320 protein-coding genes and 2 pseudogenes are annotated in these 350857 nt (G+C 61.2%); 162 read left to right on the forward strand and 160 right to left on the reverse strand.

Features of this window, described 5'->3' with window-relative positions; all coding sequences use genetic code 11:
- The 10 genes from BM017_RS03850 to BM017_RS03895 form a co-directional block, all read left to right on the forward strand.
- Positions 1-305 (forward strand): IS66 family transposase (locus tag BM017_RS03850; RefSeq protein ID WP_139216845.1); only part of this gene is annotated, 305 nt, incomplete at its 5' end.
- A 311-nt stretch (positions 306-616) separates the two neighbouring features.
- Entirely contained in the window at positions 617-1924 is a 1308-nt protein-coding gene (locus BM017_RS03855; protein ID WP_071490963.1) for a CitMHS family transporter, read from the forward strand.
- A gap of 65 nt (positions 1925-1989) precedes the next feature.
- On the forward strand, positions 1990-2757 hold the full coding sequence (locus BM017_RS03860; RefSeq protein ID WP_014716354.1) for a TerC family protein: 768 nt from the start codon (positions 1990-1992) through the stop codon (positions 2755-2757).
- Between the two features lie 212 nt (positions 2758-2969).
- On the forward strand, positions 2970-4628 hold the full coding sequence (locus tag BM017_RS03865; protein ID WP_058424447.1) for a Na/Pi cotransporter family protein: 1659 nt from the start codon (positions 2970-2972) through the stop codon (positions 4626-4628).
- A 57-nt stretch (positions 4629-4685) separates the two neighbouring features.
- Complete coding sequence (locus BM017_RS03870; RefSeq protein ID WP_092241397.1) at positions 4686-6071, forward strand: M16 family metallopeptidase; 1386 nt, start codon at positions 4686-4688, stop codon at positions 6069-6071.
- Positions 6072-6139: 68 nt separating this feature from the next.
- On the forward strand, positions 6140-7171 hold the full coding sequence (locus BM017_RS03875; RefSeq protein ID WP_071490961.1) for a DUF5924 family protein: 1032 nt from the start codon (positions 6140-6142) through the stop codon (positions 7169-7171).
- A 54-nt stretch (positions 7172-7225) separates the two neighbouring features.
- A complete protein-coding gene (locus BM017_RS03880) occupies positions 7226-8374 on the forward strand; it encodes an ABC transporter permease (protein WP_071490960.1) in 1149 nt (382 codons plus the stop codon).
- A complete protein-coding gene (locus tag BM017_RS03885; RefSeq protein ID WP_071490959.1) occupies positions 8371-9174 on the forward strand; it encodes an ABC transporter ATP-binding protein in 804 nt (267 codons plus the stop codon). The genes BM017_RS03880 and BM017_RS03885 overlap by 4 nt, the downstream gene beginning before the upstream one ends.
- A 1-nt stretch (position 9175) precedes the next feature.
- On the forward strand, positions 9176-10114 hold the full coding sequence (locus BM017_RS03890) for an MlaD family protein (protein WP_092241402.1): 939 nt from the start codon (positions 9176-9178) through the stop codon (positions 10112-10114).
- Positions 10111-10722, forward strand: a complete 612-nt coding sequence (locus tag BM017_RS03895) for an ABC-type transport auxiliary lipoprotein family protein (protein WP_092241404.1) — start codon at positions 10111-10113, stop codon at positions 10720-10722. Before BM017_RS03890 ends, BM017_RS03895 begins: the two co-directional genes overlap by 4 nt.
- A gap of 92 nt (positions 10723-10814) precedes the next feature.
- Here the strand turns inward: BM017_RS03895 and BM017_RS03900 are convergent, their stop codons facing one another.
- From BM017_RS03900 to BM017_RS03920, 5 genes are all read right to left on the reverse strand, one after another.
- Positions 10815-12044 carry a nucleoside recognition domain-containing protein gene (locus BM017_RS03900; protein ID WP_071490956.1) on the reverse strand — a complete coding sequence of 410 codons (1230 nt, stop codon included), beginning with the start codon at positions 12042-12044 and terminating at the stop codon, positions 10815-10817.
- Between the two features lie 99 nt (positions 12045-12143).
- Positions 12144-13475: a glutamate/aspartate:proton symporter GltP gene (gene gltP / locus BM017_RS03905; protein ID WP_092241406.1), complete on the reverse strand. Its 1332-nt coding sequence runs from the start codon at positions 13473-13475 to the stop codon at positions 12144-12146.
- A 727-nt stretch (positions 13476-14202) separates the two neighbouring features.
- Complete coding sequence (locus tag BM017_RS03910) at positions 14203-14670, reverse strand: inhibitor of vertebrate lysozyme family protein (RefSeq protein WP_092241408.1); 468 nt, start codon at positions 14668-14670, stop codon at positions 14203-14205.
- A gap of 2 nt (positions 14671-14672) precedes the next feature.
- Entirely contained in the window at positions 14673-14837 is a 165-nt protein-coding gene (locus tag BM017_RS03915; RefSeq protein ID WP_003170804.1) for a DUF1328 domain-containing protein, read from the reverse strand.
- A 75-nt stretch (positions 14838-14912) separates the two neighbouring features.
- On the reverse strand, positions 14913-15197 hold the full coding sequence (locus BM017_RS03920; protein ID WP_092242367.1) for a hypothetical protein: 285 nt from the start codon (positions 15195-15197) through the stop codon (positions 14913-14915).
- A 378-nt stretch (positions 15198-15575) separates the two neighbouring features.
- On the opposite strand from BM017_RS03920, the gene algB reads away from it, so the two are divergent.
- Positions 15576-16922, forward strand: a complete 1347-nt coding sequence (gene algB, locus BM017_RS03925; RefSeq protein ID WP_058424438.1) for a sigma-54-dependent response regulator transcription factor AlgB — start codon at positions 15576-15578, stop codon at positions 16920-16922.
- A 10-nt stretch (positions 16923-16932) separates the two neighbouring features.
- Positions 16933-18720 (forward strand): KinB sensor domain-containing domain, encoded by a 1788-nt coding sequence (locus tag BM017_RS03930; protein WP_092241410.1) that lies wholly within the window; start codon positions 16933-16935, stop codon positions 18718-18720.
- On the opposite strand, the gene BM017_RS03935 is transcribed toward BM017_RS03930, so the two are convergent.
- The 6 genes from BM017_RS03935 to BM017_RS03960 all read right to left on the reverse strand — a co-directional run bounded on the left by BM017_RS03935 (position 18717) and on the right by BM017_RS03960 (position 24262).
- A complete protein-coding gene (locus tag BM017_RS03935) occupies positions 18717-19493 on the reverse strand; it encodes an N-acetylmuramoyl-L-alanine amidase (RefSeq protein ID WP_092241411.1) in 777 nt (258 codons plus the stop codon). The genes BM017_RS03930 and BM017_RS03935 overlap by 4 nt on opposite strands.
- 88 nt (positions 19494-19581) lie before the next feature.
- Positions 19582-21624 (reverse strand): GGDEF domain-containing protein, encoded by a 2043-nt coding sequence (locus BM017_RS03940; protein ID WP_092241412.1) that lies wholly within the window; start codon positions 21622-21624, stop codon positions 19582-19584.
- Positions 21621-22499 carry an endonuclease/exonuclease/phosphatase family protein gene (locus BM017_RS03945; protein ID WP_058424434.1) on the reverse strand — a complete coding sequence of 293 codons (879 nt, stop codon included), beginning with the start codon at positions 22497-22499 and terminating at the stop codon, positions 21621-21623. Before BM017_RS03945 ends, BM017_RS03940 begins: the two co-directional genes overlap by 4 nt.
- 10 nt (positions 22500-22509) lie before the next feature.
- The gene (gene dsbA / locus BM017_RS03950) at positions 22510-23145 is read right to left on the reverse strand and encodes a thiol:disulfide interchange protein DsbA (RefSeq protein WP_092241414.1); all 636 of its coding nucleotides are present in this window, start codon (positions 23143-23145) and stop codon (positions 22510-22512) included.
- Positions 23146-23313: 168 nt separating this feature from the next.
- Positions 23314-23925, reverse strand: coding sequence for a c-type cytochrome (locus tag BM017_RS03955; protein WP_058424433.1), 612 nt, complete (start codon positions 23923-23925; stop codon positions 23314-23316).
- A gap of 34 nt (positions 23926-23959) precedes the next feature.
- A complete protein-coding gene (locus BM017_RS03960; RefSeq protein ID WP_092241416.1) occupies positions 23960-24262 on the reverse strand; it encodes a c-type cytochrome in 303 nt (100 codons plus the stop codon).
- 192 nt (positions 24263-24454) lie between these two features.
- Here BM017_RS03960 and yihA point away from each other — a divergent pair, with 192 nt between their 5' ends.
- A complete protein-coding gene (gene yihA, locus BM017_RS03965) occupies positions 24455-25096 on the forward strand; it encodes a ribosome biogenesis GTP-binding protein YihA/YsxC (RefSeq protein WP_076952232.1) in 642 nt (213 codons plus the stop codon).
- Between the two features lie 269 nt (positions 25097-25365).
- Here yihA and polA read toward each other — a convergent pair whose 3' ends face one another.
- Complete coding sequence (gene polA / locus BM017_RS03970; protein WP_092241418.1) at positions 25366-28143, reverse strand: DNA polymerase I; 2778 nt, start codon at positions 28141-28143, stop codon at positions 25366-25368.
- A gap of 74 nt (positions 28144-28217) precedes the next feature.
- Here polA and BM017_RS03975 point away from each other — a divergent pair, with 74 nt between their 5' ends.
- Both BM017_RS03975 and BM017_RS03980 read left to right on the forward strand, forming a co-directional pair.
- Positions 28218-28508 (forward strand): DUF2782 domain-containing protein, encoded by a 291-nt coding sequence (locus BM017_RS03975; RefSeq protein ID WP_071490948.1) that lies wholly within the window; start codon positions 28218-28220, stop codon positions 28506-28508.
- Between the two features lie 56 nt (positions 28509-28564).
- Complete coding sequence (locus BM017_RS03980; protein WP_092241420.1) at positions 28565-29518, forward strand: homoserine kinase; 954 nt, start codon at positions 28565-28567, stop codon at positions 29516-29518.
- Between the two features lie 66 nt (positions 29519-29584).
- Here BM017_RS03980 and BM017_RS03985 read toward each other — a convergent pair whose 3' ends face one another.
- Positions 29585-30514 carry a zinc ABC transporter substrate-binding protein ZnuA gene (locus BM017_RS03985; RefSeq protein WP_092241422.1) on the reverse strand — a complete coding sequence of 310 codons (930 nt, stop codon included), beginning with the start codon at positions 30512-30514 and terminating at the stop codon, positions 29585-29587.
- Between the two features lie 58 nt (positions 30515-30572).
- Between BM017_RS03985 and BM017_RS03990 the strand changes: the two genes are divergently transcribed.
- From BM017_RS03990 to BM017_RS04005, 4 genes are read left to right on the forward strand one after another with little or no spacing between them, the layout of a single operon-like run.
- Positions 30573-31055: a Fur family transcriptional regulator gene (locus BM017_RS03990; RefSeq protein WP_025854323.1), complete on the forward strand. Its 483-nt coding sequence runs from the start codon at positions 30573-30575 to the stop codon at positions 31053-31055.
- Positions 31055-31840 (forward strand): zinc ABC transporter ATP-binding protein ZnuC, encoded by a 786-nt coding sequence (gene znuC / locus BM017_RS03995; RefSeq protein WP_092241423.1) that lies wholly within the window; start codon positions 31055-31057, stop codon positions 31838-31840. The genes BM017_RS03990 and znuC overlap by 1 nt, the downstream gene beginning before the upstream one ends.
- Positions 31833-32621 carry a zinc ABC transporter permease subunit ZnuB gene (znuB, locus tag BM017_RS04000; RefSeq protein WP_071490944.1) on the forward strand — a complete coding sequence of 263 codons (789 nt, stop codon included), beginning with the start codon at positions 31833-31835 and terminating at the stop codon, positions 32619-32621. The genes znuC and znuB overlap by 8 nt, the downstream gene beginning before the upstream one ends.
- A gap of 37 nt (positions 32622-32658) precedes the next feature.
- Entirely contained in the window at positions 32659-33378 is a 720-nt protein-coding gene (locus BM017_RS04005; protein WP_092241427.1) for a PA5502 family lipoprotein, read from the forward strand.
- Between the two features lie 101 nt (positions 33379-33479).
- Here BM017_RS04005 and katE read toward each other — a convergent pair whose 3' ends face one another.
- Positions 33480-35609 (reverse strand): catalase HPII, encoded by a 2130-nt coding sequence (gene katE, locus BM017_RS04010; protein WP_092241429.1) that lies wholly within the window; start codon positions 35607-35609, stop codon positions 33480-33482.
- 265 nt (positions 35610-35874) lie between these two features.
- On the opposite strand from katE, the gene BM017_RS04015 reads away from it, so the two are divergent.
- The 3 genes from BM017_RS04015 to BM017_RS04025 are packed head-to-tail and all read left to right on the forward strand — an operon-like array spanning position 35875 to position 38378.
- Positions 35875-36882 carry a methionine ABC transporter ATP-binding protein gene (locus BM017_RS04015; protein ID WP_092241434.1) on the forward strand — a complete coding sequence of 336 codons (1008 nt, stop codon included), beginning with the start codon at positions 35875-35877 and terminating at the stop codon, positions 36880-36882.
- The gene (locus tag BM017_RS04020) at positions 36882-37556 is read left to right on the forward strand and encodes a methionine ABC transporter permease (RefSeq protein ID WP_010207814.1); all 675 of its coding nucleotides are present in this window, start codon (positions 36882-36884) and stop codon (positions 37554-37556) included. Before BM017_RS04015 ends, BM017_RS04020 begins: the two co-directional genes overlap by 1 nt.
- A gap of 51 nt (positions 37557-37607) precedes the next feature.
- Positions 37608-38378 (forward strand): MetQ/NlpA family ABC transporter substrate-binding protein, encoded by a 771-nt coding sequence (locus tag BM017_RS04025; RefSeq protein ID WP_092241435.1) that lies wholly within the window; start codon positions 37608-37610, stop codon positions 38376-38378.
- Positions 38379-38522: 144 nt separating this feature from the next.
- On the opposite strand, the gene BM017_RS04030 is transcribed toward BM017_RS04025, so the two are convergent.
- From BM017_RS04030 to BM017_RS04050, 5 genes are read right to left on the reverse strand one after another with little or no spacing between them, the layout of a single operon-like run.
- Positions 38523-39158 (reverse strand): SCO family protein, encoded by a 636-nt coding sequence (locus BM017_RS04030; protein WP_071490939.1) that lies wholly within the window; start codon positions 39156-39158, stop codon positions 38523-38525.
- A complete protein-coding gene (gene cyoE / locus BM017_RS04035; protein WP_071490938.1) occupies positions 39155-40054 on the reverse strand; it encodes a heme o synthase in 900 nt (299 codons plus the stop codon). The genes BM017_RS04030 and cyoE overlap by 4 nt, the downstream gene beginning before the upstream one ends.
- Positions 40042-41121 (reverse strand): COX15/CtaA family protein, encoded by a 1080-nt coding sequence (locus BM017_RS04040; RefSeq protein WP_092241437.1) that lies wholly within the window; start codon positions 41119-41121, stop codon positions 40042-40044. Before BM017_RS04040 ends, cyoE begins: the two co-directional genes overlap by 13 nt.
- 10 nt (positions 41122-41131) lie before the next feature.
- Positions 41132-41716 carry a hypothetical protein gene (locus BM017_RS04045; protein WP_092241439.1) on the reverse strand — a complete coding sequence of 195 codons (585 nt, stop codon included), beginning with the start codon at positions 41714-41716 and terminating at the stop codon, positions 41132-41134.
- Positions 41682-42446 carry an SURF1 family protein gene (locus BM017_RS04050; RefSeq protein ID WP_092241441.1) on the reverse strand — a complete coding sequence of 255 codons (765 nt, stop codon included), beginning with the start codon at positions 42444-42446 and terminating at the stop codon, positions 41682-41684. Before BM017_RS04050 ends, BM017_RS04045 begins: the two co-directional genes overlap by 35 nt.
- A 28-nt stretch (positions 42447-42474) precedes the next feature.
- Between BM017_RS04050 and BM017_RS04055 the strand changes: the two genes are divergently transcribed.
- A complete protein-coding gene (locus BM017_RS04055; protein ID WP_058424417.1) occupies positions 42475-42678 on the forward strand; it encodes a twin transmembrane helix small protein in 204 nt (67 codons plus the stop codon).
- Positions 42679-42684: 6 nt separating this feature from the next.
- Here BM017_RS04055 and BM017_RS04060 read toward each other — a convergent pair whose 3' ends face one another.
- The 4 genes from BM017_RS04060 to coxB form a co-directional block, all read right to left on the reverse strand.
- Positions 42685-43572 carry a cytochrome c oxidase subunit 3 gene (locus BM017_RS04060; protein ID WP_071490935.1) on the reverse strand — a complete coding sequence of 296 codons (888 nt, stop codon included), beginning with the start codon at positions 43570-43572 and terminating at the stop codon, positions 42685-42687.
- Positions 43573-43607: 35 nt separating this feature from the next.
- A complete protein-coding gene (locus BM017_RS04065) occupies positions 43608-44159 on the reverse strand; it encodes a cytochrome c oxidase assembly protein (protein ID WP_071490934.1) in 552 nt (183 codons plus the stop codon).
- Positions 44160-44306: 147 nt separating this feature from the next.
- Positions 44307-45893, reverse strand: a complete 1587-nt coding sequence (gene ctaD / locus BM017_RS04070) for a cytochrome c oxidase subunit I (protein ID WP_016978771.1) — start codon at positions 45891-45893, stop codon at positions 44307-44309.
- Between the two features lie 58 nt (positions 45894-45951).
- Positions 45952-47079 carry a cytochrome c oxidase subunit II gene (gene coxB / locus BM017_RS04075; RefSeq protein WP_058424414.1) on the reverse strand — a complete coding sequence of 376 codons (1128 nt, stop codon included), beginning with the start codon at positions 47077-47079 and terminating at the stop codon, positions 45952-45954.
- Between the two features lie 367 nt (positions 47080-47446).
- On the opposite strand from coxB, the gene BM017_RS04080 reads away from it, so the two are divergent.
- Entirely contained in the window at positions 47447-48094 is a 648-nt protein-coding gene (locus BM017_RS04080) for a hypothetical protein (protein WP_058424413.1), read from the forward strand.
- A gap of 52 nt (positions 48095-48146) precedes the next feature.
- On the opposite strand, the gene BM017_RS04085 is transcribed toward BM017_RS04080, so the two are convergent.
- From BM017_RS04085 to BM017_RS04110, 6 genes and pseudogenes are all read right to left on the reverse strand, one after another.
- Positions 48147-49688, reverse strand: a complete 1542-nt coding sequence (locus tag BM017_RS04085) for a SulP family inorganic anion transporter (protein WP_092241443.1) — start codon at positions 49686-49688, stop codon at positions 48147-48149.
- An 85-nt stretch (positions 49689-49773) separates the two neighbouring features.
- Positions 49774-50505: a carbonic anhydrase gene (locus BM017_RS04090; protein ID WP_071490929.1), complete on the reverse strand. Its 732-nt coding sequence runs from the start codon at positions 50503-50505 to the stop codon at positions 49774-49776.
- 227 nt (positions 50506-50732) lie between these two features.
- A complete protein-coding gene (locus BM017_RS04095; protein WP_092241445.1) occupies positions 50733-51791 on the reverse strand; it encodes a PA0069 family radical SAM protein in 1059 nt (352 codons plus the stop codon).
- A gap of 70 nt (positions 51792-51861) precedes the next feature.
- Positions 51862-53177, reverse strand: a pseudogene (locus tag BM017_RS04100) (c-type cytochrome).
- A 6-nt stretch (positions 53178-53183) separates the two neighbouring features.
- Positions 53184-54968, reverse strand: a complete 1785-nt coding sequence (locus BM017_RS04105; RefSeq protein ID WP_092241449.1) for a GMC family oxidoreductase — start codon at positions 54966-54968, stop codon at positions 53184-53186.
- A 2-nt stretch (positions 54969-54970) separates the two neighbouring features.
- Positions 54971-55723, reverse strand: coding sequence for a gluconate 2-dehydrogenase subunit 3 family protein (locus BM017_RS04110; protein ID WP_092241451.1), 753 nt, complete (start codon positions 55721-55723; stop codon positions 54971-54973).
- Between the two features lie 226 nt (positions 55724-55949).
- On the opposite strand from BM017_RS04110, the gene BM017_RS04115 reads away from it, so the two are divergent.
- Positions 55950-56600: a phosphatase domain-containing protein gene (locus BM017_RS04115; RefSeq protein ID WP_071490924.1), complete on the forward strand. Its 651-nt coding sequence runs from the start codon at positions 55950-55952 to the stop codon at positions 56598-56600.
- Positions 56601-56643: 43 nt separating this feature from the next.
- Here BM017_RS04115 and BM017_RS04120 read toward each other — a convergent pair whose 3' ends face one another.
- Both BM017_RS04120 and prlC read right to left on the reverse strand, forming a co-directional pair.
- Positions 56644-56919: a YheV family putative zinc ribbon protein gene (locus BM017_RS04120; RefSeq protein WP_092241453.1), complete on the reverse strand. Its 276-nt coding sequence runs from the start codon at positions 56917-56919 to the stop codon at positions 56644-56646.
- On the reverse strand, positions 56916-58967 hold the full coding sequence (gene prlC, locus BM017_RS04125; RefSeq protein WP_071490923.1) for an oligopeptidase A: 2052 nt from the start codon (positions 58965-58967) through the stop codon (positions 56916-56918). The genes BM017_RS04120 and prlC overlap by 4 nt, the downstream gene beginning before the upstream one ends.
- A 102-nt stretch (positions 58968-59069) precedes the next feature.
- Here prlC and BM017_RS04130 point away from each other — a divergent pair, with 102 nt between their 5' ends.
- Positions 59070-59612, forward strand: a complete 543-nt coding sequence (locus BM017_RS04130; protein WP_092241455.1) for a gamma carbonic anhydrase family protein — start codon at positions 59070-59072, stop codon at positions 59610-59612.
- A complete protein-coding gene (locus BM017_RS04135; protein ID WP_092241457.1) occupies positions 59609-60268 on the forward strand; it encodes an HAD family hydrolase in 660 nt (219 codons plus the stop codon). Before BM017_RS04130 ends, BM017_RS04135 begins: the two co-directional genes overlap by 4 nt.
- Positions 60269-60310: 42 nt before the next feature.
- On the opposite strand, the gene BM017_RS04140 is transcribed toward BM017_RS04135, so the two are convergent.
- Complete coding sequence (locus BM017_RS04140; RefSeq protein WP_092241459.1) at positions 60311-61396, reverse strand: aminopeptidase; 1086 nt, start codon at positions 61394-61396, stop codon at positions 60311-60313.
- A gap of 141 nt (positions 61397-61537) precedes the next feature.
- On the opposite strand from BM017_RS04140, the gene BM017_RS04145 reads away from it, so the two are divergent.
- Positions 61538-61960: a PA0061/PA0062 family lipoprotein gene (locus BM017_RS04145; RefSeq protein ID WP_071490919.1), complete on the forward strand. Its 423-nt coding sequence runs from the start codon at positions 61538-61540 to the stop codon at positions 61958-61960.
- Here the strand turns inward: BM017_RS04145 and BM017_RS04150 are convergent, their stop codons facing one another.
- Both BM017_RS04150 and BM017_RS04155 read right to left on the reverse strand, forming a co-directional pair.
- Positions 61961-62200: a DUF1161 domain-containing protein gene (locus BM017_RS04150; protein ID WP_092241461.1), complete on the reverse strand. Its 240-nt coding sequence runs from the start codon at positions 62198-62200 to the stop codon at positions 61961-61963.
- A gap of 146 nt (positions 62201-62346) precedes the next feature.
- Complete coding sequence (locus BM017_RS04155; protein ID WP_017253980.1) at positions 62347-62778, reverse strand: OsmC family protein; 432 nt, start codon at positions 62776-62778, stop codon at positions 62347-62349.
- A gap of 218 nt (positions 62779-62996) precedes the next feature.
- Here BM017_RS04155 and BM017_RS04160 point away from each other — a divergent pair, with 218 nt between their 5' ends.
- Positions 62997-63998 (forward strand): LLM class flavin-dependent oxidoreductase, encoded by a 1002-nt coding sequence (locus BM017_RS04160; protein WP_092241464.1) that lies wholly within the window; start codon positions 62997-62999, stop codon positions 63996-63998.
- Between the two features lie 61 nt (positions 63999-64059).
- Here BM017_RS04160 and BM017_RS04165 read toward each other — a convergent pair whose 3' ends face one another.
- Positions 64060-64287, reverse strand: coding sequence for a DUF1161 domain-containing protein (locus BM017_RS04165; protein WP_012721486.1), 228 nt, complete (start codon positions 64285-64287; stop codon positions 64060-64062).
- 115 nt (positions 64288-64402) lie between these two features.
- Positions 64403-64618, reverse strand: a complete 216-nt coding sequence (locus BM017_RS04170; RefSeq protein ID WP_032885105.1) for a dodecin — start codon at positions 64616-64618, stop codon at positions 64403-64405.
- Between the two features lie 156 nt (positions 64619-64774).
- On the opposite strand from BM017_RS04170, the gene BM017_RS04175 reads away from it, so the two are divergent.
- Positions 64775-65101, forward strand: a complete 327-nt coding sequence (locus BM017_RS04175; RefSeq protein WP_003170746.1) for an ElaB/YgaM/YqjD family protein — start codon at positions 64775-64777, stop codon at positions 65099-65101.
- Here BM017_RS04175 and BM017_RS04180 read toward each other — a convergent pair.
- Positions 65098-65994 (reverse strand): LysR family transcriptional regulator, encoded by an 897-nt coding sequence (locus BM017_RS04180; RefSeq protein WP_092241466.1) that lies wholly within the window; start codon positions 65992-65994, stop codon positions 65098-65100. The two genes, BM017_RS04175 and BM017_RS04180, sit on opposite strands and share 4 nt — an antisense overlap.
- A gap of 110 nt (positions 65995-66104) precedes the next feature.
- On the opposite strand from BM017_RS04180, the gene trpB reads away from it, so the two are divergent.
- The 3 genes from trpB to BM017_RS04195 all read left to right on the forward strand — a co-directional run bounded on the left by trpB (position 66105) and on the right by BM017_RS04195 (position 69972).
- Positions 66105-67331, forward strand: coding sequence for a tryptophan synthase subunit beta (gene trpB / locus BM017_RS04185; RefSeq protein ID WP_092241468.1), 1227 nt, complete (start codon positions 66105-66107; stop codon positions 67329-67331).
- The gene (gene trpA, locus BM017_RS04190; protein WP_092241470.1) at positions 67331-68140 is read left to right on the forward strand and encodes a tryptophan synthase subunit alpha; all 810 of its coding nucleotides are present in this window, start codon (positions 67331-67333) and stop codon (positions 68138-68140) included. The genes trpB and trpA overlap by 1 nt, the downstream gene beginning before the upstream one ends.
- 173 nt (positions 68141-68313) lie before the next feature.
- Entirely contained in the window at positions 68314-69972 is a 1659-nt protein-coding gene (locus BM017_RS04195; RefSeq protein WP_092241472.1) for a BBE domain-containing protein, read from the forward strand.
- A 39-nt stretch (positions 69973-70011) separates the two neighbouring features.
- On the opposite strand, the gene BM017_RS04200 is transcribed toward BM017_RS04195, so the two are convergent.
- The 6 genes from BM017_RS04200 to BM017_RS04225 form a co-directional block, all read right to left on the reverse strand.
- Positions 70012-71316, reverse strand: a complete 1305-nt coding sequence (locus BM017_RS04200) for an MFS transporter (protein ID WP_092241474.1) — start codon at positions 71314-71316, stop codon at positions 70012-70014.
- Between the two features lie 67 nt (positions 71317-71383).
- Positions 71384-72532: a galactonate dehydratase gene (gene dgoD, locus BM017_RS04205; protein WP_003170741.1), complete on the reverse strand. Its 1149-nt coding sequence runs from the start codon at positions 72530-72532 to the stop codon at positions 71384-71386.
- A 47-nt stretch (positions 72533-72579) separates the two neighbouring features.
- A complete protein-coding gene (locus tag BM017_RS04210; RefSeq protein WP_092241476.1) occupies positions 72580-73200 on the reverse strand; it encodes a 2-dehydro-3-deoxy-6-phosphogalactonate aldolase in 621 nt (206 codons plus the stop codon).
- 1 nt (position 73201) lies between these two features.
- The gene (locus BM017_RS04215; RefSeq protein WP_092241478.1) at positions 73202-74161 is read right to left on the reverse strand and encodes a 2-dehydro-3-deoxygalactonokinase; all 960 of its coding nucleotides are present in this window, start codon (positions 74159-74161) and stop codon (positions 73202-73204) included.
- Positions 74162-74257: 96 nt separating this feature from the next.
- Positions 74258-74587, reverse strand: coding sequence for a DOPA 4,5-dioxygenase family protein (locus BM017_RS04220; protein ID WP_058424390.1), 330 nt, complete (start codon positions 74585-74587; stop codon positions 74258-74260).
- A 31-nt stretch (positions 74588-74618) separates the two neighbouring features.
- Entirely contained in the window at positions 74619-75569 is a 951-nt protein-coding gene (locus BM017_RS04225; RefSeq protein ID WP_071490910.1) for a choline sulfate utilization transcriptional regulator, read from the reverse strand.
- Positions 75570-75672: 103 nt separating this feature from the next.
- Between BM017_RS04225 and betC the strand changes: the two genes are divergently transcribed.
- The 3 genes from betC to BM017_RS04240 all read left to right on the forward strand — a co-directional run bounded on the left by betC (position 75673) and on the right by BM017_RS04240 (position 79847).
- Entirely contained in the window at positions 75673-77187 is a 1515-nt protein-coding gene (gene betC / locus BM017_RS04230; protein ID WP_092241480.1) for a choline-sulfatase, read from the forward strand.
- Positions 77188-77203: 16 nt separating this feature from the next.
- Positions 77204-78118, forward strand: a complete 915-nt coding sequence (choX, locus tag BM017_RS04235; RefSeq protein WP_092241482.1) for a choline ABC transporter substrate-binding protein — start codon at positions 77204-77206, stop codon at positions 78116-78118.
- 160 nt (positions 78119-78278) lie between these two features.
- Complete coding sequence (locus BM017_RS04240; protein WP_092242369.1) at positions 78279-79847, forward strand: SulP family inorganic anion transporter; 1569 nt, start codon at positions 78279-78281, stop codon at positions 79845-79847.
- 114 nt (positions 79848-79961) lie between these two features.
- On the opposite strand, the gene aroE is transcribed toward BM017_RS04240, so the two are convergent.
- Positions 79962-80780, reverse strand: a complete 819-nt coding sequence (gene aroE / locus BM017_RS04245) for a shikimate dehydrogenase (protein WP_092241484.1) — start codon at positions 80778-80780, stop codon at positions 79962-79964.
- The gene (hemF, locus tag BM017_RS04250) at positions 80780-81712 is read right to left on the reverse strand and encodes an oxygen-dependent coproporphyrinogen oxidase (RefSeq protein ID WP_092241486.1); all 933 of its coding nucleotides are present in this window, start codon (positions 81710-81712) and stop codon (positions 80780-80782) included. The genes aroE and hemF overlap by 1 nt, the downstream gene beginning before the upstream one ends.
- A gap of 159 nt (positions 81713-81871) precedes the next feature.
- Between hemF and BM017_RS04255 the strand changes: the two genes are divergently transcribed.
- Entirely contained in the window at positions 81872-82849 is a 978-nt protein-coding gene (locus tag BM017_RS04255; RefSeq protein WP_071490905.1) for a quinone oxidoreductase family protein, read from the forward strand.
- A gap of 130 nt (positions 82850-82979) precedes the next feature.
- On the opposite strand, the gene BM017_RS04260 is transcribed toward BM017_RS04255, so the two are convergent.
- The 3 genes from BM017_RS04260 to BM017_RS04270 form a co-directional block, all read right to left on the reverse strand.
- Entirely contained in the window at positions 82980-83537 is a 558-nt protein-coding gene (locus tag BM017_RS04260) for an L-threonylcarbamoyladenylate synthase type 1 TsaC (RefSeq protein WP_071490904.1), read from the reverse strand.
- A 54-nt stretch (positions 83538-83591) separates the two neighbouring features.
- Complete coding sequence (gene dprA, locus BM017_RS04265) at positions 83592-84686, reverse strand: DNA-processing protein DprA (protein ID WP_092241488.1); 1095 nt, start codon at positions 84684-84686, stop codon at positions 83592-83594.
- Positions 84687-84749: 63 nt separating this feature from the next.
- Positions 84750-85526: a peptidoglycan-binding protein gene (locus BM017_RS04270; protein ID WP_092241490.1), complete on the reverse strand. Its 777-nt coding sequence runs from the start codon at positions 85524-85526 to the stop codon at positions 84750-84752.
- Positions 85527-85661: 135 nt separating this feature from the next.
- On the opposite strand from BM017_RS04270, the gene def reads away from it, so the two are divergent.
- From def to BM017_RS04295, 5 genes are all read left to right on the forward strand, one after another.
- Positions 85662-86168: a peptide deformylase gene (gene def, locus BM017_RS04275; RefSeq protein ID WP_029290229.1), complete on the forward strand. Its 507-nt coding sequence runs from the start codon at positions 85662-85664 to the stop codon at positions 86166-86168.
- A gap of 69 nt (positions 86169-86237) precedes the next feature.
- A complete protein-coding gene (gene fmt / locus BM017_RS04280) occupies positions 86238-87188 on the forward strand; it encodes a methionyl-tRNA formyltransferase (RefSeq protein ID WP_092241492.1) in 951 nt (316 codons plus the stop codon).
- Positions 87185-88495, forward strand: coding sequence for a 16S rRNA (cytosine(967)-C(5))-methyltransferase RsmB (gene rsmB, locus BM017_RS04285; RefSeq protein ID WP_092241493.1), 1311 nt, complete (start codon positions 87185-87187; stop codon positions 88493-88495). The genes fmt and rsmB overlap by 4 nt, the downstream gene beginning before the upstream one ends.
- A gap of 22 nt (positions 88496-88517) precedes the next feature.
- A complete protein-coding gene (gene trkA / locus BM017_RS04290; RefSeq protein ID WP_071490899.1) occupies positions 88518-89891 on the forward strand; it encodes a Trk system potassium transporter TrkA in 1374 nt (457 codons plus the stop codon).
- A gap of 18 nt (positions 89892-89909) precedes the next feature.
- A complete protein-coding gene (locus BM017_RS04295) occupies positions 89910-90221 on the forward strand; it encodes a hypothetical protein (protein WP_071490898.1) in 312 nt (103 codons plus the stop codon).
- 123 nt (positions 90222-90344) lie between these two features.
- Here BM017_RS04295 and BM017_RS04300 read toward each other — a convergent pair whose 3' ends face one another.
- Positions 90345-91232, reverse strand: a complete 888-nt coding sequence (locus tag BM017_RS04300) for a lysophospholipid acyltransferase (protein WP_071490897.1) — start codon at positions 91230-91232, stop codon at positions 90345-90347.
- 40 nt (positions 91233-91272) lie between these two features.
- Complete coding sequence (locus BM017_RS04305) at positions 91273-91830, reverse strand: DNA-3-methyladenine glycosylase I (protein WP_071490896.1); 558 nt, start codon at positions 91828-91830, stop codon at positions 91273-91275.
- An 81-nt stretch (positions 91831-91911) separates the two neighbouring features.
- Between BM017_RS04305 and glyQ the strand changes: the two genes are divergently transcribed.
- The 4 genes from glyQ to BM017_RS04325 all read left to right on the forward strand — a co-directional run bounded on the left by glyQ (position 91912) and on the right by BM017_RS04325 (position 96308).
- Positions 91912-92865 (forward strand): glycine--tRNA ligase subunit alpha, encoded by a 954-nt coding sequence (gene glyQ / locus BM017_RS04310; protein ID WP_003187265.1) that lies wholly within the window; start codon positions 91912-91914, stop codon positions 92863-92865.
- Complete coding sequence (gene glyS / locus BM017_RS04315; protein WP_071490895.1) at positions 92862-94916, forward strand: glycine--tRNA ligase subunit beta; 2055 nt, start codon at positions 92862-92864, stop codon at positions 94914-94916. The genes glyQ and glyS overlap by 4 nt, the downstream gene beginning before the upstream one ends.
- A 2-nt stretch (positions 94917-94918) precedes the next feature.
- On the forward strand, positions 94919-95455 hold the full coding sequence (gene gmhB, locus BM017_RS04320; RefSeq protein ID WP_170856039.1) for a D-glycero-beta-D-manno-heptose 1,7-bisphosphate 7-phosphatase: 537 nt from the start codon (positions 94919-94921) through the stop codon (positions 95453-95455).
- A gap of 82 nt (positions 95456-95537) precedes the next feature.
- A complete protein-coding gene (locus BM017_RS04325) occupies positions 95538-96308 on the forward strand; it encodes a lysophospholipid acyltransferase family protein (protein ID WP_092241494.1) in 771 nt (256 codons plus the stop codon).
- Positions 96309-96489: 181 nt separating this feature from the next.
- On the opposite strand, the gene BM017_RS04330 is transcribed toward BM017_RS04325, so the two are convergent.
- Positions 96490-98769: a CHASE2 domain-containing protein gene (locus tag BM017_RS04330; RefSeq protein ID WP_092241496.1), complete on the reverse strand. Its 2280-nt coding sequence runs from the start codon at positions 98767-98769 to the stop codon at positions 96490-96492.
- A 3-nt stretch (positions 98770-98772) separates the two neighbouring features.
- Positions 98773-99705 carry a FecR family protein gene (locus BM017_RS04335; protein WP_092241498.1) on the reverse strand — a complete coding sequence of 311 codons (933 nt, stop codon included), beginning with the start codon at positions 99703-99705 and terminating at the stop codon, positions 98773-98775.
- A 287-nt stretch (positions 99706-99992) separates the two neighbouring features.
- Between BM017_RS04335 and BM017_RS04340 the strand changes: the two genes are divergently transcribed.
- Complete coding sequence (locus BM017_RS04340) at positions 99993-100718, forward strand: response regulator transcription factor (protein ID WP_071490891.1); 726 nt, start codon at positions 99993-99995, stop codon at positions 100716-100718.
- Positions 100719-100823: 105 nt separating this feature from the next.
- On the opposite strand, the gene gyrB is transcribed toward BM017_RS04340, so the two are convergent.
- The 4 genes from gyrB to dnaA are packed head-to-tail and all read right to left on the reverse strand — an operon-like array spanning position 100824 to position 107029.
- Positions 100824-103241 (reverse strand): DNA topoisomerase (ATP-hydrolyzing) subunit B, encoded by a 2418-nt coding sequence (gene gyrB / locus BM017_RS04345; RefSeq protein ID WP_092241499.1) that lies wholly within the window; start codon positions 103239-103241, stop codon positions 100824-100826.
- A gap of 4 nt (positions 103242-103245) precedes the next feature.
- Complete coding sequence (gene recF, locus BM017_RS04350) at positions 103246-104349, reverse strand: DNA replication/repair protein RecF (RefSeq protein WP_058424369.1); 1104 nt, start codon at positions 104347-104349, stop codon at positions 103246-103248.
- A 20-nt stretch (positions 104350-104369) separates the two neighbouring features.
- Positions 104370-105473 carry a DNA polymerase III subunit beta gene (dnaN, locus tag BM017_RS04355; RefSeq protein ID WP_058424368.1) on the reverse strand — a complete coding sequence of 368 codons (1104 nt, stop codon included), beginning with the start codon at positions 105471-105473 and terminating at the stop codon, positions 104370-104372.
- A 38-nt stretch (positions 105474-105511) separates the two neighbouring features.
- Positions 105512-107029, reverse strand: coding sequence for a chromosomal replication initiator protein DnaA (gene dnaA / locus BM017_RS04360; protein ID WP_092241502.1), 1518 nt, complete (start codon positions 107027-107029; stop codon positions 105512-105514).
- Positions 107030-107614: 585 nt separating this feature from the next.
- Between dnaA and rpmH the strand changes: the two genes are divergently transcribed.
- From rpmH to mnmE, 5 genes are all read left to right on the forward strand, one after another.
- Positions 107615-107749 carry a 50S ribosomal protein L34 gene (rpmH, locus tag BM017_RS04365; protein ID WP_003213577.1) on the forward strand — a complete coding sequence of 45 codons (135 nt, stop codon included), beginning with the start codon at positions 107615-107617 and terminating at the stop codon, positions 107747-107749.
- Between the two features lie 13 nt (positions 107750-107762).
- Positions 107763-108170 carry a ribonuclease P protein component gene (rnpA, locus tag BM017_RS04370; protein WP_020302575.1) on the forward strand — a complete coding sequence of 136 codons (408 nt, stop codon included), beginning with the start codon at positions 107763-107765 and terminating at the stop codon, positions 108168-108170.
- The gene (gene yidD / locus BM017_RS04375; RefSeq protein ID WP_003213574.1) at positions 108163-108408 is read left to right on the forward strand and encodes a membrane protein insertion efficiency factor YidD; all 246 of its coding nucleotides are present in this window, start codon (positions 108163-108165) and stop codon (positions 108406-108408) included. Before rnpA ends, yidD begins: the two co-directional genes overlap by 8 nt.
- A 2-nt stretch (positions 108409-108410) precedes the next feature.
- The gene (gene yidC, locus BM017_RS04380) at positions 108411-110093 is read left to right on the forward strand and encodes a membrane protein insertase YidC (protein WP_092241504.1); all 1683 of its coding nucleotides are present in this window, start codon (positions 108411-108413) and stop codon (positions 110091-110093) included.
- 79 nt (positions 110094-110172) lie between these two features.
- Complete coding sequence (mnmE, locus tag BM017_RS04385) at positions 110173-111543, forward strand: tRNA uridine-5-carboxymethylaminomethyl(34) synthesis GTPase MnmE (RefSeq protein ID WP_092241506.1); 1371 nt, start codon at positions 110173-110175, stop codon at positions 111541-111543.
- A gap of 19 nt (positions 111544-111562) precedes the next feature.
- Here mnmE and BM017_RS04390 read toward each other — a convergent pair whose 3' ends face one another.
- From BM017_RS04390 to BM017_RS04400, 3 genes are all read right to left on the reverse strand, one after another.
- Positions 111563-114001, reverse strand: a complete 2439-nt coding sequence (locus tag BM017_RS04390) for a TonB-dependent siderophore receptor (RefSeq protein WP_092241508.1) — start codon at positions 113999-114001, stop codon at positions 111563-111565.
- Between the two features lie 91 nt (positions 114002-114092).
- Entirely contained in the window at positions 114093-115037 is a 945-nt protein-coding gene (locus BM017_RS04395; RefSeq protein WP_092241510.1) for a FecR domain-containing protein, read from the reverse strand.
- On the reverse strand, positions 115037-115543 hold the full coding sequence (locus BM017_RS04400; protein WP_092241513.1) for a sigma-70 family RNA polymerase sigma factor: 507 nt from the start codon (positions 115541-115543) through the stop codon (positions 115037-115039). Before BM017_RS04400 ends, BM017_RS04395 begins: the two co-directional genes overlap by 1 nt.
- A gap of 564 nt (positions 115544-116107) precedes the next feature.
- Between BM017_RS04400 and mnmG the strand changes: the two genes are divergently transcribed.
- The 16 genes from mnmG to glmS all read left to right on the forward strand — a co-directional run bounded on the left by mnmG (position 116108) and on the right by glmS (position 131922).
- On the forward strand, positions 116108-118000 hold the full coding sequence (gene mnmG, locus BM017_RS04405) for a tRNA uridine-5-carboxymethylaminomethyl(34) synthesis enzyme MnmG (protein WP_025854394.1): 1893 nt from the start codon (positions 116108-116110) through the stop codon (positions 117998-118000).
- Positions 117997-118641 carry a 16S rRNA (guanine(527)-N(7))-methyltransferase RsmG gene (rsmG, locus tag BM017_RS04410; RefSeq protein ID WP_092241515.1) on the forward strand — a complete coding sequence of 215 codons (645 nt, stop codon included), beginning with the start codon at positions 117997-117999 and terminating at the stop codon, positions 118639-118641. The genes mnmG and rsmG overlap by 4 nt, the downstream gene beginning before the upstream one ends.
- A gap of 18 nt (positions 118642-118659) precedes the next feature.
- The gene (locus BM017_RS04415; protein WP_010207696.1) at positions 118660-119457 is read left to right on the forward strand and encodes a ParA family protein; all 798 of its coding nucleotides are present in this window, start codon (positions 118660-118662) and stop codon (positions 119455-119457) included.
- A gap of 9 nt (positions 119458-119466) precedes the next feature.
- Positions 119467-120339, forward strand: coding sequence for a ParB/RepB/Spo0J family partition protein (locus BM017_RS04420; RefSeq protein ID WP_016970690.1), 873 nt, complete (start codon positions 119467-119469; stop codon positions 120337-120339).
- A 148-nt stretch (positions 120340-120487) separates the two neighbouring features.
- Complete coding sequence (locus BM017_RS04425) at positions 120488-120895, forward strand: F0F1 ATP synthase subunit I (protein ID WP_010565865.1); 408 nt, start codon at positions 120488-120490, stop codon at positions 120893-120895.
- Positions 120896-120911: 16 nt separating this feature from the next.
- The gene (gene atpB / locus BM017_RS04430; RefSeq protein WP_016970691.1) at positions 120912-121781 is read left to right on the forward strand and encodes a F0F1 ATP synthase subunit A; all 870 of its coding nucleotides are present in this window, start codon (positions 120912-120914) and stop codon (positions 121779-121781) included.
- A 134-nt stretch (positions 121782-121915) separates the two neighbouring features.
- The gene (gene atpE, locus BM017_RS04435) at positions 121916-122173 is read left to right on the forward strand and encodes a F0F1 ATP synthase subunit C (RefSeq protein WP_002555987.1); all 258 of its coding nucleotides are present in this window, start codon (positions 121916-121918) and stop codon (positions 122171-122173) included.
- 58 nt (positions 122174-122231) lie between these two features.
- Positions 122232-122702, forward strand: a complete 471-nt coding sequence (locus tag BM017_RS04440) for a F0F1 ATP synthase subunit B (protein WP_071490883.1) — start codon at positions 122232-122234, stop codon at positions 122700-122702.
- A gap of 12 nt (positions 122703-122714) precedes the next feature.
- Entirely contained in the window at positions 122715-123251 is a 537-nt protein-coding gene (locus tag BM017_RS04445; protein WP_003195833.1) for a F0F1 ATP synthase subunit delta, read from the forward strand.
- A gap of 21 nt (positions 123252-123272) precedes the next feature.
- Positions 123273-124817, forward strand: a complete 1545-nt coding sequence (gene atpA, locus BM017_RS04450; RefSeq protein ID WP_003177064.1) for a F0F1 ATP synthase subunit alpha — start codon at positions 123273-123275, stop codon at positions 124815-124817.
- A 50-nt stretch (positions 124818-124867) separates the two neighbouring features.
- Positions 124868-125728: a F0F1 ATP synthase subunit gamma gene (gene atpG, locus BM017_RS04455; RefSeq protein ID WP_003233565.1), complete on the forward strand. Its 861-nt coding sequence runs from the start codon at positions 124868-124870 to the stop codon at positions 125726-125728.
- Between the two features lie 27 nt (positions 125729-125755).
- Complete coding sequence (gene atpD, locus BM017_RS04460; RefSeq protein WP_015886645.1) at positions 125756-127132, forward strand: F0F1 ATP synthase subunit beta; 1377 nt, start codon at positions 125756-125758, stop codon at positions 127130-127132.
- Between the two features lie 44 nt (positions 127133-127176).
- A complete protein-coding gene (locus BM017_RS04465) occupies positions 127177-127593 on the forward strand; it encodes a F0F1 ATP synthase subunit epsilon (protein ID WP_058424358.1) in 417 nt (138 codons plus the stop codon).
- Between the two features lie 123 nt (positions 127594-127716).
- Entirely contained in the window at positions 127717-129084 is a 1368-nt protein-coding gene (gene glmU, locus BM017_RS04470) for a bifunctional UDP-N-acetylglucosamine diphosphorylase/glucosamine-1-phosphate N-acetyltransferase GlmU (RefSeq protein WP_092241517.1), read from the forward strand.
- Positions 129085-129311: 227 nt separating this feature from the next.
- Positions 129312-130079: a DeoR/GlpR family DNA-binding transcription regulator gene (locus BM017_RS04475; RefSeq protein ID WP_058424356.1), complete on the forward strand. Its 768-nt coding sequence runs from the start codon at positions 129312-129314 to the stop codon at positions 130077-130079.
- Positions 130080-130089: 10 nt separating this feature from the next.
- Entirely contained in the window at positions 130090-131922 is a 1833-nt protein-coding gene (glmS, locus tag BM017_RS04480) for a glutamine--fructose-6-phosphate transaminase (isomerizing) (RefSeq protein ID WP_092241519.1), read from the forward strand.
- An 86-nt stretch (positions 131923-132008) separates the two neighbouring features.
- On the opposite strand, the gene pbpC is transcribed toward glmS, so the two are convergent.
- From pbpC to BM017_RS04520, 8 genes are all read right to left on the reverse strand, one after another.
- Positions 132009-134309 carry a penicillin-binding protein 1C gene (gene pbpC / locus BM017_RS04485; RefSeq protein ID WP_092241521.1) on the reverse strand — a complete coding sequence of 767 codons (2301 nt, stop codon included), beginning with the start codon at positions 134307-134309 and terminating at the stop codon, positions 132009-132011.
- Positions 134290-140094: an MG2 domain-containing protein gene (locus BM017_RS04490; protein ID WP_092241523.1), complete on the reverse strand. Its 5805-nt coding sequence runs from the start codon at positions 140092-140094 to the stop codon at positions 134290-134292. Before BM017_RS04490 ends, pbpC begins: the two co-directional genes overlap by 20 nt.
- A gap of 210 nt (positions 140095-140304) precedes the next feature.
- Positions 140305-141237, reverse strand: a complete 933-nt coding sequence (locus BM017_RS04495) for a phosphatidate cytidylyltransferase (RefSeq protein WP_017528659.1) — start codon at positions 141235-141237, stop codon at positions 140305-140307.
- Between the two features lies 1 nt (position 141238).
- Positions 141239-141859, reverse strand: a complete 621-nt coding sequence (locus tag BM017_RS04500) for a lysophospholipid acyltransferase family protein (protein ID WP_071490877.1) — start codon at positions 141857-141859, stop codon at positions 141239-141241.
- A gap of 9 nt (positions 141860-141868) precedes the next feature.
- Positions 141869-142312 (reverse strand): hypothetical protein, encoded by a 444-nt coding sequence (locus BM017_RS04505; protein ID WP_092241525.1) that lies wholly within the window; start codon positions 142310-142312, stop codon positions 141869-141871.
- Positions 142302-143600: a phosphatase PAP2/dual specificity phosphatase family protein gene (locus BM017_RS04510; RefSeq protein WP_092241527.1), complete on the reverse strand. Its 1299-nt coding sequence runs from the start codon at positions 143598-143600 to the stop codon at positions 142302-142304. Before BM017_RS04510 ends, BM017_RS04505 begins: the two co-directional genes overlap by 11 nt.
- A 2-nt stretch (positions 143601-143602) precedes the next feature.
- Complete coding sequence (locus BM017_RS04515) at positions 143603-145351, reverse strand: bifunctional alpha/beta hydrolase/class I SAM-dependent methyltransferase (protein ID WP_071490874.1); 1749 nt, start codon at positions 145349-145351, stop codon at positions 143603-143605.
- Positions 145352-145362: 11 nt separating this feature from the next.
- Positions 145363-145986 (reverse strand): CDP-alcohol phosphatidyltransferase family protein, encoded by a 624-nt coding sequence (locus BM017_RS04520; protein WP_071490873.1) that lies wholly within the window; start codon positions 145984-145986, stop codon positions 145363-145365.
- Between the two features lie 320 nt (positions 145987-146306).
- On the opposite strand from BM017_RS04520, the gene hflK (BM017_RS04525) reads away from it, so the two are divergent.
- From hflK (BM017_RS04525) to cfaB, 8 genes are all read left to right on the forward strand, one after another.
- On the forward strand, positions 146307-148211 hold the full coding sequence (gene hflK / locus BM017_RS04525; RefSeq protein ID WP_092241529.1) for a protease modulator HflK: 1905 nt from the start codon (positions 146307-146309) through the stop codon (positions 148209-148211).
- A 12-nt stretch (positions 148212-148223) separates the two neighbouring features.
- Entirely contained in the window at positions 148224-149210 is a 987-nt protein-coding gene (hflC, locus tag BM017_RS04530) for a protease modulator HflC (protein ID WP_092241531.1), read from the forward strand.
- Positions 149207-150241 carry a protease modulator HflK gene (gene hflK, locus BM017_RS04535; protein ID WP_092241533.1) on the forward strand — a complete coding sequence of 345 codons (1035 nt, stop codon included), beginning with the start codon at positions 149207-149209 and terminating at the stop codon, positions 150239-150241. The genes hflC and hflK (BM017_RS04535) overlap by 4 nt, the downstream gene beginning before the upstream one ends.
- Positions 150238-152124: a cation-translocating P-type ATPase gene (locus BM017_RS04540; protein WP_092241535.1), complete on the forward strand. Its 1887-nt coding sequence runs from the start codon at positions 150238-150240 to the stop codon at positions 152122-152124. Before hflK (BM017_RS04535) ends, BM017_RS04540 begins: the two co-directional genes overlap by 4 nt.
- 118 nt (positions 152125-152242) lie before the next feature.
- Positions 152243-152494 carry a BufA2 family periplasmic bufferin-type metallophore gene (locus BM017_RS04545; RefSeq protein ID WP_071490868.1) on the forward strand — a complete coding sequence of 84 codons (252 nt, stop codon included), beginning with the start codon at positions 152243-152245 and terminating at the stop codon, positions 152492-152494.
- Between the two features lie 65 nt (positions 152495-152559).
- Entirely contained in the window at positions 152560-153405 is an 846-nt protein-coding gene (locus BM017_RS04550; protein ID WP_092241537.1) for an MNIO family bufferin maturase, read from the forward strand.
- The gene (locus BM017_RS04555) at positions 153396-154184 is read left to right on the forward strand and encodes an HvfC/BufC N-terminal domain-containing protein (RefSeq protein ID WP_092241539.1); all 789 of its coding nucleotides are present in this window, start codon (positions 153396-153398) and stop codon (positions 154182-154184) included. The genes BM017_RS04550 and BM017_RS04555 overlap by 10 nt, the downstream gene beginning before the upstream one ends.
- A gap of 87 nt (positions 154185-154271) precedes the next feature.
- Positions 154272-155456: a C17 cyclopropane fatty acid synthase CfaB gene (gene cfaB, locus BM017_RS04560; RefSeq protein WP_092241541.1), complete on the forward strand. Its 1185-nt coding sequence runs from the start codon at positions 154272-154274 to the stop codon at positions 155454-155456.
- A gap of 74 nt (positions 155457-155530) precedes the next feature.
- Here the strand turns inward: cfaB and cls are convergent, their stop codons facing one another.
- A complete protein-coding gene (cls, locus tag BM017_RS04565; protein ID WP_092241543.1) occupies positions 155531-156970 on the reverse strand; it encodes a cardiolipin synthase in 1440 nt (479 codons plus the stop codon).
- A 131-nt stretch (positions 156971-157101) separates the two neighbouring features.
- Between cls and BM017_RS04570 the strand changes: the two genes are divergently transcribed.
- On the forward strand, positions 157102-157623 hold the full coding sequence (locus tag BM017_RS04570) for a DUF3617 domain-containing protein (protein ID WP_092241545.1): 522 nt from the start codon (positions 157102-157104) through the stop codon (positions 157621-157623).
- Here BM017_RS04570 and BM017_RS04575 read toward each other — a convergent pair.
- From BM017_RS04575 to folE2, 7 genes are read right to left on the reverse strand one after another with little or no spacing between them, the layout of a single operon-like run.
- Positions 157620-158957, reverse strand: a complete 1338-nt coding sequence (locus BM017_RS04575) for a dihydroorotase (RefSeq protein WP_092241547.1) — start codon at positions 158955-158957, stop codon at positions 157620-157622. The two genes, BM017_RS04570 and BM017_RS04575, sit on opposite strands and share 4 nt — an antisense overlap.
- 3 nt (positions 158958-158960) lie before the next feature.
- A complete protein-coding gene (locus tag BM017_RS04580; protein WP_092241549.1) occupies positions 158961-159521 on the reverse strand; it encodes a gamma carbonic anhydrase family protein in 561 nt (186 codons plus the stop codon).
- Positions 159518-159931, reverse strand: a complete 414-nt coding sequence (gene hisI, locus BM017_RS04585) for a phosphoribosyl-AMP cyclohydrolase (RefSeq protein ID WP_092241551.1) — start codon at positions 159929-159931, stop codon at positions 159518-159520. The genes BM017_RS04580 and hisI overlap by 4 nt, the downstream gene beginning before the upstream one ends.
- Positions 159928-160806, reverse strand: coding sequence for a metal ABC transporter substrate-binding protein (locus tag BM017_RS04590; protein WP_092241553.1), 879 nt, complete (start codon positions 160804-160806; stop codon positions 159928-159930). Before BM017_RS04590 ends, hisI begins: the two co-directional genes overlap by 4 nt.
- Positions 160807-160817: 11 nt before the next feature.
- Positions 160818-161684, reverse strand: coding sequence for a metal ABC transporter permease (locus BM017_RS04595; RefSeq protein ID WP_071490858.1), 867 nt, complete (start codon positions 161682-161684; stop codon positions 160818-160820).
- Complete coding sequence (locus BM017_RS04600; protein ID WP_092241555.1) at positions 161684-162352, reverse strand: metal ABC transporter ATP-binding protein; 669 nt, start codon at positions 162350-162352, stop codon at positions 161684-161686. Before BM017_RS04600 ends, BM017_RS04595 begins: the two co-directional genes overlap by 1 nt.
- Positions 162349-163245, reverse strand: coding sequence for a GTP cyclohydrolase FolE2 (gene folE2, locus BM017_RS04605; RefSeq protein ID WP_092241557.1), 897 nt, complete (start codon positions 163243-163245; stop codon positions 162349-162351). The genes BM017_RS04600 and folE2 overlap by 4 nt, the downstream gene beginning before the upstream one ends.
- 127 nt (positions 163246-163372) lie before the next feature.
- Between folE2 and BM017_RS04610 the strand changes: the two genes are divergently transcribed.
- A complete protein-coding gene (locus tag BM017_RS04610; RefSeq protein ID WP_092241559.1) occupies positions 163373-164575 on the forward strand; it encodes an N-acetylmuramoyl-L-alanine amidase in 1203 nt (400 codons plus the stop codon).
- On the opposite strand, the gene BM017_RS04615 is transcribed toward BM017_RS04610, so the two are convergent.
- The gene (locus tag BM017_RS04615; RefSeq protein ID WP_092241561.1) at positions 164572-164940 is read right to left on the reverse strand and encodes a glutamine synthetase; all 369 of its coding nucleotides are present in this window, start codon (positions 164938-164940) and stop codon (positions 164572-164574) included. The two genes, BM017_RS04610 and BM017_RS04615, sit on opposite strands and share 4 nt — an antisense overlap.
- 127 nt (positions 164941-165067) lie before the next feature.
- Here BM017_RS04615 and dksA point away from each other — a divergent pair, with 127 nt between their 5' ends.
- The 4 genes from dksA to BM017_RS04635 are packed head-to-tail and all read left to right on the forward strand — an operon-like array spanning position 165068 to position 168359.
- Entirely contained in the window at positions 165068-165472 is a 405-nt protein-coding gene (gene dksA, locus BM017_RS04620; protein WP_058424325.1) for an RNA polymerase-binding protein DksA, read from the forward strand.
- Between the two features lie 27 nt (positions 165473-165499).
- Complete coding sequence (gene zigA, locus BM017_RS04625) at positions 165500-166708, forward strand: zinc metallochaperone GTPase ZigA (protein WP_092241563.1); 1209 nt, start codon at positions 165500-165502, stop codon at positions 166706-166708.
- Positions 166708-167352 (forward strand): DUF1826 domain-containing protein, encoded by a 645-nt coding sequence (locus tag BM017_RS04630; protein ID WP_071490852.1) that lies wholly within the window; start codon positions 166708-166710, stop codon positions 167350-167352. The genes zigA and BM017_RS04630 overlap by 1 nt, the downstream gene beginning before the upstream one ends.
- A 44-nt stretch (positions 167353-167396) precedes the next feature.
- Positions 167397-168359, forward strand: a complete 963-nt coding sequence (locus tag BM017_RS04635; RefSeq protein WP_092241565.1) for a CobW family GTP-binding protein — start codon at positions 167397-167399, stop codon at positions 168357-168359.
- Here the strand turns inward: BM017_RS04635 and BM017_RS04640 are convergent.
- Complete coding sequence (locus tag BM017_RS04640) at positions 168353-168748, reverse strand: DUF3301 domain-containing protein (RefSeq protein ID WP_092241567.1); 396 nt, start codon at positions 168746-168748, stop codon at positions 168353-168355. The genes BM017_RS04635 and BM017_RS04640 overlap by 7 nt on opposite strands.
- Before the next feature lie 117 nt (positions 168749-168865).
- Here BM017_RS04640 and pdxY point away from each other — a divergent pair, with 117 nt between their 5' ends.
- Positions 168866-169738 carry a pyridoxal kinase PdxY gene (pdxY, locus tag BM017_RS04645; protein ID WP_092241569.1) on the forward strand — a complete coding sequence of 291 codons (873 nt, stop codon included), beginning with the start codon at positions 168866-168868 and terminating at the stop codon, positions 169736-169738.
- An 82-nt stretch (positions 169739-169820) separates the two neighbouring features.
- Complete coding sequence (locus tag BM017_RS04650) at positions 169821-170849, forward strand: hypothetical protein (RefSeq protein WP_092241571.1); 1029 nt, start codon at positions 169821-169823, stop codon at positions 170847-170849.
- Positions 170850-170885: 36 nt separating this feature from the next.
- Here BM017_RS04650 and BM017_RS04655 read toward each other — a convergent pair whose 3' ends face one another.
- Positions 170886-171371: an acyl-CoA thioesterase gene (locus tag BM017_RS04655; protein WP_033897247.1), complete on the reverse strand. Its 486-nt coding sequence runs from the start codon at positions 171369-171371 to the stop codon at positions 170886-170888.
- Positions 171372-171662: 291 nt separating this feature from the next.
- Here BM017_RS04655 and BM017_RS04660 point away from each other — a divergent pair, with 291 nt between their 5' ends.
- Positions 171663-173426 carry a cation:proton antiporter gene (locus BM017_RS04660; protein ID WP_092241573.1) on the forward strand — a complete coding sequence of 588 codons (1764 nt, stop codon included), beginning with the start codon at positions 171663-171665 and terminating at the stop codon, positions 173424-173426.
- Positions 173427-173507: 81 nt separating this feature from the next.
- Here BM017_RS04660 and BM017_RS04665 read toward each other — a convergent pair whose 3' ends face one another.
- From BM017_RS04665 to uvrD, 3 genes are all read right to left on the reverse strand, one after another.
- Positions 173508-173915 (reverse strand): SMI1/KNR4 family protein, encoded by a 408-nt coding sequence (locus tag BM017_RS04665; RefSeq protein ID WP_028618538.1) that lies wholly within the window; start codon positions 173913-173915, stop codon positions 173508-173510.
- Positions 173916-174050: 135 nt separating this feature from the next.
- Positions 174051-174920: a Tim44 domain-containing protein gene (locus tag BM017_RS04670; RefSeq protein ID WP_071490847.1), complete on the reverse strand. Its 870-nt coding sequence runs from the start codon at positions 174918-174920 to the stop codon at positions 174051-174053.
- 189 nt (positions 174921-175109) lie between these two features.
- Complete coding sequence (uvrD, locus tag BM017_RS04675; RefSeq protein ID WP_092241575.1) at positions 175110-177293, reverse strand: DNA helicase II; 2184 nt, start codon at positions 177291-177293, stop codon at positions 175110-175112.
- 247 nt (positions 177294-177540) lie between these two features.
- Here uvrD and BM017_RS04680 point away from each other — a divergent pair, with 247 nt between their 5' ends.
- From BM017_RS04680 to BM017_RS29280, 3 genes are all read left to right on the forward strand, one after another.
- On the forward strand, positions 177541-180414 hold the full coding sequence (locus BM017_RS04680) for an EAL domain-containing protein (protein ID WP_092241577.1): 2874 nt from the start codon (positions 177541-177543) through the stop codon (positions 180412-180414).
- A 161-nt stretch (positions 180415-180575) separates the two neighbouring features.
- The gene (hexR, locus tag BM017_RS04685) at positions 180576-181442 is read left to right on the forward strand and encodes a transcriptional regulator HexR (RefSeq protein ID WP_003177007.1); all 867 of its coding nucleotides are present in this window, start codon (positions 180576-180578) and stop codon (positions 181440-181442) included.
- A 148-nt stretch (positions 181443-181590) separates the two neighbouring features.
- Positions 181591-181788, forward strand: coding sequence for a PA3496 family putative envelope integrity protein (locus BM017_RS29280; protein WP_083351517.1), 198 nt, complete (start codon positions 181591-181593; stop codon positions 181786-181788).
- Here the strand turns inward: BM017_RS29280 and BM017_RS04695 are convergent.
- Entirely contained in the window at positions 181718-182692 is a 975-nt protein-coding gene (locus BM017_RS04695; RefSeq protein ID WP_092241579.1) for a LysR family transcriptional regulator, read from the reverse strand. The genes BM017_RS29280 and BM017_RS04695 overlap by 71 nt on opposite strands.
- A gap of 195 nt (positions 182693-182887) precedes the next feature.
- Between BM017_RS04695 and BM017_RS04700 the strand changes: the two genes are divergently transcribed.
- Positions 182888-184303, forward strand: coding sequence for an acetyl-CoA carboxylase biotin carboxylase subunit (locus tag BM017_RS04700; RefSeq protein ID WP_003195732.1), 1416 nt, complete (start codon positions 182888-182890; stop codon positions 184301-184303).
- Positions 184304-184314: 11 nt separating this feature from the next.
- Positions 184315-186123: a sodium-extruding oxaloacetate decarboxylase subunit alpha gene (gene oadA, locus BM017_RS04705; RefSeq protein ID WP_058424313.1), complete on the forward strand. Its 1809-nt coding sequence runs from the start codon at positions 184315-184317 to the stop codon at positions 186121-186123.
- 74 nt (positions 186124-186197) lie between these two features.
- Here the strand turns inward: oadA and BM017_RS04710 are convergent, their stop codons facing one another.
- On the reverse strand, positions 186198-187490 hold the full coding sequence (locus BM017_RS04710) for an autotransporter outer membrane beta-barrel domain-containing protein (protein WP_092241581.1): 1293 nt from the start codon (positions 187488-187490) through the stop codon (positions 186198-186200).
- 256 nt (positions 187491-187746) lie between these two features.
- Here BM017_RS04710 and BM017_RS04715 point away from each other — a divergent pair, with 256 nt between their 5' ends.
- Both BM017_RS04715 and BM017_RS04720 read left to right on the forward strand, forming a co-directional pair.
- The gene (locus BM017_RS04715; protein WP_092241583.1) at positions 187747-189072 is read left to right on the forward strand and encodes a type II toxin-antitoxin system HipA family toxin; all 1326 of its coding nucleotides are present in this window, start codon (positions 187747-187749) and stop codon (positions 189070-189072) included.
- Positions 189069-189344, forward strand: a complete 276-nt coding sequence (locus BM017_RS04720; protein WP_092241585.1) for a helix-turn-helix domain-containing protein — start codon at positions 189069-189071, stop codon at positions 189342-189344. Before BM017_RS04715 ends, BM017_RS04720 begins: the two co-directional genes overlap by 4 nt.
- Positions 189345-189414: 70 nt before the next feature.
- On the opposite strand, the gene BM017_RS04725 is transcribed toward BM017_RS04720, so the two are convergent.
- From BM017_RS04725 to BM017_RS04735, 3 genes are read right to left on the reverse strand one after another with little or no spacing between them, the layout of a single operon-like run.
- Positions 189415-190086 carry a GNAT family N-acetyltransferase gene (locus tag BM017_RS04725; RefSeq protein WP_092241587.1) on the reverse strand — a complete coding sequence of 224 codons (672 nt, stop codon included), beginning with the start codon at positions 190084-190086 and terminating at the stop codon, positions 189415-189417.
- 10 nt (positions 190087-190096) lie between these two features.
- On the reverse strand, positions 190097-190543 hold the full coding sequence (locus BM017_RS04730; protein ID WP_071490838.1) for a GNAT family N-acetyltransferase: 447 nt from the start codon (positions 190541-190543) through the stop codon (positions 190097-190099).
- Positions 190540-191178 (reverse strand): FMN-binding negative transcriptional regulator, encoded by a 639-nt coding sequence (locus tag BM017_RS04735; RefSeq protein ID WP_092241589.1) that lies wholly within the window; start codon positions 191176-191178, stop codon positions 190540-190542. Before BM017_RS04735 ends, BM017_RS04730 begins: the two co-directional genes overlap by 4 nt.
- An 87-nt stretch (positions 191179-191265) precedes the next feature.
- On the opposite strand from BM017_RS04735, the gene BM017_RS04740 reads away from it, so the two are divergent.
- Positions 191266-192810 (forward strand): MocR-like pyridoxine biosynthesis transcription factor PdxR, encoded by a 1545-nt coding sequence (locus BM017_RS04740; protein ID WP_092241591.1) that lies wholly within the window; start codon positions 191266-191268, stop codon positions 192808-192810.
- 7 nt (positions 192811-192817) lie between these two features.
- Here BM017_RS04740 and BM017_RS04745 read toward each other — a convergent pair whose 3' ends face one another.
- The 8 genes from BM017_RS04745 to aspA all read right to left on the reverse strand — a co-directional run bounded on the left by BM017_RS04745 (position 192818) and on the right by aspA (position 209874).
- Complete coding sequence (locus BM017_RS04745; protein WP_092241593.1) at positions 192818-197473, reverse strand: dermonecrotic toxin domain-containing protein; 4656 nt, start codon at positions 197471-197473, stop codon at positions 192818-192820.
- A 96-nt stretch (positions 197474-197569) separates the two neighbouring features.
- A complete protein-coding gene (locus tag BM017_RS04750; protein ID WP_371914599.1) occupies positions 197570-202048 on the reverse strand; it encodes a hypothetical protein in 4479 nt (1492 codons plus the stop codon).
- 216 nt (positions 202049-202264) lie between these two features.
- Positions 202265-203356 (reverse strand): polyamine ABC transporter substrate-binding protein, encoded by a 1092-nt coding sequence (locus BM017_RS04755; RefSeq protein WP_092241597.1) that lies wholly within the window; start codon positions 203354-203356, stop codon positions 202265-202267.
- Positions 203353-204387 (reverse strand): histone deacetylase family protein, encoded by a 1035-nt coding sequence (locus BM017_RS04760; RefSeq protein ID WP_071490833.1) that lies wholly within the window; start codon positions 204385-204387, stop codon positions 203353-203355. The genes BM017_RS04755 and BM017_RS04760 overlap by 4 nt, the downstream gene beginning before the upstream one ends.
- Positions 204388-204518: 131 nt before the next feature.
- Entirely contained in the window at positions 204519-205511 is a 993-nt protein-coding gene (locus BM017_RS04765) for an AraC family transcriptional regulator (protein ID WP_092241599.1), read from the reverse strand.
- A gap of 51 nt (positions 205512-205562) precedes the next feature.
- A complete protein-coding gene (locus BM017_RS04770; protein ID WP_071490831.1) occupies positions 205563-206540 on the reverse strand; it encodes an asparaginase in 978 nt (325 codons plus the stop codon).
- A 77-nt stretch (positions 206541-206617) separates the two neighbouring features.
- On the reverse strand, positions 206618-208069 hold the full coding sequence (locus tag BM017_RS04775; protein ID WP_092241601.1) for an alanine/glycine:cation symporter family protein: 1452 nt from the start codon (positions 208067-208069) through the stop codon (positions 206618-206620).
- A 380-nt stretch (positions 208070-208449) separates the two neighbouring features.
- Positions 208450-209874, reverse strand: a complete 1425-nt coding sequence (gene aspA, locus BM017_RS04780; protein WP_092241603.1) for an aspartate ammonia-lyase — start codon at positions 209872-209874, stop codon at positions 208450-208452.
- A gap of 182 nt (positions 209875-210056) precedes the next feature.
- Between aspA and BM017_RS04785 the strand changes: the two genes are divergently transcribed.
- The gene (locus BM017_RS04785) at positions 210057-210968 is read left to right on the forward strand and encodes a LysR substrate-binding domain-containing protein (protein ID WP_092241605.1); all 912 of its coding nucleotides are present in this window, start codon (positions 210057-210059) and stop codon (positions 210966-210968) included.
- 56 nt (positions 210969-211024) lie between these two features.
- Here the strand turns inward: BM017_RS04785 and BM017_RS28770 are convergent, their stop codons facing one another.
- On the reverse strand, positions 211025-211660 hold the full coding sequence (locus BM017_RS28770; protein ID WP_139212849.1) for a hypothetical protein: 636 nt from the start codon (positions 211658-211660) through the stop codon (positions 211025-211027).
- Positions 211661-212040: 380 nt separating this feature from the next.
- Between BM017_RS28770 and purE the strand changes: the two genes are divergently transcribed.
- The 4 genes from purE to BM017_RS04805 all read left to right on the forward strand — a co-directional run bounded on the left by purE (position 212041) and on the right by BM017_RS04805 (position 214596).
- The gene (gene purE, locus BM017_RS04790; RefSeq protein ID WP_003176980.1) at positions 212041-212532 is read left to right on the forward strand and encodes a 5-(carboxyamino)imidazole ribonucleotide mutase; all 492 of its coding nucleotides are present in this window, start codon (positions 212041-212043) and stop codon (positions 212530-212532) included.
- An 11-nt stretch (positions 212533-212543) separates the two neighbouring features.
- Positions 212544-213629 (forward strand): 5-(carboxyamino)imidazole ribonucleotide synthase, encoded by a 1086-nt coding sequence (locus BM017_RS04795; RefSeq protein ID WP_015886586.1) that lies wholly within the window; start codon positions 212544-212546, stop codon positions 213627-213629.
- 106 nt (positions 213630-213735) lie between these two features.
- Complete coding sequence (locus BM017_RS04800) at positions 213736-213981, forward strand: GlsB/YeaQ/YmgE family stress response membrane protein (RefSeq protein WP_058424295.1); 246 nt, start codon at positions 213736-213738, stop codon at positions 213979-213981.
- A gap of 78 nt (positions 213982-214059) precedes the next feature.
- Positions 214060-214596 (forward strand): DUF3299 domain-containing protein, encoded by a 537-nt coding sequence (locus BM017_RS04805; protein ID WP_092241607.1) that lies wholly within the window; start codon positions 214060-214062, stop codon positions 214594-214596.
- Positions 214597-214657: 61 nt separating this feature from the next.
- Here BM017_RS04805 and BM017_RS04810 read toward each other — a convergent pair whose 3' ends face one another.
- Complete coding sequence (locus tag BM017_RS04810; protein WP_092241609.1) at positions 214658-215557, reverse strand: D-hexose-6-phosphate mutarotase; 900 nt, start codon at positions 215555-215557, stop codon at positions 214658-214660.
- Between the two features lie 58 nt (positions 215558-215615).
- A complete protein-coding gene (locus BM017_RS04815) occupies positions 215616-216020 on the reverse strand; it encodes an acyl-CoA thioesterase (RefSeq protein ID WP_003176975.1) in 405 nt (134 codons plus the stop codon).
- Positions 216021-216478: 458 nt separating this feature from the next.
- Here BM017_RS04815 and BM017_RS04820 point away from each other — a divergent pair, with 458 nt between their 5' ends.
- The 10 genes from BM017_RS04820 (at position 216479) to BM017_RS04865 (ending at position 227425) form a co-directional block, all read left to right on the forward strand.
- Positions 216479-217768, forward strand: coding sequence for an MFS transporter (locus BM017_RS04820; protein ID WP_071490824.1), 1290 nt, complete (start codon positions 216479-216481; stop codon positions 217766-217768).
- 218 nt (positions 217769-217986) lie between these two features.
- Entirely contained in the window at positions 217987-218973 is a 987-nt protein-coding gene (locus BM017_RS04825) for a phosphate ABC transporter substrate-binding protein PstS (protein WP_092241611.1), read from the forward strand.
- A gap of 384 nt (positions 218974-219357) precedes the next feature.
- Complete coding sequence (locus BM017_RS04830) at positions 219358-221391, forward strand: ABC transporter permease subunit (protein WP_170856048.1); 2034 nt, start codon at positions 219358-219360, stop codon at positions 221389-221391.
- Positions 221392-221406: 15 nt separating this feature from the next.
- Entirely contained in the window at positions 221407-223077 is a 1671-nt protein-coding gene (gene pstA / locus BM017_RS04835; RefSeq protein WP_092241613.1) for a phosphate ABC transporter permease PstA, read from the forward strand.
- A gap of 69 nt (positions 223078-223146) precedes the next feature.
- Positions 223147-223980 (forward strand): phosphate ABC transporter ATP-binding protein PstB, encoded by an 834-nt coding sequence (gene pstB, locus BM017_RS04840; RefSeq protein ID WP_025856391.1) that lies wholly within the window; start codon positions 223147-223149, stop codon positions 223978-223980.
- A 70-nt stretch (positions 223981-224050) separates the two neighbouring features.
- Complete coding sequence (phoU, locus tag BM017_RS04845; RefSeq protein ID WP_058424288.1) at positions 224051-224812, forward strand: phosphate signaling complex protein PhoU; 762 nt, start codon at positions 224051-224053, stop codon at positions 224810-224812.
- Between the two features lie 168 nt (positions 224813-224980).
- Positions 224981-225892, forward strand: a complete 912-nt coding sequence (locus tag BM017_RS04850) for a response regulator (RefSeq protein ID WP_092241615.1) — start codon at positions 224981-224983, stop codon at positions 225890-225892.
- Positions 225893-226079: 187 nt separating this feature from the next.
- Positions 226080-226403: a type II toxin-antitoxin system RelE/ParE family toxin gene (locus BM017_RS04855; RefSeq protein WP_092241617.1), complete on the forward strand. Its 324-nt coding sequence runs from the start codon at positions 226080-226082 to the stop codon at positions 226401-226403.
- Positions 226404-226407: 4 nt separating this feature from the next.
- Positions 226408-226707 carry a helix-turn-helix domain-containing protein gene (locus BM017_RS04860; protein WP_092241620.1) on the forward strand — a complete coding sequence of 100 codons (300 nt, stop codon included), beginning with the start codon at positions 226408-226410 and terminating at the stop codon, positions 226705-226707.
- A gap of 55 nt (positions 226708-226762) precedes the next feature.
- Positions 226763-227425: a M23 family metallopeptidase gene (locus tag BM017_RS04865; RefSeq protein ID WP_092241622.1), complete on the forward strand. Its 663-nt coding sequence runs from the start codon at positions 226763-226765 to the stop codon at positions 227423-227425.
- A 3-nt stretch (positions 227426-227428) separates the two neighbouring features.
- Here the strand turns inward: BM017_RS04865 and BM017_RS04870 are convergent, their stop codons facing one another.
- The 3 genes from BM017_RS04870 to phoB all read right to left on the reverse strand — a co-directional run bounded on the left by BM017_RS04870 (position 227429) and on the right by phoB (position 231096).
- On the reverse strand, positions 227429-228769 hold the full coding sequence (locus tag BM017_RS04870; protein ID WP_010207573.1) for a hemolysin family protein: 1341 nt from the start codon (positions 228767-228769) through the stop codon (positions 227429-227431).
- A 269-nt stretch (positions 228770-229038) separates the two neighbouring features.
- Positions 229039-230325, reverse strand: a complete 1287-nt coding sequence (gene phoR / locus BM017_RS04875) for a phosphate regulon sensor histidine kinase PhoR (RefSeq protein ID WP_256575638.1) — start codon at positions 230323-230325, stop codon at positions 229039-229041.
- A gap of 81 nt (positions 230326-230406) precedes the next feature.
- The gene (phoB, locus tag BM017_RS04880) at positions 230407-231096 is read right to left on the reverse strand and encodes a phosphate regulon transcriptional regulator PhoB (protein ID WP_003176964.1); all 690 of its coding nucleotides are present in this window, start codon (positions 231094-231096) and stop codon (positions 230407-230409) included.
- A 155-nt stretch (positions 231097-231251) separates the two neighbouring features.
- Between phoB and BM017_RS04885 the strand changes: the two genes are divergently transcribed.
- On the forward strand, positions 231252-231629 hold the full coding sequence (locus BM017_RS04885) for a COG4315 family predicted lipoprotein (RefSeq protein ID WP_071490818.1): 378 nt from the start codon (positions 231252-231254) through the stop codon (positions 231627-231629).
- Between the two features lie 186 nt (positions 231630-231815).
- Here BM017_RS04885 and ubiA read toward each other — a convergent pair whose 3' ends face one another.
- Both ubiA and BM017_RS04895 read right to left on the reverse strand, forming a co-directional pair.
- Positions 231816-232706, reverse strand: a complete 891-nt coding sequence (gene ubiA, locus BM017_RS04890; RefSeq protein WP_092241626.1) for a 4-hydroxybenzoate octaprenyltransferase — start codon at positions 232704-232706, stop codon at positions 231816-231818.
- The gene (locus BM017_RS04895; protein ID WP_092241628.1) at positions 232706-233269 is read right to left on the reverse strand and encodes a chorismate--pyruvate lyase family protein; all 564 of its coding nucleotides are present in this window, start codon (positions 233267-233269) and stop codon (positions 232706-232708) included. The genes ubiA and BM017_RS04895 overlap by 1 nt, the downstream gene beginning before the upstream one ends.
- A 195-nt stretch (positions 233270-233464) precedes the next feature.
- Between BM017_RS04895 and BM017_RS04900 the strand changes: the two genes are divergently transcribed.
- The 3 genes from BM017_RS04900 to BM017_RS04910 all read left to right on the forward strand — a co-directional run bounded on the left by BM017_RS04900 (position 233465) and on the right by BM017_RS04910 (position 235285).
- Positions 233465-233632, forward strand: a complete 168-nt coding sequence (locus tag BM017_RS04900) for a rubredoxin (protein WP_015886569.1) — start codon at positions 233465-233467, stop codon at positions 233630-233632.
- Positions 233633-233669: 37 nt separating this feature from the next.
- Positions 233670-234818, forward strand: a complete 1149-nt coding sequence (locus BM017_RS04905; protein ID WP_092241630.1) for an NAD(P)/FAD-dependent oxidoreductase — start codon at positions 233670-233672, stop codon at positions 234816-234818.
- Between the two features lie 191 nt (positions 234819-235009).
- Positions 235010-235285, forward strand: coding sequence for an HU family DNA-binding protein (locus BM017_RS04910; protein WP_003176958.1), 276 nt, complete (start codon positions 235010-235012; stop codon positions 235283-235285).
- A 277-nt stretch (positions 235286-235562) separates the two neighbouring features.
- Here BM017_RS04910 and BM017_RS04915 read toward each other — a convergent pair whose 3' ends face one another.
- The 12 genes from BM017_RS04915 to tssA all read right to left on the reverse strand — a co-directional run bounded on the left by BM017_RS04915 (position 235563) and on the right by tssA (position 253111).
- Positions 235563-236324: a pentapeptide repeat-containing protein gene (locus BM017_RS04915; RefSeq protein WP_170856040.1), complete on the reverse strand. Its 762-nt coding sequence runs from the start codon at positions 236322-236324 to the stop codon at positions 235563-235565.
- Positions 236321-240703 carry an RHS repeat-associated core domain-containing protein gene (locus BM017_RS04920; RefSeq protein ID WP_092241634.1) on the reverse strand — a complete coding sequence of 1461 codons (4383 nt, stop codon included), beginning with the start codon at positions 240701-240703 and terminating at the stop codon, positions 236321-236323. The genes BM017_RS04915 and BM017_RS04920 overlap by 4 nt, the downstream gene beginning before the upstream one ends.
- A 14-nt stretch (positions 240704-240717) precedes the next feature.
- Positions 240718-241152 carry a DcrB-related protein gene (locus tag BM017_RS04925; protein WP_092241636.1) on the reverse strand — a complete coding sequence of 145 codons (435 nt, stop codon included), beginning with the start codon at positions 241150-241152 and terminating at the stop codon, positions 240718-240720.
- Between the two features lie 15 nt (positions 241153-241167).
- Positions 241168-243114: a type VI secretion system Vgr family protein gene (locus BM017_RS04930; protein ID WP_092241638.1), complete on the reverse strand. Its 1947-nt coding sequence runs from the start codon at positions 243112-243114 to the stop codon at positions 241168-241170.
- Between the two features lie 147 nt (positions 243115-243261).
- Positions 243262-245919: a type VI secretion system ATPase TssH gene (gene tssH / locus BM017_RS04935; protein ID WP_092241640.1), complete on the reverse strand. Its 2658-nt coding sequence runs from the start codon at positions 245917-245919 to the stop codon at positions 243262-243264.
- Complete coding sequence (gene tssG / locus BM017_RS04940) at positions 245912-246955, reverse strand: type VI secretion system baseplate subunit TssG (RefSeq protein WP_058424270.1); 1044 nt, start codon at positions 246953-246955, stop codon at positions 245912-245914. The genes tssH and tssG overlap by 8 nt, the downstream gene beginning before the upstream one ends.
- Positions 246919-248778, reverse strand: coding sequence for a type VI secretion system baseplate subunit TssF (gene tssF / locus BM017_RS04945; protein WP_071488097.1), 1860 nt, complete (start codon positions 248776-248778; stop codon positions 246919-246921). Before tssF ends, tssG begins: the two co-directional genes overlap by 37 nt.
- Positions 248775-249290, reverse strand: coding sequence for a type VI secretion system baseplate subunit TssE (gene tssE / locus BM017_RS04950; RefSeq protein ID WP_005792513.1), 516 nt, complete (start codon positions 249288-249290; stop codon positions 248775-248777). The genes tssF and tssE overlap by 4 nt, the downstream gene beginning before the upstream one ends.
- A 78-nt stretch (positions 249291-249368) precedes the next feature.
- A complete protein-coding gene (locus tag BM017_RS04955) occupies positions 249369-249857 on the reverse strand; it encodes an Hcp family type VI secretion system effector (RefSeq protein ID WP_005792512.1) in 489 nt (162 codons plus the stop codon).
- A gap of 171 nt (positions 249858-250028) precedes the next feature.
- Positions 250029-251528: a type VI secretion system contractile sheath large subunit gene (tssC, locus tag BM017_RS04960; protein WP_058424268.1), complete on the reverse strand. Its 1500-nt coding sequence runs from the start codon at positions 251526-251528 to the stop codon at positions 250029-250031.
- A gap of 2 nt (positions 251529-251530) precedes the next feature.
- On the reverse strand, positions 251531-252037 hold the full coding sequence (gene tssB / locus BM017_RS04965; protein WP_010207547.1) for a type VI secretion system contractile sheath small subunit: 507 nt from the start codon (positions 252035-252037) through the stop codon (positions 251531-251533).
- 54 nt (positions 252038-252091) lie between these two features.
- Positions 252092-253111, reverse strand: a complete 1020-nt coding sequence (tssA, locus tag BM017_RS04970; RefSeq protein WP_071488096.1) for a type VI secretion system protein TssA — start codon at positions 253109-253111, stop codon at positions 252092-252094.
- A 394-nt stretch (positions 253112-253505) separates the two neighbouring features.
- Between tssA and tagH the strand changes: the two genes are divergently transcribed.
- From tagH to BM017_RS05035, 13 genes are all read left to right on the forward strand, one after another.
- Positions 253506-254822: a type VI secretion system-associated FHA domain protein TagH gene (tagH, locus tag BM017_RS04975; protein WP_092241642.1), complete on the forward strand. Its 1317-nt coding sequence runs from the start codon at positions 253506-253508 to the stop codon at positions 254820-254822.
- Between the two features lie 52 nt (positions 254823-254874).
- Positions 254875-255384 carry a type VI secretion system lipoprotein TssJ gene (gene tssJ / locus BM017_RS04980; RefSeq protein ID WP_092241644.1) on the forward strand — a complete coding sequence of 170 codons (510 nt, stop codon included), beginning with the start codon at positions 254875-254877 and terminating at the stop codon, positions 255382-255384.
- 18 nt (positions 255385-255402) lie between these two features.
- Entirely contained in the window at positions 255403-256737 is a 1335-nt protein-coding gene (tssK, locus tag BM017_RS04985) for a type VI secretion system baseplate subunit TssK (protein WP_071488093.1), read from the forward strand.
- Positions 256738-256743: 6 nt separating this feature from the next.
- Positions 256744-258033 carry a DotU family type VI secretion system protein gene (locus BM017_RS04990; RefSeq protein WP_092241646.1) on the forward strand — a complete coding sequence of 430 codons (1290 nt, stop codon included), beginning with the start codon at positions 256744-256746 and terminating at the stop codon, positions 258031-258033.
- The gene (gene tssM / locus BM017_RS04995; RefSeq protein ID WP_092241648.1) at positions 258030-261530 is read left to right on the forward strand and encodes a type VI secretion system membrane subunit TssM; all 3501 of its coding nucleotides are present in this window, start codon (positions 258030-258032) and stop codon (positions 261528-261530) included. The genes BM017_RS04990 and tssM overlap by 4 nt, the downstream gene beginning before the upstream one ends.
- Positions 261527-262180: a type VI secretion system-associated protein TagF gene (gene tagF, locus BM017_RS05000; protein WP_071488090.1), complete on the forward strand. Its 654-nt coding sequence runs from the start codon at positions 261527-261529 to the stop codon at positions 262178-262180. The genes tssM and tagF overlap by 4 nt, the downstream gene beginning before the upstream one ends.
- Complete coding sequence (locus tag BM017_RS05005; RefSeq protein WP_092241650.1) at positions 262181-262900, forward strand: PP2C family protein-serine/threonine phosphatase; 720 nt, start codon at positions 262181-262183, stop codon at positions 262898-262900. It abuts the gene before it with no gap.
- Positions 262897-265863 (forward strand): serine/threonine-protein kinase, encoded by a 2967-nt coding sequence (locus BM017_RS05010; RefSeq protein ID WP_092241652.1) that lies wholly within the window; start codon positions 262897-262899, stop codon positions 265861-265863. Before BM017_RS05005 ends, BM017_RS05010 begins: the two co-directional genes overlap by 4 nt.
- Positions 265863-266567 carry an ABC transporter ATP-binding protein gene (locus BM017_RS05015; protein ID WP_092241654.1) on the forward strand — a complete coding sequence of 235 codons (705 nt, stop codon included), beginning with the start codon at positions 265863-265865 and terminating at the stop codon, positions 266565-266567. The genes BM017_RS05010 and BM017_RS05015 overlap by 1 nt, the downstream gene beginning before the upstream one ends.
- Positions 266567-267751, forward strand: a complete 1185-nt coding sequence (locus BM017_RS05020; RefSeq protein ID WP_092241656.1) for an ABC transporter permease family protein — start codon at positions 266567-266569, stop codon at positions 267749-267751. The genes BM017_RS05015 and BM017_RS05020 overlap by 1 nt, the downstream gene beginning before the upstream one ends.
- On the forward strand, positions 267744-269453 hold the full coding sequence (locus BM017_RS05025) for a formylglycine-generating enzyme family protein (protein ID WP_071488085.1): 1710 nt from the start codon (positions 267744-267746) through the stop codon (positions 269451-269453). The genes BM017_RS05020 and BM017_RS05025 overlap by 8 nt, the downstream gene beginning before the upstream one ends.
- 84 nt (positions 269454-269537) lie before the next feature.
- The gene (gene tagQ / locus BM017_RS05030) at positions 269538-270464 is read left to right on the forward strand and encodes a type VI secretion system-associated lipoprotein TagQ (protein ID WP_092241658.1); all 927 of its coding nucleotides are present in this window, start codon (positions 269538-269540) and stop codon (positions 270462-270464) included.
- 124 nt (positions 270465-270588) lie between these two features.
- Complete coding sequence (locus BM017_RS05035) at positions 270589-270963, forward strand: hypothetical protein (RefSeq protein WP_003195530.1); 375 nt, start codon at positions 270589-270591, stop codon at positions 270961-270963.
- Between the two features lie 101 nt (positions 270964-271064).
- Here the strand turns inward: BM017_RS05035 and BM017_RS05040 are convergent, their stop codons facing one another.
- The 9 genes from BM017_RS05040 to exbB all read right to left on the reverse strand — a co-directional run bounded on the left by BM017_RS05040 (position 271065) and on the right by exbB (position 279723).
- The gene (locus BM017_RS05040) at positions 271065-272465 is read right to left on the reverse strand and encodes an aminoacyl-tRNA deacylase and HDOD domain-containing protein (RefSeq protein ID WP_092241659.1); all 1401 of its coding nucleotides are present in this window, start codon (positions 272463-272465) and stop codon (positions 271065-271067) included.
- 77 nt (positions 272466-272542) lie between these two features.
- Complete coding sequence (gene recG, locus BM017_RS05045; RefSeq protein WP_092242371.1) at positions 272543-274618, reverse strand: ATP-dependent DNA helicase RecG; 2076 nt, start codon at positions 274616-274618, stop codon at positions 272543-272545.
- An 8-nt stretch (positions 274619-274626) separates the two neighbouring features.
- Positions 274627-275547: a hydrogen peroxide-inducible genes activator gene (locus tag BM017_RS05050; protein ID WP_016975936.1), complete on the reverse strand. Its 921-nt coding sequence runs from the start codon at positions 275545-275547 to the stop codon at positions 274627-274629.
- Between the two features lie 117 nt (positions 275548-275664).
- Positions 275665-276195 carry an iron transporter gene (locus BM017_RS05055; RefSeq protein WP_092241661.1) on the reverse strand — a complete coding sequence of 177 codons (531 nt, stop codon included), beginning with the start codon at positions 276193-276195 and terminating at the stop codon, positions 275665-275667.
- A complete protein-coding gene (locus BM017_RS05060; RefSeq protein WP_092241662.1) occupies positions 276192-277034 on the reverse strand; it encodes an FTR1 family iron permease in 843 nt (280 codons plus the stop codon). Before BM017_RS05060 ends, BM017_RS05055 begins: the two co-directional genes overlap by 4 nt.
- A gap of 3 nt (positions 277035-277037) precedes the next feature.
- Positions 277038-277382 (reverse strand): cupredoxin domain-containing protein, encoded by a 345-nt coding sequence (locus BM017_RS05065; RefSeq protein ID WP_071488080.1) that lies wholly within the window; start codon positions 277380-277382, stop codon positions 277038-277040.
- Between the two features lie 182 nt (positions 277383-277564).
- A complete protein-coding gene (locus BM017_RS05070) occupies positions 277565-278314 on the reverse strand; it encodes a TonB family protein (protein ID WP_071488079.1) in 750 nt (249 codons plus the stop codon).
- On the reverse strand, positions 278311-278736 hold the full coding sequence (exbD, locus tag BM017_RS05075) for a TonB system transport protein ExbD (protein WP_003195519.1): 426 nt from the start codon (positions 278734-278736) through the stop codon (positions 278311-278313). The genes BM017_RS05070 and exbD overlap by 4 nt, the downstream gene beginning before the upstream one ends.
- 6 nt (positions 278737-278742) lie before the next feature.
- The gene (exbB, locus tag BM017_RS05080; protein WP_092241664.1) at positions 278743-279723 is read right to left on the reverse strand and encodes a tonB-system energizer ExbB; all 981 of its coding nucleotides are present in this window, start codon (positions 279721-279723) and stop codon (positions 278743-278745) included.
- 186 nt (positions 279724-279909) lie between these two features.
- On the opposite strand from exbB, the gene BM017_RS05085 reads away from it, so the two are divergent.
- Positions 279910-280761 (forward strand): SDR family oxidoreductase, encoded by an 852-nt coding sequence (locus tag BM017_RS05085; protein WP_092241666.1) that lies wholly within the window; start codon positions 279910-279912, stop codon positions 280759-280761.
- 100 nt (positions 280762-280861) lie between these two features.
- Here the strand turns inward: BM017_RS05085 and BM017_RS05090 are convergent, their stop codons facing one another.
- The 6 genes from BM017_RS05090 to BM017_RS05115 form a co-directional block, all read right to left on the reverse strand.
- Positions 280862-281605 carry a hypothetical protein gene (locus BM017_RS05090; RefSeq protein WP_092241668.1) on the reverse strand — a complete coding sequence of 248 codons (744 nt, stop codon included), beginning with the start codon at positions 281603-281605 and terminating at the stop codon, positions 280862-280864.
- Between the two features lie 56 nt (positions 281606-281661).
- Positions 281662-282042, reverse strand: a complete 381-nt coding sequence (locus BM017_RS05095) for a RidA family protein (RefSeq protein ID WP_003176922.1) — start codon at positions 282040-282042, stop codon at positions 281662-281664.
- Between the two features lie 22 nt (positions 282043-282064).
- Positions 282065-284170 (reverse strand): bifunctional GTP diphosphokinase/guanosine-3',5'-bis pyrophosphate 3'-pyrophosphohydrolase, encoded by a 2106-nt coding sequence (gene spoT, locus BM017_RS05100; protein WP_058424246.1) that lies wholly within the window; start codon positions 284168-284170, stop codon positions 282065-282067.
- Positions 284171-284230: 60 nt separating this feature from the next.
- On the reverse strand, positions 284231-284494 hold the full coding sequence (gene rpoZ / locus BM017_RS05105; RefSeq protein ID WP_003176920.1) for a DNA-directed RNA polymerase subunit omega: 264 nt from the start codon (positions 284492-284494) through the stop codon (positions 284231-284233).
- A 167-nt stretch (positions 284495-284661) separates the two neighbouring features.
- Positions 284662-285282 carry a guanylate kinase gene (gene gmk, locus BM017_RS05110; protein ID WP_003213284.1) on the reverse strand — a complete coding sequence of 207 codons (621 nt, stop codon included), beginning with the start codon at positions 285280-285282 and terminating at the stop codon, positions 284662-284664.
- 10 nt (positions 285283-285292) lie between these two features.
- Entirely contained in the window at positions 285293-286156 is an 864-nt protein-coding gene (locus tag BM017_RS05115; RefSeq protein WP_049710930.1) for a YicC/YloC family endoribonuclease, read from the reverse strand.
- 185 nt (positions 286157-286341) lie between these two features.
- Between BM017_RS05115 and rph the strand changes: the two genes are divergently transcribed.
- Complete coding sequence (gene rph, locus BM017_RS05120; RefSeq protein ID WP_016975928.1) at positions 286342-287064, forward strand: ribonuclease PH; 723 nt, start codon at positions 286342-286344, stop codon at positions 287062-287064.
- A 22-nt stretch (positions 287065-287086) separates the two neighbouring features.
- Positions 287087-287458, forward strand: coding sequence for a DUF4870 domain-containing protein (locus BM017_RS05125; RefSeq protein ID WP_071488075.1), 372 nt, complete (start codon positions 287087-287089; stop codon positions 287456-287458).
- Positions 287459-287516: 58 nt separating this feature from the next.
- Here BM017_RS05125 and BM017_RS05130 read toward each other — a convergent pair whose 3' ends face one another.
- On the reverse strand, positions 287517-288296 hold the full coding sequence (locus BM017_RS05130; protein WP_003195493.1) for an exodeoxyribonuclease III: 780 nt from the start codon (positions 288294-288296) through the stop codon (positions 287517-287519).
- Positions 288297-288378: 82 nt separating this feature from the next.
- On the opposite strand from BM017_RS05130, the gene pyrE reads away from it, so the two are divergent.
- Positions 288379-289026 (forward strand): orotate phosphoribosyltransferase, encoded by a 648-nt coding sequence (pyrE, locus tag BM017_RS05135; protein ID WP_092241670.1) that lies wholly within the window; start codon positions 288379-288381, stop codon positions 289024-289026.
- 70 nt (positions 289027-289096) lie between these two features.
- On the opposite strand, the gene BM017_RS05140 is transcribed toward pyrE, so the two are convergent.
- The 7 genes and pseudogenes from BM017_RS05140 to coaBC form a co-directional block, all read right to left on the reverse strand.
- Positions 289097-289966, reverse strand: a complete 870-nt coding sequence (locus BM017_RS05140) for a hypothetical protein (protein ID WP_092241672.1) — start codon at positions 289964-289966, stop codon at positions 289097-289099.
- Positions 289954-291081: a type IV toxin-antitoxin system AbiEi family antitoxin gene (locus BM017_RS05145; RefSeq protein ID WP_256575637.1), complete on the reverse strand. Its 1128-nt coding sequence runs from the start codon at positions 291079-291081 to the stop codon at positions 289954-289956. Before BM017_RS05145 ends, BM017_RS05140 begins: the two co-directional genes overlap by 13 nt.
- A 198-nt stretch (positions 291082-291279) precedes the next feature.
- Positions 291280-292185, reverse strand: coding sequence for an acetylglutamate kinase (gene argB, locus BM017_RS05150; protein WP_058424243.1), 906 nt, complete (start codon positions 292183-292185; stop codon positions 291280-291282).
- Between the two features lie 19 nt (positions 292186-292204).
- Positions 292205-293626, reverse strand: a pseudogene (locus BM017_RS05155) (phosphomannomutase/phosphoglucomutase); the annotation flags it as partial.
- The gene (locus BM017_RS05160; RefSeq protein WP_083351513.1) at positions 293599-293799 is read right to left on the reverse strand and encodes a hypothetical protein; all 201 of its coding nucleotides are present in this window, start codon (positions 293797-293799) and stop codon (positions 293599-293601) included. The gene BM017_RS05160 and the pseudogene BM017_RS05155, both read right to left, overlap by 28 nt.
- Positions 293800-293866: 67 nt before the next feature.
- Positions 293867-294322 (reverse strand): dUTP diphosphatase, encoded by a 456-nt coding sequence (gene dut, locus BM017_RS05165; protein ID WP_003213270.1) that lies wholly within the window; start codon positions 294320-294322, stop codon positions 293867-293869.
- 5 nt (positions 294323-294327) lie between these two features.
- A complete protein-coding gene (gene coaBC, locus BM017_RS05170) occupies positions 294328-295536 on the reverse strand; it encodes a bifunctional phosphopantothenoylcysteine decarboxylase/phosphopantothenate--cysteine ligase CoaBC (RefSeq protein WP_016970585.1) in 1209 nt (402 codons plus the stop codon).
- 152 nt (positions 295537-295688) lie between these two features.
- Between coaBC and radC the strand changes: the two genes are divergently transcribed.
- Positions 295689-296363 carry a RadC family protein gene (radC, locus tag BM017_RS05175; protein WP_092241676.1) on the forward strand — a complete coding sequence of 225 codons (675 nt, stop codon included), beginning with the start codon at positions 295689-295691 and terminating at the stop codon, positions 296361-296363.
- A 44-nt stretch (positions 296364-296407) separates the two neighbouring features.
- Here radC and BM017_RS05180 read toward each other — a convergent pair whose 3' ends face one another.
- Positions 296408-298000: an ABC transporter substrate-binding protein gene (locus tag BM017_RS05180; RefSeq protein WP_092241678.1), complete on the reverse strand. Its 1593-nt coding sequence runs from the start codon at positions 297998-298000 to the stop codon at positions 296408-296410.
- Between the two features lie 458 nt (positions 298001-298458).
- On the opposite strand from BM017_RS05180, the gene rpmB reads away from it, so the two are divergent.
- Positions 298459-298692 carry a 50S ribosomal protein L28 gene (gene rpmB / locus BM017_RS05185; RefSeq protein ID WP_010207494.1) on the forward strand — a complete coding sequence of 78 codons (234 nt, stop codon included), beginning with the start codon at positions 298459-298461 and terminating at the stop codon, positions 298690-298692.
- Between the two features lie 11 nt (positions 298693-298703).
- Positions 298704-298859, forward strand: coding sequence for a 50S ribosomal protein L33 (rpmG, locus tag BM017_RS05190; RefSeq protein ID WP_003176906.1), 156 nt, complete (start codon positions 298704-298706; stop codon positions 298857-298859).
- A 70-nt stretch (positions 298860-298929) separates the two neighbouring features.
- On the opposite strand, the gene BM017_RS05195 is transcribed toward rpmG, so the two are convergent.
- On the reverse strand, positions 298930-299292 hold the full coding sequence (locus BM017_RS05195) for a cupin domain-containing protein (RefSeq protein WP_092241680.1): 363 nt from the start codon (positions 299290-299292) through the stop codon (positions 298930-298932).
- A 229-nt stretch (positions 299293-299521) separates the two neighbouring features.
- On the opposite strand from BM017_RS05195, the gene BM017_RS05200 reads away from it, so the two are divergent.
- Together BM017_RS05200 and BM017_RS05205 are read left to right on the forward strand one after the other, a co-directional pair.
- Positions 299522-301015, forward strand: coding sequence for an aldehyde dehydrogenase (locus BM017_RS05200; RefSeq protein WP_071488069.1), 1494 nt, complete (start codon positions 299522-299524; stop codon positions 301013-301015).
- Between the two features lie 150 nt (positions 301016-301165).
- Positions 301166-302308 (forward strand): MFS transporter, encoded by a 1143-nt coding sequence (locus tag BM017_RS05205; protein WP_092241682.1) that lies wholly within the window; start codon positions 301166-301168, stop codon positions 302306-302308.
- On the opposite strand, the gene BM017_RS05210 is transcribed toward BM017_RS05205, so the two are convergent.
- Together BM017_RS05210 and BM017_RS05215 are read right to left on the reverse strand one after the other, a co-directional pair.
- A complete protein-coding gene (locus BM017_RS05210; RefSeq protein WP_092241684.1) occupies positions 302305-303870 on the reverse strand; it encodes a phospholipase D family protein in 1566 nt (521 codons plus the stop codon). The two genes, BM017_RS05205 and BM017_RS05210, sit on opposite strands and share 4 nt — an antisense overlap.
- A gap of 62 nt (positions 303871-303932) precedes the next feature.
- A complete protein-coding gene (locus BM017_RS05215; protein WP_092241686.1) occupies positions 303933-305357 on the reverse strand; it encodes an aminotransferase-like domain-containing protein in 1425 nt (474 codons plus the stop codon).
- 166 nt (positions 305358-305523) lie between these two features.
- Here BM017_RS05215 and BM017_RS05220 point away from each other — a divergent pair, with 166 nt between their 5' ends.
- The gene (locus BM017_RS05220; RefSeq protein WP_092242375.1) at positions 305524-305748 is read left to right on the forward strand and encodes a DUF1127 domain-containing protein; all 225 of its coding nucleotides are present in this window, start codon (positions 305524-305526) and stop codon (positions 305746-305748) included.
- Here BM017_RS05220 and BM017_RS05225 read toward each other — a convergent pair whose 3' ends face one another.
- A complete protein-coding gene (locus tag BM017_RS05225) occupies positions 305749-307041 on the reverse strand; it encodes an NAD(P)/FAD-dependent oxidoreductase (RefSeq protein ID WP_092241688.1) in 1293 nt (430 codons plus the stop codon).
- Positions 307042-307156: 115 nt separating this feature from the next.
- Here BM017_RS05225 and BM017_RS05230 point away from each other — a divergent pair, with 115 nt between their 5' ends.
- Positions 307157-307510, forward strand: a complete 354-nt coding sequence (locus BM017_RS05230; protein ID WP_092241690.1) for a YkgJ family cysteine cluster protein — start codon at positions 307157-307159, stop codon at positions 307508-307510.
- Positions 307511-307578: 68 nt separating this feature from the next.
- On the opposite strand, the gene BM017_RS05235 is transcribed toward BM017_RS05230, so the two are convergent.
- On the reverse strand, positions 307579-308067 hold the full coding sequence (locus BM017_RS05235; RefSeq protein ID WP_003176896.1) for an Lrp/AsnC ligand binding domain-containing protein: 489 nt from the start codon (positions 308065-308067) through the stop codon (positions 307579-307581).
- 156 nt (positions 308068-308223) lie between these two features.
- Between BM017_RS05235 and dadA the strand changes: the two genes are divergently transcribed.
- The 6 genes from dadA (at position 308224) to BM017_RS05265 (ending at position 314320) form a co-directional block, all read left to right on the forward strand.
- A complete protein-coding gene (dadA, locus tag BM017_RS05240; protein WP_092241692.1) occupies positions 308224-309525 on the forward strand; it encodes a D-amino acid dehydrogenase in 1302 nt (433 codons plus the stop codon).
- The gene (locus BM017_RS05245) at positions 309497-309850 is read left to right on the forward strand and encodes a RidA family protein (protein ID WP_092241694.1); all 354 of its coding nucleotides are present in this window, start codon (positions 309497-309499) and stop codon (positions 309848-309850) included. The genes dadA and BM017_RS05245 overlap by 29 nt, the downstream gene beginning before the upstream one ends.
- A 79-nt stretch (positions 309851-309929) precedes the next feature.
- Entirely contained in the window at positions 309930-311003 is a 1074-nt protein-coding gene (alr, locus tag BM017_RS05250; RefSeq protein ID WP_092241696.1) for an alanine racemase, read from the forward strand.
- 116 nt (positions 311004-311119) lie between these two features.
- Positions 311120-311668: a cupin domain-containing protein gene (locus BM017_RS05255; protein WP_003176893.1), complete on the forward strand. Its 549-nt coding sequence runs from the start codon at positions 311120-311122 to the stop codon at positions 311666-311668.
- A 181-nt stretch (positions 311669-311849) separates the two neighbouring features.
- Positions 311850-312260 carry a c-type cytochrome gene (locus tag BM017_RS05260; RefSeq protein ID WP_043293857.1) on the forward strand — a complete coding sequence of 137 codons (411 nt, stop codon included), beginning with the start codon at positions 311850-311852 and terminating at the stop codon, positions 312258-312260.
- A 137-nt stretch (positions 312261-312397) separates the two neighbouring features.
- Entirely contained in the window at positions 312398-314320 is a 1923-nt protein-coding gene (locus BM017_RS05265; RefSeq protein ID WP_092241698.1) for an acetyl-CoA hydrolase/transferase C-terminal domain-containing protein, read from the forward strand.
- Between the two features lie 70 nt (positions 314321-314390).
- Here the strand turns inward: BM017_RS05265 and BM017_RS05270 are convergent, their stop codons facing one another.
- A complete protein-coding gene (locus tag BM017_RS05270) occupies positions 314391-314963 on the reverse strand; it encodes a xanthine phosphoribosyltransferase (RefSeq protein WP_025856334.1) in 573 nt (190 codons plus the stop codon).
- Between the two features lie 58 nt (positions 314964-315021).
- Entirely contained in the window at positions 315022-317031 is a 2010-nt protein-coding gene (gene rep, locus BM017_RS05275; RefSeq protein WP_071488059.1) for a DNA helicase Rep, read from the reverse strand.
- 256 nt (positions 317032-317287) lie between these two features.
- Between rep and BM017_RS05280 the strand changes: the two genes are divergently transcribed.
- Positions 317288-318952, forward strand: a complete 1665-nt coding sequence (locus BM017_RS05280) for a putative bifunctional diguanylate cyclase/phosphodiesterase (RefSeq protein WP_071488058.1) — start codon at positions 317288-317290, stop codon at positions 318950-318952.
- Positions 318953-319018: 66 nt separating this feature from the next.
- Here BM017_RS05280 and BM017_RS05285 read toward each other — a convergent pair whose 3' ends face one another.
- Complete coding sequence (locus BM017_RS05285) at positions 319019-320422, reverse strand: NorM family multidrug efflux MATE transporter (RefSeq protein WP_092241700.1); 1404 nt, start codon at positions 320420-320422, stop codon at positions 319019-319021.
- A 149-nt stretch (positions 320423-320571) separates the two neighbouring features.
- On the opposite strand from BM017_RS05285, the gene BM017_RS05290 reads away from it, so the two are divergent.
- Positions 320572-321492, forward strand: coding sequence for a LysR substrate-binding domain-containing protein (locus BM017_RS05290; protein WP_058424225.1), 921 nt, complete (start codon positions 320572-320574; stop codon positions 321490-321492).
- A gap of 177 nt (positions 321493-321669) precedes the next feature.
- The gene (locus BM017_RS05295) at positions 321670-323646 is read left to right on the forward strand and encodes a methyl-accepting chemotaxis protein (RefSeq protein WP_092241702.1); all 1977 of its coding nucleotides are present in this window, start codon (positions 321670-321672) and stop codon (positions 323644-323646) included.
- Between the two features lie 3 nt (positions 323647-323649).
- On the opposite strand, the gene BM017_RS05300 is transcribed toward BM017_RS05295, so the two are convergent.
- Positions 323650-324564: an ABC transporter six-transmembrane domain-containing protein gene (locus tag BM017_RS05300; protein ID WP_092241704.1), complete on the reverse strand. Its 915-nt coding sequence runs from the start codon at positions 324562-324564 to the stop codon at positions 323650-323652.
- 114 nt (positions 324565-324678) lie between these two features.
- On the opposite strand from BM017_RS05300, the gene BM017_RS05305 reads away from it, so the two are divergent.
- On the forward strand, positions 324679-325263 hold the full coding sequence (locus BM017_RS05305) for a TetR/AcrR family transcriptional regulator (protein ID WP_071488054.1): 585 nt from the start codon (positions 324679-324681) through the stop codon (positions 325261-325263).
- Here BM017_RS05305 and BM017_RS05310 read toward each other — a convergent pair.
- On the reverse strand, positions 325260-326756 hold the full coding sequence (locus BM017_RS05310) for a YifB family Mg chelatase-like AAA ATPase (RefSeq protein ID WP_092241706.1): 1497 nt from the start codon (positions 326754-326756) through the stop codon (positions 325260-325262). The two genes, BM017_RS05305 and BM017_RS05310, sit on opposite strands and share 4 nt — an antisense overlap.
- A 213-nt stretch (positions 326757-326969) precedes the next feature.
- Positions 326970-327233 carry an accessory factor UbiK family protein gene (locus tag BM017_RS05315; protein WP_058424222.1) on the reverse strand — a complete coding sequence of 88 codons (264 nt, stop codon included), beginning with the start codon at positions 327231-327233 and terminating at the stop codon, positions 326970-326972.
- 422 nt (positions 327234-327655) lie between these two features.
- Between BM017_RS05315 and glnK the strand changes: the two genes are divergently transcribed.
- The 4 genes from glnK (at position 327656) to sutA (ending at position 330430) form a co-directional block, all read left to right on the forward strand.
- Entirely contained in the window at positions 327656-327994 is a 339-nt protein-coding gene (glnK, locus tag BM017_RS05320) for a P-II family nitrogen regulator (protein ID WP_002555808.1), read from the forward strand.
- A gap of 34 nt (positions 327995-328028) precedes the next feature.
- Positions 328029-329366: an ammonium transporter gene (locus BM017_RS05325; protein WP_071488051.1), complete on the forward strand. Its 1338-nt coding sequence runs from the start codon at positions 328029-328031 to the stop codon at positions 329364-329366.
- Between the two features lie 211 nt (positions 329367-329577).
- On the forward strand, positions 329578-330003 hold the full coding sequence (locus BM017_RS05330; protein WP_010567185.1) for a secondary thiamine-phosphate synthase enzyme YjbQ: 426 nt from the start codon (positions 329578-329580) through the stop codon (positions 330001-330003).
- Positions 330004-330106: 103 nt separating this feature from the next.
- Positions 330107-330430 carry a transcriptional regulator SutA gene (gene sutA, locus BM017_RS05335; RefSeq protein ID WP_092241708.1) on the forward strand — a complete coding sequence of 108 codons (324 nt, stop codon included), beginning with the start codon at positions 330107-330109 and terminating at the stop codon, positions 330428-330430.
- 183 nt (positions 330431-330613) lie between these two features.
- Here sutA and BM017_RS05340 read toward each other — a convergent pair whose 3' ends face one another.
- Genes BM017_RS05340 through BM017_RS05365 form a run of 6 tightly spaced genes read right to left on the reverse strand, consistent with a single transcriptional unit; the run spans position 330614 to position 335199 of the window.
- The gene (locus BM017_RS05340) at positions 330614-331309 is read right to left on the reverse strand and encodes an HAD family hydrolase (protein ID WP_092241710.1); all 696 of its coding nucleotides are present in this window, start codon (positions 331307-331309) and stop codon (positions 330614-330616) included.
- Complete coding sequence (gene xerC / locus BM017_RS05345; RefSeq protein ID WP_092241712.1) at positions 331306-332205, reverse strand: tyrosine recombinase XerC; 900 nt, start codon at positions 332203-332205, stop codon at positions 331306-331308. Before xerC ends, BM017_RS05340 begins: the two co-directional genes overlap by 4 nt.
- 2 nt (positions 332206-332207) lie before the next feature.
- Positions 332208-332924 carry a DUF484 family protein gene (locus BM017_RS05350; RefSeq protein WP_071488047.1) on the reverse strand — a complete coding sequence of 239 codons (717 nt, stop codon included), beginning with the start codon at positions 332922-332924 and terminating at the stop codon, positions 332208-332210.
- A 13-nt stretch (positions 332925-332937) separates the two neighbouring features.
- Positions 332938-333768 carry a diaminopimelate epimerase gene (gene dapF / locus BM017_RS05355; RefSeq protein WP_092241714.1) on the reverse strand — a complete coding sequence of 277 codons (831 nt, stop codon included), beginning with the start codon at positions 333766-333768 and terminating at the stop codon, positions 332938-332940.
- Between the two features lie 3 nt (positions 333769-333771).
- Entirely contained in the window at positions 333772-335019 is a 1248-nt protein-coding gene (lysA, locus tag BM017_RS05360) for a diaminopimelate decarboxylase (protein WP_092241716.1), read from the reverse strand.
- A gap of 9 nt (positions 335020-335028) precedes the next feature.
- Positions 335029-335199, reverse strand: a complete 171-nt coding sequence (locus BM017_RS05365) for an LPS translocon maturation chaperone LptM (RefSeq protein ID WP_010207449.1) — start codon at positions 335197-335199, stop codon at positions 335029-335031.
- Between the two features lie 238 nt (positions 335200-335437).
- Between BM017_RS05365 and cyaY the strand changes: the two genes are divergently transcribed.
- From cyaY to rnk, 3 genes are all read left to right on the forward strand, one after another.
- Positions 335438-335770, forward strand: coding sequence for an iron donor protein CyaY (gene cyaY, locus BM017_RS05370; RefSeq protein ID WP_092241718.1), 333 nt, complete (start codon positions 335438-335440; stop codon positions 335768-335770).
- A gap of 2 nt (positions 335771-335772) precedes the next feature.
- Complete coding sequence (locus BM017_RS05375; protein WP_092242377.1) at positions 335773-335991, forward strand: DUF1289 domain-containing protein; 219 nt, start codon at positions 335773-335775, stop codon at positions 335989-335991.
- 130 nt (positions 335992-336121) lie between these two features.
- Positions 336122-336535, forward strand: coding sequence for a nucleoside diphosphate kinase regulator (gene rnk, locus BM017_RS05380; RefSeq protein WP_058424215.1), 414 nt, complete (start codon positions 336122-336124; stop codon positions 336533-336535).
- Here rnk and BM017_RS05385 read toward each other — a convergent pair.
- The 3 genes from BM017_RS05385 to BM017_RS05395 all read right to left on the reverse strand — a co-directional run bounded on the left by BM017_RS05385 (position 336532) and on the right by BM017_RS05395 (position 340176).
- On the reverse strand, positions 336532-339372 hold the full coding sequence (locus BM017_RS05385) for a class I adenylate cyclase (RefSeq protein ID WP_092241720.1): 2841 nt from the start codon (positions 339370-339372) through the stop codon (positions 336532-336534). The two genes, rnk and BM017_RS05385, sit on opposite strands and share 4 nt — an antisense overlap.
- 168 nt (positions 339373-339540) lie before the next feature.
- Entirely contained in the window at positions 339541-339795 is a 255-nt protein-coding gene (locus BM017_RS05390; protein WP_010207442.1) for a TIGR02647 family protein, read from the reverse strand.
- Between the two features lie 96 nt (positions 339796-339891).
- Positions 339892-340176, reverse strand: coding sequence for a hypothetical protein (locus BM017_RS05395; protein WP_058424213.1), 285 nt, complete (start codon positions 340174-340176; stop codon positions 339892-339894).
- A gap of 126 nt (positions 340177-340302) precedes the next feature.
- Here BM017_RS05395 and BM017_RS05400 point away from each other — a divergent pair, with 126 nt between their 5' ends.
- Complete coding sequence (locus tag BM017_RS05400; protein ID WP_092241722.1) at positions 340303-340962, forward strand: glutathione S-transferase family protein; 660 nt, start codon at positions 340303-340305, stop codon at positions 340960-340962.
- 159 nt (positions 340963-341121) lie between these two features.
- Here the strand turns inward: BM017_RS05400 and argH are convergent, their stop codons facing one another.
- On the reverse strand, positions 341122-342516 hold the full coding sequence (gene argH / locus BM017_RS05405; RefSeq protein ID WP_071488042.1) for an argininosuccinate lyase: 1395 nt from the start codon (positions 342514-342516) through the stop codon (positions 341122-341124).
- A 504-nt stretch (positions 342517-343020) separates the two neighbouring features.
- Here argH and BM017_RS05410 point away from each other — a divergent pair.
- The 7 genes from BM017_RS05410 to rsd all read left to right on the forward strand — a co-directional run bounded on the left by BM017_RS05410 (position 343021) and on the right by rsd (position 349407).
- Positions 343021-343767, forward strand: coding sequence for a LytR/AlgR family response regulator transcription factor (locus BM017_RS05410; RefSeq protein ID WP_071488041.1), 747 nt, complete (start codon positions 343021-343023; stop codon positions 343765-343767).
- A 138-nt stretch (positions 343768-343905) separates the two neighbouring features.
- A complete protein-coding gene (gene hemC, locus BM017_RS05415) occupies positions 343906-344847 on the forward strand; it encodes a hydroxymethylbilane synthase (RefSeq protein ID WP_092241724.1) in 942 nt (313 codons plus the stop codon).
- Positions 344844-345602, forward strand: a complete 759-nt coding sequence (locus BM017_RS05420; protein ID WP_092241727.1) for a uroporphyrinogen-III synthase — start codon at positions 344844-344846, stop codon at positions 345600-345602. Before hemC ends, BM017_RS05420 begins: the two co-directional genes overlap by 4 nt.
- An 18-nt stretch (positions 345603-345620) precedes the next feature.
- The gene (locus tag BM017_RS05425) at positions 345621-346733 is read left to right on the forward strand and encodes a uroporphyrinogen-III C-methyltransferase (protein WP_092241728.1); all 1113 of its coding nucleotides are present in this window, start codon (positions 345621-345623) and stop codon (positions 346731-346733) included.
- Positions 346734-346738: 5 nt separating this feature from the next.
- Complete coding sequence (locus BM017_RS05430; RefSeq protein WP_071488037.1) at positions 346739-347980, forward strand: heme biosynthesis protein HemY; 1242 nt, start codon at positions 346739-346741, stop codon at positions 347978-347980.
- Positions 347981-348216: 236 nt separating this feature from the next.
- Positions 348217-348738: a disulfide bond formation protein B gene (locus tag BM017_RS05435; RefSeq protein ID WP_071488036.1), complete on the forward strand. Its 522-nt coding sequence runs from the start codon at positions 348217-348219 to the stop codon at positions 348736-348738.
- A gap of 210 nt (positions 348739-348948) precedes the next feature.
- The gene (gene rsd, locus BM017_RS05440; RefSeq protein ID WP_092241730.1) at positions 348949-349407 is read left to right on the forward strand and encodes a sigma D regulator; all 459 of its coding nucleotides are present in this window, start codon (positions 348949-348951) and stop codon (positions 349405-349407) included.
- Positions 349408-349463: 56 nt separating this feature from the next.
- Here rsd and BM017_RS05445 read toward each other — a convergent pair whose 3' ends face one another.
- The gene (locus BM017_RS05445) at positions 349464-350141 is read right to left on the reverse strand and encodes an FKBP-type peptidyl-prolyl cis-trans isomerase (RefSeq protein WP_092241732.1); all 678 of its coding nucleotides are present in this window, start codon (positions 350139-350141) and stop codon (positions 349464-349466) included.
- A gap of 192 nt (positions 350142-350333) precedes the next feature.
- Between BM017_RS05445 and BM017_RS05450 the strand changes: the two genes are divergently transcribed.
- Positions 350334-350857 (forward strand): AlgP family protein (locus tag BM017_RS05450; protein ID WP_218189848.1); only part of this gene is annotated, 524 nt, incomplete at its 3' end.

A 350857-nucleotide genomic window follows, 5' to 3' on the forward strand; every position in this document is an offset into this window, starting at 1 on the left:
CGCTGGATTACAGCCTTAAACGTTGGGCTGCGTTGAGCCGTTATCTGAACGACGGCACGGTGCCCATAGACAATAACCACCTCGAAAATCAGATACGGCCATGGGCGCTAGGGCGAAAGAACTGGTTGTTTGCTGGCTCACTACGCAGTGGCCAACGCGCTGCTGCGCTAATGAGTTTGATCCAGTCGGCCAAGCTCAACGGCCACGATGCATATGCTTATCTGAAGGACGTTCTTACTCGCCTGCCGACGCAGCGGGCGAGTGAGATTGGGGATTTGTTGCCGCATCGATGGCAACCGACTTAGCTGCGCAAGACGGGATGCGTGGACGCTTACGCAAGTCCCCTCCCACATGTTGATCTACATAAATCCAGAGACTGCGTGCATTCCCTTCGTCACCCGTTTACTCAGCGAAAGCTGGCTGAAAGCTTACCCGTCTAGGATCGCCCCCACTGCCGGCAACAGACCGGCTGTTAACAACAACAATGGTGATTCCCGATGTCCGCCCGTACCCGCCTGTTCGCCCCAACTCCACCCGTACGCCTCGTGCCTTTCGTTCTGCGCTGACCGCCACGCGGTTCGCCATTCCCTAGCCGCGCTACGCCTGGAGTATTCCTATGCTGACTTTCCTTGGCTTTGCCATGGTCATCACGTTCATGTTCCTGATCATGACCAAGCGCCTGTCCGCGCTGATCGCCCTGATCATCGTGCCGATCCTGTTCGCGCTGTTCGGTGGCTTCGCACCCGAGATCGGCCCAATGATGCTGGCCGGTATCACCAAGCTTGCGCCGACCGGCGTGATGCTGATGTTCGCCATTCTGTACTTCGCCCTGATGATCGACTCCGGCCTGTTCGACCCGGCCGTGCGCAAGATCCTCAAAATGGTCAAGGGCGACCCGCTGAAAGTCTCGGTCGGCACCGCTGTACTGGCCCTGGTCGTGTCCCTGGACGGTGACGGCGCCACCACCTACATGATCTGCGTGGCCGCCATGTTGCCGCTGTACCAGCGCATCGGCATGAGCCCACGGATCATGGCTGGTCTGATCATTCTCGCCGGTGGCGTGATGAACATGACCCCTTGGGGTGGTCCGACCGCTCGTGCCGCCAGTGCATTGCATGTGGACCCTTCGGACATTTTCGTGCCGATGATCCCGGCGATGGCCGCCGGTGTGGTCGCGATCCTGGCGATCGCCTACCTGTACGGCAAGCGCGAGCGCGCACGTCTGGGCGAACTGCACCTGCAAGGCGATGAGATCGACCACAGCGAGATCAGCGTCTCCCAATACCCGGACGCCCGTCGCCCGAAACTGATCTGGTTCAACGGCGCGCTGACCTTCGCCCTGATGTGCGCGCTGATCGCCGGCCTGCTGCCGCTGCCGGTGCTGTTCATGGTGGCGTTCAGTATCGCGATGATCGTCAACTACCCGTGCCTGCAGATGCAGAAAGACCGCGTCGCCGCCCACTCCGGCAGCGTACTGGCGGTGGTGGGGCTGATCTTCGCGGCCGGTATCTTCACTGGCATCCTGTCGGGCACCGGCATGGTCGATGCCATGTCCAAGAGCCTGCTGGCGGTCATCCCTGATGCATTGGGCCCTTACCTGGCGGTGATCACCGCACTGGTGAGCATGCCGTTCACCTTCTTCATGTCCAACGACGCGTTCTACTATGGCGTACTGCCCGTACTCGCCGAAGCCGCCAGCCACTACGGCATCACGGCTGCAGAAATGGGACGTGCGTCGATCGTCGGACAACCCGTGCACCTGTTGAGCCCACTGGTACCCTCGACCTACCTGTTGGTCGCTTTGGCAGGTATCGAATTTGGCGATCACCAGCGCTTCACCCTCAAGTGGGCAGTGCTGGTATGCCTGTGCATAATGGTCGCCGCTTTGCTGATGGGGATTATTCCGCTTTTCAGCACTCTATAATCCCAAACACCCAACCGCGCGGCGCTGCAGCTTGCGCGGTTTAACACTCGCTTAAAGGAATACACATGGAATGGCTGACCAATCCGGAGATCTGGATTGCCTTCTTCACCCTGACGGCCCTCGAGATCGTCCTGGGCATCGATAACATCATCATGATTTCGATCCTGGTCAGCCGCATGCCCAAGCACATGCAGGCACGCACCCGGATCTTCGGCCTGGCCCTGGCCATGGTCACGCGCATCCTGTTGCTGTTGTCGATCACCTGGGTGATGCAACTGACCGCCGACCTGTTCGTGGTCTTCGGCCAAGGCATCTCCGGTCGCGACCTGATCCTGTTCTTCGGTGGCCTGTTCCTGCTGTGGAAAAGCTCCCAGGAGATGTACCACGCGCTGGAAGGTGAAGACGAAACCCACGACGAGCCGAAGGGCGCCGGTGGCAAGTTCATCTACACCATCATCCAGATCGCGATCATCGACATCGTGTTCTCCCTGGACTCGGTGATCACTGCGGTCGGCATGGTCTCCCACGTGCCAGTGATGGTCGCGGCGATTGTCGTAGCGGTGCTGGTGATGATGCTGGCGGCCGGCACCATCAGCGAATTCATCGACAAGCACCCGTCGTTGAAGATGCTCGCGTTGTCGTTCCTGCTGGTAGTCGGTACCGTGCTGATCGCCGAATCCTTCGATGTGCATGTGCCAAAAGGCTATGTCTACTTCGCCATGGCGTTCTCGCTGGCGGTGGAAGCGGTGAACATCAAGATGCGCACCGCGATCGCGAAAAAGAAGAAACAGCAGGATCCTGTGAAACTGCGCAAAGACATTCCGGGTCAATAAACCCGAGCCAGACAATTAAGGGGCCTGCACAGGCCCCTTATTTTTATCCGCAAAAAGCTGATTTCATGACAGTTTTATTTCAATCCCCACTTTAGCTATGCGATGCTGGCGCAGAGCGCATTCGCCAACTACAGCTTAAGTACAAGACGTAGAGCGGCACGCGGCAACTTTCCTTCGCTCATTTTCGAGCGCACCCACACGGGGGGCCGAGCATGCTGACCTTGCTCAATCTGCTTTCCGCCGTGACCCTGCTTATCTGGGGCACGCATATCGTCCGTACCGGCATCCTGCGGGTCTACGGTTCCAACTTGCGCCAAGTCATCGGGCAGAACATGTCCAAGCGCTGGCTGGCGTTTATCGCCGGTATCCTGGTGACGGCCATGGTGCAGAGCAGCAACGCCACGGCAATGCTGGTCACGTCCTTTGTCGGCCAAGGCCTGATGGGGCTGATGCCCGCCCTGGCGACCATGCTCGGCGCCGATGTCGGTACCGCGCTGATGGCGCGGGTGCTGACGTTTGATTTGTCTTGGCTGTCGCCACTGCTGATTTTTCTCGGGGTGATCTTCTTCCTGTCACGCAAACAGACGCGGGCAGGGCAGTTGGGCCGGGTGGGTATCGGCCTCGGGTTGATCATCCTCGCACTGCAATTGATTGTGGAAGCGGCCGGGCCGATTACCCACGCCCAGGGCGTCAAAGTCATCTTCGCGTCGCTGACCGGCGACATCCTGCTCGACGCTCTGGTCGGCGCCTTGTTCGCGATGATTTCCTATTCCAGTCTGGCCGCCGTCCTGCTGACGGCCACCCTGGCCGGCGCCGGTGTGATCGGCCTGCACGTGGCCATCGGCCTGGTGATCGGCGCCAACATCGGCAGCGGCGTGCTGGCGTTCCTCAGCACCAGCATGCAGAACGCCGCCGGACGCCAGGTAGCCTTGGGCAGCCTGTTGTACAAATTGATCGGCCTGCTGCTGATCATCCCGGTGCTCGACCCGCTCGTACGCTGGATGGATGGCCTGGACTACAGCGCGCAAGGCATGGTCATCACCTTCCACCTGCTCTACAACGTCAGCCGTTGCCTGATCCTGTTGCCGACCATTGGCCCGATGGCCCGCTTGTGTGCCTGGTTGCTGCCTGAGCGCGAAGAGGTGAACGGCAAGGCCAAACCACGCCATCTGGACCTGGCCGCCCTGGCCACACCCAGCCTGGCACTGGCCAACGCTGCCCGCGAGACCCTGCGCCTGGGCGACCTGATCGACAATATGCTCACCGCCATGCTCGAAGTGCTGCGCGGCAAGCAGACCGCGATCACTCAGGAAATGCGCAGCCTCAGCGATGATGTCGAAGCGCTGTACAGCGCGATCAAACTCTACCTGGCCCAGATGCCCCGGGAAGACCTCAGTGAACATGACAATCGGCGCTGGGCCGAGATCATCGAACTGTCGATCAACCTGAAACTGGCCGGCGACCTGATCGAGCGCATGCTGCGCAAAGTCCAGCAGCAGAAAACCTCCCAGCGTCGTCAGTTCTCCGAAGTGGGCCTGGAAGAACTCACCGGCCTGCACAGCCAGCTGATCGCCAACCTGCGCCTGGGGTTGTCGGTGTTCCTCAGTGCCGACCCGGAAAGCGCCCGCCAGTTGCTGCGCGAGAAGCGCCGCTTCCGCGCTCAGGAACGGCGCCTGGCCCACGCCCATGTCAGCCGCCTTCAGCGCAAGATCGTCCAGAGCCTGGAGACCAGCTCCCTGCACCTGGAACTGATTGCCGATATGAAACGCCTGAACTCGTTGTTTTGCAGCAGTGCTTATGTAGTGTTGGAAACGTCTGACACCGGCGCGCTCTCCGCCGAAGATATTGCCGACATCACACATTCGCCCTGAACGTACGGTGGCCCGTGAAGTCAGTTAAAAATGACCTCACTCGCCAGGAAGCTTGTTATGCGTCGCCTGTTGTTCGCTTGCCTGCTCATGGGATCTGCCCACGCCTTTGCCTTTGACCGCCTGCAAGTCGAGGGCTACACCTTGCCCAACGGCCTGCAATTGTTGCTCAAACCCGGCACCGAACGCGGGCATGTAGCGATCCGCCTGGTGGTCGGTGTAGGCCTGGATGACTTCAACTGCGCAGACAAAGAGCTGCCGCACCTGCTCGAACACTTGCTGTTCAGCGGCATCGACGGCGGTGGCGAAGCCGAGCTGGAAGACCGTATGCAAGCCCTGGGCGGCGAGTGGAATGCCTACACCAGCAACGCCGATACCACCTTTGTGATCGAGGCGCCCGCGCAAAACCAGCGCAAAGTGCTGGACCTGCTGCTGGCGATCATCACCCGCACCGAACTGACCGACGCCAATATCAACGCCGCCAAGCGGGTAGTGGAGCGCGAAGACGGCGGCCACTACTCACACCTGCAACGCCTGTTGGACCGCCAAGACCTGGGCCACACCGCCAGCAACCAATTGGCCGTCGAACTGGGGCTCAAATGCGCCGAGCGCGCCGAGGTCGATCACCTGACCCGCGACCAGCTGGAGAACCTGCGCGCACGCTGGTACGCCCCCAACAACATGACCCTGATTATCGTCGGCGACCTCGACAAACTGCTGCCCGCCTACCTGGAACGCACCTACGGCCAACTCGACCCGGTCGACCCCACTGAGCATCCGACGCTGCCGGAAATACAACACGCCGCTGCCAGCCATCGCGAGTTGATCCACGGCTGGGTCGGCAACAGCGCCAAATTGCACTGGTTATTTCCCGAACCGATGCTGGACGAGGGGCATGATGAAACCTACGACCTGCTCAAGGATTACCTCGACTGGGCGCTGTACCGCCAACTGCGTCTCAAGCACGGTTTGTCCTACGGCCCCTGGAGCGAGCGCGAAGTACTCGGCGGTGTCGGTTTCCTCAGCCTGAATGCCGACTTAGAGCGGGAAAACCTCCCCGAAGCGGAACACGTACTCCAGGACCTCAAGGCCCGACTGCTCAAGGACGGCCTCGACCCAGCGGTATTTGCGCGACTGCAACAAGCTGCCATTGCGCGCCAGGCGTGGGCCGTGCAAGGCAACAGCGCCTTGGCCGACTACTACTGGAGCGCGTCCGGCGATTACAACAACGGCCACTTCAGTGACCCGGCCAAGCGCATCAAGGCCGTGAGCCTGGACCAGACCAACCAGGCCATGCGTGAAGTGTTCAAGCAGCCCGGTTACTGGCGTATCGAAAAACCGCTGCTCAGCTACGACATGCTGAGCTGGATCGGCGCCGCAGTGCTGGGACTGATCGCCTTTGTGCTGATCGGCGTGCGGCTTTATCGCAAACGGATTGCGCAATGAGGCACCGGACAACGGCCTAAGACGTTATTCTGTCTTGGATTTTTTCCTATAAGACTGTGAACCGCCGAATGCCAAACCTGACCCACTTAATCCAGCGCATCCTCGAGCTGATCAAGCGCTACCCAGGGGTGATTGCACTCGGCGGTTTTATCTCAGGCGTGGGCAGCTTCATCCTGGTGGATCGCCAGCAGGGCATGGCCAGCTGGATTGCGGTGATCATGCTGGTGAGCTGGCTGTGGCTGATGCTGGAAAACAGCTTCACCCAGCTGTTCACCAGGATTTTCAAGCGCGAAATCCCCGAACCGCTGTTGCGCTACGCAACCCAGATGATCCACCAGGAAAGTCTGTTTTTCGTGCTGCCGTTCTTTTTCGTCACCACCGCGTGGAACAGTGGCCAATCAGTATTCACGGGCTTGCTTGGCGCGGCGGCGCTGATCTCGATCACCGACCCGCTGTACTACAAGTGGCTGGCGCCCAAGCGCTCGCTGTTCCTTGCACTGCACACCTTTACGCTGTTCGCGGCGCTGCTCACCGCGTTGCCGATCATCCTGCACCTGACCACCGCCGAGAGTTACAAACTGGCCCTCGGCGTGGCCATGGCACTGTCGATCCCCAGCCTGGCGGTAAGCCTGCCGCTGCGTAGCGTCAAAGGCTGGGCGATGCTGCTCGGGGTCACCGCCGCCATCGGCTGCGCCGGGTGGTTCCTGCGCAGTTGGGTGCCTCCGGCCACGTTGTGGATGACCGAAGTGGCCATCAGCACCCAACTGCAGGACCGCACACCAGGCGACGATCTCAAGGAAGTCACTGCCGCCCAACTGCGCAGCGGTGGGTTGTACGCCTATACCGCGATCAATGCGCCGCGTGGACTGGATGAACGCATCTACCACGTGTGGAAATTCAACGGCCAAGAGGTCGACCGCATCGCCCTGGATATCCATGGCGGGCGCAAAGAGGGTTACCGCGCGTGGACCCACAAACAGAATTTCCCGGCCGACGCCGTGGGCCGCTGGCAGGTACGGGTGCTGACCGAAGACGGGCAGGTGATCGGTGTGCTGCGCTTCAAGGTGACGGACTCAGCACAAACGGACAACCCAAAGTAGGCCGTATCGTGCTATTACGTAGGAATTGTGGATAGCCAAACAAGCTCGGAGCTTATGACCCCCCCTACAACGGCCGGCGCAGCCCACCTCGATACGTCCACCACCCCGCCACAACTGCGGATTACGGGGGACTGGACGCTTGCCCATTATGCCAGCCTGAAAAAGCTGTCGGACAAGCTCGACGGCCAATACGACGCCGGCGCGCGCATCGACCTCAACGGCCTCGGCGCCCTGGATACCGCCGGCGCCTCGTTGCTGGTGGAACTGCTGGGACCGACCCGCATCGAGCAGTCCGCCGAGCAGACCGATTGCAGCTTGTCTGCCGCCGACCGCGCGCTGCTCAAGACCGTCTACCGTTCCCTGAATGATTTTTGCGTGCCGGAAAAAGCCCCGGAAGAAGCGGCGGGCATTCAGGTTCTGGCACGTATCGGCCGTGCGGTGGACACGGTCTGGCAGGACACCAAGAAACTCCTGGGTTTCGTCGGCCTGATTCTCGAAACCTTCGCCCGTAGCATCTTGCGCCCCAAGCGCTGGCGCGTGACGCCCATGGTTGCGCACCTCGAACAGGTCGGACTGGATGCCGCGCCCATCGTGGCTTTGCTGACGTTCCTGGTGGGTGCGGTGGTGGCCTTCCTCGGCGCCACGGTGCTCAAGAGCTTCGGTGCGACGATCTTCACGGTAGACCTGGTGGCGTTCTCTTTCCTACGGGAATTCGGCGTCTTGCTCACCGCGATCCTGATCGCCGGCCGCACCGCCAGTGCCTTTACCGCACAGATCGGCTCGATGAAGGCCAACGAAGAAATCGACGCGATCCGCACCCTGGGCCTGGACCCGATGGAGCTGCTGGTACTGCCCCGCGTGCTGGCGCTGCTGGTGGCGCTGCCGATGCTGACGTTCCTGGCAATGCTCTCGGGCATCATCGGCGGCGGCGTGGTGTGCGCGGTGGCCCTGGATATTTCGCCGGCGATGTTCCTCTCGCTGCTGCAATCGGACATCGGCGTGCAGCACTTCCTCGTGGGTATGGTGAAAGCGCCGATCTTTGCGTTCCTGATCGCTGCGATTGGTTGCCTGGAAGGCTTCAAGGTCAGCGGCAGCGCCGAATCGGTCGGTGCCCACACCACCTCCAGCGTGGTGCAATCGATCTTTGTGGTGATCGTGATGGATGCCGTGGCCGCGCTGTTTTTCATGGAGATGGGCTGGTGAGTCGTCTACACCGAGCGCCCAGTGAGGCGGTGATTGAAGTGCGTGGCCTGTGCAATCGCTTTGGCAGCCAGAGCGTGCATGAAAACCTCGACCTGGATTTGTACAAGGGCGAGATCCTCGCAGTGGTTGGCGGCTCCGGCAGCGGCAAGTCGGTGCTGTTGCGCAGCATTGTCGGCCTGCGTCGTCCCAGCGAAGGTGAGGTGCGGGTGTTCGGCAAGAACCTGCCGAGCCTGCCGGAGCACGAACGCTCTTTGGTGGAACGACGCTTTGGCGTGCTATTCCAGAAGGGCGCGTTGTTTTCCTCGCTGACCGTTACCGAAAACGTCGCGCTGCCCTTGATCGAACACGCCGGCCTCAGCCGCCGCGACGCCGAGCACTTGGCCGCCGTCAAGCTGGCCCTGGCCGGGCTGCCATTGTCGGCGGCGGACAAATATCCGGCGTCGCTGTCCGGCGGCATGATCAAGCGCGCCGCCCTGGCCCGCGCATTGGCGCTGGACCCGGACATTCTGTTCCTCGACGAACCCACGGCGGGCCTCGACCCCATCGGTGCAGCGCAATTCGACCAACTGATCCTGACGCTGCGCGATGCGCTGGGCCTGAGCGTATTCCTGGTCACCCACGACCTGGACACGCTGTACACCATTACCGACCGCGTGGCGGTGCTGGCACAGAAGAAAGTGCTGGTGGCCGATGCCATCGATGTTGTCTCGGAAACCGACGACGCGTGGATCCACGAATATTTCCACGGCCCCCGTGGCCGCGCGGCATTGGATGCCGCTCAATCGCTCAACGAGGTATGACATGGAAACCCGAGCCCATCATGTGATGATCGGTCTGTTCAGTGTGATCGTGGTGGTCGGCGCGATGCTGTTCGGCCTGTGGCTGGCCAAGTCCAGCGTCGACAGCGCCTTCCAGGACTACGAAGTGATCTTCAACGAGGCGGTCAGCGGCCTGTCCCAGGGCAGCTCGGTGCAGTACAGCGGGATCAAGGTGGGCGACGTGATCAGCCTGAGCCTGGACCCCAAGGACCCGCGCCGCGTGCTCGCGCGCATCCGCCTGGCCGGGCAGACGCCGATCAAGGAAGACACCCAGGCCAAGCTCGCCCTGACCGGTATCACCGGCACCTCGATCATCCAGCTCAGTGGCGGCACCCCGCAGAGTCCCGAGCTCAAGGGCAAGGACGGCAACCTGCCGCAGATCATCGCCTCGCCATCGCCCATCGCGCGCTTACTGAACAACAGCAACGACCTGATGACCAGCGTCAACCTGCTGTTGCACAACGCCAATCACATGTTCTCCCGCGAGAACGTCGAACGCCTGAGCAACACCCTGGAGAACCTGCAGCAAACCACCGGCGCGATTGCCGACCAGCGCGGCGATATCAAGGTGGTGATGCAGCAACTGATGCAGGTGAGCAAGCAGGCGACTGCGGCGCTGGAACAGACCACCGTGCTCATGCGCAACGCCAATGGCTTGCTCAACGAACAAGGCAAGCAGGCCTTCGGCAGCGCCGAGCAGGCCATGAAATCCCTTGAACAAAGCACCGCGACCATCAACACCTTGCTGACCAACAACAAGGACTCGGTGAACAGCGGCATGCAAGGCCTAAACGAACTTGCGCCGGCCGTGCGCGAGCTGCGCGAAACCCTCGGTTCGCTGCGCGCCATCTCCCGCCGCCTGGAAGCCAACCCCAGCGGTTACTTGCTGGGCAGCGACAAGAACAAGGAGTTCACGCCATGAAGCGTGCTTACACAATGATCGCCCCTTTGGCCCTGGCGCTGGTGAGCGCGTGTTCGATTCTGCCCAAGGCCGACCCTTCGGATGTGTATCGCCTTGCCGCGGCGCAGACCGCCAGCCAGGGCGCGCCGGTCAGCTGGTCACTGCGTGTGAACAAGCCGCAGACCAGCGAGTTTCTCGACAGCCCGCGCATTGCCGTGGTGCCCACTGGCGACCTGATCAGCAGCTATGCGAACTCGCGCTGGAGCGATCCGGCGCCGGTGCTGTTGCGCAACCGCTTCATGGACGGCTTCCAGCGTGATGGCCGGGTGACGCTGCTGAGCACCGATGACACCAACCTGCAGTCCGACTACGAACTGGGTGGGCAATTGCAGGCGTTCCAGAGTGAATATCACGGCGGAGCGGTAGAGGTGGTGATTCGCCTGGATGCGCGGCTGGTACGCGGCAGTGATCAACGGATCGTGGCCAGCCGACGGTTTGAGGTGAGGCAGCCGGTGAGCGACACCAAGGTGCCGGCGGTGGTCGCCGGGTTTGGGCAGGCGGGGGATCAGTTGAATAAGCAGGTGGTGGATTGGGTTGTTCAGCAAGGCAATAGTGCAGCTAAACACTGAGGGCCTCATCGGGGGCAAGCCCCCTCCCACATTTGAATGTGTTCACAGATCAACCTGTGGGAGGGGGCTTGCCCCCGATAGCAATCCGAGCCTTAACCAAAGAACCAATAGCACACCGCAATCGCCGCAACGACGCCGGCCAACTCCGCCAGCAACGCACAGCCCACGGCGTGCCGCGCGCGCTGGATGCCCACCGAGCCGAAATACACCGCCAACACATAGAAAGTGGTCTCGGTACTGCCCTGGATCGTCGCCGCGACCAGTGCAGGGAAGCTGTCCACGCCCTGGGTCTGCATGGTCTCGATCAACATCGCCCGCGCGGCACTGCCGGAGAACGGCTTGACCATCGCGGTCGGCAAGGCATCGACAAAGCGCGTGTCCATGCCCGTCCAGGCGACCACATGGCGTATGCCTTCAAGGCCGAAGTCCAACGCGCCCGACGCTCGCAACACCCCCACGGCGCAGAGCATCGCCACCAGGTACGGCAGCAGGTTCTTCGCCACGTCGAAGCCTTCCTTGGCGCCTTCGACAAACGCCTCGTAGACCTTGACCTTGCGCAGCGCACCGATCACCAGGAACAGCATGATCAGGCCGAACAAGGTGAGGTTGCCAAGGATCGAGGACAGCCCGGCCAGCGCCGTGGCGGAGAGCGTCGCCAACAACGCCATGAAACCACCCAAGACCAGCGCACCGGGGACCAGGTACGCCAGCACCACCGGGTCCCACAGCCGCAGGCGCTGCATGATTGCCACCGAGAGCAGCCCCACCAGTGTGGACGCACTGGTTGCGAGCAGGATCGGCAGGAACACCAGCGTCGGGTCCGCCGCGCCTTGCTGGGCGCGGTACATGAAGATGGTTACCGGCAACAGCGTCAATGAAGACGCGTTGAGCACCAGGAACAGGATCTGCGCGTTACTGGCGGTGTTGGGGATGGGGTTGAGTTCCTGCAAGGCCTTCATGGCCTTGAGCCCGATGGGGGTGGCGGCGTTATCCAGGCCCAGGCCGTTGGCGGCAAAGTTGAGGGTGATCAAGCCGATGGCCGGGTGGCCGGCGGGCACTTCCGGCATCAAACGGCGGAACAGCGGGCCGAGGGCCTTGGCCAGCCAATCGACGATCCCGGCTTTCTCTGCGATGCGCAGAAAACCCAGCCACAGCGTCAGGGTGCCGAACAACAGCACCATGACTTCCACCGACAATTTGGCCATGGCGAAAATGCTTTCGACCATTGCCGCGAATATCCCGGCGTTACCGCCGACCAGCCATTGCGCCAGTGCCGACACCATTGCCACGACAAAGAAGCCAAGCCACAGGCCATTGAGCATCAGTTGAATCCCCCCGAAGAATGGGGCGAATGATAGCGGGGCTGGCAGAAACGACAAACCCCGGAATTTTCCGGGGTTTGTCTTTAAGCCGTCACGCTATCAGCTGCGGGTGGCCTGGGCGGCCGGCGCGGCGGTCTTGGTGCGCCAATGCGGCAGCGAGTTCCAGTAGCGTTCGCCCTTGGCGTCGTCGTACATGCCTTCCCAACGGGAGATCACCAGCACGGCCAAGGCATTGCCGATCACGTTCAGTGCAGTACGCGCCATGTCCATGATGCGGTCGACACCGGCGATGAACGCCAGGCCTTCCAGCGGAATGCCCACGCTGCCCAGGGTGGCCAGCAGCACCACGAAGGACACACCCGGTACGCCAGCGATGCCTTTGGAGGTGACCATCAGGGTCAGCACCAGCATCAGTTGCTGGCCGATCGACAGGTCGATGCCATACAGCTGGGCAATGAAGATCGCCGCGATGCTCTGGTACAGGGTCGAACCGTCGAGGTTGAACGAGTAACCGGTCGGCACCACGAAACTGCAGATGGCTTTCGGCGCGCCGTAGGCTTCCATCTTCTCGATCACACGCGGCAGCACGGTCTCGGAACTGGCGGTGGAGTAGGCCAGTACCAGCTCATCCTTGAAGATGCGCATCAGCTTGATCACCGAGAAGCCGAACAGGCGGGCAATCAGGCCGAGGATCACGAAAGCGAAGAACAGGATGGCGACGTAAACCAGGATCACCAGCTTGGCCAGCGGCAGCAGCGAGGCAAAGCCGAAGTTGGCAACGGTCACCGCGATCAGTGCGAAGACCCCGATGGGGGCGTACTTCATGATCATGTGAGTGACTTTGAACATGCTCTCGGACACGCCCTGGAACATGGTCACCAGCGGCTCACGCAGCTCAGGCTTGAGGCTCGACAAGCCAAGGCCGAACAGCACCGAGAAGAAGATGATCGGCAGCATCTCGCCACGGGCGACGGCGGCGAAGATGTTCGACGGGATCAGGTTGAGGATGGTCTGGATAAACGCATGCTCATGCTGCACTTCGGCGGCGGTGGCGGTGTACTTGGAGATGTCGACGGTACCCAGGGTACTCATGTCGATACCCGCGCCCGGGTGGAACAGGTTGGCCAGCAGCAGGCCGACCACGATAGCGATGGTGGTGACGATTTCGAAGTAAAGGATGGTTTTGACGCCGATGCGCCCGAGTTTCTTCGCATCACCCACACCGGCAATGCCGACGATCAGCGAGGAAATCACAATCGGGATCACGATCATCTTGATCAGGCGGATAAAGATATCGCCCGCTGGCTGCAATACGTTGCTGATCCACCAGGCTTTTTCAGCACTGAAATGGTTAAGCACTGCACCGATTGCGATCCCCAGCACCAAACCGATGAGGATCTGCCAGGCGAGGCTTAGCTTTGCCTTCTTCATGTCATTACCCTTACTTCAAGTGAACTTAAGGCAAATGCGCCAGCCGCAACGCTCGAGAGCGAAAAAGTGTGTGCATCTGCCTCCATGGAAGGTCACCGCAGCATGGCCGAAATGGCTTACTGGCAGGCGAAAAAAGGCGCAACTATTCCCATGCAAGGGTTCGACGTCTAATGCCGTAAACGCCTACCCTATGCCGAATCGGCATGAGATTTTTTAATAATAACTGTCCGAACGGTCAGTTCAAATGTGACATTTTGTCCGACAAAAATGCCGTGAACCGGCCAAACCCGGCTCGCTCAGAGATACGGGACGTCTCTGGGGACCTGGCGGAAATGCCTGAGAATTCCATCATTTAGTGTCGGAAATGTCCTATGGCACCCACGAAAATTTATCGATAGATGGTCTACCCGACACACTAAGTAATGTTTGGAGATGAGCAGAAAAGTGATTTGCGACTAAGGGCGGCATGAACAACGGAAGAAGGAGCGTTAAAGCCCGCCGCAAGTTCAGCAAGCCGATGGCTTGTGAACCTGCGTCGCAGCTTTTCGCCTGACCCGGCCCTTGCGCAGGCACTCCCTGTACCCGTAGGTCGCGCCGATCGCAGGTGATCAGAGCAACCCGGCCCCTTGGTCATGCACCGCCCTTGGCGAGCGGTGCAAACAGAAAGAAGCGAGGGCTTCCTTCTATAGACGCCGGCCCCGCAGACAACACGCGTGTCAGACGGAACCTAGTACCAATTCGGATCTTTCTTCAGCTGCTCCATCAGCAGCTTCTGCATGCCTTCATCCGGTTTACCGATAAAACGGTAATCGGCGTGCCGCGTTGGCGACTTGTCCTTAGGCAGACCGGCCGGGACTTCCACCAACATGGCGTAGGCATCTTCCTTGTCGAGGCTGAAGGCAACGATCAGGCGCTTGTTCAGGCAGGTGTCCGCAGTTTCGCAGAGCGGCCCGACCAGATACTTGTCGCCATCTTCTTCCACGGCATTCATTTGCTCAGCGGTGCCGGACAGGTTTATCACCCATTCCGGCAGGCGCTCTTCTTTCTTCACCACGCCTTGCCAGGTCTCACGGTATTGCGGGTCCGCGCTGAGCAATTCGTTGGCTCGGGACTGGCCGTCGTTGGCAGCCATCGCCAAGCCGCTGCCGCCCAGTAGCAGGGCGACAGTAATGGCTTTGAAGGACAAAGTGGTCATTTTCAGCCTCGGCCGCGACGACCAAAGAAGAAGGAAGCGATGAACATCACCAGGAACACCACAAACAGAATTTTTGCGATACCCGTGGCAGTGCCCGCGATACCACCGAAGCCCAGGACTGCAGCCACAATGGCGATGATCAGAAATGTGATTGCCCAACTCAACATGGTGATTCTCCTTATGCTTCTTTATAGAGGTAACAGCGGTAGTGCTTTGCGGCCACGAAAGTGGCCTTTTGGTGCCTAGAACACCCAACGCTCCTGGGATGGCAGCTCACTCAGGAAAGACTCCTGGTCAACCATCCGCAGTTGCGGGGCTGTTGCATCGGCAGCAACACTGCCAACGGAACGGAAATGGGTCTGGGTCATGGACGGACGTTCAAACTGGGGGATCTGCGGCTGACTCTGCTGCCAATGTTGCAACTGCTGGCCACCGATCAGCGTGACCATCAGGGCCAGGCTGGCAAACAGGCCTTGCTGCAAGCGCAGTGGCGATACACGCAGTTGGCTGAGGCTTTGGCGAGTCATGCTGTTGTTCTCCCGCATTTTGATTATTCGTTGGAAGAGCTATTGCAGAGCGCGTGCCAGTTTTTTTACAAAATAAAACCCAATAAAATCAGATGGTTATGAACTAAAGACTCATGCACCCTCCAGCATCCTGCACGATGCCCCCGTGGATGCCGTGCGAAATGCACGATGGCCAGCGGTCGGGTCGAGGGATAGAAAACGAAGAGGGTGTTGCCGAAGTGGCAAGACGGCATGAAAACGGCATCAGACGGGGCTTTGTAGGAAGTGATGCAGATACCTGCACGACACTGCTATTTATCGATCAGAATAAACCATGCAACTTGCCCGATTATTCCGGGACTAAACACCATCATTCATAGTTTAAGGAGCGCGGGACAGATGGAATCAGCCAAGGAACTTCAAGGCCGCATTCTTTTAGTGGACGATGAGTCTGCGATCCTCCGCACCTTCCGTTATTGCCTGGAAGATGAAGGCTACACCGTCGCCACTGCGAACAGCGCGGCCCAGGCCGACGCCTTGATGCAACGCCAGGTATTCGACCTGTGCTTCCTGGACTTGCGCCTGGGCGAAGACAATGGCCTGGATGTGCTGGCCCAGATGCGAATCCAGGCGCCCTGGATGCGCGTGGTGATCGTCACCGCCCATTCGGCAGTCGATACCGCCGTCGATGCTATCCAGGCCGGCGCCGCTGACTACCTGGTAAAACCCTGCAGCCCCGATCAACTGCGCCTGGCCACCGCCAAGCAGTTGGAAGTGCGCCAACTGTCTGCGCGGCTCGAAGCCCTGGAGGGCGAAGTGCGCCAGCCGAAAGACGGCCTCGACTCTCACAGCCCATCAATGATGGTGGTGCTGGAAACGGCGCGCCAGGTGGCTGGGACAGATGCGAACATCCTGATCCTTGGCGAGTCAGGCACGGGTAAAGGCGAACTGGCCCGCGCAATTCACGGCTGGAGCAAGCGTTCGAAGAAATCCTGCGTGACCATCAACTGCCCCTCTTTGACGGCAGAACTGATGGAAAGCGAGCTGTTCGGCCATAGTCGAGGGGCGTTTACCGGCGCCAGTGAAAGCACCCTGGGCCGCGTCAACCAAGCGGACGGCGGCACGCTGTTTCTCGACGAGATCGGCGACTTTCCCCTCACCTTGCAACCCAAGTTACTGCGGTTTATCCAGGACAAGGAGTACGAGCGCGTGGGCGACCCTGTCACCCGCCGTGCCGATGTGCGCATCCTCGCCGCCACCAACCTGAACCTGGAAGACATGGTGCGTGACGGCCGCTTCCGTGAAGACTTGCTGTACCGCCTCAATGTAATCACCTTGCATCTGCCACCGTTGCGCGAGCGCAGTGAAGACATCCTGACCCTGGCCGACCGGTTCCTGGCGCGCTTCGTCAAGGAATATGCCCGACCAGCACGCGGTTTCAGCGATGAAGCGCGCGAAGCGCTGCTCAACTACCGCTGGCCGGGCAACATTCGCGAACTGCGTAACGTGGTGGAGCGCGCCAGCATCATTTGCCCGCAGGAGAAGGTGGAAATCAGCCACCTGGGCATGGCCGAACAACCTAGCAACAATGCTCCACGCATTGGCGCGGCACTCAGTCTGGACCAGTTGGAGAAAGCCCACATCGGCGCAGTGCTTGCCACCAGCGATACCCTGGACCAGGCGGCCCGCACCCTCGGCATCGACGCGTCGACCCTGTACCGCAAACGCAAACAGTACAACCTGTGAGCTGTACTCTATGAAGTTAGCGATGAAGTTGCGCACTCGATTATTCCTGAGCATCTCAGCGCTGATTACCGTTGCCCTGCTGGGTTTGATCCTGGGCCTGGTAAGTGTCATGCAAATGGCCAAGACCCAGGAGTCCCTGATTCGCAGCAACTTCGTCACCCTGGACCTGGGCCTCAAGCTACGCCAGAGCCTGGGCGATCAATTGATCATGATGCTGGAAGACCGGCCGGACCCAGAGGCGCTGCAATCCTCGGAACGGCGCTACTTCGACCTGCTGGATCAAGGCATTGCCCATGAACAGCGCGACGGTCGCGGGACGGGCTTCAGTCAGGCCCGAGGCCAATATCAGGCGCTGCTGGAGGCCTTTGATCAATCCCAGCAACCGACGCCGCCGCCCGGCGCCAAGGACAAACTCACCGACACCTTCAACACGCTGCGCAATGGCCTGATCGCCGAACACAAGCAGGCTTTGGAAAACATCAGCAACAGCGAGCACAAGTCCCGCGAACGCGCGTTATTGGTCGCCGGATTACTGGGGTTGGTGGGGCTTGCCGTGCTGATCATCGGGTTTGTGACAGCCCATGGCATCGCGCGGCGTTTTGGCGGACCGATCGAAGCGCTGGCCAAAGCGGCAGACAAGATCGGACAAGGGGATTTCGAGGTGACGCTGCCAATCTCCTCGGCAGCAGAAATGAACCAGCTGACCCGCCGCTTCGGCATCATGGCCGAAGCTCTGCGCCAGCATCAGGCGACCAATGTGGATGAACTGCTGGCCGGCCAACAGCGCTTGCAGGCTGTGCTCGACAGCATCGACGATGGCTTGCTGATGATTGACCGCCAAGGCCGCCTGGAGCATCTCAACCCCGTGGCTCAGCGCCAACTGGGCTGGGACGAGGAGCGCCTCGGCCAAGGCCTGGGCGAAGCCTTGTCGCGTCCGGAGCTGGATGAGCAACTGCACCTGGTGCTGCGCGGCGGCAACCTAGAGCGGGCGCCGGAGGATCTGGAAGTGGAGGTCGAGGGCGAACTGCGCCTGCTGACCTACAGCCTGACCCCGGTCAGCCATACCCAGGGACATATTCTCGGCGCAGTGATGGTGCTGCATGACGTGACTGAACAACGCGCCTTCGAGCGGGTGCGCAGCGAGTTCGTACTGCGCGCTTCCCATGAATTGCGTACGCCGGTGACCGGCATGCATATGGCCTTCGGACTCTTCCGCGAACGTGCGAAGTTCCCGGCGGAGTCCCGTGAAGCGGACTTGCTGGATACCGTCAATGAAGAGATGCAGCGCCTGATGCAGTTGATCAACGACCTGCTCAACTTCTCACGCTACCAGAACGGCCTGCAAAAACTCACGCTGGGGCCGTGCGACGTCACCGATCTGCTCGAACACGCTCGCGCACGCTTCGCCGAGCCCGCCAACGCGCAAGATATCGAACTGCTGGTGGAAGCCCAATCCGACCTGCCTCGGCTGTATGCAGACCAGGTCCAACTCGAGCGGGTGCTCGACAATCTACTGGGCAACGCGCTGCGCCACACTCCCGCGGGCGGGCAGATACGCCTGCAGGCACGGCGCCATGGCGAGCGGGTGATCGTCAGCGTCGAGGATAACGGCGAGGGCATCGCCTACGGGCAGCAGGGGCGGATCTTCGAACCCTTTGTCCAGGTGGGCCGCAAGAAAGGCGGCGCCGGCCTGGGGCTGGCGCTGTGCAAGGAAATCGTGCAATTGCACGGTGGCCGCATGGGCGTGTACTCGCGACCGGGGCAGGGCACTCAGTTCTATATGGCGCTGCCGCTCTAGCTTCGGTTCAACGTACGCAGAATGGCTGCACTTTCTGCATCCGGCGTGCCATCGAACAGCGACGGCCGGAAATGCATCTGGAACGCCGCGATCACATGGCGCGTGGCGACATCCAACTCGCCGGTCTGGGGCGTCTGGTAGCCCAGGCGGGCCAGCTCTTCCTGGAACCAGGTGATGCTTGGCAGCTCGGCGGCGTATTGCACCTGAAAGCGCGCAACGGCCTGCGCATCCGGCCAAACGCCCAACCCTTCGGCGGCCAGCCGCTTCCAGGGGAACAGCGGGCCTGGGTCGAGCTTGCGCAACGGCGCGATATCGCTGTGACCAATAATATTCTTGGGGTCGATACCGTTGCGCTTGCTGATGTCCTTGAGCAACACCACCAGGGACTTCACCTGCGCCTCTGAGTAGGGGTACCACAAGCGGCCCGTAGGTGTGTCCTTGTAGCCTGGGTTCACGATCTCGATGCCAATGGAGCTGGAGTTGAGCCAGGTGCGGCCCATCCACTCGCTTTCCCCCGCGTGCCAGGCGCGCTGGCTCTCGTCCACCAGCTTGTAGATGGTGGCCGAGGCGTCGTCGCCGATCAGGTAATGGCTGCTGACCTGACCATGGGTGAGCAATGCCAGCGAGCGTTCAAGGTTGGTCGAGGTGTAATGCACGATCACGAACTGCACGCGGTTGTCGTGGTTCACCGAGGGGTGGTTGGTGTTTAGGCGAGGGCCGCTGGCACAGCCTGCGAGCACAAGGAACACAAAAGCGAAGTACAAGGATTTCATGGCGGTAGACGTTACGCAGAAGACGATAATGCAACAGTGTAACGTACCGATCGCAAGCCAGCGGTCAAATCACAAAATGGAACATTTTTCAGGCAGCCTGTACCTGGTTGCGCCCCGCGGCCTTGGCCCGATACAACGCTTCATCGGCACGCTTGAGCGCAAGATCACTGCGCTCTCCCGGCTGGAACTGCGCCACGCCCATGGACACGGTGATCGTCACCGGCTCGCCCTTGAAGTGAAACGGGCACGCTTCAATCGCCGCACGCAACACCTCGCCCACGGCCAGGGCATCCGCCAGGGATGAGTCGGGCATCAGCAAGACAAACTCTTCACCACCAAAGCGCGCGATAAAGTCGGTCGGGCGCAGGCGCTTGCGCAGCACGTTGGCGATGATCTTCAGCACCTTGTCGCCGGCGAGGTGGCCGTAGCCATCGTTGATACGCTTGAAGTGATCCAGGTCCAGCATCGCCAACGACAGGTTGTTGCCGTGCTGGTGCCAGGTGTTTACCTCATAATCGAGGCGCTCGCTCCAGGCGGCACGATTGGGCAGGCCCGTGAGCGGATCGATCAACGCCTTCTGGCGCTGCACCTCCAGGTGCTCGCGATAGCCCTGGGCTTCCTGCTCCATGTTGGCAACCCGCTCAGCCAGACCTTTGAGGCGTGCCGCCGTCTCCTGCTCGCGCAGGTCGCGCTGCTGCTGATGCTCATCCATGGTACCGAGCAGGCCCTCAAGGTGACTTTCCAACACGTGCTTGAGGCTGTCCAGGTCGGCAGCTTCCTGCACGCTGCTTTGCAGGCCATCGACCTGTTCGCGGATCTGTGTGTCCAGCTCACGGGCGGCGGAGCGGCTGTCGGCATGCCCCTCGCTGGCGACTTGCAAGTGACCCTGAAACGCCTCGAGCCGTTCGTTGAGCTGCTTGAGGTAAGCCTCGAACTCATGCTGGCCGCTGTCGGTGATCGCCAGCATCAAGACTGCCAGATCGTCGAGGATCGGCAGCAGTTCGTACCAGTTCAAACCATGGGCCAGGCGCTCGCGCATGGCTTCGGCCTGGGGTCGGTGACGTTCGGGCAACGAGAGTTCTTCGAGCAGGCCGAGCAGAGTGTCTTCGATGTGCTTGGCCACGGAGCTGTAGGACGGTTCTGGCGAGTCGGGCAGGGCATAGGCTCCATCCGCTTGCAATTCGTCAGGATCAAGCTCTTCTAGCACCGGTGGAAGCGACAAGCTGCCAATGGTGGTCTCATCCGGGGTCTCGACCTGAACTTCAGGCGTTTCGATTAAGGCTGCGAGGGCGCTTTCCGGTGCGGGTTCTTCGTCTTGAGGCTTGGGCTCGACACGCGCTCCGGGTGTTTCAATAGCGTCGGCTCGAGGCGGGGTTTCATAAACGAAGGTTTCGCTGGAGGGCTCGGCCTCCTGGGCGGGGGCTACGGGCTCGATGACCGGAGCGGCGGTTTCTTGAGGCTGCGGCGCAAAGGCACGCAACGCTTGCGTCAGCTCCTCGGATTGCTCGGACGGCTGTGGCTCGACAGCGACTGGCTTGGTCGCCGCAGGCTGCGGGGCCGGTCGGGGGGTCGATTCGTCCGCCACCGCTTCGTTCGCAATGTCCTTGGCGCCGAACAGGCGCTGCAAAAGCCCAGGGCCTGGTCGCGCGGTTTCGCCGTCCGGCTCCAGGTTGTTCAGTGCCTGGCCCTGCAGGCCGCTCAACTCGCTGAGCAACAGCGGGATCTCTCGCGCCTGGCCGACGCGGCCGTCCAACTGCTTGGCGAACGTCTTCAGCGGCCGGGCCACCTCACGGGGCAATGGAAGTTTCTGTAGTTGCGCGACCAGGGAAGTCAGCGCGGTGCTGATCTGGTCGACCCGGGTTTCGCGGCGCTGCTCCGAATCCAGCACGGCTTTTTCCAGGCGCGGCAGCAAGGCGGCGAGGGCGGCGTCCATATCATCGGTACGGACGACGTCGCGCATTTCCTTCATGCATTGGTCGACGGCGCGGTCAGTGCCCTCAGCCGCCAGCGTGCTGCGCACCAGTCCACGGCGCAGCAGGTCGAGGCGGGCAGCCCAGCGGCGTTCGAGTTTTTCCTGTTGCTCGATGCTCTTGAGGTATTTCTCTTTCCAGCGCTGGGCGTCGTCGCTCATGCAAGGGGTCCGCGGGGGCCAGGGCTCAACGCGGGTAATGCATCAGCCGTGAGCGAACCCGGCAGACGAATCTCTACCGCGACCGGCAGGTGATCGGAGATGGGCTGCGCCAGCACCTGCACACTCTCGAGTGTGAGGGTAGGACTGAGCAGGATATGGTCAAGGCAGCGTTGCGGGCGCCAACTGGGAAACGTGGCTTCGGCTTGCGGCGCCAGTAGGCCGAGGTCGCGCAACGGAGAATTCTGCAACAGGTCGCTGGCGTGGGTATTCATGTCCCCCATCAGCACCTGGTGTTTGTAATTGCCAATAAGCTCGCGGATGTAAGCCAGTTGCATCGTGCGAGTGCGGGCGCCCAGTGCCAGGTGCATCATCACGACCACCAAGGCCTCCGGGCCTTCGCCAAAGCGCACGAGGATCGCACCCCGCCCCTTGGGTCCGGGTAACGGGTGATCTTCGATGACTGAGGGCTTCAAGCGACTGAGCACACCATTGCTGTGCTGCGCCAGGCGCCCGAGGTTACGGTTGAGCTGCTGATACCAATAGGGGAAGGCACCCAGCTGGGCCAAGTGTTCCACCTGGTTTATATAGCCGGAGCGCATGCTGCCGCCATCAGCTTCCTGCAGGGCGACAAGGTCGAAGTCGTTCAGCAGGTTGCCGATCTTTTGCAGGTTGCCAGCACGTCCGTTATGGGGCAGCAGGTGCTGCCAGCCACGGGTGAGGTAGTGCCGGTACTTCTCGGTACTGATGCCTACCTGGATATTGAAGCTGAGCAGGCGCAGGCGGCTGTCTGCCGGCAGGCCCGTGGACTCCAGGTGATGTTCATTGACCTGCGGATCATGCAGGCCAACCACACGTTCGGTACCCCAGCGGCGCATGACGGGCCCCTTACTTGGCTGCGCGCTCTTTGGCGATCAGTTGGTCGGCAACATTGAGGGTCTGCTCAGGACCACCGGAAGTGCCCAGGTCGAAACGGTATTTGCCGTTGACGATCATGGTCGGTACGCCTTGCACGCCATACTTCTGCGCCAGCTCCTTGGCCTGCTTGATCTGGCCCTGGATAGCGAAGGAGTTGAAGGTGGCCAGGAACTTGTCCTTGTCGACACCTTGGGTGGCCACGAAGTCAGCCATTTCGTCCGGCTTGGTCAGGCGCTTGCCTTGCTTCTGGATCGCGTCGAATACCGCTTTGTGGACTTTGTGCTCGACACCCATGGCTTCCAGGGTCAGGAACAGTTGGCCGTGGGCATCCCATGGGCCGCCGAACATGGCTGGAATGCGCTTGAAGTTCACGTCCTTGGGCAGTTTTTCAACCCATGGGTTGATGGTCGGTTCAAAAGCGTAGCAATGCGGGCAGCCGTACCAGAACAACTCCACCACTTCGATCTTGCCGGGTTCGGAAACCGGAACCGGATTGGCCAATTCAACGTAGGTCTTACCGGCTTCAAGCGGCACGTCGGCGGCTTGTGCGGTCATGCCGAAGAGGCTGGCAGTGACGAGAGCGGCGCTGAGGATCAGATTACGCATGCTTTACTCCTGGACAAATAAAGTCGCCTCACGCGACCTTTGTTGTGACAGGTCCGCGCGGGCATGAGTTCGTTAGTGTAACGGCACCGGCCACAAAAAAGGGCGGCCTGGGCCACCCTTTTTATGCTTGCATCGCGGGATTAATCGAGTGTTAACGTTGCGTGCACCTCAGTGCAGGCCCTGGATGTAGCTGGAGACCGCCGCAATGTCCTCGTCACTCAGCTTGCGGGCGATGGTGCGCATGATCGCCGCGTCGCCATCGTTGGTGCGCCCGGCCTCTTCCTTACGGAAATCGGTCAGCTGTTTGGCAATGTAGGTGGCGTGCTGGCCACTCAAGTGCGGGAAGCCGGCGGCGGCAATGCCCGCGCCATTGGGCGAATGGCAACCGGTGCAGGCCGGCAGGCCTTTATCCAGGTCGCCACCGCGGAACAGTTTCTCGCCGCGGGCCACCAGTTTCGGATCAGCAGCTCCCACACTGCCTTTCTGGCTGGCAAAATACGCCGCGATGTCTGCCAGGTCCTGATCGCTGAGGTTGGTCAACAAGCCGGTCATTTCCAGGACCGTGCGCTTGCCGGACTTGATATCCTGCATCTGCTTGGTCAGGTAACGCTCGCCCTGGCCGGCCAGTTTGGGGAAGTTCGGTGCCGGGCTGTTACCATCCGGTCCATGGCAAGCACCACATACGGCGGCTTTCGCCTGGCCCGCTGTAGCGTCGCCTGCAGCATGGGCAACACCGGTGATGCCCAAGGTCAACAGCAGACTCACGATCAGTTTGTTCATCAGCTAATCCAACTACGGCTAAGGGGTTTAAGAGTTATCTACCGGGTTTACTCACCATCAATTCAATGATGGCCTGGTAATCCTCAGTACTGCAGTCCATGCACAAACCACGCGGCGGCATTGCCTTGAAACCCTGGGTCACGTGTAGCACCAGCGTGTCCATGCCCTGCGCCAGTCTTGGCGCCCAGGCTGCCTGGTCACCCCGTCTGGGGGCGCTGGGCAACTGGCCGGCATGGCAAGCCACGCAAACTCGGTTGTACACCGCTTCCGGATCCTGTGTAGCCTGAACGCCGTAAAGCGGGACCAGGGCACCGATAGCGAGCAACCACTTGGTCATACGTCGACCATTTCAGGGTTTGAGAGCGTTCTGCGTTCTAATGCGCAATAAAGGTCTATCGCTCCCGTGAACTTCATCCTTCGCTGGGACAAAGCACACACAAAATCTGCGGCATTATATACTGGCGCTACTGAAACGGAAACGACACCGCTTGCCGCACCCTTTCTCGGCACCGCCCACATCGGAAATCTCATGCAACTCAAGAATCCCATCCTCGGCCTGTGCCAACAGTCCACGTTCATGCTCAGCGCCGCCAAAGTTGACCAATGCCCCGATGACGAAGGCTTTGAAGTCGCCTTTGCCGGTCGTTCCAACGCCGGCAAGTCCAGCGCGCTGAACACCCTGACTCACGCGAGCCTGGCGCGCACCTCGAAAACCCCGGGCCGCACGCAACTCCTCAATTTCTTCAAGCTAGACGATGATCGGCGTCTGGTCGACCTGCCGGGTTACGGTTATGCAAAAGTACCTATCCCGCTGAAGTTGCACTGGCAGCGTCACCTGGAGGCTTACCTGGGTGGCCGGGAGAGTTTGAAAGGCTTGATTCTGATGATGGACATCCGCCATCCGATGACCGATTTCGACCTGTTGATGCTCGATTGGGCGGTCGCCAGCGGCATGCCGATGCATATCCTGCTGACCAAGGCAGACAAGCTGACCTACGGCGCGGCCAAGAACACCTTGCTCAAAGTGCAGTCCGAAATCCGTAAGGGCTGGGGCGACGCGATCACGATCCAGCTGTTCTCTGCACCAAAGCGCATGGGCCTGGAAGATGCTTACACCGTGCTGGCCGGTTGGATGGAATTGGCGGACAAAGGCGCGGAACTCGCGGAATAACTTTTCTGCGGGCAAAAAAAACCCCGGACTTCGTATGGGGAGGGGAAGTTCGGGGTTCAAGTTCCGGACCGCTAGGGCGGGGTCCAGATATCTGCCAACACTTAACACAACATAGGAGCATTGAAGGGCTTCACCACCCATTCAGTAACTCTGAGTAGCAGTTCACGGGTTAAGTTCCGGCAAGTCAGAAAAACTATTTGAAATAACCAACGGCGATTTCCGCACTAAAGCACTCTGCCACCACACAGCGCGGTGGCAGCGCCCGCACGTCAGTGCGCTTCATCCCAGTTATTGCCGACGCCCACTTCCACCAGCAGCGGCACGTCCAGCTTCGCGGCCGCACTCATATGCTCGCGAATCTTTTCGCTGACCTGCGCGACCTGATCTTCGCGCACTTCCAGTACCAATTCATCGTGCACCTGCAGGATCACCTTGGCATCCAGGCCCGAATCGGTCAGCCAGTTGTCCACCAACACCATGGCTTTCTTGATGATGTCGGCCGCCGTGCCCTGCATCGGCGCGTTGATCGCGGTGCGTTCAGCGGCCGCGCGCTCCTGGGGCTTGTTGGAGTTGATCTCGGGCAAGTACAGGCGACGGCCGAAGAAGGTTTCCACGTAGCCTTGATCAGCGGCCTGGGCGCGGGTGCGCTCCATGTACTCGCGAACCCCCGGATAACGGGCGAAATACACATCGATGTAGGCCTTGGCCGTCTTGGTATCGACGCCGATGTCCTTGCCCAGCTTCTGCGCGCCCATGCCGTAGATCAGACCAAAGTTGATCGCCTTGGCACTGCGGCGCTGGTCGGAGGTGACCTCGCCCAGCTCAACCTTGAACACCTCGGCCGCCGTGGCGGTGTGCACATCCAGGTTGTGACGGAAGGCGTTCATCAAGCCCTCGTCCTTGGACAGGTGCGCCATGATCCGCAGCTCGATCTGCGAATAGTCCGCCGCCAGCAGCTTGTAGCCCTTGGGTGCAACAAACGCCTGGCGAATCCGCCGCCCTTCGGCGGTACGCACCGGGATGTTCTGCAGGTTCGGATCACTGGAAGACAAGCGCCCGGTCGCCGCCACCGCCTGGTGATAGGAGGTGTGGATACGTCCGGTACGCGGGTTGATCTGTTCCGGCAGGCGATCGGTGTAGGTGCTTTTCAGCTTGCTCATGCTGCGGTACTGCATCAGCACCTTGGGCAGCGGATAGTCATCCTCAGCCAGCTTGGCCAGCACTTCTTCGGCGGTGGAGGCCTGGCCCTTGCCGGTTTTCTTCAGCACCGGCAGGCCGAGTTTTTCGTAAAGAATCGCGCCGAGCTGCTTGGGCGAACCGAGGTTGAACGCCTCGCCGGCGATCTCGAAGGCTTGGCGCTCCAGTTCGACCATCTTGTTGCCCAGCTCGATGCTCTGGATACCCAGAAGGTCCTTGTCCACCAGTGCACCCTGGCGCTCGATACGGGCCAGCACCGGCACCAATGGAATCTCGATATCCGTGAGCACGCTCGCCAGGCTCGGGATGGCCGTCAACTGTGCAAACAAAGCCTGGTGCAGACGCAGGGTCACATCGGCATCTTCCGCCGCATAAGGGCCGGCCTGCTCCAGGGCGATCTGATCGAAGGTCAGCTGCTTGGCGCCCTTGCCGGCGATGTCCTGGAAAGCAACAGTGTCGTAGTCCAAGTACTTCTTGGCCAGGCTGTCCATGTCGTGACGGGTTGCCGTGGAGTTCAGCACATAGGACTCAAGCATGGTGTCGAACGCAATGCCACGCACGGTAATGCCCTGCGCCGGGTCGCCGCCGATAGCGCAGTTGGCCAGGATATTCATATCGAACTTGGCGTGCTGGCCGACTTTGAGCTTGGTCGGGTCTTCCAGCAGCGGTTTCAGAGCCAGCAGGACGGTGTCGCGGTCCAACTGCTCCGGCGCGCCGATGTAGGAATGGGTCAACGGGATGTAGGCCGCTTCATGGGGCTGCACGGCGAAGGAGACGCCGACCAGCTGCGCCTGCTGGGCATCGATACCGGTGGTTTCGGTGTCGAAGGCAAACAACTTCGCGTCGTTGAGCTTCTTCAGCCAAAGGTCGAACGTCGCCTGATCGAGGATGGTGGTGTAGGTGGCCTCTGCCGGTGCTACTGCCTCGACGGCTTGCTCGGCAACCGGCGCAGCCTTGAGTTCCACGCGTTTGGCATCGCGCTGGACCTCATCAATCCAGCTCTTGAACTCCAGCAGCGTGTACAACTCCAGCAGCTTCTCGCGATCCGGCTCGATCAGGTGCAAATCATCCAGACCGATATCCAACGGTACATCGCACTTGATCGTCGCCAACTGGTAGGAAAGAAAAGCACTCTCCCGATGTTCTTCCAGCTTGGCCGGCAACGTCTTGGCGCCTCGGATAGGCAAGGTCGGCACAATATCCAACTGCTCATAAAGCTCTTTGATGCCGCCGTTCACGCCGACCAGCAAGCCGGAAGCGGTCTTCGGACCGATACCCGGAACACCCGGGATGTTGTCGGACGAATCGCCCATCAGCGCCAGATAGTCGATGATCTGCTCGGGAGCGACACCGAATTTCTCCTTCACGCCCTCGATGTCCATCGCGCTACCGGTCATGGTGTTGACCAAGGTAATGTGCCCGTCGACCAGTTGCGCCATGTCCTTGTCACCGGTGGAGATCACCACGGGGCGGGCAGCCGCCGCACTGCTGCGCGCCAGGGTGCCGATCACATCGTCGGCCTCGACGCCTTCGACGCACAGCAACGGGAAGCCCAGCGCGATCACGCTCTGGTGCAACGGCTCGATTTGCACGCGCATGTCATCGGGCATGCTCGGGCGGTTGGCCTTGTATTCGGCGTACATGTCATCGCGAAAGGTCCCACCCTTGGCGTCGAACACCACCGCGAACGGGCTGTCCGGGTACTGCTTGCGCAGGCTCTTGAGCATGTTCAACACGCCCTTGACCGCGCCGGTGGGCAGGCCTTTGGAAGTGGTCAGCGGTGGCAATGCGTGGAAGGCACGGTACAGATACGAAGAACCGTCCACCAGGACGAGGGGTGCTTGGCTCATGAGCAGAATCAACCTTTTCGGCGGGTCAGGCGCTAGAATAGCCGGACCAATGACGACAAAGGGACAAGGTTATCATGCGTACATTCAATCGCCTGCTGTTGACTGGCTTGATTGCACTCGCTCCGATGGCTGCCGTGGCGGCAGACGATGCGCCTGGGGGCGATCCGGAAGTGACCATTCGCACGGAAGGCGACAAGACCATTCAGGAGTACCGCCAGAACGGTTTCCTTTACGCAATCAAGGTCATCCCGAAGGGCGCACCTCCTTATTTCCTGGTGCGCGCGGACGGAACCGATGCGAACTTCATCCGTTCTGACCAGCCGGATATGCTGATCCCGTCATGGAAGATCTTCGAATGGAAATGATTTCTTAACTTCAATTGGCGCCGCGCACCGCGGCGCCCGTACTGGCAGTTTTAACCATGTCTGTGTTCACCCCCCTGGCTCGGCCCGAGCTGGAAACCTTTCTCGCCCCTTACGGCCTCGGCCGCCTGATCGACTTCCAGGGGATTGCCGCCGGTAGCGAAAACACCAATTTCTTTATCAGCCTGGAGCAGGGTGAGTTTGTCCTGACCCTGGTCGAGCGTGGCCCGGTTGCGCAAATGCCGTTCTTCATCGAACTGCTCGACGTACTCCACGACGCCGACCTGCCGGTGCCCTACGCCCTGCGCACCACCGACGGCGTGGCCTTGCGCGAACTCAAAGGCAAACCGGCACTGCTGCAACCGCGCCTGGCCGGCAAGCACATCAAGGACGCCAACGCCCAGCACTGCGCCCAGGTCGGTGACCTGCTGGGCCATCTGCACCTGGCGACGCAGGGCGAGAGAGTCCTCGAGCGCAAGACCGATCGCGGCCTGGACTGGATGCTCAGTGAAGGCGCGCAACTGATTTCGCACCTGAACGCCGCACAGCAACGCCTGTTGCAGGATGCTCTGACCGAGATCGCAGCGCACAAGGCCGAGATCCTCGCCCTGCCACGCGCCAACGTGCACGCCGACCTGTTCCGCGACAACGCGATGTTCGAAGGCACGCACCTCACCGGCCTGATCGACTTCTACAACGCTTGCTCCGGCCCGATGCTGTACGACGTGGCGATCGCCCTGAATGACTGGTGCTCGGACGCCGATGGCGTGCTTGATGGGCAACGCGCCAGGGCCTTGCTGGGAGCGTATGCAGGGCTGCGGCCGTTTACCGCGAAGGAAGCCGAGCTGTGGCCGACGATGTTGCGCGTGGCCTGTGTGCGATTCTGGCTGTCACGCCTGATCGCGGCTGAATCCTTTGCGGGACAGGATGTGCTGATCCACGACCCGGCGGAGTTCGAGCATCGACTGATGCAGCGTCAGCGGGTCACCGTGCAACTGCCATTTGCCCTCTAAAAGCCTGTGAGATCAAAAAGTGTGGGAGGAGGCTTGCCCCCTCCCACATTTGGTCGTCGTTTGCTGTCAGAGCGATTCCAGGCAACCCGCCAAGTCGTTGCCCAACTTATCCAGCACTTGCTCGTAGCCTTGAGCGGTAGCCGGGGTATAACCCCCCAGCGCATCCAACTCTGCCAACTTCACCGGCAACCCGGCCACCAGCGTTTCAGCCAGGCGCGGACGCAACGGCGGTTCACTGAACACGCACGTCTTGCCCACTTCCTGCAAACGGGTACGCATCGCCGCGACATGCTGGGCGCCAGGCTGGACTTCAGCGGCCACGCTGAACACGCCGGCATGCTTGAGCCCATAAGCGTCTTCGAAGTAATCGAAGGCTTCATGGAACACGAAATAGGGCTTGCCATCGATCGGCGCAAGACGGGCTTTCAGGCGAGCATCCAGGGCATCCAGGCGCTCGTCGAAGGCCTTCACGTTGCTCTGGTAACGCGAGGCATTAGCCGGATCGGCAGCAGCCAGGTCAGTGGCCATGCGTGCAGCAATAACCCGTGCGTTGATCGTGGACAGCCACAAGTGCGCGTCCAGGCTGCCTGGGCGGTGATCGTGGTCATGTTCGTCGGCTTCATCGGCGTGGGAGTGGCTATCTTCGGCAAAACGGCGCAGCTTCATGCCCGGCAGGTCCTGCACTGCTACCGTTGTTGCCGTACGACCTTTCAACACGCGCGGCAGGAAACTCTCCATGTCCGGGCCGATCCAGTACAGCAGGTCCACCGACTGCACACGCCGTACGTCGGATGGTCGCAACGCATAGTTATGCGGCGACGCGCCCGGTGGCAACAACACCTCCGGAACCGCCACGCCGTCCTGCACCGCCGCAGCAATCAACTGCAACGGCTTGATGCTGGTCAACACCTTGACCTCGGCCTGAGCGGCGCCAGCCATGAACAAACTGGTGACAAATACGACAAAAACGGGAAAAAGTCGGGACACGATGACCACTCAATGGCGTAGGAACGGGTAACATAATAACGTCTCTATCAAATATCTGTCGCCGCTCATGCCTAAAACACCGCTTGCCAGCCGTCCCCACGACCACTCTCACTGCGTGCATACCGCGCTGTCGGAAGCCGACACCCTGTGCACACAGAAGGGTCTGCGCCTGACCGCACTGCGCCGCCGCGTGCTGGAATTGGTGTGGCAGAGCCACAAGCCGCTGGGCGCCTACGACATTCTCGGCGTGCTCAGCGAGCAGGACGGCCGCCGCGCCGCGCCGCCCACCGTGTACCGCGCACTGGACTTCCTGCTGGAAAACGGCCTGGTGCACCGCATCGCCTCGCTTAACGCCTTTGTCGGCTGCAGCCACCCGGAACACGCGCACCAGGGCCAGTTCCTGATCTGCCGCGAGTGCCACGCCGCCATCGAGCTTGAACAAAAAAGCATCAGCGACGCCATCATCAAGAGTTCTGCCGAGGTCGGCTTCCGGGTCGAAGGGCAAACGGTCGAAGTGGTCGGCCTGTGCTCGGGCTGCCAGGGGGCTTGATGAGCAACGCGTTAATCCGCCTGGAGCAGGTCGGGGTCACGTTCGCCGGGCAAAACGTGCTGGATAACATCGCACTGAGCGTGGAGCCGGGGCAGATCGTTACCCTGATCGGCCCCAACGGCGCCGGCAAGACCACCCTGGTGCGTGCCGTGCTGGGCCTGCTCAAGCCCGACACCGGCAGTGTGTGGCGCAAGCCCAAGCTGCGCGTCGGCTACATGCCGCAGAAGCTGCATGTCGATCCAACCTTGCCATTGTCAGTCCTGCGCTTCCTGCGCCTGGTACCCGGCGTAGACCGTGCCCGCGCCCAGGCGGCGCTCAGGGAAGTCGGCGCCGAACAGGTGATCGACAGCCCGGTGCAAAGCATTTCCGGCGGCGAAATGCAGCGCGTGCTGCTGGCCCGCGCCCTGTTGCGCGAGCCGGAACTGCTGGTGCTGGACGAGCCCGTGCAGGGCGTCGACGTCGCCGGCCAGGCCGAGCTGTACAGCTTGATTACCCGTCTGCGCGACCGCCATGGCTGCGGCGTATTGATGGTGTCCCACGATTTGCACCTGGTGATGAGCACCACCGACCAGGTGGTGTGCCTCAACCGCCACGTGTGCTGCTCGGGCCATCCGGAACAGGTCAGCGGCGACCCGGCGTTCGTCGAGCTGTTCGGCAAGAACGCCCAGAGCCTGGCGATCTACCACCACCATCACGACCACGCCCACGACCTGCATGGCGCCGTCGTCGATGACCCCGCCGCCCCTCATACCCACGTTCATGGAGATAGCTGCAAGCATGGCTGATTTTCTGCTCTACGCCCTGCTGGCAGGCTTGGCTTTGGCATTGGTGGCGGGCCCGTTGGGCTCGTTCGTGGTCTGGCGGCGCATGGCCTATTTTGGCGACACCCTGTCGCACGCCGCGCTGCTGGGCGTGGCCCTGGGCTTTCTGTTGGATGTAAGCCCGACCATCGCCGTGACCGTTGGCTGCCTGTTATTAGCGGTACTGCTGGTGACCCTGCAACAGCGCCAGCCCCTGGCCTCCGACACCCTATTGGGCATCCTGGCACCCAGCACCCTGTCCCTGGGCCTGGTGGTGCTGAGCTTCATGCATGAAGTGCGCATCGACTTGATGGCCTACCTGTTCGGCGACCTGCTGGCGATCAGCCCCGGCGACCTTGCGTGGATCCTCGGCGGCAGCGCGGCCGTACTGGCGCTGCTGGTCGCGCTGTGGCGCCCGCTGCTGGCGATTACCGTGCACGAAGAGCTGGCCACGGTAGAAGGCTTGCCCGTGCCGGCCCTGCGCATGGCCCTGATGTTATTGATCGCCGTGGTGATCGCTGTCGCGATGAAGATTGTCGGCGTATTGTTGATCACGTCGCTGCTGATCATTCCTGCGGCCGCTGCCCAGCGCCACGCCCGCTCACCGGAGCAGATGGCGGTGGGCGCCAGCCTGCTGGGGATGCTCGCTGTGTGCGGGGGCCTGGCGTTGTCCTGGTTCAAGGACACGCCGGCCGGGCCGTCGATTGTGGTCACGGCCGCCGCCCTGTTTCTGCTGAGTTTTGTCCTGCCCCGTCGAGGGGTGTAGACTTGCTCGCTTTTTGCGCAAATAGAGAGTCGCAGGAATGAAGCCGTTCACCTCCCGTTATCTGCTCCTTGCCGCATTTTCCCTGCTGCTGGGCGCCTGTCAAAGCACACCGCCCGCCGCCCCCGAGGCCCCGGACGCACGCGCTGCGGCCATCGCACAGCTGGAACAAAACCTGGCCAGCAGCGAACTGGCCACCGCAGAAGACCAGCTAGCGGCGCTGCAAGCCCAGTCGTCCAACGACCCGGCGCTGGAAACCTACCAGCGGCAGTTGGCTGAAGCCTACTTGCAACGCAGCCAGATCGTGCTGCAAAAGGGCGACGTAAACGCTGCGGCGACCGCCCTGAGCCGTGCCCGCGCCCTGATGCCCAAGGCACCCGCGCTGACCGGTGGCGTCAACAGCGCCATCAGCCATGCGCGCAAGGCCGAACTGGACAAAGCCGAAGCCGACCTGAAAGCCGCCGAGGCCAAGCCCGCCGCCAAGGTCATCGACCCCACGGCGCCCAGCACCACCGTGGCGTTGAACCTCACCAACATCGAAGAACTGCGCCATCAGCTGGATGCAATTGCCACCGACGTGGTGAATTACCAATGCGATGTGAGCATCCAGGCGCCGCGCACAGAGGATTACCCGTGGCTGGCCACGTTGCTGACCAAACGGGTGAAGCGAATTGATTCGGGGTATGACCTGAAGATTCACCGGCAGATTCTGAAGAAGATTCCGGCGCAGGTTGTGCTTATTCCGCGCAAGGCGGAATAAAACCATCGGCGGCAAGCCCCTCCCGCACTTTGAATGTATTCACAGCTCAAAATGTGGGAGGGGGCTTGCCCCCGATGACGATCTAACAAACAACCAAAGACTTAAGCCGGAATCGCCTTGGCCTTAGGCTCACGATCCCAGACCCGGTGCTGGGCAATCGCGGCAAAGAATGCCTTGAACGCCTTGGCATCCGACCCGACGATCAGTCCCGCATCCGCCTCAAGCTTCAACAGATCCAGCAATGACTTAGCGTCGTTGGCGACGGTAATCGCCTTCAAGTGCTTGTACGCTTCCAACAGGAAGTGCAACGCCACGCCATCACCACTCAAGGCTTTAACAGAGTGTTTCCCGCCAGGGACAAATACCGCATCGAACGCAATCGACGGCATACCTTCCATGGAGGCATCCACCTTCAGGCTTTTACCATCAGCCGTTTTTACCGGTGCCGAGGTTGGCCCCAGCAGCTTGGCATGTGCGCCCTCGGCTTCCAGTGCCTTCTTCAACGCATCAATTGCAGCACCATCAACGCCGTTCGCGGCAAGAATCGCCACTTTTCGCGTTTTGATATCACCCGGCAGCAGGTTTGCCTGGCTCAATGCCGGCGAACGTTCCGGCTGGGTTTTACGGACAGGCACCGTGCCTTGGGTCGGCGCGGGCAGCCCCAGGTTCTGCGCCACGCGCTTGGCCAGTTCCAGGTCGATGTTGGCCAGGATCTCGTTGACCTGACGCGCGCGGATAAACTCGCGCTCGACCTTGCCCAGCTCAAAGCTGTAAGCCGCAATGATGTGCTCCTGTTCGTGCTTGCTCATGCTGTGGAAGAACAGACGCGCCTGGGAGAAGTGATCGCCGAACGACTCGCTGCGCTCACGGATCTTGTGCGCGTCGATGCGCTCAGGGTAGGACTCAAAACCACCATCCTGCGCAGCCGGTGGCGTTTCCTTCGGCCAGCCGCCATCGATGGAGTTCGGCTCATAAGAGGCTCGCCCTTTATCGATGGTGCTGCGGTGCATGGCATCGCGCTGGTTGTTATGCAGCGGCGTCACCGGTTGGTTGATCGGCAACTGATGAAAGTTCGGCCCGCCGAGTCGGCTGATCTGCGTGTCGGTGTAGGAAAACAGCCGACCTTGCAGCAGTGGATCGTTGGAGAAGTCGATACCCGGCACGATATGGCCTGGGCAGAACGCGACCTGCTCGACTTCAGCGAAGAAGTTGTCCGGGTTGCGGTTGAGCACCATCTTGCCCAGCGGCGTGATCGGCACCAGCTCCTCAGGGATCAGCTTGGTCGGGTCGAGGATATCGAAGTCGAACGCATGCTCCTTTTCCTCGGGAATCACCTGCACGCCCAATTCCCACTCAGGGTAGTCGCCCATCTCAATGGCTTCCCAAAGGTCGCGGCGGTGGTAGTCGGTATCTTTACCGGCCAGCTTTTGCGCTTCGTCCCACACCAGCGAGCAAGTACCCGCCGTAGGACGCCAGTGGAATTTTACGAAGTTGGATTTCCCCTCGGCGTTCACCAGGCGGAAGGTGTGCACGCCAAAACCCTGCATGCTGCGCAGGCTCTTTGGAATGGCACGGTCAGACATCGCCCAGATCACCATGTGCGCCGATTCAGGCTGCAACGAGACGAAGTCCCAGAAGGTATCGTGCGCCGACCCGCCTGTAGGAATTTCATTGTGCGGCTCGGGCTTCACGGCGTGCACGAAGTCAGGAAACTTGATCGCGTCCTGAATGAAAAACACCGGCATGTTGTTGCCCACCAGGTCGAAGTTGCCTTCTTCGGTGAAAAACTTCACGGCAAAACCGCGTACATCACGCACCGTGTCACCCGAACCACGCGGGCCCTGCACAGTGGAAAAGCGGGTGAAGACCGGCGTTTTATGTCCAGGGTCACGCAGGAAACCAGCCTTGGTCAGCGCCGAATGGTTCTCGTAGGTCTGGAAATAGCCATGGGCACCGGTGCCACGGGCATGCACGATGCGCTCCGGGATACGCTCATGGTCAAAGTGCGTGATTTTTTCACGCATGATGAAATCTTCCAGCAGCGATGGGCCACGGGAGCCCACTTTCAGGGTGTTCTGGTTGTCGGAAATCTTGACGCCCTGATTGGTACGCAGGGCCTGACCGGTCGCATCGGAGCGGAAGGCCTCCAGGGCCTGCAGCTTGGCGTTGGTGTTACCACGATCCAGGGTGTCGGTGCCCGCTAGCTCGCTCTTTGGCTTTTTGCTACTCATCAGTCAAAACTCCTTATTCAAAGTGGCCAGAGCGGTCCCCGGCTCGTTTGAGCAAAACCCCAGGCACGGCACCTGGGAAATCGAGTTGCTTAAGTAGTGACTGACGCGGTTTTGTACCGTTCCTTTTTTATGACCTTTGATCGCGTTATTGCCAAATCGCTGGTTGAATACGAAATAAATGCTAAGAAACGCTATACAGACAGGCTAAAATGCGCGCCCGGCTAACCGCTGATCCCTTTTCCATGCGCCCCACAAGGTTCGCTACGTGATCGAGTTTCAAAACGTCCATAAAACCTACCGCGTCGCCGGTAGGGATATTCCCGCGCTGCACGCCACCAGTCTGAGTGTCGAAAACGGCCAGGTGTTCGGCCTCATCGGCCACTCCGGCGCGGGCAAAAGCACCCTGCTGCGCCTGATCAACCGCCTCGAAGAACCGAGCGGCGGCACCATCAGGGTAGATGGCGAAGAAGTCACCGCCCTGGACGCCAACGGCCTGCGCCGTTTCCGCCAGCAGGTCGGGATGATCTTCCAGCACTTCAACCTGCTGGCGTCCAAGACCGTCGCCGACAACGTGGCACTGCCACTGACCCTGGCCGGCGAATTGTCGCGCAAGGACATCGACCTGCGCGTCGCAGAACTGCTCGCCCGCGTCGGCCTGTCGGACCACGCCAAAAAGTACCCGGCGCAGTTGTCCGGCGGCCAGAAACAACGCGTCGGCATCGCCCGCGCCCTGGCGACCAAGCCGAAGATCCTGCTGTGCGACGAAGCCACCAGCGCCCTCGACCCGCAGACCACCGCCTCGGTGCTGCAACTGTTGGCCGAGATCAACCGCGAGCTGAAGCTGACCATCGTGCTGATCACCCATGAAATGGACGTGATCCGCCGTGTCTGCGACCAGGTGGCCGTAATGGACGCCGGCGTGATCGTCGAGCAAGGCTCGGTGGCCGATGTATTCCTGCACCCCAAGCACCCAACCACCAAGCGTTTCGTGCAAGAGTCCGAGCAGGTCGACGAAAACGAGCAACGCGATGACTTCGCTCACGTACCCGGCCGCATCGTGCGCCTGACGTTCCAGGGCGAAGCGACCTACGCGCCACTGCTGGGCACCGTCGCCCGCGAAACGGGCGTGGACTACAGCATCCTCGCCGGTCGTATCGACCGCATCAAAGACATCCCTTACGGGCAATTGACCCTCGCCGTCACCGGTGGCGACATGGAAGCTGCGTTTGCGCGCTTCACCGCTGCTGACGTCCACATGGAGATCCTGCGCTAATGGACGTCCTGTTGAGTTTCTTCGCCAATATCGACTGGTCCGAAATCTGGCTCGCCACCGGCGACACCATGACCATGCTGTTCGGCTCACTGTTCTTCACCGTAGTGCTGGGCCTGCCCCTGGGCGTGCTGCTGTTCCTCACCAGCCCGCGCCAACTGTTCGAACAGAAGGGCCTGTACGCGCTGCTGTCGCTGATCGTGAACATCCTGCGTTCGCTGCCGTTCATCATCCTGCTGATCGTGATGATCCCGTTCACCGTATTGATCACCGGCACTTCGCTGGGTGTGGCTGGTGCGATTCCGCCATTGGTGGTGGGCGCGACGCCGTTCTTCGCACGCCTGGTGGAAACCGCGCTGCGTGAAGTGGACCGCGGCATTATCGAAGCCACGCAATCGATGGGCGCCAGCACGCGCCAGATCATCACCAACGCCTTGCTGCCCGAAGCGCGCCCAGGCATTTTCGCGGCGATTACGGTGACCGCGATTACACTGGTGTCCTACACGGCCATGGCCGGTGTGGTGGGTGCCGGCGGCCTGGGTGACCTGGCGATCCGTTTCGGTTACCAGCGTTTCCAGACTGACGTGATGGTGGTCACGGTGGTGATGCTGTTGATCCTGGTGCAAATTCTGCAAACCGTCGGCGACAAGCTGGTGGTGCACTTTTCTCGAAAATAACGGCCATTGCCGGGGATAAGCCGGCACATGCCCGAACAAGGAGCTTGTTGGATGAAGAAACTACTGGTTGCTTTCGCCGCCGTTGCCGCGTTTTCCGCCCACGCCGAGACCATCACGGTCGCGGCTTCGCCGGTCCCACACGCGGAAATCCTCGAATTCGTGAAACCTGCCCTCGCCAAAGAAGGCGTGGACCTGCAGGTCAAAGTCTTCACCGACTACGTGCAGCCGAACGTACAAGTCGCGGAAAAGCGCCTGGACGCCAACTTCTTCCAACACCAGCCGTACCTGGATGAATTCAACAAAGCCAAGGGCACCCACCTGGTGAGCGTCGGCGCGGTGCACCTGGAACCCCTGGGCGCCTACTCCAGCAAGTACAAGAAGCTGGACGAACTGCCAAGCGGCGCCAATGTGGTGATCCCCAACGACGCCACCAACGGCGGCCGGGCCCTGTTGCTGCTGGCCAAGAACGGCTTGATCACCCTGAAGGACCCGACCAACATCCTGTCGACCATCAAGGACATCACCGCCAACCCGAAAGGCCTGAAATTCCGCGAACTGGAAGCCGCCACCCTGCCGCGCGTACTGACCCAGGTCGACCTGGCGCTGATCAACACCAACTACGCGCTGGAAGCCAAGCTGGACCCGTCCAAGGATGCGCTGGTGATCGAAGGCAGCGACTCGCCTTATGTGAACATCCTGGTGACCCGCGAAGACAACAAGGACTCGGACGCCGTGAAGAAGCTGGTTGCAGCCCTGCACACGCCTGAAGTGAAGCAATTCATCGAAGAGAAGTACAAAGGCGCGATCAAGCCGGCGTTCTGATCTGATTCGATCTCCAACACGCTGAAGATCAAAAAATGTGGGAGGGGCTTGCCCCCGATTGCTGAGTGTCAGTCACTGCATCTGGTGGCAGACCCACTGCTATCGGGGGGCAAGCCCCCTCCCACATTTGTTATGTGTCGCCTGTTACTGACGCTTCAACAACCCCGGCAACTGCGCCACCAGCTTCTGGTTGTTCAACGGCGCACGGATGAACCCGCGCTGAGTCCCATCCGGCCCGATCAATGCCAGGTTGCCGCTGTGGTCGACGGTGTAGTTGGGCTTGCTGGTATCCGCCGGAATGAACGGAATGCTCACCGCATTCGAGACCTTCTGCACCTCCTCCACATTCGCGCCCGTCAGGCCCTGGAACTGCGGGTCGAAGTAGCCCAGGTACTGTTTGAGCTGGGTCGACGTATCGCGGTTCGGGTCCACACTGACCAAAATCACCTGCAACTTATCCACAGCCTCTTTAGGCAGCTCGCTCTTGATCTGGCGCAGCTGGGCGAGGGTAGTCGGGCAAATGTCCGGGCAGAAGGTGTAGCCGAAGAACAATAGGCTCCACTTGCCTTTCAATTCGTTGACCAGCACCGGCTGGCCGTCCTGGTTGGTCATGGTCACCGGCGGCAACTGACGGCTTTGCGGCAACAGGATGATACCTGCGTCGATCAGCGCGGTAGGGTCGCCCTGGCCCTTGCCCGAGAGCACTTTGTTAACGGTCAGGCCCATGATCAGTGCCACCAGGGCCACCAGGATGAAGACAGTCTTTTGAGTTCGAGTCATAGGTTCAACAGTAAGTAGTGGTCTACGAGCAGGGCGATAAACAGCAGCAGCAAGTACCAGATAGAGTACTTGAAGGTGTTGATCGCCGCGTGCGGCCGACCGCCACGGTACAACACCCAGGCCCATTGCAGAAAGCGCCCGCCCAATACCAGGGCGCAGCCGAGGTACAGCAGGCCGCTCATGTGGATCACATAGGGCATCAGGCTCACCGCCAGCAGGGCAAAGGTGTAGAGCAGGATATGCACCTTGGTGTAGTGCTCGCCGTGGGTCACCGGCAGCATCGGGATATCGGCCTTGGCGTATTCTTCCTTGCGATGGATGGCCAAGGCCCAGAAGTGTGGCGGGGTCCAGGCGAAGATGATCAACACAAGCAGCAGAGGCTCGGCGCTGACATGCCCGGTGACGGCGACCCAACCCAGCAAGGGCGGCGCTGCACCGGCCAAGCCGCCGATAACAATATTCTGTGGCGTCGCACGCTTGAGAAAACCGGTGTAGATCACCGCATAGCCGAGCAGCGAGGCCAGCGTCAGCCAGGCTGCGAGCGGATTGGTGAATGCCAGCAACAGGGCCAACCCGGCAACAGCCAGAAACAAAGCAAAGGCCAACGCCGCCAGCGGTGACACCCGGCCCTCCGCCAACGGCCGCTTGTGAGTGCGCGCCATTACCGCGTCGATGCGTCGGTCCACCACATGGTTGACCGCCGCCGCGCCGCCTGCACACAGGGCAATCCCCAGGTTGCCAAACACCAGCACGGTCCACGGCACACCAGCGCGAGTCGCCAGGAACATCCCCACCAGCGAGGTGATGAGCATCAGCACCACCACCTTGGGCTTGGTCAGCTCCAGATAATCACGCCAGATGGCCTGGCCGTGACGTGCGCCGATCAAGGTCGCCATGGCATCTCTCCTTTAAGGGTAACGAGGCCCGATACGTGTTTGCGTGGAATAAAGCGCCAGCCGAACGGCAACTGGTTGCGCACCCGGACCAGACTGGTGCGCGCGTGATAGTTGACCAGTACCAGCGTCAGTAATAACGCCGCACCGCCCGCGTTATGCCCTACCGCAACCGGCAGCGGCAGGTGGAAATACACATTGCTCAGGCCCAGGCAGATTTGCGCCGCCAGGGCGATCAACAGCAAGCCGGCCAACCGCGTCATGCCGACTGCGCGCAACTGCCAGGCCAGGCCTAGCAGCACCAGGCTGACGATGACGGCGCCGATGCGGTGGGTCAGGTGGATGGCGGTGCGCGCCTCGCTGTCCAACTGCCCACCGAGGTAATTGGGGCCGATGTGTTGAGTCAGGTGGAAGCCGTTGGCAAAGTCCGCTGCCGGCCACCACTGCCCATGGCACGTTGGCAAATCGATACAGGCCACCGCCGCGTAGTTGGAACTGACCCAACCGCCCAGGGCAATCTGGCCGATCACCAGCACCAGGCCTGCCGTCGCCCAATATTGCAGGCGCTTGGGCACGATCAGCGCGGGCAATACGCCGGACAAACGCAGGGTCAGCAGGAACAGCAGGCTCAAGGTCGCAAAGCCACCCAACAGATGCCCCGTCACTACCTGCGGCCACAGCTTCAATGTCACCGTCCACATGCCAAATGCCGCCTGGGCGAACACCACCGCCAGTACAAACAGCGGCAGCTTCACCGGCTGGCCCGGATCGCGCCGATGGCTCCACGAACGCGCCGCCAGCAACACAATCAGCAAGCCCAGGGTGCCAGCGAAGTAGCGATGGGTCATCTCGGCCCAGCCCTTGTCCGCCTCCACCGGCGTATCGGGGAAGTGCAGCTCGGCGTGGGCCAGTTGGGCTTCGGTGTTGGGCACGCCGATGAAGCCATAGCAGCCGGGCCAGTCCGGGCAGCCCAGACCCGCATGGGTCAGGCGGGTATAAGCGCCGAGCAGCACAACGATCAGCGCCAGCAAGGTGGCAAACAACGCGAGGCGAAATCCAGGTTTGGCCATGACGATGCCCCTATCCGATGTTCGACAGTTTCAGCAGGTGGCGCAGGTCGTTGAGCAAGTCCTTGCCTTTGACCTTGGTGTCATAGCGCAGCACCAGGTTGCCGTGGGGGTCGACGATCCACAGCTGAGCATCCCCCGGTGCAGCGGCGTTTTTACTGAAGGTCGACAGATCCAGCGGGTAGCGTTGCAGTTGCGGGTACTCGGCCTTGAGCTTGGCGTCATAGTCGCTGTCCAGCGGCTGCGCACTGGCCAGGGCATGGCTGGCGCGGGAGGCATCGCGCCCCAGGCCAATCTGCAATTGACGCGCAAGGTAGACCAGTTGCTGGCAATCGGCGGCGCAGGCGGCGGGCGCGGTGACCAGCAGTTGCCAGCGCTGCTCATCGGCCGGCACGCCAATGTCGGCGCGGGTCTGGCCGTTGCCGATCATCTCGCCGTGGTAGCTGCGGCTTTGCGGCACCCAGAACTGCAGCTTGTACATGAAAGTGGCCAGCGCCATCGGGCCGATCACCATCATCAGGATCAGAATCAGTTGCCAACGGCCTTTGCGCCGATCAGGCACCTCAGACATGTTGGGTGGATTCATGGCCGCTCCCATGGGGCTTCTCCTTTTTGTTGTGCCATCCGAGGTAGAGGTAAAGCGCCAGCAACGCCAGCGACATGGCGAACCACTGCACGGCATACGCCAGGTGTTTTTCCGGCCCCATGGCCACGATGGGCCAGCTGGTTTCGTAAGTGCCGGGGCCGGGCTCGGCACGTAGCTCATAGGCGAAACCGCTGCGGCCCAATTGCGCCCACAACGCGGCAGGGTGCAGCGCCGTCAGCAGGCGTGGCCATTGCGCGCTGACGGGGTCGGCGTGCAATTGGAAGGTTTCGCCAGGGGCGACGTAGACCCAGGCATCCAGATTCATGAGCTGCTCCGGGGTACTGAATACCGGTGGCGTGCGCCGGTCCGGCCAGGGTAGCCAGCCGCGATTCAGCAACAGCCACAGGCCGCTGGCCTGATCGTGGAAGGGTTGCAGCAGCTCTACGCCGGCCTTGCCGTCGCGCATGCGGTTATCGAGAAACACGCTGTGCCCGGCATCCAACTGCCCGCGCAAGCGCACGCGGCGAAAGGCCGGGTCGGCCATGTCATTGAGTTGCGCACTGCTGATCGGCTCCGCTGCGCGCCGCTCGGCATAACTGTCCACCAGCAGCTGCTTTTCATGGCCGCGCGACAGTTGCCAGAACCCCAACCCCACCATCAGGGGCAGCAGTACCAGCACCACTAAGGTGGGTGCGATCCCTGGACGAAAGCGTTTTGCGGCGCTGGCTATACTTGTTTTCATTGCCCGCCCATCCCCGTGGAGCCCGACCATGCTCAAAGCTGCTATTGCCCTGATGCTGATCGCGACCGTCGTGAGCCTGTTCAGTGGCTTGTTCTTCCTGGTCAAGGACGAGGGCAACTCCAACCGCCTCGTCAACGCCCTGACCGTGCGTGTCGTACTGGCCGTGATCACCCTGGCCTTGATCACCTGGGGCTTTTTCAGCGGCCAACTGGTTTCTCATGCGCCGTGGTAAGCCGCCTCACAGCACGTAAACGAAGAAAAACAGCCCGATCCACACCACGTCCACAAAGTGCCAATACCAACTGGCCGCCTCGAAGCCGAACTGGTGCTCGGCATTGAAATGCCCCTTGAGGATGCGCATCAGCATCACGAACAGAATGAGGGTGCCGATGGTCACGTGGGCGCCGTGGAAGCCGGTGAGCATAAAGAACGTCGCGCCATACACGCCGGAGCCCAGCGTCAGGCCCAGCTCTTTATAGGCGTGGATGTACTCCTCGGCCTGGAACCCCAGGAACGCCAGCCCCAACAGCACCGTGATCGCCAACCAGATCTTCAACGCACCGCGATGACCTTTGCGCAGGGCATGGTGGGCGATGGTAATGGTCACGCTGGAGCTCACCAGCAGGATGGTATTGACCAGCGGCAGACCCCACGGGCTGATGGTGCCTTCAGGCGCGGGATACATTTTGGGGTCAGGGTTGTTGAGCAACGGCCAGGCAAACTCGAAGTTCGGCCACAGCATGTGCGCAATGCCCTTGTGACCCTCACCGCCCAACCACGGGCCGGACATGTGCCGCACATAAAACAGCGCACCGAAGAACGCGATAAAGAACATCACTTCGGAAAAGATGAACCAGGTCATGCCCCAACGGAACGAACGGTCCATCTGCGAACTGTACAAACCGGCGCGGCTTTCCTTGATGACCGCACCGAACCAACCAAACAGCATGTAAGCCAGCAGCAGCCCACCGACAAAAAAGATCCACGGGCCATGGGATTCCGGGCGTGCCGCCTTGAGGTCGTTGAACCACACAGCCAGTCCATACACGGTGACCAGCATGCCAATCGTGGCAATTATCGGCCATTTGCTTTGCGCTGGTACGTAGTACGTATCATGAGTCGACATGTATTCGCTCTCCTGATTGAGGGGGCAAACAGTAGCTAGCCGCCGGTATGCACAGCCACCGGCGGTTGGCGCGCAGTGATATCGAACAGCGTGTACGCCAGGGTCAGATGCTTCACATCCTTGGGCATGTCGCGGTCGACGATGAAGCGCACCGGCATTTCGATCCGCTGGCCCGGCTGCAGCACTTGCTGGGTGAAGCAAAAGCATTCGGTCTTGTGGAAATACATCGCCGCTTCGGCCGGGGAAATGCTCGGTACGGCCTGGGCAGTCATCGGCTTGTCGGTCGGGTTGTGGGCCACGAACAGCATCTCGGTCACCGCGCCCGGATTGACCACCACTTCGTCCGCCTTGGCATAGAAATCCCAGACCATGTCGATGGCATTGGTAGACAGGAACTGCACGCGCACCTGGCGCGTCGGGTCGACAACCTGCTCGCCCTCATACTGCCCGGCGGTCTTACCGTTGATGCCGAACGCCTTGCACATCACGTCGTAGATCGGCACCAGCGCAAAGCCGAAGGCGAACATCGCCACCACCAGGATCAGCAGCCGTGTGACCAGGCGCTTGATCGGCAAGTATTCAGCCATGACGCCCACCCAATGTGAATGAGGCCATTGTGGGAGGGGGCTTGCCCCCGATAGCTGTTTTACAGCCAATCATGATGTCGGCTGACACACCGCCATCGGGGGCAAGCCCTCTCCCACATTGGCCGTGTAAGCAGTGCCAAGGCGTGTTCATTTGACCTCCGGCGGCGTGGTGAAGGTGTGGTATGGCGCCGGCGAAGGGATGCTCCACTCCAGGCCTTCAGCGCCATCCCAGGGCTTGGCCGGCGCCGGCGGGCCGCCACGGATGCACTTGATCACGATAAACAGGAAGAAGATCTGCGTGGCGCCGAACATGAACGCGCCGATCGACGAGACCATGTTGAAGTCAGCGAACTGCAGGTTGTAGTCCGGCACCCGGCGCGGCATGCCCGCCAGCCCGACAAAATGCATTGGGAAAAACGCCATGTTCATGCCCACGAAAGACAGCCAGAAGTGCAGCTTGCCGAGGGTTTCGTCGTACATGTGGCCGGTCCATTTCGGCAGCCAGTAGTAGGCCGAGGCGAAGATGCCGAAGATCGCGCCGGGCACCAGTACGTAATGGAAGTGCGCCACCACGAAATAGGTGTCGTGGTACTGGAAGTCCGCCGGGGCAATCGCCAGCATCAGCCCGGAGAAACCGCCAATGGTGAACAGGATCACGAAGGCCACGGCGAACAGCATCGGCGTTTCGAAGGTCAGCGAGCCCTGCCACATGGTGCTGACCCAGTTGAACACCTTCACCCCGGTGGGCACGGCAATCAGCAGGGTGGCGTACATGAAGAACAACTCGCCCACCAACGGGATGCCCACCACGAACATGTGGTGCGCCCACACGATGAACGACAGGAATGCAATGCTCGCCGTGGCGTAGACCATCGAGGTGTAGCCGAACAACGGCTTGCGCGAAAAGGTCGGGATGATCGAGCTGACGGCGCCGAAGGCCGGCAGGATCATGATGTACACCTCGGGGTGGCCGAAAAACCAGAACACGTGCTGGAACAGCACCGGGTCACCGCCGCCGGCCGCGCTGAAGAAGCTGGTACCGAAGTGGATGTCCATCAGCATCATGGTCACACACCCGGCCAGCACCGGCATGACCGCGATCAGCAGGAACGCGGTGATCAGCCAGGTCCAGACGAACAGCGGCATTTTCATCAAGGTCATGCCCGGCGCGCGCAGGTTGAGGATGGTGGCGACCACGTTGATCGCGCCCATGATCGAGCTGATACCCATCAGGTGGATGGCGAAGATAAAGAACGTCACGCTTTCCGGCGCGTAGGTGGTGGAGAGCGGCGCGTAGAAGGTCCAGCCGAAGTTCGGCCCGCCGCCTGGCGTGAACAGCGTCGAGACCAGCAGCAGGAAGGCCGCCGGCAACAGCCAGAAACTGAAGTTGTTCATGCGCGGCAGGGCCATGTCGGGCGCGCCGATCATCAACGGGATCATCCAGTTGGCCAGGCCGACAAACGCCGGCATCACCGCGCCGAACACCATGATCAGACCGTGCATGGTGGTCATCTGGTTGAAGAACGCCGGCTGCACGATCTGCAGGCCGGGCTGGAACAGCTCGGCCCGGATCACCATGGCGAACGAGCCGCCGAGCAAGAACATGGCAAAGGCGAACCACAGGTACATGGTGCCGATGTCTTTGTGGTTGGTGGTCAGCACCCAGCGCATCAGGCCCTTGGCGGGGCCGTGGGCATGGTCGGCGTGACCATGGTCGTCGATCACAGCGCTCATGGTCGTTCTCCTGCAAGCGAGTGGGCGGGGCGGGTCGCGGTCAATGCCATGAGAGAGGTCATTTGCTTTCCGCCTGCTTGATGGCCAGCACGTCTTTAGGCGTGACCATGTCGCCTTTGTTGTTACCCCAGGCATTACGCTCGTAGGTCACCACGGCGGCGATATCCACTTCCGAGAGCTGCTTGCCGAACGCCGCCATCGCGGTGCCGGGCTTGCCGTGGTACACGAGGCTCAGGTGATCGGCGGCGGGACCGGTGGCGATCTTGGAACCCTTGAGCGCCGGGAACATCGGCGGCAGGCCCTGGCCTTCGGCCTGGTGACAGGCCACGCAGGTGGTGTGGTAGACCTTGTCGCCACGGGCCACCAGCTCTTCCAGGGTCCACTCTTTGGAGGTCAGCTCCTTGAGCTTGGCGGCCTCTGCCTTGCGCTCGCCGAGCCAGGTGTCGTAGTCGGCCTTGGACTTGACCTCGACCACGATGGGCATGAAGCCGTGGTCCTTGCCGCACAGCTCGGCGCACTGGCCACGGTAGATGCCGGGCTTCTCGACACGGGTCCAGGCCTCGTTGACGAAGCCGGGAATCGCGTCGCGCTTGACCGCAAACGCCGGCACCCACCAGGAGTGGATCACATCGGCGGCGGTCACCAGGAAGCGCACCTTGGCCCCCACCGGCAACACCAGCGGCTGGTCGACTTCCAGCAGGTAGTGTTCGCCCTTGGTCGCCTGGTTGTGGATCTGTTCGGCGGGCGTGGCCAGGTTGCTGAAGAACTCCACATCCTGGCCCAGGTATTTGTAATGCCATTTCCACTGGTAGCCGGTGACCTGGATATCGATATCCGACTCACTGCTGTCGTAGATATTGATCAGGGTCTTGGTGGCCGGAATGGCCATCGCGATCAGGATCAGCAAGGGCACGACGGTCCAGAGGATCTCCACGGTAGTGCTCTCGTGGAACTTGGCCGCGACCTGGCCCGTAGACCGGCGATGAACGATCATCGACCAGAACATCGCGCCAAACACGATGATGCCGATCACCACACAGATCCAGAATATGGTCATGTGCAGGTCGAACACAGCGTGACTGACTTCTGTCGCCCCTGGCGCCATATTCGTTGTCCAGGCGGCATGTGCCTGGCCGAATACCGACCACAACAGGAGGCCCATCCAAACATGTGGATGTCGCATCATTGCGGGTTCCCCTTATCGTTCTTGTTATCCCGCCGGTTTGCACCTGCGTCGAAGGGAGCGGCTTCCATACTGCTTACAACCGCCTGGCCTTGCCTGCTTATGCAGTCTGGCGTCATCAGCTAATCGCTTACAAATCCGAGTATAGACAGGCTCTGCAACCCCGCAATGTGTAGGGGCAAATGAGTAGAAATGACTGGCTGGAGTCAATAGAACCGGGCACGGAATCGTTTATCCGACGAACGATGGCAATTCGATATAACGCGGGCGCATAACCATGAAATAATTATGACAAATGCGTCTGAGGCGCTCGTATAAACGAGCTACCTTATCTTCTCCCTTTTCCTACGCCTGCATCACTGGAGCTTTCATGAACACCGCCGCATTGCGCGAGCAGATTTCCCGTGCCCATCAACACGAAGCCAGCACTGGCCAGCTTGCCCTGCAACTGGAAAAACAATTGCCGCACCTGCATTCGGCCATCTCCCTGGCTGACGGTGATCGCAACATTGTCATGACCCGCTTTGTCACCGCCTACATCGACTTGGTCCCGGACTTGCTGGACGCCGCCAACGACGTGGCCCGCGAGGCCGGTATCGAAAGCCAGATCAAACCGGTACTGAAAATCGCCGAGCACTTCTTCCTGCAACCGCCTGCCATCCTGGCCGGCCATGAAGGTCTCGATGGCCTGCTGGATGAGGCCTACCTGGCTCATCGCCTGGTCGAAGAGGTCAACGATCTGTATATCAAGCACTTCGGCCAGCCGTTGATTCCGGCCGATACCACGGTGGCCAATGTCATTGCCCATCAGCTGATCGGCGAAACCTTCGCCAACCAGCTGGATGAAGCGGTACACCACGCAGTGGATGAGATGCTCAACGAAGAAAGCTTTGCGCTGGAGTCCGTGGAGGCTTATCGCGAACAGCTCAAGAGCCCCGACACGGAAGCCGCGTGGAAGCGTTGGCCATGCCTGTCGCGACAGCTGGGGGTTGAGTTGGCGCTGGATCAGCCGGCCTGATCCCGCCTTGTAGGAGCTGGCTTGCCGGCTCCTACAGGCGTTGTTTTGCTGTTCAAGCTGGCGCGGAGCCTATCCCCGTCGTCGTCCTCACCCGGCCTTCCAGCCGACGCTTCAACCCGCGCGCCTCGATCACCAACGTCGAGCCCTTGGCCGCATTGGCCCGCCCCCATTCCTCCAGCAATTCCAGGCAGGAATGGTCGATGTAACTCAGGTTGCTCAGCGGAACATGCACGGTCGTCCCGGCAGGCACCGTCGACAAGACTTGAGTCAACGCGGGCACTTTCAGAAAGGTCGCCGCACCGGTCAGGCGCAGTTCCATCTCACCGTCCTGAGGCAGGTCGATCAGGCTGACCTTCAACCGCGAAGCCTTGAACGCCAGCTTGACCAACGTCAGCCCGAAGCCCACCAATACGCCGGTCAGCAGGTCGGTAAAGATGATCGCCAGCGCCGTGGCCGCGTAGGTAAACATCGGCATCCGCCCATAGCGTCCCAGTGCCTTGAAGGCCTTGATGTCGACCAGCTTGATACCGGTGTACACCAGCACACCCGCCAGGCTCGCCACCGGGATGCTTTGCAGCAAACTCGACAGCAACAGCACGAACGCCAGCAGCCACAGGCCATGGAACATCGCCGACAAGCGCGTGGTTGCACCGGCCTGCACGTTGGCCGAGCTGCGCACGATCACGCCGGTCATCGGCAAGGCGCCGACCAGGCCGCAGAGCATGTTGCCCACCCCTTGAGCAGACAACTCCTTGTCGAAATCCGAACGCTGACCGCTGTGCATGCGGTCGACCGCCGCCGCAGACAGCAGCGTTTCAGCGCTCGCGATAAACGCCACGGCAAATGCGGCGATCAACAGTTGGGGATCGGCAAGGTTCAACAGGTCACTGGGGCGTAGCCAGTCGATGGCATCAGCAAGGTTTTCCGGGACTTCGACACGCTTGACCTGCAACGCCAGCACCAGGCTGACAACCGTGGCCAGGCCCACGCCCAGCAAAGCACCGGGCACAAAGCGCAGCTGCTGCGGGCGCAATTTGTCCCAGGCGTACATCACCAGCATCGTCGACAAACCGAGCAACCCGGCCTGCCAGCCCAGGCCACCGCCCAGGGTCGGGATTGCGTCGGCCAGTGCCGCCGGGAAGCCTGCCAGATTGTCGAGCCCCGAAGGCTTGGGCGCGCCGTCGAGCATCACGTGGATCTGCGACAGCACAATCAGCACGCCAATCCCCGCCAACATGCCGTACACCACCGCCGGTGCCGTGACGCGAAACCAGCAGCCCAGGCGCAAACGCCCGGCAACCAGTTGCAGGAATCCCGCCAGCAGCAGGATTGGCCCGAGCATCAGCATGCCGTGCTGGCGCACCAACTCGAACACCAGCACCGCCAGGCCCGCCGCCGGGCCACTGACTTGCAACGGCGAGCCCGCCAACCAGCCCACCACCAGGCCACCGATAATCCCGGTAATCAAGCCTTTGGCCGGGGGCATGCCAGAGGCGATCGCAATCCCCATGCACAAGGGCAGGGCGACCAGAAACACAACCACGGAAGCGAGCAGCTCCCTTGGCAATACAGCTTTCAATTGAGCAGCACGCATGATGACTCTCCCGAGGCATTCGCCGGGCGCGGTAAAGCCTGGCTGCGTCCATGGCAGCCACCGCTTTACCCGGCAGGGAAGTGTGTTAGAAGCGCGCTTTAGGCGTCGCGCAAGGGATCGGTCCGTCGCCGCTCAACGGTCGGAACGTCGACTGGTCGGCATCGTAGGCGCGGATTTCACTGGTCTCGATGTTGTAGATCCAACCGTGGATAAACAAATGACCATTGGCCATGCGCGAAGCCACGGAGGGGTGGGTGCGCAAATGTTGCAGTTGGGCGATGACGTTTTCTTCGGTGAGCACCTTCATGCTCTCGCCTTCATTGGCACAGTCGCAGTTGTCATGGACCATGGTCTTGGCAACCTCGGCATGCCGCAGCCAGGCCTTGACCGTCGGCATCTTCTCCAGGCTGTCAGGGTTGAGCACCGCGCGCATGGCGCCACAATCGGAGTGCCCGCAAACGATGATGTGCTGCACGCCAAGGGCGAGTACCGCGTACTCGATGGCCGTGGAAACACCGCCGTTCATCTGGCCGTAAGGCGGTACGACGTTGCCGACGTTACGCGTCACGAACAGATCGCCAGGAGAGCTCTGGGTGATCAGCTCAGGCACGATGCGCGAGTCGGCGCAGGTAATGAACATCGCCCGTGGGCTCTGGGCCGTGGCGAGTTTTTTGAAGAGTTCTTCCTGCTGGGGGAAGACGTCGTGATGGAAATGCAAAAAGCCGTCAACGATATGCTTCAGCGCTGCATCGGCGGTTTCAGCCACCTGAGGGGCAGAAGCCGACGCAGCCAACGGCTGTTTATCCTTGTCACTCATGATTCATCCTCTTGATTAATGCAGGGGAGTTTTCAAGTCAGTTGGACGCTTGGCCAGTGGATTAGTTGTAAAACGCCAGGGGCCACAGTGCCGACTCATCAGTCACTCGCTGAACAAGGTAACCGCCGAAACTTAACTCAAACTGAATGAACCGCTCTAGATCGCGGGTTTCAGTGATGTCAAAACGCGACCACTTCTACAGGAACGGTGCGTTCTGCCCTGTCAGTCTACAACAATGCCATCTGCCTGCCCGGAGGACAGAACGCCGTGCAATCCAGGTCAAACCCTTCCCGCCGGTTGAGCCCCAGCCGCTTGATGGCTTTGCTGAAGCGCTGCGCCAGCAAGTCGGCAAACGGCCCTTCGCCACGCATGCGTACGCCGAAGCGGCTGTCATACACCTCGCCGCCACGCACCTGGCGCACCAGGCTCATCACATGGGCCGCACGCTGCGGGTAATGCGCCGCCAGCCACTCCTCGAACAACGGCGCCACCTCCAGCGGCAGGCGCAGCATCATGTACGCCGCACTTTGCGCGCCCGCAGCGTGAGCTTCGGTCAGCAGGCTTTCCAGCTCACTGTCATTGATCATCGGAATCATCGGCGAGCACAGCACGCCCACCGGGATCCCCGCCTCACGCATCACCCGGATCGCGCGCAGGCGCGCCTTGGGCGCCGCCGTGCGTGGCTCCAGGATACGCTTGAGTTCGTCGTCCAGGCTGGTGAGGCTGATCATCACGGCGACCAGCCGCTGGCGCGCCAACTCGGTGAGCAGGTCCAGATCGCGCAATATCAGCGAGCCCTTGGTGATGATGGTCACCGGATGGCGATAGCGCAGCAGCACTTGCAGGGTTTGCCGGGTGATCTTGTACTCGCGCTCGATCGGTTGGTACGGGTCGGTGTTGGACCCAAGGTTGATCGGCGCGCACACGTAACCCGGTTTCGACAACTGCTGTTCCAGCACATCGGCGGCGTTGGTCTTGGCGATCAGTCTGGTTTCGAAATCCAGCCCCGGCGACATGTCCCAATAGGCATGGCTCGGCCGCGCGTAGCAGTAGATACAGCCGTGCTCACAGCCACGGTAGGGGTTGATCGAACGATCGAACGGCAAGTCCGGCGAGTTGTTGCGGGTGATGATGGTCTTGGCCGTTTCGATGCGCACTTCAGTGCCCTGGGTCGGCGGCACTTCCTGGAACCAGCCGTCATCCTCGACCACGCTGACAGTCGGTGCGAAGCGGTTGTGCAGGTTGGTGGCCGTGCCCCGGCCACGGGGCGGCAACGGAGTAGACATGAAAACGCCTCGATACTGTTTTTATATACAGTATCGAGGCGCAGGGCTTCTGACCAGTGCCGTTTGGCGGTCAGCCAGGGATCAGTGCCGTTGCGTGACCTGGCCCAGGTCATCGCCCGAGGTGGTGCGCATATCGTTCTTGCGCAGGTCCGCCACTTCGTTGGCTTTCACCGGCGCACCTTTATTGCCCCAACTGCCCCGAATGAAACTGACCACATCCGCCACTTCCTGATCCGACAGACGCCAGGCGAACGCCGGCATGGTGAAGGTCGAGGGCGCCGCGTGGGTAGCCGGCAAGGTGCCGCCATTCAACACGATGTTGATCAACGACGTGGCATCCGCCGTCTGCACTACGGGGTTGCCCGCCAGCGCCGGGAACACCCGCGTGTAGCCATGCCCATCGGTACGGTGGCAGGCCGCGCAGTTGTCGATGTATACCGACGCGCCCGGCTTGCGGTCATCGCCTTTCCACAGCGCCTCGGCCACCTGCTTGTCGTACTGATGCGGTTGGTCCTTGGGGTCCACCGCCGGCAAGCTCTTGAGGTAACGGGCGATAGCCGTCAGGTCATCCTCCGACATGTACTGCATGCTGTGGACGACAACGTCGCTCATGCCACCAAACACCGCGCTGCGATCACTGCGGCCGGTCTTGAGGAATTGCACCAACTGCTCCTCACTCCAACTGCCGAGGCCGTCCTTGTGGTCACCGCGCAGGCTTTTGGCGATCCAGCCCTCCAGCGGCGCACTGCCGGACAGGAAGGCGTTGCCGTCAGCGGCACTCAGGGCTTTTTCCTGCATGGTCAGGGCCCGTGGCGTGTGACATGCGCCGCAATGGCCAAGGCCTTCCACCAGGTAGGCGCCACGGCTGACCACCGGGTCGGCGGCGGCTTGCGCCTGATGCGCTTCGACAGCCGGCGCAAACATCCAACGCCACGCCGCCAGCGGCCAGCGCATGCTCAAGGGCCACGGAATATCGCTGTCCTTGTTCTGCTGAGCGACCGGCTCGACACCCTTCATGAAATACGCATACAACGCCTGCATATCGCTGTCGCTGACACGCGCATAAGACGGGTAGGGCATCGCCGGGTAAAGCGTACTACCGCTCTTGGCGACGCCATGGCGCACGGCCTTGTCGAAGTCTTCGAAGCTGTAGTCGCCCAGGCCGGTCTTGTCCGGGGTGATGTTGGTGGAATAGATCACGCCGATCGGCGTTTCCATCGGCAGCCCGCCGGCGAAGGGCTTGCCGCCTTTGGCGGTGTGGCAGGCCACGCAATCACCGGCGCGGGCCAGGTATTCACCTTGCTTGATCAAATCGGTTTCAGCCGCACTGACAGAGCAGCTGCTGAACAGGGCGAAGGTGGCGATAACAAGTGCTTTCATGGTCATCGCTCCTTATGCCTGAACCAGTGGGCCGGGATTTTTCAGGTATTGCTCGCGAATGGCCCGCGCCGACCAGTAGGTCAGCGCCGCCACCAGGCCGGTAGGGTTGTAGCCCAGGCCTTGTGGGAAAGCGGACGCACCTGGGACAAACACGTTGTGCACATCCCAGCACTGCAGGTAGCGGTTCAACGCGCTGGTTTTCGGGTCGGTGCCCATGATCGCGCCGCCATTGAGGTGGGTGGTCTGGTAGGACGCCGTGTTGAAATGCTCACCGACCTTTTTGCCGAGCAGGGCAATCGCCTTGGGGTTCATCGCCTCGGCGACCTTGCTCATTTTCTCGACCATGAAGCGGTTCATCTTGATGTCGTTTTCCTGCCAGTCGAACGTCATCCGCAGCAGCGGCAGGCCGTAGGCATCGCGATAAACAGGGTCCAGATCCAGGTAGTTGCCCCGGTAGGATTGATGGGCACCGTGGGCATCCATCGACACCTGGTGGGTGTAGTAATCGGCGGTGGCGCGTTTCCACGCGCTGCCCCAGGCCGGTGTGCCTGGCGGGTTGGACGTACCGGCAATCGGCCGGCTGCCGGCCTGGTTGACCCACATCGGCGAGCCACCCACGAAGCCATGGGGGCCGTGGTCGAAGTTGTCGGCGTTGAAGTCATCGATGGCCACGCCATTGCCGCCTGCACCGATGAAGTTGTTGGTATGAGTGTCTTTGTCGAAGAAAGCCTTGATGGTGGCCATGTTCTGGTAGGCGAAGTTCCTGCCCACCACGCCCTCATTGGTTATCGGGTCGTAGGGCTTGCCGATGCCCGACAACAGCATCAAACGCACGTTGTGGAACTGGAAGGCGCCGAGAATCACCAGATCTGCCGGCTGTTCGCATTCCCGGCCCTGGGCGTCGATGTAGGTCACGCCGGTGGCCTTGCTCTTGGTGCTGTCGAGGTTGACCTTGAGTACGTGGGAATTGGGCCGCAGCTCAAAGTTCGGTACCTGGCGCAACGCCGGCAGGATGTTCACGTTCGGCGAGGCCTTGGAATACATGTAGCAGACATAGCCGCTGCAGAAACCGCAGAAGTTGCACGGCCCCATCTGCGCACCGTAGGGGTTGGTATAGGGCCCCGAGGTATTGGCGGACGGCAGGTTGTAGGGTTTGTAACCCACCTCGGCAGCCGCTTTCTGAAACAGCTGTGCGGAGACCGTATTCTTCTGCGCTTCCAACGGGAACGGATTGGAACGGTCCGGTGCATACGGGTTGCCGCCACGGCCTTCGCCTACCAGCTGACCTTTTACGGTCCAGGCCTGGCCGGAGGTGCCGAAGACTTTTTCCGCGTAGTCGAAAAACGGCTCCAGCTCTTCATAGCTCACGCCGAAGTCCTGGATGGTCATGTCCTTGGGGATGAAGTTTTTGCCGTAGCGTTCCTCATAGTGGCTGCGCATGCGCAGCTCGATCGGGTCGACACGGAAATGCACCCCCGACCAATGCAGGCCCGCGCCGCCCACACCGTTGCCCGGCAGGAACGCGCCCAACTGACGGTTGGGCAGGGCGACGTCATTCACGCTATGGCGAATGGTCACGGTCTCTTTGGAAATGTCCTGGAAGAGTTTTTTACGCACGCTGTAGGTCAGTTCGTCGATGACCTGGGGATAGTTGCCGTCCGGGTAAGTGTCCTGCATCGGGCCACGCTCCAGCGCAACCACGTTGAGGCCTGCTTCCGTCAGCTCCTTGGCCATGATCGCGCCGGTCCAGCCGAAGCCTACGATCACTGCATCCACTTTCTTCATGATGGTCGCCACGTTTATGCCCTCTCACCGCGGATGGAAACTGCCGGGAAGGGGTATTGCTCGTTGCGTTCAACCCAGTCCATGAAATCGGCACGAGCGCCGGGGAAGCCGATCATGGTCCAGCCGACCATGCCTTTGTTGCCACCGTGGATGGGGTCGCAAAAGAACCCTTCCTTGGTGTTTTGCAGCAACAGGTTGAAGAACATCTTGGGCGGCACCGCTTCAAAATGCGCCGTCACTTCACTGCCGCCAGCTTCCAGACGACGCAACATATCGTCTCGGGTAGCGCTGTCTTGCGCAGCAAAAGCTTTACCGTTGAAGGCTTTCGACCAGGCATCCGTCGCGGCAATGCCCAGGCGATAGATGTCCTTGGGCACCAGTTTGGACTGCCAGCCCATCTCTGGAGCGGCATCCGCGTTGAACGGGCCTTGCATGAACCACAGCGCGCCGCTGGCGTACGGGGTGTTCATCTGACGGTCGATATATTCCGGCGCACCGGCTTCCAGGGCGCCCGGGCCTTGCTCATCGGCGGGAATCAGGCGCTCGACGGCGGCGTTGATAAACGCCCACTCCTCAGCCGTGAAGTAAGCAGGCTCGTAGGCCTTTTCACTCACCACAGGCTTGGCGGGAGCGGCCTGCGCCGGTTCAGGCGTTGCCATCAGCATCGAGCCGCCAAGGCCAGTGCTGGCAACCGTGACCACCGGGATCAAGGTCAAGGATTTGCGCAAAAAGTCACGCCGGGGGTTGTCTTGATCTTGATCAGACATGGTGGCACCTCATCATGTGGTCACGGGAATATCGGCCGGCTTCTAGTGAGCGGCTTGGCCTTTTAGGCAATCAATAGTTACAAATGATAGCAGGCTATGAATTCACAGAACCGTTTCAGCGACTAAAGACTGAGGATTCACGATTCTTTGACGGCCTCCTCACGCCTCATTGACCCCCTCTGGACGAACCTGAGCACCACCCACTCCTTGCTCGGTTATGTCACCCATGCTCAAGAATCAATGGTTGTCGGGCCTCGGCCTCGCGATCATCGCGATGTTCACCTGCGCTTACGCTCAAGCCGACGACACCGTCTCCATCCGTTCACCGGAGTGGGCCCAGCCTGTGGGTAATCAATACAACTTGCACCAGATGACGCCCACCCTCTACCGCAGCGCACTACCGGATCGCAACGCCGGGCCGCTGTTGGAACAACTGAAGATCGGCACCGTGATCAACTTCCTGCCGGAGTCGGATGCCGACTGGCTCAAATCGCCTGGCATCCGTCAGGTTCAACTGACGTATCGCACCAACCATGTAGATGATACGGACGTGTTGGCGGCGCTGAGGGCCATCCGGGAAGCCGAAGCCAACGGCCCGGTGCTGATGCATTGCAAGCACGGCTCTGACCGCACTGGCCTGATGGCGGCGATGTATCGGGTAGTGATTCAGGGATGGAGCAAGGAAGACGCGCTGAACGAAATGACCTTGGGCGGGTTTGGCACCAGCAATGGCTTCAAGGACGGCGTTCGCTACATGATGAGGGCCGATATCGACAAGTTACGCACGGCCTTGGCGAATGGCGATTGCAGCACCAGCGCGTTCGCGTTGTGCTCGATGAAGGATTGGATCACGACTACGGGAAAAGACGAGAAATAACTGTAGGAGCCCGGCTGGTCGAACTCCTACAGAGGGCCGCCCGTCAGTCTTTTTTCAACTTCGGATTAGGAAAGAACTGCACCGCCTGCACCTTCGGGTCCGCCGGTGCTTTCAACGCCGTGGTATTGACCCGCGTGCCCAATTCCTTGGGCACCGACAACCCTTGATCATTCAGCGTGTCGGTATAGCCGCAGGCCACGCACTCACGGTGCGGCACGTTGTCCTCGGTCCACATCTTCAGCTTGTCCGGCTCACTGCATGCCGGGCAGACCGCCCCGGCGATAAATTGCTTTTTGGTAATCACAGGCCTTTCACTCATGCTGCCGCGTCCTCACTCAGGCCGCTGTGGCGCAAGAGTGCGTCAATCGACGGCGCGCGTCCGCGGAAGTCGACGAACAGCACCATCGGCTCCTGGGAGCCGCCACGCGCCAGGATCGCTTCGCGGAAGGCACGGCCGGTCTCGGCGTTGAGCACGCCGTCTTCTTCGAACTTGGAGAAGGCATCCGCCGACAACACTTCGGCCCACTTGTAGCTGTAATAACCCGCCGCATAACCGCCCGCGAAGATGTGCGCAAAGCTGTTGGGGAAGCGGTTGTAGGCCGGCGGACGCATCACCGACACTTCATCGCGCACGCCTTCCAGCACCTGCGCCACGCTGCGACCATCGCCGTGGGTGGCGTGCAATTCAAAGTCGAACAGCGAGAACTCCAGTTGGCGCACCATCATCAGGCCGGACTGGAAATTCTTCGCCGCGAGCATTTTTTCCAGCAGGTCCTGGGGCAACGGCTCGCCGGTTTCATAGTGGCCGGAGATCAGCGCCAGGCCTTCCGGCTCCCAGCACCAGTTCTCCATGAACTGGCTCGGCAGTTCCACCGCATCCCAGGCCACGCCATTGATGCCGGACACGCCTGCGTGTTCTACGCGGGTCAGCAGGTGATGCAAGCCGTGGCCGAATTCGTGGAACAACGTGGTGACTTCATCGTGGGTCAGCAGGGCAGGCTTGCCGCTGTCGGCCGGGGTGAAATTGCACACCAGGTTGGCCACCGGGCTTTGCAGCACACCGTCGATGGTGCGACGACGGTCGCGGGCACCGTCCATCCAGGCACCGCCGCGCTTGTTGGCGCGGGCATACAGGTCAAAGAAGAAGCGGCCCACGTGTTGGCCGTTTTCCTTGATTTCGAACAGGCGGACATCCGGGTGCCAGGTGTCGAAGCCTTTCTGCTCGGCGATCTCGATGCCGTACAGGCGCTGCACGATGGCGAACAGGCCGCCCAGCACTTTGTCGATCGGGAAGTAGGCGCGCAGGGCTTCCTGGGACACGCTGTAGCGCTGCTCGCGGAGTTTTTCGCCGTAGAAACCGCTGTCCCAGCTTTGCAGGTCGGCGCAGCCTTGTTCGGCGGCGTAGGCCTTGAGCTGTTGCAGGTCCTGGGCGGCAAACGGCTTGCTGCGCTTGGCCAGGTCACGCAGGAAGCTCAGCACCTGGTCACTGGACTCGGCCATCTTGGTGGCCAGGCTCAGTTCGGAGAACGACGCATAACCCAGCAACTGGGCCAGTTCCTGGCGCAGGTCGAGGATCTGTTCCATCACCGGGCCGTTATCGTTCTGACCGGCATTCGGGCCTTGGTCCGACGCGCGGGTGCAGTAGGCCGCGTAGACTTCTTCACGCAGGGCACGGTCCTGAGCGTAAGTCATGACGGCGTAGTAGCTAGGGAATTCGAGGGTGATCAGCCAGCCGTCGAGACCTTTGGCCTGGGCGGCGGCGGCCATTTGCGCCTTAGCCGAGTCGGTCAGCCCGGCGAGGGTGGCTTCATCGGTGACGTGCCTGGTCCAGGCCTGGGTGGCGTCCAGCAACTGGTTGGAGAACTTGCTGCCCAGTTCCGACAGCTTGCTCTGCACTTCAGCGTAGCGTTTTTGCTGCTCCGGCGGCAGATCGATGCCCGACAGGCGGAAGTCACGCAGGGAGTGTTCCAGGATGGTTTTCTGCGCCACGTCGAAACCGGCGGCTTCCGGGCTGTTAGCCAGGGCTTCGAAGGCCTGGAACAGCGCACGGTTCTGGCCCATCTCGGTGGAGTAGGCGCTCAATGCCGGCAGGCAGCCTTCGTAGGCTTCGCGCAGTTCGGCGCTGTTGCACACGGCGTTGAGGTGGCTGACCGGGCTCCACGCGGCGCCCAGACGATCATTCAGCTCGTCCATGGCCAGCACCAGGCCGGCCCATGTCGGATTTTTGCCCTGGCTTTGCAGGATGCCTTCGATGGCAACGCGGTTGTCGGCGAGGATCTGTTCGATGGCCGGCTGGACGTGCTCGGCACGGATCGCCGAGAACGGCGGCAGGTCGTAGGACTGCAGAAGAGGGTTGTTCGCGCTCACGGTTGGCACCTTGGCTGAAGAAACATGTAAGAACAAAGATGGGGCCATCTTAATTACAATCAACACCCACCGCAGCTATCAGCAGAAGAGAGAGAGGCTATCGTGACCCTTCGCACCTATCAGAACCACACGCCGGCCCTGGGCGCCGGGGCTTTTGTCGATATTTCGGCGGTGGTGATCGGCGATGTCGAAATCGGCGCCGACAGCTCGGTCTGGCCGCTGACCGTGATCCGTGGCGACATGCACCGCATCCGTATCGGTGCGCGCACCAGCGTGCAGGATGGCTGTGTGCTGCACATCACTCACGCCGGGCCGTTCAACCCGAACGGTTTCCCGCTGCTGATCGGCGACGACGTGACCATCGCCCACAAGGTCATGCTGCATGGCTGCACAGTCGGCAATCGCATCCTGATCGGTATGGGCAGCATCGTGATGGATGGCGCCGTGGTCGAGGACGACGTGATCATCGGCGCCGGCAGCCTGGTGCCGCCGGGCAAGAAACTTGAAAGCGGCTTCCTGTATGTCGGCAGCCCGGTCAAACAGATTCGCCCGTTGACTGACAAGGAACGCGCCTTTTTCACCTACAGCGCCGCGAACTACGTGAAGCTCAAAGACCTGCACCTGGCTGAAGGATTCGACCGATGACCTTGCCTTACCAAACCGTCCTGTTCGACCTGGACGGCACGCTCACCGACCCACGCGAGGGCATTACCCGCTCGATCCAGTACGCCCTCGGCAAGTTGGGTATCGACGAGCCGGACCTGACCAAACTCGAACACTTCATCGGCCCGCCCTTGCTGCAGGCGTTCATGCAGTTCTACGGCTTCGACGAGGCCAAGGCCTGGGAAGCGGTGAATTTCTATCGCGAGCGTTTCAAGGTCACCGGCCTGTACGAAAACCGTGTGTTCGACGGCGTGATGCCGCTGCTGGAAGCATTGAACGATCAAGGCCGCCAGCTCTACGTCGCCACTTCCAAGCCCTGGGTGTTTGCCCGCGAAATCGCCCGGCATTTCGACTTTGCCAAGCACTTCAAGGTGATCTACGGCAGCGAGCTGGACGGGACGCGCACCAACAAAGTCGAACTGATCGCCCACCTGATGAGCGAGGAAGGCCTGGACCCGGCCACCACCTTGATGATTGGTGATCGCAAGCATGACCTGATCGGCGCGCACAAGAATGGGCTGGATTCGGCGGCGGTGGGGTATGGGTTCGGCAGTTTCGAGGAGCTGGATGCCGAGGCGCCGACCTGGCATTTCGAGACGTTGGCGCAGATGCACCAGGCATTTTTGCAGCGCACTTAAGGACGCTATCGGGGGCAAGCCCCCTCCCACAGTGGAGTGTGTTCACAAATTAGCATGTGGGAGGGGCTTGCCCCCGATGAGGCCCTGAAGGCCAATACCTTGCAACTGCCTCAACGCCGTCTTGCGCTGCTCCATCGGCAATCCGCCCAGCTTCTCCACCGCCGCATAAAACCTCAGCCAATCCCCACCTTCCTGCGCAAACAACGCCGCAAACACAGGCACCCACTGGTCATACAGCCCGAACGGTAACAACCGCGCATTGTTCATGGGTTGGTTGATCCACGCGTCATACCGTTTGTCACCGCCCCACTGGCTATCGCGCAGCTGCCGGTAATCGCGACGCAGACGCTCGAACTCGGCCGCCTTCGCCTGGCGCATCACATCGGTAGCCAAGGGTTGGGCATAGAGTTTTTCCAATCGTTGGCGGGTATCGAGGATCAGCTGAATGAACTCATCACGCTGCTTCGACGCCCACAGGCTCTGCGGCGCCAAGCCACGTGCAGCGCGCCACTGACGCGTACCTTCCTGCTCGACGAAATTGGCAAACGACTCATTGAACTCGGTGTCGTCCTTCACATAGAAACGCTGATGCGCCAGTTCGTGGAAGATCAACGTGGCCAGCCGCTCATCACCCCAGTTCATCATCGAATTCATGATCGGGTCATTGAACCAGCCCAAGGTGGAATAGGCCTCGACACCGCCGATCGACACGTCCATGCCTCGCTGCTTCAACAACGCCGCCTCACCACGCGCCGCACCCTGGTTGTAGTAGCCGCGATAGGCCACACAGCCCGCAATGGGGAAGCAATGGGTTTCAGGAGACAGGGAAAACTCCTGCGTGGCGAAGACGTTCCAGACCACATAGGGTCGGCCAATGTCGGCGTACAACCTGTAACTCTGGTTGTCAGGCAGATGCAGGTGTTCACTGGCGAACGTACGCGCCTTTTGCGATTGCGCCAGGTGTTCGCGCAACAGCGGTGGGCGGGAAGGGTCGGCGATCACCTGCGCCACCGGCTCCCGGGCCCGCAGCAATTGCCACTGACCGCTGGCCAACTGGCTGTAATAGTTGACACTGGAACAGCCGCTGAGCAGCACCACCATCAACCCTGGAAGAAAACGCCTGACCATGCCCCGACCGCTCCTGGGTAATTTGCTCGCCAGACTATCGCGCCCAGGCAGAATTTTTCCATGGCGCGACGTGTTTATACTCATGAGAGGTCTGCCGCCGTCGCAGCAGGCTCAATTCTATCTTCCCGTTGAGTGCCTGCCATGCGCCAGCTCTTGTTACCCGTCGCCGCTTTGTTCCTCAGCGCCTGCACGACAACACCCGTACCACCGATGGATCCGCAACAGGCGTGGGTCGATTTCACTACGCCGACGCCGGGCTCCAAGCTGGTCATGGCGCAGCGCCTGGACGGCAAGAACCTGGATGACGGACGTTTCTTCCAAATGCCACCCGGCCATCATGAACTGATGGTGCGCTTCGACTTTGAAGTCCCGGCCGGCGGCGGTTTGGGTGGGCTCAGCCAGATGATGTATCGCACCTGCTTCATGACCCTGGAATATGACCACTTCCAGGCTGGCCAGCGTTATGTGCTGGAAGGACGCTCGCTGGCCTTCACGCCGAACATCCGGTTGTACGATTCGGCGCGTCAGTTGCTCGCGGAGGAACGCAGCGTCAACTGCATCTGATCAGTTGTTGTTTTTCTGGTAGATGATGCGCTTGGTGCCGTTTTCGCACGAACCGACAATCATCGCACTGTCGTGATTCTTGGCTTCTTCGGCGGTGATGATTTCCAGGGTGTACGAAGGAATCGCCTTGGCCTGGATCTTCACTTCAATCTCTTTCCTGAGCTCTTCGCAGTCTTTTGGCGCGGCCACAGCCGATGTGGCCAATACACCGCAGATGATCGCCAAGGCAAAACGTTTCATGTGTGAAGCTCCCTGAATGCATTGCGCACGGGTGTGCGCCTAGGCTGCATGGTAATAGGACCACACTTACAAAACACGAGTTCTGATCTAACGCAGGGCTAAATGTGGAAGGGGGCTTGCCCCCCTCCCACATTGGACGGGCTGTGTCAGCTGACCAAGGTGGCATCCAGGCTGATTTTTGCGTTCAGCACTTTGGACACCGGGCACCCTTCCTTGGCTTTTTTGCTCAGTTCATCGAACTGCGCCTGGCTCGCGCCCGGAATCTTGGCCTTGAGGATCAGGTGCACAGCGGTGATCGCAAAACCACCGTCAACCTGGTCCAGAGTCACTTCGGCCTGGGTATCAATGCTGTCAGCCTTGAGCCCGGCATCGCCGAGAATCATGGAAAACGCCATGGAGAAACAGCCGGCGTGGGCCGCACCGATCAGTTCTTCCGGGTTGGTGCCCTTGCCGCCCTCGAAACGGGCCTTGAAGCCGTAGGGCGCTTCGCGCAGTACGCCGGTTTCCGTGGAAATGGAGCCCAGGCCAGTCTTCAGGTCACCTTCCCAATGCGCGGATGCTTTTTTAACGATACTCATAGCGGTCTCCTCGAACGGTGGTTTTGCGTCAGTAAGGGTTCTGAGGATAGTCGGCCCGGCAAAGTTCATCTTGTGAGAAAAACCTAGCGATTCAGTAGGAAATTTCCTGGCCTGCTATTGAATCTCGGGTATATGCCCTCATTGCATAGAGCATGCACATGAAGCGGCAGGTTTTGGTTCGTCTAAAAAGCCTGCGGCCCCTTTGGAGAAGCAGGCTTATGAAATCGCTGTCCGACGTAAAGTTCTCGACCCTCGACCTGGTGCCCGTGCGCGCCAACGGCAGTCCGGCGCAGTCACTGCGCAATTCCCTGGACCTGGCCCAGCATGTAGAAAAGTTCGGCTACAACCGTTTCTGGGTAGCTGAACACCACAATATGGACGGTATCGCCAGTTCGGCCACCTCGGTGCTGCTGGGTTACCTGGCCGGTGGCACCTCGACGATCCGCGTCGGCTCTGGCGGCGTGATGCTGCCCAACCATGCGCCGCTGGTGATCGCCGAACAGTTCGGCACCCTGGAAAGCCTCTACCCCGGCCGTATCGACCTGGGCCTGGGCCGCGCACCCGGCTCCGACCAGATGACCGCCCGCGCCCTGCGCCGTGAGCGCTCCGGCAGTGCCGACGATTTCCCCGAAGATGTGGCGGAGCTGATGGCCTACCTCGGCCCACGCACCCCCGACCAACGGGTGATCGCCGTCCCCGGTACCGGCACCAACGTACCGGTCTGGCTGCTGGGCTCCAGCCTGTTCAGCGCGCAATTGGCAGGTGAACGCGGTCTGCCTTACGCCTTCGCCTCGCATTTCGCACCGCGCCTGATGCATGAGGCGATTCGCGTGTATCGCAATCACTTCAAGCCTTCGGCCGTGCTGGACAAGCCTTACGTGATGCTTGGCATTCCGCTGGTCGCTGCAGATACGGATGAACAGGCTGAATACCTCGCCACCTCGGTCTACCAGCGCATCCTCGCGCTGATGCGCGGGCAAAGCCTGGTGCAGCGCGCACCGGTGAAAACCATGGACGGCCTGTGGCTGCCCCATGAAAAAGACGCGGTCGGCAGCTTCCTCGGCCTCGCCATGGTCGGTAGCCCGGCAAAGATCCGCGCCAAGCTGGAGGTGCTGATCGAACAAACCGGCGCCGATGAGCTGATCTTTACCTGCGACCTGTACGAGCACGCCGATCGGATTCATTCCTACGAACTGCTGGCGCAAGTGATGAAGGGCTAAAACCCTCAGGCGAAAAAAAACCGACGCACTCGCGTCGGTTTTTTACGTCTGCAACACGGGATTAACCGCGCTTGTAGGCGATTTCCTTGGTACCGGCTTCGCAGCTGCCGACTACCGTGTAGCCATCGGCTGCAGCGCCTTTATCCACAACTTCCAACGAATAACCCGAAGCGCCCTTGGCGTCGATTTTCGCCGCAATCTCGCTTTTCAGCTCTTCACAAGGCTTGCCCGCCGCCAGGGCTGTGCCTGCAATGCTCAACAAACCTACCGCTAACAGGAACTTCTTCATCCGTTACTTTCCTTGCGCTGATCAAAAAGAGCGTGCCGACGCTTGCGGCATCGGCACCCATTGGTTGTAGCGCAGGTTATGGCAATCGGCCAGTCAGCAAGTTCAACCGCTGCGATCAACTACTGGCAATTCGGAACCCTACCTTGAGGGTGACCTGATAGTGCGCAACCTTGCCATTCTCGATATGGCCACGTGTTTCAGTCACTTCAAACCACTCGAGATGCTTGATGCTCTTGTTGGCTTCAGCGATGGCATTGTTGATCGCGTCTTCGATGCTGGTGGTCGACGAGCCAACCAATTCGACTTTCTTGTAGGTGTGATGATCACTCATGGCAGTTCTCCTAAGGGTCGTTAAGCAAGCGTAGCAGTCAATGTTCGTACTGCTTCTGGCGACCGTTCCTACCTGAAAGTTCAGATTAACTGCACTTTCTGAAATGGCCGCAGTCGGTATCTACACACGCCACTCAATCACTTCAGGAGAGTCCACATGGCCAACACTTCTTTACGCAAAGCGTCGCTGGAAAGCATGGAAGCCGAGATTTCGAGCCTGCTCAAGTCTCTGGAAAGCCTCAAGGACGATGCGTCTGACGAATCGCGCAAAACCTTGAAGGCCCTGAAAAGCAATGCCGAGAATGCCCTCAAGCACTCCCGCCACCTGATCAGCGATGCCTACGAAGAAAGCAAAGTCAAAATTCGCGAAACCGGTGTTGCAACCCGGGACTACGCACAAGAACACCCATGGACTACAGCCGGTGTTGCCGTAGGCGCACTGGGCCTGCTGGCCGCCTACCTGCTGTGCAAGCGCGGTGACTAATCTGGCTGGCGCAACAGCTCAGCCTTGAGCCACTGCGCCAGTTGCCCGGCGCGTCCGTCCGCGGCGCGCTTGGGTAGCCACAACGCCAGGTGCGCCGGGGTTTCACTGAAACCCCACGGCGCCACCAGGCGACCCGCGCGCAAGTCTTCGACCACCAGCGGTTCTGGCGCAATCGCAACGCCCAGCCCGGCCACTGCCGCCTCCAGCAAATAATACAAATGCTCAAACCCCTGGCCGTGTTTCAACGCGCCGGGTTCGATGCCGTGTTGCCGCGCCCAACTGGGCCAGGCTTGCGGACGTGAGGTGGTGTGCAACAGCGCTTCACCACACAACGCCGACGCGGGTGCCCGGCGCAGCCGCTCGTAGCGGGCGAAACGCGGGCTCATCACCGGGCCGATGCGTTCGCTGGCCAGTTCATACACCTGCATATCCGCAGGCCAGGGTGGCTCGGCGAACACCAACAGGGCATCCAGGCCGGGGCGGCGCGGGTCAAGGTCACCGTCACCCGCCGACAGGTGCAGACGCAGGTCCGGCAGGTCCGCGTTCAAGCGCCCCAGGCGCGGGATCAGCCAGCGCGCCAGCAAGCTGCCCGAGCAACCCAGCACGAACGGTGCGTCGGCACTGCTCTGGGTCAGTTCGGCGCACACGTCCCTCAGCCGCTCGAACGCCTCGGCGCTGGCGTCACGTAGACGAGTACCGGCATCTGTGAGTTTAAGGCCGCGCCCCTCCTTGACGAACAAACTCACGCCCAAGTGCTCCTCCAGCACTTTCAACTGCCGGCTGACCGCCCCATGGGTCACATGCAATTGCTCGGCTGCCTGGCTGACGCTGTTCAAACGGGCGGTGGCTTCAAAGGCACGCAAGGCATTGAGGGGTGGAAGGTCTCGACTCATCTGTGAGTTTTCCTGACAGGTTGCGGCGATCTTATCGGTTTTCAGCGCAGGACGTCAGGGGTAGAGTGGCCCTCATTGCTTCCTACACCCATTCTCTCCTGGAGCGTCCCATGACTCAGTCCCAGACCGATCTACGCAACGGCCCAGACGTCAACGGCCTGTTCGGCGCGTTCGGCGGCCGTTACGTCGCTGAAACCCTGATGCCGTTGATCCTAGACCTGGCCCGAGAATACGAAGCGGCCAAGATCGATCCGGCGTTCAACGAGGAATTGGCCTACTTCCAACGTGACTACGTCGGTCGTCCAAGCCCGTTGTATTTTGCCGAGCGCCTGACCGAGTTCTGTGGCGGCGCCAAGATCTACCTCAAGCGCGAAGAGCTGAACCACACCGGCGCACACAAGATCAACAACTGCATCGGCCAGATCCTGCTGGCGCGGCGCATGGGCAAGAAACGCATCATCGCCGAGACCGGCGCCGGCATGCACGGCGTGGCGACTGCCACCGTGGCTGCGCGCTTTGGACTGCAATGCGTGATCTACATGGGCACCACTGATATCGAGCGCCAACAGGCCAACGTGTTCCGCATGAAGCTGCTGGGCGCCGAAGTGATCCCGGTGGTCGCCGGCACCGGCACCCTCAAGGACGCGATGAACGAAGCCCTGCGTGACTGGGTAACCAACGTCGACAGCACCTTCTACCTGATCGGCACCGTGGCCGGCCCGCACCCGTACCCGGCCATGGTGCGCGACTTCCAGGCCGTGATCGGCAAGGAAACCCGCGACCAACTGCAAGCCCAGGAAGGCCGCCTGCCGGACAGCCTGGTGGCGTGCATCGGCGGGGGGTCCAACGCCATGGGTCTGTTCCACCCGTTCCTGGATGACACGAGCGTGGAGATCATCGGCGTGGAAGCTGCCGGCCACGGCATCGAAACCGGCAAGCACGCCGCCAGCCTCAACGGTGGCGTACCTGGCGTACTGCACGGCAACCGTACTTTCCTGCTGCAGGACGACGATGGCCAGATCATCGACGCCCACTCCATCTCTGCCGGCCTGGATTACCCCGGCATCGGCCCGGAACACGCCTGGTTGCATGACATCGGCCGCGTCCAGTACACCTCGGTGACCGATGACGAAGCCCTCGACGCCTTCCACAAATGCTGCCGCCTGGAAGGGATCATTCCGGCCCTGGAAAGCGCCCACGCCCTGGCCGAAGTGTTCAAGCGCGCCCCGACCCTGCCGCAGGATCACCTGATGGTGGTCAACCTGTCGGGGCGTGGCGATAAAGATATGCAAACCGTCATGCACCATATGGAACAGTCGCAGCAGGAGAAACACTGATGAGCCGCCTGCACACCCGCTTCGCCCAGCTGAAAGAACAGAACCGTGCCGCCCTGGTAACCTTCGTCACCGCTGGCGACCCTGGCTATGACACCTCCCTGGCGATCCTCAAAGGCCTGCCGGCCGCCGGTGCCGATGTGATCGAGCTGGGCATGCCCTTCACTGATCCGATGGCGGACGGCCCGGCCATTCAGCTGGCCAACATCCGTGCGTTGAATGCCAGGCAGAACCTGGTGAAAACCCTGCAGATGGTCCGCGAGTTCCGCCAGGACAACAACGACACGCCGCTGGTGTTGATGGGCTACTTCAACCCGATCCACAAATACGGCGTACCGAAGTTCATCGCCGACGCCAAGGAAGCCGGGGTCGACGGCCTGATCGTGGTCGACATGCCGCCCGAGCATAACGGCGAGCTGTGCGACCCGGCCCAGGCCGCAGGCATCGACTTTATCCGCCTGACCACACCGACCACCGACGACGTACGCCTGCCTACCGTGCTCAACGGCAGCTCAGGCTTCGTGTATTACGTTTCGGTCGCCGGCGTGACCGGTGCCGGTGCGGCGACCCTGGAACACGTCGAAGAAGCCGTGACCCGTCTGCGCCGCCATACCGACCTGCCGATCAGCATCGGCTTTGGTATCCGCACACCGGAACAAGCGGCGGCCATCGCCCGGCTGGCCGACGGTGTGGTGGTGGGTTCGGCGCTGATCGATCACATCGCCAATGCCAAGAACGACCAGCAAGCCATCGACGGCGTGTTGAGCCTGTGTGCGGCGCTGTCGGAAGGCGTGCGTAACGCCCGTAAGTAAGCGCCCGGCGCTTTCAGCTTTTTCCGCTAGGCTTGAGGGTGGACATTGCGTCCTCCCTCAACGCACTTCATGCCTATTGCCGTCTAACCGCCTGCGCAAGCCCCGCATTCCTTGCCCTCCCGGTCGTTAAGTTAGTCGCATCAGAAGTCATTCTTGGCTCTTTGGAGTACATCATGGCATTTGATCTCATTACCGCTGCGGATCGTCGTCATTCAACGCTGCAAAAAGGTTTCAACCTGCGCTGGCCGCTGGGCAATGTGCAGGGTGAATCGTCGTCGAACGGCGCCAACTTGATTTATCTCTGTTACAGCCCCCAGGACATCATCGACGCCGCCGCCCAGGCGTTGGCGATCCCCGATGGCCGGATTACGGTGCGCAGCGGTGGCCACTGCTATGAGGGTTTTGTCGCGAACAAAATGCCCGACAGTCCCAACGAAGTGCTCTCGATCATCGATATCAGCCAACTGAACCAAGTGGTCTACGACGCCACGGGGCAGATTGCCTCACAACTGGTGCCCGCCTCGCCTCATCGCTACAGCTACCGCCTGGAAGCGGGCGGCCAGAACTGGGATGCCTATGTGGCGCTGTACAAACTGGCCAACACGAGCTTGCCCGGCGGCTCGTGCTATTCGGTCGGGCTGGGTGGGCATATTTGCGGCGGTGGCTACGGGCTGCTGTCACGCAAGGATGGCCTGGTGTGCGATTGGTTGAGCGGCGTCGACATCCTGGTGCCGAACGCCCAGGGCAACGGCCTGGTCCCTGTGCATGTCGCCCGCAATAGCACCCAACAGGACGAACTGGATCTGTTCGCCGCCTGCTGCGGCGCAGGCGGCGGGCAGTTCGGGATTATCACCAGTTACTACTTCGAACGTTTGCCACAAGCCCCCAAGGAAGTGCTGTGGCTGGTACTGGAATGGGACTGGTCCCTGCTGACCAAGCCAGCCCTCGACAGATTGCTGGCGGCCTATCAGGGCTGGTTTGCCCGCAACCAGGCCAACCCGGACACCTGGGGCCTGGCGACCAAACTGGAGATGCGCCATCAGAACACTGGCAACGTCACGATGGATGTTCATTACGTGGACAAGCAGGGCGAGCTGAATGATCAAGCGCCCTTTGAAGACTTTGTCAGCTCGATGCTCAATGCCATTGGCATTCCCGCTACCGAATGCCTGAATCCTTCCCCAGCGACCCACTTGCCACGCAGCAACCCGCCAGGGCCGACGATCAATTCACTGGCGTCTGCCCTGGCGGCGACCCGTCGAATGGATTGGCTGCATTGCCAGCAGACACTCAACGGCTCAGGGCCCAACCAGCGTGGCCGGTATAAGTCGGCCTACCAGAAGGGTATTTTCACCGCCACTGTGCTGCAGGCGATCTGGGACACGCTGACGTGGGACGATCCCGATAAACGGCTGACTCAAAGCCTGATCCAGATCCAGTCCTTCGGCGGGCAAATCAATCAGGCCAGCGCCGCCGTGCGGCGGGAATCATCGGTTGCACAGCGTTCGTCCTACTTGAAGTGGCAACCACAATGCTACTGGCGTGACGAAAGCAGCGCTTCGGATCAAGCCCATGCGCAATGGATCCAGGGACTGTTTTTCGCAGCATTTGCCAGTGACAACGGCGTTCCAGTCAATGCCCAGTTCGAAGGGTGCTACATCAATTACCCCGACCGCGACATGCTGTTTATCGACGGCGATCCCAGCAAGGGACCCAACCCGCAGTGGTACAAGATCTTCTTCCCCGACCTCATGATCGAAAGCCGCCTGCGCCGCACCAAGCAGCGCTGGGACCCGCTGAATGTGTTCCGTAACGAGATGTCGGTGCCCTGAGCCAAAAGGAAAAAGGGCGACCGCAAGGGTCGCCCTTTTTTACAACTCGATCCGCTCGACTTTACCCACCAGCAACACGTAGGAAAGCGCCCCGAGCAAGGCCAGCACCGCGATGTAGGTAATCGCCGGCGCAAACGAATCACCGCTGGCCAAAAAGCCGATCACAATCGGCGTGGCAATCGCCGACAGGTTGCCGATGAAGTTGAACACCCCACCGGTCAGCCCCAACAGGCGGGCCGGTGCCAGGGTCGACACCAGCGACCAGGTAATCGACGCCAGGCCATTGCCAAAGAACGCCACCGCCAGGAACGCAATCACCCAGGCCGTCGAGTCCACATAGTTGGCGCCGATGATCGCCGTGGAAATCAGCAGCCCGCCAATGATCGGCAACTTGCGCGCAAACCCCACCGACGCACCGCGACGAATCAGCCAGTCGGAAAAGATCCCGGAACACAGCACGCCGACAAACGCCGCCAGGAACGGCAACGATGCCAGCAGGCCGGACTTGATGAAGTCCATCCCGCGATATTTCACCAGGTAGGTGGGGAACCACGTCAGGAAAAACCACAGCGTGGAGTTCAGGCAGAACTGCCCCAGGTAGATGCCCCAGAGTTTGCGCTTGCTCAGCACGATCCCCAGGTCGACCCAGCTGAACGGGGCCTTGGCGGTTTTTTCCTGCATGTCCACCAGGCCGCCGCCTTCGCGGATCAGCTCGATTTCAGCGGCGTTGGCGCCTTTGAAATCCTTCGGCTCGCGATACACCGCGTACCAGATGATCCCCCACAGGATGCCAACGCCACCGGTGACGACAAACACCATGTGCCAGCCGAAGGCGTGTTGCAGCCAGGCCAGTACCGGCGTGAGGAATGCCAGCCCGACAAACTGCCCGGAGGTATAGAAGCCAATCGCCGTGGCGCGTTCGCGCTCGGGAAACCAGGTGGTGACCACGCGGCTGTTGATCGGATACGCCGGGGCTTCCAGGGCACCCACCGCCATGCGCAGCACGAACAACGCGATAAAGCTGGCAGCGAAGCCGAGCATCACGGTGGCGATGGACCACAAGATCAGCGCGGCGGTATAGAGAATGCGCGGCGGCACGCGGTCCACCAGCCAGCCGCCAGGGATCTGCATGGCTGCGTAGGTCCAGCCGAACGCGGAGAAAATCAGCCCGACCTGAACCGGGTCGATGCCCAGTTCGCTGGTCAGCGCCGGGGCTGCAATCGACAGGTTGCTGCGGTCGAGGTAATTGATCACCACGGTGATGAACAGCAGCACCATGATGAAAAAACGCTTTTTGGTAGGCGTGACTAAAGAAGCCTGCCCGGTGAAGGATTCAGGGTGCATGGGGGTTGCCTCTTCTTATGCTTATTGAGGGCTTGCAGGAGCCGGCATCCCGGCTCCTGCAGGGTGCTTACCACTCGGCGAAGCTGCCGTCGGCATGCCGCCAGATCGGGTTGCGCCAGCGGTGGCCGATGGCCGCGCGCTCGATCACGTATTCCTCATTGATCTCGATGCCCAGCCCCGGCCCGTTGGGGATCTTCACGAAGCCCTGGTCATAGTCGAACACACCGGGGTCGCGCACATAGTCGAGCAGGTCGTTGCTCTCGTTGTAGTGAATGCCCAGGCTTTGCTCCTGGATAAACGCGTTGTAGCAGACCGCATCCAGTTGCAAACACGCCGCCAGGGCAATCGGACCCAGCGGGCAGTGCAGTGCCAGGGCCACGTCATAGGCCTCGGCCATGTTGGCGATCTTGCGGGTTTCGGTGATGCCACCCGCGTGGGAAGCATCGGGCTGGATGATGTCGACATAGCCTTCGCTGAGCACACGCTTGAAGTCCCAGCGCGAGAACAGGCGCTCGCCCAGGGCAATCGGGGTGCTGGTCAGCGGCGCGAGTTCCTTGAGCGCTTCGTAGTTTTCGCTGAGCACCGGCTCTTCGATAAACATCAGCTTGTACGGATCCAGCTCCTTCATCAGCACCTTGGCCATGGGCTTGTGCACACGGCCATGGAAGTCGACGCCGATGCCGACGTTGGGGCCGACCGCATCACGCACAGCGGCGACGTTTGCCAGGGCCAGGTCGACCTTTTCGAAGCTGTCGACGAATTGCAGTTCTTCGGTGCCATTCATCTTCACCGCGGTGAAGCCTCGAGCCACAGCCTCTTTGGCAGCGCGGGCGGTGTCGGCTGGGCGGTCACCACCGATCCACGAGTACACGCGGATCTTGTCGCGCACCTGGCCGCCGAGCAAGTCGCTGACGGACACGCCGAGGGCCTTGCCCTTGATGTCCCACAGCGCCTGGTCGATACCGGCGAGGGCGCTCATGTGCACCGCACCGCCGCGGTAGAAGCCGCCGCGATAGAGCACGGTCCAGATGTCTTCGATGTTGCGCGGGTCTTTGCCGATCAGGTAGTCGGACAGTTCTTCGACGGCAGCCGCCACGGTATGGGCGCGGCCTTCGACCACGGGCTCACCCCAGCCGGTCACGCCCTGGTCGGTCTCGACCTTGAGGAAGCACCAGCGCGGCGGGACGATAAAGGTCGTCAGTTTGGTGATTTTCATCTCTTGTCTCTCTTATAGATGCAGCGCCAGGGGCGCGGAACTTGATGTCAGCTCAGGACTTTCCAGGCGGCGACATAAGCCTGGGCACGGCTCGCTACCTGATCCACTGTCATACCCGGTTTGAACAACCCGGAACCCAGCCCGAACCCTTTGGCGCCGGCATCGACAAACACCTGCATGTTGTCCGGGGTAATGCCGCCGACCGGCAGCAGCAAGGTGCCTGCCGGCAGTACCGCCAGCCACGCCTTGATCACCGCCGGGCCCATCTGCTCGGCGGGGAACAGCTTCAGCACGTCAGCACCTTCGGCCAGGGCGGCGAAAGCTTCGGTCGGTGTCGCCACACCTGGCGACAGGAACAGGCCTGCGGCTTTCGCCGCTCGCAGCACCTTGGCATCGCTGTGGGGCATCACGATCACCTGGCCACCGGCCGCCTTCACCTGCTCGACCTGCTCAGGCAGCAACACCGTGCCTGCGCCGATCAGGCAATCGGCGGGCAGGCTGTCGCGCAGGGTGCGGATGCTGGTGTAAGGATCGGGCGAATTCAGCGGGACTTCGATCACACGAAACCCGGCCTCGTACAACACCTGGCCGACGGCCTGGGCTTCGTCCGGGCGGATGCCGCGCAGAATCGCGATCAAACCGTTTTGTGCGAGTGCGTGCTTGAGCATGTCAGGCCTCTAATACAGGTTGAGTGAGCCCGGATGCCACCGCCAATTGCCACAGTCCGCGCTCGGTGGCCTCCTGCGCCAGACTGACGTGGGCGAAGCCGCAGAGGGCGAGGGCGCGTTGATAGCGGGCGCAGAGGGGCGCGGCGCCGACCAGGATGATCGGCTTGTGCCGGGCACTGCCGGGCAGGCCGGCGAGTTCATGGCCGATGAGCAAGCCGGAGAGGTAATCGGGCTGCTGCTCGGCAGTGAGTTCAGCGGTGAGGCCCAGGGTGCGCGCACTGAAAAGCGTCGACAGCACGCCGCGCTCGCCGTCTTTGGACAGCGCCACCTGCACGCCGCGGTCAAAGGCGTCAGCCTGGAATTGCGCGGATTGTTGCTGGGTACGCCCGAGGATGCTGTGCTTGCTCAACACCGCAAACAGCTCGCCGGTCATGAAGGTGTCGAAGTGAGTGATGCAGCCATCGACCACCTCGACCCACTTGGAATGGCTGCCGGGCAGGCCGATCAACCCATTGGTGCTCAGCCCTTGAAGCACGCCCAGCACTTGGGTTTCTTCGCCGCGCATCACGTTGGGCAAGCCGATCTGCTCGATCACGCCCGGCACGATATGCACATCCACGCCACGCAGGCTGCGCACCTTGTGCAGCGCCTGGCCAAGGCTGGCGACATCGACAGGGGTGTTGCGATAAGCCGCCTCGCTCCAGCCCTGGGCACTGCCGACCATGCCGCAGGCAATCACCGGCAAACCGGGCTCGGCGTCGAGCCAGTCACCACACGCCGCATCGAACGCCAACTCGAAGCCATCGCTGCAACGCACGCCAGCAATGTCCCGGGGTTCATTGGGCAAATGCATGATGCCCCACGCCAGCGAGCGCTGTTCCAGCACTGCGCCGACGGGGCCGAGTTTATAAGCACGAAGGGAACTGGTACCCCAATCGAGCGCGATCAATTGCGCCTGCATCGCTTCACCTGAGTTCTGAGCGGATGCAGCGAATATAAACCTACGGCGCAGAAAGTCTCAATATATAAATATCAATCCCATATTTAGGGATTTAATTTAAGAAAAGGCTGACAAGTTCAGCTCCCGCATTGCCCCCATCCAGACGGCATAGTCAGTGTGGTCCTTCAGGTCATCGCCGGTATCGGGGTGCAGGAACACCACCAGGCCATTGCGATGGATCACCAGCCACGGCAACACCACACCGATGTATTCCGGGTCGAACGCCAACTGGCAGCTCCAGTCCGGGTGCGGCCCTACAGGCCGCTCGTGCACACGGCCCATGCGCAGCGGGAACAGTTTGGCAGCGTCTTCACACAAGGTGCGCGCCTGTTCGATAGTGTTCGCGTCGAAGTAGATATGGGCGTGATAGCCCTTGATACGTTGCATGACGGACTCCGGATCCAATATGCGCCAGATGCTAGACCGCAATCGATGGCAGGGCCAGTCCGGTCAGCGACTGCGCGCTGCTGGCCTGCTCGGCCACCAGCCAGTCGACAAACCGCTCCACCAACTGCCCTCGGCGTTTGCGCTGGGGTTGCACCACGTAATAGCCGAAACGCGAGATCACCGTGTCGTGGATCGGTCGGCACAGCCAGTTCTGCTCCAGCAGGTTGTCCACCAGATGGCGCCAGCCGATGGCCACGCCCTGGCCGGCAATCGCAGCCTGGATCAACAGGGTGTAGTTATCGAAGCGCAACTGGCCGGGAGTGGGCGCAGTGGTGATGCCCAGTTCGCGAAACACGCCACTCCAGTCGAACCACTGGCTGTTGTTTTCCTGGCGCAGGTGCAACAACGGAAAATCGTGCAAATTTTGCTTAGTCAGTGGCGTGGCCTGTTCTTTGAGCCACTGCGGGCTGCACACCGGGAACACTTCCTCGTTGAACAGCCACAGGCTATCGCCCTGCTTGAAACGGCCGTCGCCAAACAGTACCGCCACATCAATATCGCTGCGCAAGGTCGCGTGGTTGCGTTCGCTGGTCACCAGGCTGACGTCCACCTGGGGGTTGGCCTGGTGGAAGCGGTGCAAACGCGGCATCAACCAATAAGCGGCGAAGGCGAAGTCGGTCGCCACTTGCAGCACTTCATGCTGATCCTGCTGGGTAATCAGGCTCAGTCCCTGGTTGATGCCCTGCAAACCGCCCTGCACATGCTCGAACAACAGGGCGCCGGCATCGGTCAACTCAATGCCACGGTAGATGCGATCAAACAGGCGGATCGCCAGTTGTTCTTCCAGGCGCTTGATCTGCTGGCTGATCGCGGGCTGGGTGGTGCCCAGTTCCATGGCAGCGGCGGTAAAACTGCGGTGGCGCGCTGCGGCTTCGAACGCGCGCAGCAGATCGAGGGACAGGTCGCCAAGAGCTTCATACATAAGCGGTGCTTATCCTAGACATTGCTTTTCATGGGCTTTACCCCATTTTCCATGGGCTGCATGCTCATTCGCATAAACACTGCCTATGGAATGCCGATAGATCATGAAGCGCAAGAACATTCTTTTCATCATGGCCGATCAAATGGCCGCGCCGATGCTGCCGTTCTACGGACCTTCCCCCATCAAATTGCCCAACCTGAGCCGCCTCGCCGCACAGGGCGTGGTGTTCGATGCCGCGTACTGCAACAGCCCGCTGTGCGCACCGTCGCGCTTTACCCTGGTCAGTGGCCAGTTGCCGAGCAAGATCGGCGCCTACGACAACGCCGCCGATTTCCCCGCCGACGTGCCGACCTACGCTCACTACCTGCGCCGCCTCGGCTACCGCACCGCGCTGTCGGGCAAGATGCACTTCTGCGGTCCCGACCAACTGCACGGTTACGAAGAACGCCTGACCAGTGACATCTACCCCGCCGACTATGGCTGGGCGGTGAACTGGGACGAGCCGCACGTGCGCCCCACCTGGTACCACAACATGTCGTCGGTGCTGCAAGCCGGCCCGTGCGTGCGCACCAACCAGCTGGATTTCGACGAAGAGGTGGTGTTCAAGGCCCGGCAATACCTGTTCGACCATATCCGCGAAGACGGCGAACGTCCGTTCTGCCTGACGGTATCGATGACCCACCCGCACGACCCGTACACCATTCCCAAGCCGTTCTGGGACCTGTACGACGACGCCGACATCCCCCGGCCTGCAACGCCTGCCCAGGCTGATCTCGACCCCCACTCCCAGCGCCTGCTCAAGGTCTACGACCTGTGGGACAAACCGCTGCCCGTGGATAAGATCCGCGATGCGCGCCGCGCCTACTTCGGCGCGTGCAGCTACATCGACAGCAATGTCGGCAAGCTGCTGCAGACCCTGGAAGACACCGGCCTGGCCGATGACACCATCATCATCTTCTCCGGCGACCACGGTGACATGCTCGGCGAGCGCGGGCTCTGGTACAAAATGCACTGGTTCGAAATGGCCGCGCGCGTACCGCTGCTGGTCAGTGCGCCGGGGCAATTCGCGGCGGGCCGAGTGACGCAAGCCGTGTCCACCGCCGACCTGCTGCCGACCCTGGTGGAACTGGCCGGCGGCGAACTGGACCCGCGCCTGCCGCTGGACGGCCGCTCTCTGGTCCCGCACTTGCAAGGGCAGGGCGGGCACGACGAAGTGTTCGGCGAATACATGGCCGAAGGCACCATCAGCCCGCTGATGATGATTCGCCGAGGCGCCTACAAATTCATCTACAGCGAAGACGACCCTTGTCTACTGTTCGATGTGCACAACGACCCGCACGAGCGGGAGAACCTCAGCCAGTCACCGGAACACCGGCCACTGTTCGAGGCGTTTTTGAGTGAGGCGCGGGCCAAATGGGACATCCCGGCGATCCACCAGCAGGTGCTCGCCAGTCAACGCCGTCGTCGCCTGGTATTCGAGGCACTCACCCAGGGCAAGCTGAAGAGCTGGGATCACCAGCCACTGGTGGACGCCAGTCAGCAATACATGCGCAACCATATCGACCTCGACGACCTGGAGCGCAAGGCACGTTATCCACAACCCTGCCAAAACCAATAAATACAGAGGGAAGGCCATGCAAAAGTTGACTGTGATGTTGAGCCTGTTGGTACTGACCAGCGCCAACGTGTACGCGGACGCCAGTTGTGAAACGGTAAAAATGGCCGATCCGGGCTGGAGCGATATCGCAGCCACCAACGCCATCGCCGGTTTCCTGCTGACCGGCATGGGCTACAAACCGAAGGTGGACACCCTGGCGGTGCCAATCACCTTCGGCGGGCTCAAGGACGGCCAGGTGGACGTGTTCCTCGGCAACTGGATGCCGGCGCAGCAAGGCTTCTACGACAAGTTCGTGGCCAATGGCGATGTGGTGCAACTGGCGAAAAACCTCGACGGCACCGAGTTCACTCTCGCTGTGCCCGACTATGTGTGGGACGCCGGGGTGCATGATTTTGCCGACCTGAACAAGTTTGCCGACAAGTTCGACAAGAAGATCTACGGCATCGGCTCCGGCGCGCCGGCAAATATCTCGTTGCAGGAAATCATCAAGAAGAACGACTTCGACCTGGGCCAGTGGAAGCTGGTCGAGTCCAGCGAACAGGCGATGCTGGCCGAAGTGTCGCGAGCGGTGAAGAAACAGAAATTCGTCACCTTCCTCGGCTGGACCCCGCATCCGATGAACGTGCAGTTGAAAATGCGCTACCTCAAGGGTGGCGAGAAATACTTTGGTGACACTGGCAGCGTGTATACCTTGACCCGCAAGGGTTACGCACAGGCCTGCCCGAACGTAGGAAAACTGCTGACCAACCTGAGTTTTACCCAGGAGATGGAGAACGGCATCATGGCCGAGGTCGCCAACAACAAGGTCAGCAACGCCGATGCGGCGAAGGCGTGGATCAAGGCCAATCCGGCGGTATTGGATAAGTGGCTTGAGGGTGTAAAAACACTGGACGGTAAAGACGCACTCCCTGCAGTTAAAGCCAGACTCTGAGGCCTGATGCAATTCAAATGTGGGAGGGGGCTTGCCCCCGATAGCGGTGTCTCAGCCATGGATGTATCAACTGACACACCCTCATCGGGGGCAAGCCCCCTCCCACATAGGCCCTGTGTGTACTGATACTCTGATGCAAACCTTCCGATCCGAGTCCGCGATGCCCCGGCCCAACCGCCACACACTCTTTCCCTTCCTCAGCTGGCTCCCGCGCCAAACCCGTGCCAGCGTCGGCCGGGATGCAATCGTCGGCCTCAGTGGCGCAGTCCTCGCCCTGCCACAGTCGATTGCCTACGCGCTGATTGCCGGTCTCCCACCCGAGTACGGCCTGTACGCCGCGATCATCCCAGTACTGATCGCTTGCCTCTGGGGTTCGTCCTGGCACTTGATCTGCGGGCCCACGGCGGCGATTTCCATTGTGCTGTACGCCAGCGTCAGTCCATTGGCCGTGCCGGGGTCACAGGACTACATCACCCTGATCCTGCTGCTGACCTTCCTCGCCGGCGTTTTCCAGTGGCTGTTGGGCATGCTGCGCTTCGGCGCGTTGGTAAATTTTGTATCGCACTCGGTGGTGCTCGGGTTCACCTTGGGTGCCGCCGTGGTGATCGCCCTCGGCCAGTTGCCCAACCTGATGGGGCTGGATCTGCCAAGCCAGGCCACCGCCATCAATAGCTTGTTGGCACTGATCCATCACAGCGGCGAATGGGACCACGCGTCCCTCTTACTGGGGTTTTGCACGTTGCTGGTCGGCGCGCTGCTCAAGTACCTGGTGCCTCGCTGGCCAACGCTGTTGATTGCGCTGGCACTTGGCAGCCTGGTGGCGTGGCTGTGGCCAGCGATGTTCGGGCACGTAGCGCTGGTCAGTTCGTTTGTGGGCAAACTGCCGCCGTTCAGCCCGTTGCCGATGGACCTGGACATGCTCCTGCGCCTGCTGCCGAGCGCCGTGGCGGTGGGCATGCTCGGGTTGGTGACCAGCCTGTCGATTGCCCGCTCGTTGTCGGCGCGCTCACAGCAATTGCTCGACGCCAACCAGGAAGTCCGTGCACAGGGTCTATCCAATATCGTGGGCGGATTTTTCTCCGGCTACCTGTCAGCCGGCTCGTTCACACGTTCCGGCCTCAGCTACGAGGCGGGCGCCTGCTCGCCGTTGGCCGGGGTGTTTTCCGCGTTATGGGTGGCGTTGTTCGCGTTATTTGGCGCGGCCCTGATCGCCCATATCCCGATCCCGAGCATGGCCGCGAGCATCTTGCTGATCAGTTGGGGGCTGGTGGACCGTCGCGGCATTCGTGCGCTGTTCCGCGTCAGTCGCGCCGAGTTTGTGGTGATGAGCTTGACGTGTGTGGCCACCTTGTTGCTGGAGCTGCAAACCGCCATTTATGCAGGGGTGCTGGCGTCGCTGTTTTTCTACCTCAAGCGCACCTCCCAGCCACGGGTACAACAGTGGCGAGATGGCGATGAGGATGTGCTGCGCGTGGGCGGCTCGATCTTTTTCGGCGCCAGCCATTACCTGCAAGTGCGTCTGCAAAGCCTGCAGGGCGAGCGGGTGGTGATCGAGGCGCAGCAGATCAACTTTATCGACTATTCAGGGGTGGAGATGCTGCACCAGGAGGCTCGGCGCTTGCGTGGGCTGGGCCGCAGTTTGACGCTGCGCCGGGCCAGGCCGCAGGTGGTGGAAGAGTTGAGAAAGCTGGAAGGGGCCGACAATTGCCCCATCCAGTTCCAAGACTGAAAACGATCAACAATGTGGAAGGGGGCTTGCCCCCGATAGCGGTGTGTCAGCCATGGATGTATCAACTGACACTCCCTCATCGGGGGCAAGCCCCCTCCCACATTTGGATCAGTGTCAGATCAACTGGCGGCGAAGTTCAGCCAATACAGGCGCCGAATCCGGGCGCACGCCGCGCCACAGGTAGAAGGCTTCCGCCGCCTGTTCCACCAGCATGCCCAGGCCATCCATCGCCACCGCTGCACCGTGCTCCGTCGCCCAACGGCAGAACGCGGTCGGTTCCTTGGCGTACATCATGTCGTAGCAAAAGGTCTTGCCCGGCTCGATCAGGCTACCCGCAATCGGCGGTACATCGCCTGACAGGCTGGCGGACGTGGCGTTGATGATCACGTCCACCGGCTCACGCAGCCAGTCGAAACCGCTGGCAGATACCGGGCCCAGGTCGTCGAACAGCTCGGCGAGCAATTCGGCCTTTTCCACGGTGCGGTTGGCGATGATCAGCGAGCCCGGCTGCTCGGCCAGCAACGGTTCCAGCGCGCCACGCACCGCACCACCCGCGCCCAGCAGCAGGATGCGTTTGCCTTGCAGGCTCAGCCCGGCGTTGATGGTGAGATCGCGCACCAGGCCGGCGCCATCGGTGTTGTCGCCCAACAGGCTGCCGTCTGCCAGCTTGCTCAAGGTATTCACCGCACCGGCACGTTGGGCGCGCTCGGTCAGGGTGTCGGCCAGTCGGTAGGCGTCTTCCTTGAACGGCACGGTGACATTGGCGCCACGGCCCTGCAGAAAGAACTCACGGGCACAGCCGGTGAAATCATCCAAGGGCGCCAGCAGTGTGCTGTAGTCCAGTTGCTCGCCGGTCTGCTCGGCGAACATGCGGTGGATCAGCGGCGACTTGCTGTGGCCGATGGGGTTGCCGAAGACGACATAACGGTCCATCAGACAGCCGCCTTGGGTGCGTCAAGGCCAAGCCAGTCACGGTCTTGCAGGAAGTAGTCGGTGAGGCGTGCTTCTTCGCTGCCGGCCTCGGCCTTCCAGTCGTAGCTCCAGCGCACTTGCGGCGGCAGCGACATCAGGATCGACTCGGTACGCCCGCCCGATTGCAACCCGAACAAGGTGCCACGGTCGTAGACCAGGTTGAATTCAACGTAGCGGCCTCGGCGGAATTCCTGGAATTCGCGCTGTTGCTCGGTGTAGGCGATGGCCTTGCGGCGCTGCACGATCGGCAGGTAGGCGTCGAGGTAGGCATCGCCGATGGCACGGATGAAGGCGAAGCAGGTGTCGAAGCCCCACTCGTTCAGGTCATCGAAAAACAGGCCGCCGATACCGCGCGGTTCGTTGCGGTGCTTGATGTGGAAGTAAGTGTCGCACCAGGCTTTGTAGCGCGAATACACGTCAGGACCGAACGGCGCACAGGCCTGCTCGGCCACCCGGTGCCAGTGGATGCAGTCTTCTTCGTTGCCGTAGTAAGGCGTGAGGTCGAAGCCACCGCCGAACCACCACACCGGTTCTTCGCCTTCTTTTTCTGCGATGAAAAACCGCACGTTGGCGTGGGACGTCGGCACATGAGGATTGTGCGGGTGGATCACCAGCGACACGCCCAGGGCCTCGAAACCGCGACCGGCCAGCTCGGGCCGATGCGCACTGGCAGAAGGAGGGAGGCCGCTGCCAAACACATGGGAAAAGTTAACGCCGCCTTTTTCGATCACCGTACCGTTCTCGATCACACGGGTGCGACCGCCGCCGCCGGCAGGCCGGGTCCAGGCGTCTTCGATAAAGCGAGTGTCCGTCTCGAAGGTTTCCAGGGCGCTGCAAATGCGGTCTTGCAGGTCAAGCAGGTAGGCCTTTACAGCCTCGGTGCGGGTAGTCATGGCATCACCTTGAATCGGGCAAAGCTACGCGAGGCCATTGGGCGTCGGCGGCAAATGGGCGCACAGGATAACACCGCACCCATGTGCGTCGCAGTTGACGAAGATCAAGCTTAGGAGTCCGATAGGGGGCTACGCGATTCGAACCCAGGAGAAGTGCAGATGGCCAAACGTATCCAGTTCAGCGCCCATGGCGGCCCCGAAGTGCTTGAGTATGTGGACTACACGCCGGCCGAGCCTGGCCCGCAGCAGGTTCGCGTGCGTAACGAGGCGATCGGCCTGAACTTCATCGACACCTATTTCCGCAGCGGCCTGTACGCGCCGCCGGCCTTGCCATCGGGGCTGGGCGCAGAAGGCGCCGGCGTGGTCGATGCCGTCGGCAGTGAAGTCACCCAATTCAAAGTCGGCGATCGCGTGGCCTACGGCAGTGGCCCGCTGGGCGCCTACAGCCAACTGCATGTGTTGCCCGCCGCCAACCTGGTGCACCTGCCGGACGATATCAGCTTCGAACAGGCCGCCGGTGCCATGCTCAAGGGCCTGACCGTGCAGTATCTGCTGCGACAGACCTATGAACTCAAAGGCGGTGAAACCATCTTGTTCCACGCAGCTGCCGGCGGCGTAGGCTCCCTGGCGTGCCAGTGGGCGAAGGCCCTGGGCGTCAAGCTGATCGGTACGGTGAGCTCGCCGGAAAAGGCCGCCCTGGCCAAATCCCTCGGTGCCTGGGAAACCATCGACTACAGCAAGGAAAACGTCGCCCAGCGCGTGCTGGAGTTGACCGACGGCAAAAAAGTCCCGGTGGTGTATGACGGCGTCGGCAAGGACACCTGGCTGACCTCGCTGGACAGCGTAGCGCCCCGCGGGCTGGTGGTGAGTTTCGGCAATGCGTCGGGCGCGGTGGATGGGGTGAACCTGGGGATCCTGTCGGCCAAGGGTTCGCTGTACGTCACCCGGCCGACCTTGGCGACCTATGCCAACAACCCGCAGAACCTGCAGGCGATGGCCGATGACCTGTTCTCGATGATCAAGAGCGGCAAGGTGCGCATTGATATCAACCAGCGGTACTCGCTGGCAGAGGCAGCCAAGGCGCAGACTGAGTTGTCGGCACGGCGCACGACGGGGTCGACCATTCTGCTGCCGTAAGGCAACCGATATCTGGAGTCTGTAAGGGCCTCATCGCGGGCAAGCCCGGCTCCCACACTTGACCGCGTTGTCATGAAAGACGCGGATCAGGTGTGGGAGCCGGGCTTGCCCGCGATGGCCGCCCTCGGTCTCAGGAAGGCCGCACAACCTCGCCGGTCACCAGGTCGCGAATCAGGCTGGGGTTCTTGCGCCCACCCAGGGCGCCGCCCAACACCAGGTCCACCTGGCCACGGAAGTACTGCTCCACGCGAATCCGCGTACGCGCAGCCGGGCGACCCTGAGGGTTGGCCGAGGTGGAAATCAACGGCCCCACCAGCGAGCACAAGTCCCGCACCAGCGGATGGTCCGTCACCCGCAGCGCCACCGTGTCATGCACACCTGTCACCCATTCCGGCAGCAAGTCCTGATGGGGCACCAGCCAGGTATTCGGCCCGGGCCAGGTGGCGGCCATGCGGTCGATCCATTCCTGCGGGAAGTCTTCGAAGAGAAAGTCGAACTGGCGGATGCTGTCCGCCACCAGGATCAGGCCCTTGTCCACCGAGCGATTCTTGATGGCGAGCAAACGGTCCACTGCTTCTTCGTTCCACGGGTCGCAGCCCAGGCCCCAAACCGCTTCGGTTGGGTAGGCAATCACTGCGCCTGCGCGAATTTCTCGTGCGGTTTCCAGCACACGCCACCGGTTGACCATTGTTCACTCTCCAGACTAAAGCTCTGCGCAGTTTACCGATCTTCGTTACAAAACCTAGCAGCGCGCAAGCCAGCGCCCGCTTTCGCAGATGACCTGGCCTTCAAGCTCCAGCTCCGTAAGCGTCGCCAACACCTGGGACAACGGCCGCCCGCTGGCAATCGCCAGCGCTTCACTGGTGTGCGGCGCCGCGTGCAGCAGCGCTACCAGCGGATGGGTCACCGGCATCGGCGCCGGACGGGACAGCGCCTGCCAGCCGCGCAAGCCTTCAAGAATGTGCTCGATGGTCTCCACCAATACCGCACCGTCGCGAATCAACTGATGGCAACCCTTGGCGCCGGGATGATGGATGGAGCCCGGAATCGCGTACACCTCACGGCCCTGCTCGGCCGCCAGCTTGGCCGTAATCAGCGAACCACTGGCCATGCTCGCCTCCACCACCAATACGCCAAGGGACAGCCCGCTGATGATGCGGTTACGCCTGGGAAAGTTGCCGGCCTGAGGCGGGGCGTCCAGCGGAAACTCGGAAACCACGGCGCTGCCCTGGTCAATCATCGCCGCCGCCAGCCGTCGGTGGCGCTGTGGATAAAAATTTTCGAGCCCGGTGCCGAGGACGCCGATTGTCTGGCCGCCCACGTCCAATGCGGCTTGATGGGCGGCGCCGTCAATACCCAAGGCCAGGCCGCTGGTGATGACAAAACCCGCGCTCGCCAGGCTGCGGGAAAATGCAGCGGCAGTGTCCATGCCAGGACGGGATGCGCGGCGGCTTCCCACCATCGCCAGTTGCGGTTTTTCCAGGATCAGAGGGTCACCAGCGACGAACAACAGCGGCGGCGCGTCGTCAATCTGGGCGAGCAGTGCGGGGTACTCCGGTTGGTCCCACATCAGCAAATGCTGGGTAGGGCACCCCAGCCAGGCCAATGCCGCGCTGGCGCCCTCGCGGATTTCATGGCTGCGCCGGGCATCGGCGCTGATGGCCGGCAACCCGAGCGAACGCCAGGCACTGGCGGGAGCACTGATGGCCTTTGACGCAGAGCCGAACGCTTCGATCAATAAGCGAAAACGCTTGGGGCCCAGTTCCGGCAGCCTGTGCAAGCGTAGTCGGGCTTCCAGTTCTGACGGGGATATTTCATGACTGTTTATCGAATTCATTTGATCATCCTTGACCGGAACAAGCTGTGGATAACTCTGTTGGTAACTTATTTAGCAACCTATTCATTGTGTTTGATGCGCAGTCTCGAAACGGTCCATCACCGCCAGTGGTCGCGAGGCATTGAGGATCAGGCCGTAACTGAGCTTTTCGTAGGTGCGAAATACCAGCAGGGTGCCGGCACGTTCATCGGGGAGTCGGGTCGGCGTGCCGGTGAGGCTGTCGCGCACGGTGGCGCCAGCCTTGATCACGCTGAGCAGTTGGCCTTCGACCAGGCCGTCACGGCGGCCTTTGTTCAGGGTGACAGCATCGAGCACGCCGATCTGGGTGACACCCTTGGGGATATCGATGATGTGCCCTTCGATGAAGGGTGCCGTTGAAATAACCTCAAGGATGGCCGGATCGACAGGAGATTGCGCGCGTAGCAAGCGGTCACCCGGGCGCACCTCCTGGGTCACTCGCTGCACGGCCAGGGTGGTGAGGTCGCCAGCCGTGACGAAGCGGGCAGTGCCGATATCGTCGGCGTTGATGCCCAGTAGTTCTTGGGTCTGCGGGTCGGTGTAGACCTTGCCGCGTCGGAATATTCCGTAATGGGGTTGGGAAGGATCCAGGTTGCCCCTGGCATGCACCCGCTCACCGTTGCCCCCCAGCACTCGACCCGCATCAGCGGCAACAATGTACGGCGCGCTGTCCAGATCCTGTGGCGAATCAAGAATGCGGTTGTGGAGTAAAAAGCGCTGGATGGCCTGTTGTGTCGATTGATCCAGGCGCTGGACGGGCTGGGGCAGCAGGGCCATGGCAAACGGGGCCCACAGCAGCAAGACGAGTAGCGATTTCCTCATGGGGTGAATCTCCTTTATTATGTGCGTTCGCGTGAAATGCCAGGGCCTTCGCGGCTTCGGGGCGTTTCACACCGGCTGTCTGGGTCCATCCCAACGCCGATTTGCCTTTACCTCACATGTGCAGCAATTACGCTTATGGCTATTTTGAACATCCTCGAATTTCCCGACTCGCGTTTGCGCACGATCGCCAAGCCGGTGGCCGTAGTGGACGACAAGGTTCGTCAGTTGGTCGATGACATGTTTGAAACAATGTATGAAGCCCCGGGCATCGGCCTCGCCGCGACCCAGGTCAACGTACACCTGCGTGTCGTGGTCATGGACCTGTCGGAAGATCGCAGCGAACCGATGGTGTACATCAACCCCGAGTTCGAACCGCTGACCGACGAGATGGGCGAGTATCAGGAAGGCTGCCTGTCGGTGCCCGAGTTCTACGAGAACGTCGAGCGCCCGCTGCGCGTGAAGATCAAGGCCCTGGACCGCGACGGCAAGCCGTTCGAGCTGATTGCCGAAGGCCTGCTGGCGGTGTGCATCCAGCACGAATGCGACCACCTCAACGGCAAGCTGTTTGTCGATTACCTGTCCACGCTCAAGCGCGACCGGATCAAGAAGAAGCTGGAAAAAAAGCATCGCCAGCAAGCTTGATGCCCTTCTTCCAAAGGCTTGCTGCGGCAAGCCTTTTTCTTTTGTGACTGCTTTTAACCGAGACCTCCCATGACCGAGCCACTGCGCATTGTTTTTGCCGGCACTCCAGAATTCGCCGCCGAACACCTCAAGGCCCTGCTTGCCAGCCCTTATGACATCGTCGCGGTGTACACCCAGCCGGATCGCCCGGCCGGTCGCGGGCAAAAACTGATGCCAAGCCCGGTCAAGCAGCTGGCGCTGGAGCACAATATTCCCGTGCTGCAGCCGCCGACCCTGCGTAATACCGAAGCCCAAGCCGAGCTGGCAGCACTGAAGCCTGACCTGTTGGTGGTCGTAGCCTACGGCTTGATCCTGCCGCAAGTGGTGCTGGATATCCCGCGCCTGGGCTGCATCAACAGCCATGCCTCGCTGCTGCCACGCTGGCGCGGTGCGGCGCCGATCCAACGTGCCGTGGAAGCCGGCGACAGCGAAAGCGGCGTAACCGTGATGCGCATGGAGGCGGGCTTGGACACCGGCCCGATGCTGCTCAAGGTCACCACCCCGATCACCGGCGAAGACACCGGCGGCAGCCTGCACGACCGCCTCGCCGAACTGGGCCCGCCCGCCGTGATCCAGGCCATCGCCGGCCTGGCCGCCGGCACCCTGGAGGGCGAAGTCCAGGACGACAGCCTGGCCACCTACGCCCACAAACTGAACAAAGACGAAGCGCGTATCGACTGGAGCCGCCCGGCCGTGGAGCTGGAACGCCTGGTACGCGCCTTCAACCCCTGGCCGGTCTGCCACAGCACCCTCAATGGCGAAGCCGTAAAAGTGTTGGCCGCCAAACTCGCCGAGGGCAAAGGCGCTCCAGGTGAAATCATCGGCGCCAGCAAGGACGGCCTGCTGGTCGCATGCGGCGAGCAGGCGCTGTGCCTGACCCGTCTGCAATTGCCGGGTGGCAAGGCGCTTAATTTCAGTGATTTGTTCAACAGCCGTCGTGAGAAATTTGCTGTAGGCACCATCCTCGGGACGGCCCAATGAACCCACGTCTGGCTGCCGCCAAGGCTCTCGCCGCCGTCCTCAACGGCAAGGCGTCGCTGAACAGTTCATTGCCGACCCAGTTGGACAAGGTCGAAGACCGCGATCGCGGTTTCACCCAGGACCTGGCCTTCGGCACCGCGCGCTGGCAGCCACGCCTGTCGGCACTGGCGACCAAGTTGCTGCAGAAGCCGTTCAAGGCCGCCGATGCCGATGTGGAAGCGCTGCTGCTGGTGGGCCTCTATCAGTTGCTCTACACCCGTGTGCCGGCCCACGCAGCCATCGGCGAGACGGTCGGTTGCGCCGACAAACTGAAAAAGCCCTGGGCCAAGGCTCTGCTCAACGCCGTGCTGCGCCGCGCCCAGCGCGAAAGCGAAGCGCTGCTGGCCGAGCTGGAACATGACCCGGTGGTGCGTACCGCTCACCCGCGCTGGCTGCAAAAATCCCTGAAGGCGTTCTGGCCCGAACAGTGGGAAGCCATCTGCGCGGCTAACAATGCGCATCCGCCGATGATCCTGCGGGTCAACCGCCGTCACCACAGCCGTGATGCCTACCTGCAATTGCTCACTACCGCCGGCATCAATGCCACGCCCTGCGTGTACAGCGTCGACGGCATCGTGCTCGAAGCGGCCACCGATGTGCGCAACCTGCCGGGCTTTGCCGAAGGCTGGATCAGCGTGCAGGACGAGGCCGCACAACTGGCTGCCGACCTGCTCGACCTGGCACCGGGCCAACGCGTCCTCGACGCCTGCTGCGCGCCAGGCGGTAAGACGTGTCACATTCTGGAGGTCGAAAAGGACTTGGCCGGTGTCGTCGCCGTCGACCTGGAAGCCAAGCGCCTGGTGCGCGTGCGTGAAAACCTGGCGCGCCTGGGCCTCAGCGCCGAGCTGATTGCCGCCGACGGCCGTGACACCGCTACGTGGTGGGACGGCAAACCCTTCCAGCGCATCCTGCTCGATGCACCCTGTTCCGCCACCGGCGTAATCCGTCGCCACCCGGACATCAAGCTCACCCGCCAACCCGATGACATCGCCGCCCTGGCCGTGCTGCAGGGCGAGTTGCTCGACGCGATGTGGCCGACCCTGGAAGTCGGCGGCATCCTGCTCTACGCCACTTGCTCCACCTTGCCGACGGAAAACACCGAGGTGATCGAAGCCTTCCTCGCCCGCACCAGCGGTGCACGGGAGCTGGACCTCGCCACCGCCGCTGGCATCAAGCAGCCCCACGGCCGCCAGTTGCTCGCGCAAGAAGGCGGACACGATGGCTTCTACTACGCCAAACTGATCAAGATCGCCGCCGCGCGCGGCTGAACGGGTTAAAGGGAGTGACCGGATGAAAATCATCATCCTTGGGGCAGGGCAGGTTGGTGGCACCTTGGCCGAACATTTGGCCAGCGAAGCCAACGACATCACCGTGGTCGACACCGACAGCGAGCGCCTGCGCAACCTCGGCGACCGCCTCGACATCCGCACCGTCCAAGGCCGCGCCTCGTTCCCGACCGTGCTGCGCCAGGCCGGTGCGGATGACGCCGACATGCTGGTGGCCGTGACCAACAGTGACGAAACCAACATGGTCGCCTGCCAGGTGGCCCACACCCTGTTCCACACGCCGACCAAGATCGCCCGCGTACGCGAAGCGGCTTACCTGACTCGCGCCGGGCTGTTCGACAACGATGCGATTCCGGTAGACGTACTGATCAGTCCGGAGCAGGTGGTAACCCACTACATCAAGCGCCTGATCGAAATCCCGGGTGCTCTGCAAGTGATCGACTTTGCCGGCGGCAAGGCGCAACTGGTCGCGGTAAAGGCCTACTACGGCGGCCCGCTGGTGGGCCAGCAACTGCGCCAGTTGCGCGAGCATATGCCGAATGTGGAAACCCGCGTCGCGGCGATTTTCCGGCGTGACCGTCCGATCCTGCCCCAGGGAGATACGGTGATCGAGGCCGACGACGAAGTGTTTTTCATCGCCGCCAAGGCGAATATTCGCGCGGTGATGAGCGAAATGCGCCGTCTCGATGAGACCTACAAGCGCATCGTCATCGCCGGCGGTGGGCAGATCGGTGAGCGTCTGGCCGAAGCCATCGAAAGCCGCTACCAGGTGAAGATCATCGAGATGAGCCCGGCACGTTGCCGGCATTTGTCCGACACCCTGGACAGCACCGTCGTACTGCAAGGCAGCGCCTCGGACCGCGACCTGCTGATGGAAGAAAACATCGCCGACGCCGACATCTTCCTGGCACTGACCAACGATGACGAAGCCAACATCATGTCGTCGTTGCTGGCCAAGCGGCTGGGCGCAAAGAAGGTGATGACCATCATCAACAACCCGGCCTACGTGGACCTGATCCAGGGCGGTGATATCGACATCGCCATCAGCCCGCAACTGGCCACCATCGGCACCTTGCTCGCCCACGTACGCCGTGGCGATATCGTCAGCGTGCACTCCCTGCGCCGTGGTGCGGCGGAAGCCATCGAGGCGATTGCCCATGGCGACTCCAAGTCGAGCAAGGTGATCGGCAAGGCCATCCGCGATATCGGCTTGCCGCCGGGTACCACCATTGGCGCGATCATCCGTGACGAAGAGGTGATCATTGCCCACGACGATACGGTGATCCAAACCGGGGACCATGTGATTCTGTTCCTGGTGGACAAGAAACATATCCGCGATGTGGAGAAGCTGTTCCACGTGGGGTTGAGCTTTTTCTGATCGAATGGAGTGAACGGCATGCTCGAATCCCTGGAGAAAATGCTCGCCAAGGGTGTGGATAACGCCCTGCTGCGGTTTGGCTTGGGCAAGGGTTATCTGGATCTGAAGGACAACGCCAAGGCAGCGGAGCATTTGAGCAAGTGCGTCGAGTTCGACCCGAAGTATTCGGCGGCGTGGAAGTTGTTGGGCAAGGCGCTGTTGGGGTTGGAAGATCGTGCAGCGGCGCGGCTGGCGTGGGAGAAGGGGATAGAAGCGGCGCTTGCTCACGGCGACAAGCAGGCAGAGAAAGAGATGACCGTGTTCCTGAAAAAACTCGATCGCCAAGCCTGAGCAAGACTTACATGTGGGAGGGGGCTTGCCCCCGATGGCAGTGTGTCAGTCGATACATATTTGACTGAGCAACCGCTATCGGGGGCAAGCCCCCTCCCACATTGGTTTTGCGTTGATCTTGAATCAGTACCAGCGCTCTTCACCCGGCGGGCGTTTCTTGAAGCGCTTCATGCTCCACATGTACTGGCTCGGGTAGGCACCGACGTAACGTTCCACCACCTTGCTCATCGCCGCGCAGGACGTGGCGGTATCGGTGCTGTACATGTCTTCCGGCGCCGCTTCCAGAATCACCTTGTAGCCCGAGCCATCCGGCAGCCGCAGTGCATGCAGGAACACGCCCACCGCCTTGTGGCCAGCAAGCATATTCGGCACGAACTTGCTGGTGAGCGCCTGGGTGGCGAAGAACGGCACGAAGATCCCGGCGGATTCGGCCGGCTCCGGGTCGGCGGGAATCCCCACCTGGCCGCCCTTGCGCACTTCCTTGATCACGCTGAGGATGCCTTCCTTGGTCGACGCGGCCACGCGGTTACCCAGTTGCACGCGCTGCTTGCGCAGCAGTTCATCCACCGCCTTGAGCTTGGGCGGGCGGTAGAAAATGATCGGCTTGCACTGGCTGCAATAGAAGTGGTTGAGCACTTCCCAGTTGCCCAGATGGCTGGTGATGCCGACCACGCCTTTGCCCGAGGCCAGGGCTTCGTGCAGCACTTCCAGGCCTTCGACTTCACGTACCAGGTCGATGGAGCGCTGGGCCGGCCAGATCCAGGCGCAGGCGCTTTCGGTGAGGGACTTGCCGATGTCCATCAGGCTCTGGCCGACCAGGCGCTCACGGGCAGCCGGGTCCATGTCCGGGAAGCACTTGGAGAGGTTGATCCGCACCGTGTCACGGGAGCGGTTGGGGGTTTTCCACATGATCCAGCCGATGGCCGTGCCAACCGCCTGGACAGCGCGCCAGGGCAGCAGGGCAAACAACCTCAGAGCGCCTACCAGCAAGGCGCCTTTAAACTTTTCCACAGGTCACTCCTGATCGTGTGTGGTGCGCAAAGCGCGCATTCTAACCGGCGTTGGCCAAGTCCGCGTAACGGTCGCAATCCTGAGTGTGGTCCATGACCATGCCCGAGGCCTGCATGAAGGCGTAGCAAATGGTCGGCCCGACGAAGGTGAAACCGGCTTTTTTCAGGGCCTTGCTCATGGCTTCGGCTTCGGGCGTGATCGCCGGGACTTCGCTGCGGTCCTTGAAGTGATTGACCTTGGGTTTGCCGCCGACGAAGGACCAGAGCAAACCCACCGGGTCCTCCAGCGCCAGCCAGGCAGCGGCGTTGCGCCGAGTGGCGTTGAGCTTCAGGCGGTTGCGCACGATGCCCGGATCGAGCATCAGCGCGTCTATCTCGGCGTCGCTCAGTTGGGCCAACCGCTGCGCATCAAACCCGAACAAGACCTTCCGATAATGCTCGCGTTTGCGTAAAACGGTGATCCAGGACAGGCCCGCCTGGAACCCTTCGAGCAAAAGCAACTCGAACAAACCCTGCGCATCGCGCAGCGGCGTTCCCCACTCCTGATCGTGATAAGCCATGTACAGCGGATCTTCAGAACACCAAAAGCAGCGTGGCATAAGGCTCCAGGGAGTGGTGGCGGGGCCGAATCGGGTATACTCCCGCTCTTTAAATCGCAGCCCAAGTAACAGGTGAATTTCGTGAGCCAGCCTACGCCAGCCGTGCGTACCTTCCAAGACTTGATCCTCGCCCTCCAGCAATACTGGGCCGAGCAAGGTTGTGTGGTACTTCAGCCCTACGATATGGAAGTAGGCGCCGGCACTTTCCACACCGCTACATTCCTGCGGGCCATCGGCCCGGAAACCTGGAACGCCGCTTATGTGCAGCCCAGTCGTCGCCCGACTGACGGCCGCTACGGCGAAAACCCGAACCGTCTGCAGCACTACTACCAGTTCCAGGTGGTATTGAAGCCGAACCCGGACAACTTCCAGGAACTCTACCTGGGCTCGCTCAAGCATGTGGGCCTGGACCCATTGGTCCACGACATCCGTTTCGTCGAAGACAACTGGGAATCGCCGACCCTGGGCGCCTGGGGCCTGGGCTGGGAAGTCTGGCTCAACGGCATGGAAGTGACGCAGTTCACTTACTTCCAGCAGGCCGGTGGTATCGAGTGCTACCCGGTGACCGGCGAGATCACCTACGGTCTCGAGCGCCTGGCCATGTACCTGCAGGGCGTGGACTCGGTCTACGACCTGGTGTGGGCTGACGGCCCGTTCGGCAAGGTCACCTACGGCGACGTGTTCCACCAGAACGAAGTGGAGCAGTCCACCTACAACTTCGAACACGCCAACGTCGACAAGCTGTTCGAACTGTTCGATTTCTACGAAAGCGAAGCCAAGCGCCTGATCGAGCTCGACCAGCCGCTGCCGTTGCCAAGCTATGAAATGGTGTTGAAGGCCTCCCATACCTTCAACCTGCTGGACGCGCGCCGTGCCATCTCGGTAACCGCGCGCCAGCAATACATCCTGCGTGTACGCACCCTGGCGCGTTCCGTCGCCCAAGCCTACCTGCTGGCTCGCGCCAAGCTGGGCTTCCCGATGGCCACCCCGGACCTGCGTGATGAAGTGTTGGCTAAGCTGGAGGCTGCACAATGAGTGTTCAAGATTTCCTGGTTGAACTGGGCACCGAAGAGCTGCCACCCAAGGCACTGAACACCCTGGCCGATGCGTTCCTGGCCGGTATCGAAAAGGGCCTGCAAACCGCCGGCCTGAAGTTCGCCGCGAAAAAAGTCTATGCCGCGCCGCGCCGCCTGGCCGTGTTGCTGACCGCACTGGAAACCCAGCAGCCGGACCGCAGCATCAACCTCGACGGCCCACCGCGCCAGGCCGCTTTCGACGCCGAAGGCAACCCGACCCAGGCCGCCCTGGGTTTCGCCAAGAAGTGTGGCGTGGAACTGAGTGAGATCGACCAGAGCGGCCCGAAACTGCGGTTCAGCCAGGTCATCACGGGCAAGCCGACCGCCAGCCTGCTGCCAACCATCGTCGAAGATTCGTTGAACGACCTGCCGATCCCCAAGCGTATGCGCTGGGGTGCACGCAAGGAAGAGTTCGTACGCCCAACCCAATGGCTGGTGATGCTGCTCGGTGACCAGGTCATCGACTGCACCATCCTCGCCCAGAAGGCCGGCCGTGACTCCCGTGGCCACCGCTTCCATCATCCGCAAGCGGTACGTATCACTTCGCCGGCCAACTACCTCAACGATCTGCGCGCTGCCTATGTGCTGGCTGATGCCAACGAGCGTCGCGAGCTGATCAGCAAGCGCACCGAAGAACTGGCCCGCCTGCAGGAGGGCACCGCCATCGTGCCGCCAAGCCTGCTCGACGAAGTGACCGCGCTGGTTGAATGGCCAGTGCCGCTGGTGTGCTCGTTCGAGGAGCGTTTCCTCGACGTGCCGCAGGAAGCCCTGATCACCACCATGCAGGACAACCAGAAGTACTTCTGCCTGCTGGACGTGGACGGCAAATTGCTGCCGCGCTTTATCACCGTGGCCAACATCGAGAGCAAGGACCCGCAGCAGATCATCGCCGGTAACGAGAAAGTCGTGCGCCCGCGCCTGACCGACGCCGAGTTCTTCTTCAAGCAAGACAAGAAACAGAAGCTGGAAGACTTCAACCTGCGCCTGCAGAACGTGGTGTTCCAGGAAAAACTCGGCAGCGTCTACGACAAAGCTGTGCGGGTTTCCAAGCTGGCCGCCTACATTGCGCCGCGCATTGGTGGTGACTCCGCCTGGGCTGCCCGCGCTGGCCTGCTGTCCAAGTGCGACCTGGCCACCGAGATGGTCGGCGAGTTCCCGGAGATGCAAGGCGTAGCCGGTTACTACTACGCCCTCAACGACGGCGAGCCGGACGACGTGGCACTGGCCCTGAACGAGCAGTACATGCCGCGCGGTGCCGGCGCTGAATTGCCAAGCACCCTGACCGGTGCAGCCGTGGCCATCGCCGACAAGCTGGACACCCTGGTGGGTATCTTCGGTATCGGCATGTTGCCAACCGGCAGCAAAGACCCGTATGCCCTGCGCCGTGCGGCCCTGGGCGTGCTGCGTATCCTGATCGACAAAAAGCTGGACCTCGACCTGACCCAGGCCGTGGTGTTCGCGGTCGGCCAGTTCGGTGCCAAGGTCAAACAGGCCGGCCTGGCCGAGCAAGTGCTGGAGTTTGTGTTCGACCGCCTGCGTGCGCGTTACGAAGACGAAGGCGTGGACGTGTCGGTGTACTTGTCGGTACGTGCCCTGCAGCCGGGTTCGGCGCTGGACTTCGACCAGCGCGTACAAGCCGTGCAGGCGTTCCGCAAACTGCCGGAAGCCGACGCCCTGGCCGCCGTGAACAAGCGTGTGTCGAACCTGCTGAGCAAGGCCGAAGGCCTGGGCAACGCTGACGTCGACCCTGGCCTGTTTGCCGATGCCAAGGAGTTCTCGCTGAACTCGGCCATCGCCAAGGCGGAAAACGCGGTGAAGCCGCTGATCGCTGAGCGCAACTACGCCGAAGCATTGGCGCGCCTGGCCACCTTGCGTGAGCCGGTGGATGCGTTCTTCGAAGCGGTGATGATCAATGCCGACGATGCCGGCGTGCGGAAAAACCGCTACGCCATGCTGGCGCGCCTGCGTGGCTTGTTCGTCAACATCGCTGACATTTCGACGCTGAGCTGACCATGTTGAAACTGCTGATTCTCGATCGGGACGGGGTGATCAACTACGACTCCGACGCTTACATCAAGTCGGTGGCGGAATGGATTCCACTGCCCGGCTCCATCGAGGCCATCGCGCAGTTGAGCAAAGCCGGCTGGACGGTGGCGATCGCCACCAACCAGTCCGGAATTGCTCGCGGGTACTACGACATCGCCACCCTGGACGCCATGCACGCACGCCTGCGTGCACTGGTGGCCGAGCAGGGCGGTGAGGTGGGGCTGGTGGTGTACTGCCCCCACGGGCCGGATGAGGGCTGCGATTGCCGCAAACCCAAGCCTGGCATGTTGAAAACCATTGCAGAACATTACAAGGTGCCCTTGGCTGGGCTATGGTTCGTCGGTGACAGCCTCGGTGACCTGGAGGCGGCCAAAGCCGTCGACTCTCAGCCAGTTTTGGTCAAGACCGGGAAAGGCGAAAAGACCCAGGCGAAAAACCTGCCGGTAGGCACCTTGATTTTTGACGATCTGGCGGCCGTTGCCGCAGAACTTATCAACAACTAGCCGCCCTCGACTTCCTGACCAAGGACTGTTCGGGAGTGCGCTTTTAACAGGCGGGCGTTGTCCCGCAACGGTAAATGCCGCCATGTCGATTTTGCAGGCCATCAGAACCTTTTTCTTTTACCTGCTGTTGGGCACCAGTTCGTTTCTCTGGTGCACCCTGAGCTTTTTTATTGCGCCCTTCTTGCCGTTCAAGGCGCGCTACCGCTTCATCAACGTTTACTGGTGCCGCTGCGCGTTGTGGCTGACCAAGGTGTTCCTGAACATCCGCTTCGAGATCAGGGGCGCGGAAAATGTCCCGGACCAGCCGTGCGTGATTCTGTCGAACCACCAGAGCACTTGGGAGACGTTCTTTCTCTCGGCGTACTTCTCGCCGTTGAGCCAGGTGCTCAAGCGTGAGTTGCTGTATGTGCCGTTCTTCGGCTGGGCCATGGCCATGTTGCGTCCGATCGCCATCGACCGCGACAACCCCAAGGCAGCGCTCAAGCACGTGGCCAAGAAGGGCGATGAACTGCTCAAGGATAACGTGTGGGTACTGATCTTCCCGGAAGGGACTCGCGTGCCCTACGGCACCGTAGGCAAGTTCTCACGCGGGGGTACGGCTTTGGCAGTCAACGCCAACTTGCCCGTGCTGCCGATTGCCCATAACGCCGGCAAGTTCTGGCCAAAGACCGGATGGGCCAAGCGCGAAGGCATCATCACCGTGGTGATTGGCGAACCGATGTACGCAGAAGGTGAAGGCCCACGTGCCATTGCAGCGCTGAATGACCGCGCTCAGGCGTGGAATGAAGCGCAGCAACGGGCAATGGGTTCGCTGCCGCCAGAGCCTGTTGTGGTCGACACTCCGGTGACCTGAGCATCTGTGGATAACCTGTGTACGGTTTGTTGGCGAATTGTGCTTTTTTAATCATAAAATCTTGATTTTATTGCATATTTCCCAAGCTCATAAAATCGCTGAAAAGGTGCATAAGTTTTTCCGCATAAAAAAACCGGTCCTTGCGACCGGTTTTTCATGCACAGCAGAAAAGTACGTTTTTTCAGTCTTCCAGCAGCGGTAGTTGCAGGCTGAACGTGGTGCCTTTGCCTACCACGCTTTCGCAACGGATATGTCCACCGTGGCGCTCGATTACCGCCTTGACCATGGTCAACCCCAACCCCAATCCTTCACTACCCTGAGCGGACTCAAAGCGCCGGTATTGGCTGAATAGCTCCGGCAAATCCTCTGCCGCAATCCCCGGCCCCTGATCGCTGATACGGCATTCCAACCAGCCCTGCGCACTGCTGTGCCGCAACCTGACGGTGGTACCGGAAGAGGAGTATTTGATCGCGTTCTCCAGCACATTGAACAACGCACGAGTGAGCAGCGACTGGTCAGCGGAGACCATGCCCTCGTCGGCCTCATCCAGATCATGAACCAGGTGGATCCCCTTGAGCTGGGCGATCAGCGCCACCTGATCAAAGGCGTCCATCACCAACATCGCAAATAGCGTCGGCTGGAACTGGTAACCGTCAGCTTCGGCCTTCGCCAGTTGCACGAAGGATTCGGTAAGGCCCAGGGCGCGGCGAACCTGTTGTTCTATCTGGGCGAAGACTGGGGACTCGCCGTTATGCACATCCAGCAGCGCGAGGATCGCCGAGTGCGGTGCACGCAAGTCATGAGAGAGGAAACGCAACATGGTTTCGCGGTGCTGTTGCGCATCACGCTCCTTGCTCAAATCCGTCAGGCTCAACAGCCAGCCCAGTGCAACATCACCTTCGGCCGGCAGCAAGGGTGCCAATTCCATGCGCAGGCTGCGTTGATGGATGTCGCGGAACTCGACCAGCTCCAGCGCCGAGAGGGCGGGGCGCACACCATTGTGCAGCGGCGGGTAGCCCAGGTCGGCCAATTGTTCCAGCAGGTTTTCGGTGACCAGGTCATTGCCGAACACCTCGCGGGCAATGCGGTTGGCCAGCAGGATGTTACCCATGGGGTCGGTAATCAGCGTCGCTACCGGCAGGCACTCCAGGCCATCGGCCATGAAGCGCCGCGTATCCCGCGTGCGGCTTACGGCCTGCTCCAGGGCAAAGATACGCGCTTGCAGCACGTCGCCTTTGCTGGCGGGCGCACGGCGGCGTTCGGGCAGGACTTTGGGTTCGTTATCCAGGCGTGCCAATTCCCAGCCGAAGTAGGCGAGGATCACGCTCAGGCGACGCCAGTTCCAGATCAGGTAGCTGAGCAGCAAACCAATCAGGCACGCGGCGGGCGACCACCAGTGGCCAAGACGCAACAAGGCCCAGGCGCCGAGCAACGCAGCGATCATGCAGCCCAGGGTCATCCACAGTGCATAGCGCGGGCGATAGAGCAGCAGGCCCAGCAATAACGCCACCAGGGAGGTCGCCATCAGCGCCGCGAGCCAGCCCGGCAGGTCGACAATGCTGCGACCTTGCAGCAAGCCGTTGAGCACATTGGCCTGGATTTCCACACCCGCCGTTGTACCGACCGTGGAGGAGAGGGGGGTGACGAACCGATCCCCCATACCGGAAGCCGTTGAACCCACCAGGATCAGGCGGCCTCGTAGCTGCTCGGGAGGAACCTCACCGCGCAATACGCTGACGTAGGACACGCTGGGGAAATGGGTATGGGGTGCGATAAACGGGATGCGGATGGCGTGTTCACGGTGCCAGTGTTGTGCGATCGCCTGCTGCGGCTCGCCCGGCATGTCCGATAGCTCGCCGCTCATCTCATAGGCCAGCCAGGCCAGTTGCGGTGCCGTCGTCTCGGGAGGGCCTTCACGTAGATACAGGCTGCGGACCACGCCGTCGCTGTCCGCTTCGACATTGATGTGGCCCACGCCCTTGGCGCACTTATGCAACGCCAGCATCTGACCACCGGGCTGGCTATAACTTGAAGTGCCCTCACGTACCAGAGGCAGCAAGACGTTGCCTGCATTGCATACCGCTTCGGCCAAGCGTTTGTCATTGGCGGGATCGCCGGGCTCACTGAAGATCACATCGAAGAGGATACCCGCCGGTTGACCGACGCTGAGGCGGTTGATCAGGTCGGCGTGCAAGCTGCGTGGCCAGGGCCACTGGCCAAGCTTTTTCAGGCTGGCGTCATCAATGGTCACCAGCAGGATGCGCGGGTCTACAGGAAGCGGGGTAAGGCGCCGAAGGCTGTCGTACAGCGGATTATTCAACGCCAGGCCTGGGCTCAACGACAGATAGACGGTAACAGGCAGCAACAGCAACCCGATCCACAACCACTCGCGCACCAGACCATGAAACAGGCGCTGGGCATGGGTGGGCTGGCGTTTCTCGGTCTTGCCCCAGAGCTTCATAGGTCAATGTGCCTGGGTGGTGGGTGGGTAGTAAAAGATGTCATAGACCCCGGTTTCTCCCTCCAGCCCGTTTTCATCGTAGGCCGAAAGGCGCACGTGGTAGAACGAGGCTTTGAGCCCAGTGAAGCTCATTTTCGGCGCACTGGAAAAGTTTTCCTGCTTGATGTCCATGAAGGCTTTGTCGGTAGCGACCTGTGCCCGGTATCGCTGGGCTCCGGGCAAAGGCCGCAGGTACAGGCTCCAGACCGGCGCATCACCTTTCTGGCCGTCCTGACCCACGAGCTTCGGTGCAGCAAGTAGCTCAACCGGTTTCAGGTCTCCCTGCTTCCTGAACAGCAGACCTTGCCGGGCACCGATTTTTACCTCCTGTTCCATCGGCTGGTTTTTTGCCTCGCGGCTGACGGCAACCTGCCCATCCAACACTTCGAGCACCGATTGCTCTGCGTCGTTACGCACCCGGAAATGCGTGCCGCGTACGCCCAACACCCCCACGGGGGTCACGATCTGAAAACGATCATGGTCGCTGGCACGCTTGATCACATACGCTTCCGCCTGGCCCTGTTCGAGTACAACCTGGGGAATCGACAGCTTGCGCTCCAGATGCAATCGAACCTGTGAACTTGCGGGCAACACCACGCGGGATCCGTCACCGAGCAACAGGCTGACGAACGCGGACGCCGAGGTCTTCACGCCTTCCTGTTCATCAATGGTCATGCCTTCCAGCAAAAGGCTCGCCTGGCCCTTGGTATCAATTTTCCAGGCTTCCCCGGTGAGATGCTGAACCACCGCCGGCAGGGGCTGGGGGCGACACAGCATGTGATCATCAATGTAAGGCGTGCGCGTCTTGCCAACCGCCCCTGCAGAGCCTACAGCCATGATCAACAATGAGGGGAGGGCACGGCACAGGCGGTTCGAAGAAAGGATCATGGTGCTCATCAAGATTGGGTTCCAGAAGGTATCTGACACCAGCACGCAGGAGTGTACGGCAGCGCATGCGTCGGCTGATCCTTTTCCTTATGGGCGGGAGCCGGTATCTTTCCCACATCGGTATCAAGGACTTTCAATGGGTTAATCGCACATTGATGCCAGCGTACCGAGAGATCCAAGGGGTCGACGGATCTGAACACAATTCTTCAGATTCAGAGACCGGCATCTGCGCAGTACGTGCCCATCACTAACCCGGCTGACGGCTGCCGTATTTTTCAAGAAGAAAGGACCCACCCATGCGTGTCGCAATACTGGATGACGAACCCGCGGAACTGCGACGGGTGGAACAGACACTGCGACAAATCCCCAGCACCGCCGAACAACCCTGGACCCTGCACTGCTTCGAACGCGGTGAAGACCTGCTACGCCAATTGCGCCGGGAAACCTTCGACCTGTTGATACTCGATTGGCAATTGCCGGATATCAGCGGTATTGCTCTGTTGCGCTGGACCCGTGAACACATGGAGTCGCCGCCTGCGGTCATCATGCTGACCAGCCGCGATGCAGAGAGCGATATCGTCACTGCGCTGAACAGTGGTGCCGATGATTATGTCAGCAAGCCCTTCCGTCCCAATGAACTGAAGGCGAGGGTGACGGCGGTTCTACGTCGCCACGGCCTGCAGAAATCAGCCAACCATGAAGTGCAGAGCTTCAACGACCTGACCTTTGATGATGCGGAGTTGACCGTGACCCGGGCGGGAAAACCGATCAACCTCACCGAACGCGAGTACCGTCTGGCCAGTTGCTTGTTTGCCAACCTGGCCCGACCGCTTTCCCGAGAGTATCTCTATGAGCGGTTTTGGACCCACGAAGAAATGGTGTCGTCGCGGCCGCTCGATACGCACATCTATCGACTGCGTAATAAGTTGGGACTGACCGCGGATAGGGGGTGGCAGCTGTTGACGATCTATGGGTACGGTTACCGATTGGAAAGTGTAGCGGTGCCCTCGCAACAGGGCTGAAAACCAGAATGTTCCACGTGGAGCATTCAGCAGACAGCCGATATACACCCAATAAAAAAGGCCAACGCATAGCGTTGGCCTTTTGGGTTCAGCAGACTATCAGAATCAGAAGTCCAGGTTGGAGACCGCCAGGGCATTACTTTCAATGAAGTCACGACGAGGCTCGACCGCATCACCCATCAGGGTGTTGAAGATCTGGTCCGCGCCAATGGCGTCCTCGATGGTCACGCGCAGCATGCGACGCTGAGCAGGGTCCATGGTGGTTTCCCACAGCTGATCCGGGTTCATTTCACCCAGACCTTTGTAGCGCTGGATGGTATGGCGCTTGGTGCTTTCGGCCATCAGCCAGTCGAGGGCTTCCTTGAATTCCTTGACCTGCTTCTTGCGTTCGCCACGTTGAATATAAGCGCCGTCGTCCAACAGGGTGCTCAGTTGTGCGCCCAGCGTTACTACGGTCTTGTAGTCATTGCTGCCGAAGAAGTCGCGGTTGAAGGTGACGTAGTTCGACAGGCCGTGGGAGATCAGTTCGACCTCCGGCAGCCATACGTTACGTTCACGGTCTTCACGCAGGCTGGCTTTGTACACCAGGCCGGACTTCTCGACAGTGCGCAGACGCACTTCGTACTGGGCCAGCCAATCCTGCATGTGCGTGTGGTCGCCCAGTTGCTCCAGGCTTACGGCTGGCAGGTAGATGAAGTGCTCGGTCAACTCCTGAGGGTAAAGGCGCGACAGACGCTTGAGGGTCTTCATCACCATGCGGAAGTCGTTAACCAGACGCTCCAACGCTTCACCGGAGATGCCCGGAGCCTCATCGTTCAAGTGCAGGCTGGCATCTTCCAGAGCCGACTGCGTCATGTACTCTTCCATGGCGTCGTCGTCTTTGATGTATTGCTCTTGCTTGCCTTTTTTGACTTTGTACAACGGCGGCTGGGCGATGTAGATGTAGCCACGCTCGATCAGCTCCGGCAACTGACGGAAGAAGAAGGTCAGCAGCAGGGTCCGGATGTGCGAACCGTCGACGTCAGCATCGGTCATGATGATGATGTTGTGGTAGCGCAGCTTGTCGATGTTGTACTCGTCGCGGCCGATACCGCAGCCCAACGCTGTGATCAAGGTGCCAACTTCCTGGGAAGAAATCATCTTGTCGAAGCGCGCCTTCTCGACGTTGAGGATCTTACCCTTCAACGGCAGGATGGCCTGGGTGCGACGGTTACGACCCTGCTTGGCGGAACCGCCAGCAGAGTCACCTTCCACCAGGTACAGTTCGGAGAGGGCAGGGTCCTTCTCCTGGCAGTCAGCCAGTTTGCCTGGCAGGCCAGCGATATCCAGCGCACCTTTACGACGGGTCATCTCACGTGCCTTACGCGCCGCTTCACGGGCACGTGCAGCGTCGATCATCTTGCCAACGACCAGCTTGGCTTCGTTCGGGTTCTCCAGCAGGAAGTCGGAGAAATACTTGCCCATTTCCTGTTCAACGGCAGTCTTCACTTCGGAAGACACCAGCTTGTCTTTGGTCTGGGAGCTGAACTTGGGATCCGGCACTTTCACCGAAATAATCGCGGTCAGGCCTTCACGCGCATCATCACCGGTGGTGGCGACTTTGTGCTTCTTGGCCAGGCCTTCGGCCTCGATATAGGTATTCAGGTTACGCGTCAGTGCGGAACGGAAACCCACCAGGTGAGTACCGCCGTCGCGCTGAGGAATGTTGTTGGTGAAGCACAACAGGTTCTCGTTGAAACTGTCGTTCCACTGAAGGGCGATTTCCACGCCAATGCCGTCTTCACGCTGGATGTTGAAGTGGAACACCTGGTTGACCGCAGTCTTGTTGGTGTTCAGGTATTCAACGAACGCACGCAAGCCGCCTTCGTACTTGAACAGCTCTTCCTTGCCGCTGCGCTCGTCCTTGAGGACGATACCCACGCCGGAGTTAAGGAACGACAGTTCACGAATCCGTTTGGCCAGGATGTCCCAGCTGAAGTGGATATTCTTGAAGGTTTCAGCCGATGGCTTGAAGTGGATCTGCGTACCGGTGGTTTCACTGTCGCCGACGATTTTCATCGGTTCTTGTGGAACACCGTGGACGTAGGTCTGTTCCCAGATCTTGCCGCTACGGCGCACGGTCAGGATCAGCTCTTCGGACAGTGCGTTCACTACCGAAACGCCCACACCGTGCAAACCACCGGAGACCTTATAGGAGTTGTCGTCGAACTTACCGCCGGCGTGGAGCACGGTCATGATGACCTCCGCCGCCGAGACGCCTTCTTCTTTGTGCACGTCTACTGGAATACCGCGACCGTTGTCACGCACGGTAATAGACTCATCCGGGTGGATGATGATGCTGATGTCGTCGCAGTGACCGGCCAAAGCTTCGTCGATGGAGTTGTCGACCACCTCGAACACCATGTGGTGCAGACCGCTACCGTCATCAGTGTCGCCAATGTACATACCGGGACGTTTGCGTACGGCATCCAAACCTTTCAGCACTTTAATGCTGGTCGAGTCGTACGTGTTTTCTTCGCTCATGCCTTCACTCCCGATGGTCGTGGGTCTGGGTGATACGGCCTTGTTCCACGTGGAACAAAGCGACTGGCGTTTCCGTCTGCCAGCCTTCCCTCAATAATTCGTGGTCTACACAAGTGATAAACACCTGGCAGCGTAATTCTTCCAACAAGCGGCATAGCGCGTGGCGGTGCTGCTCGTCGAGTTCCGACGGCAAGTCGTCCACCAGATAAATACACTGACCGCGCCGGGCTTGGCTCACCAAGTGGCCCTGGGCAATCCGCAGTGCGCACACCACCAACTTCTGCTGGCCACGGGACAAGATGTCCGCAGCATTGTGAGCGCCTAATCTAAGGCGCAAATCAGCCCGCTGTGGTCCGGCCTGGGTATGACCAATTTGCTGATCCCGCTGCAGGGACGTCGCGAGCACTGCACTCAGCTCACGCTCTTTGTCCCAACCACGGTAGTAGCTCAGCGTCAGCCCTTCGAGGTCCAACAACTCACTCAAGGTCTGCTCAAAGACTGGTTTCAAGGCTTTGATATAGGCGCGGCGGTATTCATCTATTTCGTCGCTGGCCAGGCACAGTTCACGGTCCCAGGCCGCTTGCGAAGCGGCGTCAAGTGTACCATGCCGCAGCCATGAGTTCCGCTGCCGCAGGGCCTTCTGCAAGCGCTGCCACGTGGCCATAAAACGTGGTTCCACGTGGAACACTCCCCAATCGAGGAATTGCCTGCGGATTTTCGGGGCACCTTCCAACAAACGAAAACTGTCGGGGTTGATCAATTGCAGCGGCAGAATTTCCGCCAGCTGCGCGGCACTGCGAGCATTTTGCCCGTCAATGCGGATTTGGAACTCTCCACCGCGATCTCGGGATATGCCCAGGCTGCTGTGCCCGCCTTCAGCCAGTTCGACCTGGCCAAACACCGTGCACGCCAATTGTTCGTACTGGATGACGGGTAACAGGCGAGCGCTGCGAAAGGAACGGGCAAGCCCCAACAGATGAATGGCTTCCAGCACGCTGGTTTTGCCACTGCCGTTGGCGCCGTGGAGGATATTGATGCGGGGAGAGGGGGAGAAGGTCACCGGGTGCAGATTGCGCACCGCGGTGACCGAGACGCGACTGAGGGACATCTAGCTTCTGCTGAGCATGGTTACAGGCGCATCGGCATGACAACGTAAGCCGAGTCATCGTTGTCGGATTCCTGCACCAGGGCGCTGCTGTTGGAGTCCGACAGAATCAGACGAACCTGTTCGGTGGTCATCACACCCAGTACGTCCAACAGATAGCTAACGTTGAAGCCGATTTCCAGTGAACCGCCGTTGTAGTCAACGCCCACTTCTTCTTCCGCTTCTTCCTGCTCCGGGTTGTTCGCTTGGATTTTCAACTGACCGTTGGCCAGTTGCAGACGGATACCACGGTACTTCTCGTTGGACAGGATCGCGGTACGGCTGAACGCTTCACGCAGCGCTTGGCGATCGCCCAGCACCAGCTTGTCGCCACCTTTAGGCAACACTCGCTCGTAATCCGGGAACTTGCCGTCAACCAGCTTGGAAGTGAACGTGAATTCGCCGGTAGTCGCGCGGATATGGTGCTGCCCCAGCACGATGCTGACGTTGCCTTCCGGCTCTGTAAGCAGACGCGCCAGCTCAAGGATACCCTTGCGCGGCACGATCACCTGGTGACGATCCGGTTGGCCGATATCGGCACGCATCGAACACATCGCCAGACGGTGACCGTCGGTGGCCACCGCGCGGATAATACCTTCCGACACTTCCAACAGCATGCCATTGAGGTAGTAGCGTACATCCTGCTGGGCCATGGCGAAGCTGGTGCGCTCGATCAAGCGACGCAGCTTGCTCTGATCCAGGCTGCACGTCAGAGAACCCGGGCCTTCTTCAACCGTCGGGAAATCATTTGCCGGCAAGGTGGACAAGGTGAAGCGGCTGCGGCCGGCCTTGACGACCAACTTCGCTTCATCAACCTTGATGTCGATCAACGCATCGTTCGGCAGGCTTTTGCAGATGTCCATCAGCTTGCGCGCCGGCACGGTGATCTCGCCAGGCTCGGCGGGTTCTTCCAGCTGTACACGACCGACCAGCTCGACTTCCAGGTCGGTACCGGTCAGGGACAATTGCTGGCCTTCGACGACCAGCAATACGTTAGAGAGCACCGGCAAGGTCTGTCGGCGCTCGACGACGCCTGCGACCAGTTGCAGGGGTTTCAACAGGGCTTCGCGTTGAATGGTGAAATGCATGGTCTAGTCCCTTGCCTTAATAAGCTGCGCTGGTGTCATCAAGTAGTCAGTGTACGCAGCAGGTTCTTGTAGTCCTCGCGAATATCCGCGTCGGATTCCTTAAGTTCGTTGATCTTGCGGCACGCGTGCAAGACCGTGGTGTGGTCGCGTCCGCCAAACACATCACCGATTTCCGGCAGGCTGTGGTTGGTCAACTCCTTGGAGAGCGCCATGGCCACCTGACGGGGACGTGCAACCGAGCGCGAACGGCGCTTGGACAGCAGGTCGGAAATCTTGATCTTGTAGTACTCGGCCACGGTGCGCTGGATGTTATCCACACTCACCAGTTTGTCCTGCAGCGCCAACAAGTCTTTGAGGGATTCGCGAATCAACTCGATGGTGATATCGCGGCCCATGAAGTGTGAGTGCGCGATGACCCGCTTGAGTGCACCTTCGAGCTCACGCACGTTGGAGCGGATGCGTTGGGCGATAAAGAAGGCGGCATCGTGTGGCAGGTCGACTTTGGCCTGATCGGCCTTTTTCATCAGGATCGCGACGCGGGTTTCAAGCTCCGGCGGCTCTACCGCAACAGTCAGGCCCCAGCCGAAGCGCGACTTCAAGCGTTCTTCCAGGCCTTCGATTTCCTTCGGATAACGGTCGCTGGTCAAGATGACCTGCTGGCCACCTTCGAGCAGGGCGTTGAAGGTGTGGAAAAACTCTTCCTGGGAACGCTCTTTACGGGCAAAGAATTGAATGTCATCGATCAGCAACGCATCAACCGAGCGGTAGAACCGCTTGAACTCGTTGATCGCGTTGAGCTGCAGGGCCTTGACCATGTCTGCCACGAAACGCTCCGAATGCAGGTACACGACCTTGGCATTCGGGTTCTTCTTTAACAGGTGGTTACCCACAGCGTGCATCAAGTGAGTCTTACCCAAGCCAACGCCACCATAAAGGAAGAGCGGGTTGTAGCCATGCTTGGGGTTATCGGCGACCTGCCAGGCGGCTGCGCGAGCCAACTGGTTGGATTTACCTTCGACAAAGTTCTCGAAGGTGAACGTACGGTTCAGGTAGCTGGTGTGCTTGAGCGCGCCTTCGACCTGGACGGTGCGCTGTTCGGCGCGGACCGGGGCTTGCTGGGACGCGGCGCCTGCCATCGGGTCAAAGCTGTCGCGGGACGGCTCTTCATTTTCTGGCGCGCTTTTTCTCGCAGACGATTTGGATGATGCCGGTGCAGGAGCAGGCGCACTGGCGGCCGGTGCGGCGGCTGCCTGGGCTTGCGACGCCGCAGCAGCCAATGGCGCATTCGGCGCAGCGCGAGGTGCAGAGCTGCGTTTGCTGCCTATTAATAAGGAGAGCACGGGCGCGAGGCCGTTGCCATGTTCATCGAGCAATTCGAGAACGCGGCTCAGGTACTTCTCGTTGACCCAATCGAGAACAAAACGATTGGGTGCGTAGACACGCAACTCGTCGCCTTCGGCTTCGACCTGTAGCGGACGGATCCAGGTGTTGAATTGCTGGGCAGGCAGCTCATCGCGCAAAAGCTCCACGCACTGCTGCCAAAGTTCCACTGACACGGATATCCCCTAAGTTGAAAGCCGGTGAGGCAAAAACAGCCGCCATTGTAGCGGCGAGCCGTCCACTTATCCACATGTAGCTTGATCACAGGCCAGCCAAAATCAACGTCTTAACAGCAATAAAGGCGACCAATGGTCTGTGCATAAGCTCTGTGGATAAGCGGCCCTGAGATCGTTGCACAAGTGGGGGCGAAAGTCTGTGGGTAACCAGCCTGTGGATAACAGCCCATTCCACACACAGCTTATCCGACAGCGCAGCACAGGCAGAGCACCGTTTCTCCCCCGTGTTGTCATTCTCTGTACATCACGTGGTATATGGCCTAAAGGAAGTTATCCACAGCTGAATGCCTGTCTAGCTTTTATAAGCTTTACAGAAAAGCTTTAAATAACTTCCTTCTTTATTTTTATATCTATCCCATGAGCACTGGAAGCCAAGCGGACAGAAAAGAGCCGATGGCCTGTGGAGATCTAATTAAAGGAAAAGCTGGTTGGAAATTGACCTAGAGGCTTGCTTTCACTAGAATCGCCGGTCTCTTAAAACGGGGGCCATTCCGGCCCGTTGTGGACGAACCAGGTAACAACGCCATGAAACGTACTTTCCAACCAAGCACCATCAAACGCGCCCGCACCCACGGCTTCCGTGCTCGCATGGCTACCAAGAACGGCCGTGCTGTCCTGTCGCGTCGTCGCGCCAAAGGTCGTGCGCGTCTGGCAGTTTGATAATCCGGTACTGGTGGTGAGTCAGGACTTCAGTCGGGAAAAGCGTCTGCTAACCCCCCGGCATTTCAAGGCAGTCTTTGACTCCCCCACCGGCAAGGTTCCGGGGAAAAATCTCCTGCTCCTTGCGCGTAACAACGATCTGGATCACCCCCGACTCGGGTTGGTGATCGGCAAGAAGAGCGTAAAGCTCTCCGTTGAGCGCAATCGCCTCAAGCGTCTGATGCGCGAATCGTTTCGCCTCCACCAGGACACTCTGGTTGGTTGGGATATTGTTATCGTCGCGCGCAAAGGCTTGGGGGATGTAGAAAACCCCGAATTGATTCAGCATTTCGGCAAGCTCTGGAAACGTTTGGCGCGTACCCACAAGCCAGCACCAGCAGTCAGCACCGAAACTGTAGGGGTAGACAGCCTTGATGCGTAAACTGGCCCTCGTTCCGATCCAGTTTTATCGCTATGCCATTAGTCCTCTGATGGCCAACCACTGTCGTTTCTACCCCAGTTGTTCCTGCTACGCGTTAGAGGCCATAGAAAACCATGGTCTTCTGCGCGGTGGCTGGCTGACCTTTCGTCGTTTAGGTCGCTGTCATCCGTGGAATCCCGGTGGTTATGACCCGGTTCCACCTATCCCTACCTCCCGTTCTTCTTCGATGGCCGAGTAATCATGGATATTAAACGCACGATCCTGATCGTCGCCCTGGCAATCGTGTCCTACGTCATGGTTCTTCAGTGGAACCAGGACTATGGCCAGGCTGCCCTGCCGACTCAGAATGTTGCTACCAACCAGGCTGCGCCGGCTATTCCGGACACCCCGCTGGGTAACAATGCGTCCGCGAGTGCCGATGTTCCCAGCGCGAATGGCGAGACAAGCGCCCCGTTAGAAACGCCAGTGGTCACCAACAAAGACCTCATCCACGTGAAAACGGATGTGCTCGACCTGGCTATCGACCCACAAGGTGGTGATATCGCGCAGTTGAAACTGCCGCTGTATCCACGTCGCCAAGACCATCCGGATGTTCCGTTCCAACTGTTCGATAACGGTGGTGAGCGTACTTATCTGGCGCAAAGCGGCCTGACCGGCACCAATGGTCCGGATGCACGTGCTACCGGTCGTCCGATTTACTCGACCGAGCAGAAGACTTATCAACTGGCTGATGGCCAGAACCAGTTGAACGTCGACCTGAAATTCAGCCTCGACGGCGTCAACTACATCAAGCGCTTCAGCTTCACCCGTGGTTTGTACGACTTGAAGGTCACTTACCTGATCGACAACGAAAGCGACAAACCATGGAGCGGCAACCTGTTTGCCCAGCTCAAGCGTGACGCCAGCTCCGATCCTTCATCCAGCACTGCCACCGGCACCGCGACTTACCTGGGCGCCGCCCTGTGGACAAGTAGCGAACCGTACAAAAAAGTGTCGATGAAAGATATCGACAAGGGCTCGCTGAAAGAAACCGTGCAAGGCGGCTGGGTTGCCTGGCTGCAGCACTACTTCGTGACCGCCTGGATCCCGAACAAGGGTGAGGCCAACCTGGTTCAAACCCGCAAGGACAGCCAGGGTAACTACATCATTGGCTTCACTGGCCCGGCGTTGATCGTCGCACCCGGCGCCAAGGCTGAAACCAGCGCTATCCTGTACGCCGGCCCGAAAAGCCAGGCTGTGCTGAAAGAGTTGTCCCCAGGTCTTGAGCTGACTGTGGATTACGGCTTCCTGTGGTTCATCGCCCAGCCGATTTTCTGGTTGCTGCAACATATCCACAGCATTGTGGGTAACTGGGGCTTCTCGATCATCTTCCTGACCATGCTGATCAAGGGGATCTTCTTCCCGCTGTCGGCAGCCAGCTACAAGTCGATGGCGCGCATGCGTGCCGTGGCTCCGAAACTGGCGGCGCTGAAAGAACAACATGGCGATGACCGGCAGAAAATGTCGCAGGCCATGATGGAGCTGTACAAGAAAGAGAAGATCAACCCGCTGGGTGGATGCTTGCCGATTCTGGTGCAGATGCCGGTGTTCCTGTCGCTGTACTGGGTGCTCCTGGAAAGCGTAGAGATGCGTCAGGCGCCGTTCATCCTGTGGATAACCGACCTGTCGATCAAAGACCCGTTCTTTATCCTGCCGATCATCATGGGCGCGACGATGTTCATCCAGCAGCGCCTGAACCCGACTCCGCCGGATCCGATGCAGGCCAAGGTGATGAAAATGATGCCGATCATCTTCACCTTCTTCTTCCTGTGGTTCCCAGCTGGTCTGGTGCTGTACTGGGTGGTCAACAACGTGTTGTCTATCTCCCAACAGTGGTACATCACACGCAAGATCGAAGCGGCTACCGCAAAAGCCTCTGCGTAACTTACTCTGTGGATAACCACTCAAGACGCCCCCTAGTGGGGCGTTTTGCTTTCTGTCACTTTTGGTCTGGAACCTGTTGATGAGCGCTCCTCGTGAAACCATCGCTGCTGTCGCTACCGCTCAAGGTCGCGGCGGTGTCGGCATCGTTAGAATTTCGGGGCCGCTTGCGAGTGTGGCAGCCAAAGCCATGAGTGGCCGTGAGTTGAAGGCACGTTATGCGCATTACGGCCCGTTCCTGGATGCTGACGGCAACGTGCTGGACGAGGGGTTAGCGCTTTATTTCCCTGGGCCGAATTCATTCACCGGGGAAGACGTCCTGGAGTTGCAGGGACACGGCGGTCCGGTTGTGTTGGATATGTTGCTGCAACGCTGCCTGCAATTGGGCTGCCGCCTGGCACGTCCAGGGGAATTCAGCGAGCGGGCATTTTTGAATGACAAGCTGGATCTGGCCCAGGCCGAAGCAATTGCCGACCTGATTGAAGCCAGTTCTGCACAAGCGGCACGTAATGCATTGCGCTCCCTGCAGGGTGCTTTCTCCCTGCGTGTGCATAACTTGACCGAGCAGTTGATCAGCCTGCGTATCTACGTCGAGGCGGCGATTGATTTTCCGGAAGAAGAAATCGACTTTCTCGCCGATGGCCACGTACTGGCGATGCTGGATAAAGTTCGCGATGAGTTATCCACAGTGCTGCGTGAAGCCGGGCAGGGGGCTTTGCTGCGAGACGGCATGACCGTTGTGATCGCGGGGCGGCCCAATGCGGGAAAATCCAGCTTGCTCAATGCCCTGGCGGGGCGGGAAGCCGCCATCGTCACTGAGATTGCCGGCACCACACGGGACATCCTGCGCGAACATATCCACATCGACGGCATGCCGTTGCACGTTGTAGACACCGCCGGTTTGCGCGACACCGACGACCAGGTGGAAAAGATCGGTGTGGAACGCGCGCTCAAAGCCATCGGCGAAGCGGATCGGGTGCTGTTGGTGGTGGACGCAACGGCGCCCGAGGCTGTGGATCCTTTCGCCCTGTGGCCGGAATTCCTCGAGCACCGGCCGGACCCGGCCAAGGTCACCTTGATTCGCAACAAGGCTGACTTGACGGGAGATGCCATTGCGCTGGAAACCAGCGCGGATGGCCACGTCACGATCAGCCTGAGTGCGAAGTCGGCCGGTGAAGGCCTGGAACTGCTGCGCGAGCACCTCAAAGCCTGTATGGGCTACGAGCAGACCTCGGAAAGCAGCTTCAGTGCGCGCCGTCGGCACCTGGAGGCGTTGCGCCATGCGAGCGCAGCGTTGGAGCACGGTCGGGCGCAGTTGACCCTGGCGGGCGCCGGGGAGCTGCTGGCGGAAGATCTGCGTCAGGCGCAGCAGCTGTTAGGCGAAATCACCGGCGCGTTCAGCTCCGATGATTTGTTGGGGCGGATCTTTTCCAGCTTCTGCATCGGTAAATAACCGAGTTATCCACAGCGTCCTACCAATTGTAAGACACCGTACCGAGCAGGGTACGGCTGTCACCCCAATAGCAGCGGCCCGCATCGTTGCAACCAGATACATATTCCTTGTCGAACAGGTTCTTGGCGTTCACATCTACAGACCAGTGTTTGTCGATCTGATAGCCAACGGCTGCGTCCACCAAGGTGACGCTTCCTGCATCCAACTTTCCATACAGCGTGGGTGCGGTGTAGGAAAAGGTACTGTCGAAATAACGCACGCCACCGCCCAGGGACAAGCCCTTGAGTTGGCCATCGAAGAAGCGGTACTTGCCCCACACTGAGGCCTGGTTACGCGGAACCCCGGTCATCTGGTGGCCCTCGACCAACGACGTCGCCGAATCCTTGGTAATTCTCGCGTCAGTGTAGGTATAGGCTGCGGTGACATTCAGGTTAGGCGTGAGATTGCTGTTGACCTCTACCTCAGCGCCCTTGGCCCGGCTTTCGCCTACCTGGCGATAGCTATTGGTGGTGGCGTCAAGGTAAGTGTCGTCTTCCTTGCGCAAGTCATACACCGACACCGTCATTGCCGTATCCCAGCCGATCGGCTCGTACTTCACGCCCACTTCGTACTGGCTGCTGGTGATCGGTTTCAAGGGCGAGCCGGCGTTGGAGATCTGCTGCACGGGGACAAAGGCAGTGGAGTAGCTGACATACGGCGTCAGGCCGTTGTCGAACTGGTACATCACCCCGCCCTGATAGGTGAACTTGCGGTCTTCGGACCCGGTATTGCCGGCCTTGTTCACCTTGTCACGGAAATCGCTGTCGACCCAGTCCTGACGGCCGCCGAGCAGGAACAGCCAGTGATCGTATTTGCTCTGGATCTGTGCATAAACGCCTTTCATCTGCTGCTCGAGCAGGGTGTTTTGCACCGCCACCGGCGTCAACGGGTCACGCAGGTACACCGGGTTATACACATTGATGGTGCCGGCAAACCCCGCATCCCAATCCTGATTGAACGAGGTGCGGTCATAACTGGCGCCAAACAGCACCGTGTTTTCCAGGCCACCGACCTGGAATTTTCCTTCCAGCTGGTTATCCAGCGAATAGACCATCGACTTGTTATAGCGGTCATAGGCGGTCATGTTCAGTTGAGTGCCAAAGCCGCGGTTATTCAGGGCACTGGGCCAGGTTTCATGGCGGTTGATGCGTGACTGCATGTAGCGCGAGTTCTGACGGAACTGCCAGTCATCGTTGAAGCTGTGGCTGAATTCGTAACCGGTACTCCAGGTTTCGCGTTCGAACGTATTCCAATCCGGGTCGCCGAGCATGGTGTGCTTGGAGAGCTTGCCATTGGGATTTGTAAGCAAGGTGCCGGCAGCCGGTAGGCCGAGTTCCAGATTAGTGTGGTCTTTCTGGTAATTGGCCAACAGGGTGAGGGTGTTGTAGTCGTCGAAATTCAGGGTCAGTGATGGCGCGATGTACAGGCGATCGTCTGGCACATGGTCGGTCTGCGTATCGGATTTGCGACCGAGCATCACAACCCGGCCGAGGATATTGCCGCTGTCATTGAGCGGCCCAGAGATATCCACACCCAACTGACGCCGATTATTGGAGCCATAACCCAACTGCACTTCACCTTGTGGCGTAGCAGTAGGGTGTTTGCTCACCAGATTCACCAGACCGCCAGGCGCATTTTCACCGTAGAGCAGGGAAGAGGGGCCGCGGAAGATTTCGACCCGCTCCAGGCCATAGGGCTCACTGGTGGTGTCGTACCGATTACCTTGTACGCGCAGGCCATCTCGCAGCAGGCCGTAGCCGTAATCCGTGGCATTGAAACCGCGAATGAAGAACAGATCGCCCGCCAGCCCATCACCTGCGGCAAAGGGCGGTGCAAAGATACCGGGCACGTAACCCAACACTTCGGTCAGGGTTTGCGACTTCTGGTCCTTGATACGCTGGCCGGTGACGACCGATACCGAACGTGGTGTTTCCGACAGCGGCGTACTGGTCTTTGTACCGACCCTGCTGTTCTGCGCCTTGTAGCCCACATCCCCAGCAATCTCCTGATTGAAACCGCCCTGTTGATAAGTGCTGACTGTGGTGGGCGCGAGGGTGAGTTCGCCGGTGGAAGCGGCCTGCAGGACATAACTGCCAGGCGCCTGGACTACCGCCTGTAAACCGGAGTTTTGCAGCAGCAGCGCAAAACCTTGGTCCACGGAGTAGTCACCTTCCAAGCCTGCTGTGTTTAAACGTGTGGTTTGTTGAGGTGAAAAAGACAGGATCACATTCGCCTTGGCGGCAAATTGGCTCAAGGCGTTATCCAGGGGGCCGGCCGCAATAACGTAGTGTTGCACCGCGCTGGCGGCCTGGGCGCCCGTGGATAACAACACACTGACAGTGGTGGCCGTGCCGAGCAGCAGGCTGCATGTCATACCGTGGTAGGAAAGTCGCTGGCGGAGCTTGGTGGGAACGCGCATAGGTGAGTAAGCCCTGAAGGTGGCATCGTGATTACCTGTAGGGCCGTGTCAGGTAAAAAAAAGATAACCCCGCGTGCAGATATTTTTTCGATCAACCGATTCGCTTCACCGAAACCCAATAGCGAGTGAAGTATTTCACCTGAATCGGCAGGGTGGCCTGCAGATTGGCCAGCACTGCGTCGGTGGAATCCAGGCGAAAGGTCCCGGAAACACGCAGATGTGCCGAGGCCAGGTCGCATTGCAGGACACCTGGACGATAGCGGGCGAGCTCTTCGATAACATCACCGAGGCGTGCATCCAATACAATCAGTTGGCCATCGACCCAGGCGGCCTGGGATGTGCGGTAAACGGTGTCTGGCTGCACTTTTTGGCGATCGAAGTCTGCGCTTTCGCCGGCACTGAGCAGCCGGGCCTGGAGGGGCTGGTCACCAGGCGACACATTCACCCGATCCTCCAGAACGCCAACGCGGGTTGAGTCCTGCAACTGGCGTACGGTAAACCGAGTACCCAATGCCTGGACGCGGCCTTGGCGGGTTTCGACATAAAAGGGCGTCTGCACACCCAGCTTGCCGGTGTGAATAAGTACTTCACCTTCGCGCAAGCGGATCAAACGCTGGCGCTCATCAAATAGCACATCAATCGCCGTGCCGGTATTCAGGTCAATCCGCGTGCCGTCGGCCAATTCGATACGCCGGCGTTCACCTACGACCGTGCGGTAATCGGCCCACAGATTACCCAGGGGCGTGTGTTGCTGAACATTCCACCCCAGGTACCCGGTGCCGCCCAGCACCAACATCCACTTGAGTACCTGGCGACGTTGCTGTGTGGCCGACAATGCGCGGCGGGTGAAATCCGGAGGCAGGGCGCCGAGACTGCGCTGCAACTGTTCCATCTGATTCCATGCGGCCTGATGGGAGGGATCGCCGTTGAGCCATTGTTGCCAGGCTTGGCGCTCGTCGGCGGTAGGCGTCTGGGATTGAAACTGTACGTACCAACTGGCAGCAGCCTCAAAGGTTTTGCGATCGGGCGCCGCCATTACAGGCTGGCCATGATCAGTGAGCATTCAGTCAATACACGGATCATGTGCTTCTTCACCGTGGTCAGTGAAACCTGAAGCTGATCGGCAATCTGTTGATAAGTCAGCCCCTCGACCTGGGACAGCATGAATATCCGCCGTGCTCGCTCGCCGAGTGCAGACAAGGCTTTATCCACAGCCACCAACGTCTCGATGATGATGGCTTTGTCTTCTTCACTGATGGTTATGGCTTCAGGCCGTTCGGCCAGGGTTTGTTTGTAGGCCTGTTCGATGGCGTGTCGACGGTAACGATCAATCACAAGGCCCCTGGCGATGGTCGCCAGGTAGTCACGTGGTTCAACGATCTGTGCCGCATGCCGCCCGCCCAGAATGCGCACGAACGTATCGTGCGCCACATCGGCCGCATCACAGGCGTTATGTAGCTTCCCTTTGAGCCACCCGCGCAGCCAGGAGTGGTGCTGCTCATAAATGTGCTGGACCGCAGCCGTGTGTGAAGAAGAGGACATAGGGCATGACAAGGTAGGTTAATGATAATCGCTATTATTAACTGCCCCGCCGTTTTGTCACAACAGATCTCTTTTTGCTGTGCTCCCCACCGAGTGAAAGGTTTCGGTTGGCGTTGTGGCGGACTGAATACAGACAGATTTGCCGATTTCTGTGGATTAAGCTCTGTGAATAACCGTCCCTGTGCCCAGTTGATAACAGGCCCTGAAACCTGAGTAAAAAGGCCTCTGTGGATAACCGTCTGTTTAATCCACAGGCTTAAAGGACTTATCCAAGGGCCTCATTGGCACATGACCACAGACTTTTGAATCTCTGTACACGCCGTAAATAAAGGCCTGTGTAGATCTATCCACAGAAAGTATGCTCAGTAGAAATAAACATAAAAACAAAGATTTAATAAATTTCTCTCTTTTAATTTCTATTGTCTGTGATTCATCCACAGCTGGTTAAATTTTGTGCAAAGGGTTCTTTAGGAAGGGCTAAGTCCCTATACTTGCCGCCAAAGCTCTAAAACTCTTTCAACAATCAATTCCTGATTACCTACATAAGCAGGCACGAGGTGCGTGGTGGATTTCCCTTCCCGTTTTGAAGTGATCGTCATCGGCGGCGGTCATGCCGGTACCGAGGCAGCACTGGCGTCAGCACGAATGGGCGTAAAAACCCTGTTGTTGACGCATAACGTGGAAACCCTCGGCGCCATGAGTTGCAACCCCGCCATCGGTGGGATCGGTAAAAGCCATCTGGTCAAGGAAATCGACGCCCTTGGCGGCGTGATGGCCATGGCTACCGATAAAGGTGGCATCCAATTTCGCGTGCTCAACAGCCGCAAAGGCCCGGCCGTAAGGGCTACCCGGGCTCAGGCAGACCGCATCCTGTACAAGGCTGCAGTCCGCGAAACCCTGGAAAACCAGCCGAACCTGTGGATATTTCAACAAGCAGCAGATGACCTGATCGTCGAACAGGACCAGGTGCGCGGAGTTGTCACCCAAATGGGTCTGCGTTTCTTCGCAGAATCCGTGGTGTTGACCACCGGTACATTCCTCGGCGGACTTATCCACATTGGCATGCAGAACTATTCCGGTGGCCGTGCCGGTGATCCGCCGTCCATTGCCCTGGCAAAGCGTCTGCGTGAACTGCCGCTGCGTGTCGGTCGGCTGAAAACCGGGACCCCGCCGCGTATTGACGGGCGTTCCGTAGATTTCTCGGTGATGACCGAGCAAGCAGGCGATACACCGATCCCGGTCATGTCGTTCATGGGCTCCAAGGAACAGCATCCGAAACAGGTGAGCTGCTGGATCACCCACACCAATGCGCGCACCCACGAAATCATTGCCGCGAACCTCGACCGTTCGCCGATGTACTCCGGGGTGATCGAAGGCATCGGCCCGCGTTATTGCCCGTCGATCGAAGACAAGATCCACCGCTTTGCCGACAAGGAAAGCCACCAGGTTTTTATCGAGCCCGAAGGCTTGACCACTCATGAGCTGTACCCGAACGGTATCTCCACTTCCCTGCCGTTTGACGTGCAAATTCAGATCGTGCAATCAATTCGCGGCATGGAAAACGCGCACATCGTGCGTCCGGGCTACGCCATCGAGTACGACTACTTCGACCCGCGTGACCTCAAGTACAGCCTGGAAACCAAAGTGATCGGCGGTTTGTTCTTTGCCGGGCAAATCAACGGCACCACCGGTTACGAAGAAGCAGGTGCCCAAGGTTTGCTGGCCGGAACCAATGCTGCACTGCGCGCGCAGGGCAAAGACAGCTGGTGCCCGCGTCGCGATGAGGCGTACATCGGTGTGTTGGTCGACGACCTGATTACCCTGGGTACCCAGGAACCGTACCGGATGTTCACATCCCGGGCGGAATACCGCTTGATCCTGCGCGAAGACAACGCCGATCTGCGTCTGACCGAGAAAGGTCGCGAACTGGGCCTGGTCGACGACGCACGGTGGGCTGCCTTCTGCAAAAAACGCGAAAGCATCGCGTTGGAAGAACAGCGGCTGAAAAGCACTTGGGTCCGCCCGGGCACCGAACAGGGCGATGCGATTGCCGAAAAATTCGGTACGCCGTTGACCCACGAATACAACTTGCTCAACCTGCTGTCGCGTCCGGAAATCGACTACGCTGGTCTGGTCGAAGTGACCGGGCAGGGTGCAGAAGACCCACAGGTCGCCGAGCAGGTCGAAATCAAGACCAAATACGCCGGTTACATTGACCGCCAGCAGGATGAAATCGCCCGCCTGCGCGCCAGTGAAGACACCAAGCTGCCTGTGGATATCGACTACACCGGGATTTCCGGGCTGTCGAAAGAAATCCAAAGCAAGCTGGGGATAACTCGGCCAGAGACCCTGGGCCAGGCTTCACGTATCCCCGGCGTCACCCCGGCAGCGATTTCGCTGTTGATGATTCATTTGAAAAAACGCGGCGCGGGCCGTCAGTTGGAGCAAAGCGCTTGAGTTCGTTGGTCACCTCGCAACACGCCGAAGAGTTATCCACAGGTGCGCGCCAGTTGGGCGTCGACCTGACCCCGGCCCAGCACGAATTGCTGTTGGGCTACCTGGCCCTGTTGATCAAATGGAACAAGGCTTACAACCTGACCGCGGTGCGTGATCCCGACGAAATGGTGTCCCGTCACTTGCTCGACAGCTTGAGCGTGATGCCATTCATCGAAAACGGTCGCTGGCTCGACGTCGGCAGTGGGGGCGGCATGCCAGGCATCCCACTGGCCATTCTGTTTCCCGGGTCGCAAGTGACCTGCCTGGACAGCAACGGCAAGAAGACCCGCTTCCTGACCCAGGTCAAACTCGAACTCAAGCTGGATAACCTGCAAGTTATCCACAGTCGCGTCGAAGCCTTCACGCCTGAACAGCCATTCAACGGAATCGTTTCCCGGGCGTTCAGCAGCATGGAGAACTTCAGCAACTGGACCCGCCATCTGGGCGACCGCGACACCCGCTGGCTGGCAATGAAGGGCGTCCATCCAAGCGATGAGCTGTTAGCATTGCCGGCAGACTTCCACCTCGATAGCGAACACGCCTTGGCCGTACCCGGTTGCCAAGGCCAACGCCATCTGCTGATACTGCGCCGCACGGCATGATTGGGAACACAAGCAAGAATGGCTAAGGTATTCGCGATAGCGAACCAGAAAGGTGGCGTGGGCAAAACCACCACCTGCATCAACCTCGCAGCATCCCTGGTCGCAACCAAGCGCCGGGTGCTGTTGATCGATCTCGATCCACAGGGCAACGCCACCATGGGGAGCGGTGTGGATAAACACGGCCTGGAAAACTCGGTCTACGACTTGCTGATTGGCGAGTGCGACCTGGCCCAGGCCATGCACTACTCCGAACATGGTGGTTATCAACTGCTGCCGGCCAACCGCGATTTGACTGCGGCGGAAGTGGTGCTGCTGGAAATGCAGATGAAAGAAAGCCGTCTGCGCAGCGCCCTGGCGCCAATCCGCGAGAATTACGACTACATCCTGATCGACTGCCCACCGTCGCTGTCGATGCTGACACTGAACGCGCTGGTGGCCGCCGATGGGGTGATTATCCCCATGCAGTGCGAGTACTACGCGTTGGAAGGGTTGAGCGACCTTGTGGATAACATCAAGCGCATTGCCGAATTGCTCAACCCGAACCTGCAGATCGAAGGCTTGCTGCGGACCATGTTCGATCCGCGCCTGAGCCTGATGAACGATGTATCGGCGCAGCTCAAGGAACACTTCGGTGACCAGCTGTACGACACGGTGATCCCGCGCAACATCCGTTTGGCCGAAGCCCCGAGCTACGGCATGCCGGCTTTGGCCTATGACAAACAATCCCGTGGTGCCATTGCCTACCTGGCGCTGGCCGGCGAGATGGTTCGCCGTCAGCGCCGCAATTCACGCACCGCTGCAGCCCAGCCAACTTAAGGAATCCCCATGGCCGTCAAGAAACGAGGTCTCGGACGTGGACTGGATGCACTGTTGAGTGGTCCGACCGTCACATCGCTTGAAGAACAGGCGGTGCAGGCCGACGAGCGCGAGCTGCAACACCTGCCGCTGGACCTGATCCAGCGCGGCAAATACCAGCCACGCCGGGACATGGACCCCCAGGCGCTGGAAGAACTGGCCAATTCGATCAAGGCCCAGGGTGTGATGCAACCGATCGTGGTGCGTCCGATTGGCGGCGGCCGTTTTGAAATCATCGCCGGTGAACGCCGCTGGCGCGCGAGCCAGCAGGCCGGCAAGGAAACCATCCCGGCGATGGTGCGCGATGTGCCGGATGAAACCGCCATCGCCATGGCGTTGATCGAGAATATCCAGCGCGAAGACCTCAACCCGATCGAAGAAGCCATTGCCCTGCAGCGCTTGCAGCAGGAATTCCAGCTGACCCAGCAACAAGTGGCCGAGGCGGTGGGTAAATCCCGTGTGACCGTGTCCAACTTGCTGCGTCTGATCGCGTTGCCGGAAGTCATCAAGACCATGTTATCCCACGGCGACCTGGAAATGGGTCACGCCCGTGCATTGCTCGGTTTGCCGGAAAATCAACAGGTTGAAGGGGCGCGACACGTTGTCGCACGGGGGCTCACTGTTCGTCAGACCGAGGCCCTGGTTCGCCAATGGCTCAGCGGCAAACCTGCACCGGTCGAAACGGCCAAACCTGATCCGGATATCGCCCGCCTCGAGCAGCGCCTGGCCGAGCGCCTGGGCTCTGCGGTGCAAATTCGCCATGGGAAGAAAGGCAAAGGGCAATTGGTCATCGGATATAACTCCCTTGATGAGCTTCAAGGCGTCCTTGCCCACATCCGCTGAAACATTTGCTTATGTAGCGCGTGATCGGAAATCACTACCCGGCAGTTGAATAGGGGCAGAACCGCCCCTATACTCTGCGCGCATTTTGTCGGCACAAATTATGCCAAGTTATTGATTTCCGGCAGCCGACCATTGAGGAGCAAGAGTGATGGAAACCCGCACGCCAAACACGTTGCCGTTCCATCGCTTGGCCGTTTTTCCGGTTTTATTGGCTCAATTTGTCATCTTGCTGATCGCCGCATTGGCGCTTTGGTACTGGCATGGAGTCGTAGCCGGATATTCAGGACTCTGCGGAGGCCTGATAGCCTTGCTGCCCAATATGTATTTCGCTCACAGGGCCTTTCGGTTTTCCGGCGCCCGAGCAGCCCAGGCTATCGTCCGGTCATTTTATGCCGGCGAGGCAGGGAAACTGATTTTGACGGCAGTGCTGTTTGCACTGACCTTTGCAGGTGTGAAGCCATTGGCGCCGCTGGCTGTATTCGGCGTCTTCGTGTTGACCCAACTGGTCAGCTGGTTCGCTCCCCTGCTAATGAAAACAAGACTTTCGAAACCTTAGGGCGTTTGAGGCAACCATGGCAGAAACAACCGCTTCGGGCTATATCCAGCACCACTTGCAGAACCTGACCTTCGGTCAGCTTCCTAATGGCGGCTGGGGCTTTGCCCACTCCGCAGCAGAGGCCAAAGAAATGGGCTTCTGGGCTTTCCACCTGGATACTCTGGGCTGGTCGGTCGCATTGGGTCTGATCTTCGTCCTGATTTTCCGCATGGCGGCAAAGAAGGCGACTTCCGGTCAGCCAGGTGCTTTGCAGAACTTCGTTGAAGTACTGGTCGAATTCGTCGATGGCAGCGTGAAAGACAGCTTCCATGGTCGCAGCCCGGTGATCGCACCGCTGGCACTGACTATCTTCGTCTGGGTGTTCCTGATGAACGCCGTCGACCTGATCCCGGTCGACTGGATTCCTCAGCTGGCCATCCTGATCTCCGGCGATCACCACATTCCATTCCGTGCGGTTTCCACCACGGACCCTAACGCCACCCTGGGCATGGCCCTGTCGGTGTTCGCGTTGATCATTTTCTACAGCATCAAGGTCAAGGGCATCGGCGGTTTCATCGGCGAACTGACCCTGCACCCGTTCGGCAGCAAGAACATCTTCGTTCAAGCCCTGCTGATCCCGGTGAACTTCCTGCTGGAGTTCGTGACCCTGGTCGCCAAGCCTATCTCCCTGGCCCTGCGACTGTTCGGCAACATGTATGCCGGCGAGCTGGTGTTCATTCTGATCGCTGTGATGTTCGGCAGTGGTCTGCTCTGGCTTAGCGGCCTGGGCGTGGTTCTGCAGTGGGCGTGGGCTGTGTTCCACATCCTGATCATCACCCTGCAGGCCTTCATCTTCATGATGCTGACCATCGTCTACCTGTCGATGGCGCACGAAGAGAACCATTAAGACCAGTCTCGACTAGTCTGATGTCCTTCCCGGTGAAACGGGAAGGTAGGCCCCACCGGGCTATGAAACGATTTGTTTTACCGCTTTAAAATCTAAAAAACCTAAACCATACGACGTAAAAGTCGGGAGGAAAGATGGAAACTGTAGTTGGTCTAACCGCTATCGCTGTTGCACTGTTGATCGGCCTGGGCGCCCTGGGTACTGCCATTGGTTTCGGCCTGCTGGGCGGTAAATTCCTGGAAGGCGCAGCGCGTCAGCCAGAAATGGTCCCAATGCTGCAAGTTAAAATGTTCATCGTCGCCGGCCTGCTCGACGCCGTGACCATGATCGGCGTTGGTATCGCTCTGTTCTTCACCTTCGCGAACCCCTTCGTTGGTCAACTCGCTGGCTAATCACTCGAACTTTTCGAGTTGATTGGAGTGATGGACAACGAATGAGCGAGGTGTTGGCGTGAACATTAATGCAACCCTGATTGGCCAATCCGTTGCGTTCTTCATTTTTGTAGTGTTTTGCATGAAGTTCGTGTGGCCTCCGGTCATCGCGGCTTTGCACGAACGTCAGAAGAAGATCGCTGATGGCTTGGACGCTGCCAACCGTGCAGCTCGCGACCTGGAGTTGGCCCAAGAGAAAGCGGGTCATCAACTGCGCGATGCTAAGGCACAGGCAGCTGAAATCATTGAGCAAGCCAAGAAGCGCGGTAACCAGATCGTCGAAGAGGCTGTTGAAAAAGCCCGCGTCGAAGCTGACCGTGTGAAGGCTTCGGCTCATGCCGAGATCGAACAGGAACTGAACGGCGTCAAAGACGCGCTGCGTGCCCAACTGGGTGCTCTGGCGGTCGGCGGTGCTGAGAAGATCCTCGGTGCCACAATCGATCAAAACGCGCACGCGGAGCTGGTTAACAAACTGGCTGCTGAAATTTAAGCGAGGGCGATCATGGCAGAACTGACCACGTTGGCCCGACCTTACGCTAAGGCAGCCTTCGAGCACGCCCAGGCCCACCAGCAGCTGGCCTCTTGGTCAGCCATGCTCGGCCTGGCTGCAGCAGTGTCGCAAGACGACACCATGCAGCGCGTGCTCAAGGCCCCGCGCCTGACGAGCGCAGACAAGGCCGCCACTTTTATTGAAGTGTGCGGCGACAAGTTTGATGTGAAAGTGCAGAACTTCATTCACGTCATTGCCGAAAACGACCGTCTCCCGCTGTTGCCGGAGATCGCCGCTCTGTTCGACCTGTACAAGGCCGAAGCAGAGAAGTCGGTAGACGTTGAAGTGACCAGTGCTTTTGCATTGAACCAAGAACAGCAAGACAAACTCGCCAAGGTTCTCAGTGCACGACTCAATCGGGAAGTGCGCCTGCAAGCTTCGGAGGACGCATCCCTGATTGGTGGTGTTGTTATCCGTGCCGGCGACCTGGTTATCGATGGCTCGATTCGCGGAAAAATCGCGAAACTTGCCGAAGCATTGAAATCTTGAGTTTGAAGGGGCAGCAGAGCAATGCAGCAACTCAATCCTTCCGAAATAAGTGAAATTATCAAGGGCCGCATCGACAAGCTCGATGTGACCTCCCAAGCCCGTAACGAAGGCACTGTCGTCAGCGTATCTGACGGCATCGTGCGGATTCACGGTCTGGCCGACGTCATGTACGGCGAGATGATCGAGTTTCCGGGCGGCGTCTACGGTATGGCCCTCAACCTGGAGCAAGACTCCGTAGGTGCCGTTGTATTGGGCGCTTACACCAGTCTGGCTGAAGGCATGAGCGCCAAGTGCACAGGCCGCATCCTGGAAGTTCCGGTTGGTAAGGAACTGCTGGGTCGCGTAGTCGACGCACTGGGTAACCCTGTTGACGGTAAAGGTCCACTGGGCAACACCGAGACCGACGCGGTCGAGAAAGTTGCTCCAGGCGTGATCTGGCGTAAGTCGGTAGACCAGCCTGTACAGACTGGCTACAAGGCTGTCGATGCCATGATCCCAGTCGGCCGTGGCCAGCGTGAGCTGATCATCGGTGACCGTCAGATCGGTAAGACCGCTCTGGCGATCGACGCGATCATCAACCAGAAGAACAGCGGCATTTTCTGCGTCTACGTAGCTATCGGTCAGAAACAATCGACCATTGCCAACGTGGTTCGCAAGCTGGAAGAAAACGGCGCCCTGGCCAACACGATCATCGTGGCTGCCAGTGCTTCGGAATCTCCTGCGCTGCAATTCCTGGCACCGTACTCCGGTTGCACCATGGGTGAATTCTTCCGCGACCGCGGTGAAGACGCGCTGATCGTTTATGACGATCTGTCCAAGCAAGCAGTGGCTTACCGCCAGATTTCCCTGCTGCTGCGCCGTCCACCAGGCCGTGAAGCCTACCCAGGCGACGTGTTCTATCTCCACTCCCGTCTGCTGGAGCGCGCATCCCGCGTTTCGGAAGAGTACGTAGAGAAGTTCACCAACGGCGCAGTGACCGGCAAAACCGGTTCCCTGACCGCACTGCCGATCATCGAAACCCAGGCTGGCGACGTTTCCGCGTTCGTTCCGACCAACGTGATTTCCATCACCGACGGTCAGATCTTCCTGGAATCGGCCATGTTCAACTCGGGCATCCGCCCTGCAGTGAACGCCGGTGTTTCGGTATCCCGTGTGGGTGGTGCCGCTCAGACCAAGATCATCAAGAAGCTGTCCGGTGGTATCCGTACCGCTCTGGCTCAGTACCGTGAACTGGCGGCATTCGCCCAGTTCGCTTCTGACCTGGACGAAGCGACCCGTAAGCAACTTGAGCATGGTCAGCGCGTTACCGAGCTGATGAAGCAGAAGCAATACGCCCCTATGTCGATCGCTGACATGGCGTTGTCGCTGTATGCCGCTGAGCGTGGGTTCCTGACCGACGTTGAAATCGCCAAGGTCGGCAGCTTTGAACAAGCGCTGATTGCTTACTTCAACCGCGATCACGCCGAATTGATGGCGAAGATCAACGTGAAGGGTGACTTCAATGACGATATCGACGCTGGCATGAAAGCCGGTATCGAGAAGTTCAAGGCCACCCAAACCTGGTAAGCCGCAGCGGGAGCCGCAAGGCTCCCGCTTGCTAACCTGATAGGTGTTACATGGCAGGCGCAAAAGAGATTCGCAGTAAGATTGCGAGCATCAAAAGCACGCAAAAAATTACCAGCGCCATGGAAAAAGTGGCGGTCAGCAAAATGCGCAAGGCACAAATGCGCATGGCTGCTAGCCGTCCTTATGCGGAGCGTATCCGCCAGGTAATTGGGCATCTGGCCAACGCCAACCCGGAATACCGCCACCCGTTCATGATCGACCGCGCAGTCAAGCGTGTGGGTTATGTGGTTGTGAGCAGTGACCGTGGTTTGTGCGGTGGTCTGAATACCAACCTGTTCAAGGCCCTGGTCAAGGACATGGCGGTAAACCGCGAAAACGGCGTCGAGATCGATCTGTGTGTCGTTGGTAGCAAGGGTGCGGCCTTTTTCCGCAACTTCGGCGGTAACGTCGTTGCAGCTATCAGCCACCTGGGTGAAGAGCCGTCGATCAATGATTTGATCGGCAGTGTGAAGGTGATGCTGGATGCGTACCTGGAAGGCCGGATTGACCGCCTGTCCGTGGTATCCAACAAGTTCATCAACACCATGACCCAGCAGCCAACCGTGGAGCAGTTGATTCCACTGGTGGCGACTCCGGATCAGGAACTCAAGCACCACTGGGACTACCTCTACGAACCGGACGCCAAAGAGCTGCTTGACGGCTTGATGGTGCGCTACGTGGAGTCGCAGGTGTACCAGGCGGTGGTCGAGAACAACGCAGCTGAACAAGCGGCGCGGATGATCGCGATGAAAAACGCTACCGATAACGCCGGTGATCTGATCAGCGATTTGCAGCTGATCTACAACAAGGCGCGTCAGGCTGCGATCACCCAAGAGATCTCGGAAATCGTCGGCGGCGCTGCCGCGGTTTAACGGTTCAAATATTCAGAGGATCCAGCTATGAGTAGCGGACGTATCGTTCAAATCATCGGCGCCGTTATCGACGTGGAATTTCCACGCGACAGCGTACCGAGCATCTACAACGCGCTGAAAGTACAAGGCGCGGAAACTACTCTGGAAGTTCAGCAGCAGCTGGGCGACGGCGTAGTTCGTACCATTGCGATGGGTTCCACCGAAGGCTTGAAGCGCGGTCTGGACGTTGTCGACACTGGCGCTGCCATCTCCGTACCGGTCGGTAAAGCGACCCTGGGCCGGATCATGGACGTACTGGGCAACCCGATTGACGAAGCTGGCCCTATCGACACCGAAGAGCGCTGGGGCATTCACCGTCCAGCACCTTCGTTCGCCGAACAAGCTGGCGGCAACGACCTGCTGGAAACCGGCATCAAGGTTATCGACCTGGTTTGCCCGTTCGCCAAGGGCGGTAAAGTGGGTCTGTTCGGTGGTGCCGGTGTAGGCAAGACCGTAAACATGATGGAACTGATCCGTAACATCGCCATCGAGCACAGCGGTTATTCCGTGTTCGCCGGTGTGGGTGAGCGTACTCGTGAGGGTAACGACTTCTACCACGAGATGAAGGACTCCAACGTTCTGGACAAAGTGGCACTGGTTTACGGTCAGATGAACGAGCCGCCGGGAAACCGTCTGCGCGTAGCACTGACTGGCCTGACCATGGCCGAGAAGTTCCGTGACGAAGGTAACGACGTTCTGCTGTTCGTCGACAACATCTACCGTTACACCCTGGCCGGTACTGAAGTATCCGCACTGCTGGGCCGTATGCCTTCGGCAGTAGGTTACCAGCCGACCCTGGCTGAAGAGATGGGCGTTCTGCAAGAACGTATCACTTCGACCAAGGAAGGTTCGATCACTTCGATCCAAGCGGTATACGTACCTGCGGATGACTTGACCGACCCGTCGCCAGCGACCACCTTCGCCCACTTGGACGCCACCGTCGTACTGTCCCGTGACATCGCTTCCCTGGGTATCTACCCAGCGGTCGATCCACTCGACTCGACTTCGCGCCAGCTGGACCCGAACGTGATCGGCCAGGAGCACTACGACACTGCTCGCGGCGTTCAGTACGTGCTGCAGCGTTACAAAGAGCTGAAGGACATCATTGCGATCCTGGGTATGGACGAGCTGTCGGAAACCGATAAGCAGTTGGTATCCCGCGCTCGTAAGATCCAGCGCTTCTTGTCGCAGCCGTTCTTCGTGGCTGAAGTCTTCACCGGTGCATCGGGTAAATACGTTTCCCTGAAAGACACCATTGCTGGCTTCAAAGGCATCCTCAACGGTGACTACGACCACCTGCCAGAACAAGCGTTCTACATGGTCGGCGGCATCGAAGAAGCGATCGAGAAAGCCAAGAAACTGTAATCCAGGCGCCCGGAAACGGGCGCTCATCAGGTTGAGGCAATCAGATGGCTATGACAGTCCATTGCGATATCGTCAGCGCGGAAGGGGAAATCTTCTCCGGTCTGGTAGAGATGGTGATTGCACACGGCGAACTCGGTGACCTTGGTATTGCCATGGGCCACGCGCCGTTGATCACCAGCTTGAAGCCAGGTCCGATCACGCTGACCAAGCAGGGCGGGGAAAAGGAGGTGTTTTACATCTCTGGTGGTTTCCTCGAGGTTCAGCCGAACATGGTCAAGGTACTTGCCGACACCGTGCAACGTGCTGGCGACCTGGATGAAGCCTCCGCTCAGGAAGCCGTCAAGGCTGCCGAGAAGGCCCTGAACGAAAAGGGTGCGGACTTCGACTACAGCGCTGCTGCTGTACGTCTGGCCGAGGCTGCAGCCCAGCTGCGCACGCTCCAGCAGTTGCGTAAGAAGTAAGCGGCCTAGCCGTCGTACATCATGCGCGATTGATTAAAAAGGGTAGCCTCGGCTACCCTTTTTCTTTTTCAGCAAAACACTTCTCTGGTCTGAAGCCGGACCGCCCAGGATTGGTAGCCACTCATGTCTCTTGAAATCGTTATTCTCGCCGCAGGCCAGGGCACCCGCATGCGTTCGGCCCTGCCCAAGGTGTTGCACCCGGTTGCCGGCAATTCCATGCTGGGCCATGTTATCCACAGCGCCCGGCAACTGGACCCCCAGCGCATTCACGTAGTGATCGGTCACGGTGCCGATGTGGTGCGTGAGCGTCTCGCCGCAGACGACTTGAATTTCGTTCTACAAGACAAGCAACTCGGTACCGGCCACGCCACCGCGCAGGCCGTGCCCTTCATCACGGCGGACACCGTGCTGATCCTGTATGGCGACGTGCCGCTGATCGAAGTCGAAACGCTGCAACGCCTGCTCAAGCATGTAGTCCCAGGCCAGATGGGCCTGTTGACCGTTGAACTGGAAGACCCCACCGGCTACGGGCGCATTGTGCGCAACGCCGATGGCAAGGTTGCCGCTATCGTTGAGCACAAGGATGCCAGCGAAGCCCAGCGCGCCATTACCGAAGGCAATACAGGGATCCTGGCAGTGCCTGCCAACAAGCTCGCCGACTGGATGAGCCGCCTGTCCAACAACAACGCCCAGGGCGAGTACTACCTCACTGACGTCATTGAAATGGCCGTGAGCGATGGCCTGCTGGTCGCCACCGAGCAACCCCATGACCCGATGGAGGTGCAGGGTGCAAACGACCGCAAGCAACTGGCCGAGCTGGAGCGTCATTACCAACTGCGCGAAGGCCGCCGCCTGATGGCGCAGGGCGTGACCCTGCGCGACCCGGCACGCTTCGATGTACGGGGTGAGGTCACCGTCGGCCGCGACGTGCTGATCGATATCAACGTGATCCTCGAAGGCCGTGTGGTCATCGAAGATGACGTGGTGATCGGCCCGAACTGCGTGATCAAGGACAGCACCCTGCGCAAGGGCGTGGTGATCAAGGCCAACACTCATATCGACGGTGCCGTGATGGGCGAGGGCAGTGACGCTGGCCCGTTTGCGCGGTTGCGTCCAGGTAGCGTGCTGGGCGCCAAGGCCCATGTGGGCAACTTTGTCGAATTGAAGAACGCCAAGTTGGACGCCGAAGCCAAAGTCGGCCACTTGACCTACTTGGGTGACGCCACCGTAGGCGCGCGAACCAACATCGGCGCGGGCACCATCACGTGTAACTATGACGGCGCCAATAAGCACCAGACCACCATTGGGGCGGACGTGTTTATCGGTTCCAATAATTCGTTGGTGGCCCCGGTCACCCTCGACGATGGCGCCAGCACAGCCGCCGGCTCAACCATCAACCAGGATGTGGATAAGTCTCAACTGGCAGTAGCCCGCGCCCGTCAACGCAACATCGACGGCTGGGAACGCCCGGTCAAAATCAAAAAGACCTGAGTTATCCACAGTCTCCTCAGCGACAAGTATTCAATGTGGGAGGGGGCTTGCCCCCGATTGCAGACTCTCAGCCAACATCCTTGTAGCTGATAGACATCAATCGGGGGCAAGCCCTCTCCCACATTTGCTCTGTGTCGTATAAAAATTTGCTGCGTCCCGCTTGACGACCTTTCGCCAATAGGTTTTGATTGCCTTCGTTATCTTTCGAAACGAAACTTGTCATTACCATGTCGAAACGAAATACACCCCAACGACGCCACAACATCCTGACCTTGCTCAATGAACAGGGCGAAGTCAGCGTGGACGAGTTGGCCAAGCGTTTCGAAACGTCGGAAGTTACGATCCGTAAAGATCTGGCTGCCCTGGAAAGCAACGGCCTGCTGCTGCGTCGCTACGGCGGCGCGATCACCATGCCCCAGGAACTGGTGGGCGACGCCACCCAACCCATCTCGGTGTACAAGCGCGCCATCGCCCGTGCGGCTGTGATGCGCCTGCGCGAACACGCCCGCATCATTATCGACAGCGGCAGCACTACCGCCGCGATGATCCCTGAACTGGGCCACCAGCCCGGCCTGGTGGTGATGACCAACTCCCTGCACGTGGCCAGCGCCTTGAGCGAACTGGAACACGAGCCGGTGCTGCTGATGACCGGCGGCACCTGGGACCCGCATTCGGACTCGTTCCAGGGCCAGGTCGCCGAGCAAGTACTGCGTTCCTACGACTTCGACCAGCTTTTCATTGGGGCTGATGGCATCGACCTGGAGCGCGGCACCACCACCTTCAACGAATTGCTGGGCCTGAGCCGCGTCATGGCCGAGGTCGCCCGTGAAGTGGTGGTGATGGTCGAGTCCGACAAGATCGGCCGCAAGATTCCCAACCTGGAACTGCCGTGGAGCAGTGTCCATACCCTTATCACCGATGATCGCCTGCCGCTCGAGGCCCGCGACCAGATCCAAGCCCGCGGCATTACGCTGATATGCGCGGCAATCATCTAGGAGAAACACCATGTGTGGCATCGTAGGCGCAGTCGCTGAACGCAACATCACTCCCATCCTGCTCGAAGGCCTCAAGCGCCTTGAATACCGTGGCTATGACAGCGCCGGTGTGGCCGTCTTCACCAATGCCGGCAAACTTGAGCGCATGCGCCGCCCGGGCAAGGTCAGCGAGCTGGAGCAAGCGCTGCTTGGCGAGCCGCTGGTAGGCCGTCTGGGCATTGCCCACACCCGCTGGGCGACCCACGGTGCACCGTGCGAACGCAATGCCCACCCGCATTTCTCCGGCGACCTGGCCGTGGTCCACAACGGCATTATCGAAAACCACGAAGTACTGCGCGAACAACTCAAGGGCCTGGGCTACGTATTTACCTCGGACACCGACACCGAAGTCATTGCCCACCTGCTCAACCACAAGCTCAAGGACCTTGGTGACCTGACGGTTGCCCTCAAGGCCACGGTCAAGGAACTGCACGGCGCCTATGGCCTTGCCGTGGTCAGCGCCAGCCAGCCCGACCGCGTGGTTGCCGCGCGCAGTGGCAGCCCGCTGGTGATCGGCCTGGGCCTGGGCGAGAACTTCCTCGCCTCCGACCAACTGGCGCTACGCCAGGTCACCGACCGCTTCATGTACCTGGAAGAAGGCGATATTGCTGATATCCGCCGTGAAAGCGTGCAGATCTGGGACGTCAACGGTCAGTCCGTCGAGCGCGAAGCCGTGCAATACCGCGACGGTGCCGAAGCGGCCGACAAGGGCGAGTACCGCCACTTCATGCTCAAGGAAATCCACGAGCAACCCGCAGTGGTGCAACGCACCCTCGAAGGTCGCCTGAGCCAGCACCAGGTATTGGTCAATGCCTTCGGCCCACAAGCTGCCGAGCTGTTCGCCAAAGTGCGCAACGTGCAAATCGTCGCCTGCGGCACCAGCTACCACGCCGGTATGGTTGCCCGTTACTGGCTCGAAGAACTGGCCGGCATCCCGTGCCAAGTGGAAGTTGCCAGCGAGTTCCGCTACCGCAAAGTGGTGGTGCAGCCTGACACCCTGTTCGTGACCATCTCCCAGTCCGGTGAAACCGCCGACACCCTGGCCGCGCTGCGCAATGCCAAAGAGCTGGGCTTCCTCGCCAGCCTGGCCATCTGCAACGTCAGCATCAGCTCGCTGGTGCGTGAATCCGACCTGACCCTGCTGACCCAGGCCGGTCGTGAGATCGGCGTGGCGTCCACCAAAGCCTTCACCACCCAGCTGGTTGGCCTGCTGTTGCTGACCCTGTCCCTGGGCCAGGTTCGCGGCACCCTCGCCGAAGGCGTCGAATCCACCCTGGTCGAAGAACTGCGCCGCCTGCCAACCCGCCTGGGTGAAGCCCTGGCCATGGACAGCACCGTGGAAAAAGTCGCCGAGCTGTTCGCCGACAAGAACCACACCCTGTTCCTCGGCCGTGGCGCGCAATACCCGGTGGCGATGGAAGGCTCGCTCAAGCTCAAGGAAATCTCGTACATCCACGCCGAAGCCTACCCGGCCGGTGAGCTCAAGCATGGTCCATTGGCCCTGGTGGATGACGACATGCCCGTGGTCACCGTGGCGCCGAACAACGAACTGCTGGAGAAGCTCAAGTCCAACCTGCAGGAAGTTCGCGCCCGTGGCGGCCAACTGGTGGTGTTCGCCGACGAAAAAGCCGGCATGACCAACGGTGAAGGCACCCATGTCATCAACATGCCGCACATCCACGACACCCTGTCGCCGATTCTCTACACCATCCCACTGCAATTGCTGTCGTACTACGTGGCCGTGCTTAAAGGCACCGACGTGGACCAGCCGCGTAACCTGGCGAAGTCGGTGACGGTGGAGTAACCCGCCACACCCTGGAGGCCCGATAGGGTCTCCAGCATCAACTCGGGGAAGAGGGGAATCAAACTACGTTAAGTGCGGCAGTCCCCCTAAGGTACAAACTCCACCTTCAACCCCCGGCTCGCACTGCGCCCCTGATCATCACTGACCCGCAACCGATACTCCCCCGACTTGCCCGGCCGCCAGTTCAGCGTGGTCTGCGGCGAACCCTGGCCGATCAAGGTTTGATCAGCAAACCAATACAGCGTCGCCGCATCGCTGGCCGCATTGGCATTCAGCGGGATGCTTTCCTGGGGTTGAGACAAGCGCAACTGGTAGCTCACCTGGGTCAGTGGCGAGCGGATCTGCGGCGCTTCACTCTGGTCACTCAGGCGGTTGGGCTGGCAGTTTTTCATCACACTGGGCGGCGTGCGCCGGGGCAGGCCGGCGGCGCGGTACAGGCGTTGCACGTCGCTGGGCCAGAATTCGAAGACTTCTTCGCGGGTGTACTGCGGATCGAACGGCGGGCAGGCGGCCTTGCCGGTGCGGGTGTCGATCAGCACCGGGCGGTGCAGGTTCGACACGCGAATCGGCGAGACACCGGGGATGTACCAGGTCTTGCGGGTTTGCAGGCACCAACGGTTGGGCAGCTCGCCGGACGCGGCGCAGACGTCGATGCGCACCAGCCCGGCGGGCGGTTTGTCAGGCTTGATGACGGTGTTGGGCAAGGCCAGGGGCAGGGCGTCGGCGATGCGGAAGAACAGCGGCGCAGCGGTCTTGGCCCCGATAAACGCCGGGTTCGGGCGGCCATCGAAGTTACCCACCCACACCACCAGCACGTAAGGGCCGACCAGCCCCGCGCTCCAGGCATCGTGAAAGCCCCAGGAGGTGCCGGTCTTCCAGGCGGTGCGCCAGTGGCGGCCGGGCAGGCCATCCGGGCGTGGGTTGCGACGCAGCATGTCGCGCACCATGAACGCGGCCTGGGGCGTGAGCAACGGCGCGCCGGTGGATTGCGGCTGTTCCTGCAAATAGCGCAACGGGCGCAGGTGCCCGTCACCGGCCAGCATCACATACAACCGCGCCAGTTCTTCCGGGGTCATCTCGCCGCCACCGAGGGCCAGGGCCAGGCCGTAGTGGCTCTCGTCGCGCAGGCCTTTGATGCCGGCGCGTTGCAGCAATCCGTATAGAGACGGGGACTTCACTTGGCTGGCGAGCCACACCGCCGGGATGTTCCGACTGCGGATCAACGCATCTCGCGCTGTCAGCGGGCCGACAAAACTGCCGTCGAAGTTTTCCGGTTGGAAGTAGCCGAAGTTACTGGGCAAGTCTTTAAGGATGCTCATGGGGTGGATGACCCCCTGGTCCAGCGCCAGCCCGTATAGAAAGGGTTTGAGCGTCGACCCCGGCGAGCGTTGCGACAGCACGCCATTCACCTGACCGTGCAGGTTTGTGGATAAGTAATCCGCCGAGCCCACCAGTGCCTTGACGCTCTGGTCACGGCTGTCGATCAGGATCGCCGTGGCGTTTTCCACCCCTGTGCTGCGCCGCTCGGCGATAAACCCGGTAATCAGGCGTTCGAGCAATTGCTGCAACGGCAGGTTGAGGGTGCTGTTCAATTCATTGCCGGCTTGGGAAGCCAGCAGCTGTTCACTCAGGTGCGGGGCGAGGAACGGGATCTGCTGGCGGTTGCGCGCTTCCAAAGGCAAATCGAGCAGGCTGTCGTTGCGCGGGTCCTGTGGATAAGTCTGGCGCCAGTCCGCCATCAAGCGCAGTCGCGCATCTTGCAGTGAGGGCCCGAAGCGCGCCCGCCGCCCCGGCTGTTGCGGAATCACCGCCAGCGCCAGCGCTTCGGACAGCGACAGCTGCGTCGCCGACTTGCCGAAGTAGATACGGCTTGCGGCTTCAGCCCCTTCGATATTGCCGCCCATGGGCGCCAGGTTCAGGTAGGCCTCAAGGATATCGTGCTTGCTGTAGCGTGCCTCCAGCCACAGCGCCAGCGCCATCTGCTGCAACTTGCCCGGCACCTGGCGGGTGTTCAGGTCCCACAGGCGCCGGGCCAGTTGCATGCTCAAGGTCGAGCCGCCCTGGCGCTGGCCACCGCTGTAGGTGGCCATGGCCGCCCGCAGCAACGCCGGGGGATTGATCCCCGGATGCCAGTAGAAATTGCGGTCTTCCTTGAGCAGCAAGGCTTGGACCAGAGAAGGAGAGATCCGCTCCAGCGGTAGCCACAGGCGGTATTGACCGTCATCCGCCAGCGTCATGCGCAGCAGTGAACCATCGTCGGCCAACACTACCCGCGATGAGCTGACAGCCTGTGCCAGCGGGGCATGGGGCCAGAGCCGCAGGCCCACCAGCACCGCCGCCGCTACGAGCAGCGGCGGCGCCAGGCGCTTAAGGCTTGGTAATTTCAAGCTGGCCTACTTTGCCGCGCCCTTGCAGGGTGGTTTCGTACATGCCTTCGGCATAGGCCGGTGGCGTGTTGAAGGTGCCGGCGTTAGTGGCGCGCACACGGTAGACGAACGTGCCGACATCACGCAGCGCGGTACCGTACAACACCACGCGATCATCACGCACATCCACGTAGTCCGGCTGCCAGTTGCTCAGCTCGGTTTCGCCGATGGGGGCTTGCCAGCTCTGCTCTTCCTGGCTGTCTGCTTCCACGTACTCGGACTCTTCGCCCTCGTTTTCCTCCGTGCTGGCGGCTTCCGGCTCCGGCGGCAAGTTATACACAGGCTCGACGCCACCCGGCAGCAGGTCGACCACGGCCACTTGCTGTACCTGATCGCGGTCGGTAGCGCGCAGGCGCAGGCGCACCAGGAACTCATCACCCACCGCGACCTTGCTCACGGGCTCGCCCTTGAGGTCGAGGTATTCGTGGATGATGTCCAGGCCATTGTTGATCGGCTTGAGCTTGGCGCCCTTGTCGAAACCGGCTTCGCTGAGCATGTAGAACGCGGCCGGGCCGTCGGATTTTTCCATCACCAGCTTTTGCGTGTTGCCCGGCACGGCGGCGCGCGGCGGCTGGCCGGCCATCTCCAGCAATTGCTGTTGCTTGTCACCCAGCCAGGCGGTGGCCTTGAGGGTCATGTCGCTTTGCGCACGCTGGCCGTAGTTGTCCAGGGCACGCAGCAACAGGGCCGCCGACAGCGAGTTATAGCGCTGTTCGTTGAGACGTTTGCCGAGTTTATCCAACAGCGCTGTAGGCACATCGTCCATCAGCTCCGGGAAGTGTCGTGCCAATAGATGCAGGTGTTCGGCGTCGTGCACCAGCGGGTCGTAATACAGGCCGTCGCTGTCCCACTTATCCACAAGGGCGCGCCATGGCACCTTGCGGAACAGGGTATCGGCCTGGCGATCCTGCTTGAGCAGCTTGTAGCTGGCTGCCAGGTAAGCGGCGCCCAGGTCGTTCTGCCAGGTGTCCTTGAAGTAGCTTTCGTAGCGCTCGCGGATATCGCTCAGTGCACCACTCACCAGAATCCCCTGACGGCTCAGCAGGTAACTGGCGTAGGCGCGGTTGCGCAATTCCGACAGGCCTTCGCTGGGACCATTGGCCAGATCGGTCAGGTACGCATTCGAGCGCACCAGCAGGTCTTCCGGCACTGGCAGCCCGCGCTCCTTGGCTTCGATCAGAAAGTCGGTGGCGTAGAGGCTGGCGTAGGGCGCCACATCCGGGTTGGCCGCCCACAAGCCAAAGCCACCGGCCTGGTTCTGACGCTGGCGCAGCATGCGTACTGCACTGCCGAACGCTTGCTCGGCTTCAGGTGCATTGCCGCCCCAGATCAATGCCGGCATGGCCTTGGACACCAGTTGCTCGGTGCAGGCGTAGCCGTAGTCGTCCAGGTAATGCTTGAGGCCGTTGGCCCACACCAGCGGCGAGGCGGCCACGCCCAGTTGCACATCGCGCAGTTGGCTGAACAGTTCGCGGGTCGGTTTCAGCTCTTTGCTGGCGCTGTCGAAGCGACCCAGGCTCAGGGCGACGCGATGTTCGCTCAGCGGGCGGATCGAGGTGGTTTCGGCGACCTGGATGCGCTTGCCATCCGGCAACACCGCGACAAAGCGCAAATCCGCCGAACCAAGGGTGTCGCCGACCTTGATCTTGAACTCGGCCGTGCCTTCCTTGCGCGGTTGCAGGGACAGTGTGCTGCCCTTATCGCCTTGCACCACCAGACCGTCACTGGTCTGCACTTCAAACTTCACGTTCGCCGCTGCGTCGAGGTTGCTGAACACCCCGGCGCTGACGTTGAGCACATCCCCCGGCGCCACAAAGGCCGGCACGTTCGGTGTGATCACGATCGGCCCGCGTACGTCGGTGCTGGCTTCGCTCACACCCACGCTGTCGCTGTCCACGGCCACCGCAAACAGGTGCAGCTTGCCGTTGAAGCTGTCCGGCACCTGGTAATGCAGCACGGTTTCGCCGGCCGGCAAGTCCACCAGCCCGGACCACCAGGCCACCGGCGGCTGGTGTTTACGCTTGAACGGGTTGAGGTGATTGGCCAGGGCGCCCTCCGTATCGCCACCGGGCGCCGCCCCACTGAGCAGGCGGCTGAATTCCGGCAGGATCAGGTCAAGGATCTGGCTGGTGCCGACTTCCAGCGCACGCTTCTGGAAGAAGAAGCCCAGCGGATCCGGTGTCTGATAGCGCGCTACTTGCAGGATGCCTTCATCGACGGCGTATACCACGGCGCGGCCCGGGCGATCAGCGTTGACCTTGATATCCAGCGTCTGCCCCGGCTCGATCTTCGCCGGACCCTCCACCTTTAAGGCCATGCGCCGCGCATCCAGGTTGATGCTGAACGGCACCACGCCGTAGGACAGCGGGCTCATGTACACCTCGGCCGAGCCCATGTCGCGCACAAACTGCACGTTCACGTAGGCATTGCCCTCAAGCCCTGCGGGAACACGGATATGTTGCACGCTGTTGGTGCTGTCGGCCTTGAACCACTGCTGGGTGTAGACCTTGTCCCGTTCGATAGTGATCAAGCCGGCGCCGGTGTACGGGGCACGGATGCTGATGGCGATTTCATCACCGGTGGCATAGCTGCGTTTATCCAGGCGCAGTTGCAGCTCGGCATTGCGTTCCAGGGAGCGCGAGGTGTTGCCACGCCCGGCCACGCTGTAGTCGATCTGGTTGAGCAGGTTGCCGTTGGCGTCCTTCAACTGCAGGGTGAAATCGCCCGGTGTCGACGTGTTAAGCGTCTGCTTGGCGCCTTCTTTCGTCATCACCAACGGTGACGCCGGCTGGCTGATGTTCTTGATGCGTGACTCGTACTTGTAGGTGCCGTTGGACTGTTTCACCAGCACCGACACGTAACGGTGCTCGACCACTTCGCTGGTCAGGCCGTCCACCGCCAGTGGTGTCAGGTCCGGCGCGACGGCCAGCCATTGCACCTGGCGCGGTGCATCCTTGGCGACGTAAGACAGCGAATCCTGACTTTTCACACCCACCAGGTAGGGCGCGGACGACACCAGCAGGGCACTTTGCGCCGCCACGTTGCGACCGCCTTCGGCCTCGAACACTTGGGTCATCACCTGCAAGCGATAGGTGCTGTTGGCAAAGCGTTGCAGGTTGAGGTCGATCACGGCCTGGCCGTTGTCGTCGACGGTGGTTTCGGCCAGATCTTCGGTCGTGGCGTCTTCCAGGGAATCGTTAAGGCGGAAACGGTAGTCCGGGTAGCGATCAAATGCCGCGAGCGTCGGGCTCAGGGACATCTTCGCGGTGACACGACGGCCCGCAGCCGGAGCGCCGAACAGGTGCATGGCGGTGACCTTGGCCACCACTTGGTCCGGTGCAATCCAGCCCTGCACCGGTGTGTCATGCAGGCTCAGGCTGACTTTCATGCGGTCCGGCTCGAAGTCGCGGACCTTGAAGTTCACGCTGCCCAGGTCGGTGCGCGTCTGCTTCTGGCCGATCAACTGCAAGGTCGCGGTGTACTCCCCGGCGGGGGCGACTTCGCTGCTGGGGAAATCAAAGGTTTCAAAGCCGCTGGCGGACAGTTTCAACGGCTGGCGAATCACCTCCAGCCCACGCGGGTCGGTGATTTGCAGCTCCACCGGCAGGCCTTGCAGCATGCCCTTCCAGTTGCCACTGCGCACGATCATGCCCAGGTGCGCGGTTTCACCGGGCCGGTACAGGCCGCGGTCAGTAAACAGGTAGGCGCTGAGACGATCACTCGCACCGTCTTCTTCCAGGCCGCCTACGTCGAAACGCGACAAATCCAACTGCTGGGACTGGCGGGCGATCGGCAGGAACGACTGGTCATTGCCGCGGGTGACCACATACATCAATGGCGTTTTCTCACGACGCAGTTCATCCAGCTTGGCGAAGTGCGCGTGGCCTTCGGCGTCGGTGCGGCCACTGCTCACCGGCAAACCGTTACGCCCGATGATGTCGACTTGCGCGTCGGACATTGGTGAACCATTGCCGATGGATTGCACGTACACGTCATGGCTGCCATCACTGGAACGCTTGGCGATGATGCCCAGGTCTGTCACCACGATGAAACGCAGGTCGCTGGTGCTGCTGCGCTCGTACTCGAATGTGCGCGTGGCCGGGTCGTCCTGGGGGCTGAGCTTGAGCACGAAAATGCCGCGCCGACCGCCGTTGGCGGTGAGGTAGTGGCTGAGGTCGACATTGTCGTAGACGGTTTTCGCCGGGTCATTGGAGGACAGCGGGATATCCAACGCCTGACGCTCGACCATGCGATCGAAATACTCATTGCCGAAATTCGGCCGGGCAAAGCTGCCGCTGCTCTGGTCCACCAGGTGTTGCAATTGGTTGGGCAGCAGGCGGGCGATTTCCACATGGGCGCCGGGCACGCCACGGGCCATGAAGCCCAGGCGTTTTTCGCCGTTGAGGCTGAGCAAGGCGCCGTCGGACAGGAACTGCAAGGTACGCGGATACGCCGGCATGCTGATCAGCGACGCCGTAGGATTTTTTGCCAGGTAGCCGCCGATGGCTTCCAGGTTGGCGGGCACTCGCACATACAGGGCGCGACCGGCCGGGGCCTTGAATTTGAAGGCGTGCAGGGTGTTCAGCGGCTCGACGCTGGGCACGTGGGTCAGGTTGACCTTGGTGCTGCGGGCGAGCAGGGCGTCATCGATGTCGTTGCTGCTATAGGGGCGCGTGTCGTCCTGGGCTTTTTCCGGCAGGAGCCAGGCCTGTACTTTGCCAGCGATGGTCTCATCGGCCACGGCGCTGGAACTGCTGAACATCAGCACGGGCTCCGGCTCACCACGTTGGTTGTCGACAAAGCTGACTTCGGCCCCGGTGAAGGTCAGGCGATAGCGACCGGGCACGGTGACTTCCGCCACCAGCGGCGCAGTGCTGGCGTTGCCGCCGTCGCGGGCCTTGATGCCTTCGTCGAGCCGGGCGTTGACCGGCGTGCTTTCCAGTGGCGTGGCCAGGGCGGCGGAGCGTACGTAGGCGTTGAGTTTCTTCTCGTCGAAGGTAATTTCCGGGCGGTTGGGCAACTGGGCGTCGCGGTAGGCCAGGCCTTTGCCGAGGGTCACGCTCACCCGCTTGCGTAGGGTGTCTTCATCCACCGGGTGGGAAAAATGGAAGGTCGCCACCAGCTGTTTCAGCGTCGGGTTGGACGGGTCCTGATACAGCTCGTTTTGCGCCAGGGTGGCGCGGAACGGTTGGGTGGAAAACTGCGTGCTGTATTGGTCCAGCAACACGCCATCGGCCAGCAGGTTTTTCTTCGCCAGGTCGAGGGTGTAATGGGCGTCGATGGGCCAGTCTTTTTCCGGGACGAACAACAGGCTGCGGTCGTCCGCCCAGCGCCAGGTGCCTGCGACCGCAGGTTTCAGGGTGATACCCTCAGTGACCGGCTTGCCGATGGCCGCCAGCGGGGCCACGGATTCGCCGAAGCGCACCTGCAAGTTATCCACAACCGGCGTGGGCTGGGTGTAGTCGGTGAGGTTCGGTTTGTGCAGCGAATAGCTCGCGGTATGTGGTTGCGGCAGGTTGGAATACCAGTGCCAGCCATAGAAACCAGCGGCCGTCAGCAACGCCAGGCCTACTACGCCGGCACCGGTTTGACGTGGATAAGCGCGGGCTTGGCTGCCCAGGTTAGCCAGCCCACGGCCCACGGCACGCAGCCAGACCGGCGGATGCCACTGGCCAAAGACGGCCCCCACCACAGTCAATAACGCACCGAGAATACGGCGGCTGATCGCTTTGAACGAATCGAACATGGTGAGCATCCCTGGCTAAGTGCGGCGTATCTTACACGCGTCTTTGATACAAAAGATGACGTCGATACACCGTCCCGCCAGGCGTGTTGCACAAAAGTGAGGCGCACCTCACAACTGATACGCCGCGCCGCCGAGGCGCGGTTTGTCATGGGGCTGCTGCGCAGCCCAACTCACCACCTGCCAGATCGTTATCTGGCTTTAGAGCGGACCTCAGGTCCACCAGTAGCGCACAAGATGAAAGAAGATCGGCGCCGCAAAGCACACCGAATCCAACCGATCCAGCATCCCGCCGTGCCCTTCGATCATATGCCCCCAGTCCTTCACGCCCCGGTCGCGCTTGATCGCCGACATCACGATGCCGCCGGCAAAGCCGAGCAGGTTGATCAGCAGCGCAATCAGGAACGACTGCCACGGGTTGAACGGCGTGGTCCACCACAGGGCTGCGCCGATCAGGGATGACAGGAGAATCCCGCCGACGAAGCCTTCGACGGTTTTGGAGGGCGACAGGTTGGGTGCGATCTTGTGCTTCCCGAACAACTTCCCACACACGTACTGCAGCACGTCCGACAGTTGCACCACGATCACCAGGTAGGCAATCAGCAACAGGTTGCGGCCTTCGTAGCCAGGGATGTCGAGGGTGAGCAGGGCGGGCACGAAGGATACGCAGAACACTGCGATCATCAGGCCCCATTGCACTTTCGAGGCACGTTCGAGGAAGTGCGTGCTGTCGCCGCCCAGGGAGGCGAGGATCGGCAGCAGCAGGAACACGTACACCGGGATGAAAATCGAGAACAGCCCGTACCAGTCCGAATAGATCAGCAGGTATTGCAGCGGCAGCGCCAGGTAGAACGCGGCGACCAGCGCGGGATAGTCGCTGCGGCGGGTGGGGGTGAGGGTGAGGAATTCGCGCAGGGCGTAGAACGAGACGGCGTAGAACAGCAAGATCACCGCGCCGGTGCCGAGCCAGAAGGCGATGCCGATGACCACCACCATCACCCACCAAGCGTTGATGCGGGCGTTGAGGTTGTCGATCACCGCGTTGGGCGTGCCACGGGTGCGCAGTTTGAGGATCAGGCCGATCAGCGAGGCCAGTACCAGAATCGCGCCGATACCGCCGAACAACATCAGGGTTTGGCTATCCATGTCAGACGTGCTCCGGAGCAAGGGCGAGCAGAGCATCGCGGGTACGGGCCAGGAAGGCGGCTTTGTCTTCGCCGTCTTCCAATTGCAGCGGGGCGCCGAAACTGGTGGTGCACAACAAAGGCAGCGGCAGCACGCGGCCCTTGGGCATGACGCGGTTGAGGTTGGCGATCCACACGGGGATCAACTCGGCCTGTGGGTAACTTTTCGCCAGGTGATAAAGGCCGCTTTTGAACGGCAGCAGGCCGTCTTCGAGGTTGCGCGTGCCTTCCGGGAAGATGATCAGCGAGTCGCCGCCTTCCAGGGCGTCGAGCATCGGCTGTAGAGGGTTATCCACAGGGTCCTTGCGTTCGCGGTCGATCAACACGCCGTTGAACACCCGGTTGATGATGTAGCGGCGCAGGGCGCTTTTGTTCCAGTAATCACTGCCGGCCACCGGGCGCGTGAATTTGCGCAGGTTTTGCGGCAATGACGCCCAGAGCAACACAAAGTCGCCGTGGCTGCTGTGGTTGGCGAAGTAGATGCGTTGCACCGGCACCGGCGCGCACCCAAGCCACAGGCTGCGGGCGCCGGTGACGGTGCGGGCCATGGAGGTAATCAGCGTGGCGACCACGGGTTCGAACATGGGGATTCCTTATCCGGCGAAAGGCAGCCAAGGGCTGGCGAGGATCACGCCCAGGGTCAGCAGCGCTTGCGCGCCGAGCAGCCAGGCTTGTTTGCGCAACAGTTTGAGCGCGCCGCGACGGCGTTCAGCCCAGGGCCGGCCAATACGCTTGGCCGATTGCAGGCCGAGCGTCACCAGGGCCTGGTCGAGGTCCGGCGTGCGCTCGATGTCGCGAGCCAGCAGGGCGAACAGGTCGGCGTCGAACGCCACGCGCAGCGCCCAGTACTTTTGCAGCAGCCCGAGGATAATCATCCACAGGCTGAGCAGCAGGCAGATGATCGAAATACTCGCCATCAACAACTGGGCCAGGCCGAACAGCACACCGGCCAGCGTCAGGCCTGTGGATAACTGATCCAGCGAACGGCCACGACGCAGCAGGCTGGCGACCACCTGCAGTTCCATATCAGCGGGCATGGGGCAATCCCTCCAACGCTTCTCGGTGTGCGGGGCGCAGGACCACATCGGTCCGTGCTGCACGAATGATAGACAGCGCTTGCTCTACCGTCGCGGCGCGCCGGGTGTGCAGCAACCAGGCGGCGACGGCGGTAGCGCTGCGCGAGTAGCCGAGGGCGCAGCACACCAGCACGGGGCCGCTGGCGCGAAGACGCTCGATGGCTTGGGCGGCTTGCAGGCATTCGGCAGGCGTGGGCGCGATCAGGTCGAGTACCGGGATGGATTGATAGGCCCGCCCCTGTGGATTAATCGGTAATTCGGCACACAGATCGACGATGGCCTTGAAGGGCACTTGCTCGCTTGTGGCAGGAATACGCCCGAGCCAGACGTTATCCACAATCAGGTCGGGCTGTGGATGCTTGCGTGTCCAAAGGCGCGAGTTGATCCAGGCGGCGGCCAGATAGGGTGCATATAGCCAGAGTGCAGCGGGCGTCTGTTGGCCGTCAGTGCGTTTCTGGAAGCCCGAAGCCCCCAGCACCAAGTAATTGGCCTTGATCAAGGCGAGGGAAACCGTCGGCCACAGTAGCCACAGCCACCAACCGCCCAGTACAAACGCTGGAATCGCCAACAGTACCGCGCCAAGCCCATAGCGCACGCCCAACCGCCAGCGCTTGGGATCTCGCGTCAGCCGTGCACTCAACAACGGGCTCGGATGTTCCACCGGCCACAGCCACACACAAATCCACCCGGCGAGGGCGCCTGTGGGTAAGTCGATAAAGTGGTGTTGATAAGTGGTCAGCACCGAAATACCGATCAACGCGAACCAGCCATGTACCAGCCAACGCCATACGCCTTGGGTGTGGCGCTGGTACATGACCCACAGGATCACCAGCAGCGCGATGTGCAGCGAGGGCGCCTGATTGAACGGTTTGTCGAACCCGGCCAACACCGCAAACAGCCAGCCAAACACACCATCCAGTTCCGGCCGTTCGAAGGTAAAGCGCAACGGCCAGAGCAGGAAGCAGCTCACGGCAATCACCTGGGCACTCAGCAAGCGCAGTGCATGTTGCTTCAGCTCATGCCGGGTGTTGGGCAACAACAACGAAAACCCATATAGCAGGTCGATGGACCAGTAAGGCACGATCGTCCATGCCCAGAACGGCATATGGGTTTCCCAGCCGAACACCAGCGTGCCGACGTCGCTGCGCTGGCTGGTGACCCAGGTGGCAAAGCCGTAGGTGCTGAAGAACAGCGGCGCCAATAGCAGCAGCCACAGCACCGCGGGTTTCAATAAACCGGGTTCGCGCATGTTCAGATCTTCTGTGCCAGGGACACGGTGAAAATGCCCCACTCATCCACACGCTGGGTGATTTTGCGGAAACCGGCCGCCTCCACCAGTTGATCCATTTCCGCCTGGCTGCGCCGGCGCATCACCCAGGCCTGGCCCTGGCGGTGGCTGGTCAGGGCACGGGCGATCAATTCCAACTGTGGGTGCCAGGGTTGGCCGGTGTAGACCAGGTAACCGCCGGGCTCGACTGCTTCGGCCAGCCCGGCCAGCGAACCGCCGACCATGCCGTTATCGGCAAACAACTCATACAGCCCGGACACCACCGCCAGGGTCGGCTTGGGGTCGAGTGCCGCCAGGTCCAGGCGATCAAACGCATCACCTTTGACGAACTGCGCGATATCCCCCAAACCCTTCTCGCGAATCAACGCGCCACCGTCGCGCACGTTGATGTCGCTGTAGTCGCGCAGCAGGATCGATTCCGGCAGCGGCGACACGCCCTGCAAGGCTTCCAGGATGTAGCGACCGTGGCCGGCGGCGATATCCACGATGCGCACTTCCCGATCTTCACCGCGCAACTTGGCCATGGCCAGGCGCAGCAGTTCCTCCACATTCAGCTTGCGCTGGCGAATACCACGCCAGCCGATGGAGTTGAGGTAATTGGTGTCGATCATCCGCCCCAGCCCGCCTTTGCCGGTAGGCGTGTTGCGGTACACGTAGTCCAGAGTGCTGCCGGAGTCGAAACCGGTATCGAAGCCCAGTTTCACCCCGTCCGACAGGTTCTTGCCCAGGCCCATGCTGGCGCGGGTCATGCGCCAGTACAGGTCGCGCAGGGAGTTGCGCGGCAGCGGTGCGGCCAGGGCTTCGGATTCGGCGCAGGTGGCGCCGAGTTTGTCGGCGTCCAGCAGCGAAGCGCGATCCAGCGGGTGTTCGAAGTTCTGCAGGATGAAGCGCCGGGCGCTGCTCACAGCGGTGGCGCGATCACGTTCGCCGAGGGTGTCGTGGAAGAAACCGGGGAGAATGTGCAGCTCTTTTTTCAGGCTGCCCAGGCGGTCGAAGAACTGTTGCTGGGGCTTGCGGTGCACCACAAAGTCGGAGCCGGAGACCAGCAACTGGGTCGGCACCTGGATCGCCTGGGCATCGGCTACGACCCGGTCGGCGGCTTCGTACAGGCCCAGCAGCACATTGACCGAAATGGCCTTGGTGATCAGTGGGTCGCTGTCGTACGACGCCACGCGTTCCGGGTCATGGCTGAGGAACCTGGCCTTCACGTAGCTGTTGACGAAAAAGTTGCCGCGAAACTTGCGCATCAACGCCAGGCCCGGCCGGGCGAAGGGCACGTAGAGCTTGACCTTGAACGCCGGGGAGGCAAGCACCAGCGCGCGGATTTTCGGTGCGTAATCATGCACCCAGGTCGCGGCAATCACCGCGCCGACGCTTTGCGCGACGACGGCAAAATTTTCTTCCTCGATGGCGTAAGTGGCGCCGATGTGGTCGCAGAAGGTCTGCACATCGCGGGCGCTGGTGGCGAAGCTGGGGCTGTCGCCGCGCTCGCCGGGGGATTGGCCGTGGCCGCGGGCGTCCCAGGCGAAGAAGTCGAATTGCGGCAGGTTCAGCTCATCCACCAGGTGGGCGATACGCCCGGAATGCTCGTGGCCGCGATGGAACAGCACGATGGCCTGGCGCTGACCGGTGGTTTCCGTGGCCGGCCAGTGGCGATAAAAAAGCTCGACGCCATCATGGGTACTGAAGGTGTGCTCTTGCTGTTCGCGCATCGCAAAAATCCTTATGCAATCGGTGAGGTTTCTTGTTGTTCTTTAAGGCCCTGGCGCACCCGGTTGACCAGGGTGTAGGCGAGCAGGGCGGCCACCAGCCACATCACCGCGTCGACCCAGCCGACGCCCAGCCAGCCCAGCGCCACGCCGGTGGCCAGTACGCCGAGCACAAAGGCACGATCACTCTTGCCCATCGGCCCGTCATAGCGGCGCGAAGCACCGACCATCGGACCGAGCACACCGGCGTACTCGCTGAACACCGCCAGCAGCGCCACCAGCAGCACCGGCACCAGGCTCACACCTGGGATCAGTGCGAATGGCAGGATCAGCGCGCTGTCGGCGATTACGTCGCACAGCTCATTCAGGTAGGCGCCCAGGCGCGATTGCTGGCCGAATTCCCTGGCGAGCATGCCGTCGATGGCGTTGAGCGCCATGCGCAGGATCATCCACAGCGGGATCAGCGCGAACAGCCACAGGTGGGTGGCGAAGCTGGCGATCAGCAGGCCGACCAGCAGCGAAATCACGCCGGCCAAAACGGTGATCTGATTGGCGGTGGTGCCGTTGTCGTAGAGGCGCTGCACCAGTGGACGCAGCAGGTTTTGAAAACGCGGCTTGAGCTGATAGATCGAAATCATGGGGGGTGACGCTTCCTTGTCCGTGAGCCCGCGAAAAACTGTTCTGGAGTGTGACGATAATTCGTTGCCGGCACTAGTGATGGCTCGCGTTTATGGGGGGTTAATCACGATCTTGACGGTGCGGTAGATCAAATGTGGGAGGGGGCTTGCCCCCGATGGCGGTGGGCCAGTTGATACCGGTGTTGGATGACACACCGCTGTCGGGGACAAGCCCCCTCCCACACGGGAACGGTGTACCGCTTAAAGCAATGTTTTTCGAACAAAAATTTCACGCTCCGTGTTATATCGTAACGAATTATGTACACGTGAGCGTTGAGTGGATGCAAGTGGATCTGGAAGCTGACGGCGCTTCGGTGGAAGGCCTTCCGCGTTTTCAACAAGGGTCGTTTCATGCCCGTCGATTGCGCCAGGCTGGTATCAGCCTGACGGTGCTGGCCGTTGCCGGTTGGGTGCTGGCGCTGTTTGTCGCGCTGTTTGCGCCGCTGTCGATCTGGCCGGTTGTGTTGATCAACTGTGCGTCGGCGTTGCTGCTGCTGGTGGCCGGATTGCAATCGGCGTGGTGGGTGGCGGACTGGCGCGCCCAGGCGATGGAGCAACCCGCGGCTGAAGTGCCGCTTGAAGACCCCGGCCGCTATGCACGGCTGATGCAGCGTTTTGGCACGCAGATCGGCACGCCCGTGTTGTGGCTTGGCGGCTGGGCGTTGCTGGCGTTGATCAGCATTGTCGAGTTCTGGAACCTGGGGTTGCCCGCTGCACCGGTCGGCCAGTCGGCCAGCATCGGCGCCGCGCTGGCGTTGGCCCTGGCGTTTGGCTTGCTGGTATTTGAACGTCGCCTGGCCCAGGAAACCGTCGCGCAATGGCCGGAAGCCGGGCAGCTCGCGCAGTTGAGTCGGGTGGCGATTGTGTGCCTGGTGCTCAGTGCGATTTGCCTGCTGTTCGCTGGTGCCGAGTCCATCTGGCCATTGCGCCTGGCGGTGTTGATCGGCCTGCTGCCCGCGCTGGTCTCGCTGGAGTTTGTACTGAGGGCCGTGTTGTCGCTGTTCAGCCCACGCCAGCCCCGCCTTGAGCCCCGCCTGATGGCGCACAGTTTTATCGCCGGGCTGCTGCGCTGGCCGCCTCAACCCTTGCTCGCCTTGCAGCACGAATTGCATAACCGCTTCGGCATCGACCTGCGCCAGATCTGGGCGTTTACCTACATGCGCCGGGCGTTCCTGCCGGTGCTGCTGGTGGTGCTGGCAGTAGGTTGGGCACTGACCGGCGTGCATGAAGTGCCGCTGCAAGGCCGTGGGATTTATGAACGCTTCGGTAAACCCATCCAGGTATTCGGCCCCGGTTTGCATGCCGGCCTGCCCTGGCCGTTGGGCCGCGTGATCAGCGTCGAAAACGGCGTGGTGCACGAGCTGGCCACCAGTGTCAGCGACGCCGCCGCGCCGGCGTTGACGCCCGCCGAAGGCCCGGCGCCGCTGATCGCCAACCGCTTGTGGGACGCCAGCCATGTGAACGATAAGTCCCAGGTGATCGCCAGCAGCAGCGGCGACAAGCAGGGCTTCCAGATCGTCAACATGGACGTGCGTTTCGTCTACCGCATCGGCCTCAGCGACCAGGCCGCGCTCGCCGCCACTTATAACAGCGCGGACGTGCCGACCCTGATCCGCAGCACCGCCAGCCGCATCCTCGTACATGACTTTGCCTCGCGCACCCTCGACGAATTGCTCGGCGAACAACGCACCAGCCTGGCCGACGAAATCGGCCGCGCCGTACAGGCCGATCTGCAAAAACTCGACAGTGGCGTGGAAATCCTCGCCACGGTGGTCGAGGCGATCCACCCGCCGGCCGGTGCCGCCAACGCCTACCACGGCGTGCAAGCCGCGCAGATCGGCGCCCAGGCGCTGATCTCCCGCGAGCGCGGCGCGGCCAGCGAGCAAACCAACCAGGCCTTGTTGCAAGCCAGTACCGCCCGCGACCAGGCCACGGCCAGCGCCCGTGAAGTGAACGCTGGCGCCCAGGCGGCCGACCTGCGTTTTGCCGCTGAACAAAAGGCCTATGCCACCGCCGGGCAGGCGTTCGTGCTGGAACAGTACCTCGGTCTACTCAGCCAGGGCCTGGCCCACGCCAAGCTGCTTATCCTGGATCACCGCCTGGGCGCCGATGGCGCGCCGACGATCGATCTGCGTTCTTTTACCTTGCCGGCCGATCCTTCGCTGCCGCGTAAAGCCGTTCAATAAGGAGTCGGTCCGTTGAGCGCTCATTCCCACGATCACGGTCATCATCATGGCCATCACCACCATCACCACGGTGACGAGCACGCTGCCGGCCCATTCCCCTGGCGGCGCATGGCCTGGGCGGCGTTGCTGGTGCTGTTTGCAGTTGCAGCCGCCAGCCTGGTGCAGGTGCGGTCCGGCGAGGCCACGGTGATTACCCGGTTCGGCAACCCGGCGCGGGTGCTATTAGAGCCCGGCCTGGGCTGGCGTTGGCCAGCGCCGTTCGAAGCGGCGATCCCGGTGGATTTGCGCCTGCGCACCACCTCCAGCGGTCTGCAGGATGTGGGCAGCCGCGATGGCCTGCGCATCATCGTGCAGGCCTACGTGGCGTGGCAGGTGCAGGGCGATGCGGACAATGTGCAGCGCTTCATGCGTGCGGTGCAGAACCAGCCGGATGAAGCGGCGCGGCAGATCCGCACCTTCGTCGGCTCGGCGCTGGAAACCACGGCGGCCAGCTTCGACCTGTCGAGCCTGATCAACACCGACGCCAGCCAGGTGCGCATCGCTGATTTCGAAGCACAACTGCGCCAGCAGATTGATCAACAATTGCTCAATACTTACGGGGTGCGTGTGGTACAGGTCGGTATCGAACGGCTGACGCTGCCGTCGGTCACCCTGACGGCCACCGTCGACCGCATGCGTGCCGAGCGTGAAACCATCGCCACCGAACGCACCGCCGTGGGCAAGCGCGAGGCGGCGCAGATCCGCTCTGCCGCCGAGCGTGATGCGCGCATCATGCAGGCCGATGCCACGGTGAAAGCCGCCGATATCGAAGCGCAATCCCGGGTCGAAGCCGCGCAGATCTACGGCCGTGCCTACGCCGGCAATCCACAGCTGTATAACCTGCTGCGCTCGCTGGATACCCTGGGCACCGTGGTCACGCCGGGCACCAAGATCATCCTGCGCACCGACGCTGCGCCGTTCCGTGCCTTGGTAGACGGACCGAAGGACATCCAGCCATGACCGAGCGTGAGAGCCCGGACAGCCCATGGATACAGGCCGGGCGCCTGACGTTTCTGGCGCTGTACGCAGTGACGGTGCTGGCGGCACTGGCCTGGGCGTTTTCCAATGTGCGCCAGATCGACCCGCAGAACCGTGCCGTGGTGCTGCACTTCGGCGCCCTCGACCGCATCCAGAATGCCGGGCTGTTGCTGGCGTGGCCGCAGCCGTTCGAGCAGGTGGTGCTGTTGCCGGCGGCTGACCGGGTGATCGAGCGTCGGGTGGAGAACCTGTTGCGCTCCGATGCGGCGACCCAGGCCGACCGCGTAGCCAGTTTCGCCACGCCGCTGAGTGATGCACTGGCCGGCTCCGGGTACCTGCTGACCGGCGATGCCGGCGTGGTGCAACTGGATGTGCGGGTGTTCTACAAAGTCACCGAGCCTTACGCCTTTGTGTTGCAGGGTGAGCATGTGCTGCCCGCCCTGGATCGACTGGTGACCCGCAGCGCCGTGGCCCTGGCCGCCGCACGTGACCTGGACACGATTCTGGTGGCTCGCCCCGAACTGATCGGCACCGACAACGGCGCCGCCGAACGTCGCGAACGGCTGCGCGGCGACCTGGTGCAAGGCATCAACAAGCGCCTCGTGGAGCTAGCGTCCACAGGCTTGGGGTTGGGCATCGAAGTGACTCGCGTCGACGTGCAGTCGAGCCTGCCGGGCCCGGCGGTGAATGCCTTCAATGCGGTACTCACCGCCAGCCAGCAGGCCGACAAGGCGGTGGCCAATGCGCGCACCGACGCCGAGAAACTCACCCAGACCGCGACCCAGCAGGCCGACCGCCTGGTGCAAGTTGCCCATGCCCAGGCCAGTGAACGCCTGGCCAATGCCCAGGCGCAGACCGCCACCGTCGCCAGCCTGGCCCAGGTGAAAGACCCGGGCTTGCTGCTGCGCCTGTACCGCGAGCGCCTGCCGAAGATTCTCGGCCAGGCTGGTTCCGTGACCACGGTCGATCCGAAAGACGACGCTCGCTTGATCATCCAGGGAGCCGAACAATGAGCGCACCCATGCTGACCTCTGCAGAACAGCGCAGCGCTGCCCGGCAATTGACCCTGGCTATGTTGGCCCTGGGGTTGCTGGCGCTGGGCCTGGTGTGGCGCTGGCTGGCGCCGGACCAGAGCGGTGTGAGCCAGTTGCTGCTGGGTGTCGCATCGCTGTTGGTGGCAGTGCCGGTGATGCGTTCGGCGTGGTACAGCCTGCGATTCCCCAGCCTGCATGGCATCACCGACCAACTGATCGCCCTGGCCATGCTCGGCGCCTGGGCCACGGGTGACCTGCTGACCGCCGCGTTGCTGCCGATCATCATGATTTTTGGTCATGTGCTGGAAGAGCGCAGCGTGATCGGCTCCCAGGAGGCGATCCATGCCCTGGGCAAGCTGACCCGCAGCCATGCGCGTTTGGTGCAGGCCGATGGCAGCATCCGGGAAGTAGACAATGGCACGCTGAATACCGGTGACATCGTCGAGGTGCGTGCCGGCGACCGGGTGCCGGCGGATGGCGTGGTGCTGTCAGGCCAGGCGAGCCTGGACACGGCGCCGATTACCGGTGAGTCGGTGCCGTTGGAAGCCAGCGTGGGTGTGCAGGTGTTTGGTGGGGCGATCAACCTCGATGGGTTGCTGCGCCTGCAAGTGACCCGCACCGGTAACGAGTCCACCCTGGGCAAAGTCATCGCACTGATGCAGAACGCTGAGCGTTCCAAGCCGCCGATCACGCGGTTGCTGGAGCGGTACGCCGGCAGCTATATGGTGCTGGTGCTGCTGCTGGCGGCGGTGACCTGGTTTGTGACCAATGATGCCCAGGCGATGCTTGCCGTGCTGGTGGCGGCGTGTCCGTGTGCGTTGGTGCTGTCGGCGCCGGCCACGGCGATTGCCGGGATCGCCGTGGCGGCACGGCATGGGATTCTGATTCGCAGCTCGGCGTTCCTCGAAGAACTGGCGGACCTGACCTCCCTGGTGGTCGACAAGACCGGCACCCTGACCTATGGCGCTCTGCGTCTGCACGCCATCGACACCACGGCGCCGGACCGGCAGGTGTTGTTGAACCTGGCGGCGAGCCTGGGTTCGGCCAGCAGCCACCCGGTCAGCCGGGCGTTGGCGGGGTTGGCGACGCAGGAACACAGGCTGGCGCTGACGGATATCCGCGAACGCCAGGGCCTCGGCGTGGTGGCGCAGACCGATCAGGGCGAAGCGGCTCTGGGCCGCCCGGAATTGTTCGAGCAGTTGGGCATCGCGACCACGCCGGTGCCGAACCACGATGGGCCCATCGCCGGGCTGGCGTTGGACGGTCAGTTTCTGGCCTGGCTGTTGCTGGCCGATAGCGTCAAGCCGGAGGCCCGCCAGGCCCTGCAAGAGCTGCGCGACCTTGGCCTCGGTCGTCAACTGTTGCTCACCGGCGACCGCCAGAGCGTCGCCGACAGCCTGGCGCTGGATGTGGGCATCAGTGACGTCCAAGCCCAGGCCCTGCCGGAAGACAAGCTCAACCGCGTGCTGGGTGAAATCGGCAGCGGTTTCCGGCCGATGGTCGTGGGGGATGGCATCAATGATTCGCTGGCGCTCAAGGCCGGTGTGGTCGGCGTGGCCATGGGCGCGGGCGGGGCGGATATCGCCCTGGCATCGGCGGATGTGGTGTTGATCGGCAGCGACCTGCGGCGCCTGGGGACGTGCGTGCGCTTGAGTCGTCAGTGCCGGCAGACGTTGCAGGTCAACGTGATCATCGGTCTGGGCTGGACCTTGGCGATCGTTATATTCGCCGCGTTTGGCTGGTTGGGCGCTGCCGGGGCGATGATTGCTGCGGTGTTGCATAACCTCAGCACCTTGCTGGTCCTGGGTAATGCCGGGCGCTTGCTGCGCTTCCAGGAGCCCCTTTTGAAGCTTGAAGAATAATTTCAGAAATTTTTGCGCACCCCTGTAACGCGGATGAGGGGCCTCACTCTAGTGGTGTGTCGAGACTGAACAATCCGTTCAGCCCGACACCCCTACTGATCGTTGAGGAATATAAAAAATGAACATCAAAAATGCCGTTTCCGGTGCTGCCCTGGCTATCGCTGCCGCCACCATGTTCGCCGGTGTCGCTACCCAGGCACAGGCCGCCGACGCTACTGTTCATTGCTACGGCGTCACCTCCTGCAAAGGCATGAACGATTGCAAGACCGCTGAAAACGCTTGTAAAGGCCAGGCTGTCTGCAAAGGTCACGGTTTCAAGGCCATGACCAAGGCCGCCTGCGACGCCGCCGGCGGCAAGGTCGGCGAGTAATCGCAAGCCGAGTGCAACCGCAGCGAGCCTTCAAGCCGCTGCGGACACTTTTCCAGGAGTCCGCAATGGCCATGTCTCTTCCCTTCCTGGGTTACGGCCTGGGTTTACGCAACGAATACTACGAACAGATCCTTGAACAATCGCCGGCTGTGGATTGGTTCGAAGTGATCTCCGAGAATTACCTGGTCCAGGGCGGTAAAGCCTTGTACTACCTGGACGCGATAGCCGAGCGTTATCCGCTGGTGATGCATGGGGTGTCCCTGTCCATCGGCGGGCCCCATGCCCTCGACACCGACTATCTTAAGCAGATCAGACAGCTCGCCGAGCGTATCCAGCCGGCGTGGGTGTCCGATCATCTGTGCTGGAGCCGCGGCAGCGCCCACCAGTTGCACGACCTGCTGCCGTTGCCTTACACCGAAGAAAGCCTCTATCACGTAGCCGCCCGCGTGCGCCAAGTGCAGGACACATTGGAACGCCCGCTGGTGCTGGAAAACGTCTCCAGTTACGTGCGTTCCAAGGCCGATGAGTTCACCGAGTGGGAATTCCTCAACGCCCTGGCCCACCTGTCGGGGTGCCAGTTGTTGCTGGACGTCAACAATGTGTACGTCAGCTCGCGCAATCATGGCTTCGATGCCTGGACGTTTATCCGCAACCTGCCGCCGCAGAGCATCCGCCAGCTGCACCTGGCCGGGCACATGGACTACGGCGACTACGTGGTCGATACCCATGACCATCCGGTGTGTGACCCGGTGTGGGACCTCTATCAACAGACGCTGGAGCACCTGGGGCCGGTGTCGACGCTACTGGAGCGGGACGACCATTTCCCACCCTTCGAAGAGTTGCTTACCGAGCTCAGCAAAGCCCGTGAACTGGGCGCCATGGCGTTGGCCAGGAGATCGTTATGCGCCTGACCGATTGGCAGCTGGCCTTCGAACAGCACCTTTTATCCGAAACACCTGTCGCCAACAGTGGCTTCGCCGCGACCCTGCTGGGCGGGCCGACGCTGGATGTGGACACGGGCCTGGCGATTTATCACAACGCCTATATCTCGCGGTTGCAGGACGTCTTGCGGCATGACTTCAGCGCCATTCTCTATTGGCTGGGGGATGACGAGTTTGCCGCGCTGACCGAAGCCTATGTGCGGCGCTACCCCTCGGCCCATTACAGCCTGCGCTGGCTGGGCGAGCGTTTCCCGACGTTTATCCTTGAGCATCTGGTGGCGGAGCAAGGTGTGCCGCTGGCGGAGCTGGCGCGGTTGGAGTGGGCGTTTACCCTGGCATTCGACGCGCCGCAGGGCGAACCGCTGACCCTTCACGACATGGCAAGCCTGGCCCCTGAAGACTGGCCGGGCCTGCAGGTGACGCTGGCGCCCTCCGTGCAACAAGTCTTCTGCCGCTTCAATACCGTGGCGATCTGGCGAGCCAGCAAGGATGAGTCAGACTTCCCCCATAGCCAGGCCCTGGACCCGGTGCAGATCTGCCTGGTATGGCGGCACCAGAATGTGTGCCATTACCGCAGCCTGGAACCTGCTGAAGTCTGCGCCCTGGCAGGCATGGTGACCACCGGCTGGAGTTTTTCAGAACTGTGCGCGGAACTGGCAGTCACTTATGCAGAGGGTGCTCCACTGCAAGCCGTGACGTGGCTGAAACAGTGGGTCCAGGATGGTTTGCTCGAGCGCCGAGCCCCATAGAGGACCGCTATCAAATCGATAGCCTCCTACTTTGTCTTCGGATGGTCTACCCTCACAGCAGACGTCTGAAACAAGGGGGGACTACTCATGCTCGCGCAACTTCCACCGGCCTTACAGAATCTTCAGCTACCGCTGCGTCTTCGACTCTGGGATGGCCATGAATTCAACTTGGGCCCCGAGCCCAGTGTGACCATCGTGGTGAAGGACCCCACGGTTGTTAACAAACTGACCCATCCCACGCTCGATTCATTGGGCGAAGCCTTCGTCGAGGGTAAATTGGAGCTGGAAGGCTCCATCTCCGAGGTCATCCGGGTGTGTGACGAATTGAGTCACGCCCTGATCGAAGACGACGAGGGGAGTCGTCCGGTGCGCTCGATCCACGACAAGGCCACTGACGCAGCGGCTATTTCCTACCATTACGACCTGTCCAACGAGTTCTACCAGCTGTGGCTGGACCAGGACATGGCGTACTCCTGCGGTTATTTCGAAACCGGCAGCGAATCCATCGACCAGGCGCAACAAGACAAATTCCGCCATCTGTGCCGCAAGCTGCGGCTGCAGCCGGGCGAGTATTTGCTCGACGTAGGTTGTGGTTGGGGTGGGTTGGCGCGGTTTGCTGCGCGGGAGTTCGGGGTCAAGGTGTTTGGTATCACCCTGAGCAAGGAGCAGTTGGCCCTGGCCCGGGAACGGGTGAAGGCCGAGGGCCTGGAAGACCAGGTGGACCTGCAATTGCTCGACTACCGCGACCTGCCGCAAGACGGCCGTTTCGACAAAGTGGTGAGCGTGGGCATGTTCGAACACGTCGGCCACGCCAACCTGGCGCAGTACTGCCAGACCCTGTTCGGCGCCGTGCGCGAAGGCGGCCTGGTGATGAACCACGGCATTACCGCCAAGCACACCGATGGCCGCCCGGTCGGTCGTGGCGCCGGGGAGTTCATCGAGCGTTATGTGTTCCCCAACGGTGAACTGCCGCACCTGGCAATGATGACCGCCGAGATCAGTGAAGTCGGGCTGGAAGTGGTCGACGTCGAAAGCCTGCGCCTGCACTACGCGCGTACCCTGGACCATTGGAGCGAGCGCCTGGAAGACAACCTGGAGGCGGCGGCGAAGATGGTGCCGGAGCAGGCGCTACGCATCTGGCGCCTGTACCTGGCCGGTTGCGCCTATGCGTTTGCCCGGGGCTGGATCAACCTGCACCAGATCCTGGCGGTGAAACCCCATGCCGATGGCAGCCATGACCTGCCGTGGACGCGGGAAGATATCTACCGCTAACCCCGTTTCTGCGAAAAATGAAGGTCCAAGCGTGGGAGGGGGCAAGCCCCTCCCACAGGGTTCACCGCAGTGTGTTAAAGAATCGGTGAAATAAGCCGCGCGACTCGCATGCCCAGTTGTTGCAGGCGGCGCGTCTCGCGGTTTTCTTGCTGGCTGACCTCATGGGCCAGGGCGAAGTCGTCCAGCAGCATCAGCTCCACTTCCCGGGCGAAGGCTTCGTCGACTGTCAGCAGCATCACTTCGAAATTCAGCCGGAACGAGCGGTTGTCCATGTTCGCACTGCCGATGGCGCTGATTTCGCTGTCCACCAGCACGACTTTCTGATGCAGGAAGCCCGGCGTGTAGCGGAACACCCGTACTCCGGCGCGCACGGCTTCGATCGCGTAAAGGCTTGATGCCGCGTAGACGATGCGATGGTCGGGCCGTGAGGGCAGCAACAGGCGTACATCGACCCCGCGCAGCACTGCCAGGCGCAGGGCGGCGAACACCGCTTCGTCGGGGATGAAGTAAGGGCTGGTGATCCATACGCGTTCGGTCGCCGCATGAATGGCCTCGACAAAAAACAATGAGCAGGTTTCATACGGGTCGGCGGGACCGCTGGCGAGCAATTGGCAGAGCACGCCGTCTTCCGGGTAGGCGTCCGGCAGGATCAGCGGCGGCAGCTCGCGTGCAGCCCAGAACCAGTCTTCGGCAAACGACTCTTGCAAACACGCCACCACCGGGCCGGTCACCTGCACATGGGTATCGCGCCACGGCGCCAGCGGTGGTTTCTTGCCCAGGTATTCATCGCCGACGTTATGCCCGCCGACAAACCCGGTGATGCCGTCCACGACCACGATCTTGCGGTGGTTGCGGAAATTGACCTGGAAGCGATTGAGCCAGCCGCCGCGGGTGGCGAACGCTTTGACTTTCACCCCGGCGTCCCGCAGCGATTGCACATATCGGTGGGGCAGGGCGTGGCTGCCGATGCGGTCATAGAGCACGTGGATGTCTATGCCTTCAGCCGCTTTTTCCTTCAACAGCGCGTGCAGTTGGCGGCCAAGCTCGTCGTCATGAATGATGAAGAACTGGAACAGCACCGCCGTCCTGGCGTTGCGAATGGCCTCGAAGATTGCGCTGAACGTGGCCTCGCCATTGATCAACAAGCGCACTTCATTGTTGGCCAGGCACGGCATGCGGCCTAGCTTGGGCATGGCGCGCAAAGAGGTGTACGCGCTGGAGTTGCGCGCCGCGAGGGCTTCCTCGACCCAGGGGCGCCAGTTCAGCGCGGTGATCGCGGTGTGCATTTCCTGGTTGGCCTGGCGGCGGGCCTGGATGTAGGCGTCGAACGTGCTGCGGCCGAAGATCAGGTAGGGGATCAACGTGAGGTAGGGCATGAACATCAGCGACAAGGCCCAGGCGATCGAGCCTTGGGCGGTCCTGACGGTCAGCACCGCGTGGATCGCGGCGAGAGTCCCGAGAAAGTGCAGCGTGGCGATGAAGTAGGCGAGCAGGTGCGGGCCAAAGAAATCCATGGACGACGGTACTCCAGGCAATCCAAGTGCCTAACAGACCATGTCTGCTTACGAATGTCGCTATTTTATTTGCCGTGCAACACTGGCGCCCTGGCGGCGTCTAACGCCCAACATCAACCAGGAGTTACCCGATGAATGCACGTCTGCTGTCTTTAGCCATGGTTATGGGGTTGTCGCTGCCGGTGGCCGCACAGGCGCAGATGCTGGCGCCGGGCTTGTGGGAATTGACCACCAGCAATATGAAAGTCGATAACCAGGACCTGCCGGACCTGTCGCTGATCCTTGGTCAACTCAAGCAACAAATGACCCCCGAACAGCGCGCCATGCTGGAAAAACAAGGCATCACCATGGCCGGCAAAGGCGTGCAGGTGTGCCTGACACCGGCGCAGGTCGCCTCTGATTCTATCCCGTTGACCGACCCGCAATCGGGCTGCAAACAGCAAGTGACGGACAAGACCGGCAACCAGTGGAAATTCCGCTTCAGTTGCCCGAAAGCCCAGGGCACGGGCGTGGCGACCTTCCAGAGTCAGAAGGAATTCACCACCACCATCAACGGCACCTTCAATGCCACTGGTATTCAGCAAAAGGGCAGCCTCGACAGTCACGCCCAGTGGCTGGGCAACGATTGCGGTACGGTCAAGCCTCGCGCTTAACGCAGGAAATGCAATGGCAGGCCCTGGCAACTGTCGACTACCTGACCGTTGTGCCAGGCCAAGTGGCCGGAGACCAGCGTGGTGCCGACGCTATGACGAAAGCTGCGCTCGGCGAAGGGGGTCCAACCGCAGCGGGCCAGGATCGGCTCGCTGCTCACCGGCTTGCCGTGGGGCTCGGGTTTGATCAGCACCAGGTCGGCCCAATAGCCTTCGCGTAGGTAACCCCGATCCGGGATGGCGAACAGGTCGGCCACGCGATGACTGGTCTTCGCCACCAGCGTGGTCAGCGGCAGATGCCCGTCAGCCACCAGTTCCAACAGTGCCGGCAGCGCGTGTTGCACCAGCGGCAGTCCGGACGGCGCCTCTCGGTAACCCAATTGTTTTTGCCCCCAGGTGTGTGGCGCATGGTCGCTGCCAATCACGTCCAATCGATCACTCAGCAAGGCCTGGCGCAAGGCGTCGCGGTCGGCACGACTCTTGATCGCCGGATTGCATTTGATCTGGTGGCCGAGGCGGTGATAGTCGCGGTCGTCGAACAGCAGGTGGTGCAGGCAGACTTCGGCGGTGATGCGTTTTTCGGTCAGGGGCTTGTCATCGAACAGCGCCAGTTCGCGGGCGCTGGTCAGGTGCAGCACATGCAGGCGCGTGCCATGGCGCCTGGCCAACTCCACGGCAAAAGATGAGGAGCGATAGCACGCCTCGGCATCGCGGATCAGTGGATGCGCGACGGCGGGAATATTGTCGCCGAAGCGCTCGCGCAGACGTTGTTCGTTGGCCTGGATACTCGGCGTGTGTTCGCAATGGGCCAGCAGGATGGTTGGCACTTCGGCGAACAGGCGCTCCAGGATCCGCGGGTCATCCACCAGCATATTGCCGGTGGACGCTCCCATGAATACTTTCACCCCGGCGACTTCACGCGGGTCGAGGGCGGCGACGGTGTCCAGATTTTCGTTGCTGACACCAAAGTGAAAGCCGTAGTTGGCCACCGAGTGCAGGGCGGCACGGCGTTTCTTGTCGGCCAGCGCTTGCAGGTTCAAGGTGGCCGGGTTGGTGTTGGGCATGTCCATGAAGCTGGTGATGCCGCCGGCCACCGCGGCGCGGGATTCGCTGTAGAAGCTGCCTTTGTCCGGCGCGCCGGGTTCGCGAAAGTGCACCTGGTCATCGATCATGCCCGGCAGCAGCCACTGGCCTTGGGCGTCGATTTCCACCGGCTCGTTATAGCCGTCAAGGCTGGCGGCGATCTTCTCGATACGGCCATTGGCGACCAGTACATCGGCGTCGAACTCCTGGCCTTCATTCACCAGGCGGGCATTGCGAATCAGCACGCGACTCATGGCTCAGAACTCGTTTTGCAGGGCTTTGTAGCCACGCACCAGATCGACGTTGGTACGCGCTACGTCTTCGGAAAACTCCGAGGCGCTCACGCTGACCGGCGGGAATTGCGACAGGTCGGTGGCGGGCCCGATGCGGGTGGTGGAGGACACGTAGAAGGCGGCGGGCAAATCGCGACCGTCGACCACCGAGTTGTGACGCACCACGCAGCCATCACCCACGGCGCAGTTGAACAGCACACTGTTGAAGCCGATGAACACACGGTCGCCGACGCTGCAGGGGCCGTGGACGATGGAGCGGTGGGCGATGGAAGTGAACTCGCCGATGGTCACCGCCGCGCCGGACTTGGAGTGGATGACCACGCCGTCCTGGATGTTGGAGTTGGCGCCGATGGTGATCGGGTCCATGCCCCCGCTGGCGTCGACTTCATCGGCGCGGATCACCGCGTAGGGGCCGACGAAGACGTTCTCGCCGATGATGACCTTGCCGCAGATGATTGCGGTCTTGTCGACGTAGGCTGATTCGGCAATGACGGGAAGATCGCCGGATGGGTTCTTGCGGATCATGCTGGGGGCTCCGTGAGGATGTGAACGTAGTCGCCATCGATAGCGTTGTAGAAGCAGGTCGGTCGACCGGTGTGGCAGGCCGGGCCGTGCTGGTCGACGATCAGCAACACCGCGTCGCCGTCGCAATCCAGGCGCGCTTCGACCAGTTGTTGCCAATGGCCGGAGCTTTCGCCTTTACGCCATAGCTGCCGACGCGAGCGTGACCAGTAGCAGACTTGCCCGGTGGCCAGGGTTTCGTTTAGGGCCTGGCGGTTCATCCAGGCCAGCATCAATACTTCACCGCTGCCGTGTTGCTGGGCGATGGCGGCGATCAGGCCGTCGCTGTTCCAGGGCAGGGCGTCGAGCACCTGTCCGAGTGGAAAGCGGCTGCCCACGGCAGCCCCTTCCAGATCGAGCATTCTCAGGGTCATGGCTTGCCCAGGGCCGCGCACAAGGTGTTGAGGTTGTATTCGAACAGCCCGGTAAAGGTGCTGGCCGGACCTTGCGCGGCGAGGGCGTCGGAGTAGAGCGTGCCGCCGATCTGCGCGCCACTTTCGTCTGCGATCTGCTTGAGCAGGCGCGAGTCCTTGATGTTTTCCATGAACACCGCTTTGACTTTGTCTTTGCGGATCTGGGTGATCAGCGCGGCGACCTCGGCGGCGGACGGTTCACGTTCGGTGGACAGCCCCTGGGGCGCAAGGAACTCAATGCCGTAGGCCTGGCCCAGGTAGCCGAAGGCGTCATGGGAGGTGACGATGCGGCGGTTGCCTGCTGGCAGCTCACCGAACTTGGCCTTGGCTTCGGCCAGCAAGCGGTAGATTTCTTTCAGGTAGGCCTGGCTGTTGCGCAGGTAGTCAGCCTTGTTCGCCGGGTCGGCGGCGACCAGCGCCTTGGTGATGTTGTTCACGTAGATTTCGGCGTTGGCCAGGTTGTGCCAGGCGTGGGGGTCGGGGATCGTTTCGCCGTCCTCTTCCATGGTGTGGGAAATCACGCCTTTGCTGGCGGTGACCACGGTCGCCTTGGTTTCAGTGCTGGCCACCAGCCGGTCCAGCCACGGCTCGAAGCCCAGGCCGTTCTTGATGATCAGCTTGGCCTTGAGCAGCGCCTTCGCGTCGTCCGGCGTTGGTTCGTAGGTATGGGCGTCGGCGTCAGGGCCGACCATGTTGCTGATCTGGATGTGATCGCCACCGATCTGGTGGGTGATGTCATCGAGAATACTGAAACTGGTCACCACCTGGAGTTTGTCGGCGGCCTGGGCCATCGACAACGGCAGCAGCAGACTGAACAGCACGAGTAAAGCGCGCATTGGGAAACACCTCATTGGGATGTAAGGGAGGGCGGGCGGCGCAGCAAGCCGTGCACCGGACCGAAGACCACGGACAGCAGATACCCGGCACCCGCCACCAGCACGATGGCCGGGCCGCTGGGCAACGAGTAGTAGAACGACAACAACAAACCCAGCCACACCGACAGGCTTCCCAGCACCGCCGATACCGCGATCAACACCGGCAGGCGCCGGCTCCAGAAACGTGAAGCGATGGCCGGCAACATCATCAAGCCCACCACCATCAAGGCGCCGATGGCCTGGAAACCGATCACCAGGTTCAGCACCACCAGGGTCAGGAACAACCCGTGGGCCAGTGGGCCGAGGCGGCTGACGGTTTGCAGGAACAGCGGATCGAGAGTGTCCAGCAGCAACGGTCTGTAGATCACCGCCATGGCGATCAGGCTGAACCCGGAGACCCAGAGCATGCCGGTGAGGGTGGTTTCATCCACCGCCAGGGCCGAGCCGAACAGCAGGTGCAGCAAGTCCAGGCGCTTGCCGGCGATGCCGAGGATCAACACGCCGGCGGCGAGGGAGATGGGGTAGATGGCGGCGAGGCTGGCGTCTTCACGCAGGCCGGTGCGACGGGTGATCCACGCGGACAGGCCGGCCATGCTCAAGCCGGCGCCGAGGCCGCCGATGGTCAGGGCCGGCAGGCTGAGGCCGGCAAACCAGAAACCGAGTGCGGCGCCGGGCAGGATGCCGTGTGCCACGGCGTCACCGATCAGGCTCATGCGTCGCAGGATCAGGAACACACCCAGCGGCGCGGTGCTGCAGGCAAGTACCAGTCCGCCGATCAACGCACGACGCATGAACACGAAGTCGAGGAAGGGCATCCACAGGTGGGCGGCGAAGTGCATCAGGCCACCTGCATTTGGGGCTGTGGGCGGATCAGCTCTTTGCTGGGGCCGAACAGGCAGCCGGTATTCTTGATCTGCACCACGTGCTGGGTGTGATGGCGCACGGAGGCAAGGTCATGGCAGACCACGATCAGCGTACGGCCTTGATCGTGCCAGGCGTGGATGTGTTTCCAGCACAGCGCCTGGCCTGCTTCATCGAGGGCGGCGTGGGGTTCATCGAGCAGCAGCACCGGCGCTTCGGCCAGGCTCATGCGCGCGAGCAGGGCGCGTTGCAGTTCGCCGCCGGAGAGAGCCATCAGCGGGCGATGTTCCAGGCCGCTGAGGCACCAGTCTTCCAGCACGGCTTCAAGGCGCCGGCTGCGTTGTTGCGGGGAGAGCTGGGTGCCCCAGAAGCCGGCGGCGACCAGCTCTTGCAGGCTGATGGGGAACTGGCGGTCCAGGTGCTGTTGCTGCGGCAGAAACGACAGACCGCCACGGCGTGGAACCGCCACCGTGACCTTGCCCGCCAAGGGCTTTTGCAGGCCGGCGATGACCTTGAGCAGGCTGCTTTTGCCGGTGCCATTGGCGCCGATGATGCCGGTGAGGCTGCCTTTTTCCAGAGTGAGGTCGAGGGCGGGCGTCAGCGGTTGGCCTGGGGCGCCCCAGCGTAAGGCGGTGCAGGTGATCATGCAGGGTTTCTCGTCCAGCGGCTTTCCGCCACGGCATCGTGCGCGTGCAGACTTTCGGCGTGGATCACTTTCAGGTGGAAGGCGTTGACCGCATCCGAGCGTTTCAAGGCGAGGTTCAGGCGGCGGGCGGCGTCTTCGCAGAACATCAGGTTCTGCCCATTGGCCAGGGCGAAGGCCTGTTCGTCCGCGCGTTTTACAGCGGTTTGTACGGCGGTGCCGAGGGCGGCTTCGACGTTATCGATCAGTTCGGTGATGGGCAGGCTGGGTTGGTCGCCGTCCAGCTCGATCAGCAACTGCGCGCTGCTGCGCTGGCTGTGAGGTGTGGCGACGATGCCGTTGGCGCTGCCGAGCCAGGTCAACACGTCTTCATGCTGCAGCGGGGTGTTGCCGAAGTCTTGCAGAAATTGCTGCTGAATCAATTGCCTGGCGAGGGCGGCGGAGCACGGGCAGGTTGAGGAATAGGTAACGTCAATTTTTAGTTCCACGTGGAACATCTGGTTTTCCAGGCGGGCCTGGATGCTCACCGGGTAGCCTTTCCAGCCAGCCAACGGGCTGACCAGCGCCGAGCGCTTGAGCAGCAGATCGGTATGGATACGCAGGTAGGCGTTATTAGATAAACCTTCATGACTGTCGAGAAAACGCTGCAGTACATTACGCAGAAGTGCAGGTGTAAGCGGCTGCTGGTCGAGCATCTCCAGCGTCAGGTACAGGCGTGACATATGAATGCCACGGGCGGCGCCATCATCCAGGCTTACGCCGGCATCGGCAGTAGCAGCAAGACGCTCGCCGTCGATGAGGATCGGCAGGGCGATGCCGCACATGCCTACCCAGTCGAGTGGCAAGGCTTGGCGTGAAGCCTGCGCGGCGATATCCGGCAGAGTCAGCGCATTCATGAGCAGGTCCATCATTGGAAATAAAAAGACATGTTATAGTATAACTATCGTGTCGACGATGGTTTTTCTGCGCCAGCCTTTTTTCAGTCATGTCGAGCAGGGACGCTCCTTTTTGCGGTAACTTTTCATGCACAGACGTCAGCTTCTTAACCTGCTTCTGGCCAGCCCTCTTTTCACCTTGCCATTTGCAGCCCACGCCACGCAGATCAGCAACGCCCGCCTGTGGCGCTCGGACGACAAGCTGCGGTTGGTGTTCGACCTCAGCGGCCCGGTGCAATACAAGACCTTCACCCTGAGCGCGCCGGAGCGCCTGATCATTGACCTGAGCGGGGCCGGGCTCAGCGGTGATTTCTCTCAGTTGGCGTTGAAGAACAGCGGCATCACCTCGATTCGCTCGGGGCATTTTGGTAAAGGCGATACGCGCATCGTGCTGGACCTGGTCGCACCGATGCAGCTCAACAGCTTTCTATTGCCGCCTCAGGACGGCCAGGGTCATCGCCTGGTGCTGGACCTGACCAGCGCCACCCAGGTGCCTCGCCAGATGGCCGCTGAACCTGCGCCGCGCGTGGACAAGGCCCACCCCAAGCGCGACATCATCGTGGTGGTGGATCCCGGCCACGGCGGCAAGGACCCGGGTGCAGTCGGCTCCAAGGGCCAGCGTGAAAAAGACGTGGTGCTGTCCATTGCGCAACTGTTGGCCAAACGCTTGAAGCGCGAGAAAGGCTTTGACGTGAAGTTGGTGCGCAACGACGATTTCTTCGTACCGCTGCGCAAACGGGTGGAGATCGCCCACAAGCACAATGCCGACATGTTCATCTCCGTGCATGCGGACGCGGCACCACGCATCACCGCCTCGGGCGCGTCGGTGTATGCCCTGTCCGAAGGCGGCGCGACGTCCGCCACGGCGCGGTTCATGGCGCAACGGGAAAACGGTGCCGACTTGCTCGGCGCCACCAGCCTGCTCAATCTCAAGGACAAGGACCCGATGCTGGCCGGGGTAATCCTGGACATGTCGATGAACGCTACCATCGCCTCCAGCCTGCAACTGGGCCACTCGATCCTGGGCAGCCTGGAAGGCATCACCAGCCTGCATCAGAAACGCGTGGAACAGGCGGGATTCGCGGTGCTCAAGTCACCCGACGTGCCGTCGATCCTGGTGGAAACCGGGTTTATCTCCAATGCGCGTGACAGTGCGCGGCTGGTTACCGCGCGGCATCAACAAGCGGTTGCCGATGGGTTGTTCGAAGGCTTGAAAAAGTATTTCCAGAAGAACCCACCGATGAACAGCTACATGGCGTGGGTGCAGGAACAGAAGAACGCCCAGGTCTAGCAACCCGTTATACGGCTGCAGGTGAATTTTGCGCTGGCACCACCCGAACTGGAAAACCGGTTGAGGGTGGTCCAGCCCACGCGCCGCGTGTAGCCGACCCACGCCTCACCGTCCGACGCCAACCCGGTAAAAAAGGTCAGCTGCCCGTAGCGGCTGTTGGTCTGTGCCCAGTAGCGCTTGCCTATCACCTCGTATCCGCGCAGATACGTGGTACTGCCGACCGTCGCCACGCTGTAGGCATTGCCCAATGGGTCGACACAAGCCAGCAGGTTGGCGCTGCGCGTGCAGTGGGCCAACAGGTTGGGGGCCTGGGCGCAGGCAGGTCCCGCCGCAGCCAAAACCAGGGCGCACACCAGGTATTTCATCAGGTTTCTCGTGGCAGGGAAGTGTTCAAGCATTGCGCCCTTCGTCGTGGTGAGCAAGAGGGGATTGGCTTATTTGTATTGTTATACTATAACATTAAAACACAGCCTGACCCGTGAACCGCTCTCCATGACCGAACAAGACCTGCTGGCCCAACCGCCCGCCGACTATATGAATGAAGCCCAGCAAGGCTTCTTCCGTGAGTTGCTGCTGGCGCAACGCAATGAGCTGCAAGCGCGTATCGACGCCGAATTCCTGCTGCTGCGCGAGCAGGAAACCAACAGCGACCCTGCCGATGTGGGCAGCGCCGAAGAACAGCGCCAATGGCAACTGCGCCTGCTGGAGCGGGAAAAGAAGCTGTTGGACAAGATCGACGACGCCCTCGAATTGCTGGCACGCGGCGAGTACGGCTGGTGCCGCGAGACCGGCGAGCCCATCGGCCTGCAGCGCTTGTTGCTGCGTCCTACCGCCACCCTGTGTATCGAAGCCAAAGAACGTGAAGAGCTGCGCGAACGCCATAAACGGGCGATTTGACCGGCCAACCCTGATGAGGAATACCTGATGCCCAATCGCCTCCCCGTTACTGTGTTGTCCGGCTTTCTCGGCGCCGGTAAAAGCACGCTGCTCAACTACGTCCTGCGCAACCGCGAAAATCTGCGGGTGGCGGTGATCGTCAACGATATGAGCGAAATCAATATCGATGGCAGCGAAGTCCAGCGCGACGTCACCCTCAACCGCGCCGAAGAAAAACTGGTGGAGATGAGCAACGGCTGCATCTGCTGCACCTTGCGCGAGGACTTGCTGGAAGAAGTCGGAAAACTCGCCAAGGAAGGTCGCTTCGATTACCTGCTGATCGAATCCACCGGTATCTCCGAGCCCTTGCCGGTGGCCGAGACCTTCACCTTTCGTGATGAAAACGAGCAAAGCCTGGCCGATATCGCCCGCCTGGACACCATGGTCACCGTGGTCGATGGCATGAACTTCCTGCTCGACTACCAGGCCGCCGAAAGCCTGGCCTCGCGCGGTGAAACCCTCGGTGAAGAAGACGAGCGCTCCATCACCGACCTGTTGATCGAGCAGATCGAATTCGCTGACGTGATCCTCATCAGCAAGATCGACCTGATCAGCAGCCGCGAACGTGAAGAATTGATGGCAATCCTCGAACGCCTCAACGCCCAGGCGGAAATCATCCCGATGGTCATGGGGGAGGTGCCGCTGAACAAGATCCTCAACACCGGCCGTTTCGACTTCGAGCGCGCCGCCCAGGCGCCGGGCTGGCTGCAGGAATTGCGCGGTGAACATGTGCCGGAAACCGAAGAGTACGGCATTGCCTCCACCGCTTATCGAGCTCGCCGCCCGTTTCATCCGCAGCGCTTTTTCGACTTTATCGACCGCCCGTGGGTCAACGGCAAACTGCTGCGTTCCAAGGGTTTTTTCTGGCTCGCCAGCAAACACCAGGATGCGGGCAGTTGGTCCCAGGCCGGTGGCCTGATGCGTCATGGGTTTGCCGGCCGCTGGTGGCGTTTTGTGCCCAAAAGCCAATGGCCTCAGGACGAAGAGAGCATCGCGGCGATCATGGGCAACTGGCAACTGAGCACTGGCGACTGCCGCCAGGAGCTGGTGTTTATCGGCCAGAACATCGACTTCACCCGCATGCGCGCCGAGTTGGATGCGTGCTTGCTCACCGATGAAGAAATGGCCCTGGGCGTCGAAGGCTGGCGCTTGCTGGCCGACCCTTTTGGCCCCTGGTATGAGGAGGCAGCCGCCTGATGCTGGCCCCGGTGATTCCCCTGCGTCCCGTGATTCGCCAGACTTGCGGTGACACCCCGCTGGCGCTGTCCGACATCCTCGAAGACGGCGTCAACCTGGCGCTGTGGCAGCGCCAGCTGCCGCTGCACATCGCCGAGTTCGGCGCCTTGCTGGTGGCGCTCAACGAGCCGTTGGCCGACTCCATGGTCATCGAGCTCAACAACGACGACGCCGAGCCAAACTTGCAGGGTTTGGCGTCGAGTTGTCGTGATCTTGAGGGCTACGAAGGCTTCATCGCCGATGTGTCGTGGCTGGTCAGCGCGTTCGCCTGTCTGCTTGGTGCCAAGCGTATCGGCGTGCGCCTGCGTCTGTTGGATAAAGCCATGTGCCCGCGTTTTCACGTCGACCACGTGCCGGTGCGCCTGATCACCACCTATGCCGGAGTCGGCAGCCAGTGGTTGCGTGAAGGCGTGATGGACCGTCGCAAGCTCAGCCAGCCGGATGCCGAACCCACCGAGCGTATCGAGCAGATCCACTGCGGCGAAGTCGCCTTGCTCAAGGGCACCAAATGGCATGGCAATGAAGGCCATGGCCTGATTCACCGTTCACCCGCACTGAGGGCCGACGAGCGCCGCTTGATCCTGACACTGGATTGGCTCGCATAACCGCGTAGGATCAAACGCTCTACACGGTCCGAACGATGCCCCTCATGTTGCAGAACATTCCTACCCACGTGATTGCCGGGCCCCTGGGCGTCGGCAAGACCAGCCTCATCCAGCACCTGCTTGCCCAGCGCCCGGCCAACGAGCGCTGGGCCGTGCTGATCAACGAGTTCGGGCAGATCGGCCTGGATGCCGCCTTGCTCACTCAGGATGACGATGGCATTGCCCTCGGCGAAGTCGCCGGAGGCTGCCTGTGTTGTGTGAACGGTGCTCCGTTCCAGATAGGTCTTGGCCGTTTGCTGCGTAAGGCTAAGCCCGATCGGCTGTTTATCGAACCCTCGGGCCTGGGTCATCCGGCGCAGTTGCTCAAGCAGTTGCGCGAAGCACCGTGGCAGAGCGTGCTGGCCGTCCAGCCGTGCGTGCTGGTGCTGGATGCGCAAGCGCTGGCGGCGGACAAGCCCCTGCCCCCAGCGCAGCAGGAGGCGTTGGCGAGTGCCGGGTTGCTGGTGTTGAACAAGGATGAAGCGCTGGATGCGGCGCAGCGCGAGCAGATCGAGCACCAGTTACCGGAATGCCCGCTTTACTGGACTCGACAGGCGTATTTGCCGCTGGCGCATTTACCTGGCCTTGACGCGCGGGCTGCTGCGGCTGTGGACAACTTCGCCGTACCCAAAGGCCTGGCGCAAATGCCGGCCATCTGGACCGATCCTGACCAGCCCATTTGCCTGAGCCAGGCTCAAGAGGGCGGCTGGAGCATTGGCTGGCGCTGGCACCCCAGCCAGCAGTTCGACACCCCGCAGCTGCATAACTGGCTTACAAGCCTTGATTGGCGCCGCGCCAAACTGGTTATCCACAGTGCCGAAGGCTGGGTGTCCGCCAATGCTGTGGATAACGGCCCCCTCACCTGGCAACCCAGCGAATGGCGCCGCGATTCGCGTATCGAATTGATCTTCAGCGAGCCACAGGACGTGGACGTGTTACAGCGTGCGCTGGCCGCCAGCCGTCAGTGACGCTTCTTGGACGCGTGGTCCTGGCGCCACTGGCTCAGCTCGATCACCTCGGCACTGGGCAACGGCGTCTTGATCTCGAACGGGTAGGGCGCCAGTTCGATCTGTGCGCTGTGGGCACCGAACTGTGTGATGGTCCCCGGATGGCGGGTTTCGCCGGTCACGGTGAACTCGAAGTTGTAGATGCGCGCCAGGCGCCGCCGACCGTTGGCATCCTTTACAAAACCGATGCGCTTGAGTGCCACCGCACCGTCCAGCAGTTCGATGTCGAGCTTGGCGCAATGCTGCTTGACCCGCTCCAGCGCCCGCTCGCGCAGGCCATGGTTGTGCCAAACCCAGGCGGCGCCGGTCGCCAGTAGCATCAACACGAACATGTTTCCCAGGGTCAGCATGCGAAAAACTCCAACAAAGTGAGGGCAGCTTAACTGTGTCGCCGGTCTGTCGTACAGGCTGCGTTTAGTCGCATACTGCGCGGCCAGAATTTCATTGGTTTTACGGAAATCTCCCGCATGAAACGCACACCTCATCTGCTTGCGATCCAGTCTCATGTGGTCTTTGGCCACGCCGGAAACAGCGCCGCCGTGTTCCCCATGCAGCGCGTTGGGGTGAACGTGTGGCCGCTGAACACGGTGCAGTTCTCCAACCACACCCAGTATGGCCAATGGGCGGGAGAAGTGTTGGCGCCACAGCAGATTCCCGTGTTGGTGGAAGGCATTGCCGCCATCGGCGAGCTGGGCAATTGCGATGCGATTCTGTCCGGCTACCTGGGCAGCGCCGATCAGGGCAGGGCGATCCTGACTGGCGTGGCGCGCATCAAGGCCATCAACCCCAAGGCCCTGTATCTGTGCGACCCGGTGATGGGGCATCCGGAAAAAGGCTGCATCGTTCCCCAGGAAGTCAGCGATTTCCTGCTGGACGAAGCCGCGGCCATGGCCGACTTCCTGTGCCCCAACCAACTGGAACTGGACAGCTTTGCCGGGCGCAAGCCGCAATCGCTGTTCGATTGCCTGGCCATGGCCAAGGCGTTGCTGGCGCGTGGGCCGAAGGCCGTATTGGTCAAACACCTGGATTATCCGGGCAAGTTGCCGGACGGTTTCGAGATGCTGCTGGTGACCCCCGAAGGCAGTTGGCACCTGCGACGGCCGCTGCTGGCGTTCCCACGTCAGCCGGTCGGGGTGGGCGATTTGACCTCGGGGCTGTTCCTGGCACGTGTTCTGTTGGGCGATAGCCTGCTGGCCGCCTTCGAATTCACCGCTGCAGCGGTCCACGAAGTGTTGTTGGAAACCCAGGCCTGCGCCAGTTACGAGTTGGAGCTGGTGCGCGCCCAGGATCGTATTGCCCATCCTCGCGTGCGTTTCGAAGCCACTCCCATTGGATTGTAGGAATATTCCTGATTGAGTCAGGCAAAGAGCGTCCGGTACTATCGGGCGCCTCTTAGTCCCCTGTGCTTTTCAAGGAAGAACCATGTCTCCCGTATTCCCTTCGCCACGGGCGCTGACCGCTCTGGTGCTGACGTCGTTGCTGGGCGGTTGCAGTGTGAACGGCACTTACCCTGACGCCACCGAGCCGGACGCTGCGAAACTGCGCTTCATCTCCAATACGTCCAACACCACCATCGACGTCTACGATGCGCAACATTGCATGGGCCAGACCACCGGCATGCTCAATAATATTTTCCTGGTCGATACCCGGCGGCGTGTCGGCATGTCGGTGCCCCCTCCGGCCAAGGCCAGGGGCTTGCTGGAGTTCAAGCTGGCTCCCGGCAAGGAAACCATGCTGATGATCAACACCAATGGCGGCAGCTATGTCTGCGGCAAATCAATGAGTATCACGCCAAAGGCCGGGGAAGAGTACGAAGTGACCTTCGATATGGCGCGGGGCATCTGCACGACCTCGTTGCAGCGCCTGACGCGCTCCGGTGGCAAGGACGTGCGCATTCCACAGCCGATATTCGAGAACGGCATGCCATCGTGCGCGGGCAAAAGCCCGATATTCGGCAAGGTGATCCCGGATACGCCACACCGAACTGCGTTGATCAACGCAATCGTTGAAACCCATATGCAACTCATCACGTTGATGGAGTCTGACACGGCGCAGCGCCCGCAAGCCGTCGAGGAGGCAATCGCCGAGCGCAAGGCGCGGTTCGGCCAGTTCACTCCGCCTGAGGCCTATTGGACTCAATACCGTGAGAACTATGCACGGGTAAATCAGGAAATGGCCGGCCGCAAGGCGCGTACCCTCGAGCTGTATGAGCGGGTTTACCGCATGCGCCTGAGCGGCACCGAAGATGCGATCCTGGAGCAATGGCAGAACCCGACGGACGCCGCCGTGGTGGAGCGCGTCAAGGCGAACGACAAGTTGATGGCGCAGTACTACAAGAACACCAGCAAAGCGGTGATGGTGGACATCGTGAATCATCATATGGAGCGCATGAGCCAGTTGGACCAGCGCTTTGATGTCTGTGCCCACGATGATCAGTGCTGGCGGCTGTAGGAGCGCAGCTGCTCGCTCCTAAAGGCGGGAAATGGCCTACAGTGCGTCTGCCTTGATTTCCTGGTAGCGCTTCTCCAGTTCCTGTCGGATCTGTCGACGCTGCTGAGCCTGTACGAATCGGCGCTTGTCCTCGCTGTTCTGCGGTTGCAGGGGGGGCACGGCGGCCGGTTTGCGCTGGTCGTCCACGGCGACCATGGTGAAGAAGCAGCTGTTGGTATGGCGCACGGAGCGTTCGCGGATGTTCTCGGTCACTACCTTGATGCCCACCTCCATCGAGGTGTTGCCGGTGTAGTTGACCGACGCGAGGAAGGTCACCAGCTCGCCGACATGGATCGGCTCGCGAAAGATCACCTGGTCCACCGACAGTGTGACCACATAGCGGCCGGCATAGCGGCTCGCGCAGGCATAGGCCACTTCGTCGAGGTACTTGAGCAGGGTGCCACCGTGGACATTGCCTGAGAAGTTGGCCATGTCAGGGGTCATCAATACCGTCATCGACAGCTGGGCGTTTCCGGGTTCCATAGCACACTCACGGGTTGTAGGCATTGGTTGGGGGGCACCTCTGCGGGTGCTGGAATCTTTGCAGGACCATCCATAACGGGACGCCGGTGGGCGGCTAGCCGTCACGCGCGAACCGATCTGTTTCCATATATTGCACCGGCTTTCCGGCGGAAGTCGCGGTGTTAACCTTCAAAAGCCCATCTCAGGGCATTTCTTACGATCAAGGCAGACTTTTCCTTCCGCACTTTGCGACATTTCAAAGGCGCGCGCGGAAGTGGGAAAAGCGCCAGTACCCTCAAGGAGCCCCTCGCCATGCACGCCATCAGCTTTATCCAGGACTTGGCCGTGATCATGCTGGTGGCAGGGGTTGTCACCATCCTGTTTCACCGCCTCAAGCAGCCGGTGGTGCTGGGCTACATCGTTGCCGGGTTCATCATCGGCCCCCACACCCCGCCGTTCGGCCTGATCCACGACGAAGACACCATCAAGACCCTCGCCGAGCTCGGGGTGATCTTCCTGATGTTCTGCCTGGGCCTGGAATTCAGCCTGCGCAAGCTGTTCAAGGTCGGCGCCACGGCGTTTATCGCGGCCTTCCTGGAAATCATCCTGATGATCTGGATCGGCTACGAAATCGGCCGCTGGTTCGACTGGAACACCATGGACTCACTGTTCCTTGGCGCGATCCTGGCGATTTCCTCGACCACCATCATCGTCAAGGCGCTCAATGACCTGAAGATGAAGAACCAGCGTTTCGCCCAATTGATTTTCGGCGTGCTGATCGTCGAGGACATCCTCGGCATTGGCATCATCGCCTTGCTGTCGAGCATCGCCGTCAGCGGTACGGTCAGCTCCGGCGAAGTGTTCTCCACCGTCGGCAAGCTTTCGCTGTTCATGATTGTCGCGCTGGTCATCGGCATTTTGCTGGTGCCGCGCTTGCTGGCGTACGTGGCCAAGTTCGAAAGCAACGAGATGTTGCTGATCACCGTACTGGGCCTGTGTTTCGGTTTCTGCCTGCTGGTGGTCAAGCTGGAATACAGCATGGTGCTGGGCGCGTTTCTGATCGGCGCAATCATGGCCGAATCCCGGCAGTTGATTAAGATCGAGCGCCTGATCGAGCCGGTTCGCGACATGTTCAGCGCCATCTTCTTTGTGGCCATTGGCTTGATGATCGACCCGCAGATCCTGCTGCAATACGCCTGGCCGATTGCGGTGATCACCGTGGCCGTGGTGTTGGGCAAGATGCTGTCCTGCGGCCTGGGCGCGTTTATCGCCGGCAACGATGGCCGTACCTCACTGCGCGTGGGCATGGGGCTGTCACAGATTGGCGAGTTTTCCTTCATCATCGCGGCGCTGGGGATGACGCTGCAGGTGACCAGCGATTTCCTATACCCCGTCGCGGTAGCGGTTTCGGCCATCACCACACTGCTCACGCCGTACCTGATTCGCGGCGCCGACCCGCTGTCCTTGAAGATCGCAGCGGTTATGCCCAAGCGATTGAGCCGGGTTTTCGGCATGTACGGCGAATGGCTGCGCAGTATCCAGCCTCAAGGTGAAGGCGCGATGCTGGCATCGATGATCCGCAAGATCATCCTGCAAGTCGGGGTGAACCTGGCGCTGGTGGTGGCGATCTTCTTTGCCGGCAGCTTTTTCGCGGTGCGCATCGGTGGGTATCTGGAGGGGTGGATCAGCGATGCAAGCTGGCAGAAGGCCTTGATCTGGGGCGGGGCGTTGCTGTTGTCGCTGCCGTTCTTGATTGCGGCATACCGCAAGCTCAAGGCGCTATCGATGCTGCTGGCGGAGATGAGCGTGAAGCCGGAAATGGCCGGGCGGCATACCCAGCGGGTGCGGAGGGTGATCGCGGAACTGATCCCGATCCTCTCGTTGCTGGTGATCTTCCTGCTCTTGGCAGCCTTGTCGGCCAGTATTTTACCGACCAACAAGTTGCTGGTGCTGATTGCCGTGGTGACGGCGGCGGTGGCGGCGGTGCTCTGGCGGTGGTTCATCCGCGTGCATACGCGGATGCAGGTCGCCTTGTTGGAGACGCTGGATAACCATAAGGATACGCCGGAGCATTGAGGGGCTTGGGAGGGCTGCTTCGCAGCCCGACGCGGGGCAAGCCCGCTCGCCACAGCGAGCCCGGTCAGCCAAACAGCTCTGTCAGCTTTCCAGCCAGACGTCCCGTGCCCAGTGCCACACCGATTCCCAGGTTTCTTCGGTGACGATTTCTTCTTCGCCGGACCACAGCACCACGGTGCCGTCTTCTTCGACGCAGTAGTAGTCGTCGCCGTCCTGGCAGATCGGGATCAGGCTGCGGTCGACACCGGCATCCCAGGCGTTGGCGGCCACGTCCGGCAGGTAGGTGTGGGACTGCGGGTCGGTGACGGTCACCGGCTCCAGGCTGCCGTACACCACGTCGCTGACGGTCAGCAGGAATTCACGGAAGACAAACGGGATGTCGATGAACAGTTGTTCCTCGATCTCCACCAGTTGGTCTTCGTCAGGCAGCTCCAAGGGAACCGGGACCGGTTCGTTGGCTTCACGCAATTGTTCGATGATTTCTTCCACGGCCGGGATCCTCTTGCTAGATGGCGCGGTTTATAGGGGCGTTTTATACAGTAGCTCGCTATAAGTGCAACCGTGAAATAGAAAACCCCGGACAGGTCCGGGGTTTTTTGTATCTGTTTACCAAGCGTGCAGGGATCAGCCGTTCTGGCGGATACCGGCGACCAGCCATGGCTGGTTGTCGCCCTGTGCACGTTCCATGTTCCAGCTTTCGCTGAACACTTCGCCCTGGTCGAAACGCGAGGTCTTCGACACACCGCTGAAGGTCAGGGTGGCGATGGTCTTGTCGGCGCGATCATCCACACCGTCCAGTTGCACGCGCAGGTCGTCGATGTAAGTCGACTGGAATGCATCGCCAATCTCGGCGCGTTCGCGCTTGAGGAACTCCAGCAGTTGCGGGGTCACGAACTCGGCGATCTTGTCCATTTCGTTGGCGTCCCAGTGCTGCTGCAAGGACTGGAAGTGGCTGCGAGCCGCCTCGACGAAACGTTCTTCATTGAACCAGGCCGGTGCATTGATCACCGGACGGGCCGCAGCAGGTGCTGCCGAACCACCGAAGATCGAACCCATGGCTGGTTTTTGCTCGAACACTTCACGCTGCATTGGCGCGCCGGCTGGAGCCAGGTGCTCCTGCTGCTTGCGGCGACGAGCGGCGATAAAGCGGAAGACCAGGAAGGCGATGACCGCCATGATCAGGATGTCGAAGATCTGCATACCCTGGAAGCCGCCGCCCATGAACATGGAGGCGAGCAGGCCACCGGCGGCGATGCCGGCAAGAGGGCCCAACCAGCGCGAAGCACCGCCGGCCTTGGCGGCAGCGCCTGCAGCACCGGCGGCGCCTGCGGTGGCCGCAGCACCGCCGGCACCGGCGGATGGAGCCATTTGGCTGGTCTGGTGAGTTGGTGCTGCGCCTGAGCTTTTGCCGCCACCGAAGCGTTTGGCGTTGGCGTCGAGGCTCATCGTCAGGCCGATGCACAACGCCATGGCGATGCTAAGAAAACGTTTCATAAAGGGAATTCCCATTTGTGGATTGCACGCGCGCCATGTTGCACAGGTGTGGTGACAGTGGCTAGCGGCATAATGTTTCGGGCTTTTGCGTAGGACAGATTCAGAACGGTCTGTAGGACTTATTACAGATATTGGCCCGCGCTTGTTAAAAACAAGGGTGGGCCAAGAACCTTCATGTAGGCAAATGTTTCAAACGGCTTCGAGTTTCGCGTAACCCATCATCAGCCACTTGCTGCCTTCGGCGAAATTCACCTGCACCCGCGCCTGGGCACCGGCACCCTCGAAGTTGAGGATCACCCCTTCGCCGAACACCGAATGCCTGACCTGCTGGCCCAGGCTGAACTGGGTCTGCGGAATCTCCGAGCCCGCAAACATGCTGCTGGAGTTCTGCTGCTGGCCCCCGCCGAACGGGCGGCTGACGCTGTTGGACAGGCGCACTTCCTGGATCAGCCCCTTCGGTACTTCACGTACGAAGCGCGACACCTTGTTGTAGGTCTCGCTGCCGTACAGGCGTCGGGTCTCGGCGTAGGTCATCACCAGGTTCTGCATCGCCCGGGTGATGCCCACGTAGGCCAGGCGGCGTTCCTCCTCAAGGCGGCCGGGTTCTTCCAGGCTCATCTTGTGCGGGAACAGGCCTTCTTCCATGCCCACCAGGAACACGTAAGGGAATTCCAGGCCCTTGGCGCTGTGCAAGGTCATCAGCTGGATGCTGTCTTCATGCTCGTCGGCCTGGGTATCGCCGGCTTCCAGCGAAGCATGGCCGAGGAACGCGGCCAGCGGTGTCAGCTCTTCGTCTTCCTCGGTATTTTCGAACGCACGGGCTGCGCTCACCAGTTCCTCAAGGTTTTCTACCCTGGCCTGGCCTTTCTCGCCTTTTTCCGCTTCGTGATAGGCGATCAGCCCGGATTGCTCGATCACGGTCTGGGTCATCAAATGCAGGGGCATTTGCGCGCACTTGGCCGCCAGGTTCTCGATCAGCTCGACAAACACACCCAGCGCACCCGCCGCGCGACCGGTCAGGCCCTTGTTGGCGATGAGCAGGCGCATGGCTTCCCACATCGACACATCGGCGTGGCGGGCGTGGTCGCGAATGGCTTCGACGGTTTTTTCACCGATGCCACGGGCCGGGATATTGATCACCCGTTCCAGCGCCGCATCGTTGCCACGGCCTTCCAGCAAGCGCAGGTAGGCCATGGCGTTCTTGATTTCCGCCCGCTCGAAGAAGCGTTGACCGCCATAGATGCGGTACGGGATGCGTTCGCGCAGCAAGGCTTCTTCCAACACCCGCGATTGGGCGTTGGAACGGTACAGAATGGCGATATCGCTGCGCGCCAGGCCGGTTTTCAGCGCGCTTTCGATGGTTTCTACCACGTAGCGCGCTTCATCGTGTTCGTTGAACGCGGCGTACAGGTTGATCGCTTCGCCTTCGCCGCCGTCGGTCCACAGTTCTTTGCCCAGGCGCCCGGTGTTGTTGGCGATCAAGGCGTTGGCCGCCTTGAGTATCCCGGCGGTGGAGCGATAGTTCTGCTCCAGGCGGATAGTGACCGCGTCCGGGAAGTCTTCGGAATACTGGTAGATGTTCTCGATTTTCGCGCCACGCCAGCCGTAGATCGACTGGTCGTCGTCGCCCACCACCATCAGGCTGTCGCCACCTTTGGCCAGCAGGCGCAGCCAGGCGTACTGCACGGCGTTGGTATCCTGGAACTCGTCCACCAGAATATGGCGGAAGCGTTTCTGGTAATGCGCCAGCAGGCCTGGGTTATCGCGCCACAGGTCGAGGGCGCGCAGCAGCAGCTCGGAAAAGTCGATAACCCCGGCGCGTACGCAGGCGGCCTCATAGGCTTCATAGATGCTGCGCATGGTGGCCAGGAACAGATCGCCGCTGGCCTGGATATGTTGCGGGCGCAGGCCTTCGTCTTTCTGGCCATTGATGAACCATTGCGCCTGGCGCGCCGGCCAGCGTTGTTCGTCGAGGCCCAGCTCGCGGATCACCCGCTTGACCAGGCGTTGCTGGTCATCGCTGTCCAGAATCTGGAAGGTCTGGGCCAGGCCCGCTTCCTGCCAGTGCGCCCGAAGCAAGCGGTGCGCCAGGCCGTGGAAGGTGCCCACCCACATGCCGGCCGGGCTGATGCCCATCAGCTGTTCGATGCGGTGGCGCATCTCGGCAGCGGCCTTGTTGGTGAAGGTCACCGACAGGATGGAATGCGGGGACGCGTTCTCGACCTGGATCAACCAGGCGATACGGTGCACCAGCACTCGGGTTTTACCGGAGCCAGCACCGGCCAGGACTAACTGACGGCCAACGGGGGCCGCTACAGCCTGGCGTTGGGCATCGTTGAGGGAGTTCAGCAAAAGGGAGAGATCATCGCGCATCGGCGCATTCTATGGCCCCCGGGGAAGTGGGGCAAATGCCAATGCCGGCTGGTCGACGGAAAACCTTCGGGGTGATGACCGGTCGGTCGATGGTCGCAGCCCGCGCAGCGTCTCGCTCAAGCCGTCTGGCCCGGAAGTTTGCGCTGCATGACCGCGCAGTTTTTATGACATGGAGCAGTTTGGCCCAAGCGCTTGCTTGTGTATGCTCCGTCGACGTTTCGGGCTCACCATTATAAGAACACTGCCTATGACCCTTAGCACCGACCTGCTTGGCCCCTCGGCGGCTCCCGCGCAGGTTATCCGTAAACACTACGCCACGGAGATGGCGGTCGAGCGCACACGCCTGCTGTATCAAGGCTCACTGCTGCCGACCCTGTTGATGTTGGTCAATGGCCTGGTCTGCGCCTGGCTACTGTGGAACCCTCAGCAATACCTGTTGGACAGCATCTGGTTGATCTGGCTGCTGGCCCTGGTGGCAATGCGCGTGATCCAGGTGGCCGCGTTCGACTCGGCGATGCCCAGCCGCCAGGCCCAGCCGGTGTGGCAGCGCATGTTCCTGCTCGGCTCGGCGGTCAGTGGCCTGACGCTGGCAACGGCCGCCATCGCCCTGGTGCCGGGTGACAGCTTCATGCAGCAGGCCTGGGTATTCGGCCTGATCGGCGCAGCGACCTTGTCGGCCAGCGTGGCGTACGCCGTGAGCCTGCCGGCGTTCCTGTCCTTTGCCTTGCCGTGCCTGGTGCCGTCCATCTTCTACCTGTTCTGGAGCGGCGACCCGCAGCAGCGCGGTTGGGGTGTACTTGGGCTGATCCTGCTGGCGTCCTTGAGCCTGGTGGCGTGGCAGGTCAATCGCCTGATCCAGCGCGGGCTGTTGCGCCGCTTCCAGAACCAGGCGCTGATCGAACACCTGCAACAGGCGCAGCAGCGCAGCGAGCAACTCAATCAGGACCTGGTGCGTGAAGTCGAGCAGCGCCGTCAGGTCGAACAGGAGTTGCGTGACGCCCAGATCGGCCTGCAAGACCGCGTCGCACAGCGTAGCCAGGAACTGGACGCCGCCAGCCTGGCCTTGAACAAAAGCGAAGCACGCCTGGCCATGGCGCTACAAGCCAGTGAACTGGGCCTGTGGGACTGGAACCTGCAAACCGATGAGGTCCATCACACCCAGCTCAAGGAGCTGTTCGGCCTGGAGCCGGAGTACGTCACGGCAATGCTCAGCCACCTCAAGCCGCGCCTGCACCCCGACGACCTGCCGCTGCTCAAGCGTGCCCTGGTGGAACACCTCAAGGGCCGCAGCGAGGACTATCAGGTGGAATACCGCGTGCGCCATGGTGACGGGCACTGGGTGTGGATCGAAGACCGTGGCCGCGCCGTGGAGCGTGCGCCCAGCGGCCGGGTCACGCGCATGCTCGGTACGCGCCGCGATATCAGCGCCGGCAAGGCCCTGGAGGAACAGCAGCGGTTGGCCTCGACCGTATTTGAAGCCGCCAGCGAAGGCATTGTGATCCTTGATCCGGACTACAAGCTGATCGCCGTCAACCAGGCTTTCAGCCGCGTTACGGGGTTCGAAACCGATGACATGATTGGCCGCAATGTAGTGGAGCTGCCCAGCAGTCGTGACGCCCGCCGCCATTTTCCGGTGATCCGCCAGGCGTTGCTCAGCCACGGCACGTGGCAGGGCGAATTGGTGGAGACCCGCAAGAACGGTGAGCTTTACCCGCAGTGGCTGCAGTTGAACGTAGTGCGGGATATTCGAGGCAAAGTCAGCCATATCGTAGGCTTCTTCGCCGATCTCTCGGCGCGGCGTGAGTCCGAAGAGCGTATGCGCTACCTCACTCACTACGACGAACTGACCGGCCTGGCCAATCGCTCGCTGTTTCGCGAACGCTTGCGCGAGGCGCACCAGCGTGTCCGCCAGGGTGGGCGTAGCCTGGCGCTGCTGCACATCAACCTCGATCGCTTCAAGCTGTTGAATGACAGCCTGGGCCATGAAGTGGCCGACCAGTTGCTGCAAAAAATGGCGCGACGCCTGATCAATGCCTTGCCCGAGGCCGACACCATTGCACGCCTGTCCGGGGATGAGTTTGCCGTGTTGTTCGACGCCTACGGCAACTTGTCGAGCCTGGCGCGGGTCGCCACGCGGCTGCTGGCCAAGCTGCGGGTGCCGGTGACGGTGGAGGGGCATGAACTGGTGGTGAGTGCTTCCATGGGGGTCAGCCTGTTGCCGGACAACGCGCGTGAAATTTCCGCATTGGTCAGCCAATCGAACATGGCCATGCAGCACGCCAAACACTTGGGCGGCAACAACTTCCAGTTCTACACCGACAGCCTGCAAGCCAGCACCCTGGAGCGCTTGCAGCTGGAAAACCACCTGCGCAAGGCCATCGAAGAGCGTCAGCTCACGGTGTTCTATCAACCGAAACTGTGCTTGGCCACTGGCAAGCTCAATGCTGCCGAAGCGCTGATCCGTTGGGACCACCCGCAGTGGGGCATGGTGCCGCCGGGGGAATTTATCGGCCTGGCTGAAGAGACCGGCCTTATCGTACCGCTGGGCGAATTCATACTGCGCGAAGCCTGCTGGCAAGCCTGTGAATGGCAGCGCCAGGGGCTGGCGCCGATCCGGGTATCGGTCAACCTCTCGGTGCACCAGTTGCGCCAGGGCAAGCTGGTCAGCCTGGTGCGCCAGGTGCTCGAAGAAACCGGCCTGGACCCGCAATACCTCGAGCTGGAGCTGACCGAAAGCCAACTGCTTGACAGCGTCGAACACATCATCGCCACCTTCCAGCAACTGCGTGACCTGGGTGTGAAGCTGGCCATCGATGACTTCGGCACCGGGTATTCGTCCCTCAGCTACCTCAAGCGCATTCCCGTGGACTACGTGAAGATCGACCAGACCTTCATTCGCGGCCTTGGCCAGGGGCGCGAAGACGCGGCCATCACTCGGGCAATCATCGCCATGGCTCACGGGCTGGCGCTGAAGGTGGTGGCCGAGGGTGTGGAAGATCAGCAGCAGCTGGATTTCCTGCGGGGTGAGCATTGTGACGAAGTGCAGGGCTATTTGATCAGTCGGCCGATGCAGGCCGATGGGTTGGCAGATTTGTTACGGAAAAATGCAGAATTTCCTTAACGACGCCGGGGGCGCCCCTGTGGCTACAACGCGGCCGCCCTTAGATTCAAAGGGGGGCAGGGCGATTTAGTGATGCGTCGGACGGGCAAAAGGGCAATTCTTGTAGTATAACTACAAGCTTGCTACATCCCTGGCCCTGCCCATAACAAGAGTCCTGCCCTTTGAACCTGTTGCAACATATCGCCCAGTCGCGCCACCTGTTACGCAAATCGGAACTCAAGGTTGCCGATCACGTGCTGCTTGACCCTGCGGCTGTGATGCACAGTTCGATGGCCGACCTGGCCCATAGCGTGGGTATCAGCGAACCGACCATCGTGCGATTCTGCCGCGCCATCGGTTGTTCCGGGTTCCAGGACTTGAAACTCAAGCTGGCCCAGAGCCTGGCCGCCGGTGCCAGCTTCGGGCAGTTCGCGATCCATGAAGACGATTCCGTCGCCGACTACAGCCTGAAAATCTTCGACACCACCTTGCACACGCTCATGGAAGTGCGCGAGAAGCTCGACCCGGTGGAGTTGCAAAAGGCCGTGACGGCCATGTCCCAGGCCCAGCGTGTGGAGTTCTATGGCTTCGGTGCTTCAGGTGCGGTGGCCGCCGATGCCCAGCACAAGTTCTTCCGCTTGCTGCTGACCGCTGCGGCCTACAGTGACCCGCACATGCAGGCCATGTCGGCGGTGACCCTGAAACCTACTGACGTCGCCATCTGCATTTCCCAGTCGGGCCGCTCCAAGGACCTGCTGATCACTGCCAACCTGGTGCGTGAAAGCGGTGCATCGTTGATCACCCTGTGCCCGAGCCAGACGCCGTTGGCGGAACTGTCCACGGTCAACCTGGCGATCGATGTGCATGAAGACACCGAGATCTATACCCCGCTGACCTCGCGCATCGCCCACCTGGTGGTGATCGATGTATTGGCGATGGGCGTGGCCATGGCGCGCGGGCCGAGCCTGGTCAACCACCTCAAGAGCGTGAAGCGCAGCTTGCGCAGCCTGCGCTTGTCCCCCAAGTCCGTCAAAGCCCTCGATGACTAAAGCGGTACACAGAGCAAAATGTGGGAGGGGGCAAGCCCCCTCCCACATTTGGATCTCCTGCAAACCCAGAATCTTCATCAGGCTGTCATCGCTGCGTCATCGCCCAGGGCCATCCTGAACTCCCCGTACTCGCATTGGGAGACTCCAAATGGCCCGGACTTACGAAGACAGCAACAGCTCCGTCAAAACCCGTCGTCAGCAGGAAGACCAGCGCCGCATGGCGTTTCGTCGCGCAATCGAAGACCGCTGTGAGGAGCGCCAGTTGCTCCAGAGCATCAGCGACTACCCTGAACTCCACTGGCAGGCGCCCGCGGCAGCCCAGCGAAACGCTCAGCCAGTACGCTGATCTGCACCCTCTCGCTGCGGATAAAGCCCAGGAACGCATGGGCCACCGGTGACAGGCGCTTGGCCTTGGCCTGCACCAGGCACCAACTGCGGTACAGTGGCAGCTCTTCCACCGGCAGCTCCCGGAGCCCGCCGGTGGCCAGTTCCATGTTGACCGCATGACGCGTCAACAGGGCCACGCCCAATCCCGCACAAACACATTCACGCTGCGCCTCGGCCGAGGCTACTTCCACGGTCTGGGTGAAGTGCACGCGTTTTTCCTTGAAGTACTCCTCGCAGGCCAGTCGCGTGCCGGAGCCCGGCTCGCGCAGCAGCAGGGTGTAGGGTTCCAGGTCCTGCAGGCGCAGCGGGCCTTGCAGGCTCAAGGGATGGTCGGGCGGCGCCACGGCGACAATCGGGTTGTTGAGGAACGGCAGGAATTCCAGGCCCATGTCCTGGGGCACCATGGACATGATCACCAGGTCGTCGCGGTTGTCCGAAAGCCGGCGAATCACCTGGGCGCGGTTCACCACCGTCAACTGCAACTGCACTTCCGGATGCTGGCGCTTAAAGGCGGCGAACAGGTGCGGCACGAAGTACTTGGCGCTGGACTCAATCGCCAGTTTCAACTGGCCCTGCAACGAGCCCTGCATGTCCGAGAGCTGCATATCGAGGTTTTCCAGACGCCCGAAGATGTCGCGGCTGGCGCGCTGCAAGGCTTCGGCTGCCTCGGTCATGTAGAGCTTTTTGCCCACGTAATCGAACAGCGGCTGGCCGATCAGCTCTTCCAACTGGCGAATTTGCAGGCTGACGGCCGGTTGCGTGAGGGACATTTCTTCGGCCGCACGGCTGTAGGAACGCAAATCGCACACCTCATGGAAGATCTGCAATTGACGCAATGTCAGTCTCATCAGTGACTTACGCATTTCTTAGTGCTCTCGCCGCAAGCTGTCCGGATGACTATAAGTCTTTACTTATGCCCAACCCAATAATTATTGATTTTTGTTAATCCCTTGGCGGGCTTAGTGTGTGTCTCGCGACTGTCATGAAACATTTGGTCACGCGCCGACCCGGCTCCAGCGGGTCGAAGAACGCAGCAATCGGCTCAAGGGAATTTCCAAGTGATAAAAAAGATCCTGATCGCCAACCGTGGTGAAATTGCCGTACGAATCGTGCGTGCCTGCGCCGAGATGGGCATTCGCTCGGTCGCGGTCTACTCCGATGCCGACCGCCACGCGTTGCACGTCAAGCGTGCCGACGAAGCCCACAGCATTGGTGCCGAGCCCCTGGCCGGCTACCTGAACCCACGCAAGCTGGTGAACCTGGCGGTGGAAACCGGCTGCGATGCGCTGCACCCCGGCTATGGCTTCCTGTCTGAAAACGCCGAACTGGCGGACATCTGCGCTGAACGCGGCATCAAGTTCATTGGTCCATCGGCTGAAGTCATTCGCCGCATGGGCGACAAGACCGAAGCGCGCCGCAGCATGATCAAGGCCGGTGTGCCGGTCACGCCGGGTACCGAAGGCAACGTCGCGGATATCCACGAGGCACTCACCGAAGGCGACCGCATTGGTTACCCGGTGATGCTCAAGGCCACCTCCGGTGGTGGTGGTCGTGGTATCCGTCGCTGCAACAGCCGCGAAGAACTTGAACAAGCCTTCCCCCGTGTGATCTCCGAAGCCACCAAGGCCTTCGGTTCGGCGGAAGTGTTCCTGGAAAAGTGCATCGTCAATCCCAAGCACATCGAGGCGCAGATCCTCGGTGACAGTTTCGGCAACGTGGTGCACCTGTTCGAGCGTGATTGCTCGATCCAGCGCCGTAACCAGAAGCTCATCGAAATCGCCCCAAGCCCGCAACTGACCCCTGAACAGCGCGCCTACATCGGCGACCTGTCGGTGCGCGCCGCCAAAGCCGTGGGCTACGAGAACGCCGGCACCGTGGAGTTCCTGCTCGCCGAGGGCGAAGTGTACTTCATGGAGATGAACACCCGGGTGCAGGTGGAACACACCATCACCGAAGAAATCACCGGGATCGACATCGTTCGTGAACAGATCCGCATCGCCTCCGGCCTGCCGCTGTCGGTGAAACAGGAAGACATCCAGCACCGTGGTTTCGCGTTGCAGTTCCGTATCAACGCTGAAGACCCGAAAAACAACTTCCTGCCCAGCTTCGGCAAGATCACCCGTTACTACGCGCCCGGCGGTCCCGGCGTGCGTACCGATACGGCGATCTACACCGGCTACACCATCCCGCCGTTCTACGACTCCATGTGCCTGAAACTGGTGGTGTGGGCGTTGACCTGGGAAGAAGCCATGGACCGCGGCCTGCGTGCCCTGGATGACATGCGCCTGCAAGGCGTGAAGACCACCGCCGCTTACTACCAGGAAATCCTGCGCAACCCGGAATTCCGCAGCGGCCAGTTCAACACCAGTTTCGTGGAAAGCCACCCCGAGCTGACCAACTACTCGATCAAGCGCAAACCCGAAGAGCTGGCCCTGGCCATCGCCGCCGCCATCGCCGCCCACGCAGGCCTGTGAGGAATACAACAATGTCCAAGAAAATCTTTGTCACCGACACCATCCTGCGCGACGCCCACCAATCGTTGCTGGCGACCCGCATGCGCACCGACGACATGCTGCCGATCTGCGACAAGCTCGACAAAGTCGGCTACTGGTCCCTGGAAGTCTGGGGCGGCGCGACCTTCGACGCCTGCGTGCGCTTCCTCAAGGAAGACCCGTGGGAGCGCCTGCGCAAACTGCGCGCCGCATTGCCCAACACCCGCCTGCAAATGCTGCTGCGCGGCCAGAACCTGCTGGGCTACCGCCACTACAGCGACGACGTGGTCAAAGCCTTCGTCGCCAAGGCCGCCGTAAATGGCATCGACGTATTCCGCATTTTCGACGCCATGAACGACGTGCGTAACCTGCGCGTCGCCATCGAAGCGGTGAAGGCCGCCGGCAAGCATGCCCAGGGCACCATCGCCTACACCACCAGCCCGGTGCACACCGTCGAAGCCTTCGTGGCCCAGGCCAAGCAACTGGAATCCATGGGTTGCGACTCCATCGCGATCAAGGACATGGCTGGTCTGTTGACCCCGTATGCCACGGGTGAGCTGGTCAAGGCGTTGAAGGCCGAGCAGAGCCTGCCGATCTTTATCCACTCGCATGACACTGCAGGTTTGGCCGCGATGTGCCAACTCAAGGCGATTGAAAACGGTGCGGACCATATCGACACCGCCATCTCCAGCTTCGCCTGGGGCACCAGCCACCCGGGCACCGAGTCGATGGTCGCCGCCCTTAAAGGCAGCGAGTTCGACACCGGCCTGAGCCTGGAACTGCTGCAAGAGATCGGCCTGTACTTCTACGCCGTGCGCAAGAAGTACCACCAGTTCGAAAGCGAATTCACCGCTGTCGACACCCGTGTGCAAGTCAACCAGGTGCCGGGCGGGATGATTTCCAACCTGGCCAACCAGTTGAAAGAGCAGGGCGCCCTCAACCGCATGAGCGAAGTGCTGGCCGAGATCCCGCGCGTGCGTGAAGACCTCGGCTTCCCGCCGCTGGTCACCCCGACCTCGCAGATCGTCGGCACCCAGGCGTTCTTCAACGTGCTGGCCGGCGAGCGCTACAAGACCATCACCAACGAAGTGAAGCTCTACCTGCAAGGCGGCTACGGCAAGGCGCCGGGCACCGTAAACGAGAAACTGCGGCGCCAGGCCATCGGCAGCGAAGAGGTGATTGACGTACGCCCGGCCGACCTGCTCAAGCCGGAAATGACCAAGCTGCGTGGTGAGATCGGCGCGTTGGCCAAGTCCGAAGAAGACGTGCTGACCTACGCGATGTTCCCGGACATCGGGCGCAAGTTCCTCGAAGAACGCGACGCAGGCACCCTGGCGCCGGAAGTGCTGCTGCCGATCCCGGAAGCGGGCGGCGTGGCGCGTGCCGGTGGCGAAGGCGTCCCGACTGAGTTCGTCATCGACGTGCACGGTGAAAGCTATCGCGTGGACATTACTGGTGTCGGCGTCAAGGCCGAGGGCAAGCGCCACTTCTACCTGTCCATCGATGGCATGCCGGAAGAAGTGGTGTTCGAGCCGCTCAACGAGTTCGTCAGCGGTGGCAGCAGCAACCGCAAGCATGCTACCGCGCCGGGCCATGTCAGCACGGCGATGCCGGGTAATATCGTCGACGTGCTGGTCAAGGAAGGCGATGTGGTCAAGGCCGGCCAGGCCGTGCTGATTACCGAAGCCATGAAGATGGAAACCGAAGTACAGGCCGCGATTGCCGGCAAGGTGACTGCCGTTCATGTGGCCAAGGGCGACCGGGTCAACCCTGGCGAAATCCTGATTGAAATCGAAGGCTGAAAACAGCCTTCGACACTACCGCTTAATCCTCGGGGGGGCAGGTGCCCCCTTTTTTTTGCCTGGAATTTGGTGGGTCAGAAGCTCATCTTCCATTGTCCCATCAGGCCTTGGTTACGGCTGTTGGTACCGGCCTGGGCGCTGTAGGTCAGGCCGACGGTGTGTTGTGTCGACAGGGCCAGGTCCAGCCCGGCTTGCAGATCCAGGCTATTGCGATCCAGCGAAGTGCCCTGGACCGTGAAGCCGTCAACCCGCCCTGGCAATGCGCGGTAGGACTGGCGCACCTGGCTTTCGACCTCGCCGTAGAGGTGTTTCCAGCCGGTGCTGAGATGAGGTGTGAGGCTGACCTGGTTATCGAATCGATACACCGTTGCCAGGCGAAGGCCCACGGTGCTGCTCAGGTTCTGCTGGGTTTGTGCGCCAACGTTCAGCGCGCTCAGGCCACCGGTTTCCTTGAAGCCGTCACGGTGGTAGCGCTGGAAACCGAGGCCGGCGAAGGGCTCCACGCTGAGATCCGCGCTGCCCAGTTGATAGCCCAGTTCGGAAAACAGGGTCTGGCTCTGGGCGTTGTATTGGCCCCTGAGTTGCTCCTTGTAATCCAGCAGGTTGACGTTACGTTTGTTCTGCCCCGCATGGTCGCTGTAGATCGCGCCCAGGCGTAGGGCCAACGGGCCGTCCTGGCGCACGGCATAACCGCCCAGGTGCCAACTGTCCAACTCGGACGCGAAGCGCGGGGTATCGAGGTGGCTGGTGGATTTTGCGCCCATGACACCCACGCGCCAGGCGTGATCCAGCGCCCAGTCGGCGCCCAACAGCAGGCCTTCGGTGCTGTATTTCAAGCCGGCGCTGCCGCCTTGTTCGTCGAGGCGGCCGTCGTGGCCCAGGCCTTGAACCCAGAAGTGTCCCTCGTCGTCGGCGGGCAGTGTGCGTAGGTTCGAGAGCAATTGGCTGCCGATGTGTTGTGTGGTGTTTTGCGTTGCACCCGCGAGGTTGGCGTTCTGGCTGCCGGCCAATTGCTCAAGGCTTGCACCGATCCCGCCGGGCTGTTTCTCCAGCGCTTCCCCGAATTTATCCAGGGCTTTGATTTGTTCGGAAGTCAGCTCTCCGGACTTCAGCAAACGAATCAATGCGGGCTCCAGCACTTTTGCCACTTGCAAGCCGTTGTGCGAGGTGGCCTTGCGGATGAGATAACCGTCCAGGGGCAGCGCTTTGGGTTCGGGTGTGTAGAACCAGTCGTCATCCAGCGGATCGTAGGGCTGATACCAGTACGGCCTGTATTCGATATCGCCCCGCGCCTGTGCGGTTTGAAGGCTGGCGGTGCTGAGTGCAAGGGCAATGACAAGGGCAACTCTGTGCGGTGTAAAAGGCATGAAATCCCAACCTCTGATGAATGAGGCCGGGAATTTAGCGAGATGGTGGGGTGATAACTGTCAGGCCATCGACCCCTGGTTTGCGGGAGTTGTCTCTAGTGACGCGCGATTAAAAACTGATCCTACTTTGGTCGGTGCTTTTTGAATCTGCATTTTATTGCGTTCATAGGGGGTGCATGGGTTCCATATCTGCACTATATTGCAATTTCAGTTCGCTTTTTCAGCTGGTGAATGCATTAAATTGCAGGTGAGAGCCATGGTCCGTCTGACATTACAAATCTACGCCGAAGGAAAATGGCAGGACGCCATGCTCCTGACAGTCGATACGCCGCAACTGGGTTTCGAAAGTCGGTGCAGTTTTGGTTATGACCAGCGCTATCTGGTGGAACACCTTGATGAAATGGCGACGCCCTTCGCCACCTCCGTGAGTGCCAGGTTCCCACTGCAATGGGAGGGTGGGAGAGCCCAGAGTGCTCCTGCTTTTGTACATGACATCGCACCGGCGGGTGCCGCTAAACGGTTTCTGATGGCGCGTATTGGTGGGGATAAGCCGGCTGACGTCAGTGCAGACCTTTTTCTGTTGATGCGCAGTACGCCTGCCTCCATTGGCCATATGCGAATCAAAGAATCGATTGAGGCTTTGGACGATCGAACCCCCATGGGGTTTGAACGTGATGAGGTTGTCCGACGGGACAACCGTTTCCTTGAGTATGCCTATGAGCAAGGCGCAGCCATCGGTGGGGCCACGGGCGCGGGCGGGGAGGCGCCAAAGTTACTGCTGACAGAAAACCAGGATGGGTTGCTATTTCCGGATGCGGTGCTGGACGACAAGCAGGTCAAGCAGCATTGGTTTGTGAAATTTGCACGCAACAAAGGCACGCAGACAGATCAGGACATTCTGCGTAGTGAATTCCACTACTACAAAGCCTTGCAGACCTTGGGTATTGATACTGTGGCGAAGTCGGGGTTGTCGCTGGAGGAGGCGAGCAAGCCCAGTGTGTGGATGCACCGTTTTGATCGACGCGTCACTGCGCAGGGGGTTGAACGCTATGCCGTGGAGTCAATCTACTCTTTGGCGGGTGTTTCGGTGCCTGGCAGCGCCATGGCGCATCGCGAGGTTGTCACGTTGTTGGTTGAATTGTGGCGAGAGGCTGGTCAGTCCAATCAAGTACCGGCGTTGGTCTCTGAGTACCTCAAGCGCGATCTTTTGAACAAAATCCTCGGCAACTCGGACAACCATGGTCGCAATACCTCGATCATTCGCGAAGTGAACGCCCTGCGTCTTGCACCCATTTACGATTTGGCGCCGATGGTAATGGACGACGAAGGCATCACGCGCACGACCAAATGGCCCAGGGAGCTTGAACGGGCGGGCGATGTGGATTGGCGGGGTGTATGTCATTTGCTGGGTGATCTTGTCGACAGCGAGAAGCTGTTCGAAGACCTGAGGGAGGCCGCGCAACAGCTTTCAGCCCTGCCAGACATACTCAATGCCAGCGGCCTGCCTGCAGTGACAATGAACCATCCCGGCATTGCGTTGAAACATCTGCCGCAGCGGTTGAAAGAATGGGGACTGAAATGAGCTTGACAGTCGAAGAACGAACCCTGTTGATTGAAAGCATTCAGGATGCCTTGGCAGAGGGCACGCTGGAAATCGCCGAAGCGGTACGCCGCTTGCGTACGGAAGTCACCGGCCTGCATCAAAGCCAGTTTGCCAGGATGTGCAAAATTTCCGTGCGCACTTTGGTGCATATCGAGCATGGCGAAGGCAATCAGACGCTGAAATCGCTGAATGCAGTCTTCCGGCCATTCGGATTGAAGATGGGCGTGGTGAAGGTTCGCAGAAGCCTCTAGGTAATGGCGCTAGCACTGAAGATCCATGTGGGAGCCTGGCTCCCACATGGATCAACGCAGGTTTGACGATTCAGGCGCGACACTCCGCCAATGTTTTCACCTGCCCATCCCCGCGCTGATTCTCCTGCGATAACCACTTCTCAAACCCCGCTCCAACCTTGGGCCACTGCGAATCGATGATCGAGTACCACGCGGTATCACGGTTCCTGCCCTTGACCACCATGTGCTGGCGGAACACCCCTTCGAAGCTGAAGCCCAACCGCTCGGCCGCGTATCTGGAGCGATCGTTGGCGTTGTTGCACTTCCATTCCAGGCGGCGGTAGCCCTGTTCGAACGCGTATTTGGCCAGCAAGTACACCGCTTCGGTGCTTTTCGGCGAGCGCTGCATGGGCGCACCGAAGGTGACGTGGCCGATTTCGATGCGGCCCTGTGCGGGAACGATGGACATCAGGCTGAGAAGCCCCTGTACCTGGCCGGTCTGGCGGTCGATCACGCAGAAGAAATACGGGTCGCTGTGGGCCGCGTGGTTGTTCAGCCAGTCATTGAAGGCGCTGCGCTCCGGGAAGGGGCCGTATGGCAAGTAGTCCCACAGCTTGGGGTCGGCACCGGGGCCCTGGAGGGCTTGGAACAATTCGTCGCCATGGCGGGCCGGGTCGAGTTTTTCCAGGCGGATGAAGCGTCCTTCAAGCAGTGTGACGGTAGGGGCCGGTGCGCCTTTCCAGTCGGCGAGGGAAGTAGTCATGCTGCGCTCCTTAAAGACCTTTGCGAAATTGGATGAACCCAGGGCGTTCGGCGATGCGTTCGTAGAGTTGGATCGCGGTGGCATTGGTTTCGTGGGTCAGCCAATGCACCTTGGCGCAGCCATCGGCCTTGGCGGTGGCGTAGACGAACTCGATCAGCTTGCGACCGACGCCGGTGCCACGTTGGGCCGGGTCCACCAGCAAGTCCTGCAGGTAGCAGGAATTCTCGATGCTCCAATTGGAGCGATGGTAGATGAAGTTGACCATGCCCACCGCCTTGCCGTCCTGCCAGGCCAGGGCCGAGTGGGTCGGTTCGCTGGCGTCGATCAAGCGTTGCCAGGTGCTTTGGCTGACCGCGTCCGGCAGTTCGGTTTCATAGAACTTCAAGTACGCCTGCCACAGCGGCAACCAGGCAGCGTGGTCGGCGGCGGTGACCTGGCGGATATCGATCGGGCTCATTCTGGGTCTCCTTGGGGAATAAAGCGGGCGAGGGTCTGGTCGCGCACATCGGCGCTGGTTGCCAGGCCAGCACGAACGCCGGCCATGTCGGCCGCGCTGCGGTTCTGGCTGAGTTTGCGTTTACCGATCAGGCGTTCGATCGGCAGGGCGAAGCCGACGATGGCCTTGAGCATGCCGTCGATGTAATCGGCTGGAGCGTCGCTGACCTTCCAGGGCTGGGCGCGGCCGCCTTCATGGCGATCGGTCAGCGCAGTGACCACCGCGAGCAAGCGATCGGCATCGTTGAATACCTCGGCTTTGCCATAAGCGTGCACGGCGATGTAGTTCCAGGTGGGCACGACTTTGCCGTGCTCGGCCTTGGCCGGGTAGAACGCCGGGCTGATGTAGGCCTCGGCACCGGCAAAGATCACCAGCGCTTCGCTGCCGTTCTGCAGGTCTTTCCACTGCGGATTGGCTTTGGCCAGGTGCCCGTAGAGCATGCCGTTGGGGCCTTCATCCGGGTTGAGCAGCAAGGGCAAGTGACTGGCTTGCAGGCCTTGCTCGCCAAAGGTCACCAACTGCGCCAGGCGGGTGTGCTGGATCAGTTGCTGCAGTTCGGGCAAATCGTCGAGGGCAAAGGCGCGAGGTGTGTACATGGAAAAATTCCTTGGCGAATGCCTGCATCCTAGGCAGGCTAATGGCTCGTTGAAAGAGCCATCTGGCACCCATTTCATAGGTCCAATATGTCGCCTGTCTCGCCGCCACTGTCGTTCAACCCCGCTGGTATTGAACTGGATCGCCGCCAAGGCCTGACGCGCCAGCTGTATGACGCCCTGCGCCAGCGGGTGCTGGACGGTCGGTTGGTCAGCGGGACGCGCCTTCCCGCCACCCGTGACCTGGCGACGGCGTTGTCGATTTCCCGCAACAGCGTGGTACGCGCCTACGATCAGCTGTATGCAGAAGGGTTTATTGAAAGTCGGGTCGGCGATGGCACCTATGTCGCCCAATTGCCCACCGCAAAAAAACTATCCACAAAAGTATCCACAGGGTTTTCAACAGGCTTATCCCCAGCCTTATCCACAAAGTGGGCGGATTTGCCGGAAGACCTGGACAGTGAAGTTATCCACAGTGCGGGCTTGGCGCGGATAAAAACCAACCACCTGTCTCTGCCTCCAGCCGGCCCGCCACGGGCATTTCGCGTGGGTGTGCCAGCCTTCGATCTGTTCCCGTTCGAGGTCTGGGCCAAGCTGAACGGGGCCTTCTGGCGCAAGCCGGACCTGGAGCTGCTGTGCTACGGCGACCCCGCGGGCGACGGCCGACTGCGGGGCCTGATTGCCGCCTACTTGCGCAGCTCACGAGGCATGCAGTGCACGGCTGAACAAATAGTGATCACCAGTGGCGCGCAGCAGGCAATCAGCCTTTGTGCACAGTTGCTGGTGGAGCCAGGGGACGGCGTGGCGGTGGAAAACCCCGGCTATCGCGCGGCGGGGCATGCGTTCGCCCTGGCGGGCGGCAAATTGCACGGCGTGCCGGTGGATGGCGAGGGTATTGATTGCCAGGTGCTCAATAGCCTGGAGGATTGTCGGGTGGCTTACGTCACGCCTTCCCACCAGTATCCGATGGGTGTGGTGATGAGCCTGGCGCGCCGCCTGGAACTGCTGGCCTGGGCCGAGCGCACAGGCGGTTGGATCATCGAGGACGACTACGACGGCGAGTACCGCTACAGCGGTGCACCGTTGTCGCCCCTGGCCGCGCTGGATCGCAGTGGGCGCGTGCTCTATGTCGGCACCTTCGGCAAGGTGGCCTTTCCCGCGTTGCGCCTGGGTTACCTGGTCTTGCCGGCGGGCCTGGTGGATGCGTTCGCCCGGCGCCGTGCCGTCGACATGCGCCACTCCGAAGTCAGCACCCAGGCGGTGATGGCCGAGTTCATGGCTGCCGGGCATTTCCAGCGGCATATCCGCCGTATGCGCCGTGCTGCGCTGAGCCGGCGCAATGCCTTGCTGGCGGGCTGGCCAAGCGGGTTGGCCGGCGTGGGTGAACTTCCCAGTGTCGCGGCAGGGCTGCATTTGACCGTGCGCGTGGACAGCCTCGCCCGCGAGCAACAGCTGCTCGACCTGGCGCGGGCCGTAGAGGTTGAAATCAATGGCTTGAGCAGTTATTGGCTCGCGCAATCCAGCCCGCCTGCGGACCAGCGCGCCGGTCTGGTGCTGGGGTTCGCCGCCGTGCCGGAACCTGCCATCGTGCAGGCCCTGGAGCGCCTGCGTACGGTATGGCAGGGTGTTCACTGACGATGCATCAAGTGTTGAAAAACATCTCTGCGGCCAGTGAGGGGCCGATGGCGGCTCGCTCAATTTCAATCTGCTGCTTATCGTTCAGCCTGGTGTACTGAACGGCCCCGCCAAGTTTTTGTTGTTCCACGGTCTTGAAGTGGCCAGCGACAAAGTCCCTCACCTCTGCTTGCGCCGAGGGATAGTGAAAGTGGGCGTACCACAGCACGGCAGGGGTCTTGTGATCGAGCACTTCATATTCGTCCAGAAAGTCGTTACGGCGTTTCAGGCGCTTGCGCGTGAGGGTTTTTCTCACGGTTATCTCGCCCTGCTTGTACAGCCACTCCACACGATCGGCCACAGGCGGCTGCTGCTTGATCATCCTGATACGCGTGCTTTTACCTTGCGCATAGAACTGCTGCACCGCGTCATTGAGCTTGCGCTTGAGTTCTGCGGCCTGGGGGTGGTCGATTTCCGTCAGGTTGCGCTGGGTGAGTGCATCTTCGATCTGCTCGATGGCCCGCTCCAGGGGCGGCACTTCCAAGTGGTACAGCCCTTCGACATCCAGCGGCAGGCGCCAGGGTTTGCCTGACTTCTCGAGCCGTTTGAGCACGGTGGGCACGCCGTCGAGAAGGGACTGGCCCTCCTTGAGGCTGGTGTCCAGGTTGACGGGTCGGGAGGTTGAGGGGCGGGAGCGTTCCTCGATGTGCTTGACCCAGACGGTCGGCGACTTTTCGTGGAAGGTGGCGATCACATTGCCGGTCAATGGTGCTATGACATCCACCAATGTCGGGTCCGCCTCGCGCGGTTCGCCCACGATCACCCCGTGAAAGCGTGTCTTGATGATTTTGCGGCGTGCCGGCGGCGCAGCGCGAGAAGGGCCTGGCTTGGGTTCCAGCGCCCTGCGTTCCCTTATCAACACGGCCAGGTCGCGAACCGCCAGCTGGTTGAATTGGTCGACAAGCTTGAGCAGCTCGTTGAGAGGCTCCCTGAGTACCTGATGGCTGGCGTCGGTGTGCAAATCACGCAGGCGTTGATCGGTGATCGTGAATTGGTCCACCAGGCTGTCGAGTGCTTCGATACGTTCGGGCAAGGGGCTGTCGGCTTCAGGCTGTTGGGTATCGAGGTAGCTTTGTACGGCGAGGTCGGCGTTCGTCACGATGGTGTTCAGGCGCGTGCGAGCCTGCAGCTGCTCCGGGGCGTTACCGCGCTTGATGCACAGGTAGCGCGAGACCATGATCTGTAAGGCCTTGAGGTCGTGCAGGCTCAGGCTGGGCAAGGCCTTCGACGACATCTGGATCACCTGTGCGCCCGCGACGCCAAGCTTCTCCAGTTCTTTGAAACGCGAGTCGACATATTCCAGGCGACTGATCATTTCCAGGTTCAACGTGGACATTTCCTCGGCGAGGCGGGCTTTGTCCTCCGGCAAGGTGGCGGAGTCTTCGTCCAGGAGCGCAATGGTGCTGTTCAAGGTGTCTCGATAGGGCCGCAAGCGCTCCTCCACCGCAGATCGGGTGAGCAGCAACTGCTTGTTCAAGTAGTCGGCCATCGCCACCTGGTAGTGGGGAACCGTGTCGATGATGCCCAACGCCCGGAGCTGCCGGATGGGCTCTTCGTATTCGTCCAGCCGCCGGTTGACGTCTCGGATATACGCCTCGCGGCGCAAATCGGTCGAGGGGCCCGGCTCCGAGCCGATGGCGGCGAGGGACTCCGAAAGCGCCGCTTGCTCGCTGCTTTCCCTGGCATCGAACTCGCTGAGGTGTTGCCTCAACTCGCTGATGCGTGACGGTTTCTGCTGTTGAGCGGTGCGCCGGCGATTACGCAGGCCACCCCCGCGCAGGCGCAGGCGTGTGTCGACAAACCATTGCCCGGAGCGGTTGCTTACCAGCAAGGGGCCGGTACGCGCGGGCGCAAGGGGATCAACGATGACCACGTTATCATTTTCGTCCAGGTTGACTTCGAACCAACGCTCACCAACCGGTGCATACCACCGGTCTTTATCGGGATACAGGTTCAGGTAGGCCCCCGGTTTTCTGTTCTGCTCACCCAAGGTGGAGGGTTTCTCGGTCTTGAAGGTGTCCAGCCGGGTTCCCAGGCTCGAAGGTGCGCGGCTCAATGCGCCGCTGATGTGCAACGTGTTTTGATGCAGGGGGTAGAGGTCGCTGGCAGGCAGGTCCTGCAACTGTCTGGTTTCAACGGGCGCGGGCTTGGGCAGCGGTTGGTCCGTTGTTTCGGGGACGATATGGGGCAGGGTGTCGATGGGATTTTCGGGTAGTGGCTCAAGGTCCGGTTTGAGGGGCTTGGCCGCAGCCTCCTTGGCCGGATGGCGCATCCCTATATGCAAGGCCAGGGCCATGCCCAGGTTGAACCACAGGTCGACGAGCGCGCTCCAGCCGTCGGCGGCGCTTGAGGGCTCTACACTTTCCTGCACCTGTTCCAGGTCTTCCATGATTTGCCACATCCAGGCGGCAACCCCCACGGTGGGGCCTAGAAAAGGCAACGTGGCGTTGAAGATCCGCCAACCGGTCTGGCGAAACGTCGCCCAGCGTTTCTGGGTATTGGAAACCGACTGGCGGGCTGCCAGCGTGACCATGGCACTGGCGTTGGCCTGGAACAGCGCTGCGAGCGCGTCACCGCCCACGCTGTCGTCGCTCAGTTCGATAGGCCCGCTCATATGCACCGCCGTCACTGGTTCAACCCACACCCGCACCACGACCCACGGCGACGGCAGGGTATCGGGGAACACATATTGCTCGTAGTTGAAGCGTACGTCGTCGGGTAGCCAGGCAAGTACGGATTCGCGCAGCGCTCGATCCTGCTTGATGGCATCCAGCAGATTTTGCCTGGACGGAAACTGGGTCAACACCGGCTCCAGCAGCGGTCGGTACAACAAGCAGGGGCCACTGGCGGCGTTGAGCGGGCCGATCACGAACATGTTGGCGACCTCGTCGCGCTGAGTGCCCTTGCGCAAGGTCGGAACAAACGCCAGTGGGCGTATCACGATCTGCTGCCCGTCGACCTCCTGTTCCTGGCGTTGCACTTGCAGCGCCGCGGCGACGTAGCGGTAGCCCAACTCGTCAATGCCCTGCCGTTGCTGGATCTTCAAGTGCAGCGCCAACAATGGCAGTTGCACCCGCAAATGACTGGCGTACAGCAACTCCCGGTTCCTGGCCTTGATGGGATCGCCAAGCAATGTACTTTTGATCAGTGCCGGGTAGTGCTCGCCGATGTCGAGTGTTTCGATGACGTCCTTGAGGTAGCTGAACGTCATCCAATCGGGTGCCAGGGAGCCGTCATAAAACACGGTGGCTTGGCCTGTCGGCAGGCCGGTGAGGTTTTCCAGCGTCAGATCGATCAGGTTGCGCCGGGTGACATCGACCTGGCCGGGCAGGGCGAATGTTCCCCAGATCACCGGACTCTCGATGACCACCTCGATTTTTCTAGGATCAAGGCCCGCGCCTTCTTTGTGGGTGCGGATGTGCGCTTGCAGTCGCTGCAGGGCGTAGTCGCGCAGGGGCGGGATATCGTCCTGAAACGAACGGCCGTGGTTGGCCGTATGGATCTGGGCCAATTCAATGACGTAGCGGCTGTAAAAGGCGATGTCCTGATCCGAGGCATCGGTCAGCCAATCCGGTAATTGCTGGTGTATCTGCCGGATGTTGGACAGCGCATGATCGCTCAGGTTTTCGATACCGGGGAACACCCGCAGGAGCGGCGCAGGCATCTCGGGTGGCGGGGTAATGGAGCCGGGCATCAATGACTCCGCCTCGCCGATCGCTTCGATCTGCATGGTGATCAGGGCACAGGCCAGGCTGTCGAAAAAATTGTCGCCGGGCTCGTACAGCTGCCACTGCAGGGTGGTTCCCGATTGCAGTTGGATCAGCTTGGCCGGCAGCGCCTGGCCCAATTGCTCAAGGGTTTCGAAGCGCTCGTAACCGCTGACCAGTGAGTAAGCGAGGATCATTGTGCGCTGGTTGTACTCGCCGACCAGCACTGCCATGTCCAGAACGCCGACATGTACGGTGCGGCCATCGCGTAACAGGCTGGTATCCACCAGGTAGGCACGGCTGTTATAGGGGTCGCTGGTGGCGCGTTGGGCGCGTCGCGGAAACTGGTAAAGGCCCCGTGCCATAGCACACTCAAGGACATCCCAATCCTCATGGACGCTGACGTTCCAGGCTTTGCGCAACGTATAGGCAAAGATTTGCCAGCGTGGCCATGTGCTGCCGCTCGACGCATTCCAGTAGTCAAGCTGATGTTCCTGGGACGCAACGAACAGCAGGCCGGCCAGTTCATTGATCAAATGGGCAATGGCGTCGATTTTCACGGGCAGGTGCACGGTGCTCGGTGACTCCGGGTTTAGCGTGAGAAAGTGCTCGCCTTCGATGTAGGTCACCGGGTTGGAGGCCAGCACCTGGCGTGCCAGCGCCGAGGTGAGGGACTCCACGTGGGGCCGCACGGGCACGATGCCCGATTTGAGTACCCGCCAGCGTGGCGTGACGACCATCGTCAAATCCGGGTCGATGTTAAGCCTCGGATACTGCTCGCGCAGAGCCGACCGCAAGATATCGGACGCCACTTCCCGGGTGGACGGTCCGGTGGTCAGTTGGGTGAGCAGTTCGTAGGCGTTGGTGGGGCGCCCGTTCAGGTTGTGGTTGTTGTTGGTGTGCGCGTGGGTGGGCATTTTCGGCTCCTTCTGTCGTTGACCCGGGCGAATGCGCACGGTAATGACAGAAGGAAGGTCGCGGATGGTAGTTAATTAACGGTCGACCCGGGCGGTTCAGGTTCTGCGCTTCTCGAAAAACAGCCGGCGGGCTTGCTCCAGGCTGATTTCGCTGAGGTAGAAGTCGATGCGCTGGGTTTCGCTCAGGCCCGTGGTGGTGTCAGCGATCCGGCCCTGGCGTTGTTCGGCCACTGTTTTCAACCGCGCGGCGATGTAGTTTTTTGCCGCTGTCCAGGAGGCACTGTAGCGAAAGTGCGCATACCACAGCGGGCTGCCAGAGCTGCGCTCGGTGATGCTGTATTCATCGAGAAAGTCCGGGCGAGGGCCCTTGAGCCTGCGTCGAGAGACCGTTTTCCGGATTGTGATTTCATCATGCTCAAGCAGCCACTCGACACTCTGGGTGGTCGGCGGCAACTTCTTGTAAAGCCTGCGCACGTGATTGCGACTGCGGTTGTACAGCTCGGCGATGGCTGCTGTCAGCGCCTTGTTGACAGTGCTGGCCGAGAGCGTGTCGTCGTCGGTGATGTTGCTTTGGGTCAAGGCGCGGTCAATGGCTTCGACAGCCTGTTCCAGGCGCTGGGCTTGCTGGTGATAAAGAAATTCGATGCCCGTTGGTGTACGTGCCTCCTGGTTGGCACGCAATTCGGTACGACGATGGAAGTCGGGCAGTGTGTCCAGCAGGGCCTGGCCTTCGCTGACGGCGACGGACGTGCTGAGCGTGGGCATCGGTTTTTTAGAGGTGGGCAGCCGTTCGACCCAGACCCCCGGGCTTTTCTGGTGATAAGTGGCGATGATCCTGTTTGTAGTCGGGGAGCGGATATCCACCAGGTCGGTCTCCTGCCCGGCCGACGACAGCCGCGCTTCGCCGATGCGGATGCCATCGTAGCGGGTACGGATGAACTTGGTCAGGGGGCGCGGCCTCACGGGCGCCGGGGCGGGGCGCAACCTGAACGCATCTCTCTCGACGATCAGCAGTGCCAGATTCTGTGAAGCCTGCTGGCTGAACTCGCTGATGTGCGTGTGCAGCTGCCTGACCGGGTCCGTCTGTACATGTTCGGTAAAGCGTTCGGCAAAATCACTCAAGCGTTCGTCAAGCATCTGGAACTGACCGACCAGGCTGCCCAAGGTGTCGATACGTTCATCAAGGCGCGACTCACTGCGCTCCTGCAAGGTGTCGTTCAGGCATTGGACGACGATATCGGCGGCGTCGACAATCGCATCGATGGTCGACCAGGCCTGCGGGGCGGTGCTCAGTGTGTTTTGCGACAGGCACAAGTGGCGGGCGAGGGTGATCTGCAGGGCCTTGAGGTATTCGCGAGGATAATGCGGCAAGGTGCCCTTGGTGTCTCGGATCAAGGTGACGCCTTCCCTGGACAACAGCCGGAGTTCGTCGAAGCGCGTGTTCATGTAGTCCAGGCGCTCAAGCATGTCCTGGGTCAGGCCCATCATCTCGCGTGCGTCATCGAAGGGGCGTTCATCGGTTGGATTCTGAAGTTGGTCCAGCACCCTGCGCATCATGGGGGCAAAGCGGGTGAGTGCCTCGCGAATACCCGCGCGGGTGAATTCGATCTGTGCCTTGAGGTAGGTGATGGCCTTGGACGCGTAGTCCGATGAGGGCGCGAAGATATTCAACTGCTTGAGTTGCTGCAGGGCCGATTCATAGTTTTCGCGTTGATCGACCAGGGTCTGCAGATAGCGTTGCCGACGTGAATCGGCCGTTTCGGCGGCCCCGTTGGTCATGTCTGCGTGGGCTTTTTGCAGCTCGGCCTGTGCATCTTTTTTGGTTTTTTCGAATTCGCTCAACTGGGTGCGCAAGTGTTTCGCGCGCTCTTGCGCCAAGGCCTTGGCCCTTCTGGCTTTCAACGTAGGCCCGCCGCCGCGCAAGCGCAGGCGGGTATCGACGAACCAGTTGCCTCGGCGGTTGGCGATCAACAAGGGGCCCAGGCGCGACAGCTGTTTCCCATCGACAATCACGACATAGTCGCTTTCATCAATGATCACCTGGAACCAGCGGTTTCCCACGGGGGCGAAATATTTGTCCGCGACCTTGTAAAGGTGTTGGCTGGGGCCTTGCTCGCTGATCGGTTCGCCCAGGTTGCTGGGTTTCTCGACCTTGTAGGTGTCCAGGAACGCGCCCAGTTGCGAAGGGTTGCGGTGGGATGCACCGCTGGTGTGCAACGGCTGGGAGCGGTCTGCGGGGGTTTCAGAGGTATTGACGTCTGCGATCTTGCGAATGGTGGTCGATGGTTTTTCTTCGGGTAGTGTTGGCTCTATCAGCGGCCGCTTCGCAGGGGGAGGCAACGCCTCGGTGCGGCGAGTTACCCGGTGCAACGTGATCGCCATGCCCAGGTTGAGCAGCAAGTCGGTGATGGCATTCCAGCGTAACCGGTGCTTGGGGTCCTCTTCGGCGTCGACGACTTCTTGCAGTTGATCCATGATTTGCCAGATCCACGCCGCAACGCCGGCCGTGCGCCCCAGGAACGGCAAAGCGGCGTTGAAGATCAGCCAGCCGGTGCGCTCGAAAGTGGCCCAGCGCGCATCGGCATTGGAGACCGACTGCCTGTCGGCCAACGTGACCAGCGCATTGGCATTGGCTTTGAACAGGGCGGCTAGCCGGTCGCCATCGAGGGTTTCCTCGCCCAACCGCAACGGACCGCTCAGGCTCAGCACCTTGGCAGGGTCCACCAGGAAATCCACCACCGACCAGGGTGACGGCACGGAGCTTGGGAACACGTACCGGGCGTAATCCGTGCGCACGTTGTCCGGCAGCCAGGCCAGCACCGATTCGCGCAGGCTTGGGGATTGCTGGATCGCGTAGATCAGATTGGCCGGCGAGGGGTATTGGCTCAAGGGGTCCTCGAGCAAGGGGCGGTAGAGCAGGCAGGGCCCGGCCTGCATATGGGAGGGCCCGATCACGAACATGTTCGCAACCGTGTCCGGCTTGCCGCTGGTGTTCCGACTTACAAAGGCCAGCGGCCGGATGACGATCGTATTGCCTTCGACTTTGTGATCGGTCGCGTTGTCTTGCATCACGGCGTTCACATAGCGATAACCCCGTTCGTCGATGCCGCCGATCCGGTTGAGTTTGCAGTGCAGCGCCAGCAGCGGCAGTTGAATGCGAAGATGGCTGGTGTAGAGCTGCTCGCGTCGCCACGATTCCGTCGGGTCATCCAGCAGTTTGCTTTTGATCAGCGCGGGGTAGGCGTTGCCGACATCAATGCCGGTAATCAAGGTTTCCAGGTAGCTGACAGTGAGCCACTTGGGTATTGCGCCGCCATTGCTTCTGCGCAGGGTTTTGTTGCCCAGGGGCAGGGCGATCAGGTTTTGCAGGGCCAGTTGCGCCAGGCTGAAGGTGGTGGTCACGGTTTGTCCAGGCACGGTGAAGGTGCCCCAGATGACGGGACTCTGGATCACGATGTCGAACTTTTCCAAAGCCAGGTCCCTGGCCTCTGCGTGATCTTTGCTCATCTGCAGTTTCAGCGCTTCGAGCGCGTACTGCTCGATCGGCGCAATGCCGTCATCGTAAGCCTGGCCTTCGTTCAGGCTATGCAGCGCCGCCAGATCCTTCAGGTGGCGGCCATAGGCATCCTGGTCCGAACTGGAGGCCTTGATGAGCCATTCCGGCAAGGCTTCCCTGTACCAGTCCAGGCCGGGTGTCTTTTGGCTGACAGCCTTGGCGGCAGGTGCCGTGATTGGCCCCGGCAGGCTTTGCATCGTGTCCGTAAAGTGCAGTGCACCGATGGCGTCGATCTGAATGGAGATCAAGATGCAGGCTTGTTGGTCGAAAAAGTTGCCGCTGGGTTCGAACAGGCGCCAATCGATTTTCTTGCCCAGGGCGCGGTCCGGCAGATAATTCTCCAGGGCATTGCCCAGTGCCTCGGTGGAATTGAATTTGTCATAGCCGTGCCCCGGCGCGTATGTAAGTAAAACTTCCTGGCCGTTCTGTTTACCGACCAGTACCGCGATCAAGCTGTCATTGAGGTGGGTGGCCTTGCCAGCGTCGTCGATCAGGAAGATATCCACCAGGCAGGCCCGGGATGCATAAGGGTCGTTGCGCTTGCGCAGATCCGGGTCCGGTTCAACGTACAGGCTGCGCGCCATGACACAGTCTTCATGGGTCCAGCCCTCCACCTTGTCCACATTCCAGAAGCTGCGAAGGGCGCTGGAGAGTTGATGCCAGTGGGGGACGGCATTGCCGTTGGACAAGTTCCAGTAATCGGCCTGTTGTTCCTGAAACCCGATGATCATCACCGGTGCCAGCAAATTGATAGTGTTGGCGATGTCTTCAATGTGCACGGGCAGGTGCACCGGCGGTTCAGCGATAGGCAGTTGGGTGAGAAAGTGTTCCCCTTCGACATACAGCGTCGGTACACCGAGTACTGCCTGTTTGGCCAGCACGTCGGACAGTGCCTGATACCGAGGGGGCTTGGCGATGATCTTATCGCCGACGATGTCCCAGACGGGCGTACCGACCACGGTGACATTGGGGTCTATATCCAGATGGGGATAGTTTATTTTGAGCTCGCGTCGCAGCAATGCGGCCGCCACCTCGCGAAAGGCAGGGCCGGCAGATAACTGAGTGATCAAAGTGGCTGTGGAGTAGAAGCGGGAGGCTGACGACGAAGCAGGCGATGCTGTGGTTGATGTCATAAGGGACCTGACAGGCATGGGTGGGCGACGCCCGAGGCTGAGCCCCGGGTGTTGCCATGCTAGGAAGCATGCCGTCAGGAAGGCGGTGTTTATCTATGGCAATCAGGTGCCGGACTTGATCTTGGTCCAGGCGCGGGTCCTGGCACGTTCGGCATCACGGCCCAGGGGTTTCAGGGTATAGAGCCCCGCCATCGCCGCCTCGGTGGGGTACAGGTTGGGGTTGTTGCGGATCGCCGGGTCGACCTGTTCGGTCGCATCCTTGTTCGGGTTGGGGTAGCCGACAAAGTCGCTGACAGGTGCGATCACCTGGGGTTGCAGCAAGTAGTTGATAAAGGTGTAGGCGTCCTGTGGGTTCTGCGCACCCTTGGGAATGGCGAGCATGTCGAACCAGATCGGCGCGCCCTCCTTGGGCAGGCGCATATCCACCACTACGCCGTTCCTGGCCTCCTTGGCGCGGTTGGCCGCCTGGGAGAAGCTGCCCGAATAACCCACGGCCACGCAGATGTCACCGTTGGCGATATCGGCCATGTACTTGGACGAATGGAAATAGGTGATGTACGGGCGGATCTTCATCAACAGCGCCTCGGCCTTGACGTAGTCCTTGGGGTTGCTGCTGTTGGGGTCCAGGCCCAGGTGCTGCAGGGCCAACGGCAGGATCTCCGAAGGCGAGTCGAGCAGGGCCACGCCGCATTGCTTGAGCTTGCTGATGTTCTCTTCCTTGAAAATCAGGTCCCAGCTGTCCACCGCAGCGTTGTCGCCGAGCGCAGCCTTGACCTTGGCCGGGTTGAAGCCGATCAGGATGGTGCCGTACATGTAGGGCACGGCGAATTTATTGCCGGGGTCATTGGCTTCGATCAGCTTCATCAGCTTGGGGTCGAGGTGGTTCCAGTTGGGCAATTGGCTGCGGTCCAGGGGCTGGAACACGCCGGCTTCGATCTGCTTGGCGAGGAACACGTTGGAGGGCACCACCACGTCATAGCCGGAGTTGCCGGTGAGCAGCTTGGCCTCCAGTGCTTCGTTGGTGTCGAAGATGTCGTAGACCAGCTTGATCTTCGGGTTCTGCGCCTTGAAGTCCTCCAGCGCCTTGGGCGTGATGTAGTCGAACCAGTTATAGACCTTCAGGGTTTTTTCTTCGGCGTGTGCGGTGCTGCTCAGCACGGCGGCGCAGAGCATAAGCGACTTGAGCATATTCATTGGGCGGCCCCCTCAAAACCTTCGAGCACATTGACGGCGTTGATGCCGATTTCTTCCACCGCGTAACCGCCTTCCATCACGAACAGCGTCGGCTTGCCCAGGCGTGCGATGCGCGCGCCCATGGTCAGGTAGTCCGGGCTGTCGAGCTTGAACTGGGAGATCGGGTCATCCTTGAAGGTGTCCACGCCCAGCGAGACCACGAGGATGTCGGCGCCGTAGTGTTCGATCTCCCGGCAGGCCTGCTCCAATGCTGCGCTCCAGGTGTCCCAGCCGGAGCCGGCGGGCAACGGGTAGTTGAAGTTGAAGCCTTCGCCGGCACCTTCGCCCCTCTCATCGGCATAGCCCAGGAAAAACGGAAACTCGGCCTCCGGGTGACCGTGGATCGAGGTAAACAGCACATCGCGGCGGTCGTAGAAAATCGACTGGGTGCCGTTGCCGTGGTGGTAGTCCACATCGAGGATCGCGACCTTGCGGTGGCCCTGGTCGAGAAACGCCTGGGCGGCAATCGCGGCGTTGTTCAGGTAGCAATAACCGCCCATCAAGTCGCTGGCGGCGTGATGCCCCGGTGGGCGGCACAACGCGAACGCACTGTGGGCGCCGCGCTGGATCGCCTGTTGTGCGGTGAGCGCCACTTGCGCCGCCGAGTAGGCCGCCTGCCAGGTCCCGGCGGTAATCGGCGCGCCGCCATCGAAACTGTAATAGCCCAATTGGCCGTGCAGGCTGGTGGGCAGCACGCGGCGCAGGGTGCGCGCGGGCCAGGTGTAGGGCAGCAGATCGCCGTCCTCGCCGTATTCGGTCCAGCGCGCCCAGGCGCCTTTGAAGAAATCCAGGTAGTCGCGGTTGTGAATGCGCTGCAAAGGCGCCAGGCCAAAGTCGTATGGCGCCTGCACTGGCCCCAATTCGCGGTCCTTGACCCGCTGCAGCACATGGTCGGCCCGCGAGGGCATTTCGAAGCAGGGCATCAGTTGCCCGTCCATCAATTCGCAGCGGCCGTGGTGCAGGTGGTGATCGTCCGAGTAGATCGTCAGCATTCTTGTTCTCCGCAGGCTGGGTCGGTGCATGCAGTCTTGCGGTGGGCGCGGTTCAAGAGAACGGCAGGAGCGGCCAAAAGGGGATGAATATGGCCAAAGTGTCTGTCCGTAATTCGCCCCTCAATGGCGCATCATGCTCGAAATTGGCTCGGTGCTACGCCGCTCCAGCGCACAAATGCATGCCGGAAACTCGCTGTTTCGCTGAACCCCAAGGCCTCCGCAATCCGGTAGATCGGCCACTGGTCCTCCGCCAGCAGTTGCTTGGCGCGCTCGAAGCGCAACTCGTCCAACAGCTCCTGGTAGCTGCAACCCTGGTCGTGCAAATGCCGGCGCAGGGTGCGCGCCGAGCAGTTCATCTGCATGGCCAGGCCTTCCAGGCCCGGCGCGGCGTTGAGTTGCGCGGTGAGCAACTGGCGAATCCTGCCCAGCCAGGCCTGGCGCCCGGTGAACTCCAGGTTCTGCTTGCGGCAGCGCTCGGCCATGGCGTGGTGGGTGACGGTGTCTGCCAGCGGCAGTGGCTGTTCGAGCCAGTGCCGGTCGAAGGCAAACGCGTTGGCGCTGGCCTGGAACTGCAACGGGCAAGGGAAGCTTTCGGTATAACGCGCGCAGTAGTCCGGGGCGCCGTACTCGAAGCGTGCGGCGAGCAGTGGCAGCGGCTGGCCCAGCAGGTCGTCGCAGATGACCTTCAGCGAGGCCAGGCACAATTCGACATTGAACATCTCAAGCGTCGGGTCTTCGCGATAATCACGGGCGGTGAACCAGACGCGCTGGCCATCTTCCTCCAGGCTCAGCTCGAAAAGTGTTCCCAACAGCGCCGGGTAGTGCAGCGCCAGGCGCAAGGCGTCACCAAAGGTGGCACTGGTGAGCAGGGCATAGCCGAGCATGCCATAGGCCGATACATGCATCTGCCGGCCCAGTTCCAGGCCGATATCCCGACGCCGCGCCACGGCATTGGCACACACGCGCATCTCCTGGTTGGTGGTGATGCGCGTGTCGGCGCGGCTCAAGTCCGCCGCGCAGATGCCGCTGCCAGCCAGCAGTTCCTGGGCCGGCAAGCCTTCGGCCTTGAAAGCGTTAAGCACCAGGGACACGGCGTTGAGAGTGGTCAGGTGGGAGTGCAGCATAGGGGACTTCCAGCCAGGGGATGGCTGGAAGGGAAGCAAGTTACAGGCCGGTCAGCTCAGCTCGCCACACAGGTCGAGTTCCACCAGGCGACGAACCTCGGCGGTGTCGAGCCCTGCACCGAGCAGTGCATTGAGCTTGCCGAACACCGCTTCGCGGGTCATGCCGCCACCGGACAACACGCCGACGCCGCGCAAACGGCTGCCCGCTTCATACACATCCAGCTCCACACCGCCTTCATGGCATTGGGTGATCGCCACCACCACAACGTCTTGATCGTGCGCGCGTTGGAGGCTGGCCAGGAACGCCGGGTTGTCGCTCGGCCCGGTGCCGCTGCCGAAGCATTCCAGCACCAACGCCTGAATGCCGCTGTCGATCAGTGCATCCAGTTGTCCGGCGGCAATACCCGGCACCAGCGGCAGCACACCGACGTTAGCCACGGCTTTGGGCTGACGGTAATGCAGGGCGGCCGGGATCATTTCGGCCTGGGCGACGCCGCCATTGCGCTGCAGGGCAGCAAACGGGTGGCGACCGAAACTGCGGATTTTCGCGCAGCGGGTCGGCGCCATCAGCGCACCGTGGAAGAACAACTGCACGCCCGGCGCCAGGCCTTCGCCCAGCGCCGCCAAGGCACCGCTGACGTTTTCCCAGGCATCGCTGTCGGGCACGCCGGCGGGTAGCATGGAGCCGGTGAACACCACCGGCGCCGGCAGGCCGAGCAGTTGGAAGCTCATGGCGGCGGCACTGTAGGCCAGCGTGTCAGTGCCGTGCAGGATCAGTACGGCGTCGCAGCCGGCGTCCACCGCCTCAACCACGGCGGCGTGCAGGCGCTGCCAGTAGACGGGGGTCATGTTGGCGCTGTCGATCAGCGGCGACATTTCCTGGAAGCGCCAGGCGGGCACTTGCGCGTCGGCAAGCTGTTCGCGCATACGCGCCTCAAAACCTGAAGCGGGCGCCAGGCCGTTGGCGCTGGCCTGCATGCCGATAGTGCCACCGGTGTAGAGCACCATCACGTTGTTAGCTGGGGACATCGAATTCTCTCCTGAACGAAAAACGCCGCCGGGCCCAGAGCATGCCCAAGGCCGGGCGGCGTGTCATCTCTCTACACTCAGCGTTGCGCTTGAGCGTTCAGTTCAGCGGTAGTTTGAGCGCCTGGCTCAGGCTTGACCGGGTTGGCTGGCCAGGCCTTGCGGTCCAGGTCCAGGTCAGGGAACTGGCTGGAATCGAATACCGGGGTCTTGATGCCTGCGGCGCGCTGGTTGTCGTAGTCGTTGAGGATGCGCATGGCGATCTTGAACAGGAACGCCAGGGCGAACAGGTTGACGAACGCGAGCAGGGTCATGGTGATGTCGGCGAAGGCGAACACGGTGCTCAGGTTCTCGATGGAACCCCAGAAAATCAGCACCAGCACCAGGGCGCGGTAGCCCATCAGCACCTTGCGGTTGTTGCCTACCAGGAAGCGCAGGTTGCTCTCGCCCAGGTAGTAGTTGTACATGATCGAGGTGAACACGAACAACGCCAGGGCCACCGAGATGAACATGCGACCCCAGTCGCCCACCACCGCCGCCAGGGAGTTCTGGGTCAGGGCAATGCCGTCGCCTTCGAAGCCCGGGGTGTAGAAGCCGGAGAGCAGGATCAGCAACGCGGTACAGGTGCAGATCACGAAGGTGTCGAGGAACACGCTGAACGCCTGCACCACGCCCTGGGCGATCGGGTGTTCGACCGACGCCACCGCCGCCACGTTAGGCGCACTGCCCAGGCCGGCTTCGTTGGCGAACACGCCGCGCTTCACACCCATGATGATCGCGCTGCCCACCAGGCCCCCGAAGGCCTGATCGAGGCCGAAGGCGCTCTTGACGATGGTCGCGAGCATGGCCGGCACATGGTCGAATTGCAGCACGATTACATAGAGAGTCACGGCGATGTAGACCAGGGTCTTGACCGGCACCAGCAGGTCGGCAATCGAGGCGATGCGCTTGATCCCGCCGATGAACACCAGGCCCAGCAGTACCGCCAGCGCCAGGCCGGTGTAGGTGGTGTCCAGGCCAAAGGCGTTGTTCAGCGAGTGGGTCACGGCGTGGGCTTGCAAGCCGTTGAAAGCAAAACCGAAGGTCACCAGCAACAGGAACGCCATGACCATGCCCAGCCAGCGCTTCTGCAAACCGTGCTGGATGTAGTAGGCCGGGCCGCCACGGAAGGTGCCTTCCGCGTCGGTGCGCTTGTACAACTGGCCGAGGGAACACTCGATAAAGCTCGACGACATGCCCACCAGTGCGGTGACCCACATCCAGAACACGGCGCCCGGGCCACCCAGTGTCACGGCAATACCGACACCGGCAATGTTACCGGCACCCACGCGACCGGCCAGGCTGAGCATCAGCGCCTGGAAGGAGCTGAGCTGGTCGGAGCTGTTTTTCAGGCTGTCGCGAAACACCGAAAACATGTGGAAGAAGTGACGCAGTTGTACGAAACGCGAGCGAATCGTGAAATAACCGCCGAGCCCGACAATGAGCACGATCAGTACTTTCCCTGAGAGGAAGTCGTTGATGACTTCGAGCATGGAGTGTTCCTCGCTGATTTTTCTAATGGCAAACGCAGGACGGTTCGACGCTATCGCTCAGCACCAGGCAGTGCACGACGTTCGACCCCAATCCTTTTGCGGGTGTTGTTATTCATGCGGTTTCGCGCTGCACAGGACCTCGTTACCGACGATCTCTGACGCGAAGAGGGGCGGCACTATACCTAGGCGAACGTGATCCGTCTGCTCGGGGCGATTAAAGGTTTCAGCTGGGCGGTGGGCCTGCAGAGCGATATTGGCGTTTTTATAGGCTTCATTTCACAACCTCGGGGCAAAAAAAAGGGCCTGAAGAACGAGCCTTCAGGCCCTCAAAAGGTGAGAGGTGTCTAGTCCCTCAGCCTGGTGAGCGGTGCAACAAACGCTTAGGCCTTCAGCGGGACCAAGCGTGGGGCAATCATGTTTTCGGGGCGCAGGATGTCGTCGAGCATGGCGTCGTCGAGCAAGCCTTCTTCGCGCACCAGTTCCAGCACGCCGCGGCCGCTTTCAAGGGCGATACGGGCGATGCGGGTGGCGTTTTCATAGCCGATGTACGGGTTCAGCGCGGTAACCAGGCCGATGGAGTGCTCCACCAGTTCGCGGCAGCGGGCTTCGTTGGCGGTGATGCCGACGATGCAGTGCTCGCGCAGCATGTCCATGGCACGTTGCAGCAGGCGGATCGAGTCGAAGATCTTGAAGGCGATCAGCGGCTCCATCACGTTCAGTTGCAGTTGGCCGCCTTCGGCCGCCATGGTCAGGGCCAGATCGTTACCGATGACCTGGAACGCCACCTGGTTCACGGCTTCCGGGATCACCGGGTTGACCTTGCCGGGCATGATCGAGCTGCCCGGCTGGCGGGCCGGCAGGTTGATCTCGTTGATGCCGGTGCGTGGGCCGCTGGACAGCAGGCGCAGGTCGTTGCAGATCTTCGACAGCTTCACCGCAGTACGCTTGAGCATGCCGGAGAACAGTACGAAGGCGCCCATGTCGGAGGTGGCTTCGATCAGGTCGGCAGCCGGCACGACCGGCTGGCCGCTGATTACCGCCAGGCGCTGTACGGCCAGGGCCTGGTAGCGCGGGTCGGCGTTGATGCCGGTACCGATGGCGGTGCCGCCCAGGTTTACTTCGGTCAGCAGCTCAGGTGCCAGGGTTTTCAGGCGTGCCAGGTCTTCACCCAGGGTGGTGGCGAAGGCGCGGAATTCCTGGCCGAGGGTCATCGGCACGGCGTCTTGCAGTTGGGTGCGGCCCATTTTCAGTACGTGGCTGAATTCGACGCCTTTGGCGGCGAACGCCTGGATCAGGCTGTCGAGGCTGGCCAGCAGCGCGTCATGGCCCAGCAGCAGACCCAAGCGGATCGCGGTCGGGTAGGCGTCGTTGGTCGACTGCGCCATGTTCACGTCGTTGTTGGGGTGCAGGTACTGGTACTCGCCCTTCTTGTGGCCCATGGCCTCCAACGCGATGTTGGCGATGACTTCGTTGGCATTCATGTTGGTTGAAGTGCCGGCGCCGCCTTGAATCATGTCCACCACGAACTCTTCGTGGAAATCGCCGCGGATCAGACGGGCACAGGCTTCGCTGATGGCAGCGTGCTTGGCTTCGCTGAGCTGGCCCAACTCGCGGTTGGCGTCAGCCGCCGCTTGCTTGACCATTGCCAGACCGACCACCAATTTCGGGTAATGCGAAATCGGAACGCCCGAGAGGCGGAAGTTGTTCACCGCTCGCAGGGTCTGGATGCCGTAATACGCTTGAGCCGGTACTTCGAGTACGCCAAGCAGGTCTTTTTCGGTACGGAAAGATGCAGCGGAGGACATGACGGAAATCATCTCGATATGGACCCGGAACTGGCCGGAACGCTGCGAATGCTAGGCTTGTAGAACTTTTTGGGCCAATGCTGTTAAGCACTGGCCTATGCACAAACGGCATAATGTGAGTGTGACCCGGTTATCATGGCGGGCGTGTGTGCCAAAATGGTGCGTACCCACGGGAGGCAGCAATGAACCTTGAGAGCAAATGGCTGGAAGACTTCAGCGCCTTGGCGGCGACCCGCAGTTTTTCCCAGGCGGCGGAGCGGCGCTTCGTCACCCAGCCGGCGTTCAGCCGACGCATCCGCAGCCTGGAGGCGGCCCTGGGTCTGACCCTGGTCAACCGCTCGCGCACGCCGGTGGAGCTGACGGCGGCGGGCCAGTTGTTCCTGGTCACTGCCCGCACGGTGGTCGAGCAGCTCGGTGAAGTGCTGCGCCATTTGCATCACCTGGAAGGCGGGCAGGGCGAGGTCATGCAAGTGGCTGCGGCGCACTCCCTGGCCCTGGGCTTCTTCCCGCGCTGGATCGCGCAACTGCGCAACGAAGGCTTGAACATCGCCACGCGGCTGGTAGCCACCAACGTCGGCGACGCTGTGCACGCCCTGCGTGAAGGCGGTTGTGACCTGATGCTGGCGTTCTACGACCCCGACGCCGCGATGCAGATGGATTCGGAAATCTTCCCGTCGCTGCACCTGGGCAACACCGAAATGCTCCCGGTGTGTGCCGCCGATGCCGATGGCAAACCGATGTTCGACCTGGAAGGCGACGGCAGCGTCCCGTTGCTGGCCTACAGCGCCGGCGCGTTTCTCGGTCGCTCGGTGAATTTGCTGCTGCGCCAGCGTGCGCTGCGCTTCACCACGGTGTACGAAACCGCCATGGCCGACAGCCTCAAGAGCATGGCCCTGGAAGGCCTGGGCATTGCCTGGGTGCCGCAGTTGAGCGTGCGTGCCGAGCTGGCGCGTGGTGAGCTGGTGGTCTGCGGCGGGCCGCAATGGCATGTGCCGCTGGAGATTCGGCTGTACCGCTGTGCCTTGGTACGCAAGGCGAATGTGCGGTTGCTATGGCGCAAGTTGGAAGGTGGCGTGGCCGGCGCAACGCTGTGAGCGGCGAATAAAACCCAAAGCGATCGTGACCTGGTGAAATTGATCGGGACGGTGGCTCAGTCGAATTTATCAAGGTATTTGCGAATGTTTTGTTTGTTGGCGTCGGAGTAGTTCAAGTCATTGCCGCGCAGCAGGGACTCGCCGTTGTATTTCATGAACGTATCATTCCACCAACCGTTATAAGTGATGGCCCCGTCTTCACGCGTTGCGCCCAGCAGAAGCCCAAGTGCGTGCGCAGCGCCTCGAGGATTGTTGTAAGAAGTTATTCCATACGTATGGCTGGGGTCGGCCTTTGCAGGTTCTCTGAAGCTTGAAGTGTTCGGTGTTACAAATAAAGTTTTCTCGATCTTGGGTTTTCCCGCTTGGCGGTCGCGACCTGGGTTCCCGTTTCTGCTCAGGTGTTCGTGAAGGCCACGCTCGACATCGTTGTCGGATTTGTAGGCGAAGTCTCGAATTTTGGGGTCGCGGATCACATTGATGACAACTTCCCGTCCTGAAATTTCCTCAATGTGTTTTTTGGCCAAGGCCAAATGAGTTTGCTCGAATTCCCGTTCGGTGACATGACCCAAGTCTTTGTGAAAAATCACATTCACATAAATCGGTTGTCTGGCGGGGCGCGCGGAATGTTCCGTTATTGTTGAGGCGCCTTGTGAAACGATTCGATAGAAGTTGAAGATGGAGTGAGTGCCCATAGATATATCCTCCGTGTGTCGTGTCGAAGATTAAGTGACGAGGAACGAGCGTATAGTCGATGCACTTTCATGAAGTGATAACTTGTCTGAAGAGTCAGTAGGAAACTGTGTCAGGTGTTGTAATTCGCGCAGTTATCAGTGTGGCGCTTTTAATGGGATTGAACAGAAAGCGGCTGACTTCTGAGTCAATAAGTGGCCTTGGGCGATGCGCTGGACAGATGGTCATCCCAGGGGCTGTTTATCTGGATTATTACGGTATACTGCGCGGCCTTCGGCCGGTCCAACCGGCCTTAATTCGTACACCAAGCCACGCCGGATTTCCCGCGTGGCTTGTTGTTTTTTGACGCGCCTGTGGGCGCCCAGAGAGAAGAGGCACGACGATGAGTGCATTGGTTGGCGTGATCATGGGCTCCAAGTCCGATTGGTCCACCCTTAGCCACACCGCCGATATGCTGGAAAAACTCGGCATTCCCTACGAAGTGAAAGTGGTCTCCGCCCACCGCACTCCGGATTTGCTGTTCCAGTATGCCGATGAAGCAGAATCCCGTGGCATCGAGGTGATCATCGCCGGTGCCGGCGGTGCAGCGCACCTGCCCGGCATGTGTGCGGCCAAGACCCACCTGCCGGTGCTCGGCGTGCCGGTGCAGTCGGCGATGCTCTCGGGCGTGGATTCGCTGTTGTCCATCGTGCAGATGCCGGCCGGTATCCCGGTGGCGACCCTGGCGATCGGCAAGGCCGGCGCGATCAACGCCGCCCTGCTGTCCGCCAGTATCCTGGGCGCCAAGCACCCGCAATTCCATGCGGTGCTGAAAAAATTCCGTGCTGAGCAGACAGACAGCGTGCTGGACAATCCAGACCCACGCATCGCCTGAGGTTGTTGACGATGAAAATCGGTGTAATCGGTGGCGGCCAACTGGGCCGCATGCTGGCCCTGGCGGGCACCCCGCTGGGAATGAACTTCGCTTTCCTGGACCCGGCGCCGGACGCCTGCGCGGCAGCCCTGGGCGAACACCTGCGCGCTGACTACAGCGACCCGGACCACCTGCGCCAGCTGGCCGACGAAGTCGACCTGGTGACCTTCGAGTTCGAAAGCGTTCCGGCTGAAACCGTGGCGTTCCTGTCGCAATTCGTGCCGGTATACCCGAGCGCCGAAGCCCTGCGCATCGCCCGTGACCGCTGGTTCGAGAAAAGCATGTTCAAGGATCTGGGCATTCCGACCCCGGCCTTCGCCGATATCCAGTCCCAGGCGGACCTGGATGCCGCCGTCGCCAGCATCGGCCTGCCCGCCGTGCTGAAAACCCGCACCCTGGGTTACGACGGCAAGGGCCAGAAAGTCCTGCGCACCGCCGCCGATGTGGTCGGCACCTTCGCCGAGCTGGGCAGCGTCGCCTGCCTGTTGGAAGGCTTCGTGCCGTTCACCGGTGAAGTCTCGCTGATCGCCGTGCGTGCCCGTGATGGCGAAACCCGCTTCTACCCATTGGTGCACAACACCCATGACAGCGGCATCCTCAAGCTGTCCGTGGCCAGCACCGACCACCCGTTGCAAGCGCTGGCCGAAGACTATTCCAGCCGTGTACTCAAGCAGCTGGATTACGTCGGCGTGATGGCGTTCGAGTTCTTTGAAGTCGACGGTGGCCTCAAGGCCAACGAAATCGCCCCGCGCGTACACAACTCCGGGCACTGGACCACCGAAGGCGCCGAGTGCAGTCAGTTCGAAAACCACCTGCGGGCGGTGGCGGGCTTGCCGTTGGGTTCCACGGCCAAGGTCGGTGAGAGCGCCATGCTCAACTTCATTGGTGTGGTGCCGCCCGTGGAAAAAGTCATCGCGATCGACGACTGCCATCTGCATCACTATGGCAAGGCCTTCAAGGCCGGGCGCAAGGTCGGCCACGCCAACCTGCGCTGCAAGGATCGTGCAACGCTGCAAGCGCAGATCCTCAAGGTCGAAGCGTTGATCGCCGAGCAATAAGCCACGGATCGGCGGGAACCATTCGGCGACCGCCGTCCTCTGATTGCAGGATGCCAAAGCCTGACTAGGCTTTGGCATAGCTCACCTACATTCAGAGGGAAATGCCATGGGTATCATCGGAACCATTTTTATCGGCTTGATCGTCGGCCTGCTCGCGCGTTTCCTGAAACCAGGCGACGACAGCATGGGCTGGATCATGACCATCCTGCTGGGCATCGCAGGTTCGTTGGTCGCCACTTACGGTGGCCAGGCCCTGGGCATCTACCAGGCAGGCCAGGGCGCTGGCTTCCTCGGCGCGCTGATTGGCGCCATCGTGCTGCTGGTGATCTACGGCCTGCTGAAAAAGAAATGATCTAAGCGACGAAGCCCTCTGCGCTGCGCAGGCGCGGAGGGCTAGAATGCTCGCCACTTGTACTTGCCGAGCCTCTCCATGCGCCGTCTTTTGTTGATACTCCTCCTGCTGGGCCCTGGCCTGGCGCACGCCGGCGAACTGCCGGAAACCGACTGGCTCGACCTGATGCCGTTGTCGGATCAAAAAGCGCTCGAAGCCATGCCCGAGATCGACCACAACTCCCCCGAAGCCCAAGGCACATTCACCGACAAGGGTGGCCTGAAGCAGAGCAAGGGCTTGCCGGCGGTGATGTACTCAACCAAGACCGTGGCGGCCATGAATGGCAAGGACATCCGCATCGGCGGCTATCCGGTGCCGTTGGAGACTGACGCCAAGGGCCGCAGCACCTTGTTCTTCCTCGTACCGTATCCGGGCGCATGTATCCATGTGCCGCCACCACCGCCTAACCAGTTGGTGCTGGTGCGTTATCCCAAGGGCTTGAAGCTGGATGATATCTATACGCCGCTGTGGGTCACCGGCACGTTGAAGGTGGAGAAGGTGAACAACGATCTGGCGGATGCGGCGTATGCGCTGGATGCCGGAAAAGTACGCGTGGTCAAGGAATCCGATCTTTAAAGGGCAACATATAACCAATGTGGGAGGGGGCAAGCCCCCTCCCACATTGTGATTGGCGTTCTTACAGGGCGACAGCGCTGATGCTCACGCCCAAGGTGTGGCTTTCACCGGGTGCCAGACTCACCACATCATCCAGCACATTGGCTGTCTCGATGCACAACATGCCCGTCCAGCCATCGTCAGCCATGTCATCAAACGCCTTGGCACGTTCGGTCCAGGGGTTCCAGATCACCGTTGACGTCGAGCCCTCGGCAGTGAGCTGGATACGGCGCTGCCAATCTTTATCGACAATACTCAGCTGTGCAGGCGTATCGAGGTAGATACGGTCAGTCTCGCCGGTGAAATGCAGCAACCCGGCTTGCTGCTTCGTTGCCCAGTTGTCAGCGGTATCGATATACGCCGCTCCGTCCAGTCCCTCGACGTGCACCTTGCGCACGTCGCTCACCGCAAAATAGGTGTGCAGCGCCTGGCTGAGGGTCACGGTATCGTTGCCACGGTTATGGCTGGTCAGGTGGATGTGCAACTGATCGTCCAGCAACAGGCTCAGTTTAAGATCGACCTCGTGGGGCCAGCCAGGAAAGCCGCCTGTTGGGACTGGCAGCACCAAGTCCACCCGCAGTGCCTCACCTTCAAGCGTGCTCGCGGCCAATTCCCACAGCGCTGTGCGCACGAAACCATGGGCGCCGGCCGGATGATCGCTTTGGCGCATCGCCTTGACGCTCTGCGGGTTACGGTCGAACACGCCAAACCACGGCCAACATACCGGCACGCCGGTGCGGATGCCTTTGCCCTGCTTGAACACCGCTTCGGGGTTCGGCCAGATCAGCGGCTGCTCGCCGTCGCGCTGGTAACTGAAGATATGTGCGCCCTGTCGGGCCACCATCAGTTCGGCGCCGTTGTGACGGATGCGCCAGCAGTCCAACTCGTCGATTTTCACGGTTTCAACGTGGGGTGTCGGCATAACAAAGCACTCTTCATGGCAGGCAATGGGGCAATTGACCGTCAAAACCCGGTGAGGTTTAACGTGCGCGCGACGGCACCGAACGCGTGCGGCCACTGCCATCGATGGCGACGAACACGAACACCGCCTCGGTCACCTTGCGCCATTCGCTGGACAGCGGGTCGTCGCTCCACACTTCGACCATCATCTGGATCGAGCTGCGACCGATTTCCAGGGCCTGGGTATAGAAGGAGAGCTGCGCGCCCACGGCGACCGGCACCAGGAACGCCATGCGATCAATGGCCACGGTGGCTACACGCCCGCCCGCGACCTTGCTTGCCATCGCGGTGCCGGCCAGGTCCATCTGTGCGACCAGCCAGCCGCCGAAAATGTCGCCAAAACCGTTGGTTTCACGCGGCAGGGCGGTGATTTGCAGGGCGAGATCGCCTTGCGGGATAGGATCTTCTTGTTCGAGTTCGATCATGCCAAGGGTGCCTCTGACCCGTAACGCTTCATGGGTATTTCAAGTGGATAGCCGTCTTATGGAAAAACGTTTCAGCACCAACATACTCCGCGTGATGCGTTTCTCGTAAGGCGTACTAAAGGGAAGCTCTGCCAAATCGGCTGGACGGCTTCCAACGACGGTTTGGCACAGCAGCCCCTCAAGACTGGGGGTCTTGCGCTTGCAAGGGCCGAGTATATCGACACGTTGTCGCCACGACGACCTCTGGGCGATCATTTGGTCGGCAATTCGCGGCTGTATTGCGGCTTTTTCCGGCAACTGTGCTTCTGTGCGCAGATAACGCTCAGGAACGCGGAATAATTCGCGCGGTTGAACGGTTATTCGCTCACCGCTGTGCTTTTGCGAGCGATTTGCTATCTTGCCATGCCTGCCGCAAGTCCCGGGCTTGCCGTCCCGACTACTATAAGAGAAGCCTTGCCATGTCCTCCGTGCCCGCAAGCAGTGCGCAACCTTCGCGCCCGCTGACCCGCAACGACTACAAAACCCTGTCGCTGTCTGCCTTGGGCGGGGCGTTGGAGTTTTATGACTTCATCATTTTCGTGTTTTTCGCCACCGTGGTCGGAAAACTCTTCTTCCCGGTCGACATGCCCGAATGGCTGCGCATGATGCAGACCTTCGGCATCTTTGCCGCCGGTTACCTCGCGCGCCCCCTGGGCGGCATCATCATGGCGCACTTCGGCGACCTGCTGGGCCGCAAGAAGATGTTCACCCTGAGCATCTTCATGATGGCCGTGCCCACCCTGATCATGGGCCTGCTGCCAACTTACGCGCAGATCGGCCTGTGGGCGCCGATCCTGTTGCTGCTGATGCGCATCATCCAGGGCGCGGCCATTGGCGGCGAAGTACCCGGCGCCTGGGTGTTCGTCTCCGAACATGTACCGCCACGGCATATCGGTTACGCCTGCGGCACCCTGACCAGCGGCCTGACCGCCGGGATCCTGCTGGGATCGCTGGTGGCCACCGCCATCAATACTATTTACAGCCCGGAGCAAGTCTCGGATTACGCCTGGCGTATCCCGTTCCTGCTGGGCGGTGTGTTCGGCCTGTTGTCGGTGTACCTGCGCCGCTGGCTGCATGAAACGCCGATCTTCGCCGAGATGCAGCAGCGCAAGGCACTGGCCGCCGAGTTGCCGTTGCGCGCGGTGCTGCGCGACCACCGTGGCGCCATCGTCTTGTCGATGTTGCTGACCTGGTTGCTGTCGGCCGGCGTGGTGGTGGTGATCCTGATGACCCCGACCGTGCTGCAGACCCTCTATCACTTCAGCCCGACCGTGGCATTACAGGCCAACAGCCTGGCGATCGTCACCCTGAGCCTGGGCTGCATCGCCTCCGGCGCCCTGGCTGATCGCTTCGGTGCCGGCCGGGTACTGGTGATCGGTTGTGCGCTGTTGCTGGCCACATCCTGGACGCTCTATCACAGCCTCTTCAACCATCCTGACTGGCTGTTCCCGCTGTACACCCTGACCGGTCTGTTCGTGGGCACCATCGGCGTGGTGCCCTACGTGATGGTCAAGGCCTTCCCGCCCGTGGTGCGTTTCAGCGGCCTGTCGTTTTCTTACAACGTGGCCTACGCCGTGTTCGGCGGGCTGACGCCGCTGGCGGTATCGCTGCTGATGAAGGAAAGCCCGCTGGGTCCGGCCTACTACGTTGCCGCCCTGTGTGTGATGGGGATGGTGGTGGGTGGGTATTTGTGGAAGCGTTCGCGCTGAGCCATGGATGATGATCGTTCCCGGCCCTGGGAACGATCACGTTTCAACGTATTTCCAAGCCTTAATCTCTCCCTCCCAGGCCTCGTGCCTGCGCGCTTTTCGTGGCGTCGTTGAATAGTGGCCTTTCATCTAATTGTCACATTCCAGACATAGAGTGTTCACACGGCCTCCCGATACTTGGCCCCGATCCAATTATCCCTATCTGCTAGGAGCAAGGCATGAAACTGAAACGTTTGATGGCGGCAATGACTTTTGTCGCTGCTGGCGTTGCGACCGCCAACGCGGTGGCCGCTGGTGTTGATCCGGCAATCCCGGCGTACGTGAAGACCACTGGTGTGTCGGGCAACCTGTCCAGCGTTGGTTCCGATACCCTGGCTAACCTGATGACCCTGTGGGCCGAGGGTTACAAAAAGGAATACCCGAACGTCAACATCCAGATTCAAGCTGCCGGCTCGGCCACCGCGCCACCTGCGCTGACCGAAGGCACCTCCAACCTGGGCCCGATGAGCCGCAAGATGAAGGACACCGAACTGGCTGCCTTCGAGCAGAAGTACGGTTACAAGCCAACCGCTATTCCGGTTGCGGTGGATGCCCTGGCCGTGTTCGTGCACAAGGACAACCCGATCCAGCACCTGACCATGGAACAAGTCGACGCGATCTTCTCCTCGACTCGCCTGTGCGGTGGCAAAGCCGACGTGAAAACCTGGGGTGATCTGGGCGTGACCGGCGACCTGGCCAACAAGCCGGTGCAACTGTTCGGTCGTAACTCGGTGTCCGGCACCTACGGCTACTTCAAGGAAGAAGCCCTGTGCAAAGGCGACTACAAGCCAAACGTGAACGAACAACCAGGCTCGGCTTCGGTCGTGCAGTCGATCAGCTCTTCGCTGAACGGCATCGGTTACTCGGGCATCGGCTACAAGACTGCCAGCGTGAAGACCGTGGCTCTGGCCAAGAAAGGCAGCACTGACTTCGTCGAAGACAGCGAAGAAAACGCCCTGAACGGCAAATACCCGTTGTCGCGTTTCCTCTACGTGTACGTCAACAAAGCGCCGAACAAGCCTCTGGCCCCGCTGGAAGCCGAGTTCGTGAAACTGGTGCTGTCCAAACAAGGCCAGGAAGTTGTAGTGAAAGACGGCTACATCCCACTGCCAGCCAAAGTCGCCGCCAAGGCCCTGGCTGACCTGGGTCTGAAAGAAGGCAACTGATTGCCTCTGCGGGGCCGGCGTACCGGCCCCGCATCCGAATTTTCTAGTCCGCTGCCAGCCTTGCTTCGCGGCGGATTTGTTGCGTCACTGCACTGTCATCTTTCTGTCATACAGGATCGCTAGGGTGTGCGCATGAATGATCTGGCCAATTCCACCATGACGACGACTTCTCCCCCCAAGCGCATTGACTTCAATACGCCTGAGCTGCAACGCAAGCGCCGCATTCGCGCGCTCAAGGATCGCCTGACCCGCTGGTATGTGCTGGTCGGCGGCCTCGCCGTCCTCGGCGCCATCACCCTGATTTTCTTCTTCCTGGCCTACGTCGTCGCGCCACTGTTTCAAGGCGCCTCATTGACCAAGGAAGACGCCCTGACCCCGGCCTGGATCCAGGACGCGGGCAAGCCGCTGATGATCTCCCTCGAAGAACAGAACCAAGTCGCCATGCGGGTTTCCGACAAGGGCCAGGCGCTGTTCTTCAATGTCGAGACCGGTGCCGAGCTCACGCGTGTCGACCTGCCCCTGCCCGCCGGCACCAGCGTTGCTTCTATCGGTGAAGACCAGCCCGGCAGCCCGCTGGTGATCCTCGGTCTATCCAACGGCCAGTCCCTGGTGTTCCGCCACACCTATAAGGTGTCCTACCCGGACGGCAAGAAAACCATCACGCCGGCGATCGAATACCCCTACGGTGAAACGCCGATCGTGCTGGATGACGCCGGCCGCCCGCTGGAACACGTGGCCCTTAACGCCACGGATTCGTCCCTGGTGGTGGCAGGCTCCGCGGGTTCGCACTTGAATGTGCTGTCCCTGAGCCGCGAAGAAAACATGATGACCGGCGAAGTCACCAGCGAGCAGAAGCGCATCGAGCTGCCACAGATGACCGAGCCGGTGAAGGCAATCTTCATCGACCCGCGCCAGCAATGGCTGTATGTGATCAACGGCCGTGCCTTGGCCGATGTGTTCAGCCTGCGCGACAAGAGCCTCAATGGTCGCTACAAACTGCTGGAAGACGGGACTGCCGAAGTCACCGCGAGCACGCAGCTGGTGGGCGGTATCTCGCTGATCATCGGTAACTCCAAGGGCGGCCTGGCCCAGTGGTTCATGGCCCGCGACCCGGATGGCGAGCAGCGCTTCAAGCAGATCCGTACCTTCCAGATGGGCACCACGCCTATCGTGGAAATTTCCGCCGAAGAGCGCCGCAAGGGCTTCACCGCCCTCGACGCGTCCGGCCAGTTCGGCGTATTCCACAGCACCGCCCACCGCACCCTGCTGGTGGACCCGGTGGTCGACGGCCAAGGCGTGTACGGCATGTCGCCACGGGCCAACCGCGTGATCGTGGAGGCGGGCGGCAAGCTGCAGCCGCTGATGCTCGACAACCCGCACCCGGAAGTGTCCTGGAGCGCGTTGTGGAGCAAGGTCTGGTACGAAAACTACGACGAGCCTAAATACGTCTGGCAGTCGACCGCCGCCAACACCGACTTCGAACCCAAGATGAGCCTGGCCCCGTTGACCTTCGGCACCTTGAAGGCCGCGTTCTACGCCATGTTGCTGGCCGCGCCACTGGCCGTTGCCGCCGCGATCTACACCGCCTACTTCATGGCCCCGAGCCTGCGCCGCAAGGTCAAGCCGGTGATCGAGTTGATGGAAGCCATGCCGACGGTGATCCTCGGCTTCTTCGCCGGCCTGTTCCTGGCGCCGTATGTGGAAGGGCATCTACCGGGCATTTTCAGCCTGTTGATGCTGTTGCCGATCGGCATCCTGGTGGCCGGCTTCATCTTCAGCCGCCTGCCTGAGTCCCTGCGCCTGCGCGTACCGGATGGCTGGGAAAGCGCGATCCTGATCCCGGTGATCCTGTTCGTGGGCTGGCTCTCGCTGTACATGAGCCCGTACCTGGAAACCTGGTTCTTCGGCGGCGACATGCGCATGTGGATCTCCCACGACCTGGGCATCACCTACGACCAGCGCAACGCCCTGGTGGTCGGCCTGGCCATGGGTTTCGCGGTGATCCCGAACATCTACTCCATCGCCGAAGACGCCGTGTTCAGCGTACCGCGCGGCCTGACCCTGGGTTCCCTGGCTCTGGGCGCCACGCCGTGGCAGACCATGACCCGCGTGGTCATCCTCACCGCCAGCCCGGGCATTTTCTCGGCACTGATGATCGGCATGGGCCGTGCGGTAGGCGAGACCATGATCGTGTTGATGGCCACCGGTAACACCCCGGTGATGGAGATGAACCTGTTCGAAGGCCTGCGAACGCTTGCGGCCAACGTCGCCGTGGAAATGCCCGAGTCGGAAGTGGGCGGCAGTCACTACCGCGTGCTGTTCCTCTCGGCGCTGGTGCTGCTGCTGTTCACCTTCATCATGAACACCCTCGCCGAGCTGATCCGTCAGCGTCTGCGCAAGAAATACTCGTCGCTTTAAGAAAGGTAGAAGTCTGTGAAACAGAACTCCCTGAATGGATGGTTCAAGAGCGGCGCCCCCGGCGTCTGGATCAGTGGTGGCGCGGTGTCCATCGCGGTCATCATGACCATTGGTTTGCTGGCGGTGATCGCCGTGCGTGGCTTGGGCCACTTCTGGCCGGCCGACCTGATCCAGGCCAACTACAACGTGCCGGGCCAGGCAAACCATATCGTCATCGGCGAAGTGGTGCAGAAGGAAGAAGTACCCCGCGAGCGCCTGAAAAGCGCCGGCCTGCCGGTGCCGGACCAGGGCCCTGAGTTCATGACCCGCGAGCTGATCAAGGTCGGCAACCGTGACCTGAACGGCAATGACTTCACCTGGATCGTCGGCGAGTGGCTCAAGGACCAGACCACGCCGGCGAACCTCATGACCATCGAGCGGCGTGAGTGGGGCAACTTCTACGGCACCCTGGTCAACGTCAAGCAGGATGGCAAGGTCATTGCCGAAGGCGAGGCTGCCTGGCCGGAGCTGCAGGCCCGTGTGGACCGCGTCAACAAGCTGGCTGCCCAGCTCAAGACCCTCGAAAAATCCGACATCGGCGCAATCAACGCCGGCCTGGAACGTATCCGCCTGCATGGCCGCAAACTGGAATTGGAAGGCAAGCTCGACGCCGCCGCACAGGCCGACATGGACGCCGACCGCGCCGAGCTGAATGCCCGTTACCAAGACATCGAAGCCCGCCTGGCCGACCTGCACGCCCAGTTCAACCGCGACGCGCTGACCGCTCGCGACGGCAACGGCAAGGAAGTGGAAATCGGCATCGGCAAAGTGGTGCACGCCTACCAGCCGAACTCCATGGGCACGATCACCAAGATCGGCTTCTACTTCAGCAAGGTCTGGGAATTCCTCAGCGATGACCCACGGGAAGCCAACACCGAAGGCGGGATCTTCCCGGCCATCTTCGGCACCGTGATGATGACCCTGATCATGGCGATGATCGTGACCCCGTTCGGCGTGCTGGCGGCGGTGTACCTGCGTGAATACGCCAAGCAGAACACCCTGACGCGGGTTATCCGTATCGCCGTGAACAACCTGGCCGGCGTACCGGCCATCGTCTACGGCGTGTTCGGCCTGGGCTTCTTCGTGTACGTATTGGGTGGCTCGGTTGACCGCCTGTTCTTCGCCGAAGCCCTGCCGGCGCCGACGTTCGGCACGCCGGGCCTGTTGTGGGCCTCGCTGACCCTGGCGCTGCTGGCGGTGCCGGTGGTGATCGTGGCCACGGAAGAAGGCCTGGCGCGAATTCCTCGCACTGTGCGTGAAGGCTCCCTGGCACTGGGTGCGACCAAGGCGGAAACGCTGTGGAAGATCGTGCTGCCGATGGCCAGCCCGGCAATGATGACCGGCATGATCCTCGCCGTGGCCCGCGCCGCCGGTGAGGTGGCGCCGCTGATGCTGGTGGGCGTGGTGAAACTGGCGCCGTCGTTGCCGCTGGACGGCAACTACCCGTACCTGCATCTGGACCAGAAGATCATGCACCTGGGCTTCCACATCTATGACGTCGGCTTCCAGAGCCCCAACGTCGAAGCCGCCCGGCCGCTGGTGTACGCCACCGCGTTGCTGCTGGTGCTGGTGATCGCCACGCTCAACTTGTCGGCAGTGTGGATCCGTAACCATCTGCGCGAAAAATACAAAGCGTTGGACAGCTAAAGCTTTTCAATGTGGGAGGGGTCAAGCCCCCTCCCACACACAATGAATTGGTAGCACAGGGAGCATCCCATGCAGCAAGACACCCACACTCACGGCATCAACATGTCTGCCCTGGGTCGCGACAAGCAGAGCCTGAGCCTTGCCCAGGAAACCGTGGCCATCGAAGTGCCGGGCCTGAGCCTGTACTACGGTGAAAAACAGGCGCTGTTCGACGTCAGCATGAACATTCCCAAGCAGCGCGTGACCGCCTTCATCGGCCCGTCGGGCTGCGGCAAGTCCACGCTGCTGCGTACCTTCAACCGCATGAACGACCTGGTGGACGGTTGCCGTGTGGACGGTGCCATCAACCTCTACGGCACCAACATTTACCGCAAGGGCGAAGATGTGGCCGAGCTGCGTCGGCGCGTGGGCATGGTGTTCCAGAAGCCCAACCCGTTCCCCAAGACCATCTACGAAAACGTGGTCTACGGCCTGCGTATCCAGGGCATCAACAAGAAGCGCATCCTCGACGAAGCGGTCGAGTGGGCCTTGAAAGGCGCGGCGCTGTGGGACGAAGTGAAGGACCGCCTGCACGACTCGGCCCTCGGTCTGTCCGGCGGCCAGCAACAGCGTCTGGTGATCGCTCGCACAATCGCCGTGGAGCCGGAAGTGTTGCTGCTCGACGAACCCTGCTCGGCTCTCGACCCGATCTCGACGCTGAAAGTCGAAGAACTGATCTACGAGCTCAAGTCCAAGTTCACCATCGTTATCGTGACCCACAACATGCAACAGGCGGCGCGGGTTTCCGACTACACCGCGTTCATGTACATGGGCAAGCTGGTGGAATTCGGCGACACCGATACCCTGTTCACCAATCCGGCGAAGAAGCAGACCGAAGACTACATCACCGGTCGCTACGGCTAGGAAGCTGTGGTTCTGATTGCACTGACGCTGCGGTTATCCGCACCTTACCGGACGCTCCAAGGACGCCAACATGATTAGCAAAGAAGGCCTTACCCACCACATCTCCGCGCAGTTCAACGCCGAGCTCGAGGAAGTGCGCAGCCACCTCCTGGCGATGGGCGGGCTGGTGGAGAAGCAAGTCAACGATGCGGTCACCGCGCTGATCGAGGCCGACTCGGGCCTGGCCCAGCAAGTGCGTGAGATCGATGACCAGATCAACCAGATGGAACGCAATATCGACGAAGAATGCCTGCGCATTCTCGCCCGTCGCCAGCCGGCGGCGTCCGACCTGCGGTTGATCATCAGCATCTCCAAATCGGTGATCGACCTGGAGCGCATCGGCGACGAAGCCACCAAGATCGCCCGACGCGCCATCCAGTTGTGCGAAGAAGGCGAAGCGCCGCGCGGTTACGTGGAAGTGCGCCACATCGGCGACCAGGTGCGCAACATGGTGCGCGATGCGCTCGACGCCTTTGCCCGCTTCGACGCCGAACTGGCACTGTCGGTGGCCCAGTACGACAAGGTCATCGACCGTGAGTACAAGACTGCGCTGCGTGAGCTGGCCACCTACATGATGGAAGACCCGCGCTCTATCTCGCGGGTCTTGAGCATTATCTGGGTGCTGCGCTCCCTGGAGCGGATTGGCGACCATGCGCGCAATATCTCCGAACTGGTGATTTACCTGGTGCGCGGCACCGACGTGCGGCACATGGGCCTCAAGCGCATGAAGGCCGAAGTTGAAGGTTCAGTCGATCAAATCCCTAATGTTCCGGGCGTACCTGACGATAAGTAAGGTTGCCCGAGAAATTAACGCCCGGCCTTTGGTCGGGCGTTTTTGTTTGCGGGCCCGAATTTTTCAGCGAGGGGGCACAAGAAAGTCCCAACGTGACTGCAGAGTTTTTGGCAAAATGCCATCAGTCAGGCGTCTTGCGTGCCGAAGTTTTTATAGGATGAAGGGTCGATGAGTAAAGTCAGTGTGTTGGTGGTGGATGACGCCTCGTTTATCCGCGACCTGGTGAAGAAGTGCCTGCGCAACTACTTCCCCGGGATCAAGCTTGAAGATGCGGTGAACGGCAAAAAGGCCCAGGCCATCCTGATGCGCGAGACCTTCGACCTGGTGCTGTGCGACTGGGAAATGCCAGAGATGTCCGGCCTTGAGCTGTTGACCTGGTGCCGCGAGCAGCCTCACCTCAAAGCCATGCCGTTCGTGATGGTCACCAGCCGTGGCGACAAGGAGAACGTAGTCCAGGCTATCCAGGCCGGGGTTTCCGGCTACGTCAGCAAACCGTTTACCAACGAGCAGTTGCTGAACAAGGTCAAGCAGGCCCTGCACAAGATCGGTCGCCTCGACGCCCTGGTCGCCAGCGCGCCGACCAAGATGAACTCGGCTTTCGGCAACGATTCCTTGAGCGCCCTGACCGGCGGCAAACCCGAAGTGGCGCGTGCGGCTCCCGTTGCGGCTGCCGCTCCTGCGCCTAACAAAGGGTTGCTCAACAGCCCACCGGTGCAGGCGCCGGTAGCGGCTGCGCCGGCTGGCGGTCGTGGCCAGGGCCAATTGCGCCTGTCCAGTGGCACCCAGCAATGCGTGATCAAGGCGCTGAGCATCAAGGAAGCGCTGCTGGTGGTGCGTCGCGGTGAAGTCCTGCCCCAGGTACTGGAAAGCGCCGTGCTCGACCTGGAGCAAGGCGAAAACGCCGAAGTGGCCCGCCTCAATGGCTACCTGCACGCCATCGTCGCCTTCGAACCGAAGCCGGACAGCGATTGGCTGCAGCTGACGTTCCGGTTTATTGACCAGGATGCGCAGAAGCTCGACTACATCTCCCGCCTGATCGCACGTGGCACGGCGCAGAAGCATTTTGTGCCGGGTGCGTGATTCCCTGAGTGCCGGGAATCGACCGACTGTCTGATTCCCGGTACGTGCCTTGATTTATATCTGTTTCGATATAGGCTTTCGATAACGCTTCGGTGTCAGCGAGGCTTTGCTATGCCTTGAAACAAACCTCCACGTTCCTTGGCCGAATCGTCGATTACGCTTTTTCTTTCCATGAAAGGAGAAGCCAATGCCAAGGCACAAGGATGTGGTGTTTCTAGGAAGCTCGCTCAAGGATCTCAAAGCGTTTCCGCTCGATGCCCGGAGGGCAGTGGGGTTTCAGTTGGATCTCTTGCAGCACGGTGAGCAACCCTTTGACTGCAAGCCGATGAAGACCATTGGGAGGGGCGTCAGCGAGATCCGGATCACTGAAGAGTCGGGCGCTTTTCGGGTGTTTTATGTGGTCAACCGGCCAGAGGCCATCTATGTGTTGCACGCGCTGCGCAAGACCACACAAAAAACCGAAGGGCGTGATATCGAGCTGGCTCGTGCCAGATTGCAGGAGTTAGGGTGAGCCCATGACGAATCAAAAAGATTACGGCGAGCGTTTCAGTTGTGTCTGGGATGCTCTGGAAGACACACCCCAGCAAGCCGCCAATATGCGGCTGCGTTCAAAATTGCTTTTGGAGCTGTGCCAAACCATTCGTCGCTGGGAGCTTTCTCAAAAAGATGCGGCGCAAAGACTGGGGATCAGTCAGCCCCGACTTAACGACGTTCTCACCGGCAAGATCGACAAACTCTCCCTGGATGCCTTGGTCAATTTGTCGGCGGCCGCCCAAATGAACGTGGATATTTGTTTCAACGGGCTGCCTGCCTGAAGTTGTCATCAAACCGCGCTAACCTGCCGCTCAGTCATCCCGGCAGGTTTACGCCATGCTTATGCGCTTCTTGCTGTGCTGCGGGTTGGCAACGGTCGCCGTGTCGACCCAGGCCATGACCCTCTACAAATCCGTCGATGCCAATGGCCTGGTGTTTATCAGCGACCGGTATACGCCGGGCGCCCAGGTATTTGTGATCCGGGAGCGCAAGCTTGAACGGCCGATAATCGACAGGCCTCCGGCCCGCTACCCGCCTCAGGCCTACCGCTACCCCTTGCCCTGGCGCGGCGGTCCGTTTCGCCTGACCCAAGGCCCCAACGGCACCTTCAGCCATACCGATAGTAAGAGCCGCTACGCCATGGATATCGCCATGCCCGAAGGCACGCCAATCATTGCGGCGCGCAGCGGGATGGTGGTGAAAACCGAGAACGAGCAGACCGGGCGGGGCAGTGATGCGTCGGGGAATTTCGTGAGGGTGCGCCACGACGACGGCACCGAGGGCGTGTACCTGCACCTCAAGCAAGGTTCGGTCAGCGTCCGGGTCGGGCAGCATGTAGCGGTGGGGAGCCCGCTGGCGTTGTCGGGCAATACCGGCAACAGCAGCGGGCCGCATCTGCATTTTGTGGTGCAGCGCGTTACCGGGGCGGGGCTGGTCTCGATCCCATATGAGTTCAATCAGCCGGTCGGTGCATTGCCCAATTTTGCATTGGGCAATTGACGGTCAATCCAGCAACAGCACCTTGGCCAGTACGATCTTCGGCCCTTTCATCTTCTTGATGATGATGCGCAAGCCTTCAACCTCCAGCACTTCTTCCTCCTCGGGCACCCGCTTGAGGGTGTCATAGATCAGTCCGGCCAGGGTTTCGGCTTCGATGTGGTCCAGGTCCACGCCCAGCAGGCGCTCCACCTTGAACAGCGGCGTGTCGCCACGCACCAGCAGCTTGCCCGGCTGATAGGCCAGGATGCCGCGCTCGGCCTTGCGGTGTTCGTCCTGGATATCGCCCACCAGCACTTCCAGCACGTCTTCCATGGTGAGGTAGCCGATGATCTTGCCGTCGGCTTCTTCCACCAGGGCGAAGTGCGCGCCGCCTTTGCGGAACTGTTCCAGCAGCTGTGACAACGGCATGTGCCGCGACACACGCTCCAGCGGGCGGGTCAGCTCGGCCAGGTTGAACGACTCGGGGATGTGGTCCAGGGCCGCCAGTTCCAGCAGCAGGTCCTTGATGTGCAACAGGCCCACGAATTCGTTGCGTACCGCGTCATATACCGGGTAACGGCTGAACTTGTGGCGACGGAACAGCGCAAGGATTTCCTTGAGCGGCGCGTTGAAGTCCAGGGTCACCAGGTCTTCCCGGGAGTTGGCCCAGTCCACCACTTCCAGCTCGCCCATTTCCACGGCGGAGGCCAGTACGCGCATGCCCTGGTCGCTCGGGTCCTGGCCACGGCTGGAGTGCAGGATCAGCTTGAGTTCTTCGCGGCTGTAATGGTGTTCATGGTGCGGGCCAGGCTCGCCCTGGCCGGCAATGCGCAGGATGGCGTTGGCGCTGGCGTTGAGCAGGTAGATCGCCGGGTACATGGCCCAGTAGAACAGGTACAGCGGCACCGCCGTCCACAGCGACAGCAACTCGGGCTTGCGAATCGCCCAGGACTTGGGTGCCAGTTCGCCGACCACGATGTGCAGGTAGGAGATCACGAAGAACGCCGCAAAGAACGACACGCCCTTGATCACTTCCGGCGACTCGACGCCCACGGCGCCCAGCAGTGGCTCGAGGATGTGCGCGAAGGCCGGTTCACCGACCCAGCCCAGGCCCAGGGAGGCGAGGGTGATGCCCAGCTGGCACGCCGACAGGTAGGCGTCGAGCTGGCTGTGTACGGTGCGCAGGATCTGCCCGCGCCAGCCGTTCTTGTGGGCGATGGCCTCGACCCGGGTGGCGCGCAGTTTGACCATGGCGAACTCCGCCGCAACGAAGAAACCGTTGAGCAGTACCAGGATCAGAGCAAAAAGAATCATGCCGAAGTCGGCGAAGAGTGTCGCGAGGGTGATACCAGGGGAAGGGTCCATGATGGGGTTTTGCAGGTTCCGTATGTTCAGTAAGGGGTGGCAGGCGGGCCTGAAAGGCAGGCGCAAGTCGGCCAATGTAGCGGCTGACGGGGCGCTTGCCTAGTGCCCACTGCCGGGCGGGGCCTGGAATGCACTCTCTAAAACAACACCGGTCCACTGTGGGAGGGGGCTTGCCCCCGATGGCAGTATGTCAGGCAGCACATTCATATCTGACCCGCCGCCATCGGGGGCAAGCCCCCTCCCACATGTAGGCCCGTGGTGTATTTGGATTACTCGTCGTTGCCGAGGGCTCGCGAGCGCGCCACCTGAGCCGGCGGAAAATGGCAGGTAAACGTGCTGCCATGTCCCAGCACGCTGCTGATTTCCAGGCGTGCGCGGTGGCGCAGCAGCACGTGCTTGACGATCGCCAGGCCGAGCCCGGTGCCACCGGTGTTGGAATTGCGGCTGGAGTCGACACGGTAGAAGCGCTCGGTCAGGCGCGGCAGGTGCTTGGCGTCGATACCGATGCCGGAGTCCTGCACGCTCAAATGCGCACCTTGTTCGTCGGCCCACCAGCGGATGCGGATATTGCCTTTGTCCTGGGTGTACTTCACGGCGTTGAACACCAGGTTGGAAAACGCGCTGCGCAACTCGCCTTCGCTGCCCTTGAGCAGCACGGCCGGGTCGGCTTCCAGGCTGATCTGCTGCCCGCGTTGGCCGGAGAGGGCCTGGGCGTCGTTCTTGATGGTCTGCAACAGGCTTTGCACGGCCACCGGCTGGTTGTCCGACGGATAATCGGTGGCTTCCAGCTTGGCCAGCAACAGCAGGTCGTTGAGCAGGGTCTGCATGCGCGAGCCTTGCTGCTGCATTTGCTGCAGGGCCCGGCTCCAGCGTGGGTTGATCTCGTCGACGTTGTCCAGCAGCGTCTCCAGGTAGCCGCAGATCACCGTCAGCGGTGTACGCAACTCGTGGGAGACGTTGGCGACGAAGTCCTTGCGCATCTGCTCCAGCTGGTGGATGCGGGTGACATCGCGCACCAGCATCAGGTGTTCATTGTTGCCGTAGCGCGTCAGGTACAGCTGGATGCGTACGCGGTCATTGGTGGGCGAGGGGATTTCCAGGGCTTCTTCGTAGTTCTCCTGTTCGAAGTACTCCTTGAAGCGCGGGTGGCGCACCAGATTGGTCACTGGCTGGCCGCTGTCCTGGGGGGTCTTGAGGCCCAGCAGGGTCTCGGCGGCGCGGTTCCACCATTCCAGGTTGCCGTCGCTGTCGAGCATGATCACCGCGTCCTTGAGCGCGGCGGTGGACTCCTGCACCCGGTCGATCACCGCTTGCAGGCGGCCGCGCACACGCTGGTCGCGGCGTTGCAGGTGGTAGATGCTGTCGAACACCTCGCCCCACAGGCCGTAGCCATCGGGTGGTGCTTCATCGGGTTTATGCTGGCGTAGCCATTCGTGCAGGCGCAGCAGTTGCTTGAGGGTCCAGCCCAGGTACAGCGCGATGCCGACTGCCAGACTCCAGCCGTAATAGCCGCTGACCAGCCCAACCAGCAGGCAGCCGGTGATCAGCAAAAGCATGTGGCGGATCAGGGTGCCATGCCAGTTTTGGTTCACTTGAACATGCGTCCTTGTCAGCTGTTAAGTCAGGATCCGATTGGCTCAGCCCTTGGTAGAGAAGCGGTAACCAGTGCCGCGCACGGTTTGTACCAGATTCTCGTAGGCATCGCCCAAGGCTTTGCGCAGGCGACGGATATGCACGTCCACGGTGCGTTCTTCCACGTACACGTTGCCGCCCCACACTTGGTCCAGCAGTTGGCCACGGGTGTAGGCGCGCTCCTGGTGGGTCATGAAGAATTGCAGCAGGCGGTATTCGGTGGGGCCCATCTCGGCCGGTTTGCCGTCGATGGTCACGCGGTGGCTGATCGGGTCCAGCAGCAGGCCGCCGACTTCGATAGGCGCTTCGCCATCGGTAGGCCCGGCGCGGCGCAGTACGGCCTTCAGGCGCGCTACCAACTCCCGTGGGGAAAAAGGTTTGGTGATGTAGTCATCGGCACCGACTTCCAGGCCCTGGATCTTGTTGTCCTCTTCGCCCTTGGCGGTGAGCATGATGATCGGGATGTCCCCGGTCAGTTCGTCACGCTTGAGGCGGCGGGCCAGTTCGATGCCGGAGGTGCCGGGCAGCATCCAGTCCAGCAGGATCAGGTCCGGCTTGCGGTCGACGATAATGGCATGGGCCTGCTGGGAGTTCTCCGCCTCCAGGCAGTCATAGCCGGCCATTTCCAACGCAACGGCGATCATCTCGCGGATGGGCGCTTCGTCGTCAACAATCAGAATGCTCCTGCCAACCATGCTCGAAAATCCTCTTGTCATTTAACTGTCTTGCGCCGCATTAGATAACGGAATTATTGCAGTCGTGTGACAGTAATTTAGTCGCTCGGGCAATTCCCGCCTCTCTGGACTACGCTTTGAGTCCGAATCCTGACAACCACAAAAGGAAGGTTCCGATGACTTACAGCACGATTTCCTGGAAGGCCCTGCTGGTGACGGCTGCGTTGACGCTGCCGGGCCTGGCGTTTGCGGCGGAGCCGGCGATGACCAAAGACGGAATGCTGGTGGACCACAAGGGCATGACGCTCTACACCTTCGACAAGGACGCTGACGGCAAGTCCGTGTGCAAGGACCAGTGCGCGACCAATTGGCCGCCGTTGAAGGCAGAGTCCACTGACAAGTCGATGGGCAAATGGACCGTTATCACCCGCGATGACCAGACCAGCCAGTGGGCCTATGACGGTAAGCCCGTCTACACCTACAAGGATGACCACAAGGCCGGTGACAAGACCGGTGATGGCAAAGGCGGGGCGTGGCACGTGATCAAGCCTTGATCCGGCTTGTAGTCGTGGCGAGCGGGCTTGCCCCGCGTTGGGCTGCGAAGCAGCCCCAAACAACAACTCGGTTTCCCTGACGTAACGCGGCGGCTCCGGTAGGGGCCGCTTCGCGCCCCAGCGCGGGGCGAGCCCGCTCGCCACAGAAAGCGGGCTCACTACAACAAGCCTGTCATCGCCAAGTATTCAGCGAAACGCATAGTCCGCCACAATCCCGACAAATATCGCCAACCCCGCCCAGTGGTTGTGCAGGAACGCCTTGAAGCACTTCATGCGGTCCTTGTCCCGGGTGTACCAGAACTCCCAGGCAAAACAGCCCGCCGCGCCCAGCAGACCCAGGTGGAACCAGCCACCCAACTCGAATCGCACTCCCGCCAGCAACAGGCACACCAACGACAGCCCTTGCAGCGTAAGGATGATCACGCGATCCGCATCGCCAAATAGAATGGCGGTGGATTTCACGCCGATCTTCAAATCGTCATCCCGGTCGGTCATCGCGTAATACGTGTCGTAACCCACTGTCCACAGCAGGTTGGCGATATACAGCAGCCAGGCCGTAGCGGGAAGGTGACCCGTTTCGGCAGTGAACGCCATCGGCATGCCCCAGGAAAACGCCGCCCCCAGCACCACCTGCGGGTAATAGGTGTAGCGCTTCATGAACGGGTAGCTCGCCGCCAGGGCCAGGCCACCGAGGGACAGCAGGATGGTGGTGGTGTTGGTCAGCAGCACCAGCAGGAAACTGATGCCCATCAGCACGGCAAAAAACACCAGCGCCTCTTTGGAGCTGATCTTGCCGCTCACCAGCGGGCGTTGCTCGGTGCGCTTCACATGGCCGTCGACCTTGCGGTCGGCCCAGTCGTTGATCACACAGCCACCGGCGCGGGTCAGCACCACGCCGAGCACGAAGATCACGATATTGATTAAAGAAGGCGAGCCTTTGCCGGCGATCCACAGCGCCCATAGGGTCGGCCACAACAGCAGGTAGATGCCGATGGGCTTGTCCATACGGGTCAGTTGAATGAAATCCCAGGCCCTAGGGTTCAGGTGGTTCAGGGACTTGAGCAGACGTTGGTACATCAGCAATTCTCCGGATGGGCGTGCAGCGCGTGCCAGAAACTGGGCAAGAAGACTTCCGCGACCAGCACGCTCAGCGGCCCGCGATCAAAGCGTGAGCGGCGTGCCCACAGCCCGTCGACCTGATCGGCCGCTGGCAACCAGTGCCGAGGGTAATGGCACACTTCGATGGCCTGGCGGGTGAAGGCCTGGTCACAGAACAGCAGTTCGCCCAGGGACCGGCTGCCCAACTCATCCATATGCAGGCCGTCGCCCTGCAGAGCGCCGCGTGCGGCCACACTGCGTGCGAACACCCACGGCTGACCATGCCCACGCAGATACACCTCGCGCACCCAACCGATACTGGCCGGCGCCAGCGCCAGGGCGGCACATTCGTCATCGCGTAGCGGTTGCCAGCCTTCGAACAGTGGCGTGACGCTGAAACCGTCGTTGGACAGCCACGTCAACCGCCGCGTCAGCGAGTCTTCGTTGAACAGCCAATTGAGGGTCAAGGACGTGGGTACAGGGGCCAGGAGGCTCTGGGTCAACCATTGGCAAGCATCGGGAGGGTCGATTGAGTGCGGCACGGTGAGTCAGTATCGGCAGCAAAAGAGGCCGCGAGCTTACCATGGCGTCCAACGTTTTTGCCGGAGGCAACCGGCTGTTTGCGTCGATCATGCTTGCATCTGCCGGCCACCATCAGTACAAAACGCCCTGAGCCGTACGGCAATGCGGGTCTATCGACCGTCGGCCAAGAAGCCTGGACTCCTGAGGAACAAGTAATGAAGAAGTGGCAATGTGTCGTCTGTGGCCTGATCTACGACGAAAAGGACGGCTGGCCGGATGACGGAATTCTGCCTGGCACCCGTTGGGAAGACGTCCCGGAAGACTGGCTGTGCCCGGACTGCGGCGTGGGCAAAATGGATTTCGAAATGATCGAAATCGGTTGATTCTCGATTTTCAGAAAAGTATTACAAGGAGAAAGGAATGAACGCACCTGTCGTGATCATCGGCACCGGATTGGCCGGTTACAACCTGGCCCGTGAGTTTCGCAAGCTCGACAGCGAAACCCCATTGCTGCTGATCACTGCGGATGACGGGCGCTCCTACTCCAAGCCCATGCTTTCCACCGGGTTTGGCAAGAACAAGGAAGCCGATGGCCTGAGCATGGCTGAACCGGGCGCCATGGCCGAGCAACTCAAGGCCGAAGTGCGCACTCACACCCGCGTCAGCGGCATCGACCCCGGGCACAAGCGCCTGTGGATCGGCGAGGAGGCGGTGGCCTACCGCGACCTGATCCTGGCCTGGGGCGCAGAAACCGTGCGTGTGCCGGTTGAAGGCGATGCGGCTGACCTGATTTTCCCGATCAACGACCTCGAAGACTACGCGCGCTTTCGTGCCGCCGCTGCCGGCAAGCGCCGTGTGCTGCTGCTCGGCGCCGGCCTGATCGGCTGCGAGTTCGCCAATGACCTGATCCTGGGCGGTTATGAAATCGACCTGGTGGCACCGTGCGAGCAAGTCATGCCGACCCTGTTGCACCCGGCCGCCGCCGCCGCGGTACAGGCCGGCCTCGAAGGCCTCGGCGCGCGTTTCCACCTGGGCCCGGTGCTCAATCGCCTGCAGCGCACCGCTGATGGCCTGGAAGCTCACCTGTCGGACGGTGAAGTGATCGCCTGCGACCTGGTGGTCTCGGCCATCGGCCTGCGCCCACGCGTCGACCTGGCCGCCGCCGCCGGCCTGCAGACCAATCGCGGGATCATGGTGGACCGCCACCTCAAGACCTCCCACGCCAATATCTACGCCCTGGGCGACTGCGCCGAGGTCGACGGACTGAACCTGCTGTACGTGATGCCGCTGATGAGCTGCGCCCGTGCGTTGGCCCAGACCCTGGCCGGCAACGCCACCGCCGTCAGCTACGGCCCGATGCCAGTGACCGTGAAAACCCCGATCTGCCCGCTGGTGGTTTCGCCACCGCCTCGGGGCACCGAAGGCGTCTGGAGTGTCGAAGGCGAGGGCGCCGACATCAAGGCCCTGTGCCGTGACGCCAGCGGTCGCCTGCTGGGTTACGCACTGACTGGCAGCGCCGTGATGGAAAAACTCGCCCTCAACAAAGAACTTCCGCCGTTGCTGGCGTAAATACCGGTCGTTCTGTCGGAATAAGCACGTTTTTCCCTCCAGAAAGGTCGCCGCTAGACTGGCGGAGCGTGCGAGGGCATGCCATCCTCACTCCCGTCTGCCGCAGAGTAGAGCCTGCGGCGCTTTGGGCGCTGCTCCAGAAGAGAGCAGCACGGACATAACAACAAAAAACCGTCAAAGAGGCTTCACTTATGCGTAAACCAGAACTCGCAGCCGCCATCGCTGAAAAAGCCGATCTCACTAAAGAACAGGCCAACCGCGTCCTCAACGCCGTTCTCGAAGAAATCACCGGCGCCCTGCACCGCAAGGACAGCGTCACCCTGGTTGGCTTCGGCACCTTCCTGCAACGCCACCGTGGCGCTCGCACTGGCAAAAACCCTCAAACCGGTGAGCCGGTGAAGATCAAGGCGAGCAACACCGTTGCGTTCAAGCCGGGCAAGTCGCTGAAAGACACTGTCAACGCGTAATAGCGTTACCGTCTCGAAGGGGGCGGGGTGGTAGGAGAGATGGGCACGCCGACTGGATCGGGTGCCCATTTTTTGTGGGGTATTGATACGTATGCCAATTCAAGCCAGTTCGTCTAATCGCGTTTTAGAGCGTCGACTTGCTCTTCCACTGCCTTGACGACATCAGCGCCACCTTCCCCGATATCAACAAATTCCCACTCCTCACTGGGCGGGTCAATCATCTTGGCCAGTGTTGAAATAGCGTGCACGATCAAAGGCTTCAACTGTACTGTGCTGTTTAAGAATCCTGGAGAAGTGAAATAAATCGTGCGGTGAATTCTGCGCCTTCATATTCTTCCAGATTGTCAGTGTTGAAAACTGCACCTCGTTGAGTTGTGAGTTTTAACAGTCGTCGCTTTAATATTTTGTTGATCTGGCTTTCAGGTTCCGCAGAGATCACTGTGAGTGCTTTTTTTGCGCGGGCTGCCACATCCTTAAAGAAAACGTGTTTGGCCTCGGCGGGGGGTATGATGTTTTCCAGGTTGCAGTTTTCAAAGGTTACATAGTCAAGTTTGCAAAGTTCAAAGTCGACAGAAATTGGGGTGTGGGGCTGATCTGATATAAAACGGACTTCCTGGAGTTTTCCAATGAATTTAATGTTGGTTATATTTTTTGCGTTAAACGAGTTATCAATGATTTTGCACTGAGAAAAGGTGCAGCTGACAAAGGTGCAATCCTTCAAGGATGCTTCACGGAAGTTGCATTTCACAAACGTGCAGTTTTCGAATTTGCTATTGCTGAAGCCGGATGCCTGAAAATCCGCATTCTTGAACGAGCAACGGGTCAAGGATGTTTTATTGAAGAATCGCGAGCCGGAAAAGTCAGCTTTCTCAAAGTCGCAATTTTCCAAAACACATTGGTCAAAAATCGGATCGCAGAGGTTCGCGTTTTTCAGTTTGCAACCACTGATGAGCTCGTTTTCAAAGCGCGTTTTTTTAGGCAAAACAAGTCCGTCCTGCTCAACGCCGGACAGTACCTTTGATGGAATTTTTTCACTCACCATAATATTCCTTCATAACCATTGCCCCAGTCCCCGTAACGCCGCTGATGCGTGCCCCTTTTCCAATCAGCCTTCGTCGTGAGATCCCACCAGGTTTTAGTTTTAGTTTCATACACATCGGGTAGGCGTTGCCCTGATTTGGATACCTCCAAATGCCCCAGTGACGGGTCATTTTTTACTCTGTTTTTGAAGTCTGCATCTATTCTCTGCCCTACATACCGGCGATAGCGTGATCGTGCTTGTCCGAGATCACCTCTGTCATAGGCTCGTTTTACTGCTGCTCTCTGTTTCGGGGTCAACGACCGTTGAGGGTTACTGTAAACAGCCTTTCTAGCGGCATTGGCGTGTGCCTGAAGCTTGGCTGTTGTTGAACCGCAAGGTGCCCATCCCAACGGATCGATCCATCCGGAAGGATTAGGAGAATACTGATAAAGGTTAAAACCTCCTGCCAGCCCAACAGGGTCCGGCGTTGTAAAGCGCCCTATATCCGGATCATAAAACCGAAATGTATTGAAATGCAGCCCCGTCTCCCGGTCCAGGTACTGTCCCTGGAATCGTAGGTTCTGCTCTTCAATGTAGTAAGGCTCGCGCACTTCCTCGGAGGTATTGCCCCACACTTGGTAACTGGCCTGCCAGAGGGGGTGTCCATCGGCCTCGGTAAGCTGCTCAGGGAGGCCGTTCAGATCATTGTGGTAATAGCGAATTTTTTCAAGCGACCCGGTACCGTCTATTCGGGCCAGAGGCTCGTAGCTTTCCCCTTCATACACATAAAGGCTCGTCTGGCTGTGCTTATGCTCTTGCAACAGGCGTAAACCATCCCAGGTGAAACGTGTCTGACCCAGCGGATAGCCATCGTCGTCATATTCGTTTTTTTCGACGCGTCGACCCAGTGGGTCATAGGTCATCCTGACCACGCTGCCGCTCTCATTTCGCACTTCAACCAGCCGACTTTCCGCGTCATAGGCAAAGCGCTGAAAACCACGCATGCCGCTGCGTTTTTCGATCATACGGCCCATGGCATCGTATCGATAACGCTTGTCCTGATAGGTGAGCAGCCGGTTATGTCGTACAAGTCCCCCTTGATGCCCGCTATCCAGCAGGTTGGCTGCGGCGTCATAGGCGTAGGTTTCGCTCTTTCCGACGTGGTGGCAGACAAGAACGCGGTCGGTGCTGTCGTAACCCAAGTGCTCTTGGCGATCGTGAATACGGCCGATGCGACGACGCCCGATCAGGTTATCGCTGGAATCGTAGCTGTAGCCAGTCTCGACCAACGGCGGCAACTGCCACGGTTGGTCAATACTGCGGCGCTGCCGTGAGCGAATCCTGCCACTGCGGTCGTATGTGGTACTTGTCTTGAGTTGGCCTTGAGTGCGCTGTACTTCGCGGTGCAAACGATCACGCTCGAAGTCGCTGATGACCTTTCCGTCGAGATTTAACTGATGCAGGTGGCCGCTGCCGTAGTAGAGTCGGTTCAGCCATCGACCGTCGGGCAACCGGGTCTGAATCAGGTTCCCCAATTCGTCGTAGCAATGCTGTAGGGAGCCCGCTGTACTTTGCTCCTGCAGCAGTTGCCCAAGCGCATCGTAGCTGAAGTCCAGTCGATGCTGTCGACCGTCAGGCGCGGTGGACGTGACGCTGACCAGTTGATCGTTCAGATCATGTTCGTAAACGGTGATGCCGTCTGCGGTGACTTTACTGACCAGGCGTCCGATTGGGTCTCGTTGAAACTGGTGTGAGAACGGCGCTACCGGTTCGCCTTCCGTCCCCGGCAGATAGTCCACGGCGACGACATCATCCAGCGGATCATAGGTGTAGCAGCGCCGACTCTGGTCGAGGTCTTGCTGTTGCACCATGCGGTCGGCCGCATCCCACTCGAAGCGGTAGCTTTCGCCGTTCTCATTGGTCAGCTTGCGCAGTCGCCCGTAGGCGTCGTGATCAAACATGACCGTGCGGTTATGCGCATCCCAGCGTTGCTTGACCAGGCCGCGTGTGTCATAGGCGTAGCGCGTGGTGCTACCGGCGGGATCGACATGGGCCGTCAGATAACCGCTGGCGCTGCGCTGGAACTGTTCCACACGGCCATCCGGGAGTTGGCTCTCCAAGAGCAGCCCTCGAGGGCCGTACCGGTAGCGCACCGACTCGCCTTCTGCATTGGTTTGCACCACCAGATTGCCAAAGGCGTCGTACTGATAACGGGTGGGATAACCCGAGCAATCCACCGCTTCGACCAGTTGGCTCCACTCGTTCCAATGCAGCACTTTGGTTTTTTCCGTGGCATCGATGATGCGCACCGGCTGACCGAAACCGTCATAGACATAGCGAGTACGGTTGCCCAGTGGGTCGATTTCTTCGATGCAGTTGCCTCGCTGGTCGTAGCGATAATGCCAACTGTTGCCCGCCGGATCAGTTTCCACTTGGGGCAATGCCCAGTGCGCCAGCCACTGCGTGCTACTGGTCCTGGCCAATGGATCGATCACCGTGCTCAGGTTGCCGGACGCGTCATAGTTGAAGCGCCACTGGCCGTTTTGCGGGTCAATCGCACCGAGCAACTGGCGATCTTCGTTCCACTCGAACTGCCACGTATGGCCCAGGTTATCGACGTAGCGAGTGATCTGGTACTGCGGGTTCCAATGCCGTGTGCTGACGCGCATCAGGCCGTCGGTCACACGGGTAATACCAGCGTAGAGATCGTAGTCGAAGGTGTACTCATCGCCAGCGTCTGTCCAGTGGCGGCTCACGCGCCACTCCTCGCCGTGCGGCCCGGGCACTGCACCCCATTGGTAGAAGCAGCGCAGGCCAACGGGCAATTGGTGTTCGACCATTCGCCGGCAATTGTCATAAGCAAAGCGTCGAAGGGTCGTACCTTGCCCGTCCAAGACTTCAGCCAGGTCGCCGTGACTGTCATAGCGGTAACTGACGAGCACATCGCTGCGCGCTTCGAAATGTTGCTGGTGCAGGTAACGTCGTTCGATTTCGCTCACGCGCCGTGGGTGTTCGGCCGAGTAGCTCAGCTCTACGTGCATCAAGTCATGGGTGTCGCGTAGGCGATACAGCCGCCCCTGAGTGTCGTAGTCGAGAAAGATCCGCCCTTCATTGCGATCACCCAGCAGATGCAGGCGCATCCGCGAACTGTTTAGCGGGTCGGCTTCGAACAGTCGATACAGGCCGTCGATACTCTCGATCAATATTGCGCCGTCACCGCTGCGCCTGACCGCAAGGCCTTCGCCCGGATCGAAGGCTCCACCGGACAAGGGGATATAACCGATCTCCAGGCGGCGCCCCTGCTCATCGATGTAGAACAGGTTATCGTCTGCCTCTATCTCGATCGACACCTCATACGCAACGCTCCAGCTGGCGCCAAAGAGGCCATCCCGGCGTGTGTCGAGGCTGCTGTAGAAACGCTGCCAATCTATCGGGAGCAAGCCCGGGAGGATGAAGTCGAGTTCCTCGTCCCCGCCCAGGATCTTGGCCCCGGTCGCGCTGTGAACCGGATTGGGCGAGCCATTTGTGGCGCTCTTGAGCGCAGAGGTGATCTTGCTGGTTGCGTAAGAGACGGCACCTCCTACCAACAAACCTCCGACCAGGCACGGCAGCTTGCTCCAGAAACACTTCAGGTTGCCTCGCAACGCCATCACCACAGCAATCGCCAGGCCTACGCCGGGCGTTTTTCCGCTGCGAATTTCCTGCACCACGATGGTCTCACCACCGATGCGCACATCCGGCGAGATCAGACCCTGGGCTGTCCCTACCTTGGCGTCACAGGTGCTGCGATCGCCGCTTCGCGCTGCAGGTTGCCCATTGATGAACACTGAGCTTGAGCCCTCTGCAATGAATTGCAAGGGCATCGGCGGGTGCTTGTTGCACGCAACGGTGTCCAGTCGGCAAGGCTCGGTGCCGGGAGCGGGTGAGGCGACGGTCGGTCGCCACAGTTGAGAGAAAAACTCCCCGGCCATGTCCAGAAAGCTCGGTTCTGGTGGCTCACTGGGGGCCACCGGCACAGCGGTCATCTTGCCAGCCGCTCGTGCAGCCTTTTTCCCGTTGATGAAAACGTTGTCTGAACCACTGGTAATGAAGGCGTCGATCACCGGTGGAAACACCCAATTGGCAGCTGACTCGCACCAACTGGATATTTTCAGATCGGCCCCTGTAAGCCCCGCGGTGATCCCGACGACCGCACCCACGACCAAAACCAATGCAACGCCACCGGTGGCGATGGTTGCGCCGGTTGTTATAGCAACCGCCGCCGCGACCGCGAGGCAGCCCACGTAGGTGATTGCCGCATAGGCGGCCACTTCCAGTACACCGCCGAGAATATCGGCCATCACCGAGGTGTGCAGCAGTGCGTCGCCTTCGCGGGCGGCCCAGAGGTCTTCACTCATTGCTCAGTTTCGACTCAGGGCGTGGCGAGAAAGGTGAGGGTGTTTTTCAGTGTTGCCCAATGCGCTGCCTCGGCAGACCCCAAGGGCTGGGTCTTTACGTAGCTGAGGGCGATCAAGCGACGTGTGCCGGGTATCTGCATCGCCAACTGATACTGGTAAATGTTGTCGCTGCCTTTATTGAAACGGTTCTGCACCTCAAAGGCATCGATATCCTGCGCCGGCCCCACCTTGATAGCTTGCGCTGGCGAATAACGAAGGTCTTTGACTTGCTGTTCAAGCTTCTTAAGCTGGCCCTCGAAGTTGCTGTGCAAGGTCTCGCCCTCCGCCAGTGGGCTGCGACTGACCACCAGCGTGGTACCCAGGCTGGCGAACTTGAGAATATTGATTGAGGTGTCCTGCACCTCGGCATCTGGCAGGGTGAATTGGGCTTCGTTAATTACGTAATTCATGGTGGGGAAATCTCGTTATTGATCAGCGCCGGGCTTGCCGGAAAATTTTGATTCGACGGCGGACTTGATCGTGCTTTGCACACCTTGGGCGCCGGGCGATGTGCCCTTGTCGCTGCCCAGGTTGATGTCCAGTTTTCCTTTCGTCTGGATCTTGCTGCTGCCGCTGGAAAACAGATTGAACGAGCCACAGGTCAGGTTGATGTCTCCACCGGCCTTGAGCTCGATCACACTGTCGCCGCACACCAGGCGAATACTCTCGCCGGCCTCGATCGTGTAGTGCGTGGCGGCGCTGTCCGATTTGGCGCCGCCCACCAGTACGGTGTCGTTGCTGCGCACGACACGCAGGCGGTTGTTGCCAATCGTCACCGTCTCGTTATGCCCGATGCTCTTGTTGCGGTCATGCCCCACCGAATGGCTCTCATCCACCTCGACCACGATGTCCTGGTTGCGCTCGGCATGGATATACAGCTGCTCCAGCCCCTTCTTGTCCTCCATGCGGATTTCATTGAAGTTGGCCGGCGTGCCGCCCTTGCTCGAGCGGCTTTTCATGCCGCTCTGGGTGGCGTTTTCCGGCAGGTCGTAGGGCACGGTCTGCTCGGCGTTGTAGACCCTTCCGGTGATGATCGGCCGGTCCGGGTCACCCTCTAGAAAGCTTACAATCACTTCCTGGCCGATCCGTGGGATCTGCATCGAGCCCCAGTTCTTGCCGGCCCAGGATTGCGACACGCGAATCCAGCACGAGCTGTTCTCGTTGGATTGGTCGTGACGGTCCCAGTAGAAGTGCACCTTGACGCGGCCGTACTGGTCGGTCCAGATTTCCTCGCCCTTGGGGCCGACCACCAGCGCGGTCTGCGGGCCTTTGACGATAGGGCGGTGGGTGATGGCCAGCGGGCGGAAACTCTGTTGGGCGTCAATGCAGGTCAGGCTGCTTTCGAACTGTGCCGAGCCCGAGCCGCCGCCGCTCTCCAGGCTTTCCTGGACGATGTAGTAGCGGCAGCCGATGATCAGGTATTCACGGTTCTGGTCCTGGCGACTGAAGCCGGTGAGGCTGAACAAATGCCCCGAACCCAAACCCCGCGCATTGCCGCTGAATTCGATCTGCTCATGCAGGGTCTGCAGGGCTTCGATGCGGGTGCGTGCGTAGTGTTCGCCGTCCTCGCTTTGCACGTAGGTGCCGGGGTAGTCGTACAGCGGGTAGTCGCCGGCGGTGTGCGGGCGTGGCATGGCCGAGCGCACATCGATGCTGGCGCTGGGGCGCTGGAAGTCGTAGTCGTTGAGCTCCAGCGAACCGGGCTGCACCTCCTGCGCCAGGTGCCAGTTGTGCATGTGGTCGCGTTCGCGCTGCTGCTCGTCCTTGGGGTAATACGGGACCGACGCGTAGCCTGGCACCGTGGTGTGGGCGCCGTAGGCGTCGGCCAGCACCAGCACATGGCGGTCCTGTTCGTGGCGGAAGAAATAGTAGATGCCTTCCTGTTCCATCAAGCGGCTGACGAAATCGAAGCTGGTCTCGCGGTACTGCACGCAATATTCCCACTCGCGGTACGGCCGGCTCAGGGCGTCTTCGAAATCGGAAAAACCCAGGTCGCGGAACACCTGCTTGATGATCTGCGGGATGCTCAGGTTCTGGAAAATCCGGCAATCGGAGGTGCGGCTGAGCAACCACAGCCAAGGGCGCAGCGTCACCTGGTAACTGGCGAACTGGCCCTGGTCGATGTTCTGGCTGCACCGTGCGACGATGCCGTGGAAGTGCCGTTCACCGCCGTCCGCCAACTGCAGGCCCACGCTCATGGGTTTGCCGAGCAATTGGTTGAGGTCGATGTTGGCATCCAGGGACGTCAGTTGCAGCTCGTAGTTGAACAGCCGCCCCAGCTCTTCGCCGCCGCCCATTTCATTGAGCAGCAGTACATCCGGCCCGAGGGGGCTGGTGATTTTGGCCAGGCGTGAGGCTTGGTTGAATAGCATCGAAATACCCTAATAACTGAAGGAACCCAATCCAATGTGGGAGGGAGCTTGCTCCCGATAGCAGTGTGTCAGTGGATGCATCAGGTGACTGATTCACCGCCATCGGGGGCAAGCCCCCTCCCACATGTTGAGCAGTATTCCGTCAGGTCAATCGTTGAACTGGTAGTGCAATTCATTATCCCGACTGCTGATCTGTACCCCCGCCAACGCCTTGCCCTCCAGCATGCGCGTGAGAAATTCACGGCTCATGTCCGGCAGCAGGCTGTTGGTCAGGATGGTGTCGATCATGCGCCCGCCGCTTTCGGTTTCGGTGCAACGCGAGACGATCAAATCGACCACCGCGTCGTCGTAGTCGAAGGCCACTTTGTGAGTGCTCTCCACACGCTTCTTGATGCGGTTCAGTTGCAGGCGGGTGATCGCCTTGAGCATCTCGTCGCTGAGCGGGTAGTACGGAATGGTCACCAGACGGCCGAGCAGAGCCGGCGGGAAAATCTCCAGCAGCGGCTGGCGCAGGGCCTTGGCGATGTCTTCCGGCTCCGGGATGTTCGCCGGGTCTTTGCACACCTGGGAAATCAGCTCGGTGCCGGCGTTGGTGGTCAGCAGGATCAGGGTGTTCTTGAAGTCGATCACCCGGCCTTCGCCGTCCTCCATCACGCCCTTGTCGAACACCTGGAAGAAGATCTCATGCACGTCCGGGTGGGCTTTTTCCACCTCGTCCAGCAGCACCACGCTGTAGGGCTTGCGCCGCACCGCTTCGGTCAGCACGCCGCCTTCGCCGTAGCCGATATAGCCTGGAGGCGCACCCTTGAGGGTCGACACCGTGTGGGCTTCCTGGAATTCGCTCATGTTGATGGTGATGACATTCTGTTCGCCGCCGTACATGGCTTCGGCCAGGGCCAGGGCGGTTTCGGTCTTGCCCACGCCCGAGGTGCCCGCCAGCATGAACACGCCAATCGGCTTGCTCGGGTTGTCGAGGCCGGCGCGGGAGGTCTGGATGCGCTTGGCGATCATCTGCAGGGCGTGGTCCTGGCCGATGATGCGTTTTTTCAGGTGCTGGTCGAGGTTGAGCACCGTCTCCAACTCATTGCGCGCCATGCGGCCGACCGGAATGCCGGTCCAGTCAGCGACCACCGAGGCCACGGCCTGGTAATCCACGGTGGGCAGGATCAGCGGGGTTTCGCCTTGCAGGGCGGTGAGGCGCTGTTGCAGGTCGACCAGTTGGGCGCGCAGTTCATCGTTGCCACTGTCCACGACGCCCGCCTTTTCACGCAGCGTTGCACGGGTGGCTAGCAACTCGTCCACCAAGGTTTTCTCTTCAGCCCAGCGGCTTTCCAAGGTCGCCAGACGCTCACGCTCAGCGCTCAACAGCGCCTCGGTGTTGGTTTGGCGCGCACCAATCGCAATGCCGATGGCATGCTCACGGGCGATGATCTGCAACTCGGTTTCCAACGCTTCGATACGACGACGGCTGTCGTCCACTTCCGCCGGCACCGCGTGCAGGCTGATGGCGACGCGGGCGCAGGCGGTGTCCAGCAGGCTCACGGATTTGTCCGGCAACTGGCGCGCCGGGATGTAGCGGTGGGACAGCTTCACCGACGCTTCCAGCGCTTCATCGAGGATCTGCACCTGGTGGTGTTTCTCCATGGTCGAGGCCACGCCGCGCATCATCAGCAGCGCCTTGTCTTCCGACGGTTCGGCGACCTGCACGACCTGGAAGCGGCGAGTCAGGGCCGGGTCTTTCTCGATGTGTTTCTTGTACTCGGCCCAGGTGGTGGCGGCCACGGTGCGCAAGGTGCCACGGGCCAGGGCCGGCTTGAGCAGGTTGGCGGCATCACCTGTTCCGGCGGCGCCACCGGCACCCACCAGCGTGTGCGCTTCGTCGATAAACAGGATGATCGGCTTCGGCGAGGCCTGGACGTCTTCGATAACCTGGCGCAGGCGCTGTTCGAACTCGCCTTTCATACTGGCGCCGGCTTGCAGCAGGCCCACATCGAGGCTGCGCAGCTCTACGTCTTTCAGCGCGGGCGGCACGTCCCCGGCGACGATGCGCAGGGCGAAGCCTTCGACCACGGCGGTCTTGCCCACCCCGGCTTCACCGGTGAGGATCGGGTTGTTCTGGCGGCGGCGCATAAGGATGTCGACCAGTTGGCGGATCTCTTCATCGCGGCCAACAATCGGATCGAGCTTGCCGCTGCGCGCCTGTTCGGTCAGGTCGACAGTGAAGCGCTTGAGCGCTTCCTGCTTGCCCATCGCACTCGGCGCCATCGCGCCGCTGGCTTCGCCCGGCACGGCGCCGGCGTTGAAACCGTCGCTGGCGCTGAGCGCGTTTTCCGGCGAGTCGCCCACGTATTCATCAAAGCGTTCGCTCAGGGCCTCGGCCTTGATCTTGTCGAATTCGGCGGACAAACCCAGCAGCGCGTGACGCAGGCTCGGCGTCTTGAGAATGCCCAGCACCAGGTAACCGGTGCGCACCTGGCTTTCGCCGAACATCAGGCTGCCGTAGACCCAGCCGCGCTCGACGGCTTCTTCCACATGGGACGACAGGTCGGTGATCGACGTCGAGCCACGCGGCAGGCGGTCCAGCGCTTCGGTAAGGTCACGGGCCAGGCGTGCCGGCTCGACGTTGAACTGGCGGATGATGCGGTGCAGGTCCGAGTCCTGCAGTTGCAGCAACTGGTGAAACCAGTGGGCCAGTTCCACATACGGGTTGCCCCGCAGTTTGCAGAACACGGTGGCGGCTTCGATGGCCTTGTAGGCCACGCTGTTGAGTTTGCCGAACAGTGCGGCGCGACTGATTTCACCCATGCTCTGGATTCCTTGAGGTGGTGGCGTGGTCGGCGTAGTGCCGGGCCAGGATTAGGTCGTTGGCGTCATGCTCGGGTTTACCGAGCCAGGTGTTGAAGCCCAGGCGGAACTGGCCGTTGAGTTGCAGCGCCGGGACTTCGGGTTGTTGCAAAACCAGGTTCAGGTCCCAGTCCAGTTCATGGCCCAGGTACTCGGCCACCCACGCCACCAGTTCGTTGAATGGCTGGTGGCCGGGCAGCATGCCCATGTAGTCATCCAGCGTGAGCGGGCCCAGGCGGATACGGAATTTGTGCTGGCGGTCCCACACGAAGCTGCCCAGGCAAAAGTCCACGCCCAGGCGGTTGGCGCTCACACTCACGCGGCTGCGTTCGGGCAGTTCCAACCATTGGCCTACGTACTCTTCGATCTCTACCGGCAGGCCGAAATACTCGCTGAGAATCGCCTTCAGGCCGTCCGGGTAGCGGGTTTGCGCCGACAGGTGGCCGCTGTAGTGCAGCTTGGCGGTATCCGGGATCAGCCCCTGATTCAGCAGGCTCGGCATGCCCCGGCCGCTCAGCGCGGCGAGGCGTGCCGACCAGTAGTCATCGTCCGGGCGGTCGTGGCTGACGGTCGGCCGCGCCTCGGCCCAGGCCCGGTAAAACAGGCTGAGCAGGCGATGGTGGAACACATCCAGGAACTGCTTGCTGGTGCTGTCGGCGTTGTTGCGCTGACGCTCGCGCACGTACTCGGTGATGTGCAGCGGCAGCGGGCCGTTGGGGCCGCCAAGACCGAAGAAGAACTGCTCCAGGCGCGCCGGCTTGCCGTCGCCGCCGGGGTCGACCGAGGCCAGCGTGGCCGGGGCGAAGGTGCAATCGGCCTGTTGCCCCAGGCGCAGCGGGTCATCCGCCAGGCGCAGGGAATGGCCCAGGCGCGGCAGCTCCGGCGATTCGCACTCGATACGGCGCAGCGCCTGGAAGAAATCGTATTCCCAGGGCTCCTGGTGCATCGCATCCAGGGTACTCACAGGGTCGGACGACGTCCGGGCTTGGCTTTCCATCGCATGATCTCGCCGCGTTCGGTGGTACGGATCACCGTCTCGGTAAAACTGTTGATCGACACGTAGCGTGCCAGGAAGCGTTCCAATACCGCACCGAGCAGGAACACGCCGGTGCCGCGAAACGCGTTTTCATCGAATTCCAGGGTGATCTCCAGGCCCCGGCCAAACACGATCGGGCCGGGCATCGGCAGGCGTCGGGTCACGGCTTTGCTGCTGACCTCGCGCAGGCCTTCGATCTGCAATTGCAGCGCGGCGTCGTTGCTGTCGCCGTACAGGCGCAGCAGTTCGCGCAAGGCGCCGGCGCCCTGGCCCTGTTCGCTCAGGGACAAATAGTTGAGCGAGAGCTGGCTGATCAGGCGCCAGGCCTTGGCGTCATGGGCGTGGCTGGGGCGCGGGCGGCTGGGGCCTGCCACGCAGCGCACCGACAATACCGGCGCGCTGTCGGCCAGGGTGAAGTCGGTCTTGCCGTTGCCCACGCTCATGAACAACGGCAGATCGCGGTTGGTGCACAGCGCGGTCACGCCGAGCTGGCGCAGATCGTGGCGGTACGGCGACTGCCGGCTGTCCACCAGGCTGACAAAGGTTTCGCTACCCACATAGGTGGAGCGCGGCCCGTTGCGGCGCTGGTCGCTGGACAGTACGCGCGGCTCGCGACGCACGGTGTAGTACGCCTGGTCGCGGCCATAGCGCGACGGGTCACGCACCGCGTAGAACGGCAAAAACGGCTGCTCCGGCCCGGTGCCGTGGCCGGTGATGCCGCTCAGGGAGTGAATCTCGAAATCCATCGGCCGTGTGCGATCGGCGATCACATGGTGTTCATTGACCCGGTCGGACAAGTGGATACGGTCCACGCGTTTGGGGAACAGGTTGATCGCCGGGGTGCAGAACGGCAGGAACTGCGCTGCGCCGACGCTGCCTTCCAGGCTCGGTTCGTGGCGGTCGAACAGCACGATCAGTTCCAGCTCCTGGCCGTCGCAACGCTTGACCGCACGGCTCAGCTCGGCAAATTCGACGAACAGGAAGCGGTGGGGCAGGGCGAAGTATTCCTGCAGCAGGCGATAGCCCTGGAAGGCGCGTGCGACGACCGGCATCGCGGCGTCGGCGTCGTCAAAACCACGGGAGCGCAACGCGTCTTGCGGCAGGCGCTCGACCCAATCGCCACCCGGCTTGCGTGCGAACACCGCGCAGGCGTTGCCCAGCAGTTGCTCGTAGAGGCGGAACGGTTGCTCGTCGGCGCCACTGAGGTACAGCGGCAGATTATCCAGGTCGAGGCTGTTGAACGGCAGCTCGGCGCCGGTGCGCAGGGTCAGGCGCAGACCGGCCTTGGCTTTCGGCTCACTGGCGGCCAAGCGACCCAATACGGCGGCAGGGTTGCCGAAGTACTCGGCGTTGCTCACCTGCAGCGGCCACAGCGTCACCGGGTGAGCGGTGCGGTACTCGCAGCAGGTCTGGGTTTCGCGGCCCAGGGCGGCGCGCAGGACGGTGTCGCGGGGCAGCGGGAAACCGCTGGCCAGCGAGCCTTCGTCCGGGTCGGTCTGCAACTGCACCACCGTCATCGACGGTGTCGGTGCCAGGTAGTGCGGGTAGGCGATTTCCAACAGGTTGTGGGTGAAGGTCGGGTACTCGGCGTCGAGCTTGAGCTGCACGCGGGCCGTGAGGTAGGCAAAGCCTTCGAGCAAGCGTTCGACGTACGGGTCGGCGCAGTCCATACCGGACAGGGTCAGCCGACTGGCGATCTTCGGGTATTCCTTGGCGAACTCCGCGGCGCTTTCGCGCACGTGGTGCAGTTCCTGGTTGTATAGCTCCAGCAGGCGCGGGTTCATGGGCGCCTCCGCTGGTCGGCATTGACCACGCGTACGTGGCCGGATTCCAGGTCGAGGTCGGTTTGCAGCAACAGGCGCAACGGCACCGGCTGGGCCCACAGGTCGCCTTCGATCTCGAAACTCAGGGCGTTGTGGTTCATTTCGCCATGGCCGACACGGGCTTTGACACGCAGGGTGTGGCGCAGGATGCGCGGCTCAAAGGTGGCGATGGCCTGGTAGATCAGGGCTTCCAGCGCCTTGATATCCACGCTGGAAACACTGTTGCCCGCCAGCGCCGGCAGGCCGTAATTGACCACCGAGGTGCCGGCTGGAGTGTGCAGTGTGGCATCGGCATCGAGCAACGACGTGGTGTTGAGCAGCCACGCCAGGTCACGCAGCACCGAGGCTTTCAATTGGGTCAGGGACAGCACGCGTTTGTCGGCGCTTTCCTTGGGATTGGTTGGATCGTCGTCCGTCAGCCGGTCCAACAGGGACGGTTGCAGACGGTCGCGGGAAGCGATTTCAGTTACCACCAAAGCAGCTCCACGGACGGGTTGCGAGAGGGACAAAAAACCAGGGGCCGTGGCATGGCGCCACGGCCACCAGGGCTATCAGCGCTTGGTGTTGGAACGGATGTTCCAGCCAAACTTGATCGCGCCGCCGTCTTTGGTGCCGTCGGCTTTCTGCGGCTGGTAGTCGACCATCACTTGGGCGAAGTTCAGGGTGACGTTCTCGGTCAGGCGGTCATCGGTGCCCGAACCGCCGGTGCTCAGCGAGGTCACCAGCACTTCTTCCAGGTTGATCACCATGTACTCGACCTGGCTTTCGCCACCGGCCTTGCGCACGGTCAGCTTGACCTTGTCGATGTGCTTGCCGCTGGCGCAGTGCATCATCAGGTTCGGCGAAGCCTTGTCGACGTACTTGGTCAGCGACAGGTCCTGGATGTTCACCTTGCCCGCGCCGCCACCGCCGCCCACGTGCATGTTGCCGGACTGGGCCATGCCCCAGCTCCAGTTCAGCACGTCGATTTCGTCCTTGTGGGCCTTGTCCATGGACTCGCCCTTGATGTCGCCGATCTTGATGAAAATATCAACAGCCATGTTTTCTCCCTGTGTGGCGTGGGCCACTGAATTTGATTAACTCCAAATGGGCAGTGCTTTTGTGTGGGAGGGGGCTTGCCCCCGATGCAGGCACCTCGGTGTGTCAGTTACACCCCGGTGATGCCATCGGGGGCAAGCCCCCTACCACAGAAGAGCTAGCTCATCGGTGGTTTACGCGCTTTTCGCCGAAGGCAGCTTGGATACCAGGCGCAGCGACACCGTCAGACCTTCGAGCTGGTAGTGCGGGCGCAGGTAGAACTTGGAGTTGTAGTACCCAGGGTTGCCTTCGACTTCTTCCACGATCACTTCGGCGGCAGCCAATGGGTGCTGGGCCTTGGTGGTTTCGGTGGAGTGCGCCGGGTCACCGTCCACGTAGTTGAGGATCCAGTCCTGCAACCAGCGCTGCATCTCGTCCTTCTCTTTGAAGGAACCGATCTTGTCGCGCACGATGCACTTCAAGTAGTGAGCGAAACGGCAGGTGGCGAACAGGTACGGCAGGCGCGCGGCCAGGTTGGCGTTGGCGGTGGCGTCCGGGTCATCGTACTCGGCCGGTTTCTGCAACGACTGCGCGCCAATGAACGCGGCGAAGTCGGTGTTTTTCTTGTGCAGCAGCGGCATGAAACCGTTTTTCGCCAGTTCCGCTTCACGGCGGTCGCTGATGGCGATTTCGGTCGGGCACTTCATGTCCACGCCACCGTCATCGGTCGGGAACGTGTGGGCCGGCAGGTTTTCCACTTCACCGCCAGACTCGATGCCACGGATGCGCGAGCACCAGCCGTAGTGCTTGAACGAACGGTTGATGTTCACCGCCATCGCGTACGCGGCGTTGGCCCAGGTGTACTTGGAGCTGTCGGCACCGTCGGTGTTTTCTTCGAAGGCGAAGGCTTCCACCGGGTCGGTCTTGGCGCCGTACGGCAGGCGCGCCAGGAAGCGCGGCATGGTCAGGCCGATGTAGCGCGAGTCTTCCGATTCACGCAGCGAACGCCAGCCGGCGTATTCCGGAGTGGTGAAGATCTTGGTCAGGTCGCGTGGGTTCGACAGCTCTTGCCACGAGCCCATGCCCATCACGGTCGGCGAAGCGGCAGCGATGAACGGGGAGTGCATGGCGGCGCAGACTTTCGACAGTTCGCCCAGCAGTTCCACGTCGGGTGGCGACTGGTCGAAGTAGTAGTCGCCCACCAGGCAGCCGTAGGGTTCGCCGCCGAACTGGCCGTATTCTTCTTCGTACATCTTCTTGAAGATCGGGCTCTGGTCCCACGCGGTGCCCTTGAATTTCTTCAGGGTCTTGTGCAGGTCCGGCTTGGAGATGTTGAGCACACGGATCTTGAGCTGCTCATCGCTCTCGGTGTTGTTGACCAGGTAGTGCAGGCCACGCCAGGCGCTTTCCAGCTGTTGGAAGTCCGGGTGATGGATGATCTGGTTGACCTGGGCGGTCAGCTTGGCGTCGATGGCAGCGATGATCGATTCGATCGACTTGATCGCGTCATTGGAGACCAGGTCGGTTTGCGCCAGGGCCTGTTCGGCCAAGGTGCGCACGGCGGTTTCCACGGCTTCGCGGGCGCGCTCGGTCTTGGGCTTGAATTCCTGCAGCAGCAGGTTGGCGAACTCGCTGGCTTCTTCGGTCTGGGTGCCCAGGATCTGGGAGCCTTCGCGGGCGGTATTGTCAGTCATGATTACTGGTCCCCTGCAGGCTTAGGCGCGCTGGCAAGTGCTTGCAGCAGTGCCGGATCCTTGATCGCCTTCATGATGATTTCTTCAGCGCCGGTCTTGCCGTCCATGTAGGTCAGCAGGTTGGCCAGCTGGGTGCGGGCTTCGAGCAGTTGATTCAGCGAGTCGACCTTGCGTGCCACGGCGGCCGGGCTGAAGTCGTCCATGCTTTCGAAGGTGATGTCCAGGCTCAGGTTGCCTTCGCCGGTCAGTTCGTTCGGTACGTGAAACGCCACGCGCGGCTGCATGGCCTTGAGGCGCGAGTCGAAGTTGTCGACGTCCACTTCAAGGAACTTGCGGTCGGCCACCGGCGCCAACGGCTCGGCAGGCTTGCCGGCGAGGTCGGCCATCACGCCCATTACGAAGGGCAACTGGACCTTTTTCTCGGCGCCGTAGAGCTCGACGTCGTACTCGATCTGCACTCGAGGCGCACGGTTGCGCGCGATGAATTTCTGAGAACTTTGCTTCGCCACGTTGCTGCTCCTGGTCGCTTGAGCGACGGTGTTGTTACTGCACAGTCGGATGGCTTACTCGCCGTCCGGCCCGCGCAGGTTTTCAAATTGGGACATGCCGTCGGGAATCAGATTGCGCACGATGGCCGCAAAGTCGGCGTGCACCAGATTCTTCGCCCGGTTCAACAGCACCGGCAGCGGGCTCGAAGGCTCGTGCCGGGTGTAGTACGCAAGGATCTTGTCGAGACTGCGCAGCACATCGTCGCGGCTGGCGATATCGCCAACGGGACGCGGTGCTGCGGGGGCGGCGGCGAAGTCGGCCGAGGGGGCATTGTCGTCACTGACGGCCTCGGGTTCGCTGCTGCCGGCGGCGCCGGGCACCGCTTGATTGAGTATCTGCAACGCCTGCTTGAGCGGCTGCTTCAAGGCGCTGAGGTCCACGCCCTGGGCGGAACCGACCTGATCATTGACCTGTTGTTCGATCGCTTCGCACGCCGCACGCGCCGTAATCAGAGCGTCGCGGGTGGCCTGTAGCTGCTCGGGGTCGCTGTCGAGGAACGCGGCGTTGAGCTGCTGCGCGCCGAGTTGTTCATCGGGGAAGCTCAACAGGCCACTGGCGTTGAGCGCCGCGCGCAGGCTCACGGGGCCGAAGGTGCGCGAGCGCGTGAGGATGCTTTCGCGCAGCAGGCGGATGTTGGTGTCGCAGGTCAGGCCGGTGAGGGCGTTGATGCGTACGGTAGGGTCGTTATCGTCGTCGGCGTCCAGGCGCGGGTGCAGGTCGGCCCAGTAATCGCGCAGCAGCGCATCGATCAGCGTCAGCGCTTCGGCCAGGCCGGCCACGCCTTGGAGGGCGAGGGCGCTTTGCAACAGGAAGTGGGTGATGCGCAGGTCTTTGCTGCGCGCGAGCAAGTCGAGGCTTTGCTGCTGGATGCTGCGCCATTCCGGCGGTTCAGCGGGCAGGATCGAGTCGCCCATGCTGCGCTCGGGTTGGCCCTTGGCATCACGCTCCAATTGCAGAAATTGCGCGTCATATTCCATGTCTTCGCCACAGGGCGAAGTCGCGGAAACGGCGGTGAGCAGCAACGGCACATCCACTGTATTTGATCTCCCTATCAGCCCGTTAGATAGCGGGCAATTCATGCATTAGTTGCGCAAGGAACTTTGCATGTTTTCTTGGTCATATAAGCAAGATGCCACTAATGTGCCATCACCGGTATTCAAGAAGTTGTGCATTTTTGGTGTAGTACTTATGCCTTGTCAAGGTAAGCTATTCGCCCTCTGTGACAGATGTGCGGTGCTTAACAACCTGTGCGACTGGTGGGTCGAACGACGTACCGGGACAGGATTTTTGTCATAGAGCCCAGTTAAGATCAGCGATCATGCTGGTATTGGCAGGTTTTGGACGGTCGATTGCTCGACCTGATGGGGATATCCCGGGAAGCGCTGTCCCGGGAATCGACCGCGCGCGAAGTATCAGCAAGGAGGCAAGATGTCGCTGTGTTTGACTATCACTAGTTATCACAAGATTACCCCTGGGCAGTGCTCCGAAAAGTCCATGAATCAGGGCTCGATGGCTATCGGCCGCAGCTCGGATAATGACTGGGTATTGCCTGATCCTGAGCGTCTGGTCTCCTCGCAGCACTGCGTTATTCAGTACAAAGATGGCCGTTATTATTTAACTGATAACAGTACCAACGGAGTGGAGTTGGTTAACGCCGGCATTCGTTTGCGCAGGGGTAACAGCGAGCTGTTGCAAGATGGCGAGCTGATCCGCATCGGCGATTACGAGATCCAGGCGCGTATCGATTTCAACGTACAGGCCGTCGACAGCCAGCCGTTTGCCGGCGAGTCGCCGAACAGTTTCGAAGCGCTGATGGGCGCCGTGTCGAATAAGCCCGCGCCTGTTCCGGTGATTGCGCCGCAATTCCAGGGCGCTTCATCGATGGACACGCTGCCGGACCTGTTCGACTTCCTCAGTCCTACCGCCGTACCGCCGCCGACCGTGCCGGACCACGTGCCTTCCGAGCAACATGACTTCCGCCCGCCGACACCGGTGGCTGTGCCGGTAGTGGCACCGCCGGTGGTGTCGGGCGCGGTGATTCCCGAAGACTGGGACCTGTTTGGCGACACGCCAGCACCCGTCGTCAGCGCTGCGCCGCCACCGGTCATCCAGCCGCCCCCGGTTGTCGAGCCCCCGCCGCCCGTGGCGGAAAGCCAGCAACCGGACCTTCTGCAAGCCTTCCTGCGTGGTGCGGGCCTGGACCAACTGCGCCTGGACAAAGCCCAGGCCGAGGCCCAGATGGAAAATATCGGCCGCAGCTACCGCCTGATGGTCGAAGGCCTGATCGACGTGCTGCGGGCCCGCGCCAGCCTCAAGGGCGAGTTCCGCATGCAGCAGACCATGATCCAGCCGGCAGAAAACAATCCGTTGAAATTCGCCCCGAATGCCGACGAAGCGTTACTGCTGCTCCTGCGCCACGGCAACCAGGCGTTTATGGCACCCGACCTCGCCGTACGCGACAGTTTCAACGACCTGCGCGCCCACCAGTTGGCGGTGATGGCCGGCGTGGAAGCGGCGATCAAGCACCTGCTCAGCCGCTTTGAACCGACGCAACTGGAAGAACGCATGGGCAAGCCCGGCGGGCTGTCGAGCCTTTTCAATGGTTCGCGCCAGGCCCAGTACTGGCAGCAGTTCACCGAGCTCTACAGCAATATTTCCCGCGAGGCCCAGGAAGATTTCCAGGACCTGTTCGGCCGCGAATTCAGCCGGGCCTACGAAGAACACAGCGCACGACAGCGACGCTGAACCGCAGCACATGGATTTAACGGATAGCTAAGTACGTCATTGAGGACGCAGGATGATTCCCAGGTTTTTACTCGCAGTTGCCACACTGCTTTTGCTGACGGCGTGTGCCAAAGACACCGCCAAACCCGAAACAGCCGCCGAGGCCGAAGTGGATACGGCCGCCGTCGAGCTGCACTTCCATGCGATCAGCGGGCTCAACCCCGGTGCCAACGGCCAGGCCGCCCCGGTAAGGGTGCGCATCTTCGAACTGAAAAACGCCGCCACCTTCGCCCGTTCCGATTACTTCGCTCTGGCGGACCGTGCGCAATCCACACTGGGCCTGGACCTGCTGGACCAGGACGAAGTGATGGTGCAACCCGGCGAGCAATTGAGCATCCAGCGTGACCTCGACCCGTCCACGCGCCAGATCGGCCTGCTGGTGGGCTATCGCGAGCTGGACCGCGCGCAATGGCGCACGGTGATCAACGTGCCCGCGCGCCAGTACACCGAATACCAGATCAGCCTCGATGTGCGTGCCGTGCGCGCCGACGTCGTGGTCACCCCATCCAGCCCTGCCCAATAAGAAGCAATCGGAGCCCCCATGTCCTGGAACAATCGCGTGGTCTGGTCGGAAGGCATGTTCATCGGAACGCAGCACTTCCAGCAGCATGACCGTTACCTGGAAAACCTGATCGATGCCCGCAGTCGCCCGTTGTCCGCCGGCGCCTGGGGTTTTTCCGAGCTGCTGATCGACCAGGGCCTGCTGGCCCAGGGCAAGCTGGCGATCGTGTCGGCGCGTGGCCTGCTGCCCGACGGCACGCCGTTTAATATCCCCCAGGATGACCTGGCGCCAAGCCCGCTGAATATCGATGACAACCTGCGCGACGGCCTGGTGTACCTGGCCCTGCCGCTCAAGCGCGCCGGCGCCCGCGATACCGTGGATGAAGGCGAAGCCCTGGAGGCTGCGCGTTATGTGAGCCAGGTGCGCGAAGTACGCGATGACAACGCACCTTTCGAAAACCGCGCCCCTGTGGCCGTGGGTTCCCGCGCCCTGCGCCTGCTCACCGCCCAGGATGGCATCAGCGATTACGCCGCCGTGGGCCTGGTGCGCATCAAGGAAAAACGTGCCGACCGCGCATTGGTGCTCGATGACACCTACATCCCGCCGGTATTGGATGTGGCCGCGAGCAAACCGCTCACCGCCTTTCGCAGCGAACTGCTCGGCCTGCTGCACCAGCGCGGCGAAGCCCTGGCGGGGCGGGTGGTGGCATCGGGCGCCGGTGGCGCGTCGGAGATTGCCGACTTCATGCTGCTGCAACTGGTCAACCGCGCCCAACCGCTGGTCCAGCATTTGAGCCAGTTGAGCCCGTTGCACCCGGAGCGCTTCTTCAGCGAGCTGGTCAGCCTGGCCGGCGAGTTCTCGACCTTCTCCACCTCCGGTCGTCGCCCCCAGGAATACCCGCAGTATCAGCACGATGACCTGGCCCTGAGCTTCGCGCCGGTGATGGCGGCATTGCGTGAAGCGTTGTCGATGCTGATCGACAGCAAGGCCACACCGATCCCGATTGTCGAGAAAGCCTATGGCGTGCACGTGGCGATGCTGGCCGACAAGACTCTGCTCGACAACGCCAGTTTCATCCTGGTGGTGCGCGCCGATGTGCCCGGCGAAACCCTGCGCGCACGCTTCGGCCAGCAGAGCAAAGTCGGCTCGGTGGAGCACATCCGCGACCTGGTCAACCTGCAACTGCCGGGTATTGGCCTGTTGCCTCTGCCGGTGGCGCCACGCCAACTGCCGTACCACGCAGGCTCGACGTATTACGAGCTCGATCGCGGCAGCGAGCATTGGCAACAACTGGGCAATTCCGGCGGTTTTGCCTTCCATATCGCCGGGCAGTTCCCGGGCTTGAACCTGGCCTTCTGGGCGATCCGAGGATAATCCGCGATGCATCCCAATGATGATGACCGCACCCAGTTCATGCCGCGTCCGGGTGGCCGGGTGCCGGAGCCTGTGCGTGCCGAACCTTCGCCCCTGGCCATGCCGGCCGCACCGATGCTCACCGGCAAGAGCCACGGCCTCAACCCGCTGGAAAGTGCCGCCGGCCCGCTGTTGGCGCTGCTGACGCGCCTGCGCAACACCATCGCCCACCCGGCGCCGGCCAGCTTGCGCGCACAATTGCTGGCCTACCTGCGCCAGTTCGAAGAGCGTGCCGAAGCCGCTGGCATCGCCCGTAACGAAGTGCTGCTGGCGCGTTACGCGCTTTGCACCGCGCTGGATGAGGCGGTGTTGAGCACGCCCTGGGGCAGCACCAGTGACTGGGGCAAGCAGAGCCTGCTGATCACCGTGCACAACGAGGCCTGGGGCGGCGAAAAAGTCTTCCAACTGTTGGACCACTGCCTGCAAAGCCCACGGGAACGCCTGTACCTGTTGGAGCTGTTGTACCTGTGCATGTGCCTGGGTTTCGAAGGCCGCTACCGCGTAATGAACGACGGTCGCAGCCAGCTGGAGACCCTGCGCGAACGCACCGCCGCGGCCATTCGCAGTGCGCGTGGCGAGCATGAGCGTGAGCTGTCGCCGCACTGGCGCGGCGTGACCGTGGCGCGCGATCGGCTGGCGCAATTCATGCCACCCTGGATCGCCGTTGCCATCGGTGTCGCGTTGCTGCTGGCGTTGCTGTTCGGCCTGCGCCTGAAGCTGGCGGCGGATGCCGAACCGGTGTTCAAGAATATCCATGCCCTGGGCGAGATTCCGGTGCAAGCCATCGACCGTCCGGTGGCGCAGCCCAAAGTCATCGAGCGCCCGCGCCTGGCGGGCTTCCTGGTGGAAGACATCAAGGCCGGCCGCGTGGCGGTGGAGGATGCGGTCGACCGTTCCGTGGTGACCATTCGTGGCGATGAGCTGTTCGCCTCCGCCAGTTCCAGCATCGTCGACGACTACCAGCCGCTGATGCTGCGTATCGCCGACGCCATTCGCAAGGTCAAGGGCCAGGTGCGGGTGACCGGGCACAGTGACAACCGCCCGATTGCCACGCTGCGCTTCCCGTCCAACTGGGCGCTGTCCGAAGCGCGGGCCAAGTCGGTGCTGGAGATCCTGGCGGCCAAGACCGGCCAGGCCGAGCGCTTCAGTGCCGAGGGCCGCAGCGACACCGAGCCGGTGGCGACCAACGCCACCGCCGAAGGCCGTGCCCGCAATCGTCGGGTTGAAATCACCGTATTGGCGGAGGGCGTCGAGTGAAGGCGTTTTTCAGTTTCATGATTCGCTGGGTGATCCCCGTGCTGGGTTTGATTGCCCTGAGCCTGATCATCTGGTTTGTCGGGCCGTTGCTCGACGTGCTGGTACCGGAAGGCCGGCGCTGGGCGCTGATCGTCCTGGTATTCGCGGTATGGCTGGCCTACCGCGTGTTCCGCATCATCCAGGCCCGGCGTCAGGCCGCCGAAGTGATGCGCAGCCTGGCCGCCGAAACCCCGGCCGACCCCAACAGCGTCGCCACCGCCGAAGAACTCACCACCCTGCGCCAGCGCATGGACGAGGCCCTGGCCCTGCTGAAAAAGGCCAAGCTCGGTGGCGATGAGCGCCGCAACCTCTACGAACTGCCGTGGTACGTGATCATCGGCCCGCCGGGTTCGGGCAAGACCACCGCGCTGGTCAATTCCGGCCTGCATTTCCCGTTGGCCGCGCAACTGGGCGCCGGCGCCGTGCGTGGTGTCGGTGGTACGCGCAACTGCGACTGGTGGTTTACCGATCAAGCCGTGCTGCTCGACACCGCTGGCCGCTACACCACCCAGGACAGCAACTCCACGGTGGATAAGGCCGCGTGGCTGGGCTTCCTCGACCTGCTGAAAAAACAGCGCTCACGTCGCCCCATCGATGGTGCGTTTATCGCCATCAGCCTGTCGGACCTGCTGCTGGGCACTGACGCCGAGCGCGCCGCCCATGCCGCTGCCATCCGCCTGCGTATCCAGGAGCTGTACACCCAACTGGGCGTGCGCTTCCCGATCTACCTGATGCTGACCAAGCTCGACCTGGTGCCGGGCTTCATGGAGTTCTTCGACAACCTGAGCAAGGAGGAACGCGCCCAGGTGTGGGGCATGACCTTTGCCCTGGACGATGGCAAAAACAGCGACAGCCCATTGGCACACCTGCAAAGCGAGTTCGCCGGGCTGGAACAGCGCCTCAACGAACGCCTGGTCGAACGCCTGCAACAGGAGCGCGACCCGGCGCGGCGCGACCTGATCTACGGCTTCCCGCAGCAGTTCGGCGCGTTGAAGGACTGCCTGCAAAGCTTCCTCGAAGGCGTGTTCAAACCCAATGCCTTTGAAGAGCGCGTGTTGCTGCGCGGCGTGTACTTCACCAGCGGCACCCAGGAAGGCAGCCCGATTGACCGCCTGATCGGCGCCATGGCCCAGAGCATGAACCTGGACCGCCAGCACCTGGCGCGCCAGAGCGGCACCGGGCGCAGCTACTTCATCGAAAAACTCTTCACCGCCGTGGCGTTTGCCGAGCGTGGCCTGGTGGGGGTGAACCCGAAGGTCGAGCGGCGGCGCAAGTGGATTGCGCGGGGTGTGCTGGCCGCCACTGTGGCATTGGTCGTGGTGGTCAGCGGCCTGTGGTGGGTGAGTTACCGCGCCAACCAGGCGTACATCGCCCAAGTCGACCAGAAAGTCGCGCCGCTGGGCCAGGCCGTACAGAACCTGAGCCCGGCGCAGCGCGAAGTGCTCGCCGTGCTGCCGTTGCTCAACGCCGTGAAAAACCTGGCGGGCGATTCGCCGAGCTGGTCCGAAGGCCTGGGGCTGTATCAGGGCGATATGCTTGAAGCCGAGTCCGCCAGCGTCTACCGCAAGCTGCTGATCGCGGTGTTCGCGCCACGCCTGGTGACGCGCATCGAAGAACAACTGCACGGCGGCGGCAATTCCGACTTCCTCTACGAAGGCCTCAAGGCTTACCTGATGCTGGCTGACGCCGAGCATTACGACCCGGACTTCATCAAGGCCTGGATCGCCCTGGACTGGGACCGCAACCTGCCCCGCGACCTGCCGGCGGATCAGCGCCAGGCATTGGCCGGGCACTTGCAGTCGCTGTTCGAACGCCACCCGCCGAACGCGCGCCTGGATCAACGGCTGATCGACGACCTGCGCCGCCAGTTGCAACAACTTCCAGTGGCCCAGCGCGTATATGACCGGGTCAAGCGCCAGAAACTGCCCGAGGGCATCCCGGACTTTCGCCTCAACGAAGCCGCCGGCCGTGACGCCGCGCTGGTGTTCAGCCGCAAGAGCGGCAAGCCGCTGGGCGAGCCGTTGAGTGGCTTCTTCACCGCCAAGGGCTATCGCCAGGCGTTCCTGCTGAGCAGCCTGAACCAGACCGGCACCCTCGCTGAAGAACAGTGGGTGTTGGGCAACGAACAGGCTGACCAGCAGAACGTAGTGAGCCTGGCCGCCGATGTGCGGCGCCTGTATTTCCAGGATTACCAGCGCCAGTGGGATGCGTTGCTGGCGGACATCGACTTTGTGCCGATCACCAGCGTGGCCCAGGCGGCCGATGTACTGCGGGTGATTTCCGGCCCGACCTCGCCGCTGAAAAAACTGCTGGTGGCGGTGGCCAAGGAAACCGACCTGCAAGCCGAAGAGCGGCAACTGGCCGCCAAAGGCGTGCCGGTAGAAGGGGGCGTCGACAAGCTCAAGGAGCGCCTGGGCAGCCTGCTCGGCCAGGAGCAACCGACGGCCAATGCGCCTGCGGCGGCGGAGGATCCGGTGACCGCGCACTTCGCCCAGCTCAACAGCATTGTCAGCAAGAACGAAGGCGAACCGGCGGCTATCGACGGCCTGCTCACCGACATGAACGCGCTGTATGTGCAGGTCAGCGCCATGGTCGGCGCCAGCGGCGATGCGTTGCTCGGCGAGGCGAAGAACCAGGCGGCGGCTGCGGCGACTCGGGTCAGTCTGAATGCCGAGCGCCAGCCGCCGCTGGTGCAAGGCATGGTCAAGTCGGTGGTCAACTCCACCACCAACAGCATGATGGGCGGCGTGCGCAACCAATTGAACGCAGCCTGGGTCAGCGAAGTGGTCAACGTGTATCGCCAGTCCCTCGCCGGGCGTTACCCGATGTCGCCGGGCAGCGCACGGGATGCCACCCTGGATGACTTCGGCCAGTTCTTCGGCGTGGGCGGAGTGATGGACAACTACTTCCGCAAATACCTGCAGCCTTACGTGGACACCTCGGCGCAGACCTGGCGCTGGCAGCCGGGCGCGGCACAGAAACTCGGTATTGCTCCGGGCGTGCTGCAAACCTTCCAGCGAGCCGCGACGATCCGCGATGCGTTCTTCCGCTCCGGTGGCACCCAGCCAATCGTGCGGTTTGAACTCAAGCCAGTGTCGATGGACCCGACCATCACCCAGTTCCTGCTGGACCTGGACGGCCAGCAACTGAGCTACGACCACGGCCCCAGCCGCCCGGTGGCGATGCAATGGCCGAACCCCGGCAGCATTGGCGTGGTGCGGATTTCCATCATGCCGCCCTCGGCCAGTGGCCGTTCCGGCGTGACCCTGGACGGGCCGTGGGCCTGGTTCCGCTTGCTGGAGCAGTCGGATCTTACCGCCGGCAACTCACCGGACCGCTTCAACCTGCGCCTGCGCGTCGACGGTGCGAGCATCGCCTACGAGTTGCGCGCCAACAGTGCCTTCAACCCGTTCAAGAGCCGCGTGCTCAGTGGCTTCAGCCTTCCGGAGCGGCTATGACGACGCTGGGTTTCTACGGCAAGTTGGCCAGCCGTGGCGACTTTGTCAGCCGCGCCTTGCCCCAGAGCTTTATCGGCCCGTGGGATAGCTGGCTGGCGGCGGGTTTGCTGGCCAGTCAGAACAGCCTCGGCGGTGAATGGCTCAATACTTACCTGGTCAGCCCGCTGTGGCGCTTTGTGCTGGCGCCGGGCGTGTGCGGGCCGGATGCGGCGGCGGGCGTGGTGATGCCGAGCATCGATCGGGTGGGGCGCTACTTCCCGCTGGCGGTGGTGGCGTTGCTCGATCACGACACCAATCCGGCCTCCCTGGTGGGCGGGCCGGACACTTGGTTCGAGCAGGCCGAGGCGCTGTTGCTCAGCACCCTGGATACCGGTGCGACCTTTGAAGGTTTCAACGAAGGCCTCGATGGCCTGGGCTTGCCGGCGAGTGAGCCGCGTGCCGTGGACAGCCGTTTCGCCGGCCTGCAACGGGTGGCCGCGACCGTGCCGCAGCAGCGCATGACGGCCCTGGCCGAACAGGCCTGCGACGGCGCGAGCCTGTGGTGGGGGCGTGGTTCGCAACGTATTTCCCCTGGTTTGCTGCGGTGTCAGGGTCTGCCTGCCGCCAGCGATTTTGCGCAGTTTTTGCTCGGACAAGAAGGTGTGGTGTAGATGGGGTCGACGTACAAATCCGCGAGCAAAAGCCATGTAGGCATGGTCCGCCAGGTCAACGAAGACGCCTGCCTGGACCTGCCGGAAAACCGCCTGTGGGTGGTGGCCGACGGTATGGGCGGGCATGCGGCGGGCGACTATGTCAGCAGCCTGATCGTCGACAGCCTGCGCAGCGTGCCGGTGGGGCGCTCCCTGGATGAATACACGGCAGCGCTGCGCAATGACCTGCTGCGCATCAACGCAGCCGTGCGCGAAGAAACCGCCAACCGTGGCGTGACCATGATGGGCAGCACCGTGGTGGTGCTGGCCGCCCGTGGCCTGCGCGGTGTGTGCCTGTGGGCCGGCGACAGTCGCTTGTACCGCCTGCGCGACGGCGTGCTCGAAGGCATCTCCCGCGACCACAGCTACGTCCAAGACCTGCAGGACAGCGGCCTGCTCAGCGAAGCCGACGCGCGTACGCACCCGCGCGCCAACATCGTCACCCGTGCGATTGGTGTGGAAGCCCACTTGGACCTGGCGGTGGTCGACCTGCTGATCGCCCCCGGTGACAGCTACCTGCTGTGCAGCGACGGCCTGAACAAGACCGTCGAAGACCATGAAATCCGCGATGTGCTCAGCCACGACGCGCCGGACGAAATCGTGCGCAGCCTGGTGCACCTGGGGCTCAACCGGGGCGCGCCGGACAACATCACCGCCATTGTCGTGAAGGTATCGCCATGAACATCGTCATCCCCGGTTATGACATCGAAGGCGAGATCGGCGAAGGCGCCATGGCCAGCGTGTACCTGGCGACGCAGCGCTCGCTGGAGCGCAAGGTGGCGTTGAAGGTGATGGCGGCGGCGCTGGCGGCCGATCCAACCTTCTGCGAGCGCTTCCTGCGCGAGGGCAAGACCCTGGCGCGCTTGTCGCACCCGCACACGGTGACTATCCATGACATCGGCAATGTCGGTGAGCTGTACTACATGGCCATGGAATACCTGCCCAACGGCACCCTCAAGGAGCGCATCGCCGCCGGCATGACACCGGAGCAGGGTGTGACGCTGATACGCCAGATCGCCTCGGCGCTGGGCTATGCCCACGCCCAGGGCCTGGTGCACCGCGATGTGAAACCGGCGAACATCCTGTTTCGCGCCGATGGCACGGCGGTGCTGTCCGACTTCGGTATCGCCAAGTCGCTGGATGACCGCACGCAATTCACCCAGGCCGGGTTTGCCGTGGGCACCCCCAGCTACATGAGCCCGGAACAGGCGCGGGGCCAGGAGATCGATGGCCGCGCCGACCTATATGCGCTGGGCGTGGTGCTGTACGAGATTCTGGTCGGCAAGCTGCCTTACACCGGCACCGATGCACTCTCCACGGCGCTGGCGCACCTGACCGAACCGCTGCCGGAACTGCCGGTGCACCATGGCCGTTATCAGGACGTGCTGCGCAAGCTGTTGGCCAAGGACCCGGCTGAGCGTTTCCCGGATGCGGCGGCGCTGTTGCGCGCCTTGGACAATCTGCCGGCGGACTCTCCGGAAGCCACCCTGGTGCGGCCGTTGCCGATTCCGATGAGTTTCGACCTGGCGGGCATTACCCCGGAGTCCATCGAGATTCCCAGTGATAAACCCCAGCCGATGCGCCAACCGGTGGTGCCGCCGACCCAGCACAGCGAGCAGCGCCGTGGGCCGGTGTTGGCGCTGGCGGCGGTTGCAGTGGCGGTTGCACTGGCGATTGGCGGTGCGAGCTACTGGTGGTTGAGCGGTAGCGACGAGCCGGTGGTCAAACCGCCCGCTGCCGAGGTGCCGAAAGTCACGCCACCGCCGCCAGTGGTCGCCGAAGCGGATGGCGGCCAACGCCCGTTGCTCATGGCCGGCAAGAAGACCCTGTTCCAGCGCGTGCTCAGCAAGCCGGGCGCAAAGCTTTCGACCGATGCGGGCAGCGCGCCAGGCAAGGCCCTGCCGGCGTTTTCCGTGCTCTATGTGTACCAGCGCAAGGACGTCGACGGCAGCCCGTGGGTGCGTGTCGGCGCGGCCACCGATGGGCGCAGCGACGGTTGGTTGCCTGCGTCTCAAGTCAGCGACTGGAAGCAGAGCCTGGTGCTGAAATTCACCGAGCGCTCGGGCCGGGCGCCTGTGATGTTCCTGCGCCAATCCGGCGAAGTGGAAAAACTGCTGGCTGACCCTTCCGCCGCCAAAGGCGTGCTGGCCAAGGCGCAGAAAAACAGCGAAGACAACAGCCAGATCCTCGCGTTGGAGCCTGCCGCCAGCGCCGTCCCGCAGAACCAGTTCTACCTGTTGCCGATCTTCGACTCCAAAGAGAGCTTCGACGAAAACGGCCAACCGGTGCAGTTACTCAATGTCGCCTCCATCGACCCCGGCAGCAGCGCGGCCGCCAAACCCGCGACGCCGGTGATGAATGCCAACGCCGACGCCTTCCGCACGGCCGTGGTGCTGGTGGTGGACACCACCGTGTCGATGCAGCCCTATATCGACCAGATCCGCGATGTGGTGCACGAGTTGCAAACCCGCATCGCCGAGCGCGGCGAGTTGGACAGTGTCAGCTTCGGCATGGTCGGTTTTCGCAGCAGCATCAAGAAAACCCCGGGCCTGGAATACGTGGCCAAGACTCTGATCAGCCTCGATCAGGGCCGCGATCCGCAACGCTTCCTCGACATGGCGCGCCAGGTCAAGGCGTCCACCGTGTCCAGCCACTCCTTCAACGAAGATGCGTTCGCCGGGGTTATGCAGGCGGTAGACGGCATGGATTGGTCCGGTTATGGCGGGCGCATCATCCTGCTGGTTACCGACGCCGGTGCGCTGCGCAAGAATGACCCGTTCGCCGCCACCCAGATGAACGAAGCCGAAGTGCGCCAGGCCGCGCTGGGCAAGCAGATCAAGATCTACGCCTTGCACCTGCGCACCGACGCCGGCAAGAAAACCCACGCCGGTGCCGAGAGCCAGTACCGCATCCTCACTGCCGACGCCAACCCGCAGATTGGCGACCTGTACACCGCGGTGCCCGGTGGCGATGTGCGCAAGCTCGGCGAGCGGGTGGATGAGATCGGCACGGTGTTCGCCAACCTTGTGCATCAGGTGCGCAGCAACACGCCGCAGCCGGTGCCGTTGCTGAGCAGCGCACCGAGCCTGGCGGATAAGTCCGCAGCGGTCGGCTATGCCATGCACATGGATTTCCTCGGCCGCAAAACCGCGAGCCAGGCGCCGCAACTGGTCAGCGCCTGGACCGCCGACCGCGACCTGACCAACCCGGCACTGCCGGCGTTCCAGGTGTGCGTGATGCTGACCAAGTTGCAGCTCAACGATCTGCAGCAGTCACTGAAACTGATCGTCGATGCGGCGCGCAAGACCCAGACCTCGCCCAAGGACTTCTTCCAGGAAATCGCCAGTGCCTCGGCCTACATGAGCCGGGACCCGCAGGCCCTGCGCAAGGGCGGCAATCTGGCCGACGGCGGCATTCTCGGCGAATACCTCGAAGGCCTGCCGTACCGCAGCAAATCGCTGAACATGACCCAGGACCTGTGGTTGTCGTTGAGCGTGGCCGAGCAGGAAGACTTTATTGACGAGCTGGACTCGAAAATCCGCCTCTACGAAACCTTCCACAATGACCTGGCCAACTGGGTCCGTTTCGGCGATGCCGAGCCGGGCGATGCGTTGTACCGCGTTCCGTTGTCGACGTTGCCGTGATGCTCACCCTGAACGCGGTGCACAAGAGCCGGGGCGTCGGTAGCCAGCGCTATAGCCTGGTGATCCCGGCGCTGGCGCTGCGTGCGGGCGAGCAAGTGGCGATTGTCGGGCCCAGCGGTTGCGGCAAAAGCACCTTGCTCGACCTGCTGGCGCTGGTCTTGGCACCGGATCAGGTCGGGCAGTTCGAGTTTTATCGGCAGGACATTGCCGGGCTGTGGCGCGCTGATCGGCAATCCGCATTGGCCGCGCTGCGCAGCCAGCACTTGGGCTATGTGCTGCAAACCGGCGGCCTGCTGGGCTTTCTCGATGTGCGCGGCAATATCGCCTTGTCCCGGCAACTGCTGGGCTTGAAGGACGATGGCAGCGTGGCGCGCCTGGCCGAGCAATTGGAGATCAGCGACCAGTTGGCCAAGAAACCGGCGACGCTGTCGGTGGGGCAGCGCCAGCGCGTCAGTTGTGCCCGCGCCCTGGCCCATGCGCCGCAACTGGTGCTGGCGGACGAGCCGACAGCGTCCCTCGACCCCCTGAATGCCGAGCGCGTGATGCACGCATTGCTGGCCCAGGCCCGTGAACACCGTGCAGCCTGTGTGATCGCCACCCACGACGAGCCCCTGGCCCGCGCCAGTGGCTTGCAGGTGCGACGCATCAGTTGCCGTCGCGACACCGATGGCGGCGTCACCGCCACCCTCGGGGAGGTGTGCTGATGCGCATCGGTCTGGTGGCGTCGCTGGCCTGGCAGGATTACCGCAACGATGCCTGGCTGTCGGCCTGTTCGGTGCTGGCGCTGGTGGCGGTGATCGCGCCGCTGCTGGTGTTATTCGGCCTGAAATTTGGACTGGTTAGCAGTTTGACCGAACGTTTGCAGACCGACCCCGCCACCCGTGAAATTATTCCGTTGGGCGGTGGTCGATTCAGCAGTGCGTTTATCGAGCAACTGGGCGAGCGCAGTGAGGTGGCGTTCGCCATACCGCGTACGCGGCAGATTGCGGCGACGGCGCAAGTGGGCATGTTGGCCCTGGAGATGCTGCCGACCGCGTCCGGTGACCCACTGCTGGCCGGCCTGCCGGTGCCCAAGGGCCTGGACCAGATTGTGCTGAGCCACACCGCTGCCGAAAAGCTGGCGGCGCGGCCTGGCGATTGGCTGGAAACCAGCTTTGCACGACAAGTGGCCGGGCGCGTCGAAGCCCAGCGCACGCGCGTGCAGGTGCTGGCGGTGTTGCCGCTGGAAGCCTTTGCTCGTGACGGTTTGTTTGCCGACCTGGGTTTGCTGGAAGCGGCGGAAGATTACCGCGATGGCCGCGCAGTGCCAGGCCTGGGTTGGGACGGGGAGGCTGCAGGCGTCAGTGAGCAGCGCGTGTACCCGGCGTTCCGCCTGTATGCCCGCAACCTTACCGATGTGGAGCCGCTGCGGGTGTACTTCGCGGGGCAGAACCTGTTGGTGTCGACCCAGGCGCAGACCATCGCGCAGGTGCAGTCGTTGAGCCGCAACCTGTCGATCGTGTTCTGGGTGATCTGCGGGCTGGCGTTGGCGGGGGCGTTTGCGGCCATTTTTGCCGGCGCCCTGGCCTGCGTCGCGCGTAAGCGGCGGGAGTTATCAGTGTTGCGCCTGTTGGGGTTTTCCACCGGTGGGTTGTTGTTATTCGTGGTGGTGCAGGCGCTGTACAGCGCGGGTTTCGCCGCCGTACTCAGTGCCGGGCTGTATGGCCTGGCCGAGTCGGGCTTGAATGAATTATTCGTGCAGGTGCCGGGCGAACACGCCAGCCACCTGCTGGCGCGCCATTACGGCCTGGCCCTGGTTGCAGTCCTCGGCGTCAGCGCCGTGGCGGCGGCGTGTGGTGGTTGGCGAGTGGCGCGGATCCAGGCTTCTGAAGGAATCAGAGATGTATAAGTTGCTGGGCGCCTGTGTGGCGCTGACCCTGGCCTCGATGGCCTGGGCCGATGAGGCGAGTGACAAGCTCGACAACCCCAAGCCGTTGGAAGGCGACGTCAGCCTGCCGTTGCCTTGTGAAGGCAACATGGTGTTCCGCTACGCCTACGTGTTGGCCCAGGGCACCCTGGATGACCGCGAGATCAGCCTCGGCTACCCCTTTGCCGAAGGCGAGGCGGGTTATCAGCAATCGTTTATTTCCGGCTACCGTCGCGACTTCATCAATGGCCAGTTCACCCTCAAGGACCTGCCCAAGGACTGGAACAAAGTCATCGCGCCGTTGATGCCGAAGACCGACGCCAAGACTCCGCTCAAGCCCATGCTGTACTTCATCGGCAAGTACGAGGTGACCGCGCGCCAGTACGCCCAGGTGATGTCCCAGGCGCAGTCCCTGGCCAGTGGCGAACCGGCGCCGGCGTGCGATGCGCCGACCGGCATGGCCGGGCGCCTGCCCAAGGTGAAACTGTCGCGCTTTGAAGCCGAGCGCTTCTCGGCGGTGTACAGCGCCTGGCTGATGAAATACCACCGCGACTTGCTGCCGGTGAGTGGCCGTGGTTCCTCGGCGGATGACGGCGGACTGGGTTTTGTGCGCCTGCCCACCGAAGTGGAGTGGGAGTTCGCTGCGCGCGGCGGTCATGCGGTGAGCCGCCAGGACCTGGAAGGGCGCCTGTTCCCGCGCCGTGTCGACGGCAGCGACAGCGACGGCCCGCTCAGTGATTACGCGGTGTTCAACCAGGTCGCCGGTGGTACCGGCCAGGCTGCGCGCCTGATGCCCATCGGTACCAAATTGCCCAATCCGATTGGTATGTTCGACGTGATCGGCAACGCTGCGGAAATGGTCCAGGAATCGTTCCAACTGGTCCACGCCGGGCGCCGCCAGGGCACCTACGGTGGCTTTGTGGTCAAGGGCGGCAACTACCTGGAAGGCGAGGGCACGCTGTTCACCGGCATGCGCCGCGAATACCCCCTGTTTGCCGCCGATGGCACCGAGCAGAGCAACGAGACCACTGGTTTCCGCGTGGCGATCGGCGCGCTGTCGGCGCCACGTTCGCGCTACAAGGAGCTGTTCGCCCAATGGCAGAAAGAGGGCCGCCTGGCCTCGCTGACCGACGCCATCGACGACGCCCAGGACCCGACCAAGCGCCTGGACAGCATCATCGCCGCCAGCGTCGATCCCAAACTGCAAGCCGAGCTGGGGCTGGTCAACGAAGAGCTCAAGCGCAACGTCTCGCTGATCGCCCAGCAACGCGAAGAAGCGGCGGGCAACCTGATTCAGTCGGCCGCGTTGGTGGCCGAGACCATCGCCAACTACAACATCCGCCTGGCCAACCTGCAGAAGAGTCGCCAGCAGGCCCTGGACAACAAGGACGCGGCCAGCGCGCAACTGTTCGAGATGGCCATTACCAATGGCCGCAGCGCCCTCGACGGCGCAGTGGCGATCTATATCGACAACCTGGCCACCGGCACGCGCTACACCGATGCGGTGATCCAGGCGCAGTTTCAACGGATCAAGGAAGAGTTGGATCGCAAGCCGGTGCTCGGCAAGAGCCTGGTGACGCGCGCAACACTGTTCGTTCGCCATGTCGGCAACTACCGCAAGCAACAGCGGGCCGACCCGGCAACGATCTTGAAGGAATTGCTCGCAGCGAGCGGTCAGCGATGAGCGCTGGCTGTATAGCGAGCTTGGAAGGGACTCAGGCGGCGGTGGGCCGTGCTGGGCAAGTCAAACTTAAAAGAGAACACACCTATGCTTTTTTCCCGTAAGGCGGTTTCCAAGCGTCACTTGCTGCTGATCGCGGCTGGCTTCAGCACTGTGCTGACCGGTTGCGCCACATCGCCGGCCTCCAAGGTCGCGTCGAGCACCAAGGTCGAGTACTACCCCAACTGCTATGAGCCCGTGCAGCACTTGCGCGCCACCGACTCGAACATGACCAAGTCGGTCGTGACCGGTGCGGCCATCGGCGCTGCCGGCGGTGCCCTGCTCGGCGCCCTGACCGGCGACAAGGAAAAACGTGGCCGTAATGCGGCCATCGGTGCTGCGGGCGGCGCCCTGGCCGGCGGTGCAGCGGGTTACTACACCGAACGTCAGAAGCAGATCGCCGATGACAACCAGCGTATTGCCTCATATGCGGCTGATGTGAACAAAAGCGTCTCCGACATCGACCGCAGCACGGCGTACGCCAAGGCGTCCCAGCAGTGCTACCAGAGCGCGTTCACCAAGTTGGTGGCTGATCGCAAAGCCAAGACCGTCAACGACACCGAAGGCCGCAAGCGCCTGGCGGAAATCGTCTCGGGCCTGAAGGAATCCAATGACCTGATCGTTGCGGTCAACGGTAAAGCCGCCGAAGACCTGAACAACTACACCCAGGCCTACGAGAAAGACCTGCAACAGGTTGGCGTACAGCGTACTGACGTGGTCACCGTGGCCAAGGCCGACACAACACCTGTTGTGACATCGGGCAAGAAGAAAGGCACAGGCACCAAACCGCCGAAAAAGCCGGTTCTGCCAACCGTACCCACAGAAGCGGTGAGCACCGAGAAGACCTTCCAGACTGCCCAGGCCAAGCAAGCTGAAAGCAAGCAGGTCGCCAGCGCCGGTAAAGCTCAGCTCGAAGGCAGCTGCCGCGATCCGAACCTGGCCGACTGGGCGCCGGTTCCTTGCCCAAACGTTTAAGTAATATGCTGCTATAAGCGTCAAACGCCAGCCGATCTTCCGCTAATGCGCAAGATCGGTGGCGTTCTTTTTGCAAATCGTTAAACTGCTGCGGCCACTCAATAATTACACCGAGGCCGTGTGCATGAAATTCCGTCTTCTCCTGTGGGTGCTGGGCCTGATGATGGGCAAAGCCAGCCGCACCAATCCTGCCTTCCAGCAACAGTTGGGCGATAAAGACCTGGCGTTCCAGTTGCAGACCCTCGACGGCAAGGTTGCCCGTCACTTCATCGTCAAAGACCAGCGCATCACCAGCCGCTCGGGTGTTCACCCGGCGCCGGCGTTTGCCATCGCGTTCAAAGACGCCGCCTATGGCTTCGCCACGATGCAGGCGAAGAACAAGCAGCTGGCGTTCATGACGGGGATCCAGGACAAGTCGATCCAGATCAAGGGCAACCCGGCGCTGGTGATCTGGTTCCAGGGGTTGACCAAGTACTTGAAGCCGAAGAAAAAGAAATAGAGCGTGGTGGATTCATCGGGGGCAAGCCCCCTCCCACATGGGCATGCATTTCAAGTGTGGGAGGGGGCTTGCCCCCGATAGCGGTCTGACAGACGATCGATTCAGCCCTGGCTGAACTGTGACGCCAGTTCGCGCAACAGCACTTCAGCATCCAGCACTTTACCCACCACTTCTTCAGCCTTGTCACGGCTCAAGCCCAGGCGCTCCAGCAGCGCATCCGGAATCGCTTCATCCGGCCCGGAACCGATCCCGCGGCTACGCAACAAACGCACCGCCAGGCTCACCAGGTTCGGGTACTCGGCGTATTGCCCGTCGTAGGTCGGGTCGTGCTGGAAGCGCAGGGCGGTGGACAGTTCGTCCGGCATGTCCCAGTAGCGCATCAGCCAGGCACCGATCTGCTCGCGGCTGATGCCCAGCAGGTGTTGCTCGACATAGCTGTGGCACAGGTGCGGGTTGACCTCCAGGTGACGGCAGATCAGCGAGAAGTGCGGCGGGAACACGTGGGCCAGCAACAGATAACCGAAGTTGTGCAGCAGGCCGGCAAGGTAGGTGAGGCCGGCTTCCGGGCGCTGTGCGCGGGGCATGGCGCGGGTCAAGCCTTCGATCACGGCGGCGGTGTAGATCGACTGGTGCCAGTACGGCGTCGACTGGTGCGGGTGGTCCTTGGGCAGGCTCAGGGTCTTGCCCAGGGCCAGGCCCAGCGCCAGGTTGATCACCAGGTCGAAGCCCAGCACACGCACGATGGCGTCTTCCACTGAACGAATCTTGCCCGGCGAGGCGTAGTACGGCGACGCGGCCCAGCTCACCACTTGGGCGGCCAGGGCCGGGTCGGTCTCGACCACGCCGGTGATGTCGTCGATGGTGGCGTTTGGGTCGACGCGCAGCTTGATGATCTTCTGCGCGGTGTCGGCCAGGGGCGGAATCTCGATGGTCGCTTCCAGGCGCTGCTGGATACGGCGGGCGGTGAACGCCTGCATTGCCTGGGTGATTTCCTCGCGGTCATCGTTGGGGCGGTCGAGGTTGGGGCGGATATTGCTCAACGGCTCGCCGAAGTGGCCGGCGCTGGCCTTGGTGAGCATCGTCTTGAAGGCGTCGCTGGGAATCTCCAGCAACAGGCCTGCTTCACCCGAATGCACCAGCAGGCTCGGCTCGTCGAGCAGGCTGCCTTCGTACAGGCAGGGCGAGCTGGTAAGGGGTGGCAAACCTGGCAACAGGCTCAGGTCATGTTTGTCGAGCATGCGCTTGACGCGATCCGGCGATACAGCGGTCAGGCGGCGGCCGGTGAGTTCGGCGAGGCGGTTGAGGTCGAGCAACTGGTTCTGCGGGAACAGCACCATCAGGGCGCCTACCGCATCTTCCAGCAGCACTGCCTGGACCTTCTGCGCAGGATTCAGGCCCGGGAGGTCGGCGACTTCCGTGTAGGGGATGGCGAGTTTTGCGAGCAGAGCCCGAATGACCGGCGGGGCGGTCAGTGGGGCTGTGGCGAGGGCAACTTCTGACATGGCCTGATCCAATTTCTTACAGTCACCGAAGTATAACCAGCTTGATACAACTGTTGGTCGCTTAAGTGCGTCAGGCGTCACACTTGGCCGTATTGCTGCCCGTGCCTGAGCCAGCGATTGAGCAGCGGGCTGACGTGGTCCGGCCAGCGCTCCAGCAGTGCCTGTGCGGCATCGCGCACGGCAGGCAGCAAGTCGGCGTCGCGCATCAGGTCGGCGACCTTGAATTGCAGCAGGCCGGTCTGGCGCGTGCCGAGCATTTCGCCGGGACCGCGCAGTTCCAGGTCCTTTTCGGCGATGACAAACCCGTCGTTGGTTTCGCGCATGATGCCCAGGCGCTGGCGACCGATCTGCGACAGCGGCGGGTGGTAGAGCAGCACGCAATGGCTGGCGGCGCTGCCCCGGCCCACCCGGCCACGCAACTGGTGGAGTTGCGCCAGGCCCAGGCGCTCGGGGTTTTCGATGATCATCAGGCTGGCGTTGGGCACGTCCACGCCGACTTCGATCACGGTAGTGGCCACCAACAGTTGCAGGTTGCCAGCTTTGAATTCGGCCATGACTGCGGCTTTTTCAGCCGGCTTCATGCGCCCGTGGATCAGGCCGACCTTGAGTTCGCCCAAGGCGCTGGTGAGGTCTTCATAGGTGGTTTCGGCGGCCTGGCAGGTCAGCTCTTCGGACTCTTCGATCAGCGTGCATACCCAGTACGCCTGGCGCCCTTCGGCACAGGCGCTGCGTACGCGTTCGATCACTTCCACACGCCGGGTGTCGGTGACCAGCACGGTGTTGACCGGCGTACGGCCAGGCGGCAGTTCGTCGAGGATCGAGGTGTCGAGGTCGGCGTAGGCGCTCATGGCCAGGGTGCGCGGGATCGGTGTGGCGGTCATGATCAACTGGTGCGGGTTCATCCGCCCGCCGACGCCTTTCTGGCGCAGCGCCAGGCGCTGTTGCACGCCGAAGCGGTGCTGTTCGTCGATGATTACCAGGGCCAGGTTCTTGAACTGCACTTCGTCCTGGAACAGCGCGTGGGTGCCCACCACCATCGGTGCGCCGCCGGCAATCTGTTCCAGTGCCGCCGCGCGGTTCTTGCCCTTGAGCTTGCCGGCCAGCCACGCCACTTCCAGGCCCAGCGGTTCGAGCCAGCGCTTGAACGTGATGAAATGCTGCTCGGCGAGGATCTCGGTGGGCGCCATCAGCGCCACCTGGTAGCCGGCCTCCAGCGCTTGCAGGGCGGCGAGGGCGGCGACCACGGTCTTGCCTGCGCCCACATCGCCCTGGATCAGCCGCAGCATGGGCTCCTGCTGGCTCAGGTCATAGGCGATTTCATTGCCGACGCGTTGCTGGGCACCGGTCGGCGCAAAACCCAGGTTGGCCAGGTACTGCGCAGGCAAGCGCGTGGCCTTGGGCATTGCCGGTGCACGCAGGGAGCGCATGCTCTCGCGCAGGCGTTGCTGGGACAGTTGATGGGTCAGCAGTTCTTCGAAGGCCAGGCGATGCTGGGCCCAGTGATGACCGAGCGCGAGTTCGTCGACATCGGCGTCGGCGGGCGGGTGATGCAGGTAGCGGATCGCATCGTCCAGCGGCGCCAGCTGATAGTCGCGGGCCAGTTCCTGGGGCAGCCAATCAGGCAGGCTTTTCGGGCCGAGCATAGTCAACGTCTGCATGCACAGTTGGCGCAGGCGTTGCTGGGTCAGGCCTTCGGTGAGTGGGTAGATCGGCGTGAGCGTGGTGTCGACCGGCGGCGGTTCGTCACCGGTAATGGCGCGGTATTCCGGGTGATAGATCTCAAGGCCGGATGCGCCGGGTCGCGCTTCGCCGTAGCAGCGCACGCGGGTGCCGCGCTTGAGGCCTTCCTTCTGCGCGTTGCTGAAATGGTAGAAGCGCAGGCTCAGGCCGCCAGTGCCATCCTGCAGGCGTACGACCAGACTGCGGCGCTTGCCCATCACCACATCGGCACCGCTGACGGTGCCTTCGACCACTGCGTCCTGCCCGGGGCGCAACTGGCCGATGGGCACTACGCGGGTGCGGTCCTGATAGCGCAGGGGCAGGTGGAACAGCACGTCCTGGAGGTTCTCCAGGCCCACCTTGGCCAGCTTCTCGGCCATGGCTTCACCGACACCCTTGAGTGCCGTCACCGACACCTGCGACAGCTCAGTCATACCCTGGCTTAGCTCGCGGCAGTCGGCTTGGCGACCGAACACAGGCGGATCGAGTCGGCGAGGATCTCAATCGCTTTGGGCCGTGGGAAGCTGGCGCGCCAGGCGATCGCCACGGTGCGGAACGGCACCGGCGGCGTGAGTGGGCGCACTTCGATCACGCCGGGGGCGTAGTGATGGCTGTCCACCGCCGACAGCGGCAGGATCGAAATGCCCAGGCCGGACGCGACCATGTGACGGATGGTTTCCAGGGAGCTGGATTCCACGGTGGTGTGCTTGGCGCCGTCATTGCCCTTGGTCAGGGTCGGGCAGGCTTCCAGGACCTGGTCGCGGAAGCAGTGGCCTTCGCCGAGCAGCAGCAAGCTCTTGTCGTTGAGCAGGCCAGCGTCGATGGTGTCTTTCTGTGTCCACGGGTGCGAGGCCGGCATGAGCACGTAGAACGGCTCGTCGTAGAGCGGCAGGGTCAGCACGTCGGCTTCATTGAACGGCAGGGCAATGATGATAGCGTCCAGCTCGCCGTTGCGCAGTTTGTCGCGCAGCACGTGGGTGAAGTTTTCTTCGATATACAGCGGCATCTGCGGCGCGACGCGGTGCAGTTGCGGGATCAGGTGCGGGAACAGGTAAGGCCCGACGGTGTAGATGGCGCCGACCTTGAGCGGCGCGGTCAGCTGGTTCTTGCCGGCCTGGGCCAGTTCGCGAATGCTCTGCGCCTGCTCCAGTACCTTCTGGGCCTGGGCCACAATGCCTTCGCCCACCGGTGTGAGGCGCACGGCGCTCTTGCTGCGCTCGAAAATCAGCACACCGAGTTCGTCTTCAAGCTTTTTCACGCCCACCGACAGCGTCGGTTGGCTGACATGGCAACGCTCGGCCGCGTGGCCGAAGTGCTGCTCTTGGGCGAGGGTAACGATGTAGCGCAATTCTGTAAGAGTCATAGCGGGCGTCCATGAGGTTGCGGGCCAAGCATACCGGCTGCAATCGATAGACGCACGTTATCAGACACGATGGGGTTTGCGACACCGGCTAATCGGGTGCCGCAGGTGTTTTGCCGGTTATTTCTGCGGGTATTTGAAGGTGAAGGTCTCGGTGAAAGGACCCCACCATTCGGGTACGCCGGTTTCTTTGTCGACGTGGTGGAAGAAACCATTGATCTGCGGGCTCTCGTAGCGCAGCACCACGGTATAGGTGCCTGGGCCGTCCATCTTCACGTTATTCGCATAGTGGGCGCCGTCTTTGGCGACCATCGGCAGGAGCGTGCCGATTTGCTTGTAGTCCGGAGCGCCTTCCTTGACCAGGGAATAGGAGATGCTCAGGTAAGGTACCCATTCACCGTTGGACAGTCCGTACTTGTTGTCAGCGGTGGCATGCACATCGCTTTCAAGGTGCACCGAGTCCTTGTCCATGACCATGCCCGGTGGCATTGGCGCCATCTCGATTCCGGTGAGGTACGAGGAGGCGATTTCCATGTCGTGGGTCTGGACCGGGCCGCCGATGGGGTATTCACGGGCTTGGCTGAAGGCAGAAAAAGCCAGGGTGCTGGTCAGGACCAATGCAGCGGCCACAGGTTTGTGCAGGTGTTTCATGGGTGACGCTCCAGGGTGGGTGACGACGATTGAGTGGTGCGCGACTGCACAAGGCGGCTACCCAGTACCAACAGGGTAAGGGTGGTCACCCAGGCAAACAGTTGAACGCCCAGGGGGCGGTCGGTGTAGCCGGTCAGCGCTTGCAGCGCCCGACCGGTGAGGCTTGCGTCGGACACCAGCCAGGAGGTGTCCCACAACTCGTAGCCCCAGGCCGGGATCAGGTTGATACCGGCCAGGATCGCGGCGGCGCGGCCGGCCATTCCCGCCGCGAGTACGGCGATCATCCACGTGGTGACCGAGAACAGACGCTTGAGGCTGATCACCACCAGCCCGCGATACAGCAGCCACGACAGCACGCCGCCGCCGGCAATCCCGAGCATGCCGCCGATGAGCATCGTCAGGGGTTCGGTGTGGGTGGATGCAGCGATGCCATAGAGGAACAGCACGATTTCCGAGCCTTCGCGCAGCACGGCAACGGTGATCACGATGGCCAGTGCCCACAGGGTCTTCTCGCCGCGTTGCACCGCGGCGCCGCTTTCGCGCAGTTGAGTGGCGAGTTCGCGGCCATGGCTGCTCATCCACAGGTTGTGCCAGCCGAGCATGCACACCGCGACGATAAGGATGGCGGCGTTGAAGATTTCCTGGCCGAAACCGTCCAGGGCCTGGGTGATGGCGCCGGTGAACAGCGCGAGGATCGCCGCGCCGCCAACACCGGCAGCGATGCCGCCGATGATGTAGGTACTGCGCCGCGCCAGCCCCTGGGTGGCGGCCATGACGATACCGATGACGATGCCGGCTTCCAGCACTTCACGAAACACGATCAGCAGACAGGCCAGCATGACTTACTCCTTGGCCGCGACGACGGTGACGGTGCCTTTGGCCTGGTCGGGATGGTAGTCGTCGAAAAAGCTGTAGGTGCCTGGATGCATAGGGCCGGCGAAGACGGTAATAGTGTTGCCGGGCACGACGATCTTTTCGAACTTCATGTCGTAGCTTTCAAATTCGTCGACGGTGTCGTCGTTATTGGTGAGCTGGATGCGAAAGCGCTCGCCGGCCGGCACGGTGAAGCTGGCCGGCGTGAAGGTGTGGTTCTGCACGGTCAGGCTGACCAGTTGATCCGCATGGGCTGCGCAGGGGGCGCCAGCGATTGCGAGCAGGGCAAGCGTCAGGCGGGGAGGGCAGGACATGGCGAAAGGCCTCTCAAATGAGAATTGTTCGCGCATGATTGGTGGTGTATTGAAGTGTTACAAGTGAAGAACCATGACATTGGTTTCACATTCAGTCACGGTTCAGCTTGCGGGCCTGCAAGGCTTGAAATACGGGGGAGGGGAAATGCAATGGGCACCCGAGGGTGCCCATTGGGAGCGGCTCAGCGACGACGTTTCTCGATGTTGTACACGAACGGTGCAACGATCTCGATACTGCCACCCTTGAGCATGTCTGCCGGCGGCTTGGGCAGCGGCTGGGCACGCCGGATCATGTCCAGCGTGGCGCGGTCCAGGTCGGCGTTGCCGGAGCGGCCCACCAACTCGTAGGACAGCACGTTACCCTCGGCATCCACCACGAACTTCAGGCGGTTGAGGCCTTCCTTGCCACGTGCCTGGGCACCTGGCGGGTACTTCTTGTACTTCTGCAGGTGAGCCAGCAGGGTGCCTTCCCAGGACGCTTTGGCGGCGATCTGTTGCGGCGATGGGCCAGGAACGGGCTGGGCTGATTTTTCAGCCGGTGCCTGGGTCGGCGGAGCGTCGCTCGGCGGATCCTCGGAAGGTTTCTCCTTGGGCGGCTCGATTTTCTTCTCCACCGGCTTGGGCGGCTGCGGTTTGGGCTTGGGCTTGACCGGCTTGGGCACCTGGATCGTCGGCTTGGGTGCCTCGGCCAGTTTCGGCAGGGGCAGCTCTTCCACCGGTGCAGGCGGTTGCGGCGGCGTGACCACCTTGGGCGGTGCCGGCGGCGGTGGGGCTGGCATCGGTGCCAGGTCGATGACCATGGCAGCCGGTGGCAACTGCACCGTGCGCGGCGCCGACCAGTGAAGCGCGATAGCGATCGCGATGGCATGCACGCCCAGTACGACGGCGAGGCTGGTGCCATAACGCGTCAGTTTGTGGCGCGTCGTGATCATTTCTTGGCTGCCGTCTCGAGTCCGACCAGGCCTACCTTGAGGTAGCCGGCTGCCCGCAGGGCATCCATCACGCTCATCAGGTCGCCGTAGTCCACGCCTTTGTCAGCCTGGAAGAAGATCGTCGTGTCCTTCTTGCCCTGGGTCTTGGCGTCGAGCACCGGCCCCAGGGTTTCAGCCTTGACTTCTTCTTCACCCAGGAACAGGCGTTGGTCCGCCTTGACGCTGAGGAAGATCGGTTTCTCCGGCCGTGGCGCTGGCTTGGCGCTGGACGCGGGCAGGTCGACCTTGATGTCCACGGTGGCCAGCGGTGCCGCCACCATGAAGATGATCAGCAGCACCAGCATCACGTCGATAAACGGCGTGACGTTGATTTCGTGGTTCTCGACGAGTTCGTCGTCGCCTTGATTCAAATGCAGGCCCATGGCCGATTACCCCACTTTCACCATGTGCGGTTGCGAGCTGCGCTCGGTAGGCAGGTGATCGAGGTCGCGGCTGACCAGCAGCAGGACTTCCGCCGACGCGTCCGATACCTGGGCCTTGTAGCCGGCAATCGAACGGGCAAAGACGTTGTAGATCACCACCGCAGGAATCGCGGCAACCAGGCCCAGGGCGGTGGCCAGCAGGGCTTCGGCGATGCCTGGGGCAACGACGGCGAGGTTGGTGGTCTGGGTTTTGGCGATGCCGATGAAGCTGTTCATGATGCCCCACACGGTACCGAACAAACCGACGAAGGGCGCGGTGGAACCGATGGTCGCCAGCACGCCGGTGCCGCTGCTCATGTTACGACCGCAGGCTGCCACCAGGCGCTCCAGGCGGAAGGCCACACGTTCCTTGATGCCTTCTTTTTCGCGGGTGTTGGCCGACAGGCGCATTTCTTCCAGCGCGTCGTGCACCAGGGTGTTGGCCAGGGTGCCTTTCTTGGTCGCGCTTTCGCTGGCTTCCTTGAGGGTGGTGGCCTTTTTCAGGTGGACGATTTCGGTGCGCAGACGACGCTTGGCGCCCAGCAGCTCGAAGCCTTTGGCGATCCAGATGGTCCAGGTGATGATCGAGGCGATGGCCAGGCCGATCATCACGGCTTTTACCACCACGTCAGCGTTCTGATACATGCCCCAGGGCGACAGGTCGTGGGCCATGCCCAGGGTGTTGTCTTCTTCCAGCACTACGCCGGTGTCGTCGGCGGCGGCAGGGTCAGCGGCCTGGGCCGGGTCGGTGGCAGCGGGTGCTGCGGCAGGTGCTGCCGGTGCCGCGGTGTTGTGCTCGGCAGCCGCGGGGGTGGCTGGTGCGGTGGCATCAGCGAAGGCGGCGGTCGGTGCCAGCAGTACGCTGAACAGCAGCGCAGCAATCGCGCGCCAGGCGCGGGATGGGCTGTGAAGCTTGGTTGGCGAAGCGGGGGTTGTATTACGTGTCATGCTGGCCGGACCTGAGTAAAAAAATGAGTGATCGTCCTTCCAGACCCAGGGGTCGAGGACAAATGGGTGGTTATTATTGCAAGTAATTCTTGTTAACAGAAGTAATACAGTAACTTTATTTGTGCTTTTTCTGGCCGTCTGTCATCTGCGAAGGCTAACCTAGACCTTTCTGTGCGGAGTTTTGTGATGTCAGCGCCTTCTGTTGTGATTGCCGGATGTGGCGATGTGGGGAGCCGGCTGGCCAGCCAATTGCTTGCCTCGGAATGGGAGGTATATGGCCTGCGCCGTGATATTTCGCGGCTTCCCGACGGCGTGATCGGCATTGCCGGTGACCTGTTCAAAAAGGATTGCCCCGACACCTGGCCGATTGGCGGGGTGGATTACCTGGTGTACTGCGCGGCTGCGACGGATCACGACGAGGCGGGCTACCGCGCCGCTTATGTAGAAGGGCTGAAACATGTGCTGGAGTGGCTGAGTGACTACGGCCAGGAACCCAAACACCTGCTGTTCGTATCCAGCAGCAGCGTCTACGGGCAGCAGAATGGCGAGTGGGTCGACGAAACGTCGGAGACTCAATCGAAAGGATATTCCGGGCAGGTGATGCTGGAAGCCGAGCAAGTGGCGCTCAATAGCGGCATCCCGGCGAGTGTCGTGCGGCTTACCGGCATCTATGGTCCTGGTCGCGAACGGCTGCTGACCCAGGTTCGCCAAGGCTATCGCGTGGCAATCGATCCACCTTTATATGGCAATCGCATTCATGCGGACGACGCGGCGGGGCTACTCGCCTTTTTGTTGCGCCATGTGGAAGAGGGCGGCTCGCTGGACAAGGTCTACATCGGTGTCGACGATGCACCTGCTCCACTGGCCGAAGTGGTGGGCTGGTTGCACGAATACCTGGGTGTGACTGAGTGGGCTGAGGATGCGAGTGTGCGGCGAGCGGGCAGCAAGCAGTGCAGCAATGCTCGGGTGAAGGCGTTGGGTTGGACGCCGACTTACCCGACCTTCCGCGAAGGCTACGCAGCAATTCTCAAAGGCTGAAACTCAAAACCCGATAGCAGTGTGTCAGACACCGTTGTAGTGGCTGATGCGCCGCCATCGGTGGCAAGCCCCCTCCCACATTTGGATCATGTTTGGTTGCTTATTGCTTTTCAAGCAGCCATTGGCGTGGGCCTGGTGTGAACGAGGGCACTTCATCCGCCTGCGCGGTGTTGATCGCCTGGAAGATTTCCAGCTGTTTGCCTTTGCGGGTAAAGATCCACGGGTTGCCCTGGCCGTTGAGCTGCAGCCAGATGCTGTCGTAGCCACCGCTCATTGAGGCGCAATCACCGGCCAGGCACAGCGAATACCGGTCCACATTGGGCAGGCCGGCGACCTTGCCGTCAGCCTGGAACTGCACGATGGCGCCGCTGCCGAAGCCGTCGCTGATCTTCCAGTCGCCGCCCAGGTAGGCTCCGTACAGCGCTCGCTCGAAGTTGGCACCCAAAGGTGCACCTTCCGGGGCCGGGTCTTTGGCGCGGGCAAACAGCTGTTCGGGCTCGTTGTCGTTGGCCACTTGCAGCAGTTGCTTGCCTTTGCGCTTGAGTTCGGTGGCGGAGCTGCCGTAGAAATCCACGCTCCACGCGCCGGACTGTTCACCCAGCAACTTGCCTTCCGCTACTTCAAAACCGTTGTAGTAGCGGGCCTGTGAAGCCTTGGTATTGACCTCCCACTCGAGGTTCGGGCCATATCTCTGCAGGGCTTCACGCAAAGGGCCGCCCTTGGCTGCCGCATCGATGGCGACCTGGTTGATCCAGGTGCCGCTCACATCCCTGTCGGCAGGGTTACTGGCACAGCCGCCGAGCAACAGGGCGAGCATTGATGAGGCTACAAGCGCTTTGCGCATCATGAAATCCTTCTGAAACGAAGTCGGCGCAGCCTGTGGGGGCTGCGCCGGGTGTTTTACTCGATGACCAGGATCGCGTCCATCTCGACCTGCGCACCCTTTGGCAGGGCGGCAACGCCGATGGCGGCGCGGGCTGGATACGGTTGTTCGAAGTACTTGCCCATGATCTCGTTGACCTTGGCGAAGTGGCTCAGGTCGGTGAGGAAGATGTTCAGCTTGACGATGTCCTTGAACGAACCACCGGCTGCTTCAGCCACCGACTTGAGGTTTTCGAAGACCTGTACGGTCTGTGCTTCGAAGCCTTCCACCAGTTCCATGGTCTTCGGGTCCAGCGGGATCTGGCCGGACATGTAGACGGTGTTGCCCGCCTTGATCGCCTGGGAGTAAGTGCCGATGGCGGCAGGGGCTTTATCGCTGGTGATAACGGTCTTGGTCATGAATGACTCCTTGTAATGTGGGTTAGGCGCGCATGCGAGTGATGCGGATCACACCGGTCAAGGCTCGCAGTTTCTTGATCACGCGGGCCAGGTGCACGCGGTCGTGTACGCTGACCACCAACTGGACCACGCTGATGCGGCCATCGCGCTCGTCCATGCTGATTTTTTCGATATTGCCGTCGGCTGCGTTGACGCTGCTGGCGAGCAGGGCGATCAGGCCGCGCTGGTGTTCCAGCTCCACCCGCAACTCGACGTTGAATTCGCCGGTGACATCCTTGGCCCACGAGAGCTGGATGCATTTTTCCGGGTTGTGGCGGATTTCGGTGATGTTGCGGCAGTTGTCCAGGTGCACCACCATGCCTTTGCCTGCGGACAAGTGGCCGACAATCGGGTCGCCCGGGATCGGCGTGCAGCACTTGGCGTAGCTGAGCACCAGGCCTTCGGTGCCGCGAATCGCCAGCGGGCCTTCCGGGCTTGGCAACTGTTCGCCTTCGCCGAGCAGGCGGCGGGCGACTACATAGGCCATGCGGTTGCCCAGGCCGATATCTTCCAGCAGGTCCTCGATGGTTTCCTGGCGGTACTCGTGGAGCATCGCTTGCACGCGTTCCTGCGGGATCTTGTCGAGGGCGCTGTCGAAACCGTTGAGCACCTTGTTCAGCAGGCGTTCGCCCAGGCTGATGGACTCGGAGCGGCGCTGCAATTTCAGCGCGTGACGGATGTGCGTGCGCGCCTTGCCGGTGACCACGAAGTTGAGCCACGCCGGGTTCGGGCGTGCGCCCGGGGCGCTGACGATCTCGACCGTGGAGCCACTTTGCAGCGGTTCGGACAGCGGTGCGAGACGACGATTGATCCGGCAGGCGATGCAGCTGTTGCCCACATCGGTGTGCACCGCATAGGCAAAGTCGACCGCCGTGGAGCCCTTGGGCAGCTCCATGATCCGGCCTTTGGGCGTGAACACGTAGACCTCGTCCGGGAACAGGTCGATCTTCACGCTTTCGATAAATTCGAGGGAGTTGCCGGCGCGTTGCTGCATTTCCAGCACGCCTTTGACCCACTGGCGGGCGCGGGCGTGAGTGCCCTTGGGCTGCTCGTCGCCGCTGGACTTGTACAGCCAGTGGGCGGCGATGCCGTTGTTGGCCATCTCTTCCATTTCGCGTGTGCGGATCTGGATCTCGATCGGCACCCCGTGCATGCCAAACAGCGTGGTATGCAGCGACTGATAGCCGTTGGCCTTGGGAATCGCGATGTAATCCTTGAAACGGCCCGGCAGGGGTTTGTACAAATTATGTACAGCGCCCAGCACGCGGTAGCAGGTGTCGACCTTGTCGACGATGATCCGGAACGCGTACACGTCCATGATTTCGTTGAAGGCCCGGCGCTTGCCGCGCATCTTCTTGTAGATGCCGTAGATATGCTTTTGCCGGCCGCTGACCTCGCCTTCGATCTCATCGATCGCCAGGCAATGGCTCAGCGACTCTTCGATCTTGTTGACGATTTCCTTGCGGTTGCCCCGGGCGCGCTTGACTGCCTGGTAGATGCGCGCCGAACGCATCGGGTGCATGGCCTTGAAGCCGAGGTCTTCGAACTCGATACGTATGGCGTGCATGCCCAACCGGTTGGCGATGGGCGCGTAGATTTCCAGGGTTTCCTTGGCAATGCGCCGGCGTTTTTCGCCGGACAGCACTTCCAGCGTGCGCATGTTGTGCAGCCGGTCGGCCAGTTTGACCAGGATCACGCGAATATCGCGGGCCATGGCCATGGCCATCTTCTGGAAGTTTTCCGCCTGGGCCTCGGCCTTGGTCTCGAAGTTCATCTGGGTCAGTTTGCTGACCCCGTCGACCAGTTCGGCCACGGTTTCGCCGAATTGCGCGCTGAGCGCTTCCTTGGCGATGCCGGTGTCTTCGATCACGTCATGCAGCATCGCGGCCATCAGGCTCTGATGGTCCATGTGCATGTCGGCAAGAATGTTTGCCACCGCAAGGGGATGGGTGACATACGCCTCGCCGCTACGGCGGCGTTGGCCGTCGTGGGCTTGTTCGGCGTAGAAATACGCTCGGCGGACCAGGTTGACCTGGTCTGGGCCGAGGTAGGCCGATAAGCGATCGGCGAGGGCGTCTATGCTCGGCAAAGTGTGAACTCCTGCCGTTGGCTGTGACCCCGCGCCGTGCTACGTCGACCAGGCATAGGCTTAGACGGCCTCGTTGGACTCGTCCTCGAACGCTGCAAACAGCGGTTCGTCTTCAACGATTTCAGCGTTGGCGATGAACTCGTAGCTCATCAGGCCTTCGGCGATTTCACGCAGGGCCACAACGGTAGGCTTGTCGTTTTCCCACTGGACCAGGGGCTCTTTGCCGCCAGTGGCCAGTTGACGGGCACGCTTGGTAGAGAGCATGACCAGCTCAAAGCGGTTATCCACGTGTTCTAGGCAGTCTTCAACGGTTACGCGGGCCATGGTATTCCTCGGAGCGAATGCAAGATGCGCGCTGCCCGGTTGGGCGAGCGGACTAAACAGTTTAAAAAATCACCAGCGTTTAGGGAAGCGCTGATTTTTCGCAGGCCCTCGCAAAACCGCTACAAGCGCCAATGTAAAGCCCTTGCAGCGGTTTTGGGAAGAGCCAATCAACCGAGCAGTTCGGCGAGTAATTTGCCGAAACGCTGTTGCTGACGCTTTTGCTGGAGCTGATTGGCGCGGAAAATCGCCTTCAAATCGTCCAGCGCGTGGGCAAAATCGTCGTTGATGATCAGGTAGTCGTAGTCGACGTAGTGGCTCATTTCGCTGACGGCTTCACGCATCCGGCCTTCGATGATCTCGTCGCTGTCCTGGCCGCGGTTGGTCAGGCGCTGATGCAAGGCTTCAAGCGACGGCGGCAGGATAAAGATCGAGCGTGCCTTGGGCATCAGCTGGCGCACTTGTTCGGCACCTTGCCAGTCGATTTCCAGGATCAGGTCGTGGCCTTCGTCCAGGGTCTGCTGCAAGTGGCTTTGCGAAGTGCCATAGAGGTTGCCGAACACTTCGGCGCGCTCCAGGAAGTCGCCGTGTTCGATCATCTTGACGAACTCGGTGCGCTCGACGAAGTGATAGTGCACGCCGTTCACCTCGCCCGGGCGCATGGCGCGGGTGGTGTGGGAGACCGAGATGCGGATCTGCTCGTCAGCGTCGGTCAGGGCCTTGACCAGGCTGCTCTTGCCTGCGCCAGAAGGCGCGGAAATGATGTAAAGGGTGCCGGTGCTGTGGGTCATGGAGGTTGCCTTACTCAATATTCTGTACTTGTTCGCGCATCTGCTCGATCAACACCTTGAGGTTGACCGCAGCCGTGGTGCTGCGCGGATCGAAAGCCTTGGAGCCCAGTGTATTGGCTTCGCGGTTGAGTTCCTGCATCAGGAAGTCCAGGCGCCGACCGGCGGCGCCGCCGGACTTGAGCACGCGGCGTACTTCGAGGATGTGGGTGCTCAGGCGGTCCAGTTCTTCGGCCACATCGCTCTTCTGCGCCAGCAGCACCATTTCCTGCTCCAGGCGCACCGGGTCGAGATCGGCCTTCATGTCGGTGAAGCGGTCGAGGACCTTCTGGCGCTGGGTGGCAAGCATCTGCGGGACCAACTCGCGCAGGGTGACCACGTCTTCTTCGATCGAGGTCAGGCGCTCGCTGATCAGGCGGGCCAACTCGGCGCCTTCACGCTCGCGGCCGGCCTTGAGCTCCTTCAAACCCTGATTGAACAGGGCGAGGGCTTCGGCGTTGAGCGCCTGCGGGTCGGTGGCGTCGGCCACCAGCACGCCGGGCCAGGCCAGCACTTCCAGGGGGTTGAGCGCGGCCGGCTGCTTGATCAGACCGGCGATGGTTTCGGCGGCGGCGACCAATTGCGCGGCGCGGTCGCGGTCAACCTGCAGCGGCTTGCCGGTGGTTTCTTCGGTAAAGCGCAGGGTGCATTCCAGCTTGCCGCGGGAAATGCCCTGGCGCAGCGCTTCACGCACAGCGCCTTCGAGGTCGCGGAACGATTCCGGCAGACGCAGATGCGGCTCCAGGTAGCGGCTGTTGACCGAGCGCAGTTCCCAGCTCAGGGTGCCTTGTACGCCGGCTTTTTCGACGCGGGCAAAGGCGGTCATGCTGTGCACCATGGAGGTACCTCGCGTTGCAGCCCCGTAAATGCGGGCTGATGATTGGGAAGGCGCAGGATTGTAGCGCAGTGGGGCGAGTGCGCCCAAACCCAGGCATTCGTAACTGGATTTTTTAGCAGTGCCCCGAATCGGCCCGCGGCTCTATAATGCTCGGCAGTTTTTCGTCCTCAGTACAGGTGTTCCCTATGAAACGTCCAAGTGGTCGCGCTGCCGATCAGCTCCGCTCGATCCGCATCACCCGCAACTACACCAAACACGCCGAGGGATCCGTACTGGTCGAGTTTGGCGATACCAAGGTGATCTGCACCGTCAGCGTCGAAAACGGCGTGCCGCGCTTCCTTAAAGGCCAGGGCCAGGGCTGGCTGACCGCCGAGTACGGCATGCTGCCGCGCGCCACCGGCGAGCGTAACCAGCGTGAAGCCAGCCGTGGCAAGCAAGGCGGGCGCACCCTGGAAATCCAGCGCCTGATCGGCCGTTCACTGCGCGCCGCCCTGGACATGTCCAAGCTGGGCGACGTGACCCTGTACGTCGACTGCGACGTGATCCAGGCTGACGGCGGTACCCGCACTGCGTCCATCACCGGTGCCATGGTGGCCCTGGTTGACGCGCTGAAAGTGATCAAGAAGCGTGGCGGCCTCAAGGGCGGTGACCCGCTCAAGCAAATGATCGCCGCTGTTTCGGTGGGCATGTACCAGGGCGAGCCAGTGCTGGACCTGGACTACCTGGAAGACTCGGCCGCCGAGACCGACCTGAACGTGGTGATGACCAGCACCGGTGGTTTCATCGAAGTGCAAGGCACCGCCGAAGGCGCGCCATTCCAGCCGGCCGAACTGAATGCGATGCTGGCCCTGGCCCAGAAAGGCATGACCGAGATCTTCGAACTGCAGAACGCCGCCCTGGCTGACTGAACCCGCCTCAAGGAGAAGCGCCATGAATGACAGCAGCCAAATGCCTGTGCCGACGCCTTCCTACGAAGTGCGCCAGGGCGCAATGTTGTGCCATCTCGCGGCGTTTCTGGGTTTCGTGTTCCCCTTCGGCAGCGTCGTGGGGCCACTGATCCTGTGGCAGATGAAGAAAGAAGTGGACCCGTTCATTGATGATCAGGGCAAGGAAGCCCTGAACTTCCAGATCACCGTCGCCATCGCCTGGATCGCTTGCATTGTGCTGGCCTTCGCAGTGATCGGTTTTTTCCTGATGGTTGCCCTGGCAATCGCCACGGTGGTGCTGACCATCATTGGTAGCATCAAGGCCAACAAGGGGATCGCTTACCGCTACCCCTTGACCTGGCGAGTGATCAAATAGTGAACAGGCACAAAAAAACCGACAGCGATGTCGGTTTTTTTGTGCCTGGGAAAAGACCTCAGATGGTCAATGTCCAGTCGTAGTCCACGATCAGCGGCGCGTGCTGCGAGAATCGCGGCTGGCGCGGCAGGCGTGCGCTGCGAACGAACCGGCGCAGGCCCGGGGTCAGCAGTTGGTAGTCGAAGCGCCAGCCCAGGTTGAGCATCTCAGCCTGTTCGTTATCCGGCCACCAGCTGTACTGGTCGCCTTCGCGGCTGACTTCGCGCAGGGCATCCACATAGCCCATGTTGCCGACAATCTCGTCCATCCAGGCCCGTTCCGGCGCCAGGAAACCCGGGGATTGCTGGCTGTCGCGCCAGTTCTTGATATCCAGCTTCTGTTGCGCCACGTACAGCGAGCCACAATAAATGTACTCGCGACGTTTGCGTCGCTGTTTATCCAGGTAACGGGCGAAATCGTCCATTAGCTTGAACTTCTGGTTCAAGTCTTCATCGCCGTTCTGCCCCGAAGGAAGCAGCAAGGTCGCGATGCTGACCTTGTCGAAATCGGCTTGCAGGTAGCGCCCGTAGCGGTCGGCTGTCTCGAAGCCGAGGCCGCTGATGACCGCCTTGGGTTGCAACCGCGAATACAAAGCCACGCCACCTTGGGTGGGCACTTCGGCATCGCAGGCATAAAGGAAGTAGCCATCCAGTTGGAAGGCTGGGTCGTCCAGTTCAAAGGCGGAGGCGCGGGTATCCTGCAGGCAGATGACGTCGGCATTCTGGGCTTGCAGCCAACTGAGCAAACCACGCTCGACTGCAGCCTGAATACCATTAACGTTCACACTGATGATCCGCATAAATGGCCCCAAAAATCGCGTGCGTGTATGATACACGCCGTCTACCTAATTAGCTAAATCCGTGGTATCTGAGGCTTTTTTCATGCAGGCGTATCAACGCGATTTCATTCGTTTTGCCATCGATCGCGGGGTTTTGCGCTTCGGTGAGTTCACCCTCAAGTCAGGGCGCACCAGCCCGTACTTCTTCAATGCGGGCCTGTTCAACTCGGGATCGGCCCTGGCTCAGCTGGGTCGTTTCTATGCGGCTGCCATCGTTGAAAGCGGTATTTCCTTCGATGTGCTGTTTGGCCCGGCCTACAAGGGTATTCCCCTGGCGGCCGCGACCGCCGTGGCGCTGGCTGAGCATCACGGGCAGGACCTGCCTTGGTGCTTTAACCGTAAAGAGGCCAAGGCCCACGGTGAAGGCGGCAGCCTGGTCGGGGCTCCACTCAAGGGCGACGTGCTGATCATCGACGACGTGATCACCGCCGGCACCGCCATCCGTGAAGTCATGCAGATCATCGCTTCCCAGGACGGCGCCAAGGCCGCTGGCGTGCTCATCGCGCTGAACCGCCAGGAGCGTGGCAACGGTGAGTTGTCGGCCATCCAGGAAGTGGAGCGCGATTTCGGCATTCCAGTCGTGAGCATCGTGTCGTTGAACCAGGTGTTGCAGTTCCTGGAAGATGATCCGCAGCTCAAGCAGCACCTGCCAGCGGTGAAGGCGTATCGCGAGCAGTTCGGCGTTCAGTAATCACAATAAAAAAGGCCCCGTTCCATTCAATTGATCGGGGCCTTTTTTTAGCTCGTGTTTCGGGGTGCTGCTACTCCCGCAGTCGCAAGGCGCGCAATAAAGCGTCAACCTGCCCGAAAGCGTCTTGTTGCCATTGGTCCGGTGTGCGATCTCCGAGTATTTGGCTGTCTTCGACGAATCGCCTTACGGCAGTTGGGCCATAGCCTTCGGCGATATCAAACTTTTCGCCGATGAACTGAAACCCTTGTTCTCCACTCCCGGTTTCCAGTACTGATCGACATTCCTCTGCAAGCGCTTGCATGCCACCGGGGAAATTACGGACGCAGTAGTAGATGTCATATGCGTCCTTCTGTTTGTGCCTTCCGTTCAGGGCGTACCCCTTCATCGCCAGCAGGGCGGGGATCGAGCACACCGCGACCTCGACACGATTTCTGCCACCCGTAGGCATGGAGCCTTCAATGGCAACCATTTGATAGAAGCGCATCGCCAAGTCCGCACCGTCAGCGCGTTGAACTGCAAAGTCGTTGAGAATGGGAGGTTTGTTTTGGATGATTTCGGCGTCGCGCGGCATCAAGAAGTCCACGATCACATCTATCGCCGATCCACCGTCTTGTACGGGAACCTGGCGAACGAGCTGGAATCGCCGCAGTTCTCCTCTTTGTTCGTACCCATTACCCATCAGTGCCTCAATCAACGTCGCGTACTCGCCATCACCGAGAGCCTCTGCGGCCAAGCTCAAATCGACATCGAGGGTTCCAACGTGCTGCATATCGTCGTTCGCCAGCAGGAGCCAGGGCACCGCTCCACCGATCACTGCAAACTTGCCTTTGAAGGAACCAAGGATCTGACCGATCTCGACTAATACCGCCTTCACGGCAGCTGTCGTTCTGTCGTCATAATCTGAGGCGGATTGAGGTTCTTGAGGGATTAACGAGACCATGTCAGTTTTTCCTGTCGTAGATATTCGGCGGCTTCCTTTCCGCGCTCTCCCGCAACCGATAGATCCAAATATGTCTGAACTGGGCTGGTGCACAGGGCACCCGGTGCGGGTTCAACGGCGTCCAGTAGGAGTCCTTCGTCGTTGGGTAAAGTGATGACAACGTTCTCTCCCTTTGATGCAGGAACCAACTGTAGTGCTTTAACCAGTCTCTCTAGCCCTTCAATGTCGGCATAAAAGTAAGTCGTGCTGATGCGGGCATAGGGCGCGAGCCATTGAGCGGCAGAAAAGGATGAAAAAAGTGCGTGTCCGCCGCTCCTTTCTTCAATAGCGATGCGCGCGGCATTTTCCAATGCGCTGCCATGTAAGGTGGTATAGAAGCCTTTACGCTCTCCTGATGGAGGCGCGTATGCTTCGGCCCATGCATCCAGGAGCGCTTTAGGATCGGATAGACATACGCCGTCGTTTGTCACTCTTGCCCATTCTCGATTCAGTAGTGCTGTGCGGACATTGCTGACTTGTCCCAGGCTCACCCCGGCGGCCTCGCACAGTTCTACCACCCGCCAGGCTCGGCCCGGATCCCGAAGCATTGTGCGTATGATCTGCGCTGATTTCGGTTTGAAGAAAGACTTAAGCTCCCTATGCTCCGAGAGCGGCTTGTCAGCTACTTGGTGATCAATGAATACACCATCGAACGAGATCCAGGCATTACCTTCCAGGTCCAGATATCCCACACCCTTTTCCCGACACAGTTGTCTTGCTACGGGTGAAAGATAGGGTGCTACCACAATAGGCGTAGCCTCTGGCCTTTGCTCGCTCACGTAGTCGCGAAGCTGAAGTATGGCCGTGTTTATGAATCGTAGCTGGCCGTTTGCTTTTACCTCGCACACCAGAGGGCGTGATTTTCCTGATGCGTTAATCTCGATAATGAAGTCGGGAGTCCAGCCTTTTGAAGGAGGCATAGATTTGAGGCTTTTAATCTCGAGAATCGGTACCTTGCTCAGGAGGCTTCGCAGCGCATCTCTGGAGTGAATTTCAAATTCTTTCATTATTTTGGCCCTTTTCAGCGAATGTTGAAAATAGCTATTGCAATGAAAAAAGTCGAGAAATTTCACCATTTATAAGGTTTTCAGTGAATGTTGAAATATCAACTAATACTGAAAAACTTCAGCAGCGCGTTCGTGATCATCGTTGTAGGCTGCGTTTCCATTGCGCATAAAAAACCGCAGACTCTACTTTGCCTAACGAAGATTCCGTACACGGGTACGTATGTCGTCGGCGCCGTAAGAAACTGCGGTTTTTTAGTGCTTTATAAATCAGGGACGCTTGCGATTACTGATCAGCGTACCCATGCCGGTATCCGTGAAGATCTCCAGCAGTACCGCATTCGGCACTCGACCATCGATGATCAACGAGCTACCCACCCCGCCTTGCACCGCTTCCAGCGCGCAGCGGATCTTCGGCAACATGCCGCCGTAGATGGTGCCGTCGGCGATCAGGTCGTCCACCTGTTGGGTGGTCAGGCCGGTCAGCACCTTGCCTTGCTTGTCCATCAGGCCGGCGATGTTGGTCAGCAGCATCAGCTTTTCAGCCTTCAGCGCTTCGGCCACCTTGCCGGCCACCAGGTCGGCGTTGATGTTGTAGGACTCGCCATTGGCGCCCACGCCGATCGGCGCGATCACCGGGATGAAGTCGCCCTTGACCAGCAGGTTCAGCAGGTCGGTGTTCACGCCAACCACTTCGCCCACCTGGCCGATGTCGATGATTTCCGGCTGGGTCATCTCCGGTGTCTGACGGGTCACCGTCAGCTTTTTCGCGCGGATCAGCTCCGCGTCCTTGCCGGTCAGGCCGATGGCGCTGCCGCCATGGCGGTTGATCAGGTTGACGATGTCCTTGTTGACCTGGCCGCCGAGGACCATCTCCACCACGTCCATGGTCTGCGCGTCAGTGACGCGCATGCCATCGATGAAGTGACTCTCGATCGACAGGCGCTTGAGCAGGTCGCCGATTTGCGGGCCGCCGCCGTGCACCACCACCGGGTTGATCCCCACGGCTTTCATCAACACGATGTCGCGGGCAAAGCCGGTTTTCAGCTCGTCGCTTTCCATGGCATTGCCGCCGTACTTGATCACCAGCGTCTTGCCGACGTAGCGTCGGATGTAAGGCAACGCTTCGGACAGGACCTTGGCAGTGTTGGCAGCGGCTTCGCGTTCGAGGGTCATTCAGGGCTCCGGTAAAAAATCAGAACGGTAATTGGAGATCAGGGGCAACACGTTTCAACTGGGCGTGGAACACGTCCTTGATGCGCTGCAACTCAGCCTCGGTATCCGCCTCGAAACGCAGGACCAGCACCGGTGTGGTGTTGGACGCGCGGACCAGGCCCCAGCCTTTGGCGTAATCGACTCGCACACCATCAATGGTGGTCAGGTTGGCGCCTTCGCCCCATTGCGCATCTTGCAGTGCGTCAATGATGCTGAATTTGCTCTCCTCGGTCACATGGATATTGATCTCTGGCGTCGAAATATCGTTCGGGAAGGTCTGAAACAGCTCCTGGGCCGTGGATTTTTCCTTGCTGAGGATCTCCAGTAGGCGAGCGGCGCTGTAAATACCGTCGTCAAAGCCGAACCAGCGTTCCTTGAAGAACACGTGGCCGCTCATTTCGCCGGCCAACAGGGCGCCGGTTTCCTTCATTTTCTTTTTGATCAACGAGTGACCGGTCTTCCACATCAGCGGGCGACCGCCGTATTCCTTGATCAGCGGCGTGAGGCGGCGAGTGCACTTCACGTCGAAGATGATCTCGGCGTTGGCATTGCGCGCCACCACGTCGCGGGCGAACAGCATCAGCAGGCGATCGGCGAATACGTTCTCGCCGGTGTTGGTCACCACACCCACGCGGTCGCCGTCGCCGTCGAAGGCCAGACCCACGTCAGCCCCGGTTTCTTTGACCTTGGCGATCAGGTCCACCAGGTTCTCCGGCTTGCCTGGGTCTGGGTGGTGGTTGGGAAAGTTGCCGTCGACCTCGCAGAACAGCGGAATCACTTCGCAGTTCAGGGCTTCGAGCAACTGCGGGGCGATCACGCCGGCTGCGCCGTTGCCGCAGTCCACCACCACTTTCAGGCGGCGCGCGAGTTTCACGTCGCCGGTGATTTGGTCAGAGTAGCGCTGCAGGATATCGACTTTGGTGACGGTACCCTTGCCGCTGGTCAGGTCGTTGTTCTTCAGACGGTCGTGCAGGGCCTGGATCTGTTCGTTGGCCAGGGTGTCGCCGGCGATGACGATCTTGAAACCGTTGTAGTCGGACGGGTTGTGGCTGCCGGTGAGCATCACCCCGGACTTGCCGGCCAGTACGTTGGCCGCGTAGTACAGTGCCGGCGTCGGCACCAGGCCCACGTCACTCACATGGCAACCGCTGTCGGCCAGGCCCTGGATCAGTTGCTCAACCAGCTCCGGGCCGGACAGGCGACCGTCACGGCCGACCGACACGTTTGGCTCGTCCTGGGCCAGGCTCTGTGCGCCGATGGCGCGGCCAATCCAGTAGGCGGTTTCGGCAGTCAGGGTCTTTGGCACCACGCCACGGATGTCATAGGCGCGGAAAATGCTGTCGGGGAATGTCGGGGCTACTCGGGCTGCGGTACTCATCGCGGGGGGAAACTCCATCTGAAGGGGGCAAGGCTGGCCTTAATGTGGCTGACCGGCAGGCTCAAACTGAAGGGTATGACGGTGTTTTCGGCAGAGAGTTCGTGGTGCAAAAGTGCCATCGGCGTGCTGGCGCTGCTTTTCTTTCTGCTTAATGCTTTGATTTCAATAGGGAAATCTCGCTGATAAGGTCCGCGCATTCTTCGTCCTGAAAAGCCTTGCGGTGGCGTCGAGCCGGGCAAAGGCGCCCGGCCGGATTCAGCTTAGTCAGTGACTGCCGGAATGCCCAAAACCGCCTGCGCCGCGTTGGGTCTCATCGAATTCCTCGACCAGTTCGAAGTGCGCCTGCACCACCGGCACCAATACCAACTGCGCAATGCGCTCGCCGACGGCGATGTTGAACGCGGTCTGGCCACGGTTCCAGCACGACACCATCAATTCGCCCTGGTAGTCCGAGTCGATCAGGCCGACCAGGTTGCCCAGCACGATGCCGTGTTTGTGGCCCAGGCCCGAGCGCGGCAGGATCAGCGCCGCCAGGCCAGGATCGCCTACGTAGATCGACAAGCCGGTCGGAATAAGAATGGTCTGGCCCGGTTCAAGGACAGTGTCTTGCTTGAGCATGGCGCGCAGATCGAGGCCGGCGGAGCCTGGGGTGGCGTAGGCCGGCAGTGGGAATTCGTTGCCGATGCGTGGGTCGAGGATCTTGGCTTGCAAAGCGTGCATGGAAATTAAACCTGGTTCAGCCGTTGGGCGATAAAAGAGATCAGTTGGCGGGCAATCTTGCCCTTGCTGGTCTGGGCGAAAAGGGTGGCATGCAGGTCGCGGTCGATCACGCTGCAGGCATTTTCCTCGCTGTTGAAGCCGATGCTCGGGTTGGCGACATCATTGGCAACGATCAGGTCGAGGTTTTTGTCTTTCAATTTGCGTGCGGCGTAGTCCAGCAAGTGCTCGGTCTCGGCGGCGAAGCCGACACTGAACGGACGGTCCGGACGCGTGGCGATGGTGGCCAGGATGTCCGGGTTGCGCACCATTTGCAGGAGCAGGCCGTCACCGCTCGTAGGGTCTTTCTTGAGCTTTTGCGGGGCGACGACTTCCGGGCGGTAGTCCGCAACCGCCGCCGAGGCGATGAAAAGGTCGCACGGAATGGCTGCCTCACAGGCCGCCAGCATGTCGCGGGCGCTGACCACGTCGATTCGCGTGACCCGATCCGGGGTCGGCAAATGCACCGGACCGGTGATCAGGGTGACGCGTGCGCCTGCCTCGACCGCCGCTTCAGCCAGGGCAAAGCCCATTTTTCCTGAGCTATGGTTGGTGATGTAGCGCACCGGGTCGATGTTTTCCTGGGTCGGGCCGGCAGTGATCAACACGTGCTTGCCAGTGAGGGCCAGGTGCTGAAAGCACTCGGCGGCGCACAGCGCCAGATCGGTGGCTTCAAGCATGCGGCCCATGCCAACGTCGCCGCAGGCCTGGCTGCCGGATGCCGGGCCGAACACCTTGAGGCCTCGGCTTTGCAGAAGCTGGGTGTTGGCCTGGGTCGCAGGGTCGCGCCACATGGCCTGGTTCATGGCCGGGGCGATGGCGACAGTGGCGTCGGTGGCCAGTACCAGCGTGGTCAGCAGGTCATCGGCGATGCCTTGGGCCAGGCGCGCGATCAGGTCGGCGGTGGCCGGAGCGATCAGCACCAGGTCGGCCCATTTGGCCAGTTCGATGTGCCCCATGGCGGCTTCGGCCGCAGGGTCCAGGAGATCCAGGTGAACCGGGTGCCCGGACAAGGCCTGCATGGTCAGCGGGGTAATGAACTCACTACCACCGCGCGTCATGACCACGCGCACTTCGGCGCCCTGGTCCAGGAGCCTGCGGACCAGCTCTGCGCTCTTGTAGGCGGCAATGCCGCCGCCAACGCCGAGAACGATGCGTTTCCGATACAGACGCTGCATTGGTTTGCCTTTCCAGTTCAGTGTTGCCAGTTCAATGACGCCTGCGATGCCCCCTCCCCAGGGGAAATCGCCTGCAAAAAAGAGGGCCTACGATAACACAGCGTCCGCAAGGCAACAGCGGCACGCATGGCATACAGGGAGAGGGAGGAGGGATGAGTATTCGTGATTGGCCGGCGGCAGAGCGGCCGCGAGAGAAGCTTTTGGAGTGGGGGGCGGCGAGTCTGTCGGATGCCGAGTTGCTGGCGATCTTCCTGCGTACCGGGGTTTCCGGCAGGAGCGCGGTGGACCTGGCGCGCCATCTGCTGGCGCAATTCGGCGGCTTGCGCCCGTTGCTGGAGGCCAGCCAGACGCTGTTCAGCCAGCAATTGGGCCTGGGGCCGGCGAAGTTTGCCCAGTTGCAGGCGGTGTTGGAAATGGCCAAGCGTCATATGGCCGAGCGCCTGCGACACGACTCGGTGCTGGAAAGTCCGGTGGCGGTGCGCGATTACCTCAAGGCCATGTTGCGCCATGAGCCCCACGAGATATTCGGCTGTCTGTTCCTTGATTCAAGGCACAGGGTGCTGGGTTTTGAGGCGTTGTCCCAAGGCACCATCGACGCGGCGATGGTGTATCCCCGGCAAGTGGTCAAACGCGCATTGGCCTACAACGCGGCGGCGTTGATCCTGTGCCACAACCATCCTTCCGGGAGCCTGGAGCCGAGCGCTGCTGATCGAAAATTGACCAAGTTGCTGCAGAAGGCCTTGGAGGTAGTGGATGTGCGGGTACTGGATCACATCATTGTGGGGGATGGAGATCCGTTGTCGATGGCGGAGTATGGGTGGATGTAGGCGGGAAGCAGCTGCAAGCCTCAAGCGGGCTTGCAGCTTTCAGCTCAGGGCTTGACGCTGACTTTCGAGAAATCCTGGCGGCCGAACGGGCTCACCTGGTAGCCCTCGACAGTCTTGCGGGCCAGGGCGAACGCCGTCGGGTGCGCCAGCGGCAACCACAAGGCCTGCTGCTGGATCTGTGCCTGGGCCTGCTGGTACAGCTTGCTGCGCACACCTTGCTCGCTGGTGGTCTTGCCAGCGCTGATCAGCTTGTCCAACGCAGGGTCGCAGTAGCGGGCGAAGTTGGTACCCGACTTTACCGCCGCGCAGGAAAACTGCGGGGTCAGGAAGTTATCCGGGTCGCCGTTGTCACCGGCCCAGCCCATGAATAGCAGGTCGTGTTCGCCGGCTTTGGCGCGGCGGATCAACTCGCCCCATTCGATCACGCGGATCTCGGCCTGGATGCCGACCTTGGCCAGGTCAGCCTGCAGCAGTTGTGCACCAAGGTTGGGGTTGGGGTTCAGCAGGCTGCCGGTGGGGCGGGTCCAGAGGGTGGTCTTGAAGCCGTCCTTGAGTCCGGCGCGGTCGAGCAGCACCTTGGCCTTGGCGAGATCCTGTGGATAACCCGGCAGGTCCTTTGCGTAGCTCCAGGTGTTCGGCGGATAAGGGCCGTTGGCGGCCTCGGCGGTGCCTTCAAACACGGCTTTGAGGTAGCTGCCCTTGTCGAACGCCAGGTTGATCGCCTGGCGGACTTCTGGCTTGTCCAGGGGTGGGTGCTGGCTGTTGATGGCCACGAAGGCGGTCATGAAGGCCGCGGTCTTCTCCACCTTGAGCGCCGGGTCCTTTTCGGCCTCGCCTACGTCCAGCGGCTTGGGTGACAGCGCAATCTGGCACTCATCGCGGTGCAGCTTCTGCAGGCGTACGTTGGCGTCGGGAGTGATGGCGAAGATCAAGTTATCCACAGCCGGTTTGCCGGCGAAGTAGTCCAGGTTGGCCTTGTAGCGCACCACGGCATCTTTCTGGAAGCGGCTGAAGATAAACGGTCCAGTGCCGATCGGCTGGCTGTTGAGCTTCTCCGGCGTGCCGGCCTTGAGCAGTTTGTCGGCATATTCCGCCGGGTAGATCGACGCGAACCCCATGCTCAACGCGGCGAGGAAGGTGGAGTCGGCGTGATCCAGGGTGAAACGCACGGTCAGTGGGTCGAGAGCGTCGATCTTTTTTACCAGCGTCGGCAGTTGCAGCGACTGAGCGTGAGGGAAGCCGCTCTGGGCGATCTTGTGCCAGGGGTTGGCCGGGTCGAGCATGCGCTCGAAGCTGAAGCGCACGTCTTCGGCGCTCAGGGTGCGGCTTGGGGTGAAGTACTCGGTGCGGTGGAACTTCACATCCGGGTGCAGCTTGAAGGTATAGGTCAGGCCATCCGGCGAGACGTTCCAGCTGTCCGCCAGGCTGGGCACCAGTTGGCCGCTGGTCGCGTCATAGTCCACCAGGCGGTTCATCAGCACATCGGCCGAGGCGTTGGTGGTGGTCAGCGAGTTGTATTGCACCACATCGAACCCTTCGGGGCTGGCCTCGGTGCAGACGCTCAAGTTGCTGGCGGCCGAGGCCAGCGGGGCGATAAATAGAGGGGCTAGCAATAGCGGTAGGGCAGCGAGGCGCATGTTCGGTTTCCTTTGCAGATCGAAGGCCCATCTGCGAGTGCAGTCTGGAAAAGTCCTACCGTAGTGGTCTGATAGGTAAATGACTAGCCCATTTTTGCCTGTGCTTTTGCGCCAAATGCTGTTTTGATGGCGTCTCGGCGCGTTTCGTCGTGCACTTCACTGTGCCCGCGCGCGCTGTAAATCATTCTGTGCGACGAGCGGTCGGCTGTGACAGCGGCCCCTCCTGGCAACGGTTCAGGCGTCTGCCGCCAAGATTTACGCCAGTAAAAACACGCGGGCTGTTGTTGCACTGGGGTCTTTCTGGTATAAAGCAGCGCTCTTTTCTAGGGGCCCGGTTCCTTCGCTTGTAGGTGTAGCCGGTAAGACCCTAAAGAAACGCGGCGCCTGGCGCCAAATGACTGAGAGATTAAGCGGCCAACCCATGCCGGGTTGGGCATGTGGTTTTAGAGGGCTGAGGCATGTCGAGAGTCTGTCAAGTTACCGGTAAGGGTCCGGTGACTGGGAATAACATTTCCCACGCAAATAACAAAACCCGTCGTCGTTTCCTGCCGAACCTGCAGCATCACCGCTTCTGGGTTGAAGAAGAGAAACGTTTCGTCCGTCTGCGCGTATCTGCCAAAGGCATGCGCATCATCGACAAGCGTGGCATCACTGTCGTGCTGGCTGAATTGCGCCGCGCTGGCACAATCTAAGGAGCTATATCATGCGTGAATTGATTCGAATGATCTCTAGCGCCGGTACTGGTCACTTCTACACTACCGACAAGAACAAGCGTACTACCCCGGACAAGCTCGAAAAGAAAATGTTCGACCCGCGCGTTCGCAAGCACGTGATCTACAAAGAAGGCAAAATCAAGTAATTGATTTTCCTCCTGAAAAAAAGCCCGTATCTCACGATCCGGGCTTTTTTTTGCCTGTTGATTTGGCTGATCAGGCTTTCTGTTCGAACACCACGTAGATCTTGCGGCACGCCTCCAGCACTTCCCAGGTGCCGCTGAAGCCGGCGGGAATCACGAATCGGTCGCCAGCGCGCAAGGTCTTGGCATTGCCGTCGGCGTCACGCAGCACGGATACACCTTGCACAATCTCGCAGTACTCATGTTCGGTGTAATTGACCGTCCACTGTCCGACTTCACCTTCCCACACGCCCGCGCTCATCTGGCCGCAGGGGCTGTTGTAGTGGTTGTAGATCGTTTGCTCGGGATCGCCCTTGAGGATTTTCTCGGCGGCAGGGCGGTAGCGCTCGGCGGCGGTCTTGGCTTGGCTGAAGTCGACGATGTCCTGGATGCTCATGTGCGTGTCCCGTCTGGCCTGCGGTTGGAGAGCCCAAAGTCTATGTTTATTAAAATGAACATCGCAAGGGCGTTTGCCGGCGTTATGTCAAATATATTGAAACACCCCCAGCCGCTGGTTTAGGGTGGCAGCTGCCTTGCGCCGAACCATTGGCTGGCGGGCAAGAATTCTTTAAGGCTGCCGTGGGACATCCCATGGCCCTTGTATTCAATAAGAGGAGGACACTCGCATGACCACCCTGACCCGTGCCGACTGGGAACAACGTGCCAAGGATCTGAAGATCGAAGGCCGCGCCTACATCAATGGCGAGTACACCGCCGCTGTTTCCGGTGACACCTTCGAATGCATCAGCCCGGTCGATGGTCGCCTGCTGGCCACCGTTGCCAGCTGTGACGCCGCCGACGCCCAGCGCGCCGTCGAAAACGCCCGCGCCACCTTCAACTCCGGCGTGTGGTCACGCCTGGCGCCGGCCAAGCGCAAATCTGCCATGATCCGTTTCGCCGCGTTGCTCAAGGCCAATGCCGAAGAGCTGGCGCTGCTCGAAACCCTGGACATGGGCAAGCCGATCAGCGACTCCCTGAACATCGACGTGCCCGGCGCGGCGAATGCCCTGAGCTGGAGCGGCGAAGCGATCGACAAGATCTACGACGAAGTCGCCGCGACCCCGCATGACCAATTGGGCCTGGTGACGCGCGAGCCGGTTGGCGTGGTTGGCGCTATCGTGCCGTGGAACTTCCCGCTGATGATGGCCTGTTGGAAACTGGGCCCTGCGCTGTCCACCGGCAACTCGGTGATCCTCAAGCCGTCCGAAAAATCCCCGCTGACCGCTATCCGCATTGCGGCCCTGGCCGTGGAAGCCGGTATTCCAAAAGGCGTGTTCAACGTACTGCCGGGCTATGGTCATACCGTGGGTAATGCGCTGGCGTTGCACATGGATGTCGACACCCTGGTGTTCACCGGTTCCACCAAGATCGCCAAGCAACTGTTGATCCGCTCTGGTGAGTCGAACATGAAGCGCGTCTGGCTGGAAGCCGGCGGCAAGAGCCCGAACATCGTGTTCGCCGATGCCCCGGACCTGCAAGCCGCCGCCGAATCCGCCGCCGGCGCCATCGCCTTCAACCAGGGGGAGGTCTGCACCGCCGGTTCGCGCCTGCTGGTGGAGCGTTCCATCAAGGACAAATTCCTGCCGCTGGTGATCGATGCCCTCAAGGGCTGGAAGCCAGGCAACCCGCTGGACCCGGCAACCAATGTGGGCGCACTGGTGGACACCCAGCAGATGAACACTGTGCTGTCGTACATCGAAGCGGGTCACGCAGATGGCGCCAAGTTGGTCGCCGGCGGCAAGCGGACCCTGGAAGAAACCGGTGGCACCTATGTTGAACCGACGATTTTCGACGGTGTGACCAATGCCATGAAGATCGCCCAGGAAGAAATCTTCGGCCCGGTCTTGTCGGTGATCACCTTCGACAGCGCCGAGGAAGCAATTGCCATCGCCAACGACACCCAATACGGCCTGGCTGCAGCGGTGTGGACGGCGGACATCTCCAAGGCCCACCTGACTGCCAAGGCGCTGCGTGCCGGTAGCGTGTGGGTCAACCAGTACGATGGCGGCGACATGACTGCACCGTTTGGTGGCTTCAAGCAGTCGGGCAACGGTCGCGACAAGTCGCTGCATGCGTTCGACAAATACACCGAGCTGAAGGCCACCTGGATCAAGCTCTAAGCAACACCGCAGGCTAAATGTGGGAGGGGGCTTGCCCCCGATAGCAGTGTGTCAGGCGCCAGCGGTGCTCACTGATCCACCGCAATCGGGGGCAAGCCCCCTCCCACACTGTTTTGTGTGTTTTCAAGAATTATCCACAGGAGCGTGGAAATGCGTTGGGCGACTTATTTCGCCGTCCTGGCCTCGGTGCTCAGCGTCGGCCTGGCCCTGGGCGTCAGCATGCCGCTGGTGTCCCTGCGCCTCGAAAGCTGGGGCTACGGCAGTTTCGCTATCGGCGTGATGGCAGCGATGCCGGCCTTTGGCGTGTTGCTCGGCGCGAAGGTCTCCAGTCGCCTGGCCTCTTGGCTTGGCACCGCCAACCTCATGCGTCTGTGCCTGTGGGCGGGCGCGGTGTCCATCGGCCTGCTGGCGATCCTGCCCAGCTACCCGGTGTGGCTGGTGCTGCGCCTGATGATCGGGGTGATCCTGACCATTGTGTTTATCCTCGGCGAGAGTTGGATCAACCAGTTGGTGGTGGAGCAGTGGCGTGGTCGGCTGGTGGCGTTGTACGGCTGCAGCTATGCCTTGAGCCAGCTGTCGGGGCCGCTGCTGTTGGGCCTGATCGGCACCGAGCATGACTACGGTTTCTGGGTGGGCGTCGGCCTGTTGATGGTCGCGCCGCTGTTGCTGCTGGGGCGCTCCGGTGCACCGAGCGCCGAGTCCTTCAGCGTGACCTTCGCGCAACTGTGGCGCTTCTGCCGGAGCCTGCCGGCGATTGCCTGGGCGGTTGCGCTGTTTGCTGCGTTCGAGGCGATGATCCTGACATTGTTGCCGGTGTACTGCCTGCAACAAGGATTCACCGCCGAGATCGCCTTGGCCATGGTCAGCACGGTGGTGGTTGGCGACGCGTTACTGCAATTGCCCATCGGTGCACTGGCCGACTACTTGCCTCGGCGCACGTTGTTCCTGGGGTGTGCGCTGCTGTTGCTGGTGTCGAGCCTGGCGATTCCCCTATTGATGCACACACCAATGATCTGGCCGATCTGGGTCGTGTTCGGCGCGAGTGCCGGCGGCTTGTTCACCCTGTCGTTGATCCTGATCGGCGAGCGTTACCGCGACGACGCGCTGGTGCGCGCCAATGCCCACGTGGCGCAGTTGTGGGGTATTGGCTGCCTGATCGGCCCGCTGGTGGCGGGGGCGGGTAGCCAGTGGATCAGCGGGCATGCGTTGCCGCTGCTGATGGCAGCGGGTGCGCTGGGCCTGGTGATGTTGCTGCTGCGCCAGGGTGCATTCGGCGCGGCGCAGCCGGCCTAGAGCATGCGCTCAAGGCCGACGCTGGTGGCAAACCACGCATTGAACCGTCGCCACCAGCTCCCCGGCTCGCGGGTCAGGGTGTGCAACTGGCCGTTGTCTTCGGTCACCCACACCACTTGGCCGTCCTGCAATTTCGCTTCATAGCTCAGGGGCGGCGCCATGCCTTGCAGTGCAAGGTTGCGCACGTGTTCCGCCAGCTCGGGGCTGTCGACCAGCACACCGACTTCGGTGTTCCACAGTACCGAGCGTGGGTCGAAGTTGAACGAGCCGATAAAGGATTTCTCCCGATCAAAGATCATCGCCTTGCTGTGCAGGCTGGAATCTGAGCCCCGGAAGGCGCCTCGGCGAAACAGGTGCGGGCCACTGCCGCCGCCATCCCCGGGCTGGCGGCGCAACTCATAGAGCTTGACCCCATGCTCCAGCAGCGCCTTGCGGTACGGCGCATAACCCCCGTGCACCGCGGGCACGTCGGTGGCTTCCAGGGAGTTGGTCAGCAGGCTCACCGACACGCCCGCATCGGCACGCCCCGTCAGGTACACCAGGCCTGGCTGTCCCGGCACGAAGTACGCCGAAATCATCATCAGTTCGTGATTGACCCCTTCCAGTTCCGGCGCCAGTTGCGTGGTGAGCAGCAACCTGGGGTCAGGGTCCTCCTTGGCCAGCACCTTGCTCGGCGCATCCCACAGCGCCTGGTTCCAGGCCCAGATCAGCTCGCGGCGCCAGGTGTCCATGCGGGGTTGGGTCTGGTAGGTGCGCAGGCGGTTGTACAGTGCGTGGTTCTGCTGGCGTGACTCGGCCAGGGACGCTTCCAGGCGTACGCGCGCGGCGGCCAGGTCACCCTTGGACGGTGCGTTGGAGACGAAATTATCGATGGGCTTGCTCAGTGCGCTGTTCCAGTACTGGTCGAAACTGTGGCCCAGTTGCTCGGCCACCGGGCCGACGCTGAGCATGTCGATATCGGTGAAGTTCAGGTTGGGCTCGGCATCGAAATACTCATCCCCCAGGTTACGCCCGCCAACGATGGCCACGCTATTGTCCGCCAGCCACAGCTTGTTGTGCATGCGTCGATGTTGCAGCGACAGGTTGAACAAGCGGCCCATGGCCCGCGTTACGCCGGTGCTGCGCCCGAGGTGCAGCGGGTTGAACAGGCGGATCTCGATTTTGGGATGGGCGGCGAGGGTGGCGATGATCTGGTCCAGGCCGTCGCTGGTGGTGTCATCCAGCAAGATGCGCACACGTACGCCACGGTCGGCGGCCTTGAGCAGTTCGTCCACCAGCATGCGGGTGCTGATGCCGTCGTGCACGATGTAGTACTGCAGGTCGAGGCTGGTCTGGGCGTTGCGGATCAGCTCGGCACGGGCCATGAATGCCTCGCTGCTGTTGGGCAGCAGGCGAAAGCCCGAGCGCCCTTGATAGGGCGCGGCCTGGGCCTGGATCGAGCGGCCGAACGATGACTGTGCGGCGGGCAGGGCGTCACTGGGGACGCGTGGCGTGCTCACGCTGGCGCAGCCGCCCAGGATCAGGGCTCCCAGCAGGCAAAACGGTAATAGCCGTTGAATCATCAAGGGAGCGGCTTCCAGATCAGGGCGGTTGTCGATATATGACGGCAATTTCCCGTGAAAGGTCAGTCGGCCGTGTCTGCCAGCATCTTGATCGCCGCAGCCCCGACCTTGCGCACGGCTTCTTCAATCTGCGCGGTTGGCTTGGCAGCGTAGTTCATGCGCAGGCAGTTCCTGTACTTGCCCGACGCCGAGAAGATGCTGCCTACGGCCACCTGGACACCTTGTTCTACGAGGACACGGTTGAGCTTCAGCGTATCAAAGCCTTCCGGCAGTTCGATCCACAGCATGAAGCTGCCTTGAGGGCGGCTGGCGCGAGTGCCTGTGGGGAAGTAGCGGCTGACCCAATCGAGCATCAAGTCGCGATTGCGCTGGTATTGGGTGCGCATCCTCCGCAAATGCGGTTCGAAGTGACCACCTTTGAGGAATTCCGCAATCGCGATTTGCGGCTGCGTGGCGGTGCTGCCAGTGCTGATGTATTTCATGTGCAGCACTCGCTCCAGGTAACGTCCGGGCGCTACCCAGCCGATGCGCAGGCCGGGCGCCAGGGTCTTCGAGAACGAGCTGCACAGCAGGACGCGTCCGTCTTCGTCGAAAGACTTGATGGTGCGCGGGCGCGGGTAGCTGAAGGCCAGTTCGCCGTAGACATCGTCTTCAATGATCGCCACGTCAAAGCGCTGCGCCAAGGTGAGCAATGCCCGCTTGCGCGCCTCCGGCATGATGTAGCCCAGGGGGTTGTTGCAGTTGGGGGTCAGTTGGATGACTTTGATCGGCCACTGTTCCAGCGCCAGCTCCAGGGCTTCGAGGCTGATGCCGGTGATCGGGTCGGTGGGGATTTCCAGGGCTTTCATGCCCAGGCCCTTGAGGGTCTGCATGGCGCCGTGAAAGCTCGGCGAGTCCACCGCAACGATATCGCCCGGCTCACAGATGGCATGGATGCTGGCGGACAGCGCCTCATGGCAGCCGGTGGTGATCACGATGTCCTCGGCCGTCAGCTGGCAGCCGGAATCCAGGGACAGGCGCGCAATCTGTTCGCGCAGTTCCATACAGCCCAGGATGTTGTCGTAATACAGCCCCGGCAAATCCTGGCGGCGACTCACGCGGGCCAGGCTGCGCAGCAGGGGCTTGAGGGTGGGCGACAATACATCCGGCATGCCGCGGCCCATCTGTATGACATCCTTGCGCGGCGTTGCGCGTATCAATTCCAGCACTTGGTCCCATTGGGAAATTTCTACGGGGCGCTGAGCCGGACGACCGACTTCCGGCAGGGCCGGCAACTCGCGGCCCACCGGAACAAAGTAGCCGGATTTCGGCTTGGGCATCGCCAGACCGTTGTCCTCCAGCAAGCGATAGGCCTGCTGCACGGTGCTCAAACTGACCCCGTGTTCCACGCTCAACGCCCGTACGGAAGGCAGTCGATCACCGGGGCGATAGAAGCCTTGTTCGATGCGGGTGCCCAGCAATTCGGCGAGGTTCATGTACAGGGTCATGGCGGTCGCTCCAGAGGGACCATTACAGATAGGCAGAAAATACAGGATTCAGCGGTATATAGGCAGTATCTGTATGGATTTAATAAAGGTGGGTTGAATCTGTAATGGTTTTGGCTGCGCGCTCATGCTGGTCACTCAAGGCAACAAGCAACTGAGGGGCAGCAAAATGAACGGCATGGGCGATGTGCGGCTGGCGTTACACAGTCAGGAACTGGTGGCTGGGCAGGAGCGGGCGACGGCGCGGCGCGATATCAGTCGCTGGGGTCTGTTCTGGCGCCGTCGCCACACCCGCAAAGCTTTACTGCACCTGACCCGCGAGCAATTGCGCGATGTCGGGCTGACCGCCGAGCAGGCGCGCCACGAAGGCCTGAAACCGTTCTGGCGCGATTGATCAGACCAGCTCTTTGAGGCGGTGCCAGAGCATTCCCAGCGCCAACAGCGGCGAGCGCAGGTGCCTGCCGCCGGGGAAGGTGATGTGCGGCACCTGGGCGAACAGGTCGAAGCGCCCGTGTTGCTGGCCGCTGATGGCTTCGGCCAGCAACTTGCCCGCCAGGTGCGTGGCGTTGAGGCCATGGCCGGCGTAGGCCTGGGCGTAATACACGTTGGGCTGGTCGGCCAGGCGGCCTATCTGCGGCAGACGGTTGGCGCCGATGCCGATCATGCCGCCCCATTGGAAGTCGATGTTTACATCGGCCAGTTGTGGGAACACCTGCAGCATCTTCGGGCGCATATAGGCGCCGATGTCCTTCGGGTCGCGACCGGAATAATGACAGGCACCGCCGAACAGCAGGCGGCGATCGGCGGACAGTCGGAAGTAGTCCACCGTGACACGCTGGTCGCACACCGCCATGTTCTGCGGCAGCAGGTTGGCGGCCTGGGCTTCGCCCAACGGTTCGGTGGCGATGATGTAGCTGCCGGCAGGCAACACTTTGCCGCTGAGGTGCGGGTTGAGGCCGTTGAGGTAGGCATTGCAGGCCAGCACCAGGGTCTTGGCGCGCACGTTGCCTTGGGCGGTGTGTACGTTGACTTCGGGGCCGTAGTCGATGCGGGTGACTTCGGACTGCTCGAACAGCTTCACGCCCGATTGCTGCGCGGCGGCGGCTTCGCCGAGGGCCAGGTTCAGCGGGTGCAGGTGGCCGGAGCCCATGTCGATCATGCCGCCCACGTAGCGCTCGGAGCCGATGACGCTGCCCATTTCGTTGGCTTGCAGCAGGCGTATGTCGTGACGATAGCCGAGGCTGCGCAGTTCTTCGGCATCTTCGGCCAGGCCGTGCAGGTCGCGGGGTTTGTTGGCGAGGTCGCAGTAGCCCCAGGTCAGGTCGCAAGGGATTTGGTAGCGGGCGACGCGCTCACGCACAATCTCCACCGCTTCCAGGCCCATCAACTTCATCTGGCGTACGCCCTCGGTGCCGATCACGCTGGCGAACTGGTCCAGGCCATGGCCGACACCGCGAATCAGTTGGCCGCCGTTACGCCCGCTGGCGCCCCAGGCGATCTTGCGCGCTTCCAGCAACACTACGCTGAAACCGCGTTCGGCCAACTCCAGCGCGGTGTTCAGCCCGGAAAAACCGCCGCCGACCACGCACACATCCGCCGTCAGTTCGCCGGTCAATACCGGGTAATCAGTTTGCGGCACGCTGCTGGCGGCGTAGTAGGAAGCGGTATGCCGGGCGCTGGCAGTCATGGGGAGCATCCCTGTTTGGAAAATTTGACGCAGGATACAGCGGTCGGACGAAGCTGTCTGCGCGGGGCGTTTTGCGGCAGAATCCACGCCTATTCGCCGTTCGGTACGTGTTTCGATGAGTTGCAACAGTCAGAAAATCAGTGCGCTGCGCCGGCAGATTCCTTCGTTCGAGTGCGTCCCCGGTTGCCATGACTGCTGTGGGCCGGTGACCACCTCGCCCGAGGAGATGTCGCGCCTGCCGCGCAAGACCGCCGCCGAGCAGGACGCGGCCATGGAGGAGCTGAACTGCGTGCACCTGGGGCCGAACGGCTGCACGGTGTACGACGAGCGCCCGTTGATCTGCCGGCTGTTCGGCACCACCAAGACCTTGCCGTGTCCGAATGGGCGGCGCCCGGTGGAGCTGATTCATCCACGGGTGGAGAAGCAGATCCACGAGTACATGGCGAGCACCCGGCAGGTGCTGGTTTAGCGGTTTTACACCGTCCAAATGTGGGAGGGGGCAAGCCCCCTCCCACATGTTGACCCGAGTGTGTCAGGTCAGTCCGGGATCGGCAGGTTCAGGCTCTCTTTCACCTCTTCCATCACGATATAGCTCTTGGACTCCCGCACATGGGGCAGCTTGAGCAGGATGTCGCCGAGCAATTTGCGGTACGACGCCATCTCGGATATCCGCGCTTTCACCAGGTAGTCGAAGTCGCCAGAAACCAGGTGGCACTCGAGCACATGGGGCAGTTTCAGCACCGCGCGGCGGAATTCCTCGAAGGTGTCGCCGGACTTGTAATCCAGGCTGATCTCGACAAATACCAGCAAACTGCCCTTCAAATGCTGGGGGTTGAGCCGCGCGTTGTAGCCCATGATGATCCCTTCACGCTCCAGCCGCCGCACACGCTCGGTACAGGGCGTGGTCGACAGCCCGACCTTTTCCCCCAGCTCCGTAAACGAAATGCGCCCGTCGGTTTGCAGGATGCGCAGGATGTTGCGGTCGATCTTGTCCAGCTCCCGCTTGGTCTGGGTGTTGGTACGCATAGGGGATACGCCTCTGTGAAAAGGGTTTTTGCCGAGAATTGTCGCCAAATATAGGCAGTTATATAGTGAAATGCACTGGTCATTGTTTTTTACACTGCGCTCATCATTGCTCGAACAACACACGTCAGCGGCCATGCCCGCGATGAGGATATAAAAATGCGCGTTCTGGTCTTGGGTAGCGGCGTCATTGGTGTGACCAGTGCCTACTATTTGGCGCGGTCCGGCTTTGAAGTGGTTGTCGTCGACCGTCAGCCTGCCGCTGCCATGGAAACCAGTTTCGCCAACGCCGGGCAGGTGTCTCCAGGCTACGCCTCGCCATGGGCCGCACCGGGTGTGCCGCTCAAGGCCATCAAGTGGTTGCTGCAACGCCATGCGCCGCTGGCGATCAAGGCCACCGCCGACATCGACCAATACCTGTGGATGGCGCAGATGCTGCGCAACTGCACCGCCAGCCGTTATGCGGTGAACAAGGAGCGCATGGTGCGCCTGTCCGAGTACAGCCGCGACTGCCTCGACGAACTGCGCGCCGAGACCGGCATTGCCTACGAAGGCCGTAGCCTTGGGACTACCCAACTGTTCCGCACCCAGGCACAACTCGATGGCGCCGCCAAGGACATCGCCGTGTTGAAGGAGTCCGGCGTGCCGTTCGAGCTGCTCGACCGCGCCGGTATCGCCCGGGTCGAGCCGGCCCTGGCCAGCGTCACGGATATCCTCGCCGGCGCACTGCGCCTGCCGAATGACCAGACCGGTGACTGCCAGATGTTCACCACCCGCCTGGCCGAGATGTGCAAACAGTTGGGTGTGGAGTTCCGCTTTGAGCAGGACATCCAGCGCCTCGACTACGCCGGTGATCGCATCAACGGCGTGTGGATCGACGGCAAGCTGGAAACCGCCGACCGCTACGTGCTGGCCCTCGGCAGCTACTCGCCGCAGTTGCTCAAGCCGTTGGGGATCAAGGCACCGGTGTATCCGCTCAAGGGCTACTCGCTGACCGTGCCGATCACCAACCCGGCGATGGCGCCGACCTCGACCATTCTCGACGAGACCTACAAGGTCGCGATCACTCGTTTCGACAACCGCATCCGCGTCGGTGGCATGGCTGAAATAGCCGGTTTTGACCTGTCGCTGAACCCGCGCCGGCGGGAAACCCTGGAGATGATCGTCAACGACCTTTATCCTCAGGGCGGCGATTTGACCGAAGCTACCTTCTGGACCGGCCTGCGCCCGACTACCCCCGACGGCACGCCGATTGTCGGTGCCACCCCGTTCAAGAACCTGTTCCTGAATACCGGCCACGGCACCCTCGGTTGGACCATGGCCTGTGGCTCCGGTCGTTTGCTGGCCGACCTGATGGCCAAGAAAACGCCGCAGATCAGTGCCGAAGGCCTCGATATTTCCCGTTATGGCAACCACCAGGAGTCTGCAAAACATGTCAATCCAGCGCCAGCTCACCAATGAGCGCATGAGCCAGATCGTTGTCCACAGCGGTACCGTGTATCTGGCCGGGCAAGTCGGCGACGACATGAACGCCGGGATTGAACAGCAGACCCGTGAAACCCTGACCAATATCGAGCGTTTGCTCGACCTGGCCGGTACTGATAAGACCCGGTTGCTGTCGGTGACGATCTACCTGAAGGACATCGACGCGGATTTCGCCGGCATGAACGCGGTATGGGACAAGTGGCTGCCAAAAGGCGTTGCCCCGGCCCGTGCCACGGTTGAAGCCAAGCTGTGCGAACCGCAAATCCTGGTGGAGCTGTCCGTCGTGGCCGCGCTGCCTTAAACAACGATCCCTCTCCCGGTGCCGAAGCCGTTGGTCGGTGCCGGTTTTTCTTCACTTTGCCGCCTAGAAGCCTGCCGCCATGCGTCCTGCCCGTGCCCTGATCGACCTCCAAGCCCTGCGCCACAACTACCAATTGGCCCGTGAAGTCACGGGGGCCAAGGCCCTTGCCGTGATCAAGGCCGATGCCTACGGCCATGGTGCCGTGCGCGTTGCCCAGGCGCTGGAAGCCGAGGCGGACGGGTTTGCCGTGGCTTGCATCGAGGAAGCATTGGAGCTGCGCGCCGCCGGGATTCGTGCGCCGGTGCTGCTGCTGGAAGGTTTCTTCGAGGCGGATGAGCTGCCGCTGATCATCGAACATGATTTCTGGTGCGTGGTGCACTCGCTGTGGCAATTGGAGGCCATCGAGCAGGCCAGACTGAGCAAGCCGCTGACCATCTGGCTCAAGCTCGATTCCGGCATGCACCGTGTCGGCCTGCACCCCAAGGATTATCACGAGGCTTACCAGCGCCTGCTGGCCAGCGGCAAGGTGGCCAAGATCGTGTTGATGAGCCATTTCGCCCGCGCCGATGAGCTCGACTGTGTGCGCAGTGATGAACAGGTGGCTGTGTTTGACGCGGCGCGCCAGGGTTTGTCGGCCGAGGTCAGCCTGCGCAATTCGCCATCGGTGATGGGCTGGCCGGCTGTGTCCAGCGATTGGGTGCGCCCTGGCATCATGCTCTACGGCGCGACGCCGTTTGCCGAGGACCAGGCCGTGGCCGCGCGTTTGCAGCCGGTGATGACCCTGGAATCCAAGGTGATCTGCGTCCGTGAACTGCCGGCCGGTGAGCCGGTGGGTTACGGCGCCAAGTTCATCACGCCCAAACCCATGCGTATCGGTGTGGTTGCCATGGGCTATGCCGATGGCTATCCGCGTCACGCGCCGACGGGTACGCCGGTACTGGTGGCCGGGCAGCGCAGCCAATTGCTGGGCCGTGTGTCCATGGACATGCTGTGCATCGACCTCACGGAAGTGCCTCAGGCTGGCCTCGGTTCCACCGTGGAGCTATGGGGCAAAAATATCCTCGCCAGTGACGTCGCGGTCGCCGCCGAGACCATTCCGTATCAGCTCTTTTGCAACCTGCGCCGCGTGCCGAGGCTCTATTCCGGCGCTTGACCGCCGGGTACGAACGCAACCGCCCGGGATTTAGGCCCAAGTGTTGTAAATACTGAACGCTGTCGCCATGATAACGCTCAATTACAACAAAGCCTGAATCCTAGGAGGCTCCTGCATTGGACGTCGGCGAACGACTGCAATCCATCCGTAAACTGAAGGGTCTGTCCCAGCGCGAGCTCGCCAAGCGCGCGGGTGTCACCAACAGCACCATTTCGATGATCGAAAAAAACAGCGTCAGCCCCTCGATCAGCTCCTTGCGCAAGGTGCTGGGAGGCATCCCCATGTCGATGGTCGAGTTCTTTTCCGAGGAGATCCTCCAGGAAATACCGACGCAGATCGTCTATAAAGCCAATGAGCTGATCGACATCTCCGACGGCGCCGTCACCATGAAACTGGTAGGCCGGGCGCACCCTAGCCGGGCCATCGCGTTTCTCAACGAGATCTACCCGCCGGGCGCCGACACAGGCGAAGAAATGCTTACCCACGAAGGTGAAGAAACCGGGATTCTGGTGGAGGGTCGCCTGGAGTTGGTGGTCGGTCTTGAAACTTTTGTGCTCGAAGCTGGCGATAGCTACTACTTTGAAAGCACCAAGCCCCATCGTTTTCGCAATCCGTTCGACGTGCCGGCGCGACTAATCAGCGCAGCCACGCCTGCGAACTTTTAAGAAAAGAGGCGTCCTGCCAGCGTTGCAGAGGCACCCGAGCTGTATTCCGTGGGGTCGAATCTCCCTTTAGTTAATAGGGTTGTTTCGGCCAGGCGGGCTAACCGTTATACTTTCGCCGCCTGCGAAACCGTGGCCGCAGGCGTGAATAGCCACCATTGAGGGTGAACGCGTGAACCTAATTATGAAAATGCTGGCTGCACCAGCAACCGTACTGGCCCTATGGGCTGTCAGCGCTCAAGCTGCGACCAATGATGATATTGCCAAGCGCCTGGAGCCTGTTGGCCAGGTCTGCGTCCAGGGCCAGGAATGCAAGGGCATGGAAGTGGCGGTCGCCGCAGGCGGTGGCGCTGCGAAGACGCCGGATGACATCATCGCCAAGCACTGTAATGCTTGCCACGGCACCGGCCTGTTGGGCGCGCCGAAAATCGGCGATACCGCAGCCTGGAAAGAACGCGCCGATCACCAGGGCGGCCTCGATGGCATCCTGGCCAAGGCGATCACCGGGATCAACGCCATGCCGCCAAAAGGCACCTGCGCCGATTGCTCGGATGATGACCTCAAGGGTGCAATCAAGAAGATGTCCGGCCTCTGATCCGCCGATCTTCGTCAAAAATGCCGCTTACGAGCGGCTTTTTTGTGCCTGGGGTTCGTGTTTCAGCGCTGTTCATTGCAGCAAAGACCCGGCAAGCTCGGTCCAACCCCTAATCATGGAATGTTCAGGAGGGTCGGATGGTGCAGTTGTGTTCAATCGAGCAAGCAGTTGACGACGTACTGGCGCGGTTGCCGGCGCATATCCACATGGGCATGCCCCTCGGGCTGGGCAAGCCGAACCGGTTTGCCAATGCCTTGTACCGGCGCATCGCCAAGTTGCCGGAGCGGGCGCTGACGATCTATACCGCGTTAAGCCTGGGCCGCCCGACGATGGGTGATGGTTTGCAGAAACGCTTTCTCGAACCCTTTATCGAGCGGGTGTTCGGCGATTACCCCGAACTGGATTTCCTCGCCGACCTGCACAACGACAGCCTTCCGAACAATATCCACGTCCAACAGTTTTTCATGCAGCCCGGCAGCCTGCTGCACAGCGAGTCGGCGCAGCAGGATTACGTCAGCAGCAACTACAGCCACGCCGCTCGCGACATAAACGCCGCCGGCCTGAACCTGGTGGCGCAGTTGGTCGCCAGCAGTGCCGAACACCCTGATCGCCTGAGCTTGAGCTGCAACCCGGATATCACCCTCGACCTGCTGCCGATGATTGCCAAGCGCCGCGACGCCGGCGAGACCGTGCTGATCGTCGGGCAAGTCCACACCGATTTGCCCTACATGCCCGGCGACGCTGAGCTGGGCATGGATACCTTCGATTACCTGATCGATGAAAAAGACAGCACCACGCTGTTCTCCACGCCGAACATGCCGGTGGGTTTCCAGGACCACTTCATCGGCCTGCATGCCAGCACCCTGGTACGCGACGGCGGCACCTTGCAGATCGGCATCGGCTCCATGGGCGATGCGCTGACTGCCGCGCTGCTGGCGCGCCAGGCCGACAACGAGTCCTATCGGTCGCTGCTGACGGACCTGGACGTGTACCAGTGGGCGCCGCTGATCAGCCGTGAAGGCGGTGTCGATCCCTTCGCCCGGGGCCTTTACGGGTGCAGCGAAATGTTCGTCAACGGCCTGCTGGTGTTGGCGGACGCGGGGATTATCCGTCGCAAGGTCTACCCGGACGTAGCGACGCAACAGCAGGCCAACGCCGGCACGCTCGACGATGCGGCGCAGCCCGACGGCATTTCGATCCACGGCGGATTTTTTCTTGGCCCGCGCAGTTTCTACCAGCGCCTGCAGGAAATGACCCACGCCAAGCGCCTCGAATTCAACATGACGCGCATCAGCTACATCAACGAGCTGTACGGCCAGGAAGAACTCAAGCGCCTGCAACGCCTGGATGCGCGGTTTATCAACAGCGCGATCATGGTGACGCTGCTCGGCGCGGGTGTGGCCGACCAGTTGGAAGACGGTCGTGTGCTCAGTGGTGTGGGCGGGCAGTACAACTTTGTGGCCCAGGGCCATGCGCTGGAAGGTGCGCGGTCGATCCTGATTCTGCGCAGTTGGCGCGAGTCGGCGGGGGAGGTCAGTTCCAATATCGTCTGGGACTACGGCCACTGCACCATTCCCCGGCATCTGCGGGATATTGTCATCACGGAATACGGCATTGCAGACTTGCGCGGGCAGACGGATGCCAAGGTGATCGAGGCGTTGCTCAATATCACCGACTCACGCTTCCAGGACGATTTGATCAAGCAGGCGCAAAAGGCTGGCAAGTTGCCCAAGGATTTCCAGCTGGATCCGCGCTTTGCCGAGAACACGCCGGAGCGGTTGCAGGGGATTCAGGCACGCCATCGTCGGTTGTTTCCGGAGTATCCGTTGGGAAGCGATTTCACCGATGAAGAGCGGGATTTGTTGCGGGCGCTGAACTGGCTCAAGAGCAAATTCAAGCTGACGGAGATTCTGGAGCTGGGCAAGGCGGCGTTGGATGCGCCGCAGGCGCAGGTGTTTCCCAAGCATCTGGAACGCATGCAGTTGACCAAGCCGGAAGGCTTGAAAGAGGATCTGTACCAGCGGCTCCTGCTCGCCGGCCTGCAGGCCACCGCGCACTAACCGACAACACAGGTTCGATGTGGGAGGGGGCAAGCCCCCTCCCACTTTTACCACCACTTTGAGGCAGGAGTTATTCGATGAAGGTGACGACGCCACCTTCCAGCGACTTGACCCGCGCCAGCGATTCAACCCGATAACCCTGCGCATCCAATTCCGCACGGCCGCCCTGGAACGACTTCTCGATCACGATCCCCAAGCCTGCCACGGTCGCGCCGGCCTGCTTGATGATCGAGATCAGCGCCTGGGATGCCTTGCCGTTGGCCAGGAAGTCATCAATCACCAGCACGCGGTCGCTGCTGGTCAGGTGGCGCGGCGAGATCGCCACGGTGCTTTCGACTTTCTTGGTGAAGGAATACACCGTTGCCGACAGCAGGTTTTCGGTCAGGGTCAGGGACTGTTGCTTACGCGCGAATATCACCGGTACACCCAGGTTCAGGCCGGTCATGATCGCTGGCGCTATGCCCGACGCTTCGATGGTGACGATCTTGGTGATGCCCGAGTCCTTGAACAGCGCGGCGAATTCGTCGCCGATCAACTTCATCAGTGCCGGGTCGATCTGGTGGTTCAGAAAGGCGTCGACCTTGAGTACCTGATCGGAAAGCACGATGCCTTCTTCGCGAATTTTCTTGTGCAGTGCTTCCACGGAAAGCTTCCTCTAATGGCGCGTTGTGCGCCGAAAGTAGATTGAAAAGTAGTCGATTCTAGCGCTTTAACATCGCGCGTATGTCCGCCAGGGCGGTGTTGCCGCGAACGGCCTTCACCTCGGTCGGGGTGTCGTCATTGCCTTCCCAGGCCAGGTCGTCCGGCGGCAGTTCATCCAGGAACCGGCTGGGGGCACAATCGATGATTTCGCCGTACTGCTTGCGCTTGGCGGCAAAGGTGAAGGCCAGGGTCTGACGCGCGCGGGTAATGCCCACGTAGGCCAGGCGGCGTTCCTCTTCGATGGTGTCGGCTTCGATGCTGGAACGGTGCGGGAGGATTTCCTCTTCCATGCCCATGATGAACACGTAGGGGAACTCCAGGCCCTTGGAGGCATGCAAGGTCATCATCTGTACACCTTCGGCGCCGTCTTCCTCTTCCTGCTGGCGTTCGAGCATGTCGCGCAGCACCAGCTTGCCGATGGCGTCTTCGACGGTCATCTCGCCGTCTTCGTCTTTTTCCAGGGTGTTCTTCAGCGCTTCGATCAGGAACCAGACGTTGCTCATGCGGTAATCCGCGGCCTTGTCGCTGGAACTGTTGGTGCGCAGCCAGTTCTCGTAGTCGATGTCCATGACCATGCTGCGCAGCGCGCTGATCGGGTCTTCGCCGGCGCACTGCTCGCGCACCTTGTCCATGAAGCGCTTGAAGCGCGACAGGCGATCGGTGAAGCGCGAGTCCAGGTGTTCGCCCAGGCCGATCTCGTCGGTGGCGGCGTACATCGAGATCTTGCGCTCAGTGGCGTAGTTGCCGAGCTTTTCCAGGGTGGTGGAGCCGATCTCGCGACGCGGCACGTTGATCACGCGCAGGAAGGCGTTGTCGTCGTCCGGGTTCACGATCAGGCGGAAGTAGGCCATCAGATCTTTTACTTCCTGGCGTCCGAAAAAGCTGTTGCCGCCCGAAAGGCGATACGGCACCTGGTGGTGCTGCAATTTCAGCTCGATCAGCTTGGCCTGGTAGTTGCCGCGATAGAGGATCGCGAAATCGCTGTAAGGCCGGTCGGTGCGCAGGTGCAGGCTGAGGATCTCGACGGCCACGCGTTCGGCTTCGGCGTCTTCGTTGCGGCAGCGGATCACGCGGATCTCGTCGCCGTGGCCCATCTCGCTCCACAGTTGTTTTTCAAACTCATGGGGGTTGTTCGAGATCAACACGTTGGCGCAGCGCAGGATGCGGCTGGTGGAGCGGTAGTTCTGCTCCAGCATCACCACTTTCAGGGACGGGTAGTCGTCCTTGAGCAGCATCAGGTTTTCCGGGCGCGCGCCGCGCCAGGCGTAGATCGACTGGTCATCGTCACCGACCACGGTGAACTGGTTGCGCTTGCCGATCAGCATTTTTACCAGCAGGTACTGGCTGGCGTTGGTGTCCTGGTATTCGTCCACCAGCAGGTAGCGCACCTTGTTCTGCCATTTTTCGAGGATGTCGGCGTGTTCCTCGAACAGCTTTACCGGCAGCAGGATCAGGTCGTCGAAGTCCACTGCGTTGAACGCCTTGAGCGTGCGCTGGTAGTGGGTGTAGACGATGGCGGCAGTCTGTTCCTTGGGGTTGCGTGCGTTTTCCAGGGCCTGGGGCGGCAGGATCAGGTCGTTTTTCCAGGCGCCGATCATGTTCTTGATCTCATCCACGCCGTCGTCGCCTGCGTATTCCTTTTGCATGATGTCGGTCATCAGCGACTTCACGTCGGTCTCGTCGAAGATCGAGAAGCCCGGCTTGTAGCCCAGACGCGCATGCTCCTTGCGGATGATGTTCAGGCCCAGGTTGTGGAAGGTACACACGGTGAGGCCACGGCCTTCGCCACCCTTGAGCAAGGTGCCGACGCGCTCTTTCATCTCCCGCGCGGCCTTGTTGGTGAAGGTCATGGCGACGATGTACTGGGCGCGGATGCCGCAGTGCTGGATCAGGTGCGCGATCTTGCGGGTGATCACGCTGGTCTTGCCGGAGCCTGCGCCGGCGAGCACCAATAGAGGGCCGCCGACGTAGTTCACGGCTTCTTGCTGCCGGGGATTGAGTCGGGACATACAGAATTCAGGGAGTCGTTGTTCAAAAGGGCGGGCATTTTAACAGGCTGGCAGGATTCTGCTCTGTCAGAACGACAGTGTGACGTACCACTCGATCTAAATTTGCCGGTTTTGATACTTTGCCGCAGGATGTGAGGGTTGTTTTGAGGCTAATGTTCACAGTTCGCGTGTTTGAAAACCCCTATCATTGGTGATTCTCAGGCCGCACGTCATAATGCCCGTCGCCACGAATTTTTGCAGAGTCTAGGGAGCTAGCTTGTCTACGCCTGTCGAACCCTTGCGTTTGCTGCTGCTGGCCGATGAGCCCGCGTGGGCAGCGTTATTGCGCGAGTGCCTGGCGCCGATGGGCGATGGGGCTGTGCTGATCAGCGCACCAAACTGGGAATCCGTGAGCCGTCTGTTCGATGACGACCACAGCGCCGTGCTATTGACCACGCCCAGCCTGCAACCCGGGCCTGGCCGTTGCAGCCTGCCGTGCGTGTTGTTGCTGGAACAGGAACCGCTGGTTTCACCGCTTGGCGTCAGCGATTGGCTGGTGCGTGATGTATTGGATGCCGATACAGTGCGCCGCTGCCTGCGCCACGTCCGCGAGCGCGGCGTGCTGGAAAACACCCTGCAACGCCTGGCCGAGCAGGACCCGCTCACCGGCATCGCCAACCGCCAGGGCTTCCAGACCCTGTTGACCGCGCGTCTGGCCGAGAATGAAGGGCGTGGCCTGGCCCTCGGTCACTTGGACCTCGACAACTTCCGCCACGCCAACGATGCCCTCGGCCACCAGGCCGGCGACCGGTTGATCCTGCAAGTGGTGTCACGGCTCAAGAGCCAGCTGGAGGTCGGCGACCAACTGGCGCGCCTGGGCAGCGATGAATTCGCCCTGCTGATCGATACCCGCCGTGCACCCCAGCGTGCCGAGTGGATGGCCGAGCGCATTACCGAGGTCATGGCCGAACCCTATTGGGTGGATGGCGAAAGCCTGCTGATCGGTTGCAGCCTGGGCGTGGCCCATGCCCGCGCTCGCGCCGGTGCCGACCCTTTGATGTGGCACGCTCATATCGCCATGCAGCAGGCCAAGAGCACGCAAGGCTGCACCTTTCATATCTTCAACGAACGTATCAACCGCAACGCGCGCAGCCTGGCCGACCTGGAAAGCGAGCTGCGCCGCGCCTTGCGCCGTGACGAACTGGAGCTGCATTACCAGCCACGCCTGGACCTGGACGACGGCCATATCGTCGGCCTGGAGGCCCTGGTGCGCTGGCGTCATGGCGAGCGCGGCCTGTTGCCGCCAAGTGAATTCGTGCCGTTGGCCGAGCAAAGCGGCTTGATCGTGCCGCTGGGCTACTGGGTGATCTCCCGGGCCCTGCGCGACATGCAAGACCTACGCGAACGCGGCCTGCCGGCGTTGCACATGGCGGTCAACCTGTCGTTCCGCCAGTTCCAGGACAGCCAGTTGCTCTCCACACTCAGCCGGCTGATTGCCGAGCGGGGCGTGGAGGCGCAATGGCTGGAGTTCGAACTGACCGAAACCGCCGTGATGCGCCGCAGTGACCTGGTCAAGCAGACCATGGATGCCCTCGGCCGCCTGGGTGTGCGGTTTTCCCTGGATGACTTCGGTACGGGTTTCTCATCGTTCGTGCACCTCAACAGCCTGCCGATTGCCTTGTTGAAGATCGACAAGAGCTTTGTCGGTGGCATGGAGGAGCGCGAAGAAAACCGCAAGCTGGTGCATGCCATGATCAACCTGGCGCACAACCTCAACCTGGAGGTGGTGGCCGAAGGGGTGGAAACGCCTGAGCAACTGGCGCTGTTGCGCTTGTTTGGCTGCGACCAGGCCCAGGGTTACCTGATCAGCAAGCCGCTGCCGTTGCCGGAGTTGGTGGAGTACCTGACCTTCGGCAAAAGCCAGCAAGCTTTGCTCGGTTAGGAATGTGGGAGGGGGCTTGCCCCCGATGGCGGAGTGTCAGCCAGTTCATCTGCAACTGACCCAACGCTATCGGGGGCAAGCCCCCTCCCACATTTCCTGCCGCGGCGGCTCCTTGCGAATCATCCGCTTCATCTTCGCCTCAAACGCCCAGGTCAGGCTCACTGCCGCGCATGCCAGGCCCAGCGCCAGGCCCCACCACACACCGGTCGGTCCCCAGCCCAGGGTGAAGGCCATCAGCCAGGCCGATGGTGCGCCAATCAACCAATAGCAGCCCGCGCCGATCAGGAAGGTGGTCTTGGCGTCCTTGAGCCCGCGAATGCAGCCCATGGCGATGGTCTGCACGCCATCGAACAGCTCGAACCAGGCGGCGACGGCCAGCAGGCTGACGGCCAGGACGATCACGTCGTGGAACGCCGGGTCGTTGTGGTCGATGAGCAGTCCGATCAGCGGGTCGGAATAGAGCCACAGCACGGCAGCAAATCCCAGCATGATCGCCGCGCCAAAGCCGATGCCGACACGACCGGCCAGGCGCGCCTGCAGCAACTGCCCGGCGCCGTAGTGCTGGCCGATGCGCATGGTCACCGCGTAGGACATTCCCGCAGGCACCATGAACGCCACCGAGACGATCTGCAATGCGATCTGATGCGCCGCCAACTGCGTACTGCCCATGGTGCCCATGCACAGCGCCGCAAACGCAAACAACCCGACCTCCACCGCATAGGTGCCGCCGATCGGCAGGCCCAGGCGCCACAATTCGCGCAGGTACTGGGTGTTGAGGCGAAACAGGCCTGTGCTCAGCGGGTAGGCCGCATAGGTGCGGTTGCTGCGGATGTACCACATCAGCGTCAGCGCCATGCCATTGGCAACGATGGCCGTGACCAGGCCGATACCCATCAGGCCGAGCTTGGGCAGGCCGAACATGCCTTCGATCAGCGCGTGGTTGAGCAGGTAGTTGGCTACCGTGCCGCCAAGGCTGATCACCATCACTGGCGTCGCCTTGCCGATTGCACTGGTGAAGCCGCGCAGGGCCATGAAACTCAGGTAGCCGGGCAGGGCGAACGGCAAGATCGTCAGGAATTGCCCGGCCGAGTGCACGTTGGTCTCGGTCTGGCCAAACATCAGCAGCACTGGCTTGAGATTCCACAGCAGCAAACCGGCCGCCAGGGCCATCAGCCACGCCAGCCATAGCCCGGCCTGGGTCAGGCGGGTGGCGCCGTCGATATCGCCCGCGCCGTGACGGATGGCCACCAGCGTGCCCACGGCGGCAATCACGCCGATGCAGAAAATCGCCACGAACGAGTAGGTCGCCGCGCCCAGGCCGCCACCGGCCAGGGCTTCGGGGCTCAGGCGCGCCATCATCAGGGTGTCGGTCAGCACCATCAGCATGTGTGCCAACTGTGAGGCAATCAACGGCCCTGACAGCCGTAGAATGGCCCAGAGTTCGGTACGTGCCGGATGTTGCATGATCATCACGCTCGACAAGTCAGAGGGTTGGGGAAGGCTTGATTCTCGGCGCTCTGGGTTAATTACACAAAAGGATTAAAGCGATGGTGTACATGACTTAAACTCATGTGTATTGATCTGATAGTGTTGGTGGATCGCTATGCAGGAATTTACCGATGTCTCGTCGCCTTGCTCCGCTGTATGCCTTGCGCGCATTCGAGGCCGCCTCTCGGCACAATTCCTTCACTCGGGCAGCGGAGGAGCTCTCCATCACGCAAAGTGCGGTGAGCCGACATATCCGCACGCTGGAAGAGCATTTCGCCTGTCGCCTGTTCCAGCGCAGTGGCCGCACCTTGCAGCTCACCGAGGCGGCGCGCCTGCTCTTGCCCGGCGTGCGCGAAGGTTTTGCAGCGTTGGAGCGGGCCTGCCATACCTTGAACGCCGAAGACGACATCCTGCGCATGAAGGCACCGTCGACCCTGACCATGCGCTGGCTGCTGGCGCGGCTTAGCCGCTTCCGCGCGTTGCAGCCAGGCAATGAGGTGCAACTGACCAGCGCGTGGATGAGCGTGGACGAGGTGGATTTCAACCAGGAGCCCTTCGACTGCGCGGTGCTGCTGAGCTACGGGCACTTCCCGGCGGACTGGGAGGCCAGCTACCTGTTTCCGGAGCTGCTGATCCCGGTAGGTGCGCCGAACCTGCTGGAGGACGGGCCCTGGGATGCTGCACGCCTGGCCACCGCTGAATTGCTGCACCCCACGCCCGACCGTCGCGATTGGCGCAATTGGTTGGAGCGCATGGGGTTGTCATCCCAGGTGTCGCTCAAGGGCGGGCAGGTATTCGATACCCTCGAACTGGGCATGATCGCCGCTGCGCGGGGCTACGGTGTGTCCATGGGCGATTTGCTGATGGTGGCCGAAGACGTGGCCCAGGGTCGATTGAGCCTGCCCTGGCCAACGGCGGTGGCCAGTGGCGAAAACTACTACCTGGTATGGCCGAAAACCCGCCCCGGCGGTGAGCGTTTGCGGCGCTTGGCGGAGTTTCTGCAGGCGGAAGTCAAGGCGATGGAATTGCCTCAGGTCGAACGCCTCGAGTGAGGGGCGACAGACTGTTTGTGCAATCGTTTGCGTGATACCCCTGCGGATCGCTCAAGTATTGCCTCGGCTCGCCGAAGTAGGTGTGTTGGAACCATCGTACACCAACGTTTCCCACTGGATAATTTGCCGAGCAACGCTATGAGATCAGGATGATCCTGGCCTCGGCCAGGAGCCGTCATGTCTCAACCTCGCGCCCGGATAGCCTCCCAGTTAGGCCTGGCATTAGCCGTGATTCTGGCTGTCGTCATCAGCGGCAGCACCGTGTTTGCCTTGCGTTCCCTCGACTCCGCCAACCTCGCTACCCGCGAGGAGCACCTGGCCAGCGAGGCACGTTTGCTCGCCGACCAACTCAACACCTTCCACAGCACCTTGCGCGAAAGTACCCAGCGTTTGAGCGGGCTGTTTGAAAAGCGCTTCGGCGCCGGCTTGAGCGTGCATGCGGACCAGCCTGTGACCGTGGCCGGTGTGCAGACGCCTAGCCTGTACCTGGGCAATCAGGTGTTGAACAACAACTTCAATGAAGTGGATGAGTTCAAGCAGATGTCCGGCGGCGTGGCCACGGTATTCGTGCGCAGCGGCGAAGACTTTATCCGCATCAGCACCTCGTTGACCAAGCAGGATGGCAACCGGGCCATCGGCACGGTGCTGGATCGCCAGGGCCCGGCTTACCAGCGGGTGCTCGGCGGGCAGACCTATATCGGCCGCGCGGTGCTGTTCGACCGCTCCTACATGACCCAGTACAGCCCGGTGCGCGACAGCAGTGGGCAGGTGATCGCGGTGTTGTTCATCGGGTTCGACTACACCGATGCGCAGAATGCCCAGTTCGAGAACCTCAAGCGTTTCCGCATCGGCCAGACCGGCTCCCTCGCCTTGCTGGATGAGCAGAAGCGCTGGCTTGTACCGCCGGCGGGCGTGCAGGCGCTGGATCAAGCCGTACCCGTGATGCTGGACCTGGCCAAGACGCCGGGCACCGGGCGCTTCTGGGCAGACAAAAACGAAGATTTCTACAGCGTGTCGGTACCCTTCGAGGGCGGGCCATGGGCCGTTGTCGCGAGCATGCCCAAGGCTGAGATCCGCTCGGTGACGTGGGACGTCGGTATCCGCCTGGTCATAGGCAGCGTGCTGGCCATGCTGCTGGCGGTTGGTGCAACGGTGTGGCTGCTGCGCAGCAAGCTGGCGCCGTTGGGCGACCTGGTGCGCCAGGCCGAAGCCCTGGGCGCGGGCGACTTGAGCGCGCGCTTGAATGTGTCCAGTCATGACGAAATCGGCCAACTGGCGCGCAGCTTCAACCAGATGGGTGAAGCGCTGTCGACCATGGTCTCGCATATCCGCAAGGCGGCTGAAGAGGTCAACAGCCGTGCGCAGGCGCTGTCCGGCTTGTCCGGTGGCGCCTATGAAGGCATGGAGCAGCAGTCCGGCGAGATCACCAGCATGGCCGGCGCGGTGGAAGAGTTCAGCGCCACCTCGCTGAACATCGCCGACAACATGGGCAGCACCGAACGCCTGGCCCAGGAAAACGCCCAACAAACCCGCATCGGGCGCAACTCGATGCAAGAGGCGTCGTCATCCCTGGAACACATCGCTGCCGCGCTCAACAGCACAGCCACGGTGATCAACACCCTGGGACAACGCTCCCAAGAGATCGGCGGAATCGTCGGTGTGATCACCTCGATTGCCGAACAGACCAACCTGCTGGCGCTCAACGCCGCCATCGAGGCTGCCCGCGCTGGTGAACAAGGCCGTGGGTTTGCGGTGGTCGCCGATGAGGTGCGCAACCTGGCGTCGCGTACTCGAGAGGCCACTGACGAAATCTCCGGAATGATCCAGAGCATCCAGCAGGAAACCGGCAACGCCATCAGCACTATGGAGCGCGGCAATGTGTTGATGCAGGAAGGCCTGTCGCGTAACGCCGACGTGGCGTCGGCCCTGGCGCGTATCGACGAGCAAAGCCGCTCGGCCGGTCAGCAGTTTGCCGCGATCACCACCGCCACTCAGGAACAGAGCAGCACCGCGACCTTGCTCAGCAGCAACTTGCAGAGCATCGCGCTGGCCAATAGCGAGCAGCGGGAAGTGGTGTCGAACCTGGCGATTACCGCCAAGGAACTGGAGACCCTGGCGGCAGGCTTGCGGCATGAGGTAGATCGGTTTCGTTGAGGCCTAGCGGTCGCCCAGGCCGGGGTCCACGCGCTTGCCGATGTCCTTCAGGCGCGCCAGTTGGTCGACCATGCCGGGGGCTTCGTCCATGCTGGTGACGAAGGTCCACAGGTAAGTCATGACTGCATAGATATGGCCGGCCTTGACCGCGGGTGACTGTGCCAACTGGCTGATGGCGACCACAAACAGCAAGGCGGCCAGCGTGCCAAGAAACAGGTACGCAGCCGCCTCGCGGTCTGACAGCCAGATGCGCAGGCGCGAAAGCACCTGGTAGTGGCGCCGCAGGGTCGGTGCGCCGACCTTTTCCACCAGGCCGATTTCTTTTTCCAGCCGGTTGTTCAGCCGTTCATGCAGCGCTTGGTTGCGCCGGGCAAAGCGTGGCAACAACGTGATGCACAGCACCAGCGCGCCCAGGCACGCCAGGCCTACCCAGGGCTCGATCACGATCAACATCACTGCCGCGCCGATAATCGACACCAGCGCCGTGGCGATGATCGGTACATGCTTTTCAAAGAAGTCGACGAACTCCCGAGCAAGCACCACCCGCGCCGCCGATTTCGACGTGCTGTGGTTCTGCAGGCGTTGGTTGAGGATCACCGGCACCGCCAGATCGGCGTAGATCCGCGTGAAAGTCCGCGTATCCAACGCCCGGCGCGCCGCGCCGACCACCCAGAACGCCAGGACCACGGCGGCGTAGAGCAGCGCGTTACCCGTGTCGCCGCGGATGATCGAGTCCACCGCAAACCCGGCAAACAACGGGTAGGCCAGCAGCAGCGCGTTCTCCAGCGCGACCAGCGACAGTGTGGCGGACAGCTTGCCCGGATAGGCTTTGGCAATGGCCTTGAGCGTCTGGCCGGCGGATTGCTGGCCGATTTTCTGACTTTCTTCGATCAGGATTTGCGGTGTGACGGATGACATGGGGTGCACCAAAGGAGTGATAGACGCTATTATTGAGCGACTGCTCAAGTATCCTTGAGCGATCGCTCAAAAAGCAAGCGCCGCTTATCTGCCGGTGCCTGGAAGGAATTGCCCATGTCGCGTATCGACCGTAAAGACCAGATCATCGCCGCCGCCCTGGAACTGTTTCGCAGCAAGGGTTTTGCCGATGTGTCCACCCGCGACCTGGCCGAACATGCAGGCCTGTCCCGCAGCCACGTCTATCACTACTTCAGCGACTGGAAGGAGCTGCGCCGCGAAGCCTTCGTGCGGTTTGCCAACGAGCAGCTGGACGAAGTACGCGCGCCCCTGGCAGAAGCAGCGCCCCTGGAAGCCTTTGTGGGTTTTTTGCGCGACTGCCTGCCAAGCACCGCCGATGCGGGGTGGGCGCTGTGGCTGGATGCCTGGGACGAAGCCATGCAGGACCCGGAAATGGCCCAGGCTTACCTGGCGATCAACGCCCAATGGCAAGGCATGCTCGCCGAGGTGATCGAGCGGGGTGTGGCTGCCAACGTCTTGCGTTGTGACTCGCCACAACGCGCTGCCCGCCAGATCTTTGCCGTGGCGATGGGCTATGCCGACGACCTGATGCTCAAACCATCCATGGAGTCGGCCGAAGCGGCCCTGGATGAAGTGATGGAAGTGGCGCGGCTGCTGCTGGACTTCCCAGAGGCGCCCTAGCCGACGGCCGCGGGCCGATATTGCAGCGCTTCCGCCAGGTGCGGTCGAGTGATGTTATCGGCGTGCTCAAGGTCGGCCAGGGTACGCGCCACTTTGAGCAGACGATGGGCCGCGCGCAGGGATAGCGTCAACCGTTCACAGGCGGTTTCCAGCCAGCCTTCATCGGTCTTGGTCAGCTTGCAGTGCTTGCGCAGCCCTGGCAGGTCAAGGAACGCATTCGCACAGCCCTGGCGTTGCTGTTGGCGATCGCGGGCCTGGGCGACCCGTGCCGATGCCTCGGCCGTGTTATTGCCCACCTGCTGGGTTGGATTCAGCGCGGTGGTTTCCCGCGCCACAGTGAGGTGCAAGTCGATGCGGTCCAACAAAGGGCCGGAGAGCTTGTTGCGATAGCGCTGAACCTGCTCCGGCGTGCAGCGACAACGCCCGTTGGGTTCGCCCATGTACCCGCAAGGGCAGGGGTTCATGGCGGCTACCAGTTGGAAGCGGGCCGGGAAGCTGACGCGATCGCGAGCGCGGGAGATGACGATGTGGCCCGATTCCAGAGGCTCGCGCAGCACCTCCAGCACCTTGCGGTCGAACTCCGGCAATTCATCGAGGAACAGTACGCCGTGATGGGCCAGGGTAATCTCCCCAGGCTGCGGTTTCGACCCGCCGCCCACCAATGCCGGACCTGATGCAGAGTGGTGCGGCTGGCGAAACGGTCGGTGTGGCCAGTGACTCAGCGGTGCCAGGCTGACGACCGACTGGATAGCCGCCACTTCCAAGGCTTCCTGCTCGCTCAACGGTGGCAACAAACCCGGCAGGCGACTGGCAAGCAGTGTCTTGCCGGTGCCGGGCGGGCCGCTGAACAGCAGGTTATGCGCGCCCGCCGCCGCGATCAGCAGTGCGCGCTTGGCGGCGAGCTGGCCCTGTACTTCGCTCAGGTCAGGGTATGGCTTGTTCAGGTACAGCAAGCCGTCGGACTTGTAGGACTCTATGGGCTGATGCCCATTCAGGTGCGCCACGACCTGCAGCAAATGATCTACCGCAATCACCTTCAACCCCGAGGCCAGGCACGCCTCCTCGGCATTCGCCCGCGGCACTATCACGGTGCGCCCGGCCTTGCGTGCCGCCAACGCGGCCGGCAGCACGCCTTTCACTGCTCGCACTTCGCCGGACAGCGCCAACTCGCCGAGGCATTCCACCTCATCGAGCATCAGCGCCGGCACTTGAACGCTGGCCGCCAGGATGCCCAGCGCTATCGCCAGGTCAAAGCGCCCGCCGTCCTTGGGCAGGTCGGCGGGTGCCAGGTTGAGGGTGATGCGCCGAGCAGGGTATTGCAGGGCGGAGTTGAGAATGGCGCTGCGCACCCGGTCCTTGCTTTCCTTGACGGCGGTTTCCGGCAAACCCACCAGGGTGAGGGATGGCAAACCGTTGGCCATGTGCACTTCGACGGTGACGGCAGGGGCTTCGACGCCGATCTGGGCGCGGCTGTGGACGATGGCGAGGGACATGCTCGTTCCTTGAAAAGAGGGCCGCTTCCTGCGGTTTTTCAAGGGTAGACGAGGTGGAGAAATGCGAGGCGAGGGAGGTTTTACAGAACGTATCCAGAGTCGTTCGCAGCGCTTTATGTGGGAGCTGGCTTGCCTGCGATAGCATCGCCTGCGTGCAACTGATACACCGAGGCGTCTGCATCGCAGGCAAGCCAGCTCCCACACTGACCGCGTTTATTCAGCAGAGGGCGGTGTCATCTTGGCTTCCAGCTCAGCGACTTTGGCCTCCAGGCTCTCCAGCCGCGCACGTGTGCGGGCCAGCACCACCATCTGGCTATCAAACTCTTCCCGGCTCACCAGGTCGAGTTTGCTGAAGCCGCTTTGCAGCAGCGCCTTGAACTGGCTTTCGATTTCATTGCGGGGCAGCGGGGTGTCGCCGCTGAACAGGCGAGAGGCGTGGCCGCTCAGGGCGTCGAGGAGGTCTTTGGGCGCGAGCATGGGAAATATTCCGGAATACTGTTGGCCGGCAGTGTACCACGCAGCGTCTATAGTCTTTTCCGTGGCGGCGAGCGCACGCTTTTCGCGCAGCGGGTCGGGCGGTTGCGCACTGTTTTTGTGCGCATTGCCGCCATCAAAAAGCCCCGCAGTTGGGCAAAAGTGAGCAAAGGACTGATTTCAGTGATTTTTACGGAGCTGGCAAGGTTTCTGCTTAGACGATCATGACCCATGCACTGATGCAGTCGCTGTGACGAATGCAGTGCGCCGACGGATCAGGGGTACAGGTTTCGTCACCAGTGGTTCGCTGGCGTCGCAACGGCAAATGCCGAGGCGACGACGCGTTACAAAGCCAGGCACTGCGCTTAGACTTGAGACGGGTTTGTTTTCCTGGGGCAAGTCCACCAATTCGGGAGAGAGTTTTCATGAAGCTAGTCACTGCCATCATCAAGCCGTTCAAGTTGGACGATGTACGCGAGTCGTTGTCCGAGATCGGCGTGCAGGGCATTACCGTTACTGAGGTCAAAGGCTTCGGTCGGCAGAAGGGTCACACCGAGCTGTATCGCGGCGCGGAATACGTAGTCGATTTCCTGCCGAAGGTGAAGATTGATGTCGCGATTGACGACAAGGATCTTGACCGGGTTATCGAGGCGATAACCAAGGCCGCCAACACTGGCAAGATCGGTGACGGCAAGATCTTCGTGGTCAATCTGGAACAGGCTATTCGTATCCGTACCGGCGAAACCGATACCGACGCAATCTAAGCCGCCAAACCCCAACGCCCCAGGAGAAAACAATATGACTCTGCGTAAATTCGCAGGGCTCGGAGCCCTGTTGTCCATCGTAATGCCAAGCCTGGCCATGGCGGCAGACGAAGTGGCGGCTCCAGTCCTCAATTCCGGTGACACAGCGTGGATGCTCACATCCACCGCGCTGGTGCTGTTCATGACCATTCCAGGCCTGGCGCTGTTCTACGGCGGCATGGTGCGCTCCAAAAACATTCTTTCCGTGATGATGCAATGCTTCGCCATCACTGGCCTGATCAGCGTGTTGTGGGTCATCTACGGCTACAGCATCGCGTTCGACACGACCGGTATGGAGCAGGGCGTCGTCAACTTCAACTCCTTCTTCGGCGGCATGGGCAAGGCGTTCCTGGCGGGCGTAACCCCGGCCAGCATCACCGGGCCTGCGGCGTTGTTCCCGGAAGCGGTGTTCATCACCTTCCAGATGACCTTCGCCATCATTACCCCGGCGCTGATCGTCGGTGCGTTCGCCGAGCGTATGAAGTTCTCCGCGATGCTGATCTTCATGGCCATCTGGTTCACCCTCGTCTATGCGCCAATCGCACACATGGTCTGGAGCGGTAATGGTGGCTTGCTGTGGGACTGGGGCGTGCTGGACTTCGCCGGTGGCACAGTGGTGCACATCAACGCCGGTGTGGCTGGCCTGGTGGCGTGCATCGTGCTCGGCAAGCGTAAAGGCTTCCCGACCACCCCGATGGCACCGCACAACCTCGGTTACACCCTGATCGGCGCGGCCATGCTGTGGATCGGCTGGTTCGGCTTCAACGCCGGCTCGGCCGCTGCGGCCAACGGCACTGCCGGCATGGCGATGCTGGTCACCCAGATCGCTACTGCTGCTGCGGCGCTGGGCTGGATGTTCGCCGAGTGGATCACCCACGGTAAGCCAAGCGCACTGGGCATCGCCTCGGGTGTGGTGGCTGGCCTGGTAGCCATCACCCCAGCCGCTGGCACCGTCGGGCCGATGGGCGCCCTGGTGATCGGCCTGGTCGCCGGTGTGATCTGCTTCTTCTGCGCCACCAGCCTCAAGCGCAAGCTTGGCTACGACGACTCCCTGGACGCATTCGGCGTGCACGGTATCGGCGGTATCGTCGGCGCGATCCTCACCGGTGTATTCGCAGCCCCTGCGCTGGGCGGCTTCGGCACGGTGACTGACGTGGCTGCACAGGTCTGGATCCAGGCCAAAGGGGTCGGCTTCACGGTGATCTACACCGCTATCGTGACCTTCATCATCCTCAAGGTGCTGGACATGGTCATGGGCCTGCGGGTGACCGAAGAGGAAGAGGCGGTCGGCCTCGACCTGGCGCAACACAACGAGCGCGGCTACAACCTGTAAGTACGCGAAAAAAAGATGCCCGGCTTGCCGGGCATTTTTTTGTCTGTTGTTTGTCAGTCATAACGAGCTGTACCGGTTTTTATCCAGTGTTTGTGATGGGATGCACACGGCACTTTTCCGCATGCCAATGTCTTACAGGCATGTAGGCGTATTCGGCACTTTGTTTTTTCCCTGAGCGCGCTAGAATGCGCGCCGATGGGCGGAGAACTGTATGTGGCAACAGACCCTGATTACCCTGCGGGCCAAGCCCCGGGGCTTTCACCTGGTAACCGATGAGTTGCTGGCCGGCTTGCCTGAATTGAAGGCCTGTCGCGTGGGCTTGTTGCATCTGTGGCTGCAGCACACCTCGGCCTCGTTGACCGTCAACGAGAATGCCGACCCGGCGGTACGCCGTGACTTCGAACGTTATTTCAATTCGCTGGTGCCGCAAGGCCTCGCAGGGTTCGAACACAACGACGAAGGTCCGGACGACCTGCCGGCGCACTTCAAGGCCAGTCTCCTGGGCTGCCAGCTGAGTTTGCCGGTGAAGGCCGGCCGCTTGGCGATGGGGACCTGGCAAGGTGTTTATCTGGGCGAGCACCGTGATCATGGCGGTGCTCGTAAAGTCCTCGCCACCTTGCACGGTGATGGGGCATAAGCCACTGGTTAACCAGTGGATGTTGATTTTTTTCCGGCAGCCGTCGACAGAGGGTGAAGCTGGGCTATAACTAATCTGCTTTTCGCAAGTCATGAGGTAGAACATGAGCGACGATGATCTGGAAAACGACGAACTCGAAGTAGGTGACGAAGACGACACCGAAGAAGGCCTTGAGGCGGCGGAAGACGTTGCCGACGACGACAGTGGCGATGATGCGCCTGTCCCGGCCGCCAAAGGCAAAGCCAAGGCAGCTGTGTCGGTAGATGAATTGCCAAGCGTTGAAGCCAAGAACAAAGAGCGTGATGCCCTGGCCCGTGCGATGGAAGAGTTCCTCGCTAAAGGCGGCAAAGTGCAGGAAGTCGAGGCCAACGTGGTGGCAGACCCACCGAAGAAGCCGGATAACAAGTACGGCAGCCGACCTATTTGAGGTCAGTCACCTGCTTGTAAGAAAAAGCCCGCCGTCGCTGCGGGTTTTTTCATGCCTGGACGTTACCGGCGATAAAAATGTGGGAGGGGGCTTGCCCCCGATAGCGGTGTATCAGCCAACGAATATATTGGCTGACCCACTGTAATCGGGGGCAAGCCCCCTCCCACATGTTGACCTACGGTGTTACTTCCAGCTGCGCAGCAGTTCCGGCAACTCTGTCAGGCTACGAATCTGCGCATCCGGTCGCTTGTCCCCCTCCCATGCCTTACCCGTCGGGTTAAACCACACTGCCCGTAACCCCGCCTGCTGCGCCCCGGCAATGTCATCCCCCGGATGATCGCCAACATGCACCGCCGCACTTGCGTCCACGCCACCACGCTGCAAGGCCTCCTGAAACAACCGCGCATCTGGCTTGGCGATGCCGATATCTTCGGCCCGCAGTGCAAAATGGAAGTAGTCCGCCAGGCCAACACGCTGCACATCGGCATTGCCGTTGGTGATCACACCCAGCAGGAAGTGCTGGCGTAGCGCCTGGAGCATAGGCTCGGCTTCGGGAAACGGAGTGAGCTGGTGGCGCGCATGAATGAATGCTTCGAAGCACACATCGGCCATTTCCGTGGCCTCAGGCTGCGGATAACCAGCCTCTTCAAATGCATGCATCAACACCCGGTGACGCAGGATGCTGATGCGGTGTTTCAGCTCGGGATGGCGCTCCAGCACCTGTTGGCGAAGACTGGCGAAGTGTTCCAGCGGCAAATCGCCGACCTTGGCGGCGTTAAGCGCCAGCCATTCGCGCATCGACGCCTCGGCGCTGATGATGACAGGTACGTTGTCCCAGAGCGTGTCGTCCAGGTCGAAGGTGATCAGCTTGATACTCATGAGTCGCCGTCCTTGATGCGTTTGGCCCTTGGGTGGGCGCTGTCGTATACCGTTGCCAGGTGTTGGAAATCCAGATGGGTATAGATCTGTGTGGTCTTGATATCGGAGTGGCCCAGTAGCTCTTGCACGGCGCGCAGGTCCTGGGACGATTCCAGCAGATGGCTGGCGAAAGAGTGTCGCAGCATATGTGGGTGCAGGTTCTGCCCCAGCTCTCGCTCCCCGGCGGCCTTCACCCGCACCTGAATCGCCCTTGGTCCAAGACGCCGGCCTTGCTGGCTGACGAACACCGCATCGTCCGCCGGGTTGGTCAGCAGGCGCAGCGGCAACCACAGCTGCAATGCTTCCCGTGCCTTGCGGCCTACCGGTAGGACGCGGGTCTTGCTGCCCTTGCCGAGCACTTGCACCAGGCCGTCGGCCAGGTCCAGTTGATCCAGGTTCAGGCCGGTCAGCTCAGAAAGGCGCAGGCCCGAGGAATAGAACAGTTCCAGAATCGCCTGGTCGCGGTGGGCCAGGAAATCATCCTCGACCGCACCGTCCAACAGTTGCAGGGCACGGTCAGTGTCCAGGGTCTTGGGCAGGCGCCGCTCGCCCTTGGGTGGCGACAGGCCGTTGGCCGGGTCGTGGTCGCACAGGCCTTCACGGTTCAGGTAGTGATAGAGCCCACGCACCGCCGAGAGCAGGCGCGACAGGCTGCGCGAGGATTGGCCGGCCTGATGCAGTCGCGCGATCAGGCTGCGCAGGCCCTGGATATCCAGGTCCTTCCAGCTGCTGATCTGTTGTTTTTCGCAGTACGTCAGGACCTTGTTCAAGTCCCGTCGATAGGCTTCCAGGGTATGGGGCGACACCTGGCGCTCGTTGCGCAGGTGAGCGCAGTAAGCGTCCAGTTGCCGTTCCATGGCTAGCGCACCGCGCGCAGGGCGGTGGTGAAACGCGGCAAGACGCGGCCCAGTACTTCGGCGATGTAGGTCAGGAACAAGGTACCCACGGAGCTTTTGTAGTGCTGAGGATCGCGGCTGGCGATGGCCAGCACGCCATGCAGGCCTTGATGACTGAGGGCGACGACGGCAGTGGAGCCGATCTGCTTGCGCTGTTCGGCCCCAAACAGGAAGTCCAGCTCATGCTCACGCAAGGTGCCGCTGATGGTCTTGCCTTCGGACAGCAGGCCACCGATGGTGGTTTGTGCGTCGCTGCCGCTGACCCAACGACCCACCGGCATCGGGTTGTCGCTGAACAGGATCAGGCTCACGAACGGCACCTGGAAGTCCTGGCGCAGGCTGTCTTCCACCGCGATCACCGTTTCTTCAAGACTGGTGGCATCCATCAGGGTCAGGATCAGGCGGCGGGTTTTCTCGAACAGGCGATCGTTGTCGCGGGCGACGTCCATCAGGTGCGAGAGCTTGTGGCGCATTTCAATGTTGCGCTCGCGCAGGATCTTCATCTGCCGCTCTACCAGCGATACGGTATCGCCGCGCTGGTGAGGGATGCGCAGGGCCGGCAACAGCTCTTCGTGTTCGACGAAGAAGTCCGGATTAGCCTCAAGGTACGCCGCGACAGCAGCGGCCTCCAGGCTGTTGCTCGGGGATGCTTGTGCGGGTACTTGAGGCTTATCGGTCATTGGCTTGGCTCACTCATAGACGGACCTGTCCTTCGTATACGCGCGAGGCCGGCCCGGTCATCATCACCGGGTGGCCAGGGCCAGCCCACTCGATGGACAAGCGTCCGCCGGGCAGGTCGATCAGCAGTGGCGAATCCATCCACCCCTGGCTGATCGCGGCCACGGCAGCGGCGCACGCGCCGGTGCCGCAGGCCTGGGTTTCGCCGGCGCCGCGTTCCCATACACGCAATTGCGCGCGGGTACGGTCGATCACCTGCAGGAAGCCCACGTTGACCCGCGCCGGAAAGCGCGGGTGGTGTTCGATCTTCGGCCCCCATTCATGCACGGGCGCATTGTTGATGTCGTCGACCCGCAGCACGGCATGGGGGTTGCCCATGGATACGGCGGCAATATCGATGGTCTTGCCGTCCACGTCCAACGCATAGCTGACAGCCTGCTCGGTGGCCTGGAACGGAATATCCGCCGGCACCAGGCGTGGCGCGCCCATGTTGACGCTGATCTGGCCATCGCTGCGGATATCCAGCTCGATCACGCCGCTCTTGGTCTCGACGCGGATCTGCCGCTTGGCGGTCAGGCGCTTGTCCAGCACAAAGCGCGCGAAGCAGCGTGCACCGTTGCCGCACTGTTCCACTTCGGAGCCGTCGGAGTTGAAGATCCGGTAACGGAAATCCACCTCCGGGTTGCTCGGCGCCTCGACGATCAGCAACTGGTCGAAACCAATGCCGGTGTGACGATCGCCCCACTGTTTAGCGTGCTTGGGCAGGATATGCGCGTGCTGGCTGACCAGGTCGAGGACCATGAAATCATTGCCCAGCCCGTGCATCTTGGTAAAACGCAGCAGCATGGCTTACTCCGGCAGCAGGCTTTCGCCAGCATACAACTCGGCTACCGTCTCGCGGCGACGCACTTCAAACGCTTGATCACCGTCCACCAGCACCTCGGCGGTACGCCCGCGGGTGTTGTAGTTGGAACTCATGACAAACCCATAGGCACCGGCCGAATGCACGGCCAGCAGATCGCCTTCTTCCAGGGCCAGCTGACGATCCTTGGCCAGGAAGTCGCCGGTCTCGCAGATCGGGCCGACGATGTCGTAGGCGCGGGCTTCACTGGCGCGAGGCGTCACGGCGGTGACATTCATCCAGGCCTGGTACAGCGCCGGGCGGATCAGGTCGTTCATCGCCGCATCGACGATTGCGAAGTCCTTATGCTCGGTGTGCTTGAGGTACTCGACCTGGGTCAGCAGCACGCCCGCGTTGGCGACGATATAGCGGCCCGGCTCGAACATCAGCGTCAGGTCGCGGCCTTCGATGCGCTCGCGCACGGCCTGGATATAGTCAGCGATCAGCGGTGGCTCTTCATCGCGGTAACGCACGCCCACGCCACCACCGAGGTCGATGTGGTGCAGGTAGATGCCGCATTCGCCGAGACGGTCGATCAGCGCCAGCAGGCGGTCGAGGGCATCCAGGAACGGAGGCAGGCTGGTCAGTTGCGAGCCGATATGGCAGTCGACGCCCAGCACTTCCAGGTTCGGCAGTTGGGCGGCGCGGATGTACACATCTTCGGCGTCGGCAATGGCAATGCCGAACTTGTTCTCTTTGAGACCGGTGGAAATGTACGGGTGGGTGCCGGCGTCGACGTCCGGGTTGACGCGCAGGGAGATCGGCGCGCGAACGCCCATCTCGGCGGCCACGACCTGCAGGCGCTCGAGTTCATCGGTGGATTCGATGTTGAAGCAATGCACGCCGACTTCCAGGGCGCGGCGCATGTCTTCGCGGGTCTTGCCGACGCCGGAGAACACGATCTTGTCGGCTTTGCCGCCGGCAGCCAGCACACGTTCCAGCTCGCCACGGGAGACGATGTCAAAACCAGCGCCGAGGCGCGCCAGGACATTCAGTACACCCAGGTTGGAGTTGGCCTTGACCGCGTAGCACACCAGGTGCGGCACGCCGTCGAGCGCATCGGTGAACGAGCGGTACTGGGCTTCGATATGCGCACGGGAATACACATAGGTCGGGGTGCCAAAGCGCTCGGCAATCGCGGACAACGCCACGCCTTCCGCGAACAGCTCGCCGTCCCGGTAGTTAAAAGCGTCCATGGAATACCCTTATTCGTAGGTGTCGTGCTTATGCGCTTTGGATGGTTTTTGCGACGATTGCGCCTGTTCATTCGGGTCTTTGCTGTCATCGGGCAGGTACAGCGGGCCTTTTTGACCACAGGCACTAACGAGGCAAGCGACCGCGACGAGCGCAGCAAGGGAAGAGATCAGGCGCTTCATGGCGAAATCCTTGAATATGCATTAATTGCGCCCGAGTATACCGACCACCCGCCAGCTTGCCTATGCGCTGGAATACCCGTCCGGCGGGGGTTTGCCGACATGAAGATGAAGTGGACTACGCTGGCCGTGGATATTTCGTACCGCCAATCGTGATGGAATCGGTATCCTTTGCAATCGGCGGGGCTCGCCCGTATCGTGCGGCGCTCGAGCAAAACCAGACACTTTTGAGGTTGCCACAATGAGTTTGACCGAAGCCCGTTTTCACGACCTGGTGGATTCGACCCAGCAGGCGCTGGAAGATATTTTCGACGACAGCGGCCTGGACGTGGACCTGGAAAACTCGGCCGGTGTACTGACCGTCAAGTTTGAAAACGGCACTCAATTGATCTTCAGCCGCCAGGAACCGCTGCGTCAGTTGTGGCTGGCTGCGCGTTCCGGTGGTTTTCACTTTGATTTCAACGAAGAAGACAACAATTGGCAGTGTGACACCAGCGATGAACTGCTCAGTGAAATGCTCGCGCGCCTGGTCAAGGAACAAGCCGGCGCCGACCTGGATTTCGACGAGATTTGATGGTGACCCAGCCTGCTCCCGTCCGTCCGCCCAAGCCGCTGTTCAGTAATGTCAGCCCGGCGGTGCCGTCACCTTGTATCAGTTTGTGTCGCCTGGACGAGCAGAAAGTCTGCCTCGGCTGTTTCCGCCATGTGGAAGACATCCGTGAATGGCGCTCTGCCGACGATGCACGGCGCCGGATCATCTGCGCCGAGGCCGAGCAGCGCCGGGCCCGCGCCTGAGGCCGTCTTGTTTATTTGTGACGCTGTGGTAGTGTCCGGATACGCCTCAACTCATCGAGGCCCGTGAGAACCCCGCCTTTCCTGGCGGGGTTTTGCTTTTTTGTGCAGAAAAAAGGAGTCTGCCTGAATCATGACCACCGCACCGTCCATCATCCTCACCCGTCTTGACGTGCAGCGTCTGGAGCAACTGATCGACCGCCTGGGCGACGAATCTCCCGGCGTCGAAGCGTTGCAAGCCGAACTCGACCGCGCCGAAGAAGTGGTTGGCCACGATGAAGTGCCTGCGGGTGTCGTGACCATGAACTCCAGCGTGCATTGCCGTGAGCAAGGCAGCGGCAAGGACTACCACCTGACCCTGGTCTACCCGAAAGATGCCAATGCCGATGAAGGCAAGATCTCGATCCTGGCACCGGTAGGCAGTGCTTTGCTTGGCCTGCAGGTTGGCCAGCATATCGACTGGCCGGCCCCGGGCGGCAAGACGCTCAAGCTGGAATTGCTCAGTGTTGAAGGCCAGCCCAAGGACGGCGGTGCCTTCCCTCTTTAAATCCGGCTCAGCGCCTCGTTGAGCGACAGTTCCAGCTCGGCCTTGTAGCGCAGGTACAGGTTGCTGGGGCTTTGCACATCACCGAGCAGGCCGGACAGGTCTAAGTCGGTGATGTAGCAGCGGTAACGTTCGGGCTCCCGGCGTTGCCCGACGATTTCCTGGGCGACCACTGCAAACAGCTGGTCGCCAAATTCCAGCTCGGAAAACTCCCGCTGATTGCAGTACAGGGTGATCCCCACTTGGCCCGGCGCTGCCTTGCCGATAATCGCCTGCACGTCATAGAACGGTTTATTCGCCGGGTTCGACGGCGCAGGGCGAGGCTCGATGCCGCGCGCGCGACCGCTGCCCGACGGCAGCAGTTGGTAATACAAGGTTTGCACTGCGCCCAGTGGCTCATGCGTGTCCAGCGGTGACAGCGCGTCGCGGCGATAAATGATCGACTGCAAAAAGCGCTGCAATGGCGCCAGCAGGCTCTGTTCGTCATGGAACGGCAAGCGCTGCTGCCACAACGCGTTGAATTCATCCAGCACATACAACTCGGCGAAGCCTTCGTTGACTCGGTAGAACACCTGCACGCAATCGGCTAGCCCCATCGGCAGCAGCAGCGCCAGGTCATGGTCTTCCAGGGCCATGGCGTCCAGATGCAGCGGGCTGTAGCAGGCCAGTTCTTCGCTGAGGTAGGCGATCAGCGCGTCCTGGGTGGGCAGTGACACGTGGGTCGCCTGGCCCGGTATCAGCTCCATCACGTGATAGTGCTGCTGTACCTGGAGCAGGTAACGGTGATTGCCCTGACCGAGCAGCAGGTTCTGGGCGGTGTCGAAGATTTCTTCCACGCGCTGGGCAATGAACTGTGCGCGGTTGTGACAGAAGCAGCGCACCCGCAGCCGTGGCAGATGGTCCGCCGGCAATTGATTGAGGTAGTCGCGCAGGCAGTCGAGCAGGGCGTGAGGGCCGTCGTAGCGGCTGACCATCACCTCGTTCCAGCTGTTGAGCGTGACCTGGTCCAGGGTCAGCACCAGGTTGTCGCGCACACCGGCATAACTCAGGGAGTCGGTGCGTTCGGTGGTCATCAGGATGTTCAGGTCGCGGTGGTGCTTGAGCGGGTCGACGCCGACGTTGATCAGCAGCAGGACTTCCTCAGGCACCGCCGAGCGCAGCAGGCGCTCTTCATCGACGCTGGCCAGGGGCAGGGCGACGCTCTGTTGCAGGCTGCCCAACAGGTTGAACAGCTCGAACTCAGTCATGTCGCTGGTGCCGGGGTGCAGGGCCAGGCGGGTGCTGCTGTCGATCACACCGTTGCGATGGCACCAGGTGAGCATCTCCAGCAGGTCGCGGCTGCGCTTGATCGGCGCGAAGTGCTCCCATTCCAGGGCCGTGAGGTTGCCGTTGTACAGGCCCCAGTGGTGTTGGCCCGGCTCCTTGCGATTGGGCGATTGCACCAGGGTCAGGGTGTCTTCGGCCAGATCCGGGGCGATGCCGGGGTTGATGAACTCGACTTTGCCGGCCTTGCGTTCAAAGGCGGCATACAGGCGCCGGCCCAATACGTTGAGGTCGCGCTTGTTGATCAGGCTGACGGTCTGTTCGGTGCGAGCGAACTGGGTCAGGAAGCGATAGCTGTAATTGAGCTCGTTGACCAATGCGCGGCGCTCGGAGGCGACCTGGCGTACTTTCCATTGGCTGCGACTGTCCAGCAGTGTCAGTTGGCGCTGGTCCCAGCCCCATTCATGGGCCAGGCGCTCCAGCAGCAGGCGTTGCCAGCTGGTGCTGCGCTGGCCGGCGCTGAGCTTGCGGTTGACCTTGAGGTACAGCGCACGCCGCACCAGCTCCAGGCGTTCTGGCTCGTTGCGGGCCTTGAGGTATTCCTCGATACGGCGGTAGACCACGATGTAGGGGTCCAGCTCGTCCAGGTCCATCTGGTTGGCGAATACCGCGCGCTTGAAGCGCAGGCTCAGGCAGTGCACGTTCGGGTGTTCGCTGGCATAGACCTCGGTCAGCAGCAGCTTGAGCACCGACTTGTAGGGCGACTCGATGCCCTTGAACAGCTGCCACAACCCGGCGCCGATGAATTCGCCCGGAGGGATGCGCGCCAGGTGGCCAAGGTCCAGGGTTTCGTCGGCACGGATAAAGCGCTTGGAAATCAGCGTGTGGGTGAACTCGGCATAACGAGTCTCTTCATACACCGGCACCAGCCACCAGATCGGTGTACGCCCGGCGAGCCAGATGGCGGTGCGGTAGAACTCGTCCAGCAACAGGTAATGCTGGGTGGTGCCGCAATCGTCGGAACTCAGTTGTGTGTCGCGCTCACCGAGCACAAAGCGTGTCGGCTCGATCAGGAAGAAGTGCGCCTCGGCACCCATGGTCAGGGCCCAGGCTTCCAGCAGTTGGCATTTCTTGCGCAGTTCGGCCAGTTCCACCTCGCTCAGGTCGGCGGCGTGACACACCCACACATCCATATCGCTCTGGTCGGCCTGGGCCAGCGTCCCAAGGCTGCCCATCAGAAACAGGCCGTGAATCGGTCGCGGTGGGTTGCCGTGGCGTGGCTTGTAGGAGAACGAGCGGGTCAGGCGCTGGGCTTCGGTCAGTGCCTGGGCGTCGGGTTCGAAATTCGACAGGCCGGCCGGTGTACTGCCCGATACATAGCCGGGCAGCAACGGGTGATTGACGTGGAAGAACAGCGGCAACAAGGTCAGCACGCTTTGCTGACGCGGAGTCAGCCCTTCGACAGCCCGGGCCATGCGCCCTTCGTTGAGGGCCATGAAACGCGCGCGCAATTGGGCCAGCACCTTACGGTCGATGCCTTCGTCCAGGTCGGGGCGGATCTCATGGGTGCGGGTCATGTCGAAGTCGGTGGCTCGCAGAGCCCGACGTGGGCGGCCATGTAGGAGTTTACAGCCAGTAGCGTAGGAGGTTTAGAGGGAAATGGATTTTGACGTCAGAATTTTCGCACCTCCAAAGCAATGCCCCCGGAATCCGCCAGTAGCGGACTCCATGGGCGGTGTAGGGAATCAGGCAGCTTCTTTGGTAGTGGCAGTGGTCAGGATGGTCAGCAGGGTCTGGGCTTGTTCGGCAGCGTCCCGGCCAAGGCTGGTCAGGTAGCCCCCGTCCGGTTGGTCGATAAGTCCTTTCGCGTGCAGGCGCTTGGCAGCAGCGATGGCAGTGGGCGCGGCGGTCTGGTGAACTTTCAGACCTTCCTTGGTGCTGTCCAATGGGAAGAGTACAAGGATTTCCAGTTCGGCAACCAACTCAGGGGTATACGACATAAGGACTCCAGACTTTCTAAGAATTTATTAGAGGCTAGCAGGCCATAAGGTGAACGCACTTTGCCGAACTGTCCAGCGTGTTGCTGCGCCCCTGGATTATTGCTTTTCCGGGGGCAGTTCCGGCAGGGCGCGCAGTGCAGTTTCATACCATTCGGTATTGAACGCACGGTCCTCTTCCAATAGCGCATCAATCTCGACAGCTAGCACGTGGGCCATCAGTTGCAGGATCTCTTCACGCTCGTAACCCACCAGTGTCAGCTTGTTGAACGTGGCTTTGGCCGCCGGCGGGTTTTCGCTTTCAATCTGGTTCTCGATCGCTTCGATCAGGGTGTTTTCGGCGAATTCTTCTTCGTCGTTGTCGATATCGGTCGGCTCGCTCATGGCTGGCTCCTCAAGGAAAGGGCGTCAGTCTACCCCCATTCAGGCGGGTGATGCTGCTGGCAAGGCCGGGCCCTGGGGGCTATAACCCTTGCAGCCAACCCCATTCCCGGCCTGGAGGCACCTGCAATGCTCAAGCTCTACGGATTCTCGGTCAGCAACTACTACAACATGGTCAAGCTGGCGCTGCTGGAGAAGGGACTGCCGTTCGAAGAGGTGCCCTTTTTCTCTGGGCAGACCCCCGATGTCTTTGCGGTGAGCCCACGTGGCAAGGTGCCGGCCCTCGGCGTCAAGCAGGGGTTTATCAACGAAACCAGTGTGATCCTCGAATACATCGAACAGACCCAGGAAGGACCTTCGCTGTTGCCCGCCGAGCCGTTCCAGCGAGCCCAGGTGCTGGCGCTGTGCAGGGAGATCGAGTTGTACATCGAGCTGCCGGCCCGCGCGTGTTACGCCGAAGCGTTTATGGGCATGCCGGTGCCGGAGGCGATCAAGGAGAAGTCCAGGTCCGAGTTGCTGCTGGGGGTCGGTGCGCTGGGCAGGCACGGCAAGTTCGCGCCGTATGTGGCGGGGGAAAGCTTCACGATTGCGGATTTGTACTTCATGTACAGCGTGAACCTCGCCTGTGCGGTGGGCGAAAAGCTGTTTGGGCTGGATCTTCTGGCTGAAATGCCGGCGGCGAAGGCGTTGCTGGAGCGGTTGCATGCCATGCCCAACGCGCAGAAAGTGGCGGCGGATAGGGAGGCGGCAATGCCGGCGTTTATGGCGATGATTGCGGCAAAAAAATAGATTCTGAAGTTGCGCGAATTTGTGGCGAGCGGGCTTGCCCCGCGTTGGGCTGCGTAGCGGCCCCAAGTAAGAACACCGCGCTCTGTCAGGCATTGCGCGGTGTCAGTTTTTGGGGCTGCTTCGCAGCCCAGCGCGGGGCAAGCCCGCTCGCCACAAGGATCAGCGGCTTGCGAGCAGGGCTTGGCCGCGTACCACTGCGGCTTTTACCTGCGCCGGGGCGGTCCCGCCCACGTGGTTGCGGGCGTTCACCGAACCTTCCAGGGTCAGCACGGCAAACACGTCCTGTTCGATCTGGTCGCTGAACTGGCGCAGTTCTTCCAGGCTCATTTCCGCCAGGTCCTTGCCGGTGTCCACACCGTACTTCACCGCATGGCCGACGATTTCGTGGCAATCGCGGAACGGCAGGCCACGGCGCACCAGGTAGTCGGCCAGGTCGGTCGCCGTGGAGAACCCGCGCAGCGCCGCTTCACGCATGATCGCGTGCTTGGGCTTGATCGCCGGGATCATGTCGGCAAACGCACGCAGCGAGTCGCGCAGGGTGTCGGCGGCGTCGAACAGCGGCTCCTTGTCTTCCTGGTTGTCCTTGTTGTAGGCCAGGGGTTGGCCTTTCATCAGGGTCAGCAGGCCCATCAAGGCGCCGAACACGCGGCCGCTCTTGCCACGCACCAGCTCGGGCACGTCGGGGTTTTTCTTTTGCGGCATGATCGAGCTGCCGGTGCAGAAGCGGTCCGGCAGGTCGATGAACTGGAATTGCGCGCTGGTCCACAGCACCAGCTCTTCGGAGAAGCGCGACAGGTGCATCATCGCAATACTGGCGGCGGCACAGAATTCGATGGCGAAGTCACGGTCCGACACGCCGTCCAGCGAGTTGCCGCCAACAGCGTCGAAGCCCAGCAATTGTGCGGTGTACTCGCGGTCGATCGGGTAAGTGGTGCCGGCCAGGGCGGCGCTGCCCAGAGGCATGCGGTTGGCACGCTTGCGGCAGTCCACCAGGCGCTCGTAGTCGCGGCTGAGCATTTCGAACCAGGCCAGCAAGTGGTGGCCGAAGGTCACCGGTTGCGCGGTCTGCAGGTGAGTGAAGCCCGGCATGATGGTGTCCGATTCACGCTCGGCCTGCTCCAGCAAACCTTTCTGCAGGCGGGTGATTTCGGACAGGATCAGGTCGATCTCGTCACGCAGCCACAGGCGGATATCGGTGGCCACCTGGTCGTTGCGGCTACGGCCGGTGTGCAGCTTCTTGCCAGTCACACCGATGCGGTCGGTGAGGCGGGCCTCGATGTTCATGTGCACGTCTTCCAGGTCGACGCGCCAGTCGAACGTGCCGGCTTCGATCTCGCCACGGATGGTGGTCAGGCCGTCGATGATGCTATCGCGCTCGGCATCGGTCAGCACGCCGACCTTGGCCAGCATCGTCGCGTGGGCGATGGAGCCCATGATGTCGTGGCGGTACAGGCGCTGGTCGAAGGTGACGGAGGCGGTGAAGCGGGCGACGAAGGCGTCGACGGGTTCACTGAAGCGGCCGCCCCAGGACTGGTTGGTCTTGTCGGTGCTCATGGATTCGCTCGTGATCTGCTTAATAAAGAGGCATGGAAGTGTGCCGGCGATAATAACAGGGTTGCCCGTGGACGCGGTGCTGCGGGTCGTCGGCATTTTTATTTGTGCAAAGGATGGCTAAGTGCCTTGCCGTCGACCGCGTCCAGGACGAGACTGAGGAAAGGGGCTTATTGAAACGATATTTGACGATTGAGCAATGTCGTCTCGGCGAGCGTCTACAGTTGGACTGATAGTGTGTGAATGCACCAAAGTCGGGTAATGCGGTCAGAGCCCAGACTATCCATTAAAAAGGGGGGTATTCGGATTGTGTATCAGCAAACCCTACGACGATGCCCGAAGGCAGCAGGTCTTGGGCGCTATTGAACAGGTCCGGGTAAATATGGGTGCCACTCTCAGGGCACTTTTTGCCGCTCGCGCTAGTCTTAGCGTGGATCGCTGTGACGCAAGTCACCGCACCTGTCTACGCTATCCTTGTGCGAGACTCACGCAGGAATCCAGCGCAATATGAATGTCCTGATCGTTGATGACGAACCCCAAGCCCGCGAGCGACTGAGCCGTCTGGTCAGTGAACTCGAGGGTTACGCAGTATTAGAGCCGAGCGCCACCACGGGCGAAGAGGCGTTGACGCTGATCGACAGCCTCAAGCCGGATGTGGTGTTGCTCGATATCCGTATGCCGGGCCTCGATGGCTTGCAAGTGGCGGCTCGATTGAGCGAGCGAGAGTCGCCACCTGCCGTGGTGTTTTGCGCAACCGGTGAAGAGTTTTCCACGGAAACGCTGGAAGCCAGCGGTGTCAGCTTCCTCATCAAACCGGTGGTGGGCGACGCCTTGCTCAAGGCCCTCAAAAAGGCTGAGCGCCCAACCCGCGTCCAGCTTGCCGCCCTGACTCAGCCTGCCGCCCAGAGTGGTAACGGGCCACGCAGCCATATCAGCGCCCGTACCCGTAAAGGCATCGAACTTATCCCGCTGGGTGAAGTGGTCTATTTTATTGCCGATCACAAGTACGTGACGCTGCGTCACCAGGGCGGCGAAGTGCTGCTCGATGAGCCGCTCAAGGCGCTTGAGGATGAGTTCGGCGACCGCTTCGTGCGTATCCACCGCAACGCGCTGGTGGCCCGTGAGCGCATCGAACGTTTGCAGCGCACGCCCCTGGGGCATTTCCAGCTTTTCCTCAAAGGCCTTAACGGCGACGCGTTGATCGTCAGCCGGCGGCATGTGGCCGGTGTGCGCAAGATGATGCAGCAGCTTTAGCCCAGGGGTTGTAGCGAGGCCTGCATTCCATATCCCGGTGCGAGGTGGCCAGGGAGGCCCCGCACTTGCTGATTCAAATCAAAGCGTATTTGCCTGAGCTGTTATTATCTGCCGTATCTATTCAGTACGGATTGATCCATGTCCTCTCGCGAAATCCGCATCGCCACTCGTAAAAGCGCCCTGGCCTTGTGGCAGGCCGAATACGTCAAAGCACGCCTTGAGCAGGCCCACCCTGGCCTCAAGGTGTCCCTGGTGCCCATGGTCAGTCGTGGCGACAAGCTGCTCGACTCGCCACTGTCGAAGATCGGCGGCAAGGGCCTGTTCGTCAAGGAACTGGAAACCGCGCTGCTGCAAAATGAAGCCGATATCGCCGTGCATTCGATGAAAGACGTACCCATGGACTTTCCAGAAGGCCTGGGCCTGTTTTGCATCTGTGAACGTGAAGACCCGCGTGACGCCTTCGTTTCCAATACTTATGCATCGTTGGATGAGTTGCCTCTGGGCAGCATCGTCGGTACGTCGAGCCTGCGTCGCCAGGCGCAGTTGCTGACTCGTCGTCCGGACCTGCAGATCCGCTTCCTGCGTGGCAACGTCAACACCCGCCTGGCGAAGCTGGATGCCGGTGAATATGACGCGATCATCCTCGCCGCCGCCGGCCTGATCCGTCTCGGTTTTGAAGACCGCATCACCTCGGTCATCAGCGTCGAGGACAGCCTTCCCGCCGGTGGGCAAGGCGCCGTTGGCATCGAATGCCGTACCGCCGACCGAGAAATCCACGCCCTGCTCAAACCTCTTGATCACCAGGACACCGAAGTGCGCGTCACGGCCGAGCGCGCCCTGAACAAGCACCTCAACGGTGGCTGCCAGGTGCCGATCGCCTGCTACGCCGTGCTCGAAGGTGAAAACCTGTGGTTGCGTGGCCTGGTGGGTGATCCGGAGGGTGGCACCCTGCTGACTGCCGAGGTCCGTGGCCCGCAACGTGATGCCACGGCCCTCGGTATCCAGGTGGCTGAAGCGCTGCTGGAGAAGGGCGCCGGTGCCATTCTGCAAAAAGTCTACGGCGAGGCCGGCCCGCAGTGACCGAATGGCGTGTGCTGCTGACGCGGCCTGCCGAGGAATCGATGGCCCTGGCGGCCACGTTGTCCGATGCGGGGGTTTTCAGCAGCAGCTTGCCGTTGCTGGATATTGAGCCGCTGCCGGTCACTCCTGAACAGCAGGCTGTCTTCCATGACCTGAGCCGCTACTGCGCGGTGATCGTGGTAAGCAAGCCGGCGGCGCGACTTGCGGTCGCGCAGTTGGATCGCGCATGGCCGCAGTTGCCATGGTTCAGTGTTGGCGCCGCCACCGCGCAGGTATTGGCTGATCACGGCCTCACCGTTCACTATCCCCCCACTGGCGACGACAGCGAGGCCTTGCTTCAATTGCCTGCGTTGCGCGAGGCTATCGCACGCCCTGATGCCCAGGTCTTGATCCTGCGAGGCGAGGGTGGTCGTGAGCTGCTGGCGGAGCGTTTGCGTGAGCAAGGTGCTAGTGTCGACTACCTGGAGTTGTATCGCCGTTTCCTGCCGGCCTACGACGCCGGGGTACTGATGCAACGCATCCAGTTGGAACGCTTGAACGGCCTGGTGGTCAGCAGTGGGCAGGGTTTTCTACACCTGCAAGCCCTGGCCGGAGCCGATTGGCCGCAAGTGGCACAGCTACCGTTGTTCGTGCCGAGCCCGCGAGTCCAGGAGATGGCGCGGGCCGCCGGTGCAGAAAAAGTTGTGGATTGTCGTGGTGCGAGTGCCGCGGCTTTGTTAGTGGCGATACGGAGCTATACCGTTCCCACTCTCTGAAACGCAAAGGACGGATACGTGAGCGAAACAGCCTTGCCTAAAGATGAAGCCCAACCCGCACTTGATGCGCCGGTTGAGTCACCGGTCACCGCGCCGCGCCGTGGCAATGGCCTGGCAATCGTCGCCCTGCTGCTCGGCGCCGCCGGTGTTGCCGCCGGCGGTTGGGGGATCTGGCAGGTCCGCGCCCTGCAGGCCAGCAGCCAACAGCAGTTGGGCCAGGTGCAGACCCTCGATGACCAGTCCCAGTCCCTCAAGCAAAGCCAGCAGCAACTGGCGGCGCGCCTGGCGCAGTTGCCGGGTGCGGATGAGCTTGAGGAGCGCCGTCGTCTGGTGGCCCAGTTGCAAGGCGACCAGCAACGTCTGAGCCAGCGCCTGGAAACCGTGCTGGGCGCCAGCCGCAAGGACTGGCGTCTGGCCGAGGCCGAACACTTGATTCGCCTGGCGAGCCTGCGTCTGTCTGCCCTGCAGGACATCAACAGTGCGCAGGCGCTGGTTCAAGGTGCCGACGAGATTCTTCGCGAGCAAAGCGATCCCGGCTCCTACGCTGCACGCGAGCAATTGGCCAAGAGCCTTGCCGCGCTGCGTAGCACCGAGCAGCCGGACCGCACCGGGCTGTACCTGCAATTAGCGGCCTTGCGCGACCAGGTCGTGCAATTGGCGGCCATCGCCCCCGAATATCAGTTGACCGAGCCGGCCTCCCAAGGCCGCCCGACCACCGACACCGAAAGCCGCTGGAGCCAATGGTGGGAGCAGATTTCCCGCTACTTCCGCATCGACTTCAACCCGGATGACAACATCCGCCCGCTGCTGGCCGGCCAAGGCTTGAACCAGGTGCGCCTGGCCCTGAGCCTGGCCCTGGAGCAAGCACAATGGGCCGCTCTCAATGGCGAGTCGGCAGTCTATAGCCGCTCCCTGGGCGAGGCGCGCAGCGTCTTGCAGGACAACTTCAACCAGGACAACCCACAGAGCAAGGCGATGCTGGCGCGTATTGCAGAGCTTGAGCCCAAGGCGGTGTCGGTGGTGACGCCGGACCTGGCTGCGAGCCTGGCGGCTGTGCAGGCGTACCTTGAGCGGCGTCATCTGTCTGCCGACGAAGCCAAGGCGGCGGCGACGCCGGCGAAGCAGGAGTAGAGCTGATGAAACGTTTCTATGTGGTCCTGGTGCTGGCGATTGCCATCGCGCTGGCGCTGGCGGTGGGCATTTCGAAACACACCGGTTACGTGCTGGTCACCTACCCGCACGTGCTGCATTACGAGTCAAGCCTGTGGGCGACCGTGGTGGCGGTGTTTGCCATCGGTTTGGCGATTTACCTGATCCGCGTGCTCCTGAGCCTGGTCACCACTTCCGGTGGCGTGGTCAACCCGTGGTCGCGGCGCAACCGCAGCCGCCGCGTGCAGATCGCCATCGAACAAGGCCAGATGGACCTCGCCGAAGGCCGCTGGGCCAGCGCCGAGCGCCACCTGCACCGCGCTGCCGAAGCCGAGCGTCAGCCACTGCTGTACTACCTCGGCGCGGCCCGTGCTGCCAATGAGCAGGGGCGCTACGAAGAGTCCGATGGTTTGCTGGAGCGTGCCCTGGAGCGTCAGCCCCAGGCCGAGCTGGCGGTTGCCTTGAGCCATGCCCAGCTGCAACTGGACCGTGGTGATACGGAGGGTGCGCTGACCACCTTGCAGGCGATGCACGAACGCCATCCCCATAACGCGCAGGTGCTGCGCCAATTGCAGCGCTTGCATCAGCAGCGGGGCGACTGGTCATCGGTGATCCGCCTGTTGCCGGAATTGCGCAAGGACAAAGTCCTGCCCGCCAGTGAACTGGCCGAGCTTGAGCGTCGTGCGTGGGGCGAGAACCTCAGCCTCGCAGCCCAACGTGAAGAACAGGGCGAGGCCGGCTTGCAGTCCCTTGAACGGGCTTGGCAACAACTGACGTCCGCTCAGCGTCAGGAGCCGCAATTGGTCCTGGCCTATGCCGAGCAATTGCGCCAACTGGGCGCCGACGCCAAGGCTGAGGAAGCATTGCGCGGCGCCATCAAGCGTGGTTACGACAGCCACCTGATCCGGCTGTACGGTCTGTTGCGCGGCAGCGACCCGGCCCGGCAGCTGAAGTTTGCCGAAGGTTGGCTGAAGGATCATCCTGGCGATGCCAGCCTGCTGCTGACGTTGGGCCGTCTGTGCCTGCAAAACAGTTTGTGGGGCAAGGCACGAGACTATCTGGAAAGCAGCCTGCAGGTGCAGCGTAACCCTGAGGCCTGCGCCGAGCTGGCGCGCTTGTTGGCCCAACTGGGTGACACCGAGCGCAGTAACCAATTGTTCCAGGAAGGGCTGGGTTTGCTGGATAACCGTTTGCTGGCCTCACCGTTACCCGTCCCGGCTCGGGTTTGAGGTAGGAAGACAGGCGAGGGTTGGCTCGGATATATCTGGCAGCCAATCCCTCAGGACCTCGGAAAGCAGCTATCAGTGCGATTGTAGGCAAAGTCCGACGCTCTGTTGTCTAAAGTCTTCCATCTTCTGGCGGGATCTCCTTACCCTCTCGCGGAATCGTCTGCTCCAGCATGTATTGAAAGCGGTCAGGCCTTTCCTCTACCGTAGCGACCTATCTTTCGCGATGCGGATAAAGCATGTCTTTGGCCCCTTCACGCTCCTTGTATGTCCTTGCGTTCCTGGCGGGTGCGCTGACATTGGGCGCCTCGTTTTACCTCGAGTTCGGGGTCTCGTTGCGTCCTTGCTTCCTGTGCCAGATGCAGCGGGGTTTCCTGGCCGGTTTCACATTAGTCAATCTGGTCGCCGCCCTTCATAACCCCAAACGCTCGGTTATCTGCCTGTATGGGCTGGCGAGCATGGGCTTCGCACTGCTGGGTGCCATTACCGCCGTACGCCAGGTACTGCTGCAAAACGCCGCACCGGGACAGTCGGCTGATTGCTGGCCCAGCCTGCATTACATGATCGAAAACCTGTCGTTTTGGCAGGCTCTGCAATTGACCGTCAAAGGCACCGTCGACTGCGTTGAGATCAACTGGACGCTGTTTGACTTGAGCCTGCCGGAGTGGAGCCTGCTGTTCTTCATTGGGATGTTGATACTGGGCGTCATGCAATTTTCACAGCTGTTTTTGAGCCAGCGTTTGCGCCCGGCGAGGCGCTGATATCGGGTCGCAGTTTGTAGGACGGGATTAAACACTTGTATGAACTTTCTCTCCTGCGTACCTTGAAGCCATAGTCATGCGGGCATAATCTGGCCCGCACGTGTAGTTCAAACCGTTTGTCAGATGCGGCCTTGTCCGGCTGCTGCTTTATCCTTGAAGTGTTGCGCGGGCACCAGGCAGCAGCGCCCCTATTAGGGAAGAGAGATCATCATGCTGGAAAGTTGTCAGAATGCTCAGGAACGCTGGGGTGGGGTGCACAAGCTGATCGACAGCTGGCTGAAGGCACGTCACGAACTGGTTCGGGCCTTTGATGCTCTTGGCGCCAAGCCTGAAGCACTGGCCGAGAACCGTGAACCGTTGCAGGACTTTTGTGGTGTCTTGGTGGACTACGTGTCAGCCGGCCATTTCGGTGTCTACGAGCAACTGACCAAGGAGGCGGAGGCCTTTGACGATCAGCGTGGTCTGGATTTGGCGGAGACCCTCTACCCGCGCATCGATGTCATCACTGAGAAGCTGCTCGAGTTTACCGACCTGTGCGATGCCGGTAACTGTGTGGCGGATAAATTCAAAGAATTGGGCGCGTTGCTTCACGAACGATTCGAGCTGGAAGACTGCTTGATCGAAGTGCTGCACAACGCTCACAAGGAAGAGTCTGCTACCCAGGCTTGATCCTCGATAATAGGGGTACAAAAAACGGTGCGCATGGCGCACCGTTTTTTGTTGCCTCAGTGTCGGGTACCGAGCAATTCGATCTCGAACACCAGGGGTGTATAGGGCGGGATCAATTCGCCGGCACCGTCGGCGCCATAGGCCTGGGACGATGGAATCACCAGGCGCCATTTGGCGCCCACCGGCATCTGTTGCAACGCGTTGCTCCAACCGCTGATCACACTGTCCAGGCGAAACCATTGAGGTTGCGCGCTCTGGTCGAACACTGTCCCATCGGGTAGCCGTCCCACGTACTTCACTTGAACCTGATCGCTGGCCTTCGGCTTGTCGCCAGTGCCTGGGGTGAGCTCGGTAAGCAGGATTCCATCCGCCAACTCGCGCACACCCTTTGCGGCTTTTTCTTTGCTCAGGAATTGTTGTTCGGCCGCGAGTGCTTTTTCGCTTTGAGGTGCCTGCGCGTCAGCTTCGCTTTGTGCTTCGTGCTGGGCAAGAATCTGTTCGATGCGTGCGTTGTCCAGCGCCAGGGGTTTGCCTTGATAGGCTTGTTTGAGGCCTTCGACCAGCGCCTGGATCTGCAAGTCGGGAACCTCCTGGCGCAGGCGTTCGCCGAGGCTGGCGCCCAGGCTGTAGGCGAGGTCGTGCTGGTTCTGGTCGGTGTTTTTTACCGGCGATTGTTCGCTCGCATTGGCCACCGAAATCGCCAGGCCAAGCACAAGAAAAAAGTAACGCGACATGGGCATCCTCCCGCCGAAAGTGCGACGGATTATGCCAGTGTGGTGACGTAAAAAGTGCCGCGTATTTTCGTTATCTCGATAAGAATTTTCTCACGGTGCAACGCCAGGCAAACGATACTGTCAACATGCCCTAGCGGCGGTAAGAGCAGAGGGCTAGTATGAGCCGCACCCACGTCAGCCAGGAGGTAAACCATGTCGGCCAAACAGAAGCCTGTTAATACCCCGTTGCATTTACTCCAACAACTCTCGGGCAGCTTGCTCGAACATCTGGAAAGCGCTTGTTCCCAAGCGTTGGCCGATGCAGAAAAACTGCTCGCCAAGCTGGAAAAACAACGCGGTAAAGCGCAAGAGAAGCTGCACAAATCCCGCACCAAACTGCAAGACTCCGCTACTGCCGGCAAGGCCAAGGCACAAGCCAAAGCCAAAGACGCTGTCAAAGAACTTGAGGATCTGCTGGACGCCCTCAAGGATCGCCAAGCTGAAACCCGCGCCTACATTTCCCAACTTAAAAAAGATGCTCAGGAAAGCCTGAAGCTGGCCCAGGGCGTTGGTCGTGTGAAGGAAGCCGTTGCTAAGGTGCTGGGCGCTCGTACCCCAGCTAAAGCTGTTGCAGCGAGCGCGAAGAAGCCGGCGAGCAAAGCTGTTGCTGCCAAGGCACCCGCTAAAGCCGTAGCAAAACCTGCTGCTGCCAAGCCAGCCTCTAAAACCGCTGCTGC

This window comes from Pseudomonas sp. NFPP04, from assembly GCF_900113815.1.
Taxonomy (GTDB): Bacteria; Pseudomonadota; Gammaproteobacteria; order Pseudomonadales; family Pseudomonadaceae; genus Aquipseudomonas; species Aquipseudomonas extremorientalis.

What these genes read in the sequence shown, in the direction of transcription:
- BM017_RS03855 (WP_071490963.1), top strand. Translation starts at nt 617, where the DNA reads ATGCTGACTTTCCTTGGCTTTGCCATGGTCATCACGTTCATGTTCCTG.
- BM017_RS03860 (WP_014716354.1), top strand. Translation starts at nt 1,990, where the DNA reads ATGGAATGGCTGACCAATCCGGAGATCTGGATTGCCTTCTTCACCCTG.
- BM017_RS03865 (WP_058424447.1), top strand. Translation starts at nt 2,970, where the DNA reads ATGCTGACCTTGCTCAATCTGCTTTCCGCCGTGACCCTGCTTATCTGG.
- BM017_RS03870 (WP_092241397.1), top strand. Translation starts at nt 4,686, where the DNA reads ATGCGTCGCCTGTTGTTCGCTTGCCTGCTCATGGGATCTGCCCACGCC.
- BM017_RS03875 (WP_071490961.1), top strand. Translation starts at nt 6,140, where the DNA reads ATGCCAAACCTGACCCACTTAATCCAGCGCATCCTCGAGCTGATCAAG.
- BM017_RS03880 (WP_071490960.1), top strand. Translation starts at nt 7,226, where the DNA reads ATGACCCCCCCTACAACGGCCGGCGCAGCCCACCTCGATACGTCCACC.
- BM017_RS03890 (WP_092241402.1), top strand. Translation starts at nt 9,176, where the DNA reads ATGGAAACCCGAGCCCATCATGTGATGATCGGTCTGTTCAGTGTGATC.
- BM017_RS03895 (WP_092241404.1), top strand. Translation starts at nt 10,111, where the DNA reads ATGAAGCGTGCTTACACAATGATCGCCCCTTTGGCCCTGGCGCTGGTG.
- BM017_RS03900 (WP_071490956.1), bottom strand. Translation starts at nt 12,044, where the DNA reads ATGCTCAATGGCCTGTGGCTTGGCTTCTTTGTCGTGGCAATGGTGTCG.
- gltP (WP_092241406.1), bottom strand. Translation starts at nt 13,475, where the DNA reads ATGAAGAAGGCAAAGCTAAGCCTCGCCTGGCAGATCCTCATCGGTTTG.
- BM017_RS03910 (WP_092241408.1), bottom strand. Translation starts at nt 14,670, where the DNA reads ATGACCACTTTGTCCTTCAAAGCCATTACTGTCGCCCTGCTACTGGGC.
- BM017_RS03915 (WP_003170804.1), bottom strand. Translation starts at nt 14,837, where the DNA reads ATGTTGAGTTGGGCAATCACATTTCTGATCATCGCCATTGTGGCTGCA.
- BM017_RS03920 (WP_092242367.1), bottom strand. Translation starts at nt 15,197, where the DNA reads ATGACTCGCCAAAGCCTCAGCCAACTGCGTGTATCGCCACTGCGCTTG.
- algB (WP_058424438.1), top strand. Translation starts at nt 15,576, where the DNA reads ATGGAATCAGCCAAGGAACTTCAAGGCCGCATTCTTTTAGTGGACGAT.
- BM017_RS03930 (WP_092241410.1), top strand. Translation starts at nt 16,933, where the DNA reads ATGAAGTTAGCGATGAAGTTGCGCACTCGATTATTCCTGAGCATCTCA.
- BM017_RS03935 (WP_092241411.1), bottom strand. Translation starts at nt 19,493, where the DNA reads ATGAAATCCTTGTACTTCGCTTTTGTGTTCCTTGTGCTCGCAGGCTGT.
- BM017_RS03940 (WP_092241412.1), bottom strand. Translation starts at nt 21,624, where the DNA reads ATGAGCGACGACGCCCAGCGCTGGAAAGAGAAATACCTCAAGAGCATC.
- BM017_RS03945 (WP_058424434.1), bottom strand. Translation starts at nt 22,499, where the DNA reads ATGCGCCGCTGGGGTACCGAACGTGTGGTTGGCCTGCATGATCCGCAG.
- dsbA (WP_092241414.1), bottom strand. Translation starts at nt 23,145, where the DNA reads ATGCGTAATCTGATCCTCAGCGCCGCTCTCGTCACTGCCAGCCTCTTC.
- BM017_RS03955 (WP_058424433.1), bottom strand. Translation starts at nt 23,925, where the DNA reads ATGAACAAACTGATCGTGAGTCTGCTGTTGACCTTGGGCATCACCGGT.
- BM017_RS03960 (WP_092241416.1), bottom strand. Translation starts at nt 24,262, where the DNA reads ATGACCAAGTGGTTGCTCGCTATCGGTGCCCTGGTCCCGCTTTACGGC.
- yihA (WP_076952232.1), top strand. Translation starts at nt 24,455, where the DNA reads ATGCAACTCAAGAATCCCATCCTCGGCCTGTGCCAACAGTCCACGTTC.
- polA (WP_092241418.1), bottom strand. Translation starts at nt 28,143, where the DNA reads ATGAGCCAAGCACCCCTCGTCCTGGTGGACGGTTCTTCGTATCTGTAC.
- BM017_RS03975 (WP_071490948.1), top strand. Translation starts at nt 28,218, where the DNA reads ATGCGTACATTCAATCGCCTGCTGTTGACTGGCTTGATTGCACTCGCT.
- BM017_RS03980 (WP_092241420.1), top strand. Translation starts at nt 28,565, where the DNA reads ATGTCTGTGTTCACCCCCCTGGCTCGGCCCGAGCTGGAAACCTTTCTC.
- BM017_RS03990 (WP_025854323.1), top strand. Translation starts at nt 30,573, where the DNA reads ATGCCTAAAACACCGCTTGCCAGCCGTCCCCACGACCACTCTCACTGC.
- znuC (WP_092241423.1), top strand. Translation starts at nt 31,055, where the DNA reads ATGAGCAACGCGTTAATCCGCCTGGAGCAGGTCGGGGTCACGTTCGCC.
- znuB (WP_071490944.1), top strand. Translation starts at nt 31,833, where the DNA reads ATGGCTGATTTTCTGCTCTACGCCCTGCTGGCAGGCTTGGCTTTGGCA.
- BM017_RS04005 (WP_092241427.1), top strand. Translation starts at nt 32,659, where the DNA reads ATGAAGCCGTTCACCTCCCGTTATCTGCTCCTTGCCGCATTTTCCCTG.
- katE (WP_092241429.1), bottom strand. Translation starts at nt 35,609, where the DNA reads ATGAGTAGCAAAAAGCCAAAGAGCGAGCTAGCGGGCACCGACACCCTG.
- BM017_RS04020 (WP_010207814.1), top strand. Translation starts at nt 36,882, where the DNA reads ATGGACGTCCTGTTGAGTTTCTTCGCCAATATCGACTGGTCCGAAATC.
- BM017_RS04025 (WP_092241435.1), top strand. Translation starts at nt 37,608, where the DNA reads ATGAAGAAACTACTGGTTGCTTTCGCCGCCGTTGCCGCGTTTTCCGCC.
- BM017_RS04030 (WP_071490939.1), bottom strand. Translation starts at nt 39,158, where the DNA reads ATGACTCGAACTCAAAAGACTGTCTTCATCCTGGTGGCCCTGGTGGCA.
- cyoE (WP_071490938.1), bottom strand. Translation starts at nt 40,054, where the DNA reads ATGGCGACCTTGATCGGCGCACGTCACGGCCAGGCCATCTGGCGTGAT.
- BM017_RS04040 (WP_092241437.1), bottom strand. Translation starts at nt 41,121, where the DNA reads ATGGCCAAACCTGGATTTCGCCTCGCGTTGTTTGCCACCTTGCTGGCG.
- BM017_RS04045 (WP_092241439.1), bottom strand. Translation starts at nt 41,716, where the DNA reads ATGGGAGCGGCCATGAATCCACCCAACATGTCTGAGGTGCCTGATCGG.
- BM017_RS04050 (WP_092241441.1), bottom strand. Translation starts at nt 42,446, where the DNA reads ATGAAAACAAGTATAGCCAGCGCCGCAAAACGCTTTCGTCCAGGGATC.
- BM017_RS04055 (WP_058424417.1), top strand. Translation starts at nt 42,475, where the DNA reads ATGCTCAAAGCTGCTATTGCCCTGATGCTGATCGCGACCGTCGTGAGC.
- BM017_RS04060 (WP_071490935.1), bottom strand. Translation starts at nt 43,572, where the DNA reads ATGTCGACTCATGATACGTACTACGTACCAGCGCAAAGCAAATGGCCG.
- BM017_RS04065 (WP_071490934.1), bottom strand. Translation starts at nt 44,159, where the DNA reads ATGGCTGAATACTTGCCGATCAAGCGCCTGGTCACACGGCTGCTGATC.
- ctaD (WP_016978771.1), bottom strand. Translation starts at nt 45,893, where the DNA reads ATGAGCGCTGTGATCGACGACCATGGTCACGCCGACCATGCCCACGGC.
- coxB (WP_058424414.1), bottom strand. Translation starts at nt 47,079, where the DNA reads ATGATGCGACATCCACATGTTTGGATGGGCCTCCTGTTGTGGTCGGTA.
- BM017_RS04080 (WP_058424413.1), top strand. Translation starts at nt 47,447, where the DNA reads ATGAACACCGCCGCATTGCGCGAGCAGATTTCCCGTGCCCATCAACAC.
- BM017_RS04085 (WP_092241443.1), bottom strand. Translation starts at nt 49,688, where the DNA reads ATGCGTGCTGCTCAATTGAAAGCTGTATTGCCAAGGGAGCTGCTCGCT.
- BM017_RS04090 (WP_071490929.1), bottom strand. Translation starts at nt 50,505, where the DNA reads ATGAGTGACAAGGATAAACAGCCGTTGGCTGCGTCGGCTTCTGCCCCT.
- BM017_RS04095 (WP_092241445.1), bottom strand. Translation starts at nt 51,791, where the DNA reads ATGTCTACTCCGTTGCCGCCCCGTGGCCGGGGCACGGCCACCAACCTG.
- BM017_RS04110 (WP_092241451.1), bottom strand. Translation starts at nt 55,723, where the DNA reads ATGTCTGATCAAGATCAAGACAACCCCCGGCGTGACTTTTTGCGCAAA.
- BM017_RS04115 (WP_071490924.1), top strand. Translation starts at nt 55,950, where the DNA reads ATGCTCAAGAATCAATGGTTGTCGGGCCTCGGCCTCGCGATCATCGCG.
- BM017_RS04120 (WP_092241453.1), bottom strand. Translation starts at nt 56,919, where the DNA reads ATGAGTGAAAGGCCTGTGATTACCAAAAAGCAATTTATCGCCGGGGCG.
- BM017_RS04135 (WP_092241457.1), top strand. Translation starts at nt 59,609, where the DNA reads ATGACCTTGCCTTACCAAACCGTCCTGTTCGACCTGGACGGCACGCTC.
- BM017_RS04140 (WP_092241459.1), bottom strand. Translation starts at nt 61,396, where the DNA reads ATGGTCAGGCGTTTTCTTCCAGGGTTGATGGTGGTGCTGCTCAGCGGC.
- BM017_RS04145 (WP_071490919.1), top strand. Translation starts at nt 61,538, where the DNA reads ATGCGCCAGCTCTTGTTACCCGTCGCCGCTTTGTTCCTCAGCGCCTGC.
- BM017_RS04150 (WP_092241461.1), bottom strand. Translation starts at nt 62,200, where the DNA reads ATGAAACGTTTTGCCTTGGCGATCATCTGCGGTGTATTGGCCACATCG.
- BM017_RS04155 (WP_017253980.1), bottom strand. Translation starts at nt 62,778, where the DNA reads ATGAGTATCGTTAAAAAAGCATCCGCGCATTGGGAAGGTGACCTGAAG.
- BM017_RS04160 (WP_092241464.1), top strand. Translation starts at nt 62,997, where the DNA reads ATGAAATCGCTGTCCGACGTAAAGTTCTCGACCCTCGACCTGGTGCCC.
- BM017_RS04165 (WP_012721486.1), bottom strand. Translation starts at nt 64,287, where the DNA reads ATGAAGAAGTTCCTGTTAGCGGTAGGTTTGTTGAGCATTGCAGGCACA.
- BM017_RS04170 (WP_032885105.1), bottom strand. Translation starts at nt 64,618, where the DNA reads ATGAGTGATCATCACACCTACAAGAAAGTCGAATTGGTTGGCTCGTCG.
- BM017_RS04175 (WP_003170746.1), top strand. Translation starts at nt 64,775, where the DNA reads ATGGCCAACACTTCTTTACGCAAAGCGTCGCTGGAAAGCATGGAAGCC.
- BM017_RS04180 (WP_092241466.1), bottom strand. Translation starts at nt 65,994, where the DNA reads ATGAGTCGAGACCTTCCACCCCTCAATGCCTTGCGTGCCTTTGAAGCC.
- trpB (WP_092241468.1), top strand. Translation starts at nt 66,105, where the DNA reads ATGACTCAGTCCCAGACCGATCTACGCAACGGCCCAGACGTCAACGGC.
- trpA (WP_092241470.1), top strand. Translation starts at nt 67,331, where the DNA reads ATGAGCCGCCTGCACACCCGCTTCGCCCAGCTGAAAGAACAGAACCGT.
- BM017_RS04195 (WP_092241472.1), top strand. Translation starts at nt 68,314, where the DNA reads ATGGCATTTGATCTCATTACCGCTGCGGATCGTCGTCATTCAACGCTG.
- BM017_RS04200 (WP_092241474.1), bottom strand. Translation starts at nt 71,316, where the DNA reads ATGCACCCTGAATCCTTCACCGGGCAGGCTTCTTTAGTCACGCCTACC.
- dgoD (WP_003170741.1), bottom strand. Translation starts at nt 72,532, where the DNA reads ATGAAAATCACCAAACTGACGACCTTTATCGTCCCGCCGCGCTGGTGC.
- BM017_RS04210 (WP_092241476.1), bottom strand. Translation starts at nt 73,200, where the DNA reads ATGCTCAAGCACGCACTCGCACAAAACGGTTTGATCGCGATTCTGCGC.
- BM017_RS04215 (WP_092241478.1), bottom strand. Translation starts at nt 74,161, where the DNA reads ATGCAGGCGCAATTGATCGCGCTCGATTGGGGTACCAGTTCCCTTCGT.
- BM017_RS04220 (WP_058424390.1), bottom strand. Translation starts at nt 74,587, where the DNA reads ATGCAACGTATCAAGGGCTATCACGCCCATATCTACTTCGACGCGAAC.
- BM017_RS04225 (WP_071490910.1), bottom strand. Translation starts at nt 75,569, where the DNA reads ATGTATGAAGCTCTTGGCGACCTGTCCCTCGATCTGCTGCGCGCGTTC.
- betC (WP_092241480.1), top strand. Translation starts at nt 75,673, where the DNA reads ATGAAGCGCAAGAACATTCTTTTCATCATGGCCGATCAAATGGCCGCG.
- choX (WP_092241482.1), top strand. Translation starts at nt 77,204, where the DNA reads ATGCAAAAGTTGACTGTGATGTTGAGCCTGTTGGTACTGACCAGCGCC.
- BM017_RS04240 (WP_092242369.1), top strand. Translation starts at nt 78,279, where the DNA reads ATGCCCCGGCCCAACCGCCACACACTCTTTCCCTTCCTCAGCTGGCTC.
- aroE (WP_092241484.1), bottom strand. Translation starts at nt 80,780, where the DNA reads ATGGACCGTTATGTCGTCTTCGGCAACCCCATCGGCCACAGCAAGTCG.
- hemF (WP_092241486.1), bottom strand. Translation starts at nt 81,712, where the DNA reads ATGACTACCCGCACCGAGGCTGTAAAGGCCTACCTGCTTGACCTGCAA.
- BM017_RS04255 (WP_071490905.1), top strand. Translation starts at nt 81,872, where the DNA reads ATGGCCAAACGTATCCAGTTCAGCGCCCATGGCGGCCCCGAAGTGCTT.
- BM017_RS04260 (WP_071490904.1), bottom strand. Translation starts at nt 83,537, where the DNA reads ATGGTCAACCGGTGGCGTGTGCTGGAAACCGCACGAGAAATTCGCGCA.
- dprA (WP_092241488.1), bottom strand. Translation starts at nt 84,686, where the DNA reads ATGAATTCGATAAACAGTCATGAAATATCCCCGTCAGAACTGGAAGCC.
- BM017_RS04270 (WP_092241490.1), bottom strand. Translation starts at nt 85,526, where the DNA reads ATGAGGAAATCGCTACTCGTCTTGCTGCTGTGGGCCCCGTTTGCCATG.
- def (WP_029290229.1), top strand. Translation starts at nt 85,662, where the DNA reads ATGGCTATTTTGAACATCCTCGAATTTCCCGACTCGCGTTTGCGCACG.
- fmt (WP_092241492.1), top strand. Translation starts at nt 86,238, where the DNA reads ATGACCGAGCCACTGCGCATTGTTTTTGCCGGCACTCCAGAATTCGCC.
- rsmB (WP_092241493.1), top strand. Translation starts at nt 87,185, where the DNA reads ATGAACCCACGTCTGGCTGCCGCCAAGGCTCTCGCCGCCGTCCTCAAC.
- trkA (WP_071490899.1), top strand. Translation starts at nt 88,518, where the DNA reads ATGAAAATCATCATCCTTGGGGCAGGGCAGGTTGGTGGCACCTTGGCC.
- BM017_RS04295 (WP_071490898.1), top strand. Translation starts at nt 89,910, where the DNA reads ATGCTCGAATCCCTGGAGAAAATGCTCGCCAAGGGTGTGGATAACGCC.
- BM017_RS04305 (WP_071490896.1), bottom strand. Translation starts at nt 91,830, where the DNA reads ATGCCACGCTGCTTTTGGTGTTCTGAAGATCCGCTGTACATGGCTTAT.
- glyS (WP_071490895.1), top strand. Translation starts at nt 92,862, where the DNA reads ATGAGTGTTCAAGATTTCCTGGTTGAACTGGGCACCGAAGAGCTGCCA.
- gmhB (WP_170856039.1), top strand. Translation starts at nt 94,919, where the DNA reads ATGTTGAAACTGCTGATTCTCGATCGGGACGGGGTGATCAACTACGAC.
- BM017_RS04325 (WP_092241494.1), top strand. Translation starts at nt 95,538, where the DNA reads ATGTCGATTTTGCAGGCCATCAGAACCTTTTTCTTTTACCTGCTGTTG.
- BM017_RS04330 (WP_092241496.1), bottom strand. Translation starts at nt 98,769, where the DNA reads ATGAAGCTCTGGGGCAAGACCGAGAAACGCCAGCCCACCCATGCCCAG.
- BM017_RS04335 (WP_092241498.1), bottom strand. Translation starts at nt 99,705, where the DNA reads ATGAGCACCATGATCCTTTCTTCGAACCGCCTGTGCCGTGCCCTCCCC.
- BM017_RS04340 (WP_071490891.1), top strand. Translation starts at nt 99,993, where the DNA reads ATGCGTGTCGCAATACTGGATGACGAACCCGCGGAACTGCGACGGGTG.
- gyrB (WP_092241499.1), bottom strand. Translation starts at nt 103,241, where the DNA reads ATGAGCGAAGAAAACACGTACGACTCGACCAGCATTAAAGTGCTGAAA.
- recF (WP_058424369.1), bottom strand. Translation starts at nt 104,349, where the DNA reads ATGTCCCTCAGTCGCGTCTCGGTCACCGCGGTGCGCAATCTGCACCCG.
- dnaN (WP_058424368.1), bottom strand. Translation starts at nt 105,473, where the DNA reads ATGCATTTCACCATTCAACGCGAAGCCCTGTTGAAACCCCTGCAACTG.
- rpmH (WP_003213577.1), top strand. Translation starts at nt 107,615, where the DNA reads ATGAAACGTACTTTCCAACCAAGCACCATCAAACGCGCCCGCACCCAC.
- yidD (WP_003213574.1), top strand. Translation starts at nt 108,163, where the DNA reads ATGCGTAAACTGGCCCTCGTTCCGATCCAGTTTTATCGCTATGCCATT.
- yidC (WP_092241504.1), top strand. Translation starts at nt 108,411, where the DNA reads ATGGATATTAAACGCACGATCCTGATCGTCGCCCTGGCAATCGTGTCC.
- mnmE (WP_092241506.1), top strand. Translation starts at nt 110,173, where the DNA reads ATGAGCGCTCCTCGTGAAACCATCGCTGCTGTCGCTACCGCTCAAGGT.
- BM017_RS04390 (WP_092241508.1), bottom strand. Translation starts at nt 114,001, where the DNA reads ATGCGCGTTCCCACCAAGCTCCGCCAGCGACTTTCCTACCACGGTATG.
- BM017_RS04395 (WP_092241510.1), bottom strand. Translation starts at nt 115,037, where the DNA reads ATGGCGGCGCCCGATCGCAAAACCTTTGAGGCTGCTGCCAGTTGGTAC.
- BM017_RS04400 (WP_092241513.1), bottom strand. Translation starts at nt 115,543, where the DNA reads ATGTCCTCTTCTTCACACACGGCTGCGGTCCAGCACATTTATGAGCAG.
- BM017_RS04415 (WP_010207696.1), top strand. Translation starts at nt 118,660, where the DNA reads ATGGCTAAGGTATTCGCGATAGCGAACCAGAAAGGTGGCGTGGGCAAA.
- BM017_RS04420 (WP_016970690.1), top strand. Translation starts at nt 119,467, where the DNA reads ATGGCCGTCAAGAAACGAGGTCTCGGACGTGGACTGGATGCACTGTTG.
- BM017_RS04425 (WP_010565865.1), top strand. Translation starts at nt 120,488, where the DNA reads ATGGAAACCCGCACGCCAAACACGTTGCCGTTCCATCGCTTGGCCGTT.
- atpB (WP_016970691.1), top strand. Translation starts at nt 120,912, where the DNA reads ATGGCAGAAACAACCGCTTCGGGCTATATCCAGCACCACTTGCAGAAC.
- atpE (WP_002555987.1), top strand. Translation starts at nt 121,916, where the DNA reads ATGGAAACTGTAGTTGGTCTAACCGCTATCGCTGTTGCACTGTTGATC.
- BM017_RS04445 (WP_003195833.1), top strand. Translation starts at nt 122,715, where the DNA reads ATGGCAGAACTGACCACGTTGGCCCGACCTTACGCTAAGGCAGCCTTC.
- atpA (WP_003177064.1), top strand. Translation starts at nt 123,273, where the DNA reads ATGCAGCAACTCAATCCTTCCGAAATAAGTGAAATTATCAAGGGCCGC.
- atpG (WP_003233565.1), top strand. Translation starts at nt 124,868, where the DNA reads ATGGCAGGCGCAAAAGAGATTCGCAGTAAGATTGCGAGCATCAAAAGC.
- atpD (WP_015886645.1), top strand. Translation starts at nt 125,756, where the DNA reads ATGAGTAGCGGACGTATCGTTCAAATCATCGGCGCCGTTATCGACGTG.
- BM017_RS04465 (WP_058424358.1), top strand. Translation starts at nt 127,177, where the DNA reads ATGGCTATGACAGTCCATTGCGATATCGTCAGCGCGGAAGGGGAAATC.
- glmU (WP_092241517.1), top strand. Translation starts at nt 127,717, where the DNA reads ATGTCTCTTGAAATCGTTATTCTCGCCGCAGGCCAGGGCACCCGCATG.
- BM017_RS04475 (WP_058424356.1), top strand. Translation starts at nt 129,312, where the DNA reads ATGTCGAAACGAAATACACCCCAACGACGCCACAACATCCTGACCTTG.
- glmS (WP_092241519.1), top strand. Translation starts at nt 130,090, where the DNA reads ATGTGTGGCATCGTAGGCGCAGTCGCTGAACGCAACATCACTCCCATC.
- BM017_RS04490 (WP_092241523.1), bottom strand. Translation starts at nt 140,094, where the DNA reads ATGTTCGATTCGTTCAAAGCGATCAGCCGCCGTATTCTCGGTGCGTTA.
- BM017_RS04495 (WP_017528659.1), bottom strand. Translation starts at nt 141,237, where the DNA reads ATGGATAGCCAAACCCTGATGTTGTTCGGCGGTATCGGCGCGATTCTG.
- BM017_RS04500 (WP_071490877.1), bottom strand. Translation starts at nt 141,859, where the DNA reads ATGTTCGAACCCGTGGTCGCCACGCTGATTACCTCCATGGCCCGCACC.
- BM017_RS04505 (WP_092241525.1), bottom strand. Translation starts at nt 142,312, where the DNA reads ATGCCCGCTGATATGGAACTGCAGGTGGTCGCCAGCCTGCTGCGTCGT.
- BM017_RS04510 (WP_092241527.1), bottom strand. Translation starts at nt 143,600, where the DNA reads ATGCGCGAACCCGGTTTATTGAAACCCGCGGTGCTGTGGCTGCTGCTA.
- BM017_RS04515 (WP_071490874.1), bottom strand. Translation starts at nt 145,351, where the DNA reads ATGCGCGAACAGCAAGAGCACACCTTCAGTACCCATGATGGCGTCGAG.
- BM017_RS04520 (WP_071490873.1), bottom strand. Translation starts at nt 145,986, where the DNA reads ATGATTTCGATCTATCAGCTCAAGCCGCGTTTTCAAAACCTGCTGCGT.
- hflK (WP_092241529.1), top strand. Translation starts at nt 146,307, where the DNA reads ATGCAAGTGGATCTGGAAGCTGACGGCGCTTCGGTGGAAGGCCTTCCG.
- hflK (WP_092241533.1), top strand. Translation starts at nt 149,207, where the DNA reads ATGACCGAGCGTGAGAGCCCGGACAGCCCATGGATACAGGCCGGGCGC.
- BM017_RS04540 (WP_092241535.1), top strand. Translation starts at nt 150,238, where the DNA reads ATGAGCGCACCCATGCTGACCTCTGCAGAACAGCGCAGCGCTGCCCGG.
- BM017_RS04545 (WP_071490868.1), top strand. Translation starts at nt 152,243, where the DNA reads ATGAACATCAAAAATGCCGTTTCCGGTGCTGCCCTGGCTATCGCTGCC.
- BM017_RS04550 (WP_092241537.1), top strand. Translation starts at nt 152,560, where the DNA reads ATGGCCATGTCTCTTCCCTTCCTGGGTTACGGCCTGGGTTTACGCAAC.
- BM017_RS04555 (WP_092241539.1), top strand. Translation starts at nt 153,396, where the DNA reads ATGCGCCTGACCGATTGGCAGCTGGCCTTCGAACAGCACCTTTTATCC.
- cfaB (WP_092241541.1), top strand. Translation starts at nt 154,272, where the DNA reads ATGCTCGCGCAACTTCCACCGGCCTTACAGAATCTTCAGCTACCGCTG.
- cls (WP_092241543.1), bottom strand. Translation starts at nt 156,970, where the DNA reads ATGGATTTCTTTGGCCCGCACCTGCTCGCCTACTTCATCGCCACGCTG.
- BM017_RS04570 (WP_092241545.1), top strand. Translation starts at nt 157,102, where the DNA reads ATGAATGCACGTCTGCTGTCTTTAGCCATGGTTATGGGGTTGTCGCTG.
- BM017_RS04575 (WP_092241547.1), bottom strand. Translation starts at nt 158,957, where the DNA reads ATGAGTCGCGTGCTGATTCGCAATGCCCGCCTGGTGAATGAAGGCCAG.
- BM017_RS04580 (WP_092241549.1), bottom strand. Translation starts at nt 159,521, where the DNA reads ATGATCCGCAAGAACCCATCCGGCGATCTTCCCGTCATTGCCGAATCA.
- hisI (WP_092241551.1), bottom strand. Translation starts at nt 159,931, where the DNA reads ATGACCCTGAGAATGCTCGATCTGGAAGGGGCTGCCGTGGGCAGCCGC.
- BM017_RS04590 (WP_092241553.1), bottom strand. Translation starts at nt 160,806, where the DNA reads ATGCGCGCTTTACTCGTGCTGTTCAGTCTGCTGCTGCCGTTGTCGATG.
- BM017_RS04595 (WP_071490858.1), bottom strand. Translation starts at nt 161,684, where the DNA reads ATGCACTTCGCCGCCCACCTGTGGATGCCCTTCCTCGACTTCGTGTTC.
- BM017_RS04600 (WP_092241555.1), bottom strand. Translation starts at nt 162,352, where the DNA reads ATGATCACCTGCACCGCCTTACGCTGGGGCGCCCCAGGCCAACCGCTG.
- folE2 (WP_092241557.1), bottom strand. Translation starts at nt 163,245, where the DNA reads ATGAATGCGCTGACTCTGCCGGATATCGCCGCGCAGGCTTCACGCCAA.
- BM017_RS04610 (WP_092241559.1), top strand. Translation starts at nt 163,373, where the DNA reads ATGCACAGACGTCAGCTTCTTAACCTGCTTCTGGCCAGCCCTCTTTTC.
- BM017_RS04615 (WP_092241561.1), bottom strand. Translation starts at nt 164,940, where the DNA reads ATGAAATACCTGGTGTGCGCCCTGGTTTTGGCTGCGGCGGGACCTGCC.
- dksA (WP_058424325.1), top strand. Translation starts at nt 165,068, where the DNA reads ATGACCGAACAAGACCTGCTGGCCCAACCGCCCGCCGACTATATGAAT.
- zigA (WP_092241563.1), top strand. Translation starts at nt 165,500, where the DNA reads ATGCCCAATCGCCTCCCCGTTACTGTGTTGTCCGGCTTTCTCGGCGCC.
- BM017_RS04630 (WP_071490852.1), top strand. Translation starts at nt 166,708, where the DNA reads ATGCTGGCCCCGGTGATTCCCCTGCGTCCCGTGATTCGCCAGACTTGC.
- BM017_RS04635 (WP_092241565.1), top strand. Translation starts at nt 167,397, where the DNA reads ATGTTGCAGAACATTCCTACCCACGTGATTGCCGGGCCCCTGGGCGTC.
- BM017_RS04640 (WP_092241567.1), bottom strand. Translation starts at nt 168,748, where the DNA reads ATGCTGACCCTGGGAAACATGTTCGTGTTGATGCTACTGGCGACCGGC.
- pdxY (WP_092241569.1), top strand. Translation starts at nt 168,866, where the DNA reads ATGAAACGCACACCTCATCTGCTTGCGATCCAGTCTCATGTGGTCTTT.
- BM017_RS04650 (WP_092241571.1), top strand. Translation starts at nt 169,821, where the DNA reads ATGTCTCCCGTATTCCCTTCGCCACGGGCGCTGACCGCTCTGGTGCTG.
- BM017_RS04655 (WP_033897247.1), bottom strand. Translation starts at nt 171,371, where the DNA reads ATGGAACCCGGAAACGCCCAGCTGTCGATGACGGTATTGATGACCCCT.
- BM017_RS04660 (WP_092241573.1), top strand. Translation starts at nt 171,663, where the DNA reads ATGCACGCCATCAGCTTTATCCAGGACTTGGCCGTGATCATGCTGGTG.
- BM017_RS04670 (WP_071490847.1), bottom strand. Translation starts at nt 174,920, where the DNA reads ATGAAACGTTTTCTTAGCATCGCCATGGCGTTGTGCATCGGCCTGACG.
- uvrD (WP_092241575.1), bottom strand. Translation starts at nt 177,293, where the DNA reads ATGCGCGATGATCTCTCCCTTTTGCTGAACTCCCTCAACGATGCCCAA.
- BM017_RS04680 (WP_092241577.1), top strand. Translation starts at nt 177,541, where the DNA reads ATGACCCTTAGCACCGACCTGCTTGGCCCCTCGGCGGCTCCCGCGCAG.
- BM017_RS29280 (WP_083351517.1), top strand. Translation starts at nt 181,591, where the DNA reads ATGGCCCGGACTTACGAAGACAGCAACAGCTCCGTCAAAACCCGTCGT.
- BM017_RS04695 (WP_092241579.1), bottom strand. Translation starts at nt 182,692, where the DNA reads ATGCGTAAGTCACTGATGAGACTGACATTGCGTCAATTGCAGATCTTC.
- oadA (WP_058424313.1), top strand. Translation starts at nt 184,315, where the DNA reads ATGTCCAAGAAAATCTTTGTCACCGACACCATCCTGCGCGACGCCCAC.
- BM017_RS04710 (WP_092241581.1), bottom strand. Translation starts at nt 187,490, where the DNA reads ATGCCTTTTACACCGCACAGAGTTGCCCTTGTCATTGCCCTTGCACTC.
- BM017_RS04715 (WP_092241583.1), top strand. Translation starts at nt 187,747, where the DNA reads ATGGTCCGTCTGACATTACAAATCTACGCCGAAGGAAAATGGCAGGAC.
- BM017_RS04720 (WP_092241585.1), top strand. Translation starts at nt 189,069, where the DNA reads ATGAGCTTGACAGTCGAAGAACGAACCCTGTTGATTGAAAGCATTCAG.
- BM017_RS04725 (WP_092241587.1), bottom strand. Translation starts at nt 190,086, where the DNA reads ATGACTACTTCCCTCGCCGACTGGAAAGGCGCACCGGCCCCTACCGTC.
- BM017_RS04730 (WP_071490838.1), bottom strand. Translation starts at nt 190,543, where the DNA reads ATGAGCCCGATCGATATCCGCCAGGTCACCGCCGCCGACCACGCTGCC.
- BM017_RS04735 (WP_092241589.1), bottom strand. Translation starts at nt 191,178, where the DNA reads ATGTACACACCTCGCGCCTTTGCCCTCGACGATTTGCCCGAACTGCAG.
- BM017_RS04740 (WP_092241591.1), top strand. Translation starts at nt 191,266, where the DNA reads ATGTCGCCTGTCTCGCCGCCACTGTCGTTCAACCCCGCTGGTATTGAA.
- BM017_RS04745 (WP_092241593.1), bottom strand. Translation starts at nt 197,473, where the DNA reads ATGCCCACCCACGCGCACACCAACAACAACCACAACCTGAACGGGCGC.
- BM017_RS04755 (WP_092241597.1), bottom strand. Translation starts at nt 203,356, where the DNA reads ATGAATATGCTCAAGTCGCTTATGCTCTGCGCCGCCGTGCTGAGCAGC.
- BM017_RS04760 (WP_071490833.1), bottom strand. Translation starts at nt 204,387, where the DNA reads ATGCTGACGATCTACTCGGACGATCACCACCTGCACCACGGCCGCTGC.
- BM017_RS04765 (WP_092241599.1), bottom strand. Translation starts at nt 205,511, where the DNA reads ATGCTGCACTCCCACCTGACCACTCTCAACGCCGTGTCCCTGGTGCTT.
- BM017_RS04770 (WP_071490831.1), bottom strand. Translation starts at nt 206,540, where the DNA reads ATGTCCCCAGCTAACAACGTGATGGTGCTCTACACCGGTGGCACTATC.
- BM017_RS04775 (WP_092241601.1), bottom strand. Translation starts at nt 208,069, where the DNA reads ATGCTCGAAGTCATCAACGACTTCCTCTCAGGGAAAGTACTGATCGTG.
- aspA (WP_092241603.1), bottom strand. Translation starts at nt 209,874, where the DNA reads ATGTCCTCCGCTGCATCTTTCCGTACCGAAAAAGACCTGCTTGGCGTA.
- BM017_RS04785 (WP_092241605.1), top strand. Translation starts at nt 210,057, where the DNA reads ATGAACCTTGAGAGCAAATGGCTGGAAGACTTCAGCGCCTTGGCGGCG.
- BM017_RS28770 (WP_139212849.1), bottom strand. Translation starts at nt 211,660, where the DNA reads ATGGGCACTCACTCCATCTTCAACTTCTATCGAATCGTTTCACAAGGC.
- purE (WP_003176980.1), top strand. Translation starts at nt 212,041, where the DNA reads ATGAGTGCATTGGTTGGCGTGATCATGGGCTCCAAGTCCGATTGGTCC.
- BM017_RS04795 (WP_015886586.1), top strand. Translation starts at nt 212,544, where the DNA reads ATGAAAATCGGTGTAATCGGTGGCGGCCAACTGGGCCGCATGCTGGCC.
- BM017_RS04800 (WP_058424295.1), top strand. Translation starts at nt 213,736, where the DNA reads ATGGGTATCATCGGAACCATTTTTATCGGCTTGATCGTCGGCCTGCTC.
- BM017_RS04805 (WP_092241607.1), top strand. Translation starts at nt 214,060, where the DNA reads ATGCGCCGTCTTTTGTTGATACTCCTCCTGCTGGGCCCTGGCCTGGCG.
- BM017_RS04810 (WP_092241609.1), bottom strand. Translation starts at nt 215,557, where the DNA reads ATGCCGACACCCCACGTTGAAACCGTGAAAATCGACGAGTTGGACTGC.
- BM017_RS04815 (WP_003176975.1), bottom strand. Translation starts at nt 216,020, where the DNA reads ATGATCGAACTCGAACAAGAAGATCCTATCCCGCAAGGCGATCTCGCC.
- BM017_RS04820 (WP_071490824.1), top strand. Translation starts at nt 216,479, where the DNA reads ATGTCCTCCGTGCCCGCAAGCAGTGCGCAACCTTCGCGCCCGCTGACC.
- BM017_RS04825 (WP_092241611.1), top strand. Translation starts at nt 217,987, where the DNA reads ATGAAACTGAAACGTTTGATGGCGGCAATGACTTTTGTCGCTGCTGGC.
- pstB (WP_025856391.1), top strand. Translation starts at nt 223,147, where the DNA reads ATGCAGCAAGACACCCACACTCACGGCATCAACATGTCTGCCCTGGGT.
- phoU (WP_058424288.1), top strand. Translation starts at nt 224,051, where the DNA reads ATGATTAGCAAAGAAGGCCTTACCCACCACATCTCCGCGCAGTTCAAC.
- BM017_RS04850 (WP_092241615.1), top strand. Translation starts at nt 224,981, where the DNA reads ATGAGTAAAGTCAGTGTGTTGGTGGTGGATGACGCCTCGTTTATCCGC.
- BM017_RS04855 (WP_092241617.1), top strand. Translation starts at nt 226,080, where the DNA reads ATGCCAAGGCACAAGGATGTGGTGTTTCTAGGAAGCTCGCTCAAGGAT.
- BM017_RS04860 (WP_092241620.1), top strand. Translation starts at nt 226,408, where the DNA reads ATGACGAATCAAAAAGATTACGGCGAGCGTTTCAGTTGTGTCTGGGAT.
- BM017_RS04865 (WP_092241622.1), top strand. Translation starts at nt 226,763, where the DNA reads ATGCTTATGCGCTTCTTGCTGTGCTGCGGGTTGGCAACGGTCGCCGTG.
- BM017_RS04870 (WP_010207573.1), bottom strand. Translation starts at nt 228,769, where the DNA reads ATGGACCCTTCCCCTGGTATCACCCTCGCGACACTCTTCGCCGACTTC.
- phoR (WP_256575638.1), bottom strand. Translation starts at nt 230,325, where the DNA reads ATGCTTTTGCTGATCACCGGCTGCCTGCTGGTTGGGCTGGTCAGCGGC.
- phoB (WP_003176964.1), bottom strand. Translation starts at nt 231,096, where the DNA reads ATGGTTGGCAGGAGCATTCTGATTGTTGACGACGAAGCGCCCATCCGC.
- BM017_RS04885 (WP_071490818.1), top strand. Translation starts at nt 231,252, where the DNA reads ATGACTTACAGCACGATTTCCTGGAAGGCCCTGCTGGTGACGGCTGCG.
- ubiA (WP_092241626.1), bottom strand. Translation starts at nt 232,706, where the DNA reads ATGTACCAACGTCTGCTCAAGTCCCTGAACCACCTGAACCCTAGGGCC.
- BM017_RS04900 (WP_015886569.1), top strand. Translation starts at nt 233,465, where the DNA reads ATGAAGAAGTGGCAATGTGTCGTCTGTGGCCTGATCTACGACGAAAAG.
- BM017_RS04905 (WP_092241630.1), top strand. Translation starts at nt 233,670, where the DNA reads ATGAACGCACCTGTCGTGATCATCGGCACCGGATTGGCCGGTTACAAC.
- BM017_RS04910 (WP_003176958.1), top strand. Translation starts at nt 235,010, where the DNA reads ATGCGTAAACCAGAACTCGCAGCCGCCATCGCTGAAAAAGCCGATCTC.
- BM017_RS04920 (WP_092241634.1), bottom strand. Translation starts at nt 240,703, where the DNA reads ATGAGTGAAGACCTCTGGGCCGCCCGCGAAGGCGACGCACTGCTGCAC.
- BM017_RS04925 (WP_092241636.1), bottom strand. Translation starts at nt 241,152, where the DNA reads ATGAATTACGTAATTAACGAAGCCCAATTCACCCTGCCAGATGCCGAG.
- BM017_RS04930 (WP_092241638.1), bottom strand. Translation starts at nt 243,114, where the DNA reads ATGCTATTCAACCAAGCCTCACGCCTGGCCAAAATCACCAGCCCCCTC.
- tssH (WP_092241640.1), bottom strand. Translation starts at nt 245,919, where the DNA reads ATGGGTGAAATCAGTCGCGCCGCACTGTTCGGCAAACTCAACAGCGTG.
- tssG (WP_058424270.1), bottom strand. Translation starts at nt 246,955, where the DNA reads ATGGAAAGCCAAGCCCGGACGTCGTCCGACCCTGTGAGTACCCTGGAT.
- tssF (WP_071488097.1), bottom strand. Translation starts at nt 248,778, where the DNA reads ATGAACCCGCGCCTGCTGGAGCTATACAACCAGGAACTGCACCACGTG.
- BM017_RS04955 (WP_005792512.1), bottom strand. Translation starts at nt 249,857, where the DNA reads ATGGCTGTTGATATTTTCATCAAGATCGGCGACATCAAGGGCGAGTCC.
- tssC (WP_058424268.1), bottom strand. Translation starts at nt 251,528, where the DNA reads ATGACTGACAATACCGCCCGCGAAGGCTCCCAGATCCTGGGCACCCAG.
- tagH (WP_092241642.1), top strand. Translation starts at nt 253,506, where the DNA reads ATGTCGCTGTGTTTGACTATCACTAGTTATCACAAGATTACCCCTGGG.
- tssJ (WP_092241644.1), top strand. Translation starts at nt 254,875, where the DNA reads ATGATTCCCAGGTTTTTACTCGCAGTTGCCACACTGCTTTTGCTGACG.
- tssK (WP_071488093.1), top strand. Translation starts at nt 255,403, where the DNA reads ATGTCCTGGAACAATCGCGTGGTCTGGTCGGAAGGCATGTTCATCGGA.
- BM017_RS04990 (WP_092241646.1), top strand. Translation starts at nt 256,744, where the DNA reads ATGCATCCCAATGATGATGACCGCACCCAGTTCATGCCGCGTCCGGGT.
- tagF (WP_071488090.1), top strand. Translation starts at nt 261,527, where the DNA reads ATGACGACGCTGGGTTTCTACGGCAAGTTGGCCAGCCGTGGCGACTTT.
- BM017_RS05005 (WP_092241650.1), top strand. Translation starts at nt 262,181, where the DNA reads ATGGGGTCGACGTACAAATCCGCGAGCAAAAGCCATGTAGGCATGGTC.
- BM017_RS05010 (WP_092241652.1), top strand. Translation starts at nt 262,897, where the DNA reads ATGAACATCGTCATCCCCGGTTATGACATCGAAGGCGAGATCGGCGAA.
- BM017_RS05015 (WP_092241654.1), top strand. Translation starts at nt 265,863, where the DNA reads ATGCTCACCCTGAACGCGGTGCACAAGAGCCGGGGCGTCGGTAGCCAG.
- BM017_RS05020 (WP_092241656.1), top strand. Translation starts at nt 266,567, where the DNA reads ATGCGCATCGGTCTGGTGGCGTCGCTGGCCTGGCAGGATTACCGCAAC.
- BM017_RS05025 (WP_071488085.1), top strand. Translation starts at nt 267,744, where the DNA reads ATGTATAAGTTGCTGGGCGCCTGTGTGGCGCTGACCCTGGCCTCGATG.
- tagQ (WP_092241658.1), top strand. Translation starts at nt 269,538, where the DNA reads ATGCTTTTTTCCCGTAAGGCGGTTTCCAAGCGTCACTTGCTGCTGATC.
- BM017_RS05035 (WP_003195530.1), top strand. Translation starts at nt 270,589, where the DNA reads ATGAAATTCCGTCTTCTCCTGTGGGTGCTGGGCCTGATGATGGGCAAA.
- BM017_RS05040 (WP_092241659.1), bottom strand. Translation starts at nt 272,465, where the DNA reads ATGTCAGAAGTTGCCCTCGCCACAGCCCCACTGACCGCCCCGCCGGTC.
- recG (WP_092242371.1), bottom strand. Translation starts at nt 274,618, where the DNA reads ATGACTGAGCTGTCGCAGGTGTCGGTGACGGCACTCAAGGGTGTCGGT.
- BM017_RS05050 (WP_016975936.1), bottom strand. Translation starts at nt 275,547, where the DNA reads ATGACTCTTACAGAATTGCGCTACATCGTTACCCTCGCCCAAGAGCAG.
- BM017_RS05055 (WP_092241661.1), bottom strand. Translation starts at nt 276,195, where the DNA reads ATGAAACACCTGCACAAACCTGTGGCCGCTGCATTGGTCCTGACCAGC.
- BM017_RS05060 (WP_092241662.1), bottom strand. Translation starts at nt 277,034, where the DNA reads ATGCTGGCCTGTCTGCTGATCGTGTTTCGTGAAGTGCTGGAAGCCGGC.
- BM017_RS05065 (WP_071488080.1), bottom strand. Translation starts at nt 277,382, where the DNA reads ATGTCCTGCCCTCCCCGCCTGACGCTTGCCCTGCTCGCAATCGCTGGC.
- BM017_RS05070 (WP_071488079.1), bottom strand. Translation starts at nt 278,314, where the DNA reads ATGATCACGACGCGCCACAAACTGACGCGTTATGGCACCAGCCTCGCC.
- exbD (WP_003195519.1), bottom strand. Translation starts at nt 278,736, where the DNA reads ATGGGCCTGCATTTGAATCAAGGCGACGACGAACTCGTCGAGAACCAC.
- exbB (WP_092241664.1), bottom strand. Translation starts at nt 279,723, where the DNA reads ATGACACGTAATACAACCCCCGCTTCGCCAACCAAGCTTCACAGCCCA.
- BM017_RS05085 (WP_092241666.1), top strand. Translation starts at nt 279,910, where the DNA reads ATGTCAGCGCCTTCTGTTGTGATTGCCGGATGTGGCGATGTGGGGAGC.
- BM017_RS05090 (WP_092241668.1), bottom strand. Translation starts at nt 281,605, where the DNA reads ATGCGCAAAGCGCTTGTAGCCTCATCAATGCTCGCCCTGTTGCTCGGC.
- BM017_RS05095 (WP_003176922.1), bottom strand. Translation starts at nt 282,042, where the DNA reads ATGACCAAGACCGTTATCACCAGCGATAAAGCCCCTGCCGCCATCGGC.
- rpoZ (WP_003176920.1), bottom strand. Translation starts at nt 284,494, where the DNA reads ATGGCCCGCGTAACCGTTGAAGACTGCCTAGAACACGTGGATAACCGC.
- gmk (WP_003213284.1), bottom strand. Translation starts at nt 285,282, where the DNA reads ATGACCCACAGCACCGGCACCCTTTACATCATTTCCGCGCCTTCTGGC.
- BM017_RS05115 (WP_049710930.1), bottom strand. Translation starts at nt 286,156, where the DNA reads ATGGTGCACAGCATGACCGCCTTTGCCCGCGTCGAAAAAGCCGGCGTA.
- rph (WP_016975928.1), top strand. Translation starts at nt 286,342, where the DNA reads ATGAAACGTCCAAGTGGTCGCGCTGCCGATCAGCTCCGCTCGATCCGC.
- BM017_RS05125 (WP_071488075.1), top strand. Translation starts at nt 287,087, where the DNA reads ATGAATGACAGCAGCCAAATGCCTGTGCCGACGCCTTCCTACGAAGTG.
- BM017_RS05130 (WP_003195493.1), bottom strand. Translation starts at nt 288,296, where the DNA reads ATGCGGATCATCAGTGTGAACGTTAATGGTATTCAGGCTGCAGTCGAG.
- pyrE (WP_092241670.1), top strand. Translation starts at nt 288,379, where the DNA reads ATGCAGGCGTATCAACGCGATTTCATTCGTTTTGCCATCGATCGCGGG.
- BM017_RS05140 (WP_092241672.1), bottom strand. Translation starts at nt 289,966, where the DNA reads ATGGTCTCGTTAATCCCTCAAGAACCTCAATCCGCCTCAGATTATGAC.
- BM017_RS05145 (WP_256575637.1), bottom strand. Translation starts at nt 291,081, where the DNA reads ATGGTGAAATTTCTCGACTTTTTTCATTGCAATAGCTATTTTCAACAT.
- argB (WP_058424243.1), bottom strand. Translation starts at nt 292,185, where the DNA reads ATGACCCTCGAACGCGAAGCCGCTGCCAACACTGCCAAGGTCCTGTCC.
- BM017_RS05160 (WP_083351513.1), bottom strand. Translation starts at nt 293,799, where the DNA reads ATGCGCGGACCTTATCAGCGAGATTTCCCTATTGAAATCAAAGCATTA.
- dut (WP_003213270.1), bottom strand. Translation starts at nt 294,322, where the DNA reads ATGCACGCTTTGCAAGCCAAGATCCTCGACCCACGCATCGGCAACGAA.
- coaBC (WP_016970585.1), bottom strand. Translation starts at nt 295,536, where the DNA reads ATGCAGCGTCTGTATCGGAAACGCATCGTTCTCGGCGTTGGCGGCGGC.
- radC (WP_092241676.1), top strand. Translation starts at nt 295,689, where the DNA reads ATGAGTATTCGTGATTGGCCGGCGGCAGAGCGGCCGCGAGAGAAGCTT.
- BM017_RS05180 (WP_092241678.1), bottom strand. Translation starts at nt 298,000, where the DNA reads ATGCGCCTCGCTGCCCTACCGCTATTGCTAGCCCCTCTATTTATCGCC.
- rpmB (WP_010207494.1), top strand. Translation starts at nt 298,459, where the DNA reads ATGTCGAGAGTCTGTCAAGTTACCGGTAAGGGTCCGGTGACTGGGAAT.
- rpmG (WP_003176906.1), top strand. Translation starts at nt 298,704, where the DNA reads ATGCGTGAATTGATTCGAATGATCTCTAGCGCCGGTACTGGTCACTTC.
- BM017_RS05195 (WP_092241680.1), bottom strand. Translation starts at nt 299,292, where the DNA reads ATGAGCATCCAGGACATCGTCGACTTCAGCCAAGCCAAGACCGCCGCC.
- BM017_RS05200 (WP_071488069.1), top strand. Translation starts at nt 299,522, where the DNA reads ATGACCACCCTGACCCGTGCCGACTGGGAACAACGTGCCAAGGATCTG.
- BM017_RS05205 (WP_092241682.1), top strand. Translation starts at nt 301,166, where the DNA reads ATGCGTTGGGCGACTTATTTCGCCGTCCTGGCCTCGGTGCTCAGCGTC.
- BM017_RS05210 (WP_092241684.1), bottom strand. Translation starts at nt 303,870, where the DNA reads ATGATTCAACGGCTATTACCGTTTTGCCTGCTGGGAGCCCTGATCCTG.
- BM017_RS05215 (WP_092241686.1), bottom strand. Translation starts at nt 305,357, where the DNA reads ATGACCCTGTACATGAACCTCGCCGAATTGCTGGGCACCCGCATCGAA.
- BM017_RS05220 (WP_092242375.1), top strand. Translation starts at nt 305,524, where the DNA reads ATGAACGGCATGGGCGATGTGCGGCTGGCGTTACACAGTCAGGAACTG.
- BM017_RS05225 (WP_092241688.1), bottom strand. Translation starts at nt 307,041, where the DNA reads ATGACTGCCAGCGCCCGGCATACCGCTTCCTACTACGCCGCCAGCAGC.
- BM017_RS05230 (WP_092241690.1), top strand. Translation starts at nt 307,157, where the DNA reads ATGAGTTGCAACAGTCAGAAAATCAGTGCGCTGCGCCGGCAGATTCCT.
- BM017_RS05235 (WP_003176896.1), bottom strand. Translation starts at nt 308,067, where the DNA reads ATGCGTACCAACACCCAGACCAAGCGGGAGCTGGACAAGATCGACCGC.
- dadA (WP_092241692.1), top strand. Translation starts at nt 308,224, where the DNA reads ATGCGCGTTCTGGTCTTGGGTAGCGGCGTCATTGGTGTGACCAGTGCC.
- BM017_RS05245 (WP_092241694.1), top strand. Translation starts at nt 309,497, where the DNA reads ATGTCAATCCAGCGCCAGCTCACCAATGAGCGCATGAGCCAGATCGTT.
- alr (WP_092241696.1), top strand. Translation starts at nt 309,930, where the DNA reads ATGCGTCCTGCCCGTGCCCTGATCGACCTCCAAGCCCTGCGCCACAAC.
- BM017_RS05260 (WP_043293857.1), top strand. Translation starts at nt 311,850, where the DNA reads ATGAAAATGCTGGCTGCACCAGCAACCGTACTGGCCCTATGGGCTGTC.
- BM017_RS05265 (WP_092241698.1), top strand. Translation starts at nt 312,398, where the DNA reads ATGGTGCAGTTGTGTTCAATCGAGCAAGCAGTTGACGACGTACTGGCG.
- rep (WP_071488059.1), bottom strand. Translation starts at nt 317,031, where the DNA reads ATGTCCCGACTCAATCCCCGGCAGCAAGAAGCCGTGAACTACGTCGGC.
- BM017_RS05285 (WP_092241700.1), bottom strand. Translation starts at nt 320,422, where the DNA reads ATGATCATGCAACATCCGGCACGTACCGAACTCTGGGCCATTCTACGG.
- BM017_RS05290 (WP_058424225.1), top strand. Translation starts at nt 320,572, where the DNA reads ATGTCTCGTCGCCTTGCTCCGCTGTATGCCTTGCGCGCATTCGAGGCC.
- BM017_RS05295 (WP_092241702.1), top strand. Translation starts at nt 321,670, where the DNA reads ATGTCTCAACCTCGCGCCCGGATAGCCTCCCAGTTAGGCCTGGCATTA.
- BM017_RS05300 (WP_092241704.1), bottom strand. Translation starts at nt 324,564, where the DNA reads ATGTCATCCGTCACACCGCAAATCCTGATCGAAGAAAGTCAGAAAATC.
- BM017_RS05305 (WP_071488054.1), top strand. Translation starts at nt 324,679, where the DNA reads ATGTCGCGTATCGACCGTAAAGACCAGATCATCGCCGCCGCCCTGGAA.
- BM017_RS05310 (WP_092241706.1), bottom strand. Translation starts at nt 326,756, where the DNA reads ATGTCCCTCGCCATCGTCCACAGCCGCGCCCAGATCGGCGTCGAAGCC.
- BM017_RS05315 (WP_058424222.1), bottom strand. Translation starts at nt 327,233, where the DNA reads ATGCTCGCGCCCAAAGACCTCCTCGACGCCCTGAGCGGCCACGCCTCT.
- glnK (WP_002555808.1), top strand. Translation starts at nt 327,656, where the DNA reads ATGAAGCTAGTCACTGCCATCATCAAGCCGTTCAAGTTGGACGATGTA.
- BM017_RS05325 (WP_071488051.1), top strand. Translation starts at nt 328,029, where the DNA reads ATGACTCTGCGTAAATTCGCAGGGCTCGGAGCCCTGTTGTCCATCGTA.
- BM017_RS05330 (WP_010567185.1), top strand. Translation starts at nt 329,578, where the DNA reads ATGTGGCAACAGACCCTGATTACCCTGCGGGCCAAGCCCCGGGGCTTT.
- sutA (WP_092241708.1), top strand. Translation starts at nt 330,107, where the DNA reads ATGAGCGACGATGATCTGGAAAACGACGAACTCGAAGTAGGTGACGAA.
- BM017_RS05340 (WP_092241710.1), bottom strand. Translation starts at nt 331,309, where the DNA reads ATGAGTATCAAGCTGATCACCTTCGACCTGGACGACACGCTCTGGGAC.
- xerC (WP_092241712.1), bottom strand. Translation starts at nt 332,205, where the DNA reads ATGGAACGGCAACTGGACGCTTACTGCGCTCACCTGCGCAACGAGCGC.
- BM017_RS05350 (WP_071488047.1), bottom strand. Translation starts at nt 332,924, where the DNA reads ATGACCGATAAGCCTCAAGTACCCGCACAAGCATCCCCGAGCAACAGC.
- dapF (WP_092241714.1), bottom strand. Translation starts at nt 333,768, where the DNA reads ATGCTGCTGCGTTTTACCAAGATGCACGGGCTGGGCAATGATTTCATG.
- lysA (WP_092241716.1), bottom strand. Translation starts at nt 335,019, where the DNA reads ATGGACGCTTTTAACTACCGGGACGGCGAGCTGTTCGCGGAAGGCGTG.
- BM017_RS05365 (WP_010207449.1), bottom strand. Translation starts at nt 335,199, where the DNA reads ATGAAGCGCCTGATCTCTTCCCTTGCTGCGCTCGTCGCGGTCGCTTGC.
- cyaY (WP_092241718.1), top strand. Translation starts at nt 335,438, where the DNA reads ATGAGTTTGACCGAAGCCCGTTTTCACGACCTGGTGGATTCGACCCAG.
- rnk (WP_058424215.1), top strand. Translation starts at nt 336,122, where the DNA reads ATGACCACCGCACCGTCCATCATCCTCACCCGTCTTGACGTGCAGCGT.
- BM017_RS05385 (WP_092241720.1), bottom strand. Translation starts at nt 339,372, where the DNA reads ATGACCCGCACCCATGAGATCCGCCCCGACCTGGACGAAGGCATCGAC.
- BM017_RS05390 (WP_010207442.1), bottom strand. Translation starts at nt 339,795, where the DNA reads ATGTCGTATACCCCTGAGTTGGTTGCCGAACTGGAAATCCTTGTACTC.
- BM017_RS05395 (WP_058424213.1), bottom strand. Translation starts at nt 340,176, where the DNA reads ATGAGCGAGCCGACCGATATCGACAACGACGAAGAAGAATTCGCCGAA.
- BM017_RS05400 (WP_092241722.1), top strand. Translation starts at nt 340,303, where the DNA reads ATGCTCAAGCTCTACGGATTCTCGGTCAGCAACTACTACAACATGGTC.
- argH (WP_071488042.1), bottom strand. Translation starts at nt 342,516, where the DNA reads ATGAGCACCGACAAGACCAACCAGTCCTGGGGCGGCCGCTTCAGTGAA.
- BM017_RS05410 (WP_071488041.1), top strand. Translation starts at nt 343,021, where the DNA reads ATGAATGTCCTGATCGTTGATGACGAACCCCAAGCCCGCGAGCGACTG.
- hemC (WP_092241724.1), top strand. Translation starts at nt 343,906, where the DNA reads ATGTCCTCTCGCGAAATCCGCATCGCCACTCGTAAAAGCGCCCTGGCC.
- BM017_RS05430 (WP_071488037.1), top strand. Translation starts at nt 346,739, where the DNA reads ATGAAACGTTTCTATGTGGTCCTGGTGCTGGCGATTGCCATCGCGCTG.
- BM017_RS05435 (WP_071488036.1), top strand. Translation starts at nt 348,217, where the DNA reads ATGTCTTTGGCCCCTTCACGCTCCTTGTATGTCCTTGCGTTCCTGGCG.
- rsd (WP_092241730.1), top strand. Translation starts at nt 348,949, where the DNA reads ATGCTGGAAAGTTGTCAGAATGCTCAGGAACGCTGGGGTGGGGTGCAC.
- BM017_RS05445 (WP_092241732.1), bottom strand. Translation starts at nt 350,141, where the DNA reads ATGTCGCGTTACTTTTTTCTTGTGCTTGGCCTGGCGATTTCGGTGGCC.